Source organism: Cupriavidus sp. HY129 (genome assembly GCF_059492215.1).
In genome coordinates, this window is sequence record NZ_CP083255.1 from 2,065,212 (window position 1) to 2,524,938 (window position 459,727).

The following is a 459,727-nucleotide window of genomic DNA, read 5'->3' on the forward strand; positions in this document are numbered from 1 at the left end:
GCGCGGCTATAGCCAGCTTGCCCTGTCGTTGGCGGCCGGTGTGTCGCAGCGCCATATCAGCTTCCTCGAGTCAGGCCGCGCCCGGCCCAGTCGTGAGATGGTGCTGGCGCTCGCAGAACGCCTGGGCGTGCCCTTGCGGCAGCGCAACCGGCTGCTGCTGGCCAGCGGCTACGCCCCGGCCTATAGCGAGCACGCGCTGGCCTCGCCTCCAATGCAAATGGTGCGGCACGCCATCGCGCTGATCCTGGCGAAACAGGAACCGTATCCCGCCGTGGTGCTCGACCGGTTCTGGCACCTGGTCGATGCCAATCAAGCCTACCGGCGCATGCTCGACAAGCTGCTGCAGGGCCGCAAGCCAGCCACGCTGGACGAAGCGGGGGGGCGACTGAACCTGATGCTGGCAGTGTTCGATCCCAAGAGTCTCTGGCCCGTGATCGAGAACGCGCGGCAGGTGGGCCGCTATTTGCTGCGGCGCGTCTGGCAGGAGCTGCAGGTACAGGCGCAGGACCAGACCGCGCGCGAGATCCTGCGGCGGATCGCCGAATGGCATCCGGACATGGTCGGGCCAGGAGGTGTCCTGCTTGTCGAGGATGATCCGGCCGAAGGCACGCCGCCACCCGTGCTGCCGGTGGCGCTTCATGCCGGGCGATTCCGTGCGTCGCTGTTCTCCACGCTGACCACGCTGGGTATTCCGCAGGATGTCACCCTGCAGGAACTGCGGATCGAATGCTTCTATCCCGCTGACGACGCCACAAAGGCGGTATTCGAAGCGCTTGCCGAGGTGCCGGCAAATTCATAGGCAGCATCGACGCATCGCTGAAAAGCCAAAAAAGCACAGTCGTGCTAAGATCGTCGCGCCGCTGCGAGGTCTCTCGCGGCGGCATCGTTACGTCTTCAGGGCGGGGTGTAATTCCCCACCGGCGGTATGTGGCCGGCGCCATTGGCGCATTGTCACGAGCCCGCGAGCGCCCACGCTCTCCGCGTGGGGTCAGCAGATCTGGTGAGAAGCCAGGGCCGACGGTTAAAGTCCGGATGAAAGAAGATGGGCGGAATTCGCATGACCCCATGCGCGCGCGTTGTCGTCCACTGCGTGCCGTCGGGGTGTCTTTGCCGTTCTCGCTGATCATCCCCTGAAACGCCCATCCATGGAAATCCACGCACGGAGCGTTTCAATGCTGACCCTTACCAAATCCACCAGCTTTCCCGATTCCCCCGCCTCGCTGGGGCCATCCGATGCCGACACGCGTCCACTGGCCGAGCGCATCGTGCAGGCCCTCGATGCGATGCGGGATGGCCGTCCGGTCGTACTGCTCGACGATGACGACCGCGAGAATGAGGCCGACCTGATTCTTGCGGCGGAGCGGCTGACGAACTCGAACATGGCCATGATGATCCGCGAATGCAGCGGCATCGTCTGCCTGTGCCTCACGCCGGAGAAGGTGCGGCAACTCGGCCTGCGGCCGATGGTCGAGAACAATCGCAGCCAGTACGGCACTGCGTTCACGGTATCGATCGAGGCGCGTGAAGGCGTGACCACCGGCGTCAGCGCGGCGGACCGGATCACGACCATTCGTGCCGCCATCGCCGATGAGGCAGGTATAGACGCCGTGGTGAGCCCCGGACACGTGTTTCCGCTGGTGGCAGTGGAGGGGGGCGTGCTGGCGCGTCGCGGGCATACCGAGGGCTCGGTCGAGCTCGCGCGTATGGCGGGCCTGTCGCCGGCCGCGGTGTTGTGCGAGCTGATGAATCCCGATGGCACGATGGCACGCCGGCCCGAAGCGCTGGCGTTTGCCGAGATGTACCAGCTGCCGGTACTGACGATCGCCGATCTGGTGGCGTGGCGGGAAATTAACGGCTGATCAGCCGCAAACTAATGACGCGGCGCTGGTCCCAAAACGATGCAGATCGATCAAGATCATCGTCGCGCGCGAATGCTGTGCGAAAATGCGGGGGACTTTTTCCCGTCCTTACGAGGGTTCCCAATGTTCTCCCGCTTTATTTCACGCGCGGCGCTGCTCGCCGGCGCGTGCCTTTGTCTTGCCACGCCGCTTGCCTATGCGGAATCGGACGGCATGGTTCCAATGACCCAGCTGATGCCGAATCCTGCGGTGCGTCCGGTGGCAGCCGGGGCTCTGTATCAATGCCAGGGCCCGAATGGTGGCACCGTGTTTCGCGCTTCGCCGCGTGAAGGGTGCACGCTGGTGGCCTCGCCCGATCCGGCCGCACCAGACCCGCAACGCTGGATGCCGCTGATGGGCGCCAGTGGCATGGTTTCCTATCTCGATCAGACAGCCATCCGCCGGCGCGGCACCGAAGTGGGCGTGGTACTGGTGCATAACGCACCGGCCGGTGTCATCAAGACCGCCAGTGGCGACACGATCCGTTCATCGCTCAAGCGCATGGTGCTTAACTGCGCGACGTCGATGTATGCCGTGATCGAGCAGACCCTCTACAACAAGCGCTACGCGCGCGGCGAATCGCTCTATACGATTCGCGGGCCTCAGGCCGGGATGCCCCAGCCGGCAGCGCCCGGCACGCTGGCCGCTGAACTAATCGGCCGTCTCTGCCACTGAGCATTCGCACGGCGTATTCGCCTACCCGGCCGACCGCGGGAGTGCTAACCGGCACTCCGCGTCGGCCGGTGGCCTATCAGGCGTCAGTCCTGGACTTGACGCGCCTTCCAGGTGCCATTCGACTGCTTGCAGAACCAGCCTGACCAGGCCTCGGTGGCGCTTCCGCGCTTCAGTTCCGATTTCAGCCGGCGGCAGGATTGGCCCTTGTCCGTCTTGGTGGCGATCGGGCTGACCGTGCCATCCACGGCCTGACGACGACCCTCGCCGGGGTAATGCCATTCCACGACCTGGTTGTCTTCCGTGTCGTTGAGTGCCTTGCGCACGGTTTGCTGGAGTGAGGCAACTTCCTTCTTGTTCAACGTGCCCACGATGCTGCCGGACAGGTAATTGTCGAAGTAGGCCAGGGCCGGCTGGCTGGCGCCAAGCAGCAGGGCGCAACCTGCCGTGGCTGCAATGGCAAGGCGGAAATGACGCCGGAAGGACATGACGGTTCCTTGTGAAGTGACATTGTCGATGGGCCGATTGTAAGCGCGTGGTGACGGATTGCGTGCAAAGGAAGGGCGTCCGCGGCACATTCGTCGATGCGGCCGTTAACGCCTGGGGCCACCTTGTCAAACCATGACCTATGCTTGACTTCAACCCGCAAACGCTTGTCCGGAGCGGCTTTCAGCCCACAGGTGTGACATTTTGTTGCAAACGTTGCGACACCGAAACGTGACTTTTAAGGCTCGAATTGTTAAGGTTTCGCATCGCAATGCAACAAAGCCATCAAACCTGTCCTGCGGTGGGCCTATCTGGCACTGGCACGGATATGCCGACGCGGGTGTCGTTGCGCAGCACCCTGGCTCATCTCTTGCTGCTTCCGCATGTTGAAGATTCACGATCCGGCCACATGATCGGGTCGCTGCTTCCGTTAACCCACTCCCGGGCCTTCATGACCGCCATTACACCTTCGATTCGCCACGACCAGATTCCGAACGCCGCGCCTGCGCGGCGCTTATCGGCGAGGATGTCCGGTCTTGGGCGGTGGATTGGTGGTGGTCTGCTGGCGGCGATGGTGGTGACTGCCCACGCGTTCGACTTCGAGACCGTGGCAGCACGCGCGCGCCAGTTGTCGGCGTCGCCGTACAAGCCGGTGAAACACGACTTGCCGCGCGAACTGAAGGACCTTCCCTACGAGCGTTATCGCGAGATCGAGTACAAGCCCGAGCGCTTCGCGTGGCGCGGCCAGCGGTTGCCGTTCGAGGTGTCGTTCTTCCACGAGGGCATGGTGTTCGACCAGCCGGTGAAGATCAACGAGGTGGTCGGCAATAGCGTGCGCGAATTCCGATTCGATCCTTCCGCGTTCAACTATGGCTCTCATCGGGTGGATCCGGCCAAGCTCAAGGGCCTTGGGTTTGCCGGTTTCAAGCTGCTTTACCCGCTGAACCAGGGCAAGCGCAAGGATGAGCTGGCGTCGTTCCTGGGCGCAAGTTACTTCCGCGCGCTGGGCAAAGACCAGTGGTATGGCCTGTCGGCCCGCGGCTTGGCGGTCGACACGGCCTTGAACTCGGGCGAGGAGTTTCCGCGCTTCGTCGAATACTGGATCGAGCGACCGGCGGCCAACGACAAGCAGCTGACCATTTACGCGCTGATGGACTCCCGTCGAGTGAGTGGCGCGTACCGCTTCGTCATCAAGCCCGGCAACGAGACCGTGATGGAAGTGAAGTCACGTCTCTTTCTGCGTGAGAACGTGACCAAGCTGGGTCTGGCGCCGCTGACGAGCATGTATCTGTTTGGCGAGAACCAGCCGTCTCAAGACACCGACTACCGGCCCGAGGTGCATGACTCCGATGGCCTGTCGGTGCAGCTTGGTACCGGTGAATGGATCTGGCGTCCGCTGGTCAACCCCAAGCGACTGTTGGTGACATCGTTCGCCGCCACCAATCCGCAAGGGTATGGCCTGATGCAGCGCGATCGCAGCTTCGACAACTACCAGGAGATCGGAGCCTGGTACGAGCGCCGTCCGAGTGCCTGGGTGGAGCCGAAGGGTAACTGGGGTTCTGGCCGCGTGGAGCTGGTGCAGATTCCAACGCCCGACGAGACCAACGACAACATCGTCGCGTTCTGGGTGCCCGACAGCCCACCCAAGCCCAAGCAGGCATTCGATTACGAGTACCGCCTGAAGTGGCAGAAGGATGGCGAGAACCTGCCGCCGCTGTCATGGGTCACGCAAACGCGCCGCGGGCAGGGCCTTACGCGCAAGCAGGACGACACCAGCTTCTCGCTAATGGTGGATTTCGAAGGCCCGGCCTTCAAGAAACTGCCTGAAGACGCGAGACTGGATGCAGTGATTTCGGCGGACGCTAATGGCGAACTGCTCAAGACAACAGTCCAGCGCAATGAGGCCACGGGTGGCTGGCGCATGACGATGTTCATGCGGCGCAAGGACGAGAACAAGCCGGTTGAGTTGCGCGGCTATCTTCGCAACGGCAATACGACCCTATCCGAAACATGGAGCTACATCTTACCCCCAGGCTAAAGCAGTTACCGGCCCAGGCGGCGGCAGTATGCGAGCGCTATGTCGATCGTCTGCCGGCTTCGCCCGAGGTACGTAACGAACTGCTGGCCGATGCCCTGTCTCCGGCCGTGTCGAGCCTGCCGGCCGAGGGCATTGAAGTGCCGTCGGCGATGACGGAGTTGCAATTGCGCCTGGCTGGGCGCGACCCGAAGGAGAAGGACATCGCGGATCTGAATACGCGGACTACGGCCGGTGGTGCTGCATATGCCTCGGTGCCCCGACGCTTCGCGATGGCGTACGGCAATCCACAGGTCGATGGTGCTCCGTTGCTGCAGCGGCGGGACGATGGCACCGTGCGTGTGGACACCGGCCCGGAGCCGCAGCGCGCGTCCATGGTGCCGCGTCAGTGGCCACCGCATGTGATCTCCGGCTGGATTCGCAATAGCTGGCGCAAGATGCTGGGCCGGCCGCCGGTCCCCGAAACTTGGGATACGCTGCACGACGGCCCGGATGCCGAAGGCAAGTGGCATCCCGCAGGTTCGCATCGCCGCTGGTTCCTGCTGGCGCTGGTGGTCATCCAGACCGCGCTGGCCACGTATTTCATGGCGAAGGTACTGCCGTATCACGGCGCGGATCCGCTCGAAGTGGCGATCCTGGTGCTCTTCGCGGTGCTGTTCTCGTGGGTGTCGGCTGGTTTCTGGACGGCGATGATGGGCTTTCTGGTGCTGGCCAAGGGCGGCGACCGCCATCTGATATCGCGCAGTGCCGCGAGCGATGCGCCGATCGATCCCGCAGCCCGCACGGCCGTGATCATGCCGATTTGCAATGAAGACGTGACGCGCGTCTTTGCCGGTTTGCGCGCGACCTACGAATCTCTCGAGCGCACCGGCGAGCTGCAGCATTTCGATTTCATTGTCCTGTCCGATAGCGGCAATCCCGATCTGCGCACGGCTGAACATGACGCGTGGATGGAAGTGTGCCGTGCCGTAGGCGGCTTCGGCCGCATCTTCTACCGCTGGCGTCGCCACCGCGTGAAGCGCAAGACCGGCAACGTGGCCGACTTCTGCCGCCGCTGGGGCAGCAAGTATCGCTACATGATCGTGCTCGACGCTGACAGCGTGATGAGTGGCGATTGCCTGGCCACGCTGACGCGGCTGATGGAGGCCAACCCGGGCGCGGGCATCATCCAGACCGCGCCGCTCGCGGTTGGCCGTGACACGCTTTACGCGCGAGTGCAGCAGTTCTCCACCCGCGTTTACGGCCCGCTATTTACGGCTGGTCTGCATTACTGGCAACTTGGTGAATCGCACTACTGGGGCCACAACGCAATCATTCGCATCAAGCCGTTCATGGAACACTGCGGCCTGGCGCCGCTGCCGGGCAAGGGTCCGCTCTCTGGCGAGATTCTGTCCCACGACTTCGTCGAAGCAGCGGTCATGCGCCGTGCGGGTTGGGGCGTGTGGATCGCATACGACCTGCCGGGCTCGTTCGAGGAATTGCCGCCGAACCTGCTCGACGAGGTCAAGCGCGACCGCCGCTGGTGCCAGGGCAACCTGATGAACTTCCGGCTCTGGATGAAACAGGGCTTCCACGCGGTGCACCGCGCGGTGTTCCTGACCGGCATCATGGCCTATGTGTCGGCGCCACTCTGGTTCCTGTTCCTGCTGCTGTCCACGGCCGCGCTGGCCAAGCACGCGCTGGTGCCGCCCGAGTACTTCACCAAGCCGTACCAGATGTTCCCGACCTGGCCGGAGTGGCATCCGGAAAAGGCGCTCGCGCTGTTCTCGGCCACGGCCACGCTGCTGTTCCTGCCCAAGCTGGCCAGCGTGTTGTTGCTGCTCAAGGACGCCAAGCAGTATGGCGGTGTGATGCGGCTGTTCATTAGCATGTTGCTGGAGATGACGATGTCGGCCCTGCTGGCACCGACGCGCATGCTGTTCCACACCAAGTTCGTGATTGCAGCCTATAGCGGCTGGGGGATCTCGTGGAAGTCGCCACCGCGCGAGGACGCCGAGACTACCTGGGGGGAGGCATTCCGTCGCCACGGCTGGCATACGCTGCTGGGACTGGTGTGGGGCGCAGGCGTCTACTGGATCAGCCCAGGCTTCATCTGGTGGCTGCTACCAATCGTCGGTTCGCTTGCGCTGTCGATTCCGTTGTCCGTGATGCTGTCGCGGGTCTCACTGGGTCGTGCCGCGCGTCGCGCGGGCCTGTTCATGATTCCCGAGGAGACGGTTGTGCCGCGCGAGATCGTGGAGACGCAGCAGCACGTGGAGAATGCACAGGAGGTGCCGGGATTCGTCGATGCCGTGGTCGATCCGGTGACCAACGCGCTGATGTGCGCCACCGGTACCGCGCGCAAGATCCAGCCGGAGGCGGCGCGGCTGCAACACGCGGCGCTCGTGCAGCACGCGCTGACGAACGGGCCGAAGTCGCTGTCGGCCGCGCAGAAGCATGTGTTGCTGGGCGATCCGTTCGCGCTGGCCAGGCTGCATGAGCTGGTTTGGGGTTCGCCACTGGCGGACAGCGCCTGGAAGGAAACGCGCGTGCTGATGCGCCGGGCCCCGAACGTGTTGCCATTGCGTCCACGTGCGGCCTGAGGGACGCATCGCTGGAAACAAGAACGGCAGGCTTTGAAGCCTGCCGTTTTTGTTTGTCCAGCATCCGGATGCGAAGGGGAGACCGGCCTCTTTCCAGCCATGCCGTGGCGCCATATTCGCCCGGGCTGCGACCTGACACTCCATGGCATCTTCGCGCGAAGCGACCACGGCAGCATCGGTTCTAGGATGGACCTCTGGCCGATGCCGAATCCGCCTGCATGTTGGCGTGTGGTACTTGTTTGAAACGGGTTATCGCAACGCGGCGGTGCAGATCGGGGCGTTGATATAGACGTCGCCGACCCGCCGCTCGCCGCGATCGTTGCGAGTCATGTAGCGGAACATCATGCTGATGCCGAGCTTGGTCAGGATCTCGACGTCGCGATTGGCGCAGATGTTGCGCTGTAGCGGTGCCGCGTAGTTGACCTCGAAGCTGGCGAGGTCGAGCATCGGGCCACGGTAGTTGGTCAGTTCCAGCTGAAACAGGATGTGCTTGCCTGGAACCGACTGACAGCGCCGCAGGCGAGTCTCTCCGTCGATCTCGATCGGCAGCGCATCGTTGAGCTGGCGGCAGGCGCGCGCCAGCACGCTGTCAGGGCGATTGGTATTGCGCAGTAGCTCCGGCACGCCGGCGGCGCCCGTGTTCTGGCCGGTGGCGGCACCCTTGAGCATTCTCGCCAGGGCGTCGGCTTCGTCCACCGCCACGGGCGCGGAAGACGGAGCCAGCGTCGCGGTCGGCCTGCCCGGCGCGGCCCATGCGGGCAACGGCGGCAGGGCTGCGATCGCAACCAGGCTCAGCGAGGCAATTAACGGCTTGTATCGTATGGTCATGCAGGATAACGGTGCCGGGGACGGTTCCCGTGATCCGTCTCCCGCGATGCGTCTGACTGCGTGGTCGGTGCAACATCCGAGCCGACAGGCAGGCATTGTACCCTCCACCCCGGCGCGCGTGAAAGCCAGTCCAACAATGTTCCGCACCGGTGGTGGGTTGCCGGCCGATCGGTGCCAACATCCTTGCTTCCCCGACGCGTGGGCCGGTGCGCATTTGCAGGCTGTGCAACAATTGCGCCTTGCGTTTCCGGAACCCTTTCATGACGTCGACCAAGGGCGTGCCATCGTCCTCCCGTTTTCCCCTCTGGCTTCTGATTTGCGCGTCGCTGACCGCCATCGCGCCGCTGTCCATCGATATGTACCTGCCGAGCTTTCCGACGTTGGCAGCGGATCTGCATACCGACATCGGACAGGTGCAGCTGACGCTCGGCACGTTTCTGGTTGGGCTGGCGATAGGGCAGGCGTTTTACGGCCCGATCAGCGATCGCTTCGGCCGCAAGCCGCCGCTGTACGTCGGACTCACGATCTATGGCGCGGCGGCCGCAGGCTGTGCGATGGCGTCGACCGTCGATTCGTTGATGCTCTGGCGGTTCCTGCAGGCGCTCGGTGGCTGTACCGGCCTGGTGGTCTCGCGCGCGGTGATTCGAGACCGGATGGAAGCCCATGAGTCGGCGCGGGCGTACTCCTCGCTGATGCTCGTGATGGGCCTGGCGCCGATCCTGGCGCCGCTGATTGGTGGCGCGGTGCTGGCGGCTTCCGGCTGGCGTGCGATCTTCTGGATTCACTGTGGCGCAGCGGTGCTGCTGCTGTGGTTCGTCCACGCGCGCATGGAGGAGTCGCTCGACGTGCAGCGCCGCCGGACACTGCATCCGGTTGCAGTGCTGCGCAGTTACTGGGAGTTGCTGCGCGATCGCGAATTTCTTGGCTATTCGCTGGCGGCGGGATGCGTGCAGGGCGGCATGTTCGCCTATATTGCGGGGTCGCCGTTTGTGCTGATCGAACTGCATGGCATCGATCCCTCCCACTACGGCTTTGTTTTCGGGGCGAATGCGTTTGGCCTGATCGGCATGTCGCAGGTCAATACCCGCCTGGTCCGCGCTCGCGCGCTTGACGATGTGTTGCGCGTGGCGCTGTTCGCGCCTTGCGTGGCAGGTCTCGTCCTGGCCGGCACAGCCCTGATCGGCTGGACAACGCTTCCGGTACTGCTGGTCTGCTTCTTCGTATTCCTGTCGGGCCTTGGCTGCATCACGCCGAACGCCTCGGCCTTGGCACTATCCCACCAGAGTCATCGCGCCGGCACGGCTTCGGCGCTGATGGGCACGTTGCAGTTCGGCTTTGGCACGCTGGCAGGCGCGGCGGTCAGCCTCTGGCACGATGGCACCGCGCTGCCGCTGGCCGTTGTCATGGCGGTCTGCGGCAGCGGCGCGGTCGTGCTGCGTCTCTACGGGCGGGCAGGTATGCGGCAGCGCTCCCAATCCGCAACCTGATCCCGCCGAGCTTGCCTGGCTCAATCAGGCTCAGGCCGCCTGGTTTGCCGGCGCGCCCGATGCCACCGATACGGCCGGCGCGTTCTGCATCACCACGACCTGGGCCGGCATCGGCGCCTGGAAGCCCGCCTGGCCGAAGCTGTCGCGAATCGTGCGGTTGGTATCGAAATAGACCTGCCAGTAGTGATCGGTATGGCAGTAGGGGCGGACGGCCAGGACCGGGCCAACCAGTGTGAATTCCAGGATCTCGACATCGACGGGCGGTTCGGTCAGCACGTTCGGAATGGCCGCGATCTTTTCCTTGAGCAAAGCCGTGGCGGCTGCCACGTCAGTCGACCCGGCAAGTTGCGCCTTCAAATCGACCCGGCGGAACGCATTGGCCGAGAAATTCTGGATCGTGTCGCTGAAGATCTTGTTGTTGCCGACGACCGTCATGACGTTGTCAGGCGTGTCTAGCGTGGTGGAGAACAGGCCGATCTCGCGCACCGTGCCGGTGACACCACCGACGGATACAAAATCTCCGACCTTGAACGGACGCAGGACCACCAGGAACGCGCCGGCCGCGAAGTTCGACATCAGGCCAGACCAGGCCATACCGATAGCAACACCGGCTGCGGCGATCAGTGCCGCGAACGTCGTAGTCTGGATGCCGAAGTAGCCGAGGATGCCGATGACCAGCACGACATTCAGCGTCACGGTAACGATCGAGCCAACGTAGCGCAGCAGCGTCGGGTCTACCTTTTGCCTGGCCAGCGAATTCTGGACCATGCGCACCACGAAATGAATCAGCCAGCGGCCGACCACCCAGAAGGCGAGGGCGGCAAGGATCTTGACGCCGAAAACAGTGGCATAGCCATAAATCACATCGCGGATGCTTTGCAACGAAGAAGTATCCATAGGGGCACGCTCCAATTCTTTATGGAAAAGTGAAAATCAGGCACTGCAGAATCTGCGCAAATCGGTGTGGATGGTGCCAGGGCTGCAAGACACGCCTGTGTCGGCGTTGCTTCGGGAGCCCAAGGGCATTATTGGGCGCGTCGAGATCAAAGTTCAAGTTAATCTTTGTGAACACAAAGTAAAACGGCCGGATGATTCCGGCCGTTTTATTTGGGGCGATTCGAGACTGCAAGCGTTTCGATTACCAGCTCGTTTCACGCTCCGGTGTGGCGGAGATGCGGTGCAGCGTCAGGTCGGCGCCGTTGTACTCCTCCTCGGCATCCAGGCGAATGCCGACGACCTTCTTCAGCGTGCCGTAGACCACGGTGCCGCCCACCAGGGCAATCACGATCCCCATGGTCGTGCCGATGAACTGGGCCACGATCGAGACGCCGCCAATGCCGCCAAGCGCGTGGCTGCCGAAGATGCCTGCGGCGATGCCGCCCCAGGCGCCGCACAGGCCGTGCAGGGGCCAGACACCAAGCACGTCGTCGATGTGCCACTTGTTCTGCGCCAGCGTAAACAGATGAACGAACAGCACGCCAGCAACCGCACCGGTAATCAGCGCGCCCAGCGGATGCATCAGGTCCGAGCCCGCGCAAACGGCGACCAGGCCTGCCAGGGGACCGTTATACGCAAAGCCGGGATCGTTGCGGCCGGCCCACCACGCGGCCAGCGTGCCACCCGCCATTGCCATCAGCGAGTTGATGGCGACAAGGCCGCTGATCTTGTCGACGGTCTGCGCGCTCATCACATTGAAGCCGAACCAGCCCACCGCCAGTACCCAGGCGCCCAGCGCGAGGAACGGAATATTCGAGGGCGGGTGCGCGCTGATGCGGCCATCCTTCTGATAGCGGCCGCGGCGCGCGCCCAGCAGCAGCACCGCCGGCAGCGCGATCCAGCCGCCGACAGCGTGGACCACCACCGAGCCGGCGAAATCATGGAACGGCGCACCGGTCACGGAGGCGATCCAGTCCTGGATGCCGAATCGGTTGTTCCACGCGATGCCTTCGAAGAAGGGGTAGACGAAACCGACCAGCACGAATGTAGCTGCCAGTTGCGGGTTAAATCGCGAGCGCTCGGCAATACCGCCCGAGATAATCGCCGGGATGGCCGCCGCAAATGTGGCCAGAAAGAAGAACTTCACCAGCTCATAGCCGCTTTTTTGCGCCAGTACATCTGCCCCGGACATGAATTGCACGCCGTAGGCGACCGTATAACCGATAAAAAAGTATGAAATCGTCGAGACCGCGAAATCGACCAGGATCTTGACCAGGGCATTGACCTGATTTTTCTTGCGGACGGTGCCAAGCTCCAGGAATGCGAACCCCGCGTGCATGGCTAGCACCAGGATTGCGCCAAGCAGGATGAACATTGCATCCGTACCGGTTTTCAAGTTGTCCATCGTTGCCCCATGCTCAAAATGGGAGCATGGGTATGCAAAAGCCGTTCCAGATCTGGGCATGAACGCCGAAAAACCGCGCAAACTCAGTGCGCGTGGCACTTGGATGGCGTTTCGGGCCACTCTGAGTCGTGGCATGCCAACGCCCAAAAAGAGGGAATGAGGTGCAAATGCGCCGTGATGGCGCACGTTGTGTTGTCAAAGCAGACCCGAAACGGTGCATTGCACCTGAACTGGGCGCTGTTGAGTCTGCGGGGGATTGGTACCTGGTAAATGGGGGGCGAGTGTTCCAGTGACGGGTACGGCAATTTCTCCGGGAATGTCAACGCGCGATATTCGGTATGCCGGACAGCCGCAAAAAGTGACGTTTCGATTCTCGGAATAGAGGGGGAGAACGCCCGCTAAGTCTTGCCACAGAACGATTTCCGGCAGTTTTCGTTGCATTGGTGCCACTGGGGATTGCCCAAGGCACAAAGGGCAGATTAGACTGCGCCGATCGGACTTCTGCCATGCGGTAAAAGTCCGGTGACGACGACCAACAAGGGAAATCAGCCATGAATAAAGGTGAACTGGTATCGGCCATCGCCGCGGAAGCAGAACTCAGCAACGCCGCCGCCGAGCGCGCGCTGAACGCTGCGCTGGACAGTATCAAGAAGGCAGTGGCCAAGGGCGACTCTGTCACTCTGGTGGGTTTTGGCAGCTTCAGCTCGGGCAAACGTGCTGCCCGCACCGGTCGTAATCCGCGCACCGGCGAAACGATCAAGATTCCTGCGGCCAAGACTGTGAAGTTTTCGGCAGGTCAGGGTTTCAAGGACGCTGTGAACAAGAAGAAGTAAGCACATCGCGTCTGAGAAGCAAAGAAAGCGGCCTGTGGGGCCGCTTTTCTTTTGTCGGAAGTTTCTTGCATGGCTGGGGTGGGCCGGGCTCCCATTCACGCACGCGGCGAGTTACACTGCCGGCGCCTGAATGCCCGAATCTGGATTTCCTGCGATGAACGATTTGTCCCACCAGCTTTCCATGACCGTGCTGATGACGCCGGACATGGCCAATTTCTCCGGCAATGTCCACGGCGGCACGATCCTGAAATACCTCGATATGGTGGCCTACGCCTGCGCCAGCCGCTATGCCGGCCGCTACGTGGTTACGCTGTCGGTGGACCAGGTGATGTTCCGCCAGCCGATCCACGTGGGCGAACTCGTGACGTTCCTGGCTGCCGTCAACTTTACGGGCCGCAGCTCGATGGAGATCGGTATCAAGGTCGTGACCGAGAATATCCGCAGCAAGGTCGTGCGCCATACCAATAGCTGCTACTTCACAATGGTCGCCGTCGACGACAATGGTGCGCCGGCCGAGGTGCCGCCGCTGCAGCCGCGTGACGAAGTGGAGCGCCAGCGTTTTGAAGCCGCCAAGCAGAGACGCGCGCTGCGCCAGGAAATGGAACGTCGCCACGACGAAATCAAGGGCGCTACGCCCTGACCCCGACATGACCAGACTTCGTATCGGCATGGCCGCGGGCCTTGCCTTCGGTATGCTTGCCTGCGCGGCACAGGCTGAAGAAATCGGCAGTGTTTCCACCAATTTCCGCATGACGGGATCGGACAAGGTCGTTATCGAGGCTTACGACGATCCGCAAGTCGACGGGGTGACCTGCTACGTCTCGCGCGCCCGGACCGGCGGCATCAAGGGCACGTTCGGCATGGCCGAAGATCCGCCAGAGGCGTCGATCGCCTGCCGCCAGGTGGGGCCGATCACGTTCAAGGGTCCGATGAAGGCGCAGGAGGATGTGTTCTCCGAGCGCATGTCGATCCTGTTCAAGACGCTGCACGTGGTGCGCGCGGTGGACCGCAAGCGCAATACGCTGGTTTATCTGACGTATTCGGATCGGATCGTGTCCGGCAGCCCGCAGAACTCGGTCACTGCCGTGCCGGTGCCGGCGGGGACGCCGATTCCGGTGAAGTGATATTCAGACACCGAGGTTTTCCCCCCCTCTCCCGCGTGAGGGAGGGGGGGCGTAACCTCAGACAATCAAGCCGCGAACAGCTTCCTGAGGTTCGACTTCAGGATTTTCCCGTTCGGATTCCGCGGCAGCATCTCCTCCAGCACGATCACGCGCACCGGCACCTTGAAGGCCGCCAGACGCGCGCGCACGAACTCCTGCAGCTCGGCCTCGGTTGCCTTCATGCCAGGCTTCAGGCTGACCACCGCGCCGGGTTCCTCCCCCAGCGTGCGGTGCGGAATGCCTACTACCGCCGCATCCATGATGGCCGGATGATCGTATAGCGTGCTTTCCACCTCGATGCAGTAGATGTTCTCGCCGCCACGGATCAGCATGTCCTTCATGCGGTCGACGATATAGAGGAATCCGTCCTCGTCGATACGCGCCACGTCGCCGGTGTGCAGCCATCCGTCGACGAAGGTCTTCGCGGTTGCCTCGGGCTTGTTCCAGTAGCTGTGGACCACATTGGCGCCGCGCACCAGCAACTCACCGACCTCGCCGGGCGGTAGTGCCCGGCCGAATCCGTCGTCGATCTTCATCTCGCAGATCGGCAGCGCCGGGCCGGCGCTGTCGGGACGATGGACGTATTCCTCGGCACTGTGGCTCGTGAACGTGGCCGACGTTTCCGTCATACCCCAGCCAATGCCCGGTGCGGCATGTGGGAATACCTCCTTGATCCGGCGCACGAGTTCTGGTGAGGCGGGGGCCCCACCGTAGTTCATGTTCTCGAGCGACGACAGATCGAACTCGCCGCGCTGAGGGTGCTCCAGAATCTGCCACGCGATGGTCGGCACGCCACCCGCTCCGGTGCAGCGCTCTGCCTGAATCAGTTCCATGGCGCGCAGCGTGTCCCAGCGATAGAGCAGCACGATCTTCCCGCCGGTGGCGAGCGTGCCATTCAGGATGGACATGCAGCCGGTGACGTGAAAGAACGGTACCGCCAGCAATCCCCCTTTCTGTGGGGCGTCCGGATTCGGTTCCGGCACCGGCTCGCCACGGCGCAGCAGGTTGCGCAGCGGGCTGAACTGCGCGCACACGGCCACCGTGCAGGCATTGCGGTGCGTGCCGACGGCGCCTTTCGGCTTACCCGTGGTGCCGGACGTATAGAAGATCGTCACGTCATCGTCAGGATCCAGCGGGACGACCGGGAGCGATTGCGAGGGGAGGGCCGGCCATGCATCCGATTCACCGATCACCGATGCCAGCGGCACGATACGCGGGTCGTCGAAGGTTGCATTGGCTGGCGCGCGCACGACGTAGATCCGTTCGAGATCGGGGCAGGCTGCCAGATGCTCCGTGATGCGATCCAGCCGTTCGTAATCGACGATGGCAATGCGGCTTCCCGAATCGGCCAGACCATATTCCAGCTCGGGACCGGTCCACCACGCATTGAGCGGGGTGACGATGGCGCCGGCGAGAATCGCCGCGTAGAACGCCACCGGCCACTCGGGCAAGTTGCGCATGGCCACGGCCACGCGGTCGCCCTTGTGGATACCGTCGCGTACCAGTTGCTGGGCCAGTGTCGTGGACGCCTGCGCGAACGCGCGATAGCTGACGCGCTCCTCTTCGTAGACCACGAAGGTCTTGTCGCCCCAGGCTGCGGCGATCAAAAAAAGATCGCGCAGCGTTGGTGGCGCATTCTTCCAGACCGTGGTCGGGATGCCCCGGATCACACGCGTCTCGGTTTCGAACGGCGCGCCCGGCGCGGTCAGCCGGGCGTGCGCTTCGGCCAGGGACATGACCGGCCATTGGCCGGCTCCGGCCTCCGGCGGCCGGGATTGCTGCGTGTGCTGTTGGTGCTGCTGTTGCTGCGGTTGTTGCGACATGCATGGCCTCCCGCAAAAACAATCGTCAGATGGTAACGCCCCCGTCAACAACCAGTGCCTGGCCCGTCATGAACGTGCTGGCGGCAGAAGCCAGATAGCAGGCCGCGCCCGCGATTTCCACCGGTTCGCCGATGCGGCGCAGCGGCGCGTTCTCGGTGGATTGCTTGTAACGCACCGGATCTTCCCAGAGGGCACGTGCGAAATCGGTCTTGATCAGGCCCGGGGCAATGCAGTTTACGCGGACATTGTGCGGCCCGAACTCCACGGCCAGATTGCGGGCCAGCTGGAAATCGGCGGCCTTGGACACGTTGTAGACACCGATCGTGGGCGAGCCGCGCAGGCCACCGATCGACGACACGATGATGATCGAGCCCTCGCGGCGTTCGATCATCTGCGGCGCCACCATCTGGATCAGCCAGTGGTTCGAGATCACGTTGTTATCGAGCACCTTGCGGAACTGCTCGTCGCTCACGCCACTCATCGGGCCGTAGTAGGGGTTCGATGCCGCGTTGCAGACCAGTACGTCGACCTTGCCGTAGACGCGATTGGTTTCGTCCACCAGATGCTGCAGTGCATCCTTCGACGAGATATTGGCGGCCACGGCCAGCGCGGTACCCGCGCCGTGCTTGGCGTTGATGGCGTCGACGACTTCCTGGCAGGCCTCGATCTTGCGCGAGGAGACGACGACCTTCGCGCCCTGGATGGCAAGCTGCTCGGCGATGGCCCGGCCGATGCCGCGCGAAGAACCGGTAATGATGGCTACCTTGCCCGACAGATCGAACAATGACATGGCGTCTCCTGTTGTTTGACAGCGGTCATTGCCGCTGTCTGGATGGGTGATTGGCCGGGACATTATGGGCAGGCGCCAGGACTCAGTCCATAACGAAAACGGTGCCAGGATGCCTGTATCAGCAAACTTTCTGCGGGCAATTCACGCGATGCATGGCGTGTGCCGCTGCGCGGAATGGCGACCGGGCCTCTATCCGAGCACCGCTGGCAGCCGTGCCGCCAGCGCGGCGCGCAAGGCGGGATCGAGCCGGATCTGGAAGCGCGTAGCCAGCGTGTCGATCACGGCGTCGGCTGACGCCAGCACGGTTTTTCGCACGCTGCCGTCGGGCGAGCGTTCGCTCAGGTTGCCATTGGCGAGCGCGAGCCGGGTGTCGCCGTCGGTACGCGCGGCCATCAGCGTACGAGTGAAGTGGCTGTCTGGATGCGTGGAGACGTACCAGTTGCGCGGGATGAAATCGATCCAGGGCTGCGGGGTCAGGTCGAAACGGTAGATCGGTTGCCAACCCGAAGCGTCGTCGCTGATGTCGGGCACCATCAGATCCAGGCAGTGAAAACCCGTACCCGTCAGCGCGTTCGCCGGGGAGGGTTGCAGGCGATAGGGCGTGTTTTCATCCTGCGGCAGCGATAGCGACAGGGCGCGGTCCGGCGTCGGCCCGCCGAAGCCCACATCGGCGATATAGCTTTCGTGCGCCACTTCCACGCGCAGGAGCATGTGCGACAGCCCCGTCGGCGTGGCTTCCGGCACATGCCAGCGCACGCGCGCGGCAAGCGGCGTCACCGCATAACCGAGTGCCTTGAGGCCGGCGCAGAGCAGGGTGTTCTGTTCGAAGCAGTAGCCGCCGCGGCCCTGCGCGACGAGTTTCTCGAATACCGAGGGCAGATCGATCGACACGCGGCGGCCCAGCAGCGCATCGAGATTCTCGAACGGGATATGCGCGAGTTGCGCCGCGATCAGCGTGTTCAGCAGCGGTAGCGTAGGGGCGTCGGGAACCTCTGCGATGTCGATACGTCGCAGCCAGGCGCACAACTGGTCGGGGTGGAGAGCGGGGATTTCGTCGGCGGCAAGCATTGTGGGGGGCTGGCGGGAATTAGTGGGGGCGCTCGAACGGAAGGGGGAACGCTACCGAATCGCACGGGACGTGACTACTATAAGGCCGCAACGGCCGCGATGCGAACCTTGCGCCAAAGCATAAAAAAACTACGGAGACGCCCGTGAAAACCCTGATCGATCACCTGTCGAACTACGCTGCCTATCACCGTGATACCCGCAATGTCGTGACGCATTTCATCGGCATCCCGATGATCGTCCTGGCCGTGACGGCGCTGCTTGGCCGGCCCGCGCTGCCGCTCGGTGACGGCGCTCGATACCTGACGCCGGCGATGATCGTCTACGCGCTTTCGTGCCTGTTTTACCTGCGCCTGTCGTTCGCCTTCGGCGTGGTAATGGCCGTGATTCTGGCGTTTTTCGTGTGGGCCGGCGCATGGCTTGCAGCGTTGCCGACGGCCGGGTGGCTGGCATCGGGCATCGGTCTGTTCGTCGCGGGCTGGGTCATCCAGTTCGTCGGGCATTACTTCGAAGGTCGCAAGCCGGCGTTCGTCGACGATCTGGTTGGTCTGCTGGTGGGGCCGCTTTTCCTCGTCGCGGAGACGGCTTTCGCGCTTGGCCTGGCGCGTGAAACGCGCGATGCGATGCTGGCGCACGCGCATTGAATGACCCGAAAACGCGCCGTCGCGCGACGCTCGCGGAATGCGAAAGTGGGGGGACGTAACGCTCCGCAGCGTGTTTGCTGATGCAAACCAGCTACAAAACACGGGGTTTTCACTTGGTTTGCCCTGCGGCATGTACGAAAACCCCTTTACTTCTGGCTGTTTCCGCTATGATTCAGTGCGTACCGGCACTGACGTTCAGCAACATGCCAAACGTTGCGATCGGCCGGCACACTATCTTCAACTCTCGTATATAGACATGGCGACCAAAGCGAAACCGACCGCGAAGACCGCAACCAAGCCCGCTGCCAAGAAGGCCGCGGCACCCAAGGCACCCGTGAAGGCACCTGTGAAGGCTGCTGCCAAGAAGGCCGCTCCGGCCAAGAAGGCTGCTCCCGCCGCTGCCGCGCCGACTCCGAAGCCGCTGAAGGACACCTTCAACAAGTCGAGCCTGGTCGCTCACCTGGTAGCCCAGACCCAACTGGAAGCCAAGGCCGTGAAGACGGTGCTGGCACACCTCGAAAACACCATCGTCAGCGCACTGAACAAGAAGGGTGCTGGCGAATTCACGCTGCCGGGCCTGCTGAAGGTGACCGCACAGCAAGTGCCGGCCAAGAAGAAGCGCTTCGGCAAGGATCCGTTCACTGGCGAAGAGCGTTGGTTCCCGGCCAAGCCGGCCAGCGTCAAGGTCAAGGTGCGTCCGCTGAAGAAGCTGAAGGACGCTGCGGCCTGATCGCCCGCATCTTTGGTAGTCGTCAGTCCGGTGCCGATTGCTCGGCGCCGGGCGACTTGAAACCCCGTGCCCGAAAGGCCCGGGGTTTTTTGTTGGGCGGGCGGGATCGGGCGGGATCAATACATCAGTAAGCCTTGAAGTTCGCCGCGACCCTTTGCCGAAGGAAATCACCTGCCGTAATCGCCGGATACCGCTTCGACGGCCCTTCGATCACCGTATCGCGGTTGGCCTGGCAGAAGAACGCAAGGCTGTGGCGCGGGCCCATGTACTCTCCCGGTGCGGGATTCCGGACGCGATGGAAGTTCGATGGCAGGCGGTCGTCGCTCCAGCGCATCAGCATGTCCCCGATGTTGCAGGTGACCACGTCCTCGATCGGCGCGATCGGGGTCCAGGCCTGGGCATCCATCTCCTTGCCGGGACACACCTGCAGACCACCCTGGCCTTCGCGCTGGAATAGCAGCGTCAGGCAGTCGAAATCGGTATGGGCGCCGGCGCGCCACAGGTCGAGCTTGTCCTGCGCCTCGGGTGGAATCGCGTAGTAATGCAGCAGCCGTAGCGTGCTCTGGTAATCCGGCGCGACCGGGTCATGCGCGCGCGAGAAGAAGTCGGTGTCGAAGCCGAGTCTGTCGGCGAAGCAGGACAGCACTTTCATTCCCACATTCCAGCATTGCGCCTCGAACTCGAGCATCGTCTGCCGGAACCCGGGCAGTTCGGCCTCCGAAGGCCAGAGTGGCGCCATGTGCGGGCGCGTGATCTGATAGGACTCCTTCTGGTCCGGCGTGCCGGTGGATGGCCTTACCTGCGCGCGCGATTCCCAGCCCGCGTTGTTGGCTTTCTGCAATGGATACCGGGCTTTTACCGTCTCCGGCAGTGCGAAGAACTGCTCGGCCATGGCAAAAGCCTGCCGTATGGCGGCCAGGTCGATACCGTGGTGCCGCAGTTGGAAGAAGCCGATGTCGGTGGCGGCACGCCAGAGCTGATCGGCAATCTCGGGCTTGCGGGTGTCGAAGTCCGACAGGTCGATGCAGCGGATCTCGCGCGTGTCGGTTTCGGAGCCGTGGGCGCCCATGCGTGATTCGCGGGCAAGCTCGTGGAGGGGAAGTGTGGCGTTGGTCATGGGTGTCCTGGTTCGGGAATGTGGGCCGATCGGTCCATCCCGGAAGCAAGACACACGCATATCGCGGCAATGCGGCTCTCGACTTCCGGGATGGACACGGAACTCAAGAGCAATTTCCTGCCGCCCCGATGCCTGGAAAGGGCGGGGCGGTTGAACGCTTCTACTCTTCGATCGTAGGTGACGCAGGATTCGGGCCAGCCGGCACGCGGCCCGATTCACCAGATTGGCGCGGCCGACGGTTACTCCGTGGCGTCGAATGCATCGTGATAGCGCACGGTGCCCACCGGCACGTCAGGCCCGAAGGCAAGGGTCTGGAAATACTCCTGCGGTACGCCGGGCAATACCAGCCGGGAATCGGCCTGGAAGCCGAATCTGCCGTAATAGGCCGGATCACCCAGCACGACGCAACCGCGTCCGCCAAGGCGCCGCAATTCATCAAGTGCCGCCAGCATCAGCACCGAGCCAATGCCCCTGCGCTGCCGATCTGGCGATACCGAGACTGGCCCAATGCCATGCCAGCCCGAATCGCCGGAGGAAATGGTGACGGGCGAGGCTGCAACGTGGCCGACGACCCCGCTTTCATCCTCCGCTACCAGCGAGAGCGTCAGGCATCCGGCACGACGCAAGCCGTTGATGATGAAGGCTTCGGTGTGGCTCGAGTGGGGCTCGTCCCTGAACGCCGCTTCCGTGAGTTGGGCGATGGTTTCAACATCCTCGGGACGCTCGGTCCGGACGGAGATGGTCATGCAGTTTTCCTCATTGATGCTCTCGCGGTGGACATCAACCATACTGCAATACGGTCAACCAATCATCCAGATCGTGGGAGGCGGGCAATGGGAAGCATTGGTGCGGTGGTGGTGGCGTCAGTCGCCTTTGTGGGCAGTCATTTCCTGCTGTCCCATCCGTTGCGGGGACCGCTGGTTCGCGTGGTCGGCGAAAAGGGGTTTCTCGGCATCTATTCGCTGGTCGCCTTCCTGACGCTTGGGTGGATGGTGATGACCTACAAGCGAGCGCCGGTCTCGTCACCGCTATGGGTGGCTGGCGACGGCATCTGGGCGGTGGTGACGGTGGTCATGCTGATCGCCTCGATCCTGCTGATGGGATCCCTGATCCGAAATCCGGCGTTGCCCACAGTTGGCCGCCCGGGCGCCTTCCCGGAGGCTGCGCGCGGCGTGTTTGCGGTAACGCGTCATCCGATGATGTGGGCCTTCACGCTTTGGGGCGTGTGCCATATCGCTGTGTATCCGGTGACGAGGAACATCGTGGTCGCGCTGGCAATGATCGTGCTCGCCCTGGTGGGTGCCGCATTGCAGGACCAGAAAAAGGAACGGCTGCTGCCAGACCGTTGGCCGGACTGGGAGGCCAAGACGAGCTATCTGCCATTTGCGGCGATCGTCGCCGGCCGGGCCCGGCCGGCCGGATTTGGCTCGCACGCGCTTCTGGGTGGGCTTATCGTCTGGCTCGCGGCGACCTGGGCCCATCTGCCGCTCGCCGGGATTGCGGCGGGTATCTGGCGGTGGCTGTAGTCGCGACGTCGTTGCGACAACGTAGCGCCCCGGCAGAGACCGGGGGGCGTCAAATCCACTGGTCATTCTCGACGGTACGCTCGCCCGTCGCACCGTCACCCGTGTTCACCACGCCTCGCGGCTCGATCAGCAGCAGTTTGACTTCCGCGTTCGCGCAGGGCTTGTGCTCGACGCCCTTCGGCACCACGGCCATCTGCCCGGCACGCAGCACGATCGACCCGTCGCCCGTGGGTCCCGCCCGGAAGTCGATGCGCAGTTCTCCTTCCAGGACGATGAAGGTTTCGTCGGTGTCGGCATGGCGGTGCCACTGGAATTCGCCCTCGACCTTCACGACCTTGAACTGATATTCGTTCATTTCAGCGACGACGCGCGGTTGCCAGTGACCGTCGATCAGCGCGATCTTGTCGATCAGGTCGATGGCCCGGCACTGGCCACGATCGGCATGCATGGTGGGATGTTTGGGGGCTTGGGGCATCGTTCTCTCCGCTCAAATGTTGACGATTCGAGCTTACGCACGATCCGCGCGACGGTATTGAACGATCGTGGGTGTGCTCAGCCGCGTTGCATGTACCCGGCGACCTGCAGCCAGCGCCCTGGCGTCAGTCCGAATGTCTTCGAGAAGTGCCGCGTCATGTGGCTCTGATCGGCAAGCACAAGGATTCTCGCACGGAGCATCGACATCTCCGCTGGCGCATGACGCCGTCCTTCAACTGCGTCTGAAGGACCCAGATGCATCTATATCAGTGCGCCAGTCATCTGCGGCGACCCTTTCCCCGGGAACTGAAAGCACATTTCATATTGCGAAATCTCGGGAAAATTCCAGCGCCGGGTTCTTTTCGTTCTCCGAAAACTCGTTCCACATCGCAAAAAATGGAGTTTATCTCTTTGAAATATAAGGATAAATTAACTCTTATGTCTTATATAAGACCTTGTCGCGATGCATCAAAAACCCCCTACAATTATTTCCACGCTGCTTGCTTCGACACCCGTAGCGGCACAGGCAAACACTTCTTCAAACACGCTTCATTCTTAGGAAATTCGTATGGCTCAGTATCAAGACGACATCAAGGCAGTTGCTGGTTTGAAAGAGCAACACGGCAGCGCGTGGAATGCCATCAACCCCGAGTATGCCGCTCGGATGCGTGCCCAGAACAAGTTCAAGACGGGTCTGGACATCGCCAAGTACACCGCCAAGATCATGCGCGCCGACATGGCCGCCTATGATGCGAATCCTTCCAAGTACACCCAGTCGCTGGGTTGCTGGCACGGTTTCATCGGCCAGCAGAAGATGATTTCCATCAAGAAGCACTTCAAGAGCACCGAGCGTCGCTACCTCTACCTGTCGGGCTGGATGGTCGCTGCGCTGCGCTCGGAGTTCGGCCCGCTGCCGGACCAGTCGATGCACGAAAAGACCTCGGTCAGCGCGCTGATTCGCGAGCTGTACACGTTCCTGCGCCAGGCTGACGCCCGTGAACTGGGCGGCCTGTTCCGCGAACTGGATGCCGCCACCGGTGCCGCCAAGGCCGCCATCCAGGAAAAGATCGACAACCACGTCACCCACGTGGTGCCCATCATCGCCGACATCGACGCTGGTTTCGGCAATGCCGAAGCGACGTACCTGCTGGCCAAGCAGTTCATCGAAGCCGGTGCATGCTGCATCCAGATCGAAAACCAGGTGTCCGACGAGAAGCAGTGCGGCCACCAGGATGGCAAGGTCACCGTGCCGCACGAGGACTTCCTGGCCAAGATCCGCGCGATCCGCTACGCCTTCCTCGAACTGGGCGTGGACGACGGCGTCATCGTGGCCCGTACCGATTCGCTGGGCGCAGGCCTGACCAAGCAGATCGCCGTGACCGCCACCCCGGGCGACCTGGGCGACCAGTACAACTCGTTCCTGGATTGCGAGGAACTGTCGGCCGACCAACTGGGCAACGGTGATGTCATCATCAAGCGCGACGGCAAGCTGCTGCGTCCGAAGCGTCTGCCGAGCAACCTGTTCCAGTTCCGTGCCGGCACGGGCGAAGCACGCTGCGTGCTGGATTGCGTGACCGCACTGCAAAACGGCGCCGACCTGCTGTGGATCGAAACTGAAAAGCCGCATATCGCCCAGATCGGTGGCATGGTCAGCGAAATCCGCAAGGTCATCCCGAACGCCAAGCTGGTGTACAACAACAGCCCGTCGTTCAACTGGACCCTGAACTTCCGCCAGCAGGCCTACGACGCGATGAAGGCCGCGGGCAAGGACGTGTCGGCATACGAGCGCACCCAGCTGATGAGCGTGGAATACGACGACAGCGAACTGGCCAAGATCGCTGACGAGAAGATCCGCACGTTCCAGGCCGATGCATCGCGTGAAGCCGGTATCTTCCACCACCTGATCACGCTGCCGACGTACCACACCGCTGCGCTGTCGACCGACAACCTGGCCAAGGAATACTTCGGCGACCAGGGCATGCTGGGCTACGTGGCTGGCGTGCAGCGCAAGGAAATCCGTCAGGGTATCGCCTGCGTCAAGCACCAGAACATGTCCGGCTCGGACATCGGTGACGACCACAAGGAATACTTCAGCGGCGAAGCTGCCCTGAAGGCGGCTGGCAAGGACAACACGATGAACCAGTTCTGATCTGGGTCGTACTCCTAAGCAAGCTTCAGGCAGAACGCCAACCCTTCGCGGGTTGGCGTTTTTTTATTTGGCGACGCGTAAAAAAAAGAGCCGACGAATCGGCTCTGTCCAAACTCTCAACGTGACGACCTGAGAAACTTACTGCGGTCCGAGCTTGCGGATCAGCGCATCCAGCCGTGCCATTTCGTCTTCGGTCAGATCGGTCAGCGGCGCGCGCACCGGACCGGCATCGTGGCCAACCAGCTTGGCGCCAGCCTTGACGATCGACACCGCGTAGCCTTGTTTGCGATTGCGGATGTCCAGGTACGGCAGGAAGAAATCGTCGATCAGGCGACCCACCGTGGCATGGTCGTCAGCGGCAATCGCGCGGTAAAACTCCATCGCGGTCTTCGGGATGAAGTTGAACACGGCCGACGAATAGACGGGCACGCCCAGCGCCTTGTAGGCGGCGGCATAGACTTCGGCGGTAGGCAGGCCGCCCAGGTATGCGAGCCGGTCACCAAGCTTGCGGCGAACACGCACCATCGCCTCGATCTCGCCCACGCCGTCCTTGAAGCCGATCAGGTTGGGGCAGCGGTCGACCACGCGTTCCAGCAGGTCGGCGCCGATGCGGGAGTTCGCGCGGTTGTAGACGATCACGCCGATTTTCAGCGCCTTGCAAACCTCTTCGATGTGGTTGGCGATGCCTTCTTCGCTGGCTTCGGTCAGGTAGTGCGGCATCAGCAGCACGCCGTGGGCACCCAGGCGCTCGGCTTCCTTCGCGTATTCGATCGCCACGCGGGTCGGGCCACCGGCACCGGCAAGAATGGGCACCTTGCCCCGGCAGGTTTCTACCGCGGTGCGGATCACGTTCGAATAGTCCTGCTGCGTCAGCGAGAAGAACTCACCCGTGCCGCCGGCGGCGAACAGCGCCGACGCACCGTAGGGCGCCAGCCATTCCAGGCGCTCGATATAGGTATCGGGGCGGAAGTTGCCTTGCGCGTCGAAATCGGTGATAGGGAAAGAGAGCAGGCCTTCCGAGATGATCTGCTTGAGTTCTTGCGGTGTAGTCATGTCACGCTTCCTGATCGCCACATGGCAGATGGCGGTTGGTGGGGAACAAGGTGGGTTATGGCCTCGTTCCATCTGGTCGATGGCTTCGAGATAAGTCATCGTACAACTATAGCGAAAAGCGCGCAAGCATCGACAGGGAAGTTCGAGGGAAAACCCCGGGTTTGATTGCTTCGGAAGCGTGCCGGCGGTCAAATGGAAAGTGACGGCCTGAAGAGCGAATTGCCCTGAGAGCCCGCAACCAGGCTGAAAGAGGGCGATATGTGTCGGACTACGGAGTCGGAGATTGCGCGGAGTAGGGGTAAACGCGCACTGCATTCATCCGAGCCTCGTTCTTATAATTCCAGTCGTATGACGACATATCTCAAGCCGGTCCAGAAGCACTCCCGCATCCAGGAACCAGGGCTGTGAGGAGACCTCTCATGAATGCCACCCCCACCACAGGCGCTGCCGCTGCATCCACCGCGCGGCGCACCAATGTCCGTTACTGGATTCTCGCGCTGATTTTCATCGTGACTACGGTCAACTACGCGGATCGTGCCACGCTGTCGATTACCGGGCCCGCGATGCGCGAGGAATTCGGTTTCTCGGCCGTCCAGATGGGCTATATCTTCTCGGCCTTCAGCTGGTCGTACGTGATGGCGCAGATTCCTGGCGGCTGGCTGCTCGATCGCTTTGGCGCCCGGCGCATCTATGCCGTGAGCATCTTCCTCTGGTCATTCTTCACGCTGCTGCAGGGGTGGGTCGGCATCTTCGCCTCGATGGGAGCAACGATGACGGCGCTCTTCATGCTGCGTTTCGCCGTGGGCCTGGCCGAGTCCCCGGCATTCCCGGCCAATGCAAAGGTGGTGGCAAGCTGGTTCCCGACCGCCGAGCGGGGCACCGCGTCGGCCATCTTCAACGCCGCGCAATATTTCGCCGCCGTGGTGTTCACGCCGCTGATGGCGTGGATCGTTCACAGCATGGGCTGGCATCACGTCTACCTGTGGATGGGCATCATGGGCATGCTGCTGGCGATGCTCTGGCTCAAGGTCATGCGCAGCCCGGTTACGCATCCGGCTGTGAATCGCGCGGAACTTGAGCACATCGAGCAGGGCGGTGGCCTGATTCACATGAATGAAGGGGCAGGCAAGTCAAAGCAGGGCGCCAATCCTGCTGGCTGGTTCTATGCCCGGCAGTTGCTGTCGAACCGGATGCTGGCCGGGGTCTATCTGGGCCAGTACTGCATCAACGTGCTGACGTACTTCTTCCTCACGTGGTTTCCGGTGTACCTGGTGCAAGCGCGCGGCATGTCGATCCTGAAGGCGGGTTTCGTCGCGTCCCTGCCGGCCATCTGCGGTTTTCTCGGCGGCGTGCTGGGCGGCGTGATCTCCGACCACTTGCTGCGCCGCGGCTACTCGCTGACCATTGCCCGCAAGGTGCCGATCGTGGCGGGCATGTTGCTGTCGGTGTCCATGATCGCCTGCAACTACGTGGATGCCGAATGGCTGGTGGTGGGCATCATGGCGCTCGCGTTCTTCGGCAAGGGCATCGGCGCGCTGGGCTGGGCCGTGGTGGCTGACACTGCGCCCAAGGAAGTGATCGGCCTGGCGGGCAGCATCTTCAACACGTTCGGCAATATCGCCGGCATTGTGACGCCGATCGTGATCGGCTATATCCTGAGCGCGACAGGCTCGTTCAACGGCGCGCTGGTGTTCGTGGGCATCAATGCCCTGGTCACCGTGCTGAGCTATCTGGTGATCGTCAAGGACATTCGCCGCGTCGAGCTGAAGCACCCCCAATAAGGAAGGAATCCCCAACATGTCGGACTTGTCGGTACAAAACGCGCAGGGCCAGGCCGCCGAACGCGCGCCGCTCTACATCCGCATTCACGCCAACGACAACGTGGCCATCGTCGCCAACGACGGCGGGCTGCCAGCGGGCTCGGTATTCCCGTGCGGCCTGACGCTCGTGGAGCGTGTGCCGCAGGGCCACAAAGTGGCGCTGGTGGACTTGAAGAAAGGTGACGCGGTCACGCGCTACAACGTGACCATTGGCTACGCCTTGCAGGACCTGCCGCGCGGCGCGTGGGTCAACGAGCGTGTGATCGAAATGCCAACCGCGCCGGGACTGACCGATCTGCCGATCGGCACACGCGTGCCCGAGCCGCTGCCGCCGCTGGAAGGCTATACGTTCGAGGGTTTCCGCAATCCGGACGGATCGGTCGGCACGCGCAACATTCTGGCGATCACGACCACGGTGCAGTGCGTGTCCGGCGTAGTGGAGCACGCGGTGCACCGGATCAAGACCGAGCTGCTGCCGCGCTATCCGAACGTCGACGACGTGATCGGCCTCGAGCATACCTATGGCTGCGGCGTGGCGATCGACGCGCCCGACGCGATCGTGCCGATCCGCACGCTGCGCAATATCGCGCTGAATCCGAACTTCGGCGGCACCGCCATGATGGTGAGCCTGGGTTGCGAGAAGCTGCAGCCGGAACGCCTGATGCCGCCGGGCACAATCCCGATCCAGACCGGCGCCGGCGAGGTGCAGGTGGGCGTGGTTTGCTTGCAGGACGACAAGCACGTGGGTTTCGCGTCGATGATCGACTCGATCATGGCGATGGCCGAGACCCATCTGCAGACCCTCAATGCCCGCAAGCGCGAGACGGTGCCCGTGTCGGAACTGGTGGTGGGCGTGCAGTGCGGTGGTAGCGATGCGTTCTCCGGCGTGACGGCCAATCCGGCCGTCGGCTTTGCCACAGACCTGCTCGTGCGCGCCGGCGCGACCGTGATGTTCTCGGAAGTGACCGAGGTTCGCGATGGTATTGACCAGCTCACCGCCCGCGCCGCTACCCCCGAGGTGGCCGAAGCGATGATTCGGGAAATGGACTGGTACGACCGCTATCTGGACCGTGGTCGCGTCGATCGCAGCGCCAACACGACGCCAGGCAACAAGAAGGGTGGCCTGTCGAATATCGTGGAAAAGGCCATGGGTTCGATCGTCAAGTCGGGCAGCGCGCCGATCTCAGGCGTGGTGTCACCAGGCGAGAAGGTCAAGCAGAAGGGCCTGATCTACGCGGCAACTCCGGCCAGCGATTTCATCTGTGGCACGCTGCAACTGGCTGCCGGCATGAACCTGCACATCTTCACGACGGGGCGCGGCACGCCGTACGGACTGGCCGAGGTGCCCGTGATCAAGGTCGCAACGCGCAGCGATCTGGCGCGCCGCTGGCACGACCTGATGGACGTGAACGCAGGCCGCATCGCAACCGGCGAAGCCACGATCGAGGATGTGGGCTGGGAGTTGTTCCACCTGATGATCGACGTGGCCAGCGGCCGCAAGCAGACCTGGGCCGAGCACCACAAGCTGCACAACGCGCTGGCGCTGTTCAATCCGGCGCCAGTGACCTGAGTGGTGGTTTGTTGAGGGGTGTCGCCTCTCTCCCGCAGGCGGGAGAGAGGTGAAAGATCGCCAGCCTTAGCCGCCAACGATCTGCTTGGAGTACGTCGCGCGCTCCATTTCCACGACGTTCACAGACACCTGAACGCTTTGCGCTGATGCGCCGGGGCGGACCATTTCCGAGATCGCATTGCACACCAGCTGGCCGAGTTCCTTGCGCACAGCCTGATCACGGCCGTCCAGGATCTGCAGCGTGGCGTGGACGAACGCGCGGTCCACGTTCTCCGTTCCCTGGCGATAGGTGGAGAGCGTCACGCAGCGCGACTTGATATCGGGTTCCTGGAATTGGCCGCTGGACAGCAGCGCGGCGTTCGCCTCGTCGAGCAGCTCCTCTTGAGAGCAGGTCAGACGGGTGTTTTCCGTGAGTTCGATGACGAGATGGGGCATGGAACCGGGTCCGGTTGATGGCGGGAAACCCGCATCGTACGGCATTCCGGTGCGGCGTGCCCGCATCCGTTTCCCATCCCGTCAGTGTTGCGCTCCGTTACCGTGTGACGCCGAACGCCGCTTCGATCTTGCGGATATGGTCACGCAGCAGCGGACGCACTTTCTCCAGCAGATGGGCTGGCGGCACGATCGCATTGGGACCACTGCAGCTCAGCGTCATCGGGGGCAATGAGGGACCCGGCCGGAACGCGTGGGCGATCGAATTGATGTCGGGCAGCCATTCGCCAAACGACGTGGTGCAGCCAAGCCGGCGTTGCTCGTCACGGCTGTTCGCGAGGATGGCTTCGGCTTCGGCAGGGGCGACCTTCTCGTCCGTGCGGAATGCCGTCAGCGCCTGACGCTGCTCGGCTGGCGGCAATGCCACCAGGTAGGCACGGCCTGCTGCCGTATTGAGCCCCGATACGCGGCTTCCCACGGCGACGCGCAGAGTCAGGTAGGTCTCGGACTGGCAGTTCTCGAATACCAGCATACGTCCGCGGTCGCGCACGATCAGCGAGGCGACGCCTTGCGACAAATCCGCCAATTCCTGCATGTAGGGCCGCGCCACCGCCAGGACCTCTGCGCCCTGCTGCGCGGCGGGCGCCAGCGCCAGTGCGGAACTGCCCAGGCGGTAACGCACGGGGTCCGTCAGGGCCTGGAGGTAGCCAAGTTCGGTCAACGTGTGGGTCAGGCGCGAAATCGTCGATTTCGGCAGGCCACAGCGCTTGGCGAGTTCGGCATTGCCAAGCTCGCTGTCGAAGGCACGAAAGCACGCCAGCACATCCAGGCCACGCGCCAGCGCGGTCACGAAATGGCGGTCTTCCTTGCGTTTGCTTTCCTTGGGTGCGGCGGCGATCTCCGCCATTTCGATCACATCTTCCATGGCGTGCTCACTCTTTGCCCGTGGCAAGTTGCACGTGCAGCTTCGCCTGGATGGTGGTGCCTGCGAGCAGGCGTGGTGTTGCGAAAAGGGGGAAAGACGCGAGACCAGAACGGTTCGCGGGTACTGCGGTACTACGCATGATGTCTCCGGGTAAGGCGTCCGGCGTTGATGACTCACCGGTATTCGATGAGTCGCATCGTCCCACCGATACTCGGCAATTGTCAACCGCAGCGCGGAACCGTAATTCTGCATTGCAGAATTTAATCGATGAATCTAGTGCTCGGAGGCTTGCGCCTGCAGCCATTCCCGTGGCGATTTGCCGACTTTGGCCGCGAAAACACGCGACAGCGCAGAGGGGTTGGCATACCCCAGTTCGTTGGCCAGCAGCTTGATCGGCACGCCATCACGTAGCCGCGCCTGTGCCAGGCTGATACGCCAGCCCGCCAGGTAATCGGCAGGCGTCTGTCCCACGATTTCGCGAAAGGCGGAGGCGAAGGCGCTGCGCGACATGCCGGCACAGGACGCCATGCGGTCCAGGTTCCAGGTCTCGCCAGGTGCTTCGTGCATCGCCACCAATGCGCGGGCCAGTCGCGGATCTGAAAGTCCGGTGATCAAGCCCGCCTGAATGCCTGCATCGGCCGGATGGTCGAGCATCCAGCGCAGTAGCTGGATCAGCACGACTTCGAACAAGCGGTCTGCCAGCAGCCGCTGGCCGCAGCGGACACGTGCGGTCTCGGCGAATAGCAGCGATAGCGCGGCATCCAGCCCCTCGACCCGCGCCAGCGGCAACACGACCAGCGGGGGCAGGGCCCTCGCAACCGGGTTCATCGCACCTCCGGCGAACTCGAGTGTGGCGCAGGTGAACTGCGAGCCTTCGATCGGTGGATTGTGGAAGGTGTGGACGACGTGCCGCGGATAGAACAGCAGAGACGGCCCGCGGATCTCCATGCGCCGGGGCAGGCCACGGGCCGAGTGCGAGAGCGTCAAATGGCCTTCGCGCAGCACGTGCAGGAAGCCGCGCTCCTTCACGTCGAACCGGCTGATCCCGCAGAGCGCCCCGGTATGGAACAGGTGGGCGCGAACGCGGAAGCGTTCCAGCAAGCCGGAGAGGCGGTCAGGGGTGGCTTCGATCGGGTGGGACATTTTGATGGATGAATTGGTATGTTTCGTGGACGTATGGTATCCGATCGTTTTGCGCCCGGCGGCATAGTGGAGCCCATGGACGGTACAGCCCGTCCAGTTCCCAGTACCCCTCCACTTACCATCCAGAAAGGAGCTTCATCATGACCGCACGTGTTCCCCTCCTAGACCAACACACCGCTCCGGCCGCAAGCGTGGCTGCCATCGAACAGATCCAGACCGCGTTCGGCGTCGTACCCAATATGTTCCGCGCCGTGGCCAACTCGCCGGCAGCGCTGCAGTCGATGTGGGGGAGCTTCGGCGCGCTCGGCGGTGGCACGATCTCGGCGCAACTGGGCGAGAAGATCGCCGTGGCCGTTGCCGACCGCAATCGCTGCGAATACTGTCTGGCCGCGCATACGGCGCTGGGCCGCAAGGCGGGCGCATCGGCCGAGGAGATGGCAGCCGCCCAGGCTGGGTTGTCGAACGAACCGAAGACGGCTGCCGCGCTGGGGTTCGCGGTGAAGGTCGTGGAAGCGCGCGGCCAGCTTAGCGACACCGACGTGGCATCGCTACGCCAGGTCGGTTTCAGCGACGAAGAGATTGTCGAGATCCTGGCACACGTCGCATTGAACCTGTTCACGAACTACGTCAACGTGGTGTTCAACGTGCCGGTGGATTTCCCGGGCGTGAAGCTGATTGCGCGTTGAGGTTGCGTTGAGGTTGCGCCGAGATTGCCCTGATGGCGCGCGAGGCTGAAAGCCAATGAAAAAAGGGCCGCAATTGCTTGCGGCCCTTTGTGTCTTGCTGCGGGACCGATTGAGCGTCAGTGCTGAATCAGCCCTGAATCAAGCGTGAATGGCACCCGATTCGAGCTGCTTGCCAGTCAGGCTGGCCACCGCGACCGCCATGGCGCGCTCGCGAGCCTCGGCGGCGGCGGGCGCCGGCATAAAGCGCTCCGGTGCCTCGCGTGCCAGCTGCTGCAGATGGCGCAACTTGGCCTTGAGATCCGGGTCGACGCGCGAATCCGGCGTGATGGTGGAAGGGCAGGCCACACCGAGGATGTCGAGCGCCTTGCGGAAGATGTCGACGGTCAGACCTTCGGCCGGGTTCACTTGTACCAGGTGCGCGCGCTGCTCGTCGGTCAGCGACTCCGGAGCAACAGTCGAGATGATGACCCATGCGCCAGGAGCCGGGTGCTGCGCGAACCAGGCGTCGATTTCCGCGCCGTGTCCGCCTGCCACCGGCGGCGTCATGCCTTCGACCTGCAGATCCAGCTGCTGGAAGATGGCGGCCGGCGTGCCACGGCGCCAGGCGTCCGAAACCACGACGCGGGCGCCGGCAATGCCGAACAGGCGACGCAGATAGCCGAGGGCGATGGGGTCGAAGTACCTGACGTCTCGCAGGGTTCCCGTGTTTGGCGTGCCGCCCAGGCGGGTAGCGGAGCGGTCCGAATACAGGACGCCGGGGACGTCCAGCATGATGAGGCGTTCAGACATGGGATTCCTGTGTTTGTCAGTCGCAGTTAAGCGGTTAGGTTGAATCAAGCGTATCTGGCTTTAGGGTGCGATGGGCTACACAAATTGTGCTCAAGTGCAACAGCCGTGTAACTTGGCCACACAACTCGTAAATACCGGTTAGCGCTTGATATCAGTTGTTTCGTGCAGACACACTGCCAGGCTGCGGTCCGCATTGTCTCGACAATGTCGACGCGCGGATACAGACCCGATGCACGCCTCAACGAGTGGTTTGGCGGGTCGGTTGACAGGAGTTTGAAAGGAAATGTTCGCGGAGGTGAAACATTTGATGCATTACAAACGGGGGGAAGGGCGTTCAGCGCTTGCGCAGCAATTGCATTTCGAAATGTTCGAACGAGTACTGGCACGTGATGCCGCAAAACAATTCGGCTCGCCTGACCGGCTGCTCGCAGGCATGGCAGGTGCCGCAAGGCTTGAGCCGGGGCGCCCAATCGCGCCCGGCGTTCTCGAAGTCTTCCAGAAAGCTGCTGTCGTCCTGTACGGCTTTGCGTAGCATTCGCTTGTCTCCGCGAGGGCATTTCCTTGGCCAATGACGCAATGCCTTCGGCCCGTGGGTCATGCTCGCGGGGCGTTTTGCGTCGGTCAATAGGCGTGTTGCCATTTACGGACGACAAATGCGAAAACTGAAGCCTTGCCCCGACGTTCGGCGCCCTCAGGGCAAGGTATTGCGGCGGCGCGCAAATCCTCAGAATCGGAAGCGCGCGACGTCTGCCTCCAGCGCTGCGGCCTGTTGATCGAGTTGCGCCGCCTGGCCGGACACCGCCTCCACGAGCGTGCCGTTCTGGGCGCTGGTCTGCTCGAGCCGTGTCAGCGCATCGGCGACGTGCCGGATGCCGGCCGCCTGTTCGTCGGCCAGCAGGCGCAGTTCTTCGGCAAGGGTGTGGCTGTGATTCACCGCGACATCGATGCCTTCCATGGCGGCCACCACGCGCGTGCTGAGATCCGCACCACGTGCGATCTCCTTCGCCGCGTCGCCGACAATGCCGCCGATTTCGCGCGCAGCCGTGGCGCTACGTTGAGCCAACGCGCGGACCTCCTGCGCGACAACGGCGAAACCACGTCCCGCTGCGCCCGCGCGAGCGGCTTCCACCGCTGCATTCAGCGCCAGGATATTGGTCTGGAAGGCAATCCCTTCGATCACCGTGACGATTTCGGAGATGTTTCGCGACTGCGCGTGAACGTTGGCCATGGCGCCGCTCATGTCGCGCACTGACGCCATGCCTGTGGTGGTGGCTTCGCGCGCGCGGCTAGCCATGTCGCTCGACTGCCGGGCTTGTGCGTGTGCCTGCTGGACCAGTTCGGTCAGGCGCGCTACGTTCCCTGCAGCCTCGGCAAGTGCTGAAGCCTGCGTGCCCGTGCGTGCAGCCAGTTCGCGATTGCCGTTGGCGATACCGTCGCTGGCGCCGGAGATTTCGTGCGCGCATTGCTGGATGCGCGCGAGCACGCCGGCCAATTGATCGCGCATGCCGGCCAGGAAGTAGAGCAGGCTGCCTTGATCGTGCGCGCTCACGGCGATCCGGGCGGTCAGGTCGCCATTGGCGATGCGATTCGCAACGGCCGCGGCGTCGCGCGGTTCGCCGCCGAGTTCGCGTGTCAGGCTACGTGCCGCGATCCAGGCCAGCGCGGCGGCGGCAAGGAAACTGGCCACAAGTAGTACCGCCATCACGGTCTGGGCGGTGACTTGCGCGGCGGCCACGCCGGCAACCGTGTCCGCAGCTTGTTGGTCCAGCGTGGACCGCGTCTGCTCGATCAGGGCGGCGAGCTTCTGCAGTTGCTCGCCGACGAAGTGCCCGTCGACCGAGACCGATGAGTCGAATTGCAGGGCGTCGAGCGGCTGCTTGCCGATCAGGGCCACGAAGTTGTTCATCAGTTCGCCGGCAGTCGCGCGCTCTTTCTGCAGCGCGTCGGCTTGCTGCGGGGCAGCCGAGCGCACGCCGTCAACGGCCTGGTCGAGCCTGCGCAGCGCCTGGGCGACCTCCGACGCGGCGGTGTCGCGCTCCGCGGTGCTGGTGGCCAGCGTCAGCGACAACTGGGCGCGGCCCAGCGTGGCCAGCGCCGCCTGAGCACGCTCGGCGGAGATCGCGCCGCGCATGTCGCGCTGGTAGAGCGTGTCCGTATCCTGTTTCAGCTGAATCAGATTGATGATGCCGGTGAGTCCGACGGCCGCGCCGAACGCGTAGATCAGCACGAATGCCGCAGACAGCCGCATGACCAGCGGCAGGCGCGCCAGTCCTTGCCACAGGGATTTGGCTCCCAGTCCAGGCAGACCCAGCTTGATGGCTTGCAACACGAGAAACACTCCTTCGGGGCCGCGACCCCGTCACTCCATGACCCGATGCGCTGCGGCACGCCGGCCTCTCGGTCATTCCCTGGGGAGTGCGGGGCGTGGGTCGTGCTGCAGTGCAGCGCGATCGTCGTGCATGAATGTGACGATAACGTGACACCCCTGAATGGGTGACGTCGTCATACAGGTGACACATTGTTGTCATGAAATGGCGGGCGCTCCATTTATCGTCCGCGCCGGAAGCCGCCCCGTGGCATCACGCTGCGCGGTCGATAACCTGTCATTCAACCCTTATCCGCATGTCATGCTGACCGTCGCCTCCTCGTTGGCCACGGCCCGAGAGGCTGTGTGCCTGCCTTCGTTGCAGGCGGTATTCCAGCCAATCGTGTCGCTGGGCAATGGGGACATTCTGGGTCATGAGGCGTTGATTCGCGGCCCGGCCGCGTCGTTGCACGAGATGCCTGACGCCTTGTTCCGACTCGCGCAGGCAAATGGGACGACCGTGGAGCTTGAAGTGGCGGCGGCCCGTACCGCGCTCGATGCGTGGTCGTCGCTGAACCTGCCGGGCAAGCTGTTCCTGAACTTCAGTCCATTGACGCTGCGCCATCTTCTGGTCGGGCGTGGACACACCATGGCCGCGTTGCTGGGGGCCGATGGCATTGTCGGCGGTGCGGCGGCGATCGCACCTTCCCGGGTCGTTATCGAGATCACGGAGCAGACTGCCATCGGCAATGCCCAGACTTTTGGCCAGGCCATGGCGCTGCTCGGCGAGCTAGGCGTGCATTACGCTCTGGATGATTTTGGCTCGGGCCATGCCAATCTCGACATGCTGGCCGATCTGTCGCCGCAGTTCATCAAGCTGGACAAGTCGCTCGTGCGCGGGATAGATACGTGCTCGCGCCGGCTGGAGATACTGCGCGGGATGCTGCGCATGATGGGGGCATTCGGTGGTCACGTGATCGCAGAGGGCATCGAGCGGGTCGAGGAATTGGCCATGGTGCGGGATCTTGGTGTTTCCGCGGGCCAGGGCTACTTTTTGGGGAGGCCAGTGGCGCTGCCTGAACCGCAGGCGTCGCCGGAGGTGCGGGCTGTGCTGGCCTCGCGGCAGATCGCGGTGTTTCCCCAAGCCTTGCGCACGGGATGGTCGGGCATGACCGCCGGGCAACTCCTGCGCCCCGCGCCGACGATCCATCCCACCACCTCCAATAACGACGTCCTGGCGCGGTTTCACAGCCAGCCTGATCTGCACGCGATGGCAGTGGTGGACGAGGCAATGCGGCCGGTGGCGATGATGAACCGGCAAATCCTGATTGACCGCTACGCCACGCCATTTCATCGGGAACTCTATGGCAGGAAGGCCTGCATCACGCTGGCCAATCCGGCGCCAGTTTGCTTTGACCGCCGCACCAGCCTGGAGGATATGGCCGAGCTTTTCGCGGGCGAGCAATCCCATGTGCTGGCCGATGGTTTCGTGATCACTGATCAAGGCAGATACGTGGGTCTTGGCACCGTGGCCGATCTGCTACGCGCCACGACCGAGGTACGCATGGAGGCGGCACGCTACGCGAATCCGCTAACGTTCTTGCCCGGAAACATCCTGCTGAACCAGCATGTCGACCGACTCATTGCAGCCGGCAGCGCATTTCATGCGTGCTATGTCGACCTCAACCAGTTCAAGCCATTCAACGATCGTTACGGCTACTGGAAGGGCGACGAAATGCTGAAGGGCGCGGCCGCGATTCTGGCGCAGGCATGCGATCCCGCGCGCGACTTCCTCGGGCATGTCGGCGGCGACGACTTCCTGGTGTTGTATCAGGGGGACGATTGGGAGGTGCGTATCCGGGATGCCATTGCACGCTTCAACGATGCAGCACTGATGTTGTACTCGTCGATGGATCGCGCTGCTGGCGGTATTCACGGCGAGGACCGGTTCGGCAATCCGGCGTTCTTCGTGCCGGTAACGATGGCCGCTGGCGTGGTCAGTGTCAGTGCGGAAGCAATGGCGACGCTGCGGCTCTGCAGCCAGCATATCGGTGCGGCCTCGGCGGTGGCCAAGCGCAGCGCCAAGCGCGCGCCATCAGGCGTTGCGCGGATCGATATCGCCGAACTGGCTGCGCGCGGCGTGCTCGATATCTAGATCTGGATTTTCAGACGGATCTACGCAAGCGATTTGAGCATCCGCGCTGGGGTCGATGACGCGGAGGCCACGCGAGCCGCAGCGGACAATTCGTGGCGCGCCGCTTGATCGAGGATGTCCAGCCGATACCCCTGGGCATAGACGACGCTGACCGTGACGCCGGTCTCCGGGCACAGGTTCAGGGTACGGCGCATTCGCGATACCAGCCCGGCCAGCGCGCGGGAGTAGGGCGGCAAGTCATGGCCCCAGATCGTATGTTCGATGCGGCGGCTGGCCAGGATGCGGCCCGCGTTGGCGAACATCAGCATGGCCAGGTCGAACTCCTTGGGCGTCATCGGAATCCGGTCGCCATTGAGCGTGGCGTAGCGACCGGGGTTGCTCAGCTCGTATGGCCCGGCGCGCAACGGTATGGCTCCGCGCAAGCGCGTGCCGCTCATGCGCCGGCGCAATGCGGCGATGCGGGCCAGCAGCACACGCGCAGCCAGAGGGCGGAGCACGTAGTCGTCCGCGCCGGCATCGAGGGCCTCGACGAGGTCGTCGTCGTTGTTTTCGCTGGCAAAGATCACGATTGGTACGTCGCGGTTGCGCACGGCCCGGACGGTGCGAATCACGTCGATGGCGGAGATGTCGGCCAGTTCACGGTCAATCAGGAGCATCTCGTAGCTGTCATGGCCGAGCCCTTGAATCAGGTCACGCCCGGCGTGAAAGACGTTGCATTGGTAGCCGGCGACGGCAAGGAGTTCCTGCAGCGGATGCAGGGGCGACGAGCTGTTTGCCAGCAGCGCGATGTTCGTTCGGGCATTCATGCGACATTCTCTGGAAAGCGAAGTAAACGCGTTGCAGCGTATCCAGCGTTTGTGGGGCGAACAATCGGTGTTTCCTTAAATGGATGGCGTTGACGTAGGAATGAAACGAAATCGGACATCCGCCCGGCGACGCGTGCGTGGCGTCGCTTATCCACAGATTGTGTGGATAACTGCGTCGGCGTCTGCGCCAGTCGCGCCGGGTCATGGGAGCGCATCGGTCTGCCTAAAAATTAGGCAGCATGGATTCGGGGGCGTGGCTCGGGGATGTTTGAAGTGATGTGCTGTGCCAGAATAGCGTCCATCCCGTCCGGCCCTGGCTGCCTATGTTGACCCCTAGTGTGATTGCAGCGATCGTCGTGTCTCTTCACGTGCTGGGCGTGATCGCGGCGCTGCACGCCGTCATGACCGTACGCACTGCGCCCGGGGCCATCGCCTGGGCTGGGTCGCTGGTCATGATGCCGTACTTCTCGCTGATCCCCTATCTGATCTTCGGACGAAGCCGCTTCGCGGGATACGTCAATGCGCGGCGCTTCAACAATCACCGGCTGCGCGAGATCCGCCAGAACATGAGCACCCAGGAACTGGATTCGCTCAGCGCCTGCCTGGTGATGAATCCCGATCAGGAATGCATGCGCGCATTGCCGCGCCTGACTGGCATGCCATGCCTGGGCAATAACGACGTGCGGCTGCTGGTCAACGGCGAGGCAACCTTCCAGGCGATCTTCGCCGCGATCGATGCCGCCACACAGGTCGTGGTGGTCCAGTTCTTCATCGTTCACGACGATGAACTTGGACTCGAACTGCAACGCCGCCTGTGCGAGCGTGCCAAGGCAGGAGTCAGGGTCTATTTCCTTTACGACAGCATCGGCTGTCACGCGCTTGGCCGGGCCTACCTGCGTGCATTGGAGGAAGCCGGCGTCAACGTGCGCTCATTCGCCACGCATCCCGGCTTTGTCAATCGCTTCCAGCTCAACTTCCGCAATCACCGCAAGCTGGTGATCGTCGATGGCGAGCGCGCCTTCGTCGGAGGCCACAACGTCGGCAACGAATACCTCGGTCGCAGGCCACCACTCGCGCCCTGGCGGGATACCCATATCGAGATTCGCGGCGCCGTAGTGCTCGAGCTGCAGATGACGTTCGCCGAGGACTGGTACTGGGCCGCGCACGAGGTGCCCTACCTGTTGCTGCCGCCGCCGAGGCGCTTCGGCGACATGGTGTGCCAGATCGTGCCATCGGGGCCGGCGGATGCGCAGGAGACGTGCTCGCTGTTCTTCGTCGAGGCGATCCAGGCCGCGCGCAAGCGCATCTGGATTACGTCGCCATACTTCGTGCCCGACGAAGCCGTATCCGCGATGCTGCGACTGGCAGTGCTGCGTGGTGTGGACGTGCGCATCCTGATACCGGCCCGGCCGGACCATTACGTGGTCTATGGAGCGTCGACTATCTATGCCCACCAGGCCGTCTGCGCCGGCGTGAAGGTGTTCCGGTACCAGCCGGGCTTCCTGCACCAGAAGGTCATCCTGATCGACGACGACGCGGCGGCCGTCGGCACCGCGAATTTGGACAATCGTTCGTTCCGGCTCAACTTCGAGATGATGGTCATGACGGCTCACCCGGAGTTCGCGGCCAGCGTGGCGGAGATGCTGGAAGCCGATTTCGCGGAGGCCCGTCAGATCGACCGCGAGGACTTCCTTGGCGCGCCCGCCATCCTGCGTGTGGCGATGCACGTGGCCAAGCTCTTCGCTCCCATCCTTTAGTGACGCGGGAAATACGCGAACAGCGCGGGCCAGCGGTGCTGGAAGTGGTTGTGTACACTGTCTACTATTGTTATTCGTTGCCCTGGACGCTGTCCGCATGGGAGCTAGCATGAATCGAACCGCCGCGCCCACACCGCCCGCACCGCCGACACCGCCCACGCGCACCACATATCGCCATGGTGACCTGCGCCGCGCCCTGCTCGAAGCAGGCATCGATCTGGCACGGCAGGGCGGGCCCGATGCCATTGTCCTGCGCGAGGCGACACGCCGAGCGGGCGTCGTGCCGAATGCGGCATACCGGCACTTTGCGAACAGACAGGATCTTTTGCAGGCAGTGCGCGCGCACGCGCTTTCCAGCCTGGCGATAGCAATGGAAGCGGAGTTGGCGACGATTCCTCCCGATGCCGCGCCTGCCGAGCGCGCGCGGGCCAGCCTGCGGGCGGTAGGCACGGGCTACCTGCGCTTTGCCTTGGCTGAAACCGGGCTGTTTCGCACCGCATTCTCGGTTCCCGACGATGTGGAGGAAGATTCCGATCCGGCAAAAGCCGGTAATAGCGGACTGAACCCATTCGAACTGCTCGGCGCGGCGCTGGATCGCTGGGTAGAGGCAGGCCTGCTTCCGGCCGAACGACGTCCGGGTGCGGAGTACCTTGCGTGGTCGGCCGTGCATGGTCTGTCGATCATGCTCATCGACGGGCCGCTGCGCGGTCGGGCAAGGGAGCTGGCGGGAGTGATCGGGCAACGACTGCTCGACCTGGTGGAGAAGGGTCTGTGAAAAAAGATGCCACGGGACGGGGACCGCGTGGCATCGTGAAGCCTGTGTTTCAGGGGGAGGGTCGACCCTGAAACCGGGTGGGTCGCCCGTATTGCACGGGCGAGAGGCAGTGTAAGGAGACGATTCTCATATGAGAATCGGAATACTCCGAATTTTGGACTTCTCGATGCGGCTACTGTCTAAGTGACTGTCGGAAGTCAATTCCGACCGGATATCGACAGGAGGCTGTGATGAGGGGCGCCCACGGGTGGGTCCTGGCGGCAGTGACCGCGGCAACGATGCTGGGCGGCTGCGCAACGTATCCCGGCTATGACAGTCCGTACGGTTATGACCCCAACTATCCGCTGGGCGACCTTGGTTCTGTCTACGGTGGGTACCCGGGCTACGAGTATGACTACGCGTATCCCTATTGGTACGGTTACCCATACGCGTATGGTGGCGGCTATCCGTACTGGCCCGCTTACTGGCCGGCGTACACTGGTGGCGTGTTCTTCGGCAGCTTCTGGTATGGCTGCTGTCACACCTCTTATTACCGCTACGGATGGTATGGGCGTGGGTACCGTGGATACTACGGGCACGGCTGGTATGGGTATCGCGGTGGCTACTACGGCTATCGAGGGTCGCCGGGCTATCCTGGGTATCGCGCGTACCCCGGCTACCAGGGCGCAGGTGGAATGCCAGGATGGGGTGGCGGTGGTCGGGGCGGACGGAGCGGTGGTGGCCGCGGAGGCGGACATCGCTGACAGGCATCACCAGCACTTTTCAAGGAGCCGACGATATGAGCAAACTGGATTCCACCAAATCTCTCACACCTGCTTCAAGAAAGGCACGCGAGTCGCATGACCAGAAGGTCGAGCAGGAACTCGACGAGGCCTTGCGCGAGACATTTCCGGCCAGTGATCCGATCGCGGTGCATCCTGTGCCGCACGAACCGGCCCACAAGGGGCCGGGCGGAAAAGGATGATTGGAAGGCGTCTGTGAGCGTTAGCGAAAGTGGCCAGGCAACCAGGGTAACTGGCGCACTTTAGGGCAACTGGCGCAATTGCCCGATGACGGACATCAGCCGGCCGTGCGCGACCGTGACCGCGGCTTCATCCTGTAGCGCCTCCTGATAGCGCTTGCGGAAGTCCACGTCGCCACGCTCGCTGAATAGCTTCTGCGCGGCGGCAGCCACGGCCCGGCAGGTTTCGTCGTGATGTTCTTCACCATCGAGTTCTTCGTCGATCTCGATGATCAGTCTCGATAGTGGATCGAGCCAGCGGAAGAAGGATTCCTCGGTCACGAGTTGCACGAACTGGCCGGCTGGAATCGGACCGTGCAGCCGCTCGTACTGGCCACGGTCATAACCGATGACTTCCTTGTGAACCTGGAGCAGCGCCGCGCGCAATGCCCGGAGCCCCAAGCGGCGGGTTTCCTGGATCGCAAGGAACTGTTCGCTGGGCATGTCCATCTTCACTTTCCTCTTCAATGGCAGGCCGAATGGACATGATCATCCGTGGCATCCTCCCGGGGCCGCCAGAGCCTGCCCGCTAGTGTTATCGGGCACACGCCTACACAGCGTGATGCTGTGTACGGTGCGAAGTCAGTATAGGCAGCGGGGCAGGCGCGATCTAGCGTTGAAGCCTAGCGAAATACCCGTATTGCGGCCCCGCGACAAAGCGTGCCGGGCTTGCTGCGCAGGCGCTCGCCACGCCTCGCGCATTGCAGTGCGGCACTCGGCCGCATGGGCGGGGCGGGCGAACGTGGCGCTACTTTTGTGGCTACTTTCTTGTGGCTACTTTTGCGCGGGTAGCGACTTCAGCAGTTCAACGAGATACGGCTTCCATACCTCGGGGTGTTGCAACGTTTGATGCCCATATGTGTTCTCGCTCTCGGGCAACTCCACGTACTTGCCTTGTCGAACCTTCGGCACGGTGCGTTGCATGACGCCGAGGTCCACTGCGTTGATCATGTCGTCGGCGAAGTTCACCGCGTAAAGCGGCGCGCGGATCATGCCCAGATCCGGCTCGGGGTTGTAGTCCCATGACGATTCAAACCAGTACAGGTAGTCATTGGCGTCCACGCCGCGGCTGTCCGCCACGGTCTTGTCGACGTACTGGTTGACCTGGTCGCGCGTAGGGGCGGCCTTCTGCAACGTGGCTGCGCTTTGCGTCATCAGCGCGAACACCGGCGTGGTGCGGGTCCAGTGGGTGGGCTGCCGCGTGTAGTTGCCACCGTTCCAGTCGGGGTCGTTGCGGATCGCGTCGATCAGCATCCGGCGCCACAACCAGTTGCGGCCCGACATCGCCACGGGCTGGCTGGCGATTGGCATGAGCGCATCCATCATGCCCGGATGCCGTTCACCCCAGACCCACGTCTGCATGCCGCCCATCGACGTGCCCAGTACCAGCCGCAGGTGATCGACCTTGAGTCCCTCGGTCAGCAGACGGTAATGGCCTTCCACCACGTCGGTGTAGCCATAGCGCGGAAAGTTCGCGCGCAGCGCGTCGCTGGGCTTGCTCGATCCGCCACGGCCGATGCCGTCGGGCATGATGATGTAGTAGCGCGAGGCGTCGAGCGGCTGGCCCGCCGCGAACAGTTCCTTCTGCATCAGCGGCGTCAGGTACGCGCGGCCTGTGCCAGTGGTGCCGTGGAGCAGAAGCACGGCGTTGTTGACCTTGCCGTCGGCGCCGCGCGTGGGCGTGCCCAGCGTCGCGTAGTGAAGCTTGACGGTCGGCAGCGTTTGGCCGCTCTGGAAGTGGAAGTCGCGCGCTTCGAAATCGCCTTCAGTGGGTTGCATCACCGGCACCGGTGATTGCGCATGGACTAGCCCGGAGGCGAATAGCGTGGCAACGGCGAGGCGCTTGAGCCCGACCGTCGTGATCATTGTCATCATGGTTGTCTCCCCCGTTCTGGTTTGCTGGTTCGCTGGCTCGAACACGCGCGCATCATACGCGCGGCGGGGGAAATCTGCAGATCAGGCCAGGGCAGCGGCCCGCCACGCGCCGGGCGGCTTGCCGAACCGACGGGCGAACGCGCGTGTGAAGGTGGTCTGATCGGGATAGCCAACGCCATAGGCGATATCGGCGAGCGACATCGTGCCAGTCATCAACCATTGCACGGCCTGGTCCAGCCGCAGGCGTGTCTGGTAGCCGTGCGGGGTATCGCCAAACGCCTCGCAAAACAGCGTGTGAAACCGACGCGCGCCCCAGCCCATGCGCGCGGCAAGCTGGTCCACCCGCAACGGCGACGCGAGATTGGCGCGTAGCCATGCATCGATGGCCATTGCCGGGAAATGCGTGGCATCGTTGCGGGCCGCATCGAGACCCAGCGCCGATGCCAGATTGCCCGCGAGCGCCGTTGCGCAATGCCAGGCGTGCTGGAGTGGCAGGTCGCCAGACGGGCGATGCGTCGCCAACGCGCGGACGCGGGCAGCGAAGCTGGCATCCATGGCGAAGGCACGCGGGTTCTCCATTAGCCGCGCGGGCAGAGCGACGGAATTGGCGGGAAAGTCCGCCACGAGCTGGAGGTTTTCGGTCAGGCCCGCGCAGACATGGTGAGCGCCCGCAGGCACCACCAGCCCGTGCTGGCCATCGACGCGATAGGCATGGCCGTCAATTTCGAGTTCGATGGCCCCATCCACGCCGAACAGCAACTGATGGTAGTCATGGGCATGACCAAAGGGTCGCGGCGAATAACGGCGCGGCTCGACCAGCGGCGAGGCGTGTTCAACGAGCTTGGGCATGTCGGGGGTTGCCCTGCGTCTGGCAGAGCCACACGCCAATACCGGCCACGGCCATGCCGAGCCACTGGAGCGGGGCGAGCCGGTCGCCGAACAACAGCGCGGCCTGCACGGCGGCAAGCGGTGGCGCCAGGAACATCAGCGCCGCCGCGTTGGCGGCCTGTCCTCGGCGCACCAGGCTGAGCAGCAGCCAGGTGCCGATCCCTGACAGCACGAACGCAGCCCAGGCCAGCGACGCCCACAGCGTCAGGCCGGTTTCCCAGCGCAATGCGCCAACCCCGCCCGTGGCGCAGACCAGCACCCCAGCCACGAGCATGGCGCCGGCATTCTGCCAGGCCGAGCTGGCGCGGATATCCGCGCGGGCGATCGAGGTTTTCTGGAGGAGGGTTCCCATCGTGATGGAGAGAATGGCGAGCACGCCCGTCAGTATGATCCATGGCGACACGGTCTGCGGCGTGCCGGCCTGCATGGCCGGAAGCACCACCAGCCCGACGCCCAACGCGCCGAGCCCAAGTCCGCGCCAGGTACGGGACGAAGGTTGCTCCTTCAGCAGCGGGATCGCAAGCAGGGCGGTCAGCAGCGGCTGCAAGGCGCCAAGCAGCGCCATGATCGAAGGAGACAGGCCATGCGCCACTGCGCCGTAGCCCGCGCACAGGTAGATGCCCTGCATCAGCGCACCGGCCAGCAGATGGCGTGGCACCTGCTTGAGCGCAGGCCACGTGACGCCGCTGGTCATCGCCGCCACGGCAAACATCAGCGCGGCCAGCGTGAAGCGGGCCAGCAGGAACAGGTTGGCGTCGGCAACCGGAACGACGGCCTTGCCGACGATGAAGCCGGTGGACCAGATCAGGACGAAAGCCATGGCCGGGAGCCAGGCGGGGAAGGGGCGCGACATTGGTTCGAATCGGGTAGGGCCTTGGAGGAGCCTCGGGATGGCTTTTCCTGGGCCGGAGAATGGTCGGCGGAATGGTCCGTATTGTCCGGGAGCCTAACCCGCCACGTGCCGGGTCGTCTTGGCGAATCCTGCAATGCCGGCGCCATGCCACCATCGGCCGACATTTTGTCATGTCTGGCTTTCGGGTAAGGTGGCGTGTCAGTCATCCGATCCACACATCAGCCCCCGCAGCCTCTGCAGCTCCGGAAACAAGCCATGCCTACGCGCTCACCGCAGCAACGCCTGATCGATGAACTGTCTCTGGTCCCGCATCCAGAAGGCGGCTACTACCGCGAGACCTACCGGGACGCCGCACGCGTCACACGCGTGGCCGATGGTGCCGAGCGTTCGGCATCCACGGCCATCTACTACCTGCTGTGCGATGGCGCCTTTTCGGCGTGGCATCGCATCCAGTCCGACGAGGCCTGGCACTTTTACGCGGGCGACGTGCTCAATGTCCACGTGCTGGCGCCCGACGGCGCGTTCACCACGCACCGGTTGGGTAATCCGCTGTTCCAGCCTGGGACAGTCTTCCAGGCGGTAGTGCCGGCCGGCTGCTGGTTTGCCGCGGAACGCGTGCCGGGCGCGGCCGGCTATGCCCTGGCCGGGTGCACGGTGGCGCCGGGATTCGAATTCAGCGAGTTCGAACTGGCGGCCCGCGACGAACTGGAGCGGCTGGCGTCATCCCATCCACGTCACGCCGCGTTGATTACCCGGCTGGGCAAGGCATAAGCAACGGCCCGTCGCTTGCCTTACCTGTCCTGTCCGTCCGATCAACGAGGCCAACTCACCATGGATGCACGGAACGCTGTCATGCTGGCTGTCCTGCTTTGCGCCACGAATGCGATGACCGCCTTCGCGGCGACCCGGTGCGATGGCCCAGACCACAAAGTTCTCTATCTCGACGATGGCGTGACGTGCCCGAGCGGCTACCGCAATGCCGGCGAGCCGGGCGGCACGCTCTCGATCATCGGCAAGACGGCGGTCACCCGGCAGCAGGAGGAAGCCTATCTCCGGCGCCACGACGCTGAAGCCAGGCAGTTGCAGCAGGTCAGCGCCCGTGAACAGCAGATGGCGATCGCCGCTGAGAACAACCGCCGGTCCAATTGCACCATGCTGTTCAATCAGCTTCGCCAGAACGACCTCGCCATGCGTCAGGGCAACGCCTGGGACAACATGGCGCAACTCAAGACCAACCGTCAGGCCATCGTGAATCAGCGTGGTCAGCTTGGCTGTTAGTGCCGAGGACGCCACCGCAAGCGCGCGGCGACATCCGGACCAACCCTGATCCCGGCCATCTTTTCCTTGACTCGCCCGAGCTTGTCTCCGACACTTTCGCAAACTATGCGGTGATTAGTTTCCAGTCCGGCGACGTATCGGATGCGCGCCGCCGCCCCCTGAAAATTCGGAAAGGCTCTGCATGAAGGTATTCCTCTCTGCGCTACGCCCGGTTGTGCTTGACTCCCTTGGTGTGATTGTCTTTGCCGTTCTGTTCGCCATGAACGTCAACACGCTGGTGGCCACTGCGGCGGGTACTGCGGTGGCGGTCGGCGTGGTGCTTTGGGCGAGGTTTCGGGGCGAGCCCATTGCCGCGCTGCAATGGATCAGCCTGATCAGCGTGCTGGTATCGGCCGCCGCCACGTTACTGACGAACGACCCCCGCTTCGTGATGGGCAAGCCCAGCGTGCTGTATGCGCTGGTCGGCGTGGTCATGCTGCGCGGTGGCTGGATGCACCGCTACGTGCCACCGGTCGCGCGGGAGCGCATGGGCGATCTGCTGACCCGTTATGGCTACCTGTGGGCCGCTCTGATGCTGCTCACCGGCGTGCTGAACCTGGTGGTGGCAGTGGCGTTCACGGCATCGTGGCCGCTCTTTATCGGCGTGTTTCCGCTGGCATCGAAGCTGGCGCTGTTCGGGATCCAGTTCACGCAGATGAAACTGGCCGCGCGCCGGATGGGAATCGTGCAGCCCCAGGTCGGCGGGGAGGGGGCCACCTGACCCCCTCGGTGCATCAGGCTTCGTTTCATCCCGCTTCAGAACGAACCAACCCAGCTCCCCAGCGCGATCACGGCCGCCAGCGCCAGCATCGGGCCAACGATCCCCACCATCACGATGCCGCCGTAGCTTTCCCGATGCGTGGCCCCGCATACGGCCAGTAGCGTGACCACGGCGCCGTTGTGCGGCAGCGTGTCGAGTGTGCCGGCGCTCATCACCGCCACGCGATGCAGGATGGCGGGATCGATGCCCAGGTCGAACGCACGTGTCAGGTAGGTGCCGCCGAGCGCATCGAGCGCGATGGTCAGGCCACCAGAGGCTGAGCCGGTCAGCGCCGACAACACGTTCGTTGCCACGGCCAGCGACACGAGCGGGCCCCCCTCGATCGACAACACCCAGTCCCGCACGACGCCGAACCCGGGCAGGCTGGCTACCACCGCACCGAATCCCACCAGACTGGCCACGCTGAGCACCGGCAGGGCAGCGGCATGGGCGCCAGCGCCCATGCTGTCGCGCAACTCCGGCAGGCGCCGGAAATTCAGTGCGATCAGGCAGAGGATGGCGGCGGTCAGTGCGACGATAACGGACCACACGCCGCTGACTGCCTGCAACGTGGTCGCGCCCCATTCGGGCAGGCCGAGGTAGTCGGCATCCACCCGTGGCAGCACCACAAAGCTCATCAGCAGGTTCACCGCGATCACCACGGCCAGCGGCAGCAGCGCGATAAAGGCTGCTGGCGGCTCGTCGCTGCGACTGCCTTGCAGCGCCTCGGCCGGGTCGAATTCGCGTGCGGTACTGGCAAGCTCGCGGATCAGCGGGCGCTCCGCCACCTCATCGGGCGAAGCCTCCTCCTCGGCAATGGCGTAACCCTCGCCCCTGCGGCGCGCAGCTTTCTCGCGCTGCGACAGCCACCACAGCCCGAACGTCAGCATGATCGCGCTGGCCACGATACCCAGGCCGGGCGCGGCGAACGGCGTGGTGCTGAAGAACGGCATGGGAATCGCGTTCTGGATCGCCGGCGTGCCCGGCAGCGCCGACATCGTGAACGTCGACGTACCCAGTACGATGGCGGCGGGCATCAGGCGTGGCGGGATGTCTGCCGCGCGAAACAGCGCGTGCGCCATCGGCGCCAGCACAAAGAACGCCACGAACAGGCTCACGCCGCCGTAGGTCAGCAGCGCGCCCGCGAGCACCACGGCCAGCATCGCTCGCTGGGGGCCGAGCACGCGCGTCATCCATTCGGCAATGGCCGTGACGGAGCCGCTGTCGTCCATCAGCTTGCCGAACAGGGCGCCGAGCAGGAACAACGGGAAGAACTGGGCGACGAACCCCGCCGCCGTGCCCATGAAGGTCTGGGTCCAGTGAGCCAGCAGCGGTTCGCCCGCCGTGGCCGCGGCCAGCAGGGCCGCCGCCGGCGCGATGATCAGGATGCTCCAGCCGCGAAACGCGAGCCAGATCATCGCCCCCAGGGCGATAACGATGCCAAGGAGACCCATGGTTCAGATCTCCTCGAGTAGTTCGTCGAGATTGAACGAAGAACGCTGGCCGAGCGCATCGCCGTGCTCGGCCAGGAATTGCGCAGCCGCTTCACGCCCTTCGTCGCGCAGCAGGCACAGGAACGACCACTCCGCATTCATCTTCGATGCCGTGCCGTACTCCGCGATCTTGTCGCTGGCAATGCGGTGGATGCGCATATTGGCCCATTGAGCCCCTTCCGCGTCACCAGGATCGGCCACGCGCTGCAGCACCGCCATCATCCGCAACTCCTTGAGCAGCGCGGCGTTGAACGAGATTTCGTTGAGGCGGTTCACGATGTCCCGGGCGCTGCGTGGCGCGCCGGGGCGGGCCACGGGGTTGATCTGCACAAGGATCGTGTCGTGCGAGCAGCATTCCCGCACCAGCGGCGTGATCGTCGGATTGCCGGCGTAGCCGCCATCCCAGTACGGCACGCCGTCGATTTCCACGGCCTGGAATACCGTGGGCAGGCACGCCGAGGCCAGCAGCACCTCGGAGGTGACCTCCGCGTTCTTGAACACGCGGCCGCGGCCGGTTTCCACATTGGTGGCGGTGACGAACAGGTGGATGGGCGCGCGCGCCAGCAGTTCGAAGTCGATGCTGGCCTGCAGGATATCGGCCAGTGGATTGCTGCCGGCGCGGTTCAGGTCATAGGGCGACCAGATCCGAGCCGCCAGATCGGCGGCGACGAACAGCGGGGAATCGTCGAGGGTCCAGCGGCCCAGGATCACGTCCAGCGGGCTGCGGCGGAACGGGCTGAAACGCGCCGTCTCGGAGACGCGCTGCCAGAAGTCCGACAGCGCCTGCCGGGCGCCTTCGGCACCGCCAAGCGCGTGGCCATGCACGAGCACCGCGGCGTTCATGGCGCCGGCCGAGGTGCCGGAAATGCCGTCGATCTCCAGCCACGGCTCTTCGAGCAGCCGATCGAGCACGCCCCAGGTGAAGGCGCCGTGCGCGCCGCCGCCCTGTAGCGCCAGGTCGATCAGCAGCGGCTCCCGCCCTGGCGGCGGTGCGGCGGTCTTGCCATCGTCGGCCATGTGTCTCTCCGTTGGGTGAATCACGTGAGGTACAAGCCGCTCTATTATTTGTGTTGCGCTGCAACTTAGGCAAGCGGAAAGAATGTCGTGTAGACCAGACGTTCCTCCACCACCCGGCGCCGCAACGATTTGCCCGCCCGGACTTCTGGCACGGTGCGGTCGGTGTAATACCGCTCGAACTCCCGGATGGCCAGCCGCGCGGGCTTGCCGGCGACATCGGGCAGCGTCACCGTGCCGGACCAGATCACCGGATCGAGCAGGTCGCCCAGCGATGGCCGGGTCACGTCGATTGCTCCAATGGCGCCAATAGTCCCAATAGCCCCAATAGCCCCGGTGACGGCAGCGGGGGGCGCGATGCGGCCAAGTCCAAGCACTTCGGGGACGATGCGCTGCGGGGCCTGTCCCACCAGATGCTGGCCCACGGTGCCGATATTCAGCGGGGCCTTCGGGTCCAGCAGGCTGTCCGCCAGCACGCGAACATCCTGCCAGGCCAGATCGCTGTCGATGGCAGGGTCCCGCGTCTGCAGCACGACTTCCACCTTGTTGCGTCCGGTCTCGCCCTCGGTACCGAATGGCGGGATAAACGAGATGTCGAGATATTCGCCATCGGCCGACCACTTCATCGGCCCGTGGGCCGGCACGGTACCGCGCAGGCTGACGTTGACCTGCGCCCCGGTGCGGGCGAAGGTGGCGCGTCGGCGCGGCAGGACCTGAGCGAAGTCGCAGAGTACGACTTTCGACACCAGCGCCTCGTCGATCGCATTTGGCTGGTAGCGGACCAGCGCCAGCCGCACGAAGGGCATATAGGTCAACCCCGGGTCCAGCTCGATATCGCAGTACCAGCAACTGCGTTCGGCGTGCCAGTGAACCCGATGCCCGACCACCATGACCTTGGGATTGCCCGCTTCCTGCAGTGGGGCCAATGCCGATGTCACCCGCGCCGGGAAGTCAGTGTCGTGGATCGACATTTTCGGCAGTACCGAATCCCAGAGCGGATCGGCACCCCACTGGGTCACGAGCCCCTCGAGCGGCAGCGGGATGCTGGCGAAATCCCCGCTGGCCGGCAATACGACGCCGAGCAGTTCGCCTTCGCCGGACGTGAACCACGGGCGATCCAGCCATACGCGCACGCCGTTGCCGAGCCGGGTGGTGTCGAAGTCCGTGTTGGTGGGCGTGCCGCTCCAGCGGAACGTCGGCACGCAGTAGCGCACGCGCGGCGCGTCTGGCGGAGCGCTGGCGGGTATGACGGTATAGGCGCCGGTGCCATCGGCAGCCCGCAGCATCGGTGCGCCTGGATCGTCGTCGGCGCCACGCACCATGCGTGGCCCCTGCGCGAATTGCCCGGTACGGGTGATGGCGTTCGGGTCCGAATAGAGGGCCGCCGGCAGGTACTCGCGGAAGCGCGTCGTAGCCCGCAGGCAGTACGACACCAGACGGCATTTCGTGTCGCCGAATTCGTGCTGGTCGCCGCGCGCGCGGGGTCGTTGCGGATCAGCGATCATCGCATCGACAAGCGGACCCAGGCTGTCGAGGTTGGGTCCGTTCTCCGGCAGGGCGATCTCCGCCAGCGTGCCCTCGCATTGCGCGACCCGGGGGCCTGCGGCGTCGGCGGGGTCATCGATCCATTCGGTCCATGTCGCCTGCAACTCCAGCTTGCCCGTGCTCGGCCCATGCACCCGCACACGCGCGCCAAGTTTGGCAAAGCGATCGCCCGGGCTGCGTGCTTTGCCCAGTTCGGTCAGGAACTCCGGCGTGCAGACCGGTTGCTGCGTCGCGTGAACCAGTACCAGCGGCCGGTACGGCGTGAGCATCCATGCCGCGCCAGTCAGCGCCATCTGCTGTAGCAGTGCCTTTTCGGCGGCGGTATCCACCCAGTCTGGCAGGCCGAACGTGCCGATCAGGTCGGGATGGACAAAGCTGGCATAGGTCAGCCTGGCGATCTGGCCCTTGGGCAGAAAGAACGTCAGGGTGCGGGCGTCGGCGTCCCAGCGCGGCGCGCCGTCGTCGGGATACGTGACCTGACAGGGCGGATCGGCGAGCAGCCCGATGCGCTCCGCCAGCACGATGCGCAGCCCGCGCGTATCGGGCCAGCGCTGGTCGAACGCCACCATCAGGACGAGTTCGTTACCCGGAATGGCGACGATCTCGGCGCCCGCGCCCAGTGACATCGGTCCGGTCACGCCGGGCAGCCGGCTGCCCGGCGCGGCGCGCAGCGCGATGCCCCCGGCTGCGACATCGGGCAGCCACGGCGTTGGCACCCGCGCCTCGCGATGGATCACGTACTGGCCAGCCGCGAGCCGGTCGCCAGTCGGGTTATCCGGCGACGGCAGGGCTGGCGGCACCGCGACGGTGGTGGCAACGTTCGCCAGCGCCGTGGGGGTGATCAACGCCACGTCAGTGCCCGGACCGGCGTCGTAGAGCGTGCCCGATTCGCGCGCGGCCAGCGCGTACGCGTCACGGATACCCGATGCGGACCCGAACATCGGATCGAACAGGCCGTGGGTCTCGCACAGCGTTTGCGACGCCTTGGGTGGCACCACATGCCGCTCGTTCGCGGGCGTGTAGGCGAAATCGGCGGAAGCGGGCAGCTTGATCGCATCGGCAAACGCGCCGGTCGTCAAAAAGGTGGTTGGATCGGCGTCGTAGTTGCTGCGAATGACCATGCGTTCCAGCGACTCCCCCTCGCTGGCACGTGCGCGCTGCACCAGCACCGGCGGGTCCACCGGCTCGAAGCGCCAGTACGTGACTGGCTGCGTGACCTCCAGTTCGTTTTCTCCATCACCGAGCGAGGGATCGTCGACATCGAGGCTGTTACCGGCGAGATCGACCAGCCGCGCGCGCAACCGATAGGCAAAGCCGAAGCGCAGCCGGGGCAGACTGCCTTTCGCGGCCACGAAGCTGGTCAGGATGCCGTTCCCATCGGCAGCGGCGACGGCATCGGTCACATCGGTCGGCACTTCGGCCTGCACGCCCGAATCGCCATCCTGCGCGCGCAGCGTCCGGCCTGGACGCGGCACTACCAGGCTCCATCCAGCCCAGCGGAACAACGATTCGTGCAGATAGTGATCGTCGGGGTCGGCGCCGCTGGCGGGGTTGGCGGTACTCGTCGTCGATGCGCCCTTGACATAGCCCTCGTCATCGGCAGGCAGCGAGAGCTTCGCGCCCGTCGCGGCAATCTGGTACGCGCCTTGCCGCCGACACAGCGATTGCCAGCGGCCCGGCTTGCCTCCGATGATCGGCTGCACGTCGACCCTATACCCGCGCAGCACATCTTCCGTGAACAAGGCAATGCCGGCTGAAGCCGCCGCGCCGCTGCGGACGGCGCCATCCTTGGCGGCGCTGCTGGCGGCCCCGAAGGCCAGCGCGGCGGCGCGCCCATGGCGGGAGACACCGATCCCCCCGGCACGCAACGCGGCAACGGGCTGGTCGTCCCCGGTGGTGTAGGTCACCGCGCCATCGGTGCCGCTCTTGCGGCTCTTGTCGATCAGCCGCTGCGCCGACAGCACGAAATCCACGGTCTTCAGCGCGGTGCCGTCCGGGTCTACCTGATAGACGTCGAACGGTATGCGCTTCGACTGGTCCCAGCGATCATTGGCGCCGCCCAGCCGCAGCATTCCCATGTGGTGATCGTTGGTGCGCGGGCGGGCCGTGAAGCGTTGCGAATCGGCCTGCCACGCGGTGGCCGGGCAGCCATCCACGCCGGGATCGTGATCATTGGCCCAGCGCAGATCGAGTTGCATCGTCCCTTGCGCGTTGCCTTGCTGGCGGACCTGCTGATCGATCGGGTTTTCGGCGGGCAGGACGAAGTCGAGCAGCACACCAAGTCTGCGCAGCAGGGCTGGGTAGTCGCTGTAGGACGCCAGACGCTTGTGGAAGTCGAGCGTCTGGGTCTCGGGCGGCGGGGGAATGTCCTTGCCGCTCGGCCGACGCATGGCAAGCGCATCCGCCGAAAGGGGTTCCCGGCGATAAAAGCGGTCGGCCTGGTACAGCGTGTATTCGGCGGCGCTGGCCCAGTTGGCCATCAACTCGGTATCGGGCGTGCCGTTGGGCGGCTGCCAGTCCGGCGGCAGCACGCGCACCGGGAAACTTGCCCCGTTGACCGGGTTGCCGCCCCTGTCGACACCGATGCCGGCCGCGGTGCCCGAGTATTTCGACTTCGGGCCGAATACGCTATTGCGCAGCACCTGCTCGATGCCGCCATCGCCATCGTTGAAGAAGCGTGCGAAGCCACCCTGGCGCTCCGCGCCCACCTCGCGCGGTGCCCCCATGTCGATCAGCATGGCGCGTAGTGCCGGATTGGCCGATGACCAGGGCAACAACGTCGGGTGCCGGCTGGTGGCGCCCACGGCCAGTTGCGCGTAGTACTTGCGCGCCAAACCGAGTACGTTGCGCACGGCGTAGGAGCGCAGGTTGACCCGGCTCATGTCCTTGAAGACGAAGCCATCGACCGGCGTCTCCGGCACGAAAAGCTGGCTCCACAGATCCACGTCGGGCTGTGCCTGACCGGCAAGCGGTCCAAGTGGCTCGAGTGGCAGCAACGTGGTGCCGATGCGTAGCCCGAACTTTGCCTCGGCCACGGTCCTTGGCCAGAGCAGCCATTCAGGAAAGGCCCGGAGCGCTCGCTCGTTCGCGCGTTCGGGTGTCAGTCGCGGCGAAGCGACGACCGACACCTTGAGGCGCCCCTTCAAGGCCCCCTCGGTCACGCGCCCGGCGGGCAGGACCGTCCATAGAATCGTTTGCGTGGCCATGCGCAGCCCCCTGTTTGACCAACGTCGGGTCAGGCAAATGCCTCGGCGTACTGCCGCCAGGCGTACTCGGTGTCGTCGTGGATCAGCGCCAGTTCGTCCGTCAGCGGCAGGGCCGGCTGCAGCCCCATGAGTTCGCGGAAGGTCGGGTCGCCGTTCGCGCCGGCGAACTTTCGCTCGCAACTGATCGTGACGCTGGTGGAGAACAGGAATACCTCGACTTCGATCGTCAACTGCGCGCGCCCCACGCACTTGCCGCTTTGCGATTCGTACGCCAGCGCAAGGTACAGTTCGATCGACGCCGTGATCAACCCCAGCACGCTGACGCTGCCGCCAAGGCGGAAATAGCCGGTCAGGGCGCAGTTGTCCTGCTCCATGCGGAAATAGATGCCGGCCATGACATGGACACCACCAGATGCCACGCCGAGGTTGACCGAGATGCTGGCGCCAAACTCGAATGAGGCTTCCAGCAATTGGATGCCGCCCGGATCAAGCGTGATGCCGAAGAACCCGCCGCCGCCGAACATGCAGACCGACAGATTGAACGGCTGCTCGCGCGTGCAGAAGTTGAACCGCACCGCCAGCGGCTGACCAATGAACGGCACCGTGAACCCGGCGCCCAGCGCAAGGTTGCTGAGATTGAACATGCCCACCGAGATCGACGGCAGGGCCACGTTGAAGCCCGCATCGATCCCCTTGGTGGAAATGTCGAGGTAGGGCGGGTCGGAGAAGCCATCGAGCGGTATCAGGTCGCGCAGCGTCTCCACGAACGAGAGTGGGCCGATGAACTTGATGTCATTGAGCAGCACGTCGACGTTCATCTTGTCGGCGGTGCCGACGCGGAATTCGATCTTCTCGAAATTCAGTTCCAGGAAGCCGGCGGCGCCTATCAGGATCAGGTCGAAATGCTTGAGCGAACTGACGACCGTCAGCTTCGGCTGCCCGCCGCCTGATTTCTTGACCTTGGCCTCCACGGCTACCGAAAAGCCGGCGGGGTCGTTGGGGTGAAAGATCGGGCCGGAGGCCGGCCAACTGACGATGCGCGGGTTCCAGTTGAAGCGGATGGTCAGTTCATCGCCGAACAGCACCTGCAAAAGCGTGCGGAGCACATCATCGCTCACTGCGAGCGCCTGCGTCATCGCGTCGAGTACGTTCAACAGCGTCTGGCGCGCCGCGCCTTCGAGCAGCCGGAAGTTGGCGAGGGTATTCCGCAGCGGCGCCAGCGCGTTCTGCACGGCCTTGAGGTGGGCAAAAAGCGCATCCGAATCGCTCAGGAGGGCCTGGAACGCCTTCGAGTCGCCGAGGATCGCATCGAGCGCGGCGAACAGCGCCTTGCCTTCGGCCACCAGCGCGGCCACCGTGCCGAGGTCGCCAGCAAGCGCAGAGGCAACGTTGGCGGCCTGAACCAACGACTGACGCAGGCCAGAGGGTAGCGAGACACCAGCGACCGTCGCACCCGCGGTGGCGCGCAATTGATCCGAGGCGCTCTGCACAGCCGTGATCGCCGTGGCGAGATTGGGCAGAGCAGGCGCTGCGTCGATCGACGTGTTGACCAGTGGCGCGATAGCGTTGCTGAGCGCGGTCAGCGCGGCTTGCAGGGCGTCCAGTCGCGCCTGCGCATCGGCAACGAGCCCCGGTGCGTAGGTGGCGGCCTGCTGTTTCAGGTCTGCCACCGTCGAGCCGATGGCGCTCACCCCGCCCGTGGCGGCGCTGCCGGTCTGCCCGGCCAGCCCAGGCAAGGCGGCATAAAGCTGCGCCAGACCGTTCAGGAATAGTTCGGCCTGGCTGCCGCACTCCGAGACGAAGCGCGGCACCTGCTCGGGCGTGTCCACCAACGACGTCACTGTCTCGATGACCGCGCCAAGTGGAATGCATCCGAACAGCAACGGAAGGTTGGGCAGCCCGGCGCTGGGGAAGGCATCCGAGCCGGTCATGCTTCCGCCCACGAAATCGGCCACAGTGCCGGTGACCGGCCCCGTCAGGCGAGACACCGCGCTCGGATTGAGGTTCGGCTGGACGAAGCCGCCGGCGCGATCCCCCTGTGCGGAGAAATCGAGCCGGGCCTTGTTCTTCGGATCGTTTGGCACGATGTTGACGAACACCTGCCCCTTGTTATCCGCGCCGAACTCGCTGGTCAGGTAGGTGTTGTTCCATTCCACCACGTTGGCGTCGCCGCTGCCGGTAAGCTGCGCCAATGCAGGAATGCGCACCGTGGCCCGAACCACCTTCGGATAGAAGGCGGGACGCTGCTGGGTCTGGCCGTACGCCTTCAGCGTTGGATTGCCGGTGCCGGCTTCCGCGCCGAAGCGCAGCTCGCGCACCTCCAGCATCGTGTCACCGGGCTGCGCGCTGCGGGCCAGCGTCATCGATTGCGGCGCCATCGTCGCGCCACGTCCCGTGCCGGGGACGTCGCCGGGTGGCAGGCCTTGATCCCAAAGCGTCTGCGCTTTGGCGAACGTGTCGTTCGCAGTGCTGGCGTCCATGGCGATGGATTCATACATGAACACCATCGGCAGGTCGAAGCGGATGGCGCGCCCGTCGAGATCCGTGCCTTCGCAGCGGAATGGAAACGGCACGCCGCCGACCAGGGGCCAGATCGGGGTCGTCGTCGGCGTTACGGGGCTCAGGTCCGGCGTCACCAGGCTCAGGATGCGCACGCTGGTCAGGGGCATCTGTAGATGCAGTTGCGTGCGGCCATCGGTACCGCGCAGATCGGTCTCCGTGAAGGCGCGCTCGCGTTCGCGCACGATGATGAACGTGCGCTTGCGCAGCACCGCCGCATTGCCGGGCACGCCGCCATGCTGGAATTTTCGCTCGGTGATTTCGACCAGCACCGCCCGGTGCCCGAAGGGCCATAGAAACCCGCGCTTGACCGTGCGCACGTAGTGGTCACGCCCCATGCTGCCGCGATGGGTCCAGGCGACGAGATCGATCGACTGGGGGCCGTCCCATATGCCACGCACGTCGATCCACGCGCCCAGCGCGGAGAGCATCAACTGATCGGCAGGAATCGCGGCGGGGGTATAGCCCGAACGCGAGAAATTGGACGACAGATGGACAATGCTGTAGCGGTCCCTGTCGTTGAGCGCTGCCTTGAACGGCATGTCCGCGGGATCGGGCAGTTCCCCGGCGGCGGTTGGAAACTTGGCCTGGATCGGCTTCGACGTCCCTTCACCCGCCAGCGCCCAGACCGCGCGCACGATGCGGTTGGGATCGGGGTGAGGCGGCACGATGGTGCCCTGATCGGTGGGTGCCACGAGCTGGGTGTGCCATAGCTCCGTATGCCCGTCCGGCGTGGTGACTGGCGCCACCGCGTGATGCCAGCGCTCATCGGCATCGGGGCTCAGGATCAGGCGCCAGGGTACCTCCAGCGCGGTCTGCTGGGCGGTAGGCTCGGCGGGACGGGGTTTCAGGCCCGACAGGATCGGGCCGAGCCCGACGTCCGTGGTAACGCCCCGGCGAACGTCGATGGCCGGCAGGGCCGCACGGCGCCGTGACGTAGCCGGAGCCACCTGCCGCCGCTCAAGCGTCGACGTATCGCGCTGGACCGATGCGAGCTTCAGGTTGCGTAGCGTGACGCTCGGCAGGGCGGCGCGCTGGGCCAGCGTCAGGCTGCCGGTTGCGTGCGCGATCAGCCCGCCGAGCCATTCGGGAAAAGACAGGGGCGGTTGCGCGGCCGTGGGCGGCAGGGCGTTGGCGCCCACGGCCAGCGGCAGATCGCGCACGGCCGTGAGCACGCCTTCGAGCGTGTAAGGGATATCGAAGCCATCAGGCACGGCAAACGCGATCCGCGATTCGCCCGCGATACGGGCGCGCGCCGGCAGCGTGACGGGGGGATCAACGGCTGGCGGGGAGGATTCGGCGAACGCCTGCTCGAAGATCGACTGAGGCGGAAAATGCAGGACCAGCGTGGCCACGCCGCTGCCGGTCTTGCGCAGTCGTGGCGGGCTGCCTCGCTGCACGGTCAGATTGTTCAGTTCCACCCGCAGCACGAGCAGGTCGTCTTGGCGGACCACCGGCTGGCCGGGGCGGCCCGCGTCGAAGAAATTCTGATTGGGATCGGGCGCGACAGGGAGCGGAATCGGAATCGGGATCGGCCGGATTACCACGGGGCCATCGACACGCGTTTTGACTGAAGCTGTCTTGCCGGCGGCAGGCGTCGGCTTGCGCGGGACTCTGCTGACCATCGCAGCCCCCTTTCAGAGAATGTTCTGATTGTTTGCAAGAAACGGGGTCACGGGCAGCGTCCCGGGACACAGCCAATATATTCAGTCCGCGCGTTTGCGGAATTCGATATCTTGCAGATCAGATCTGAGACGGGCCACGCGCGGGGGGCAGGGTGTGGCCGTGGCGTCTCACCAGCGCAACAGGCGCGGACCGAGCAGCCAGCCCAACGCCGCCGGAATCAGCATCCCGGCCAGATACCAGATTGCCCAGAACGGGACCTCCATTTCCGGGCAATGCAGGCAATAGACGATGGTTGCCACCGAACCGGCGAGCAGCCCCGCCAGGGTGCCGGCGGCGCGGAGGTTCGTTGGGGCCATCTGCCGAACCGCCCAGACCACCGCCACGCACAGCGGCAAGGACAGGAACACGATATTGAACGGGCAGGTCCTCCACGTCATGCCGAGCATCAGTGACAGCCGCTGGCTTGCCGGAACATTGGCCAGCACCGCCAGGGCGCCGATCCACACCGCCAGCACCGGCACGCCCGGCACCGCCCAACGGGTACCCACCTGCGCGCCGGGCACCACCAGCCGTTTCAGCACAACGAATGCGCCGATTGCCAGCGACAGCGGAAACGCCACCTTGAGCCAGAAGATCGGCGTGACCAGCATCAAGCGGATGTCTGGGCGCACCCCATAGGTCATGGTCAGCAGCAGGAGCGCGCCGGCGGCCCCGGCGCAGAGCGCCCGGACGAACGCCCGGCGCATGATGTGCGGGTCCACCGGGCGGATGCCGGTGGCCAGCAGGGAGATAAGATCGTCTGTCTTCATGATGTGAACAGGCGCGCTTTGGCGGCCAATGCCTTAAGCCCGCGATGAATACCTACCTTGACCGCCGATTCGGACAGCCCCGTCAGCCGGGCGGTCTCCGCCACCGACAGGCCCTCAAGCTTCACATGCAGGATGGGTAACCGCTGTTTGTCCGGCAGTTGCTCGAGCAGGCCGCTCAGATCGAGTCGTGCATCGTGCGCCGGCGCATCGTCGCTATGGCAGAGGATGTCCGCGACATCGTCCAGCGACTCCGTCTCCCCGTGACGGGAACGGCTACGCAGGAAGTCCAGCAGCTTGTAGCGGGCAATCGCGTAAACCCACGCCGTCAGCGGTTCATCGGCGCGGTAGGTGTGCCGGGCGTTGTGCACCGCCAGAAGCGTTTCCTGGACGATGTCCTCGACTTCATCCTGCAACTGATAAAGCCGCCGCCGGACAAAGGCGCGCAGCCGGCCGGTCAGTTCGGTCAGGAATGCATGATAGGCGGCCTGATCGCCACCCAGGCCGGCCAGGAGCAGCGCGCGCAGGCGCTGCTCCACCGCATCCATGGCCTCCATGCCGGCGCGCTCGGGAGCGGGCTTCATGCAAGCGACGACTGCGCGGAGATTTGATCGATCAACATCGTCACGAGGTTCAGGGGTGATCGCTTCGAAATGATATGTGAGTGCACCCATGGCGACAATCCGCGTGCATGTGCTTCTCCGTTATTCGTCGGCAGGCGCCATCCGGTTACAGCGGACCACAAAAAAATATTCTCCCGGGCGGCTGTAACCGGTGACCGATCCCCCGCGAATTGACAGTCAGATCATCCGACCACCGGGCCCAACAACCTTGCGCCGCAAGGCAGGCCGGGCGGGACCACGGATATCTGACTTCCCTTCACATTGATCCGCTCTCAAGGAGTATCGCCATGAACACCATCAAGCTCGCCGCCGCCGTGACCCTGGCCGCCCTGACTTCGGGCGTCGCCCTGGCGCAGAACAGCACCATGCAGCAGTCCAAGGACAAGCCCGCCATGGAGAAGTGCTACGGCGTGGCCATGGCCGGCCAGAACGATTGCAAGGCGGGGGCGGGCACGACGTGCGCCGGCACCCAGAAGACCGATTACGAGCGCGACCACTTCAAGTCCGTGCCCGTTGGTACCTGCGCGACGATCAAGACGCCGCACGGCATGGGCACGCTGAAGCCGATGTAAGCCGGATGGCAGCCCGTTGGAGACGTCAATCATGACAGCGACACCACGCGCGGGGCTTGGACTCAAGCCGCAACACTTCGAGCAGGCGCTGCAATGCGCCGAGCCGGGCCTGTGGTTCGAGGTCCACCCGGAGAACTACCTGATGGCCGGCGGTCCGCGCCTGGCGTGGCTGACGGCTATCAGGGAGCGCCATCCGGTGGCACTGCACGGCGTGTCGCTGTCATTGGCGGGCGATGCCCCGCCGGACGAGGCGCATCTCGATCGGCTTCACGCACTTTTGCGGCGGATCGAGCCGGTGCTGGTTTCCGAGCATCTGGCGTGGTCGACGCTGGACGGGCGCTACGTGCCCGATCTGCTGCCGGTGGCGCGGACCACGGCCCGACTGGCGCAGGTGGCGGCCAATATCTCCCGGGTTCAGGACCGCCTTGGATGTGCCATCGCGCTGGAGAACCCGTCGCACTACCTGCGCATGGACGAGCACGACTGGAGCGAGACCGATTTTCTGGCCGAACTGGTGCGGCGCACCGGCTGCGGGTTGCTGCTCGACATCAACAATGTTTACGTCAGCGCCCGAAACATGGGTTACGACGCGTGGGACTACCTGACACGCGTGCCGGCCGAAGCCGTGCGGGAGATTCATCTGGCCGGACACAGCTTCGACGACGAGTTCGGCGCGTCACTGCTGATCGATTCGCACGATGCGCCGGTGGCGGAGGCCGTCTGGTCGCTATATCGCCGCTTCGTGGCGCGGGTCGGTGAGCGTCCGACGCTGATCGAACGGGACGACAACATTCCCGAATTCGCCGACTTGCTCGACGAGCGCAATCACGCGCAGTCCATCCTGGACGCGGAGGTCGCCACATCATGAACGCCAACGGACATCGCTTTCAGGACGACTTCCTGCGCGCCATTCTGGCGCCGCCGGGCATCGCGCCGCCGTGGACCCCAATCACGCCGCTGACGCAGCAGCCTGGCTTCAAGGTCTATCGCAACACCGTGCTCAAGGGCTGTGTGGATGCGCTGGCCGCGAATTTCCCGACGGTCCTGCGGCTGGTAGGGGAGGACTGGTTTCGCGCGGCGGCACTGATCCACGTCTGCGCGGAGCCCCCGCGCAGCGTCTGCCTGATCGAGTATGGGCAGGAATTCGCGGACTTCCTGTCGGGATTCGAGCCTGCCGCGGCACTGCCATACCTGCCAGACGTGGCACGTCTGGATCGCCTCTGGACCGAGTCCCACCTGGCCGCCGATGACGAGGCGCTGGACGCGGCAGCGCTGGCCACGTTGAGCGGGGGCGATCTCCTTGGCGCGGCGCTACGTCCATGCGCCAGCGTGCGTTGGCGCTGGTTCGAAACGCCTGCGTTCACGATCTGGCGGGCAAATCGGGAGCAGCGTGACCTCGAAGGCGAACTGGATTGGATCGGGGAGGGCGCCTTGCTGACGCGGCCAGAAGGTGCCGTGGTCTGGCAACACGCCACGCAGGGCATGTGCGCCTTTCTGGATGCCTGCGCTGCCGGCGCCAGCCTTCAGATCGCCTGCCAGTCCGCCACGATTGCCGAGCCCGGCATCGACATCGCCCGCCTGCTGGCCACGCTGCTTGGCACGCGGGTTTTCGCAGACATTCACTGAGCCTATCCAGCTTGCCGAGGTAGCCATGTCAAACGTATCTCATACCGATTCCCCAGTGCGGGCCGATACCACGCTCTGGTCGAACCTTACAACGCGGGCCTCGCGGCTGATCAGCGACTCGTTTCTGGCATTGCTGGCACGGCTGGCAATTGCATCGGTGTTCTTCCTGTCGGGCCGCACCAAGGTCACCGGGCTGCTGACGATCAAGGACAGCACTTATTCGCTGTTCGAGCAGGAGTACAACCTGCCGCTGATCCCGCCCGAGCTCGCGGCCCATCTGGCCGCGTACGCCGAGCACCTGTTTCCGGTGCTGCTGGTGCTCGGCCTGTTCACGCGATTTTCGGCATTCGCGCTGCTGGGGATGACGCTGGTCATCGAAATCTTTGTCTATCCCGATGCCTGGCCCACGCACCTGACCTGGGCCGCGCTGCAACTCTTCCTGATTGGCCGGGGTGCGGGCGCCTTCTCGCTCGACCGGAGATTCGGCATCAAGTAGCCCTCAAGTGGACCTCAACCTGGCCCGAGAATCCTCTCGGGTCTTTTCCTTCCGCCCCGGCACGCTCGTTGGCCGGGGCATTCCCCTTTCTGCATAGCGGTTCTGTGCGGATATCGGCCAGATCGAGGCCGTCTGTCCGCACGTCAATGCTGCACTGCGCAATCGCATTCCCGGCGTATTCACAAGGCCGAAAGCCCCAGGCGTGGCCGACCATGTCGCGCTGCGATGCAGCATCGGATCATTGTGACTTCCGCACTAATTAAGCAATTCATTAACTTGACTTTGCGCATTCGGACTTTTACGCTCCCGATCTTCATACAAGACGTTCGCATGTAGAACGCTAGTTCGATATGCGTTCATTTCGGCTTTCGTAGGAGACAGATCTTGAGTAAGGTCGCCGGGTTCTTTACTGAACTGATGCGCCGGTATTTGCCGGACCCCTTTGTATTCGCCATCGGCCTGACGTTGCTGACGATGGTCATGGCAATGCTGGTAGAAGGACAGGCCGCCCAGGCAGTCATCACGAACTGGGGCAAGGGGTTCTGGAACCTGCTCTCGTTCACCACCCAGATGGCGGTGATTCTGGCGATGGGCTACGTGCTGGCCACCGCGCCGCTGGTCGACCGCTTCCTCAACGCCATCGTCGCCCGCGTGCAGACGCCGCGCGGCGCCATCATCGTGGCCACGCTGGTAGGCGGTATCGGCAGCTACCTGAACTGGGGCTTCGGCCTGGTGATCGGCGGCATCATCGCCCGCAAGCTGGCACTGAAGGTCAAGGGTGTGCATTACCCCCTGATCATTGCCTCGGCCTACAGCGGCTTCACGATGTATGGCCTGGGCCTGTCCGCCAGCATCCCCGTACTGATCTCCACCCCGGGTCACCCGATGGAAAAGCTGATGGGCGTGATCGGTCTCAAGGAGACGATCTTCTCCACGCCGATGCTGCTGACGAGCCTTGCCGTCATCGTCACGCTGCCGCTGCTCAACGCGATGCTGCACCCGCGTGATGTCAAGGAGGTGGTGGAAATCCGCGAGGAGAACACCGCCGAGGACCGCGCCGCCGGGCACGGCCACAGCATGGGCATCGAGAACACGCTTGCCACGCGCATGAACAACAGCCGCCTGCTGAGCCTGATCATCGGGCTGTGCGGGCTGGCCTACGCGGGGCTGCATTTCTCGCAGGGTGGTTCGCTGGACCTGAACCTGATCAACTTCCTGATCCTGTTTATCGGCGTGCTGCTGCTGGGCACCCCGGCCAACTACGTGGCCAAACTGAACGAAGGCATCAAGACGATCTCCGGCATCATCCTGCAGTATCCGTTCTACGCAGGCATCATGGCGATCATGGCCGGCTCCGGGCTGGTGGACAGCATCTCGCGCGTGTTCGTCGATATCGCCACGCCGCAGACGCTGCCGTTCTGGGGTCTGGTCAGCTCGTTCGTGATCAACTTTTTCGCGCCGTCCGGCGGTGGCCACTGGGTGATCCAGGGTCCGTTCATGATCGACGCGGCCAAGGCCATCAACAGCTCGGTGGCGCAGACGTCGATGTCGGTCATGCTCGGCAACGCCTGGAATGACCTGGTGCAGCCGTTCTGGATTCTGCCAGCGCTGGCGCTGTCGAAGCTGAAGCTCAAGGACGTGATGGGCTACACCGTGATCATGATGTTCTGGGTCGGCGCGATCTACATCGTCGCCATGCTGGCCTGGGGCGCGCAGATCTGACAACCGATACAGGAGACATTCGATGCCGTACCTCATTGAGACCTTCGACAAGCCCGAACACCAGCACGTACGCCAGGCCAACCGGCCCGCGCACCTGGAGTTCCTGGCGGAGAACAGCAAGCTGCTGCTGGCCTGCGGGGCCAAGCTCAATGATGACGGCAGCGATGGCGGCGGTGGCATCTACATCGTCGACGTGGATACACGCGAGGCCGCGCGAGCACTGATCGAGGCCGATCCGTTCTTCACGGCCGGCCTGTTCGCCGACATCCGGATCGTGCGCTGGCGCAAGGCGTATCTGGATGGCGTCTGCCATCTCTGAACGCCAGTCCGGAGCGTCAGCCATGAAACGATGGAAGAAACGGCCCGAAGGCGCCAACTGGGGCGACTTCGGCGATGACGACCAGCTCGGCCGCCTGAACCTGATTACTGCGGACCGCGTGCGTGCCGCCGCCCGCGAAATTCGCAGCGGCAAGACGTTCTGCCTGTCCCTGCCACTCGATCTGCCGGGCGGCAATGTTCTCAATCCACGCCGGCATCCGCCGGTGCTGCGACCCACGTTCCGTGACGACGTGGCGTACGTCAACTTTCCGCTGGCCAAGGTCGACCCAAACGCGCTTGATGTCTTGAGCGACGACCAGGTACTGCTGTCGATGCAGTACTCGACGCAGTGGGATTCCCTGGCCCACGTCGGCGCGCTGTTCGATGCCGACGGCGACGGCGTGGCCGAGCGGGTCTACTACAACGGCTTTCGCCCCAATACCGACATCGTCGGCCCGGTCGACTACGCGGAAGGCGATCATTTCTCCGCGCACCCGTGCGGCCATGACCACAGCCACGCCAACGCGCTCGGCATCGAGACCTTCGCCGCGCACGGTATCCAGGCGCGTGGCGTGCTGGTCGATCTGGCCGCGCATTACGGGCGCGAGTGCCGCACGGTCGGATACGACGACCTGATGCGCGTGATCGAGGCCGATGGCATCGTGGTCGAACCCGGCGACATCCTTGTGCTGCGCACCGGGTTTGCCGAGATGGTGATGGAGATGGCCGGCCAACCCGACGCCGAGGTGCTGCACCATAGCTGCTGCGCGCTGGACGGCCGCGACGAACGCCTGCTGCAATGGATCACCGATTCCGGCATCGCCGCGATCGCCGCGGACAATTACGCCGTGGAGCGCTATCCGGCACGGCCCGCGCCGGAGGGAGCAGGGCCGGTGCCGATGCTGCCGCTGCATCATCATTGCCTGTTCAAGCTCGGCCTGCCGCTGGGCGAGTTGTGGTACCTGCGCGATCTCGCCGCATGGCTGCGTGCCGAGGGTCGCCATCACTTTTTCCTGTCGGCGCCGCCGCTGCGGCTGCCGGGTGCGATGGGGTCGCCGGTGACGCCCGTCGCCACCGTCTGATTTCGCCGGATTCACAAGGAGCCCCCACATGCTGTTCATGGTGGAAATGACCGTCCGCATCCCTCAATCGCTTGACCCGGAAGTGGCCGACGCAATCAAGGCCAAGGAAAAAGCCTATTCGCAGCAACTGCAGCGCGACGGCAAGTGGCGCCATCTGTGGCGCGTGGCTGGCCTTTATGCCAACGTCAGCATCTTCGACGTAAAGGATGCCGACGAACTGCACACGCTGCTGACCGGCCTGCCGCTGTATCCGTACATGGAAATGAAGGTCACCGCGCTGGCGCAGCACGGCTCGGCCATCGCGCAGAACTGAGCCACGGGAGCCGTCATGCCTTTCGCCGACCTCTCCGACGTCCGGATCCATTACCGCCTGGATGGCGCCGAGCACCTGCCAGTGCTGGTGCTCTCCAACTCGCTCGGCACCACCGCCGACATGTGGCAGCCGCAGATCGCCGCGCTGTCCCAACACTTCCGCGTGCTGCGCTATGACACGCGCGGCCATGGCGAGTCGGGCGTCACGCCCGGCCCGTACAGCATCGCGCAGCTTGGCGGCGATGTGATCGGGCTGCTCGACCATCTGGGTCTGCAGCGCGTGCATTTCTGCGGGTTGTCGATGGGCGGCATCACCGGCATGTGGCTGGCGCTGCATCACGCCGATCGCCTGAACCGCCTCGTGCTGTGCAACACCGCGGCCTATATCGGCCCGCCCGAGAACTGGACCAATCGCGCCGCGCTGGTGGAGCGCGAGGGCATGGCCGCGATCACGGCGGCCGTGGTCGACAAATGGCTGACCCCGGACTTCAGCGCCCAGCAGCCGGAACTGGTGCAGCGCCTGCAAGCCATGCTCGGCGCCACCAATCCGAGCGGCTATGCCGCCAACTGCCTGGCCGTGCGCGACTCCGATCTGCGCGCCGAGATCCAGCGCATCCAGACGCCGACGCTGGTGATCGCCGGCTCGGGCGATATCCCCACGCCGCCCGCCGACGGCCGCTATCTGGCCGACACGATCCCCGGCGCCCGCTACACGGAGTTGTACGCCGCCCACCTGTCGAATCTGCAGCAGGTGGAGGACTTCACCCAGGCGGTGCTGACGTTTCTCGGCAGCTGAGCCGAGCGGTCATTTGCCCGTCGCCACGCGGTGCGGGTAGCATTGCCCGCCTGACGACAACTTCTCGGGCGGGTGATGATCGACAAGCAGTACGGCGGCAAGCCTGCATGGCGACTGGCCATGGCTGTGGTGGGAGCCTTGCTGGCGGGCGACGGCATCGCTCTGATGCTGATGGGCGTGTTCAACTTCGGCATCGTGCTGCCGTTTTCGCTGGGTGTCGCCCTGATGGGCCTGGCCTGGCGCTGGGCCGCCATCGCCCGGTGGCGCGCAGCGGTGCCATGGCGGCAATGGCTCTGGCGCGCCGGCTGGGCCGGGTTGATCGTGTGGCTGGCCAGCGTCGCCATGTTCTTCCAGCACATGCGCCACGGCATCGCCGACCTGGCGCCGAACGCATCGGCGGCGGGTGCCCCCGTGGCGATCGTCATTCTGGGTTCAGGATCGCCCAACTGCGAGGTATCGCCCACGCTCGCGGCCCGGCTCGATGAAGGGCTGCAACAGGCCAGCCGTTTTCCGGCGGCATCGGTGGTCGTCAGCGGTGGGCAGGATTTCGGCCGGTTGCCCTGCACCGAGGCCGGCATCATGGGGGACTACCTGCTGGCGCACGGTCTGGCGCCGGATCGCCTGATCCGCGAGGACCGCAGCACCAGCACGGCGGAAAACATGCAGTTCAGCCGCGAGATACTGGCCCAACACGGCGTCCGTGCTACCGATCCCGTGATGGTGGTGACCAGCGACTTCCATCTGCTGCGCGCGGAGCGGATCGCCCGCAAAGCGGGCTTTACGACACTTTCCGGCGCAGCTGCCGCCACGCCGCTCTATATCCGCTACAACGCCTGGCTGCGCGAGTATTTCGCGTGTATCAGCGGCTGGATGCTTGGAGAGTACTAAAAGACATTCCGGACGGCGTCCGCAGGTCCGATAAGCAGAGCCGCCGGCCGTGCATATCCCCAGAATTAGCGATGTGCAACGGCAGGCGATGCGGTCATCATGCCTCGACAGGCGTTTGCCGCGACTCGCCTGCTACCACTTCCAGCCCTCATTCCTCCCGGCCTGAGGGCTTTTTCTTTTTTCTTGGTGATTTGGGGGGTGTCGGGAAACCACCCGTTCCGGTCTTTCAGCTATCTCCAAAGCGGTCATTTCCCCGTTTGCGCTTCGGGTACACGCAGGGGTGCCGTTCTGTGCGAATGCTTTATTGACAGGCATGACCGCAGGGTATACCCGTCAAATATGCCAGTCAGGATATTCCAGATCGTGAGCCGGTGCTCCTCGAGCCAATTCCTTCAGACGATCAAGCTGCCTCACGGCATCAGCCCCGGCCTCAATGCGGTAATCATTGAGCTTGCGATTCTCCAAAGCATTACCGTTGAAAACGGTGTGACCGACATCGACTGACCGCAATTGGCCGAGGAGGGTAGTTTTCCCATGATTTTCGAAATAGAAATCTCTCTTATCATGGCCTTTGGGGGATCGGAACCTCTCAAGTGCTGGCGGCTTCGGCCGTTATTTATGGCGTTTGTAGAACCTCTCTTCTGCCGGGTCTTTCCCCCATGGGGAGCGGCTGACGCATATTTGCCCGCAAGGGTATGTCCCAATCCACGGGCCCCAACTGCCGCTGCCAATAAAGAAAGTGGCTCCTTCCTCAAACAAACAACACGAAAAGGATTCTCGATGTCTCGTGGCCTATCTCATCTTGTTCCTGCTCTGGTGATCAGCGTAACGGCAACGCTGGGGCTGTCGGCCTGTGGTGGAGGCGACTCGTCCTCCGCTCTGACGACACCCGGTACCGACACAGTAGGCGGTTCGTCCCCCGCTCCGACGACACCCAGTACCTACACAATAGGCGGAACGATCTCCGGGCTGGTCCGTGGCACCCTAGTCACGCTGCAGGATAACGGCGGTGACGCGCTGACGATCAATGCAAACGGTGCTTTCAGTTTTCCGACGCAAGTCACTTCGGGCGCGAGTTATGCAGTGACGGTCAATACTCAGCCGATGGGGCAAACCTGTGTGGTGGCCAGCGGCTCTGGTACGGTCGCCTCTGGTGCGGTGAGCGACATCTCAATTACCTGTTCGAGAAACGAGTATGCCTACGTGACGAATCAAACTGCCAACACTGTCTCGCAGTACACGATTGGTACCAACGGGGTGCTCATGGCGATGGCAACCCCCACGGTGCCAGCGGGAGGTCAGCCGATAGCCCTAACCGTAGACCCGACGGGCAAGTACGCTTATGCGGTGAATTTCAACGGGGGCACCGTCTCGCAGTACGCGATTGGAGCCAACGGCGCGCTCACGGAGATAACGGCCGCTGTGGGAGCGGGACATTCTCCGAATTTTGTAGCCGTCGACCCGACGGGCAAATACGCTTATGTAGCGAATTCGGGTAGCAACACCGTCTCGCAATACGCGATTGGTGCCAACGGCGCGCTCACGGAAATAACCGCTGCAGTGACCGCGGGAAATTCGCCGGCGTCCATAACCATCGACCCGACGGGCAAATACGCTTATGTAGCGAATTTGGCTAGCAACACCGTCTCGCAATACGCGATTGGTGCCAACGGCGCGCTCGCGCAGATAACCGCCGCAGTGACAGCAGGAAATTGGCCGACATCCGTAACGACTGACCCGACGGGCAAATACGCCTATGTAGCGAATCTTTCTGATGGGACCGTCTCGCAATACGCGATTGGTGCCAACGGCGCGCTCGCGCAGATAACCGCCGCAGTGAATGCGGGAAATAGGCCAACGTCCGTAACCGTCGACCCGACGGGCAAATACGTCTATGTGGCGAATTTTTCTGGACGAACCGTCTCGCAGTACGCGATTGGCGCCAACGGTGCGCTCACGGAGATAACCGCTGCAGTGACCGCGGGAACCAGTCCGACTTCCGTATCCGTCGACCCGACGGGCAAGTACGCCTATGTGGCGAATCGGGATAGCAATTCCATCTCGCAGTACGCGATTGGTGTCAATGGGGCCCTCACGGCAATGGCAATTGTGCCGAACACTTCGCCTTCAGGCATCGTCGTAACCTACGCGCCAACGCATTAAGTAAGCAGCGGTCATCCGGGATCTGGGGCGTGAATCGGACGAGAGAACTGGTGGATATCAGTGTTGATATCCATCAGTTCTCTCTTGTGCGTGGCCGTGGCGTCAAGATGATGACTTTACGAAAGTACTCCCGACAACTGGAATGGAGTTCTGTCAAAGTGACCGTTGAGTGGACAGGAACGGCCACCTGTTTGATCCAGGACGGTTGCAGATGAATGACCCTTGATGGCCGAACGCGGACGAACCCCTCCCGGTCGCCTCCCGGCAGCAGGGGATGCGTCTGTTTCTTCCCGGCCGATCCCGAATCCCTATCAATCTGGTCGCCAGCAGGCTCCCCGTACGCTCGTCCGCCTCAACGCGACGGCGTCAATCGGATTCAGGAAAGAGGCAAAGAAAAAAGCCCGCTCTTGTGAAGAGAGCGGGCTTTCTTGCCATGCAACGGCTATCACGCCATCACGGCACGGTCACGACTCGGTTCAGCGCTGCGCCGACTGCTCACCCTTCGCATACACGCGTTCGCCTGCCACCCACGTTTCCAGTACCTGGATCTTCCAGATATCGGCCGGGGCTACCTTGAACAGGTCGCGGTCCACCACGATGAAGTCGGCCCATTTGCCGGTCTCCAGCGAGCCCAGCGTCTTTTCCTGATGCTCGGCGTAGGCGGCGTCCAGCGTGAACGCGCGGAATGCCTGCGGCAGGGTCATCGCTTCCTCGGGGTGCCAGCCGTGGATCGGGCGGCCTTCATGGTCGGTACGCGTCACCGCTGCGTGCAGGCCGTAGAACGGGTTGGCCGATTCCACCGGGAAGTCCGAGCCGCCGGCAATCACGGTGCCTTGTTTCAGGAAGGTTTGCCAGGCATAGGCGCCCTTGATGCGTTCCTTGCCGATACGGTCTTCCGCCATGTTCATGTCGCTGGTGGCGTGCGTGGGCTGCATCGACGCGATCAGGTCCAGCTTCTTGAAGCGCGGAATATCAGGCAGCGAGACCACCTGGGCGTGTTCGATCCGGTTGCGCAGGTCGCGGCCGCCCACATCCTTGTAGGCCACTTCCATGGCGTCGAGCACCTGGTGATTGGTCTTGTCGCCGATGGCGTGCACATTGACCTGGTAGCCAGCCTTGAGGGCGGTCTTCACGGCGGTCTGCATCGCGGCATCGCTCATGAAGAGCAGGCCGCTATGGGCGTGGTCGTCGGTGTAGGGCTCCATCAGCGCGGCGCCACGGCTGCCCAGCGCGCCATCGCCGTAGAGCTTCACGGCACGCAGGTAATAGCGGTCATTACCGTAGCCGATCAGCGGCCCCTTGGCGGAAAGGGCCTTGAAGTCGTCGCCCGTGTCGCGAATCATCCCGTAGATGCGGGTGTTCAGCTTGCCCTGGTCGGCGAACTCACGATAGATGCGGTCGTCGGCCACGGTCACGCCGGCATCGCCCACGGCGGTCAGGCCCAGCGCGTTCATGTGTGCGACGGCGGCGGCCAGCGCGGCACGGCGATCGTTGTCGGTGTAGGGCGGAATCACATCGTTGACCAGCGCCATGGCCTTGTCGACCAGCACGCCGGTCGGGTTGCCGTCCGCGTCGCGCTCGATACGGCCACCGGCCGGGTCCTTGGTATCACGCGTGATGCCGGCCGCCTGCAGGGCCTTGGTGTTCAGCCACGCGGCATGGCCATCCACGCGTACCAGACGCACCGGGCGGTCCGACACTGCGGCATCGAGTTCAGCGGAGGTCGGGAAGCGGCCCAGCTTCCAGTTCACTTGATTCCAGCCATAGCCGAGCAGCCACTGTCGCTGAGGGTTCTTCTGACCGTAGGCGCGGATCAGGCCCTGAGCTTCCTGCAGGTCGCGCGTGCCGGAGAGCGAAATCTCGGTCGTCTTGAAGCCCAGGCGGAACACGTGGCCGTGGGCGTCGATCAGGCCCGGCAGCAATGTCTTGCCCTGACCGTCGATACGCTTGGCATCGGGGTACTTCGCGCGCAGGGCAGCGGCGTCACCGGTGGCCACGACCTTGCCCTGGTCGAACACGAGGCCGCTGAACTGCACGATCTGATCGTGCTGCAGCGTGTAGCCCTGCACGGACTCCACCAGCGTTGGGGCTGCGTGGGCGTGCATCATGGTCATGGCGGCTGCCAACGCTACCAGACTGGTACGGATGACTTTCTTCAAGAATCTCTCCCTTTCGTTGTGCTTTGTTTTTTAGTGTTGTGGCCGGCGATGGTAGTACCGGCCCACCTTCTTTGTATGTACTTGATCGGACATTGCAGACATTGGTCTGGCCGAAATCGGACGGCGCACGAGTAGTACAGTGCGCCGCATCATAAGAGAAAAAAGAAGGGGGCGATAGGCGGGGAAATGCCGAAACAAGGGCGTTCGGCGTGACCGTTACCAATGGACGTTCGATAGCCGCTCAGTAGAAGTTCATCGGACGGTCAATCGACATTCAGCTGGCGTTCAATGGGCATCCGCAGACGGCGCGCTCGGCGGTGCAACCTTTCGCATTAGCACGACCATTGGAACCGCGATGACAAAGCACACGAAGATCGCGAGGAACGCATCGGCGTAGGTCAGCGTGTGAGCCTCGCGCATGGTCAGCGCCCAGAGTTGCTTCAGGGCGGCCGCATTGCCATCGCTGATCTCGTTGTTCAACGTCATCGCGTGCGTGGTTGCCTCGTTGAGGAAAGCAGCCATGGACTCGTTGCGAATGTTCAGATGTTCCGCCAGACGCAGGAAGTGCAGGTTGGTCCGGTCGTTGAGGATCGTCGCGCAGGCGGCAATGCCGATGGCGCCGCCCAGGTTGCGCATCAGGTTGAATAGCCCGGATGCCAGCTTGAGCCGTGCCGGCGGTAAGCCGCCAAGCGTCAGCGTAACGGTGGGCGCCACGGCGAACTGCTGCGCCATACCCCGCAAGGCCTGCGGAAATAGCAGCTCCGCGCCGCCCCAGTCGTGCGTGATCGGTGCGAAATTCCACATCGATAGCGCAAACAGGGCGAGGCCGAACATCAGCAGCCAACGTAGATCTACGCGGTTCGCCAGGTAGGCGTAGAACGGTATCGATAGCACCTGGAACAGGCCCGTGGAGAAGATCGCCAGCCCGATCTGCAGGGCGCTGAAGCCGCGTACCTGACCTAGGAACAACGGTGTCAGATAGATCGTCGCGAAGATTCCGATGCCGACCACGAACGAGAAGAAACATCCGAGCGCGAAGTTGATGTCCTTCAGCGCGCGTAGATCTACCACCGGGTTCTTGTACGTAAGCGAACGCCACAGGAAACCGATGCCGGCCAGCCCCGAGATCCAGGCCGTGGTCAGGATCGTCCGGTCGCCCAGCCAGTCCCAGCGGGGGCCTTCCTCCAGGGTGTATTCGAGACAGCCAAGAAACAGCGCCATCAGTACGATGCCGAGGTAGTCCGCCCCCTTGAGCAGCGACCAGTCGGGCTCGTCGATCTTGACCAGCGCCGGCACCGCGATCGTCACGAAGATACCCGGCACCAGGTTGATGAAGAACAGCCAGTGCCACGAAAAATTGTCGGTGATCCAGCCGCCGATGGTCGGGCCAAGGGTGGGGGCCAGCGACGCCAGGCCACCGATGATCGCGGCAGCGGCCACACGCTGACGCCCCTGGAAGAACGCGAAAACGGTGGTGAAGACCATGGGGATCATCGACCCGCCGAGAAAGCCCTGCGCCGCGCGGAAGGCGATCATGCTCTGGATATTCCACGCGATGCCGCAGAGCAGGCTGGTAGCCGTGAACCCGGCGGCCGATACGGCAAACAGCCAGCGTGTGGACATGACGCGCGCGAGCCAGCCGGATAACGGGATGACGATGATCTCCGCGATCAGGTAGGCGGTCTGGACCCACACCGTCTCGTCCGCGCCTGCGGACAGCCCACCACCAATATCGCGCAGCGACGCGGAGACGATCTGGATGTCCAGCAGGGCGATGAACATGCCCACGCACATCGAGGCAAAGGCGAACACCCGCGCACCCATCGGCAGTTCGCCGGGTGAGTGTATCGGGGTAACGGGTGGCGCTACGGGTGGAACCGATGACGCCTGCGCAGCGGAAGGCGTGCTGACGTCGGCGCTCATGACTTGCTCGCTGCCGTGTCTGCCGTCACCACCTTTGCGGCCTTCGTATCGACTTCCGCCACCACCGACAGGCCCGGGCGCAGGGTGCCGAGCCTGGCATCTTCGTCATCCAGCACGATCCGCACCGGCACGCGCTGCACGATCTTCGTGAAGTTGCCGGTGGCGTTCTCGGGAGGCAGCACGCTGAACTGCGCGCCCGTGGCCGGTGCCAGGCTTTCGACGCGGCCGTGGAAGACCTTGCCGGGCATCACGTCGGCCACGATCGTGGCACGCATGCCGGGCCGCATATGGGCAAGCTGGCCCTCCTTGAAATTGGCATCGACCCAGAGCCCGCGTGCCGGCACGATCGACAGCAACTGTCCGCCGTTGGGCGCGTAGACCCCGACGCGCGCGCGGCGGTTGCCCACGGTGCCGTCGACTGGCGCGCGAAGTTCGGTGTAGCCAAGATTGAGTCGGGCGATGTCGCGCTCGGCAATCGCCTGGGTCAGCGATGCCTGCGCCTGCTGCCTTTGCGTGGCGATCACATCGAGCTGGCGTAGGGCCGCTTCCGCGCTGGCCTTCGCCTTCTGGCCGTTGGCGACCGATTGCTTGTAGTCGGCATCGGCCTTCTGAGAGCTTTGGATCGAGACCGCCGATTTCTCGACCAGGCTGGCGTAGCGCGCCTGGTCGTCGCGTGCCCGCTTGGTTTCCGCATCCACCGCCGCCACACCGGCGCGGGCCTCGGCGATCACCGCCTGCTGCAGTTTTTCCCGTGCATCGAGATTGGCGATCAGCGCCTGCTCGGACGCGACCGCGCCCTCCGCTTTGGCCAGCGCTGCGCGATAGTCGCGGTCGTCGATGCGTGCCAGCAGATCTCCCGCGTGCACCTGCTGATTGTCGGTCACCAGAACCTCCGCGACATAGCCCGGCACCTTCGCGGCAATCAGCGTCACGTCACCGCCTACGTAGGCGTCGTCGGTCTCTTCGGTAAAGCGGGATTCGGTCCACCAGTGATAGCCGTATCCCGCGGCTGCCACGACGAGCAAGGCGCCCGCGCCACGTATCAGCAACGCCCGCCGGTTGGTGCCAAGCCTGGCCGGGGCTGCCTTGGAAGGAGCGGCCTCGGCGGGGGCGCGGCTCGCGGTGGTGGTGCTTGTCATGACTGTGCTCCGTGGTTCCATGGTTAGCACGCGCCCATCGTGGGCGCGGTGGTATTCGAATCGGATGGCTGATGCTGAGCGGCGCGTTCCAGGCGCGCGCGCAGGCCCGGACCCGCGGCGGGGCCCGGCGCGAGGTAGTGATCGGATGCGGTGATGGGGGTGCCGGTGGCCGTATCCACCAGAGCGAATTCCACCGGACGGCCGGTGCGGCGATCCATGAGACGTACCAGTTCGCCCTCCTGCGAGAAGTGGCGGCTCCCCCATGCCAGCAGGGCCAGCAGCACGGGACGGAAATCGCGCCCGAGATCGGTCAGCAGGTATTCGTCGCGGGGTGGGTGGGCGCTGTACTGGCGCCGGGTCAGCAGCCCGTCGTCCACCAGACTGTTCAGTCGTCGCGTCAGCATGTTCGGCGCGATGCCAAGCACTTTCTGGAACTCGTCGAAGCGGGTCGTGCCGTAGAACGCCTCTCGCAGGATCAAAAAGGTCCAGGGGTCTCCGACGCGCTCGATGCCACGTGCCATCGGGCAGGGCGCATTGCGATGTGACTTTCTGAACATGGCAGTCCGTCCTCGAAAAAAGACGTTGCTATCAATATGAAAGTTAGTCTAGGCTAGTCACTAGCATCATGCAAGAAACAGTTTCAGGAACCGTTGCATGAGACCTGACGAAAGGAATCGAGATGGCACCGAAAGCACTTCCCGGCACCCATGCCCAAGGACTGGTTCAACGCACCGCGCGCGCCGTGGCCCTGGCTGCCGCCACACTCGCCGCACTGGGCATGGCCGCCTGCGCGGTTGGGCCGGACTACCGCACGCCGGATAGCGAGATGCCAAAGCAGTACCAGCACGCCGCCGACGTGGCAGCGATCAACGACGCGCGCGAACCGGTGGCGCTGGATACGTGGTGGGCCGGCTTCCAGGACCCGGTGCTGACGAAGATCGTCGAGCGGGCCCTTGAACAGAATCTCGACATGGCGGCGTCGATTGCCCGCGTGGCGCAGGCCCGTGCCGCCGCCAACTTCGCTGGGGCCGAGTTGCTTCCGCAAGGCAATGCCTACGGCGACGTGACCAAGCTGCATCAGTCCGTACAAAGCCCGCTGGGCAAGATCGGCAGCACATTCCCCGGATATGACCGCAACCAGACGCTCTATTCGGTGGGCGCTGCGGCCACTTGGGAAATCGACATCGCTGGCGGGCTGCGGCGCGGTGCCGAAGCGGCCAACGCCGAACTGCAAGCGGCAGAGGCGAACCACATGGGCGTTCGGATTCTCGTGGCAGCGGAGGCGGCGGACGCCTACTTCCGTGTGCGGGGTGCGCAGGCCCGCATCGCCATCGCGCAGCAGCAGGTCGAGACCAACCAGCGACTGCTTGATCTCGTGCGTTTGCGGCTGGCCGATGGCATCGGGGCGGAGCGTGAGCAGGCGCAGGCCGAAGCCCAACTCTCGCAGACGCGCGTCACGATTCCGCCGCTGCAGATCGAACTGGAAACTCAGCTCAATCGTCTCGACGTCCTGATGGGCGCGCAACCGGGCACCTACGCAGCCGAGTTGCGCGATTCGAAGCACGACACGCAGGCGGTGCCACAAGTCGCCTTGGCGCAGGGCCCGGCAAACCTGCTGGAACGTCGCCCGGACGTCATTGCCGCCGAACGCAGGCTGGCGGCGTCGAGTGCGCGCATTGGCGTGGCCACGGCGGAGTACTACCCGAAGGTTTCGCTATCGGCATTGCTTGGATTCGAAAGCCTGTCCGCCGGCAAGCTGTTCACCGCGCAGGCCTTCCAGCCTGCGGCGGCGGCTGGGCTGCGCTGGCGGCTGTTCGATTTCGGCCGGGTCAATGCGGAAGTCGCGCAGGCCAGGGGCGCCAATGCCGAAGCGCTGGCTACCTATCGCAAGTCGATGCTGCAGGCGACGGAGGACGTCGAGAATGCATTGATCTCGCTGGCGCAGCTCGAATCGCAAAACCGCGAACTCGCCGTAGAGATCCGTGCGCATGAGCGTGCGCGAAGTGCATCCGAGGATGCCTACAAGGGCGGGGTGGTCAGCCTCTATGAGGTGTTGGACGAAGACCGGCAATTGCTGGCTGCACGCGACCAGCAGGCAAGGGTGCGGGCAGATAACGCGCGGGCGGCGGTGTCGGCGTTCCGGGCGCTGGGAGGTGGATGGTCCTGAGCCCTGGGACGCGCCTTGGCCTCACGCTCAAAACGCGGATCAATAGACACTTTGATGCCTCATCCAGACGGTTTGCGGGGAATGACGGCTATATTCACCGCAACTTATGCGGCGAATATCTTGTCCATGCGGCGAATGCCGGCCATAATCCCCGCATGAATCGCGGCGAATACACCTACATCTGGCAAGCCCCCGACTGGCCCAACTGGCGCTACGACCTCGGCGCGCTAGCCTCGCAGATGGCCGAGGTCAGTCGCGCCCAAGGTATGTTGATGGGGCGACTGGCAGACCTCGGCATGGGGCTGCGGGATCAGGCGTGCCTTGCGGCGCTGACCGACGACGTGGTCAAGACCAGTGAAATCGAGGGCGAGCATCTCAGCGTGCATTCGGTGCGCTCGTCCATCGCACGACGGCTCGGTGTTGAAATCGGCGCGCTGGCGCCCGTCGATCGACATGTCGATGGCGTCGTCGAAATGGTGCTGGACGCCACCACCAACAGCCAGGCGCCGGTGACCCAGGCGCGGCTGTTCGGCTGGCACGCGGCGCTGTTTCCAACCGGCTACTCGGGCCTGTCGCGGATCAACGTCGCCCACTGGCGCGACGACTCGGCGGGGCCCATGCAGGTGGTTTCCGGCCCGATCGGCCGACAGCGCGTGCATTTCGAAGCGCCGCCCGCCGAACGTCTGCCAGCGGAGACGGACCGCTTCCTGGCATGGATCAACGCCGCGTCTGGCGAAGCCCCATTGATCCGCGCCGGGCTTGCTCACCTGTGGTTCGTGACACTGCACCCGTTCGACGATGGCAATGGCCGTATCGCGCGCGCCATCGGCGATCTGATGCTGGCGCGGGCCGACGGCAGCACGCAACGCTTCTACAGCCTGTCCGCCCAGATCCAGCGCGAACGCAACGCGTACTACGACATCCTCGAACGGACGCAGAAGGACGCGATGGACGTCACGCCGTGGTTGTCATGGTTCCTTGAGACGTTGCACCGCGCAGTGGATCAGGCGCAGGTCACGCTCGACGACGTCCTGGCCAAGTCACGCTTCTGGCAGCACTGGGGCACGCAGGCGCTCAACGCCCGGCAGATCAAGGTGTTGAACCGGTTGCTGGACGGATTCGACGGCAAGCTCACGAGCAGCAAGTGGGCGGCCATCGCCAAATGCTCCAGCGATACCGCGCTGCGGGACCTTAACGATCTGGTCGAGCGGGGGATGCTGCGCAAGGCGGCGGCGGGCGGCCGAAGCACCAGCTACGAGTTGAACGACGTGGCAGGCGACGGCAATCGCTGAATTCGCGGACTGCCGTACCGGGCGTCCTGGGCATGCTACCGCCCCGGATGCACCGGCGCGCACGATTCGCCCAACATAAGATCCATCGGTATCACCACGCGCCGCGCCTCGCCAGCGTAGTGGCCTTCGAGCCGGTCGAGCATCAGGTTCGCCGCGGTCTTTGCCGAAAGCGCGGTGTTGAAGCGGAGCATCGTCGGGGGCGGATACATCAGTTCGAGCGTTTCCGGCGTGCCAAGCGCGATGACGGACAGATCGTGCGGCACTTCAAGCCCGGCCTTGCGCGCCTCATAGAGCGCCCCTGAAAGCAGACGCGTGCCCAGCGCGATCACCGCCGTCGGCGGTTGCTTCAGCGCCAGCATCTGCTTCATCGCGGCGCGCGAGGAGTCCATCGAGGGCAGGGTGCACACCAGCGCGGGATCGAATGAAAGCCCGACCTCGGCCAGTCCTTCCTGATAGCCGAGCAGCTTCTCGCGGCCTGGACGGATGCTTTCCTTTGGCCCGAAGAACGCAATGCGCCGATGGCCGAGTTGCTTCAGGTAGCGCACCGCCAGGCTCAGTCCGGTTCGATGGTCGATCAGCACGCAATCCCTGGGCGATGCCGTTTCGCGATCCATGATGACGATCGGCAGGTCCGCCTTGGCGAACAGGTCTTCGGCCGGGTCCGAACTCTCCATGCTCAGTGACGCGATGATGCCCTCAAGCCGGCGCGTCTCGAATAGTTCGACCAGTAGGCGGTCGCGGTGGTGCTGGTTCCGCGTGGTGCCGATCAGCATCGAATAGCCGGCGGCGTGCATGTGCGCCTCGACTTCACTGAAATGGGCCGCCAGCAGCGGATTGCTGATATCGGTCGTCAGATAGCCGACCGTTCGACTGCGCCCGGTACGCAGATGGCGCGCGGCGAAGCTCGGCTCATAGTCGAGTGCTTTCACCGCGGCCAGCACGCGGCCGCGCAGTTCCTGGCTCGCATAGCCGTTGCCGTTCAGGACGCGCGACACACTGCCGACCGATACCCCCGCCGCCTGCGCCACATCGCGCACCGAAGCCTTTCCCGTCATGGTCTTCCCTAATGAAAACGTTCCACAGTTGGACGCCGATTTCCTTGCTGGGTAAATTAATACCACACGGAAAACGATTCCACATCTGGAACTACAACGGAGACAACATGACCGCGACACGCCCGATCCATCCGGAAGTGCAATGTTTTGACGAGGCGCTGGGACAAACCCCGCCCGCTGGCGGCCGATTGGCGGGGCGTCGCATTCTCGTCGTCGGGGCCGGACAGCGCGTCATCGATGATCCGGACCCGCCCGTCGGCAACGGCCGCGCGATCTCGCTGCTGTTTGCGCGTGAAGGCGCCACGCTGACCTGCGTCGATATTTCCGAACCCGCCGTGGCGGAGACCTGCAGGCAGGCGAAGGACCTGGGCGCGACCGTCTTTGCCGAGGTGGCCGATGTCGAACGCGCCGAGACCATCGCGCCGCTAGTCGAGCGCGCGGCTCGTCAGATGGGAGGCCTCGACGGCCTGGTCATGGTGGTGGGCATCTCCAGCGCCTTGCCGATCGATAAGCAGGACGCCAACACGTGGGACCGCGAGTACGCCGTCAACGTGCGCAGCAACATGCTGTTCGCGCAGCAGGCCATGCGCCATATGGATCCGGGCAGTTCCATCGTGCTGATGTCCTCGCTGGCTGCCTTGCGCAACAGCAGCGGCAACCCGGCCTATGAGTCGTCGAAGGCCGCCCAGGTGGCGCTGGCGCGTTCCATTGCGATGGCCGGGCAGAAGCAGGGCATCCGCTGCAACAGCCTGTTGCCAGGACTCATGGACACGCCGATGGGCCGTGCCGCCACCGCGCGACGGCCCGCGCGCGTCGGTGGGGCGCTGCCGTTCGGCCGGCAGGGCACCGGCTGGGAGGTGGCGTATGCGTGCCTGTTCCTGATGTCGCACGAATCGTCGTACGTCAACGCGCACGCGTTGCAGGTGGATGGCGGACTGGCCGCCGGTGTGGCCCTGACGGCCTGAGGAGCGCTGCATGGATGCATCCCTTGTTCGCGCCCGGCCGCGCCGGTTACGCCCATTACTCCCGTCATGCCGGTGGCCTGCCCTGTTGCCGACTGCCTTGTCCATCGCGACGGTATGCCTGGCAGCTGTGACGCCCGTGCCGGGCCATGCGGCTTCGGACTATCCGAACCGGCCCATCAAGCTGGTGCTCGGCTTTCCGCCCGGTGGCAGTACCGATGTGGGCGCCCGGCGGGTGGCTGACCAACTCGGCAAACGGCTCGGCCAGCCGGTGGTGGTGGAGAATCGTCCTGGCGCGTCGGGCAATATCGCGGCCGCCTATGTCGCCAAGACGCCGCCGGATGGCTACACGCTGTTCTATGGCACCAATACCACGCACGCGATGAACGTCAGCCTGTATCCGAAACTGGGCTACGACCCGGTGAAGGATTTCGTTCCGATCGTGCTGATGGGCAAGGTCTGGAATGTGCTGAGCGTGAATCCGTCGTACAAGGCCACCTCGCTGGCCGAGTTGATCGCGATGGCCAAGGCCGCGCCGGGAAAGATCGACGTCGCGACACCGGGAAACTCGACCAGTCCGCATATGTCGCTTGTGCTGTTGGAGTCCAGAGCGGGCATCAAGATCACGCATGTGCCGTACAAGGGCAGCGCCGCGGCGCTGAACGACGTGATGGGCGGCCAGACGTCCGTGCTCTTCGACAACCTGCCGGCCTCGCTGCCGTATATCAAGGCAGGCAAGCTGCGCGCGCTGGCGGTTTCGTCGCCCAAACGGCTGTCCGTCCTGCCTGACGTTCCGACCTTCGACGAACTCGGCATCAAGGGGTACGAAGTTGCAGGGTGGGGCGCGCTGTGGGCGCCGGCCGGGACACCGCAGGCCATCGTGGACCGGCTCAATCGCGAGACCAATGCAGTCCTGAAGGATCCCACCATGATCGCGCAAATGGAGGCGCTGGCATCTGACCCTCAGGGCGGTACAGCGAAGTCGCTGGCAGCCTTTGCCGCAACCGAAACGCAGCGCTGGGGCGAGGTCATCCGCTCCGCCGGACTCAAACTCGACTAGACAACGCAGGAGACAATCATGGCAAGACTTCCATACTTCGATCTGGAACAGGCATCGCCGACGTACAAGAAGATGATCGGCGCGCGTCCGCCGCTGAACCTCTACCGGATGCTGCCCCATGGCGGCGCCGTGGGGGAGGGATTCCTGGCGCTCGGTGGCGCGATCCTGCGCGAATCGGAACTGGACCCAACCTTGCGCGAGCTGGTGATCCTGCGCGTTGGAGCGCTATCGGGGGCATCCTATGAAATCCATCAGCATCGGCGCGTCGCCCGAAAGGCAGGGGTGCCGGAGAACAAGATCGAAAGCGTGCTCGACCATGGCGCCGCCGAGCCGGACCCAAAGGTGTTCACCGACCTCGAAATCCGGCTGATCCGCTTCACTGATGCGGTCGCCCGGGACGTCAAGGCGCCGGCCCCGCTGTACGAAGCCGTCGCATCGGTGCTATCCAACAAGCAGCTGATCGAGGTGCTGATGACAATCGGCTTTTACATGCTGGTCAGCCGCTTCCTGGAGAACCTCGAAATCGATATCGAGAATCCACCTGTGGTCTGACGGCCGACGCCCAGCAGCGTGTTTTCCACGGGAGGGCCCGGGGACGCGGTTGTGCCAAGGCAACGAGGTCTGTACGATGCCGGCACCGTGGCTGGCACGGCGGAGAAAGCACGCTCGCCGCCCGGCCCGACTTCGGACCACCCACGCCCGCGGGGCGGGCGCCTCAGGAAAACACATGCAAAAAACCCGGGTTCTGCTGATTGCCGCCTTGGCGGCCCCTTTGCTTGCGGCCTGCGCGGGCGGCGGTAACACCCCCGACTACATCCAGTCGCAGGAACCCAAGCGCATTCACTCGAATGCCAGCGTAGGCGACCTGGTCCAGTGCCTGAAGAGCAAGCTGCAGGAAGAAGCGACCATCGTCCCCTATGCGGAACCGGGCAAGGTCGATATCCGCATCGGCCACGCGTCCGCCTCCGAGATGCGTTACTTCTACCTGATCTACCTCCGGGCCGCCGCCCAGGGATCCGACGTGGAAATCCGCAGCGCGGGCGAGTGGCACCCGATCCTGCGACAAGGCCGCATCGAAGGCATCGTGGAAGACTGCAAGCCCGGCACCGCCAGCGCGCGCGGATAATCCCAGGCCATCGGCCAACTCACCATGTCGTACCGATTCGCGCGGGCGTTACGTAACACGTAACACCGGCGCGACGGCGACGTTCGCCACCAACGACCTTGCACCGGCCGTCTGAAACGCCCGTAAGTCATTGAAACGATTGATTTTCAAGGTGTTCGACCGAGCGAATCCAACGAGGGCGCATTGAGCCGTGCCAGGGCTGGCACGCGGGTTGCGAATATGGAAGCGTCAAGGCTCACGCCAAGGCTCAAGCAGTGGAGCCCCAGGCAGATCCCCGACCTACCACCCCAGGCTGATACCTGCACAGCCTGGGGTCTTTTTTTGTAGCGGAGGGGGGGCTGGGTTTGGCCGGGAATGGACGTCGAGAGAGCCCTCGTGGGCTTCCGTTCAGCCGCCGGAATCAGAGCCCCAAGTTTCACCAACCATCAAGGTTCGTCCTGGCCTCATGCCTATACGTTAGGCCGACTGCGCATTCGCCCCCCAGTGCGCTGCCAGCTTCGGCGACCGGGATGTTTTATATAAGTACCAAATTTACGGGATTGACGGTGTGAGAGGCCGTTGCTAGATTCACGCCAACGTCGCTTGGTGCAGATTTCGGCACATGCCGTGCATAAGTGATCCGAAAAAAACAAAACAAACAATAAGGGTAAGGTCACATGTCTCACGGTCTCCACGCCGGGGTGCGCTCTCGCACGGCCGGTCTGCTCTCGCTCGTCCTTGCGGCGTGCTTCCTCTCCGCCTGCGGTAGCGATGACACACAATCCGCACCTGCTGCGCAGACACTCAGCAGCCGACTGATTGTAGATAGCGGCACTGCGGCACCCACACAGGGCGGCACGCTCACACTCAAGGCCACGCTGCTGGGCAACGATGGTTTGGAGGTCAAAGGCGCAAAGTTCGCTTGGTCGTCATCGAACGAAGCCGTCGCAACAGTGGTATCGGCCTCTGATCTGGCTCCTGCTGCCGCCAGCATGATGCAGCCGGTTGGCATCTTTGCGACTGTGCGCCTGCTGGCTCCGGGTGAGGCCACTATCACTGCGACGGCGACGCTGCCCGATGGCAGCCAGGCCACCAGCAGCACGCATTTGACAGTGCAGCCTACGATGGCGAAGACCTACGCGCTGTCATTGTCGCCGTCCACGATGACGGTCAACGCCGGCGCCGCGCCGCAAGTGGTCTCGGCGGTGGTGCAACGTTCGGACGGTGTTGATGGGGCCGCGGACCTGAAAGACTGGTCGTGGACGATCGACAACACCACGTTTGCCGTAACGCCGGCGTCGGACAGCCATTCAGCGCAAGTCTCGACCACGGGCACGCTCGCAGCGACGGGGCAGCTCTCCGCGTGCGCCAGCACGCCAGCGGGCGACCGCCTGTGCGCCAATGCGGCGCTCGCGCGTTCGTTGGTGCCACTCCCGTCAATTGCGTTCTCGGCATCGTCGCTGATCGTGAAGGCGGGGCTCACCGGCACCGTGTCAGCAACGCTCACTGACGCACTCGGCGCCAATATGGCTGGCCAGGCAACGCTGGGATGGTCGATCCAGCAGAGCGGCACGGCGGCTTCGATCGTTGGCGCGGCTAACGGTGCCAGCGTGACGATCGGCATGGATGCTTCGCAGACGAACGTTTATGCCGCGACGCTGATGGTCACGGCAACGTACCCAGATGGCCGCTCGAACAGCAGCACGCTACCACTGTGGGCGCCGGGCGCCTGGACACGCCTGCCGGATGCACCGATCCCCAACCCTTCGATCATCCGCCTTGCGATCGACCGCGCGTGGGTGTGGCGCCTGACCGCGGACGGCAGGCAGCCGGCACGCCTGGAGCGCTTTGGTGCCAACGTCAGCACGCCGAGCGAGCCCACCTCTGCGTTGCCGGCCACGGCGCAGGGAGTCTGGGTCGCTGAATCGGCAAATCCGGCGTATTCGGCGGTGATGGTGCAACTCGATGCGGATAGCGCCAACGTGCCGTTCGCGAGCTTCGATGCGGCGCTTGCCGGAGCTCGCTCGGACTCGTCGCTGCAAGGCTGCGCTTCACCCGGTGGACGTGCTTTCACGATGACAAGCGATGGCACGAGTATCGTTTCGACGGGCTGGTGCGCCAATTCGTGGCAGTGGTGGTTGCAACGGGTGGGTGATCCAGTGGCGGTGTTCAACTCGTACATATTGAATTCGCCCGTTCTCGACGCACGTCCATTCCCGAATGGGGACGGAGGCACGGCGATTCACAATAATGGCATTAACGAAGTCTTGTATCCGGATAATTCTTCCGTAGGGTGGTTGGTTGAGACAAGCGCCACGCTTAGCCTTGGGGCGGTTGGCGCAGATGCGGCGGATCAGTATGGGCGAGCCTATGGCTACGCAGACAGCCTCGGCATCGTAAGCAGACCTACGGTGGGCGCTAGCTACGTAAGCCTGTGGGGCTTGGTACCACCCTTGGCCAAACTGAGCGCCATTCCGCATTTCCTGGTGGGGATGTCAGCGTCTTCATTAGGTCTCTTCAATTTGGATACCAAGGCAATCACGACGCTTGCGTTGCCGATTGGCGGGACGGCGACGGACTTTGTCAGCGCGCTCGATACGAACGGCAAGGTGCGTATCGCCGCCAAGCTCGCCGACGGCTCGGTGTGGCTCTACCGGCAGCCTTGACGTCGGGACTTGCGCCGGCAGCGCCATCGCGCTGTACGGCAGTCGTGGTGATTTTGGGAAGATCAACGCCTCGCGGCGCCGCGACTGCCCGCCGACACCGGCGGGTTCGATAGCTCTCGCACAGAGCGTAGTCGTTGCTATCTCCTACGGACTTGATCTTGCATCCGGGGCCAATCTTGGCTGGAAAGAGAAGGACTGTACGGAGCGCTGTCCGCCGCCGACAGGTCCTTTGTCGAGGAGGCTCGCTCTGCGGGCGGCTCGACCTTTCAAGCGCAAGTTGAGGCGCCAGGGATCTTTGCTTGGGCGCCAGCGCATGTGGCGACGCATCAATTCGACCAAGCGCTTCCGCCCAACTTGGTAGGGATTTATTCCAACCTCGGCAACGAGGAGTCATCTCCGCGGTTCATCACTGGTTGCCGCTTGCGGTCTAGGAGCGAATTGATCTCGATAATCGACGGACCACTAAGAGGCGAACAGCGACGACCGTTGACCCATGCCATCGTTGGCCTCCCAGCTGCCGTCAGGAACTGGTCGCTACCAACTTAGTTCAACACCGAAAGACACCCAGAGCCATAAATCGCAATCAAATCATGCCGTAATAGGATGCTGTGCACCTTTGCACCGATTCCTATATCAACACAAGACGCGAGATGCATTACAACTTCAAAAAGCCGGCCGCTTGCCTTTTTCTGTCCGCTGTCGCACTTGGTGGACTCTTCGCCTGCGGAGATGGCAAGCCATCTGAATCCGACGCAAAGAAGGCTGTCGCAGCCAAATTTGATGGCTGCAAGTACATCAGCCTGTCGGATTTCAAGCAGATCGGTGATGCCGCCCAAGGTAACAACGCTAACCTCTACTTCGTTCAGGCGACGTACCAACTCAGCTTGAGGCTGGACAATGAGCAGAGCGATCGTTTGAAGGACTCAAATCAGATGATCAACGTGAGGAACGACATCAAGCGTGACTGCCCACAGGTTCCGGATGACAAGATCTACACCCTGGTGACCAAGGGAGTGGATGGTGGTGGGAAGAATGCGGTGACGTTCGATCACCAGAACATGTGGCTCGTCAAAACGGACAACGGGTGGCAATTGAGAGATGGTCTCTGAGGCAAGCCTTCGGGAGACTTTCACTAGATCGAGGAGGATTCCACGCAAGACCGGGGTCCACCAGTTTCCACGATCATCATGAACAGCGTTTTCTGGGAATGCCCGGAATCGGCAAGCAAGGCAACCATTTGACCGTTACCGCAGCTGGCAGGGTGGCCGTCGTATGGTCCGCCAATCAGGAAGAGGGGTCGTGCCTTGCCTTCCGCCATCCAGCCGACCCAAGGCTTGTCAGGCTCGCTGAACTTCAGTTTGTGCCCGAGATCGCCCATGATCACCGAATAGAATTTGAAAGCCCGGGCAAAATCGTTAACGCCGACAAAAACGTGCGAAATCATCTGGTTCTTCCCCGAAGCAGGCATTAGCGCTGTCTGACGATAGCATGGCAGCAGCGCGTATTGCGCCTGCGGCGGGCTCCGCTCCTATCCAAAGCGAACGCAATAAATCGGTGGTAAATGGGCTGAAATCAAATGCCAGTTTTCGCCGCCGTTGTCGGATGCCCAAAGCGCGCCGGTGGTTGACCCCATCGCCAGGCGCGTGCCGGAGTCATCGACGGCGAGCCCGTGCCGATACACCAGGTCATAGGCCGGTGCGGTCGGCAAGCCAGCCGAGAAACGCTCGAACGTGCGCCCGCCATCGCGCGTGCGCGTGACGACGAACTGGCCGTCCACCGGGATCCGGCATTGATCCTTGACGGCGGGCACGAACCACGCGGTGTCCGGGTCGCGCGGATGCACGGCAACGGCGAAGCCGAAGCTCGATGGCTGCGCTTCAATCCGATGCCAGCGCATTGCCCCATCGGTCGAGCGGAAGATGGCGCAATGATGCTGTGTCCACAGCACGTCCGGGTTGGCCGCGCATTGCACGACGCGGTGCGGGTCCTGCGTGTTGGCGTCGCCGCGCTGTTCCGGTGGCATGTAGTCGGCCTCCATGCCATCGGCAGTCAATTGCCAGGTCGCGCCTCCGTCGCTGGTTTGCCAGACGCCGCCGCACGACACACCGATCGTCACGTGCCGGCTGTCGCGCGGGTCCACCATCACGGAATGGATGCCCGGCGCATCGTAGCCGCCTCCAAACCATCCGCGACGCTCCGGACGATCCCATAGCGCGCGGTTGAGTACCCATGTGTCGCCGCCATCGTCGGAGCGGAAGAGCCCGCCGGGAATCGTGCCGGCCCACAAGACGCCCGGCTCGTCCCCGCCGCCTGTCTCGAGCGACCAGATTTGCTGAAGCGACCACGGAGGAGAGGGTGGGCTGGGGGCGGTCGCGCTTGCATCGTTCGCGCCACTAGCGGTTTGCTCGTCGGCTGGCTGTGGCGGGTAGACAGGCACCGCGCATTCTTCCCACTCGTCCATGCCAGCGCGCCGGCGATGCAGTTTCACGCCGAAATGGCCGAGATTGAGCGCCGCATACAGCGATCCGTCTCGCCGGTCAGCCAGCACCATGTTCACGGGCTCACCGATGAAGTGGGGCTCGCCGAGCGTCCAGCCGCCTTTGCCGTCGGCCTGCAACACAAACAATCCCTTGCGAGTTGCAACAAGCAACCTGTCGCTCATGTCTAGTGCCTCCTCGCGTGTCAGTGGATTCCCGCTATCCGCCCGACAGCGCTTGTATGACGTGCACCTGGCTTTTCTCGCCGAGCGCATCGGACAGATGTTGCCGATCGAGCACCCGCCGGCCGTCCACAAACACGGCAAGATGCCTTCGCAGCGCCCCCTGATCGTCGAGGATATAGCCGCGCAGTTGGGGACGATCCGCGAAGACAGCCTCGAGCGCTTCGCCAAGCGTGCGCGCGTCGACCTCGCGCTCAGGTGTTGGAATATGGCGCTGAATCGAAGCGGCGAAGAAAATGTGCGCCATAACGGGGCTGCGCTGGAGCGGGGCCTGGGTGGTGGTTTTGTAGTTTAGGCGATCCGGAATGGGCGTTGAGGCATCTCGAAATGCCGCTGACACGCCAGCCGCAGCGGCGCGGTGACGATGGATTTGGACCTGAACGCTCGCCGCTCGATGCCCAACCCGGACCACCTTATGGCCTCCATTTGCTTGTGCGTGCACAGCACTCCAGCACGCCGCCATACGCTAGACTCCCGACACCGCCCCACTGACAATTCGCCCCCCGGAGACCCCATGCCCCCCTGGTTCGCCAAGCTCGCCGGCACACTCGGTTGCGCCCTGATGCTTCTGACCGGCCCAGCCGGAGCCGCAGGCGCAGCCGACCCCGCCACACTGACCATCGTGTCCGGCCCTCAGGAGCGAAGCTGGACGCGCCAGGAACTGCTCAAGGATCGCCGTCTTGTGTCGGTGACCGTGGAAGATGACAACCTCAAGCGGCGCCTGACCTTCAAGGCCATCCCGCTGGCGGCGCTGTTGCACGGCTTGCCGGTTGCCGCCGATGCCACGGCCACGACCGCAGCCAGCGACGGATATATTTCCCACCTGCCGGTGCGGCTGCTGGTTGCCGAAGGCGCAGATGCGCCGCGTGCGTGGCTGGCCGTGGAAAATCCGGCTGCGCCGTGGCCGAAGCTCAAAGGGCAGGATATCGGGCCGTTCCGGCTGATCTGGACCGTGCCAAAGGGGCACGCCCATAACAAGATCAGCGAGAGCAGCGAGATCAACGAAAGTCTCTGGACCTACAGCATCGTCCGGATCGACGTGACCGTATCGCCGGGCGAGCGCTTTGCCGCCATCCGGCCCGCTGCGGACCTGCCAGCCGACAGCCCGGTCGTGCGTGGCTTCGCCACCTTCCAGCGCGTCTGTTTTTCCTGCCACTCGATGAACCGGATGGGCGACGCCACGCTGGGTCCGGACCTGAACGTGCCGAACAGCGCCGTGGAATACCTGGGCGACGAAAAGTTAAGCGCGCTGATCCGCGATCCGCAATCGCTGCGCTGGTGGCCGGGCTCGCGCATGTCGTCGATCGACCAGAGAACCCTGTCCGATGCCGATCTGAAGGACCTGCTGGCCTATCTGCATCACATGGCCGGGCGAAAGGCGCCATGAGGAAGGAAAGAAGAGGGGCCTGACTTGCCGGGCGCATGGGGCTACCATGCGTCAGATACGCACCCGCGGGAAAAAACAACAAAGGGAATCGTGACCACGACCGATTCGACGCACCCGATCGACAGCGCGCGCGACGGCAGCCGGCTGCGCGACTTGATTGCCGGCTGTTCGATAGCCGGTCTGCTGCTACCTGAAGCGGTGGCGTACGCGGGCATCGCCAATTTGCCACCGCAGGCCGGCCTGATCGGCCTGCTGGTGGGCCTGGTGGTCTACGGCCTGGCAGGCACCAGCCGGTTCGCGGTGGTTTCGGCCACGTCCTCCTCCGCCGCGGTGCTAGCTGCCATCACGCTTTCCATGTCCGGCGCGGACCCTGCGCAGCGGCTGTTGCTGGCGGCGGGGCTGGTGATCCTGAGCGGCGTCTTCCTGATGCTGGCCGGGCTGGCCAAGCTGGGCGGCATCACCGAATTCATTGCCAAGCCGGTGCTGCGCGGATTTACGTTCGGCCTGGCCATCACCATCATCCTCAAGCAACTGGCCAGCGTGGTGGGCGTCCATCCCGCGCACAACGATCTGCCGCGCTTCACCTACGAAATGCTGGGGCAGCTCTCGGCGTGGAACGTGAATGCGCTCATCGTCGCGCTGGTTGCGCTGGCGTTGCTGTTCGGCATGTCACGCTGGAAGAACGTCCCCGGCCCGCTGGTGGTGATCGTGCTCGGCATTGCCGCCTCGCATGGGGTGGACCTGCATCACTTCGGGATCGGGCAGGTCGGCACGATCGATCTGGCGGATCTGTCGTTCTCGATTCCCGACCTGTCGCGCAGCCAGTGGCTCAGGCTCGGCGAACTGGCCTTCGCGCTGGTGCTGATCCTCTACGCGGAATCCTACAGTTCGATCCGGAGTTTCGCGCTGAAGCACGGCGACAGCACGTCTGCGGACCGCGACCTGCTCGCGCTCGGCTTCGCGAACCTCGGCTCCGGGCTGTTGCATGGTATGCCGGTGGGTGCCGGTTACTCGGCCACTTCGGCCAACGAAGCGGCCGGGGCGACGTCCCGGCTGGCGGGATGGTGCGCGGCTGTGGTTGTCGCCGTGATCGTCGCGGTGTTGCTGCCGCAACTGGCGTTGACCCCGGAACCGGTGCTGGCCGCCATCGTGGCCTACGCAGTCAGCCACACGCTGCGGCTGAGCGTGTTCCGGCCCTATTGGTCCTGGCAGCGCGACCGCGTGCTGGTGGTGGCTGCGTGCGTGGCAGTGCTGCTGCTTGGCGTGCTGGATGGCCTGCTGGCCGGCATCGGGGTAAGCCTGCTGCTCACGCTCCGCAATTTTTCCGAACCTCGGGTCAGCCAGTTGGGCCGCCTGGGCACGAGCCACAACTACGTGGATGTCTCCAAGCATCCCGAAGCCACGATTCCTCCCGGCTTGCTGATCGCGCGGCCCGAAGCGCCGCTGTTCTTCGCCAATGTGGAACGCATTCTGCTGCGCGTGCGGCACCTGGCCGAGGCGGAGCAGGGCGCGGTGCACACGGTGATCATCAGCCTGGAGGAAACGCCTGACCTGGATGGTTCGACGATCGAGGCCTTGCGCACGTTTGCCGCGGGGGTAGCCAGCCGTGGCCGCCGACTGTTGCTGGTCCGCCTGAAGCCGCCCGCGCTGGACGTATTGACGCGCTCGGCCGACGATACGCTGCCGCTCGGCGCCCTGCATGAACTCAGCGTGGACGAGGCGGTGCAGTCGCTGGCCCTGGAAACTATCGGCACCGATACGCCGGCAACGTGAACGCCGCGACGATCCGACGATCAGGCCATGATGTGTCGTAGCTGAGCCCACCACCGCAGCAAGGAGTGCATGATCCGCTCGAAATCCTGCGCAATGGGCTGAATCAGCGATCTGAGCGCCTGGCCAAGATCCTCGCCCTCGCGCTTCGGCTCGTGCTTCGGCTCACGGTTGCCACGTGTGGTCGATTCCGCCCGCAGCTCCGGCGCGGTGGCATTCGTGTTTTCACCGGGCATCAGGCCTGGCAGGAATTCGATGCCGGTACGTTTCACCAGTTCGTGATAGCTGATCGGCTTCGACGGACGAGCCTCGTTGGTGTTCGCGATCCAGTGCGCCCAGGCGCGATTCGTGGTGGGGTCGTAGACCAGCTTGAAGTAGTAGCTGGGCACCCAGACGCGGCCCGCGCCGATGGTTTGGGGGCGATCGGAGAATACGGGGCCAGAGATCACGTAGACATCGCCCTTGGCCCGCATGGCGTACTTGCGCGTAGCCGATTCGATCGAACTCCACGCCTCGCGGTTGTTCTTTGGCGCCTGTGGCGTCATGTTGGCCAGGCTGAACGATTGCGCCATGGCCTGCGCAGTGGGCTGATCGCCTGCCGGCGCCAGGTGGCCACGATCCCATCCGCTGCCGCGGTAGTCGTCCAGCTCGGCGCGTTCGGCTCGCGGTAATCGCGCGTCGGCGAAGAACTGGTTGGTCCGCTTTTCATCGCGGGCATCGACAAGCTGGGATCTCGATAATCGCTCTGCGACGTAGACCGGCGTCTTGCTGCGGCCCGAGTGCATGACCGCGAATGCGTCGTAGCAGAGCGGCCGTAACTTCAGGTCGGACGTGACGGTGACTCTCGGTGGCGCGCTGTGGGCAAAGAACTGGCGGCATTGGGAAAAGTCCGCCATACCTGCGGCGCCAGCAAGCACGGGCGCCATCCCCAGGATCAGGGAAATCACTAACTTCTTCATTGTTCTGGTGTCACGAGTGGGACCAGATTGACTGCGCAAGCGCCAATACGTTCACTCGAAAAAATCAAAATCCGACAGTCTTCGTTTCATTCCGGGCGGTGCGCGGACGCCGCGCCCGGGCGATTGGCATGGTCCGCCAAGTCATGGCGCGATGGGTCAAGCAGCAGGCATCGCGGTTGGCCACAATCATTTCCAGACGGCGCGCGGGTGTCTCCGGATTGCCCGCACCACGGCTTCTGGCGTGGCCGCCCTCAATCCACAACGCCCAAGGAATGAAATCATGCAAGTCAATCCCCTCACATGCTCGATCGGCGCCGAACTGGCGGGTGTGAGTATCGCCGATGTTGCGCGCGACGATACGCTCTTCGCTGAAATCAAGGCGCTCCTGCTCAAACACCGCGTGCTGTTTTTCCGCGACCAGGACATCTCGCGGGCCGACCACGTGGCGTTCGCCAAGCGCTTTGGCGATCTGGAAGATCACCCGGTCGCGAACTCGGTGCCCGAGCATCCGGGCCTGATCGAGATCTACAAGAGCGAGAAGCGGGATCACTTCGAGAACACGTACCACACCGATGCCTCGTGGCGCGCCTGTCCGCCCAAAGGTGCGGTGCTGCGCTGCATTTCCTGCCCCGATGTCGGTGGCGACACCATCTGGGTCAACATGGTAGAGGCCTACAAGCACCTGCCGGAGGACATCAAGGTAAAGATCGCCGGCCTGCGAGCCAAGCATGGCATCGAGCATTCCTTCGGCGCGATCATGACGACCGAAGAGCGCGAGGAGCTGGTGCGGAAGAACCCGCTGGTGGACCACCCCGTGGTGCGGACGCACCCCGAAACCGGCGAGAAGATCCTGTACGTCGGGCCGTTCTCGACGCACTTCATCAACTACCACACCCCGGAAAACGTGCGCTTCGGGCAGGACAAGACCCCCGGCGCGAGCCTGCTGCTCAACTACCTCATCAGCCAGGCGGCGATTCCCGAGTATCAGGTCCGCTTCCGCTGGAAGCCCAATAGCGTGGCGCTGTGGGACAACGTTTCCACACAGCACTATGCCGTGAGCGACTACTGGCCCGCGCCGCGCCGGATGGAGCGAGCCACGATCAAGGGCGATCGTCCGTTCTGATCCGCGCGCAACCGAGCCGAGCCGAACAGGGCAGGGACGGCCGCTTACGCGGGCTGGCCCGCCCTCCAGCGTGTCGGGGACACACCGAACTGCGCGGCAAACCAGCGCGAGAACGTGCTGACCTCGGAGAAACCGAGCAACGTCGCCACCTGCGACACCGGGTACCGCTGGTCTCCCAGGTAGCGGTTGGCCAGCCCGCGGCGCACCTCGCCGAGCAGCGTGGAGAACTCGATGCCTTCCTGCTCAAGCCGCCGCTGCAGCGTGCGCGAACTCATGCCGAGTTGCTGGCCGACCTGTTCGATGCCGCTGCGCCCACGCGGCAGCAGCAACTGAATAGCCCGGCGCACGTTGGACGCCGTGGACGCCTGCTTGCCGTGCGGACGCTCGTCGAGAAACTCCTTGGCATAGCGGGCCAGATTGACGTCGCCGAGCGGATTGGGCCGATCGAGGTCATGCCGGTCGATCGTAATGCCATCGAAGTCACAGCCGAACTCGACCCGCGTGCCGAACAGGCGCTGGTGCACATGCAGGCTCGCCGGCGCGGCATGAGAGAAATGAACGCTGCGCGGCTTCCAGTGACCACCGAGCATCGACTTCATCAGGCTCTGCAACGCGCCGACCGACAGTTCCACCGGCTGACGGCCAGGATTAGCAGGCTGCTGAAATACCGGCAGCGAACGTCAGCGCGACGACTTGCTGAATCGTTAATCTGAGGACTCCATACAATCCCACGTTCATGCGCGGCGCTGACACCTTCACCGAAAGTTTGTTCACCATGCGGCGGCTGGAAGATTTCGTGCCGAAGTCCCACCCCCTGCGCGCGATCCGCACCATGGCGAACCAGGCGCTGGCGAAGATGGATCGGCTGTTCGCGCAAATGTACGAGGCCGATATCAAGGGTGGCCGGCCCAGCATCGCGCCGGAGAAGTTGCTGCGGGCCATGCTGCTGCAGGTGCTCTACAGCGTCCGGTCGGAGCGCCAGCTCATGGAACAGACGCACTACAACTTGCTGTTTCGCTGGTTCATTGGCCTGGCGATGGATGATGTGGTCTGGGTGCCCAGCGTCTTCAGCAAGAACCGGGAACGGCTGATCAAGCACGATGCTGTGATCGACTTCTTCAACGAAGTGCTGGCCATCGCGCAGAAGAAGGACTGGCTGTCGGGCGAGCACTTCAGCGTCGACGGCACGTTGATTAAGGCGTGGGCTGGCCACAAGAGCTTTGTACGCAAGGATGGCGACGACCAAGACGATAACGACGGTGCTGACTTCAAGGGTGAAAAGCGCAGCAACGAGACGCACGAGTCCAAAACCGATCCCGATGCCAAGCTGTACCGCAAGGGCAAAACCGCCAGTGAACTGCGTTACATGGGTCATACCCTGAGCGACAACCGCCACGGCCTGGTGGTGAGCGCCATGGTGACCAATGCGGACGGACACGCCGAGCGCGAGGCCGCGAAGGTCATGCTCAACGATGCCAGGCAGGTGATTGAGGACCTGAATGTGGAAGTCACCGTGGGTGCGGACAAGGGCTACGACGCGCACGAGTTCATTCAAGCCTGCCTGGAGTTGAAGGTGACGCCGCACGTCGCACAAAACACCTCTGGCCGCCGCTCGGCCGTTCCCGACGCCATTGCAGGCACCAAGGGTTATGCCATCTCACAGCAGAAGCGCAAGCTGATTGAACAAGGCTTTGGATGGGCCAAGACCGTTGGGCGCATGCGCCAGGTGATGGTGCGCGGACTAAAGAAGGTCGATCAAATGTTTGTGCTGAGCATGGCCGCCTACAACCTCGTGCGCATGCGTTCGCTGGGACAAATCCGTCCGCAGTTGCAGTAATCGCGGCAATGAGGCCGGAAACGGTCGCCAAATCAACGAAAAAGTCGGTGAAGTGACGATCAGCTTCCGGATTGTGAAAAATAGCGAGCCCATCAGCCTTGCAGAGGGAAGCTTCGCTTTTATGCGGCTAGTACTTCAGCAGCCTGTTAGGCCGCTCGGTAATGACCTGCTGGTGGACGATGGCGATATCGTCGAATTCCTCCACATGGACCGCGACGGATTCGCTGAGCAGATGGCGGTAGGTCTCGAGCTGGCCCAGTGCGTGGCGCAGCGTGGGCTGATGCTGCAGTAGCAGACTGATCGGGCCGAAATCCGACATCCGCCAGGTTTCCGCCATCAGCAAGCCGATCGACGCCGATGCGCCCTGGCCGGTCTGCTCGCTGCTTTCCAGCATCCGGGCGAGCCACGGTTCCGGGACGTGCAGATCCGGCGAGAACATGCAGGCTCTGTCGCCACCGACATGCTGGATCAACCGATCGGCGTCGATGCCAACGGTGCGGGACACTTCGGAAAATTTGACGAGGAGGGCGCTGCGAATCAGAGTACTCATGGCATCACGGGGGCGGAGAAGCGGCAAGTGTTATCTGATGATTTGGGGAGCCGGACAAGAGGGGATTGCCCTGATCCGGCTCCAGCCCCTGTGCCGGGGCTTCACGCGGTCGATGCGGGAAACAGTGACCGGCTCAGGCCGCTCAGGCCGTCTTGCGCAGGAAGCCCTGGTTTCCGCCGTTGCGGTTGGGGGCAAAACCGTTGGCCTGCAGCGATTCCTCGACGGTATCGTAGAACTCGCCGATGCGGCTGATCTGGCGCGCCTGCTTGGCCGTGGCGATCTCGCGGCCAAATTCGCGCGAGATCCGCACGAGCTGCTCGATCTGCTTTACGGTGCTCATCTTCTCGGTGCGCGACTGGTTCCACAGGCAATCCTCGGTGCCGCAGCGCACGTGCAGGCCCATCGAAATGCCCATCATGTTGACCGGCAGCACGTTGCGCACGTTGCTCTCCACCGTCACCACCGCGCCATCAGGCACGGCACGGATGAAATTGGCCAGGCTGTAGACGCTCGGCGTGTCCATGCCACCGGCGATGGCCACCCAGTTCATGACCAGCGGCCCCTTGTAGAAGCCCCGGCGCATCAATCGCTCCACCGACTCGAAGCTGTTGAGGTTGTAGCACTGGAAGGCACTCTGGATGCCCTTGGCGGTCAGGCGGCGCACGTGTTCTTCCACCCAGCCCGGCTGCGCGGGCACCGTCATCTCCTTGTAGGCGTTGAAGATGGCGGCCCGCTCACGCGACGTGCCCTTGAAATCGGCGTCTTCGGCCTGGTCGGTGACGTTCATCTGCGACGTGTTCACCGTCACCGTGACCTGGTCCGGCGTGGGTTCGAGATCGGCCAGCATGTGACGGGTGTCGTCCGAGAGCCATTTTGCGGCCTGACCTTCGTCCTCTGGCGCGAACGAGATCGATCCGCCGACCTGGATGATCATCTCTGGCACTGCCTTGCGCACGCCCGCAATCAGCTCGTTGAACTTGGACAAGCGCTTGCTGCCCTTGCCGTCCAGTTCGCGCACGTGCAGATGCAGCACCGTGGCGCCCGCGTTGTAGCAATCCACCGCCTTCTGGATCTGCGCTTCCATGCTGACCGGGATCTCCTCGGGGAAGTCCTCGGGCAGCCAGCCCGGCGCGTAGGGCGCGGCGGTGATGATCAGGGGCGGCTGGTTCTCGGGGAAGAGGTGACCGTCGAGGAAGTTCATGGTGCGTCTCCAGGGTGTTGGTTTTGGTGGGGATGATTGCCGTGGTGGCTTTGCAAGCCTGCCCTTTGAGTATCTGGAGCATTCCCCGCCTGCGCTTGCTTATCTGGGACAGGCATTTGCTTTTATGGGACATGCGCAGGACATAGCCGGGACTGGCATGGCGGCAGGTTCCCGCCGGGTCGCCCCGACGTGCCGGTGGCGCGATCGGCATGACTCTGTCGCGCATTGCCAAGCACCCGGGGGAGTGACGCCACAGAATCCGTCCCAAGGCTGGCACGGGCTGCTCCGTGGCATCGAAGAATGCGATCCCGCCAACAACTCCACCCGACGTTTTCATCCATCCGGAGCGAGACATGCGTAACCCAGGCCCCCACCTGCATGCACCGAATCGTGCAGGCAAAACTCACGCCACCACCACGCCACCTGCAATCCGCCGCCGGCTAGTCATCGCGAGCGTCGCGATGGTGCTGGCGCCGATGCTCGCCTCCCATACAGCCCACGCGGCCCAGGCGGGAGAATGGCCTATCAAGCCCGTGCGCATCCTGGTAGGCGCGCCGCCCGGAGGCACGGCAGACATCCTGGCGCGCCTGTTCGCGCAGGAGCTGCAGAAGCCGCTCGGCCAGCCTGTCATCGTCGACTACAAGTCGGGCGCGGCCGGCACCATCGCCGTCCAGGGCATGCTGTCTTCGCCACGCGACGGCTACACGTTCCTGCTGATCCAGAAAGGTATTGCCGCCGAAGTACCGCAAGCCATCAAAGTGTCCTACGACCCGTTCAAGGACATCGTGCCGATTGCGCAGTTGTCGCGGCAGGGCCTGATCCTGGTCGGCAACCCGAGCCTACCCGCGAAGAATCTCGGCGAACTGGTCACGTACATCAAGGCCAACCCGGGCAAGGTCGACTACGCGAACTTCGGTATCGGCCTGCGCGGCCAGACCATCGGCGTGCAGTTCAATCGCCTGGCGGGGCTGCAGACGGGCACCGTGAGCTACAAGGGATCGCCGCCGGCGCTGCAGGACGTAATGGGCGGCCACGTGCCACTGATGTTCGATGCCCCCGCTACGTCTCTGCCGTTCATCCGGGCGGGCAAGCTGCGGGCCTTCGCGATTGCCTACCCACACCGGATCAGCACGTTGCCCGACGTGCCCACGTTCGCCGAACTGGGCTATCCCGACCTGCAGGAAGTCGGCTGGATGGGCCTCTGGTCTGCGCCGGGCGTGCCTGCGGCCGTGACGACAAAGCTCCGCGACGCCACGCTCAAGGCGCTGCAATCGCCCACGCTACGCAAGAAGATCGAGGAACTCGGCATGGAACCCGGCTCGCAGGCGTCGATGGAGGAGCTTGCCAGCGACGTGCGCGAATCGTATGAACGGCAGGGCAAGCTGCTGCATTCGATTCACTTCGTGCCGGAGTAAGACGGACGGCGCGAAGGGGCAGGGCGGCCCTTTCGCGCGCTGGCGTACGTCACGTACGTCAGGCGCGCGAAGGCGCCCGTCGGCCGGCTGCGGCAGCAAACTGCCCGGATCTCGCGGATTTCGCGGGCTGCGAGGATTGGGTCTTGCGCCAGTCGGTGGCACTGCACCCGAATACGGTCTGGAACCAGTGGCTGAAGCTGCTCTGTGCCGAGAAGCCTAGCAGGCCCGCCACTTCCCCCATCGGCAGATCGCTTTCCAGCAGGTGGCGCATGACCAGTTCGGACCGCACCTCGTGGAGCAGGGTCGAAAACGTCAGGCCTTCGGCGCTCAGGTAGCGGTGCAAGGTGCGGCGATCGACGCCCAGATGACGTGCCACCTGATCGGCGGTGCAGCGCCCGCCGGGAAGCAGCGCCTGGACCAGTTCGCGGCAGGAGTCGCGGATGCCGATCTCGCGGTGCCGGAGCGCCGCCTCCAGGTAATCGCGCGCGAAGCGTGCCACGCCGGGGTCATCGGGCATCCGTGACATGCTCAGATCGGCCGCCGCGCAGACCATGCCGTTGAACGGCTGGTTGAACATCGGGTTACGCCCGAAGAACGCACGGTATGGGGACAGATCGGCCGGCGGGCGGTGCATGAAGCAGACTTGCTGCGGGCGCCACCGGGGGCCAATCAGCTCGCGCAACATGCGGAAGGTCACGCCCATCGCCAGTTCCAGCGCCTGGCGAGACGACAGCCCGGGGGTGGGCAGCAGATCCTCGCGGATGATCACCGCGTCGCCAACGTCCTCCACGCGCGTGATCAGCGCGGCGCTAAGCAACTTCAGATAGCGGCAGAGCGTGTCCAGCGCCTCACGCGGCGTGGCGGCTTCCTTGAGCACCAGGCTGATTGGCCCGAGGTTGGAGAACGTGCGCCGCGCCGCCAGGCGCAATGCAAAGTCTTCCACGCCGGTGACCTGCGCGGTGACTTCGAGCAGCTCGCGCACGGCGGGACTCGGGATCAATGTCTCGGGATTCTCAAGCAGCCGGGCTGACAGCCCCACGCCCCGCAGGAACGCGCGCGGATCGTACCCGAGCGACTTCACCAGTTCGATGTAGCCGTTCAGGCTGGCGCTGCGGACGAGTCTGAATTGCTGGATGGAGGGGGCTGTCATTGTTTGCATCCTGACCAGACAGGAAGGCTCGGGCATCCTGCCGCCCGAGCCTCAATTTGAGCACACCTGAAGGCCGTGTTGGGTGGCGTGGCAAACGCCGGACGCCACCCCGTACGGCTACGGCACCAGCACCGTGGCGCCGCTGGTCTGGCGCGATTCCAGCGCCTGGTGGGCCAGCGCAGCCTCTGCCAGAGCGAACGTCTGGCGGGGCTCGTTGTGGATCTTGCCCGCCATGACCATGTCGAACACCTCCGCCGCCATCGCCAGCATGTGGGAGCGCGGCGTGGCGTAGTGGATCATGGCCGGGCGCGTGACCCAGAGCGAACCCTTGCGGGCGATCACCCGGCTGTCGATCTCGACCGGGCCCGAGGTCGTGCCATTGCTCACCAGCGTGCCGCGCACCTGCAAGCTGTCAAGCGACGCTTCGAGCGTGGATTTGCCGATGGAATCGAACACCACGGGCACACCCTTGCCATCGGTGAGCGCCTTCACGCGCTCGGCGATGTTCTCCCGCGAGGTGACGATGGTATGCGTGCAGCCATTGGCCTTGGCGATCTCGGCCTTTTCGTCGGAGCTGACGGTGCCGATCATCGTCACGCCAAGCGCGCGCGCCCACTGGCAGGCAATCAGACCCACGCCGCCGGCCGCGGCGTGATAGAGGATCGTCTCACCACCCTTGAGGGGATAGACCTGGCGGAACAGGTACTGCGCGGTCATGCCTTTCATCATCAGCGTGGCGGCCGCGCGGTCTGCAATGCCATCCGGCAGCGGAATCAGCACGTCGGCGGGCATCACGCGCACGTCCGAGTAAGCGCCCTGCGGCCCGAGCAGGTATCCGACGCGGTCTCCCACGCGAATATCGGTCACGCCGGGACCCACCGCCTCGACCACGCCCACGGCGTCGGAGCCCAGCCCGTTCGGCAGTTCCAGCGGGTAGTGCCCGGTACGGAAGTAGATGTCGATGAAGTTCACGGCGATATAGGTGTGCCGCACCCGCGCCTGACCGGGACCCGGGTCTCCGACTTCGACGTTCTCGAACTTCAGGACTTCGGGACCACCGGTCTCGTAGAAACGAACAGCCTTTGCCATCTTGATGTCTCCTGTGAATCGCCCACCGCGCGGGACCTTAGTGGCCCATTACCGGCACATTGCCGGTGCCATCGAGCCGGCGGTTTGAACGCGATTGTCCCGCCCTGGCGGGCCCGCTGCCTGACAATGCGCGACAGAATCGTGCAAAACGTGCCAGCGCCAGGTGTGGGACGAATGGTCAAGCGACTGCCCCCATCCATCAAATGGGCGCGCCCGCCACTTGGTAAAATCGGGAGCCCCATGTGGGCGAGGTGCCGAACCGGACCGCGCGCCCGCATGTTGTAGACGCAGAACCCCTCCCGGATCTTGCCGGGGTGCGGAAAAACCCAACGTACATGCCACCAGACACCATCTCCGTCGTGATCGCGGATGATCACCCGGCGATTCAGCTAGCCGTCAAATCCACCCTTAGCGAGATTCCGACCGTCCAGATTGCCGCGATGTGCGCATCCGGCGGAGAGCTTTTCGCGGCTGTGGAAGCACATCGGCCCGATCTCATTGTTACGGATTTCACAATGGGCCGTTCCGAGGGCAACGATGATGGCCTTCGCCTGATCCAGCGGCTGCGCCAGTCCGGCCCCGACACGCCGATTGTCGTCTTCACCATGCTGACCAACGGCGGCCTGCTCACGCGCATTCAGGAATCGGGCGTCGCGGGCATTGTGGGGAAGGATGAGGAACCGGTCATCCTGAGGCAGATCTGCATGGATGCGGTTGCCGGAAACGGGCTGCGCCTGTCGCCAGGTATCTCGGCGAGGATGGCAAGTGCCGGCGCAATGGCCGGCGGCGCCATCAGCCCACTTTCGCCCAAGGAAATCGAAGTGGTTCGGATGTTCGCCGCTGGCAGCCCACTGACCGAAATTGCCGGGTACCTCCATCGCACGCTGGCCACGGTGGCAACGCAGAAGCGTTCGGCCATGCGCAAGCTGAACATCACCAGTAACGCCGACCTCGTCACGTACGCGCGCGACAACGGCCTGACATGACACCGGACACCGTCGATCCGAATCCGAATCCGAACCCGATCCCGGACGCGGACGCGGACGCGGACCCGACCCGGCCTGCGCCGCCAGACCTCCGCGCCGTCAAACGCAATCTCCAGCGGGAACGCCGCGTATTCTCGATGGTGGTGCTGCTTCTGGGGCTGCTGGTCGTTGCCATCGCCTCGACAGCCGTGCTCGTGCGATTCAATGGCTCGCTGCGCGCCCAGGAGCAGATGACCCGCCTGTATGAGCAGGGCGTGGTCGATGCGGTGCTGGAGCGCCGGAGCACGCTGGCCGCGAGCAACCTGATTCTGGAACTGCGTGCCAACGGCACGCTTCCCGTTGCAACGGGAGGGCAAGCCGGTCTCTGCGCGAAGGTGGATGCGTCCGCGCCAACCGACGACGTGCTGCAGCAAAGCTGCGACCAGTCCGTCCGCGCATTGCTCGCCGCCAGCCAGCGGCCCTCGATCGAGATGATCTCGATCGGCAGCGGCGCCACGTATCGCTATGAAGCCCCCGATGCATCCGGCGCGGCATTGCAGACGGTGTTGCCACCGATGTCTCCGGGGGCCATCACGCAAACGGTCCTCACCAGTTTTCATGATCGCGATATCGACGTCCTGCAGGCGGCCCGCGAAAAGCGTGTCGAATGGTTCGGGGTACCCGGCAGTACACCTGGCGCCGATCCGGAGATGGTTGGCGCATCGCTGGTGGCGAAGGGTAGCCAGCTTTATGCGATCGCGCTCACCCGGATCCCGCTGCACGTGCTGCTGCGCGATGCCGGGCCCAACCTTCCGATTCCGGAACCGATCGTGTTCGACGGCGTCGGTGCGCCGCTGGTGCCGGCCGCTGCCCGGACCAACGCGCAACGGCTCGACGCCCGGCTGGAGTCGAAGGCGGACGGCATGTTCCACTGGGTCCCCGGCTACGGCTGGGCGCTGCGCCGGCCGCCGCTCGTATCCGACGTCGGCCACCTGATCTTCGCGCTCCCGATCGGGCATCAGCTTCAGGGCATGGCCGACGAACTGATGGTGATCGGCGCGATCGCCGGCGCGCTGCTCGCCTTGCTGTTCGCGATGTACCGCTACTGGAACTATCGCTTCCTGACCGGCACCTATGCCGAAGCAGCGCGCGCCCAGCGGCTTCTGCACCAAGCCCGCCTTGCCAGCGACGCCGCCGCCAGCGCCCGGGTGGCGTTCTTCGCATCGATGAGCCACGAGATACGGACACCGCTTGCCTCGCTGCTGGGCAACATGGAACTCGTTGCCAGAGGCCCACTGCCGCCGGATCAACGGACACGGGTCGGCGCCATGCAGGTATCGGCCGAAGGGCTGCTGCAGATCGTCAACGACGTGCTGGATTTTTCGCGAATCGATGTCGGCGAACTAAGCATCGAGCCGCAACCGATAGCCGTGACCGATCTGCTCTCCCGTATCGCCGTCGCCCATGCACCGCTGGCCGCCGGACGCGGCTTGCGCTTCATCACGGTGTACGGCCGGGACATCCCCGCGCGGCTCGACCTTGATCCCGTGCGTCTGACCCAGATCGTCAACAACCTGCTTGGCAATGCGTTCAAGTTCACGCAGGCCGGCAAGGTCGTCCTGCGCGCGCGCTGGGCAGATGGGGCATTGGAAATTATCGTCGCGGATACCGGCATCGGCATTCCGGACGAGTACAAGGACCGCCTGTTCCAGCCGTTCTCGCAGGTGGCTGACAATCGGCTCGCCCAGGCCCGTGGCACCGGGCTCGGACTGTCCATCTGCTCGCGGCTTGCGGAACGGATGGGTGGGCGTATTTCGCTCGACAGCATTCTGGGCGTGGGCACGCGTGTGACGGTTTGCGTGCCGCCACGCGTCGCCGACGCAGCGCCAATGGCACGGCCGGGCCTGCCGCCGAACCGCACGCTGGTGCTATCGCGCGAACCCGAATGCCTGGAGGGGATGCTCAACCAGATCGACTGGGGCACCTGCCAGCCATCGGCCAGGATGGATCTGGACCGCCCGGTCGACGCGGAGAGCTATGACTGCCTGCTGGTCGCCGACGGCTTCGATCCGGATCGGGTGCTGGCCTGGTGGCCAAGGCCGGCTTCGATCGTCTGGCTGAAGCAGTTGGGTCCGATGGTGGCCACCGCGCGGCCCGATGGCGGGCGTGAGGTATCCGCCTACAGTCTTGTCGGTATCCATGCGGCCGCGTGCGCGGTCATCACTGGCGTCCACCCGGCCGCGCCTGACGATGACGGGGGTGCGGCTCAATGGCTGTCGCCGCTGGCTGGCCGTCTGTTGCTGATTGCAGAGGACAATTTGCTGAACCGCGACCTGCTGCGGGACCAGCTTCTCGCGCTCGGCGCCAGGGTAATCGCCACCGGAGACGGTACCGAAGCCATGGCGGCGCTCGCGGAGCGTCGGGTGGATGCCGTGCTGACCGATATCGACATGCCCGGCATGAGCGGTTTCGATCTGTTGCGCGAGATACGGCAGGCCAGCATCGGCATTCCGGTCTATGCCGTCAGCGCAAGCGCGCGGCCAGAGGACGTTGCCGCCGGGCAGGCCAAGGGCTTCACGGGCTATCTGACCAAGCCTGTCTCGCTCGCCATGCTCGCCTCGGTTCTCGCAGGCGCCGAGTGGCCCCGCGATGACCAGGGCAACGAGGCGCCTAACGACGAGGGGCTCCCGGAATTGCCCCGGATCCCCGGGCCTCATGTCGAGGTCTTCCTCACACAGACCCAGGCTGATCTCGATGACTATGACGAAATCCTCGCGACGCAGGACCTGGCGGCGCTGGCGCGTCTGCTGCATCGGATCTCGGGAGGGCTGGCGGTGCTGGGTCGCTCGCAACTGGCCGAACTGTGCGAAGACCTGCGCGGCTACGTTGCCGATGCGCCTGGCTGGAACGAAGAAATCGCGCTTCAGTCCGAGTACCTCGCCACGCAGATCAGGCTGATCCGGCAGAGGCACCAGCGCTTGCCTACCGGCTGACCCCACCGGCTGACCCCATCGGCTGATCACTTTCTAATTTCTATGATTGTGACCCCGTCCCCGCGACGCCACTATTAAGGGGACGGGTGACGGCCTCCTCTTGCTGCCACCCGTCTTGGGTATTTCCCCAAGCAAGACCTCGCAGTTTGCCCGCCCCCCGGCGGGCATTTTTTCTTTCAGCCTGGAACGGGCGTGGTGGATTGCCGCAGGATGGCGCGACTTTCGGATTTGAGGCGTGCAACGGCGAAACTCCCTCGACGCCCCCCCGACGGCCCGGACCCGGCACCTGATCAGGAGAGTTCATGAGCAATCGTCCAGACTTCGCGCTGGCCGCGTGTACGGCAATCGTTCTGATATCAGGCGCGCTACCCGGCATGGCGCGCGCGCAGATGATCCCGCAGAAACCCATCGCCTATCCGACGCGGGGGCAGTCGTCCTATCAGCAAAGCAACGACGACGGTGCGTGCTATAGCTGGGCGCGACAGCAGACCGGCATTGATCCGCTCCAGATCGCAAGCTCGCCGGTGCCGGTCATCGTGCCCGGTGGCGAGCGCGTGCGCGGCGCGGCCGGTGGCGCCGCTGCGGGTGCGGTCGTGGGTGCGATCGCTGGAGACGCGGGGAAGGGCGCCGCGGCGGGTGCGGCGGCAGGGACAATCGCCGGTGGCGTGGCGCATCGCCAGCAACGCCGTCAGGCAGTAGCCACCAGTGCGCAGATTCAGGCGAACAATGGCTGGGCCGTGACGTCGTACTGGCAAGCGTGGCGCGCCTGTATGACGGGCCGCGGGTACTCGGTGCAGTAACTGGCGCGGCGGCGTGCGTTGACAAGCGGCGGCCTACGGACCACCGCTTGTCAACGCGTTACGCCTCGCTCATGGCCGGATCGCTGATGGCGTGCTTGCCAGTCTCCACACGACCAGCGAAGCGGCGATAGAACGACGCATCACTGCTGCACGTCACGGCAAAGTCATACCACTGCCCGCTGGCCTGCAGTTCCCAGTGCTGGGTGGTGCTGGCGCTCGCGGCCACGTTTGCGGTCCACGGACCGTCCTGGCGGTAGGCCACCGGCGTCACGGTGAACACGCACGGCTGGCCGCCCTTGTTCATCAGGTCCACGTAGACATTGCCATTGGCTACGTCGTAGCACACGCGGACTTCCGGCGCGGCCTGCGTGCCGCTCAGGCGGTTCAGGTCGCCCTTGAAATGCCGATGGAAGCCGTTCGGGCCCAGCACCCATAGGTCGTACTTGCCAAAGTTGTCACGTGCGGCGTCCCAGGTGTCCGACAAGGTCTTGCCCGCCTCGACGGTATAGCGGCGCGGGATGCGATCGAGCTTGAAGCCGTCGTACACGTGGAAGACGGCAGCCTGCGTGCCCGAGTTCGCGAATACCAGTTCCACCTGACCGGAAGCACGGCAACGCGCACTGGTATGCAGTTCGTATGGCAAGGCTCGCGACGGACGCGCACCGGCGGCCTGCAGCGGCAACTGCATGTCGCGCGGCACCGGCACCTGCTGCAGCTTCTGCTGGTCCGCGCGCAGCTTGTCGGCAAGCTCTCGCGTGGTGCGGCCGCCCAGTGTCGGCATGGGCTCGTTGTTCGGCGTCTTGAAGTTGAACGCGCTGGTCAGGTCGCCGCAGACCGCGCGGCGGAACGGGCTGATGTTCGGCTCGCGCACGCCGAATCGGGCCTCAAGGAAGCGCAGCACCGACGTATGGTCGAACACCTGCGAATTGACCCACCCGCCGCGGCTCCACGGCGAAATCACATATAGCGGCACACGCGGACCGGGGCCGAAGACGCGGCCATCCGGCGCGGGCTGGCCCGTGCTGCCGGCCGGCGCGCCTTGCGTGAAGTACTCGGCGGTCAGGTCCGCATCCGCCAGCGTGGTCTTCCCCGCATAGCTGCCATCCGGGTTCTTCGACGGTGCCGATGGCGACGGCACATGGTCGAAATAGCCGTCGTTCTCATCGAAGTTGATCAGCAGAACGGTCTTGCTCCAGACATCCGGATTCGCGGTCAGGGCGTCCAGTACCTCCTGCAGGAACCACGCGCCTTGCACCGGGCTGGATGGCGACGGATGTTCACAGTAGATCGACGGTGCGTTGATCCACGACACCTGCGGCAGCTTGTTGTCGAGAACCGCCTTCCTGAAAGCGTCCAAATACTGGTCCGGCTTGTCACCCGGCAGCGTGTTCGCCACGCCCTTGTACAGCGGATTGGCCGCATTGTCGGTAGCGGCGTCGTAGGCGTGATACGGCACTGCCTGGCCGGTATTGGTGTAGGGCTTGCCCGGCGAGCCGCCGCTGGAGACCGGAAAGCCGGATGCCAGGTTCGCGCGCCGGAACGTCTGGAACGCGCCAAGCATGTTGTCGCCCCATTCGTCGGGCATGTTCTGGTAGCTGATCCAGCTCACGCCGGCTTCTTCCAGCCGCTCGGCATAGGTCTTCCACGTATAGCCGATGTTTGCGTCGGCCGGCACGCCATTGATCGCATCCCACTCATTGTTGACGAAGGCCACGTTCTGCGGCATCGCGCCGTTGGTCCCCGAGATATGGAACGAGCGGTTCGCGTCGGTGCCGGTATGCATCGAACAGTGATACGCGTCGCAGATCGTGAAGGCATTGGCCAGCGCGAACTGGTACGGGATCTCCTGCTCTTTGAAGTAGCCCATCGACGTGTCGGTCTTGGCCACCGGCCAGCGGGACATGCGACCGTTGTCCCAGGCCTGCTGGCTGTCCGCCCACGCGTGCGGCGTGCCGGACGTGCGTTGGGCGTTGTTGGCCGTGCCATCGAGGTGGTAGGGCGTGATGACGGTGCCGTTAGCGCGCTCCTGCTGCCAGACCTTGCGGCCATTGGGCATCGGAACCGTGATCCGGTCACCGAAGCCACGCACACCGTTGAGCGTGCCGAAGTAGTGGTCGAACGAGCGGTTTTCCTGCATCAGGATCACCACGTGCTGAACGTCGTTGATCGTTCCCGTGACGTTGCTGGCGGGAATGGCCAGCGCACGGCGGATGCTCGGCGGAAATGCGGCGAGAGCGGCGGCTGAAAAGGCGGCACCGGTGCTGGCCTGCAAGAACTTGCGGCGCGAATTCATGATGTCATCGAGTGAGGGTTGAGCCGTGCGCGCATTCAGGGCGCGCAGCGCATGTCCGGCTTGGCCGGCTCGGTGGGGCTGGGAGCGCCGTCGGGCGTGGAGGGCTGCTGAGGGGGCGAGACAGGCTGCTGAGGTGGGCTGTCATCGTTGCCGCCGCAGGCGACAGTGCCGATGGCCACCAGGCTGGCGACCAGCAGCGCCCGGATCAAACGCATACGTTGCATGGGGTCCTTGGCATGAGGAATGTCTGGGGTGCTTTGAAAGCCCCGCAAGCCTAAGGACCGAAGATGACGCTACCGTGACTACATGTGTGTCAGGTAGGGCGATGCATCGATGCGGCTATACGGCGATACGCCACATCGATGCATCAGGAAGGCACGTGGTTCGTGCTAGAGCACCGCGCACGCTTCCGGCGTGGCAACGATGGTCATGCTTGGGCGCTCATCCTCGCGCAACAGCACGCACAGATAGCCCGTCGTGAGGTCATCGGGTCCAGGCTTCTCGCGCCACAAGGGCGGCAGTGCCACGGCGGTGGTGTGCGGCGCGCCAGTGCCGCTATCGCTCCATGTAATGGCAATGGGCGCTTCCGGCTTCTTGCCGAGGAAGCAATAGGCTGGCATCGATTGCGATTGGCGGGGTGCGGGTCCGGTCTCGCACTGGCCCGCGTGCACGGCCAGCACGTCGTGATTGGTGCGATTGACGAGCACGACCTTGGTCCAGGGCCAGGGCTCCTGGAACGGGCTCAGGGTTTCGGCGGTTGGCACTGCGCACGCGGACAGGGCGCCGATGGCTGCCACGGCCATCAGGCGCGTGGCGATCGAGCGGAAAGCATTCATTGGGCGCTGCATATCGGGGGAGCCTGGGCTACACCCGAGCGAGTTACGACGGCGCACAGGGTAGGCCGTACCACTACGCCACGACTATCAAAGAAATTAGAAAAACAGCGCGACACCGGTATCCAGTCAATGTCGCGCCCACGCACTTTCTAAGTTCTTTGATAGCCGAGATCGGCACGTCGCCCTAAGGTGTGCGCTTCTTCCGAACGAACCTCCAGACATGATCAATCACTGCCGTCCGGCCGTCCGGGTCTTTGGTATTGCGCTGCTGATCGCGGGCGCTGGCCATGCTTATGCGCAACTCGCGAGCGACATGGCATCGCCAGCATTGCCTGACTGGTCGCACGTATGCCAGGGCGCCGGAGTGGCCGCGAAACCCGCCGGCTGCCATGCTTCCGATGGTCCTGCCGGCAGCAAGTACAACCTGCTCTACGCAAACGACATATCAGAGGGCGATGAAGGCGAAGCCCCCTACACCCCCGCCAGCCAGCCGCTCCGGCACGCGCACGAAGATGCCAGCCGGGACGCGCCGCGTGACAACGCCTCCGGCAACTGACCGGTCGGCGCATTGCGCCCGAGCTTTCGAGCTTCAGACAACAAGACGATTCGATGAAACTGCGCCCCTATCTGTTGGCAGGCATTCTCCTGCTTGCATCGACCGAACCTGCTTTTGCGTCCGCGCTCCGTGGCAAGACCCTGGAGACCGTGGCGAATGCCATTTCCTGGGTGGTACTGATCTTCGTGCCGATGGCGGGGATCTACCTGTTCTGGATGCTGCATATCTGGCCCGAGAAGATCGCGCATCGCAAGCGGCATCCGCAGAAGGAGGCGATCCATTCGCTGTGCCTGCTTTCGCTGTTCTTCGGAGGGCTGCTGTGGCCGCTGGCCTGGCTGTGGGCCCATACCAAGCCCGTGTTCTACCGGGCGGCCTACGGCACCGATCAGGCGCCGGAAGACGATGAAGCGCCCGGCGAGATTCGCGCCGGAAAGGAGCCAATCTGAATGGACGCGCTGATACTCGGTGTCTACGCGCTGGCCGTCTGGCTGGTCTTCTTCAAGTTCAAGTGGCTGCCGTGGAACACCCCGACCATGGTGATCGTGGTCACCATTCCGGTGGTGGCGATGACGGTGCTGGTCCTGACGCTAAACGTGGTGGCGCCGTCCTCGCATGACGTGCGGGTGGTCGGCAAGGTCCTGCAGGTGGTGCCGCAGGTCCGGGGCCGCATCGTCGAACTGCCGGCCGAAGGCAACCGAAGCTACAAGAAGGGCGACGTGCTGCTGCGTATCGATCCAACGCCATATCAGGCGTCGGTCAGGCAGCTCGAAGGCAGGCTGATGGCCGACGATGCGGCGCTCGCCGAAGCCGAAGCGGCGGCACGTCAGCTAAGTGAATCGGTGCGTGGCGCTGCGGGGCGGGTGAGTGCCGTGCAGGCCAGGCTGTCGCTGGCCCGCAGGCGGGTCAGCGAGCACGATGCGCTGCTCGCCGCCGGTGCCGGGTCGAAATTCGACCGTGAGGAAGCCAGCGCTCGCGAGCACGAACTGGAAGGCGATCTGCTCAGTGCCCAGGCCGCGGAGGAAGAGGCCCGGCAGAAGCTATCGGCCAAAAGCCAGGGAGAGTTTGTCGCGATCGCCACCGCGCGCGCCAAGCGCGCCGAGACCGAAGTCATGCTCGAGAACGCCCGCTGGGAGCTGGAGCAGACGGTCTATCGGGCGCCGTCGGACGGCAGGGTCGTGAACTTGCAGGTGCGCGTCGGCACCATGCTCGTGCCGTTCCCGTTCTCCCCGGCATTCAGCTTCGTGGAGGATGAGCAGGAGGTCCTGGCCTTCTATCATCAGAACGAGCTCTACAACGTCAAGACGGGCGATCTCGCTGAAATCTATCTGCCGACGGCCCCGGGCGAGATTATCAAGGCCCGCGTCGATTCGATCGTCTGGGCCCAATCGCAAGGCCAGTTCGCGCAGGGCGGCATGATTCCGAACACCGGGGCCACGGATGTGGTGCCGAACCGGTTCGCGGTCAAGCTTGCGCTCCGCGACGAATCGAGCGGACTGACGCTGCCCGTCGGCGCGGTGGGTGCTGGCGCGATCTACACGGAGCGCATGGAGATGTTCCATATCATCCGCATGGTCTTCCTGCGCGTCAGTTCCAAGCTGAACTACCTCGTGTTCAAGCTGCACTAGGCCACGGGAGACAAGCTTATGTCGTCATCTCAGATCAAGAAGTCCCTGCTGCTGGCGCTGCCGGTTGCCATGCTTGCCGGGTGTGCCCTGCAGACCCCGCCAAAGGGCGAGGACCTTCGCCAACAAACCGTTCCCTCGCTCGAAGGGCGGGCCGGGTGGGCAAACCCGACATCGGGCGCCGCTGTCGCCGATGGCTGGCTTGCCGCGTTCGACGATGCCGAACTGCAACGGCTCGTGCGGGAAGCCATCGCGCACAACGGCGATCTGCGACTTGCGGAGGCGCGTGTGCAGCAGGCGCAGGCGCTCGTTGCCATCGCACGGAGCGGGCTGCTGCCAAGCGCCGGCGTGAAGGGCAGGGCGGGCAACTCGGAAACGCAGATCCTCTCCATCGGCGCAAGCTGGGAGGTGGACCTGTGGGGGCGCATCCGCGCCGAGTCCCGCTCAGCCGAATCGCAATACGCCGCTACACAGGACGACTATCTCTGGGCGCAGCGCGTGATTGTGGCGACCACTGCCAAGGCATGGTTCTCGCTGATCCGATACACCGTGCTCGAAGACCGGTTGCGGCAATCCGCCACCATTCAGGAGGAACTGGTGCGAATTGTCGGCCAGCGGGTGACCATCGGCATTGCGCCGGAGACCGACCTGCTGGAAGCCAGGAACACCCTGCACGCACAGCGCGACAGTATCGAGAAGGCCGCACTGGCCAGGAGCCAGGCCGCGCAGGCGCTGGAGCTGCTGCTGGGCCGCTACCCGGCCGGAGACATCGCGACCGTGCCGACCCTGCCTGCCATGCCGCCAGCGCCGAATGCGAGCCTGCCGGCGAGCGTGGTCGAGCGTCGCCCCGACCTGACTGCCGCCGCGCATCGCGTTGCGGCGGCGTTCGACATGCGGCAATCGGCGGAAGCCGCACGTCTGCCGCGCATCTCGATCAGCGCGGCCGTTACCGGCATCCGCAGCGATGTGTTCCTGCTCAATCAGGCCGGTAGCCCGGTCAAGGGTCTGAATGGTGCCTTCTTTGCCCCGATCTTCATGGGCGGGGAACTGAAGGCCCGTGTGGACTACTACACGGCAGAGCAGAAGGCGGCACTGATCGCCTATGGCAACAGTGCGCTGCGGGCGCTGGGTGAGGTCGAAACCGGGTTACGGGCAGAGTCTGGCTATGCCGAACGCACCAGGCAACTCCGCGAGCGCGTGAACGAGCGTCGGGTGCTGGTGCAGCGAGAGGAAACACGCGTGACGATCGGCGCGTCGGACACACGGAGTCTGCAGCAGCAGCGGCAGACGCTGGTGGCGGCCGAGATGGATCTCGTGAATGTGGAAGCCGATCACCTTGACCAGCGCGTGTCGCTGTTGCTGGCGTTGGGCGGGGACTGGAGGCCGGAAGCCACAGCTACAGCTACGGGGACGGGGACGGGTACATAAGGACCCGGGCACTGTGACTAGTCACAGTAGACGCCTTCACGGCGACCTTTCATCATGCGGGCAGGTTTCCAGACGACGAAGTCACCCCCATGCAACCCCGCAAGTGGCACACCAATCTGCTGATCCTGTTCCTGGCAGGCTGGTCGCTGGTATCGCTCATCGGGGTGTCGGTCCTGATGATCCGCGCGCCGATGCCGGTCGATCCGGCCGATTGCCTGTTGTTTCTCTGGACGCCGATCCTGATCGGCTGGGCGTCCTGGCTGCTGTTCCGGCAGCACCGCTATCAGGCGCTGCCGCTATGCATCGTGCCGGCGATGTACATCATGACGGCCGTTCGCTTGTCGCAGGGCCGGCTGAGCTTCGTGAACTGGCGCGTCAACTTGTGGAACCTGACCAGTTTTCCCCTCGGCTATGGCCTGTGCGCGGCGTTCTTCCTGGCCTGCGCGTTCTATGCCGCGCGCCTCGAAGCCAGGGCCTCCGCCTGAAACCATTGTGGGTCAGGCGGAGACGACTGGCGAAGTAAGCCTTGAAGGACGGCTTACATGTGGACGTTGAGGGTCAGCACTGCCGAGCGCCCCGGTGCCCACGTGGCGTAGATCGGGTAGGCCGACGAGTAGTACTTCTTGTCGAAGATGTTCTGCAAGTTCAACTGCAAGTCCATGGTCTTGTCGAGGCGATACGTCGCAACGGCATCGAAGCGGGCGTACCCCGGCGTCCACTTGCGCGTGGTGGCCGTGACGGATGCGTAGGTAAGGCTCGAGAACGTGGCGCCACCGCCAATCGACAGCTTGGGCAGCACGTCATAGTAGGTCCACAGCACGAAGTTGTGCTTGGGCACCATCACCATCGGCAGGCCCGAGGCGGTCGGGTTCGCCGGGCCGGCGTCGGTGGTGATCGCGTTCAGGTACGAGTAGCCGCCGAACACGCGCCACTGGTTGGTCAGATTGCCCGCAAAGCCGAGTTCGGCGCCGCGCACGCGCTGGCTGCCCGCGTTGACCGTGCCACCCAGGCCATCGCTGACGCGCGCGTTGGTCTTGTCGGTCTGGAACAGCGCGGAAGTCAGCGAGAGACGGCGGTCCAGCACATCCCACTTGGCACCCACTTCGATATTGCGGCTGCGTTCCGGCGAAAGGTTCTGGTTGGTCGCGGTGATCTGGTCGGTGCCGCCACCCAGACCGCTATTCGCACCCGGCGGATTGGCCGACGTGCCATACGAAGCGTACAGGCTGACCGTCTGCACCGGCTTGAACACCAGACCAAGCTGGTAGCTGAACAGGTTCGAGATATTGTTCAGGTCTGGCGCGCCTGCCTGCGTGGAGGAGACATCGAAGCGGTCGAATCGCGTGCCGGCATTGAACAGCCAGCGCTCGCTGAGCTTGATGCTGTCGAACAGATAGGCCGATGCCACGTTGGTATGCGTGTAGGTCGGCGCGCCCGGGAATCCCTTGTCGCCATTCAGCACGATGCTGCCGGTCCACGGTGCGTTGGAGTCCCATCCGCCAATCGGGGTGCAGTTGTAGGCTACCGTGCATGGTCCGCCCGAGCGAATATTGTTGCCGGCGCTGTCGCTCACAAGGTAGCCCTCGTACGTGCTGCGTTCCCAGCTGAATTCCATCCCGGCGGACAGGCTGTGTTCCATGCCGAATAGCGTGGCCTTGCCCGAGACCTCGGTCTGGTTCGCCACGCTGTTGGTCGCGTACTTGCCGCTCTTGGCCTGCAGTTGCAGGATGTTCGGATTGGTGCTGAGGAACTGCGGATTGGTGGCCACATAGTCCAGCGTCGAGCGGCCAAACATGGTGGTATTGCGCAGCTTCCAGTTCTCGTCGAGGCGATGTTCGACGCGGATCTCGCCCGTATCGGTCTGGCCCCGGCGGTAGTCGCGGTTGTTCAGGCCATAGAACTGCGAGCGCTCGATGCCGCTGTTCGCGCCAGGCGTGCCACCGGTCGATCGGAACGGCACGCTGAAGTCCGGCATGTCGTAGCTGTTCAGGTGGTAGTAGCTCACGTACACCGTGGTGGGCGAGTTCAGGCCGAATGCCACCGACGGCGACACGCCCCAGCGCTTGCTGTAGACGTTGTTGCGACCGGGCTGGTTGGCGTCGTATCCCATCACGTTCAGACGTACCGCGGTCTCGTCATTGATCTTGCGGTTCATATCCACGGTCGCGCGCTTGTAGGCTTCGGTGCCCAGGCCAAGGCTGGCGTTCGTGAAATCGTCGAGACGGGGCATCTTGGTCACGATGTCGATGCTGCCGCCCACCGCGCCACGGCCCGCGTACACCGAATCCGGCCCCTTGACCACGCTGATCTGCTCGACGGCAAACGTTTCACGGTTCTGCACGCCGGAGTCGCGCATGCCATCGACGAAGATCGAGTTGCGCGACTCGAAGCCACGGATCACGGGGCGATCCGCGGACGGATTCGCCGCGGCATCGCCACCCAGGAACGTAACGCCCGGCACCGTCTTCAGTGCTTCGGCGAACGTCGTCGCGTTGGTCTGCTTGATGACCTCCTCGGGGATAACCGTCACCGAGCGCGGCGTGTCCAGCAGCGGCGCCACGAACTTGTATGACGGCAGCTCCTTGGTCTGCAACGGCGAATCGGCCGTGACCACAGCGGTCGGCAACGTCGCCTCCGTGGATTTCGCGGACGGCGGGTTATCCGTGGTCTGGGCAGATGCGGACTGGGAGGCTGCGAATCCGGAGCAGCAGAGGGCACACGCGTACGCGACCAGGCGTACACGCGATGTGGCGTGGGCTGACATGACGATGGGAGGGAAGAGGAAAAACAAGAGGCGGCTTGCCCCCGATGAGGTGTCTAATACACGACAAACCAGGGTATTAAGTGCGAATCATTATTGTTTACAGGCGGATTGTATTGGGGATGTCACAATTTGTAAACGTTCGCTAAAAACCCCCCATGCCACTCATGGGCTCTCGGCGATGTCTCACCGGGATCGTCATCGGGAATTTGCCGTGCCGAAAAGGTAGCTTGCCGAAGGGAGCCCTCGTGATCTTCAGGCCCTATTCCTCGGGGGGGACAGCCGCCACCTGCCCGCCGCCTTCACGGGCTTGCGGCTTGTGGCTTACGGCCGATTGCGGTTGCCGAAACGTGCCAGGCAGTGCCAGGCTTTCTTGAGCATCTGCGGATCGTGGCGATCGGCGCGCGCCGCTTCGCCTATTCGCGCGGGCGTCAAGATGCCATTGCCCGCCAGTGATGCCGCGAATTCGGCTACGGCCTCGCCGCGGTAGGCGGCGTCACGGCTCAGTTGATCCGCATCCGCAAGAAATCCGGCATGCCATTCGACGCGACAGGGCAATGCGAGCGCGAGGGCCTCGACCTCAGTATTCCGATACGAGGGATCGAGCACGATCGCCTCCACGTCCTGTGCGAGCAGCACGGGGCCATGAACATGCGCTTCCACATAATGGTCGAGCGGATCATCGTGGCCCGCGACGGCGGCCAGCCGCTCCGCCAGCGCAAAGCGATCGGCCACCCCAAAATGCGTCGGCTCATAGACGCTGTCCGGGTGACAGAACGTGGCGCGGGCCAGCACTCCGGCGGCAAGCCGCAGGTGTGCCGAGCCAAAACGCGGCGCGGCGCCTGCCCCGGCGTGGTCGATATTGAGCGCGCCATAGCGTGGCCGGTCGGACGGCGGGGCCGCGTCGTAGGCCCGTCCGAAGATCCGGCTCTCCCAATGCCAGCGGTCCCCGCCGGGATACGCGGTCAAGCCGCCATTGCTCGTGCCGGTTTCGAACTGGGATCGATAGACGCCATCGTTAGCCATTGCCGCCAGCAGCGGTCGCCCCTCAAACATCCGGTCCGGATGGAAGTTCAGCGTGACTCGCCAGGTCGGATCAATGGGACTGCCGCCGCATTGCCCGGCGACATGGGCCAATGCGCGATCTGCGGGCGAGCTTTCGGAAGACATATGTTTCGAGGCTGGCGATAGGGCGGGGGGCGGGGGGCGGGGGCTGGAGTCGATTCTAGCGTAGCCCCGTCACGCAACCCCTTCGTCGTCGGGCTGAGTTCAGCGTCACCGACAGCGTCAATTGCGGTCCCGGTCCAGCCAGTCCAGCCGGTCGATCCGGTCGATGTGCGACTTCACCGGGCGGAGCGTCCGGAGTCGCCTGTGCTACTGACCCAGGATCGCACCACGCACGTTCTGCACGTGCGCGGTGCCGGCAGCTTCGGCGGCATCGGGTTCGCCCGCCTGCACGGCCGTGGCGATGCGCTTGTAGTCATCCAGCCGCATCTGCCGCAATGACGCCAGCCGATGCTGTGCATGGACGATCGGCATCTGGATTGTGGGAAAGAGCCGCCGCAATTCGCGGTTATCGCCCATATCCAGCAGCGTGCGATAGAAATGACGCCTCGCGGTGGAAAACGCTTCGCCGTCGTGGGTCTTTTCCGCGACCACGAGCGCTTGCACCGATGCGCGCAGCGCCTGCGCGAGTGTCCGGTCGCCGCTTCCCCGCGTGGCGGCGCGCGCGAGCAGGCCAGTCATGCGTTCCGCCACATCGAGCACGTCGAGTGTCTCCTGCAGGCTCAGGCGCCGGATGATGGCGCCGCGATGGCGCGGCAGGTCAACGATGCCCTCCGCAGCCAGCCGCTGCAGCGCTTCGCGCACGGAATTCCGCCCCACGCCGAACTGCTCGACGAGATCGGTTTCCACCAGCCGCTGGCCAGGCACGAACGTGCCAAGTTCCAGACCATTCATGATCCCGAAGAACACCGAGTCCGATGCGCTGCGGCTTGCTGGGCCTGCGTTGACGGGCGAATCGATCGACATGGCGAGGGATGGAGAGGTCGAATGTGGCACAGGGCGCGATTCTAGCGGAAAGGTTGTGGCAATACCGGCCGGTGAGGCGCCACATCCATTGACATAGGATGAAATCATCCTACAATTTGCCCCTACCATGCAATTGGAAGGAGACAGGGGATGAAGGAGACACTGCTCGGACTGGCCGGCAAGCGGGCGCTGGTCACCGGCGCCTCGAGCGGGCTCGGCGCGCATTTCGCGCAACGGCTGGCCGCGCATGGCGCGGAAGTGGTGCTTGCGGCACGGCGAGTGGATGCGCTGCAATCGGTGGCGAAACAGCTTGAGCCGTATGGCCGCGCCCGTTGCGTGGCGCTCGACGTCACCAGCGCATCGTCGCGCGCGGCGATGGTGGAAGAAGCGGGCCCAATCGACATCCTGGTCAACAACGCCGGGCTGGTTCGCGAGGGCGCTGCCCTCAAGCATTCGGAAGAAGACTGGGATGTGGTGCTGGACACCAACCTAAAGGGCATGTTCTTCATGGCGCAGGCGCTGGCCTCCGGGATGCGCGAACGCGGCGGCGGGAGCATCATCAACGTGGCGTCGATTCTCGGGCTGCGGCAAGCGGGCGGGGTAGTGTCCTATGCCGTGTCCAAGGCAGGCGTCGTGCAACTGACGCGGACACTGGCACTGGAATGGGCACGCCACGGCATTCGGGTGAACGCCCTCGCGCCCGGGTACATCGATACTGAAATCAACCACGACTTCTGGCAGACCGATGCGGGCAAGGCCCTCATCCAGCGCATTCCGCAGCGCCGGCTGGGGCAGCCCGAGGATCTCGACGGCCCGCTGTTGCTGCTGGCATCCGATGCCTCGCGCTACATGACGGGCGCCGTGCTGCCGGTCGACGGCGGGCATCTGGTCAATACACTTTGAGAGGAATGGCATTCATGTTCACACCCTGTCCCACCGAACGCAGCCGTGACATCGCGGATCGCGTCGAGCGCTTCGTGCGCGACGTGGTCGCGCCGTACGAACAAGATCCGCGCTGCACCGCTCACGGCCCCACCGAGGAACTGGTGCTGGAGCTTCGCGCCAAGGCACGTGCCGCTGGCGTCATGACGCCCCACATCCTGCCCGACGGCGGGCACCTGAGCCAACTCGAGACGGCCGCCGTGCTCAAGCGCTCGGGCCTGTCGCCGCTTGGTCCGGTCGCCGTCAATACCATGGCGCCCGACGAAGGCAACATGTTCCTGCTGGGCAAGGTGGCCACCGCCGCGCAGAAGGCGCGATTTCTTGAGCCACTGGTGCGCGGCGAAGCACGCTCGGCGTTCTTCATGACCGAGCCGGCGGAAGAGGGCGGGGCGGGATCGGACCCCTCGATGCTGAGCACCACGGCGGTACGCGACGGCAACGACTGGGTACTCAACGGTCGCAAGAAGTTCATCACCGGCGCCGAGGGTGCGCGGGTGGGCATCGTGATGGCGCGTACCGGCGACGGCGAGCGCGCGCAAGCCACCATGTTCCTGGTCGACCTTCCGCATCCCGCCATCCGCACCGAGCGCGTGATCGACACGATCGACAGTTCGATGCCCGGTGGCCACGCGCAAGTGCTCATCGATGGATTGCGCCTGCCGGCCGAACAGGTGCTGGGCGAGGTCAACGAAGGGTTCCGCTATGCGCAGGTACGGCTGTCACCGGCCCGGCTTTCTCACTGCATGCGCTGGTTCGGCACAGTCACGCGCGCGGACGAGATCGCGCGCGCCTATGCCACCACGCGCAAGGCGTTCGGCAAGCTGCTGATCGACCATGAGGGCGTGGGCTTTATGCTGGCTGAAAATCTGATCGACCTGCAGCAGGCGGCGCTGATGATCGACTGGTGCGCGGGCGTGCTCGACACCGGCTCGGCGGGCACGACGGAAAGCTCGATGGCGAAGGTGGCCGTCTCCGAAGCACTGTTCCGCGTGGCGGACCGCTGCGTGCAGATTCTGGGCGGCAACGGCGTTTCCCGCGACACCATCGTCGACCAGGCCTTCCGCGAGTTGCGCGCGTTCCGGATCTACGACGGCCCGACCGAAGTCCACAAGTGGTCGCTGGCGAAGAAGATCAAGCGCGACACGCTGCAGTCCTCGCACCATGGCTGAGCGCATGGGTGAAGCCATGGCGGCCCGCTAGGGCCATCGCATCATGGCGACGCGATCCTCCCCGGTCCAGCGCGCGCTTGCCGTGCTGCGGGCGCTCTCCGACCCCGAAGTGCGCCGCATGAGCGACGTGGCACGCGCCACAGGCCTGGACCCGGCCACCACGTCGCGCCTGCTCGACCTGCTGGTGCAGGAAGGCTTTGCCACACGCGATGCCAGGCGCCACTATGGCATCGGCCCGGAGGTGTTCCAGCTTGCGGATGTCGGGCAGCGGCGTGTGGACCTGCGCCAGCTTGCGCGACCCGCTCTGGAACGGCTCCAGGACGCCTTCGGCGATACGGCGGTGCTGACGGAAACCAGCCGCGGCGAAGCCGTGTGTTCGGAGGTGATCACGGGCACGTATCCCGTTCACGCCAATTACGTGACGGTGGGCACACGACGTCCGCTCGGGGTTGGCGCGGGCAGTCTGGCGGTGCTGGCGTGGCTGCCACCGGCCGAGCGCGCGCGACGCCTGCAGCAAACGGCCCGCAAGCTGGCCAACTACCCGCAACTCAATGCGGCATCCATTGCTGCCGAGGCGGACGCCGCGTGCGCGCGCGGCTACGTGCTGTTTCTGGATTGGGTGGTGGAGGGGATGGGCGGCATCGCCGTGCCGATCCTCGACTACGACGGCTGGCCCATCGGCGCGTTAAGCGTGGCGGCCCTGAGTACCCGCATCCGCAGCCGTGAGGCCGCCATGGCGCGGCTGCTACGACAGGAAGCGCGCCGCATCACCAGCGCATGGACGCGCGCCGTGGTGCCCGCAGGGGGCACTCAACGTGCCGGCCCGCGAAGCAGAGGGGCCAGCGCATCCGGAATCTCCACCTCGAAGCGCAGCACCGCGCTGGCCAAGGCCTTGCCGTAGTTGTCGATTGCCAGGCTGCGGGACACCCCACCACCGAGCGCGCCCTCAGCCACGAAGTTGAGGACCTGCAGGCCATCCACGTCAAACCGTGTGACCGGCCCCGTGATCAACGTGCCGTAGTGCGCCTTGAACGCGTCGGCCGTCAGTTGCTGCTTGATATGCGGATAGAACTCCGGCGCGTAGGCAATAACGGCCGTGTTCGAGGTATTGCCCTTGTCGCCGGAGCGGCTGTGGGCGAGGCGGCGCAGCGGAACGCGCATGATGATGTCTCCCGATCAGGTTGGCAGGGTCAGACGAACTGGACCCGCGACTGGATCAGCGCGCGCGGCACCAGGGCCGACCACACGCCGATAATCTCGCGCGTGCGGTCCTGATGGGGCACGCGCTTGCCGGTGGAGGCCAGTCCGCATACGGCCATGCTGTCGATTTCCCGCCCCACCTTGACCGCTTCTTCCTTCGTGCGGGTGCGGGCCGCCACACGTATCGCGATCTCGTTAGGCTCGCACGCCGGTTCTGGCGAAGCCACGCCGTGCACGGCATTGACGCCGAGGAAGTCGATACGCAACTCGTCGGCCCGCAGATTCGCCATGGCAAACCGTTCCTCGAGAATGCGCTTTGCCAGCTTCGCCTTCTCCAGGCAGCCCGGGCCGGCATAGAAGAACATGTCCTCGCCGATATGCCCTTCGGTGCAGCCCAGCGACACCTTGAGCGTATCGGTACGCGGCAGGCCGCTGACTCCGCTGATGCGTACGCGGTCGGGGCCAACCTGCTCCAGCACGGCGGTCGAGAAGTCCACGATGACATCCGGCGTGATATAGCGCCGCGGATCGTGAACTTCATAGAACATCTGCTCCTTGACCGTTTGCAGGTCGATGCGGCCACCGCTGCCCGCCACCTTCGCGATCACGGCGCTGCCGTCGGCCTCCACCTCGGCGATCGGAAATGCCAGGTTCCACGGCTCGGGCACGTCCTTGTAGCCTGGATCGCCGAAGTACCCGCCGGTCACCTGTGCGCCGCATTCGAGCAGATGGCCGATAGCACTGCCCCGCGCCAGCAGGGCGACGTCGTCCGGCTGCCAGCCGAAATGATGGATCATCGGCGCCAGGAACAATGACGGATCGGCAACCCGCCCGGTGATCACGATCTGCGCGCCAGCTCGCAGTGCTTCGACGATCGGACCGGCGCCCTCATACGGCTCCGCGCTGATCAGCGTTTCCCGCAGCGTCGACACATGGGCGCCGGTCTCGAACAGCGTGAGATCGAGTTCGCAGATGCTGCCCGTGAGATCGGTCGTGGTGACGGCGGCAATTTTCACGCCGGGCAGGCCGAGTTCCTCGCACAATTCCGCGACGCGCCTGGCCGCGCCAAGCGGGTGAATCCAGCCCTGGTTGCTGATAATGCGTGTGCCATTGGCAATGCAGTGGGGCAACACGGCACGCATCCGGTCGTCCAGATACGTGTCGTAGCCGCCAAACGCGGGATCGCGTCGCTTGCGCACCTGCGCGGCCGATACCGTTGCCTCGGCCATGGTTTCAAAGCAGAGGTAGTCGAGCTTGCCGAGACGCGCGGACCGTTCCGCCGGCTCGACGCGGTCTCCCCACCAGCCGGATCCGGAGCCGATGCGAAGCGTAGTCTTCTGGGTCATGACTTCAAGTGTCCTGGTTTGACGATGGAGCGAGGGGGGTGCCGCTCATTGCGCCTTGATGCCGGCGCTCTTGATCACGCGCGACCATTTCTCGGTATCGGCCTTGATTTCGGCCGCAAACGCGGCGGAGCCTTCGCCGCCCGGCTCGGCACCGAGTTGCTCGATGCGTTTGCGCACATCCGGCATCGCCAGTGCCTTGTCGACCGCCTGCTGGATCTGGCGCACGCGCTCCGGCGGCGTGCCGGCTGGTGCCAGCAGACCGAACCACGAGTTGACTTCGTATCCGGGCAGCCCGGATTCACGCACCGTCGGCACGGCGGGCAGTACCGATGCCCGCTTGATGCTAGTCACCGCGAGCGCCTTGACCTTGCCGGCCTGGATCTGCGCAAGGGCGGAGGGCAGGTTGTCGAACATCAGGTTGACCTGTCCCGCAAGCAGGTCGGTCATCGCGGGGGCAGCACCCTTGTAGGGCACGTGCTGCATGGTCGTGCCGGCCATCGCGTTGAGCAGTTCCCCCGAAAGGTGAGGGGAGCCCCCGGTGCTCGTCGACGCGTAGTTGATCTTGCCGGGCTCCCGCTTGGCCAGCGCAATCAGCTCGCCGACTGAGTTCGCGGGCAGCGTGCTGTTGACCAGCAACACGTTCGGGGAATTGGCGACCAGCGTGACGGGCGCGAAGTCCTTCGCGCTGTCGTACGGCATCCGGGCATAGATGAACTGGTTCGTGACCTGCGTGCCAAGCGTGCCCATCAGCAGCGTGTAGCCGTCTGGGGTTGCGCGCGCGACCGCCTCAGCGCCGATATTGCCGCCCGCGCCGGGCCGGTTGTCGACGATGACAGACTGCCCGAGCACTTCGCCCGACTTCTGCGCGATCAGGCGCGCGAGGATGTCCGTCGTGCCGCCCGGGGTGAACGGCACCACGAGCCGGATCGGCTTGGTCGGGAACGCTTCGGTGGCGCCGGCCGGCGTGTTGGCCGCCAGGCAGAGAAGCGGCAGGACGGCGGCCAGCAGACGCTGGCGCGGGAAGGTGATCATCGGCTGTCTCCTGTATGCAGGCATTGGTTTCATCGATGGAAACTCTATGCGGCACATGGTAGGAAGCAGCCGGAAACGGCGTCAATCAATCGGCCGAAATTTTCAATGAATGAAAATTCGACGGTCACCAATGGCAAGCGTCTGGCGCATCGCGAACAGCGCCTGCGCCGTCAGGTCTGCCCGCAGATTGCCGAGGATCTGCCGAAGATCCGCCGGCTGCGACAAGGGGTCGCATCCATCCGATATCGGGGCACTGACGCAGGTCAAGGCCGGTATAGTCGCGACTCCACATCATTCCGGACGGCGGCTGATTGCACACCGGATGCTCAGGTCTGGATCGCCTTGCCATCAACCAATCAGCCTTGCGAGCATATCGCTCGCGCCTTCCGTAGTCGGTGACTTGTCGCCGCAGCTGGACATGCACCGTCGTACGAAACACCACCGCTTCGAGTTTTCCTGATGCGCCGACAGTCGTCTTATCGCACTGCCTGGCTGGGGATTCTCGCCATTCTGCTGGCCACGCTCATGCCGCTCGCGTCGACGCTCGTGAGCGGCGCGAAGCTGCCTGTCGACACGGTCTGCAGCGCGGCCGGGCACCAGACCGGCGGCCAGAGTGAGGCTTCGCTCGATGATTCGTTCGCCGCGCACTTCAACCATTGCGGCTATTGCGGCCTGCTCGCGCATTTGCCTGCGCTGGCGACCACGTCAATCGACACCACTCCGGCAAGTGTCATCACGTCTGCTGCCGTGCTGCCCCGCCTGCCCGCAGGGGTGCGGCACCGGCGCTATCTGCGCCGCCCATCGCGCGCGCCGCCATTCAGCATCTGAACACGCCTAAACCGTCCTTCTGATTCTTATCACGCCCTCGCTCGCGATGTCATCACGAGCGGGTGGGTGTCATTGCGCTGTTCAAATGCTTATCCCAAACAAAATCCAGCGTGCCTGCGCGCTGTCTCCGTTCGATCGCGATCGCGATCGCTATTCGCATCGCGCATCGGTCCTTCTGCTCTCGCTCGTTGCCTGCGCACCCTTTGCCAGCCGTGCCGCTGAGAACACGGAACATACCGAGCACACCAGCAACGACGCCGCGGCCGAAGTTGTGCTGCCGACTGTCGAGGTCTCCGCGAGTCCCCTCAATATCCCAATCGTTGTCGTGACGGACCCCAAGGCACCGCGACAGCCTTTGCCCGCGAGCGACGGCGCCGATTACCTGAAAACCGTGCCCGGGTTCACCGCGATCCGCAATGGCGGCAGCAATGGCGACCCCGTCCTGCGCGGCATGTTCGGGTCTCGACTCAACATGCTGGCCAACGGCGCGCCGAGCCTGGGCGCATGTCCCGGCCGGATGGACCCGCCCACCTCGTACATCGCCCCGGAGAGCTACGACAAGGTCACCGTGATCAAGGGCCCGCAGACCGTGCTCTACGGCCCGGGCGCATCGGCCGGCACAGTGCTGTTCGAGCGCGAGGCGCCACGTTTCGACAAGCCCGGCGTGCGCATGGATGCGAGCCTGGTGGGCGGATCGAATGGCCGCAATGACGAGAACCTTGAAGTCACTGCTGGCACCCCCGAAGTCTACGGACGCCTGAATGCCAACAAGTCGTACGCCCAGGACTATCGCGACGGCAACGGCAATACCGTGCCTTCGGCCTGGAGCAAGTGGAATGCGGACGCGGCGGTGGGCATCACTCCCGATGCCAACACGCTCATCGAACTCGCCGCCAGCACCGGTGACGGCAACGCCCGCTACGCCGGGCGCGGCATGGACGGCGTGCGCTTCAAGCGCGACAGTTTCCAGTTGCGCTTCAAGAAGCAGAACATCGGCGAGTTCCTTCGCCGCGTCGACGCCGAGGTGTATTACAGCGATGCCGACCATCGCATGGACAACTACACCTTGCGGACACCACCTCCAGGCAGCATGGCCATGGCTTCAGACGTGCGCCGCCGTACCGCAGGCGGTCGCATCGCCGCGACCTTCGACCTCAGTGCGAACGTGCAATGGGTGGCTGGCTTCGATGCGCAGTCGAATAGCCTCGATACCCGCTCGGCCATGGGCGTGCTGAGCCCGTCGTCGATGCCATGGAATCCGTCGGCGTCGCTTTCGAACTATGGCCTCTTCAGTGAACTGACCTGGGAAATCAATGACGCGCGGCGCGTGGTTGCCGGGGCACGGCTGGACCGCTCGGGCGCCACGGACGAGCGTGCCACGGTCAGTGGGTCGATGGGCATGATGAAGATGCCGAATCCCACCGTGGATGAGACGCGCAGTCAGTTGTTGCCGAGCGGCTTCCTGCGCTATGAGCACTCGCTAGCGGAAACGCCGGTGACCTGGTACGCCGGACTCGGGCACACCGAGCGCTTTCCTGACTACTGGGAGCTGTTCTCGCCGAAACGTGGCCCGTCTGGGTCGACGAACGCGTTCACGGGCATCGAGCCCGAGAAGACCACCCAACTCGACATCGGCGCCCGCTATCGCACCAAGACGCTGGACGCTTCGATCTCCGCGTACGCCGGTTACGTCAACGACTTCATCCTGTTTTCCTATGGCTCCGGCGCGACCGCGAACCTGTCGCAGGCCAGCAATGTCAACGCGCAGATCATGGGCGGTGAGGTCAGCACGTTCTGGTACCCCAGCGCAAGCTGGAAGCTGGGCGGGTCAGTCGCCTATGCCTGGGGCCGCAACGTGGACAGCGGCGACCCGCTGCCGCAGATTCCGCCACTCGAGATGCGTCTGAGCGCCGATTACACGTGGCGCGAGTGGTCGGTCGGCGGTCTGTGGCGCGTCGTGGCGCCGCAGCGTCGCTATGCGCTGCACGAGGGGAATGTGGTCGGTCAGGATTTCGGGCCGAGCGCCGGCTTTGGCGTGGTCTCGGTGAATGCGCAGTACAACTTCAACAAGAGCGCGCAGCTGTCGATCGGCATCGACAACCTGTTCGACAAGGCCTACACCGAGCATCTGAACCTCGCCGGTAACGCCGGCTTCGGCTACGCCGCCTCCACGCCAATCATGTCGCCGGGGCGGACGTTCTGGGGGCGGTTGCGCATCAAGATCTGAGGGCGGGGCGGCAAAAGTAGAAAGTGGGCGGAGAAGCATGGCTTCCCGCCCACCAATGCCGCGCGGCAGCGCCGACGGTTAAACCGCCTGCAGCGCCTGGTCGATATCAGCCAGCAGGTCGTCGATGTGTTCGATGCCTACGCAGAGGCGAACCGTATCCAGTCCCACGCCCGTCTGCGCCAACTCTTCCGGGGAAAGCTGGCGATGCGTCGTGGAAGCGGGGTGCGTGGCCAGCGACCGCACATCGCCGATGTTCACGAGGCGCGTGAACAGCTGCAGCGCATCCAGGAACCGGGCGCCAGCCGCCCGGCCATCACCATCGGCGGCCTTGACGCCGAACGTGAGCAACCCCGAAGCCTTGCCGTTCATGTACTGCTTGGCGAGCGCGTAGTCCTGGTTGTCCTCGAGCCCCGCGTAGTTGACCCAGCCCACCTTGGCATGCTGGCTCAGGTGCCGGGCCACCGCGAGCGTGTTGTCGTTGATCCGATCCATGCGCAGGCCAAGCGTTTCGATGCCTTGCAGGATCAGGAAGGCATTGAACGGCGACAGCGCCGCGCCCATGTTTCGCAGCGGAACCACACGAGCCCGGCCGATGTATGCCGCGGGGCCGAAGGCCTCCGTATACGTCACGCCGTGATAGCTGGCATCCGGGGTATTGAGCTTCGGAAAGCGCGAGGGGTACTTCGCCCACGGGAACTTGCCCGAATCGACGATGGCTCCGCCAATGCTCGTGCCATGACCGCCGAGGTACTTCGTCAGCGAGTGAACGACGATATCCGCGCCATGCTCGAACGGGCGAAGGAGGTAGGGCGTGGCGACGGTATTGTCGACGATGACCGGCACACCATGCCGCTTTGCGATCGCCGCAATCTTCGCGATATCCGTCACGTTACCCGCCGGATTACCGATCGACTCCACGAACACGGCCTTGGTCCGGTCGTCGATCAGTGCCTCGAAGCTTTCCGGGCGACGGTGATCGGCAAACCGTGTCGTAACGCCAAACTGCGGCATGGTATGCGCCAGCAGGTTGTAGGTGCCGCCGTAGAGCGCCGAGGAAGCGACGATATTGTCGCCGGCCTCGGTGATCGTCTGGATCGCCGCCGTGACCGCTGCCTGGCCGGATGCGACTGCCAGCGCTCCAACACCGCCTTCCAGCGCCGCGATCCGCTTCTCAAGCACGTCGGTCGTCGGGTTCATGATCCGGGTGTAGATATTCCCCGGCACCTTCAGATCGAACAGGTCCGCGCCATGCTGCGCGTTGTCGAAGGCGTATGCCGCCGTCTGGTAGATCGGAACTGCCACCGCCTTAGTCGTGGGGTCAGGGCTATATCCCGCGTGGACCGAACGCGTTTCGAATTTCCAGTTTTCAGACATTGATCAAGCACTCCCAGGTTTCACCAAAAGACAGCCTTCTCGGGGTGGCATAGCGCCTCCGGAGATCACGGGCATGTTACCCGGAGTCATGGTGGCAAGGTGAAATACGAATCACTCATATGCATATGCCATACGCAGCATGTGAGTCGGGATTCAAATGGATATTGGGATTTTTCGCCGTGAATCTAGGAAATTTCTGTGTCCGATTGGCGCCCCCGCTGCGCTAAATTTGGCCTCATCCACCAGGCGATGAGCCGCCCTCGGACCCGCTAGCCAAGCTTGCCCGACCCGATCCGTGGGAACTCCGAAATCGTTTCTCACGCGCCGAATGCAAAGCCGGGGACCGACGCCTCGTCGCCGAGCGGTCGGGCACACCCACGATTTTTCAACCCATTCCTCGTCCCGGGCATGACCTCATGAAAGAGACACTTCGCCACGCCGCCTCCCGATGCCGGCGCTGGACGCTGGCCGTCCTGTTCCTGTTGCTTGGCCTTGGCCTGATGCAGCCCGCCATGGCGTTGCCGGCAAAGCTGTCCGTCGGCATGCTCACCAACGGCTGGCCTCCGTTCTCGATGCTCAACGCCGGTCAGGCCGAAGGCATCGGCATGGATTTTCTTCATGAGGCCCTGCGCGGGCATCAGATCACATACACCGTGAAAGGGTATCCCGACATGGCGTCCCTCCTCGCGGCCTTGTGCGCAGGCGATGTGGACGTGGTGCTCAATGTTGCCATCACGCCGGCACGACGTCGGTGCCTCTCCTTCTCCGAGCCATATTTTGATGGCGATGCCGTGGTGGTCGGTCGTCCCTCCGCCGTGTTGGAAGAGGACCTGCTCGCGTCCATGCAAACCGGCCGCTTCGCGATCGAACCCGGTTACTACATGGAGGGCATTCTGCGTCAGCGTTATCCGAAGGCGAGCATGGTGCCCATCAAGGATACGACCGATGGATTGCGCGCCATCGTGAACGGGCGGGCGGACTACTACGCCACCCTGCAGCCAGTGGCCGAGTACGCAATGGTTTCACACGAGTTTGCGGGACTGAAGATCCTCTCGCGCTACCGGGAACCAACAGGAGCCATTCACTTCGCATTCCGATCCAACGCAAAGGAACTACGTGATGCGACCAACGCTGGCCTGGGGGCCATCGATCCGACTCGCCGCGCCGCCTTGCTGGCACGCTGGATGACCTCGCAGGTCGCCTCGCCCGACAAGCCCCAGAAGTTCTTCCTGACCGACGAGGAGCGTGCGTTCCTGAAGTCGTTGCCGACGCTGACGGTCGGCGTCGACGCGGGGCTCGCGCCGTACACGTACCTGGACGAAAGTGGCCGCGCCAGCGGCATAGCGATTGACTATCTGACTTACCTTGGCGAGACGCTGGGCGTCCGCTTCCGGCGCCAGCCGACGAGTGACATGCAGCAGACCGTCGAGGCGCTGCACCGGGGCAAGATCGATCTGATGGCCGTTGCGGTGCCGGAGGACCCCACGCTGCACGGCTTGCCAGTATCCCGTCCGTACTCGACGTTTCCAGTGGTGGTCGCGGGCAGAAACTCGGCCTTGCCGCTCGCACACCTGCGCGATCTCGCTGGAAAGCGAGTTGTCGTCACCGACTCTGGTGGGGTTGGCGATTTTGTCCGGCACGAGGTACCGGGCGTGAAGCTGGAGATCGCCCCGAATGTCCACGCCGGTCTCGACATGGTGGCGCAGGGGAAAGCCGATGCCTATGTAGACGACATCGTCTCGACCGACATCGAATTAAGACGCAGTTTTGCCGGCAAGCTGCGGGTGATCGGTTCGGGCGAGCACATGCTCAACAGCGGCTTCGCGGTCAACCCTGCGCTAGCCGGGCGACTGCTGCCCTTGATCAATCGCGCGCTCTCCGTGTTGCCGGAGGACCGGCGGCTGGATATCCAGAATCGTTACGCCGGCACCAGCTATGTGCTCGAAACGTCGTGGCTGAATGCGCTCTGGCGCGCGAGTCCGATCCTGATCGGGCTGTTGGTCATCGTCCTGATCCTGCTTCGTTCCCAACGCCTGTACCGTAAGGAGGCTTCCATCCGTCGCGAGGCCGAGCGGGAGCTTTCGACCCAGTTGCGCTTCCAGTCGACGCTGATGGATGCCATCCCCTTACCCATTGTCGTCAGCAACAAGGACGGCCGGTATCTGCGGTTGAACGCATTCTCGGAATGGATCACTGGGCGGTCATGGGCCGATATCGTGGGACACACCACCACGGAAGTACATTTCTGGGGCGAGGCGAACAGCGCGCGGGTGGAGGAGGCGAGCCAGCGGGCCATCGACACAGGCAGGCTGGTGCAACTCCAGTTGCAACTGCAGGACAAGGAAGGCCTGGAGCGGCATTTCCTTCTCTATATCAAGCCCTTTGTCTGCGAAAGCAATGTCGAGGGACTGATCAACACCGGCGTGGATGTGACCGAAATCCGGCAAGCAGAGCTCGAGGCGCGCGAGGCACAGGGCCGTCTGGCCGATGTCACGCGCTACCTGCCGATCACGGTGTTCCAGGTACGCCAGTCGGGCCACCTCGGCCGGGGGCCGATATGGGTGAGTGGCAATACCACGGACCTGTTCGGCGTCGACGCCGAAACCCTGGCGGTCAATCCCCCCACGATCGAAGCTTGTGTGCATCCCGAGGACCGGATGTCCCTGCGTCGCGCCATTGCCACGGCGCGGCGGGAGCTTCAGGTTCTGAACCACGAAGTGCGCCTGCGCAAGCTGGAAGGGTTTCGCTGGACTCGCTTGCAGGCCGTGCCCCGTATCGAGATCGACGGCAGCGTGCTCTGGAACGGCTATTGGCGTGACACTCAGGCCGAGCATGAACGTGCGGCTGCGCTGGCCAGCGCCAAGGAATCCGCGGAGGCGGCATCCCGTGCCAAGGATAGTTTCCTGGCCATGATGAGCCATGAGATTCGCACGCCGATGAACGGCGTACTGGGGCTTGCGGAACTGCTTTCCCATACGTCCCTGACGCCGGAACAATCCGCCACGGTCGGCATGATGGGAGATTCGGCAAGCGCGTTGCTCCAGATTCTCGACGATATCCTGGACTACTCGAAGATTGAAGCCGGCCGCATCGACATTGAGTCCCAGCCATTGGATATCCGCGAGCTTTGCGATTGCACCATCGGTGTGCTGGCGACCCGCGCGCATGAGAAAGGCCTGCATCTGCGGCTGCATGTGGGGGCGGATGTTGCCGCTGTGGTACTAGGCGACAGCGTGCGCCTGCGCCAGGTCCTGTTCAACCTGCTCAGCAACGCCATCAAGTTCACCGAAAGCGGCATGGTGTCGGTGTCCGCCGAGGTGGTACAGGAAACGGAGACCGTGCAAACCCTCCGGTGGCGCGTGACCGATACCGGTATCGGCATCGAGCCGCAGAGCCAGAACCGGCTGTTCGATCCTTTCGTGCAGGCCGATACGTCGACCACGCGCCGTTTCGGCGGCACGGGCCTTGGCCTGGCAATCTGCCGGCGTCTGGTGCAGTTGATGGGTGGGCGCATCACACTGAAGAGCGAGCCCGGCATCGGCACCCAGGTCGAAGTCGAGTTGAGCCTCCCGGTCAAGGAAAGACGCTATTCAAAGCCGCCGCTGGCAGGCATCCAGTTCGGGGTCCGATTGCGGGATCGCGCGGTGGGCCAAGCGCTGACGGACTTCCTGTCTGCCGCTGGCGCGACCAACTCTGCAAGCCCGGACGCGCGTGACAAGCCGCAGTTGCTGTTCCTCAACGACGGCGAGTATGCGCCGCCGTCGCCGGTCGGGCAGGCCAGTCCCATCGTGGTGCATGTCACAGAAAAACCCAAACTGGCGGGCTACCGGCTGACAGAATCGGATGTCCGCCTGAGCAGCAATGCTCTGAGCTGGCGCGCGATCAACGCGGTCACGACTGCCGCCATGCAGGCCCGGGCGCGCACTGTCGCCACCCCGACGCAGGCCAAGCTGAAGCCTGTTGCGCACGCAGTGACGCGCGAACAGGCGCTGGCATCTGGCAAGTTGATCCTGGTGGCGGAAGACCACGAAACCAATCGCATCCTGCTGCAGCATCAACTGAAGCTGCTCGGTTATGCCTGCGATGCCGTGGTCGACGGGCAGCAGGCACTCGACGCCGCCGAGAAGACGGCCTATGCGATGCTGATCACGGATTGCCACATGCCGAACGTCAATGGCTATGAACTGGCAAGACAGCTTCGCGCCCGCGAAGCCGAAGCCAAAGCCGGAACGGACGCCCATCGCCTCCCGATCGTCGCGATCACGGCCAGCACCGAAGCCGAAGAAGTCCAGCGCTGCAGGGAGGCCGGCATCGACGAATGCATGTTCAAACCGACACAGCTCAATGCCTTGCGCGCGTGTCTCCAGCGATGGAACCCAGACAACCAGGACGCCGACGGGCGCACGGGGTCCGGCAAGGCCTGACCTTGGCTGGGATACAGCGGCTGCATGTCCCTCCCTGGAGGCCGCGGCAGCGCCACGGACGATCAACTCAACGTCGTCTACTGCCTCTGCCGCGGCGCGTCAGGTTGAGCAGGCGGAGCGGGGCTGGGTGCTGGCGTATCGTAGACGTCGGAGGCCGGCACGTTCATGCGTGGCGGCGCGGGGGCAGGGGGCATGGCGTGATTGCGTTGCGGGGCATTGCACCCGGCGATCAGACCCGCCGCAACGGCTCCGAGGCTCCATCGCACCAACGGAAGAAAATCCATGCCTGCCTCCTCCTTGTCAGACTCGTGCTACCAGCATAGTCATTTTCTGGCGATGAGGCTGGCCCCATTGCCAGCGTGGGCCCCCATGAAGCAAGGAATTGCCTAAAGTATTCAGCATGGCCGCCGTTGATGGATAAACAACGATCCACGTTCGGGGGTGATCATGCCGGGGACAAGGCTATCTCTGTTGCTCGTGTTGATGGGCGCGATCTCTTTGGCTGGGACTGCGCGGGCCGGCACCATCCAGTTTCGCGGCGCGATCACGGAACCCTCATGCCAGATGACCCAGGTCAGCCAATCGCGAGGGATATCAACCACGTGTAGCGAGGCTGGAACGATGACGACCCGAACGCTGAGCGATATCCGCCAACTTCCTCGCGATACGCGCATCGGCCCCAATCTGATAAACGTAAAAGCGGTACTCGGCGCCGGTGCCAGCGCGACGGATGCCCTGCCAGTGGGCTACATCGTAACCATCACCTATCTGTAGGACTCCAGAGCATCGTGCGCGAGCGACGAGGCTGATCAAGCCTTGTCAGCCGTCTCACTGGGCTTCAGCCATGTCCGCCGAGTCATCTCGGAATCCAGGACCAGCCTGCCATGCACGCGGCCGTTCATGCGCGTGACGTAATGCGTGCACTCTTCCATATGCGCCGACATCAGCGACCGCACCGCCTCCGCATCGCGCGCGCGGGCAGCCGCCACGATGCGCCGGTGGAACACCACGTTGGCGGCCCCGAAGCGTTCGTGCTCGCACGCCGGCGTCTCGTTGCCGAACACGACTAGCTGGCGAATCATCTCGTTGATGAGTTCGCAGCAAAAACGCAGCATCGGATTCGGGTTCGCCGCGGCCAGGATGTCGTGGAAGGTCAGGTCCTCCTGTCGCTGGTCCAGCATCTTGGTGCCGGCGGCAGCCTGTGACGCCGGGTCGCACAAGTCGATCGTGCGCTCGAGCGCCAGAAAATCATCCTCGGTCAAATGCGGGATCGCGCCGGCGGCCAACTCGGGCTCCAGGAGCCGTCGGACCATGTAGACATCGGCTATGCCAACGTCCTTGAAGAATAGATAGTTCTGCATGAGCTGGAACGTGCGATCCAGCGGTACTTCAACGATCGTGGCACCGCCCGAAGGCCCGGTGCTGACACTGATCAGTCCCTGGACCTCCAACGACTTCAGTGCCTCCCGAATCGTGCTCTTGCTGACCGAGAACATCTGCTGAAGCTTGATCTCGTGAGGCAGTTTATCGCCCGGCTTGAGGTTGCGCTGGGTAATCAGCCGCTTCAGTTCTTCAGCCACGAGGTCCGCGCGTTTCTGCTTGCGGATTCCAATGGCACCTTCCTTCGCTTCGCGAAACATCGACATTGCGCAATCCTTCACGTTTGCTGGACCTGCATGCCTCGCCCAGTCAGCCACTGGGCGCCATTCTATCCATCAGGGCCCGGCTGCCGCACCCGGACGAAAGGGCAGCGCCAGGCTGATCCGACGAGGACGCCCACGGAATCAGCGGGGCTGCGTAAACCCTGACCCCGCATTCATTGACAAGCCGTTTTCCAGCCTCCTAAGATGATTCTATTCTATTTATGATGATAAATAGGATAAATGCAATCGACCTGCCTCTCGCTGCGTCGCGCCAGGAGGCGGAATAAAGCTGGACGGGGCCAGGTGCCACATACGGCGCCAAAAGCTTCGCCACAACACGATCCCCACCTAACGAGGAGTGAGCCGTGAACCGTCGTGATTTGCTGAAGTTGGCTGCCGTGTCGGCAGTCCCTGGCGTAGTGACCTATTCACGCAGTGTCCTGGCAGCCGGGGAGGCCATCGAGCTCGGGTGTCCCGTGCCGATGTCCGGCGCGTTCGCGGCAAACGGAAAGTTCGCGGATCTCGGCATGAAACTGGCCGTGGAGCAATATGGCAAGGTCCTGGGACGCCCGTTGCAGTACAGCGTCCTCGATACGGAGGGCAAGCCAGCCACGGCGGTCAGAAAGGTGCAGGAGCTGGCGCAGCAGAAAGCCGCGCGCTACTTTGCCGGCGGCATCCTGTCCTCGGAATCGCTTGCCATGGGCAAGGAAGCGGAGAAGCTTGGCGGTGTGTTCGTGACGACCGCTGGCGCCGACGAAATCACCGGCAAGGACTGCAACCGGGCCACGTTCCGCTGGTCCGTTCCCACCTACGGCGCGATCGAACGCACGGTGCGACCGCTGATCGAAGCGATGCCGAAGGCCAAGCGCTGGTACACGATCACCCCCCAGTATGTGTTTGGCGACGGACTGCTTTCCGCGGCCAAGGCCATCTTCAAGGAAAAGGGCATCGAGCACGTCGGCAACAGCTATCACGCGCTGACCGAGAAGGAATTCAGCGGCTACCTCACCAATGCGATGGCCGCCAAGCCGGATGTGTTGCTGATCCTGAACTTCGGCTCGCAGTCGTCGGACACCCTCCGGCAGGCCGTGAGCTTCGGCATGAAGAAGAACTGCACCATCCTCGTCGCCTGGGCGTCGGGTCTGGAACAGTTCGAATCGCTCGGCGCCGACCTCTGCGAAGGCGTCTACTTCGGCGCGCAGTACTGGCACGGCGTGGACACGCCCCTGAATCGCGATCTGGTCAAGCGCGCCAACGAGAAGTTCAAGGCGAATCCGAACTACAGCCTTGCCGGCTCATATATCTGCACGAAGATCCTGGTGGACGGCATGATCAAGGCAGGCTCGGCCGATCCGAAGGCCGTGGTGGCGGCGCTGGAAGGTCTGAAGTACGAGGGCCTGACGGGTCCCGAAGAGATCCGGGCCGGCGACCATCAGGTACTCAAGAACTACTATCTGTTGAAGGGCAAAGCCAAGTCCAGGATGAAGGACAAGGATGACTTTGCCGAGATCGTGAGCGTGGGCAAAGCATTCCTGCCGCTCGATCAGACGCAGTGCAAGATGGCATAAGCCGCGCGAAGCCGCGGTCGTTCTGACCGCGGACATCTCAAGTCATATTCGATGCACCGGACCGCGCTGCCGCGGTCCGGCGGCCTCCCACATTCGCACGGTTTATGAACGTCTATCTGTTGCAGGTCATCAATGGCGTTGGCATCGGGATGCTCTACTTCCTGCTGGCAGTAGGCTTGTCGATCGTCTTCGGTCTCTTGCGCTTCGTGAATTTCGCCCACGGCGCGTTCTACGCGCTTGGCGCCTACCTGTGCTTCCAGGCGCTCCAGTTCGGCCTGGACTTCTGGGCGGCGCTCATCCTGGCACCCATCATCATCGGCGCGCTGGCATGGCTCACGGAAAAGGTGATGCTTCGCTATGTCTACGCGCAGCCGCACGAATTCCACATCCTCATCACGGTCGGCCTGGCCCTGGCGATCCAGGAACTCATCATTGTCGGCTGGGGCCCGCTAGGTGTCGACGTACCGCCTCCCGATGTGCTGCAAGGCGTGGTGATGTGGGGCGATTTCGTCTATCCGAAGTATCGCCTCTTCGTGATCGGCTTCACGGCCCTCCTTGCCGTTGCGCTGTGGTGGCTGCTCGAAGGCACCCGTATCGGCAGTGCCGTTCGCGCTGGCAGTGAATCCACGGAAATGGTCTCGCTGCTCGGCATCAATGTTTTCCGGCTGTTCAGCCTGATGTTCGCGCTCGGCGCGGGGACTGCCGCCATCGCGGGCGTCCTCGCCGCGCCGATCCGGGGCGCCGAGCCGTTCATGGGCGTGGAAGCCCTGGGGGTGGCCTTCATCGTGGTCGTGATCGGCGGCATGGGCAGCTTCACTGGCGCCCTGGTGGGCGGCCTGCTTGTTGGCATCGTGCAAAGCCTGATGAGCACGCTCTGGCCGGAAGGTGCCCGGCTGATGATCTATGTGGCCATGGCCGCGGTGCTGTTGCTGCGTCCGCACGGCCTGCTTGGGAGGGGATGATGGCGTCAAGCAAACAATGGTTGTTTCGCTACCGCTACTGGTGGCTAGCGCTGGGCGTCACGCTGCTGCTCCCGCTGACGATGCGTTCGGGCACGCTGGCGACCGAAGTCCTGATCTATGGCATGGCTGCCATGGCCTGCAATCTTCTGCTCGGGTATACGGGTCTGCTGTCGTTCGGCCAAGGGATCTTCTTTGGATTGGGAAGCTATGCGGTTGGCCTGGCGCTGACACGTGCCGGCGGCCTGCCGATGCCGGTGGCATTGCTGGGCGCCGCGGTGATTGGCGCGGCAACGGCGGCGCTGGTAGGGTGGTTCTCCATCCGTCAGCGCGGCACGTACTTCGTGATGCTGACGCTGGCGTTCGCGCAGATGTTCTACTTCCTCGCCTACACCGCGCCCGGCATCACCGGCGGTGACAACGGCTTGCTCGACATCCCGCGTCCCCCGATTTCCATCGGCGGGCGTGCCCTGATCGATCTGACGTCGTCGTGGGGATTCTACGGATTCGTGGCGGTGCTGTTCCTGATCGTCTTCGCACTCGTTCTGCGCGTCACGGAATCCGTCCTCGGCCGCACGCTGCTGGCCATTCGCGACAACGAGGAACGGGCGCTTGCCGTCGGCTACAACGTCCGGGCCTTCAAGCTGCTGGCATTCGTGATCTCCGGCGCCGTGACGGGGCTTGCCGGCGCCTTGCACGCCATGCTGACCGGTATCGCGCCGTTGGCGAACATCGACTACCACGCGAGCGAAATGATCCTGATCATGACGGTGATCGGCGGCACCAGCAATATCTTCGCCTCGGTGCTCGGCGCGGCGTTCTACGTCCTGCTGGCGGACTGGCTGTCCACGCTCTGGCCGCGCTGGCTCATGCTTCTGGGCTTCCTGCTTATCGCGGTCAGCCTGTTCATGCAGCGCGGATTGTGGGGCCTGGGATCGACCATCGCGGCACGCCTGCGAGGCGTGACGGGCACCGCATCCACCCAGGAGGAGCGCGCATGAGCACGCCGATTCTTGAAGCCACGGGCATCGTCAAGCAATACGGGAAATTCATGGCGCTGGGCGGGGTTGACCTGCGCGTGATGCCCGGGACCGTTCACTCCGTCATTGGCCCCAATGGCGCCGGCAAGACAACCCTGTTCCATATGCTGACCGGCACGCGGCCAGTCAGCGCGGGGCGAATCGTGTTCGAGGGCAAGGATGTCACGGCCGAGGCCGACTATCAGCGGGTCCAGCGCGGCATCGCCCGATCCTTTCAGGTGACCAGCCTGTTTCCCAACCTGTCCGTGTGCGAGAACCTGCGGCTGGCGGCGCTTGGCACCTCGCCCCGCAAGGCGATGAATGGATGGCGTCTGCCGGCCGGCGACCTCGCCTGCGCCGAGGTTGTCGACCACGTGCTGGAGCGGCTTGAACTCACCCATGTATCGGGCTCCGCTGCCGGCGTGCTCTCGCATGGCCAGCAACGGCGGCTGGAGGTGGGCATGGCGCTGGCGGCACGGCCCCGCGCCGTGTTCCTCGACGAGCCGACTTCCGGCATGGGCGTGGACGATCTGGGCGCGATGAAGCGGTTGATCCGTGGATTGGTCCAGGACCATACCGTCGTACTGATCGAACACAACATGGACATCGTGATGGATATCTCGGACACCATCACCGTGATGCAGCAGGGCAAGGTGCTGATGGAGGGCGCGCCAGCCGACGTGCGCAGCGATCCTCGCGTCCGGGCGGCCTACCTCGGCAACATGATCACCGGAGGCAAGGGATGATGCTCGACGTACAGGATATTCATGGCTACTACGACAAGAGCCATGTATTGCAAGGCGTCTCCCTTGCCATTGGCGATGGAGAACTGGTCACGCTACTGGGCCGCAACGGCGCCGGCAAATCGACAACCTTGAAGGCGATTGCGGGCATCGTGCCCCCACGCGGCGGGCGTGTGCTGTTTCATGGCAAGAACGTTGCGGGAATGGCCCCGCACCGGATCGCGCGCGAAGGCCTGTGCTTCGTGCCGGAGCACAGGGGCATCTTCAAGCTGCTGACCGTCGAGGAAAACCTGAAGCTGGCGGCAAGAAAGGCGTCGCCATGGCAGCTTGAGGATGTCTACCGGATTTTCCCGCGTCTGCGCGAGCGGCGCCGCAATGGTGGCGCGCAGCTTTCCGGGGGCGAGCAGCAAATGCTTGCGATCGGCCGGGCCCTGATGAACCATCCGCGCCTGCTCATGCTCGACGAGCCCGTGGAGGGTCTGGCACCGGTCATCGTCGAAGAGATCGTCGCGCAGCTCAAGGTCATCAAGGCGGCGGGCGTCCCCATTCTTCTGGTGGAGCAGAACCTTGAGGTCTGCATGCAGCTCGCTGACAGGCATGTGGTGATCGAGCAGGGAAGGGTGGTCTACACCGGCGGCAACGAGGAGTTCCGCCGCAACGACGCGGTCAAGGACAAGTACCTCGGCGTCGGCCTTACCGTCTGATCCGCCATCGCACTGGAGAACGCATGAGCAACACCCAAGCATCCGCCGGCATCGGACATGATGTGCGCATCAACGGCTCCCGCCTGTGGGACACGCTGATGCGCCTTGCCGAGATTGGCGCAACTCCCAAAGGGGGCGTCTGCCGGCTTGCATTGACTGACCTGGACCGCCAGGGCAGGGATTTCTTCGTGAAGGAAGCCGAAGCAGCCGGCTGCGCGATCCGCGTCGACGCCATCGGCAATATCTTCGCGCGCAAACGTGGCCGCAACGACAGCCTGCCGGCCGTCATGACCGGAAGCCACATCGACACCCAGCCGACAGGCGGCAAGTTCGACGGGAACTTCGGCGTGTTCGCCGGCATCGAGGTCCTCAGGACGCTCAACGACCACGGCATTGTCACGGAGGCCCCGCTCGAAGTGGCAGTCTGGACGAACGAAGAGGGATCTCGGTTCGTGCCCGTGATGATGGGATCTGGCGCGTTCATCGGAGAATTCGTCCTCAAGGACTTGCTCGTGCAGACCGACCGCGAGGGTATCTCCGTCAAGGATGCACTCGAGGCCATTGGCTATGCAGGTTCGGCACCGATTGGCGATCCCCGGCCCGGCGCGTACTTCGAGGCTCATATCGAACAGGGGCCGGTGCTGGAGGCACACGACACCGTGATCGGCGTCGTGACTGGCGCACTGGGGCAGCGCTGGTACGACGTCACCATCACGGGCATGGAAGCCCATGCGGGACCGACACCGATGGCGCTACGCAAGGACGCGCTGCTTGCGGCTTCGGAGCTGGTCGGCATCGTCAACCGTATCGCGCTGGACCATCCGCCGCACGGGCGCGGTACCGTGGGCTGCCTGACGGTCCATCCTGACTCCCGCAACGTGATTCCCGGACGCGTCAACATGACCGTCGATCTTCGTGCATCGGACGACGATCTACTGACCTCGATGCACGACACGTTCCTGGCCCAGACGCGCGAACTGGCGGTACGTAACGGTGTCTCGATCGATGTCCGGCAGGTTGTCTACTTCCCGCCGCAGCCATTTGACGAGCGGCTGATCGGTGCCATTCGCGCGGGCGCCGGACGGATCGGCCATTCGGAGATGGACGTTATCAGCGGCGCTGGCCACGACGCGGTCTATCTCGCGCGCGTGGCCCCGACCGCCATGATTTTTGTGCCTTGCAAGGACGGCATCAGCCACAACGAAATCGAGGATGCGAAGCCGGAGCACCTGGAGGCGGGGGCCAACGTGCTGCTCCATGCCATGCTCGATGCGGCCAATCGGTAATCGTCGACATCATTTCGATCATTCAGGACACCCATGAAGATTCTGATCGCCAGGCTCAATCACGAAACGAACACATACTCGCCGGTGGCAACACCACTTGAGTCCTTCAGCCCACGGTACGGGGCGCAAGGGTATCGGGCCGCCAAGGGCACACGCACTGCTGCCGGCGCGTTCATCGACCTCGCCGAAGCGGCGGGCGCGGAAATCGTGGTGCCGGTGATCGCCGGCGCGAACCCAAGCGGCCGTGTGGCCGCTGACGCCTATACGCACCTGACGGACACGATCGTCGCGGCGGCGGCGGGCTGTGATGCGGTGATGCTCGATCTGCACGGTGCGATGGTCGCGGAGAACAGCGACGATGGCGAGGGAGAACTGCTCCAGCGCCTGCGCCAGGTCCTGCCCGACGCGCCGATCGCGGTTGCGCTCGATCTGCACGGCAATATCACGCAGCCGCTGATCGATCATGCCGACATTGCCGTCAGCTTCAAGACCTATCCGCATATCGACATGTACGAAACCGGGGAACATGCCGGCCGCCTGCTTCTGGAGATGATCGCCGGGCGGGTGCGTCCCGTCATGGCGTGGCGCAGACCGCCGCTTGTAACCCATACCCTGCGCAGCCGTACCGACGAAGGGGCCATGCAACGGGCGGTGGCATTGGCCAAGGAGGCGGAAAAGGGCGGCATGTTGGCGGTATCCATCCTGGCCGGCTTTGGTCTGGCCGACATTCCGGCGCCGTGCATCAGCGTGATCGTGGTGGGCGATGGCGATCGCCAGAAGGCGGACGAGGTGGCCGAGCGCATCGCGGCGCAGATCTGGGAAGAGCGCGAGGGCTTCACATATCGCCCCGATCCGTTGCCGACATCCATCGCCATGGCGGCGGCTGCGGCGAACGCCACCGCCGAGCACCGTCCCGTGCTGCTCCTCGATCATGGTGACAACTGCATGTCGGGCGGCACCTGCGACAACATGGCCGTTCTGCACGAGGCGTTGGCCCAGGGCCTGGATGGCATTGCAGTCGGCCCGGTGTGCGACCCGGAAGCCGTGGCCCAACTGATCGCGGCAGGCGTCGGAGCCAGCGTCACGCTCAACGTCGGCGACAAGGTGGCCGCGCCCCAGCTCAACGTGTATCCGGAATCAAAGCTGCTATCTGGCAAGGTCACCGCGATCAGCGACGGGGAATACGTCATCTCCGGCCCGACATATACGGGCCAGCGCATCCGGATGGGCCGCACGGTGCTGCTCGATACCGGGGCGGCAAAGGTCATCGTCACAGAAACGCCGCAAGAGCATTGGGACCTTGGCATCTTCACCCATATCGGCGTGGACCCTCACGCTGCACGGCTCCTGATCCTGAAGTCGCGCATGTATTGCAGGCCGGTCTTCGTGCCGATCGCGAAGTCAGTGATCGAATGCGATAGCGAAGGCGTGACCAGTTCGCGCTATGAGATGTTCCCGTTCCGCAATGTCTCCAGGCCGGTGTACCCGCTGGACAAGGAAACGGCCTGGTCGGCGTCGGCAGGTTGATTTGACCGGGGAAGGGCGCATGGCAGGGGGCTCATGCGCTTAACCTGAGCGTCGATTCGGCAGGGCCGACTCAAATAGCAGTTCGAGCTCGGCTGCGGCATCCAGCAAGGGCGCGGCACTCTTCTGCACGCGCATCTGGACCAGCGCTCCCGAGATCGTGGCCATTGCCATGCGGGATAGCCGGTGCGCCCGGGGCGCTTCCACTTCGCTTCGAAGCAGCGCCTGCTCGATGATGCAGGCCCACGCGCCAAATGCTGCCTCGCCGGCCTGCCGAATGTCTTCGTGCTCAGGCGCGAGTTCCAGAAGCGTGGTCGTGATCGGGCAGCCGTCCCGAAATTCAGATTGCTTCATCCAGCCGGCAAGCAGTGCGCAATACTGCATGATCAGGCGGGAAGGCGAGTCAGATTGGCGCGCCAACTCCTCCAGCGTCGCCGCGACCTTATTGCCAGCAAACTCGATTGCCGCTACGCCGATCGAGATCTTCCCGTTCGGAAAGTAGTAGTAAAGCGACCCCTTTGGCGCGCCACTCGCGCCAAGGATGTCGCTCAGACCGGTGCCCGCATATCCCTGTTTGCGAAAAAGCGCGACGGCACTCTGCACGATCGCATCACGATGCTTGGCGGCTGCTGACATGTCGTTCGGGTCCTTGCCTTGTTTTCCCTGATCGAATTATATAGAGTGGTCTACATAATATCGAGGAGAACGTACATGGAACATCAGGACAAGCTTGCCTTGATTCAGCAAATCAGCGCCACTGCGCCTTTCAACCGATGGGCCGGGTTCGAGGTCCTGCGCGCGGGTGACGGCGAAGCGGAATTGGGGATGGACTGGCGCGCCGAAGACATGGCGCAATATTCCGGCTTCCTGCACGCCGGGCTGATCTCGGCCTTGCTCGACACCGTATGCGGCTTTGCCGCCGCAACGGTTTCCGGCCGCGTCCTGGCATCCCACATCGCCGTGAGTTGCCTCGCGCCGGCGGTTGGGCATCGGTTTATCGCCCAGGGCAAGGTGGTAAAAGCGGGCAAAAAGCAGGTCTTCACCAAGGCCGAGTTGTATGCGCTGGGAGAGGACAATGCGCGCAAGCTGGTGGCGATTGGCGACACGATCCTTGTGCCGGTTGAGGAGTCGCGGTAGCTTGGCGAGGCGGATGGCGCGGCGCGATATCTGATGGTCGACATCCGTTGTCTGGGCCCTGGATTTCCTCTTGGCGTCCAAACGGTGGCAAACGGAGGCAAACGATGGCACGCGTTCGCGTTAACGGCTTCACCATCTCGCTCGACGGATACGGAGCGGGTCCGAATCAGGACATTAACAATCCGCTAGGCATTGGCGGGACAGAACTCCATCAGTGGTTCGTCCCGACACGGACGTTCCAGCGATCGTTGTTCGGCAAGGACGGCGGCACGACCGGGGTTGATGATGACTTCGCCGCGCGCGGCTTTCAGAATGTCGGCGCCTGGATCCTTGGGCGGAACATGTTCGGGCCCATTCGTGGGGACTGGCCGGACATGAACTGGAACGGCTGGTGGGGCGACAGTCCCCCGTATCACGTTCCAGTCTTCGTCTTGACCCATCATCCGCGCCCCTCCGTCGAGATGAAAGGCGGTACAACGTTCCACTTCATCACAGGCGGTATTCGCGAGGCCCTGGACCGCGCCCGCGCGGCCGCTGCCGGCATGGACGTGCGGATTGGCGGCGGGCCGGAGACGATCAGGCAGTATCTTCGCGAAGGCCTCATCGATGAACTGCACATCGCCATCTCGCCGGTTTTGCTTGGCCGGGGAGAATCGCTGTTCGAAGGGATCGACTTGAGAGCGTTGGGATATACGTGCGTTGAGTCTGTTGCCACCGAAAAGGCTACGCATGTCATCCTGCGACGCTAGGGACGCACGGATGACATGCCTGCAGATCGGCGCCAGTCCTCAGCGGGGCCCCCAGCTTCCGCTAATCAACTCGGTCGGTTTTTGCCGGGCAATGATACGGGCGCAATCGTCCCAGGCGTCGACGCGCACATTCAGCCCCGCGTAAATGCCATAGCCTGCGCCGGTCAGAATATCTTCCTCGGTTTCAATTCCCTCGCCTGCCTTGATGGCCCCTTCGGCAACGATGGAGCCTTTGGCCTTGATACCCCATCCCGCTTCCAGGTGCTGACCGGCGTGAATGGCACCGCCAGCCTCGATGCCACAGCCGGCAATGATGTCATGCTGTCCGTCAATGCTCTCGCCGGCCCTGATCCCACGGCCACAATGGATAGCGCCTTGCGCGGTAATGCCGTCTCCAGCGAACAGGTTGCCATGCGTCGATATACGCTCGCCGGCGGTGACACACCAACCGGCGCGGAGATTGCCTCCACAATCGATCCTTGTTTCGGCCTCGACTCCCCAACTGGCCTTGATATCGTCGCCAGCCTCGATGGTGCCACCGCTGTAGACGTTCCCTCCGCAGTCGATATCCGTACCGGCCACTATCGCAGTCCCCGCCCGGATGCCCGCGCCGACACGGATGCTGTGCCCGACCCGGATCACTGATTCGACGTCGACGCTTCCTTTCACAATCACTGTGCCGGCGAAGACCAACGCCTTGGTGTCGAGCGCATTCAGCATGAGCACCGCATCGGTCGGGCCAAACTGCTGGAGCAGCCAGCAGGCATCCGCAACGCGATCCGCGCGGACCAGCGCATCGAGCAGCCGTTGATAGTCGCTACCACCGTCGCGATTGCGCAGAAACCATTTGTATCCATCCGCGCAGGGGCGTTTGGCCTTGATAAGGTTTTGAGAGAGTTCCATAGCAATGAAATCGCCGCTTGCAATCGTGCCCGGGCCGTCGCACGGCGAGCAGATTCCGCCCACGTCAGATGACAGGCGACAGGTACCCGAATTGGATCGAAGCCGGCTTGGGTTCGGTAATTGATCGAGGTGAGGGCGAGCGGCCAGTTGTCGGCCTGCACAGCAAGCAGCAGACCGCCTTCGAACGCTCGCATCCCCCAGAGCAAGATGCCGTGCCAGGAAGATCAGGTGGACTGCGATTTAGTCCCTGGCTTCCCGCACGGCTAACAAAAGCACGGCGAGAAGGGAAGCCTGTTGGGCGATCACTTGCGGAATAGCAGAGTCGCGCAGATCGGCACAGGCACAGGCGTACGCAACATGCTTGGCATGTTGGCGGTTGGCGCTGTGGGTCTGTACGGAATGCATTCGATCGCCAGGTTTGAAAGGGGGCTCACACGACGAACGCGCAGTTGGCGTCTTACAGGGCGGTACACCACTAGACAGTGTCGCCGCGCAGTCTGGACTTCGTGGTCCAGCCGAGAGTCGTGCGGCGCTATTAGACCATACTCCGCGCAACGGCTTTGTCACGTTAATGGTTATGGTCCGCAATGAGGATGATATTGACGGCCTTTCGATGGACCGCGGACGGATTCTGGGTGATACCGGCGAAGACACGCCAGGTCTCGAAGCGTGCAGCGCCACGAACATTTCGTCCAGATGCCCGGTGCTTCCTGTCTCGCGCCGCACGGACTTGACCCGATCAGCGCATTCGTTGCCGCCTGGTTGACCGGTACGACATTACAACTTAGCCCCTACATTCACTGTCCAGTGGGTTCTGAGATGTCACTCCGTCCGCTAATTAGAAATGTCAGTCCGGGCGTGCTTTTTGTGCGGGGTGGGGGACTTTGATGGGGCTCTCGTCGAGCAGTGGCGCTGGCCGACCTCGATTGGGACCAAGCCCAGGTTGAGGCGCACGACCGTGCTACCTACCGGGCGTCTCCCGACTTCAAGGATAGCTGGTAGCTACTAGATATGCGTGGAAAATGGCGACGAGGGCAGCAGGCCAGCCGCGACCGTCGCAGAACGACCCTTCTGAGTCGTTCAAGGAGTCCGTTGTCGGTGACCGAAGGCTGACTTACTGCAGTCGATCGAAACGCGATTGCGCCAAAGCTTACGATCACGCCGATTCAGGTCGCTCTATGCAGGGCGGGAGCAATCGCGTCAAGATCGAGGAAATTGCAAGGGCCGAGACACCCAGAGCGTCCTTGCTGTCAAAGCATAGAAGCTAAGTTGAAATGGTTCGGACGCCAGCAAAGTTAAAATGTCCGCATCGAATTTTGCGTGTTGATGCGACGCTCGACAAATAGCAGTCCATCCGGTGTTCAACTGGGGAAGCGGAACCTCCATGATTTTTTATATGGCTTTGCTGGTGCTGTCGTTCGTGGTCCCACTCTGGGTGCTTTTTTCCAGTGTGTGTGGGTCCCTTGCCACCACTTACGGCCGATCAAGGTGGAGATGGGTTCTTGTTGCGCTTGGGATTAGTCCATTGTTGGCAATTCCGCTACTAATGCTCATGGGCAAGGTGTCGCCACGCAAACAAGCGTTTAGAAGCAGACGCGATCTATAGGCGGTCACAGAAGACCGGCAACGCTGCTTGCCCGTTTGTGGATCAGTACAGCGTCCCGTTGAGTGGCCACGGCTAGGTGATTACCAGTGGCGGGCGGTAGTGTTGTGCCGTTGGGACACCCCACTTCGAACGTCTCGAGCTTGCGCTTTTCCTTGCTAGATTGCGGATCCGTATCGCGGACATCGAAATGCCATCATGACAGATTGCTGCAACTGCTCCGGAATCAGCCATTGCTTGCGTGATCAGGGGTGCTCAACTTTCAGGGCGTTTGCGGCGCGGCTGTGCGCGGCCGTAGTTGTCACGGCATCCGTTTGGGGACAGTCGGCTTATGCCGCTCAGGGCGTCACCATCCGAGGCGATAACGCCTTGCTTGTCGAACATCTATTGCCGCCCGCCAGCACGCGTATCTGGCAGGGTCTGCAAAAGGTGATTGCATCACCTGACCTGCAACTCTTCACAATTGAGACGAGCGGCTATCTGGGACTCATCGCAGTGGAAGCGCCTCAGCCATCGAATGGCGGAATGAAGCAACGCTTCATTTCGAAGGACCGGCTCATTCGTACCGGATCGGTAGGAACGGTCCTGACACGCTCCGGCAAGACAGCCTACCTGGTGAGTTTCTGGCTCGATCCGAAGCTGATCTGCATACCGAAGCGCGAAGTGATACACGTCTTCGGTCCAGGGGAAAACAGGCGCCCCTTGCCGCCCGAGTTAGTTGATTCACAGCCGAATGGGGCAGACGAGAAGACACCGGCAGACGGCATCTATCATATTTCCACGTACAAGACACCAACAGGTTCGATGGAGGTCTCTTTCCAACCCAGCGGCTGTGTGGATGGCATCTCCCTGTCTCAGCCGGTGAACTAGGTCTCTGCCTACAAGACTCAGGGGGCAAACAAGGGTTTATTCGCCGATTTTCAGGGTTGCTCGGGGCGTAGAACGCCCCTGAGCAGTCATCCGCGAATGGATAAGTCGTGCCCGTCGTATCGCTGCGACACCCCTCCATTTCGCAATTCGCGATGGGCACGATTTTGCTAGATTCCCCTTGTCAGAGCACCGGTGGGAATTCTGTTGGGACGCTTCCATAGCTTCATTGTCGTAGCCATGTTGTTGTTCTTCTCGGCCTCCGCCGTCCCCCTCACACTTTTTTTCCACGAGAGCTACGCCGAGCTAACGTTCGAGAAGGGCAGTGCAGAGTTGTCGGTAGACTCAAGAGAGAAGCTGCGCAAGACGGTTGAGCACATCGATGCCATGCGCGGGCCTTCGGTGATGATAATTGCATTTAGTGACCAAGCTGATTTCCGGGAGGACCGGGGCCAACTTGCCATTGCTAAAGCCAGGGCACAGGCAATTGACGAGTTTTATGAAGCCGTAGAAGGTGCCAACCTCACGGCGTCGATATATCTAAACCTTGCCGTTGGCCAGAACACAAAACGCGCAGGGACTGCGTTGGTGATTCTGAAGGGGTTGTGCACAGAGGGGCGCGAGGTATGTGACGCTTACTTTCCGCCTTGGAAGGAGGCAACGCACCAGTAGCTGCAATGGTAATGGAATGGACGCCGCCCGATTCTTGGCGACGGTTCAATAAGGGTGGAGGTTGCGCGACCGCTCCCGGCTGCAAGCAGACGGTCGCAAGCGGTTTCCGAGTGGCTCAATCTGGCCGATCTGAGACATCGAGCTGCGATCGCGGAGCGCGGTGGCATGGTACTCCCGCCGTAGTCCGCTATCGGCCAAAATCGGACCTTCGACGTCACGAGTTAAATCGTCGACAATGTGAATCATGCTGCGGCTTGCCGCTCCGCAGGGTTGCCTTCGGGAAACCGGTAATGAGGCTTGAATTTGGGAGATGACGAATGGTGATGAAGGACACTGTCGCACTCATCGTAGATCCTGAATTTGGATCTCGAATTCGGGATGTGGCCGAGGGTGTTTGGCACACGTGGGTTGTGGCTACCCCGGCAAATGTTGTCGTTGCGGAGCAAATTTGGTCCACGTCACCGAATTCGACCGGGCTCAACGTGCAAGGCGGCGTAACTACGTTCATTCCGTATGGAGCAGATCGAGAAAGCTGGTGCGACGCCATCCTAGATTCTATAGACGAGCATCATAATAGTCACTCCCAAGATGATCCGGGATACTCGATTCTAGAGGTCTACGGAACTCCCTTTGCCGAGGGACTGCGGCCGGTTTTCGACGAGTTCGGGTTTTCAATTTTTACGCCGACGGACTATGGTTTTCGTGCGCACAAGCTCCGAACTACGTAAGTGACAGTAGGGGGGGCGGACGTCCGTATTGGGAAGCCACGACTGGCCGCTTGGGGTCGCAAGGCGCCATCTAGGCAGCGGGCGGATGTGGCGGGTCCTCTGTCGAATCATCGTTCGCGGCGGAAAGAGGGTGGTGCTGCATCGCCCGCTCCAGGTCGAGCCGATTCACCAAGCGCTGTCGTTTGACGTTCAGCGGTACCGCTGCAGGCCGCGGCGGCTCGCCATGAAGGGTGCGGGAAGGCGCGCCGAAGCGGCGGTTGTCGCGCAGCGACTGCACCTCGGCCGCAATGGCCAGTGCGTGGCCCAGGCGCTTGTTCTCAACGATGGCGCCCTGGTCGACCTCCGGGAACCGGTCGTAGGTGGTGTAGGGCAGGGAAGTGCCATCCGCCCACAGCTCAATCCGTCCGTCCGGATACTCGGCCACCTCGATGTAGCGATGGATCAGCCGGCGGTGTTCCGGGAGATCCTCCAGCAGGTATAGCACCTTGGCGTACTGCAGGGTCAGGCTCTGCGAGACCTTGCGCCACTCCCGCCAGCTGAAGATCCGTGCCAGCTCCTCGTCGCCGCGCAGCGGCCGGTGGGCATTGAAGTTGCTGCGTGGCACCCTGGCGAAGCGCGCGTTGAAATCGGCCATGAAAGCGTACGCAAACGCGTTGGCGGCGGCCAGGCTGGAGATATTCTGCAGCCGCAGTTCCTTGATCAGTCGGTCCTGCAGCGTGCCGTTCATGCGTTCCACCCGGCCCTTGGCCTGGCTCGTGTTGGCGCAGATGATGTCGATATTGAGTTCATACAGTGCTCGCCCGAACTGCGTGTAGCCACGGCCCTCGGCGCTGTCCCGGGCGTTGACCCGGAAGATGCCGGCCTTGTCCGAATAGAACGCCTGCGGCTTGCCGTGGCGCTCCAGGTAGGCTCGCGTCGCCGTGAAGTAGGCCTGGGTCGATTCGGTCGGCACAAAGAGCAACTGCATCAGCCGGCCGGTGGCGTCGTCGACATAGACCAGCAGCGTGCAGGCGGGTGCGCGGTCCTCGAACCAGGCGTGGTCGCTACCGTCGATCTGCACCAGCTCGCCCAGGCAGGCGCGGCGGTTGCGCGGCTGATGGACCTTGGGCGGGCGTTGCTTCCTCGGCACCCACAACCCGGCATCGATCATGATCCGGCGCACCGTCTCCTTGGCCAGGTCGATGCCATGGCGCTCGCGCAGCTTCTCGGCGGCCAGGGTCGGGCCAAAATCGGCGTAGCTGTCACGGATCAATCCGCGTGCCCGCGCCTCGACGCCAGGCGGGAGCTGGTTGTGGCCGGGCTGGCCCCAGCGACGGGAGAGCAGCCCCTGCGGACCGTCCTGCCGGTAGCGCAGCGCCAGCCGTTCGACCTGGCGCCGGCTGATGCCGAGCTTCTCCGCCGCGCGCCACACCATCAGGCCGTCCTGCACGACGGCCTCGATGACCTTGCAACGGTCCAGTTCCCGCATTCCCATGGTGATGGCGTCCGGTCGTGTCATGTCGCGCTCCAGCCAGGCTGTGGGGTACGACATTTCAATCTAGCCCAGGGGGGGTGCGGATGAATTCTTGGACTGAGTTAAGTTGCGATTCCAAGGTGGCGCCGGTATTCGACCGGACTCATGCCGCGCAGCGACAATTTGATGCGCCGCTCGTTGTACCACTGGATGTAAGAGTTTAGCTCGTGCATGAATCCTTCTACCGTCGTGCCAGCCCAGTTGCGACAGTAGTACATCTCATTTTTCAGGCGACCGAAGAAGCCTTCGCAGGCTGCGTTGTCAGGTGAGCAGCCCTTTCGCGACATGGAACGGATGAGACCAGCCGCCTTGATGCGCTGCAGCCATCCCGGCCAACGATAGTGCGAGCCCCTATCACTGTGTACTACGGGGCTGTCGCCATCGGTGAGCGTGGTGATGGCGCCGTCGAGCATGCTATTGACCAATTGTGCGTCAGGCCTCGTGCCGATAGACCAACTTACAACCTTGCCGTCAAAGCAATCGATCATGGGCGATAGATACACCTTGCCAGCTGGAAGCTGGAATTCGGTGATGTCTGTCAGCCATTTTTGATTTGGCGCCTGCGAATGGAAATCCCTAGCAATCAGGTTCTCGGGGGCAGCGCCAATCTCCCCGCTGTAGGAACTGTACCGACGACGAGGCCGACGGACAGTAAGCTGCTCCTCCGCCATCAATTTGCGCACGACCTTTTCGGAGATCCGAATATCTCGCTGACGCAGCATCGCGTGGATACGACGGTACCCATAGCAGCGATGGTTGCTGTCAAAGATCTCGACCATGGCCTTACGTACATCGCCGTACTTATCGCGCAGCCTCAAGCCTGTCTTGTGATAGAAGTAGCTACTGCGCGCAAGCCCGACGACGCGAAGAAGCTCAGGCAACGGATACGTAGCTTTCAAGGCATCAACCACCTGTGTCTTCTCCCTGTTTGTCAGGGTCAGGGAGTTGATGCCTTGGTCTTTTTTTATTAGATCGCCCGCCTGCGCCAGGATGTCGCGCTCAAGTTGCAGCTGGCGTACCTGCTGTTCGAGCTGCGCGATTCTTTCCAGCAACGCTGCATGCTCGTCTTCAGGCGAGGCCAATTTACGTTTGCGCATAGATCGATATGCCTCGTCTCCGAGCAGTTGATCTTTCCACTTGTACAGCATCGGTCGGCTTACTCCAACCTTTTTCGCTACTTCCTCCGCTGAGCCCCGGCGGGCGCAAAGGTCAGTGACTGCCTGACGTCTCTGCTCGGACGCAAACGGCGCACTGGTGTTTGTGCTCGTGACCATGCGACGCGAGCCAGGGCGCAGCTCCTCAATCCAGCGGGCCAGCATTTCGGTGCTGGGATACCCGAGGGCTCTGCGGGTACCAACTAGAGAGCAGCCATGACCGAAGTAGTGATCCACCGCCACGCTTTTTTGCTCCAGCGTGTATCGATGCCTTGGACGGCGGTGCTCGGGCAGGTCCCCCAGTGCCTGGTAAAGGTTGACCCACCGCTTCAGGTTCTTACCCGACGGATAGCCCAGCTCACGAACGACCGTTGCCGTCTTTCCTCCATACTTTAAATACAGCTTGACCGCCCTGATGCGATCCTCGTACGAATACATGAACTACCTCCAAGTAGTCCAAGAATTCATCCGCACCCCCAGGTACGACATTACAACTTAGCCCTTACATTCACCGTATCTATAATCATTATTATGTTAAATACTTGATGGGCAGGTATTTGATCGAGGAAGCTGCGCAAATGGCTGCCTCTTCGGCAAGCCTAGCGATGGGCTTAGATTGAGGCCCCACTCACAATTACCGCGTTTTGCTGGGCACGGCTATCACCCGCAGACTGCGATCGGCCATGCTCACCCGATCCCGCAAATCGCCCGATTTGCCACAGAGCCACAGAGCCACAGAGCCACAGAGCCACAGAGCCACGTAGCGCGTCCGCGCACGTGAACTGCGCCGCCTCCATTGCACCTGCCCAGCGTGCGGCAGGTTTGGCATTGACTCGGCCACACTGACGCAGCGGGCCATGCCGGTGACAGTACGAAAGGATCTGCAGCGGCTTAGCTCCTTCGGCCACCTGCCACATGTGCGGCTTGGCCGCACGGGAGTTCGCATCGTCCCCGGCCGCGCGTGATGCCACGACTGACAGCAATTCCGAGACCGCTTCGGTCTGCGAGCGGCCCCCACCCTGCCCGACCGATCCGCACCACATCGGTGCTTGCTCGTTGGTATGAAGTTTGCGCACCTCCTCATTACCAATTCACAAAATAAAAATGACCCAGAGCAATTTTTCTCGTCGGGCGCCTTTGCGGCGCCCGACCACGCCAAAACTTGGCCTTCGCGCGGCGACACTTGGCGCCATTCCAGTGAGCGCCCTTGCAGGTGGCCTTCAGCAAGCCCAACAAGAGCTTCCGGCGATCACCGTCCAGGCGGCACGTTTCGATGTCGCGACTGCGGATACCGCCGTCTCCGCCAACCAGGGCTACGTCAGCCGCGAGCAACTCGCCAATCGCCCATTGTTACGTCCCGGCGAACTGCTGGAAACCGTCCCGGGACTGATCGTCACACAGCACAGCGGCGACGGAAAAGCGAACCAGTACTTCTTGCGTGGCTTTAACCTTGACCACGGCACTGACTTGTCCACGACCGTGGCAGGCATGCCGGTCAACATGCGTACCAACGCCCATGGCCAGGGGTACACCGATCTCAATTTCGTGATTCCCGAGTTAGTCAGCGGCATCGCCTACAAGAAGGGCACGTACTTTGCCGAAGAGGGAGACTTCTCGGCAGCGGGTGCCGTGAGCATGGACTATGTGTCGCAACTGCCGACCGGTCTCGCGCAGATCGAACTGGGCCAGCACGACTATCGTCGGGCGGTATTGGCCAACTCCCACCAGGTCGGCCCCGGCACCGCGCTCTATGGGCTGGAATGGCTGCAGGAGAATGGTCCGTGGGTGTTGCCGGAAGGCGTGCACAAGCTCAATGGTATGTTCCGATACACGCTGCCGCTCAGTGCCGGCGAGCGTGTCGGCATCACCGCCATGGGCTATCGCAATAGCTGGGACTCGACCGACCAGGTGCCGCAGCGCGCGATCAACGAAGGGCTGATCTCCCGCTTCGGAAATATCGATCCCACGGATGGCGGCTATGCGTCGCGCTACAGCCTGTCCGCCGACTGGCTCAGGCCCGTGCAATCGGGCTTGTTCAGGGCGAATGCCTATGTCATCAAGAGCCGGCTGCAACTGTTCTCGAATTTCACCTACGCGCTGAACAACCCGGAACGTGGCGACCAATTCCAGCAGTTCGAGAATCGCGTCACCGCAGGCGTCAACGCGTCGCGCCTCTGGTTCGGCAAGCTGGGCCCGCGCGACACCGAGACCGAGGTCGGCGCGCAGGTCCGATTCGACCGGCTGGGCCCTATCGCACTGGCCAATTCGGAAGAGCGGCAGATCTACGAAACGATTCGGACCGATACCGTCAACGAATCCAGTGCGGCGCTATATGTACGCAACACGACCGAATGGCTGCCTTGGCTGCGCACGATCGCGGGACTGCGGGCGGATCAGTTCTGGTACGGTGTTTCGAGCGACAATCCCGCCAACTCCGGAAACGGCACCGACCACATCATCAGCCCCAAGTTCAGCGTCGTGATGTCGCCGGCCGACCAGACCGAAGTGTTCCTGAACTGGGGGCGCGGTTATCACAGCAACGACGTACGCGGCGCCACCACCACGATTGACCCGTCCACGGGCGCACCGGTACAGAAAGTCAGCGTGCTCGTGCCGGCAACCGGCTACGAGATCGGCATCCGCACCCGGCGGCTCGCCCCTGCCCTGCAGTTGTCGGCCTCGCTCTGGCAACTCGACATCGGATCGGAACTGGTCTTCTCGGGCGACAGCGGCACGACAGAACCGAGCCGACCAAGCCGCCGCCGTGGGATTGAGCTGGCAGGCTACTATGCACCGCCCGACGGCCCGCTCGCCGGCTTGATCCTCGATGCGGACGCGGCTTTCTCGCGGGCACGCTTCCGCGATCACGAGGACATCGGCGATTACATTCCGGAATCGATCCAGACCACGGCGTCGGCCGGCGTGTCGTACAACACGGGACGCTGGTCGGTAGGCGCGCGGGCCCGCTACTTCGGCCCACGTCCGCTCATCGAGAACAACAGCGTGCGTTCCGCTTCCTCGTTTCTTGTCAACCTGAAGGTGGGCTATCGAGTACTGAAGGGCGTGCGGATTTTTGCCGAAGTTCTGAACGTGTTCGGCAAGCGGGTCAACGACATCGACTACTACTATGCTTCGCTGCTGAAGGGCGAAACGTCACCGCTCAACGCAGACGGCTCGCCTGCCGGGATCAACGATCACCATATCCACCCCGCCGAACCGAGGACGTTCCGGGTGGGCGTCTTGTGGAGTTTCTGAACATTGGACCTTTCGATGCATGGCACAAGCGACGATTGACGGGTTCCGATTCCGTCCCGACTTCACCGCTCGTCATGCCATCAGAATGTGATCGGCAGCCGCACCGTGACTGTCAGGTCAGGGGTGTCGCGTGTCACGCCCGCGCCCACCGACAGGTTCAGCGTGTACCGGTTGTTGAAGCGATACGAGTAGCCCACCAGCAGCGTGCCCTGCGTGATACGCACCGATCCCGCGATGGTTTCTCCGTTCTGCTTGGTCGGCCAGATGATGCTCTGGTCGTAACCGATACTGAATGACGCGTTCTCATTGATCGCCAGACCCATGCCGAAGTTGAACTCGAACATGTCTCCGGGAGCGATCTTGCCAAGGAACTCCTGCTGGCCAGCAAGCACATTGCGGTAGACATTGTCACGCGCGAAGTTGTGCATGTAGCTGAAGCCGCCGAAGAGTACCGCCGGTTCGGTTGGAAACAACCACGTAATGCCGGGCTGGATCGCCTGGAAACCAGTTCCCGTTGGCATGCTCAGGGGTAGACCGGTGCCGGTGGCATTGCCCACGCAACGGGTCACGCAATCGGTGACCACCTGGAACGGATCTCTGCCGGTGTTCGACTTGTAGCGCAGCCAGCCGATGAAGTACGGCATCTTCTCGCTGCCGTAGTTGAGCTGGTAGCGAAGGGTCGCTTCCACATCGCCAAGGCCACTGCCATTGGCGGTGAAGGCGCTGTCGACAGCGGTCCCCGTGAAGACCTCGTGACTGATCGTGTTGCTGCTTGCGCTCACGTACGGCACCTTGGCTTCTATCTCGAGGCGCTTGGTGATGCCGTAGCGGAATGCGAACGCGCTGATGTAAGTGGACGTCCTGATGTCGCGCACATCGATCAAGCCGACCAGTATGGCGGGGATTACCGTGTAGCCCACCAGCGACACCGAGTCGCCGTACGAGTAGCTGTACTGGAAGCTCGGCTCGACGACAATTTTGCCGACTGGCGTGAGCACGCCTGGCTGGTCGAAGATCGGCGCGATCGCCGGCGGGCGCGTGTCGCGCTCTGGCGGATTGCCCACCGGCTGCTCGGCACCTGCGGCAGATTCGCCTTGCTGTTCGCCCTGGGCTGCCTGGCCCTGTTGCGTATTCTGTGGCGCAACGGCCTGTGGCGGCGTTTCGGATGGCGTCTGCTGGGCCTGCGCGGTGCTGTTGATCTGCGTGGCGCTGCTGGCTGCCGCAGCCGCTGCCGCGCCGGTCGCGGCATTGCCCGGCGTCGCGCCGGCGCCAACCTCTGCCTGGCCGCCGCGCTTATGCGCCAGCATCTCGTTGTCCACAGTGTTACGAAGTTCGCGAATGGTATCCGCCCGTTCGGTCAGCACTCGCTTCATGGCTTCGAGCTGCTTCGCCCGCTCGGCGATTTCCTTCTGTAGCGACTCAAGCTGCGCGGGGGTGGGAGCGTCATCAGGCGTCGTCTGCGCATGGGCCATGCCGCCTAGCAGCAACATCGTGGAGCAACTGGCAAAGCGAGTGCCCCACAGCGAGCGCTTCTTCATGACGTCCTTCTCCCAAGGGCCGACGCTCGGCTACCCGGATGCTCGAAATCGGCCCGGTCGATGTTCGCCTGGGCGCACCATGGCTTGGGGCGACTTCATTCCGGACGATATTTGGACAACCCTGCACCGAGGGAAAGTGGTCCATGCTCAATAGGAACGCAAACGTGCGCATGCTTGCGTTGACCGCCTTCGCGCTCTGGATGCTCTGGCTATTGAGATTATGCTGACGTACGTTGGACGGCAAGTTCGATACCGCACCTACGTAGTGACGATCTTGCCCGTGACTTGGCGGATCAAGGTGACAATCTGTCAACTGTTCAATGCCACCAGATCACCTTCCATATGTCTGCGCAAAAGATCATTAGGGAGGCGGAGGTATGCTGCCCAGACATCAGGTGGAGCCATACTCCTGGCAGTTCGGAATGCTACGGAGCCATCGCAAGGCTGCTGTCTCGCAATGTGAGACAGCTGATAGGGTTCGTGTGTGGGACCCACTGAACATGGAATCGCGACCATCGCCTGCAGGCGCGGACAATCAGAAGCTGGCAGTTACTGAGACCAATGCGACCCGTGGATCCGCTTGAGCCAGCCCTCCGTAGGCATCAACGGCGGCCCATCCTCGTCTTCCCAGAACGTTGCGAACGGCAAGACGCACCGTGGCGGGGTAGCGCGTGCCACTCACGCGATATCGCATTCCCAGGTCCCAGCGAGTCCATGATGGCACCTGCTGCGTATTCGCCGCATCCACATACTGCGCACCGTTGCTAGCCACGGCAGTGAGCAGCGTCAGGCCTGGTATCTGGCGGACATCCCATTCCGCGCCAAGATTGAGTTGCCATGATGGCACGCCGACCGGGGTCTTTCCAGACAGCGTTGGACTCCCCGAGATCGTCGCGTCGAGCCACATCGCACCGGCGTTGACGCGCACGCCGCGCAGCAACTCATGTTGTACGCCAAGCTCCAGTCCGCGGTTGCGCTGCTCGCCATCGGCCCCGAAATGCGCCCCGTTCAATACACCAACAGGCCTGCTGATCTGGAAAGCACTGATGGTCGCCTCAAGGTCTCGCCGCGCGAGCCTGACCCCTGCCTCGTACTGGGTAGAACGGTAAGGTGCCATCACCTCACCTGCGTTTGCCGCGCTCGTCGGCGCGACATCTCCTTTGCTGAGTCCGTCAATGCGGTGCGCGTAGAGTGATACGGCCTGGTTCGGCTTGAACACGATACCGAGCAGAGGGGCTACCGCACCCGCGTCGTAGTGCTCGATCACAACGCCTTCCGGGCTGAAGTTGTCGGAACGAATGCGCTGATAGCGAAATCCGGCCGTCAACTGCAAGGACTCATCCCTTGTCGATACCGTGTCGACAAGGGACAACCCAGTCAGGTACGTCGAGGACACCTTGGGGACGCTGACAGGAACGGCAATTGACTGCGGGGGTAGCAGCACGGGATCGTAGAGATTGGTAAGCGACGTGATCGCAGAGTTCACGAGTCCGCGATTGAGCCGGTCCCAGTAGCCGCTGGCCGACAGTGCAATACGATGTTTCGTGGGGCCGATGGCAACCCGCCATCGCATACCGGCTTCGGCGCTAGTGCGTGCCACGTCGAATCGGTAGTTCGTATCGGATACGGATACGTCTCCCGCCTCGTTGATGATCGTTGGCGTGATGGCGAAAACGCGCGCCACACGTGTCCGGCCACCTCCGACGTGGGCGAACACCTGCGTGTTCTCGTCAACGTCGTAGGCAACCCGCGCCAATGTCGCGCCATCATGGATTTCCGAAGACTCCCATGGCTGGGATATGTTGCGATGGCCGTCCGGCGCCGCTGGCACGTCGATACCCGCAACGATATGCAGCAGCCGGAACGGCGCCGATATCCGCTCATACTGGGCGATGACATCGAGGCTCGCGCGCAACTGGCTGCCGCGATAGTCGAAAGCCAGCGCCCCCGAGCCGGCATCGCGATGCTGGTTGTCCAGAGCGGTATCACCACCGCGGTAGCCACCATTGAAGCGAATGCCGAACGCACGGTCGCCGCCGAGCCGTCTGCCCACATCGATGTTCGCGCCAAACTGGGACAACGAGCCATAGTCCGCAGCGGCCTCGGTCACGTCCGCGTCCCCTGCCCGCTTCGGCACGATGTTGATGGCGCCACCCACGCTGCCGCCAGGTGACATGCCGTAGAGCAGCGTCGCTGGGCCCTTGATCAGTTCCACCCGCTCGACGTACCCCGTCGCAACGCGATAGTTGGATGCGATGCCGTAGACGCCATCGAACGCAATTTCACCGAAGTTGCCGTTGCTGTACGGAAATCCGCGAATCGTGAAGGCGTCGAGAATGCCGCCCGGCTTGCTGACCGAGCGAACCGAAGCATCGTTCTCCACGACATCGGCCACGCTATACGCCTGCTGGTCCCGGATCTCGCGCGCGTCGAAAACCCGGGTACTGACTGGCGAGTCCATGCCGTTTATGCTTCCCAGGGCTCCCAGATTCACCGTGCCGGCGATTCCATGCCCGGCTTGCGCGCCCTGCGACACATCTGCGCGATAGGCCTGGCCGACTACGGTCACCGTGGGCAATGTCTGCGCGGCTTCCGCCTGCGTGTCGGCGGCAGAGGCCTTGCGTATCAGGTACCCTCCATCGCGCAGGTCGACGGCGTGGTAGCCAGTCTCGTGGAGCAGGATCCCGATGCCGTCGGCAATCGTATGCGGCCCCGTCAGCCCCGCGCTGTGCAGCTTCCGCAGCGCGTCGGCATCGAAGGCCAGGTCCATCTTCGATGCCGTGGCGAACTGTATGAGCACCGCGTCCAGCGGACCGGGTGGTATCGAGTAAGTGCGAGCCTCGGCCGCCGCCCGTTGCACGGAACCAGCGGCCGGACAGTCCTGGGCATCCAGGATGATTGCCGTCGCGAGAACGATCCCGAGCAGGATTTGGCGGCAGCCTATCTGCATGGGCCCTGCATCAGAAGTCCACCGTCACCGAGCCGAGGAACGTGCGCGGCGCGCCCTGCGAAATCGTGCTGTAGGAAGCCACGCCCGACCAGTAATGCTTGTCGAAGGCATTGATGACCGTGGCCCTGAACGTGGTGGTCTTGCCCGACACCTTCGTCCGGTAGCGAGCCCCAACGTCGACGGTGGTCCACGACGGCACCGACTGCGTGTTGGCCTGGTTGACGTAGGTGCGGCCCGTGTAGTTGAGCGCGCCAGTCAACGTCAGGCCCTGCAGCCACGGCAGGTCCCATTCGGCGCCAAGATTGGCCATGAAGTCCGGTACGCCCACCGGCCGGTTGCCCTGCGTCGCAGCGCTATTGGTCTTGGTCAGCTTGCCGTCCAGCCAGGTAATGCCGCCCAGCAGCCGAACCCGCCGCACCACTTCGCCAGAGACAGTCAGTTCCAGCCCTTGATTTCGTTGCTCGCTGTCCACGGCGTAAACCGTGCCGAACAACTGGCCGCTCGGCTTGGTCATGCGGAAGGCTGCCAGCGTGGCCATGATCGATCCGGCATCGACCTTGACGCCGACTTCCTGCTGCTTCGTCTTGTAGGGAGCGAATACCTGCCCGGCATTCGAGGCAGTGGCCGGCGCAATATCACCCTTGCTCAGCCCCTCGACATAGTTCGCATAGAAGGAAACGTTGCGCCATGGCCTGAAGACGATGCCGGCCAGCGGCGTCACGGCGTTCTCGTCATACGAAGACGACTTTGCGCCAGTTGCGGTGTTGTAGTTGTTCGACTCGACCTGTTGATACCGCAAGCCGAGCGTCAGGGCCACGCGATCATCCATGGTGCTGACCGTGTCGACCAGGGCTACGCCGGAGAGCGTGGAATCCGACACCTTGGGAACAAAGCTCGGTGGCGCGATCGACTGCTCGGGGCTCACCACCGGGTGGTAGATATTCGAACGGACCGGCGTTCCCGCGACGTTGGCGTTGGCAATACGATCCGAGTAGAGATTGGCCTGCAATGCAAGTGCATGCTTGACCGGACCGGTGTCGAACTTCGCGCGCACGCCGGTATCGAACGACATCCGGTTGATCTGAAACCTCCAGTTTTGCACTGCGGCGGAAGTGTCGCCCGCCGCGTTGAGGATTGTCGGGGTCTGGTCCGAGAGGCGGGACACGTCGGACCGCGTCCCGCCGGCATCGGCATAGACAGTGACGTTGTCCGCCACGTCATATTCGACGCGCAACAGCGTCGAGACGTCGTTGGACTTCCACCATCCCCAAGGCTGGGTGACGTTACGCCGGCCATCGGGTGCCGCCGGCACTTCGATGCCAGGAGCCACCAGGAACGGGCGCGTCGGCGCATCGATCCACTGGTACTGCTCGATCAGGTCCAGCGATGCCCGCAGACGGTCGCCGTGATAGTCCAGCGATACGGCCGCCACCTCGCTGCGTGACTTCTGGTTGTCCAGCGGCGTGGGCCCCTGACGGTGCAAGCCATTGAAGCGAACGCCCCACTCCTTGTCGTCGCCCCAGCGACGGCTCAAGTCAACGGCCCCGCCCACTTGGGCGTCCGACGCATAGTCGAGTGTGAAGCGTGTCAGGTCCGTGGCGCCCGCCCGCTTGGGAACGAGGTTCACCACGCCCCCCACGCCGCTGTTGGGCGACATCCCGTAGAGCATGGCGGCCGGCCCCTTGAGGACCTCGACGCGCTCCATGTATTCAGGAAAGAGATGGTAGTTCGGCGAAACGCCATACACGCCGTCGAACGCGACTTCCGACAGGTTGCCTTCATTGATCGGGAAGCCGCGAATCATGAACGAGTCGGTGACGCCGCCAGTCTGGCCGGTGAAGCGAACCGAAGGGTCCGCGTTGAGCACATCAGCCAGGGTCACGGCCTGTTGGTCCTCGATGCGCTGGGCCGTGTAGCTGGTGGTGGAGAACGGCGTATCCAGGCTGTCACGGTTGCCGAGCATCCCGAGGCGGCCGCCGCGCGCGGTTTGCCCGCCTGCATAGGCTGCCGGGAGATCGGTGGCATCACTGGCGGCCACGGCGCTCACCGTCACTGCGGGAAGGGTGGTTTCCGGAGCCTTGTCCGTGGAAGTCTGCGCGGTGGCGTTGATTGACATGACACCCGAGCCGACGGCAAGGCAGAGCATCGCCTGATGGAGTGCGGCAGCAAGTGGCTTGGGCGAAGGGAAGCATGCGGACTGGGTGCTGGTGCGGGATGACAGATGGCGGGATCGGTGTGACGACATGGTTGCGAAGTCCAGAGCGGATTGAAGAGGGTTCCTACAATCCAAGCCGGACAGGTCGCCCAATCCCCTCAATTCACTTCGATTTTTTTCACATCACCCCGTCTCAGGCATGCACCCTGGGCCCGACGCGAACCCAGTAGCGCGTGAAGTACGACACCCGGATTGGCAGCGCCTTCTCCAGGAAACGCAGCGTGCGATCCGTATCGTCGATGCGGTACGCACCCGAGATGACCAAATCCGCGACGGCGGGATCGCAATCGATGCGTCCGTGGCGATAGCGGGCAAGCTCCGCAAGCACGTCGGCCAGACGCATGTTGCTGCCGGAAAGCAGCCCGTTGGCCCAGCTGTCGGGCGACAGCGCGGCGGCATCGCTCAATGCGCTTGCCTCCTGCGTCATCGTCCAGGTCGTGCCGGGCGTGGCAACGGCTTGTGATTGCGCTTTGCCGTCGTGCAGCGCGACCGCGCCCTGCTGCACGCTGACACACGCGCGATCCGCTTCGAGCCGCACCGCGAAACGTGTCCCGAGCGCGCGCATCGCGCCGAACGGCGTTTGCACACGGAATGGCCGCGCTGCGCCGCCGTCGTGCCCGGTCGTGACCAGAATCTCGCCACGCCGAAGCAACACGTCGCGATGCTGGCCATCGAAGCGAATATCAAGGGCGGTCTCGGTATTGAGCACGACGACCGTGCCATCTTCCAGCGCCAGCCTGCGTTGTTCGCCCACGCCAGTACGCACGTCGGCGGCCCAGCTTCTCCATGGCGTTTCGCGATAGGCCATGGACAACCCAAGCATGGATACGCCACCCAGAGCCAGCAACTTGATCGCCTGGCGGCGGCCGCGAATGGTCTCGGCGTTGCGGAGCGTCTCCACAGCCAGCTTCGCCGGCACACGGGGGAATCCATCGCGTAGTGATTGGATGCGTTGCCATGCCAGCCGGTGCCGGGGATCCGCACCCTCCCAGACCAGAAAGCGCTGGCGCATCTCGTCGCTGGGTTCGTTGAACAGCAGGCGGACGGCCCAATCAATGGCCGCATCAATGACTTCTGACGGCAAATCGGCTTGCGAATTGGACATCTTTGCGCCCTGTGCTTGTGCCGGTTGCTAAGCGCCGAACTGCAACGCGTAGCATCGGCGCAGCGCCTGGCTGATGTACCGCTCGACGGTCGCCAGCGACATGCCAATGCGCTCCGCGATCTGCGGGCAAGTCAGGCCGTCGAGCTGCGCCAGCAGGAATGCCGTGCGCGCGTTCGGCTTCAGCGTATCGAGCATCTGATCGATCTCGATCAACGTCTGCAGGAAGTGCAGACGGCTTTCGGGCGATGGCGAATGCGCTTCCGGCAACTGAGCCAGCGTCTCCAGCCACGCTTGCTCAAGTTCCCGCCGCCGCCAGAAATCGATGACCAGACCATTGGCAATGGTGCCCAGGTAGGTGCGCGGCTCGCGGATCTCGGCGACTTTCCTGTGAAGCACCCTGACGAATACGTCCTGGGCGATGTCCGCCGCATCGCATGCATTGCCGATCTTCCGCAACAGCCAGCCTTGCAGCCATGCGTGATGCCGGCTGTAAAGGACATCGACCTGCGAACGGGTACCTGGATCCATCGCGACTACCTCATCTCACCACAGCGGGGGTCATCAGGTCTTCCAGGACATACGCCGCCAACTGAGGGCGCCCCGCTATGGACGAGCGGATAAAGATCCCACGCCCGATAGGCAGGAAAAACGGCAAGTAAAAGAGGCAACCTGGTGGACATAGTCACTGCGGCAGGCACCGCCGTGCTGCACAGCGGTTCAGGAATTTCGGATTCGCATCAGATGCAAATGTAACTTATTCTCACTTGCGAAGAAAGAACGTTACCAGAAACACCACCACATGTGTCGCATACGGCATATGAGATGCCTAAGGCATTTGCCCTGCGCGGGCAAAAGTTGATCCTTCCCTACCTTTCGCGCCTTGGACAAACGCCTGGGGCGTGACCGAACAAATGCCGCACCAAGGCGAAACAGCACTGGCCACCGAATCGCAAAAGGTCGTCAGGGATTGGACTTGGCACCACATTGGCGTGGTGAAGCCAATGTCCCAGGCTCGCATGGTCGTCAGCGGAAAGACACCTCAGGGCAAGACCCTGCCCCTCGACTTCGTGCCAACTGGCAAACCCCTGGGGTTTCGCGTGATCGTCCAGAACGCGCCGCTTTCCGGCGCGGACGTGAGACGTTCGCACGCGAGGTCGTGCACGCCCCCTGCGTGCAGTTGCTGGAAGAGCCATCAAGGACCACTGGCCTCTCCTCCAAACATCGGAACCTGTCCGATAACCCGCGTGTGATCCTGATCCGACGGTGTTCAGTCGAGCTGGATATGGGCGTCCTGCACGATCTTGGCCCACTTGGGCATATCACCCGAGACCACCGCCGCCAGTTCCTGCGGCGCCGACCCGACCGGCTGCAAACCCATGCCCGCCAGCTTCTGGCTGATTTCAGGCAGCTTGACGATCCGCGCCACCTCGGTGGCCATACGGCTGGTCACGTCTTTCGGCGCATTGGCGGGCAGGAACAGGGCAAACCATCCGCTAGGCTCGAATCCCGGCAAGCCCTGCTCCGCGAACGTCGGCACATTCGGAATCGCCTTGTAGCGCTGGGTACCGGTGATGCCCAGGATCTTGAACTTGCCGCTGGTCAGGTACGGATACGCCGATGTCACATCGACGAAAGCCGAATCCACCTGGCCGCCGAGCAGATCGTTGAGCAAGGGCGCAGCCCCCTTGTACGGAATATGCGTCAGTTCGACGCCGGTCTGCTGTCGTAGGAGTTCGCCATGCAGATGCGACGAAGTCCCGTTGCCGTATGAGCCGTAACTGAGCTTGCCGGCCTTGGCCAGTGCGATGAACTCGCGTAGCGTGCTGGCCGGCACGCGGTTGGGCACGACAAACAGGTCGGACGATTTGGCAATCAGCGAGACCGGCGTGAAATCCTTGTTCACGTCATACGGCATACGCTTGTAAAGGCTGGGCGACTGGATCAGCGCGGTGATGGCCAGCAGCACCGTGTAGCCATCGGGCGCGGCCTTGGCCACGGTGTCGTTGCCCAGCATGCCGCTGGCGCCGGGCTTGTTGTCGACGACCACGGGCTGTCCCCAGGCTTCGGCCAGCCGCTGGCCGATCATGCGGCCCACAGTATCGGTGCCCCCGCCGGCCGGATACGGGACGATCAGCCGGATCGGCTTGTTCGGGTAGCTGGGCTGGGCCAGTGCCTGGCCAACGCCGCCCAGCATGGCGGCGCCCGCCAGGGTGCCGGCTTGCGCCAGCCAGGTTCGTCTGCTCGTTTGCATGAAGCTGTCTCTCTCAAGAACTGGATTCGGTACGCCGGATACGTCGGATGCGTCGGATGCGTCGGATGCGTCGGATGCGTCGGATACGCCGGAAACACCGGCCTCCCCCGCCGCCTATGCCCGCATGGCGTGTTCCTGCAGCGCGCGCCACTGGATCTTGCCGGTGGCCGATTTGGGCAGCGCGTCCACGAACTCGACGATGCGCGGCACCTTGTAGGCCGCCAGACGCTCGCGGCACCAGGCCATGATGCGTTCCGCATCGGCCTCCGGCGTGCCGCGCGATTCGGGGCGCAGCGCCACCACGGCCTTGACCGTTTCGCCGCGATGCTCATCGCGCGCGGCGATCACGCAGGCCTCGTGGATGGCCGGGTGGCCGTAGAGCAGGTTTTCCACCTCGGCCGGCCAGACCTTGAAGCCAGACGCGTTGATCATGCGCTTGAGGCGGTCGCGCATGAAGAAATAGCCCTCTTCATCCATGAAACCGAGGTCGCCGGTGCGTAGAAAGCGCTTGCCGGCGATTTCGATAAAAGATTCCGCATTGGCCTGCGGGTTGTTCCAGTAGCCCTGCATCACCTGACCACCGTGAACGACGATCTCGCCGATCTCGCCCTGCGGCAGCTCGGCGAGCGATTCGGGGTCCACCACGCGGGCATCCACGCCGAAGGTGGCGATGCCCAGGCATTCACGCTTGGGCTTCTGGCGCGGGTTGGACAGCAGGAACGACGCGGTCTCGGTCATGCCATAGGCCTCGACGTACGGCAGGCCGAAGCGCTCCTGCAACATGTTGGCCACCGCGTCGGGCATCGCCGCGCCACCGCCCCCCAGAAAAGCCAGGCTGGACAGGTCACGCCGGGCCACATCGGGCTGCGCGAAGAAGTCCACCAGCATGGCCGGCGGCGCGCCCCAGGCCGAGACGCGGTAGCGCTCGATCAGATCGGCGGCAAGCGCGCGGTCCCAGCGCGGCATCAGCACCACGGTGGCACCCAGGTAGATCGGCGAATGCATGCAGTTCTGCATGCCGAGCAGGTGGAACATCGGCGCCACCGCCAACACCACCGATTCCGGCGAACTGCTGCGCCAGACTTGCGAGCCCACCGCGGAACTCATCATGGTGCCGTGGGTATGCATGCAGCCCTTGGGATTGCCCGTGGTGCCCGACGTGTATGCCAGCATGCAGAGCGTGTCGTAGCCGGCCTCGTGCGCACGCGGACGCTGCCCGGCATTGCGCGCGGAGTCCCAGTCCACTGGCATGGCGCCACCTGGCGCCGCGCGCAGCGCGGGAGCAGGCTCGCGGAGCCAGGCCGGAACCGGCAGGCCACCATCGTCGCGCAGCATCCCCGCGTAGTGGTACGTGATCACGTGACGCAGCGCCTTGCCATGCAGCGGCGCGACGCGCTCATACAGTTCGCTGCCGCAGAACGCGGCCACCGCGCCGCTATCGGTAACCACATGCTCCAGTTCGGCTTCCAGCCACATCGGATTGGCTGGCACGACCACCGCCTCGGCACGCAGGATGGCGTAGTACGCCACGATGAACTGCGGGGCGTTCTGGCTGTAAAGCACTACCCTATCCCCGGGATGAATGCCGCAGCTTTGCTGCAGATAGCCGGCCATCCGTTCGACGTCATCCAGCAGTTCCGCATAGGAGATCGCGGTGCCGAAATACTGGATCGCCGTCTTGCCGGGATAGCGCCGCGCGGCCACTTCCAGGTTGTGGAACAGGCTGGTCTGCGGCACATGCAGCGTGCCAGGCAGGCCGGCAGGCCAGGCAGGAGAACGGTAAGGCTGGGATGTACTGGCGGACTTCATGTCAGGCAAAGGCTCAATCAAGACGAATGTTGTGGGTACGGATCACCTTGCCCCAGCGGGCATAGTCGGTCTGGACGGTCTGCGCAAAGGCATCGGGCGTGCTGCCGGTCAGGATCACGCCCATGTCGTTCATGCGCGAACGCACGGCGGGGTCTGCCAACACCTTGTTGACGTCGGCCGAGAACTTCTCGACGATCGGCCGCGGCGTGGCTGCGGGCAGCAGCAGGCCGAACCAGCCCAGCGAATCCATCCCGGAAACGCCGCTCTCCTTGAAGGTCGGCACATCAGGCAGTTGGGGCGAGCGCGACGCGCCGGTCACAGCAAGCGCGCGCAGACGCCCGGACGCGGCGTGGGGCTTGGCGCCCATCACCGAGATCACAGCGGCTGGCACTTGGCCACCGAGCAAGTCGTTCAACTCGGGCGCCTCGCCCTTGTAGGAGACGTGGATCATGTCGAGGTTGGCGGATTCGTTGAATATCTCGCCATAGAGGTGGCCGCTCGATCCCGTGCCATACGATCCGAAGGAGTAGTGCCTGGGCTTGGCGCGGACCAGCGCGATGAATTCCTTCAGGCTGGTGGCCGGCACCGCACTGCTGTTGATGGCAAACACCAGGTTGGTGGTGCCAAGCTCGGATACCGGCGCAAAGTCCTTGACCGGGTCAAACGGCGCCTTGGTATAGAGGCTCGGTGCCTGCACGAGCGTGGTGATGGTCAGCAGCGCGGTGTAGCCGTCCGGCTCCGCGCGGGCTACGGCCTCGGCGCCGATCATGCCGCTGGCACCGGGGCGGTTTTCCACCACGACCGGGCGCCTCCAGATCTTGCCGAGGCCATCGGCAATTGCCCGCGCCAGCACGTCGGTAGCCCCGCCGGCCGGGTACGGCACCACAAGGCGCACCGATTTCGACGGGAAGGCCCCTTGGGCCATGGCGGTACCGGCGCCGGATAGGCCAGCAACAGCACCCGCCAGCGCCAGCGCTCCGGTGCCAAGACGCAGCAATGCACTCCGGCGATTTGCCAGCATGTGGTTGTCTCCTTTCTTGTTGTCCTTTTTTTCCCGGGTCGCTGCCGAGTCCGGCGTTGCCGGCGGCGATCCGCCCGGCTCCGGACTTCTGCATAGTGAGAGAGTGCGTGATCCGGCACGGTCTGGACAATGACCAGACAACCCAAAATCATTGGCCGAATCGTTCAGACGGAAGGCAGGCTTTGGCAAATCCCGATTGTGTGTCGCGAACCGGGCGCGGTAAGGTCCGCATCAGCCCGGCATGCCGCCATTGCGCGCGGCAGGGTTCCGGAGCTGCCCTACACGACGAGGAGACTCATGCACATCGTTGCCACTCCCGCTCACCGGCACCCCGTGCCGGGCAAGCAGCGCAGCACCGCTGTACCGGGTCCGGCATTGGCTGGCACTACTGGCACCACCATCGCCCCGCTTGCGACAACGGCAACGCCAGCGCCGGCCCGCCATACCATCGCCATCCATCATGTCGACCAGATCCTGCTCGGGGTGCGCCGACTGGGATTCGACATCGATGCCGTGCTGCGGCGTGCTGCGATCTCTCCGGCGCTGCTGGCATCGCCGAACGCGCGCGTGACCCAGGACCAGTACGCCGCGCTGATCCGTACGCTGCGCCGCACCACGCGCGACGAACTGTGGGGCCTGCTTAGCCGCCCCGTACCTCCCGGCGTCTTCGCCCATGCGGCCGGCGCGATGGTCCACAGCGCCACCCTGGAAGAGGCCATCCAGGCCGGGTTGCGCCAGTACCGGCTGCATCTCGACGAATTCACGCCACGGCTGCACCTCAGCCCCGACGGCAAGACGGCTTCACTGATATTGCACGGGCATGCGCCAGCCACGCCGTGCCAGATCTTCGCCAAGTCGACCTTCGCGTTCCATGCTTACGGCCTGATCAACTGGCTGGTGGCGCGGCGCGTGCCCCTGTCGCATGTCGATCTGGGTTCGGGCCCGCCCCAGGCGCTGACGGACACCGAGCGTATCTTCAATACGACGGTCCGATACGGGCAGTCCTGCACGGCCCTGCACTTCGATGCTGCCTGGCTGCGGCTGCCGGTGATGCAGGATCCCGCCGGCCTGCGCGAATTCCTGCTCGAGACCCCGCACAAGCTGCTGGTGCGTTATCGCGACAATAGCTGCCTGGCGGAACGCATCCGGCTGCACCTGCGCTCCCACCTGGATGACGAGCTGCCGTCGCTGGAGCAGATGGCGCAGATGCTGCGCCTGACACCGCAAACCCTGAGCCGTCGCTTGCGCGATGAAGGCCGCGGTTACCAGAACATCAAGGACAACCTGCGCCGCGACGCGGCGATCGGCATGCTCGAGCACTCATGCCTGTCGCTGCAACAGGTGGCGCTGAGGCTGGGCTTTTCCGAGCTGAGCACCTTCCACCGCGCATTCAAGAAATGGACCGGCGTCGCGCCCGGCGAGTACCGGCAGCGCGGCATGCAACCTATCTCGCCCATCCAGGACGATAGCCCTCGGCAAAGTGCCTGATTTCCTTGCTGAACTCGGCACAGACATGCGTCATCAGGTCCATCGAGCGATAGACCAGGTAGACGTTGAAGTCCGGCAGTTCGTCCTCCATCGGTAGCACCTCCAGCGAACCGGGGTCCATGCGCAACGGCCCGCCAGTGCCCCGGAAAACGAAGTCTGACCACATGCTGATGAGGTCAGTCTTGGTAGCCAGTTGCAGCCCCAGCAGATTGGATGCGCTCTGCACGATCCGGCGCGGTATTTCCAGTCGGTGCAACCGCATCAGGCTCGAAATCGGGCTGCCGGGGTCATCGAGCGGGTCCAGCACCAGCCAGTCGGCATCCAGCAGCGGACGCAGCCGGCGGACACGTCGCAGTGGATGGCCCGGCCGCACGGCCAGACGCATCGGCACCGAGAACAAGGACTCCCACTGGAGTCCGCCCGCTCCCGGCCCGCTATTGGTGGAGATCAGCCCGAGATCGAGCCGCCCTTCCCGCAGCCCTTCCTGAATCTGCTGCGGGCGCTGCTCGAAGCCACGCAAGGCGACATTGGGGAAGCGCTTGCGCAGCGCCGCCATGGCATCAGGCAGCGGGCCACTGGAGGCCACGGCGGTAAACCCGATGTTGAGTTCGGCTTCCGCGTGGCCGCGTATGGATTCGATGTCTTCCAGCGCGTGCCGCAGTTCCTGTTCGACCACTGTGGCCCGCTTGACCAGCGCCATCCCATACGCAGTCAGACTCACACCGCGCACGGAGCGGGACAGCAGCGTGACGCCAAGTTCTCGCTCCAGTTCAGCGATGGCCTTCGATAGCGCGGGCTGCGAAATATGCAGCCCGCGTGACGCCTCGTGGATGCTGCCGTGCTGCGCCACGGCCAGCAGAATGCGCAGTTGATGTAGCTTCACGTTCGCCTGGTCTCCCCTCTTCTCCGCGCCCGCCGCGGCGTCCCGACCGGACCATGCCCGCATCAGGTGCGCATCAGGTGCTTCGCGCGCCTGTGCGGTGCAGCATGCGTCCGGTCTCTCGCGCCAGCACTTCCGGGCTTTCCCCGATAGCCGGTGAACACTGGTTATGACGGTGATTCTATTTGGTTATCGGGATGAATATTTGCGATTTTGTAGGTTCGCGACTTCCCCGAATACTTCATCGCCAAGGGTTCCTGAACAGAAGCCCGTCCCCCACCTTCGGAGACCACCGATGAATGACGCCACCCTGCAGCCGGCTCTTGCCCCCGCACCGGCTGCCGCCGAGCCACGACGAACCAGCCAGGCCCGGTTGATCGCCGCCTGCTCCATCGGCAATGCGCTGGAAATGTATGACTTCACCGTCTACAGCTTCTTCGCGCTCATGATCGGCAAGCTGTTCTTCCCCTCCGAGAGTGCCTACGGTTCGCTGCTGCTGGCCGTGGCAACGTTCGGTATCGGCTTTGTGATGCGGCCTCTGGGCGGCTTCGTGATCGGCAACTATGCCGACCGCCACGGACGCAAGGCTGCCATGACGCTGACCATCAGCCTAATGGTGGTTGGAACGCTTTGTCTGGCGGTGGCCCCGACGTACGCCACGGCGGGCCTGCTTGGCCCGCTGATCATTCTGGCGGGGCGTCTGCTTCAGGGCTTCTCGCTGGGCGGCGAGATCGGTGCCTCCACCGCCATGCTGATGGAGGCCGGCGGTATCCGCGGGCGTGGCTTTCGTGTGAGCTGGCAGCTTGGCAGCCAGGGCATCGCCGCCCTGTGCGGCGCGCTGACGGCGGCGGTGCTGTACGGCAGCCTGTCGCCGGAAGCGCTGCAGAGCTGGGGATGGCGCGTGCCGTTCTTCCTGGGCTTGCTGATTGCGCCCGTAGGCTTTTACATCCGATCGCATCTGGACGAAACGCACACGGCCGAGACCCATGCGCCAAGCCCGCTCGGCACGCTGTTCCGCGAGCACGGCACCCTGGTGGCCAAAGGCGTCCTCACCATCATCGGCGGCACCGTCGGCACGTATCTGGTGATCTATTTCATGCCGACCTACATGATCCGGGAACTGCATCTCCCGGCCTCGCTATCGCTGCTGGCCGGCTGCGTCACGGGTCTGACCAGCTTTGCCGCGTCGCTCTGCTCCGGCTGGCTGGCCGACCGCCTCCAGCGCCGCAAGCCGCTGGTGGTCGCCGCCATCCTGTTCACCGTGGTGGCCCTCTATCCGGCCTTCTGGCTGATGACGCACTACCCCAGCGTGCCGCTGGTGCTGTCGCTCTCCGCGCTGCTGACCGCGAGCCTGTATCTGGGAACGACGCCACTGCTGCTCATGATGATGGAGATGCTGCCGATCAAGGTACGGGCCAGCGGCCTGTCGGTGATCTACGCCATCGGCGTCACGGTGTTCGGCGGCTCATGCCAGTTCGTCGTCACCTGGCTGCTGGCCCGCACCGGCAATCCGCTGTCCCCAGCGTTCTACATGATGGCCTGCAGCGCCGTGACATTGCTGACCGTGCTGACCCTGCGCGAAGTGCGCGAAACCCACTGACCCGCCAGCATCCGCCAGCACCCGCTAGCCCCGCCTGCACCCGATTGCCCCCTTTCCCCGCAAGGAACCCTGACATGACTAAAGCACCCACGCTCCAGCCCTTTCAACTGCTGCCCCATCTGCTGCCTCCGGTCGACATCGACGCCGAGACCTTCGTCAACATCCGTCGTCAGATTCACGCCCAGCCCGAACTCGGCTTCGAAGTCGGCGCCACCAGTACGCTGGTGACGCACCTGCTGCAGAGCTGGGGCTATGACGTCCACACGGGTATCGGCAAGAGCGGGGTGGTAGGCCAGTTGAAACTAGGCAACGGCACGCGCCGGCTGGGCATTCGCGCCGACATGGACGCGCTGCCCATCGTCGAAGCCACCGGCCTGCCCTATGCCAGCCGCAACCACGGCAAGATGCACGCCTGCGGGCACGACGGCCATACCGCCATCCTGCTGGCCGCGGCGAAAGCGCTGGCCGACAGCCGCAGCTTCGACGGCACGCTCAACCTGATTTTCCAGCCTGACGAAGAGAACCTCTGCGGCGCGCGCGCGATGATCGAAGACGGGCTCTTCGAGCGCTTCCCCTGCGATGCGGTTTTCGCGCTCCACAATATGCCGGGCGTGCCGGCGGGCAGTTTCCGTGTGTTGCCAGGGCCGGTCAGCCTGTCTTCCGACGTGGCCGACATCACCATCAAGGGTGTGGGCGGGCATGGGGCGATGCCGCACCGCGCGCGTGATCCGATTGCCGCATCCGCCGCGATCGTGACGGCGCTGCAAACCGTGGTAGCCCGCAATGTGGCGCCAGACGACACCGCCGTCGTGTCGATCGGTTTCATTCGTGGCGGCGCCACGCACAACGTGATCCCCGAATCGGTAACCCTTGGCGTCAACGTGCGCGCGGCGCGCGCGGAAACCCGGGCGATGGTGGAGCAGCGCATCCGCGAGATCGTCAGCCTGACCGCGCAGGCCCACGGCGTCGAGGCACACATCGACTACCGCCAGCTCACCCCGCCCATGGTCAATACCGAAGCCGAAACCCGACTGGCGCAGCGGATCTGCACCGATCTCGTGGGGGCGGAGAACGTCGTCACGCAAGCCCCGAAGGGACTCAACGGCAGCGAGGATTTCGCCTGGATGCTCAATAAAGTCCCGGGCTGCTACCTGATCCTCGGCAACGGCGAAGGCGAATTCGGCGGCTGCATGGTGCATAACCCCGGCTACGACTTCAACGATCAGGTGCTGCCGCTTGGTGCGGCCTGCTGGGTACGGCTGGCGCAGACGTACCTGACAGCCTGACTGCCTGAGCCCCGATCCGGTCGCCGCCGCCGGCCCCGTCGGCGGCTAGTCCTTCGCCAGCTTTGCCGGGCGCATGGTCGCGCTTTCCAGCAACTGTTCGTGGACGAAGGAGCGCAGCAGCAGCGCCTCGCGTTCGCCGTAGCCGTCAAACGCCACGCCGACGCTGTGGTACGGCGCCGCGGCGCCAGCATTCGGGTCCTGCCGCGTCCAGCCCTCCAATGAGAAGGCCGACTTGATCCCGCCGGTGCGCAGCGTGAACGCCAGCCGCACCTGCAAGCCCGGCGCGGTCAGCGCGTCGTTGGCCGTGGAAACCGACACGCCGCCGGTACTCAGGTCCGTGATCAGCACGGTCTGAGGGGCGTCGGCACCATCCACCCGGGACATTCGTCCCACCAGCCGGACCGGCACACGGATGCTGCCACGCATTTCACGGGCATCGACATGGCTGATGTCCGTCAGCATCCAATAAGGGAACGGCGTGCGCGAAGTCGCCCGGACACGTGCCGAAAAGCTGTGGATGCTGGTGCCCGTGAAACCACGGACCAGCACCAGATCGCCGTCGCAGGGCTCCGCAGACGTGCCGGCCAGGCCGGGCCACGCCACGAACACGGCGTCATCGTTGAAACCGATCAAGCGGCTCACCCAGGCGCGTTCCAGATCGCCAGGTCGCTTGACGTGCAGCAGCGTGCCGACCAGCAGCCCATAACCGCCGGCCCATGGGGGCGATGGCTCGTCCGGCCTGAGCGGCGCCATGTCGTCCGCCCAGAAACAACGTCCCGCCTGCAGCACGAGCGCAACCTCGTCCCCGGTCTGGAAGACGGTTCCCTCATCCGCCACGGGAAAGCCCAGTTCATCGACCAATGCCGACTTCAGTGGCTGTCCCAGCTCGATCTCATTTGCCAGAATTTCCCTTCGCATTGCAGTCTGCCCTTGATTCTTCCCTGGTCGTGCCTGTTGGCCCTTACTCTACCGCCGTATCTGTTGCAAGCGTTCGAGTGCCTTGTGCGAATTACCAATCAATCACCTTTGGACAAGCGTCAATGTGCGCTGTTATATTGCCTGAGCCGATTTTGTCTCGGTTTCATGCATGTGAGCGACGCTATCCATGACCTCTGAACTGTCCACGTCTACGACCGGTCCCCGGTATTCCGCTCGCCAGTTTCCTGAATTTGCTGATCCATCAGCCCATCGGCTTCCCGAGTGATGCGGATGCCCGGTGCCTTTTCCCCGAAAACCGTTGCCCGGCTTGGACTTCGGGCTCGCATGGCCATTATCGGCACGTTGACTTGTCTACTTGAAGGATGCGCCGGAGCGCCTTCGGTCGGCCTGTTTGGCGCTTATTTTCCATTGTGGCTGTTAAGCGCCGTCATCGGTATTTTCGGCGCCGTGGTTTCCTACCGCGTGTTCGTGAAAACCGGTTGGGCGGAAACCGTTCGCTCTCAATTAATTGTCAATACAGCAATTGGCCTGATCATCGCCGAGATCGTCTGGCTGATCGGTACGGGGCATCTTCTATGAAAATGGCCGGCGTTCAAAAGGGGCCGCTACGCGGCCGGGTCATTACCCTGGCAATCGTGCTGGTGGCCGTGCTGCTTTCCGTCTATGCCTATGAGCGGACCGTGCACCATCCGTCGTCGGACGATGCCACGCTCGACGCCGATGTCGTTCATGTGGCCTCGCCGGTAGGCGGACGCATCGCCCGCATCGCCGTCACCGAGAACCAGCACGTCGCCAAGGGCGACGTGCTATTCGAAATCGACCCTGTGCCTTACAAGCTGGCGGTGGACCAGGCGCGGGCAGATCTCGAACTCGCGCAGGCGGGCCTCGGCACGCGGCGGCGCACGATCGTCAGCGAACGCGCGGCCGCGTCGATCGCCTCCGAGCAGACCACGCGCGCGGCGCAAAACTACGCCTTGACGGCACGCACGGTGGAACGCCTGCGCCCGCTAGCCGCCGATGGCTACGTGCCAAAGCAGCAGCTCGACCAGGCCCAGGTGGCGCAGCATGACGCGGCGGTCTCGCTCAAGCAGGCGAACGTCCAGCACTCGGCATCCACGCAAGCCATCGGCAACGACGACGACGCCATCGCCGCGGTCCACGCCCGGGAAGCCGCGCTCGCAATCGCCCAGCGCGCGTTGCAGGACACCGTGGTCCATGCCCCGCAGGAAGGCCGCGTCACCGGGCTCTCCGTGCTGGCCGGTGAAGTCGTGATTCCAAACCAGTCGCTGTTCCTGCTCGTTCATACCGGCGAATGGTTTGCCGTGGCGAATTTCCGGGAGACCTCGCTGGCCGATATTCATATCGGCGACTGCGCCACGGTCTACTCGATGATCGACCGGGGCAAGGCGATACGCGGCACCGTGACCGGCATCGGCGCGGGCATCACCGATACAGAACGGCTCAACCTGCCGCGCTCGCTGCCCTACGTGCAGGCCTCGGTGAACTGGGTACGTGTTGCCAAGCGTTTCCCGGTTCGCATCCGGCTCGAAGACCCGCCCGAGACGTTGGCCCGCGCTGGCGCCAGCGCAAACGTCGAGATCCGGCATGGCGCAGCCTGCCGCTGACAAGCTGCGCCTCGGCCTGGGCGACATCGGCGCCCTGCTCGCGCCGACGCCCGGCCGGGCGGCCGCCACCACTCGCATCACCGTGGCGAGCGTGCTGACGGTGCTCGTCACCGCCATCTACGGCACGCCGGAAGCCGCTATCTCTGCCTACGTCATCTTCTTCATCAACCGGGAAGATCGCACCGTCAGCATCGTGATGAGTGTGGCAGCGTTGGTGCTGGTCAGCCTGATCATTGGCCTGGTGATCGTGCTGGCCAACTTCAGTGTCGACGATTCGCTGCGGCGGCTGGCCTTCATGGCCGTCCTGTCGGCCGCGCTGCTGTTTCTCACGTCGGCCAGCAAGCTTCGGCCGATTGGCGCCATCGTGGCAATGATCATCGGCTTCGGGCTCGATGAACTCGGACTGGTCCCGGGCGGAGAAGCCGCCACGCGCGCCCTGCTCTACGCGTGGCTGATGGTAGCGATCCCGATTGGCGTCAATGTGGCGGTCAATCTGGTGATGGGACCTTCACCACGCCGGCTGGCGGGCGACCGCCTCGCCCATTGCCTGCGCATGGCTGCTGCCAGCCTGCGACAGGAGGACGCCGCCCCAGCCATGCTCGTCCCGCTGCTGCGCGACGGCACGCAACCCGTCGGCATGTGGCTGAAGCTGGCGAAGATCGAGGGCCTGTCCCGCGCCGAAGACCTTGCGGCGCTGCAACGGGCCGCCGCGTCGACCACGGCCATTCTGATCGCCGCCGACATGGCGCTCCGGCAGCCGAACGCCCGCTTGCCGGCCGCCTTCCGCACCCCGATCGCAGACACGCTCGATCAGATGGCGGCGATGCTCCAGGCGGGCGGCTACCCGGTGGAGATCACGCTGGCGCTTCCCGCGCTCGAATCGCTCGCGCCAGTGCAGCAGGCCATCGCCGTGGAACTGCGTGACGCTATCGTCGGCTTCACCGATGCGGACGCGCCGAGCGCACAGGCCGACGCGGCCCTCGCCGAGGCCCCCAACGCAACGGAAGAGAAAAAAGGCGGATTCCTCAGCGCGGATGCCTTCACGAATCCCGAGCACATCCGCTACGCGCTCAAGACCACCGGCGCGGCAATGTTCTGCTACGTGCTCTACCAGCAACTGAACTGGCCCGGCATCCATACCTGCTTCATCACGGTCTATCTGGTATCGCTGTCGACCGCGGCCGAAACGGTCGAAAAGCTCTCGCTGCGGCTGGCTGGCTGCCTGATCGGCGCGCTGATCGGCACGGCCGCGCTGGTCTATGTCGTACCGTCGATCGACTCCGTCGGTGGGCTCCTGATGCTGGTCTTCGCGGGCACATGGGTAGCCGCCTGGGTCGCGCAGGGGTCGCCCCGTATCTCGTATGCGGGCTTCCAGATCGCGTTCGCGTTCTACCTCTGCGTGATTCAGGGAGCCGGACCCGGCTACGACCTGACGATTGCGCGGGACCGGACCATCGGCATCGTGATCGGCAATCTGGTGACATTCCTGGTCTTCACGCGCATCTGGCCGGTCAGCATTTCAGGGCGGATCGAAGCCGCGCTCCATGACATGGTGCGGCAATGGCAGCAACTAATTGCCACGCCCCGGCGCGAAGCCCAGCGGCAAAACGCCGCCGCCGCGTTGGCGCTGCATGGCGCGATCACGCAGGACCTGATCCTGGCCAGATATGAGCCGGCACTGGTCGGCCCCGGCACCGACTGGATCGAGGCCCGCCAGCGCCATCTGGCAACGCTGGACGCCGTAGCCGGTCCGCTTTTTCTGCTGGTGGAGCGGTTTCCGGGCGATCCGGAGGTCGATCGCCGCCTGCAGGCCGTTCGCATGGATGGCCACGCGCCAGTAACAAGCGCGGCCCCGCTTTCTCCGCAGCATTCCCCGCGCGACGCGCTGCTCGCCCTGGTTGACCGGCATCTCGCCGCTCCGCGCCAGGACGATCCGCCGGCCGCCGCCACCGGATCACCGTTGCATGCCTAGAACAGGATTACCGATTTTCCCGCTGATGCTGCTCGGCGCCAGCCTTGCCGGTTGCGCGACGGCGTCGCTCGACCTTGCGCCGGAGCAGCCCGATCGTCCGTGGCAGCCAACGACCACGGCATCCGGAGAACTCGTGCCGGGCAAGCCTTCCGCAACGACCAACACCAGCAAGCCGGCCGACTACCGGCTGCCAGCCAATTCGGCGCTGGCGTCGATCACACCGCCAGCGGCACTCGATCCGGCGTATCCCTACACGTTGCCCGAGCTGATCGACATGGCCGAATCGGCGAATCCGATCACGCGCGTGGCCTGGAACGATGCACGCAATGCCGCGCTGGCTGCTGGGATCGCGAAAAGCAGCTATCTGCCGCAGATCTCCGCTTCTGCGCTGGGCGGCTACCAGAACGGGCACGGTTCGGTATCGGGCGCGCTCGGATCAGTCGGCACGAATTCGTCGGGCCACGGCGGCGTGGGCGTGCTGTCGCTGCAATGGCTGCTGTTCGATTTCGGCGAGCGCGCGGGCATTGTCGAAGCCGCCGAACAGACTTCGCTCGCGGCAAACATTGCGTTCACGGCCGCCCACCAGCGCATCATCCACGACGTCAGCGTGGCGTTCTATCGCTATCAGGCAGCGCGCACCCGCGCGGGCACCGTGCAGCAGGCCATGGAAAACGCGGATGCCGTGCTGGCAGCCGCCAAGTCCCGCTTTCAGCGCGGTATCGGTACCGTTGTGGAAGTGGCCCAGGCCACACAGAATCGCGCGCAGACCAACCTGGCGATGGTGCAGGCGCGGGGCGCGGAGACCGATGCCTACCTGGCGCTGGTCACCGCGATCGGCATCTCGCCATTGTCGAAGCCGAGTATCGCCGAGATGCCAGTCCGTCCGTTGTCGCCGGCCCTGCATAGCTCCGTCGAGCAGATCGTGGAATCAGCCATCGCGCGGCGACCCGACGTGCTGGGCGCCTACGCAATCGAGCGGGCCAGCCAGGCCAAGGTCAAGGCGGCCGAAGCCGAATTCCTGCCCAAGGTGTTCATGTCGGCGTTCACGTCGTATGCCTCGGGTGGGTCTTCGATCACCGCAATTCCCTCGGTGGCCCAGCAGGCACCGACCGTGAACCTGAATGGCTACCGCTATGGCGCCAGCGTGTTCCTCGGCATTACCGTGCCGATCTACGACGGCGGGCTGCGGTCGGCGGTGCTGACGCAGGCGCGCAACGACGCCGACAGCGCGTCGACCAAACTCACGCGGGCCAAGGAAGAATCGGTGCGACAGGTCGTGGTCAGTCAGAGCGCGCTCGAAACCAGCCTTGCGGCATACGAAGCCGCCAAGGCCCTGGCCGACGCCGCCCAGATCACGTACGACGCCGCATTCGCGGCTTACCGCAAGGGAGTCGGCACGGTCACGGATGCCAATCTGGCCCAGAACCAGTTACTGCTGGCGCGGAATGCATCGGCCGACGCGTACAGTGGCGCGCTATCGGCGGCTGCCGCGCTGGCCCTGGCCACGGGAGCGGTCGGCGCGACACCAGAGCCGGGCGGCTGGGCACCGCGCTGAGTGCTGGCTATGCGCCTGCCGAGGGCTGCTCCGGCCCGACCATGACCACGAGACTGCCCACGTGGATGACGGACTCCTCGCCGATCCGGATATCACCACCAAAGACCACGGCATTGGACCGCAGGCGTTCGATGCGGACATCCAGCGTCAGTACCGTGTCGTAGGGAATGGTCCGATGCACGGTAACGTCGCGCATCAGTCCGACCAGCACCTGCGCCGGCGAAGCGTTGTCCTGGCTCAGGCAGAACAACGTGACGCCGGCCTGCCCGAACGACTCGATCGCCAGTGAGGCCGGATATGCGGCGGGCGGGTGCGCCCCCAGAATCGGGGATTCACGATTGATGACCTTCGTGGCCAGGATGTGCTCACGCGGGGTGAAGCTGCGGACCGTGTCCAGCAGCAGGAATGGGTAGCGATGCGGCAACAGGCGGGCGATGTCGGGATGCGTCAACGCCGGTGCCTCGCTGGCCACGTCACATTCGAGCGGTGCCGAAACCGGCTCCGCGTCCGGCACGCACACGATCGTGGCCTGGACGCGCGCATTGCCGTGAACGTGCGCCACGGCAAGACACGTAATCTGATCGCCTTCGCGCTCGACGATCGACACATCAAGTTCGACGACATCTCCGGGCACGACCACGCCGAGGTACTGAACCCGCTTCACGCGCCGCGCCCACGCCTCCTGACCGAACGCCTGACCGGCCAGCGCCGCAGCCATGATCAACATGCGATCGAGCATCAACGCGCCGGGATAGACAGGATTGCCAGGGTAGTGGCCCAGCGCGAACAGATCGGTACCGCTGACAAACAGCCGGTCGCGCAGCGCAGTGGCCGCGCAGGGAATCTCGGAATGCGACATGAGGAGGCTCGATGAGCAGGCGGAATGATCCGTCAGGCTAGAGCACCGAAGCAGCCCGCCGTTTGCGTTGACGCAATCTGATGCAATCTGGGCGATGCCCGGGGGGCCAGGCTTGGGAATACCCCTGTCCGCATTCGCGCCATCCGTCACGCGGCGGGCACGTGTCTGTCATCCGTCACTGGAATGCGTCGTCCATCTGCCTGGCACGCTTGACGTCGTCGCCATGCAGATACAGTGACGTGGTCGAAACCGACGCATGGCGCAGGTTGTCCCGCACCGTGGTCAGTTCCGCGCCGCGCGCCAGCGCATGGGTGGCGTGCGTATGGCGCAGCCAGTGTGGGCTGGCGCGGCGCAGCTTTTCGGCGGTGGCCGGGCGCTCGGCTTCGAGCTGGTCGGCGGCGGTGCCGAAGAATCGCTTGATCACCATCCACAATCGCGCTCCGGTGATGCCGTCGGCTTCGTCGGAACCTAGATTGCCGACGATCGGCGTCGTCGGGTCCCAGAGGGCGCGTGTCACCGGCAAGCCCCGCTCGACCAGATAGCGGTCAAGCGCGTTGCGGGCCATGGTCGGCAGCGCCACCCTGCCCGCCTTCGCGCCCTTGCCCACCAGCCGCAACCAGTGATCGCCGTGCACGTCGGTTTCGGCATTGCGCAGCGTGGCGCCGACCAGTTCGCTCGCCCGCAGTCCGGTCGCGTATGTGAAATCGAGGATAAAGCGCAGCCGTTGCGCGGCGGAGGCTTCCCAGCCGTATGACCACTCCAGGCCATCCGCGATGCTGCGCGTCAGCAGCCATTCCCCTTCGGAGAACGCGTGCGATACATCGAGCGCCGCTGTCTTGGCGCCGCCCCGCACCTTGATGCCGGCGAACGGGTTGGCCAGCACGTAGCGTTGCTGCACCAGCCAGCGAAACAGCGCCCCAAGCACTTGCAGGCTGTAGGCTGCCGATCGTGGCGACAGCCCGTCGGCAAACGGCTTCCAATCCGTGGCACCACGCGGCCGGGCCGGACCTACCCAGCGTTCGCGCGGCGTGGGTTGGCGCAGGAAGTTCCGGTAGGCCGTGGCGTCCTCGGTGGTCAGCGACGACAGCGGCCGCCCGCGCTCGATGATCGCCCAGAGGATCAGTCTCTCGGCTTCCTTGCGATAGGCACGCAGCGTGGACGGCGATTCGTGCAACCCCAGCCACGCTTGCACGGCCGCGTAGTCGTTGTCCGCGTTCAGCGTGGAGGTCCCGCGCGGCGCGCGGAACTGGCCAAGCGAGCCGTCCACCTCATGCGGCAATCGCCCCATCTGCTCCCAGGGCACGATCACGCCGCGCGGCTCGGCTTCGATCAGCGCCCGCGCGCGCGCCGTCAGTTGTGGATGTTCGGCGAAGAACGCCTCGATGCGCCTGGCGCCAGCCACTCCCAGCCCGGAGACGCCGCGCCACCACTGGCGCCGGCGCGGGATTCGCACGGTGAGGTCGGCCAGCGTGTGGATGTCGCAAGCGCGCAGGGCCTCCACGGCAGCCGGTGCCAGCCACAGGCCGATATCGTCGGCAATCGCTGGTGCTGGGGGCGGCAAGGCACGGAGTGTTTCGATTGCGTGGTCTGCTTCCCTACCCTTCGCCGCCCGTTCCGCAGCCGGGAATTCGAACAACTGCGCAAGATCTTCACGCAGCCGGTAGCGCGCATAGGCGGCAAGCTGCCGGCGAATCCTGCTCACCATCCCGCGCGAGGACTGGCCGGTGGCCCGCGCGTCGTCCAGATACCGAGAGACCGCGTCACGCGTGGAAAGTCCCGCATGCCAGGCTCGCAGGGCGGCCAGGGCAGCGGCGTCGGGAAAGTCCGTGGGCGTGGCGGTCGGGCGATTCGTCATGGGCGCAATCTTAACATTTGCCCATGTCATTGCGATAACTTTTCTTATCGCAATAGATCGATCATGGAAGCAAACCTATGGCTGGTGATCTGCGTCCGAGGCACCGCGTAGAGACGGCCACCCTGGCACAGGGAACCGTCGAAAACCTGGGGAGACGGGAGTATTCAGCAAATACGCCTCGTCCCTTCAACAAACGAGGCGTAGAACGCCGTCAGCCGACGGCGCAGCGGCAACGGCGCCCCCATCCCGCTTGTTGATCATGGCGCCGTTCAACGAGACTTTCGCTAACAAGCCCGAATTGGTTGGCACGAATGCAATCATCGGCTGCAAGCCGATGGCCGGATCAAGCTCGCCATCGGCATCGGTCTTGGACAATGCAACGCTATCGCCTTCCACTGTCCAGCCTTGCGACTGCACCAAGTGGTGAATGTGGGCCCTGCGGTATTGCGTGATCACCACGAATGGTTATAGGCGACAAAATCTCCTGCGATAAGAACCATCCGATATCGTATTAATAGACCGAAATACGAAAAATGAAACACCAAAGGCGCCAATAATCAATCGCCCTACCGATTTGGCGACAACGGCCTCTACTTAGTCTGAAACTGCATTCCTGCTGCATTCGCATATTCTTGATTCACCCATGGCGTACGCTTGACACTGCCTGAGCCCGGATTCCGCGTACGCCGGACACGAAACCGGCTTTGCGTTGCCTCGATGGATATTGGGCACATGCGTGGCGCCACTCCCATGTTTCATCGCATAATTACGAATACAGATTCTGGCTGGAGCAGCAAATCGCCCGCTACCGACCACGAATCCAGGACAGGAGTTGGGAATGGGGCCGGAAGCCTTGACGGGCACCGACGACAATGGCGACCGGCGAATCGCCGAAAACGAAGCCCGGCTGGCGGGAATCATCCGCTCGTCGATGGAAGCCATCATCTCGGTGGACGAAGAACAGCGCGTGGTGCTGTTCAACCCGATGGCGGAAACGCTGTTCGGCTTGCCGGCGGAACAGGCCATGGGCCGCCCCCTTGGCGATTTCATCCCTGCCCGTTTCCGCACTGCCCATGCCGCGCACGTCACGCGTTTTGGCGTGACCGGTGTTTCCGACCGGCAGATGGGGCGCCAGCTCACGCTATACGCCCTGCGTCAGGACGGAACCGAATTCCCGATCGAAGCGTCGATCTCGCAGACCTCCGATGGTGCCGGACACAAGCTTTTCACGGTCATGCTGCGCGACGTCACCGCTCGCGTGCGTGCCGAGGCAGCGCTGCAGCGGTCCCGCGAGGAACTCCAGGCGCTGTCGGACAGCATCCTGGCTGCGCGCGAGGACGAAAGCCGGCGCGTCGCGCGCGAGCTTCACGACGATCTGGGCCAGCGTCTGAGCGCGCTGAAAATGGATCTGGTGATGCTGGAGACCGACTTGCGTGCGGACTGCGGCGCCGTGCGCGCGCTCGAACAGGTCAGCGCCATGCACACCGTCATCGACGAAACCATCGCCGCCGTGCGCAGGATTTCGTCCGATCTGCGCCCGGCGTTGCTCGATGAACTGGGCCTCGCCGCCGCGCTGGACTGGCTAGCCAAGGATTTCAGCCGGCGCTACGCGATCTCGGTGAGCACGCGGACGCCGGAGGAAATCGACGTCACCGAGCAAGCCGCCACCGCTGTATTCCGGATCGTCCAGGAGGCGCTCAACAACGTCGTGCATCATGCGGACGCCAGCGAGGCCTGGGTGACGCTGACCCACCAGAACCAGGACGAGGATCACGATCACGGCCAGTTCGTGCTGCGCGTGCACGACGACGGGCGCGGCTGGAACGGCCAGCCGAAGGATGGCGCGCGCCGCTCGTTCGGCCTGCTTGGCATCCGGGAACGGGCACGCCTGCTGGGTGGCACGGTGTCCATCGAACATTCGCCCGGCGACGGCTTCGAACTCGTCGTCACTTTTCCGGGTCATCCGGATTGCAAGGAGACCCAGGCATGATTCGCGTGATCATTGCAGACGATCACACTGTGGTGCGCAACGGATTGCGCCATATCCTCGAACGCACCAGCGACTTCGAGGTGGTTGGCGAAGCAGCCCGCGGTACCGAGGTGCCACAGCTCGTGCGCGAGCTGTCCCCGCATGTCATCCTGCTGGACCTGTCGATGCCCGGCCGGAACGGGCTGGAACTGATCCGGCAACTGCGGGCCGATCATCCGGCACTACGGATCCTCGTACTGACGATGCACGCCGAGGAACAGTATGTGGTCCGCGCCTTCCGTGCGGGCGCGGCCGGCTACCTGACCAAGGAAAGCGCGGCGACGGAACTGGTCGAGGCGCTCAGGAAGGTGGCCGCGGGCGGCACCTACGTCAGCCCCGCCATGGCCGAAAAGCTGGCGCTGGGCCTGCAGGAAAAGCCCGATGCGCCGCACGAAGGCCTGTCGGATCGTGAACTCGAGGTATTCCGGCGCATCGTCGATGGCGAGTCGCTGACGCAGATCGCCGCCGCGCTGTGCGTCAGCGCCAAGACGGTCAGCACCTACAAGATGCGCCTGATGGAAAAGCTCCAGCTTCGCAGCGACGCCGCACTGGTCCGCTATGCGATCGAGGCGAGGCTGTTCGGCGACGAAGACAAGCTATAACGTCGTGGCCCCCGGCCACAGCCCCGTCGTTCAGGCCGACTCGCCGCGAATCAGCAGCACCGGCTTGCTGGTCTTGGCCACCACACCTTCAGAGACGCTACCCATGATCATGCGGCGCACACCGCGTCGGCCGCGTGTACCCATCACGATCACATCGGCTGGCCAGCGGTCGGCATAGCCGACGATCGCGCCAGCGATGTCACCCGGCACCGCTGACTTCTCTGCCAGTTCGGTCTGAAACCGCACGCCAGCGTCCTGGAGACGGTGAGCGGCGGCTGCAAGGGCCTTCCTGCCAAAGTCCGTCAGTCCATTCAGGATGTCCTGCGGATTGACGAAACCTGCCTCAAGGAACACTTCGCCCTCGTCCACCACGAACAGGACCTTCACCTCCGCGCCCAGGCCCTTGGCCAGCCCGGCTGCCTGCGCAATGGCCAGGTCGGAAGACGGGCTGCCATCCACGGCAACCAGGATGCGTTCATACATATCGGTCTCCTCAGTCCGGGCCACGTGCCCTCACTGACCCAGCATAGGACGTGCCAAGGCTCCATGGTTGATGTATCGCAAGATGACCCGAGTCCACCGAATCAGGCGCTCTTGATCTGTCGCAACCATACGCGGCACATCACGCATACATTTGAGACCCAAATGGCGCCGAAGCGCCTTGCTTTTTCAGGAGACCATATGGACATCTCGGCGATCATGGTCCACGTCGATGCCTCGCAATCAGTGGAGGCCCGGCTCTGTCATGCCGTGGCGCTGGCCGGATCGTTCAACGCCACGCTGATCGGCCTGCTTTCGCTGAGCGCGGACGAGCCAGCGTGGGTCTATCGCACCGCGGACGGCCGCCGCGAGCGCCAGGCATACGCGCCGGATCTTGGCGCCGCATGTGAAGCCGCCCGGGAAGCCTTCGACATCGCCACCGAAGCCGCGACGTTTGCCGTCGACTGGCGCGTCGGCGAGGGCGCGCCCACCGACGCCATCCAGTGCGAAGGCCGGCTGGCCGACCTGCTGATCGTCGGCCAGCCCGACCGACTGAACGCCGACAGCGACGTAGCCCGGCACTTCGTCGAGACGGCCATTCTTTCGAGTGGCCGCCCGGTGCTGGTCATTCCTCAAGGGCCGCTGCCGGACGCTTCCACCTTCCCCTATGGCTCGATCGTGGTGGCCTGGAACGGCACCCGCGAATCCGCGCGCGCGCTGCATGACGCGCTGCCGTTGCTCAAGCGCGCCACCCAGGTCGACGTGGTGTCCTGCATTCCTCCGTACGCGCGCCGCAAGGCCGAACTCTCCCCGCCCGCCTACGCGGCAAACTGGCTGGCTCGGCATGGCGTGCACGCGAGCATGGTCGAGATGGTGCTGGAACGATCGGCCGATATCGGCGAGTCACTGCTTGCCATCGCCGGCCAGCGCCGCGCCGACCTGCTGGTTTGTGGCGCGTATGGCCGGGGGCTGCTGCGCGAGGAATTGCTGGGTGGCGTGACGGACACCGTGCTTCGTCACGCCACGATTCCCACCCTCTTTTCCTACTAGCCGCGCCGGCACGCCTTGCTCGGTCGCCCGGTCGAACGCTTAGTCGAACGCTTAGTCGAGCGTATAGATACCCCGGTACTCGGGCATCGTGACATCCCAATGCAGCGAATGCTCGATGCGCTGGCGCAGCGCATCGGCGGCACTGGGCTCGCCGTGCACGATGAACGTCTGCCGTGGCGGCGTCCCGATGGCACTCATCCAGTCCATCAGCCCATCCGCATCGGCATGTGCCGAGAAATGGCGAATCTGTTCGACTGAAGCACGCAGTTCGACTTCGCGCCCGTGCATCCGCAACGTGCGCTGGCCGGACGCCAGCGTCGCACCCCGCGTTCCGGCCGCCTGGAACCCCACCAGCAGGAAAGTGCTGCGTGGGTCCTGCCCGAACGATTCGAGGTGATGCACCACGCGCCCGCCCGTCAGCATTCCGCTACCAGCCAGGATGATCTTCGGCTGATCCACCCGGTTGATGCGGATCGACTCCTCCATGCTTCGGGTTGGAATCGCCACCGAACAGGCAGCCGCGCACGTTTCGGGGTCGATGCGCAGTTCGTCCGAGTGCTCGGAGAGAATCCGCGTGGCTTCGATGGCCATCGGGCTGTTCAGGTAGATGGGCACATCGGGAAAGCGCCGTCGCTGGCGCAGCCGGTAGAGGCAATACAGCAGCAACTGGGCACGCCCAACCGCAAAGACGGGAATGATCACGCTGCCGCCCCGGGCAACGGTCTTGCGAATGATATCGGCCAGCAGCTCGATGGGATCGCCTTCCGGATGCAGGCGGTCACCGTAAGTCGATTCCACTATAAGGTAATCCGCCGCGGTGGGTGGCTCCGGCGGCCGCATCAGCATGTCATCTTGCGGGCCGAGGTCGCCGGAGAACAGGATGCGCCGGCCCTTGGCATGGATCGTCACGCTGGACGAGCCAAGAATATGGCCCGCGCGATGAAACTCCGCTTCCACACCGCGTGCGATTGTCACCCGCTTGCTATAAGGCGCGGGCTTCAGATGCTCCAGCGCATGCATGGCATCCGCCACGGTATAGAGCGGCAGCGCCGGTTGATGACGCGAATACCCCTTGCGATTGGCATAGTTGGCGTCTTCTTCCGCCAGATGGGCGCTGTCCGGCAGCAGCAGGCCGCAAAGCTCCGCGGTTCCCGTCGTGCAGTGCACGCGCCCCTTGTAACCGCGCTTCACCAACAAGGGCAGATAGCCGCTGTGGTCGATATGCGCGTGTGTCAGCACCACGGCATCGAGACTGCCCGGGCTGATCGGAAAGCGATCCCAGTTACGCAGCCGCAGGGCCTTGTAGCCCTGAAACAGTCCGCAGTCGATCAGAACCCGCGCTTCTCCGGTGTCTAGCAGAAAGCGCGAACCGGTCACGGTGTCCGTAGCCCCAAGGAACTGGATGTGCATGGTCTGTGATGTTGGTGTTGGCGTCGTCAGTAGCGGTGTTGTCAATATCGCCAGATCCTGTCACTGGCTTTGGAGCGATGGCAGAACAGTACGTGTCACGCGCTTCAATGCGACATCAGCAGTGGCACCGGTGCGTTGCGCAGCAGCGTGCGCGTGGTTCCGCCCATGACGAGTTCGCCGAGCCGTGAGTGGCCGTAGCCGCCGCTCACCAGCAGATCGGCTGCCTCGTTGCGCGTCACGCGCATCAGGCTGTCGGCTGGCGATGCGCCCTCGTCGATACGCAGCGAAGCGCTGACGCCGTGATCGGCCAGCCAGCGCACGGCCTCGGCCGCGCCATGCTCGTTCGGCCCCGCGCCGCTGAGCACCACCTGCAGGATCACACGCGATGCCAAAGCCAGTAGCGGCAACGCATCCCTCATGGCGCGCGCAGCTTCGCGCCGGCCGTCCCAGGCCACCACGACGGTGCCGCCCGGCACCAGGCTGACGTCGGGGGGTATTACCAGAATCGGGCGGCCAGAGTTCAACAGCACATACTCGGCGGAAGTGGCCATCAGCGCCGGCGTATCGTGCGCCAGCGACGGTGGCGCCGGCAAAATCAGATCGCTGCTGACACCGCGCGAGGTCAACGCCCAGCCCGCCTCCTGCTCGACCACCACGTGTGAAATCTCGATGCCCCGCCCACGTCGCGCCACTGCCGCATCGAGCGCGGCGGCATCGGCCTGTTTCAGGTTGCGCAGCATGTCGGCGCGCATCTGCTGATAACGCGCGGTCTCCTCACCGGCGCTCCGGAATGGATCCAGCAAGGTGCCAGTAGCGGTCAGTCCGATGACGCGGGCGGTGAATAGCGACGCCAACGTCAGCGCGGCATCCAGACGCGCATCGCGCGCCGGATCAGCGGCAAGATCGACGAGAATGGTCTTGAAATCCATGGGGGCTCCAGGCAAGGGGGCGATCGGGCGGCAAGAATGGATACCGTCTTGTGCACTTTAATCGTCAAAGATGCTCCGCGCTTGCCTCAAGTCAAATACATGACAGCCGGGAAACCAAACATTGTCGGTAGAAGCCGCGGCAATCAACCTCCTGAAGGAGGACTCAGTCGAAGGCGATCTACCTTGCCTCGACTATCGGGAGCACCTGTGCCGCACGTAGGTAATGTCTGGCCTGTCAGGTTAACCTGACAAGTGCACTCCAGACCCTGACACAGGTATCAGCCGACGCTGATTTCAGCCTTTCCGATCACAAGGCATACTTCCGCGCAGATGGGGAGTTATTCAGATCAAAGAACCTTGATTTGGCGGTGAACGCCTGACGACCCCAGGGGAGAGCATCATGTATGAAGTGGTAGAGGGGTCGAGCGTCGAAGCAGGAATGGATGGGGAATGCACCGGACATGCGCACGCGCCGGGCACGGCGCGGCATTTCCAGGCGCGCTGCATGGATTGCGGCCTGCGCCGCCTCTGCATCGCATCGTCTCTCGAACCGGAGGAGCTTCCGCAACTGGAAGCCGTGGTCAGCCACTGGCGCATGGTGCATCGTGGCGAATACCTGTACCGCTCCGGCGACAAGTTCCAGAACCTCTACACCGTCCGCTCGGGATCGCTGAAGACCGTGGCCTCCCACGCCGGCGGCCATGAGCACGTGACCGGTTTCTTCCTGCCGGGAGAAACGGTCGGCCTTGGCGCGATTGGCGAAGGCGAGTATGACTGCGACGCGATCGCGCTCGAAGACAGTGCAGTCTGCGTGCTGCCGTTCTCACCGCTCGAAGGACTCTGCCGCGACGTCAAGAGCGTGCAACAGCATTTCCATCGGATGCTGAGCCGCGAGATCCTGCGCGAGTCCAAGCAGATGATCCTGCTGTCGGGCATGACTTCGGAACAGCGTGTAGCAGCATTCCTGATCAACGTGTCGTGCCGCCTGCAGGAACGCGGCTATGCTTCGCGCGACTTCACGCTGCGCATGACCCGCGAGGAAATCGGCAGCTACCTCGGCATCAAGCTCGAAACGGTCAGCCGCACGTTCTCCCGGTTCCAGCGCGAAGGGCTGATCCGCGTGGATGGCAAGCGCATCGAACTGTTCGATATCGAGGCGCTCGCGGCCATCTGAGCCGCTGACACCGGCGCCCGCTACTCACGGGCCTCCCGCCGCACCGCCTGCGGCGGCACGCCGAACCCCCGCAGGAATGCCTCGCGCATATGGCGCCGGTCTCGAAAGCCGGCTTCCCGCGCCACGACTTCCAGCGGGTGGCGACTCTGTTCGATCATGAGTCGCGCCGCTTCCAATCTCAGATTCTCGATCGCCTTGGCCGGCGACTGCCCGGTCTCCGCGGTGAATACGCGGCTGAACTGGCGTGGGCTCAGATGCACCGTCTCCGCCAGTTCCTCCACCGTCAGTGCCTGGCTCAGATTCTTGCGCGCGTAATCCAGCGCATTCTGGATACGGTCGGATTTCGGCGCCATATCCAGTAGCTCCGAGTGCTGCGACTGTCCGCCCGAGCGCCGCTGGTGCATCACCAGCTTGTGGGCGACCGATCGCGCGATATCCGCGCCCAGATCCTTTTCGACCATCGCAAGCGCCAGATCCAGGCCGGCCGTCATGCCCGCCGACGTCCAGATCGCGCCATCGACGATGTAGATGCGATCGTCCTCCACCTTGATGTCCGGATGGAGCCGTTGCATGTCGCGCGCGAAGGCCCAGTGCGTGGTCGCGCGTCGGCCATCGAGCAGACCGGCTTCCGCCAGGATGAACGCCCCCGTGCAGATCGACGCCGTCCGGCGCGCACGCGGCACCGCCTTGCTCACGAACGCCAGTACCGGTGCGGGTGTTGGCTGCGCGACTGGGTCGCCAACGCCGGCCAGCACCCAGGTATCCACCGCCACGCGCGTGCTTGCCGCGTGCGTCTCTACCGTCATCCCCAGCGAAGAGACTACCGGCCCACCGTCGATCGAGAAATTCCTGATGCGGTAAAAGGGCTCGCCGGCCACAAGATTCGCGTACTCGAAGACGCTCTGCGTCGCCAGCGCCATCACCTGAAAACCGTCCGTCAGCAGGAAGCCGATGTTGTGCATGATTGGCCTCGTTGGGCTTATGTCCTAAAACATGACCATAATCGTCATTTCTGCCATCGTCAAGCCGCCTTACGATGCAACGCATGGATTCGACGCATCCCGATTTTCGGATCCCCATCGCAACGACATCGCAAGGAGAACACCATGACGCAAATCCATCTCGGCACGGCCCTGATTACCGGCGCATCCTCGGGCATCGGCGCCATCTACGCGGACCGCCTGGCACGGCGCGGCTATGACCTGATCCTCGTCGCCCGCAATCGCGACAAGCTCGATGCCCTGGCGCGGCGCATCACTGACGAGACGCAGCGCGTGGTCGAAGTCTTCCCGGCCGATCTCAACGACCGCCAATCGCTCGCGCGGGTGGAGGAAAAGCTGCGGCAGGACGCCAGCATCACGCTGCTGGTCAACAACGCAGGCGTCGGCACGCACACGCCGCTGCTCGACAGCAACGTCGATGCCATGAGCCGGATGATCGACCTCAACGTCACCGCGCTGACGCGCCTGACCTATGCCGCCGTGCCGGGCTTCGTTGCGCGCGGCCGTGGCGCGATCATCAACATTTCGTCGATCGTCGGCATCGCGCCCGAAATCCTGAACGGGGTGTACGGCGGCAGCAAGGCGTTCGTACTGGCATTCAGCCAGTCGCTGCACCACGAACTCGCGGCCAAGGGGCTGCGCGTGCAGGCAGTACTGCCGGGGGCGACCGCCACGGACTTCTGGGAAACCGGTGGCCTGCCGATCGAACATCTCGACAAGGCGATCGTCATGCCGGCCGAAGCGATGGTCGATGCGGCACTGGTAGGCTTCGACCGCGGCGAGCTGGTGACGATTCCACCGCTGCACGCGATCGAGCAATGGAATGCATATGAAGGCGCGCGCCAGGCGATGGCGGGCCAGCTATCGACCAACACTCCGGCGCCCCGGTACGCGACGGGACGCTGAGAGGCGGAAGGTAAAGGGTGGGAGGCCCGGGAATTACTGGGTCTCGCCCCGCTCCTTGGCATCTGCGCGGGCCAGCATCGCTTCGCCGAGCATCGTGCTGCCCTGCTCGGCCAGCGCCGTGCCGGCGCCACGGATGTCGCGCACTTCCTTGTTCTGGCTCAGCTTCAACTTGCCTTCCAGGCGCGTGATCTCAATTTCGATGCCGACAATCGCCTTGAGCATCGTGTCGACAAAATCCGACGGGGCGTCGGACATCTTCCACGGCCTGGGTTGCGTGGCTTCGTGCGTGCGAGTCAGATGGGCTACCACACCGCGCACGAAGCGCTCATCGTCGCGAATCGTGATGCGACCGTGCGCGTGCACGACCATGTAGTTCCACGTGGGCACCTGCTTATGGGCCTCGTGCTTGCTCGGATACCAGTTCGGCGAGATATACGCATCAGCGGCACGGAAAATCACCAGTACCTCATCACCGTTCGCCACGTCCTGCCAGACCGGGTTGGCGCGGGCAACGTGAGCCTTCAGCATCCCATTCGGCCCTTGCGAGGGCTCGAGATGGAAGGGAATGTGGTTCGCATCCAGACCGTTCCTGCCATGCGTGACCAGCGTGCCAAACGGATACGCGGTCATCAACGCATGGAGAGCCTCGGGGCGCGATTCTTCGAAATGGGCAGGGACGTACATGAGCGTGCGGGGCGTGGGTGTGTTGGGTTCGGAATGCAAGCATTGTCATCGGAAACTGGAGCCGAGTGTAGCCGCAGTTTGCGGTTATCGCCCACACGCTGATGGAGAACTGTAGGCTCAGCGGCATCGAACCCACCGAACCAGAGGGTGATCAAGCGGTTGCTTGATTTTCGGCTGGGGTCCCCGCCAGTTGTGCTACGCGGTCATAAGGGCCAACTGAGAGTGCTTGGACTGCACATCCAGCCCGAAGCTGCGTCCTATGCCTTGCCGCGCCGCGGCGACGCATCGGCTGGATATCCCAGCAGCCGGCGCAGTTGCAGCGCCGTATCCTCGGCTGCCGATATCGGGAGCAGCGGCACGCCAATGCCGTTGTGCCACTCGACCAGCGACGCATTGTGATCGTCCGCGAAGCGGTGAATCGCGCTCCGGAGCGTCTCCCGGCCAAAGCCGAGTTCCACCTGCAGTTCACCGTCGCTGACCACGAGGTGACCGGAATCGGGCAGGTTCAGCAGGAACGGGTCATAGACCAGCACCGACAGCATGTCGTTGCGACGGCGCAGTTCGAGCATCAGGTCGCGGGTCTGCGCATCGTTGCCGCTGAAGTCGCTGATGACGATGACCAGATAGTCGCGACGGGCCAGTTGCAGCGCGTGCTGCAGCGCCGCGTTCAACTGGCTGGCGCCCTGGCTGGCCGGGGCGTCCGCGCGCAGCGCCTGATTGTGGCGCGCCAGTTCGCCAAGCAGGTGGAGCACGCCGTGCTGGCTGCGCTGCGGCGCCAGCGCGGTCACCTCCTTGTCGCCAAAGACGACGCCGCCCACGCGGTCCCCCTCCACCACCATTCGCCACGTGGCCAGCGCCGCCACCTCCGCCGCCGCCACCGATTTCATCGCGCGGCGGCTGCCGAAGAACATGTTGATGCGCTGATCCACCACCACCAGCGCCGGGCGCTCCTTTTCCTCGGCATAGACCCGCACGTGCGGCTTGCCGGTTCGCGCCGTCACGCGCCAGTCCATCGTCCGAACGTCGTCCCCGGGCAGGTAGGGGCGCAATTCCTCGAAGGCCAGCCCACGGCCCCGCACACGTGACCCATGGCGCCCCGACAGCAGGCTGTGCACGGGCTGGCGCGACAGAAAATGGAAGTCCCGCGCAGCAGCTTCGAGCGCGGCCAGCGATGCGGTGTCGACATTGACACCGGGCGTGGCGCTGGACGGGAGCGTCTTGTGCTGGGGCGAGCGGCCGAGTGCGGCGGTATCGGATTTCATGACGAAGCCGGATGGCCTCAGGCCACCGCGACGCGCTGCACCAGGCGGTCGATGACCGCGTTGGCGCTAACCCCCGCCGCGTGGGCGTCGTACGAGAGGATCAGCCGGTGCCGGAACACGTCGTGCACCACCGCCTGCACGTCCTCGGGAGTGACGTAGTCGCGCCCACGCAGCCAGGCGATCGCCCGCGCTACCTTGTCGAGACCGATCGAACCACGGGGGCTCACGCCCACCTCGATCCAGCGTTTCAGATCGTCGTCGAGACGCGCGGGATCGCGCGTGGCCTGCACAAGCGCGACGATATAGCGCTCCACCGGCTCGCTCACCTTGATCTCGTGAATTTGCCGGCGCGCATCGAACACCTTAGCCGGGGACATGCGGGTTTCGCTGCTCCCGGCACCGCCCTGATGCGTGTCCGGCTCTTCCTCGGCACGCGCCAGCCGGATGATCTCCGCTTCGGCATCGGCCGCGGGGTAGTCGACGTTCACGTGCATCAGAAAGCGGTCCATTTGCGCTTCGGGCAGCGGATAAGTACCTTCCTGCTCGATCGGATTCTGCGTGGCCATGACCAGGAACAGCCGTTCCAGCGGGTGCGTATTGCCGCCCACAGTGACCTGTCGCTCCTCCATGGCCTCGAGCAGCGCCGATTGCACCTTGGCCGGGGAACGGTTGACTTCATCCGCCAGAATCAGGTTCGCGAACAGCGGACCGGGCTGGAAGCGAAACTCGCCCTTGCCGCCTTCGCTGTAATAGATGTCCGAGCCCGTGATGTCGGCGGGCAGCAGGTCTGGCGTGAACTGCACGCGCGACAGCCGCGCGTCGAGATGCTTCGCCAGACTCTTGATGGCACGGGTCTTGGCCAGCCCCGGCAGGCCTTCCACCAGCAGGTGCCCGTCGGCAAGCAGTCCAAGCAACAACCGCTCGATCATGCGTGCCTGGCCGACGATGGATTCGCCCATACGTGCCTGCAGCGCCAGAAAATCGTCGCGAGCGCTCATTGCGCGCCTCCCGTGAACCAGTTGTAGTACGGATTGCCCGGATCCTCGCGCATGACCTGCGTGATATCGCGCATCCATTGCTGGCGGTCGCCCCGGTATGCATCGAGCCCGGCGCGATAGAACAGATGCAGGTTGGCCCGCTCGCGCCGGATGGCGACTTGCAGCGCGTCGTCCGCGCCTTGCAGTTGCGGTTCGGACGAGAGATTCAGCAGCTCCTCCAGCACGGGCGGGAACGACTGCTTGCGCACCCAGCCCGAGTATTCGATGCGCGGACGGTCGTCCGTAACGGCGGGCGCGTCGCTGGCAAACCAGTCGAGGCCGGTGCGGTCGGTCACGTAGGTAGCCAGCAAGGCGGCGGGTGACGCCACCCCGACCGACCGCAGCGCCGCGCTGACCCCGGCATCGGCAAAACGCGACTGGATACGCGCCACGTCAAGCGTGACCGGCTGCAACGATCCAACCAACAGCATCTCGTGAAGTTCGGTGGTCCAGAGCGTGGCGTGCGGGAACACATCGAGGAAGCTACGCACCAGCGAGCGAGTGTCCTCGGGATTCTGCGTCGGCAGGGGCAACCATTGCGCCACGATACCGCCCGTCTCCAGACGCTGCGCGGCGAGACGATAGAAATCACGCGAGTACAGGTTCACGACACCGCTGGCCGACGGCGGCGGCGGTTCCAGCGTGATCAGGTCGTAACGCTGGGTGCTTTGCAGCAGCTCGCGCCGGCCGTCGCGCAAGCGGATATCAACGCGCTTGTCGCCAGTCACGCCGTAGTTGCCCTGGAAGTTCGGCGCGGCACGCACCACGGCGGGCAGCAACTCGGCCACTACCCGATGCTCGAGCCCCGGATACTGCAGCAGCGCGCCGGCGGTAATGCCGGTCCCAAGGCCGATCACCAGGGTCGAGCGCGGTGCGCCGTTATGGATCAGCAGGGGCAGCAGCGCCTGCAACCGCATATAGCGCAGCGACGTCATCGTATCGCCGGAATTCGAGACGCCCTGGATATAGAGCCGGCGGAACGGTTGACGGGCCTTGCCCTGCTCGACCACGGCCACCGTGGCGCCGCGGCTTTCCTCGTAGAAAACAAGTTCACCGCCGCGCGTCTGCGCCAGCAATGCGGCAAGCCGATCGGCCGGCGTCACCACGGCCACGATCAAGGTCACCACGGCCAGCAACGGCACGGCCACCCGTGCGAAGCGGTGCACGCCGGTGCCGAATGCGGTAGCCAGCAGCGCCACGACGCCGCTCGCCACGGCCAGCACGCCGAGCGTATGGACCACGCCGATCCACGGCACCAGCATGAAGCCGGCCAGCACCGAGCCAGCAATGCCGCCCAGCGTATTCACTGCAAGCACGGCGCCGAGCCCTGAACCGGGGCGCGAGACATCGACGGAGAGTCGCACGACATACGGAAACGCCGCACCAAGCAGCACCGTCGGCACGAACACAATACAAAACGCCGCCATGCCAAAGCTCGCGCACATGGCGGCAAGCTGGCTGCCGGTGGCACCGAGCACGCGCTGCGACACCACGGACTGGGCGACCGGGAGCCATTCGCCCAGCCATGCGAACTCGACCAGAGCCGCCAGCCCGGCGCCGACGACCAGCGCCGCGAACACACCCCAGGGATCCCTGGCCCGATCGACCTTGCGTGCCACCAGCGCGCTACCAAGCATGAGGCCTGCCAGATACGTGGCAAGCATCACCGCGAACGCGAATGCGCGCGTGCTCAGGAACTGGACAATGGCTTGCGACCAGACCACCTCGTAGCCAAGCGCGATACCGCCGGCCAGGGCATAAAGCGTGAGCGCGAGTACGCGCTGCCCGGTCCTTGGCGTTGCCTCGGCTTGCCCCTGTGGCACGGTCCGGGTGGTCGCTTCGGGAGCGCGGCGGACCATCCAGTACGCGCCGAGTGCGGCCAGCAGGTTCAGCGCGGCTGCCGCGCAGGCGCTACCCGTGACGCCGAACGCAGGAATCCACACAAACCCCGCCAGCAGCGTGCCCGCGATGGCACCGGCCGTGTTGGCCGCGTAGAACCGGCCGCCGTGGCCACCGAGTTCGTGCTCGGCGGGCGTGACCGCTCGGAGCAGCGCCGGCAGCGTGCCGCCCATTGCGACCGCGGGCAGGCCGACCAGTAGCACCGGAAGCGCCCACGCCACGGCCCCCGCGCGCAACTGCAGCCATGCGAACGGCGCCGCCGCATGAGCCAGCGCCAGCGTCGCGCCAATACCCAGCAGGGCGATGGCGACTTCGAGCCAGAGGTATAGCCGCCAGGCCGAGGTACTGCGATCGGCGTGACGGCCAACCAGCCAGCCGCCAAGCGCCAGGCCTGCGAAGAACGCGCTGACACCGGTGGTCACCGCCTGTACCTCGACGCCGACCACCAGCGAAAGTTGCTTGATCCACAGCACCTGATAAACCAGGCCTGCAGCGCCGGACAGGATCAGCAGCAACGCGGGCCATCGCCACGCGGTCGACCGCGGCAGGACAGCAGGCTCGGATGCTTGGGCTGGCCGCCGTTTCGCACGCATCCCCTGCCCCAGCTTACGGTCGGCTGCCGTCACGTTTCTTGCCGCGCTTGTTGCCTGTGAAGTCTGCCAATCGAGGGCTCCGCTATTGTTGGTGTTGGTGTTGTGGTTTGTACTGTTCCGTCCGCACTGGCAAGGCAACCCCAAGGGTCAACCGAGGGGGCAGCCTGAAGCGGCATTTCACGGCTTCGCGGCGGGATAGATCTGGGCCCAGTCCTTCTGCATGCTGATGACGGTCCAGCCACGCGTCGTCGCTTCGTCAAGCGCCTTGTCGAGCTTGCCGATCTTCGACTGGCGATCGTAGGCGAACTCGCGCTGGGCGTCGTCGTGGTGGACCAGCATGGCCAGGCGCGCGCCGGTGCCGGCCATCGTGTATTGCAGCATCTGCAGGTCGCCGTCGGAGTTGCCCACCGCCAGGATCGGCTGGCGGCCAATCTGGCGATAGATGCCGACCGGCTTGCCCGGGCCATCGTCGATGAAGTCGAGTTTCGGACCACGCATCAGCACCGGCTTGCCGTCGCGGACGTCATAGGTGATGGTCTGGGTCGAGCCAACCACCTGTTCGGGCGGAATCCCGTACACGCGCTCGGTCCAGGGACGCATGAACTCGATCGTGCCGCCGGACACGATATAGGTCTTGAAGCCGTTGGCCCGCAGGTACGACAGCAGTTCCAACTGCGGCTGGTAGACGAGGTCCGTGTAGCGCCGGTTGAACTTGGGATGCCGCGCCGTATCGATCCATGCGCGAATCGTGCGGTCATACTCGTCGACGGTCATCCCGCTGTTCGCCGCCGTGATCAGGGGTAGCAACCGCTTTTCCTCGCGCATGAGCCCGGCCATGTCATTGGCCATCAGCGCCTTGAACGCCGGATTGTTCTTCCATTCCGGATGGGAAGGCGCTGCCGCCTTGACCTGATCGAGCAGGAAGAAGAACTGGAAATACAGCGGCTGTTCGCTCCACAGCGTGCCGTCGTTGTCGAAGACGGCGATCCGTTCAGCCGGGGGCACGTAGGTTGGTGAGCCCTGCTGCGTCACGTCGGCCACGAACTTGATGATCGTCTTGCGCGTGGCGCCATCGCGCCAGGACGGCAGTGCCGCCTCGGCATTGACGGCCGTCTGCGCCGAGTCCTGCGTGCCGCCAGCCTGCGGCGCGCTGGATGCGCATCCACCCAGCGTGGTGGCGGTGGCGCCAATGACAAGGGCCGCGACCGCGGTATTGATCCAGCGTCGCAACCACGGTGCGCGGGCATGTTCCATCGGGTTCTCTCCGGTTCGGTGCGTCTCTTGTCTGTCTGCTTTGCGGCTTGCCGCTTCGATGCGCTATTTCTGCACGCTCTGCGGCCCGCCTGCGGCCATTGCCACGGATGGCTGCTTGCGAACTTCCGCCCAACGGGCGTCATCCATCACGAGCCGGAAGCCGAGGTGCGACATGCTGGTGTACGGGTCGGTACCGCGCCGCGCGCTCGGGCGGTAACTGAGACAGAAGTCCTCGTTGCAGAGGAACGAGCCACCGCGCGTGACCCGCTTGGGCGCCGACACCGGCACGCCCGGTTCGGTCGGGTCCCATGAATCGGTCGGACCGGTCGGGTTCTGCAGCACTGCAGCCACCGTGGCTTCGCGGCGGAACTGGTCCGCGCGATACCAGTCGGCCACCCACTGCCAGGCGTTGCCGGTCATGTCATAGAGCCCGTAGCCATTGGCCGGAAACGTGCCGATGGCGCTGGTGCCAGCCGCGCCGCCCGCCTTGGCGCTGACCACCGGGAACGGCTGCACCTGCTGGCCCTGCCAGACATTGGCCATCTGCCGGCCATCCGGCGCGAACTTGTCGCCCCAGGCATAGGTGGCCTGCTCCAGGCCGCCACGGGCGGCAAACTCCCACTCGGCCTCGGTGGGCAGACGCTTGCCGGCCCACTTGGCATACGCCTGCGCGTCTTCATACGAGACCTGCACGACGGGATGGTTGTCCTTGCCTTCAATGGAGCTGCCCGGGCCGGTCGGGTGACGCCAGTCCGCGCCCGGTACGAAGCGCCACCAGCGCCAGTATTCGCGCAGCGGCACCGGGCTGTTGGTGCCGACGAAGACCATCCCGCCCGCGACCATCGCGCTGTCAGGCGGGCGTGGCGTGCCGGCCGGAAGCTGAACCCTCAGCGTCTCCCAGTCTGGCTTGCGCTCCGCCGTGGTCAGGTAGCCCGTGGCCTCGACGAACTTGCGGAATTCGGCATTGGTGACGTGGTGCTGATCCATCCAAAAGGCTTTGACCTGCACCTTGTGCGCCGGGCGCTCGTTGGCCTGGGACATCTTGTGGTCGCTACCCATCAGGAATTCGCCGCCCGGGATATGCACCATGCCGGCCGGGCCGTTGACGCCATCGCCCGCGCGAATCGACGCGGGGTCCGCGCCCTGCCCATTGTGCCGGCTATACCAGACCGTGGCGGCAGCGCCTGCCCCGGCCATCCCTACGACCAGCGCGCCCAGCCACATCCGCCGCCGCCACGATGACGGCGCCGCGCTTGCGGCCACCGCCCTTGCCTGCTGTTTACGTGCCATCAGTGTCCCTTGCCCGGTGCAGTCCGGAACACGGGCAGTATGCGCATCCTGGCTCGGCGAAGGAATGCAATATTTTATTGACTGATCTGAATGATTTTTTACGAGATTCTTAATGGCGCCCAGACCACTCATGGGTTAAGCGGTGGCAGCGGGCCACGCAGCTCGCGCCAGGCGGCCTTCCAGGCCTTCAATTGTGCGTGCCACCAGACCGGCAACCGCCTGCGCAGCCCGAACGCCGCCAGGGCAATCACTGCCAGTCCCACCAATCCGGCGAAGACCCTGCCGTCGAGCCAGGCCGGCCACCAGTCCTCCGCACCGAACGCGTCGCCGGTCGGCGCAAGGCCCAGGCCCGGCCCAGCTCGGCCCACCTCCACGGTAATGGCCGGGGCCACCGACTCGGAAGGCTTGCCACTGGCGGGGTCATACCATTTCACGGTCACCGCCGGCAGCGTGTGACTGCCGCTGGACTCGAACACATAGGTCACGCGCTCCACGCGCCGCCCGCCCGGGGTCTCGCCGGCACCGGCCGCGCCATCGGATAGCTGCGGATCCGCCTTGAACAGCTTCACCCCACCTGGCGCCTCGAACACGGGCGGCTGGATCATCATGGCCGGCGCATTGGGCGCGACGATCGTAATCGTCCGTACTACGGCATCCCCCGCGCGCAAGTGGGCATCCTTGCCCGTGACCGGGCGATCGAACTGTTGCGTGATCTGGAGCGGTCCGGCCGGAAGCGTGCCGACAATTGCCTGCACGCCGGATGCCGCGCCCGGCGCACCGCTGCCGCCCTGCCCGCCGGCATGAATCACCGTGGGCGGTAACGTGACGCTGCCGGAGAGCGGCTTGCCGTCACCACCCGCGTACGTAAACGGGATCTCCGGCTGCGGCAGCGTGAAATCGCCGGCGCTTTGCGGGGTCAGCACATAGGTCTTGGTGATCGCCGCATAGCTGACGCCGCCCACCGTCTCGGTCGAGTTGACGGCGCGATCGTCCGGCATCGTGATCACAGCGCCAGCCACCTGCAGTGGCGGGAACACCGGCGCCGACATGAAGAAGTTCGGTGCCAGGATCGTCACCGAGATCTGGACGGACTGTCCAACCACGGCGGGACGCTGGGCACCGTTGCCGCCAACGTCGACGCGAACGATCGGCGCCGGCTCGGCCGCATGGGCCAGTGCAGCCATGCAGAACGTGATCAGGGCAAGCAGCCGCGCGATCATGGCTTCCCCTGCTGGCGCTGCAGCGCAAACTTGCGCGCCAGCAATTCCGTCGGAGACGTCTGGATCGCGCGCATCCACATCTCCGCGTTCTGCTGCGCGAGGCCCTGCTGCATCTTGTCACCACCGGGAGGGGGCGGTGGCGCCGAGGCGTCGTACTGGATCTGATCCGGCTTGACGTCTGGCGCCTCCTCATCGTGCTTCTCGTTCTGCTTCTGGCGCTCGATCAACTCCTGCATCAGCGCCAGGTTGCGCTGCGCTGGCGCCCAGCCGGGCCGCTGCTGCAGTACCAGCCGGTACTGCGGGATGGCGTCCTGATACTTGCCCTGCTTCGCCAGCGCGTTACCCAGATTGAAATGCCCGTCCGGACTGCTGATGTGCTCGAACTCGCGCGCGGCCTCGGCAAACTTGCCTGCGCGGTACCACGACACGCCGCGCCACATCGGATCGTCAAATTGCGTCGCGGCCTCCGCGAACTTGCCCTGTTCGAATGCCCTCCGCCCCTGCTGGTCGTGCGTGAGCCAGAGATCGGCCATGCGCCATGCTCGCGGGGCGGCGGTGGATTGCGCCCGCAGATCGGCCTGCGGCGCAGCCAGCACCATGGCCGCGCCGATGCCGACGATCCAGCGGATCGTCCAGCCCTTGCGGAACCAGAGCAGCGCCAGCAGCGCGATCGGAATCGTCAGGGGCCAGCCCACGTCGTGCCAGCGCACCGTGTCGGGCGACGCGGCCTGTTCCACGTGCTGCCGCACATGGCGCTGCACCCACGCCACGTCGGCATCGCCATCGGGGGTCAGCGTCGCGACGTCGATGTCCGCTGCGCGCAGCGCGTGAAGCGTGGCTGAGTCCAGCCCCGGCGCAGTGCCGTCACGACCGCGCAGCGGGCCACCATCCACCGTCCCGATGGCCAGCACCACCACCTGCGTCCGCGCCGAGCGGGCGTAGGCATGAAGCGGCTCGACTGCCGCGGGCTCCACGCCATCGGTCAGCAACAGGATCGTTCCGGGAACGGTCTCCTTCTTCAGCGCTGCGTCGATGGTCCGCACGGCCAGCACGGTGTCCTTGCCTGGCACCGGCATGATGCGGGTCTGCAGCGCATCCGCGAACGTCTGCAGCAGCGTCGGGTCATCGGTCAGCGGCAGCACCAGATGGGTCGAGCCAGCATACGCATAGAGCGCCGTGCGCCCCCCATCGCGTCGGGCCAGCAATGCCTTGATCTTGAGTTTGGCCCGCTCGAGCCGGGTCGGGGTCACGTCGATGGCGTCCATCGTCGGCGACAGGTCGACGGCAATGACCAGCGGTGCCTTGTCTGACGGAAACGGCGGCCGTTCACGCTCCCAGGTCGGCCCCGCCAGCGCGACGGCGCCCAACGCCAGCAGCAAGGCCGACAGATGCACCGGGCGCAGCGCGCGCTTGCGGGTCTCTCCAACCACCAGCGCATTGAGCAGGTGGGGCGCGATGACAGCCCGCCAGCGTCGACGAATATCGCCACGGCGTCGCACGGCCCAGGGCAGCCAGATCGCCGCCAGCAGCACCAGCAGCCACCAGGGCCTCAGAAAATGGAACTCGGCCAGGGCCTCGACGTACGCGCTCATGCGGTCGATTCCAACGCAGCCGCCCGCGCCAGCCAGCGCGCGTAGAGCGCCATCGCCAACTGGTAGAACAGCATCAGCAACACGGCGGCGCCAAGCGGCCACATGAACAACTCGCGGCGCGGCTGCCAGGTCAGTGTCTTCTCCCTGTGCGGCGTGACGCGGTCCAACGTGGCGTAGATGGAGGCCAGGCTGGTTTGGTCGGCGCCAAAGAAGTACCGGCCTCCCGTGGTGCTGGCAATGTGCTTCAGCGCGTCCAGGTCGACCTTCTGCTCGCCGGTCGTGGCCGGGTCCCCGATACCGACGGTATGGACCACCACGCCGCGCGTCTTCGCGATGTCAGCCGCCTGAGCCGGCGGCATCCGGCTGGCCGTGTCATTGCCGTCGGTCAGCAGAATCATCACTTTCTCTTGCGCGTGGCTCTGGTCGAACATCTTGATACCGAGGCCGATGGCGTCACCGAGCGACGTACTGGCCCCGGCCATGCCGGGCACCATATCGGCCAGCAGTTCACGCACCAGTGCGTGGTCGAGCGTGAAAGGGGCCAGCGGATACGGGGCATCGCCAAAAACGATCAGCCCGATGCGATCACCGGTCCTGCGCGCCACGAAATCGGCCACCACCTGCCGCACGGCATCGACGCGCGGCTCCAGGGCGCCCGACGGGGTCTTGAAGTCGCGCGTGTCCATCGACTGCGACAGGTCGAGCGCCAGCAGCAGATCGCGCACGGGCTGGGTCCGTTGCAGCGGCGGCTCCAGGTACTGCGGACGGGCCAGCGCGACGACTACCAGGCCCCATGCAATCGGCCCCAACAGCAACTGGACAAGATTGCGCCGCGGCACGTGCGCCCCGAGCGCAGGCTTCAGGCCAGCGGCACTGGCCACCTCCCCGAAAAACGGCAGGCGCACCGACGCGCTTTCCTCGCGATATGGCGGCAGCCACCACCAGAGCAGCAACGGCAGCGGCAGGAGCGCGAACAGCCAGGGATATTCAAATGTGATCATCGCGCCCATCGTGCCCGTCGTGCCCGTCGTGCCCGTCGCGCCGATAGCCGGCGATCCAGACCCGGCACGCGCCAAGGGTTGCCCGAAGCTGCGCCTCGGGCCACTGGGCCAGGGTTGCCGCGCCACGATACTCGGCATCGTCAATCAGCGCCGCGAGAGCCGGAACCGCATCGCCCGCGCCACCTGCATGGGTGCGCAGAAAATCGCCCCACGCCGGGCCCGACAGGGCCGCCACGGAGTGCCGGGGCCATTGGGCCAGTGCCAGCCGCTTGAGCAGTTCGGCCAGCGACAAGAGCAGCGTGGCCCGTTCGGCGCTATCCGCCGTCTGCTGCAAGGCAGCCAATTCCCTGAGCGCCGCCCGGCGGAACCGATTGGCATACCAGCGTCGCACTGTCCTCCAGGCCAGCCAGAGCACCCCGGCAAGCAGCACGACGCCAACCACGAGCCAGCCCACCGTCTGCGGCATCCACGACGGCGGCGTTGGCGTGACGATATCGATCAGGTCGTTCACGGCCCCACCCGTGTCATGCGAATGCTCCCTCTCATGCGGATCGCCCGGAATTGGGGCAGGTTACGCCGAGTCGGGGGCTGACCGAAGTAAGATTTTTCGAGCGCCGGGCTGAAGGAAATCGACGAAAGCCGGGGAGCTGGCCATCACGCGACTATCGTGTGGCCATCACGTGACCATCAGGCAGCCAGCACGTACATCGACGTCGTGTCCAGGCTCGCATGACCAAGCTGCTGCTGCACGACTTCGAGTGCAACGCCTCGCGCCACTGCGTGCGCACCCGCCGTGTGCCGCATCCAGTGCGCGCTGGCCTGGGCCAGTTGTGCCGCGTCATCCTCGGCCCCCGCCAAGGTGGCGGCCTGGGCGAAGTACCGCTTCCAGATCGCGCCGATCTGCGCGACCGACAGCGCGCCACCCTCGTCACCAGTCTTGACGCGGCCGATCAGCGGCGTGGCGGCCGGCAGGCTTTCGACTCCGCGCCCCAGCCCACGCGCTGCCAGATGCCCACGCAGGGCATCGATCACTGCCTCGGGAAGTGGAATCTGGCGCGGCTTGGGGCCCGGCACTGCAAGCGTCCAGTCTCCGCTCCACGTCAGATGCCCGACCGTAGCCGCCGCCTGCTCCGAGATACGCAGCCCCGAGGCGTGGGCGAGGCGCAGCATGAAGGTCAACCGCGCGGCACGTGGGTCGTCGGCGGGCAGACTCGACACATGACGCAGCAGGAAGCGCCACTGCGGCTCAGTGAAGCTGCGGGCAACCTGGATGCGAGGGGTGTCCCCGTCAGTCGGGAGGGACAACACCTCGAACGGATTCGCGCGCGCATGGCCTTGCTCGATCAGCCATCCATACAGCGTGCTGAGGATCTTGCGTGCATGACGGATGCTGGCAGGGGAAAGCGGTCCTTCGAAAGGCCGCCAGTCATGGCGGTCGCGCGGCGTGCCGCGCCGGCCCACCCACTGGGCGGAAGGTTGCGGATCGGCGAGGAACGCGATGTAGGCGGCGCCATCCTCGGCCGTCACCGTCGCCAGGGACTTGCCTCGTGCGTGCAGGGTCCATAGCAGGAACCGCTCGGCCTGCGTCCGGTAGGCGCGCCAGGTGTGCCCGCCTTCCGGCTGATAGCCGACCAGCCAGCCCTGAATCGCCCTGACATCGGCGCGCGCACCCGGCGCGCGCAGCGACTCGAGCGGCCCCGGCGCCAATACGGCAGCCATCGCGCCGATATGGGCGCCCTGCTCCTGCAACCAGATCTCCACCTGCCGCGCGGTCCGCGCGCCGATGCCGGGTACGCGCCGGTACCAGCCCTGTCCGCCCGCGCCCACTGCAGCCTGCAATGCGCCCAGCGTCTGCCAGCCGGCGTCCGCCAGCCTTGCGGCGATGGCCGAAGCAAACCAGCCACTCACCGCATCGGCTGCAGTGGGGCGCGTCAGCAGCATCGGCTGGAGCGCGTCGAGCGCCCGCAGCAGCCTGCGCTGGCGGGTCTGCCTGGCTGTAACGGATTCCCCGGCCGGCGCATGAATCAGGGCCAGCCACGCCGACTCGGTCAGCATCCGCTCCTCGCCGCTGCCACCGGATCGCGGACGGGTAGCCAGACGCCTGACGCCTCGCGCAAGCGCTTCCTCGATCCAGAGAAGCTGGGAACGGACCAGGCGCAGATCGAGACCCTTGTCCAGATAGCGGTCGGCCAGACGCCCGAGGTCCAGCCCCTGCAGGTACCCCCGGTAGAACGCGAAATCATTGGGGCCAAGCGCGCGGCCGGGGGTGACCGGCGGGCGCTGACGCCGGCGGGCCGGCGGGGCGATACGGGGTACGGCTTGAGGCAAGGCGGTAAGGCGTAAACGACAAAGGGCGCGATGATACCGCGAGTCGCGGTGCCATCACGCACCCAGTACCTTGCCAGGCGAGCCCCTTCATCCAAGGGCAACCCGCGAACACGCCGCGCCTCAGAACACCAGCGTCGCGCTCCCCATCACCGTCGCCGTGCTGTCCAGACGGTTCTTGCTGGCGACGGTCGGCACCCAACGCAGGGAGAGGGACAGCGGTGCCTTGCCGCCGAGTTTGGTGTCGTAGGTCACGATCGGGCCCATGGCGAAGTCACGGCCACGGAATCCGTTCAGGCGGTCCGCAATCGGCCCGCTGTCGTTGCCCAGCTGCTGCACGGTGCCCATCACGATGCCAGCGCCCCACTTGCCGAATTTCTTCACGCCCATCACGTCGAGCGTGAACAGCGGCGCGTTCTGATAGTCGGTAGCCGTGTTCCGCGTATAGAACTGGAAAGCCCCCACGGCGTTGAATTCGAGCCCGTACTCCGGCATCAGATGCGTAAACGCAATCTGCGGTACGAAGGTCCAGTTGTTCAGGCTCGGGTTGGCCAGCGCACTCTTGTCGTACTGGCCCGTGGGCGCCCACACGTTGAAGCTCAGCGCCATATGGCTGGTCTTCGAGAAGTGATAGCCCGCGATGATCGGGCTGAAGTACATGTCGTACAGATTGGAGGCCCGATCCGATGTCCCACGCGAGAAATTGCCTATACCGGCAGTTGTATGGACCGACATCCAGACGTAGGGCAGCGTAAAGCTCGAGGCAAAGTTCCACGCCCCTCCGCCGGTATCCCAGACCTTCATCAGCGTGGCCAGCGTGAAGGCGACCTTCGCGTCGAGACCGATCGAGGTCTTGCCGGCGATCGGCACTTCCCGGCCGCCACTGACCGATCCGTCCATGTAAAGCTGTTGCAAATTTGCAATCCAGACCGGCTCGGACGGGATAACGGCCACATTGGGCGACACACTCGTGCCGGTCACCGGGCGACCCAGTGCGCCTTCCGTGGCGTGACCGGCCAGCGGAGCCAGTAGCCCTCCCGCGGCCAAAGCGGTCAGGACGGCTGATTGCGCGCGCTTCATTCTTGTTTCCCCTTGACGATGACAATGCACCCCTCCCGGCGCAGAAGCTGCATCGTCTCAGATTCCTCCCGGGTCCGAATTCAGCTTTCTAGTTTCACGAGTTGAATGTTTTCGCTGTTCCGACTCCTCCGGGGTTCCGGAGTCCAGACGGAATCCCGCTGATGCCCTTGCCCACGTCAACAGCACGGGTAAGCGTCGGTGGTAAGGTGTGTCCATGCGCGTCCCGCACATCGCAAATCGCAAATCGCATATGGACGCCCCGTGCCTTCCCAACTCTCCTGCATTCAGTCCGACCATCATGGCCAGCGCCCTGCTTCTCGAGAACATCCACGCCAGCGCCCAGCAACTGCTGAGCCGCCACCAGATCGACCTCGCCACCCAGGGCAAGGCCCTGGCCGGCGACGCGCTGCTTGCCGCCACGCGCGATTACGAACTGCTGGGCATCCGCTCGGCTACCACGCTGACAGCCGAAGCGTTCGCCAAGGCGCAGCGGCTGCTCACGGTCGGCTGCTTCTGCATCGGCACGTCTCAGGTGGACCTGGGCGCGGCTGCTCATGCCGGCATCCCGGTTTTCAATGCGCCGTTCTCGAACACACGTTCTGTGGCGGAGCTGGTCATCGGGCAGGCCATCATGCTGATGCGGCGCATCCCGGAAAAGAGCCGCGCCGCCCACAACGGCCAATGGCAGAAAACCGCCAAGGGTGCCTTCGAGATCCGGGGCAAGACCATGGCGGTGGTCGGCTATGGGAACATCGGCGCGCAGGTTGGCATCCTGGCTGAGGCGATGGGCATGCGCGTGGTGTTCTACGACATCCGCCCCCGCCTGTCGATCGGAGGCGCCATGCCGGTGCACTCGCTCGAAGATGCCCTGTCGCAGGCCGACGTCGTGACGCTGCACGTTCCCGCCACGCCGCAAACGCGCAACCTGATGGATGCCAAGGCACTGGCTGCCATGCGGCCTGGCAGCATCCTGATCAATGCGTCGCGCGGCACCGTGGTGGATATCCCGGCGCTGGCGCAATTGCTGGACAACGGGCAACTGGCTGGCGCAGCCATCGACGTGTTTCCGGAAGAGCCGCGCAGTAACGCCGATCCGTTCGTCTCGCCGCTTCAGGGCAAGCCGAATGTCATCCTGACGCCCCATGTCGGCGGCAGCACCGAAGAGGCGCAGGAGAATATTGGCGTGGAAGTGGCAACCAAGCTGGTCAATTTTCTCGAAACCGGCGCAACCCTGGGCGCAGTGAACCTGCCCCAGATTCAGCCGGCGCCGCAACAGGCTCCGGCCCGCGTGCTCAACATCCACTACAACCGGCCGGGCACGCTGTCGCACTTCAACCAGGCGCTGGCCGAGATCGGCGCGAATATCGTTGCCCAGCAACTGCAGACCGAGGGCGATATCGGCTACGCGATTACCGACATCAGCCTGGTGCCACCTGCCGGCTGGGCGGAGGCGCTGATGAAGGATGACGCCTTCATTCGCACCCGGGTGATCGTGGCGCCCTGACCGGCGGCTCTACCGCCGCCCCGGTCATCGCGCCTTGCCCGATTTCCGGTGCTCACAGGGCCCGGCCCCGAAATGCGGGCCGGGCCCTTCTTCTGCCAGCGCATCCTGCGGATTGCGCAACGGACATTCCTTCAGGGACAGACACCCACATCCGATACAGCCGTCGAGCTGATCGCGGAGTTGCGTCAACGTGCGGATACGCGCGTCCAGATCCGCGCGCCATACGGCCGAGAGCCGTCGCCAGTCCGCAACCGTCGGCGCCTTGTCATCCGGCAGGCGGCTGAACGCATCGGCAATCACGGACAGCGGCAAGCCCATGCGCTGGGCCACCCGTATGACCGCAAGGCGCCGCAGTATCCCGCGCGGATACCGGCGCTGGTTGCCGGCACTTCGTGTGCTGCAGATCAATCCCTTCGATTCATAAAAATGCAGCGCGGACACCGCGACGCCGCTACGCGCGGCAACTTCGCCAACGGTGAGCGGATCACCGGATCGCAACGGGTGGTCTTCCTGATCTTCGAGGGCACGTTTCATGGTGGTGGAAAGCTGGTCACGGACGATGCGCCATCGTAGCGTGAAAATTCGCCTACAAACAGCTTGACCTCAAGTGCACTTTAGGTTTGATACTGGCGCGACTTTCCACGGAGGACTTTGCCATGCTGCTTGAATCGCCCCGCGCTCCCTATCTCCAGTTCATGAATCCCCCCGATCTTTACGACCCCAAGCTCAACGGCTATTCGCATGTGGCTGTAGCGACGCGCCCGGCAAGGATCATTTTCGCGGCCGGGCAAGGCGGGGAAGACATGATCGGCGGCTTGCGTGCCGGCTTCCAGGAGCAGGTGAAACAGGCGCTTGCCAACCTGCGCGTCGCGCTGCAGGCCGGCGGCGCCGACATTCCTGATATCGCAAAGATCACCGTGCTCATCGTCGACCATTCGATGGACCGTCTGGCGATCTTCAGCCGTGCGTGGCAAGCCATGCTCGGTGACTGGCCAGCCCCCGCCTGCACGCTGATCCCGGTGCCGCGACTGGCGCTGGATGGCATGTTGTTCGAGATCGAGGCCATCGCTGTATTGCCCGAGTAAAAGGACTGCCACAAAGAAGACTGCCGGACGCAAGATTCGTACCGCGAGCGAACCGGGCGTGCGTCACCTACAGTAGGTGGAGATGCAACGGAGACGTACGTCATGGAAGCACTGACCACTGCACTGGCGCGGCTCAGCCTCCATGCCAGGCGGTGCGCGGAATCGTTGGCAGCCGTGGCCGCCGTGGCTACGGAACCTCAATGGCGTGCCGAGCTGGCCTATCGCGCCAACCTGCAGCATTGCGCAGCCGCGGAACTGGCGGCGCGTGCCGGCATCCCTGGCGAGGATGCCAATGACGCTCCGGCCGGTCTTCGGGAGATTCCGCCTTTCCTTGCCGGTAAACAGGGTCTGATCGATTTCGCAGCGCAGCAGGCGGCGCGCGCCGCCGCCGCATATGGCGACTTGCTACGCGAACCACTCGATGACGTCGAGTTGCGCCTGTTACTGGCGCACTACTACCGTGGCGCAACGGAACTGCAGCGCCTGCTCGAACAACGCGCGATGGATCTCGATCACTCGCCTAGCGATGAGCGCGCGGCCCACGCAACGCCTCCGCTACATCGCTAAGGCGCCGGGTGGCGGCAAGGCCGCTGGTTGCAGCGCCGCCTGGGTCTTCGCGGTCAACTCCTGCTGCGGCAAATAGGGGCGAATAACCAGCGCCACGTAGTCCTGGTCGTCCGGCGAGACCACCAGATACACCAGCCCCGAGATCACCAGTGCCACCTCGCCGATCTGCTCGGCGATGCGCGCGGCCACAAAGTACTGCAGCAATGTCTGGTCGATGGTCGAGTCGATGGCCTGGGCCGCCGTGGAAATCGTCTGCAGGCATTGCTCGCCGGTCTGGCACACCACGATCACTTCGTCGATCGCATAGCCGGTCGGCGCCCCCCGCACCATCACCGAAATTCCCTCGCTGGTCTTGGCCCGATGCCAGCCCGGCTTGGCGTGAAAATCCGGCAGCACCATCTTTGCCCCGGCCTCATGGGCAACGGCGTTGAATTGCTGGGCAAAATCGTGGGGACTGATGGCAAGCAACTGCCGTTCGACAGGCGTGGAGGACACGGCCACGGACGCGGCCACGCTCGCGCTGACCAGAATGGCGGCTAGATTCATCGCTACCTCCCTCGCACGCGCGCCGGCAGGAGGCACGGCGCCGCCAGCCGGTCACGATGCACGCCATGTCTGTGCAACAGGCGTTCCAGCCTCTGGCGGGCGGTTGGACGTCCCAGGCGGGACATTGTCCCGATACGTGGTCCCCTTCAGGACCACTATAGGCGGCAGAGACGTCCGGCGATATGCCTCGACTACTTTCTGGCGGTTTGCATCGCGGCGCTATCGGCACTCTGCGGCGTCACCAGCCGCAGCCCACTGGCGACAGCTGCCGCACCCGCGAATCCTGCGCCGAGTGCCAGCGCAAGCGTCGGGCCGTGGCTGTCGGCAATGCTGTACGACAACGCCACCAGCGCAGCGCCCGTGGCCTGACCAAGCAGCCGTGCCGTGGCCACCACTCCGCTGGCGCCGCCGGCACGCTCGCGCGGCGCGCTGGCCATCAGCGCCTTGAGGTTGGGTGACTGGAAGAATCCAAAACCAGCGCCACAGATCGCCATGCGGATACCGATATTGAGGACGCTGGCGTCAGCCGGCATCAGCGCCAGCGACGCCATGCCCACGGCCATGATCGCCAGGCCAATACCGCCGAGCAGCCCCGGCGGATAGCGATCCGAAAGGCGGCCCGCGATCGGCGCCATCAGCGCCACCACGGCGGACCACGGCGTGAGCAGGAACCCGGTTTCCACCGGACTGCGACCCAGGACATGCTCGAAATAGAACGGCAACGACACAAAGGCCAGCCCTTGCGCCGCGAACGAGCAGATTGCCGTCAGCGTCGAGAGCGCGAACATCGGCCGCTTGAACAGGTCCACCGGCAACATCGGGGCCGGGTGGCCGCGCTCGCGGCGCAGCAGCAATACGAACGCAATGACGAACACGATGGCAGCAGTCACCACGTATTCGGCCGGCGCGCGCTGGACGCCCTCGCCCAATGCAAAGATCAGCGAGGCAAACGTGATGACGTTAAGAATGGCCGCCACGGGGTCGAAACCATGGTCGCTACGCTTGGTCTTCGGTAGAGACGGAATGGCGATCGCCAACGCAAGCAAACCGATCGGCAGGTTCACCGCGAACAGCCACGGCCACGATCCGAACGACAGGATGACCGATGCCACGGTGGGCCCGACCGCGAAGGACACCCCCACCACCAGTGCATTGAGCCCGACACCGCGGCCAAGGCGGTGAATCGGAAAGATGGCGCTGATCAGGGCGGTGTTCACGCTCATGATCGCGGAGGCGCCGATGCCCTGAAGCGCGCGCGCGGCGGCCAGCGATGGCAGCGACCACGCCATCGCGCAGATCACCGACGAGACGATAAACACCACCACGCCGGCGAGATAGATCCGCCGATGGCCAAGAATGCCGCCCAGCGCCGCGAACGGCAGCAGCGTCGCCACCATGGCCAGCTGGTAAGCGTTGATGATCCACACGGAAGCAGCCGGCGTGCTGTTCAGGTCGGCCGCGATATTGGGCAGCGCTGTGTTCGCGATTGCCGTGTCGAGCGTGGCCAGCGAGACCGCGATCATGATGGCGGCCATGCCGCGCTTCTCACGCGCAGTCATCGGGGTGTCGAGGGGCGCGGCGGCGGAGGCTGGCTGGCTGGCGTTGTTCTGCACGGTGTCGAACGGGAGCGAGTGTCGGAAACGGCGATTTCGTTGCAACGTCAACTATCGCCAAGTCGCAACAATACGGGAAAACGCCAAGGTCTGCTGGACTCGCTTCAACGCCCGGTTGACTGATGTCTGGCAAGTATCGCGCGTTCAGTCGACTTCTACGCCGTTCGTTCCACGATGTTTTGCGAACTCCGCCGAAACCCAGTCGAGAAACACTCTCACTCGCTGCGACATCTGACGACTCCGGGGGTACAGCAGCGATACCGACATCGCTGGTGGGGGAGTTTCCGGCAACACGCTGACCAACGTGCCGCGGAGCAAATCCTCCTCGATGTGGTAGCGCGGCACCTGGATCAATCCGAGGCCGAGCCGACATGCCGCCACCAGGCTTTCCGCGCCGCTCACCGAAACGGGCGCCGGCAACATGACCTCGCTACGTACCCCACCGGTCATGAATTCGAGCGGCAGCAGACCACCGGTTAGCGTGGAGCGGAACCCGACCATGCTGTGGTCGCCAAGCGACTCGATCGACACTGGATTGCCATGCCGTGCAAGGTACGGGGGAGCGGCGAGCGTGAGTTGCGCCAGTCGGGCCACGCGTCTGGCCACCATCTCGCTGTCCTGCGGTTCACCAACCCGGAGCACGCAGTCGATGCCCTCCCGAACCAGATCGACCAGACGATCGCCCTCACTGATTTGCAGCGTGATGCCCGGGTGCCGTGCCAGGAATGCCGGCAAGGCCGGAAACAGGAAGCGGCGCGCGAGTTGCCCTTGCACGTCGACCCGCAGCACGCCCTTAGGTGAGGTGCCCGCGAATGCCGCCTCGGCCTCCTCGAAATCCGCCAGCAGCCGCAGACAGCGCTGGAAATAGGCTTCGCCGTCGAGCGTCGGGCTCACGTGGCGTGTGGTCCGCTGCAGTAATCGCACGCCAAGCCGCGATTCCAGTTGCTTGACCGCGTCGGTCACCGACGAGCGTGGCAAGTCCAGGTCCTTGGCCGCAGCGGTGAAACTGCGCCGCTCCACGATTCGTGCGAACACGCGCATGGCGTCGATACGGTCCATATTGTTCGGATTTTCGAATATTGATACCGGATTTTGCCTGTTTATCTAGCATGGCGTAAGGTCTATCGTTCCCTCACCGATTCAGTTCATCCGAGGAAATGCCATGACTACAGACCACTCGCAACCGTCGCAAGGGGATTCGCAAAAGGTCGCCATTGTTACCGGCGCATCACGTGGCATCGGCGCCGCCATTTCGGCGCGGCTGGCCCGCGACGGCTTCGCGGTCGTTATCAACTATGCGAACGGCGCGGACACTGCCGAGGATCTGCGTCGCAAGATCGAAGCAAGTGGTGGCCGGGCCATGACCTTCCAGGCAGATGTCAGCGATGCCAGCGCGGTCGCCCGCATGTTCGATGCAGCCGAGGCCAAGTTTGACCGCGTCGACGTCGTCGTCAACAACGCGGGCGTGATGGTGCTCGACACGATTGCAGCGTCTGACGACGCAGCATTCGAGCGCGTGATGAACATCAATCTGAAAGGGGCTTTCCACACCATGCGCGAGGCTGCCCGCCGCCTGCGCCATGGCGGCCGGATCATCAATCTCTCGACCAGCGTCATTGGCTTGCGCATGGAGCGCTACGGCATCTACGCGGCCTCGAAGGCGGCCGTGGAAGCGATGACCGCCGTATTGAGCAAGGAGATGCGCGGCCGCGCCATTACCGTCAATGCGGTGGCACCGGGGCCAACCGCTACCGACCTGTTCCTCAACGGCAAATCACCTGAAACGATCGAACGGCTCGCGCAGCTCAATCCGCTCGAACGACTGGGTACACCTGAAGATATAGCGGCAGCGGTGGCATTCCTGGCCAGCCCCGATGGGGCCTGGATCAACGGCCAGGTGTTACGCGCGAATGGGGGAATGGTCTAACGGCCGCGCAGGTGCGCAGGTGCGTGGTGCCCATTCAATAGTACGGGCCGTAGCGCATCTGCACGTCATCGACGTGGTTGGTCCGCAAGTTGAAGAGGCACGTATAGCGGAACGACATGCTCTCCTCGGTGCCATCGGGCTCGAACGTGCCCTCGCCGCTCACGCCCGCTTGCGAGGCGGATTGTTGATAGATCCGCTCGCGGTCCGGCATCATCATCACGCTGCCGGGCTGCGGATATCGATTCTTGACGGCGTTTGCGACCATCTTCTCGCAGGCGTTGCCGGCGGCTTCCATCTGCGCCCGGCTGACGCCGCCGTAGTTTCCGGCAGGAGGTGCCACGCTAGTGGGAGGCGTGCGTTGTGGCGGGGTGGGAGGAGGCATTGGTGTGCTGGTGCAGGCTGCGAGCAACGCGGCCAGGGCCAGGCACGGATAGGAAAGACGTGGCATCAGGTCGTATCCGGAGTCGGCGGAAAAACCGTCGGAAGACGGGTGCTATGCCTTGGACTCTATGTCAGAAATGCTCTCGGAGCAACCTGGAAGGCGCTGGCGCGTCACGCAACCTTGCCGGCTTCCCGCGTCAGAGGGGCTGCCGGGGCCGCCGTTGTCATGTGAGATGTCGCGGAAGAAAGCCGCGCGCGCGTGGACTCATCGGCCGCCGGCCCTGCCCTGAGCACATGGCGCCTGCCCATCTGCAGCGGCTCGCCGTTCTCGGTATCCACCAGCATCGGTTCCACCACCTTGCCGGTTTCACGATCGACGATCTGGACACTGGGCCCTTCCGGCGCGAAGTTGCGATTGCCCCAGGCCAGCAGCGCCAGCAATACCGGGCGGAAATCCCTCCCGCAATCGGTCAGCACGTACTCGTAGCGCGGCGGGCGCTCCGAATACTGGCGCTTTTCCAGCAGGCCTTCCTCGACCAGCCCGTTGAGCCGGCGCGTCAGCATGTTTGGCGCGATATCGAGGTTTCGCTGGAACTCGTCGAAGCGCTTCGTGCCATAGAACGCATCGCGCAGAATCAGAATGCTCCACCATTCACCCACACGCTCAAGGCTGCGGGCGATCGGGCATTGCATATTGCGGAAAGTCTTGCGTTGCATATCGTCCGGACCGTTTGGCGAAAACATGATGATGATACCTACGTTCGGCAACGTCGGACGATCTGGAGTGGTGGCGACCACCCCTCGCCCCCTTGAAAGCGGCAATGGTGACGACAGAAGCAACGCGGCAAGCAAAAACGGCGCCGCAACATCCATTGCGGCGCCAGAATACCTGCGCGGAGTGGAGCGCCGCGCAGGCCCTCGCTTTCAGTGGGATCAGAAGATGTGGCGCAGACCCAGCGAAACGCCCAACTGACCGCTGGCATCAGGCGTCTTGTAGTAGACCTGCGAGGTCGACGGCAGATAGCCCACCGACTGACCATTCGGCAAATACGAGATGTTGTCCCAGTTCAGCGACGCATTGCGTGCGTACATCACCGCGAAGAAGACATCCGTGCGCTTGGAAAGGTTGTAGTCGGCCAGCGCCAGGTACTGCTGAGGATTCTTCGGGTTGACGTGCTGCCCAGCGATCGTCGCGTCCTTGATGTCGTCGTAGTAGTACGCCGCAGTCAGGCGCAGCGCGGCCGTGGCATCCCAGGACACGCCGGCCCAGTACATGTTGTCGCGATGCGGCAACAGCGTCGGCGTGCCGGTCGACGGTGCCACCGAGTTGCCCCAGCGATAGCCGGCGACCATCTTCACCAGTCCGAGACGGTAGCTGCCCGCGACCATCGCGCGCATGTCGCGGCCGTAGTCGTTCGAACCCGACGCGCCGGTTGCCTGGGCGGTATTCAGCGTCTTGACTTCGTCATAGGCCGCCGCGACACCGAACGGCCCAGACTGGTAGGACGCGCCGATACCGTACGCCGAACCGGCCGCGAACGTACCGGTGCGCTCGCCGAACGACCAGTGCGTCATCAGAGAAACCGGGCCAAACGTGCCCTGGTACTGGACCATGTTGTTTTCGCGGAAGTTCGCCCCGGCAATGCCGACCACGGGCTCGAACTCGGGCGCGTACGCTGCTGGCGTGAAGCTACCCATGATCAGGAACGCTGAGGTGTACTGGCGGCCGAACGTCAGCTTCCCCCACTGGTTTTGCAGGCCCAGGTAAGCCTGGCGGCCGAACAGCAGGCCGCCGTTACCCATCTGTCCATTGTCGGTATTGAACTGGTTCTCCAGCACGAACAAGCTCTGGAGCCCGCCACCAAGATCCTCGATACCACGCAAGCCGAAACGCGACTGCGCGATGCCCGACGAGTTCATGAACACGTCCGACCCGCTACCCGGCGCCAGCACGCCGTTGTTGGTGTTCTGTACGTGATTGACGTACTGGATGCTCGTCGTCACAACGCCATAGAGCGTCACGGACGATTGTGCCTGCGCCCCTTGCGCAAGCAGGCCGCCGGCAATGGCGGCGAACAGCGTCTTCTTCATGTTTTGAAATCCCCGTCCTCTGGTGTGGTGGCCCATGACTCCGGTTCCTCCGACCCGGTGCCCTGAGGCGCAATCTTGCGATTACGTCATGTCATTTAATCTCTCGTATTAAATTGACAAGGACGAAGGCTAAGGCCATCCGAAGGTTCAGATAGCTAGGACTTTCCCCAACTGGACGGGTATTTGGACGGATTCGAAGCCTCGACAGATGTCGGACATCAGATTTTTCCGTATCCTTGCCGGGCTTTCATTCATCCACCGAGAAGCTCAGGGAACGGCAGGACATTTCTGATGAAGCTCAAGCAAGCGCGCACCATCATCGTCGACGAGCACAAGCCGCCTGCGCAAGGCAAGGCTGCCAGGCGTGGCAGCCCCGGCGTGGAAGCGACCGACGACAATGGCGACGACCTGACCGACACCGCAAGAAGGATCCTCGAAATCGCCGAACGGCTTTTTGCCGAACAGGGCGTGGAGCAGGTGGCACTACGGCAGATCGTGGTGGAAAGCGGCCAGAAGAACCGCTCCGCCCTGCACTACCACTTCGGGTCACGCGAAGCCCTGGTGAGCCATCTGCTCAACCGCCGCCTGCATGAGATCAACCGGATCCGGAACGGCTATCTCGACGCGCTGGAGCAACGCGGGACGCCCGTCGACATTCACGGCGTGGTGGATGCCACGATTCGCCCATTGGTCGACGTGGTGCTCCAGACGGACTGGGGCACCAACTACCTGCAGGTGCTGGCACAGACCACGTTCAGCCCGGGTCTGCTGAGCAAGGGCCTCGTGGATCGGACCGCGATGAGCGCGCTGTACCGCGTGCGGGAGCATATCTACCAGCTGTTTCCGAACGTGCCTCGCGACGTGATGAAACTGCGCATGGTCTGGTTCATCGACACCGTGGTCTACGCGCTGGCCCATTGGGTGCGCGAGCGCGGGAAACGCTCGCGCTCGGAACCGCCGATGGAGGAACTGATTGATTTCTGCGCGGCGGCGATCCAGGGGCCGACGCCCCGCAGTTCCGCCCGAAAGCACTAGCCGGCCCGCAGGGCCAGCCAGCCTCGCCCTCCCGCCGACTTCAGCCCGTCGCCCTTTCGCTATCCTGCGCAGCGCGCGCCAGCACCGGCACCAGCGCCGCGCCGGTGTGGCTCGCCCGAATGCGGGACAATGCCTCGGGATCCGCCGCACCAACGATCGTGCCGCCATGCGCGCCACCTTCCGGCCCGAGGTCGATAATCCAGTCGGCCTCGGCGATCACGTCAAGATCGTGCTCGATCACCACCACGCTGTGCCCGCCATCGGTCAGGCGATGCAGCACCTTGATCAGGCGCGCCACGTCCGCCATATGCAGGCCCACCGTCGGCTCGTCTAGCACATACAGCGTGTGTGGCGCTTTCTGGCCGCGGCGCGTGATGTCGTCACGGACCTTCGACAGTTCGGTGACTAGCTTGATGCGCTGCGCCTCACCGCCCGATAACGTGGGCGACGGCTGGCCCAGCGTGAGGTAGCCCAGGCCGACATCCTTCATCAGTTGCAGCGGATGCGCGATCTGCGTGATGGCCGAGAAGAACTCCACCGCCTCGTCGATCTCCATCGTCAGCACTTCGCCGATGTTCTTGCCGCGCCAGGTCACCGCCAGCGTTTCCGGGTTGAAGCGCTGCCCATGGCAGACATCGCATGGCACCTTCACGTCCGGCAGGAAACTCATGCCGATCGTCCGGACGCCCTGGCCCTCGCACGCCGGGCAGCGGCCCTCGCCGGTATTGAACGAAAACCGCGACGCGCTATAACCGCGCGCCTTGGCTTCGAGCGTTTCCGCGAACATCTTGCGGATGGCGTCCCACACGCCGATATAGGTCGCCGGACAGGAGCGCGGCGTCTTGCCGATCGGGGTCTGATCGACTTCGAGCACACGGTCGATCGACTCCCAGCCACTGATCGACTCGCAGCCATGCCACGCGTGCTCCACGCTGAGCGACTTGGTCGCCGTCGGCTTCCCAGCCTTTTCGGCCACAGCCCGAGCGCGGCGCGTGGCCGGCGAGGACATCACCGATCGCCCGACCGCGTCGAGCAGGTTCGTCATCAGCACATCGCGCGCCAGCGTCGACTTGCCGGATCCGGACACCCCGGTAATCGTCACCAACCGCGTCAGCGGAATCCGCGCGGTGACATCACGCAGGTTGTGCAGGTTGGCACCGTGGACGGTCAGCCATTGCGGCGGATCCGCGGGCTTGCCCGCGCGCCCGGGTGTGACCGGACGGCGCGCCTGCAGCGGATGGATCATCGGATGGGCCAGGAACTGCCCGGTGGTCGAATCCTTGGCCGCCGCCAGCGCTTCCACGCCACCCTGCGCCACAAGGCTGCCACCGCGCTTGCCTGCGCCCGGGCCGATGTCGATGATGTGATCGGCGCGACGGATCGTGTCCTCATCGTGCTCCACCACCACCAGCGTATTGCCCTTGTCGCCAAGCTTGCGCAAGGCATCGAGCAGAATCTGGTTGTCGCGCGGATGCAGGCCGATCGTCGGCTCATCGAGCACATAGCAAACACCCTGCAGATTGCTGCCAAGCTGCGCGGCCAGGCGGATACGCTGGGCCTCGCCGCCAGACAGGCTCGGCGCGGCACGGTCCAGACTCAGGTAACCGAGCCCCACCTCCTCCAGGAACTGCAAGCGGCTGGCGATCTCCGTCACCACGTCGCGCGCGATCTCGGCATCGCGCCCCTTCAGGCGCAAACCGTCTACCCAGCGGCGGGTATCGGACACCGTCCATTGCGCTACATCGGTAATCGCATTGGCATCGAACGTTACCGCACGCGCCACGGGATTGAGACGCGTCCCGCTGCAATCGGGACACGCCGCGTCACCCACGCCCTCCGGCTCTTGCTCTTCCGATGGCAGGCTCTGCTCACGGCCACGGTCATCGCCACCGAGCACGGTATCGTCAAACGCGGCGCGCTGCTCGCGTGTCAGCGCCAGACCCGTGCCCACGCACGTGTTGCACCAGCCATGCTTGCTGTTGTACGAGAACATGCGGGGATCCAGTTCCGGATAGCTCGTGCCGCAGACCGGACAGGCACGCTTGGTCGAAAACACCTTCGTTTCGCCCACGTGCCCGGTGTTCTTGCCTCCCTGCATCGCGTCGTGCAATCCATCGAGCGGGGCCAGCAGATGCATGACCCCCTTGCCGAGTTCGAGTGTCTGCTCCAGCAACGCGCGCAGTTCCGCCTCATTGTCCGGCGACACGACGATATCGCCCACCGGTAACTCAATCGTGTGCTCGCGGAAGCGGTCCAGGCGTGGCCACGGATCGACCGGCAGGAACTCGCCGTCAACGCGCAGATGCGTGTTGCCACGCGCCTTGGCCCACTTGGCCAGATCGGTATAGACACCCTTGCGGTTGACTACCAGCGGCGCCAGCAAACCCACGTGCTGGCCGCGATGATCGCGCATCAGCTGGGCGACGATCGATGCCGGACTCTGTGAAGTCACGGGCGCGCCATCGTGCACGCAATGCTGGATGCCGAGCTTGACGTAGAGCAGCCGCAGGAAGTGCCAGACCTCCGACGTGGTGGCCACTGTGCTCTTGCGCCCGCCACGCGACAGCCGCTGCTCGATCGCCACCGTGGGTGGAATGCCATAGACCGCATCCACTTCGGGCCGCCCGGCCGGCTGCACGATCGAACGCGCATAGGCGTTGAGGGACTCCAGATAGCGGCGTTGTCCTTCGTGGAACAGGATGTCGAACGCGAGCGTCGACTTGCCCGAACCCGATACCCCGGTGATGACATTGAATTTGCCGTGTGGGATATCGACGTTGAGCGACTTGAGGTTGTGCTCGTGGGCATTCACGATACGCACGACGTTTTCGCCCTCGATGGCGCGGCGCGCCCGCGCGGCCTGCACCGCCGCCTGCAGTGGCAGGCCATGTTCCGCAGTCTCGGCGCGCTCCGCCGCCAGCGTGCCGGCCTCGCCCAATGCCCCGTCATAGTGGATCAGCGCGCGGCCGGTATGCGATTCGGCACACGCCCGGACGTCATCCGGAGTCCCCACGCAGACCACCTCGCCGCCGGCGTCGCCACCTTCCGGACCCAGATCGACGATCCAGTCCGAAGCACGGATCACGTCCAGGTTGTGCTCGATGACGATCAGCGAATGGCCGCCGTCGAGCAGCTTGCCGAAAGCCCGCATCAGCTTGGCGATATCGTCGAAGTGCAGCCCGGTGGTTGGCTCGTCGAACATGAACAGGCGCTTCGGCAACACCACCGCCTTGCGGTTCTTGACCGGCTGGGCCTGCGCCGCCTCCGCCAGAAAGCCGGCCAGCTTGAGGCGCTGCGCCTCGCCGCCAGACAGTGTCGGCACGGGCTGCCCCAGCTTGACGTATTCCAGGCCGACGTCCGCAATCGGCGCCAGCACCCGCAACACGGCAGGATCGCTCTCGAACAGGGCCGTAGCCTCGCTGACCGTCAGCTCCAGCACGTCGGCCACGCTCAGGGCGCGTGGCGCCTGGCCGCGCGCGGCACGCTCGATCTTGACTTCCAGCACCTCCCGGCGATAGCGCGTGCCATCGCAATCGGGGCAACGCAGGTAAACATCCGAGAGAAACTGCATCTCGACGTGCTCGAACCCCGAACCACCACAGGTCGGGCAACGGCCATCGCCAGAGTTGAAACTGAAGGTGCCAGCCGTATAGCCGCGCTGCAGTGCCAGCGGCGCCTTGGAAAATAACTTCCGGATCTCGTCGAACGCGCCAACGTAACTGGCCGGGTTCGAGCGAGCCGTCTTGCCGATCGGCGACTGGTCGACGAAGACCACGTCATCGACCTGGTCCGCCCCAACCAGTTCGCGAAACACGCCCGGCGACTCGGTAGCCTTGCCGAAATGGCGTGCCATGGCCGGATACAGGACGTCCTGCAGCAGCGTGGATTTGCCCGAGCCCGACACACCGGTCACGCAGACCAGGCGATTGAGCGGGATCTCGACCGTGACGTCCTTGAGGTTATGCTCGCGCACCCCTTCCAGCCGCAGACGCGGCGTGGCGGCGTCGATCGGGCGCAATTGCCAGTCCGACGTGTCCGTCACGCGGCGGCGTCCACCGAGGTAGTCCCCGGTGAGGGTCCGCTCCTTGCGGATGGCCTCTGGCGTTCCGTCGAAGATGATCATGCCGCCACGTTCGCCCGGCCCCGGCCCCATGTCGATCAGGCGATCCGCGGCCAGCATCACGGACGGGTCATGCTCCACCACCACCAGCGTATTGCCGGCGTCCCGCAGGCGATGCATGGCTTCCACGATGCGGTTCAGATCACGTGGATGCAAGCCGATACTGGGCTCGTCGAGCACAAACAGCGTATTGACGAGCGAGGTGCCAAGCGCCGTGGTCAGGTTGATCCGCTGCACTTCCCCGCCCGAAAGCGTGCGGCTCTGGCGGTCCAGCGTCAGATAACCCAGACCCACATCGCACAGGTATTTGAGCCGTGTGCGGACCTCCGCCAGCAGCAGCTTGAGCGCATCGTCGAGCAGCGCCGACGGCAGCGTCAGGTCGTCAAAGAAACGCCGGATGCGCGCGATCGGCATCAGCATCAGGTCGTGCACGGTCAGGCCGGGTAGCGCTTCCAGTTGGGAGCGGCTCCAGTCCACGCCGCGCGGCAGGAAACGCTCGGCCGGCGGCAGCACGGCGTTAGCGTTCCCGGTGCTCCCCAGGCGCCACTGCAGCGCCTCGGTTTTCAGGCGGGCACCGCCACAGGTCTCGCACGGCGTGTAGCTGCGGTACTTCGACAGCAGCACGCGGATATGCATCTTGTAGGCCTTCGACTCGAGGTAGTTGAAGAACCGCATCACGCCGTACCACTGCTTGTTCCACTGCCCGTTCCAGTCGGGGGACCCGTGGATCACCCAGTGCTGTTCGGCTTCGCTGAGCTGGTTCCACGGCAGATCTCGCGGGATGCCGGCCTTGGCCGCGTAGCGCATCAGATCGTCCTGGCACTCCTTCCACGCGGGGGTCTGCATCGGCTTGATCGCCCCATCGCGCAGCGACTTGCGGACGTCAGGAATCACCAGCCCCAGATCGACACCGATCACGCGCCCAAATCCACGGCAGGCATCGCACGCGCCATAGGCGGAATTGAACGAGAACAGCGCTGGCTGGGGGTCCGCATAGCGGATATCGCTTTCCGGACAATGCAGCCCGGTCGAGAACTTCCAGACCGGCCCTTCACCCTCGTCCGTCACCACATGCACGCTGACGCGGCCGCTGCCACGCTTGAGCGAGGCCTCGATGGCCTCTAGCGCCCGCGCCTTCTCCACGTTGCCAATGCGGAAACGGTCCGCCACCACGTCGAGCACCTTGCGATTTCCGGTCGCCGACTCGACCACGCGCTGGCCGTGCACCCGGGTGTATCCGCTGACCGAGAGCCATTGGGCGACTTCTTCCTCGGTGGCCGATTCCGGCAGCTCGACCGGGAACGTCAGCACCAGCCGGGCATCGGCAAACGGCTGCCCCGTGCTCGTCCGGGCCACCAGTTCCGCATAAATCGTCTCTGGCGAGTCATGCCGGACCGGCAACGCGGTCTGCCGGTCGAACAGTTCCGCCGCGCGCGCGAACAGCAGTTTCAGGTGATCGTTGAGCTCGGTCATCGTGCCGACCGTGGACCGCGAGCTTCGCACCGGATTCGTCTGGTCGATCGCGATGGCCGGCGGGACACCATCCACCTTGTCGACCTGGGGCCGATCCATGCGATCCAGGAACTGGCGCGCATAGGCACTGAACGTCTCGACGTAGCGACGCTGGCCTTCGGCGTAGAGCGTGTCGAACACCAAGCTCGACTTTCCCGAACCGGACGGCCCAGTCACCACGGTCATCTGACCCGTGTGCAAGTCGAGATCAACGTCCTTGAGATTGTGCTGACGGGCGCCGCGAATGCGAATGGTGCCGGAATCTGACAATTTATCCTCTCTAATCAGATAGTTGGAGGCGATAACTGAAGGGATACCTTACCTTCGTTGTGCCTCACTGACCGCGTGGTCGGCATAACTATACTGTATAAACGTACAGTCATCCTGACAGGATACAGACAAGATTGTCGAGAACCTCGGCGGGTCGCAGGCAGACCTCCGGCCCTACCTCAGCCTCGCTTCGGCAGCTTCCAGCCCGGCCGGATGAAGTGGCAGGTATAGCCGTTCGGGTACCGCTCCAGGTAGTCCTGATGTTCCGGCTCGGCATCCCAGAACGGTCCGGCCGGTGCGATTTCGGTCACGACCTTGCCAGGCCATAGTCCGGACGCATTCACGTCGGCCACGGTATCTTCCGCTGTCTGCTTCTGTTCGTCATTCAGGTAATAGATCGCCGAGCGATAGCTCGTCCCCACATCGTTGCCCTGGCGATTCTTCGTGGTGGGGTCGTGGATCTGGAAGAAGAACTCCAGGATCTGGCGATAGCTGATCTGGCTCGGATCGAAGGCGATCTCGATGCCTTCGGCGTGTGTGCCGTGATTGCGATAGGTTGCATTCGGCACGTCGCCGCCGGTGTAGCCCACCCGGGTTGACAGCACGCCGGGGTACCGCCGCAGCAGATCCTGCATCCCCCAGAAGCAGCCGCCGGCGAGGATTGCGGTTTCGATTTGCGTCGTCATACTCTGGTCCTTTGCATCGCGTGGCGTAGAGGCCAGTAATATACGCACACCGCGTCGATTCCGCTCATGGTCACAAAGTCCCCACAGCGCGCGCAGGCTATCGTCACGAGCCTGCGGCGTGACATCGCATCCTGCACCCGATGCGCCGCGGATCTGCCTGCCGGCCCTCGGCCCGTCGTGCAGTTCAGCGCCACGTCTCGCATCCTGATCATCGGTCAGGCACCGGGCTCGCGGGTACATGCCAGCGGCATTCCGTTCGATGACCCCAGCGGCGACCGCCTGCGCGAATGGACGGGTCTGAGCCATGACGCGTTCTATGATGCATCGCGCGTGGCGATCATGCCGATGGGCTTCTGCTACCCCGGCAAGGGTCCGAGCGGGGACCTCCCGCCACGCCGCGAGTGCGCACCGCTCTGGCACGACGCCATCCTGCAGCTCCTGCCGGAAGATCGTCTGACCCTGCTCGTTGGCAGCTACGCCCAGGCTTATTACCTGCAAGGCGAAGTCGGCGCCACGATGACGGAGATCGTGCGCGACTTCCGCCGCTTCGGCCCCAATCTGTTTCCGCTGCCTCACCCTTCGTGGCGCGTTGTCGGCTGGATGCGCAAGCAGCCCTGGTTCGAAGCCGAATTGCTGCCAGCGCTGCAGGCGGCCGTGCGCGCCAGGCTATGAATTAGCGGGATTCGACCTAGCCGAGCGGCAGCGCCGTGCTATACAGCACCTGCTTCAGCGCGAAGCTCGAACGAATGCTCGCCACACCGGGGATGCGGGTAATCTGGTCGATGATCAACCGCTCAAGCGCTTCCACGTCGGGCACCACTACACGCAGCAGGTAGTCAGCGTCTCCGGACATCAGGTAGCACTCCATCACCTGTGGCAACGCGGCGATTCGCCGCTCGAACGTATCGAGCGTTTCCCGTCGCTGCTTGTCGAGCGACACGGAGATGAACACCACTACTTTCAGGCCCAGCCGACGCGCGTCCAGCAGCGTGACGCGCCGCGAGATCACGCCGATCTTCTCCAGACGCTTCACACGCGCCAGGCATGGAGACGGCGAGAGACTGACCCGGCTGGCCAGCTCCACATTGGTCAGGCTGCCATCACGCTGCAGTTCGCCGAGAATCCGGATGTCAGTGGCATCGAGTTCGATGTCCAGCATGTCATGCTTCCATGGTTTTACATTGCAGCATTCTATGCCGTATTGAACGACTGCAGCAGTGCGATCCGGTTACTGATGCCGGGCGATGAATCGTAGACTTTTCGCAAACGATCTCTCTCGCTTCGCATGTCCGCTACCGCCCCGTCCAGCGCCACTTCCCGGGCCCCGGCCACCGCCGGATTCCGCTCTTTTCTGCCATTGATTGGTGCCGTCGTCATCTGGGGCGGTAATTGGCCAGTCATGAAGATGGGACTGGCCCACATCAGCCCGCTCTGGTTCGCTGCCTGCCGATTCGGCTCGGCCGCGCTGATCAGCTTCCTCGTGCTCGGCGCCCTGCGCAGGCTCCGCCTGCCCTCGCGGCAGGAATGGCCGTTGGTGATCGGCGTCGGCCTGCTGCAGATGGGCGCATTCACGGCGCTGGCGTTGTGGGCGCTGCAGTACGTGCCGCCGGGCCGCGCATCGGTAATTGCGTATGCGACCGCCATCTGGGTGATCCCGCTGTCCTCGCTGGTGCTCGGCGAGCGGCCATCGCGCCTGCAATGGCTGGCGACCGCATTCAGTTACGCCGGCATCGCCGTGATCGTCGCTCCGGCGCTCGGCGGCTGGGAACTGCACACGGTGATGGGCCTGACGATGCTGCTCGGGGCATCACTGGCGTGGTCGGTCAGCATCATTCAGTTGCGCGCAAATCGTGCAATCCGGCTCGGCGCGGACATGATCCCCTGGGAATGCGCCGTGGCAACCGTCCCGCTGATTGCCCTTGCCTGGTTGCGAGATGGCGCGCCCGACCTGGGCGCGATGGTCGACATCTGGCCCGTGATCGCCTATACGGGGCCGCTCGCCACCGCGCTGACCTTTATCGTCGTGCTGAACGTGACGCAGTCATTGCCGCCGGCCGCCACCTCGATTGCCATGCTTGGTGTTCCGGTGATCGGGCTGGTGCTGTCGACCGTGGCATGGCACGAACAGATCTCGCTCGATCTGTCGATCGGCCTCGCGCTGATCGGAATGGGCGTGGTGACTACCGCGCTCGCGCCCCGGCTCGGCAGGCTGGCTGCCCGCTAGAGCCCAGTCAGGATCAGGGTTCGACTGATGGCTCGCGCTTCAGCGTGCGCAGCACGAAGGTCGAGTGGCTGTGCCGCAGGCCGGGAAGCTTGTAGAGCTTGTGGCGCAGGAATTCCTCATAGCCTTCCGTGCCTGCCACCGCCACCTTGATCAGGTAGTCGTACTCGCCCGTCAGCAGATGGGCCTCCAGCACTTCGGGCAACTGCGCCAGCGCCTCGCCGAATCGATTGAACATCTCGTCGTCGTGGCGATCGAGTGTGACTTCGATCAGCACCGTATCGGGCAAGCCCAGCGCCTTCTGGTTCAGCAGCGCGGCATAGCCACTGATCACGCCAGCGTCTTCCAGGGCCTTGACCCGGTTCCAGCAAGGCGTGGCGGACAGGCCGACACGTTCGGCCAGCTTCGCATTGGAGATGCGGCCGTCGCGACGCAATTCGCGCAGGATGCGACGATCGATCTCATCGAGTTTGAGCGGGTTGTTCACGGAAAATCGTACGCAGAAGATGAAATAACCTCCAATCTACATGATTGGAGATATTTATTCTGACAATTGGCAGCCTGTGCAGAAAAATCAGAAGCCAATTTTGCGGACGCGCTGGTAAATTTACCGAACCGCTTACGCATCACTTACGCCTTGCTTCCGGACCCTGCCATGCCCCTGCCCACCCTCCAGCTCGCCCTCCGCCTCGATCGCGCCGACGTCTTCGGCAGCCTGGAATGGGTGCTTGCCAGCGCCCGTCGCACGGGGCTCTCACTGCGTCAGCTTCAGGTCGACAGCGAACGCGGCCACATGGCCAACCTGTGCTGCGAAGCGCCGGCGGCTGATCTGCTGCATCTGTTCGTGCGCCGAGTCGGCTATGGCGTTGAAGTCGAGGTTGTCGACGCCGAGTTCTCCGACGACGTCGACATGCTTCTGGCGGAAGATGGCGTTGAGGTCGAAGCCGAGGCCGCCCACGCCTGAGCCGCCAGGCCGGCGTCCCCGGCAGCTCCTGCGCCGCGACGTCTGGACCGCGTACTTCGAGTGGACCGTCAATGCCTTCGGGCTGTTGGCCGCCGGTGACTTGGAAGCGTGTATCCGCAAGCGCGCGCAGCGCGGCAACAGCGCACGCTCGCGGTGCAGCATGCGACCCCAACTGCGCGGGACAACTTTCGATATAAGGCAAGAAGGTCCGTTGCGTCGCTGTGTCGCATGGCGCACGGATACCCCTCTCCGTATCCTTGCGGTCGAGCCAAAAATTAAGCATCTCTGGCCCACGTTGAATCCTCGGCATGGGCCTATCGACCGCAAGCAATGCAACGACAAAAAAAATGGCGCCGCGCAGCGGCGCTTCCTGCCGCCGCACTGTCAGGTGTGGCCTTCGCCCAAGCCGTTCCGGCAAGCGTTCCTGCCGAGATTCCCACCCTTCCTCCTGTTACCGCCACGGCCGCCGCGGCGGGTTCGTTGACCGCTCCGGGCATCGCGCAGCAGCGCCAGTCATTGTTCCAGTCGGCCGGATCCGTGGGCTTTGTCGATGCCAACGCCTATAGCAACACGTACGCCAGCGATCTACGCGATGTGCTAAAGGATGCACCCGGCGTTTACGTGCAGGAACGGTACGGACAGGAGCTGCGGCTGTCGATCCGCGGCTCGGGGATTGCGCGCGGCTACCATACGCGCGGGCTGGAAATCCTGCAGGACGGCGTGCCGACCAACTTTGCCGATGGCAGCGGCGATTTCTATCAGATTGATCCGCTCGGCCTTTCGGCCGCCGAAGTCTATAAGGGCGGCAACGGGCTGGCGTATGGCAGCACCACCCTGGGCGGCGCCATCAACTTCACCACACCCACCGCGCTGACCGTCGACGCGCCGAACATGGTCCGACTGGATGGGGGCAGTTTCGGCACCGTGCGCGGCAGTGGCCAGGTGTCACGGCAGATCGGCAACTGGGACTTTCTGGTCAACGCCACGGTCAGCCATTCCGACGGCTATCGCAATCACGAACGCGGCCAGTACGAGCAGCTCAACGCCAATCTCGGCTACCGGTTCAGCCCGGCGGTGGAGACGCGCTTCTACTTTGGCGCCTATGTCGTCGATCAATTGCTGCCCGGCACACTCTCTCTGAACGATGCGCTGAACAATCCGCGCATGGCATCGCCGAGCGCGCTGGCGGGCGACCAGGCGCGCAACACGCGCACCGAGCGCCTGGCCAATGTCACCACCATCAAGCTCGACAGCGGCCAGATCGATTTCACTACCTGGGCGATCCACAAGAGCCTGTATCACCCGATCTTCCAGGTGATCGACCAGGACTACTGGACCTATGGCTTCGCGCCCCGCTACACGGGCGAATTCGCGCTTGGCGGCATGCGTAACCAGTTGATCGCCGGGATGCGATTCTTCGGCGGCAACAACGACGCGCGCCAGTACGTCAACGTCAATGGCAATCGTGGCGCGCAGACGCTGAATTCGGCGCAGGATGCCTACAACTACGAGCTCTATCTCGAAGACCGCCTCTATGTGCTGCCCACCGTGGCGCTGATGGCTGGCGCCAAGGCGTACCGCAACCGCCGCGAGTACAAGGACTACGGTGGCTTGCCCACCAACCCAACGCCGAAGTCGGACGCCACGACCTACAGCGGCGTGAATCCGAAGTTTGGCGTGCTGTGGGAACCGAAGAAGAACGTCCAGGCGTTCATCGATATCACCCGTAGCGCCGATGTGCCCGATTTCACGGACCTGAACCAGACGATCGGCATGACACAGCAGTTCGTGCCACTGGCCGCCCAGCATGGCTGGACGCTGGAACTCGGCACGCGCGGCCAGCAGGACCGTTTCGGATGGGACCTGACGCTGTACCGTTCTCTGGTGCGCGACCAACTGCTTCAGTACACGGTCAGCCCCGATATCCCCGCGTCAACGTTCAACGCGAACAAGACGACCCTGCAAGGCGTGGAGCTTGGCGCGAATGTAGACGTGCTACGCAACGTGTTCGGCAGCGGCGACAAGGTCAATGTGTCCCAGCTCTGGAACTACAGTGACTTCCGCTTCGACAACGATCCTGTCTATGGCAACAACCGGATCGCCGGGGTGCCGCAGCACGTGCTGCGCACGACGCTGTCCTATAGCCGAAACTCGCGCCTGCGCGTGGCGGGCACGATCGACTGGGTGCCGACCGGTGCATGGGTGGATTACGCCAACACGCTCAAGGTACCAAGCTACGTGCTATTCGGTATTGAGGCGAGCTACGAGTTCGAGCGTGGCGTGACGCTGTTCCTCGATGCCCGCAACCTGACGGACAAACGCTATATCAGCGATTTCAGCACCGTCACGGATGCGCGGACGGCCAATACCTCGGTGTTCTATCCGGGCAGCGGCCGTGCGTTCTACGCGGGGATCAAGTACAAGTTCTGAGTGCGGGCATTGTGCCTATTGCGCTCGGATGCACTGCACTCGGATGAGGGCTTCGCCACGCCCTTGCCGGGCGTGGCGCGGGAAATCAGTTCACGCGCTGGACGGCGGGCGGCATCCACTTGCCATCGAGCACCACCTGGTCCGGCCAGTAGGCTCGCAGCATCAGGTTGAAGGCGTCGGGCGGCGCCGGCAGCCAGTTGGATACCTTGCGCTCGTCGGGCCGTTCGTACTGAATATAGATGTCCAGAGAGCCATCGCGGTTGTAGCGGAGGCGATCACGGCTGCCAATCGCGTAGCGCTGCATCGAATTGCTGACGAATGCCTGCTTGTCGTTGTACATCGTCAGCGACCAGAACGCCTTCACCGGCGGCAACTGTGACTTGTCGAAGTGCAGGACGTAGCGGCTGCCACCATCGAACGGGCGGCCCATCGCATCGGCGCGCGCGGTCGGGTAGATCGCATCCTCGGGCAGATTCGCGCCCAGACCGAACATCGCCACCACAGCGCGGCGGCCATAATCCGTGCCATACACCCCGATATCACGCTGGACGCGCCAGCCCATATTGCCGGCAGCGCTCTTGCGCCCATTGGCCTTGATCATCGTCAGCGCGGCGGACGCACCCTCCTGCACGGCGCGCGCCGTCGAAGGCTCGAGCACGGTGGTCTTGAACGGCTGACCGGCCTTGATGCCCATGCGTTGCATCTTCTCCACCATCGCGGCGTCATCGGCTGCGGGCGGGTTGGCAGGCAGCAGCGCGGCCAGACGGGTAAAGAATGCCTGGGCGTCCATCGCCGCCACCTGCTCGGCCGGCGGCGTCTCCGTATCGATCATCGCTGCGCGCGGCACGGGCTGCACTGCGGTACGGCTGCCCTTGCGCCACGCCGACAGCGGCACCAGGCGGAACTGATCCTGCAGCCGGTGCACGTTCGCATAGTCCTGCTTGCCATTGGTCTGAATCCGACCAATCAGCCAGGCCATATCGGTGGGCGATTTGATCTCCTTCACACCCTTGGGCAACTGCCCCTGCCAGTTCGGGCCGACGATCGCGAAGACACCACGCTTCGTGCCAGTCGTACGCTTGCCCGGCGACGCGAAGACATTGGTCCAGGCGTCGAGCATCGGCATCAGGTAATAGCGGCCGCCGGTATCGGGCACGGACAGCACCATCGGCTCCTTCGACAGGTCCAGCCACGCCGACGAATACAAGGTGTCGGCATTCGGGCTGACAACATCGGTAAAGGCCGCATCCGGGAAGGCGCGCTTGTGACCGAATGTATTGACCGGCACCTTGGCCGTCGCCACCTCACGCGTAACGTCCATTAGAACGAGCGGATAGGCGTAGGTGAACACCTCGGCCGAGAGGGTTTTCATCGCTTGATCGGATGGCGGCTGTTCGACGGCCGAATCAGCTGCCGGACGCTCCGACGTGGACGAGCAAGCGGAAAGGAAAACGGCAAGCGCAACTGCGCCCGCCAATCTGCGGATGGATGAATTCATGACCCCGTTTCCCATGGGAATGGCGGCCTTCCGGGCATCAGCAGGGGCGCGAGTTGCTCCGGAGGCGCATCTGATAGGGACGAATAATGTGCTTCCGGGTTGGCGGCTGTCAATGGCCCCGGCGAGTGGTTGCGCGGGGAAACGTACATTGGGGTTGGCTTCGGCAGGGACTGTGCAAGGCCGCAGGATGCTGTGGGTACTTGCCGGTTCGTGCCCTGTGGACCGAATGCACCCACAGATATTCAGGCGAAAGCGATGTCTACATGAGGCGCACAAACCCAAGTGCCGATCCAAGCGTTCTCAAATTGAACGACGCGGCCTTTAGGGCACATGTTCACAGGCGAGCGAAATGCCATTTGGCATCGAAGGGCCGGCGACTAATCTCAGGGCTTATAAGCCCTGACAGAACGACTTGAGGGCAACTGCGCTATCCAGCGTCGCCGCGCTCTCGCAGTTGTTCGAATCAGGATGCCCGCCAGCCAAACATCGTTTCACCGCCTCTGCTTTGCGCCATGGATTGCCGCAGCGGCCACCGCATACGAGTCGGTCATCGTCTTCAGTTGCGTCAACCGAGCACAATCGAGTCGGACATACCTTCGCGCGCAACCCAAAATGAAAAAGGGCTTCCATTTCTGGAAGCCCTTTTAATAGGTGGCGCGGCTGGCAGGATTCGAACCCACGACCCCTTGGTTCGTAGCCAAGTACTCTATCCAACTGAGCTACAGCCGCACGCGAGGCCCGAATTGTATCGCAATTCGCTTCGCGCGCAAGTACTTCGTGAAAATTATTTCTCGAAGACCAGATACTCCCTCGTCAGACACTGCCTCGACACTGCCACCGCCATCCCTTACCAGCGGTACCTGGCACCCAGTGTCCCGCCCGCGTTGCGTCCTGCGCGCGCCTTGACCCAGAGCTTCAGGCCGGTGGTCGAATTGCTGTGCGCGCCGACGTTGAAGGACAGCAGACCACGCAACAGATCGGTGTCGATGCGCGTGCCGTTGATGTTGATGGTGCGTGCGCGATTGTCTTGCCACCAGTCCGCTTCGACGAAGGGGTAGACACCATTCAGGCGCGTGGGCGCGGAGCTATACAGCCGCACGGCCAGCCCGGTGGCATTGGCCTCGCCCGGTGGCGCGTCCCAGTTGCCGGGTACCGGCGCCATGCCAGGACGGTATGCCATCTCGACACGGGACTGCAGGGTCGGACCGGATCCGTTACGCGACAGCGGCGTATCCATCGCCAGTGCCATGGTGCGCGTGCTGCCATCGACGAACCCGGTTGCCGTTGTCATGTCATCGAGATGCAGCATCGCCGGGCGCGCTCCGGCCCGGTACGTTTCGACCTGCCGATCGATCGGTCCCGCACTGCCCACGACCTCATGCTCGCCGCCGGGCACCGCCATCTGCTCCGAAGCCAGCACGTCGACAGGCGCAGGCTGATCAGGATCGTCGTCCGCGGCCACCATACGAGGTGGCTCAAGCGATGGGGATTCCGGTGTGGTGGCTTTCGCAGGCGACGTGCCCGCGTCGCGTTTGTCCTGGACAATCGATGGCGGCGTATCCGCGCCCGGCGGCCCGCTCGCAAGTTCCTCGGCGCAGGCCGCGGCGCTCGCAAGCAGCACGATCAGGAAGCCCAGATGGAGACAGGAATGGTGCCCTGGGTGCGTGCCGACACAGCGCTCCCAGCCGGGACAATGCCCGGCGCCCTCCCCTCTCCCGCACGTGAACAGTACGGACATGGCAACCACCTTGCCGGGCGTTATTGAATCGTGCCCGATCAAACTGGAGCATAGGTCAAAGCCAGCCTGTCAGTTAGACCGTAATGCGGGTTGCCGGACGGGGGCGGCACGGTGTGGCGCGCCGTGAGAATTTCTCCTGACAGTGTCAGCCATTCTTCCTAGAGCCGGCCCTCTTAGGCCTCGGGCGGAGAAACGAAAAAAGCCCCGCTTACGCGGGGCTTTTCTGAATTTGGTGCCCAGAAGAGGACTCGGTCACCCATGCGCGACCCCGGGTTGCGCTTGCAAGCGCAACCTTTTCTCGTCCTCGCGAAAGGCCCTCAAGGGCCTTTCTTTCCGGGCGGAGAAACGAAAAAAGCCCCGCTTGCGCGGGGCTTTTCTGAATTTGGTGCCCAGAAGAGGACTCGAACCTCCACAGTGTTGCCACCGCTAGGACCTGAACCTAGTGCGTCTACCAATTCCGCCATCTGGGCTTCGTTTCGCTGCATTGCTGCTGCGATGCGAAGAAAGAGATTATGCTGAGCAAGACCATCTCTGTCAACACAAAATTCATCGGTTCTTCAAAAAAACTCTCCATACCGTCATGCCCGGTGTAGCTGGAAGTCGACTTTGGCCGGTCGCCCCTCGAGCGCCAGCATTGCGGTGGCCGGCGTCGTGCGGGCAACGACTTTCCCTGCCCGCATCACCACCAGCCGGGTCGCGCGCAGGCGGAGCGCCTCCACCGGGTCCCGCGCCTGCAGCAGCACCAGATCGGCGCGGCAGCCCGGCGAAATCCCATAGCCTTCGAGACCCAGGATACGTGCCGGCGTTTCTGTCACAGCGGTGAAACACGCGCGCATGGCGTCCAGCCCCGTCATCTGCGCGACATGCAGACCCATGTGGGCCACCTCGAGCATGTCGCCCGAGCCAAGGCTGTACCAGGGGTCCATCACACAGTCGTGACCGAAGGCCACAGGAATGCCGGCGGCAAGCATCTCGGGCACGCGCGTCATGCCGCGCCGCTTGGGATAGGTATCGTGCCGCCCCTGCAGCGTGATGTTGATCAGCGGATTGGCGATGGCCGATACGCCGGCCTCTCGCATCAGCGGCAGCAGCTTGGAGACGTAGTAGTTGTCCATCGAATGCATCGACGTCAGATGCGAACCCGTGACGCGTCCCTGCAAACCCAGCCGTACCGATTCGCTCGCCAGCGTCTCGATATGGCGCGACATCGGGTCGTCGCTTTCGTCGCAATGCATGTCCACGCGCAACCCGCGCTCGGCGGCTTCCTCGCAGAGCATCTTCACCGACGCCGCCCCGTCGGCCATCGTGCGCTCGAAATGCGGAATGCCGCCCACCACATCGACACCAAGGTCCAGCGCGCGGCGAAGGTTGTTGAGCGCATCTGGCGCGCGCAACAGACCGTCCTGCGGAAATGCCACGAGTTGCAGATCCAGGTAGGGCCTGACGCGCTCGCGCACGTGCAGCAGCGCCTCCGTGGCCAGCAGGCGCGGATCGCACACATCCACGTGGGAACGGATCGCCAGCAGCCCTTTGGAGACGGCCCAGTCGCAATACGCCAGCGCGCGCTCGACGATGGCATCCTGCGTAAGCAGCGGCTTCAGTTCCCCCCACAGCGCGATGCCCTCGAGCAGCGTGCCGGACTGGTTCACGCGCGGCAGACCATATGACAGCGTGGAGTCCATATGGAAGTGCGCGTCGACGAACGGCGGCGAGACAAGCTGCCCAGCGGCGTCGATCTCCTCTCCCGCCGTTGCCGCGATCCGTGGCTCCACCGCCGCGATCCTGCCGTTGGCAATGCCGATATCGATATCGGTACGTCCGTCAGGCATATTGCAGTGGCGCAGGATGGTGTCGAACATGAGGCGTCCCTTGTGATCCCGATGGCGGTGACGTGGCAATGGTAGACGAAGACTGCATGGCAACTGCCACGCATGATGCTGGATCAGGCCAGCGAGGCTTTCTGATCCAGCCCGCAGCCACGCAGCAGCAACGCCACCAGGTGCTCGGTGGCGCGTTCGAAGTCCTCGGTGTCGAGCTGGCTGACGCCCAGTACGGCGCAGACCTGGGCATCGAAGTCCGCGTAGGTCTGCGTGGCGGCCCAGATCGTGAAGAAGAGGTGATAGGGGTCGACCCGGGCCATCTGACCGTCTTCAATCCATGAGCGAATCACCATGGCCTTGCGCGTCACCAGTTCGCGCAACGCTTCACGCAGCACGCCGCCGATCTCAGGGGCGCCGTGCAGCAACTCGTTGGCGAACACGCGCGACGCGTCCGGATGGCTGGCCGACAGCCGCATCTTGGCGCGGATGTACTGCTCCAGCGCCACGCGCGGCGCATGGTCGGCGCTGATGATATCGGTCTCGGATAGCCAGAGCTGCAACGTGTGCGCCAGCACGGCACGGTACAGCGCCTGCTTCGTCCGGAAGTAGTAGTGCAGGTTCGACTTCGGCATGCCGGCGTGCAGCGCGATGTCGGCCATCGTGGCCCCGGCGAACCCCGCGCGCGCGAACACGTGTTCCGCGGCGCGCAGGATCTGCGCCTCGTTCTCCTGCCGGATACGGCCTCCCGATTCGCGCACGGGTGGCGCAAGCGCCGGCGCGCCCATCATTTTGTGCCGTAGAGCCGGTCGCCGGCGTCACCGAGACCGGGCACGATATAGCCGTGCTCGTTAAGCTGCTCGTCGATGGCCGCCGTGACGATGCACACATCGGGATGCGCCGCCTGCAGCGCGCGCAATCCAGGCCGCGACGCAATCAGGCAGACATACTTCATGGTGGTCACCCCCGCTTCCTTGAGACGGTTCAAGGCGGCAATGGCCGAGTTGCCCGTGGCCAGCATCGGGTCGACGACGATCACCATCCGCTCGCCGATGTCCTCGGGCATCTTGAAGTAGTACTCGATCGGCTCCAGCGTCTCGGGATCGCGGTACAGGCCGATATGACCAACGCGAGCAGCCGGCAGCAATTCCAGCATCCCGTCGAGAAAGCCGTTGCCGGCACGGAGGATCGATACCAGACAGAGCTTCTTGCCGGACAGCACCGGCGACTGCATGGCCGCGATCGGCGTGCGGATCGAGATGATCTCCATCGCCAGGTCGCGCGTGGCCTCGTAGGTCAGGAGCTGGCTGATCTCCCGCACCAGGCGCCGGAAGTTGTCGGTGGTGGTGTCCTCGTTGCGCACGAGCGTGACCTTGTGCTGCACCAGTGGATGATTGACGACCATGACCGAAGGCGACTTGGCCGTATCGGGGTTGACATAGGTCTCCGAGGCCGCAGCCGCGGCTGACAGATCGTTCATGGTGCGCTCCTTGAGTGACAAACTCTCGTGAAGTTCGGGCAAGGCGGCCCTTGGGCCCGCCACGCCTGGGGCTGCCAGCGAATCGTTTCCGTTGTCTGCTGTCTGTTAGCTGCTGCCTGCTTCCGTGCGTTCGATCCATGCGCGACGCGCTAGAACACCGTGCCGTCGCTCTGTATTGCGAACGGTGGCGGCCCGCCCGGTGGACGCCGCTGCGCCGCGACGCGCCGCCCCGCCGCCCACGTGCCGCCCTCGAGCACACGTGCCAGCGGGAAGTCCGCCTCGCTCAAACCGAGCGCCTGCCGCACGCCATCGGCGATCAGGTCCAGCCCCGTCACGGTCAGCGCGCGCCATTCGACGATCTCCGGCTCGTCCACCGCGTGCGGGCGGCTGGCGAACGTGGCATCGCGCGGCACCATCAGTTCGAAGTCGTACAGCAAGCCACCGTTGCGATACTCGGGCAAACCCGTCAGCGCATCGAGCCCGGTCACGGTCAGCCCCGCATCCTCCAGCGGCTCCAGCAACGAATAGGTCAGCCATTGCGTGAGCTTGTGGAACGGCACCATGCCCTCGGGCGCCGCCGGATGCCGCCAGCAATCGCCGAGCGAAATCCCCTGGATTTGCAGCCGGCCTGGCCACACAGGGCCCAGCGCCACCAGCAGCGTGCGCAGCACGAAGCTCGCTTCGATCCGCCCTTCGCGCGCATGCGAGGCCAGATAGTCATACAGGTTGCCGAGCCGTGCCGGACTGCCAAACACCGCCGGTGTGTCCTGCATCACCTCCCCGAGCCGACGCAGAAGTCCCGCGCGGCCTTCCAGGCCGACCAGCGGGTTGTGCTGCGCCACCTGGAACGCCGAGGCAATGGTCGAGGCGTCGATGCGGCAAAGGCGGTCAGCGTCGGAACGTAACGGATCACCTTGCCCGGCGGAAAAGCCGCCACGCGCGAACAGGTCGAAGCTGGCAACGCCAAGTCCCTCCGAACGCGTCAGCATCATGTCGCTGGCCGCATCGCGGTAGCGCCAGTCGGGCCCGGCGCCCGCATCGAGCAGCACGCTCGGGATCACCAGATCGATACCGATCCGCGCGCGCTCCTCGCGATGCTCGGGGCCCGACATGCCCGCGCGCTCGCACAGGATCTGCCAGCGGTTGATCGTGGCCTGCCCCGGCCCGCCACTTTCAAAATGGCGCCAGCGGCTGTGATACGGCACCTGCAGCGTCGGATAGCGGCGGCGAATCGTCGCGGCCACATAGTCGGCGATCGCGTGAACGCGGTCCGGGTGCCACGTGAACAACTCGGATTCCCCCGAGGCCACGAAGTCCGTCACCACCGCGCAACGCGTTCGCACGGCTTCCGCACTGAGCAGCACGCCCGCGGGATGATCGGGTGGAACGGGGCTATGCCAGCCGCTGCCCAAGCCATCGTCGCGTCCTGCCCTGCCTCCTTCCGGAAATTCAGTCATTCCTTCAACCCCCTGCCCTTTGCCTGGGCGAGTTCCTTGGCGTCAGGCGGCGTGTACCTGGAGAAATAACCCGCCGCCACCTTCGCATCGATTTCCACGCGCGCATCGGCCGGAATCAGGGACTCGGGAATCGCCACCTGCTCCACCACCTCGATACCCTGCGCCGTCAGCGCGCCATGCTTCATATTGCTCATCGAGGCCCAGCGATCGATCCTCCTGATCCCGAGCCAGTGAAATACATCCGGCATCAATTCCTGGAACCGCATGTCCTGCACGCCGGCCACGCATTCGGTACGTTCGAAGTAGGTTTCGGCGCGGTCGCCGCCCACCTGGCGCTTGCGCGCGTTATAGACCAGGAACTTCGTCACCTCGCCAAGCGCGCGGCCTTCCTTCCGGTTATAGACCACCAGGCCCACACCACCCTGCTGCGCCATCTCGATACAAACCTCGATACCGTGCGCCAGATACGGGCGGCATGTGCAGATGTCCGACCCGAACACGTCGGAGCCATTGCATTCGTCATGCACGCGGCAGGCCACACGGGTGTCAGGCTGGCCCAGCTTCGTGACATCGCCGAAAAAGTAGAGCGTCATGCCGCCGATCGGAGGCAGGAACACCTTCAGATCGGGTCGCGTCACGAGCTCGGGAAACATGCCGCCGGTCTGCTCGAACAGGCTGCGGCGCAGCACGCTCTCCTTGATATTGAAGCGGCGCGCGATGCCGGGCAGGTACCAGACCGGGTCCACCGCCGCCTTGGTCACGCGCACGTCGCCATTGGCCTCGAGGATGTCGCCGTCGGGCTTCAGCCGGCCGGCCGAGATCGCGGCCATGAGTTCGGGCATGTTGATATGGGCACGCGTGATGGCGATGGTCGGACGGATGTCCACCCCGGCGGCGATGCGATCGGCGAAGACGGTGGAGACCAGGTGGCCCCAGGGATCCAGCGACACGATCCTGTCCGGATCGCCCCACTGCGGGTGCGGGCCGATGGCTTCGGCCGGGGATGTATCGGTCAGGTCAGGACGATGCGCGCGCTGCAGGCTGCCCGCCGCCACCGCCAACGCGCGATAGATCGCATAGGCGCCGGCGTGGGTACCGATAACGTTGCGCTGCGCGGGGTCCGTCAGGCTGGCAATGACTGGCCCCCGCTCGGCCGCCGTGGGTGCGCCCCAGTGAATCGGCTCGGCCGGCTTGTCGCGGCGTGTGTGCGAGGTCAGAACGATATGATCGGACATGGCAGCCTCGTCTCCCCGGATCGAAACCTGACCAGTTGGTCAGGTTTATATATCCATACTAGGCAATGGCCATGCCAACCCTCAACTGGGGTTGTTACCGTGGGTGACATTCCGCACGCACCGGACGGGTGCGAAATGCATGACGAGGGCGGTACATGCTGGTGCGCCCGCACCAGCATTGATTTGAGTACGTTGGCGCCGGCTGCTCAGGCCTGGGGCTTCTCGCCCCGCGTCCACTTGCGGCCGTGAATGCCTTCCTTGACGAACTCGATCACCGCGCGCAGCGGGCTGGCGGCTTCCACATAGCGATGGAACACGGCGCCAGCTACGTTGCTGGCGACCCACGCCAGCAACATCCCCAGCGCGTTGAGCATCGGCTGGCCCGGAGCGAAATGGAACACCAAGGCGTTCACTACCAGGCAGACCGGAAAGTGCACGAGGAAGACCGAGTAAGAGATCTTGCCGAAATATGCGGTGACGCGGCCACCCGGCCAATGCTCGAGCCAGCCCCCACGGCGGGAGATGGCCAGCACCAGCGCCGTGACCAGCGCGACGGCGATACGCAGGCGGAAGTCCATCGTCAGGGCCGCCACGCCAACCGCGCCAAGCGCGATCAGGGCCACCGGAGAACGATCGGGGTTCGACGCCCAGTACGCCAGCGTTCCCATGCCGTAGGCGCCAAAGAAGTAGATCGCCCAGATATCCCAGGTGGCATCACGGTTGAACCAGAACAGCGAGGCCACCGCTAGCGCCGCCACCGTCGGCACGCCCAGCGGCAACGTATCGCGTGACACCGCGCGCGCCAACCAGAGCGCGAATACCAGCAGCGCGAACAGTTGCAGATCGATTGCGATATACCAGACGCCCGCGGACAGCGCGTCGACATCGAGGATGTTGTGCAGCAGCAGGATGTGCGCGATGACCTGCGTCAGGTGCGGCGCGGCGGGTATCGAGTCGTGATGCATCCACGTCCGCGCGATGGCGGCGCCGATGATCGCGACGAGCATCGCCACGGTGTAGGGCACGACCAGTTTCTGATAGCGGCGCCATACCGTGGAAAGCGGGCTCTGGGCGGTCAGGCGTCCGGCAGGAGCCAGGCTGCGCGCGGCAAGGAATCCACTGATGACCAGGAACACCTGCACCGCGATGCGCGCGTAGTCAGACAGCCAGCCGATCAGGCCGGGGGCCAGAGATTGGGCGGCGTCGGACATCGGGCCATAGAAGGCCAGATGGTGCAACACGATCAGCTGCGAGCTGACCGCCTTCAGCGCGTCTACACACGCCAAACGAGAAGGCCGGGGGCTCATTTGTTATATGTGAGATACAAAGTGGGGCGCATTGTACCTCCATTGTTGCGTTTCAAAATGTGGAGAGTGGGTAACGCATGTAAGCAGGTGTACTGCCCTCCTGCGTCGCATCGCTTTCGACTGAACTTCCGCCACTGGCACTAGCTTATGAAAAGAAAACACAAATTGCCGGTGGCATTTGGCCAAACCGCCCTTGTTTCTCGCGTGCAGACATACAGGTAGGGGCATGGTTGTTACTCCCCCGCGAGCAATAGCCTCATCGTTTGGGCAAGCTTTCTCGTCTCCATAAAAAATTCGTATGAATGGTATGGAAAAGAAGAATGCCCGGACTGTCACCAATATTCTCTCGGCAAGAGACTTGAATCGAGCCTGAGTACCCGTTGCGAGCGGCGCCCGCCATCAGGTCGAATGAGGCAACGAAACCTCCGGGATTTCGAAGCGCGATGAGAGCTTCGATCAATTTTCGCAGACGTTAAGCTATTTTCTACTGCGCTCGCTTGCATGATTCGCGCTTCGCGTCGCGCCACCCTGGAGCGACGGATCACATCCGAATTGCACGTCTTCGCGCTCGGCGAGCCTCCCGGGTTAGGTTTTGGAGTATTGACGCCCTTTGGGTCGGCTTGTATAAAAGTTGCCGTACCCGCCACCTTCTGCAAGTGTTTTAGAAAAATAAGACTGTGGCATGGAACAACCTTGATCCGATTTTCCGGCAGACCGATGCCCGCGTGGCACGGCTTCCCAGGGACGCAACAAGGAGACAATTGTGGACGGACTGGAGACATTTCGGCAGGAGGCGCATGCCTGGCTGGAAGCGAACTGCCCGGCGGAGATGCGCCAACCGGTGCGCAACGAGGACGACATCTGCTGGGGCGGGCGCAAGTTCCGCTATCAGTCCGATGCGCAGCGCCTGTGGCTGCAACGCATGGCCGAAAAGGGCTGGACCGTTCCGGAGTGGCCGACCCAATATGGCGGCGGCGGGCTCAGTCCGGCACAGGCCCGGGTGCTGCGCGCCGAAATGGCCCGATTGAACTGCCGGACGCCGCTGCAGAGCTTCGGCATCTCGATGCTGGGCCCGGCGCTGCTGAAGTACGGCACCGAAGCGCAAAAGCAGGAGCACCTGCCCAAGATCGCACGCGGAGAGATCCGCTGGTGCCAGGGCTACTCGGAGCCCAATGCCGGCTCCGACCTGGCGGCGCTGCAAACGCGCGCTGAAGAGCGCGACGGCCACTTTATCGTCAACGGCCAGAAGATCTGGACCTCGTACGCCGACAAGGCCGACTGGATCTTCTGCCTGGTGCGCACCGACTTCCAGGCGCAGAAGCACACGGGTATCAGCTTCCTGCTGTTCGACATGGAAACCCCCGGGGTCTCCACCCGGCCCATCGTGCTGATCTCGGGCAAATCTCCTTTCTGCGAGACCTTCTTCGACGATGTGAAGGTGCCGTGCCACCAGTTGGTCGGCGAGCCGAACCGTGGATGGGAGATCGCCAAGTATCTGCTGACGCACGAGCGCGAGATGATCAGCGCCATTGGCAGCCGCGGCTTCCGCGAGCCCATGGGTCGCCACGCAGCGAAAGTCATCGGCGTGGACGCGCAGCGCCGCCTCGATGATCCGATGCTGCGCGCCCAGATCGCCCAGTTCGAGATTGACGAAGCCGCCTTTGCGGCCGCCGGCGAGCGGGCACGCGACCTGGCCAAGCAAGGCGAAGGAATGGCAGCGTTCTCTTCGGTGCTGAAGTACTACGGCGCGGAGCTGAACAAGCGGCGCTATGAGCTGTTGATGTCCGTCGGCGGCACGGACGCCCTGGAGTGGGAAGGCGAACGCAGCCAGGACGGCGCCCTGGCGCGGGGCTGGCTGCGCACCAAGGCCAATTCGATCGAGGGCGGGACCAGCGAGGTGCAGCTCAATATCGTCGCCAAGCGCCTGCTCGGCCTCCCGGGCGCCTGACGTACCGGCTCGCCCGTACCGCCACGCCTACCGCAGCCCAAAGACATCGAAGCCCTCGAAGCCCAAGGACCGTCAAAGCCGCCATGCCCATCGTATTCGACGACACGCAGGAAATGCTGCGCGACAGCGCCCTCGCCTTCCTGAAGGACAACGCCCCGATTTCCGCGCTGCGCACGCTGCGCGACACGCATGACCCCGTTGGATTCTCCCGGGATCTCTGGCGCCAGGCCGCCGAATTGGGATTCACCGGCGTGCTGATCGACGAAGCCTATGGAGGCAGTGGCCTCGGCGTGGTCGAGGCTGGCGTCATCGCCGAAGCTATCGGGGCCACGCTTGCGCCGGTGCCGTTCCTTTCCACCTCGGTGCTTGGCGCCTCACTGCTGGGGCTGTTCGGCAGCGACACGCAGCGAAGCGCGCTGCTGCCGGAGATGGCGTCGGGCCGCCACCTGACGGCGCTCGCGCTGGACGAGGGGAGCAAACACCGGCCAGAGCGCATCACCCTGCTGGCGCGACGCCATGGCGACGGGTACATGCTCGACGGCAGCAAGGTGTTCGTCGTCGACGGCCATGTGGCCGACACGTTGATCGTCGCGGCGAAAGACGCGCAGGCAGGGCCCGATGGCGACATCTCGCTGTTCCTGGTGCCGCGCGACAACGCCGGCGTCCGCGTCGAACGTTGCGTGATCGCCGATGCCACCAATGCGGCACGCGTCACCTTCGACGGCGCCCGAATTCCGGCCTATGCGCTGCTGGGCCGCGCCGGCAACGGCGCCGCGATGCTCGACAAGGTGCTCGACATCGCCCGCGCGGTGCTGTCGTCCGAACTGGTTGGTATTGCAGACGCCACGTTCGCGCGCACGCTCGCCTACCTGAAGGAGCGCAGCCAGTTCGGCAAGCAGATCGGCGAGTTCCAGGCCCTGCAGCATCGTGCCGCACATCTGTTCGCGGAGATCGAACTCGCGCGTGCCGTGGTGCTGCAATGTCAGCAGCGGCTGGATGCCGGCCGCTCGGATGGGCCGGAGCCGCTGGCTTGCGTGGCCAAGGCCAAGGCCGGCACCACTGCCACCCTGGCAGTGCAGGAAGGCGTGCAGATGCACGGCGGTATCGGCATGACCGACGAACTGGACATCGGGTTCTACATGAAGCGGGCACGCACAGCCCAGGAATGGTTGGGCGACGCCAACTGGCAGCTCAACCGCTGGGCAGGGATGCGCGGCTACTGACCTGGCCAGCCCCCCGCCACGACGCTGGCGGGGCACGACGCAACACCGAGGCGAAAGCGATCGCGCGGATGTCGGCATACGCCCATGCCGGCCGATCGCTCACAAGGAGGCAACATGTCTGTGGTATCGACTGTACGCGCCACCCCGGGAACGACATCGGCAGCAACATCGCCACCCGGAATCCAGCCAGCATCGCTCAGGGGCCTGCCATGAGCGCCTACTTCGTGCGTCGCCTGCTGGCACTGATACCGACGCTGCTCTTCGCCAGCATCATCGTGTTCACCATCGTGCGCCTGGTGCCGGGCGACGTGGTCGATCTCATGCTGAGTCAGAACGACATCAGCGCCGATGCCCTCACCCGCGAGCAACTGGTCCACGCGCTCGGGCTCGACCGTCCTATCTGGGATCAATACCTGCGCTGGGTCACCAATATCGTGCTGCACGGTGATCTGGGGCAGTCCCTGTGGCAAAGCGAGCCGGTACTGAAAATGGTGATGGCCCGAATCCCGGCTACCTTCTCGCTAGGTGTGCTGGCCCTGTTCGTGGCACTGACGGTGGCACTGCCCATCGGCATCGTGTCGGCCACCCGCCAGGACAGCGCCGTCGACTACGTGGCACGGTCGTTCTCCATCCTGATGCTGGCCGTCCCCAGCTTCTGGCTCGGCACGATGGTGATCGTGTTCCCGTCAGTGTGGTGGGGATGGTCTCCCGACGTGCGCTACATCCCCTTTCTCGAAGACCCGGTGCAGCACGTGAAACAGATGCTGGTGCCAGCCATCGTGCTGGGCATGGCGCTGTCCGCCATCACGATGCGGATGACACGCACCATGATGCTGGAGGTACTGCGGCAGGACTATATCCGCACAGCCTGGGCCAAGGGACTGAATGAACGACAGGTCATCTTCCGCCATGCGCTGCGCAACGCACTGATTCCGGTGGTGACGCTCATCGGGTTGCAGGCACCGCTGCTGATCGGTGGCGCCGTCGTCATCGAACAGATCTTTGCGGTACCGGGCATGGGCCTGTTGCTGCTCGATGCCGTGCACCAGCGGGACTATCCGGTCATCACTGGCGTCTTTCTCGTGGTCGGCGTGGCGGTGATGCTGATCAACCTGCTCGTAGACCTGAGCTACGGCCTGTTCGACCCCAAAGTGAGGCACCACTGATGGCACACCCCTCCGTCGATCCACGCGCCGTGTCCCCTTCGCTCGTTACCGCCCAGGCGCCTCCCGCCTCGCGCAGGCGCGCCCGGTTTCCGATGATGCGCCGACTGTTCCGCGACAAGCCGCTCGGCGCGGCTGGTGCCGTGATCTGCGCGATCTTCTTGTTCTGCGGCATCTTTGCCGGCTGGCTGGCGCCATACGGTGTCAACGAAATCAACATGATGGCGCGGCTGCAACCGCCGTCATGGGCGCATCTCTTCGGCACCGACAACCTTGGCCGTGACATCTTCTCCCGCTGCCTGTATGGCGCGCAGCTGTCGGTGGTGATCGGCCTGTCGGCGGCCACGCTGGCCACGCTGGTTTCCCTCGTGCTTGGCATCCTGTGCGGCTATCTGGGCGGCAAGCTGGACCTGGTGGTGCAGCGGATGGTCGACGCCTGGATGAGTTTTCCGGACCTCATCATCCTGATCGTCGTGGTCTCGGTGCTGGGCCCGGGCAGTTGGCAGATCGTCTGCACGCTGGGTCTGCTGCTTGGTATCGGCGGCTCCAGAATCGTGCGCGGGGCCGTGGTATCGGTGCGCGAGAACATGTACGTGCACGCGGCGCAATCAATCGGCGCCTCCACCAGCCGCATCCTGTGGCGACACATCCTGCCCAACGTGCTGCCGCCGGTGATCGTCCTGTTCACGACCCGTGTCGGCACCGCGATCCTGGCGGAGTCTGGACTGTCATTCCTGGGCCTCGGCGTGCCGCCGCCCGCTCCCACCTGGGGCGGCATGCTGTCGGGCGACGGGCGCACCTTCATGTTCCAGGGGCCGTGGCTCGCGCTTGCGCCAGGCATCTGCCTGACGGTGGTGGTCTACGCCATCAATGTCTATGGCGATGCCATGCGTGACCTGCTCGACCCACGGCTACGCGGCGGCCGCTGAAACGCGCCCGCCAACACCGGCCGGCAATGTGGCCCGGCGAATCACGACTCTTCAGACCCTGTAAGGAGCAAGAGATGGTGCCCATGATCAAGGCGAATGTCGGCAGGACGAACTGGCCACTGATGGCGGCAAAGGCCGTGGCGGCCGCAGCGGCGGCATTGGCCTGCGGCATCGCGGCCGCGCAGGCGGATGCGCCAAAGTACGGCGGCACGCTTGAGGTCGGATCGGTCTACCCCACCATCTCGGCGTTGTCCTGGGATCTGGCGGACTGGAACTGGAAGCAGAACTACGACACCGGTCAGGTCTATGAACAACTGTTTGCCGCGGATCTCTCCAAGTCGCGTCGCAACGGCGGAAAGTACGCCTTCCAGGCCGATGCCTGGCTGCCGCCGGACGCGATCCGGGGCGAGCTGGCCGAAAGCTGGAAGTGGACCGACCCGCTGACGCTCGAGGTCAAGCTGCGCAAGAACGTCCGCTTCCCCGCGAAGCCGGGCGTGATGGAAGAACGGGAGCTGACGTCGGAGGATGTGCTGTTCAGCTACGGCCGCATGAACGCAAGCGCCAAGAAGATCCCCAACTACTACGACTACCTGACCAAGGTCGAAGCGCCGGACAAGTACACCGTCATCTTCCGCTTCAAGGAATTCAATGCCGAGTGGGACTATCGCTTCGGCTGGGGCTACTACTCCGGCATCATGCCCAAAGAGGTAGCCACCGCCGGGGCCGCGAACTGGAAGAACGTCACCGGCACAGGCCCGTTCACGCTGAACCAGTTCACGCAGGGCAACTCCACCACCTATGTGAAGAACGCGCAGTACTGGGACACGGACAAGATCGGCGGCAAGGACTACAAGCTGCCGTTCGTCGACAAGATGGTGCTGCGCACCGTCAAGGATGAGGCCACGCGCAATACCATGCTGCGCACCGGCAAGCTCGATGTGCTGGAACTGGTGCGCTGGACTGCCGTGGACGAGCTCAAGAAGAGCGCGCCGCAGCTTAAATGGTCGAAGTGGCTCTCGTACACCGGCCAGTACCTGGCGCTGCGCGTCGATACCAAGCCGTTCAACGACATCCGCGTGCGCCGCGCTCTCAATATGGCGGTCAACAAGCAGGAGATCGTCAAGCAGTACTACGGCGGCAACGCGGAGCTTTTCGCCTACCCGCAGCATCCCGACTACGGTGGCTACTTCGAGCCGCTGAGCACAATGCCGGATTCGGTGAAAGAGCTGTTCACCTACAACCCCGAGAAGGCGAAGAAACTGCTGGCGGAGGCCGGCTACCCGAAGGGCTTCAAGTTCAAGGTTCAGGTGTGCGCCTGCAACCAGGACCACATGGAGATGCTGCCGCTGATCGGCGCTTACCTGGAACAGGTGGGCGTGAAGATCGAGATCCAGCCGATGGAGTACGGCGCGTACCTGTCCGCGATGACCACGAAGACCAATGCGCCGGGCTACATGATGGCGAATGGCCATACGAATCCGACCACCACGTTGCGCAAGAGCTTCGTGGCCGGACAGGTGTGGAACGCCTCGCAATGGAATGATCCGGCCTTCACAGCCCGCGTCGACCAGGCCTTCCAGATCCGCGACGAAGGCAAGCGCCAGGAGGCGATCCGCGACATGACGCGCGACATCGTCGCGCAAGCGCCCTACATCTGGCTGCCGACGCCCTACGTATTCACCGCCTGGTGGCCGTGGGTCAAGAACTACGACGGCGAACTGCGCGCCGGCGCCGTGCGTAGCGGCCCGATCTACGCGCGCGCATGGATCGATCAGGAGATGAAGAAGAAGCTTGGCTTCTGATCCGCCGCAAACCCGCCCCTCCAACCACCTGAGCGTAACCATGACAGAGCCCATTCTGCAGGTGAGAGACCTGACCACGCGCTTTCGTACCGACCGAGGCGTGGTCACCGCCGTGGACCGGGTCTCCTTCGACGTGAACGCGGGGGAGACCCTCGCGATCGTCGGAGAATCGGGATCGGGAAAGAGCGTGACCGCGTTGTCGATTCTCGGCCTGATTCCGCAACCGCCGGGCGAGATTGCGTCCGGCGAGATCCGGTTCGAAGGCAAGGATCTGCTCCGTCTCAAGCCCGCCGAGATGCGCGCCATCCGGGGGAACCGGATTGCGATGATCTTTCAGGAGCCGATGTCGTCGATGAACCCGGCGCTTACGGTTGGCAAGCAGATCGCGGAGCCCATTCGCATCCACGAGCACCGCCCCTGGCGCGATGCCTATGATGAGGCCGTCGCGCTACTGGCCCAGGTGCAGATCCCCGAGCCGCGCAGCCGCGTGCAGGCATATCCGCATCAATTCTCGGGCGGGATGCGGCAGCGCGCGATGATCGCGATGGCATTGGCCTGCAAGCCGAAGCTGATCATCGCCGACGAGCCGACCACCGCACTAGACGTCACCGTGCAGGCGCAGATCCTGGACCTGCTGAAGACGCTCGCGCAACAGTCCGGTACGGCGCTGATCCTGATCACGCATGACCTGGGTGTGGTGGCGCGATACGCGGACCGTGTCGCGGTGATGTACGGCGGCCGCCTGGTGGAGATGGCCTCGGCGGAAGCGCTTTACCGCCACCCTGCCCACCCGTACACGCGCGGGTTGATCGCTTGTGTGCCCCGTCTGGATGGCGACACCAGCCAGCCGCTGGTGCCGATCGACGGCCAGCCACCAGATCTGACCGCGCTCGGGCAGGGCTGCGCGTTCCGCCCGCGCTGCAAGCTGGCCAACGAGACATGCGATCAGGCGCCGCCCCCACTGCGCGAGATCTCCCATCAACACCTCAACGCCTGCTTCCTCCATGACGCATACTGAAACGCCACTTGCGGCGTGCCCCTCGCAGAGCGTCGCGCCCCCAAGCCGCCCCGGCAGCGCACGTCCAGACCTTGCGGGTCCCGCGGCTTCGCAGTCCCCGGTCGCTCCGGCCGTGGATCCGATTCTTCGCGTCGAAAACCTGAAGGTGCACTTTCCGGTCACGCAAGGCGTGCTGTTCAAACGCCAGGTTGGCACCGTGAAGGCTGTCGACGGCGTCTCGTTCACGCTCAATCGCGGCGAGACGCTAGGGCTGGTCGGCGAAAGCGGCTGCGGCAAATCCACTACCGGTCTGGCCATCATGAAGATGCTGCCCGCCAGTGACGGCCGCATCCTGTTCGATGGCGAGGACCTGGCTGGCTTCAAGGGTCAGCGGCAGAAGCAGTTCCGGCGCACCGTGCAGATGGTCTATCAGGACCCGTTCGCATCGCTGAATCCGCGCATGAAGGTCCGTGACCTGATTGCGGAACCGCTCGAGGTACACGGCATGGCCGGCGACCGGCAAGCCGTGCAGACGCGCGTGAGCGAGTTGCTGGACATGGTGGGCCTGCTGCCCTATATGGCGGACCGCTACCCCCACGAGTTCTCCGGCGGCCAGCGTCAGCGCATCGGCATCGCGCGCGCGTTGGCGCTGGAGCCGAGCCTGATTGTCTGCGATGAACCCGTGTCGGCCCTGGACGTCTCGATCCAGGCGCAGGTGGTCAACGTGTTCATGGAGTTGCAGCGCACGCTCGGTCTGTCCTACCTGTTCATCGCGCACGACCTGGCGGTGGTACGGCATATCAGCGATCGCGTAGCCGTGATGTACCTCGGCCGCATCGTGGAGATCGCCACGCGCCGTCAGCTCTACGCCTCTCCGCTGCATCCGTACACCCGGGCGCTGTTGTCGGCCGTGCCAGTCGCCGATGTGGAGACCGAGCGACAGCGCCAGCGAATCGTACTGAAAGGCGAAGTGCCGAGCCCGATGAATCCGCCCTCAGGCTGCCGCTTCCACACACGCTGCCCGATGGCGATGCCGCAATGCCACAGCGACGACCCGCCGTTGCGCGACCGAGGCGACGGGCAGATGGTTGCCTGTCACCTGGCCGAGTAAGTGGGAGGTGGGTGGGGTGGTGGGTGGGCTGTCGGGTGATTGGCCCGCATGGCCGGGCTTCAGCGTAACAACCCCACCATCATCGGGCGCACGAACAGGTCAGCGGCATTGTCGGCGTCGGCATCGCGCACCCAGCGGCGGAGTTCCACGGCCGCATTGATCATGCCATGCACTTGCAGCGCGGCAATCGCCTGGTCCAGTGGGCGCACCGAGCCGTCCTGCATCCCTTGCACCAGGAGGCGGACGAAACGGGTGGACAGTCGCGCCATGTCACGCATCTTCGCGATCCGCATCTCCTCTGGCAAGGCGCCATAGATCGTCAGCCGCAGCAGAGGTCCCTGGCTGGAGAACTGGTAATGCACCAGCGCGCGCGATACCGCGCAGAGCTTGTCCCATCCCGTGCCGGGCAGGTCGTCGACCAGCGTCTGGGTGTTCCGGATCACCGTGGACATGCGGTCGAAGCACGCCGAAATCAGGTCGTCCTTGTTCTCGTTATGGTGATAGAACGCGCCCTTGGTCAGGTTCAGCCTTGCGGAGATCCGGTCCGCAGACGCCCCACGGTATCCCTGCTCGTTCAGCAGTTCCGTGGCGGCTCTCAGGAAGGCCTGTTGAGTCGTCTCCGGCTGCGCAAGCGCCGGGAGCAGCGCCGTCACGTCGCACTCTGTCTGCCACGCCGACTTTGGCCCCGCGATGCCATTGAGGACGATGTCCGCCAGCGTCTGCGCGACCTTTGGGTAGTCATCGGTTTCATATCGGTCGATCCAGCCGGCAGCTCCGCTGGTCAGCGACCACAGCAGGTGCGCGCGCGCACCCAGCGCGCTGCGCTGGGAGGGATCGCTGGGCAAGGCGTCGCACAGCAACCCACGGACGCGCCGGAACATGTCGTTGAAGGCGGCGAAGGCAACCTCCACATGGCTCTCGGGCAACGCGCGAATCTCGCGCAGGCTCATCAGTTCGGGCTTCTCGCCGACTGCCGTCCGCGCCAGTCGTGCCACGAACAGCGTGATGAAGGCCCGGGCGCGCTCGCTGGGGCTACCCGCTTGCGCCGCCTCATCGACGAGACCGCACGTCTCCGCGATGGCGCGCATCAGGCAGGCCAGGACCAGATCCTCTTTTTTTCGGTAGTAGTACGTGATGCTGTTGGTGCTGAGCCCCACCTGTTGCCCGACGTCGGCCAGGGTCGTGCCGCGCACCCCCTTGCGATTGAACAGTGCCGCAGCAGTATCGAGAATGACTTCGCGCTTTTCGACGTAACGGCGGGTCTGCCGAGCTTCCGATTGGTCCGTGAGCATGAGCGGTTGGGCACGCAGGGGGCGCGGGCCTGCAGGTTGGGTGCTGCGGATTATATGTGAGCGACTCGCGGGCGAAGAGCGGTTCCGCGCCGGTCGAGGATCGGCACATACCTTCTGGTTATCGAACACATGGTATGTGCGCTCTTGATTGATAGCATTAAGTTTTCTGATACGCGATGTATTTTTAGAAATCGTGGTTTGCAGGAAGCCAGCGGTGCTGCTACGCTTGCCGAGCCACATCCGACCCCGACGTCAAGGCGTCGCCCGCATCGCGCGGCGCCTTGCCCCACACCCATCACGACCTCCCGTGCAGAGAGACTTCTCATGAGCGACATTGTCAACTACGAACTTCGCGGCCCGGTTGCCGTGCTTTCGATGAACAAGGGGCCGGTCAACGGTCTTGGCGCGGCACTGCGCACGGCCATCGCCGATGCGATGGATCGGGCCAACGCAGACCCGGCCGTGCAGGCCATCGTGCTGACCGGCACACCCCGCGCGTTCTCGGCCGGTGCCGACATCACCGAATTCGGAACGCCCAACGCCTCGCGCGAACCCAATCTGCGTGTCGTGATCGACCAGATCGAGGGCGGCGCCAAGCCGGTGGTCGCCGCAATCGCCGGGCAGTGCCTGGGCGGTGGACTGGAACTGGCCCTGGGTTGCCACTTTCGCGTCGCGCTGCCGGACGCCCAACTGGGCCTTCCGGAGGTCAAGATTGGCCTGCTGCCCGGTGGCGGCGGCACGCAGCGCATGCCTCGCCTGATTGGCCTGGAGCAGGCCGTCAACATGGTGACGCTCGGCAACCCGGCTCCGGCCAAGAGTTTCGCGGGCACGCCGCTGATCGACCGCGTGGCCGATGGTGACGTGGTTGCCTCCGCGGTGGCATTCGCCCAGGAGCTCATCGCAGCGAAGACGCCGCCGCGCCGCACCCGCGCACTGAGCGTCAGCCACCCGCAAGGCGAGTCCTTCCTGCAGTTCGCCCGCAACAGCGTGGCGCAGCAAGCCAAGGGACAGATCGCACCGATGAAGGCGCTGGAAGCCGTGGCCGCGTCGTTGACCAAGTCTTTCGACGAAGGAATGCGCGTGGAGCGGGAAGGCTTCATGAGCCTGATGGCCTCGCCGGAGTCGCGCGCGCTGCGGCATATCTTCAAGGCGGAGCATGCCGCATCGAAGATCGCCGATCTGCCGGCCGGCACGCCGCTGCGCGAGATCAGGAAGGTTGGCGTGATCGGCGCCGGCACCATGGGCGGCGGCATCACGATGAACTTCCTCAACGCCGGGATTCCCGTCGTACTGCTGGAGATGAAGCAGGAAGCGCTGGACAAGGGTCTGGCAACCATCCGCCGCAACTACGAAAACTCGATGAAGAAGGGCAAGCTCAAGCCCGAGCAGCTCGAGCAGCGCATGGCACTGATCACCGGCACGCTGAGCTATTCGGACCTGTCCGATGTGGACCTGGTCATCGAGGCCGTGTTCGAGAACATGGACGTCAAGAAGACCGTGTTCGAAACGCTGGACAAGACATGCAAGGCCGGTGCCATCCTGGCGTCGAACACGTCGTACCTGAATCTCGACCGCATCGCTTCGTTCACCAAGCGGCCGACCGACGTGATCGGCCTGCACTTCTTCAGCCCGGCCAACGTGATGCGCCTGCTGGAAATCGTGCGCGGCGCGCAGACCGCGCCCGACGTGCTGGCCACCTGCATGGCGCTGGCGAAGAAAATCAAGAAGATCGCCGTGGTCTCCGGTGTGTGCGACGGCTTTATCGGCAATCGCATGCTGGCACGCTACGGCGCCGCCGCCGGCGCCTTGATCAACGCCGGCGCGCTGCCGCAGCAAATCGACGGGGCGCTGCAAAAGTTTGGCATGGCCATGGGCCCATATCGCATGGGTGACCTGGCGGGCCTGGACATCGGCTATGCCACGCGCAAGCGCAAAGCTGCCGAGGCCGGCGTGCCGCTTCGTCCGTCGGTGGCCGACAAGCTGGCCGAGGCCGGCCGCCTGGGCCAGAAGACCGGCGCCGGCTGGTATCGCTACGAAGCCGGCAATCGTGACCCGATCCCGGACCCGGCCACCGAAGCCCTGATCGCCGAATTCCGCAGCGCCCAGGGCATCACGCCGCGCGCCATCAGCGATGAAGAGGTGGTGGAACGCTGCATCTTCGCCCTCGTCAACGAAGGCGCGCGCATTCTGGAGGAAGGCATCGCCGCACGCGCCTCCGATCTGGACGTGGTCTATCTCAACGGCTACGGCTTCCCCCGACTGCGCGGCGGCCCGATGCTGTACGCCGACATGGTGGGCCTGCCCAACGTCGTGCGGAGCCTGCGCCGCTTCGCCGCCGAACCGGGCGCCGACCCGGCCTGGCAGCCTGCGCCGCTGCTGGTGCGACTGGCCGAGGCAGGCAAGAGCTTCGATTGATCCGGCCGATTTGGGTCGATCCGGTCGATCCGGCGCGATAGGCAGCATTGAGTGCCGAAGCGGAGGGTAACCCCCCTCCCGCTTCGGCGCCCGGCATTAGCTTATGAAAAAGAAATTCTTCTAACGGGAACGGCCCGGGTATACCCTCCCATTCTTTCATTGCCTGACCCCGAACATGCCGTCGATTGTGTCTGTTTCGTCTCTTCAACGCCTGCTGGCCGGCATCGCCCTGGCTGCCGCGCTGGTGCCGGCCGCCCAGGCCCAGAATCCCCAGAGCCCGGTCCTTGATCGCATTCGCGACACTGGAACGATCACGCTTGGCTACCGCGAATCCGCGCTGCCGTTCTCGTTCGGCGACGACAAGGGACAGCCGGCCGGCTATGCCGTCGACCTCTGCCTGCGCGTGGCCGAAGCCGCCAAGGAGAAGCTCGGGCTCAAGACCATCAAGGTACGTTGGCTGCCGCTGACGCCGCAGAACCGGGTCCCGGCCGTGGTTAACGGTCTGGTCGATCTCGACTGCGCTCCGAATACCAATACGCTGGAGCGCCAGAAGCAGGTGGCGTTCAGCGTGTCGCACTATGTGTCGACCGTCCGCATGCTCGTGCGCGCCGACTCGGGTATCAAGTCGTTCGATGACCTGCGTGGCAAGACCGTGGTGACCAGCGCTGGCTCCACCGGTGACCGCCATGTGCGCCGCCTGAAGGCCGAGTACGGCTACCGCGACGTCTACGCGAAGGACCACGGCGAATCGTTCCTGCTGCTGGAAACCGGCCGCGCGCAAGCGTTCGTGATGGATGACGTGCTGCTGGCCGGCCTGCGCGCGAAGTCCAAGGATCCGTCGCAGTATGTGATCGTCGGCCCGGCGCTGTCGGTCGAACAGAACGCGCTGATGCTGTCGAAAGCCGATCCGGAATGGAAGCGTCTGGTCGACCAGACGTTGGCCAAGACCTTCGCCAGCCCGGACGTCGCAGCCATGCAGAAGCGCTGGTTCCAGCAGCCGATCGGCACGCGCGGTACCAACCTGGCGCTGGCCCCGTCGACGGAAGTCCTGCAGGCGTGGAAGCACCCTTCCGACGTTGTGACGGAATAAGCGCTTTCCGGGGGGCTCCCCCCGGAAAACCCCTGAGTTGACGGCCCAACCGGCCTTGGACACACTGGCTTGAGCGCGTCTTTACCTCCCGGTAACCCGTGCATCGAGCGAAATAACGCGAACCGCCGGAAAGCGGCATCACTCAGGAGAATTCCATGAACAAGCTTATCGCCACCGCTATCGCGCTGGGTCTGGCCACTGCCTCCGTGGCTGCCGTCGCGCAAGACAAGAAGCAGTTCGACCCGTACTCGCAAGGCGCGAAGGCCGGGCAGAAGTTCGATACCTATAGCGAGGGCGCCAAGTCAGGGGACAAGTTCGACCCGTATTCGCAGGGCGCGAACAAGAGCACGCGTGCCGACCTGACCGATCAGTCGACCCAGTCGACCGACACGACCAAGAAATCGAGCAAGAGCAGCAAGAAGGCGACCAAGAAGCCGACAGCCTCGAACAACTGAGCACCCCGCGCACGGGCCCGAATCGGGTCCGCGCAAGTAAAAAGCCTCGCAGATGCGAGGCTTTTTTTGTGCCATTCGGCGACCGTTCAGCGGCGCACGGCGAAGCAGGACGGAACGACCTGCTTCGCGCCGCGCGCGCCTTACTTGCGCTTGAGCTGGGAGATATCGCGCACCGCGCCGCGATCCGCCGAAGTAGCGAGCGCAGCGTATGCCTGCAATGCCTGGGACACTACGCGCACACGATCCACCGGCTCCCACGCCTTGTCACCGCGCGCCTCCATGGCTTCGCGACGGCGCGCCAGGGTTTCGTCCGACACCGCCAGGTGCATCTTGCGCTGCGGAATGTCGATCTCGATGAGATCGCCGTCCTCCACCAGGCCGATCGTGCCGCCCTCGGCGGCTTCCGGCGAGGCATGTCCGATGACCAGCCCGGACGAGCCACCGGAGAACCGACCGTCGGTAAACAGCGCGCAGGTCTTGCCCAGGCCCTTCGACTTCAGGTACGACGTGGGATAGAGCATTTCCTGCATGCCCGGGCCACCCTTGGGACCTTCGTAGCGAATCACGACAACGTCACCAGCCACGACCTTGTCGCCCAGAATGGCGTCGACGGCTTCGTCCTGGCTTTCGAAGACACGGGCGCGCCCGGAGAAGACCCATTGCGATTCGTCCACGCCTGCGGTCTTGACGATGCAGCCCTTCTCCGCGAGGTTCCCGTAGAGCACGGCGAGACCGCCGTCCTTCGAATACGCGTTCTGCTTGTTCCGGATGCAGCCGGTCTTTCGGTCGGTATCCAGTGACCCGAAGGTGGCCGCCTGGCTGAACGCGACGGTCGTCGGAATGCCGCCCGGCGCCGCGCGGAAGAACTTCTGCGCGTCCTCGCCTGCGCCGCCGACGACATCCCACTGGGAAATGGCATTGCCAAGCGTGCCGCTATGCACGTTGCCGCACGACAGATCCAGCAGTTCGGCGCGCGCCAGCTCGCCGAGAATGCCGAGGATGCCGCCCGCGCGATGCACGTCTTCGATGTGGTACTTGTCGGTGGCCGGTGCGGCCTTGCACAGACACGGCACCTTGCGCGAGATGCGATCGATGTCGGACATCGTGAAATCGACACCGGCTTCCTGGGCTGCCGCCAGCAGGTGCAGCACGGTATTGGTCGAACCGCCCATGGCCACGTCCAGCGCCATGGCATTCTCGAATGCCGACTTGGTGGCGATGTTGCGCGGCAGGACCGATGCGTCCTCTTCCTGGTAGTAGCGGCGGCACAGGTCCACGACCAGGCGGCCCGCGTGTTCGAACAGGCCCTTGCGCCATGCATGGGTGGCAACGATCGTGCCGTTGCCCGGCAACGCCAGACCAATCGCCTCGGTCAGGCAATTCATCGAGTTCGCCGTGAACATCCCCGAGCAGGAACCGCATGTCGGGCAGGCGCTGCGTTCCACTTCGGCCACTTCTGCGTCGCTGACCTTCGGGTCCGCGGCCTTGATCATGGCGTCGATCAGGTCGATCTTGGCGATCACCTGGCCGTCCGTTGGGGACTTGACCTTGCCGGCCTCCATCGGGCCGCCGGAGACGAACACCACGGGAATGTTCAGCCGCATCGCGGCCATCAGCATGCCCGGGGTGATCTTGTCGCAATTGGAAATACAGACCATGGCGTCGGCGCAATGTGCGTTGACCATGTATTCCACCGAGTCAGCGATCAGCTCGCGCGAGGGCAGCGAATAGAGCATGCCGCCGTGGCCCATGGCGATCCCATCGTCCACCGCGATCGTGTTGAATTCCTTGGCCACGCCGCCGGCCGCTTCGATCTCCTTCGCAACCAGCGCGCCGAGGTCGCGCAAATGGACATGGCCCGGCACGAACTGGGTAAACGAGTTCACCACGGCGATGATGGGCTTGCCGAAATCGCCATCCTTCATCCCGGTGGCGCGCCACAAGGCGCGGGCACCCGCCATGTTCCGGCCGTGCGTCGAAGTTCGTGATCGGTACTCAGGCATCTCTTTCCTCGGATCTTGCAGTTGTGGGGTGTGTAATTGGACACAGGCCAGCCAAGGCGCCGGTATGCGGCCGCCGGGCAAGCCATGACCGCCAGCCGCACATTGGCGCATGGCGGAAAGGCGAAATAATGCGGGAGCACCGGTGAGACGTCCAATATATTTTTTTGCCACAACAAGGTCGAAAAAAATATCAATGGACGAGCGTCCAGTCAGGCCGGACTTGGGTGGCAGGCAGATAAGACGTCGCCGCCATCGAGGACGGCGAGCATTGCCCGTGCAATCAGTCAGTCGTCACGGAAGCGCCCGCGACCGTTTCAATGACCGTGTCGATGTCAGTGGGAGTCCTCATCCCCGGTCAGTTCCAGCGCCGTGACATTGACCTTCTGCACCTTGTTGTTCTGGCGGATCTCCGTGCGCAGCACGAACGCCTCGGCCGGGCAGTACCAGTCGGTCACGTGCAGGACGCTCGGTTCGAGTTGCAGCAGTTCGTCGCCAATCATCAACGGCCCGAGCGACGTGCGCTTCTCATAGGTAATCGGCATGCATTCCTTGCGGCCGAGCACCGTGTCGATCATCTGTTTGCGGCCCACGTGGCGCGAGCCAACGATGATCGAGGCGTGCTGCGCCTGCATGGTGCCGACCATGTCGTCGGACCCGAGCGGGTAGATCTTGAGGTCGACGGCGGACTGGAAGGTCTCGCCTTCCAGCGTCGTGTTCTCGCGAATCGTCATGCCCGCGTAGTTGAAGACCCCGCTGCCTGTAAACGATGCCCCGCCGAACATCCGGGCGTATCGGGCCTGGGCATTGATCGTGGCGTTCCGGCTGTCGATCCGGGTACGGGTGGAGTTTCGGTCGATATTGATCTCGTGGACCTGATCCATCACCACCGGCGGCCCCATGAGGGCGGAAAGCGCCGACTTCGACCTGACTTCGAGCTGGGCACTACAGCCCCGCGCGGTGCGCATGACGTCACGCAGCGTCATTGTGATGGACATCGGCATGGTGCCATCGCCTTCCATCTGAACGCGGGCGCCGGACCGGAACCAGGGCGCGTCGCAGAGCTGGGGACCGACGGGCGCCGCCTCGGCGGCGGATGCGCCATCGGTCACGGGTGCGGCCACCGGCTCGGCCGAATCCGCCAGTGCATTACCAAGCACTCCTAACAGCAAGATCGATAGCAAGGCCGATTTCATCGAGGTCACCCGGGTTCGAGCGTCGGCATCCTCCCGCACAACCGGCCGACGAGTCATGAGTATTGCGCGAAATGCCCTTGAAAGAAATGGCCGGACTCATGTCTGATACATGGCCGATCCGGCCGAAACCACGACCCCGGTGTGCTGTCGTGCTACCATTGCGCGCCCGTGCCCCTCGCGGCCGGGCCCAGGCGATGCCGGGCGCTCGGGAGCCCGATCGGTATTGCCGGTTCCTGGGGCTTATTCAAAGCCTGTTGTCCACCAAGTCGGGTCTTGTCGCGTTGTGGGGAGTTCGCCACACGCCGGCCGTCGTATCGCGTCCGGCTTCCGGCCATTTCAGGAGATTTATGCGTAGTTCCTCGCCCTCGCGTCACGACGGGCTGCCCCCGGGCATGATCGCCCCAGTGGTGCTGGTCGTCATCGCGGTATTGCTGGTCTGGTTCGGCACGCTCGATGCCCGCCACCTGCTACGCCCGGACGAGGGCCGATACGCAGAAATCTCGCGCGAAATGTTCGCCACGGGCGACTGGGTGACGATTCGCTATAACGCACTCAAGTACTTCGAGAAGCCCCCCTTCCATATGTGGGTGACGACGATCGGCTACGAGCTGTTCGGCGTCGGAGACTGGCAAGCCCGGCTCGCCGTGGCGCTGTCCGGACTTGTTGGTCTCGTGGTCACCATGATGGCCGTAATCCGTTGGTATGGCGCGCGTGCCGGGCTGCTGGCCGGGCTGGCGTTGCTGGCCATGCCGATGTGGAGCGTCACCGGCCATTTCAATTCGCTGGACATGACCCTCTCGGGTGCGCTGGCGTGCGTGCTGGCCTTCATGCTGCTGGCCCAGCACCCCGATGCGTCGCCGGCGGCCCGCCGTGGCTGGATGTTGGCCTGCTGGGCGGCCATGGGCGTGGCGATCCTGACCAAGGGGCTGGTGGGCATCGCACTGCCCGGCCTGGTGCTGGTGGTCTACACCCTCGTGACACGCAACCTTGCCCTGTGGGGCCGCCTGCACCTGGTGAGCGGCATCGTCGCCATGCTCGTGGTCACCGTGCCCTGGTTCTGGCTGATTTCCTCGCGCAACCCCGAGTTTCCGCATTTCTTCTTTATTCATGAGCACTGGGACCGCTATACCTCGACCGTGCATTCGCGCAAGGGATCGATCTGGTATTTCGTACCGCTGCTGCTGGCCGGGACGCTGCCCTGGCTGGGCCTGACCCCGCGCATGTGGACCGCGGTGCGCGAACGCGCTGGCGCGGTGCGCGGCGTGGGCGCCAAGCCGTTCCAGCCCGCCCTGCTGGCATTCATCTGGTTCGCGGCGATCTTCGTGTTCTTCAGCCTGTCCGGCTCGAAGCTGCCCGGCTATATCGTGCCGGTGTTCCCGGCGCTGGCCATCCTGGTCGCCGTGGCGCTGGAACAGATCAACGAACGGTCGTGGCTGCGGCAGATCAATGCGGTCACGGTGCTGTCGGTGGCCGGCATCATCGCTTCGCCGTTCGTCGCCACGCTCGGCAACGAGACCAACCCCAATGCCGTGTTCCGCGTCTTCGCCATCTACGTTGGCGTGGCGTTTGCCGTACTTCTGGTTGGAATGGTGCTGGCGCGCCGCCTGCTGCGCGCCTATGGTCTGCTGCCAAGCATCACCGCGTTCTCGCTCGCCTTCTTCCTGACCTGCACCATTGCCCTCATGGGCCATGAAGTGATGGGTCGCCGGGCATCGGGCGTCGACCTGGTGCCGGCCATCAAGGCCGTGCTCAAGGACGACATGCCGCTCTATGGCGTGGGTGTTCTGGATCACACGCTGCCGTTCTACCTGGGCCACACGCTGGTCATGGTGGCGGCCCCGGACGAACTCGAATTCGGCACCCAGCAGGAGCCGGACAAGTGGATTCCCACCATGGACGGCTTCCTCGCCAAGTGGCGTGACGGCCAGCCGGCCCTCGGCATCATGTCTCCGGACACCTACGATAGTCTGGCGGCCAGCCACCTGCCGATGTACGTGGTGGCCCGCGACGTGCGCCGCGTGGTAGTCAGCAATTTCCCGCCGCCGGCCGCGCCGGCACCGTCGCCCAAGGACTCCAGAACCGCGCCATGACGCTATCGACCTTCGCCTTCATCTTTACCGGCGTGCTGCTCAACGCCTGCGCGCAGCTTCTGCTCAAGGCCGGTGTCAACGCCGTGGGCGCGATCACGATCGATCGCGCCACGCTGTTCACCACGGCTTTCCGCGTGCTGACCCAATGGCCAGTCATCGGCGGCCTGACCCTGTACGTGGTAAGCGTGGCGGTCTGGATCGTCGGCCTGTCCCGCGTGGACGTGTCGATTGCCTACCCGATGCTCTCGCTCGGCTACGTGGTCAACGCCCTGGCGGCGTGGTGGCTGTTTGGTGAGATGATTGGCCCCTTGCGCGTCGCCGGCATCCTGCTGATACTGGCTGGCGTTTTCCTGATTGCCCGCTCCTGACGATCATGACTGCTTCCGCTCCGCAGGATTTCCTGCCGTTCGTCCGCCCAAATATTGACGATGCCACCATTGCCGAAGTCGGCAAGGTGCTGGCATCCGGCTGGATCACGTCCGGACCCAAGGTGCAGGCGTTCGAGGCCACGCTGTCCGATCTGTTCGGCGGCCGCCCCGTGCGAACGTTCTCCAACGGCTCGGCAACGATGGAAATCGCGCTGCGCATCGCCGACATCGGCCCCGGCGACGAAGTCATCACCACGCCGATCACCTGGGTCGCCACGGCGAACGTGGTCCTGACGGTCGGCGCCCGACCGGTCTTCGTCGATATCGATCCGCGCACGCGCAATATCGACCTGGATGCCGTAGAGGCCGCCATCACGCCGCGTACGCGAGCCATCATTCCGGTCTACCTGTCCGGTCTGCCGGTCGACATGGACCGCCTCTACGCCATCGCGAAGCGCCATAACCTGCGTGTGATCGAAGATGCCGCGCAGGCCATCGACTCGCGCTGGCGCGGCCAGCGCATCGGCGCATTTGGCGATCTGGTCAGTTTCAGCTTCCAGGCCAACAAGAACATCACCACGATCGAGGGCGGCTGCCTCGTCATGAACTCGCCGGAGGAAGCGCAGCGCGCGGAGCGCCTGCGGCTGCAAGGCGTGATCCGCACCGGCATGGACGGCATGGACGTCGAGGAGCCGGGCGGCAAGTTCAACCTGACCGACGTCAACGCTGCCATTGGGCTGGCCCAGCTCCAGCATCTGGACGCGATCACCGCACGCCGCGCCGAACTGGCCGAGACCTATTTCCGCTGCGCAGCCAATGCCGGACTGGCCGATCTCGGTATCGAACTGCCGCTGCCGCGCGACCCCGACGTGGCTACCACCAATTGGCACATGTTCCAGGTGGTGCTGCCGACCGACCGCCTGCGTGGTGGCGCCGCTGAAGCGCGCAAGCACGTCATGGAATCGATGCGCGAGTCCGGCATCGGCACTGGCGTGCATTACCCACCGGTTCACCTGTTTACTTACTTCCGCTCCCTGGGCTGGCGCGAAGGCATGCTGCCGCATGCCGAGCGCATTGGCCGCGGCATCGTCACGCTGCCGATGTTCCCCGCCATGCAGACAGCCGACGTGGAGCGGGTTTGCGCAACTCTAAGCGAAACATGCAAACGCCTCTCTCTCTAAGCTCCGTCGAGGTCTCGGTCGTCATCCCCGTCTACAACGAGGAGGGTGGCCTGCAGGCGCTGTTCGACCGCGTCTATCCGGCGCTGGACAGCCTGGGCGAATCCTACGAGATCATCTTCGTCAATGACGGCAGCGCCGACCGCTCGCCGCAGATGCTGGCCGCGCAGTTCCACAAGCGCCCGGACGTGACCCGGGTCATCTTGTTCAACGGCAATTTCGGTCAGCACATGGCCATCCTGGCCGGCTTCGAGCACACGCGCGGACGCATCGTGATCACGCTCGACGCCGACCTGCAGAACCCGCCCGAGGAAATCCCCCGGCTGGTGGCCGAGATGCGCAAGGGCCATGACTACGTCGGCACGATTCGCCGCCAGCGTAACGACTCCGCGTTCCGCCGCTACGCGTCGCGCGCGATGAACCGCCTGCGCGAGAAGATCACGAAGATCAAGATGACGGACCAGGGCTGCATGTTGCGCGCCTATGATCGCAACGTCATCGACACGATCAATGCGTGCCGCGAAGTCAACACGTTCATTCCCGCGCTGGCCTACACGTTCTCGTCGAACCCGGTGGAAATCGAAGTCGGCCACGAGCAGCGCCACGCTGGCGAGTCCAAGTATTCGCTCTACCAACTGATCCGCCTGAACTTCGACCTGGTCACCGGCTTCTCGATCGTGCCGCTGCAATGGTTCTCGGCGATTGGCACGGTGCTGTCGATCTCCTCGGCCGGCCTGTTCGTGATCCTGCTGATTCGCCGCTTCCTGCTCGGCTCTGAAGTGCAGGGTGTGTTCACGCTGTTCGCACTCAACTTCTTCCTGGTCGGCATCATGCTGTTCGGCATCGGCCTGCTGGGTGAGTACGTCGGCCGGATCTATCAGGAAGTGCGCGACCGCCCGCGCTACCGCATCCAGGCGGTGCTCGAGCGTGACCCCCGTGACCCGAAGACCGACAACACAGCGGAGGCCTCGTGCGCGCAGTAGTCTTTGCCTACCATAACGTCGGCGACCGCTGCCTGCGCGTGCTGCATGCGCGCGGCGTGGACGTGGCGCTGGTCGTCACGCACCGCGACCGACCCGACGAGAACATCTGGTTCGGCCGCGTGGCCGACACGGCTGCCGAACTGAACCTGTCGTTCATCTATGGCGAGGACCCGACCGACCCGGCATTGGCCGAAGCCGTTCGCGCCGCGAAGCCCGATGTCATCTTCTCGTTCTACTACCGGTCGATGATCCCGGCTGACCTGCTAGCCGTGGCGCCGCAGGGCGCCTTCAACATGCATGGTTCGCTGCTGCCGAAGTACCGCGGTCGCGTCCCGGTGAACTGGGCCGTGCTGCGCGGCGAGGAAGAGACCGGCGCCACGCTGCACGCGATGGAAGCCAAGCCCGACGCTGGCTATATCGTCGACCAGACGTCAGTGCCAATCCTGCCGGACGACACGGCCGGCGAGGTCTTCGAGAAGGTCACCGTCGCCGCCGAGCAAACGCTGTGGCGCGCGCTGCCCGCCATGATGGCCGGGCAGACACCCAAGCGGCCCAATGTGCTCTCCGAGGGCAGCTATTTCTCGGGACGCAAACCCGAGGACGGCCGTATCGATTTCAGCCAACCGGCAGCAGCGGTCTACAATTTGATCCGCGCAGTCGCGCCGCCCTACCCGGGCGCATTCACCGACATTGGCGGCCGCCGCTTCATCGTCGCGCAGGCACGCCGCCTCGAACCGTCAAGCGTGCCGGCGGGTCTGCAGCCTGGCCTGCATGTCGTGGATGGCCGTATCGTGGCGGTCGGCGGAGACGGCGGAGCCATCCGCGTGACGCAGTTGCTCGAAGGTCCGAACGCCGACAACGCGAGCCCGGTATCTGTACAAGTATTCCAAAACATCATTACTGCGAAGTCCTAAGAGGAAAACCGATGAAAAAGGTCCTGATTCTTGGCGTCAACGGCTTCATCGGCCACCATTTGACGCGCCGCATCCTGGAAACGACGCAATGGGAGGTCTACGGCATGGATATGTCGTCGGACCGCCTGGGCGATCTGGTGAACCACCCGCGCATGCACTTCTTCGAGGGTGACATCACCATCAACAAGGAGTGGATCGAGTACAACATCCGCAAGTGCGATGTGGTGCTGCCGCTGGTGGCCATCGCCACGCCGGCCACGTACGTGCGCGAGCCGCTGCGCGTGTTCGAACTGGACTTCGAGGCCAACCTGCCGATCGTGCGCGCCGCGGTGAAGTACGGCAAGCACCTGGTGTTCCCGTCGACCTCGGAGGTGTACGGCATGTGCGCCGACGAAGAGTTCGACCCGGAAGCCTCGCCGCTGATCTACGGCCCGATCAACAAGCCGCGCTGGATCTACGCCTGCTCCAAGCAGCTGATGGACCGCGTGATCCACGCCTACGGGATGCAGGAAGGGCTGAACTACACGCTGTTCCGTCCGTTCAACTGGATCGGCGCGGGGCTGGACTCGATTTTCGAATCGAAGGAAGGTTCGTCGCGGGTGGTCACGCAGTTCCTGGGCCATATCGTGCGTGGCGAGCCGATCAAGCTGGTGGACGGTGGCGCGCAGCAGCGTGCGTTCGCCGATATTTCGGACGGCATCTCGGCGCTGATGCGCATCATCGAGAACAAGGACGGGGTGGCCAACGGCAAGATCTTCAACATCGGCAACCCGGGCAACATCCACTCGGTGCGCGAGCTGGCCGAGATGATGCTGAAGATGGCGGCCGAGTATCCGGAGTACGCCGAGGAAGCGCGCAAGACGAAGATCGTTGAGACGTCGTCGGGCGACTTCTACGGCAAGGGCTACCAGGACGTGCAGCACCGCGTGCCGAAGATCGACAACACGATCGCGGAACTGGGCTGGAAGCCGGAGGTGTCGATGGAGCAGGCGCTGCGCCGGATCTTCGAGGCGTATCGCGACAAGGTGGTCGAGGCACGCACGCTGGTCGACGCCGACAACTGATCGCTTCATGGCACGCATTGCGCTCAAGGTAGACGTGGACACGCTGCGCGGCACGCGCGAAGGCGTGCCCGCGCTGCTGTCCATGCTGTCCGCCGTCGAGGCGGAAGCCACGTTCCTGTTCAGCCTCGGCCCGGATCACACGGGCTGGGCGCTGCGCCGGGTGTTCCGTCCCGGTTTCCTGAAGAAGGTCTCGCGGACTTCCGTGGTGTCGAACTACGGCCTGCGCACGCTGATGTACGGCGTGCTGCTGCCGGGGCCCGACATCGGCCGCAAGGGCGCCGCCGAAATGCGTGCGGCCGCGGCAGCGGGCCACGAGTGCGGCATCCACACCTGGGACCACGTCTACTGGCAGGACAACGTGCGCCAGCGCGATGCGGCCTGGACGCGCCGACAAATGCAGCAATCGTTCGAGCGCTTCACCGATATCTTCGGCGCCGCCCCGACGACGCATGGTGCGGCCGGCTGGCAGATGAACAACGAGGCGTTTCGCCAGATCGACGACTGGGGCATGGTCTACGCGTCCGATGGACGCGGGACGGCGCCCTACATCCCGACGGTCGATGGCAAGGCCTGCCGCCACGTGCAGATGCCGACCACGCTGCCGACGCTCGACGAGCTGATCGGCTTGGACGACCTGACCGAAGACAATGTGCACGAGGCCGTGCTCAAGCTGACCGAGGGCGACGGCGACCACATTTTCACGCTCCATACGGAGCTGGAAGGTGGCAAGCTGGCGCCGGTATTCAAGCGACTGCTGTCAGGCTGGCGCGCGCAAGGTCACCAGCTCGTGTCGATGGCAACGTATTACCAGCACATCGATCGCAGCGATCTGCCACAGATGCCCGTGACCTGGGGTGAAATCCCGGGCCGAAGCGGCGAACTGATTATTCAGCCCTGATTTTTTGCGCTCCCCATACCGGGGAGTGCAATCCTCGACACTGCCACAGGCCGTCAAACGGCCTTGCGCGTCAGCCTCAGCCCGTTGAACACCACCAGCAGGCTCGCACCCATATCGGCAAACACGGCCATCCACATCGTGCCCATGCCCATCACGGTCAGGACCAGGAACACGGCCTTGATCCCCAGCGCGAGCGTGATGTTCTGCTTGAGGATGGTCGAAGTCTGGCGCGATAGCCGCACGAACGCCGGAATCTTGCGCAGGTCGTCATCCATCAGCGCCACGTCCGCAGTCTCGATGGCCGTATCCGTCCCGGCCGCGCCCATCGCGAAACCAATATCCGCCCGCGCCAGTGCCGGCGCATCGTTGATACCGTCACCGACCATGCCGACGCGGCCAGCGTGGGTGTGCGCCTGATCGGTCAGCGCGGCGATCGCATCGGCCTTGTCCTGCGGCAACTGATTGCCACGTACTTCATCGATGCCGACAAGCTCCCCGATGGTCTGGGCCGTATGCGGATTGTCGCCGGAGAGCATCAACGTCTTCACGCCGAGTTCATGGAGTTGCTCGATGGCCTGGCGGCTGGTTTCGCGCACCGTGTCGGCCACACCGAACAGCATCAGCGCGCGCGGCACTGCAGAATCCATCGCGGCCAGCAGAACGATGGTCTTGCCTTGCCGCTCGATGGCCTCGAGCCGGGCTTCGAGCGCAGGAGAGCAGGCGCCGAGATCATGAATCAGGCGATGGTTGCCAAGGCAGTACGCCACACCGTTGACAGTGCCACGCACGCCCTGCCCCGGCAGCGCCGCGAAATCCTGCACCTCGAAACGCGCCACGCCATCGGTTTCGGCCGCACGGGCCACCGCGAGCGAGACGGGGTGGTCGGAACGCGCCGCGATGCTTGCGGCAATCGCCCGAGCTTCCGGCGCGTCGTCGACGAGTAGCGCCATATCGGTCTGCGCGGGCTTGCCGTGCGTCAGCGTGCCCGTCTTGTCGAGCGCCAGCCAGGACAGTTGGCGCCCCTGCTCCAGGTAGACGCCGCCCTTGATCAGGATGCCGCGCCGCGCGGCAGCGGCCAGTCCGCTGACGATGGTGACCGGGGTCGAGATCACGAGCGCGCAGGGGCAGGCGATCACCAGCAGCACCAGCGCCTTGTAGATCCATGCAAGCCAGGCCTCGCCCATGAACAGCGGCGGGATCACTGCGACTGCGAGCGCAATCGCAAAGACCACCGGCGTGTAGATGCGCGCGAACTGGTCGACAAAGCGCTGCGTGGGCGCACGGCTGCCCTGCGCGGCTTCCACGGCGTGGATGATGCGGGCCAGCGTCGACTCATCGGCGGGCGCGGTCACCTCGTACTCGAGTTCGCCGGATTGGTTGATCGAACCGGCGAAGAGGCTGTCGCCCACGGACTTGTCGACCGGAACGCTCTCGCCCGTGATCGGCGCCTGATCCAGTGCCGACTGTCCCTTCAGGACGCGGCCGTCGAGTGCCACACGTTCACCAGGGCGCAACCGCACCATGGCGCCAAGCGGCACCTGACGCGCGTCCACCGGCTGCCAGCTTCCATCGGCCTGTCGCACGGTGGCCTGCTCCGGCGCCATCGCCATCAGCCCGCGCACAGCATTGCGCGCGCGATCCAGCGAGGCTGCCTCGATCCGCTCGGCCAGCGCGAACAGCACCATCACCATGGCCGCCTCAGGCCATTGGCCGATCAGCATCGCGCCCGTGACGGCGATGCTCATCAATGCGTTGATGTTCAGGTTGCCGTTGCGCACGGCGATCCAGCCCTTGCGATAGACGCCAAGACCGGCGAACAGCACGGTGGCCAGCGCCAGCGCGGCGGGCAGGTACGGCGTGGCAATCTGGAACCATTCGGCCACCTCGGCGCCCACGGCCAGCGCACCGGCAGCCGCCAGCGGCCACCACGGCTTGCCGGGCTCGGCGATGGCGGCCTTCGCGCCCGAGTCGGACAGCGGTTCGGCCTTCATCCCGAGCGAATCGATCGCCTTGACCACCGGGTCCAGCGAATCGAGCGTGTGGTGGACCGTCAGCACGCGCTGCATCAGGTTGAAATCGAGTGCCGCCACGCCGGCCATACCACCGATCTTGTTGCGGATCAGCGTCTCCTCGGTGGGGCAGTCCATCGCCTCGATGCGATAGGCTGCCGAGCGGGTGCCAGCCGGGGCGGCAACCGGTGTACTGACCGAAACCGATGCGCTGCAGGACGAGCCGCAGCACGCATTCGGCTGCGCCGCCTCGGGTGCCGCTTCATGTGCATGATTGTGATCATGCTTGTGGTCATGACCGTGCTCGTGACTGTGGTCGTGACTGTGTTCGCGGGAATGCGGATGATCGTGGTCATGCCCACGACCGTGCGCGGCCGAGGATGACGGCAGGACGTTATCAGGGGTGGTGCGAGCCATGTCAAATTCCATTGATTCTTGTTCCCTGCCATTGAAGACCCTTTAGTCGCTACAGGGTCAAGCGTCCAACGAAATACTTTGGAGCGGTGCAAACATGACATGAACGTAATGTTTGGCCGCTCGCCAAACGCCTATAATCGCCCCCCATGCGCCGCCTACTGCTTGTATTTCTCGCAATACTGCTGCCGCTCCAGTTCGCCTGGGCCGGCGCGGCGGCGTATTGCGCGCACGAAAAGGCGACCTCAGTCGATGCGCGGCAGTGGCACTTTGGCCACCACACGCACGAGCACAACGCCGCCGACAGCGACCGGCAAGCGCAAGACGCGAAGGACAGCAAATCGGCCAAGCTCCCCGACGGTGACTGCAATGCCTGTCATTTCCCGGGCTCACACGGCCTGTTCTCCGAGTTGGCGATGACCGGGGACTACCCGTTCGTCACCGTGCACTATCAGCCACGCGCCAGCGCGTTCGGCTCAATCCCGTCTCCCGTTCCGGACCGCCCTCAGTGGTCCCGTCTCGCCTAGCCGGCGAGACGCGGAAAGCCCCTTTCCAATCCACGCGCCCCTGAACGGCGCGCCTGTCGTCTCGCCGATTTTCTCCCGTTCGTATTGGTGAAACTCGATGAGAAACTTCCTTTCGCCGCCCGGTCTGGCGGCCGTGCTCCTTTGCCTGTCGCTGGGCCCCATCGTCAGTCCTGTCGCATCGGCGCAGGGCACGGCAGCCCTAGTACCGGCCCCAGTACCTGCTCAGGAACCGCCCAGCGCCTTGACGCTGGAAGCCGCGCTGGCACTGGCCACCGCGCAGAACCCGACACTGTCCGCTGCCCGCATCGAACTCGATTCGACCGAAGGCGGCATTACACAGGCACGCGTGATCCCGAACCCCGAGGTCGCCGTGCAGATGGAAGACACCCGCGCCGCCACACGCGCCACCACTGGCCAGGTCAACCTTCCGATCGAACTGGGCGGCAAGCGCAGCGCGCGGATTGGCGCCGCGAACCGCGCGCGCGACGTGGCCCAGGCACAGCTTGGCACCACGCAGGCCGACCTGCGGGCCGGCGTGATCGGCGCGTTCTTCAACGTGCTGGTCGCGCAGGAGCGCGTGCGGCTGGCGGCCGGCTCGGTCGACATCGCCACGCGCGGTGCGAACGCGGCGGCGCGGCGCGTGGCGGCTGGCAAGATCTCGCCAGTCGAGGAAACCAAGGCACAGGTCGAACTGGCCAACGCGCAGATTGAACGCTCCGAGGCCGACGCCGCACTGGTGGCGGCACGGCAGTCGCTCGCCACGCTATGGGGCAATCCGTCGCCACGCTTCACCGAGGCCAATGGCAACCTCGATGCATTGCCCGCCCGCCCTCTGGCACCAATGCTGCGCCAATCGCTCGACGGCGCCCCCGCGCTACTGGCGAGCGAGCGGGAACTCGATCGCCGGCAGGCCGAAATCAACGTCCAGCGCAGTCGTCAGTACCCGGACGTGACGGTGAGCGTCGGGGCCAAGCGCGACAACAGTTCGCCGGAGCGCGGCACCTATCCCGTGCTGGGTGTCGCCATTCCGCTGCCACTGTTCGACCGCAACCAAGGCAATCTGTACACAGCCATCCGTCAGGCCGACAAGGCCGCCGACGAACTCCGCGCAACACGCCTTCGGTTGGATCACGACCTGCAACATGCCTCGAGCCAGCTCGAAGTCTCCCGCTCCTCGGCGCTGAGCCTGCGCGAAACCGTGCTGCCAGCCGCCGAGCGCGCCTACCAGGCCGCATCGCAAGGCTTTGAAGCCGGCAAATTCAATTACCTCGAAGTCCTGGATGCCCAGCGCACGCTGTTCCAGGCACGCATCCGCTACCTCGGTGTGGTCGCCAATAGCTGGCAAGCCGCCACCACGATCGACCGCATCCTCGGCCGCTGACAGGAACCAACATGACCTTGACTCGAAAACAGGCCATCACCATCGCTGGCATCGTGATCGCCGGCCTGATCGCCGCGCTAGCCCTGCTGCTCTCCGGCCGTGGCGACGACCACGCGCACGAAGAGGGTGAGGCCGCGCACGGCCAGCCCGCGTCGAACGCTTCGGCTGAATCCGCGAAGACGCCGCAACAAGCCGAAGAGCCACCCGGACTGATCGAACTGACGCCAGAACAGATCCGCAACGCCAATCTGGACATCCGCGCCGCCGGCCCGGGCCGCATCCGCAGCGCGGTGGAATTCCCCGGCGAGATCAAGTTCAACGAAGACCGCACCGCGCACGTGGTGCCGCGCGTGGCAGGTGTTGTCGAATCGGTGTCCGCCAACCTTGGCCAGCGTGTGAAGAAAGGCGACCTGCTGGCAGTGTTCGCCAGCACGCAGTTATCGGATCAACGCAGTGAGTTGCTCGCCGCGCAGCGGCGTCTGGAACTGGCGCGCACCACCTACACCCGCGAAAAGAAGCTCTGGGAAGACAAGGTTTCCGCCGAGCAGGACTTCCTTGCAGCACGTACCGCGCTGCAGGAAGCCGAAATCGCCGAGCGCAACGCCGCCCAGAAGCTGACCGCCATTGGCGCGAAGCCCAGCGCCCGCGCCATCAACCAGTTCGAGCTGCGCGCCCCCTTCGACGGCATCGTCGTCGAAAAGCACCTGGCACTCGGCGAAGCCGTCGCGGCGGAAACCGCGGTCTTCACGATTTCCGATCTCAACACGGTCTGGGCCGAGTTCGTCATCGCGCCAAAGGACCTCGGGCATGTGAAGCTGGGCGAATCGGTACGTATAGCTTCTGCTGCGTTCGATGGCGAAGCGGAAGGCAAGGTCTCCTACGTCGGTGCCCTGCTCGGCCAGCAAACCCGTACCGCCACGGCCCGCGTGACGCTGCCGAACCCCGAGATGGCATGGCGTCCGGGTCTGTTCGTCACCGTCAGCGTGGCCACCGGCGACACCGAAGCCCCCGTGATCATCGAAGCGGATGCGGTGCAGGTCGAGGACGGCCAGAAGCAGGTGTTCGTTGAGGCGCCGGGAGGCTTCCTCGCCCGGGCGATCAAGACGGGCCGCACCGACGGCAAGCGCATCGAGATCGTCGACGGCCTAGCCGCCGGCGATCGCTATGTGGCGGGCAACAGCTTCGTGCTCAAGGCCGAACAGGGCAAGGGCAACGCCGAGCATTCGCACTGAACGGAGAGCCATTCATGTTCGAACGCATTCTCCGCTTCGCCATCGCGCAGCGATGGCTCGTGATGCTGGCGGTCCTCGGCATGGCCGGGCTCGGCATCTACAACTACAGCCGCCTGCCGATCGACGCCGTCCCGGACATCACCAACGTCCAGGTACAGATCAACACTTCGGCGCCCGGATACTCGCCGCTTGAAACCGAGCAGCGCGTCACCTATCCGCTGGAGGTCACCATCGCCGGCCTGCCGGGCCTGGAGCAGACCCGTTCGCTGTCGCGCTACGGCCTGTCCCAGATCACGGTGATCTTCAAGGACGGCACCGATATCTACTTCGCGCGCCAGCTCGTCAACCAGCGCATCCAGGAAGCCAAGGACAAGCTCCCGGAAGGCGTGGTGCCTGCCATGGGCCCCATCTCCACTGGCCTCGGCGAGATCTACCTGTGGACCGTCGAAGCCGAGCCGGATGCGCGCAAACCGGATGGCACGCCATACACGCCCACCGACCTGCGGGAGATCCAGGACTGGGTCATCAAGCCACAGTTGCGCAACGTGCCCGGCGTTACCGAAATCAACTCGATCGGCGGCTTCGCCAAGGAATACCTGGTGGCGCCAAGCCCTGAAAAGCTGGCCTCGTACGGCTTCTCGCTGCAGGACGTGGTGCAGGCGCTCGAACGCAACAACACCAATGTCGGCGCCGGCTATATCGAGCGGCGCGGCGAGCAGTACCTGGTGCGCGCGCCTGGTCAGGTCAAGTCTATCGACGACATCGGGGACGTCATCGTAGGCACCGCTCAGGGCCTGCCGATCCGTGTCCGTGATCTTGCCGAAGTGGGCCTTGGCCGGGAGCTGCGCACCGGTGCGGCCACCGACAACGGCCGCGAAGTAGTCCTGGGTACCGTCTTCATGCTGATCGGCGAAAACAGCCGCGCGGTATCCCAGGCCGTAGATGCGCGCATGGCCGTGATCAACAAGTCCCTGCCGGCAGGCATCAAGGCGGTCACCGTCTACGATCGGACCAATCTCGTCGACAAGGCCATCGCCACGGTCAAGAAGAACCTCCTCGAAGGGGCGGTGCTGGTGATCGCCATCCTGTTCCTGTTCCTTGGCAATCTGCGCGCGGCGTTGATCACGGCGATGGTGATCCCGCTGTCGATGCTGTTCACGTTCACGGGGATGGTGTCATACAAGATCAGCGCGAACCTGATGAGCCTGGGCGCGCTCGACTTCGGCATCATCGTCGACGGCGCCGTGGTGATCGTCGAGAACTGCGTCCGCCGTCTGGCTCATGCGAAAGAACGCCTGGGACGCCCGCTGACACGCGCCGAACGCTTCGAGGAAGTGTTCGCAGCCGCGAGCGAGGCACGCCGGCCACTGGTCTACGGCCAGCTCATCATCATGATCGTCTACATCCCGATCTTTGCGTTGAGTGGCGTGGAAGGCAAGATGTTCCACCCGATGGCGATGACCGTGGTGCTGGCGCTGATTGGCGCGCTGATCCTCTCCGTGACTTTCGTGCCGGCAGCCGTGGCGCTGTTTATTGGCGGCGGCGTCGAGGAAAAGGAAAACCGCATCATGGGCTGGGCTCGCCGCGGGTACGAGCCGGTGCTCAAGCGTGCCCTGGCCAATACGCCGGTGGTGCTCGCCGGCGCGGGCATGGCGGTACTGCTTAGCGGGCTGGTGGCGCTGCGCCTCGGGAGCGAGTTCATCCCCAACCTGAACGAAGGCGATTTCTCGGTACAGGCGCTGCGCATTCCGGGTACCAGCCTGACGCAGTCGGTGGCGATGCAGCAGCAGATCGAGACGCGCCTCAAGGCAACCTTCCCCGAGATCGAGCGCATTTTCGCGCGCACGGGTACCGCGGAGATCGCATCGGATCCGATGCCTCCCAATATCTCGGATGCCTACATCATGCTCAAACCACGTGACAAGTGGCCAGATCCCTCCCGTTCCCGCGAGTCGCTGCGCACCGCGATCGAAGCCGAACTGGAGAAGATTCCGGGCAATCGCTACGAGTTCTCGCAGCCGATCCAGTTACGTTTCAACGAGCTGATTTCAGGCGTGCGCAGTGACGTGGCGGTCAAGCTGTTCGGCGACGATAACGAGGTGCTTGATACCACGGCGCAGCGTATCGCCAAGGTCCTGCAGACCGTATCCGGCGCCACGGAAGTCAAGGTCGAACAGACCACGGGTCTGCCGGTGCTGACCGTCGACGTCGACCGCGCCCGCGCGGCACGCTACGGGCTGAACATGATCGACGTCCAGGACACCGTCGCCATCGCCGTGGGCGGCCGCGACGCCGGCGTGTTCTACCAGGGCGACCGCCGCTTCAACATTGGCGTGCGCCTGCCGGAAGGCATTCGCGCCGACGTGGAAGCGCTGCGACGTCTGCCGATCCCCCTGCCCAAGGGCACCAACGCGGCAACAAGCTACATTCCGCTCGGCGAAGTCGCCACGCTAACCATTGCGCCAGGTCCGAACCAGATCTCACGGGAAAATGGCAAGCGCCGCATCGTCATCAGCGCCAATGTGCGCGGGCGGGATCTCGGCACCTTCGTCCCCGAAGCCATGGCCGCCATCGACACGCGCGTGAAGATCCCCACCGGCTACTGGATTGCCTGGGGTGGCACATTCGAGCAGTTGCAGTCGGCGACGGAACGGCTCCAGATCGTCGTGCCCGTGGCGCTGCTGATGGTATTCGTACTGCTGTTCGCCATGTTCGGCAATGTGCGCGACGGGTTGATCGTCTTCACCGGGATTCCGTTTGCATTGACCGGTGGCGTCCTGGCCTTGTGGATGCGCGGTATTCCGTTGTCGATCTCCGCGGCGGTGGGCTTCATCGCGCTCTCGGGTGTGGCGGTACTCAACGGACTGGTCATGCTCTCGTTTATCCGCTCGCTGCGTGAGGAAGGCCGATCGCTCGATGATGCCGTATTCAACGGCGCGTTGACGCGGCTGCGCCCTGTGCTGATGACGGCGCTCGTGGCATCGCTCGGATTCGTGCCGATGGCGATTGCCACGGGCACCGGCGCAGAGGTGCAGCGGCCACTGGCCACTGTCGTGATCGGCGGGATACTGTCATCCACCGCGCTGACGCTGCTGGTGCTGCCTGTGCTGTATCGCTGGGCCCACGGCCGATTGGCGAGCCGCTGACATGACTGCCCCCTCTGCCGCGAACGCGGGAGAGGGGGCAGGAGAAAACCGGGGAAAGAAGAAGGAGGCGGAAAGAGGCGGGCGACGACGGTCTGGCCGCTCACCCGCAATACGTCATTGCGTCAGTGTTCGCAGTTGACCATCCACGTCATGCCGAACCGGTCGACGAGCATCCCGAACCCCTCGGCCCAGAATGTCTTCTGGTAAGGCATGAACACCTGACCGCCTTCGGCCAGCGCATTGAATATCCGCTGCCCCTCTGCATTTGGCACATCGCCCACCGACATCATGAAGCCGGAGAACGCGGGGGTCTGCCCCTCCCGGCCGTCCGATGCCATGAACTGGCTGTCTCCCACCTGGATATTCGCGTGCATGACTTTCTCGGCCCAGGCGGGCGATGGCTTGGGCTGCCCTTCGGGCGCGTCCTTGTAGCGCATCATAAACGTCACTTTGGCGCCCATCACCTTGCCGTAGAACGCCATTGCCTCGTCAAAACGGCCGCCGAAATCGAGATACGGTTGCACCTGCATGTCGGTCTCCTTACGTGGAGCGGGCATAGCCCGCGAGCCGACTATTATGCGCCTGCCCTACTGACAGCTTTGTCAGGAAAGTCGAGTTCGAACCTGGTCTGTCCGTCCACGCTGCGCACCGACACGCTGCCGCCATGCAGCCGCATGATGGTGTCGACAATGGCAAGGCCGAGACCTGTGGATTTGGCCGAGTCGCGACGTGACGGATCGGCGCGATAGAAGCGTGCAAAAAGGTGTGGCAGCGCCTCCGGAGCGATCCCGGGTCCGCAGTTCACCACCCTGATGACGGTGTGGCCCGGCTGTCCACGTGACACGGCCAATTGCACCGTGCTGCCTGCTGGCGCGTGACGCAGGGCGTTATCCAGCAGATTGATGATGGCGCGCCGCAGCAATGGCTGGTCCGCAGTCACCGTGGCCGCGCCGGCGACGGAGAGCGTCAGGTCGCGGTCGGCGGCCACAGCTTCGAAATACTCCGCCACCTTGTCCAGTTCCGCCCGCGCATCGAGTGGCCGCGCCCCGAGTGCCACCTGTGCGTTGTCGGCGCGCGCCAGGAACAGCATGTTTTCGATCATGCGCGATAGCCGCTCGTACTCCTCGAGATTCGACTCGAGCAACGATTCATACTCCGGCGCCGTGCGTCGCTGAGCCAGCGTGACCTGCGTCTGGCCCACGAGGTTGCTGATCGGTGTGCGGAAGTCGTGCGCCAGATCGGCCGAGAACGTGGAAAGCCGCGTGAAGCTGTCCTGCAGGCGCGCGAGCATACCGTTGAACGCGCCCGCCAGATCGCGCAGTTCCTCCGGTGCGCTGCCTACGTCGAGCCGCGTCGCCAGCCGGCTCGTGGTCACGGCCGCCGCATCGCTCGCCATCCGCCGCAATGGCCGCAAGCCGCGCCGCGCCAGCAGGAAACCAAGGGCCGCCGCCACGATCGCACCGCACAGGACCGCCACGAGCAATCGGCTGTGATACTCGCGCATCAGCGCCACGCGATATCCCGCGTCGCTGAGCACGACGATTTCCACAGTCTGGCCGGAGTCGCCAATCTGGCCCAATGCGACGATGCCGCGTGACGGCACACCGTTGCGCGGATACCAGGTCTGCAATTGAGTCGTATCGGGCGCCGTGGCGAGCGGCAGGACGCGCAGGTCCGGAACCCGCTCATTGCGCGGATTGAGGGTGACCAGCGGATCGCCGTCCAACGTGCGGACCACGAGCACCAGCCCTTCGTGCCCCATCGCGATATCGGCAAATCGGTGTGTGTCCGCGCGAACTTCGGCCTCACTGCCAACTTCACGCAGCAGATGGCGCACCAGCAGCACCTCGCCAACAAGCTCGCCTTCATCGCGCGCCTGCAACTGGTTGCCCAGCGAACTCGACAGATACGTTGCCACGCCAACCAGCACCGCCGCTGTGGTCAGCCCATAGGCCAGCGCCAGCCGCGTAGTCAGCGATGCCGGCATGGCGGCCTGCAGCTTTGACAGCAACCGCATCATGCCTCGTCGAATTCGTCGAGTACGTAGCCCATGCCGCGGCGGGTATGGATCAGCTTGTTCGGGAACGGGTCATCCACCTTCGCACGCAGGCGTCGGATCGACACGTCCACGACGTTGGTGTTGCTGTCGAAGTTCATATCCCAGACCTGCGACGCAATCAGCGAGCGTGACAAAACCTCGCCACGGCGCCGCGCCAGCAATTGCAGCAGCGCGAACTCCTTCGAGGTGAGGTCGATTTTCTGCCCCGCGCGGGTCACGCGGCGGCGGATGGTGTCGATCTGCAGGTCGGCCACCTCGATGAATTCGCTCTCGCGCAGCGGGCCACGCCGCAGGATCGTCCGGATACGCGCCACCAGTTCGGCAAACGCGAACGGCTTGACCATGTAGTCGTCTGCGCCCAGTTCCAGCCCCTTGAGCCGATCGGACAATTCGTCACGCGCGGTCAGGCACAGCACGGGCGTGTCCTTGTCCCGGCGCAGTTCGCGCAATACCTGCCAGCCATCCATGCCGGGCAGCATCACGTCGAGCACGATCAGGTCATAGTGCTGCTCGCGTGCGTGGGCCAGCCCATCCACGCCGTCGCGGGCCAGATCGGCCACGAAGCCCGACTCGGTGAGTCCCTTGAGCAGATAATCACCGGCCTTCGGCTCGTCTTCGACAATCAGGATGCGCATGTTGGTTCACTTCCGAGCCGGTATGGTACCGGCCCATTATTCGAGGTTCTGGATATAGACCGAGACACTAGCGGAGCTTTGCCACGAATTGGCGAACATTGCACGAATGTCATCTTGATATAGCCATTTTGCAACCGTTTGAGGCAGTACAATGCTGCAACTGCTCAACACAGGCAGTTTGATCCCGCGCAAGTTCCCAATTTCCTCGATGAAACGCCCGTTCTCCGGTCTCCTGTTGTGCCTTGCCTCACTCGCGCTGCCTGTCCAGGGCGCGGCTGCGGCTGATATGGCGGCCTGCGAATTGACGGAAGCAATCGGCCTGTCGATGCCCGAGCGGCACGCGGCGATCAAGATCGAAGCGGAAGCGGAGATTGGCCAGTTGAATGGCCTCAATGGAACGCAGGCCCAATGCGAGATAGGCCAGATCGGCCAGATGGGCCCCGGGCGAGGGCTGGAGGATGACCTGCCAGTCTGGCAGGATGCCCGACCAGCCGTTGATGCGCCGAATCACCCCGGCAAGCAACCGGGCGCAGCCGCCAGCAATGCGATGCTGTTGCAGGAATTACCACCCGCGGCGATGCAGTACCAGCGTCATGCGCAGCCGCTGGCCATTACCGCCTTCACAGCCCTACCGATCCTGACTGCCGAGCGTTGCTGACGCATCCGGCCAGCCAATGATGCCGATACACCAGGCGCCCATGCGCCCGGTGGGGTACCGCATCGCTACTCGACGCGATAGAAGTCGATCGACTGCCCGGCATTGACCGCGCGTTGCAGCCAATCAGGGTATTCCCCATTACCGTCCCAGGTTTGCCCCATGGCGTTGCGGTACATCACACGCGGCGGCGCATCTGGCGTCGGCGTTGCGGCTTTCGCAACGGCCTCGGCCTGATCGGCAACTTCGATATGCGCATCGGCAAAACAGCCGGCCTCGACCAAGTCTTCGAACGTCAGGCCGTGACGCTCCATCTGTTCGTGGACCCACACCACCGCGGCTTGTTTGGCTGACTCAGACTCGGACATGACTCATCGTGCGCGCCTGTCGACATGGCTGGACAGGCTGGAGAAAGGAAATTCTTGGGGGACGGCCCGCGCAGCGTGCATTGCGAACCAGATTGAGATTCTACAGGTTGTTTGGCGTGGATTTGTCGCCAAGGCCGAATTCATTGTCCGGTCGGCATCCTGTCCTGCAATCGTATCGCATTGCCCCAGACAAATGACATCAATGTCATTCAAGGGTCATGTTCGCGTCGGGGCCTGCTCTCTAGACTGCATTCCAAGGTCGCGCAACGACCGATCAGACGCTCCAGCAAGCCGTGAACAACCGGTAACCCATATCACGAAGAGGATTCCAAGATGCGAACCATCAAGCAAGCCCTGCTCTACACTGCCCTGACCGCCACCCTCGCCGGCGTCGCCGGATTGGCCAATGCCGCGCCGCGCAGCGCGGATCCGTTCACCGACGGCGCGCGCGTCACCAATCGCGATGGCCTGGTCGAGCGCACCGGCACACGCGATCCGTACACCGATGGTGGTCGCGCCATCCACGATCCGCGCAGCCCGTACACAGACGGCGGCTTCAGCGCAACGGGCAAGCGCGACGTGTTCACCGACGGGGCCTGATACAGGATGTCGCTCGATGCGTGACGCGTCATGACACGCTCACGCATCGACATCGGCCATCGCCAGTTCAGTGAACTGCGCCGCAGGCATCGGCCTGCCAAGTAGATAGCCCTGTAACGCATCACACCCCAGACCTGCCAGGAACGACCGCTGAGCGGTCGTTTCCACGCCCTCAGCCACTACCTGCAAATTCAGCGTTCGGCCCAGCGCCACGATGGCCGATACGATCGCGGCATCCTCGCTGTCCTCAGCGAGATCGCGCACGAATCCCCGGTCGATCTTCAATTCGCTCGCTGGGATGCGCTTCAGATGCAGCAGGCTTGAATATCCAGTACCGAAATCATCGATCGCAATCCGCACGCCCATCTCGTCGAGCTGGGTCATGATCGCGAGCGTGGTCTCCACATCGCGCATGGCGGTAGTTTCCGTAATCTCGAGCGTCAATCGTCTTGGCTCGACCTTATGCCGCGCTAACGCCTCGGCTACCGACTCGACCATGCCCACATGACAGAACTGCAGCGCGGAAAGGTTGACCGCCATCGACCAATGCTTGTGCCCCATGTCGTGCCATAACGCCAATTGCCGGCACGCCTCGTTGAGTACCCACGTCCCGATCGGCACGATCGCTCCGGTCTTCTCAGCCAGCGTGATGAACTGGTCCGGCATCAGTTGGCCCTGCACGGGATGATTCCAGCGCAGCAACGCCTCGGCGCCTACCAGCACATTGTCGACAGCCGAGAACTTCGGCTGATAGTGCAACTGCAATTGCCCGTTTCTCAGGGCCGCGCGCAAGTCCTGGATCAGCATCTGCTGCGCCCGCGCCTGATGGTTCATCGACCGCTCGAAGAAGTAGCTCGCGTTCCGGCCTGATGCCTTCGCGTGGTACATCGCGGCGTCGGCATTGGTCATCAACGCGTCCTGATCCTGTCCGTCGACCGGGTAGATCGCGATGCCGATGCTGCCTGAAACGTGCAACATGTGGCCCGCCACATTTGCGGGCTCTCGCAGCACGTCGATCAGCTTCCCGGCGACGACACCCGCATCCTCAGGTTCGTCGACGTGGACCAGCAGCACGAATTCATCGCCACCGACACGCGCGATCGTATCTTCCGACGAGACCGATGCCCGCAGCCGACTGGCGATTTCCACCAACAGCCCGTCGCCGACCTGGTGTCCGTAGGTATCGTTGACGCCCTTGAATCCATCCAGATCGACGAAAAGCACGGCAAAACGGCCATGCTGCCGGGCCGCTGCCTGAATCGCCAGCGTGAAACGGTCTTCCAGCAGCACGCGGTTCGGCAGATGGGTGAGCTTGTCGTGTAGCGCCAGAAATTCCAGCTCTTCGTTCGCGACGCCCAACGCGTCGGCCAGCACCGCCGTGCGCATTTCCAGGCGCATGTCGAGCACCGACGTAATCAGCGCCACGGCCAGGACGCAGATCGTGATCACGAGAATGGGCAGCGCCAGCGTATTGCCCTGCAGCCCGCCGCCCGCTGCGCCACACACACTACCGATAGGAAACCTCGCCGCGGCCATGCCGGTGTAGTGCATCGCCGCGACGGCGCCGCCCATCACCAGTGCCGCCCCAAAGCGCAGTTGATGCACGCGCGGCATGTGCCGCCGCAATCGGAAGGCAATCCAGAGCGCCGCCCCGGATGCCCCCACGGCGATCAGGATCGACAATAGAAACAACCACGGGTCGTACTGAATGCCCGGTTGCATGCGCAATGCCGCCATGCCCGTGTAATGCATGCTGGCTACGGCCCCGCCGAGCACCAGCGCGCCAAGCGCCAGTCGCCTGCGCGGCAGATGCTCCAGGCAGACGAGCCGCAGCGCGAATGCCGAGGCAACAATGGCGATCAGCAGTGAGACAGCCGTGATGGCGGGGTCGTAGCCCAGCGGAATCGGCAGGCTGAACGACAACATGCCCAGGAAGTGCATCGACCAGATGCCAAGCCCCATGGCCACTGCCCCGCCGGCCAGCCACAGCCGCGCATAGCGGCCGCTCGCGGTGGAGATGCGCCCTGCCATGTCCAGCGCGGTATAGGAAGCGAGAACGGCAACAATGACCGAAAACAGGACGAGTAACGCGTCGTAACTGGCGGGAAACATGGTGGGGGCGATGACTTCGAACGAGGCGATGACTTCGAGGTGGCGGCATTCTGACATCGACCGCCACTGCCCGCAAACGACCTATACTCTTGCCTCTCTTCGAAGTCACGGAGCAAAGTCATGCGGGTTGCATTCCTCGGGCTCGGCGTCATGGGCTACCCCATGGCCGGCCATCTGGCCGCCAAGGGCCATGACGTCACCGTTTACAACCGTACGGCAGCCAAGGCAGAGCGCTGGGTCCAGGCCTTTGGCAAACACGGCGGCAAGCTGGCGGCGACGCCGGCGCTGGCCGCAGTCGACTGTGACATCGTTTGTGCCTGTGTTGGCAATGACGATGACCTACGCGCGGTCATGACGGGGCCAGATGGCGCGTTCCAGCACGCGGCGCCAGGCACTATCTTCGTCGACCACACCACCGCCAGCGCCAGCGTAGCCCGCGAACTGCACGCGGCCGCGCGCGAACGTGGCTGCCATTTCATCGATGCACCAGTTTCGGGCGGACAGGCCGGCGCCGAGCAAGGCATCCTGACGATCATGTGCGGAGGCGACCCGGAAGCATTCCAGCGCGCCGAGCCCGTCATCGCCGCCTATGCCCGCGCCGTCACCCGCATCGGAGAGAGCGGAGCCGGCCAGTTGGCCAAGATGGTCAACCAGATCAGCGTCGCCGGGCTGCTGCAGGCGCTGTCCGAAGCCATCGCGTTTGGCGAGCACGCCGGGCTGGACATGCGCGTGGTGCTCGACGTTATCAGCAAGGGCGCGGCGTCATCGTGGCAGATGGAAAACCGTGGCCCGACGATGCTCCAGAACAAATTCGACTTCGGTTTCGCCGTGGACTGGATGCGCAAGGACCTGGGCCTGTGCCTGGACGAAGCCCGCCGCAACGGCGCCACGCTGCCGGTCACATCGCTGGTCGACCAGTTCTATGCAGACCTGCAACAAATGGGAAGCTCGCGAGACGACACCTCGTCGCTGATCAAGCGCCTGCGTCGTTCGTGACCCGTGATCCGGCGTGCGGTGCCTGCCGTGTCGAGACAGGAATCGACTGACCGTCTGACCGTCCGACAAACACCTACACCGCTTTCAGCAGGCGCCCGAATGGTGAGCGCCCGGCCCGCTCCTATGCTAGATGCGTGATGGAGGTTTCCGCTTCCTGGTCGGCGGGCAGGGTCGGTCAGGACGGCGCGGCATCGTCCGTAGATGGGATGGAGATGCCGCCACGCGCCGCACCATGGCGCCAGTTGCTGTTCTCCGCTTGCGGCAGCCATCGGCGATGGCAATACATCGTCATCGCGGCATGGCACTGCGGGTTGATGCGACGGGCGGCATGATGCGGTACGTGGGAGTCACACCATCGCCAAGCCCTGGTGCGTCGCGCACCAGGGCTTCTTCATTTCCCCGTCCGCCTGATCCTCGGCCTTCGTCTAATGCTCAGTAGGACTTCGGCAATCCCAGCACCCGCTCGGCGATATGGCACATGATCAGCTGCGCGCTGACCGGTGCGATACGCGGGATATAGGATTCGCGCAGATAGCGCTCGACGTGATACTCCCGGGCATAGCCCATGCCACCCAGCGTCAGCACAGCGGTCTGACAAGCCTGGTGCGCGGCCTCGGCGGCCAGGTACTTCGCCGCATTCGCCTCGGCGCCGCACGGCTTTCCATTGTCGTAGAGCCAGGCGGCCTTCCACACCATCATGTCGGCCGCTTCCAGCGCCATCCACGCCTGGGCCAGCGGATGCTGGATCCCCTGGTTCTGGCCGATCGGCCGCCCGAACACCGTGCGCTCTCGTGCGTAGCGCGTGGCCGCCTCCAGCGCGGCGCGGCCCAGGCCTACCGATTCCGCGGCGATCAGGATGCGTTCGGGGTTCAGGCCGTGCAGGATGTACTCAAAGCCACGGCCCTCCTCGCCGATGCGATCTTCGGCGGGCACCATCAGGCCGTCGATGAACAGCATGTTCGAATCGACCGCGCCCCGCCCCATCTTGTCGATCTCGCGTACCTCGATGTGGTTCCGGTCCAGCGTCGTGTAGAACAGGCTCAAACCCTGCGTCGGCTTGGCCACTGCATCTAGCGGCGTGGTACGCGCCAGCAGCAGCATGCGCGATGCCACCTGCGCCGTCGAAATCCAGATCTTGCGGCCGTCCACGCGATAGGCGCTGCCATCGGCGGTGCGCACGGCCTGCGTCTTCAGGTGCGTGGTATCCAGCCCGGCGTCGGGCTCGGTCACGGCAAAACATGCCTTGTCGCGCCCCGCGATCAGCGGCGGCAACGCGGCGGCCTGCTGGGCCTCGGTGCCGAATACCACCACCGGGTTCAGGCCAAACACGTTCATATGGATCGACGATGCCCCGGAGAAGCCTGCACCTGACGCCGAGACCGTCTGCATGATCAGCGCCGCTTCGGTGATCCCCAGCCCCGCGCCGCCGAACCGTTCGGGCATGGCAATGCCCAGCCAGCCCGCGCCGGCCATCGCCTGATGGAAAGCCTCGGGAAACTTGTGCTCGCGGTCGAGTTCAGCCCAGTACTCGGGCCCAAAATCGCTGCAAAGCTGCGTCACGGCCTCGACGATCGCGTTCTGCTCAGGTGTCCTTTCGAAGTTCATCTTTGTGTCCTCTTATTCCGGCTGGATGCCGGCGTCCTTCACCAGCTTGTTCCACTTCACCAGTTCGCTGCCCACAAAGCCCGCGAACTGCTGCGGCGTCTGCCCGAAGGCTTCAAAACCAAGCGCTTCGAACTTGGGGGCCACTTCCTTGCTCGCGGCGATCTTCGACAACTCGCGGTTCAACCGGTCGACGATCGGCTGCGGCGTCTTTGCCGGGGCGAAAACGCCATTCCACGACGTGATGTCGAACCCCTTCAACTCGGGTGTATCCCCGATCGGAGGCAGGTCCGGCAACAGCCGGCTGCGCTGCGCCGTGGTCACCGCCAGCGCCCGCATCCGGCCCGCCTTGACGTTGGCGATGCCAGCGGCCACGTCGACGAACATCATCGGCACCTGACCCGCGATCACGTCGGTCATGGCCGGCGGGGTGCTCTTGTATGGCACGTGCAGCAGATCGACATGAGCCATACGGGCCAGCGTGGCGCCCGACACGATGCCGGTGCTGTTGCCGCTGGCGTATGACATGCCCGGATGCGACTTCGCATAGGCAATCAGTTCCCCGACGGTCTTGACTGGCAGCTTCGGATTGATAACCAGCATGAACGGCAGGTTGCCCATGCGCGCGACCGGCGTGAAGTCCTTGATCGGGTCGTACGGCAGCTTCTTCATCAGGGAAGGGTTGGCCGAATGCGTCGTGTTCGTCGTCATGAAAAGCGTATAGCCGTCGGGAGCGGCCTGCGCGACGATCTCCGCCGCGATCGCGCCATTCGCCCCCGGACGATTGTCGACGATCACGTTCTGATTCAACGCATCGCCCAACTCCTTTGCCGTGATGCGCGCGACCGCATCGGTACCGCTTCCCGCCGCAAATGGCACGACCAGGCGGATCGGCCGGCTTGGGTAGGCGTCATTGGCGCTCGCCGGCAGCGAAATCGCGGCAGCGGGCAACGCCAGGATGGCAACGGCCAGCGTGCGCCGCATGCGGAAATTGGGCATGGTGTCTCCTCGGTTTTCTTGTCGGCGGCGGGCGCCGCCACGCTTCGATGCGTACTGTGTGCTCACTCGGGCCGGATCACGCGATCGGGCGACTCTTCATACGGCGGGGCATAGACGACGAGCAGCTTGACCGGTTCGTCGCTGATCACCGTGAATACGTGCATCGCGTCCGCCGGAAAGAAGCAGCAGTCGCCAGGACCAAGCTCTTGCGCGTGGCCATTGACCTCGGCACGCGCGCGCCCTTCCAGGACATAACAGACCTGCTCGATGCCGGGATGCGCATGGGGCAACGCGCCCTTCCCCCGTTCGATGGTGCCGTGGATGACTTCAAGCTGCGTGGCGCCGACGTTTTCGCGGCCGATGATGCGGCGATTCAGCGTGCCGACGTGATTGGCGGGGTGATATCCGGCGACGTCCTCGGTGCGAACGAAGTAGACGGGTGATGCGGTCATGGGTGGGCTGTCTCCAACTTCGAGCCCGACCGAGCACAGTCCACGTCGGTCAGACTCTATTTTCATGTTTGTGAAACGGATTTTATCCCCATGAAAAATGCCGTCAACTAGGGATTGCTCCGGATCTGACGTCTCAGCGCCCCACGTGGGCGCGCAAACCTGGGCAGCCACGAGCCCTGATTCGCCAGGATCAAATTCCTCCCTTGGCCTGCCCGCGCGCCGTGCACTAGACTGCTCTCACAAAAAAAGCATGACCGTTCAGTTTTATTCGCTTGGTGCATCCGCGCCATGAGCCATCGTCATGACGCTTGCATCCGGGTCGACCTCGAAGTGCAACCGGAAGGAGACAATGCATGGAATCGAAGAACGTTCCGCACGTGGCCGAACTACTGCGCGACGCGCCGAAGAACTGGGGCAAATGGGGACCCGATGACGAAGTCGGCTCGCTCAACTACCTGACCCAGGCCGAAGTGCTGCGCGGCGTGGCAGCCGTACGCTCGGGCAAGACCTTCACGCTGCAGATCCAGATGGGCAACCCGAAGGGGGATCCGGTCTGGCCCGGCCGCTCGCAGGCACGTCGTCTGAACGTGATGGACAAGGGCCACTACCTGTGCGGCAAGGCGCCGATCTTCCCGGGGCAAGGCGAGTACGCGGACGACATGATGATCATGTACCTGCAAGGCTCCACCCAGTACGATGCCCTCGGCCATGTCTGGTACGGCGACCAGCTCTGGAACGGCTATGACGCCAAGTCGACCATCGGCGGCATGGAAAAAGCCAGCGTGCTGCCCATCGCCGAACGCGGCATCGTCGGCCGTGGCGTGCTGATCGACATGGCGCGCCATCGCGGCAAGGCCGTGCTCGATCCCGGTGAGACCTTCACCCACCTCGACCTGCTGGCCGCAGCCGAAATGCAGGGCGTGCGTATCGAAAAGCATGACATCGTCATCATCCGCACCGGCTGGATCGGCTCCTTCTACGAGCGCGATCAGGCCGAGTTCTACAAGAACTTCATCGAGCCGGGTCTGACCTACAGCCCCGAACTGGTGGAGTGGTTCCACAAGATGGAAATTCCGAACCTGGTCACTGACACCATCGCCAACGAGGTCACGGTGGACCCGGTCTCGGGCGTGGCGCTGCCACTGCACAATGCGCTGATGCGCAACCTCGGCGTGACGCTGACGGAAATCGCGCAGCTTGACCCGCTGGCCACGGATTGCGCCGACGACGGTCAGTGGAGCTTTCTCTATACCGCCGCGCCGCTGAAGGTCGTGAACGGTAGCGGAGCACCGGTCAATCCGGTCGTCATCAAGTAGGCGGAGGCAGGGGTTCTTCCACCGATGCGTCCGGCTGCTTGATGACCGCGGACGCACCCCGCCACGCGCGGCGGCACGCATGGTGTGCCGCCGTTCCACTTTCCGGAGACACCATGACGCCCTATGACCGCAAGCCCTGGCTGTCGAGCTACGAGCCGGGCAAGCCCCACGCGATCACGCCCGAGTTCGCCGACGCGCTGAGCCTGTTCCGTGCCGCGGTAGCGCGCGCGCCGTCGCTACCAGCCATTCTCTACTTCGACGGCAGCCTGAGCTACGCCGAGCTTGACGCGCAATCCGACGCGCTCGCCTGCGCGTGGCAAGACCGTGGCATCACGCGCGGAGAACGCGTCGCCATTTACTTGCAGAACGTCCCGCAGTTCGTCATCGCCCTGGTGGCGGCGTGGAAACTGGGCGCCGTTGCCGTGCCCGTCAACCCGATGAATCGCGCGCGCGAACTGCGCGTGATCCTGGCGGACTCGGGCGCTCGCCTGCTGGTTTGCTCCGAGACCCTTTACGTCGATATCGTCCGCCCCCTGCTTGCGGAAGAAGCCAGCGCGGAAAACGGCGTGCTGCCTCTGGTGATGACGACATCCGAACTGGAGTACCAGCAGCGCCACGACCCACGGCTGTTCGCCAATGCGAGCCGACAGGAAACACCGGGCGCGGAATCGCTGTCGGCAGTGATCGCAGCCAACGCCGGCCGCCATCCTCCACCAGTGGCGCTGGGGCCGAACGACATCGCCATGCTGGTGTACACCTCCGGCACCACCGGCGTGCCCAAGGGCGCGATGAACACCCACGGCAACGTAGCCTTCAACGCCCAGGTCTACCGCGACTGGATCACGCTGGGCGAAGGAGAGCCCATCCTCGGCGTCGCGCCCCTGTTTCATATCACCGGGCTGATCGGCCATATCGGCGCCGCCTTCATGTGCGCCGCCCCGCTGGTGCTGGCCTGTCGCTTCGAACCGGGCGTGATGCTCGACACGCTGCGCGAGCATCGCCCCGCTTTCACCATCGGCGCCATCACCGTGTTCATCGCGCTGATGAACCACCCAAATGCCACACGCGATTGCTTCGCGTCGCTGACCAAGATCTACTCCGGCGGCGCGCCGATTCCGCCCAGCGTGGTGGAGGCGTTTCGCGAACGCTTCGGCCACTACATCCACAACGGCTACGGCCTGACCGAGACCAACTCGCCAACGCACGTGGTGCCGCGCGGGGTCGAGGCGCCCGTGGACCCGGCCTCCGGCACCCTTGCCGTGGGCGTGCCGGCCTACAACGTCGAGTCCTATATTGGCGACGACGAGGGCAAACCGATGGCAGTTGGCGAAGTCGGCGAGATCATTTCGCGTGGGCCGATGATCGTGCCGGGATACTGGAACAAACCGCAGGAGAGCGCCAAGGCCATCGTCGATGGTTACTTCCGCACCGGGGATGTCGGGTTCATGGACGAACGCGGCTGGTTTTACCTCGTGGACCGCAAGAAGGACATGATCAACGCCAGCGGCTACAAGGTCTGGCCACGCGAGGTGGAGGACGTGCTGTACACCCATCCCGCCGTGCGGGAAGCCGCCGTGGTTGGCGTTCCCGATGCCTACCGTGGCGAGACGGTGAAAGCCGTGGTCAGCCTCAAGCCTGGGGCGAGCGTCACGCCAGAAGAACTGGCGGAGTACTGCAAGGCCCGGATGGCGGCATACAAGTATCCCCGCCTGGTGATGATCATGGACGAGCTTCCCAAGACCGTTACCGGGAAGATCTTGCGACGGGAACTGCGGGGGTAATCATCGGGTTTTGATCTAGGTCACGACCTTGGGAAGCGCTGCCCGACGGGTTCGGGTAGCACGCCGTCCTTCGTTCTTGTTACCTGCCGTACCAGGTCCCGGCAGCCGTGGCGTAGTCCGCCGCCACGGATGATCCGCTCAGACCACCCAAACCTTCTGTCGGCATGCATTGCCGCCACGACGCCTTCCTGCGTCTATCGTCGGCGCGCCTCTCGATATCTCGATTTGGTTGCAACCCCAGAAGGCACTGTTGCGGCAAGCGCCTGATTGATTCGCTCCATCCCGGCATTGCATCCCGATTCCACACGAACTCGCTCAACTGATTCCCCGCAGCGAAACCAATTTAATTTCGCGAGCCCACCAGAGGAAACGTTTTCTCACAATCATTGGAAACGCCTCGCGAAATACACTGAGAGCATCGATAAGCCATCCTTCACCCCAGATAGAATCGCCTAATTTTCGAGCGTTTACCCCGATACGGCGCGGTTTGACTTTTATCTCCAACACGGCGAATATGAGAAAACGTTTTCTTTAATGATCTTCCACACCCTAGCCGCGCCCTGATGAGTACATCCCGCTTCCCCGTAGATACCCTCCCCCCTACCGGCAATCTGATCAATGGCGTCTGGGTCGACTCGACCGACCACTTCGACGTGCTAGACAAGTTCACCGGCCACCCCATTGCCACAATGTCCGCGGCCACTCGCGAGCAGGTTTCGCAGGCGGTACGCATCGCCAGGATGGCAGTCGATGCAGGGCCACCAGCCCCGCACGACCGCAGCGTGGTACTGCGGTGCGCGGCGGAACGACTGGAGGCATGGCGCAGCCGTTTCGTCGACGCCATGACCACGGAAGCTGGATTCACACTGGTCGATGCCAACAACGAGATTGATCGGGCCAAGATCACGCTCAACCTGTGCGCCAATGAATCCACCCAATTGACCGGGGAGGTCGTTCCGTTTGCGGCCAGCCCAGGCGCGCACCAGCGCATCGGCTTCACACGACGCTTCCCTGTTGGCGTGGTGTGCGCAATCACGCCGTTCAATTCGCCGCTCAATACCGTCCTGCATAAGGTAGGGCCGGCCTATGCAGCGGGCAATTCAGTCATCCTCAAGCCATCGGCATTCACACCGCTGACCAGTGCGCTGCTGGGCCAGGTGCTGCTGGAGGCGGGCATGCCCGCGCCGTTCCTGTCGATTTTGCAGGGCGAAGGCGAGACAGTGGGAACCTGGCTGCTGGAAGAACAGGACGTGGCCTTCTACACGTTCACCGGCAGTACACGTGTTGGCCGCATCATCCAGCGCGCGGCAGGCCTGCGTCGCACGCAAATGGAACTCGGCAGCATCGCCAGCACGTTTGTTGCGGCCGATGCCGATCTGGACCGGGCCATCCCCAAGATCGCCAACGCAGGCCTGCGCAAGGCCGGGCAGGTCTGCACATCCGTGCAACGTCTGTATGTTGACCACCGTATCGCCGACGAGGTCGCGCAACGTCTGGTCGAGTACGCGCGCACACTGGTGGCCGGAGATCCTCGGGATCCCGCCACGCGCGTGGGACCGCTGATCAATGAACAAGCGGCGATCCGCGCCGAAACGTGGATTGGCGAAGCCGTGGCCGCGGGTGCCCGAGTCCTTTGTGGCGGTACCCGCCAGCGCTCAGTCATCGAGCCGACCGTGATAACCGATGTCCCCGACGAGGGACGTGTGTGGTGCCAGGAAGCATTTGCACCGCTGATCGCACTTCGGCCATTCGATGACTTCGATGCGGCATTGGCCAGCGCGAACAGCACGCCGTTCGGACTGGCTGCCGGCATCTTTACCCAGGACATTGATCGCGCAATGAAAGCCGCGGAGACGCTGCGCTTCGGCACGGTTCAGATCAACGAAACGTCGAGCGCGCGTTCGGACGTGATGCCGTTCGGCGGCGTGAAAGACAGCGGCTTCGGGAAGGAAGGACCGCACTACGCGATGCGCGAGATGACCGAGGAACGCCTCACCGTCTTCAATCCTTGAGAAAGCCCGCCATGACTTCACACATTTCCGGCCGCCGAAGGATCCTGAAGGCGAGTGCCGCCGCGGCAGCCATCGCCGTCCTCCCTGGCGTCGCCCTTGCAGAGACTTATCCCGCCAGGCCTCTGACGCTGATCGTGCCATTCGCAGCGGGCGGCCCGACCGACATCCTCGGGCGCGTCATTGCTGAGGGCATGGCACGCGATCTTGGTCAGCCCGTGGTGGTCGAGAACGTGCCGGGAGCTGGTGGCACACTCGGCACCGCCCGCGCGGCACGGGCCGCACCCGATGGCTACACGCTGGTGATAGGCAACGTCGGTACTTTGGCCGCAAACGCCACGCTATATAAGTCTCTGTCCTACAACGTTCTGAAAGACCTGATTCCGCTCGCCTCGGTGGGCGATGCGCCGCAAGTCATCACCGCACGCAAGGATTTTCCAGCTACTGGCCTCGATCAGTTCGCCACCTACGCCCGTCAGAATGCCGCCAGGATGAACGCAGGCGCAGCCGGCGTGGGTTCTGGCTCGTTTCTTGGTAGCGTGCTGGTGAACGCCAGGCTCGGCGTCAACGTCAACATTGCCAACTACCGCGGTGCGGGTCTCGCCCTCAATGACGTGGCTGCGGGTCATATCGACTACCTGGTGGACAGCACTACGACGTCCACCAGCTTCATCAAGTCGGGCATGGTCAAGGGCATCGTCGTGCTGCGTCCAAAGCGGATCAGCGCGCTGCCTGACGTACCGGCCGCCGGCGAATCGGGCATCAAGGACTTGAACTACGACATCTGGAACATGGTGCTTGCCCCGAGAGGCACACCAGCCCCGATTGTGACAAGGCTCAGCAAGGCGCTTCGCAGTGCGATTCGCGATCCGCAAACCCTGGCGCGGCTGGCACCAGCCGGCGTGGAGGCGCCGGCCGAGCGCCAGCAGACGCCTGAAGGCGCGGCCGAACTGCTTTCGAACTCGGTTGCTACCTGGCGCACCTTGTTGTCCGGGCTGAACGTCACGCTCGATTAGCATCCTCGGCCCCCTGGCCTACGCATAAGAAATTCAGGAGACAAACAATGAGTCATTTCCTAATGAAAACCACGCGCGTGGTTAGCGCGAGCATTGCCTTGGCAGTGGCGGCGTGCCCCGCCCTCGCAGCCGACTGGCCGACCAAGCCAATCACCATCGTCGCCCCGTTTACTCCCGGCGGCACCACTGACATCGTCGCGCGCGCCATTGCTGCGCAATTGCAGCGTGAACTCGGGCAATCCGTGGTCGTGGACAACCGCCCCGGCGCGGGTGGCACGCTCGGCGCCGCATTGGTGGCGCGCGCGCAGCCCGACGGCTACACGCTGCTGCTGGCGAACGTGGGTCACGCAGCGGCGCCAGCCCTCTATAAGAACCTCCCGTACGACTTCGAGAAGGACATGACGCACATCACAACCGTCGCTGTGGTGCCAAACGTCCTGATCGTGCGGAAATCCCTGCCGGTCAACAACGTGAAGGAACTGATCGCCTTCATGAAGAGTCATCGCGCGGAAGCCACGTACGGATCAGCGGGCATCGGGACCACGCAACACCTGTCCGCGGAACTCCTGAAGAAGCAGGCGTCGTTCGATGCCGTGCACGTACCGTACAAAGGCGCATCACCGATGATGACCGACATCATCGGCGGCCGCGTGACCTTCGCGCTCGACTCCGCCGCTTCGGCCAATGCCCAGTTGGCCGGCGGAAATATCAAGGCCCTGGCGGTAACTACCGCGCAGCGCACGCGCTTCCTGCCGGACGTGCCGACACTTAGCGAAGCCGGCGTACCGGGCTATCAGATGAGCACGTGGTACAGCTTGACCGCGCCGCGCAATCTTCCCGCACCCATTCGTGACCACATTTACCAAGCCGTGCTGGCCAGCATGAAAGACCCTGCCATGCAGAATACCTTGCAGAGCATGGCAGCGGAGCCGGGAGGCATGGCGCCAGCCGCGCTGACATCGTTCGTTCACACCGAAATCAAGCGTTGGACGACCATCGCATCAGGCTTCTCCGCTACCGATTGAGTCCCTCCATACAGTTCGACGATTTCATGACCATTACCGATATCTCAACCTTCTTTTGTCCAACGCGTATCTACATGGGTGTCGGCGCTCACGAGCGAATCGCCACCATCGTGAGAGACCGTGGCTGCACGCGCGTGTTCATCGCGGTGGATGCCGCACTGCTTGCCAGCGACTTCTACCATCGCGTGACCGCTTTGCTGAAGCGCGAGGGCGTGGCTACTGTCACTTTCTCGGACATAGAACCCGATCCGAGCGCGCATACCGTGGCGCGTGCTCTCGACGTCTGTCGCGCACACGACGCCACGGCCATTATCGCGATTGGCGGAGGGAGCACCATTGATGTAGCCAAGGCGGTCGGCATCGTGCTCACCAACGGTGGCCGTATCCATGATTACGAGGGCATCGAGAAGTTCTCGATCGCGCCTCCGCTGTTGATCGCCATTCCGACCACGGCGGGCACGGGCTCAGAGGTGTCAGGCTCCTGCGTCATCACGGATACGGAGAAAAACCTCAAGATGTCCATTCGACATGCCGCGCTAAATCCCGCGGCATTCGCAATTCTCGATCCACTGGCACTGCGTACCGTGCCAGCCCACGTGGCGGCACATTCCGGCATTGATGCATTCGTCCACGCGTTCGAATCGTATCTCTCCTCGCAGTCGAATCTGATCACGGACGCGATCAATATTCAGGCCATCGAATTGTTGGCAGGGAACATCCGGCAGTTCGTGGCCGATCGAGAAAACATGGAGGCCGCCGCAAACATGCTATGCGGCTCCGCGCTGGCAGGCATCACTTTTGGGCAGACTGGTCTTGGCAATGTGCACTGCATGGCCCGCTTTGTCGGCGCGGAGTTCCATCTGTCGCACGGGTTGTCAAATGCGCTGTGCCTGCCAACAGTCTCTCGATTCAATCTGCTAGCCAATCCCGCGAAATATGCGAAGCTGGCGGCCGCCATGGGACGCCCCATACAAGGACTACCCGTGCTCGACGCCGCGCGCGTGGCGGTGGAGGCCATCGAGGCGCTTTGCGCGGACCTTGGGATTCCGCGCCGCTTGCGAGACGCGGGCGTAACCGAGGACAAGCTCGACGGGATGGCGGAGTTGTGCGTGCAGGCCAACTATAATCGCTGGAATCCCCGGAAAACCACCCTTGCGGATTTCCGGAATCTGTTCCAAGAAGCCTTTTGATCCGGAAGCCGATTTGACCAAGCGTGTGACTGTCCATGATGTTGCCCGCGCGGCGGGCGTCGCAATCGCGACGGTCTCGCGCGTGGCAAATGGGGTGCCTACCGTAGCGGAGGACGTGCGCGCGCGCGTCCAGGCTGCCATCGACGAACTGGGCTGGAAGCCCAGCATGGCTGCGCAGAGTATGCGGGGCATGTCGGCACGCATGATCGGCTTTATCTTCTCGGATATCCGGAATCCGATTTACTCCGCCATGGTCAAGGGTGCTGAAGGCATACTCAGCGAGCACGGCTACATGATCATGGTTGCCAGCAGCGACGGCAGCAGCGAACGCGAACTCGTGCTGCTCGATCTGTTCCGGCAACGCGGTGCCGATGGCGTCATCTTCGCCGTGCAAGATGAAACCAACCCCACGGTGCTGGCGAACATCCGGTCCGGCAATCTTCCCGTTGTCCTGCTGGAGCGTGAGCTTGATGCCCCGGTCAATGCCGTCGGCGCCGATCATCTAAGCGGGACCCGGCGTGCAGCAGAGCATCTCATCAGCCTTGGACACCGCCGTATCGCCATGATCACTGGCGGCACGGGCACCCGCGTGGAGCGTGACCGCCTGCAGGGGCTGCGCCAGGCCCATGAGCTGGCCGGATTGACCTTGGACCCGCGGTTGCTTCGGCTCGACAGTTTCTCGACAGCATACGCATATCGAGAGATGCAATTGCTGCTGAGCCTGCCTGAGCCACCTACTGCGGTGATCGTTCTGGGGATGCCGCTCCTGTCCGGCGTGCTCCCGGCCATCCGCATCAGCAATCTCCGCATTCCCGAGGATATTTCCCTGATCGCTTCGAATGACAGCGAACTCGCCCAACTTGCGACACCGCCCATCTCCGTGATCCGCTATGACGCACATGCACTCGGCAACGAAGCCGCGCGTATGCTTCTGGCTCAATTGAAGGGAGACGTCCCACCAGACAGGATTCGTATCCAGATACCGACTGAGCTGGTCCTGCGCGGATCCTGCGCGCCACCGGCAGCTTGATTCGATGCGATGCGCGGCGCTGTGCGTCAGCACCGTACCAATCGACGTCCCACCCCTGGATAATCCACCGTCCTTGCGCGGATCGAGAGCGCCCGAGGCCCTCCTCGCCGTAGACTTGGGCGCTCCGGCTGCCGAGCGTCCGCATGAACCGCCTGATCTCAAGCCTTTGTCTGCTGGCAATCCTCACGCTGTCTGGATGCGGGAGCGTCGAGCCGGCCAAACAGACCGTAGCACCCGTCGACGCGGGCGAGCTGGCTGCCGGCGGCCCCACCGTCACTATCGAAGAGGCATACAGCCTTCTCGGAGGTATGCCGTCCGCGGCCTGCGCCGGCACGACGTGCGTTCTGACAGCGCCGGGACGGGATATCTATCGGTGCGCGGACGGCGTCTGCACGAAAGGAAATGCACCGACCCGCTGAAGTGCGGCGCGGAGTAGCGGTACGACTGAAGAGAACCGCAGGCAAAACGTTGCCAAGTGATTACCAGGCGAATCCTTGCTCGCAGACCGTCAAAACCTGCCGCGACGCTTCTGCTCGTGCTCACGCTGGCAGTCCATGCACCGTTTTGCCGTCGGGTATGCCTGCAGTCGCTCGAATGGAATCGGCTCCTCGCACTCGCGGCAAATCGCATAGGAGCCGAGCGTCATCCTGCCGCGCGCGGCCGCGATGTCTTCCAGTTCCACGCGGTAATGCTCGCGCATCACATCGGCCTGCCGCTGACCGATCTCCCGATCCGCGACGTCCGTTTTGTCGCCCGGATCCTGCCGCTCCAGCGGGGCTCGCGGCGAAGCGCCGGTACCCAGTGCGGCACGCGCGCGGGCTTCTTCCGCGTCGAGCATTGCGGCCAAAGTGGCAAATTGTGCGGAAGTCAGTGCATTCACGGAGAAGCTCCTTGTAGGGTGTGAGAAGCAGAATGCCCAAGGGGCATCTTTTCAAGATATGCCTCGACGTGCGTATCCATCTGCTCCCAGATCAAGAATGACGGCGGTATCCGGTGATGCTGGTGACATATTGCCAGCCCCGCGACTGCCTCGCAGGCATCGCGGAGGCTTGACGTGTCGCTATCCGCCCGTTACGCACGCCGGCAGCCTGCTCCGTCAGGAAAACCTGACAATCCACGCGACAGGACTGACGCCACTCTCAGTGCACCCTGCTTCCGCGAGCGACCGGCGGGCGCGATACTCGCCCAATGATTTCGCGCACAGACACCGACCGACTAACTGTGTATCTGGTCGAAAGAACGCCGGCCGTCAGGCGCAGGCAGTTGCGCCTGCTGGCGTCCCTGGACGGCCTACGTGTGGCCGGCGCCGGACACGATGCGCAAGCCCATCAAACGGAACTGGTAGACCTCCAGCCGGATGTCGTGCTGATCGGCCTGAACGCCACAGAGAACACACCCCTGCCGCGAATTCGCGCGCTCGCGATCGCCTTGCCGGCCAGCACGCTGATCGTGCTGGCTAACGAGGGCACACCCCAGATGCGCCGCGCGTGCCTGATGGCTGGCGTGGCCCACTGCTTCGACAAGACGCTCGAGATCGTGGAACTACGCAACCTGCTGCTCGCCATGGCGAGCGCGGCGCGGCAACACCGAAAGGTAACCGCATGAATTCCCACTGCCCCACTGCCCCACTGCCCATGAGGACGCCCATCATGCACCAGCATATTCTTGTCGCCGTCGACGATAGCCACTGCGCGCGTCGCGCCCTGAACGAAGCCGTCGGCCTTGCCAGCGCGTTTCACGCCAAGCTCGAGATCCTGCACGTCATCGACTACAGCTTCCTGCAGTACGACTTCGGCTATGGCGATTTCACCGAACTACGCCCACAGCTGACGGCTGCAGGCGAATCGCTTCTCAAGGAAGCTGGCGAGATCGCCGCGGCTGCCGGGCTCGAGCATCACGAAACCCTGATCGACGATCTGGCAACGATGGGCAACATCGCGGACCGCGTCAACGGCTATGCGCGAACGTGCAGCGCCGATATCGTCGTCATCGGCACGCATGGCCGGCACGGCTTGAAGCGCATGCTGCTTGGCAGCGTCGCCGAAAGCCTGGCACGCGATTGCCCGGTCCCCGTTGTCCTGGTGCGTGACGACTCTCCCGCCAGGACCGCTGAACGTCCGGTCGCCCAGAAGTAAGGCTGTGGGAACGCGCGGGACGGGACTCACCGCACCTCCCGCGCTTCTTACGCCTCCTATGCCTCCAGCAAGGCCCTTTCGATGACCTCCCGGATCTGACGGGCCAGACCATCCATCCGCTCCGCCGGCACGCCCCCGTATCCGAGCACCAGGCCGTTGTAGGCCGGCGCCGAGCCCGGCAGACAGAACCTTGACAGCGGCCGCAGCACCAGCCCTTGCGCGCGGCCGATGCGGCTGACTTCGGTATCGGCCACCGGCACGTCCAGTCGGGCGGAAAGGTGCATGCCGCCCGCGCCTCCCGAAACCGTCACCAGCCCTTGCAGATGACGCGTCATCGCATCGTGCAGCGCGGCACGCCGGGCGGCGTAGAGTTGCCGCATCCGCCTGAGGTGGCGCGTGAAATGCCCCGCCTCGATAAACGATGCCAACGCGAGTTGCTCGGCCACCCGTCCGCGCAGCATGAGCGCGCCGGCCGTGCGGTGGATCACCGGCGCCAATGCCGGCGGAACCACCATGAAACCGATCCGCAGCGCCGGGAACAACACCTTGCTGAAGGTGCCAAGGTAGATCACCGGCGCATCCTCGGCCAGGCCTTGCACCGCCGAAAGCGGCGTGCCCTGGTGCCGGAATTCGCTGTCATAGTCGTCCTCGACGATCCACGCGCCAGCGGCACGTGCCTGGGCCACCAGCGCCAGTCGCCGCTCCAGGCTCATCACCGCGCCTAGCGGGTACTGGTGCGAGGGCGTGATGTAGATGAGCCTGGGCGGTGTCTCGGACCAATCCTGCGGACGAGGCGCAAGCCCATCGGCATCGACCGGGATCGGCACCAGCCGCAGATTGGCCGCCTGGAACGCATTACGCGCGCCGCTATAGCCAGGGTTTTCGATCCAGGCGATATCGTCGGCGTCCGCCAGCAGCCGCGCGCACAGGTCCAGTCCGTTCTGGGTGCCATCGGTAATGAACACCTGCGACGCATCGCAGCGCACGCCGCGCGAAACGCGCAGGTACTCGGCAATCACCTGTCGCAGCGCCACGTTGCCAGCCACGGGCATATAGCCGAGTTGCGCCGGTGTGATGTTGCGCCAGGCACGTTCGAGATGGCGCCGCCATTGCGCCAGCGGGAACGCGTCCAACGCCGGCGTGCCGGGCAGGAACGGCAGCGGGTCATCCATGCCATCGCCCGGCCGCATAATGCCCGCCACGCGCAGCGACAACACCGGCGGCGCCTCGGGCACGCTCGCCGGGGTGTGCTGAAGCCCGACACGCGCCACCACGGTGCCCTGCCGGCTGCCCGTGACGAAACCTTCGGCGGCAAGACGCTCGTAGGCATACAGCACGGAATTGCGCGCCATGCCGAGTTCATCGGCCAGCGCGCGCGTGGGCAGCAGTCGCGTGCCCTCCTCGATCTTGCCGCTGAGAATGGCCGTCCGCAGGCAGGCATACAGCTGGTATTGCCGTGGCATTCGCCCTGACGCCGACGGCGTGGCTTCACGCTCGAACGCCGACAACAGCACGCCGAAATCCATCGTGGCTCCATGAACATTGATGACTGTGGGTCTACGCATGGTGCCACGATTTGCCTATCGTGGACACATCCCCAACCGAAGGACGTCCCGCAATGACCGCGACCAATACCCAGCCGCCTTCACCCCGCACCCGCATCCACCGTGTCGCCAGGCGCGGCCATTACGATCGGGCGACCCTCCACGCCATCGTCGATGCCGCCTACGTCTGCCACCTGGCGTTTGCGGACGAACATGGCGTCCACTGCATCCCGACCGCATGCTGGCGCGAGGGCAATCACCTCTACATTCACGGCTCCAACGGCAGCCGCATGTTGAAACTCGCTACCACCGGCGCGCAGGTCTGCGTGACGATCACCCATCTGGATGGGCTGGTGCTGGCGCGTTCGGCGTTTCATCACTCGATGAACTACCGGTCGGCCGTCGTCTACGGGTGCTTCGAAGCGGTGGAAGGTCCGGCGAAAGCAGCGGCACTGGACGCCTTCGTCGAACGCATCGCACCCGGACGCTCGCACGAGGTACGTCCGGGCGATACCAGCGAACTCGCTGCCACGACCGTCTTGCGCATTCCGCTCGACGAGGCGGCAGCAAAGATTCGGACGGGCGGTCCGGCGGACGACGAGGCCGACATGGACCGGCCGGTCTGGGCAGGCGTGCTGCCGATGGCGCTGCAGCCGCTGGCACCGCTGACCGATGCGGCTCCCACGGGCATGCCTGACTATGTGCGTGCCTGGGCGTCGACGGCATCCGCCAGCGCTACGGATGCTGAGGCGGTCTCGCCGTGACCACCGGCACCACCCGCAGCGCGATGCCAGCGTCGGATGCGCAGCGGGCCTGGTTGCTACTAGCCGGCATCGCATTGGCGTGGGGCATCAACTGGCCCGTCGGCAAGGCCCTGCTGGCGTACCTGCCGCCGATCTGGGTGGTAGCGCTGCGTTCCGCTGTGGGCGCTGCCGCGCTGCTGGTGATCTGCGTGCTGCGCAAACGCCTCGTGCTGCCCAAGCGAGGCGACATCCCCGTCATCCTGAGCGTGGGCGTGCTGCACATGACGGCGTTCTCCGTGCTGGCCAGCATCGGACTGCAGTACGTTGCGGCGGGACGCTCCGCCGTGCTGGCCTACACCACGCCGCTGTGGGTGGTGCCCGGCGCGTGGCTGATGCTCGGCGAACCCATGACCGCCAGACGCCTTGCCGGCGTCGGCCTCGGCCTGCTGGGCCTGCTGCTGATCTTCAACCCGCTGGCGTTCGACTGGCACGACCGGAACGCGGTGCTCGGCAATGGCCTGGTGCTGCTTGCCGCGCTTTGCTGGGCGATAAGCATTCTGTATGTCCGCGCCCACAAATGGGTCACGCCACCGTTCGAACTGGTGTTCTGGCAAGCGCTGCTGGCGACCTGCCTGCTGGTACCGCTGGCGCTGCTGCTGGACGGCGTGCCGCGGGTCGACTGGCAACCTGCGCTGGCCGGACTCCTGCTCTACGGCGGATTCTTCGGCATCGCCCTGGCCTATTGGGCCGTGAACACCGTCAACCGGACCTTGCCCGCGGCCACGACATCGCTCGGCCTGCTCGGGGTGCCGGTGTTCGGCGTCGCGTGTTCGGCCATTGCGCTCGGCGAACCCGTTACGCTGCAACTCATCGTGGCGATGGGGTTGATTCTGGGTGGGATCGGGGTAGGGACGATGGGTGGAGGAAGACAAAGGGGGTGATGTCCCCCTTTGTCCCCGGCGCCGTCAGTCGACCTTCACGTTCAGCTCACCCACGACGCCAGCCCATTTGGCCAGTTCCGCCTGGATAAACCGCCCGAGATCGGCCGGGGAACTGGCGACGGGCGTCGCGCCCTCGCCATTGAAGCGCTGCACCAGCTTTGGCGAAGCCATCGCCTTGCCAACTGCCTTGTTCAGCGAATCAATGATCGGCTGCGGCGTATTGCGCGGCGCCAGCAGCGCGTTCCAGGTATTGATCTCGAAGTTGCCATACCCCGGTACTTCACGCATGGCAGGAACATCCGGCAGTTGCGCGGACCGGTCCCGGGTAGTCACTGCAATGGCCCGCAGCCGGCCAGCCTTGACCTGAGGCAACGCGCCAGGCAACGTCGCGAAGCTCATCTGCGTTTCGCCGGCAATCACCGACGTATTGGCAAGCGCGCCGCCGCGATACGGCACATGCACAAGCTTGGCACCGGCACCCTGGGCGAACATGGCGCCTGCCAGGTGCACCGGTGATCCGTTGCCGCTCGACGCATAGTTCAGTTCACCCGGCTTCTGCCGGGCCAGCGCCACCAGGTCTGGCACCGATTTCACCGGCAGGTTTGGGGTCGTGATCAGCACGAGCGGGATCGATGCCACCATGCTGATGGGCACAAATCCGTTGACAGGATCGTAGCCAAGCGATTTCTTGTACAGGGCCGGGTTGATGCCGTGGCTCGACACCGTCGCCATGAACAGCGTGTAGCCATCGGGCGCGGATTGCTGCACGTACGCGGCGGCGGCATTACCGGCCGCGCCGGGCCTGTTCTCGATGATCACCGATTGCTTCAGTTCGGCGGCCAATTGCTCGGCCAGGGCCCGTGCCAGGATGTCCGTGGTACCGCCGGCCGCGTAGCCCACGACGATCTTGACGGGCTGCTGCGGATACTGCGCGGCAGCATTCTGCGCCGTGCCCAGCCCGCCCACGATCATCGCCGCTGCGAGGGCAAGAATCGGCCTCTTGTTCATACAAGTCTCCTGTAGTTTTATATGTTCGCCACGTCCGGCGCGGCGATACTGCCGGGAGCGGTGGGCTCCCGGCCGTCCCGGTCTCCCGGGACGCGCGCTACTTCCCGGCGAAAACCGGGCTGCGTTTTTCAGCGAAGGCGCGCTTGCCTTCGCGATAGTCGTCGCTGGCGAAGCACTGCATGACCAGTTGCTGCATGGCCGCGATATCGACTTCCGGACCAAGCTGCTGCAACTGGCGGATCATGCGTTTGCCGGCGCGCAGCGTCAGCGGCGCATTCGCGGCGATCTGGTCGAGGCGGACCTGGAGCGCGGCATCGAGGTCCGCCGCATCCGGTGTATCGGTCACGTGATGGATCAGTCCGAGGGCCTTGGCTTCGGCAGCCGCGTAGCGGTTCGCGGTCAGGAAGATCTCGAGCGCATTGGCCGCCCCGACCGTGGTCACCAGGTTGCGGATAGCGGTCAGCCGGTAGCCGAGCCCGAGCTTGCCGGCCGGAATCGCGAAGGTGCTGTCGGCCGATGCGATCCGGATATCGCAGCACAGCGCGATGTTCATCCCACCGCCGATGCAATAACCCTTGATGCGTGCCAGCGTGGGCTTGGCATAGTCGTAGAGCGCGAGCTGCGCGGCCTCTGCAACCTGCTCGTAGGCCGCCACGGCTTCGTCACCCGAGCGCAGCTTGTCGAACTGGGAAATGTTGGCGCCGCTCACGAAAGCGCGTTCGCCAGCGCCGGTGAGCACGACCGCGCGGATGTCGTCGTCCTGCTCGAATGCTGCCAGCGCCTTGGGCACCGCCGCCCACATGTCGAAGGAGACGGCGTTGTGGCGCCCGGGATCGTTGAAGGTGATCCAGCCTGTGTTGCCCCGCTTCTCCACGAGCAGGGCATCGGTAATTTCGCCTTCCAGAATGCGTGTGCTGTTCATGTTGCCTTTCTTGGCCGTCTGGCCCGGTGTCGTTCGATTCCGTTGGTCAAATGCCGGCGCATGGCCGTGCGTGCCGCTTCCGCATCGCCAGCCGCGATGGCATCGAAGATGGCGTGGTGTTCGTTCTCGACTTCCGCGATACGCGCCGTCCCCGTTGATCCGGTTCGCAGCGTGCGCACGGCGTCGTGCAATACATGGCTCAGATGCGCCATCAACCGGATGAAGTACGGGTTGTTGGTGGCGTTACCCACGGCAAGGTGGAAATCGAGCGCGCTATCCGTGCCCTTCTCCAGGTCCCCGCCCGATTCGTCGACCTTCGCCAGCGCGACGCGCAATGCCTCGAGTTGCGCGTCCGTCCGATACATCGCCGCCAGCGCCGCCGCGCCCGATTCGATTTCGACCCGCAACTGGAAGACATGCTCGAGCGCATCCTTCTCCATCAGTTCATCGGTGACGATCTCGAAATTGCGCTGCCCGATACCGTGGGCCACGAACGAGCCGGTGCCGCGCCGCGTTTCCACGTAGCCCGACAGTTTCAGCCGTGCGATGGCCTCCCGCACGACATTGCGGCTCACGTCGAACGCCGTGGCCAGTTCATGCTCCGTGGGCAACCGCTGGCCATGCGCCAGCGAGCCGTTGAGAATGCGCTGGCGAATCTGGTGCGCGATCTCGTCGGGCAGGTTGTCTGGCCGGCGCAGGCTCGTGAATCCGCGGGCTTCGGTATCGAATGGGGCCTTCATCTGAATCTCCGTCATGTCTTGCGCCCCGGTGTCGGGGACATTCATGCCGGATATGTTAGCGCCCAATCAGATGACACCCTGCGCGGCGAGCGCCTCGACCTTCGCCGCGTCCAGACCGAGCAGGGCGCGATAGACGTCAAGGTTGTGTTCCCCGCTTTCCGGAGCCGGCGCCAGTTTCCCCATCGGCGTGCGGCTCAGCGTCACCGCCTGGCCTACGACCGAAATCGGCCCGAGCGTCGGATGATCGATGGGCTGGCTCATGCGCAGATGCTCCACCTGCGGATCGGCGAATGCTTCCTTCATATTGAGGATCGGGCCGCACGGCACACCTTCCTCGTTCATGCGCGCGATCCATTCCTGCGTCGTGCGGGTACGGGTGCGTTCGGCAATCTCCGCGCCCAGCGCCGCGCGATGGCGCGCGCGCAGCGGCACGGTCCGGAACCGCTCGTCCTGCACCAGTTCGGGCGCGCCAAGCACATTGCAAAGGCGGGCGAAGATGTCGTTACCCATGGCGGCGATGTTCATGTGACCGTCCGCCGTGGGGAAGACGCCGGTCGGGCTGCTGGTCGGGTGATCGTTGCCGCTCTGACCCGGCACTTCGCCATTCATCAGCCAGCGCATTGCCTGGAAATCCATCATCCACAGCTGCGACTGCAGCAGCGAGGTCTGTACCCATTGCCCCTGCCCTGACACCTCGCGCTCCAGCAATGCCACCATCACGCCGATCGCGCAGAATAGACCTGCGGTCAGATCGGCAACCGGTATGCCCGCACGCATCGGTCCCCGCCCGGGTTCGCCGGTCACGGACATCATCCCCGAGATGCCCTGCGCGATCTGGTCCAGGCCCGGGCGGTCGTGATACGGCCCATCCTGGCCGAAGCCGGAAACGCTGCCGTAGACAATGCGCGGATTCACCTTGCGCAGCGACTCGTAGTCGATGCCGAGCTTGAATTTCACCGAGGGACGGTAGTTCTCCACCACCACGTCGGCCTTGCGCACGAGGTCAAGGAACAGCGCGCGACCTTCGGGGTGCTTGAGGTTCAGCGTGATGCTCTGCTTGTTGCGATGCGTGTTCTGGTAGTCAGCCACCTGCGCCGAGCCACCGGGCCGATCGTCGGGCGCCAGCCCCGGCTCTTCGATCTTGATGACGTTCGCGCCCCAGTCAGCAAACTGGCGCACGGCAGCCGGGCCCGAACGCACGCGCGTCAGGTCCAGCACGGTGAAACGGGAAAGCGGTCCAGATCCCACAGTTGTCTCCAATGTCTTTGCTCGGCGTTCGCGGATTGCCGATGTTGTTAAGTAGGATGTTGGACATCCTATCTATAAAACTATAGGGAGCAAACGGGGTTAACCCGCTCATGACTGGTTTGCAGATCGAATCAGGAAAGAGAATGCCGAGATGGCGGAAGCGCGCCCGCCCCACTCTGCGTCAGAACGCCTAAGCCTCGAGCCCCTCGGCCACCAGGCTGGCAAAGACCTCCGTCAGCCGCGAACTGGCGAGGTGGCCCGCATGAGCCAGGCGCACCTCCACGGCGATCGCCGGCACCAGCGGCACCACCGTCAGGGCCTGGCCGAACACGCGCGCGGCGTACGGATTGACGATACCGATGCCGGCCCCCTCGGCCGCAAGCCGGCAGATCGTGCTCGAATAAGTGGTTTGCAGCGTCGCGGCCGGTTCCGCCCCGGCTTCGTGCAGCGCCTGCCAGAGCGCAACACTCAGTTCGTCGTCCGCGTTCAGGGTCAGCAGCCGCTGGCCTGACAGGTCCGCCGCGCGAATCCGCCGCCGCGATGCCATGACGTGCCCGGGATGCATCACGCATACGGCGGGTGACCGGTGCATGACGCGGATATCGAACTGGGGATGGTCGAGCCGCCCCGTGGCCAGCACCAGATCGAATCGTCCGTGCAGCAGCCCTTCGCCAAGCTGGTGGCTGCCGACGGTCTGCAGGTCCACCGATACATCGGGATGCCGCTCGATAAAGCGCGCCACGATACCGGGCATCGGCCCCAGACCGAGCGTTGGCGTGCAGCCGAGCCGAAGCAGGCCCGTGCCGGAACGGCGCAGCAGATGCACCTCCTGGCCGATACGCGCAAGACCCTGGAAATGCCCCTGTACGGTTTCGAACAACCGCTGCGCCTCGGGCGTGGGCCGCAGCCGGCCCTTTTCCATATCAAACAGTTTCAGGTCGGTACCGGTCTGCATCTGCGCCAGCACCCGGCTCACCGACGGCTGTGTGGTGTGCAGCATGGCGGCGGCGGCCGTTGTCGTGCCGCTCAGCATCACGGCGCGGAATACCTCGATTTCACGGAAAGTTGGCGCGCGCGGCATATGGACGGGCTTCGATGGGGGGTCACCGAGTGTATATCAGCAGCGTATAGGGTCCGCGCAAATTTGAATTATCCGGCATGGCTGCCCGCGCCTACACTCCTGCCATCGTAGACACACACAGAACATCCCGGAGACATCGAATGCCACGCTTTTCCCGTTGCCTGCCCCTCATTGCCGCATTGCTGGGCACGGTCGTGCCGGCCATCGCCCATGCCGCATACCCCGACCACGCACTGCGCCTGATCGTGCCATTCAGTGCGGGCGGCAGCTCGGACCTGCAGGCGCGGATGCTGGCGGACAAGCTTGGCAAGCTGTACGGCCAGCCGGTGGTCGTGGAGAACCGCCCCGGCGCGGGCGGTCATATCGGCGGCAAGGCTGTAGCCGACGCCGCACCCGACGGCTACACGCTGCTGCTCGGCTCCATCGGCCTGCACGCCACCTACGGCACGTATCCGAAGCTGAACTACGACCCGTCGAAGGACCTGAAGGTGGTGACCGTGCTCGCGGAGATGCCGCACGTCGTTCTGGTCAACCCGAGCATCCAGGTAACGAACCTCAAGCAACTCGTCGACGCGGCGGCAAAGCGCCCGGATGGCATGACGTTCGGCTCGGCCGGCGTCGGATCGTCGGTGCACATGATCGGCGAACTGTTCAAGGTCACCACCGGCGCGCATCTGACCCATGTGCCGTACAAGGGAAGCTCCGCGGCCATTGCCGACCTGCTGGGCGGGCAGATCGACATGATGTTCGAGAACCCGCCAACCACGCTCGGGTACATCCGCTCGGGCAAGTTGCGCGCGCTGGCCGTGACCGGCAAGACCCGGCTGCCGGCCTTGCCGCAGGTGCCAACGGCCGCCGAGGCCGGCGTGCCGAACTTCGTTGCCACATCCTGGACCACGGTCGCGGTCGGCGCGAAAGTGCCCGACGCGATCGCCGACAAGCTCAATGCCGACATCCGCTCGATCGTTGCATCGCAGGAATTCCGTTCGGCGCTCGCCGAGGAGGGCATGACGCCGGTTGGTAACACCCGCGACGCCGCCACGACATTCATTGCCGGCGAGAAAGCCCGCTGGGACCAGGTCATCGCCAAAGCCCGGCTGACCGCCCAATAATCGACCGCCCAATAATCACAACGCCAACCTCATACCGATTCCACGCCCATCAAGCCGGCTGACCATGCATCACGACAAGATCGAACACCATCCCCTGCCGTGCCGACGGCTGGGTGACGGCAAGCTCCATCACTTCTTCGGCTACTACAACAAGAGCACTTGGGATCGCACCGACCGCTACGTGCTAGCGCAGCGCGTGCCGATGGCCGACGCGGACCTGCACCCCGGCCTCATCGCCGAGATCGGCTTCTTCGATACCCAGGACGACGACCGCTTCCAGAAGGTCGGCCAGACCACCGCATGGAACTGGCAGATGGGCGCCCAACTGCAGTGGCTCGATGGCGCGCCCGGCAGGCAGTTGATCTACAACTGCCGCACCGACGACGAATCCGCCTTCTATCCGTGCCTCGGCGCGGTCATCCATGACGTCGCCAGCGGTGTTTCGCGCCCGCTGCCGATGCCGGTCTACGTGGTGGCGCCGGACAGCCGCTACGCGCTGTGCATCGATTACCGCAGGCTTTACGTCACGCACCAGACCATCGGCTACAGCGACGAGGCTTCGCTGCGGGCCCTCCCCCAACTGGATCTGGCCCCCGCGCGCGATGGCATCCATGTGATGGACCTTGCGACCGGCATGTCCCGGCTAATCGTCAGCTACGACACGCTGCGCAACTTCCATCCGGTTCCGTCGATGGACAAGGCGATCCACTGGGTCAGCCATATCGAAATCAATCCGTCGTCGTCGCGCGTGCTGTTCCTGCACCGCTGGACGGAGCGGGTCGAGGACGAGACCTGCTTCCTGCATCGGCTGATCACCGTGAACCCCGATGGCACCGACATGCGGCTGCTCGAGTGCTCGGACCACCCGCTACCGCAATTGGCGGCGCATTTCGATCCGAATGCCGTGGGTACCTTCGACTATGAAAAATCGGAGTACCAGATCTCGCATCCGCTGTGGAAGGACGACACCCACATCATCGTCTGGGGTCCGCACGCCGGCAGCATCCACTATCACCTGTACGAGGACCGCGCGGACGGCGAGGTCACGGTGATCGGGGCCGACGTCCTGACCGAGAACGGCCATATGACGTTCTCCCGCACGCATCCCGACTGGCTGCTCAGCGATACCTACCCCGACGCGCAGACCAACGAGCGCATCCTGTTTCTGTATCACGTGCCCAGTGGCGTGCGCCACGACATCGGTTCGTTCTACACGAGCCCGACGCTCAAGAAGGAAAACCGCTGCGACCTGCACCCGCGCTGGAGCCGCGATGGCAAGCGCGTGTGCATTGACTCGATCCACGACGGCAACCGGCAGATGTACGCGCTGGATGTCGCCGCGCTGGTCGATCCCGCGTAAGCATCGGCCGGGAGCATTGCCCAAAACGGGGGTAACGGCGGTAACGGGGGTATTTCGGCCACTTGTCCGCTACACTGCGGCGCAATGCCGTCGATCCAGCCCCCGCGCCATGCGCCTGCGTCACCTTGAAATCTTCCATGCGGTCATGCGTACCGGCTCTCTGAGCCGGGCCGCCGAACTGCTCTTTATCTCCCAGCCCGCCGCCAGCAAGGTGCTGGCCCACGCGGAACGCGACCTCGGCTTCAAGCTGTTCACCCGCGCGCACGGCCGGCTGCTGCCCACGCGCGAGGCGCAATTGCTGCACGCCGAAACGGTGCATCTGTTCGCCAACCTGGAGAACGTGCGCCAGCTCGCGCGCAACCTGCGACGCCATCCCGAGGGCCATCTGCGCATTGGCTGCCTGCCCAGCCTGGGCCTGAGCCTGATCCCGCAGGCGGTGCGAGAGTTTCGCCAGCGCTGCCCCGGCGTCTCACTGGAAATCGAGACACGGCATGGCGACGAACTGCAGGGCCTGGTGATGTCGCGCGAACTCGACATCGCCGTGGTATTCGACCCGGCCCCGCGCCCTGGCGTGACATCGAGCGCGCTGGGGCAGGCGGAGGTCGTCTACCTCGGCCCCGCCTCGAACGCGCCGCCGCATGGGCCGGTGCAACTGGCCGCGCTCGACGATCAGCACTGGATCGGCATCGGCAACAGCGACCCGCTGGGCGGCCTGATCGCCCAGGCCTTCCGCGATCTCGGGCTCGAGGAGCGCACGCCGATGATCGAGGCGCGTACCTATTACGTGGCCGCGGCGCTGGCGGAGTGCGGCGTCGGCTACGCTCTGGTCGACCATTTCACGGCTCAGTTCTCGCAGCGCGCGAGCGGCGAGGAACTGCTGATCCGGCCGCTGGAGCCCGCCCTGTCGGTAGGCGTGGCCGCGATCTACGCGGACGGCGCTGCGTCCTCGCACGCCCACGACACCCTGCTGGCGATCCTCGGATCCCAGTTCGAGGCGGCGCTGCCGGGCCGGTCTGGATAACCTCAGGTTATAGGGTATGCGCTAAAGGTCATTTGAACGCTCCCCCGCTCTCGTCAACACTGTCGCCTTGCCCGCAGTTGCGGGCGGCAGGTCATTTTCAAGGGTGGGGAGAGAAACATGCGGGTATGCGTACTGGGTGGCGGAGTGGTTGGCGTCGCGAGCGCCTACTATCTGGCGCGCGAGGGGCATACCGTTACCCTGCTGGAAGCGCGCGACGAACTGGCCCAGGAAACCAGCCTGGCCAATGGCGCGCAACTCAGCTACAGCTACGTGGCGCCGCTGGCCGACCCGGCCGTGCTGCCCAAGCTGCCGGGATGGCTGCTCGACCGCAACTCGCCCCTGCGTTTCGTTCCTCGCCTTGATTGGCGCCAGTGGACCTGGTGCCTCGAGTTCCTGCGTGCCTGCCGCACCGGCGTGGCCAAGAAAGTCACCGCGCAGTTGCTCGGGCTGGGCCAACTCAGCCGCGATGGCGTGCATGAACTGGTCGAGCGCGAGGCGCTGCACTTCAACTATCAGCGCAATGGCAAGCTGGTGGTGTATCGCGATCCGGTTGCCTTCGACGGCGCCCGGCGGCAACTGGAATATCAGGCCTCGCTCGGCAGTCGCCAGCAGGCGCTGGACGCCGCGGCCTGCGTGGCGCTCGAACCGGCCCTGGCCTCGTTGCAGCACAAGCTGGCCGGCGGCATCCACACCCCTAGCGAGGAAGCTGGTGACTGCCATGCTTTCACCGTTGGCCTGGCCGCGGCCGCCACGCGCCGATTTGGCGCGAGCTTCCGCTGTGGCACGCGGGTGACGGGGCTGCGGCACGCAGGGCGACGCGTGGTGGCCGCGCGCACCGATGCGGGCGACATCGAGGCCGACGCCTTCGTGGTCGCCGCCGGCATGCAGAGCGTGCCGATGCTGGCGCCGCTTGGCGTGACGTTGCCACTGTATCCGCTGACCGGCTACAGCCTGACCGCGCCGACCCAACCGGGCCACCATCATCCCCCTGCCATCAGCGTGACGGACCTGCACTACAAGGTGGTCTACGCCCGTCTGGGCGAGCAGTTGCGCATCGCCGGCATGGTCGACCTGATTGGCCGCCATCCCCGTGCCGATGCACGTCGCGTCGCCCTGCTCGCCAGGCAGGCACGCGAAACCTTCCCGGACGGCGCGAACTTCGATGCAGCGACCTCGTGGTGCGGCGGCCGGCCGGCCACGCCAGACAGCAAGCCGCTGATCGGCGCCACGCCGTACGACAACCTGTGGCTCAACACCGGTCATGGCGCGTTGGGCTTCACGCTGGCCTGCGGCAGCGCCGCGCTGCTCGCCGACGCCATGGCCGGCCGCCCCTCGCCGCTGGATGCTTCTGCGTTCGCGCTGATGCGCTGATGCGCTGGCGCGCCGATACCGGGCCAACATCGTTTCCTCTCACACCGATACCCGCACAAGACACCATGAAACAGATCATCGATACCGGCCTGCCTCGATCCACTGCTCCCGTCGAATGGGCAGTACTGGGCAACGGCATCCTGTTCACCACGCAGATCCCGACCGGCGCCGACGGCAACGTGGTGGAAGGCGGCATGGAAGCGCAGGCGCGCCAGACGCTGCAGAACCTGAAGCAGACCCTGGACGCGGCCGGTGGTAGCCTTGCCGACCTGACCCAGGTCATCGTCTACGTGACCGACCGTGCCGATCTCGCCGTCTTCAACCGGGTCTATGCGGAGATGATTCCGGCACCCTATCCCAACCGCGCGGCCATCGTGACCGTGGGTTTCGGGCGGCCCGAGATGCTGGTCGAGATCCTCGCCTACGCGGCACTCGGCTGAGTCGCCCCCGCGCCAACGCTTATCTCCGAAGGACTGATCCCATGCCATCCTGCGACCTGTTGTTCACCAACGCCACGTTGATCGATGGTACCGGCGCCACACGTCGTACCGGCGCGCTGGCCGTGACGGACGGACGCATCGTCGCGCTCGGTGACTGCTCCGGCTGGCAGGCCGCGCATACGGTCGACGCAACCGGCCGCGTGCTGGCGCCCGGCTTCATCGACGTGCACACGCACGATGACAGCGCCCTGCTCAATACGCCTGCAATGCCGGCCAAGACCAGCCAGGGCGTGACGAGCGTGATTGCCGGCAACTGCGGCATCAGCATCGCGCCGCTAACGCCGACCCACGGCCTGCCGCAGCCGCTGATGCTGCTGGGTGAGGTCTCGGACTACCGCTTTCCCTCCGTCGCCGACTACCGGCGCGCGCTGGAGGCCTCGCCACCCAGCGTCAACGTCGGTCTGCTGGTGGGCCACAGCACGTTGCGCGCGGGCGCGATGACCGATACCACGCGTGCCGCCACCGCCGAGGAAATCGAGGCGATGGCCGCGATGCTCGATCAGGCGCTGAGCGATGGCGGCCTGGGCATGAGCACCGGCCTCAGCTATCCGGCAAGCCGCGCGGCGCCAACCGCCGAAGTGGTGGCCCTGGCGCGCGTGACCGCGCGTCACCCGGGCGCGATCTACACCACCCATATGCGCAGCGAGCGCGATCAGGTCGTCGAGGCCGTCGGCGAAACGCTGGAGATCGGCCGCGAAGCCGCGCTGCCCGTCGTGATCTCGCACCACAAATGCATCGGGCGCAAGAACTTCGGCAAGACCACCGTCACCCTGAGCCTGATTGACAAGGCGCTGGCCACCCAGGACGTATCCCTCGACGTCTACCCCTACACGGCCAGCTCCACGGTGCTGCTGCCCGAGTTCGTCGGCGAGGCGGAACAGATCATCGTCACGAGTTCGCAGCCGCATCCCGAGCAGGCACGCCGGGACCTGTCGGCCATCGCCGCCGACTGGCATGTATCGCTGGAGGAAGCGGCGGCACGGCTCGGGCCGGCCACCGCGATCTATTTCCAGATGGATGAGGGCGACCTGCGCCGCGTGCTGTCTCACCCGCGCACGATGATCGGCTCGGATGGCATTCCCGGCCCTTACCCCCACCCACGGCTCTGGGGCAGCTTTCCGCGCGTGCTTGGCCACTACGCCCGCGAACTGGGCCTGCTGACGCTCGAGGACGCGGTGCGCCGCATGACGTCGCTGCCCGCCTCGGTCTTTGGCCTGCCCGGGCGTGGGGTGCTGGAAGTGGGCTACGCCGCCGATCTGGTGCTGTTCGATCCCGAACAGGTGATCGACCGCGCCGACTACACGCAGCCGTGCGAGCCGTCAGCCGGCATCGATGCGGTCTATGTCAACGGTGTGCAGGTCTGGGGCCCGGATGGCGCCACCGGCGCCGCCGCCGGACAGTTCCTGCGCCACTGAGCCGGATTACCGGACTACGGGACTACCGGCCCGCCGCCCCCCGACACACCCATCCCGACAAGAATCACGAGGAGACCCAACTTGAAACGCAGACACTTCCTTCTGGCGCCTGTCCTCGGCGCCATCGCGCTGGGCACCGCCACGCTGGCGCACGCCGCCTATCCCGACCGGCCGATCACGCTGGTCATCCCCTTTTCCGCCGGAGGTCCGACCGACGTCGTGGGACGTATCGTTGCCAGCAAGGCCTCGGAGATCCTGGGCCAGCAGATCGTGGTCGACAACCGCGTCGGCGCGGCCGGCACCATCGGCATGAATGCCGTGGCACGCGCCAAGGCCGATGGCTACACGCTCGGCCTCGCCACGGTCAGCACGCACGGCACCGCGCCGCATCTGCTGGCCAAGCCGCCCTATGACCCGGTCAAGGACTTCACGCCGGTCGTCAATCTGGTCAGCAGCCCCAACATCCTCAGCGTGCACCCCGGCTTCCCGGCCCGCACGCTGAAGGAGTTCGTGGATTACACGAAGAAGCACCCCGGCAAGGAAAGCTACGCCAACGCCGGTGCCGGAGGCATCAACGACCTTGGCATGGCCTGGTTCCTGCAACTCAACGACGCCAACATGATCAGCGTGCCCTACAAGGGCTCGGCGCCGGCGCTCAACGATGCGATCGGCGGCAACGTCAAGGTTATCTTCGACAACTTCCCGTCGTCCCTGCCATTCATCAAGGCGGGCAAGCTGCGCGCGCTCGCCATCACCGGCACGCAACGCAACGACAAGCTGCCCGACGTCCCGACCTTCGCCGAGCAGGGCTACAAGGACTATGACGTCAGCGCCTGGTATGGCGTGGTAGCGCCGGCAAAGCTGCCGCCGGAGGTTCGCACCCGCCTGGTGGAGGCCTTCCAGGCTGCACTGGCCGATGCCAACACGCGGCAGCGCCTTGTCGATGCCGGCGCCTTCCCGGTCTCGGTCGGGCCAGATGCCTTTGCCCGCCAGATCCGTCAGGAATACGAGCGTTGGGGCACGGTGATCCGCAAGGCTGGCATCACGCCGCAGTAAGCCTCGCGGACATCGCGAGCACAGGGACGGGAGCGGGCAGCGCCGGCAGAGGCCTGCCCGTCCAGCAATACAAGACAACACAAAGATAAGACGAGAGCAGGCAGGAGCCGTCACATGACATCAGTAGCAAGCAAAGCCCCCACTTCCTCAGACCTGCAGCCGAGCCGGCGCATCGCGGCGATCGCGGTGTTCGTGGCGGGTCTGGCAATCGCCCTGTACACGCACCTGGCCATGCCCGGCGAGACGAACCTCTGGGGCCTGACGCCCGTGCTCGTGTTCGCCATCATGGCGCTGCTCGGCGTTGACATCGTGCTGTCGACCATCGCCGCCATCGTGCTCGGCGCGATCATGACCGGCACGACGCCGGTGGGCATGGGCAAACTGCTGGCCGACTCGCTCGGCTCCTTTATCGCGGTTGTCGGCCTGATCATCGTGCTGGGCGCCGGCGTGGGCGAGGTGGCCTCGCGCACGGGCGCCGCCGAGCAACTGGTGCGCGCCATTGTGCGGCGTATCGGCTTGTCCAACCAGGTACGCGTGCGCCTCGGCATCATGGTCACCTCCACGCTGATCTGCGGCGCGCTGGGCACGCTGGCCGGTGGTAACGCCATCATCGCCGCCGTGGTGATCCCAATCGCCGCGGCGGTGCGTCTGTCGCCGCCCGCGGTGGCCGCGCTGTTCCAGACCGCGGGTTCCGCCGGCCTGGTACTCGGACCGTTCACGCCCAACGTCGTGACCGTGCTGGGGCTGACCGGACTGAGCTACCCGGAATACCTGATGGTGGCCGGCATCCCGATGGCGGCGGCCACGCTTGCCAGCGGCTGGTTCATGTCGGGCCGCATCCAGAAGATGACCGAGGCCGAGCACCAGTACGATGAAGCCAAGAACGGCATCGCCGCGTTCGACCTGTCCGCCACGCCACCGCGCACGGCAGTACGTGCCGCCTGGGCGTTCTGCCTGACCATCATTGGTCTGGCCACCGCCGGCGTGATCGTCAAGGCCGGCTTTGCCTTCGCCATCATCGTCATGGTTTCGCTGGCTGCCACCACCGGCCTGGCCGGCGGCATGGGTCCGCGCGCCATCCTTCAGGCGATGTATGCCGGTGCGGGCAAGCTGATCTGGATCTTCTTCCTGTTCTGGCTGTTCAACCCAGTGCTGGTACTGGTGGACAAGCTCAACGCCTACCACGCACTGCTCGACATCGCCAGCCCGCACCTGGCAGGCATCGGCGGCGCCATGCTGTGCGTGATCATCCTGTGGTTCAACGTGATTGGACACATCCCTGGCGCGGCAGTCGCGCAGATGACATTCACGGCCAAGATCTTCGGCCCGCTGCTGGCCGCCGCCGGCGTCGGCCCCGCGGCCACCACCGCCGTGATCCTTGGCAGCTCGCAGATCGACTGGTTCGGCCCCTTCCCTACCTCCGACATGTTCGGACAGATGGGCCTGGCCCGTTCGACCCAGCTAAAGTACATGCTCTACAACGGCTGGGCGGTGATCATCGTGAATCTCTGTCTGTTCTCTGGGCTGTTCTTCTTGCTGGTCTGAGGAGGCGATATGGAACTCGTGGCATTTCCGCTAGGTAACCGGATTCCCGATGCGGCCGCGCTTCGCGCGCGGGTAGAAACCGCGCTGGCACCGCTGCTGGCCGGCACGCAGGCACGTGTGGCGATCAGCCTGCGGCTTGCCGATGGCAAGGTGGTGCTGGAGCGCGAGGCCGAGCGCGTGCAGCCATCGGCCAGCATCATCAAGCTGCCGATCCTGTTCACGCTGCTGGAACAGGTGGCGCAGGGTCATCTGCAGCTTGAGCAACGCTTCTCCCTGGACGGACTCGAGCGCGTGGGCGGTACTGGCATCCTCAGCCAGTTGCCCAGTGTCCAGAGCCTGACGCTGGCGGAACTGGCGCGGCTGATGATCGTGCTGAGCGACAACCTGGCGACCAATGCGCTGATCGAACTGCTCGGCTTCGAGGGCGTGAACGACTGGTGCGATCGCGCGGGGCTCGGGCAGACGCGGCTGCAGCGTCGCATGATGGACGCCGCCGCGCGCGCCGCAGGGCTGGACAACTTCACGAGCGCCAGCGACGCTGCGGCCTCGCTGTGCTGGCTGCTGCGTGATGGATCGTTGCCCGCCCCGCTGCGTGACTTCGCACTGGGGCTGCTGGCCGATCAGCGCGAGCGCGCCCATTTCGGCGCGGCGCTGCCAGCCGGTGCCATGCTGGCCAACAAGACCGGACAGTTGCCCGGCCTTCGTCACGACACCGGCATTCTGACCGTAGGCGCCTACAGCGTCGTGCTGGCCGTACTGGCCGACGGTTTCACGGACGCGCGCACCGCGCAGACGCTGCACGGTGGCGATGGCGCGCAATGGCTGGCCGAAGCGGCGCGGATCGTGGCGCAGGTGCTTGCCGTGCCGCAAGACGAGAACGGAGCGGAATGATGCGGATAAAAGTCGCTGCCATCCAGATCGACAGCCGGCAGGACCGCGAGGCCAACCTGGCAGCGCTCGAACACTGGATTCTTGCCGCCGCGGCGGACGGCGCGAAACTGATCGTCACGCCGGAGTACAGCGATGTCCGCGGCGATGCCAACGCGCTACAGGCGGCCGCCAGCGCGGTTCCGGGCCCGGTCTCCGAGCACATCGCCACGCTGGCGCAACGCACCGGTTGCTGGATTCATCTGGGCTCGATGCATGAACGCCTGCCAGGCGAGACCCGCCTCGGCAATAGCGGCATCACGTTCGCGCCAGATGGCGGCATTGCCGCACGATATCGCAAGGTGCACCTGTACGACGCCGTGGTGAATGGCAAACCCTATCGCGAGTCAGCCGACTTCGCGCCGGGGGACGGCCTGCATACCGTGGACGCTGCCGGCCTGACCCTGGGTCTGAGCATCTGCTACGACCTGCGCTTTGGCGAGCTGTACCGGACCCTGCGCGCCCGCGGCGCCAACGTGCTGCTGGTGCCCGCCGCTTTCAACGTGCACACCGGACGCGACCACTGGGAGACGCTGCTGCGGGCCCGTGCCATCGAAAACCAGTGCTACGTGATTGCCGCCGCGCAGATCGGCGGCCCGGGACCCGCCCTGCCCTGCCTGGGGCGCAGCATGATCATCGACCCCTGGGGCACCGTGCTGGCCTGTATGCCGGACACCACCGGCTTCATCACCGCCGAACTCGATACAGAGCGCGTGGCCGGCCTGCGCGAGGCGCTGCCGGCATGGGAGCATCGCCGCACGGACCTGTATTTCGGCGGCATTCGGAACGCAGGCTGAGCCCTGGCCTCGCGTCCAAGAGACGCTATCAAGTTGAGGAACTGAAGCAAAGCGGTGCTGGCTTGACGCGCGGTCGCAGACAATACAAGTACGCCAGAATCGCTTGATCGTGTCTCTAGGCTCGCGCGCACTTGATGACGGTGTCCAGCGTGCGCGTGGTGATGTCCTTCCCGAACGAACGCTCAAGCAGCGTCATGAACACCGGTCCTTTCTTCGGGTCCGGCAAATATGCACTGAAGACTTCCGCCGCGCTGGCCTTGATAATGCTGGCGCCGTCGCGCTCGATTGGCAGTGCGATTTCGGGCGCCACCGGACTGCGGAGAAATGTGACGACCCGCTTGGCCCCGGGCGCCAGGTCGAACTCGGCAAACGGATCGGCCTCGATCAGGTCCAGGAGATAGCCAGCGGGCCGAACGAACGTGCCGAAGCTATGACCCAGTTCGGCGTGCATGGCCTTCTCGGCGCGTCGCTCCAGCGCTGTGGCGGACGCCGAACGCGCGTCGAACACAACGTTCCCGCTGGACAGCAACGTTCGCACCTCGGAGAAGCCCGCCGCTTCGAAGCAGTGCTTAAGTTCCGGCATCCGGGCGTTCATCGGACTGACACCGCGAAGAAAGGCGACGTATCGGGGCATGGTGATCTCCTGCTGACTGCCGGGCAGCCGCTCACGATTGGCGTGACACGCAGTCTACGCCCACCAGGCCCCCTTCCGGCGGCGTCGCGCCACTGAAGGCGCGGGGCATCGCCCGTTGCCTGCGATGCCCGCCGAGTATCGGATCAGTGTCGGATCAGTCGACGAATCAGTCGACTTGCGCGCCCGAGACTTTCACCGCTTCGGCCCAGCGCTTGCTCTCGCTATCGATGAATGCCGAGAACTCCTTCGGTCCTTCGTTCACCGCGTCGCCGCCCAGGTCCTCGATGCTGGCACGCGTGGCGGGCTCCGCCACGATGCGCGTCACGTCCTCGTTGATCTTCTGACGCAGGCCGGACGGCATGGTTGCCGGGCTGAAGAGACCGAACCACGTGGCCGCCTGGAACGGCAGGCCAGCCTGCGTAAACGTCGGCACATTCGGCAACGTCGGGCTGCGCTTCGAATGGGCCAGCGCAATCGCGCGGAGCGCCGGTACCGCTGCGTCAGGCAGCGAAAAACCGGCGTTCCGCCTCCGCGGGCATCGCCATGCCCGTGACCCGGGCTTTTTCCAGCACCTCCCAGAAATAACGGTAGGTGGCGCGGTCATGCAGTTCGCCCTTGTACTGGATCGGTCCCCAGTCGGCATCCTGCGCGGCGAGCAGGATGCCGGCGGCGTCCTCCACCTCGGCAAAGTCCGGGCGCATTGCGTTGACGATTGGCAGGATCTGCGCGGGATAAATGCTCCACATGCGCAGGAAGCCGAACTGATTGCGCGCGCGGCTGGCGTCGGCGCCAATTACGTCGGCGTCCTTGAGGTTCAGGCAGACGTTGTGCGCAGGCACGATGCCGTTGGTCAGCGCCGCAGCCACCATGTCGGCCTTGGCGCGCGCCAGCAGTGCGTGCTCGAACTGGCCGGGGCTGCGCATCGCCGCAGCGGGAATCGCGCCGTGATGGCCACTGACAAAGTCCATCAGGCCGAAGTCCAGCACCTCGATGTCCGGCAACTCGGCGATCGGGAACACGTCGCGCAGCGCGCCGTGGGTTTCGATCAGCACGTGCACCGGCACCGGCCGCTCCAGCCCGGCACGTTGCCCGGTCTCGCGGATAAACGCGATGACCTCCGCCACCTGCTCGTGACGCGTGGCCTTGGGCACGGTGATATAGGCCAGCCGGCTGCCAGCCTGCCCGACGATAATCTCCACGTCCTGACGCCAGGCCGGGTGCGACGGATCATGAATCCGCGCGCCGGCGCGCCCGAAGCGGTTGCGGTCGGAGGCGATCATCCTCGCCACCATTTCCGCGTGCTCGCGTTCCTGCCCCGTAGCGGCACCGTCCTCGCAGTCGCAGGTCACGTCGAATACCGGACCGTACTCCACTTGCAGGTCCATGGCCTTGCCGATCAGCTTTTCGCTACCGGCAAAGTGCTCGCAGGCGGCCAGCGCGGGAAAGGCTTTCTCGCCGGCAAACAGGGCATCTCTCGGGTGTGTCGCGGTTGTCATGCTTTGTCTCTCGTGTGTGTCGTGTGTCGTGTTCTCGATGGGTCGGACAGGCCGGGGATCACCCCGCCCCTCGTCGTTACCGCCTTGTCGTCGCCGCCTCGGCATAGCCACCTCGGCATAGCCACCTCGGCATAGCCACCTCGGCATTGGCGCCCGGGTATTACCGCCTTGGGATGGCGATGGTGTAGTCCAGGTCCAGCACCACGCTGGATGGATGTGCGGTCCGGCCCTCGCCGGGCGCGGGGAACGCGATGGATGCCGCGCTGGCGTTCTTCACGCCGATCATGCGCAGCCGCAGACCACCGAGGTGGCCCTGCCCCAGGTCGAGTGTCTCGATCACCTGCGTCGCGCAGGCGATGGTGTCGCCGGCATAGGTCGGATTCACGTGGCTGCCGCCGTTGATGGCGAGAATCGACAGCGCGTTCTCCAGTCCGTCGTATGACAGCGCGCGGCATACCGAAATGATGTGGCCACCATAGACCAACCGCCGGCCACCGCCGGCCGCCATGGCATGACCGTCGAAGTGCGCGCGGGCCGTGTTCTGGTACAGGCGCGTGGCGATGCTGTGGTCGCTGTCGTTGATCGTCATCGCGCCCGGGTGGTCGATGCGCTCGCCCACTGCGTAGTCGTCCCACAGGTCCGCGAAGCCGGTCATCGCCGTGATCTCGCGAACGCGCGCGGTGTAGTCGTTGCGACGCATCCATGCGCTCGGCACCACCATCTGCGTGGCCGGCACCACCGCTTCCGCGCACGCCGCACCGTGGTCCCGCTTGTGCACCATCACCCAGCGCACCCAGCTCAGCACCTCGCGGCCATGCTGGTTGCGCGCCATGGATCGCACGTAGACCACGCCGCTCTTGCGGCTGGTGTTCTCCTTCAGGCCGATAACCTCGGACTCGACCGTCAGCGTGTCACCCGGATACGCGTGGGCGAGAAAGCGCACCTCCGCATAGCCCAGGTTGGCCACCGCATTGAGCGAGATATCCGGCACGGTCTTGCCGAACGCCGTGTTGAACACCAGCAGGTCTTCCAGCGGCCGCCGTTCCATCCCCAGATCGCGTGCGTTGGTCTCGGCCGTGCACAGCGCCGCCCGGCTGCCGGTCAGGCCGATGTACAGACTCCGGTCGCCTTCGGTCAGCGTGCGCGGCGTGGCATGCCTGATCTTCATGCCGACCCGGAAGTCCTCGAAATAGTTACCGCTGCGGCACTTCTCCATGTCCACTCCGTTTTGTTTGTACGCACATAATTGCAACGAAAACCGCGAGTGTCAACCGGGATCGTTGCCATCAATCCTGCGTACAGGCCGTTAAACCGCCAATAAATCGCGCTTAGCTTCGTAACAGCCTCGACAGTTTCGCTTGCAAAAGTCCGGACACCCTGATTACTATGTCCGTACATAACAACGAACCAATGCGAAAGTGAGGAGTCGTCGATGCAAAAACTGACCGAAGAGCGGCGCATGATTCAGGAGGCAGCGCGCCAGTTCACGATGGAGCGCGTGCTGCCGATCGCCAACAAGCTGGACCCTGAAAAAGGCCAGATCCCGCGCGACCTGATCGACGAAATGGCCGAGCTTGGCTACTTCGGCATCCTGATCCCCGAGGAGTACGGTGGCCTTGGGCTGGGCGCCTACGAGTACTGCCTCGTGGCCGAGCAGCTTTCGCGTGGCTGGATGAGCGTGGGCAGCCTGATCGCCCGCGGCAATGGCCTGATCGGCGCGCTGAAGGGCCTGGCGCCCGAGAAGAAGGCCGAGTACCTGCCGCGCATGGCGCGTGGCGAATTCCTGGGTGCGTTCTCGCTGTCCGAGCCGAATGCAGGCTCGGACGTGGCCAACATTTCCTGCCGCGCCGTGCGCGATGGCGACGACTGGCTCATCACCGGCAACAAGTACTGGTGCACGTTCGCCGACCAGTCCGACTTCATCCTGGTGATCTGCCGCACCGATCCCGTGATCGACCCAAAGGCGCGCCACAAGGGCCTGTCCGCATTCCTGGTGGAAAAGCCGCGCGGCGTACTGCCCGAAGGCGTCAAGGGCAGCGTCATCCCGAAGATCGGCTACCACGGCTGGACCACCTGGGAACTGGCGTTCGACAACTGCCGCGTGCCGCACTCGAGCATGGTGGGGGAGGAAGGCAAGGCGTTCTACCTGACCACCGCCGGACTGGAAACGGCGCGCGCCCACACGGCGGCCCGCTCGATCGGGCTGGCCCAGGGCAGCCTCGAGGATTCGATTCAGTACGCCAAGGACCGCGCCCAGTTCGGCGCCCCGATCGGCAACTTCCAGGCCATCCGATTCAAGCTGGCCGACATGGCGACGCAGATCGAAGCATCCCGCGCCCTGCTCTACACCGTGTGCGAAAAAATCGACGAAGGCGTGCGCGCCGACACCGAGGCGTCGATGGTCAAGTTGTTCGCCAGCGAGATGTGCGAGCGCGTGACCAGCGAAGGGCTGCAGATCCATGGCGGCGCCGGTTACACCACGCACTTCGCGGCTGAGCGCTACTGGCGCGATGCGCGTCTGACAAAGATCTTCGAAGGCACCTCCGAGATCCAGATGCGCATCATCTCCGATGCCATGCTGGGCAAGGTTGCAGCCTGATCTCCGGGGCAAGCGATGACTTCGAACATGCCTGCCACCGGCATTACCGCCCTCGCCGCCAGCATCGCGGTTGACCGCGCCCTGCGCTTTCCAGCCGCCGCACTCGACGTGGCGCGGTTGTCCGTCTACGACTGCCTGGCTGTAGCGATCGCGGGTGCCCGCGAACCGGTCAGCGTGGCCGTGCGCGAGCTGGTCAGCGGCGAAGGCGGCACCGCGCAAGCGAGCGCGATCGGCCTGCCGGCGCGCATTCCCGCCCGCGCGGCCGCGATGCTGAACGGCACAGCCGCGCACGCGCTCGACTACGACGATACGCACTTCGACTTCGTCGGCCATCCCACCGTTGCCGTGCTGCCCGCCGCATTGGCCGTGGCCGAACAGCGGCAGGCCAGCGGCAAGGATCTGCTAGAAGCGTTCCTGACCGGGGTGGAAGTCACTTGCCGCGTCGGCGGATGGCTGGGACGCCCGCACTACAACGCCGGGTTCCACCAGACCGCCACGTCAGGCGCTTTCGGCGCCACCGCAGCTGCCGCGCGGCTGCTGGATCTCGATGCGGAACGCGCGGCCCACGCGCTGGGTCTCGCAGCCACGCGCGCGTCGGGGCTGAAGTGCCAGTTTGGCACGATGGCCAAGCCGTTCCATGCAGGCATGGCGGCGTCCACGGGCGTGGAGTCCGCCACCCTCGCAGCCCTGGGATTCGTCGCCCGCCCTGACGCCATTGAATGCGCCGGCGGTTTCGCCACCACACATGGCGCCGGACAGGGCTGCCTCGACAATCCGTTTGATGGGCTACACGAAGCCTTCCGCTTTGTCGACGTCCAGTACAAGTTCCATGCGTGCTGCCACGGCACGCATCCTGCGCTGGAGGCATTGCACGGCCTGCGCGAACAGCATCGTCTGACGGGCGGCGACGTCGAGCACGTCACGCTGGCCATCGCGCCTCAATGGCTACCGGTCTGCTGCATCGCGCAGCCCGCGACCGGCCTGGAGGCCAAGTTCAGCCTCGCGCTGACCGGGGCAATGGTACTGGCCGGTGTGGACACGGCATCGCTGGCGTCGTTTTCCGATGCCTGCTGCCAGGACCCCGCATTGACCGACCTCGCGCGACGCATCGAGATCCACCCCGACCCGGCGATTACCGACACCGCCTGCCATGCGACGGTGCTGACCCGGAGCGGCGCGACACTGTCCCGCCACGTCGATCTCAGCACCCCGGTGCCCTACGACACCAAGGCCACCAAGCTCAAGGCCAAGGCCGGCGCCCTGCTGGGCCAGGCCAGTGCAGAAGCACTCTGGACCTTCGTCGCCGCGCTGGACACGCTGCCAGCCGCCGCTCTCTACCCGCGCCTGCATGACTGGTTCGCCGATGCCGCCGCCTGATACCCCACACTTCGGAGCCCCACGCATGCAAACCCACGCAGACACCCAGACCCATCCCCCCGGCGCCCTTGCCGGCCTGCGTGTGGTCGACCTCACGCAGATGCTCGCCGGACCATTCTGCACCCAGGTGCTGGCCGATCACGGCGCGGACGTGATCAAGGTGGAAACGATGACCGGTGACGGCACCCGCATCACCGGCCCCTTCTGTGACGACGACACCCTGCGCGACTTCGGCGGCTATTTCCAGAGCGTCAATCGCAACAAGCGCTCGATCGCAGTGGACCTCAAGAGCAGCACCGGGCGCGAGATCCTGCGCAAGCTGATCGACAGCGCCGACGTGGTGGTCGAGAACTTTCGGGCCGGCGTCATGGAGCGCCTTGGCCTGTCGTACGAAATCCTGCGCAAAACCAATCCGCGTCTGGTCTATGGCACGGTACGCGGCTTCGGCGACCCACGCAGCGGCGAAAGCCCCTACGCGCAATGGCCTGCCTACGACGTCGTGTCGCAGGCGATGGGCGGCATGATGGGCATCACCGGCCCCGACCGGGACACCCCCACGAAGATCGGCCCGGGCGTCGGCGATACGATACCTGCGCTGATGCTCTGCATCGGCATTCTCTCCGCCGTGCACCGCGCGCGCGACACCGGCCAAGGCCAGTTCGTCGACGTGGCCATGACCGATGCAGTACTGGCCATGTGCGAGCGCATCGTCTACCAGACGTCCTACACCGGCGTGGTACCCGCGCCCGAAGGCAACCGCCACCCGTTGCTGTGCCCCTTCGGCCTGTTCCGCTCGCGCGACGGCCAGGTCTCGATTGCCTGCGCCACCGACGCATTCTGGGAAAAGCTGGCCATCGCCATCGGCCGCCCGGACATGGCCACCGACGAGGCGTTCGCCACCAATGCAGCCCGCGTGCAGCACCAGCAGCAGGTCATCGACGCGATCGAAGCATTCACCACCGTGCGCACGAAGGAAGAGATCGCTGCCGTTCTCGGCGGCAAGGTGCCGTTCGGCCCGGTCTACACCGCCGCGGAGATCTTTGCTGACCCGCACTACGCGGTGCGCGAGATGCTGGTCGACGTCGAACAGCCCGGCTCGGCCAGACCGGTGAAGATCGCCGGCGTGCCCATCAAGCTGAGCGACACCCCTGGCGCGGTACGTCGGCGCGCGCCGCTGCTGGGCGAGCACACCGAGGAAATCCTGCTGGCCACGGGCTACACCGAACGGGACATCAAGGGGCTGCGGGAGACAAAAGCCGTTCGCTAGAACACACAAGACAACCAAAAAACAAGCAACAAGGGAGACAGGACATGAACTTCGCGAGAACCGCACTGACGGCCTTGCTATTGACGCTTGCCGCTATGCATCCCGCCGCTGCCGCCGACTACCCGGAGAAACCGGTCAAGGTGCTCGTGGGTTTTCCGGCAGGGCAGACCACTGACGTGATTGCCCGCAAGCTGGCGCAGCAGCTATCGACGTCACTCAAGCAATCGTTCTACGTCGAGAACAAGCCGGGCGTGGGTGCCGGGCTCGCTGCGGAAGAAGTCGCGCGCGCGAAGCCGGACGGCTACACGCTGCTGGCAACCTCGAGCGGGCCAATGGCCGTCAACGGCTGGATCTACAAGAACCAGCGCTACGACAGCGTGCGCGACTTCGAGCCGCTGGCACTGATCGGGGTCTTTCCGCTGGTGCTGGTCGTCAATCCGAACTCGCAGTTCAAGACCGTGGCGGATCTGGTCGCCTATGCCAGGCTCCATCCGGGCAAGGTGAACTACGCGTCCGGCGGGAACGGCGTCACCAATCATCTGGTGATGGAAATGTTCAAACAGACGGCAGGCATCAATCTCGCCCACGTCCCTTACAAGGGCGGCGTCGCCGCGATGACCGACGTGGTCGGCGGGCAGGTGGAGGTGATGTTCGAAGTGGTGTCGATTGCGGAGCCGCTGATTCGCGGCGGAAAGCTGAGACCACTTGCCGTGGCCAGCGAACAGCGGGTGTCGACGCTGCCGAACGTGCCCACGATCGCCGAATCAGGCTTTCCGGGCTTCCGTGGCAATCCGTGGATCGGCGTCGTGGCGCCGAAGAACTTGCCCAAACCGGTAGCGGACAAGCTGTCCGCGGAGATCATCCGCATCGCGAAGACCCCGGAGTGGACCAGGGTGATGGGTGAACTGGGCGCGATACCTGAAACGATGGGGCCTGCCGACTTCAACCGTTTCGTGCGCGCCGAAGTCACACGCTGGGGCGACGCGGTCAAGGCCGCCAACGTCAAGGTGGATTGACGGGGCCGCGTCCGCCGTCACCGGCCATCACCGGGACAGCCGTGGCAGGTCACGCGCCCGCGTGCCTGCCGCGCCTGAGCTGAAACGACACCGACACCCGGTCGGCCGGATACACCGTATCGGTGATCTCCAGAATCCGGCCCGCCGAATCCTTGTACTGGCGCACCAGCCGCATACCCGCCGTGCCAGCCTCCACACCGAGCTGATCGGCCAGGGAGCCCTCGATCAGCGTAGCGGTGATCGTTTGCCGGATCTCGGCAATCGCGATCGCATACTCGCGTTCGATCAACGCGCTGACCAGCACCTGGGGGCTATTCCGAATCGTGTCGACCAGCCCCGCCAGCGTGGCCTCGATATAGATATCCGCGACCGCGACCGGGGTCTGGCCCTTGCGCGCATCCACCCGCGTGCCGGACAGCAACACCCATGCGCTGCCGATCGGCGCTTCCAGCCGCCGCGCCTGCGCGCGATCCAGCGTGACATCGCGCACCGCTTCGATCGCCCGCACTTCGGTGGCGGCCACGCGCACCAGATCCTCGGCCGTTCCGAACGACTGCGTATACGACGCCCCGGGGTTGGCGGACTCAACAATGGTCCCCACCGCTTTCTTGCGCGAGATATAGCCCAGATCCTGCAACATCCGCAGCGATGCCCGCACCGTATGGCGGCTGACGCCATGCAACTCGGCCAGTTCATGCTCGGTCGGCAACAGACTGCCCACCACATGGCGGCCTTCGGATATCTCGCGAATCAGCATGCTCGCCAGTTCGGCGTAGCGCGTGGGGGCGGGTGACTCGGTCTTGCTGTCCTTCTGGGCAGTTGCCATTGCGATGGATGTCTGGATCTGGATGCCGCCGCATTGTACGGCCTGGCACGGGTGTTGGCTGCGAATGCCGACCGCGTCCGGTCAACGTCTTGCCGCGCGGCGGGCTTGCCGCGCCTGCCTGCGCGGTGAATCTCATACGCCGTGCAGATGCGAATCTGCCTCCAACCCACCCCCGATCTTGTACGCACATAGTACACGATGACCCACAACGATCCCCCGGCTTTCCGCTTCCCCTCCCATCTGCGCGGTATCGCCGATTTTCGCGCCACCCATCTCGGGTGGGCAGGCGCATCAGATCTTGCGCACCCCCCATCAGTAACCGCTACTATGTACGTACATATCAATTTATAAAAACGCTGCCATGGATGCAGCGGATAGCAAGGAGACAAGGATGAAGAGAGGGTTCATAGCCGCCATGCTGTGCGTGGCCGCTGGCGTGGCGGGCGCGTCCGGGATCTACCCGGCCCGCCCGGTCAAACTGATCGTCGGCTACTCGGCAGGTGGCCCGGTCGACAGCGCCGCGCGAATCTACGCGCAGCATCTGGGCACCGTGCTTGGGCAGGCTGTGGTGGTGGAGAACCGTGGCGGCGCGGGCGGTGCCATCGCCGCGACCATGATCACCAAGGCCAGCCCCGACGGCTACACGCTGTTCTTCGTCGGCAGCCCGACCCTGACGATGGCGCCGATGGTGCAGAAGTCCGCCACATACAAGCCGCTCAAGGACTTCACGCTGGTCGGTCTGCTCAACACCTATACCAACGCACTACTGGTGGCGGAAGACTCGCCGCTCAAGAACGTGCAGGACCTGGTCGCCTACGCGAAGACGCACCCTGACGGACTCGCATTCGGCTCCGCGGGCGTGGGCGCCTCCAACCATCTGGCCGCCGAACTGCTCGCGCAGCGTGGCGGCGTCAAGTTTCTCCACGTCCCCTACAAAGGCAACTCTCCGGCCATCGCAGACCTGATCGGCGGAAAGATCGGCTTCATGTTCGATGTCACCGGCAGCGCGGTTGGCTATGTGCAAGGCGGCAAGGTGCGGGCGCTGGCGGTCTCCTCCGCGACGCGCAACCCCGCCCTGCCCGGCGTGCCGACGGTCGCCGAATCGGGCCTGAAAGGCTTTGACGTGAGCGGCTGGTTCGGCCTGATCGGCCCGCCGGGGATGCCACAGCCGGTCATCGACCGCCTGGTCGGGGCCAACCACGAAGTCGGCCGCAATGCGGCGTACCTGGAGAGTCTGGCACGCGGCGGCTATGCCCCCAGCATCAGCGGCCCCACCGAGTTCACCGACCGCCTCAGGCAGGACCTGACGCTTTGGAGCGACGTGATCAGGAAAGCCAACATCGAGCCGCAATAAGCCTGCCGATTCGGCACGCAATCTCACCAACATTCAGGAGCAACACGATGCAAGGAATCATGGAAGGCAAGGTCGCGCTGGTCACGGGCGCGGGTGGTGGTATCGGACGCGGTATCGCGCTGGCCCTCGGGGCCGCTGGCGCCCGGGTAGTCGTCAACGACCTCGGGGTATCGATGAGCGGCGAAGGCGGCGATGCCGGCCCCGCGCAGCGCGTGGCCGAGGAAATCCGCACGGCCGGCGGCCAGGCGGTGGCGAATACCGACAGCGTGTCCACGTGGAACGGCGCTCACAACATCATCCAGTGCGCGCTAGACAACTTCGGCCGCATCGACGCCGTGGTCAACAACGCCGGCAACCTGCGTGACCGCATGTTCTTCAAGATGAACGAGGAAGAATGGCGCTCGGTGATCGACGTGCATCTGCACGGCACGTTCTTCGTCAGCCGCGCCGCCGCCAACCATTTCAAGGACCAGGAGGGCGGCGCGTATGTGCACATGACGTCGACCTCCGGCCTGATCGGCAACTTTGGCCAGGCCAACTACGCCGCAGCCAAGCTCGGCATCGTCGCACTGTCCAAGTCGATCGCGCTGGACATGCAACGCTTCAACGTGCGCTCGAACTGCATCGCACCGTTTGCCTGGAGCCGCATGACCAGCTCGATCCCGGCCGAGACGCCCGAGGAGAAAGCCCGCGTGGCCAAGCTGCAAAGGATGGAGGCCGGCAAGATCGCGCCGATGGCCGTATTCCTGGCGAGCGACGCGGCGCGCGATGTCAGCGGCCAGATCTTCGCCGTGCGCGCCAACGAGATCATGCTGATGAGCCATTCGCGCCCGATCCGCTCGGTGCATATGGGCGAAGGCTGGACACCCGAGGCCATCGGCGAAGTCGCCGTGCCGGCCATGCGCAACAGCTTCTACAAGCTCGAACGCTCCGCCGACGTGATCGGCTGGGACCCGATCTGAGGGGCCGCGCATGAGCATCAAGGGCAAGGCCTATATCGTCGGGGCCTACGAGCACCCGACGCGCAAGGCGCCGGACAAATCCGTCGCGCAGCTTCACGCCGAATGCGCCAGAGGGGCACTGGAAGACGCCGGACTCTCCCTGTCCGACGTGGACGGCTACTTCTGCGCGGGCGATGCACCGGGTCTCGGCGCGACCAACATGATCGACTACCTCGGCCTGCGCGTGCGGCACGTGGATTCGACCGACACAGGCGGGTCCGCCTATCTGGTCCACGTATCGCACGCCGCGCAGGCGATTGCCGCTGGCAAATGCAATGTCGCGCTGATCACGCTGGCGGGCCGCCCACGCTCCGAAGGCTCGAGCGGCACGCAGGCACGCAACTGGGGCGCCAACCTGCCTGACGCGCCATTCGAGGCGCCGTTCCACCCGGTCACCGTGAACCTGTACGCGATGGTGGCCATGCGCCATATGCACGAGTACGGCACCACGCCGGAACAGCTCGCGTGGATCAAGGTGGCCGCGTCCCATCACGCGCAGCACAACCCCCACGCGATGCTGCGCGACGTGGTCACGGTGGAAGACGTGCTGAACTCGCCGCTGATCTCCGACCCCTTGCGCAAGCTTGATTGCTGCGTGGTGTCCGACGGTGGTGGCGCCCTGATCGTGGCACGCCCGGAGATCGCCGCGAAACTGAATCGCCCCAAGGTACGCATCCTGGGCGCCGGCGAACACGTGAAGGGTCAGCTTGGCGGTCAGGTGGACCTGAGCTGGTCCGCCGCCCGCGTATCGGGCGCGGCAGCGTTCGCCGAAGCAGGCATCACGCCCGCCGACATCAAGTACGCGTCCATCTACGACAGCTTCACCATCACCGTGCTGATGCAGCTCGAAGACCTGGGCTTCTGCAAGAAAGGCGAAGGCGGCCGCTTCGTGGCCGACGGCAACCTGATTTCGGGCGTGGGCCGGCTGCCGTTCAACACCGACGGCGGCGGGCTCTGCAATAACCATCCGGCCAATCGCGGCGGCATCACCAAGGTCATCGAGGCCGTGCGCCAGTTGCGTGGCGAGGCCCATCCCGCCGTGCAGGTGAAGCACTGCGACCTGGCGCTGGCCCAGGGCACCGGCGGCTACCTCGGCAGCCGCCATGGCAGCGCCACGCTGATTCTCGAACGGGAGCAATGAGATGACCACCCCGTATATCGCCACCCCATTCCCGGCCCCGGAGGAACGCCCTGACAACGCACCTTTCTGGCAGGCAGCCCGCGAGGGACGGCCGCTGGTCAAGGTCTGCGAATCGTGTGGCAAGCCGCACTGGTATCCGCGCGTGCTGTGCCCGTTCTGCATGGGCGACACCGCCTGGAAGGAGGCCAGCGGCCTTGGCACCGTCTATGCGTTCAGCGTGACCCGCCGCGCGGGCCCGAACCCGTTCTGCATCGCCTACGTAACGCTGGAGGAAGGCGTGACGATGATGACCCATATCGTCGACTGCGACCTCGACACCGTGCGGATCGGCCAGCCGGTGCGCATCAGGTTCTCGCCCAGCGAGGATGGCGCGCCGGTTCCAACCTTCGCGCCCGCGTGAAACGCCCCCCATTTCCGGAGTGAATCGTGAATCCAGTCGCCTCGCCAGTCATATCGCTCAGCACCCTGCTCAACCCGCGCTCCGTCGCGATCATCGGCGCCTCGGATGATCCCGCGCGCATCGGCGGCCGTCCCATCGACGCCATGCGCAAGCTCGGCTATGCCGGACGCATCCTGCCGGTGAACCCGAACCGGCGCGAGGTGCAGGGCCTGCCCGCCTACGCCTCCGTTGCGGACTTGCCAGAGGTGCCTGATGTCGCGGTGGTGGCCGTGCCGGCGGCGCACGTGCTCGATACCGTCATCGCCCTGGGCGAGCGCGGCACCCGCGCCGCCATTCTGTTCAGCGCCGGCTTTGCCGAGATTGGCGGCGACGGCGTCACGCGGCAGGCGGAATTGCTGGCCGCGGCGCGTCGCAGCGGGCTGCGTCTGCTCGGCCCAAACGCGCTCGGGCTGATCAATATGCGCACCGGCTTCGTCGGCAGCTTTGCCTCGAGCATTTCTCTGGGGCCGGTCCAGCCGGGGCATGTCGGCATCGTCAGCCAGTCTGGCGCCTACGGCGGGCATCTGGTGATGGCTGCCAAGTCCGCCGGCATTGGCCTGTCCAGCATCGTGATGACCGGCAATGAGGCCGACATCACGCTGGGCGAGGTCGTCCAGTTGATGGTCGATGACCCGCATACCCGCGTGATCGCGCTCTATTCGGAAGGCATCAACGACGGCAACGGTCTGGTGGCGGCGCTGCAGGCGGCGCGCCGCGCGCGCAAACCGGTGGTGATGATGAAGGTTGGGCGCAGCGAGGTTGGCGGCGCCGCCGCGCGGTCGCACACGGCATCCATCGCTGGCGATGACGCCGTAGTCGATGCCGTGCTGGCCGAGCTTGGCGTGGTGCGCGCTCGCAGCACAGAGGAAATGCTCGACATCGTGCGGCTGGCCGCGCGTGGCATCTATCCGTCTGACAACACGCTGGGAGTCATCACGGTCAGCGGTGGCGCGGGTGTCATCGCGTCGGATGCCGCCGAGGACCTGGGCCTGCCAATGCCGCAAATGCCGGCGTCCACCCAGGCCCGGCTACTGAAGCTGCTGCCGATCTGCTCGCCGCGTAACCCAGTGGACACCACGGCGCAAATCGTCAACGACCTGTCGTTGATCGAGCCGTTTGCGGAGGCCATGGTGGGCGAAGGCGGCTACCGCTCGGTCCTCGGCTTCTTCACCTATGCCGGTGCCACGCCAGCGGTGGCGCCAAGCCTGCGCGAGCAACTGGCGCGTGTGCGAGAGCGGTATCCGGACCGGCTCTACGTACTGGTGCTGCAGGGGCCGCACGACGTGCTGAAGACCTATGAGGAAGCGGGCTTCACAGTGTTCGAGGACCCTACCCGCGCCGTTGTCGCGCTGGCCGCGATGGGCCGCTTCGGACATGCCTTCGCCCAGCCGCAAACGACGCCCCCGCCGGTTGTGCAGCCGGTCGCGCTGCCCACGCAAACCCCGAGCGAAGCCGAAGCCAAGGCCATGCTCGAGGCCGCCGGCATCCCGGCCGTGCCCGAACGCGCGTGCGCCGTGGCCGAGGCGGCCGTGGTCGCCGCGCGCGAGCTGGGCTTCCCGGTGGTGATGAAGATCCTGTCGCCAGACATCCTGCACAAGTCCGAAATCGGTGGCGTACTGCTCGACGTGCGCGACGAAGCGGCGGTGCGCAGCGGCTTTGCCACGTTGATGCAACGCGCCCGCGACGCGGCACCCGACGCCCGGATCGATGGCGTGCTGGTCGCACGGCAGGTCAGCGGCGGGGTGGAATGCATCATGGGCATCAAGCAGGACGCCGCCTTTGGCCCCATCGCGATGTTCGGCCTCGGTGGCGTGTTCGTTGAAGTGCTGCGCGACGTGGTCTTTCACCGCTGCCCGTTCGGCGAGGACGTAGCCGAACGCATGATTCGCTCGATCCAGAGCGCGCCGCTGCTGCTGGGCGCGCGCGGACGCCCGGTGGCAGATATCCCGGCGCTTGCCCGAGCGCTGTCGCGGCTGTCGATCTTCGCGGCCGCCGCTGGCCCGCGCCTGCAGGCCGTGGACGTCAACCCCGTATTCGCCATGCCGGCAGGACAAGGCGCATTCGCCGCCGACGCCGTTATCGACGTAACCCCACCCCAACCCTCATCAGGAGACCTTGCATCATGACCTTCGACATCCCCAGCGAGTGGGTGGAATTTGGCGACGCGCTGATCCGCTTTGTCGATCGTGAAGTCGTCGCGCTCGAAAAGGAGCATCGCACCCTGCTGGCCAGCGAACGCACGGTCTATACCGCCGACGGGCGCTATGCCCCGGAGGTGCTGGCGCTACGCCGCCAGGTACGCATGCGATCGGCCGAACTGGGCTTCTACACCGCGCTGTCCGCCGAAGCGCTCGGCGGTGGCGGGCTGGGGCCGCAGGCCGCCGTCTACATCCAGGAACGCCTGAACGCCCACTGCGGCCCCGAGCGCCATCTGGTGCAGACCGTGGTGCTGCCCTCCCCATTCACCAATGGGCTGTCGCCGGTACTGAAGCATCTCCATCCGTCGGTCTTCGACACCGTGCAGCCTGAACTGGCCAGCGGCGACAAGACGATGTGCTTCGGGCTTTCCGAACCGGATGCCGGCTCGGACGTCTTTGGCATGCGCACACGCGCTACGCGCGATGGCGACCACTGGGTGCTCAACGGCACCAAGCAATGGATCACCAACGCGCCCTATGCGGACTACGCGATGATCTTCGCCGTCACCGACGAAGAGAAGGCCCGCGCCCACAAGGGCGGCATCACCGGCTTCTTCCTGCCCACTCGCACACCGGGGTTCTCGGTACCGAGTGTGATTCCGACGATGGGCCACCTGGGCGCCGACATCGGCATCATCTCGCTGGAGAACGTGCGCGTGCCGGACACCCATCGGCTGGGGCCGGTCGACCGTGGCCTGTCCGTGGCGCTCGATGGCGTCAACGCCGGTCGCCTGAGCATGGCCGCCAGTTGCCTCGGCCTGGCCGAGTGGGCGCTGGAACAGGCCGTGGCCTACGCGAAGGTCCGCAAGACCTTTGGGCAGCCTATCGGCGACCACCAGGCCGTGCAGATCATGCTGGCCGAATGCGCCATGGACATCTACGCCACCAAATCGATGGTCCGCCACTGCGCCTGGCTGGTGGACAACGATCTGCCCGCCACCAAGGAGGTCTCCATCATCAAGGCATCGTCCACGGAGATGGCCGGGCGTGTCTTCGACCGGGCAATGCAGATTCACGGCGGCATGGGTCTGACCAACGAACTGCGACTCGAGGCCGGCTACCGCTTCGTGCGCACGATGCGCATTCCCGATGGCACCTCCGAGATCCAGCGACGCACCATCGCGCGGCGTCTGCTCGACGGCGACACGGCTTTCTGACCGGCGACGAGCGACTGCCCCAATACAAGACAAAAGACACCAAGGAGACTGCCATGCGAACCAGCGACACCAAGGACACCGAGGACACCAAGAACGCCGAGGACACCAGAGCCCGGCCCTTCACCCTCCACCGCTGCACGCCGACGATCGGCGCCGAGGTCAGCGGCGTGGACCTGGGCAACCTCGATGACACCACCTACCGCGCGCTGCGACAGGCGTTGCTCGAGCACAAGGTGCTGTTCTTCCGCGATCAGGACATCACCCCCGCCCAGCATGTCGCCGCCGCGCGGCGCTTCGGCGAACTGGAGGTCCACCCGATGATCGGCCACCATCCCGATCATCCGGAGCTGGTGGTGTTCGGGCGCGGCGGCGACAAGCGCGGCCGGGAGAACCTGTATCACTCCGACGTGTCGTGGCGCGAACTCCCGTCGATGGGTTCGATGCTGCGTTGCGTGGACTGTCCCGAGATCGGGGGCGACACCATCTGGGTCAACATGGCAGCCGCCTACGCAGCCTTGCCGGAGGACGTGAAAGCGCGCATCGCCGAACTCCGGGCCGTGCACGACGCCATGCCGACCTTCGGCCAGAGCATGGATGGCGAGCGCTACGATGAAATGCGTGCCAAGTATCCGCCGATGGTTCATCCGGTCGTGCGCACCCACCCGGAAACGGGCGAGAAGATCCTTTACGTCAACGAGGGCTTCACCACTCATTTCGCCAATTACGCGCGGATGCAGCCGTACCGCATCGGCTCGGATTTCCGCATGGCGGAGATGGACCTGATGCAGTACCTGTTCCGGCAGGCCGCCGCGCCCGAGTACCAGGTGCGGTTGCGCTGGCGCGCCAACACGGTGGCGCTCTGGGACAACCGGTCCACCCAGCACTACGCCGTGCAGGACTACTTTCCGGCCGTGCGCCACATGAACCGGGCGACGATCATCGGCGACCGTCCGGCGTAGACCCGGTTACCGACACACACGGCGCCACGGTACTGACCCTGATAGGGCAATCCCGCCCATTCGATTTGGCTGGTTCTCGCATTCCGGATGTCCGCTACCTTGGCGACAAGGGATCCACCGCACATCCGGGACACAGAAAGGAGACACGCAATGTTTATCAAACGACTGCTCGTCGCGGGCATCATGGCCTGGAGCGCGGCCAGCCCGGCGCAGACCTATCCGTCGCGGCCCATCACTTTCGTGGTGCCGGGCCCGCCCGGCGGCGCAACCGACGTCATGGCCCGTGCGCTGGCCGAAGACATGGGCAAGCGCCTGGGACAGACCATCATCGTCGACAACAAGCCCGGTGGCGGTGGCGTGATCGCGGTGCAGGCCGTCACACGCGCCGCACCCGACGGCTACACCCTGCTGCTCACGCATTCGACGCCGCTGATCAACACGCCCTACCTGTACGCGAATGTCCCGTACAACGTGCGCCGCGACCTGGCCTTCATCTCCGAGCTGTGCGTCGGCAAGCTCGTGCTGGCCGTGGGCCGCGACGTGCCTGTCAAGACCGTGCCCGAGTTTCTGGACTGGGCGGCAAAGAACAAGGGCAAGGTCAGCTTCGGCTCGTATGGGGTGGGCAGCTTTCCCCATCTGGTGGGCGCGCATCTGAACCAGACCCGTCACCTGGACATGATCCACGTGGCCTACAAGGGCGAGGCCCCGATGGTGCAGGACATGCTTGCCGGCAATATCGCCTGGGCCATCGGCTCGGTCACCACACTCGGGCCGCAGATCAAGAGCGGCCGCCTGCGCGCGCTGGCCGTCATGGGCGATAACCGCATCAAGGAAATGCCCGACGTGCCGACCATGACCGAGGCCGGCATGAAGGACCAGGAGATGCGTCCGCCGGCATGGATCGGCCTGTTCGCGCGCTCGGGCACGCCGGCCGCCATCCTGTCGCGCGTCGAAGCAGAGGCGCGCGCGTCGATCCAGTCCCCCGCCATGCGGGCGCGGCTCGACTCGCTGGCGCTGGAACCGGTCGGCAACAGCCCCGAGGAATTCCGCCGCTCGTTCGAAACGTCGGAGCCCATCATGGCCCGCCTGATCAAGAGCAGCGGCGCGACAGCGGAGTAATCACGGCCGAGTCATCACGACCGTATCCGGCGGACCCGGAAAACAAAAACGGACGGCGCCAAATATGGCGACCGTCCGTTTCTGCGTGATGCGTTGGTAGGCTCGATTGGACTCGAACCAACGACCCCCACCATGTCAAGGTGGTGCTCTAACCAGCTGAGCTACGAGCCTGTTGAAGGGAGCGCATTGTATAGACACTGCCACCCTTGCGCAAGCATTTCTTTCGACCGATATTGAAATCGGCGATCAGCCCGCGCGATCGGCTGCGGCAACCGCCCCTGCAACGGCTCCTGCAACGGCTCCTGCAACGGCTCCTGCAACGGCTCCTGCAACGGCTCCTGCAACGGCTCCTGCAACGGCTCCTGCAACGGCTCAATCCGGCGCCGACAGCGGTCCAACGCTCAAGCCAGCTTCTCCTTCAGGAACGCCACCATATACGGTGTGGCGGCGGCCGCGACAGTCGCCGCCGTACCGGGGTCGAGCCCCATTTTCTCGCCGAGCGATTCGGCCACGCGGCCGGTCAGGATGCCTTCACCCCCCTCGGTCAGCGACTTGAAGAATCCATCGCCATGCACCAGTCCCGCCGCGAACGCCGCGAAGAAACTCTTGCCTGCGTGATCGCCCAGGAGGCCACCACCCTGCTCTTCAACGTGGGCGTGAGCGGTCTCCGCGACCTGCCCGAGCATCTGCTGAGCATCGGCCGGATTGACCCCCTGATCGGCCAGCGCCTGGGCCGCCTGGGTGCCGTGATCGGAAGCCAGGAATTCAGAAACGAGTTGCTGCATATCCATGAAACGCTCTCCTTCGAATAGCCACCACGGCGCCGGGCAGAGGCGCGCGGCGGACCCGCCGACGCAGCCCGTGGTGAATTCAGCATAGTGCGCAACGCGTGTGTCCGGAGAACGTCCGCGCGGACAAATTCGGAGTACAGTCCCCGACAGGCTCCGGCCACGCAGGCAGATACCGAGCCTGAAGGAGGGACGTCATGGATGACAAGGGTAACGACAGGGCCGTCACTGTCACGGTGCAGGACAACGGGCCCTACCGCATCAAGGGGCCGATCACCATCGTGACGCCGGCCGGCGTACCGTTCACGTTCGAGGGGGATCAGGTCTGGCTATGTCGCTGTGGCCATTCCGAGAGCAAGCCGTTCTGCGATGGTTCGCACAAACGCGCGGGATTCTCTAGCGTGCCCCAACCGAAACCGTGAGACACGAAGACCCTGAGACGCGGAGACCCTGAGACCTGGTGTACCGGCGACTTCACATCGGCCCGGGGAGCGTCTTCAGCCCGACCCACAGCACGCAGATGACGACGTTGATCGGCACGCTCAACACGCCCGGCACGTAGAAGAACGCCGACAGCACCGGCGCGCTCAGCATCAGTTCTATCGAACCGCCGAGCAGGCAGAACAGCGCGCCACACCAGACCCAGCGGCGCAGATAGGTCAGCAGCCAGTGCGCGTGCGCCTGGTTGAAGCGCCACGCGGCCGATCGCTCGCGCAGATCGCCTCGACTGGCGTCCTTGAACAGCCAGTCGAAGAAAAAGTACCGGTATAGCAGGGTGCGAAAAGCAAGCTCTTGCATGGTTTGCTCGGGACGTGCCAGCGCCGTGACCATGAGCTTACCCCTGCCAGATCCTCGGTCGCCGGTCTTCCCCGGACTTTTTTCCTGGACGTTCATGGCGATACGCAATCCATGGCAATTCGTCCATGAATTGAAAACAATCCGTCCGGATGGTATCTTCCGGGTCCATGAGTGAAGCCCACCGCCGCCCCAAGCAACCGCTCCTGATACGCGACCGCCTGCTCTCCGCCACCATCGACCTGCTGGTCGAGGAAGGCATCGGCGCCGTCACCCTCAACTCTGTCGCCACACGCGCCGGTGTGTCGAAGGGTGGCCTTCAGCATCACTTCTCAAACAAGGAGGAACTGCTGGAAGCCCTGTCTGCCAAGGTGCTCCAGCATTTCACCGGCCAGGTTGCCACGCTGGCTGAATCCGATACCGATGCCCAGGGACGCAATACACGAGCCTATCTGCGCGCCTCCGCCGATGGTTTCGCCGAATCCGGCGAACGCGAGCTGTGGAAGGCCGCGATGATGCTCATCATGGCGCGTCCCGAGTTCCGCACGCCCTACCAGGAGTGGGAATCCGGCAGCCTGAATACGGACCTCGCGCAATGCGAGGACCCCGTCGGCCTGCTCCTGTGCCGGCTGGCGGCTGACGGGCTCTGGCTGGCCGATCTTCTCGGCCATCGCGCCATCCCCCCGGCTCAACGGGCCGAGCTGGTTCGCCGGCTCGAGCAATTGACGCACTGCCGTCCTCAACAAGCATGACCAGAAAAACAATCCCCGCATCGGAACTCGATGCTGCGATCGTCCGCGCGCGCGACGCATTGCTGGACCGCCAGCACCCCGACGGCCACTGGTGTTTCGAACTCGAATGCGATGCCACCATCACGGCCGAGTACATCCTGATGATGCACTTCGTCGACGAGATCGACACCGCGCTGCAGGCCCGCATGGCGAAGTATCTGCGCGCGGTGCAACGGCTCGACCGCCATGGCGCATGGGACCTCTACTTTGGCGGCGATCTCGACATCTCCTGCAGCGTCAAGGCCTACTTCGCATTGAAGGCGGCGGGCGATCCGCCGGATGCCCCGCATATGATCAGAGCGCGCGAAGCCATCCTGGCGCGCGGCGGCGCGGCGAAGTCGAACGTGTTCACGCGCATCCTGCTGGCGACCTTCGGCGAGATTCCGTGGCGCGGCACGCCGTTCATGCCAGTGGAATTCGTGCTGTTTCCGCGCTGGGCGCCGATCCACATGGACAAGGTGGCCTACTGGGCGCGTACCACGATGGTGCCGTTGCTGGTGCTGTGCTCGATACGCGCCGCCGCGAAGAATCCGCTTGGCGTGCACGTGCAGGAACTGTTCGTCACGCCGCCCGAACTGGAGCGCGAATACTTCCCGCGCAAGCGTGGGCTGCAGCGCGCGTTCCTGATTGCGGACCGCGTGGTTCGCCACCTCGAACCGCTGATTCCGCGTGCATTGCGCCGCCGCGCCATCCAGCGCGCGGTGGAATGGTCCGAAGCCCGCATGAACGGTGAAGACGGCTTCGGCGGCATCTTCCCGCCGATGGTGTACAGCTACGAGATGATGGTGCTGCTCGGCTACCCGGAGGATCATCCGTTGCGGGTGGAGTGCAAGGCCGCGCTGAAGAAGCTCGTGGTCCATCGCGACGATGGTTCGTCGTATTGTCAGCCCTGCCTGTCGCCGGTGTGGGACACGGCCTGGAGCGTGATGGCGCTCGAGCAGGCACCCTCCGACGCACGCACCGAAACCGCCATCGCCCGCGCCTATGACTGGCTCACCGATCGCCAGGTGCTGGACCTGCGCGGCGACTGGGAAAGCAATGCTGCGCCCAACACGCCGCCTGGCGGCTGGGCATTCCAGTATGAGAACCCGTACTACCCGGACATCGACGATTCGGCCGTCGTCCTGGCGATGCTTCACGCGCGTGGCAAGCGCACCGGCCAGCCCGGACGCTACGAAATGCCCGTCGCGCGTTGTCTGGACTGGATCATCGGTCTGCAGTCGCGCAATGGCGGCTTTGGCGCGTTCGATGCGAACTGTGATCGCGACTTTCTCAATGCGATCCCGTTCGCCGATCACGGCGCTCTGCTCGATCCGCCAACCGAGGACGTCTCCGGCCGCGTGCTGCTGGCACTTGGCATCACTGAACGTCCGCAGGACGCTACCGCACGCGAGCGCTGCATCCAGTACCTGCGCGACACGCAGCAGCCCGATGGCAGCTGGTGGGGACGCTGGGGCACCAACTACATCTACGGCACCTGGAGCGTGCTGGCGGGCCTGGGGCTCGCCGGTGTCGATCGCAAGCTGCCGATGGTGCGCAACGGCCTGCAATGGCTGCGCGGCAAGCAGAACGCCGACGGCGGCTGGGGCGAGACGAACGACAGCTATGCCCGCCCGGAACTGGCCGGCATGCACGAAGACGGCAGCATGGCCGAGCAAACGGCGTGGGCCATGCTCGGACAGATGGCGGTCGGCGAAGGCGACGCGGATTCGGTACATCGTGGCGCCGCGTATCTGCTCGATGCGCAGAACGAGGATGGCTTCTGGATGCACCCGTATCACAACGCACCGGGCTTCCCGCGCATCTTCCACCTGAAGTACCACGGGTACACAGCGTACTTCCCGCTGTGGGCGCTTGGCCGATACCGGCGGCTCGCGGCCGCGCGCGCATCGGCTATGCAAAAGACGAAAGCCGAATCCACCGAATCCGCCGAATCCGCCGAGTCCATGACGGTGCACTGACCGGGAAAGCACGCTAGGCGGCGCGGGCTGGAAAGTGCTACTGTCGCCCCATCCCCCGCTCCCGCCAGCCAGGCATGTCAGAACGCCCGACGTATGAGGTACCCGCCGCAACGCCGGGCGCCACACCGAACACGCAGTGGCTGCGCGTAGCGCCCGCGCTGTTCCTGCTGCTCTGGTCCGGCGGATTCGTCTTTCTGAAGCTCGGCCTGCGCCACGCCGACCCGCTGACCTTTCTGGCCTTGCGCTATGCCTGCGTGGTCGGGCTGCTGATCATCCCCTGCCTCTGGATCCGCCCCGCGTTCCCGTCGGGCATCAAGCCCTGGCTGCATCTGGGCATGGTGGGCCTGCTGATTCAAGCCGGCTATTTCTCGTTCACCTATCTGAGTCTCAAGCACGGCATGTCGGCCGGCGCGGTTGCGCTCGTCACGTCACAGCAACCGATCCTGATCGGGCTGCTCGCGCCAGCCATCGCCGGCGAACGCGTGGACCGGGTGCGATGGCTTGGGCTGGCACTTGGCGTGACCGGCGCGGCCATCGTCATCACATCCCGTTCATCCATCGACGTGGCCACCCCTGCCGGGCTGGTATTCGCCTTGCTCGCGCTGTTGGCGATGACGGGTGGCACGCTGTGGGAAAAGCGCTTCGGCACGACCGTGCATCCGGTGGCGTCGAATCTCGTGCAGTACGCCGTCGGGCTAGCCATCACCGCGCCACTGGCCTATGCGCTCGAACCGATGCATGTGGCATGGACGCCGGAGCTGTTCGGCTCGCTGGCCTACCTGGTGATTGGCAATTCGATCATCGCCATTTCGCTGCTGCTGGCGATGATCCGGCACGGCGAGGCCTCGCGGGTATCGGCGCTGTTCTTCCTCGTGCCACCGATGACGGCGGTGATCGCCTTCGCGGTGCTTGGCGAGTCGATTCCGCTCGCCGCATGGCCGGGGATGGCAATGGCCGCAATCGGGCTCTATCTGGTAATGGGCAGGCGGGGTTGATAGACCCGACGATGCCCGTCAGTGCGGGCCAGCCGCGTATCGTCCGCGCAGTGCCTTGATGACGCGCCGCTCCGCCAGCACCACGACGTAGTCCAGAATCCGCGCATCGGACGATAGTGAGCACCATGCGTCCCAGAATTCCCGCTCGACCAGTTTCCTGGGTGCGCCATAAAGCTCCGCAATCCGGTCGATCGCGTGTTCACCCGATGCCGGGCGACGCATCGAACCACCTCCCGACGCAGAGGGAATTGCAGGGCTTGAACGATCTGGCTCGGTTCCAGGTGCGAGATACATGGCAGGGCCTTCACGGTGAGGAGTTTGTCGAGTGTAGTCGCTACGGCAGGCATTCCAAGTACAGCCAACGTACTGCATATGGCCTAGTACCCTTGATAGTCCCCCACGTCGATTGCCCCTTGATTCGACGCAAGGAGTGGTCGTATTTTGCTTTCCTGCGGTGGGTATCCTGCGTCACCGTTAGTCTTTGGGCCAATAGAGATCGCCCCAGTCACACGCTAAGGTGTAAAACGCTAACCACGGGAGAACCGCATGAGATATCTGGCAAGCCTGATCATGATTTCCGCGACACTTTGCACTGCCCCGGCCTGGGCGCAGTCGGCCTCCGGGGCGGCGGCGCAGGGCACCAATGACGCCATCGTCAAGATGCGCGGAGAGGTTAACGCGGCACGCAAGGAATACAACCGGAAGGTTGCCGAAGCGAAAAAGGTCTACAACGAGGCCAAGGCGGCTGCGGCCAAAGAGCGCGATGCGGCGATCTCGGCTGCTCACGCTGCTGCCGGCCAGAAGTAACTACGTGCGCGCCCAGGCGCGCGAAGTCCCGCCAGACCCGGTTGCCGGGCCACCTTGCCAACCCAAGGTGGTCCGGCAACCGCACTTTCATGCCCAGTGGCCGTTCGCGCCACGACTCTTCTCCCCTTGCCCCCAAGATTGCCCTGCTGGCGCCGCCAGATCACGCGCTGGCTTCTATCATGCAGTTGTGGATGTGGCCTTGAACGCCGCATTGCTATCGTCGGCGCCGGCGCGGGAGGAATGCGTGCATGGACCTGCTGGAAGTTCATCACCTGTCCAAGTCTTTCGGCGGCCGGCCGGTCCTCGACGATATCGGCTTCAATGTCGGATCGGGGCAATTCTTCACGCTCGTGGGGCCTTCGGGATGCGGCAAGACCACCCTGCTGCGGCTGCTAGGCGGTTTCTCCGAGCCCGATAGCGGCGAGGTGCTGTTTGACGGCAAGAGCCTTCAGGGCGTGCCACCCGAGCATCGCCCCATGCACACGGTTTTCCAGAGCTACGCGCTTTTCCCGCACATGACCGTGGCCGCCAATATCGCTTTCCCGCTGCGGATGCAGAAGTTGCGGCGCCACGACATCGACGGGCGCCTGGGCAGCCTGATCGAAAACGTCCGTCTTCAAGGCTTCGAACGCTACTACCCGCACGAGCTTTCCGGCGGACAGCGTCAACGCGTGGCTATCGCCAGAGCACTGGCCGCGCGTCCCCGGCTGCTCCTGCTCGACGAGCCGCTGTCCGCGCTCGATGCGGCGCTGCAAACCCAGATGCTTCATGAGTTGATAGCGTTGCAGCAGCAACTGGGCGTGGCGTTCATCTACGTCACGCACGATCAGACCCACGCACTGGCGCTCTCGCAACGCATCGCGGTGATGCATGAAGGCCACATCGTCCAGCTCGACACACCCGAAGCGATCTACCGCGCACCGGCCACGACATTCGTGGCCGGATTCATCGGGTCCTGCAATCTGCTGGATGCCACCGTCGCGGAATCGAACGCGGCGCGCCTGCGTGTGCGCATTGCCGGCGTGGGCGAGCGCGACATGCCCGCGGGGCAAGCGCTGGCCATCGGCAGCCGCGGCACCGTCGCCATCCGGCCCGAGGAAATCCGGCTGCGGCCACGTGGGGCGTCGCCGGGCGGCAACACCAGTGCGCCGATGCTCGAAGGCGCCGTCGTCGACCGGCTGTACCAGGGCGATGTCACGCTATACACGGTCGAGCTTGCCAGCGGACACCGGCTGCAAACGATGGTCGCCAACGCGGGGCCGGTGACCGACGGGCAGTTCACGCAGGGCGATCGGGTCGAGCTCGACTGGCCCGGCAACGCCGGCGTGTTTCTAAGCCGGTGAGGCGAAGAGACAGCCATGATCACGCGCGCGGATCGGCTGGCCCGCTGGCTTGTCTGTGGCATCCCCATCGCCTTCCTGCTCGCCTTCTTCGGCATTCCTTCGGCCATCATGATCGTGGCGGCATTCCGAACACCGGCGGAGTCCGGCGGATTGCTGCCGCTGATTCCACCTGACCAAGGTATGACCACCACCGCGGCCCTCACCGTGCTCAGGCACTGGCAGGATCTGTTCACGCTCGACAACATCCGCGAGTTGATCCAGGAACCGCTCTATGCCGGACTGTTTCTCAAGTCAGCCGGCTACGCCGCGCTGACCACCGCGATCTGCCTGGTGGCTGCCTACCCGCTGGCATGGTGGATCGCCCGCAGCGACAAGCGACGGCGCGACCTGCTGCTGATCCTTGTGATCCTGCCGTTCTGGTCGAACTTCCTGATCCGGATCTACGCATGGATGATCATCCTGAGTCCACGCGGATACCTGATGCATGGCGTCAACAGCCTCATCGGCTGGATCGGCTTCGCCCCGGTCGAAGCGCTCTACACACCCGCGGCCGTCATCCTCGTGCTGGTCTACGTACACCTGCCGTTCTTCATCCTGCCGCTCTATGCCAGTCTGGAAAAGCAGGACCCGCTGCTGCTTGATGCCGCGCGCGATCTGGGCGCGAATGGCTGGCATTGCTTCTGGCAGGTGATCTGGCCGCTTTCGCTGCCGGGCGTCTACGCGGGCATCGCACTTGTCTTCACGCCGTGTCTGGGGATCTTTGCCGTGCCTGAACTGGTGGGCGGCACGCGATCGATCCTGATCGGCAACCTGATCAAGCAGCAGTTCCTCGATAGCCGAGACTGGCCACTGGGGTCGGCGCTATCGCTGGCGCTGGTGGGCATCGTGCTGGCGCTGATTGGACTGGCGACGCTGGCGGCACGCGTGAAGGGAACGGCGCGTGTCGCCTCGCAGCGGGGTACGCGCAAGTCCGCCCATCGTTCAGCGCAACCCGCACCGGCCGCCGTGGCCACTGGCAGGAGATCGTCATGAATCGCCCCCGATGGCCTGTGTGGGTGGCCTGCCTTGGCTGCGCGGTCTATGCGTTCCTGTACCTGCCGCTGCTGATCGTCGTGGCCTACTCGTTCAATGACTCGCGCCTGAACGCGGAATGGGACGGCTTCACGCTGCACTGGTATGACGTGCTGGCAAACGATCCGGACATGCTGGGTGCGGCGTGGAACTCGTTGATGATCGGCGCGATCGCGGCAGGCACGTCATGCGTGCTCGGCACGCTCGCCGCCATCGCGCTGCACCGCTACCGGCCGCCATTGCTGACTACGCTGGTGCTCGCGCCAATCGCGATGCCCGAGGTATTGATGGGGGTGTCGCTGCTGTTGTTCTTTGTTGCCGTGAATATCGATCTCGGCCTGACAGCCGTGGCGCTGTCGCATATCACGTTCTGCGTGGGCTTCGTTGCCGTGGTGGTGCGTGCCCGGCTCGAAGGGCTCGACGAGAGCCTGATCGACGCCGCCCGCGATCTCGGCGCCTCACCGCTTCAGGCCGGGTGGCATGTCATGCTGCCGCTGATGCTGCCGGGCGTCCTCGCGGGCGCGTTGCTGGCCTTCACCCTGTCGATGGACGACTTTGTCGTGACCTTCTTCACGGCGGGGCCCGGCCAACCGACACTGCCGCTGCAGATTTACTCGATGATCCGGATCGCGGTCACGCCGGAAGTGAATGCGATCTCGTCCATCCTCATGATGCTGACACTGGCCGTGTCGCTCACGGCCTATCGCGTTTCGCGCGACGTCTGGAGGGCGCAACTATGAGTCATCGCATATGGGCGAAGGTGCGCCATCTGCTGGTCGGCCTGACGCTGACGGGGTGCTTCGGCCTGGCCATGGCCACGGAAGACCTGAACGTATTCACCTGGAACAACGCGCTGTCGCCCGAGACGATCGCCCGGTTCGAGTCCGAATGTGCCTGTCACGTGAACCTGACGTACTTCGGTTCGATGGAGGAAGCGCTGGCCAAGCTCGCGGGCGGCGCGCAAGGGTTCGACGTGATATGTCCGAGCAACTACGGCATTCCGGCGCTGATCCGTCTGGGGCTGCTCCGGCCGCTGGACAAGCACGCCATCCCGAATCTTCGCAATATCGACCCGGCGTTCCTGAACACGCCGCTTGACCCTGGCAACGTCTATTCCCTGCCCTACGATTTCACGATCACGCTGGTCGGCTACAACGCCACGCGCCTGCACGATCTGGGGCTCGATGCTTCGTCATGGTCGCTGGTCTTCGACCCGCACATGCTGGAGAAGCTGCGGGGCCGTGTCACCGTGCTTGACGACCCCCGCGAAGTCATCGCGGCCGCGCTGCGCTACAAGGGCCACTCCGGCAATTCGACGGACCCTGCGCAACTGCGCGAAGCCGAGGCGGCCATCCGCGCCGCGCTGCCCTACTGGGCGGCGTTCAACAGCCAGAGCTATATCCGCGAGCTAACGGTCGGCAATATCTGGGTGGTGCTCGGCTATTCGAGCGATGTCTATCAGGCCGGGTTGGACGCGCGCAACACCCACCGGGCTTTCTCGATCACCTCGTCGCTGCAGCGCGAGGGCAATGGCATGACCGCGGACAGTTTCGTGGTCACTAAGACGGCGCCGCATCCCGCGCTGGCATACAGGTTCATCAACTTCATGCTGCGCCCTGAAAATGCCGCTGAGATCACTAATGCCATCGGCGCGGGCAATCCGAATGCCGCGGCGCGCGCGTTCATCCGGCCAGACCTGTTGGCCGACCCGGTCATCACGCCGGGCGCCGCGCAGCGGCAGCGGCTCGAACAGTTGAACGACCTCGACAGCGGCACGCGGCGGGCGTGGAATCGCGCGTGGACCGACCTCAAGGTCGGCCACTAGCGATTCAATCGGGCAAGGATGGGGATGGGGAATTACGCGGAAGTGGTGCTTTGGCCGGCGGTCACTTCCTCGGCCAGCGGAATGTCCCCACGCACCACCAATACGGGAACGGAAGCGTGGCGCACCAGGGTTTCGGCGACGCTGCCAAGCACGACGCGCTGCAGCCCGCTCTTGCCGTGGGTGCCGATGACCACCAGGTCAGGCTTGCTGTCCTGGATGTCATGGATCAGCCGGTTCGCGACGTCGCCGAGCGTGGACTTGTCGTCGAGCAGCCGCTCGGTGAACTTGATCCCGGCGCGCTCGGCGTGGTGCCGGGCCTTGACGAGCAGCGCATTGCCGGCCGCCACGCGATGCTGGTGCTCCTCCTCCAGTTCACCGCCATGCGCGCGCACCCTAAGGAAACCGTAGTCGATGACATGGATGATCTCGAGATTTGAACCGGTGGCGCGGGCCAGCCGGACGGCTTCGTCCAGCGCGCGGGACGAGCAGTGGCTATCGTCGATCGGGACCATGATGTTGCGATACATGTGGGGCTCCTTTTGGAATGGCAGTCCCCGCCCGGATGGCGGAGATTCTCACACGTCACTCTAAGCGGGGAGGTTGTTGTTGCTTTGATGTAGCGCAAACTCGCTCCAGTCTTAAATCTAGCCGACTCCGGGAACCTGCGCTTGCGGCACTGCGAGCACCCAGCCAGCCACATCGACCGGATATTCGGGCCCGTGCTACAGTCCGCCGGGTATCAGACGCCACATTCAGACGCCCCCAAGACTCCGCCCGCCATGCCAGAGCGCCCCGCCCCTTCCGCTGCCAAGCCGTCGTCGATGAACGTCAAGACGGCGCTGCGCGTCATCGAAATCATCGAAACGTTCGCACGCGAGCGCCGGGCGTTGTCGCTGTCGGAACTGGCCCGCCTGCTGGCCGTGCCGGCGTCGAGCTGTCTGGCGCTGATTCGCACGCTGACCTCGCTGGGCTATCTCTACGAAACGGCGCGCCGCCAAGGCTACTACCCCACCGGCCGCCTGCTGGCGATGGCGCAGCAGATTGCTCGCCACGATCCGGTACTGGATCGCGTGCATGGCACGATGAGCGAGTTACGTGACGCCACCGGCGAAACCATTGTCATCGGCAAACTGCATGAAGGGCAGGAGGTGGTGTATCTGGATGTGCTCGAATCACCACATGCAATTCGATACATCGCCACGGCCGGCGAGCGCCGCGAGCTTCATGCCAATTCGATCGGCAAGGCCCTGCTGGCGGCGATGGACGAGGCCGAACGCGCGACGCTGCTCGCGCAACTGCCGTTCCAGGCGTTCACCTCGCGCACGCTGACCACGCCCGCCGCGCTGGAAGCGGATCTGCTGCAGGCGCGCGAACGCGGCGCCTACGTGAACCTGAGCGAGTCGATGCCTGACGTGGGGGCGCTGGCATGGCCGGTGCGGCTGTCCGGCGAGTGCTACGCGATTTCGATTGCGGGTCCGGTCTATCGGATCGAGCCGCACCTCGACCGCTATGCGCCAATGCTGCGAGCCGCCTGCGCGTCGCTGGAAAAGACCTGAGCGGAATCAGTCAGCGGCGTCGCGCTCGCGCAGCCGCCAACCGGTGGCATCCGGCAAGCTCAGTCCGTCCACGGGCGCGGAAGCCGCCAACGCCAGCACGGCGTCATCGCGCCGCCAGGTCACCGCATTGGCCTGGGATATCGGCGCCGGCAGCGCCTCCACCACATGTCCCATCATGGTCTGGAACAGGTTGCCACCATGGCACTTGATCCACGCTTCCTTCAGGGTCCAGAGTTGAAAAAACGCCACGAGACGCGCATCGGCATCGCTCTCGCGCAACAGTTCGGGTAGCGCGGCACGCTCGGCCTCCGTCGTGGTGGCTTCGATCAGCGTGTCCAGATGCTTGCGCGGCTGCAGGTGCTCGATATCGATGCCAACCGGCACATCGGCCACTGCGCAGGCCAGGTGATCGCCGGAATGGGCAATTGACACGAACACCGGCACGCCCACCGCGCCGCTCGTATGTATCGCCAGCGGCGGCGAATCCTCCGCGGCCGACAGCGCCCACTCGGACGCATCGCCGCCGAATGTCACCGCCAGCAGCCGGCGCGCCAGCCACCGGCCGGCGGCGAACTGCTCCGCCCGCGCCTCGGCCCGCATCGTCGCCAGCCGCCCCAGTTCTTCCTGCGACATCCAACGGCTCACGGGCGGCGCCATTGCCGCGAAGGCCATCACAGATCCAGTGCGCAGTGCGAGCGGCATGTCAGTGGAAGGGTTCGAATGCGTCGAAAAGGATCAAAAAAGGCCGAAAGGGTCAGGAACGACTCAGTCGTTCCAGCGGCGCAAGACCAGCGACGTATTGATGCCGCCGAACGCGAAATTGTTGCTCATCACGTACTCGGTGTCGATAGCACGCCCCTCGCCCACGATGTAGTCGAGCTGCGCGCAGCGGGGATCGGGGTTCTCCAGATTGATCGTCGGCGCGAACCACCCATCGCGCATCATCTCGATTGTCATCCACGCCTCGAGCGCACCGCACGCGCCCAGCGTATGCCCGACGTAGCTCTTGAGCGAACTGATTGGCATTCGCGCGCCAAACACGGCGTGCGTGGCCTGTGACTCGGCGATGTCACCCTGATCGGTGGCCGTGCCATGCGCATTCACGTAGCCGATTCGATCCGGCGAGACGCCGGCATCGTCCAGCGCCATTCGCATGGCCAGGGCCATCGTGCCGGCATCTGCCTGGGTCACATGCACGCCATCGCTGTTGGTGCCATAGCCGACGATCTCGGCCAGGATCGGGGCGCCACGCTGGCGCGCGTGCTCCAGTTCTTCCAGTACCAGCGTGCAGGCGCCCTCGCCCAGCACCAGGCCATCGCGCGCGGCATCGAACGGTCGTGGCGTCGCCGTGGGCGCCTCGTTGCGCGTGCTGGTGGCGAAAAGCGTATCGAAGACGGCCGCCTCCGTGGCGTCAAGCTCTTCGGCGCCGCCGGCCACCATCGCCACCTGACGGCCCATGCGGATCGTCTCGTATGCGTAGCCAATACCGTGGCTGCCTGACGTGCAGGCGCTCGACGTGGTCAGGATGCGGCCCTTGATGCCGAAGAACACGCCGATGTTCACGGCGGCCGTATGCGACATCATGCGGATGTACGTGGTGGCATTGACGCCCTCGGTGGTACGGTCGCTCATCATCCGCGCGAAGTCCTGCGCGGCGGACGGCGTGCCAGTCGAGGAACCGTACGCGATCCCCATCTGTCCGCCGGTCACCAGCGGATCTCCGGCCAGCCCGGCCCCGGCCAGTGCCGATTCGGTCGCCAGCACGGCCATCTGCGATACGCGGCCCATGGTCCGCATGAGTTTGCGCGTGTAGTGTGGTGGCAGCGTGAACGGCGGCACCGGCGCCGCGATGTGCGTGTTGAGGCCACGGATTTCGCGCCACTCTGGCATGACAACTATCGCATTGCGACCGGCGGCCAGGCGCTCGCGCACCGTCCCCCAGTCGTTGCCGATCGCGCTGACCGCGCCCGCTCCCGTGACCACCACCCGCTTCATCCGAACATGCCTCCGTTCACCGAAATCACCTGGCGCGTAATGTACCCGGCATCGGGCGAAAGCAGGAACGCCACCGTGGCCGCCACCTCGTCCGGGGTGCCCATGCGGCGGGCGGGAATCATCTTCATGGCTTCCTCGCGCACGTGTTCCTCGATCATTTCCGTGTCGATCAGCCCCGGCGCCACGCAGTTGACCGTGATCTGGCGCTTGGCCAGTTCGATCGCCAGTGCCTTGGTGGCGCCGATCACCCCGGCCTTGGCAGCGCTGTAGTTGGTCTGCCCGCGATTGCCGACGATCCCGGACGCCGACGACAGCGTGACGATCCGGCCCGGCCGCCGCCGCTGCACCATCGGCAGCACCACGGGATTGAGCACGTTGAAAAACGCATCGAGGTTGGTGTGAATCACCTCGTCCCACTCCTCGCCGCTCATGGCCGGAAACGCTGCATCGCGGGCCAGCCCGGCGTTGCAGACCACTCCGTAGTAGCAGCCGTGATGGTCGATATCGGCCAGCAATGCGCTGGCCGCGGCCTCGCGTTGCCCGACATCGAAACACAGCACGCGCGCATTGCGGCCGAAGGCCCGCACGGCGTCGGCCACCGATTCGGCTTCGTTGCGACGCGCGCGGCAGTGGATCACCACGTCATAGCCATCACGCGCAAGACGCAGCGCAATGGCGCGGCCGATGCCGCGCGATGATCCCGTGACGAGCACGGTCTGGGTTGTCATGTCTGCTGCCCCTCGAGGAAGGCCTGCGCGTCCGCAGGCCGATATACCGAAACCGTGGCCCGAGCCACCTCATGGCCGCCCATGTCCAGCGTGCAGGCGAACAGCGACAGGCCGTCATCGCCCGCCATCTCCAGCCGGACACGAATGGTCAGCACGCTGCCCACCGGAAACGCCGGCACGTCGCTGGCATAGCGGCGCGAGCCGAGCAGGAAACCCGGGCCGGGCTTGCATCCCTTGCCGCGAGCCTGCATGCCCGCCCATGCCGCGATCGTCTGCGCCATGTATTCGATGCCGATCCATGCGGGCATCCCGGCGTCATCGACGAACAACTGCGTCGGCCTGATCGTCGCGCGCGCCACGCACTGGGTGTCATCGGCTGCCAGCAGTTCGTCGATCAGACGCATCGCGCCGCCATGCGGCACCACCTCGCCAACGGGTGGCATCGTCGATATCGGTCCGGGTGTGCGCATCTTTAGCCCTCCCCCATCACCAATACGCAATTGCTACCCCCAAACGCAAACGAATTGCTCATCGCATGGCGCACCGGCCGGCCCAGGGATTCGTCGGCGCCCGCCACATGCAGCGGCGGCATCGCCGGGTCAGCGATGCCATCCCACCAGTGCGGCGGCAGGCGACCCCGGGGGTTGTCCGTCAGCGTCAGGTACAGCAGTGCGGCTTCCACCGCGCCAGCGGCCCCAAGTGTGTGCCCGGTCTGCGACTTGGTGGAACTGACCGGCAAATCGGCGCCGAACAGGTCGGACACCGCGCGCGCTTCCATCACGTCGTTCTGCTCGGTGGCGGTGCCGTGAAGGTTCAGATAGTCGATGTCCGCGGGCTTCAGCCCGGCGCGAGCCAGCGCCTGCTGCATGGCCGTCCGCGCGCCGACACCCGATGGGTCGGGTGCGGACATATGGTGGGCATCCGAAGTCTCGCCCCATCCGGTCAGCCGCACGGGCCCAGCCTCGCGGGACATCAGGAACAACCCCGCGCCCTCGCCCAGATTGATGCCACGCCGGTTCGCCGACAGCGGATTGCACCGCTCCGCGCTCACCGAATCGAGCGAAAGGAAACCGGAAATCGTAAATGTGCACAGCGTGTCGACACCGCCCGCGATGGCCACGTCGACGATGCCATGCTCGATCAGGCGGGCCGCGGCCGACATGGCCTTGGCGCTGGACGAGCACGCCGTGGAAATCGTGTAGGCAGGCCCGCCAACGCCGAGCCGCCAGGCCAGGTAACGGGCCGGCGAGCCAAGCTCCTGCTGGGCGTAGTGGAACTGCTCGGGCCACGTGCCCTCTTTCGCGTGCGTGCGCACGGCAAGCTCGCCCTCGTAGATGCCGGACGTGCTGGTACCGAGCACGATCGCCACCCGCATCGGGCCCACCCGCGCGATGGCCGCATCCACAGCCGGACGCAAGCCGGCAAGCGTGCGCTCCAGCATGGCGTTGTTGCGGCTGGCCAGTTCCAGCGCGGTGCCCGCCGGAAGGTCGGTGGCCGCCATGGGCTCCGCAACGGTGCCCAGATGCAGCGGGCTACCCGGCGTGTAGCGTTCGGTGACCTCGCCACCAAACGGTCCGTCACTGCGCCACAGCGCAGCACGCACGGCGTCGCTGCCGCTACCGAGCGCGCATATCACGTTCATCGCGTTCAGATAGATCGTCATGGCGTCTTTCCTTCCTCCTGCAACGTGCGAATGGTCAGCCGATAGCCGTCACGCAGCTGCGTGAACAGCGTGGTGGTGGCATCCGGATAGCGCACTTCGGCAACGACCTCGTCGCCGTACCGCAGCACGCGCATGGCCGGCGTGGCATCGACGTGCCAGCCATCTGGCAGCGCCGCCTGAATCGCTTCGACAGGCCAGAGCGACAGTTGCAGGTCGCTCAGGATGCGCTCGGGCATCAGTTCCCGCGGAGCCCACGGGGCCCGCGTCACGTGCAGGTCCCGGCCATCCCAGTCGATACGCGCCAGCACCTGGCCGCCTGCCACGGCGGCCAGCCGCGTATGGGCGGCATCGGCTTCCAGCATCGCGATCATGTCACGTGTCTGCTCGCCCTGCGGCGACGGGAACTGCACTGTGATCTGCTGCTGCAGGTTCAGCGTCCTGCCCAGCGAGGCCGGCGGCAGGCGCAGCAGCGGCACCTCGGCCCGCGTCGGGGCGACGGTGGCGCAGCCCGCCAGCACCGCTAACGCGGCCAAGGCGGCCAGCATCGCGAGCGTCGCCAGCGCGGCGGGCAGCCTCAATCGTCGCAAAATTGCTCCAGCACGCTCAGCCGACGGCGCGACTCCGTCACGAATGGATTGTTCAGATCCCAGGCATAGCCCGCCAGGATCGACGAGATCATGTCGCGAATGTCGGTGGGCGCGTTGGGATGGAAGATAAGCTTCTGGAAGCTGCCTTCGTACCATGCCTCGACAAAGGCACGGAAGCAGTCAACGCCTGCTTTCAGCGGCCTGGCGTACTCGGTCTCCCAGTCAACGGTTTCGCCGGCCAACGCGCGCGCCACGCAGGCGGTGGCGAGGCTGGCCGACTTGAACGCGATGGTCACGCCCGACGAGAACACGGGGTCGAGGAATTCGCCGGCATTGCCGAGCAGTGCATAGCCATTGCCCCAGAGCGACCGGACGTTGGCCGAATAGCCGACGATCTGGCGGGCCGGCGTGTCCCACTCGGCATCCTTCAGCAGCTTCGCGAGGCCCGGCTCCTCGGCCACGAGCTGCCTGAGGCGAGTCATTTCATCGCCTTCGTACTGGTCGAGGAACGACTTCTCGGCCACCACGCCCTGTGAGCAACGCCCGTTGGAGAACGGGATGGTCCAGTACCAGACATCGACGTGTTCCGGATGCACGCTGACGCGGATCTTGTTGCGATCGAAGCTGCCCCCCGGAATCCTGTCGGCCACGTGCGTGAAGATGGCGGCGCGCACCGGAAAGTTCGACGGCGACTCCAGGTCGAGCAGGCGCGGCAAAACCCGGCCAAAGCCAGAGGCGTCCAGCAGGAAGCGTGATTCCACCTGATACACGTTGCCATCCGGATCGCGCACGGTGACGACCGGCGCAGCACCGCTGACGTCCACCGCTTCCACGGCATGGCGAAAGCGCACCTCGGCGCCCTGCTTCTGCGCCTCGCGAATCAGCACATCGTCGAAATGGGCGCGCTGCACCTGGTAGGTGGTGCCCCATCCCGGCGAGAATTTCTCGCGAAAATCGAAATCGGTATAGCGGTCGCCCCGCGCGAAGGCCGCCCCGTTCTTGTACTGGAAGCCCGCCTCCACCACGGCCTGCAACATGCCGGCCTCCTCGATGTAAGCCATGCTCTGGGGCAGCAGGCTCTCGCCGATCGAGAAACGCGGGAACGTTTCCTTTTCGATCACCAGCACGCCGATGCCGCGCTTGCGCAGCAATCCGGCCGCCACGGAACCCGCCGGGCCCGCGCCGACGATCAGTACGTCCACTGTCTCTTTCTTCATTGAGATCCTTCCTGACTGATTTGATGCGATGACGTTCCGGGCAGCGGCCTGAACCACGGCGACATCACCCAGACCGCACCCACGCCCGACAGCATCGTCGCCCCGAACGCATGAAGCGCGGGTGTCGACGACAACGCAAGCAGCCCGAACGCCAGCAACGTGCTGGCCGCCCCGAGCACGATGGCGGTCCAGGACACGCCATCGCCCGGGTGTTCGAGCAGGAAAATGCCATAGTCGACGCCCACACCCAGCAGCAGCGCCAGCGCGAGCACCGAGAACAATTGCAGTGGCACGCCGGTCCAGCCCAGCACGGCCACACTGAACGCAGCCGCCAGCAGCGTCGGCACGAGCGCGCGCCAGCCCGAGCGGCCATAACGCCACCAGAGCAGCAGTGCCACGCCCACGGCGCCTGCCAGCAGGAACCAGCTCATTAACACCCGGTAGTGATGGAGCAGGAACGAGATATCGGCCACGCGATCGACCCACTCCGCGCCGGGCACCTGCCGCACCGACGCCGCGATACCGGCAATCGCCGACACGTGGTCGAGGCCGCGCAACAGCATCACGCTGGCAAAGCCATTGCCTTCGCGGCCAAGCCACAGGTGCCGCAGCGTTTCCGATACCGGATTCGCCAGCCACGCGGGCAGCGTCAGCACGGCGTCACCAGCACGTGCGGACGGAGCGGGCGGCGCGATCGAGCCGCCCACTGCGCTGGCCACGCGTGCGCGGATCGCCGCCTCCTGCCGATCGGCCAGCGCGGCGTCGGCTTGCTGACGGCCGGCGGACGGCACCCAGTCCGAGATCGCAATGAAGCCGGCCAGATCGCCGCGCCGGATCGCATCGGCCAACCCGGCCTTGATCGCCTCCTCGCGCGCGAGTACCTCGTCCGGCGTCGCACCGCGCACGAGGATGAACTGCGCCGGGCTGGGCGTGCCCAACAACTGCCCTGCCGTGCGTTGCGCCTCGATCAGCGCGGGCGGCGAACTCTGCAGTTGCCGGATGTCGTCGGCAACGCGCACCTGCCAAATGCCGGTCACGATGAACAGCATCAACACGCCAAGCGCCAGCCAGGTACGCCGGTCATTGCGTGCGTACGGCCAGCGCGCCAGGCTATCGGCAAGCCAGGTGGAAAGACGCGTCGGACGCAGGTTGCCCCGATCGAGCAAGGGGAACCAGAACAGCACGGTTAGGAAGGCCGTGATCAGGCCAACCGCGGAAAACAACGCCATCTGGCGCAGCCCGGGGAACGGTGCGATGCCAAGCGCAAGATAGGCCACTACGCTCGTAGACAACGCCAGCGCCAGTCCGGGCGCCAGGAAGCGCATCACGGCAGGCGGCGTCGCGCGCGGCATGGCCTGGCGCGTCACAAAATAGTGGATGCCGAAGTCCTCGGCCACCCCGACCAGACTGGCGCCGAACACCAGCGTGATCAGGTGGACGCGGTCGAAGACGATCGCCGTGGCGGAGATTGCTGCCGCCGTCCCGATCAGCAGTGACAGCCCCACCAGCACGATGGGCCGCAGCGACCGGAAGGCCAGCCACACCAGCAGCAGCACCGCGGCCAGCGAGCCCCATCCGATCACATTCATTTCCCAGTTGGCCTGCGCGGCCGCGGCTTCGGCGTGCAGCGGGATGCCGGCCGTCACCACGCGCACGCCGTCGTCGCCCTGACGCGCCGCCGCTTCTGCCGCATGGAGCAAGTCGCCGTAGGCGGTGCTGCCATTGGCGGAAAACGCGGGCTTGGTGATCCGATAGGTCAACAGCACCCAATCCTTGCCTTCGCCGGTCACCGTTGCCAGACCATCGCGCTCATGCACGCGGGTCACCGCCGCGCGAGACAGCCACCAGTTCTGCCACAGCCCGAGCGGGTCCGACGCCCAATCGGTCAGGCGCGGTCCGGTGGAAAACTGGTAGAGCCGCGTCAGCGCCTGCTGCGCGAGCGTATCGGCATCGGTCGTCCGCAGCGCCTCGCGCTGCGCGTCGGTCAGAAGCCCGTCGCGCCACGGCCGGTAGAACGCCAGCGCCGCATCGAAATCGAACGCGGCAATCTTGTCGACGGGCTTCAGCAACGCGCTGCCGCCGGACGTGGCCTGCGAGAAGCGCTGCGCCGCCGCGCGCGTGCGGGCCCAGTCCGAGCCCCCCACCAGCACGACGATCTCGCGCGACACACCGTCGGTCAGCTGACGCAGCACGCGATCGGCCGTGGCGGTGCGCTCGCTGGTCGGCAGCAGCGCCATCACGTCGGTGTCGAGCCGCGATGCACGCCAGAACTGCACCTGGTGCGCGATCAGCGCAATCACGAGCAGCAGCCAGCCAATCGCCAGCAGGCGCTCGCGGCGGGACAGCCCGCCCTGCATCGCGGCCCCGTGGGCCAGTTCATTCAAAACGTTGTTCCTCCGAAGGACTGAGTTTTTCCGCTCCGGCGGGGTCGATCATCCTGACAACGGTGCTGTCGCCGCTGGCTTCCTCGAGCCTGACGTCGCGGACGTAGCGGTCTCCGGCCAGATCGATCCGCGTGAACGCGCGGCGCACGCCCGCGTCGGTCGGCGTCAGGGTCAGCGTCCAGCCCGACTTGCCGACGAGCTTGCCGGTCACGCTGAAGCGCGTGGACAGACTGCGCAGGTCGCCGCGCAGGATCGCGATCATCGACTCCCCGACCAGCCGCATGGCGGGCTGGGCATCGGCCTGCATTTCCTGCTGCACCTTGCCGTCCGCGCCCCGCATCACCAGCTTCTCGGGCGTGACCAGCAGGCTCGATGCGAACGGCTCACGCGTGGCCCACACTACGCCCCGGCCTCGCGCCATCACGAAGTCGCCCCGGGAGATCAACGGGTTACTGAAGCCGGCCAGCCTCCGCGTCTGCTCGAACTGACCATGGATGACCGGCGCATCGGACAACCGCGCCGACACGGCCGCGGAAAGGTCCTCGGCGTGCGCCGGTACCACGCTCATCACCGCCAGCGTCACCAGCGCAAGCATCGCCTGCAGAGCACGGCGGCGCATCATGGCTCGACTCCAAGCCGCTGCAGCAGCACTGGCGGGCTGACGTACTGCATCTCCTGCGTGGCCAGATCCACCGCCACCTGGATGGTGTATCCCTTGGTCAGCCGCGCGCCGGACAGCGCGTCGCGCATCTCGTAGTCGATTCGGAGCCGGTTTTCCCATTCCGCGAACGTGGCGCGCACGATCACGGGCTGGCCATATCGCAGCGGGCGAACGTACTTGACACGCACGTCGACGATGGGCCAGGCATAGCCCGATGCCGACATCTGCGGATAGTCGTAGTCGATCTGCTGTAGCAACGCGCAGCGTGCCAGCTCGAAGTAACGGAGATAGTTGCCGTGCCAGACCACGTTCATCGGATCGAGGTCGTGGAACGCCGGCGTCAGCGTGATCTCATGACTCAGGATTCTTGGCATCGCGCTCCTGTGCGGGCTGCTGCATGTCACGGCGGCCGATGCTGATCGGATCGTCCGCCCAGAAATCATAGAAGTTGAACCAGTCGTACGGCGAACGCGCCACGAGGTCCTCCAGCCAGCGGGCGTAGGTCGCGGCCAGCGCCTGCAGACGTGCCTCGCGTGTGGCGCGCGGCAGCGTCACGGCGTGTTCCAGCTCGGTGAAGCGGATCAGGTGCCCGCGCCCTTCCCGCACACAGCCCATCGCGTACAACGGGCATTTCAGCAGGCTCGCCAGCACATAGGGCCCTACCGGGAAGCGTGCGGGCTGACTGAGGAATGGCACCCGCACAGCCCGGCCACCGTGCGCGGGCGCGCGATCGCCAGCAATCGCCACGAATTCGCCTGCCTCCACGCGGGCGGACAGTTCGAGCGCCGTGGCCGGAGAGATATCGTCGATCTGGTAGAGCTGCAGCATCGAGTCCGGGTCCAACCGCGCCAGGATGCGATTGAAGCGCTCGGCATGGGCGCTGTGGACCAGCACGGTCAGCCGCAGCCCGTTCAACCGGTTGGCCATCGCCCGGCAAAGCTCCAGACAGCCAACGTGAGCCGTCATGATGATGCCGCCCCGCCCGCTCGCGATCTGCCGGAGCAGCACGTCGCCGCCTTCCTTGGAAACATGCTCGAAGCGATACCGTCCGCCAATGGCCAGCAGCTTGTCGAGCATCGTGTCGCCGAACGAAAACAGATGCCGCAGCGACTGGCGCCACGTAGGCTGTGTGCCGATGGCGCCTGTTGCCGCCTCGACACGCGCGAGATACTCCATCGACGACCGGCGCGCCAGCGGATACGCCAGCCAGAAGTAGACGACCACGGGGTACATCACCACGCGGAACAGCAGCCGGCCAAACGCGCGGTAGAGGCCGTAGAGCAACCAGATGCCCCAGACGCAGGTAGCTTCGCCGATGGCGCTCCAGTGCGGCGTGCGGCGGCGCGGCGTGGCGCCCGGTGTTTCGGGGTGCAAGGTGCTCATGCGGAGCGCACCTTGCGCCACAGCAGACGCGGCATTCGCCACAACATGCCAAAGAACAGGCGAGTCAGCATCCCTGTCATCAGCAGGTTGTCCTGGATAAGACGGAAATGCGAGACACCATCGCTGGGATACGTCACCCGTGTCGGAACGTTGACGACCGGCACGCCGCGCCAGTACAGGCGCACGATCACCTCGGTGTCGAACTCCATATGGTGGCCGAGCCGCACGTCCTGCATGAGCGCTGTCACCGCGTCGAGCGGATAAACCCGCAAGCCGCACATCGAGTCGCGGATCTCGAACGAGAGCGTGTTGATCCACACCAGGATGTGCGTGAGATACCGGAAATAGAAGCGGTGGCGCGGCACCGTCTGGTCATACACCGGGCAGCCCGCGATGACCGCCGTCGGGTTCTCGCGTGCCAGCGTGAAGAAACGCGCGATGTCGTCGGCATTGTGCTGCCCGTCGGCATCGATCTGCAGCGCGTGCGTATAGCCGAGCTTCGCGGCCTCCTGGAAGCCGGCCATCATCGCCGCGCCCTTGCCCCGGTTTTGCGGCAGGCGGATCAGGATCACGCGCTCCCCATAGGCATCGGCAAGGTCGCGCAGCACCTGGCTGCACGCCGGGCCGCTGCCGTCATCGACCAGCAGGCAAGGCCACGGATGCCTCAGGATGGCCTCGACCATGGCTCCGATGGCATGTTCGTGGTCAAAGACCGGAACCAGCACGATGGGACGAAAAACGGCGGTCATGAAACAGCGGGGTGAAAAATGATCTTGCCGCTCGCGTGCGAGCCGGCATCGGAGGTTAGTCGAAAGGCCAGCGTGCATGACGCCGGCTGCCAGTCGAGCGCCATGCGCACCGCTGCGCCGGGACGCATCACAGCCTGGAATTTGAGCACATCCAGCCTGGCAAAACGTTGACGTGGCGGGACCGCCAGACGTTGCGGCGCCAGCGCCATGACCCAGTCGACCTGAGCGACGCCGGGCACGATCGGCGCGCCCGGAAAGTGGCCATCGAAGATCGCGAGGTCTTCGGCGATATCCAGCTCGGCCGTGGCCGACGTATCGTCGGCCTCCACCCAGCGCGCCACCGGAATACTGTGGCGCAGCAGTTCGCGCAGCATCGCCTCGGTGGTCTTGCCCTGCGCGTTGCACGGCAACGCCTGCGGGAACGCCCAGCGCCGCGGCAACGCCAGCCGGTCAACACCGTCGGCCAGCGCACGGCGCAGCGCGGCAATCAGCGCATGACGGCCCTTGCCGTCGAGCATCGACTGGCCGGCCTCCTGCAGCACGATGGCCGCGCCCACGCGCGTGCCGATAGCGGTCTCGATCAGCAACGCGCGGGCTTCGCGCACCAGCGGCGACGCCAGCAACCGCTGCTCGATCGCGCTCAGCGACACCCGTTTTTCCTCGATCTTGACGATGCGGTCCGCCCGACCGGCCAGCGCGAATCCGCCATCTCCAGTCGGCAGCACCCGGTCGGCGCACACCTGCCAGTCATCGTCTGCGAGGTGGGCCGAGCGCACCGCGAGGAACCCCTCCTGCAGCCGCCACGCCACACCGGGCAGCGGGGTCCAGTGGTCGTCCCCTGCCGCGCGCTGACGCCACGCGATGCCACCGGTCTCGGAACTTCCAAATACTTCGATCGGCGAGACACCGATATGGCGCAGCACATCCGACGCACCCTCGGGTGGCAACGGACCACCAGACGAAAACACCGCCCGCACCACGCCGCGCGTGGCGGCCCAGTCCAGCGCTTCCGGCATCCGCTTCAGATGCGCCGGGCTGCTGACCAGGACCACCGGTGTCCGGTCTTCGGCACAGGCCGCGACCAGCTCTTCGTGGAACGCCATGCGTGCCGCCGGCATCGGCCGGCCCACCGCCAGCGGCCACAGGATCGTGAACAGCAGGCCGTAGATATGTTGATGCGAAACCGTAGTCAGCAGACGGCTTTCTCGCGGCATCGTCGGTCCAAACGCCTGTTCGAGCGCATGGACCTCTGCCTCTAGCTGCGCCAACCGCTTGGGCGCTGCCTCCGGCGCACCGGTGGAGCCGGACGTGAACAACGTGATCCAGGTTTCGCGCGCGTCCAGGCGGGGCCATTGCAGCGGAGACTCCGTGGCCGACGGTTGCAGGCCCTGCGGAAGATCGCCGGCCATGCCATCGACATGCTCGCGCAGCGCGGCAAGCGTATCGGGCCTCGCATCGCCGGGCAGCAACACATGCTTGCCCGCGTGCCAGGCACCGAAGAGCGCGGCGGCAAACTCGGCCGGGCTGTCGACAAACAACGCCCAGCGCGTACCGGGCGCCGCCAGGAATGCGTGTCGCCATGCCGTTGCCCGTGCGACCAAGGCGCGAGCATCGTCTCGGGCAGCCAGCGCCGCCATCGTTGCACTGACGCCGTTCAGACGGTCATCCATGATGGCCCTCCGCATGACGGCGCTTCACGCGCTGGCGCACCAGCCACTCCACCGCGAACATCGCGCCGATCAATCCGTAGGCAATGCCGCCGTTGTAGATCGCCCAGGCACGGTCGCTACCGGCCAGGGCCGTGATCGCGGCAATCGTGCCGTTGACGACAAAGAACACGCACCAAGCCTGTGTGACCCGGCGCGTATAGGCCACGCCGCTCGGCGGCAAATCCGGCTCGCGCAGGCGCGCAAGGCGCTCGATCAGCGTGGGAGGATAGCGCAGGCTCCAGCCAAAGACGGCGAGCATGGCCACGTTGACAAGGACGGGGTAGAGCTTCAGCGGCAGTTCATGATCCGAGGCCAGCACCGCAATTGCCAGCGCGGCCGCCAGCAGCGCCGTGACGCGCCAGCCGGTCTGGCGGCTGGTGGCGGCGCGCAGCAGCGCGAGCGCGACCAGCGCCAGCGCCATCACGCGCGGCGAGTAGTGCTGCAAGCCGAAGTAGATCACGAGCGGGTAAGCCATCGTCAGCAGCCCCAGCCCCCATTTGCGCCATGCCATGTGCTTGTCAGGCGGTGGCCGGCGAGTCGATCAGCGATGCCAGGGTCCGCACCACGTCGCCCACCGTCTTCACCGATTTGAACTGCTCCGCCCGGATCGGACGGCTCATCAGCGGCTTCATTTTCACCAGCAGGTCCACGGCGTCGATGCTGTCGATATCGAGATCGTCATACAGGCGCGCATCGAGCGTGATGCGGGCGGGGTCGATCTCGAACATCTGTTCGAGCACCCCGGCCACGCGTGTGAAGATTTCGTCGTGCGTCATGCTTGTGGCTCCGTGTTCCCCGATTCAAACCATCCAGACCATGATCCGCGCGTCAGGCGGTGGCCTGCCCGCGCTGCGACGCAATATAGGCGGCCAGCGTGGCGACGCTGGCAAACCGGGCGCGGACTTCCTCCTTCTCGCCCTTCATGGTGACGCCATAGCGCTTCTGCAGCGCCAGGCCGAGCTCCAGCGCGTCGATGGAATCGAGCCCCAGCCCTTCCACGAAGAGCGGCGCGTCGGTCTCGATATCTTCCGCCTTGATATCTTCCAGAGACAGCGAGGTAATAATGAGTTCCTTGATTTCCTGCTCAAGCGACTTCACGACGGATCTCCCGAGAAAAATAGTCAGATAGTGAATGATTCAGCCGGCGTACGGCCTTTACGGGCTCCAGGCCTTGCGGCACCCACTGGGCGACGCTGACATCGGCATGAACGTCGATGACAAAGCGCGGCCGCCGCCGTGGGACGTGGTACCACTTCTCGCCTTTAGTCAGCGTAGGCGGTACGCAGCGGATCACCACCGGTGTCAGCGCAATATCACCGCGCACGGCCACGTTGGCCGCGCCGCGCTGCAATTGCAGTGGCACGCCGGGCCGCGTGCGGGTGCCTTCCGGAAAGATGATCAGGCTGCTGCCGCCGCGGAGTGATGCGATGCAGTCGTCGACCATCGCCACACCACCGCTGTCGTTGCGTACCCAGCCGGTGGCCTGCACGGCCCCCCGCGTGAACGGATTCCGCGCCAGCGCCCCTTTCACGACGCAGTTCGCGTCGGGGGTCAGCGCCAGCAGGAAGACCGCATCGATCAGCGACGGATGATTGGCCACGATCAGCAGGCCGGGCCGGCGCAGCCGTTCCGCATTGCGAATTTCGTAGTCCAGCACACCCAGGGTGCGCATCAGCCACAGGAATCCCCAAAGCGTGGAATGAATCACGCGGCGACAGGCCCGCTGCGCCCTGGCGCGTGCCCAGAGCATCAGCGATAGCAGCGGGAATACCAGAACGCCCAGCACCAGGCCCCCGATGCCGAAGATCGCGAAGCAGAATGCCGTGGCGATAACGCGCCACGCGCGGCCGAGCCGGTCAACCATGGCGACTCCACTTCCAGATCGCATGATCCGCGCGATGCAACAGTTGCGACTTGCCGGCCCCTGCGTCATTGGACAGGACGAAATGCAATACCTCCAGGCCGTGTGGCAGCAGCGGCTGGCCCTGACCGTCCACGGGGCCGTTCCCCGACTTGTCGGTCACCGCGGTCGCGGGATCGGCCAACTCGAGCCGCCACACTGGCGCGCCGGCACGCGGCAAGCCCACGCGCCACGCCCATCCATACAGGCACTGCGGTTCGTCGGCATACGTCAGGTACGGCTCGGGAAGCGGCGTGTCGTAGCAGACCAGCAGGACCTCGGCGGCACCATCGGCCAGCAAGCTGCAGGCCTCGACGATGGCGGCCTCTACGGTGTCCTTCCCACCGGACAACGCCTGGATATTGGATGCCGCGCTCCGGTCAATGGAAAACATCGCCCCAATCGCGTTGTGTACGGACAGACCGAACGCCGTGGGCGACAGCGGTTCGCCGGCGGCAAGCTCGCTCAGCATCGAAAAAGCGCGGCGCGAATCCCCGTGACGCGAGGCGAAGACGGCCGGCATTACGCCTGCGTCATTGGCGGCGATCTCGTAGGCGGGATGTAGCGCGGCACGTCCTGTGGCATTGACACGGCGACGCAACATCGGCGCCATCGCGGCAAGCGCGGGCAGATCAGCACCTTCCGGCAGCCATGGGGCTCGGCTCCATGCCAGCCAGTCGGCGTGTGTCTGCAACGCCGGCGCACATGCCGCCCATGCGCGGATCTCGAATTCAAGTGTCATGCCTTGCGCGTGGGAGGATTGTGACCCGGTCCGCCACCAGATTCTGATAGGTTGGATATCTGGTCGGCGGCGCATTCTCTCATGCTCCTGCGCGCACTGGCTGTGCCAGAAAAGTAACGGAATCTCGGAAATGTAACAGGGCGGATGCAGCACTTTTTTGCCGCTCCGCCCTGTTGACTTGCCGTGGCCGCCGTAGCGGCCGTCGCGGTACTTAGCGCGCCGGCAGGATTTTACCTGTTACCTCGCCGAAGCCGACGCGATACCCCTCGCCCTGACACCAGCCCGTCATGGTCACGGTATCGCCATCCTCGAGGAAACCGCGCTTCGCGCCATCGGCCAAGGTGACGGGTTCCGCACCATTGCGCGTGGTTTCCAGCAGGCTGCCGCACGAATCCGACGTAGTGCCGCTGATCGTGCCAGAGCCCATCAGGTCGCCAATGCGCACATTGCAGCCCGATACCGTGTGGTGGGCCAGTTGCTGCGCCATGGTCCAGTACATCGCCTTGAAGTTGGTGCGGCACACCGTGCTGGCCGCCGCGGCGCCGGCTGGTTGCAGCGCCACTTCCAAGTCGATGTCGTAGGCGTTCTGCCCTTGCTGCTGCAGGTACGGCAACGGCTCCGGCGATTGCGCCGGGTTTTCGCGGCGGAACGGCTCCAGCGCGTCCATCGTCACCACCCACGGCGAAATTGAGGTGCCGAAGGACTTGCTGTTGAACGGACCGAGCGGCACGTACTCCCACTGCTGGATATCGCGGGCGCTCCAGTCGTTGAGAATCACCAGACCGAACATATGGGCCGGGGCATCGCCCGTGCTCACCGGCTCGCCGAGGTTCGAGGGCTTGCCGACAATAAAGGCCATCTCGAGCTCGTAATCGAGCTTGCGGCAGGGACTGAAGATCGGGCGCGCCTCGTTCGGCAGCTTGATCTGGCCATTGGGACGATGCAGCGCGGTGCCGCTGACGACCACCGAACTCGCACGACCGTTATAGCCGATCGGGATTTCGAGCCAGTTCGGCAGCAGCGCGTTGTCGGGATCGCGGAACATGCGGCCAACGTTGGTGGCGTGTTCGCGCGACGAATAGAAGTCCGTATAGCCGGGAATATCTACCGGCAAGTGCAGCGTGGCGGCCGACATCGGCACGAGTGCCTTGTCGCGCAGCGCTGCATTGCCAGAGAGCCGCTGGTCATCGGCGGACAGCAGCGCGGTCAGGCGCGCGCGCACGTCGGTCCAGACCGGCTTGCCCAGCGCGATAAAGCGGTTGAGGCTCGACGCTGCAAACGCGCCCTTGGCCGCCGTCGGCATCAGGCCGGCATCGTCCAGCGCAGCCAGATCGACGATCTGGTTGCCGATCGCCACGCCTACACGCGCCGCGCCGCCCGTGGTCGAAAAGATGCCATACGGCAGGTTCTGCAGCGGGAAATGGGTCTGGCCGTCGTTCGCGGAATCGACCCAGCTAGTCTTGGGGGCAGTCATTATCTTGTTACTCCTATTGGTGCGAGAGTCGCGTCAGATCAACGCACGTTCGGGTTGAAATGCTTCTTCAGGCCTTGCCAGCAGGTGTAGTAATCGTGCTGGAGCAGCGCCGACTCGGCAGCGTGCCGCGTCGGACGGATCACGCCCGGGGTTTCGAACATGAATGCCATCGTGTCCGTGATGTGGTGCGGCTTGCTGGTGTCAGAGGCGGACGCACGCTCGAAGGTCTCCGCATCAGGGCCGTGACCGCTCATGCAGTTGTGCAGGCTCGCTCCGCCCGGCACAAAGCCTTCGGCCTTGGCGTCGTACTCGCCCGCGATCAAACCCATGAATTCGCTGGCGATATTGCGGTGGAACCAGGGCGGACGGAACGTGTCTTCCGCGGCCAGCCAGCGCGGGCCGAAGATCACGAAGTCGATCGTGTCCACGCCCGGCGTATCCGACGGCGATTGCAGCACCAGGAAGATCGACGGGTCCGGATGGTCGTAGCTGATCGAGCCGATCGTGTTGAAGAGACGCAGATCGTACTTGTACGGCACATAGTTGCCGTGCCACGCCACCACATCGAGCGGCGAGTGGCCAATGTCGGCACGCCACAGATTGCCCTGGAAACGGGCGACCAGTTCGAAATCGCCTTCGCGATCCTCGTAGCTGGCGACCGGCGTCAGGAAATCACGCGGATTGGCCAGCCCGTTGGAGCCGATCACGCCGAGGTCGGGCAGCTTGAACATCGCGCCGTAGTTCTCGCAGATATAGCCACGCGCGGCGCCGTCGGGCAGTTCCACACGGAAACGCACGCCGCGCGGGATCACTACGATCTCCTGCGGCTCCACGGCCAAGCGCCCCATCTCGGTGATGATCAGCAGACGGCCCTCTTGCGGCACGATCAGCATCTCGCCATCGGCGTTGTAGAAGAAGCGGTCCCGCATCGACGCGTTGGCCAGATACAGATGGATCCCGCACCCGGACAGCGCTTCCGGACCGCCGTTACCAGCCATCGTGACGATGCCATCGACGAAGTCGGTGGGAACGGTCGGCATGGCCGGCGCACTCCAGCGCATCTGATTTGGCGATGGCGCCACTTCGTCGAACCGGCTCAGCCAACGATCTTGCTCGATCAGCGTGAACGGCTTGTGCATGGCTGCCGGGCGAATGCGATACAGCCACGAACGGCGATTGTGGGCGCGCGGCGCGGTGAACGCGGTGCCCGACAGCTGTTCGGCATACAGGCCATACGGTGCGCGCTGCGGCGAGTTGCGTCCTACCGGCAATGCGCCGGGCAACGCCTCCGTGGCGAACTCGTTGGCAAAACCGGACATGTACTGCGCCACGGCGGTGTCAGCCACATTGAGTTGGGTCTGGGTCATGAAGTCTTCCTCTCACTTTGCTCGTACCTGCGACGCGGCGAGCATCCTGGGCGGCAAGGAGACTGGCTGCTGGCGAACGCCAGGCCCGTCTTATGACGATGTCTCCGCTTTTTCTTCGATTTACGTATTATGAAATCGATTTACCAAATCGTAATCATCGTCTTGCGCAATGTCAAACCACAATTACGATAGGCGACAGCGCGCGAGCAAACGCGCAGATGCACGGATGTGCTGCGAAAGCAGGACGGACAGGGAGGAAAGTCTTTCGGAAAGGAGCTGCCAGTCACGCCGGAGAATCGGCGAGGCAGGATGCTGGCTGCATGGACGACAGCGGCGATGGCTGCGCCTAGGCCAGCCAGGAGGAAAGGGTCATCGCGCCCGAAGCAGGGGCGACTGGACCTCGGCACGGCGAACGAACGTTCGCCGTGCCGAGAAATCCGGAGCCCTACCGGGCTCAGACGGGCTTGTGACCTTCGGGCGTCGAGCCCGAACCGAACCCGCCAGGGGCCGGCGCAGCAGGCGCGGCGGTTGCCGGGCCCGCCATGGATGCGGCTGTTACGCCGCCATTACGGCTGGCAATGAATGCGTTCACGTCTGCCGCAAGATGCTGCGGAGCAAGTACGACCTCGAGGCCCAGTGCCTCACAGGCCGCGAGGAACGTGGACATACGCGGATCGGCTTGTCCCGATTCCGCCCGTAGATAAGCTTCCCGGGATATCCCGGCCTTACGGGCGACGTCCTCCTGCTTGAGCTTGCGCGCTCGACGCAACGCCCGCAGTTGCCGGAACGGTTCGCTAGCGCCTCTTGGCACGGCTGTACTGTTCATGTCGGTCTCCAGTCACCAGTGAAAAAAAAGTGCGCGGACGTGCATTCGAGTATAGAGCACGTAAAGCGTTCCGTAAGGTCTTCTGGAACACTTTTGCAGATTTCCTATGATGGCTCGCTCCGTTCTTCCAGACTCTCATCCAAAAGACGGATAGAGCACAACTTCCTCCTCCCGCCACACACATAACGGGACCGCCTGTTTTGCGTTGACGTCACATCAGTATCGTCAATGTGTGGCACAAGGCAAGTTGACAAACCGACCGGTCGTGCTATTCTCAAGCCCATGCAAAAAGGCCAACTCACTCGCACCGCCATCATCGAGCAGGCATTCCGATCCGCGACGCAGGTCGGGTTCGAGCAGTTGTCGCTCGCGACCCTGGCGGCGGACACGAACATGTCCAAGAGCGGGCTGTACGCGCACTTCAAATCAAAGGAGGCGCTGCAGGAAGCCGTGCTCGAACACGCGATGGAGCGATTTGGCGAGATCGTGATCAACCCTGCCATGCGGCAGCGCCGTGGCGCGCCTCGATTGCTGGCGCTGTTCGATGGCTACCTGGCATGGCTGGGCGGCACGGTCGTGGAGGGTCGATGCATTTTCATGGCCCTCTCCCAGGAGTACGCAAATCGCCCCGGAGTCATACGCGACAAGGTTGTGCAGGCATTCAAGGATTGGCACAGCACGATCGTGCGCGTGATTGGCGATGCAGTGGATGAAGGTGTATTGCGCGCCGATACCGACGCGCACCAGTTTGCGTTCGAAATGGAAGGCATCGGCATGTCCTTCCAGTCGTCATTCAAGCTGATGGGCCGCGCCAGTGCCGAAACGATGGCACGGCGCGCCTTTGCAAGACTGGTCAATGACCTGAAAGAGAATCGCGCCGAACCGCTCGTTGCGGCACGCTAAGACGGAAATAGCAGCGTTAGAGCATCCGCACGATAAGTATCGGTGACGGCAGCGCGGTGTATCCAACGGCATTTTTGCCACTTTTTCTTGCCCAAAAAATAGCACGACTGGTCGGTCGTGACGTACAAAAAACTTCAGGATTCACTGGGTCTTACTGCCGGCCTGACCGGTTGAAGCATCCGCAGGAGGAGTTTGTCGTGTCGCAAGTGCTGTCATCGTCAACCCAAACCCGCCCCGCCCGTGCATCCGCACCCGGCGAGACGGCCTCCAATCGCCGACGCGCCGGCGCCACACTTTCCCGTTTGGCCGGTGCGATAAGTCATGCCAGCCGACGTCTGAGCTGGCAGGCCGGCAGCCTGCTTTTCCCCGAGGCGACTTCCCGGGCGCTGGAGCACCTGTGGTTCAGCCCGCCGCGTGCGCGATCCACGCCCGACGGTCTGCGCTTGCTCGACACCGCCCGCACAGAATGGGCACTGGTCACCGGCCAGGGCGCCAGCCGGCGCGTGCGCGTCTATCGCTGGGGCAGCAAGGGACCCGTGATTCTGCTTGCGCACGGCTGGGGCGGCGAAGCCGGCCAGTGGCACGCCGTGGTCAGCGGCTTGCTCGCGGCAGGCATGCGGGTGGTGGCATTCGATGCGCTATCGCATGGCGCCTCGGACGCAGGCGCGCGCGGGCAGGATCAAAGCTCGATCATCGAGATGGCCCGATCGCTTCTGGCCGTTGCCTGGCACGTCGGCCCGGTCCATGCGGTGGTGGCCCACTCGATGGGCGGCGCGGCCACGGCCCACGCAATCCGCGAAGGCTTGCCCGTGCGCGGCGTGGTCATGCTCGGTTCTCCCGCCGACATGCACACCGCCTGCTCCACCCTCGCGTGGCAACTTGGCGTGGCGCCACACGTGCAGACCCGCATGGAGCGTCGCAGTGAACAGTGGCTGGGCACGCAGTGGTCCACGTTCAACGTACCCGACGTGGGACGCACGCGCCCGGTACCACCCGCGCTGGTGATTCATGATCGCGAGGACAAGGAAGTCCGCTGGGAAGACGGTGCGGCAATCGCCGGCGCGTGGCCAGCCGCGCGGCTGGTAACAACCCAGGGCCTCGGGCATCGCCGCATCCTGCGTGACGCTACCGTGATTGGCAACATTGCCGGCTTCGTGAACGATCTGCAGGCCATGCCACCCGTGCATCGCATGACAAGCGCGCGGACGTCGCCGGTCACCACCATCTAATCTCGTCCCGACTGCAAGTCAAGTAAAAGGGGCGGGCCTCGCGAGAGGCCCGCCCCTTCATATTGGTATCGCGCGCTGCTTGGCAGTTAATTGCACATATACCGCTATCAGAAGCCGGAGAGCACCAGCTTGCCGATCGTTCGCCCGCCTTCCAGCAGCGCATGGGCGCGACGCAGATTGGCTGCATTGATGGTGCCGAGGTTGTCGCCCACCGTAGTCCGCAGTTTGCCGGCATCGATCAACCGCGCCACCTCGTTCAGCAGCCGATGCTGCGCGATCATGTCCGGCGTCTGGAACATCGCCCGCGTGAACATTAATTCCCAGACAAAGCCGGCGCTCTTGTTCTTGAGCGCCGAAATGGCCAGTGGGCCGGTATTCTCCACGATCGTGCAGATCGTTCCCTGCGGGGCGATAGCCTCGGCCATGGCGTTGAAATGGCGATCGGTGTCGTTGAAGCAGAGGACGAAGTCCACATGCGCGAAACCCAGCGCGCGCAGTTGGGCCGGGATGTCGCCGTGATGATCAATCGTATGGTCGGCCCCAAGGCCGCGGCACCAGGCTTCGGATTCCGGCCTGGACGCTGTGGCAATCACCGTCAAGCCAGCCAGAACCTTGGCAAGCTGAATGCCGATCGACCCTACCCCACCCGCACCACCGATAATCAGCACCGACTTGCCGGCATCCTCGCCCTTCGGCGAGATACGCAGGCGATCGAACATCGCTTCCCAGGCCGTGATGGCCGTCAGCGGCAGCGCTGCCGCTTGTGGGAAATCGAGCGAAGCCGGCTTGTGGCCGACGATCCGCTCGTCTACCAGGTGGTACTCGCTATTCGCGCCGGGGCGCGTAATGCTGCCGGCGTAGAACACGGGATCGCCTACCTTGAACAGCGTGACATCCCCGCCGACAGCCACGACGGTGCCAGCGGCGTCCCAGCCCAGCACGCGCGGCGCATCCTCGACCTTGTCTTTCGGCGCCCGGACCTTGGTGTCCACGGGATTCACCGCGATCGCCTCCACCTTGACCAGCAGGTCATGGCCGCTGGCCTCGGGCCGGGCGATCTCGACATCGACGAGCGACTGCGGATCGCTGATGGGCAGGTAACGGGTCAGACCAATGGCTTTCATGGCGGCATCCTTTGAAGGGAGAGATAAGTGGATGCTAGTCGCAAACGATCCCGATGATTAGCCGGAAGATCCTGCAATCACTTTCCCGTATATCGGGAAAATAGAACGACAAAAAAGCCCGCGCGAGGCGGGCCAAGGTTTTACAGCGCACTCACTCAGGTCAGGTCCTCCGGAACAGGACGGTATCCCATCGGCGTGCCAGCACTATCCTGGACGAATCTCCTTGCATGGGCTTCGCGCATCGGCTTGAGCACGAAGATCGCCATCAGGGCCGATACCGCTGCCATACCGGACGCCAGCATGAACACCGCGTACCAGTCGCCTGTTGCCGCCGTGATAACACTGGAGAACGGCACAAGCAGTGCGGCGGTGCCTTTCGCTGTGTAGAGCATCCCCGCATTGGTCGCCGCGAACTTCGGCCCGAAGGTATCACCGCATGTCGCCGGGAACAGGCTGTAGATCTCGCCCCAGGCGAAGAACACGATGCCGGTCAGGATTACGAATGCCGTTGGGTTCTGCCCGTACTTGGCCAGCAGCAGGATGCCAACGGCTTCGACCGCGAACGCCAGGAACATGGTGTTCTCGCGACCAATGTTGTCGGAAATCCAGCCGAAGAACGGACGTGTCAGACCATTTAGCACGCGGTCGATGGTCAGCGCGAAGGTCAACGCCGGCAGGGTCAGGCCAAGGATGGAGACTGGCGAGTCGTGCAGGCCGAAGTCCTTGGCGATGGGCCCAAGCTGCGCCGTTGCCATCAGTCCGCCTGCCGCCATCATCACGAACATGGCGTACATGACCCAGAAAATCGGCGACGACAGCACCTGGCGTGGCGTGGCGTTGTAGGTGGCCGCTGCCTTCAGCGTGCTCTTCACGTCCGAGAGGATCTTGGCCGACGGCGGATAGAGCAACATGCCGAGCAACACCACGACGATCCCCTGCCCGAGCCCAAACCACAGGAACGTAGCCTCGTAGCCGCTGGACTTGATCATGTTGGCAATTGGCACCACGGTCGCGGCCGAACCTGCACCGAAACCCGCGGCCGTCAGTCCCGCCGCCAGCCCTCGACGATTCGGGAACCACTTGAGGGCATTGCCCACGCAGGTCCCGTAGACCGCCCCGGCCCCGACGCCACCCACCGCTGCCGCGAAGTACAGCATCGGCAACGATGAGGCCACCGAGTTCAACGCCCAGGCCACCGCGCAAAGCAGGCCACCACCAATGACCACCGGGCGTGGCCCGTACTTGTCGACCAGATACCCTTCGATGGGCACCAGCCAGGTCTCCGTGACCACGAAGATCGTGAATGCCACCTGGATCGCGGTGCGACCCCAGTGGTACTTCTCGTCAATCGGATTGACGAACAGCGTCCAGCCGTACTGCATGTTGGCAATCATCGCCATGCAGATCACACCGAATACGAGCTGCGTCCATGGCGATGCAAACCATGACGTCGGCGCGCTTCCGTTCTGCTGAGGTTCCATGGTGTCTCCTTCTGGCAACCGTGGTCGCCGTTGTGGATGGGCATCTGCGGAGATGCCTCTGGTCTATCGCGTCGCTTCACCCTGCTGATCTCGAACAGCTGAGCCGTTCTAGTGCTATACGGTATGTGATATATCAACAGTGTCAAGGCGATTTGGATGCCTGCCTGACCTATCGTGCAGACATTCTTGACGACGGTTTTCGAGGGGCTGGATCAATGGTGCGCAAGGTGCATCAAACGCACTGCCCTGCCCCGGCAAGCCTCATTCCGGATCAAGGACTTAGGTACGAATCCGGCATCAATGCCCAACCGGAAAAAGCCGGCGCGAAATGTTGCGGCGCACGTCGTGAATCGACCGCCCTAGGGAAAGTCCCAAGCGGCGAATCAGACAGGCAACGGATGAGTGGCGGGTGGTTCAGAACACCACCGCATGAACCCGAAAGGGCATCGGGACTATCGGAGACCGCTTCGACAGGCTTGCGTGGAACCGTCTGCGCGAAACGAAGGGAAAAACAAGGAAGGAACGGCCGTGGTGAAACTGCTCGGTACTGCTGGACATCAGGAGTTGCCGGCCGTCACAAGGCTCCTGCTGGTAAAACTCGCCTGGGAGTATCAGGCGTGCGCGAATTGCGGCTGCACCGATGTGGAGGTGCTCGGCGTTGCGCGGCCCGCACCGTCAATTTCCTGCGTGGACCCGAGTCCGGCGAAGCGGCCATGGTCTTGCGCCGTGGCCAGCAGGCGCATCGGCAGGCGCGTTGCCAGCAGGTAGGTCACGGCGACACCCGTCGCGATCAAACCGAGGGCGATGGCGGAAAGCAGTACGGCGTTCATGAAAACTCCTAAGTGAGATAGATCAAGGAGTCTTCAGTATATGCTGCACTGCGGCGTCTGTAAATATTTTGTATGTGATATATCAATAGACATGTCGCTCTAAAAGCAACAACGCACCCCATAGGGTGCGTTGCGCATCTCAAATTGAACGTCCGTTGCATCAAAAGTTGATCGCAATACGCCTGCGGCAGTGCCGCACGTGAATTCGATTCAATGCCCTACCCCACTTTCTTCAGCAGCCCCTGATTGGCGTAATCGCCACGCTCATATTCCTGGGCACGCAGGTTGTCCCACACTGCCGCCGCATTTGGCTTGAGCGACCGGGCCTTGCGGCGCACGAGCATGACGTGCGACGTCACCTGCGGACGCAAAGGGCGCAGCACTGCCGAGGGCGCGATGCCAGCGGCCTGGGCCCGCGATGGCACCACACCGATCCCCAGCCCCATCGCCACCATGCCGAAGACCGCGGCAAAGTGGCCCAGTACCTGCAATGAGCCCGGACGTACGCGATAGGCGGCCAGCGCGCGCTCCACCGCGGGCTGGATGCCGGAACTCTGATCGAGCGTCAGCACCGACGCATCGCCCAGTTCGCCCCACCCCAGTGACTCCCGCGCGGCCAGAGGATGCCCCGCCGGCAGCACGGCCTGGAAAGGATCCACGCACAGGGGTTCACAGTAAAGATCGTCGCAAGGCGCCGGATTGCTGGCGATGCCGAAATCAACCTCTCCGCTGCGCACACGCTGCAGCACGCATTCATGCGAGCAGTCGCGCAGCGTGATGCCGATGCCGGGCCATGCCTTGCGGCAGCCAGCCACCCACATCGGCAACGTCATCGATGACAACACCGGATCGGTGGCGATCTGCACCGTGCCTTCACACGGTTTGCCGGTGCCGTGGCTATCGCGCAGTGTCTGTTCGACTTCCTCGACCAGATGGCAGATCCGTTGCGACAGCATCTCGCCCGCATCGGTCAACTCCACCTGGCGCGTGGTGCGATCGAACAGCCGCTGGTCGATCTCCTCTTCCAGTTCGCGCACGCTTCGGCTGATGGCCGACTGTGTCAGCCCAAGCTCGGCCGCAGCACGCGTGAAGCTTTTTTGGCGAGCCACCGCAGCGAAAGCCTTCAACTGGGGAAGCGATACATTCATGCTGCCGCTCCTTTCCGCATTCGCCGGACCGGTTATTCACCCTTGCCGGTCGAGAACCCGGCCATGTATGTCGCGTGATCGCTGACGGGCTGCGCCATCGCGTGGCCGGTAATGAAGCGGCGACGCATCGGTTGCAACACGAACTTGGCGGAAAGCCCCGCTGCCACGGTCATCACGGCCGCCACCGTGAACACCAGGTTCCAGCCACCGTGGTGGGACAGCACGGACGCCAGCGGCACCAGCAGCGCGGCGGTACCCTTCGCCGTGTAGAGCGTGCCGGCGTTGGCCGCGGCGAACTTGCTGCCAAACGTATCGGCGCAGAGGGCGGGGAAGATCGAGAAGATCTCGCCCCAGAACAGGAAGGTCAGCGCGGCGAAGAGCATGAACCAGTAGGGGTCATGGCCCAGTTCGAGCAGCCCGATCAGCGACAGCCCTTCACCAATGAAGATCACGAACATCGTGTTCTCGCGGCCGATGCGGTCGGAGATAAAGCCGCACAGCGGACGTGTGAGCCCGTTGCAAAGGTTGTCGATCGACAGCGTCATCGTCAGCAGCGGCAGTGTCATGCCAAGCATCGTGACCGGCATCGAGGCAAACCCGAAGTCCTTTGCAATCGGCCCAAGCTGCGCGGTAGCCATGATGCCGCCCGCGGCCACTGCCACGAACGAGGCATAGATCACCCAGAAGACCGGCGTGCGCACCATCTGGCCCGGCGTGAATTCAACCGGGTTGGTCAGGATGGCCTTGTTCGCCACTACGCCCTTGGGCGGCTGCGGCTTTACCAGCAGCAGCGCCATCGCGAAGATCAGCACACCCTGCAGGATGCCGAACGTGAAGAAGGCGTGCTCATAGCCGGACTTCTGGATCATGCTGGCGATGGGAATCACCGTCAGCGCTGAGCCCGCGCCGAAGCCCGCAGCGGTCAGTCCTGCCGCCAGGCCGCGCTTGTCCGGGAACCACTTCAGCGCATTGCCGACGCACGTGCCATAGACACCGCCCGCGCCAATCCCCGCGATCACGGCAGCCGTGTACAGCATCGGCAGGGTCGTGGCGTAAGAGTTCATCACCCACGCCAGTCCGGCACAGATCGCGCCGCCGGCCACCACGGGGCGGGGCCCGAACTTGTCGACGAGCCAGCCTTCCAGCGGCACGAGCCAGGTTTCGGTGACGATGAAAATGGAAAACGCAACCTGGATCGCCGATTCGCCCCAGTGGTGCCGGGCGTTCATGGGGGTGACGAACAATGTCCAGCCATACTGGAGGTTGGCCACCAGCCCCATGCAGATCACGCCGATGAAGAGCTGGAACCAGCGGTTGCGAAGCAGCCCGCCATTGAAATTGCCCACGGCGGAGCCTGCCGCGTTGGTGTGCGCCATGTCGTGTCTCCTTGCATTAGTGTCTTTCGCGCTCTGGTGGCGCGACTGCTGGGCTGGCCTTGTGGACGCCCGACTTTTTCACTACTGAATGAGCGCGCCTGACATTGCGGCACGTTGCATCTGTGGATTGATGCTACTTCAAACTTAGATCAGCACAGCATAAAGTTTTTTATTATGATCATTGACGATCATTTATAGATTGCAGGATATCGTGCGATGAAGAACGCGACGCTTCGCCAGCTGAAAGTGTTCGAAACGGTGGCCCGCCATCTGAGCTTCTCACGTGCGGCGGAGGAGCTTCATCTCACGCAACCTGCTGTTTCCACACAGGTTCGACAGCTCGAACTCCATGTCGGCCTGCCCCTCTTCGAGCAGCTTGGCAAACGCATCTACCTGACGCCGGCCGGCACCGAGATGCTGCATTACAGCCGATGCATCATCCAGCAGTTCCGCGAGGCCGAAGACGCGATGGCGCAGCTTAAGGGTATATCCGGGGGGCGCCTCAACGTCGCCGTCATCAGTGCCGGTGACTACTTCTTTCCCCGCCTGCTGGCCGAGTTCATGAACCGGCATGAATCGGTCACGCTCAATCTTGCTGTGCACAATCGCGAAGAACTGCTGCATCAGCTAGCCGGCAACCTGACCGATCTGGCGGTAATGGTTCGCCCGCCGGAAGGCATGGATACCATCGCCGAAGCATTCGCCCCCCACCCTTACGTGATCGTCGCCGCGCCGAACCATCCGCTGGTGGGCCAGCGCAATATTCCGCTGTCTGACCTGGCCGAGGAAGCATTCGTCTCGCGCGAGAAAGGCTCGGACACCTGGAACTCGATGCAGGAAGGCTTCGCGGGGCGCTTGTCTAACCTGCGCATCGCGATGGAGATCAAGAGCACCGAGACCATCAAGCAGGCGGTGATCGCGAACATGGGCATCGCCTTCCTGTCAGCCCACACGGTGGGGCTGGAACTTCAGGCCGGCAAGCTGGCTGTGCTCGACATTCAGGGCTTCCCGGTAATGCTCAACTGGTACGTGGTGCACCGCAAGAACAAGCGCCTGCCACCCGTGGCCCTGGCATTCAAGCATTTCCTCATGGAAGAAGGCGCCACGCTGATCCAGCAGATCACTGGCGTGGAGGGGCTGATTCGCCCGCGCGCCATCCATAAATGATTGCTTATGATTTTGCGATGAAACTTTAATTATCGTAAATCGATCGTCCCATCTAAGCTGCAGGCATCAAACCGGCATCAAGCCGCCCCACCAGCCATGCAAGGAGACGATCATGAACCAACTCCAGCCCGCCGCACCGATTACCGCCCCGGCAGCCAGCGAGACGAGCCAGCCTGATCGCGAAATGCAGCTCGCCGCGTACAACGCCGCGTTCGCCGAACTCGGGCTGCGCTTCCGCTGGGACATGCAGATGTTCGACTGGCTCTGCGGCATTGAATGCGAGAAGACCCGCGTCGCGCGCTATATCGAAGACTTCCACGCGCACCTGCTGAAGGCCTACGAAGCATCGTTCCTGAGCGAACTCATCTTCGACAAGAAGAGCGAGTACATGCGGGCGATGGCAGGCGCCGGCGTCAACTGATCACGTCAGCGGATTGCTCACGCATTCCCAGCAGGGAATCCATCCACGCAAAGGGGCGCGGATCGTAGGCCGTCAGTGGAGGCAGAATGTCCCCCTTCTCGAACTCGCGCCTGGAGCCAGCGATGCTGGCGGCACCTCTGACGCACCACAGTCCACGTTGCGGACACTGCTCGCCCGTGCTCGCCTTAGTACCGAGTGGCAGCGGCTTCTGCTCCGGCGCAGAGGTCGTCGTCTGCGCGGTCTCTGCTGAAGTGGTCAGCGGCAGGCCGGTGGCCGGGTCGAGATTTTTGGCCTGGCTCAGGCGGTTGATGAGTTCGTCCGATGGCTTGTCGGGCGGGACAGCGGCATCCTGTTCTTTCTGCCACTGGAAGGTGCCGTCCCAGGGCGGCAGCTTCGCAGGGGGCAGTGGCACGATCTGATCGATGTCCGGCACTTTGGGATTGCGGCCGTCGTTGCGTATCAGGAACCGCCAGATCAGCTTGTAGCGCCGCGACCGTTCGGGATCGTTTGGAAGGGCGAGGTAATTCAATCCGTCTGAGGGAGGGGGGGCTTTGAAGCCATGTTCCAGAAATGACGCAGACATTGAATCACCCGCTATCACGCCCTTCTGAAATGCAGCCACCGCTTCGGGGAAATGTTTCTTACCACTTAGATTGACGCCCAGCGTACCAGCTGCCTCGCCGTGTCCCTGGTCCGTCGCGCACTGCCGCATCTGCCTGGCGATTTCCGGCGCATTATCCCGGGGCGCCAGCAGATCGCCAACGAAAAACTGGGCGTCGGCGTTGCCCAGATCGGCAGCTTTGCGGAAGTAGCGCAGCGCCATCTCCTTGTCCTGTTTGAGTCCATATCCCAGGTTTAGGTAGTAGCCGATGTCGTAATAGCCCGACGGCACGCCCGCGTCGATCAACTGACTGGCCAGCGCGACGCTCTCCCGCTGTGGGAGCGGCGATGACGCCATGCCTTCCGAGACCAGCTTCTGCAGGTTGCTGTTGGCCTTGTAATGACCGTGAGCGGCGGCGATCCGGTAGTAGCGCGCTACGTCATCGAAGTCCTTGGGTCCCTCAAGCTTCTGCAGATAGCGGGCGTACTTGAACAACACATCGGCCTCCGGATCAAGCGGCGGCAGATGGTCCGCCTCGTAGACACAGGTAAAGGCCAGATTGGCGCGAACGGTGGCCAGATCGGGTACGGTCGGCATGGAGTTTTCCTTGGAGCAGGCGGTCAAGGTAAGGGCGGTTAGCAACGCGGCCCGTACGATACGCATCGGTCAGTCCTTGTAGGTCCGCTTCGGATCGTCGCGCTGGAACTCGATCAGGGAGGCATGGGGCGCTTCGCTCCCGGTCTTCTTGCGTCTCGCGTTCTCTCCGATGATCTTCCCCCACTGCTTAAATGCCTTCGCCGGATCATCCTGATCGCCCATCCCCTTCGTATGGTCATGCCAAAGCTTCCGGCGCAATGGCCGTGTCACTGCCTCGTTCTCATGACAGATGTTCAGCTCGCTGTCGCCCTCCATGCTGCGCGTGTTGATATTGGCCGATCCCAGCGTCATGAAGACATCGTCCACGATCATCAGCTTGGCGTGGATATACACGTCCTGCCACTTGTCCGGCGGCGAGTCGGGTGCTACGAGGGTGCAGATGTGGACCTTCAATCCGTCGATCGGTGCAGGCAGGACAGCCTTTGGTGGCTCCTTCATCTGCGCTTTTGCCTCCGCTTGTTTCGCGCGGGCCTGCTGAAGCTTCTCCTTGGCTCGAGCCAGCAACTTCTGCACATATGCATCGCCCAGATGGGTGAACTGATATACCCCGGCAATCGCTCTCTGGGCTTCCCTCGCTTGTGCTCTGGCCGCGTCATACTGGCGCTGCAGTTCGGCCTGGCGAGCATCCTCCTGCTCCAGCTTTGCCACGCCCGGAATGACTTCGGCCCGTCCCAGCGCGTTGAGCATGCGGTAGGTGTTGACCGTACCATCGCCCATACCCTCGTCGCTGGAGTTCGTGATCACAAAGAGATGGATGGCCCCGTGTTGACCGTGGTCGCGCCCCCACTGGATTTGCTTCTTTACCGCTTCATTGATCTTGTCCGCCAGGGGCTTGAATCGAAAGTACTGGTTCTCGATATAGATGAACTGCGTCGCATTGTTCACCGCCTGGAGATACATTTCTTCGATGTCCTGCTTGCCGTTCTGAGAGTGTGTGCGCAGCACCTGGGCCATCACCTTGTCGCCTAGCGACGGAAGCATTCTGAGACCGGCTGCGGCTGGCTTGCGCGCCTTACCCAGACCGGTGCCGGTTTCCCGATCCCACGCCTCGCAGAAGTTATCGTTGAGGTATTGGAGAATCGGCCCAGTCACCCGGCTTGAGATGTCGTGCCTCGGTGTCGCGCCATTGCGGCCAAGATACCCCCACGGCATCTTGGCCGCACTGTGGTCGTCGGTGTCCCAGTACGCGTCCAGCATGTTGTGTCCCATCACGTATCCAACCGCCTTGTTCGGGACCTCGTAATCGACCAACACCATTTTCTGGTGATGCGTCGGCGCGGCAAGGCCCATGGCCGCCCCTCCGGCAGCCTTGTTGCCCGCGCCGCGCTGCTTGTCCGCACCGAACAGGCTGGTCCTGAAGGCAATCTCCAGCCGGCTCGGCAAATCGAAGTCCCGCGTCATGAACTCGACATTCTTCAGCGCCGCCACTTGCCAGACCGAGGGGATGTGTCTGGCGATGACCGATGGGTCCATGACCACATTGCGAAACGTCAGCCTTCTCGGATCTTTCTGCGCGACCGACCAGTACCACCAGCGATCGAAGTCCTCGGCATGCCTGCTCGGGTGCGGTCTTGGCCTCATGTGAGCGGCGGGCCGGTGTGGCATGTTTGGCTCGGGGCCGAATCTGTTGTTGATTTCCGGTAGGCCGAGCACCTGCCCACCCCAACACAGCAAGCGCACCTTAACGCCGCGCTTGCCTACGTCCTCCAGTAATTCGCCAATGCATTTTGTTCCCTGGCCGCCTGCGCCACGCTTGAAGAACATGGACGGCTGGAAACCCCAGCAGATGATGTCCACGCTTTTCTCGGCACGGAAGATCGCGTCGTAGATGTCGCGAAATGCCGTCTCGCCGTTCACCAGCGGCTTGAAGGTGGCGGGCGCTGGGTTGTATTCGGTGCGCTGGACGAACCACGGCAGGGTGATCGTTGCACTGCGCGTGCATGACAAGGCAATAGGTACGGTAATGAACGGTTGTGTCATGCTTCCGATTCCGGATGGAACGTCGCGTGGTAAGCCCGCCGATGGGCTGCCCGGTCGGCTGCAGCAGCATCGCTGCCTTGCGCTGCCTCGTGAAAATGAATGCCAGCGTGATCGAACCGGGGCTGCGAGGAGCCAACATCTAGCGACGATATGCGCTCCCGAGCATCGAACGCTACCCGCAAACTGTGGTGCCGGGAATGCGATTCCGGCGTCAGTTGAGTGCAAAGCAAGGTCTCGCGCAGAATCAGAGAAATGCGATATCGCCGCCAATTGGTTTCCACTACCCTGCCCGCCGGATCGCAATCGTGAGCCGCGTGCCCGACGGGTTCGTTCGCGTGTTACTACTGCCATTGGGAATTCGAAACCAACTATCGGGAACTGAAGCAAGCCATGCTCGGGGCCGCACTGGCTTTGCGTATCCAACTGCGTAAGTGCGTGCTTCAGGAAAACTCTGGGGGGCACTGATTGCGTAGAAAAGGGGGCATCTGAAAATGGCCAAGGCTGCGCTGGAGGACCGCATCGAGCCCACGGACCCGAGCTTTGTTCTGGCCTTGCGCCTGATACAGAGCGAACTGATCTGGACAGCCAGCATGGCTCAGGCAAGCTGCCGGCCTATCTGCAGCGCATGCGCGTCAAACTTCAGTTGGCGATCATCCAAAAGCGACGGGGGCATAAATGCCCCCGTGTGGTCAAAGCCCTGCCTAAGCGCTACAACGTCCGATTCTTCAGACAGACCATCAGCGAAACGGCCTTACCCCGCGCGGGGCCTTTTGTCGTTCCTCGGCTATCCCTTCACGTGATTGACCAGAGCGCCGATCCCGGCGATCGACACCTCGACCACGGCGCCGTCCTTCATCGATCCGACGCCGAGCGACGTACCGCAGGCAATCACGTCGCCGGGCATCAGCGTCAGATCCTGTGAGATCCGGCTGACCTGTTCTTCGGGCGAGAAGACCATGTCGGCGAGCGGATAGTTCTGCCGCTCCACGCCATCGAGCCGCGTTACGACGCTGGCTGCGCGCCAGTCGAAGCCGGTGACGATGCCCGGCCCCAGGCAGCCGAACGTGTCGTAACCCTTGGCCCGTGTCCACTGCGGGAAGTTCGGGTCTTCGGTGATCAATTCGGCCGCGGTGACATCGTTGACCACCGTGTAGCCGAAGATGTGCGAGCCCGCCTCCGACACGCCCACATTGCGGCATTTGCGTCCGATAACGATCCCGAGTTCGCCTTCATAGACGATCTTGCCGCGATAGCTGGCGGGCCGCTCGATGGCGTCGCCTGGCCCGGCCAGCGAACTGGCCGGCTTCATCAGGAACAACGGATGCAGCGGCACGGGCTTCTCGAGCTTGCGCGCCAGCGCGTGGAAGTTGTTCCATAGCGCGACGATCTTCCCCGGCTCGCACGGCGCCAGCAGCTGCACTTCGTCGCCGGGCAGCACGGCGCCGGTGGGCTTCGAGCCGGTGTAGCCGGGGCCGTCGTACACGATGACGCGATCGCCATCGACGAGGCCGAAGCCAGTGTCTCCGCGTGGGCTGCGGAAGCGAATCCAGGTTTGCTGCATGGGGGCTCCTTACGAAAAAAGAAGAAGCCCTCGACGTGGGCTGTCATGTCGAGGGCCTTGGCAATGGAAGCGCTGGCCCTCTTCCCCTCTCACGCCGGCGCGAGAGGGAAAGAGGCAGCCGTACGAACAACCGAACGCGTCAGATCTTGCCCGCCCCTCGCGCCCACTTGTACTTTGCGCCGAGCACCGCCACCGGAATCTCCGTCGAGTACGCATAGGCCGGCACGCCGTGCTCGTACAGGTATTCCGCAGCCTCCTCGACCTGCACGTCACCGGCCAGAGACGCGACGATCGGCTTCTCGATGCCCTTCGCGCGCATTTCTTCCTTCACCTCGACCACGAGCTTGGCAAAGACCATCGGCGGCGTGATGATCGTGTGCCAGTAGCCCAGGATGATCGCGTGGATACGCGGATCTTCCAGGCCGAGCTTGATCGTGTTCTTGTACGTGGAGGGCGGCTCGCCGCCGGTGATGTCGACCGGGTTGCCGGCCGCGCCGAACGGCGGGATGAACTTGCGGAACGCCGCGTCGAGGTCATCGGGCATCGTCATCAACGACAGTCCGTTGTCCACGCACGCATCGGACAGCAGCACGCCCGAGCCACCCGCGCCGGTAATGATGACCACGTTCTCGCCCGTCGGCGTCGGCAGCTTCGGAATGCCGCGCGCGAACTCGAGCAGGTCGCGCAGCGAGCGGGCGCGGATCACGCCTGCTTGCTTGAAGACGTCCTCGTAGATCTTGTCATTACCTGCCAGCGCGCCCGTATGCGAGCTTGCGGCACGCGCGCCAAGGCTGGTGCGGCCTGCCTTCAGCACCACCACCGGCTTCTTCTTCGAGACGCGACGAGCCACTTCGGCGAACGACCGGCCATCCTTCAGGTCCTCGCAATGCTGGGCGATGATCTCGGTGTTGTCGTCCTGCTCGAAGAACGTGAGCAGATCGTCCTCGTCGATATCGGACTTGTTGCCGAGCCCGACAATCGCGGACACCCCCATCTTGGCCGAGCGCGAGAACCCAATGATCGCCATGCCAATACCACCCGACTGCGACGACAGCGCGGCCTTGCCCTTGACGTCGTACGGCGTGCAGAACGTCGCGCACAGGTTCTTCGGTGTGTAGTAGAAGCCGTAGATGTTCGGCCCCATCAGTCGGATATTGTGTTTGCGGGCGATGGCGACGATCTCGTCCTGGCCCTCCACATTGCCGGTCTCGGCGAATCCGGACGGAATCAGCACGGCGCCCGGAATACCCTTCTTGCCGACTTCCTCCAATGCCTGCGCGACGAACTTGGCCGGAATGGCGAAGACCGCGACATCGACATCACCCGGTACGTCGAGCACGCTCTTGTAGGCCGTCATGCCCATGATCTCGTCGGCCTTCGGGTGGATCGGGTAGATCTTGCCCTGATAGCCGCCATTGATCAGGTTCTTCATGACCGAGTTGCCGATCTTGCCGTCCTCGGCCGATGCGCCGATCACCGCCACCGTGTCGGGACGCATGATCCGGTTCATCTGCCGGACGATCTCTTCCTGGCTCGGGCGGTATTTCTCCGGCTGCGGCGAGTCGTCGATCACGATGCGCACGTCGGCGGCAATCGCGCCATCCTTGCTGGCGAACACCGGATTCAGGTCAAGCTCGGAGATTTCGGGGAAATCGCTCACGAGTTCGGACACGCGCTGGATCATCCCGGCCAGCACCTCGCGATTGGCCGGGTCCGCGCCGCGCACGCCCTTGAGCACGTCCGCCGCGGCGATGCCATCGAGCATCGACAGCGCATCGTCATAGGTTGCCGGCGCCATGCGGAACGTCACGTCCTTGAGCACCTCCACCAGCACGCCACCCAGGCCGAATGCCACCAGCTTGCCGAAGGACGGGTCGGTCACCGCGCCGATGATCACCTCCTGCCCGCCGCCGATCATCTGCTGGACCTGCACGCCAACAATCTGCGCGTTCGCGTTGTACTTCTTCGCGTTCTCAACGATCGTCAGATAGCCGCGCTCCACGTCGGCTGCCGAGTTCAAACCCACCAGCACACCACCGGCTTCGGTCTTGTGCAGGATGTCCGGCGACACGATCTTGAGCACCACCGGGTATCCCATCTTGCTGGCCAGTTCCACCGCGCCCGTGGGCGACCTGGCGACGCCCTCCCCCGGCACAGAGATGCCATAGGCATCGCAAACCAGCTTGCCTTCGGGGGCGGTCAGCGCATTGCGGCCTTCCTTCTTGGCGATTGCGAGAATCTTGCGTACAGCATCCTTGTCATGTGCCATGTCAGGTCTCCATCTGTTCAGGCATGAATGAGGGGCAGGCGTAAAACGCGGCCCGAATGGGCTGCGCAAGGCGAAAGCAGGCCCACCCGCCACGCATTGGAGATGCGGGCGGCCTGCGGACTTCGCCGGGATCGGTTGAGAGAGTGTGCGTTGAGGGTGTGGGGGCTACACCGCGCCGGCGGCCTTGAGCGCGACGATCTGCGACGGCGTGCGGCCGAGCCACTCGAGGATCTCTTCGGTATGCTCGCCAAGCAACGGCGAGCGCTCGACTTCCACCGGCGATTCTGACAGCGAGATCGGGCAGCCGAGTTGCACGTACCTGCCACGCTCCGGATGGTCGAGTTCGACCATATAGCCGCGCTCGTAGAGCGATCGGTCCTCGATCAGGTCCTTCATCGACAGGATCGGGCCGCACGGCACGTCGACGTCATTGAGCGCCGCCATCACCTCGAACTTGCTCTTGGTCCGCGTCCATTTCTCGACGATCGAGAAGCACTCGGCCAGGCACTTGAGGCGTGCCTCCGGCGTGGCGAACTGCGGATGCGTGATCAGATCCTCGCGGCCGCACAGGCGCATCAGCGGCTCCCAGCCCTGCGGCTGGATGATGACGTAGACGAAGTCGTTGGCGCCGCCGGGCGAGCAGCGCAGCGCCGCACCCGGCTGTCCGCCACCCGACGCATTGCCGGCGCGCGGCACGTAGTCCTGGAAATCGTCGTTCGGATACTCCTTGAGCGGCCCGGCCGACAACCGTTGCTGATCGCGCAGCTTCACGCGGCACAGGTTCAGCACCGAGTCCTGCATGGCGACTTCCACCCGCTGCCCGCGCCCGCTCTGCTCACGGTGCAGCAACGCGGCCAGGATGCCGACCACGCAATGCACACCCGTGCCCGAATCGCCGATCTGCGCGCCGGTCACCGTCGGCACGCCGTCTTCGTTGCCAGTCGTGCTGGCCGAGCCGCCCATGCACTGCGCCACGTTCTCGTAAGCCTTGCAATCGGCGTACGGGCCGGGGCCGAAGCCCTTGATCGACGCGTAGATCAGGCGCGGATTCAGCGACTGCAGGCGGTCCCAGTCGAACCCGGCGCGATCCAGCACGCCCGGCCCGAAGTTCTCCACCAGCACGTCGCAGCGCTGCACCAGGTCTTCGAGCAGCGCCTTGCCCTCCGGCGTCTTCATGTTCAAGGTCAGGCTGCGCTTGTTCGAGTTCAGCATCGTGAAGTAGAGGCTGTCCGCGTTCGGAACATCGCGCAGCTGGCTACGCGTGATGTCGCCGCGACCAGGCAGTTCCACCTTGATGACATCGGCACCCAGCCAGGCCATCAGCTGGGTGGCCGACGGGCCGGCCTGCACATGCGTCATGTCCAGAATGCGGACCCCTTCCAGTGCCTTGTTGTTCATGGCGTTGTCTCCTTGAGGATTCTCTTGAGGCAATGTCGTGCTGGCGACCGGCCTTTACTTGTACATGGTCTGGTTCTTGGTGCCCGGCGCGTACTCGCGCGGGTCCACCCAGATGTTGATGACGGCGGACTTGCCGGTCTTCGCGATCGACTCGCGGCCGCGCTGCAGCGCACCTGCAATCTGGCCCGGCTCGCGCACCTCCTCGCCATATCCGCCCAGCATTTCGGCGAACTTGGAGAACGGCACGTCGGACAGCAGGTTGCCGACATTGCCACGGTCGTCGCCGTACTTGGCAAGCTGGCCGTAGCGGATCTGGTTCATCGCCGAGTTATTGCCGATCACGGCCAGGTACGGCACGCCGAAGCGGTTGGCCGTTTCCATGTCGAACGCGGTCATGCCGAACGATCCGTCGCCGTAGTAGCAAAGGACTTCCTTGCCCGGATTGGCCACGCCTGCTGCGATCGCAAAGCCGGTACCGACACCGAGCGACCCGAGCGCGCCCGGGTCCATCCACTGGCCCGGACGGCGCGGACGCACCGCCTGCGCGGAAATCGTGACCACGTCGCCACCGTCGCCGATATAGATCGTGTTGTCGGCCAGGAACTCGTTGAGTTCGTAGGCCACGCGATACGGGTGAATCGGCTTGTTCTCCGACTTGAACAGCGGCATCAGCTTTTCCGTGGCAACGGCTTCGGCTTCCGTCAACTGACCCATCCACTTCTTGCGCGCCAGGCGCTTATCGTTCTTGATCCGCCCACTGGCCGCCTGCAGCACCGCGCCAAGAATCGCGCCCGGATCGCCCACCAGGCCCAGATCGATCTCGCGGTTCTTGCCCACCGTGCGGTAGTCCATGTCGATCTGCACCAGCGTGATCTCCTTGCTGATGCGCTTGCCATAGCCCATGCGGAAGTCGAAAGGCGTGCCGACGATCACCAGCACATCGGCATTGGCGAATGCCTGCGAACGGGTGCGGTCGAAGTGATGCGGATCGCCCGGAGGCAGCAGGCCACGTGCGGCGCCGTTGAAATAGCCGGGGATATCGAGACCGCGTAGCAGGTCGACGGCTTCCTCATGCCCGCGCGCGGTCCAGACCTGCTGGCCATAGAGAATTGCCGGACGTTCGGCGTTGACGAGGATGTCGGCCAGTTTTTCGATGTCGCGCGGATCGCCGATCGACTTCGTCGAGGCGCGATAGTGGCCCGGGCGCGGGATCACGGCACGCGATACATCGACTTCACGATCCAGCACATCGCGCGGGATTTCCAGATAGGCCGGCCCCGGCGCGCCGTTGAAGCACTCGCGGGCAGCCATCGAGATCATGTCGGCCACGCGCTCGGTGCTGGGGATGGTGGCCGCGAACTTCGTGATCGGCGCCATCATGTCCACGTGCGGCAGATCCTGCAGCGATCCCATCTTGTGCTGGGACAGCGCACCTTGGCCGCCGATATGGATGATCGGGCTTTCCGAACGGAAGGCGGTGGCCACGCCCGTGACGGCGTTCGTGCAGCCAGGACCTGCCGTGGTCACAACGCAGCCCAGCTTGCCGGTCTGGCGCGCGTAACCATCTGCTGCGTGCGCGGCCACTTGCTCGTGACGCACGTCGATGATGCGAATGCCTTCATCCACGCAGCCGTCGTAGATGTCGATGATGTGCCCGCCGCACAGCGTGAAGATCGTATCCACCCCCTCGTTCTTGAGGGCGCGAGCCACCAGATGGCCGCCGGATATGACGCCCGCGTCGCGGGACTTTTGCTTCAGCGTGTCTTCAGCCGTGGTGGTCTCGGGCCGGGTGGATACGACAGCGGACATGTCTTTGTCTCCTCGTTTGGACTGGATCGTCGGATCGCAGATCGTTGCGCTTCGGAAAGCAGCCGATCTTGATGACATACGGTATGTGATATACCACCAAACAACAAGAACAAAATGCTGGCCGCTGCCGACTTTCAACGACGCACCGCAGCAAGCTGGGCCACTCTCTTTGGCGTTAACCCGCAAAAAATGCCGATTTCCGATCAATGACAAGGCATTGATGCGATCGTCTTCTGAAGACTGGCGGTCACCCGGACAGCCTCCTCCACCTGCCCTGAGCATCAAATCCAGCTTGATTTTCTTTTTGATATATCACATACCATATTTCACGCCGTGCAAAACCGGACAGGCGGGCCCCGACCTGCGGCCACGGTGACAGACAAGCGAGGAGACACGTGAACATTCACGAATATCAGGCCAAGGAGCTGCTACGGCGCTACGACGTCGCCGTGCCAAACGGCTGTGTGGCATTTACCCCCGAAGAGGCTGCGCAGGCCGCACGCAAGCTGGGCGGCCCCATCTGGGTAGTGAAGTCGCAGATCCACGCCGGTGGACGCGGCGCGGGCCGGTTTGCCGGCGATCCATCCGGCAAGGGCGGCGTGCGCGTGGTGAAGTCCATCGACGAGGTGCAGGCAAACGCCTCGCAGATGCTGGGCGCCACGCTGGTGACCAAGCAGACCGGGCCGGCCGGGCGCGAAGTACGGCGGCTATATATCGAGGAAGGCTGCGACATCGCGCGCGAGCTCTATCTCGGCATGCTGATCGACCGCGCCACATCACGCATCACCGTCATGGCATCCACGGAAGGCGGCATGGAAATCGAGGAAGTTGCCGCGCATACCCCGGAGAAGATCCTGAAAGTGGCGATCGATCCCGCCAGTGGTATCCAGCCGTTCCATGCCCGGCGCCTGGCATTCGGGCTGGGGCTGTCCGGCAAGCAGGTGGCGGCGGCCACGCGCTTCATCCTGTCTGCCTATCGCGCATTTACGGAGCTCGATGCCTCGATTGTCGAGATCAATCCGCTTGTGGTCACGGGCAGCGGCGACGTGATCGCGCTCGATGCCAAGTTCAATTTCGACGACAACGCCCTTTTCCGGCATCCCGATATCGAAGCGATGCGCGACGAAAGCGAGGAGGATCCGGCCGAAACCGAAGCGGCCAGGCACGCGCTGAACTACGTGCGGCTCGACGGCAACATCGGCTGCATGGTCAATGGCGCGGGGCTGGCGATGGCCACGATGGACATCATCAAGCTTTACGGCGGCGAGCCGGCCAACTTTCTCGACGTAGGCGGTGGCGCCACCAAGGAGCGCGTGACGGCGGCGTTCCGGCTCATCCTGGCCGACCCCAAGGTGGAAGGCATCCTGGTCAACATCTTCGGCGGCATCATGCGCTGCGATGTCATTGCCGAAGGCGTGATCGCCGCAGCGCGCGATGTCGATCTGACGGTGCCGCTGGTGGTGCGCCTGGAAGGCACCAATGTCGAACTGGGCAAGACCATCCTGCGCGATTCGGGACTGCCGATCCTATCGGCCAATCATCTCGCCGACGCGGCGGAGAAAGTCGTGGCCGCAGTCCGGGCCCATCAGAAGAAAGGAGGCAAGTGAAATGGCCGTGCTAATCGACCAACATACGCGCGTGATCTGCCAGGGTTTCACGGGCGCCCAAGGCACCTTCCACTCGGAGCAGGCATTGGCCTATGGCACGAAGATGGTTGGCGGCGTCACGCCCGGCAAGGGCGGAGAGACGCATCTGGGGCTGCCGGTGTTCGACACCGTATCGGCCGCCGCCCATGCCACCGGCGCCGATGCGTCGGTCATCTACGTCCCGCCGCCGTTCGCCGCCGATGCGATCCTCGAAGCCGTGGATGCCGGCATCGGACTGATCGTCTGCATCACCGAGGGCATTCCCGTCATCGACATGGTGCGCGTCAAGCGGGCGCTGAGCGGCTCCGCCAGCCGGCTGGTCGGGCCGAACTGCCCGGGCGTCATCACGCCTGGCCAGTGCAAGATCGGCATCATGCCGGGGCACATCCACAAGCCGGGACGGATCGGCGTGGTATCGCGCTCGGGCACGCTGACCTACGAAGCGGTGGCGCAAACCACGGCAGCGGGGCTTGGACAATCGACCTGCATCGGCATTGGCGGAGATCCCGTCAACGGCACGAACTTTATCGACAGCCTGGAACTGTTCCTTGCCGATGACCAGACCGAAGGCATCATCATGATCGGCGAGATTGGCGGGTCGGCCGAAGAGGAAGCCGCGCAATTCCTGCGCGATGCGCGCACCCGCAAACCCGTGGTCGGATTCATCGCCGGCACCACGGCGCCACCGGGCCGCCGCATGGGCCATGCTGGCGCCATCATCTCGGGCGGCACGGGCACGGCGGAGGCGAAGATCGAAGCAATGCGCGAGGCGGGTATCCACGTGGCCGCGTCTCCAGCGGAGCTGGGCAATACGATGGCGGCGGCGATGCGGTAGGTTGGTCTGGCAGTTATCCCCGCTCCCGCGCTGCGGGAGCGGGGCCAGGGGAGAGGGACAGCGGCTCGATCACCGACAAGTCGCGATCTGAACCTCCGCGCCCTGTCCCCTTTCAATCGAGAAAATCGCAGTGCTTCTCGACGTAGTCCGCCAGATCCAGCGAGTGCTGGCGTACCAGCCGCTCGGCCAACTCCGTATCGCGCTTCTCCAGCGCCTCGATGATCCGCAGGTGATCGACGATCGAGCGCGCGGCGCGGTCGCTCTGCGAAATCGTCATCTTCCGGATCGCGCGCACATGGACAAAGATATTCTTGATCGAGTCCATGATGATCTGCGACTTCGACAACTGCACGATCGCCTGATGGAAGGCGATGTTGGCGTCGGAATATTCCTCGATATGCTCGGCCGGCGTGGCATCGCGGAAGCTGTCGAACATATGGCGCAGCTTGCCGATTTCCTCGTCGCTGGCGTGCAGCGTGGCTAGCCGCGCGGCCATGCTTTCCAGCGCGCCCCAGACCTGGATCATCTCGACGATCTCGCGCTTGGTCTTGCGCGTGATATAGATGCCGCGGCGCGGCACCGTGCGCAGGAAGCCTTCCTGCTCCAAAAGGGTCATGGCTTCGCGAATCGGCGTGCGACTAACGCCGAGCGCTTCGGACAGCACGCGCTCGTCCAGACGGACTTCGTCGCGCGACTGGTAGATGTCGGCATCGGCAATAGCCTGCCGCAGCATCGCGTAGGCCTGGTCACGCAGGCTGGCACCCGCATTGATCGGCTGCAGTGAAAGGGTCAGGCCGGAAGTCGGCTGGACGTCGGTTTGGCTTTGGGCAGACATGAGTGCACTCGTAAATGGCCGGTGCCCCGGCGACCCAGATGGCCGCCGATGGCACTCGCCGATTCAGGACCAGGTTGGCGCGTGGCGCATGACGTCAAGTTTGGCATGACGCCATGCGTTTCGCGCATCAATCCCGCCGCATGCGGCGAGTTCTGGCCCGGAAAGGGGCGAATTCGACCTTTCGTATATCGTATATCACATTGACCACAATGCCGATTGTCGCCGATTTCCGGCAGACCGTCCGCGTTTCAGGCTGCCTTGGCCATTGGCGCCGCGCCTGAAGGCGCTGCCAGGGCCATCCGGTCACGTTGCTTGATCAGTCCGAGCACCGCGTCGATCATCGGTGTCGGCTGCCCGATCATTCGGCCCATCTCCTGCACCACCGTCAGCAGCGGGTCGATCTCCATCGCCCTGCCCGCCTCCAGATCCTGCAGCATCGACGTCTTGTGGGCGCCAACCGCACCGGCACCGTCGATGCGACGTTCGACGTCTACCCGGAAATGCACGCCGAAGCTCTCGGCAATGTGCTTCGCTTCGAGCATCATCTGGCGCGACAGCGCCCGCGTGGCCGGGTCCGACGTAATGATGTCGAGCGTCGCATGCGTCAAGGCGCTGATCGGGTTGAAGCAGAGGTTGCCCCAGAGCTTGAGCCAGATCTCGTCGCGGATGTTGTCGCGCACCGGGGCGTCCATATCCGCCCGCGCCATCATCTCTGCCAGACGGGTCACGCGCTCGGAGCGGGTGCCGTCCGGCTCCCCGATCGGGAATTTCTTGCCATAGACATGCTTGATCACGCCCGGCGCGATGATTTCGGCGGCTGGATACAGCACACAGCCGATGGCTCGCTCGGGGCCCAGCCCATTCCATTGGCGGGCGCCAGGGTCGACGCTTTCCAGCGTGCGCCCCGCGAACTCGCCGCCGTGCTGATGGAAGTACCAATACGGGATGCCGTTGACGCCAGTCACCACCGCAGTGTCCGACCCGAGCAGCGGCTGCATCAGGTCCACCACCCCAGGCACCTGGTGCGCCTTGAGCGTGATGAACACATAGTTCTGCGGGCCGAGTTCACGCGGGTCGCTGGCGCAACGGACCTTGGCCACCCGTTCCTCGCCTTCGATCAGCAACCGCACGCCGTTTGCCTGCATCGCCGCCAGATGGGGCCCACGGGCGATGAAACTGACGTCCGCCCCGGCCAGCGCCAGTTGCGCGCCCATATAGCCGCCGATGGCGCCCGCACCGTAGATACAAATTTTCATCGGTTGTCTCCTCGATGGTTGTGATTGCTGAGTGATGGTTAATTTTGATATATCACATACTATATTTCACAATCGCCGTTCGACAACCTCAATCTTTGCTGTATCGGCTACGCCAGCCTCAAGCTGTGCGCTACCATGTCGACAGTCGTCCGCTTGCGGGCCAGCGGCCCAAGCCCACCCCTTCAAGGAGTTCGCATGGAAACGCTGCTCGCACTGCTGCGCGATCCGGCCGCCTGGGCCGCATTGGCCACCCTGGTGGCCATGGAGATCGTGCTTGGCATCGACAACCTGATCTTCATCTCGATCCTCACCAACAAGCTTCCCGAGCAGATCCGCGAGAAGGCACGGCGTATCGGCATCGGCCTGGCGCTGATCATGCGACTGGCGCTGCTGGCCACGATCGCGGTCATCGTGGCGTTGACCGAGCCGGTGTTCACGGTGCTCGGCAAGGGGATTTCCTGGCGCGACATCATCCTGATCGCCGGCGGCGCTTTCCTGGTCTGGAAGGCCACACGCGAGATTCACCAGCACGTGTCGCCCGAGGACGAGCACGAGAATGCCGAGAGCGCCCGGAGCGCCGCTCCCGGTTTCGCCGCCGCGATCGGGCAAATTCTGGTGCTGGACCTGGTCTTCTCGATCGACAGCATCATCACGGCGGTCGGCATGACCGACCATGTGCCAATCATGTTCGTGGCCGTAATTGCCGCAGTAGTGGTGATGCTGGTGGCCGCCACGCCGCTGGCGAACTTCATTAATCAGAACCCAACCATCGTCATGCTGGCGCTGGCGTTCCTGATCATGATCGGCATGACGCTGATCGCCGATGGCCTCGGCCACCACGTGCCCAAGGGCTATATCTATACGGCGATGGCGTTCTCGAGCGCGGTCGAGGGATTGAATATGCTGTCGCGGCGACGGCGTGCCCGCGCGGCGGGGATCGAACCACCAGCGCACTAGCCGCCGAAACGCGCCGAACGCGCGGCCGGGCGGGGATGCTGCGGAGGAATGCGGGCCCCGCCTACTCGATATGCTGCGCCAGCACCCTCGCCAGCCATTCACTGAATACCTGCGTTCGGCGGGACAACAAGCGTCGATGCGGATAGACCAGTTGCACCGGCATGGGCGGCACGGGCCAATCCGACAGGACCTCCACGAGTTCGCCTGCCATCAGATGATCCCGGACATCGAAGGCTGGAATCTGGATCAAGCCCAGACCGGCCAGGCAGCAGGCGATGTAAGTTTCCACATTGTTGACCGCTACCGGCCCGTTCATCTTCAGCGTCCGCACCTCGCCTGCGTCCCTCCACTCCCAGGGCGCAATGCGTCCGCTGGCTGGCGACGCGTAGTTCACCGCCTGATGCTGGTCCAGGTCCTCAGGCTTCAGCGGCACACCGTGGCGCGCCAGATACGCAGGGCTGGCGCAGTGGATCATTCGCAATACCCCGAGCGGCCGGGCCACCAGGCTGCTCGACGTCATCTCTCCCACCCTCAGCGCGCAGTCGACGCCCTCCCGCACCAGATCAATAGCCCGATCGCTCGAGCCCAACTCGAGCGTCAGGCCGGGATGCCGTGCAAGAAAGTCCGGCAAGGCTGGCGCGACTAGCCGCCGCGCGATACGGCTGGGCATATCGACGCGCAAGCGCCCGCTGAGGACCGCGCCATGTGGCCGGAATTGCTGCTCCAGTTCCTCGCTATCCGCCACCAGCGCCATGGCGCGGTCGAGCAATGCCTCGCCGTCCTGAGTCAGGCTCACCCGCCGCGTCGTGCGGTTGAACACCCTGACACCCAGGCGGGCCTCCAACTGCTGGACGGCCAGCGACACGGTCGGCCGCGGCAGTCCCAGTTGATCCGCCGCCAGCGTGAAGCCGCCACTGTGTGCCACGCGGAGGAAAATCCGAAGTTGCTCGATCCGGTCCATGGGGTGCTATGGATATTGGTAAGAAAACATGGATAGTTCATTCGCTACAGGCAAGTTTATCCATGAAAGGTTGCTTATTACAGTGCTGGATACCCCTCACCCTCATCCCTTATCGGAGGTCTGAAATGTCCAAGCACAGCATCCAGGGCAAGGTTGTACTCATCGCAGGCGGCGCCAAGAATCTCGGCGGGCTGATTGCCCGCGACCTCGCGTCCCAGGGCGCCAAGGCCGTCGCGATTCACTACAACAGCGCGGCGACCAAACCCGAGGCCGAAGCCACGGCGGCCGCGATCGAAAAAGCCGGCGCCAGGACAATCACGCTGCAAGCCGACCTGACCACGGCTGCGGCCGTGGAGAAGCTCTTCGCCGACACGGTCGCAGCGATTGGTCGGCCCGATATCGCCATCAATACCGTCGGCAAGGTCCTCAAGAAGCCGATCGCCGAGATCACCGAAGCGGAATACGACGAGATGACGGCCATCAACAGCAAGTCGGCGTTCTTCTTCCTCAAGGAGGCCGGCAAGCACGTCAACGACCACGGCAAGATCGTCACGCTGGTCACATCGCTGCTGGGCGCCTTCACGCCGTTCTATGCGTCGTACGCCGGCACCAAGGCACCCGTCGAACACTTCACGCGGGCGGCAGCGAAGGAGTTCGGCGAGCGTGGCATCTCGGTGACAGCCGTTGGCCCCGGCCCAATGGATACGCCGTTCTTCTATCCCGCAGAAGGCCCGGAAGCCGTGGCCTATCACAAGACCGCCGCTGCGCTCTCGCCGTTCAGCAAGACCGGCCTGACCGACATCGAGGACGTCGTGCCCTTCATTCGGCATCTCGTGAGCGATGGCTGGTGGATCACGGGCCAGACGATCCTCATCAACGGCGGATACACCACCAAGTAATCGAGTGACGCGGCGGACCCGCGTCCGCCGCGTGTTGCACACCCCATGTCCTGTCCGATTGGCAGGCTGTCACGAGTCTGTCATTCCCGCTCCCTAGACTGGCGCGCGACCACGTGTCGCCAAGCGCACACGTTCAACAACAAGTCAAAAAAGGGAATCGGACATGGGAAGCAGGGCGAGGACACCGGGACTTTGGGTTCGGCAGGGTATTGGCGCAACGATGCTGGTACTCGCGGCGGCGGCGCTGAGCGCGTGCGGCGGCGATGACAATGGCACGGCGAACACCGGCAGCAGCAACAACGGCGCGGGTAGCGGCAACAGCGGCACCGGCGGCACGGGCTCGGGTAACGGCAATGGCAACGGCGGCACGACGCAGCCTGCGGTGGTCAAGCCGCTGGCGGGCGGCTCGCTCTACGTTGGGGCGGTGAGCTTTGGCGATACCGTATCCATCGAACTCGACCAGCCGGCGGCCGGGCAACTGACGCTACGCTTCCTCGACTCCCGTTTCGGTCTGGCCGGCACACTGGTCGGCCAGTATTCGGTCGACGGCAATACTTACCGCGTGAAAAACCTCGCGGCCAGCTCGAACGATGTCCCTGCCGCCCTGGCCACGGCCGCGTCGACCGTGACCTTCAGCTTCACGCTCGATGACAGCGTGTTGTCCGGCGCGCTCGGCCAGGTACCGAACCTCGTCGCTGGCAATGGCGCGCTGTTGCAAGGCTATGTATCGGCCGCCAACCGTGGCGCGCAACTGGCCGACATCGCCGGTACCTACAGTTATATGCGCCAGGCCGGGGGCACCGCAATCGCGGGCCAGCTTGGCATCCAATCGGATGGCTCGGTGCGCGTCTGCGCGGGACAGAGCTACAGCGCGACCTGCGCGGGTGGTCAATCCGGCCAACTCTCTCCCGACGCCGACCAGGTCCGCTATCCGGGCGCATTTTCCCTGACGGTTGCCGGCGCCAAGGTGGGCCGCCTGTTCGTCGGTCGGCAGCAAGGCAGCGTCGCATTGTTCGTCGATGAAACCGGAGCCGGCTCCAGCAGCATCCCAGGTAGCTGGGTCGTGCGTTCCGCCGCGCCCGTGACAGCCAACGGCATCAATGGCGACTGGCTCTGCGCAGAGCCCGAACTCGACAGCAAGAACGTCGGTACAGGCCGCACGCGCCGGAACATTGTCTCGATCGCGGGCAATACGCTGGCTGCGGACAACATCCCGTCGGACGTCACGCTCACCTACAACAGCCTTGCCGGCAGCACGACCAACGGCCTGGTGTCTGGCTCGTGGCAGGAAACGGTCAACGGCCTGTCGCAAAGCGCAGGCCTGGCGTGGCTGCCGGTCAGCAACAAACTGGCCTACCAGTTGCGCCAGGTCCCGGGCTCCCAGCAACTGCTGCCTGGTGTCTGCGCCCCCCTGCCCGCCCCCGCACCGGTCTCGACCTACCTATCGGCCAAGGCCAACGACGTCATCCTCGTCACACTGGCCGATCTGCGCCCGACGCAACCCGCCATCGGCCGCGACCAGATCTATTACAAGCTGGGCCGCTACGCCGCCGACCCCGTGAAGCGATTTGACGACGTTTGCGAGGCCAACGGCCAGAACAAGACCAAGACGTCGGATGCCAACTCCCGCATCGATACGCTGGCCTCGTTCACCTGCACGAAGGCGATTGGCGATAAGCCGGCCGATATGAAAACGCTGGTGGTCGGCCCTTACGGCGAGCCTTACCTGACCGATGGCCATCACACGTTCACCTCGCTGTGGGAAGCCGTCAGCGGTGGTCCGCAAACCAAGATCTACGTGCGCGTGCAAGACAACCTGTCGACCCTGAGCCGCGCCGCGTTCTTCCGCACGCTGCGGGAGCGCAAGCTGGTCTGGTCGAAGGATGGTGACCGCCCGTCGTACCCGGCCGACCTTCCGCGTTCCCTCGGCCTTGGCAACGGGCTCAATGACGACCCGTACCGCGCACTGGTCTACTTCGCGCGCGACATCGGCTATCAGCAACTGGCGGACGCCACCGAGTTCACCGAGTTTTATTGGGGCGACTGGCTGCGCACGGTGGTGGACCTGAAGAAGGTGAACCTGAATGACACCCCCAGCTACCTGACCGCCGTCCACGCGGCCGCGGAGGCAATGGTTGCCCTGACGCCGGACACCGTGGTCAGCAATGGCAAGACGGCAGCTTCACTGGGCCGGCTCGATGCGCTGAACGAAACGGAATTCACGGCGCTGTCACAACCGCTTGGATCGGCAAAGCCAGGCAAACTGCCGTACGCGGTGGACTATCGCTTGAAGCTCACGCACTGAGCGACTTGTCGCGGAACGGAGAAAGCCGGCCCGAAGGCCGGCTTTTTCGTTTCGATCCGCATCCATTTGCGCTACGATCCGCACATCGACATTCCTCTGGGACGCTAGTCCATGGCGACATGCAACCTGCCTTGCGGTGATTTCTCCGTGCCCGGTTGATCGCCCCATGGCAAAGCCCATCCTGTCGGAAGACACCATCCATGCCTTGGCAGATGCCCAGCCAGACGCCGTCTTCCTCGTCGACAAGACCGGCATCATCCGGTACGTAAACCCCCGATGTCACGATTCGCTGGGCTTTGCGCAGTCCGACCTCATCGGACAAACCATGCTCGAACTTGTGGTCCAGCGCGACCGCGATCGCACCATCAAGGAAGCCAGCGAGGTGCTGGCCGGCCACAAACGCACTGGCTTCGAGAACCGTTACCGGCACCGGGATGGAAGTGACATCCACTTCTCGTGGTCGGCACGCTGGCTGGAATCACATCAATTGCGACTCGGCACCGCGCGCGATGTCACGATCCTTCGGCAGCCAGCGTGCGCATATCTCCTGCCGCCGGACCTGCTGGGGCTGCTCGATCCCTACGAGCAGGAGGTATTCCTGCTGCTGCTGACATCCGCCACCGAGATGCAGATTGCCAGACGCCTTGGCGTGGCGGCCGACGACATTCGCCGCCGGGTCGCCAGCGTCTATCGCAAGTTGGGCGTGCGCGGGCGCCTGGGACTGACCAGTCTCGGCATGAGCGTGCTTCAGACACCGCTGACGCCCTAGTCGGGCAAAGCAGGATTAACCGCGGCGTGATGGGGCGTATATTGCGCCTGGAGGTCCGAGGGCCGGCATGCGAGGTAGAATCTCCCTCTTCCCGGTGCCGTCTCTGTCCATTCCCGTTCCAGCCATGCTGGCAGGAACGCGCGACGGCCACCGGATGGCCCTGGGTTGTCTCGCATCATTAACCAGTTGATTGAATAGCGAACTTCGCTGCCTGTGGCGAAGTTGCAGATCCCCACTTCACGACTCCATGCTTCCTACGGACCTCGTCGCCGGCGCCGACGGCGATCAGAACGCCTCGCTGCCACGCTCCGAGCGCGCCTATCAACAGTTGCGATCGGCCATCCAGGCAGGTCAACTGCCGCCCGGCACCCGCCTGAGAGAAGTCGAACTCGCGGAATCCCTGGGCCTGTCGCGCACGCCAGTGCGCGAGGCGCTGTCGCGGCTCGAGTCAGAAGGGCTTGTTGTCAATGAACCCAATCGGGGCATGATCGTGACGCGCCTCGACGCCAGCATGGTCAGTGAACTCTACGTCATGCGAGAGGTGCTCGAGTCCACCGCCGCTGCGCTGGCCGCACGCCACGCCACCGACGTGGAGATCTCGCTGCTGCGCGATATCGTCGAACGCGACCTCTCGTTCGCCGAGGATCCCGACAAGCTGGCAATGAACAACCGCCTGTTCCACGAGACGCTGCACCGCTGCGCCCACAACCGCTATCTGCTGAAGACGCTGCGCTCGCTGCACGAATCCATGGCACTGCTGGGGCGCTCCACGCTGGCCGTTCCAGGCCGCGCGCGTGGCTCGTATGAGGAACACATGGCGCTGGTCCAGGCACTGGAAGCCCGCGACCCCGAGCGGGCCGAGCAGATCGCGCGGCGCCATATCCAGCAAGCCTACAAGGTCCGGCTGTCGCTCTGGATCGAAGAGCAGTCTGGCGCCTGACGTCGCATCCGCCTCGCAAAGCAACTGCAAAACAATAGCCCCGTCGCGAAACCGTGACGGGGCTATTGTTTTACGCCCTCGAAAAGTGTGTTCCGTGAGAACGCTTTCCTGGAACGATGGCGCTTGCTATCTTTTTCTCCGAGGCCAAGGATCCCTCTCTTCTGGCCTCACGTCACCCTCCGTGGCGGTTTTTTCATCATTGGCGCTGGCGGCATGAGGTTCCTGTTCGTCCGTATGTCGATGTCAGCGCAAGGCGCGGCAACGTTGCCGCGCCAGTTTTTTCGCTGTGCCAGCCAGATGAGGCCCCCATGCCAGACAAACCCATCAAGATTCCCGGTCCCGACCACCCAATCACCATCACCCGCCAGGGCAGCCGTGTGGTTGTAACAGTCGCGGGCAAAGTGATTGCCGATACCCGAAACGCGCTGACACTTCAGGAAGCAGCCTATCCGGCTGTTCAGTATGTGCCGCGCGAGGACGTGGACATGTCTGAACTGTCGCGTACCTCACATGGCAGCTACTGCCCCTACAAGGGGGATGCCGCCTACTACAGTATCCCCACCGGCGGGGCGCGCGCCGAGAATGCCGTCTGGACCTATGAGTCCCCCTACCCGGCCGTGTCGGCCATTGCAGGCTACCTCGCGTTCTATCCCGATCGCGTCGACAGCATCGACATCACACCGTAAATCGCGCACAAAAAAGCCGACCCGCCACACACGATGCACGTGTGTGGCGGGTCGGCTCTCATTCCCACGCGGCGCCAACGCACCGCGTTTCGGTACCAACTACAGCTATCTACCCGCTACTACGTTCAGACTTCCCGGCCAATCAGCCGTTCGCGTAGGCAACCTTCGCCTTGCGCGCTTCCGCCTGCAGGCGGGTGAAAACATTCTGGATCGAGGCAATCACGCGCTTCACGTCGTTGCCGAAGCCCATGCTTTGGGCGCCGAGCTCGCGCTCGATGAGGTCACGTTCGAGTTGATCGGTCAGCTTGATATCGGATTGGGTGTTCATGGCGTCCTTCCTTTCAGGGATTACCCTTATGGGGTTTTCCCTAATTGTAGCAGACGGATTGTCGCAATGCAGCATTAGGTAATAGTGCGTATGGCTGTGATGCGACAGGTGCCATCCCGCTGATGCTAATTATCAAGATCAGCCAATTTCTAAGGCAAACTCAAAAGTTACCTTTTGCGCACTCAGAGGTTGGGGGCTGCTGGCGTCGCGTGCGACCTTCCGGCCATCGATGGAAAACCAGGAAACGCGGGGCGAGGATGGTCACGCGGCCAGCCGCCGTGCCCGCATCCGCGCGCGCCACGCGCATTGGAGCCGCCGTGACCGTCGGGTCGGCCGTACGGGGAGCATAGGCGCCCGGGGTTTCCCGATGGAGGGGCCCTCTGGCAATGACCGTTGGTTTCCCTTCCCCGGTACCGGCGACACCGGAGGGCCAGAATTGCTACACAGATAGGGCGCGGTCGCCGTCACTCGCACCGAGCGTCCGCACCAGCTACGGCAGCAGCGTGCTTCGATAAGCCTCCCGACCCATTCCACCCGTCGGGCAGCCACACGTTGCAACGACGCACACGACGAGGATGCCAGTCCCGCCAAGTGCCGATGCGGGGAAGGCCGAGAAACTACGGCAGCGGGCGGAACATGCTTCCGTTAGGGCCGCGTGGCTCCAGTGCACGCGTGGGGACATGCGTGCGTGCTCCGGCTCCCTCAAACTCGACGATGACGGCGGTGGGGCTTGCAATGCGCGTGATGATCACCTGCGCGCCCCTGAACATCCATGTCGTTTCGATCTGGTAGGGGCTCTTTCGGTAGGCTTTGCGGCGTTGTTTGCTATTCATATCGAAGTCCGCTTAGTCTGTCCACGTCTGATTGTTGCGCCTTGACCGAACTGCAATGCGCGCCGAGCTGGTGACCGGCGAATCGGCCGCCCGTCAGGCTCCACACAAAAGAAAACCGGCAGTTTCGCGCAAGGCAAGATTGCCTGAGACGTCCGCCGGACTGGCAAGGTTCCTGCTTGACCTGCCGTTCGGAACTCAAATCGTACAGTGCGGGAAAAGAAGACACCTCATCCACTGGCGATTCCGAGATGGCTTGCGCCAGTTCCCTTCAACGAACCTCACAAGGAATCTTCCTGCACGCTTTCGATCCGACTCACCACGGCCTCGCTGAGCGGACGAATGTCTCCTGGCAGCATCCTTCAATGCGTGGCATATGAAGGCTCAGCCAAGTTCCGCGAAATTGCCGTACCACGCGTCGATCAGCGGACCGACGCGCACAGCACCGAACTCAGCCCGGCCGTTCAGCCAGTCCAGGACGATTTGGCGGTGTTCCTCCGTGGAGGAGCTGCGATTCCCCTCCGGGGATACAAATCCATCCAGGCAGTCATCTATTGCACCACCATAGGTGAGCTGGTTCGCTTCGATGCAATCGGCAATAAAGGCTTCGCAGGCAGCAATCTTTGCGTCCGCACCCAGTCCTACGGCAAGCTCCGCTGTGACGAGAAATCCGAGTTCCTGAAATTCCGCCACTCGCAGCTTCTTGCGTTGGCGACGGCTACGTCTTTGGCTCATGGGTATCGCTCCTTTGGACTGGTCGGCCGGCCTGAAAGACCGGCATCGTACCTCGATTGTCGCGGCAAGACGACCGTATTTTGACGGCATCCAACTGCGGGACGCCGACCGAGCCGATTGACAGTCCTGGCGCCTCAGTGTCACGCTCAGTAGCGCTTCAATCTTACTTGGGGAGGTCAGTCATGTCAGTCATGAGGACTCTACTGGCGAGCGCCGGTTTAGCACTGCTGTTGGCCCCGGCAACGGAACCAGGCGTCAGGGCTCAGGAGGCACCTGAATGGATGAAACAGACACTTCCCGACCAGGCACTGAAGCCGCACTGGGACGAATCTCGGGCCGTGATGAATCCCACGGGAGCTTTAGATGCGAAAACCAAGCAACTCATTGCCCTCGGTGTGGCAGCACAAATTCCTTGTGCATATTGCGTTTCCGCTCACACTAAAGCGGCAAAAGCCGCTGGTGCGACCGATGCTCAAATAAAGGAGGCCATTGCAACCGCCGCGCTCGTCCGTTTCAACAGCACAATGTTGAATGGCTCAGACGGCGGCACCGAGTGGTCGCCTCAACGTAAGTGATGATCGCGCCGGCCGCCGATTGACAATCCTCGCGTCGACCAGGGCAACGCTGCCGCGGATTTCAGCGATTGGCGGTGACTCCAGGTCCGCGAAGTGTAACTTCGCCCTTGAATTACCTGCGTGATATTGCCGGCGCGTATCTAGTGCACCGCACCGAGCACTTCACGCCGTTCGACCACACTCGGGATCGACACGATGGGCCCAACCCGGAAGTAGCGGCCCCACCTCTTTTTATCAACTCGTCGGCAGGCACGACTAGACTGGTCAAGTGGGGCAATGTTTGGACATGATGACTTGCTGGCTGCACGCGGTGCATGACAATTGCCACTTGCTCGAAGAGAAAGGAGGAATGTCCATGTTTCGTAAACTCGCGATTGGCACGCTAGGCGCCATGGCTGCCTTGTTCTCGGCTACGTCATTGGCGCAAGGTACCGCGGCGGACGCTAGGGCCATGCTTGAAAAGACGGTTGCGGCCATCAAAACCGATAAGGCCAGGACGCTCAACCAGATCAACAACGGCGAGAATGGCTTTCTTGTTGGCGATCTCTATCCGTTCTGCTTCAATCTCAGCGACGGACTCCTCGTCGCGGTCGGCAATCCCAACGTTAAGGGGTTGCTCGGCAAGGATGCCAGGAAATTTAGGGACCCTACGGGCGACGTGTATGGACCAAGGCTCTATGACGCGGCAAAAGAGGGCCAGGTCAACGAGGTCAGCTACATGTCTCCCAAGGCCGGCGCTGACAAGACGTGGGTGCCGAAGGCGAGCCTCGTTACTGCGGTTGCCGGCCTGGGATGCGGCGTCGGTTACTACAAGTAGTGCGACCAAACCAACCGTCAAATCGGCGGCGAACTGCCGAACTCCGATGCCCGCACAACGCCATTTTTTCGCGTGACCGGTCAGTTCTGATGCCCTTCACTGCGCATGTGCGGTTTGCCATCGGCGCTGATCAATTTTGATATCCGCCTTGGGTCATTCGCGTCGAGTTTATGGTGCCTGCTACCTTGTCAGCTATCCACGGAACCAGTGCACGTGGCAAGCCTGCGCGGAGACCGGACCCCTCTGGAAGCAGCCGTAGAGGTTGCCCCGCGTCGAAGGGCAGTTCAGGGTCGTTCTGCGACGGCCGCGCCCCCCCACGACCATTGAATCTGAAGTCGAGGATGGTGGCGGCTTGCCACGAGCCTCGACCGCTGGTACGCGGAAAACGGCGTTGCCTGGCTCCTGAAGCGGCCATTCGCAGCTTCTTTCTTACTCCTTCATTAACCTCCAAAGCGTCGTTCGTCCGATCCCCAAGGTACGACTCGCAGCGGCACGATTGCCACCGTTTGCCTGCAGGACTCGCATGATGTCGTCCCGAGTCACGGTCCCGGACGGCGCGTCGGTAACCTTGTGCCTGTCCGCTGCAACAGGCAGCGATTGCATCTCTCCAAACTCTGGAAACATGGCCTGCAGGTCTTCCCGCGCACTGCCTGAACCATCGCTCAGATAGATCGCCGCGCGCGCTACGAGGTTTTCAAGCTCCCGTACGTTTCCGGGCCATGTGTAAAGCTCGAAGAGCGGCGTGAGGAACTCCAGAATGTGCTTCGTGACGGTGGCTGGCAGGTGGTACTTTGCTGCACTCCGTGCGAGCAGATGCTGCGCAAGGCCAGGTATATCACTGCGCCGCTCACGCAAGGGCGGCAGTTCGATCTGTAGCAGATTGAGCCGGAAATACAGGTCGGCGCGAAATGTGCCGCGCTTGACCAACTCGCGCAGATTACGATGCGTCGCGGCGATGACACGGACGTCGATTGGCGTTGCGCGCCCAGAGCCGAGCTTCATCACTTCGCGTTCCTGTAATACACGTAGCAGGCGGCTCTGCAACGCGGCCGGCATCTCACCGATCTCATCGAGAAAAATGGTCCCCGTATGCGCGACCTCGAAGAGGCCCGGCTTTCCACCACGCCGTGCGCCGGTGAAGGCGCCCTCTTCATGGCCAAACAGTTCGCTTTCTATCAAACCTTCCGGCAGTGCCGCACAATTGAACGCGACGAATGGGTTGCCGCGCCGACGGCCGGCATTGTGAATACCTTGAGCAACCAGTTCCTTGCCAGTGCCGCTTTCGCCTGTGAGCAGCACGGTAGCGTCGTGCGCGGCGCTGGCTCGCGCTAGCCACCGCACGCGTTCAAGCTCCGGGGAGCCGCCGTTCAGATCAGCCAGGTTATGCCGCGCCACCAGATGCTTCGGCCGCTGATTGGTTCGCAACGAGCGGTCAATGCGTTGTGCGATTAGTGTGTCCTGTGCAGTGACCACCGCTCCGGAGCGTGAGCCATGCTCAACGATTGGCACGCAGTTGACAATCAGCGAGCGACCGCCGATCTGTTCGATGCGCTCGTTGCTCGGCGAATCGGCATCGAGTGTTTCGCGCAGGTGCGGGCCGACCGCCCCCAGGAGCTGTGACGCCACATCGCGGGAGCGGTCCAGGCCGAGCAGATCCAACATCGCAGGATTCACCACCTCAAGCTGCCCACCCTCGTCGAATGCCGCAACGCCGTCGCGCAGATGCGCGACGATGGTGTTGAGTCGCACGCGCTTTGATTCCTTCTGGCGACTCATGCGTGCCAGCTCAATGGAGCGTTCGAACGCTTCCTCCACAGCGCCAATGGAATAGAGAAATACGCATTGCAACCCCGCCTGCAGCGCCAGATCGCAGGCCATGCCAGGACCAATGATGACGGTGCAGCCTTCTGCGGCAAGCGTATCCACGGCCGCACGCACCTCGTCGATCGAACGGTATGCGCGCTGTTTCAATGCAACATTCAGCCAGCCGCTGAGGTTGGCCAGTTCCCTCGACACCGAATCGTGCAGCACCAAGCCGATGGCCTCACCCGGCCACGCTGTGATGGCCTGCGTGATAGCGTTCAGCACGTCGAAGCCATTCACCTTGACCATCACCACGGGCACACTGAGATTGTCACGCAGATACGCGCCGTTCGAGCCGGCCGCCAGCACGACGTCAACCGTGCCTGCGTCGACGTACGCCTGGAGGGCGGTCACAGCAGCCCCGTAGCCCGCGCGAATCGAGAAGAAACGCGCCAGCTCGTTGTAGCGAGGCGCGACAGTCTCACACAGCGTACTCATCCGGCTGATGCTGACCAGCGCGATGCCCGGGCGGAGCTGGTTTGGATGTGAAATGAGCGTTGACATCTTGGAGGCTCCTGGGTGGAACGTTTTTGGAACGCTCCGAGAAACATGTGGAACATTGTCGCATGAGCGTGTTCGCGGTATGAAATCTTGTAAGTCATTGTTTTCGAAAGAAACAACGGCAGGTGCGGGAACTTGGCACGATCCGTGCGAAAACACCGGCTCCTACTCTGGAGACACATCAAATGACTACCTTATCCGCCGCCCGCCGTGCGGCATTCCGCGCCAAGGTCAATGAACGCCAAGGGCTGCTGGTAGCTGGCGCCTTCAATGCAATGAGCGCCCGCGTCGTCGAGGAAACCGGGTTCGAGGCGCTATACCTGACGGGAGCCGGCGTTACGAATATGTCGCTTGGCCTACCCGATCTCGGTTTCATCGGCCTGCATGAAATTGCCGAACACACCGCGCGGGTCCGCGATGCGGTCGCGCTACCGTTGATCGTCGATGCCGACACTGGTTTCGGCAATGCGCTCAACGTACGGCACACGGTAAGAACGCTCGAACGCAGCGGCGCCGATGCGATCCAGATTGAAGATCAGGTGATGCCCAAGAAATGCGGACATTTTTCGGGCAAGGAGGTCATCGCGACGAGTGAAATGCTTGGCAAGATCCGCGCTGCCGTTGATGCGCGCGAGGACCCCAACCTGCTGATCATGGCGCGCACGGATGCCGCAGCGGTGCATGGCATGGAGGCTGCCATCGAGCGCGGCCATCGCTTCATTGAGGCGGGGGCGGACATTCTCTTCATCGAAGCGACCGAGTCACTTGCCGACGTCGAGCGTTTGCCCAAGCTGATCGCTGCGCCACAACTGATCAATATTGTGATCGGCGGGAAGACGCCAGTACAGTCGCGCGAAACGCTAGCCAGCCTTGGCTACGCACTTGTGCTGTATGCGAATGCAACGCTACAAGGCGCAGTGCTTGGCATGCAGAGGGCGCTCAGCACGCTGCGCACGAATGGTCGGCTTGACGAGGATGCAACGCTGGTGGCGCCATTCAGCGAACGGCAACGCTTGGTCAATAAGCCTCTATACGACCGACTCGATCGCGAATACGCAGCAAACGATCATTGAACGGGAGGGCCACGCCGGAAGAGTTTCCAAAAGGATCGTGGCTCCCGGACAACTGAACAGGTAGATTTCACCGCAGCGCACAGCACGTTGGGGTCAAGGTAATGGTTGGCGGCTCAGCGCGCCCACGCGCGGGCGGCCGACCACTGAGACCGGCCATAAGCAGTCCTCCCTGGCCCCAACTCCGAACGTCGTCTGAGCGCCACCAGACAGTGGCCAGAGTTGGCGCGCATTGAAGGAAGGCTGGCGCGCTTCGCATGTCCAACTGGGTCTTGGCGCCCTATACTGGGTCGACCTATTCAATAGCGCGAACTCCACGTGAGTTGTCGATGAGCACCCCATGAGGCGCAGCCAGACTTTTTCCCTGAACATTGGGTGGCAGCCCTTGCTAAAGGACTTCGGCCTACGACCGGATCAAATTCTCCGCAGGGCGGGGCTTCCCGAAGACATGCTTTCCCGCGGCGAGCGAAGCCTGACCACCGACGAGTGGTTCCGCTTCTGGCGTGCCCTGGAGACCGAAGCAGCGGACACCATGTTTCCATTGCGCATCATCGAAGTGATTGCCGCGGAGTCTTTCGATCCACCGCTGTTCGCAGCCCTATGCAGCGCCAATCTGATGCAGGCGGTACAGCGTCTTGCCAAATACAAGCAACTTGTCGCTCCCATGAGCCTGGAGGTGGACGTGGGAACGTCGAGCGAGCTAACAGTGTCGCCCCGCTGGCTGTCGATTCAGGCCGATGTACCGTATTCCTTGCAGGTGGCCGAGATCGCGTTCTTCCTGCGATTGACCCGCCTCGGAACCCGCGAGCCCATCAAGGCATTGCGGGTGGTACTTCCCAAACTGCCGCCGAACGCCTACGTCCGGCGTTTCGAGAAGTTCTTCGGCGCACCTGTTACACCGGGGGAAAGTCCAAGCGTCACATTCTCTGCCGAAGATGCCTTGCGTCCGTTTCTCACAGTGAACGAAGGCATGTGGCGGGTGTTCGAGCCTGACCTGCGCCGCCGGCTCAGCGAACTCGACGCAACAGCGGCAACGGCGGAGCGCGTGCGCGCCGTCCTGTTGGAACTGCTGCCGAGCAACGCCGCCACCATCGAGAAGGCTGCCGAGCGTCTGGGCATGAGCAAGCGTACGCTGCAGCGTCGCCTTGAAGACGAGGGCGAGAACTTTCGCGCTTTGGTCAATGCCACGCGAGAACGCCTGGCCCGCCACTATCTGGGGAATACCAAGATGTCCAGCGGCGAGATCGCCTTCCTTCTCGGCTTCGAGGATCCCAACTCCTTTTATCGCGCATTCCAGGAATGGACCGGGCAAACGCCTGACAGCGCCCGTCATGCCATGCACCTTAACTGAGGAAACGCACACCTTGTCCATGCCTATCGATCAACGCAACGTGGTGCTGGCCGGCGCCACCGGACTCGTGGGAGGCCTGATGCTTCAGGCTCTGCTGGCAGACCCGACCGTCGCTCAGGTGCACGCCCTGAGCCGTCGCCCATTGCGCGTCCGCCATCCCAGGCTTCAGGTCCATATTGTGGATTTCAGCCGGCTGCCCGCGCTCCCGCAGGCCGACGAGGTGTATCTGGCGCTCGGCACCACGATCAAGGTGGCGGGCAGTCAGGCGGCGTTCCGCGCTGTCGACCTGGAGGCCAATCTGGCTGTAGCCAAGGCCGCGTTTGCCGCGGGGGCCAGTCGCGCAGGTCTGGTCAGTGCGGTTGGCGCAAACGCGAAGTCCTCCACGTTCTACAGCCGCGTCAAGGGTGAACTGGAGGACGCCCTCAGGTCGTTGGGGCTGACGACGCTCGTGATCGCGCGGCCTTCGCTGCTGCTGGATTCCCGGGATGGCCTGCAGCAACCGCCGCGCATCGGTGAACAAATTGCCATCCCGATCGCGAAGCTGCTGGCCCCGCTGCTACCCGGAGCCTATCGGCCAGTGCATGCACGCGCAGTCGCGCAGTCACTGGTCAAGACCGTGCCGGCAACCGAGGGGATGGTCATTCTGTCTTCCGGCATGCTCGCCAGCATTGGCAGCGAGCCCTGAGCACGGCGGGGACCATGCCTTGACGCCGCTCGCGAGGCGTTTGGCGCTTTTTGCTTGAATCGTGACGCCGATCGCTAGAGGCCCAACGCCGCTCGATGCGTACAGTCAATGGCAAGGAAGGCGAACCGAATCCGGGTCGCCTTCCACCTCAACCCCATCAGGAAAAGTCACCATGAATTCCAAAGTTGCTCTCGTGACGGGCGCCTCTTCCGGTATTGGCGAAGCCACCGCACTCAAGCTTCTCGGCCAGGGCTACACGGTCTACGCGGCCGCGCGTCGCGTGGAGCGGATGCGCAGCCAGGCCGACGCCGGTGTCCACGTGCTAGCGATGGACGTGACGGACGACGCCGCGATGCGGGCAGGCATAGCGGAGATCATCGCCAGGTCTGGCCGCCTCGACGTCTTGGTCAATAACGCCGGCTATGGTGCCTATGGTGCGATCGAGGACGTGCCGCTGGAAGAAGCGCGCGCCCAGTTCGATGTCAACGTGTTCGGTGCCGTGCGCTTGATCCAGCTGGCGCTGCCACATATGCGCGCGCAGCGATCTGGCACTATCGTCAACATCACCTCGATGGGCGGCAAGATCCACACGCCTATGGGTGCCTGGTACCACGGCACCAAGTTCGCGCTGGAGGCGATCAGTGACTGCCTGCGCATGGAAGTGGAGCCCTTCGGTGTTGACGTGGTGGTGATTGAGCCGGGCGGGATCAAGACGGAGTGGGCCGGCATTGCAGCGGAAAACCTGCAGAAGGTATCCGGCACGGGCTCGTATGCGCCCCAGGCCAGCGCGATGGCAAAATTGATGATCAATGAGGCCAACGGCAATCGTCAGTCGCCACCCCAACTGATCGCAGAGACTATCGCAAAGGCTGTCAATGCCGCTCGTCCAAAGACACGTTACGCCGTCGGCTTCGGTGCCCGGCCCATGATTTTCATGCGACGCCTGCTGTCAGATCGCGCGTTCGATAGTCTCATGCGCATGGCTGCCAGAATGCCCCGCAGTACGCAGCGGCGCTCGTGCGGCGCAGCCAGTTGAGTGAGGACAGACGCGATTACGCCAAGGCGTTGAAACACGCGCAGCAGTTGCCGGCTCGACCCATTCCACGAACCCGCGTATATGACGCTAATGCGCCTGCATGCGCAGAATCACGATCTGGGACCCGCTTTGCGCGCCAATCGTAGCGGTGTGGAGACGGCGCGGAGCACGCGGGGACCAGCGATCGGCGTTCGCGTCTATCTGCTGCGATAGCCCGAGTCTCGAACAGCTCCCGGCTGATACGGGCCCTTTGGACCACATTTGACCGACAGCCCAGAAACCGGCCTGTCGTTGGGTCCGACCTTAAGGGACGTCGGCCTGTCACCTAGAATATTCTCAAGGTATTGCGTAACCCGGCCGCGCCGCCAACGCAAACTACTGGAGACCGTTAGAGCCACATCTCAATCACTGACGGGTGGTCCATGGTGCTATTACTTCGCTATCTGGGAGTCTTGGGAATCTGCGCCTTGTTCACTGCATGCGGAGAGATTCCGTCCAGGCATGCCGCGTGCGGCGCAGATTCCTGTCGCCCTCGGCACGAGCACGAAATGCTGCAATCCGGCGAGGCGTCATGGTACTCGGCAACGTTCCAGGGGCATCTGACCGCAAACGGAGAACGCTACGATAGCAGCGCCTTGACTGCCGCCCATCGAACATTACCGCTCGGCAGCCATGTGCGCGTCAGATCGTTGGCTACTGGAAAATCGGTTGTCGTTCGCATCAACGATCGCGGACCATACGTCGACGGCCGAATTATCGATCTCTCTTATGCCGCGGCGGAAGCTTTGGGCTTGCCAGATGCGCGGTCGATGCGGGTGGAGATTGAGCGTTGATTTGCTTTGCGTGCGGATTCAACCAGCGAAGGCAACGCACTAAACGCGCGGCCCTCACATGATTGAGGCAATGCGGTGGTCGGGCATGCACGAGACCACCGCTTTACCACCTGCCATATCAGTCGATTCGCGCGCCCGATGCCTTGACGGCCTGTCCCCACCGCTTCTGCTCGCTGGCGATCGTCGCCGCAAAGGCGTCCGGCGACTGCCACGCTGGTTCGGCCCCCTGGAATTCAAGCTTGGCCTTCGTATCTGGGTCCGCCAGCACGGTACGCAGCGCGGCCGACAACTTGTCGACAATGTCCTTCGGCGTGCCGGCCGGTGCCAGCACCCCGTAGAAGCCCACCACCTCGAATCCCTTCAGGCCGGCTTCTTCCATCGTCGGCACATCGGGCAGCGCCGGCGATCGTTTGCCCGACGTTACCGCCAGCGCGCGTACCTTGCCCCCTTTGATGTACTGGGTGAACAACGGAATGGAGTCGGCCATCATCTGCGCCTGGCCACCCATCACGTCCGTCAGTGCCGGCGCGCTACCTTTGTAAGGGATATGAACGATGAACGTGCCCGATGCCTGCTTGAACATCTCCGGCATCAGATGCGAGATACCGCCATTGCCGCCCGATGCAAAATTCAGCTTGCCAGGATTCGCCTTCGCATAGGCGATGAATTCCTTCAGATTCTTTGCAGGCACGTTGTTGTTGACGACCATCACCAGCGGAATCAGCGCGGTACGCGCCACGGGGGCGAAGTCCTTCGGCATGCTGTAGGGCAGCTTGGGATAGATCGCATTATTGATCGTCATCTGGCCCGTATTGGCAATCAGCAACGTGTAGCCATCCGGCGCGGACTTGGCGACGTTGTCCGATCCGATATTGCCGGCGGCGCCGGCCTTGTAGTCGAGCACGACCGACTGCCCGAGAATGGGCTGCAATTTTTCGGCAAGAATGCGCGCGTGCGTATCGACCGGGCCGCCCGGGGGAAAGCCCACCACCATCCGGATTGGCTTCTCTGGCCAGGCCCCATGCGCGGCGCCCGCGGCAAACGCCAGTGGGGTCAGGGCCAGAGTGGCAAGGGCGTGCAGGACACGGCGGGCAACAGGCATCGTCATTTTTCTCTCTCCAGATACGGCCACGCTCTGCGAGGCGTGGATCGGTCCGGTATTGTGACGTTTATATGACATATTTGTGAAGTCCCTGAGCCGCGTCCCGACTGGCATGCCAACCACATGAGAACAGTTCCGCGTCTTGACTTGCGGGCCCGCTTCTGATCATTGGCAGCCAGCCCTAATAAACCAGAAGGAGTGCAATTTGAAAGTCAAACGTGTAGTGGCCAATATTGAAGTCGCTGATTTAACGCGTGCTCACGTCTTCTATCACGATGTTCTTGGCCTTGAGCTCCTGATGGACCACGGCTGGATTCGAACCTACGGCTCGCAATCTGAAATGACTATTCAAGTCAGTTTTGCAGCAGAGGGCGGATCCGGCGCGCCTGTGCCGGACCTGTCAATTGAAGTGGATAACGCGGACGAGGCGCACCGGCGTATGCGAGATGCAGGCTTTTCCATTGAACGTGGGCTAGTCGACGAGCCTTGGGGCGTGCGCAGGTTCTTCGTCCGAGACCCCTATGGAAAGCTGGTCAACATCCTCGCTCACACGTAGCCGTATGTGCAGATGCCAGCGTGGAGCGGTCATGAACTGTGAGGCGAAGCAGGCCGCGACTTCCGCTTAGTGCAGATGCCTGCCAAACAGAACGCTCCATCTTTCGACGCTCCACCTTTCAATATTCGTAGTTTTGTACTAGGTGGATTCCATCGATACCGATGTCGGAATTCCTCCAATCTCGGAGCGCGGCGAGAGCCCGCAGTCGCTTTGAAGCACCATATCGCAGCGCCGCACAGCGCCTGCGCCTCTCGCGGCGCTGCGATAGCTGCAGGCGTTCATAAGGTTCTCGAAGAGCGTGCGTCCTTATGATCTGCGCGAGCGAAACCGATGCGATCGCTCATATGGAACGTTCCAATGCGGGGCTGCCAATTGATGAATAGACCATTGCGCTGCCCGCCGACACCGATGTAGGACGAATGCTGACTGCTCGCACAGTCTCTTGCTTGCTACGCTCAATTAAGCAGTCCGGGCTAATCCATCAGCGGGGCGTGCCCGCGTCGAAAGAAAGCAAGGAGATCGTCATGAGGAAACTGTACGCACTTATCACTCTCGCAGGCATGCTGTTGATCGCTGGCTGCAACACCATTTCAGGCGCGGGCAAGGACATCGAACGCGGCGGCGAGAAGGTGCAAGGCGCCGCGGAGAGCACAAAGCAGAAGATGTAGTGTGCTGGCAGGTCAGCGGCTTCGTCGCCAAGGAGAAAGACACCGTGAGCGAAGAACCATCGCGATCGTCTACGAGCGCCATACGCCGTGATCCGGAGCACTCGGATATGCAGCGCGCCGGCAGCGCCATTCCGGAGCACGCGCCCGTTCCTGCGGTGCTGGGACTAAACGTTACGACTCAATCGGCGACACGATGCTGCCTCAGTCTGACTCGCAGCTCGTTGTTGTCATCGACGAACGCTTCGCGCAGACGGTTGATGCGGATACGGTATGTGCAGAGGCGCACGACGGCATCGAGACATTGCGAGACACAGTACGTGACGCCGCAACGTGCACGATCCTGGAAACCGAGGCTCGCAACTGCCCCGGCATCAAGGCCGTTCACAGCGAGTTGCTCGCACGAAACAGGTCGCGGACGAGCAAGGGACAGCGACCAGCGCGGAGGCGCATGTGCTGTTCGGAGTGGTCGCGGCGATCAGCATGACCCTTTGCGCAGGAACTGATGCGAGATTGATGCGCAGACGGTGAGCACCAGGTCGGATCCGGCGAATAATCACCCGGCGAAGCCGGTTTTCAATTCGCCGGTAATGGACCTCCGCCGATTGCGTGCCGATCGGCATCTACTGGCGAACCGCACGGTATTCAATCGGAACGTCCACTATCTGGATTGATCCCTCAATTGAATGTCACTGTGGAGCCTTTGGCGAAGGTTCGCAGATGGCCGATACCCTTGTGGTGTTTGCCGTTAGTGCAGCAGGCGGAATACCGCATTGCACAATTTCTCGAAGCGACGCGCCCTGTCCCCGCGGGAACAATCTGAAGCACTCCTCCGAACGCATACCTCCAATCGCCAAAGCGCTACGGAGCGCGGCTGCTCGTCCGAGGAGCCATCGACACAAGGGGACAGCAGGATGCTAATGACCATCCATAGGGATGCGGGCTCATCATCCGACGGACGTGAGCCCACTAAGGTCACCATCGTCGCTTACTTTTTCTTTACAAATCACTCACTTGTGAAGGCCCTGAAAACTCGGTTCCCTGGTAATCGGGCAACTCTTCAATTGCTGGCGATCCGCCACTTTTCCATTTGTTGAGGAGAGATTTGTCCTCGTCTGCGCACCGACAGCCCCTGCGCGTACAACACAACTTTGTGCTGGAACAAGCCTGATTGACCGCTTCGCAGCGATTATTTGCCTCTGTAAGACATAATTGCGCAATTAGCAAAACAGATGATGATCGGCAATAACAGGCGTTAGCCTTTTATAAGCAAAATTACGCAAATGTGCAGATTACATCCCATGTTATGCTTGTTCGAACTCATTCAAAAACAAGGACAAATCAATGCACAAGAAGATTGCAACCCGAATGGCAATTGCTGCCGCTGTCGCTGCTGCGTCGGTCTCCGCCACGGCTAGCGACATGAAAAATGCGGCGGGCGGTGCGCTGGGCGGCGTTGCCGGCGCGGCCGTCGGAAACGCAATTGGCGGCAGCACGGGCACCGTTATCGGTGGCGCCGTGGGTGGCGCTGCTGGCGGCGCCGCGACGTCAAATAGTCGTGAGCGCACGGGCGCCGTGATTGGAGGCGCCGTTGGCGGCGGTGCTGGCGCTGCGGCCGGTAATGCGATGGGTGGAACGACCGGCTCGCTCGTCGGTGCCGCAGTGGGCGGCGGCGCTGGTGCCGCACTGGGCGGCAACATCTCCCGCAACAATTCACATTCCAGCGAGAGTGGCCACGACAAGCACCATCACAAGCACAAAAAAAACGGCAAACATCACGATTGACCGTCAGCGATTGCGTCCGGCACAACCCCAAGCTTCAGTCGCAGTCGCGAACTAAGATCGCAAGCCATATTTCAGGAACGCTCGCTGAATCAGCTTCCCTCGGCTTGAGTGGCCGTTCTCGCGCAACCTTCAGCCTGATAGCGGCCTAGCGGCGATCGTCTCAAATGGGCTGGCTACCGCCTGTCGCCCCGGGGTTCTCCGACCGTCTGGGCAATCGGGCGCTTGCCGGCCGCGGATTCAACCGGTCAATGCAACACACTTAAGGCTTTGCGAGCCTGAGGGGTGCTGCAAATGAAACAAAGACGGCGGATCTACTACACCGAGACACAAAAAGGCACTGATGTGGGAGCGGTGGCGCAAAGGTGACACGCTCGCGCAGATTGCCCGATCCTTACATGGATGACGCTTCGTGGTGGGACTCTGCCCCTCATCCAACCATTGGCCAATGACAGAGAAGGGTCGAATGCGTCAGTAGCTTGAAGTTGCACACCTGATCGACCGATGTTGTGGATTACGCACGCGCCCCGTTGTGCACGAACCGAAGTGACGTGCACGGCGGCGCCCGCGTCTCACCGCGGTTTCCCGGTATGATCGGCTGGCACGCTGAGACATTCATCGAGGACAACACGCATGGACCAATCGATTCGTAGAGGCAGCCGTGGCGTCCGCCTGGCAACGCGACGCGCCTTTGCGATCGCGACGGCGCTGGCCGGTAGCGTGGCGCTTTCGTTGGCCCTGGCCCAGTCGCCGGTGCCGGGCGTGCTGCAGCCCGCCGGCATGACTCACGCGGTGGCCTCGCTCGAGGCATCGGGCGTGCAGATCTACGTCTGCAGGCGCGACGCCGCCAATCAACTGACATGGACCTTTCTGGCGCCACAAGCCGATCTCTACGACGCCTCCGGCCGGCTCGTCGTCAGGCACGGCGCTGGACCGTCGTGGGAAGCGCTGGACGGCAGCCGGATCACTGGCAAGCTGCTGCAGCACGCCGCCAATCCCGACGACAGCGCGGCGATTCCAATGCTGCTCCTCTCTTCCACCAATGCGGGCGGTCCGGGCCTCCTGAGCACGGTGCACTATGTGCAGCGGCTTGCCACGCACGGCGGCGCGGCCCCCGCGCAAGCCTGCGTGCACGAGGGCGAGGAAGGGCGTAGCCCCTATCTCGCGGAGTACGTGTTCCTCGAATGAACGTAGTGCGAGTGCACGTGTACTGTGTGGCCGCGCTGTGCTGCCACTGGCGCAGCCGTCGTGAAAGCCGGATCGCTCGCGGTGCAGGTCGACCGATAGTCCACATCGACGAGTACTGAGGCAGTGCACTGGGATCTATCTTAGGCCGGACCGTCGATAGCCGACCATTGCGGTCTCTCGCAAACGTGTCGCAAATCGCTCACACTCGGCGCTGAGTTCCGAAGACACGTCGAGGTTCGACGCATAACTAAGCTTGGTAAGTCGGGCCGTCCCATCCGTCGAGGTACTTCGGCAACTCGTCCTGTATGTCGATAATCCGATGCCGGTAAAAAAGATGCATCGTTGGTCGCATTTCCTCGGGCACTTCACCGCCAGCGGCTCGGGCGAAAATGGTATTGGGAAGGACGCGCATGCCGAGCCGGTTCGTGCCAAACACCGTCTCACCGCAACCGGAGCAGAATGTTCGCGACAAGTCTTTTGACGGGTGCGAAAAGCTCGACACGCTACCACTGGCGACGGTGACTTGTTCAGCTAGCCACGCAGTCGCCGACAACATTGAAGTCCCGTAGAAATCCTGGCACGACCGACAGTGGCAATTAGCCCTTGCCTGAGGTTGGCCATTCAGCTTGATATTGACGGCGCCACACAGGCAATGCACGGAACACGGTACCCGAATCGATTTCTTTGCCATGCGGACCTACCTCGCCATGCTGTCGAAAGGACAAATATATAGCACGGGCATGTGGCACCGCTTGAGAGGCAGGTCGCCGTACCGGTCGGCTCAGAACTTGTGTCGAACACCGACTACAGCCCCGAATTGATTGGCGCCAGGTTGTACGGCCTCGCTCGTCGTGCCCAGTTGGCTGTTGAAGCCATTCACGCCCAGGCTCGATTTGCCCTTGTTAAGCACATACGACGCTACCGTATATAGGTCGGTACGTTTCGACAGCGCGTAGTCGGCCACCATGACAAACTGCCATGGGTTGCCGGATCGGGAGTTGCGAAGGTTCTGGTAATAGGCCGAGCCAGTGAATGAGAGCGCAGGTGTCACCTGATAGCCAACACCTGCCCAGGCCAGGTTCGACGCAGTGTTAGCCACTGTGGACCCAGGCAGGCTGGCACCGTTGAACGCGTGTGCATAACGGTAGCCGGCATAAACTTTGGCGTTGCCATAGGCGTACGTACCGGCCACCGCTGCCCGTTGCGTCAGGCTATTTGTTTGCAATGCCGTGGCGGCCGATTGGTTGATCTGATCGTAGACCGCCCCAATCGAGAACGAGCCGCCAGAATAGTTCGCGCCGAGAGAGTACTCGCGGCCGTTCGTGAAGTTGCCCGGAACTTCCTGGTTGTTGTAGTTGAAGCTATACAGTCCCGTCACGCTCAGGCCGCCAAAGGTGCCCATGTACTTGACAGAGTTGTCGGCACGCGCCGCTCCCATGAAGGGATCCTGCGCGCCGATGGAGTAGCGGCTCGAAATCGCCATCGGATCGTACGTCACCGCAAAGTCATAGAACGGCACCGTGTGGCGGCCCAACGTCAGCCTGCCCCATTGATTCTCGAGTCCGACGTAGGCACCGCGTCCGAACAGGCGACCGCTTTGGGTGCTCGTGCCGGTGTCGATGGAGAATCCGCTTTCCAGAACAAAGAGGCTCTTCAGGCCGCCACCCAGGTCCTCGATGCCACGCAGCCCCCAGCGTGATCCGGACTGGTTGCCTGATTGCAAGGCCACCAGGCTATAACCCTTGGCACCCGGTGCAACGGTTCCCGTCGATGCAACAGCATGGTTCAGGTACTCGATACCGGCATCAACAACGCCATACAGGGTAACGCTCGATTGCGCCTGGACACTGCTCGCAGTCAGCATTGCCACCGCAATAGCAAGGTACTTGCATTTCATTCAATGGTCTCCTCGTAAATGGGGACGGCTCCGTCCCAAAGAAGGGCGGCATACGCGCCGTGAATTCATTGTTGTTATGGCTCGATGGGACTTTGGAATCCCATGACAAAATTCTGACGCTGGTCCCTCATGACGAACAACCCCAGCCACGGTTGGACGCGCATAAGAGAAATTTATGGGCGCGGCAGCGTGCTACGTTGTAGGCTCGCCCCCAAAAGTCATGGCATCGGCCTTCGCCTTAGCTACCTATGCAACTGAATCCCCGCCAACTCGAAGCGTTCCGTAGTGTCATGGTGTCCGGCAGTATGACCGTGGCCGCCGAACGGCTGAAGATCAGCCAGCCCGCGGTGAGTGCGCTTATCAGGGACCTCGAAAAGAGACTTGAAATCCGTCTGTTCCGGCGTGAAGGCAATCGCCTGATTCCGGGCGCCGAAGCCCAGCGGCTGTTCCGCGAGGTGGACCGGTTCTACCAGGGTATGGAGCAGATCGAGCGTGTGGCGCTCGATCTGAAATCCGCTCGCATCGGTACCCTGCGTGTTGCGTCCATGCATACGCTGGGATTGAGCCTGCTCAGCGAATGCGTCAGGCAGTTCTCACTCTCCCGCCCCGAGTTGGCGATCTCGCTGGACGTCAGGAATTCTCTAGGCGTCATGGAGCTCGCCGCAGCGCACCAGATCGATATCGGATTCGTTCAGATGTCCGGCGATGAGTACCCCGGGGTCGATATTCTCCCGCTACCAAGCGTCGCGGCGGTCTGCGTACTCCCGCGTGGCCATGCTTTGGCCCGCAAGAGGTCATTGAAGATTACCGACCTGCAGGATGAGGCGCTTATCTCGCTGAATCGCAATAGCCCGGTACGGATGCGACTGGAGATGGAACTCGACGCTGCTGGCGTGACCTGCAAGCGCTCGGTCGTCACATCGCTCGGTCACGTGGCATGCAGCCTGGTCGCAGGCGGACTTGGATTGACTGTCGTTGATCCCTTCACCGCGCGCAGAGTGCGAGATCCAGGTGTGGTCTGGCGTCCTTTGTCGCCGGCCGTACAGTTCCAATTCTCCATGGTTCTGCCCTCCCATCAGCCGCGATCGAAGGTTGTGGAAGACTTTATCAAGCTGGTCAAAGAACAATTCAAGGCAAGCGTCGCCTCGTCCTGATTCGCGGCGAACCGCACTAAAACCGCGCATAAGCAAAAGATTTCCTTATGCGCGTCCAACCGTGTCTGTAGTTGTGCCTCGCGGACCAAAAATTCATCATCGAGTCATGGAATCGGACTAGCAGAAGTGACCGCACCGCGGTCATTCGGCAAAGGTTCATTCCGATCGTTCGCCCGGCGCGATCTGCTAGCAGCGCGCCGGGCGAGGCCCCTGTCTGAACCGCTTTATTGCTGGGTAAAGAAGCGCCGTCCGCATCGCCAGGCGCCGATTGCCTCGCTTGTTACCATGACATCGACTCCCCACGAAACACTACTCGCCGAGGCTCGCCTGAGTTCGCCTCCTGCCTCCCGGTTGACGAAGCACTACGCACTGCCAGGACTCGAGCGCGAACGCAGGCAGTTTCACGAGTTCGTCGCCGTTGATCTTGCCCATACGACCATGCTGGTGGAACAGGGCATTCTTTCGGCGGAGACCGGTCGGGCCATCCTGGAGCAGTTGCTGATCATTCGGAGAATGCAGCCCTCCGCGTTTCCCGTGGATGTGCGCAAGGGCAGCTTTCTGCTGCAGATCGAGTCGTATCTCTTCGGCGCCATCGGCGAGGATGTGGGCGGCCAGATGCACACCGGCCGCAGTCGCATCGATCAGGGCGCCACGGTACGCCGCCTGTACAAGCGCAACCGCATGCTGGATGTGATGGACCAGTTGAACGTGTTCCAGGAGGCGATTGCCGAACAAGCGCGCCGACACGCGCACACGATCATGCCCGGCTACACACATATGCAGCAGGCCCAGCCATGGGTGTTCGGACACTATCTGCTCAGCTTCAGCTCCCGATTGCATGACAGCTTCGAGCGTCTGGCTCAAGCGTACGGACGCGTCAACCGCAATCCACTGGGAACTGTGGGTCTTGCCGGCACGTCATGGCCGCTTGATCGCGAGCGAACCACGGAGCTGCTCGGATTCGACGGCAAAATCGAGAACTCGAAGCTTGGCCGCGAAGCTTTCGATGCCGCGGATGCCATCTGCGCACTGTCGTTCATCATGGCCGATTTGAACGATCTGGCTACCGACCTGCATATCTGGTCCAGTACCGAGTTCGGATTGGTTGAATCCGATGACAGCTACTGTGGTACGAGCAGCATCTTCCCGCAGAAGAAGAACCCGGTCGCGCTGGAAACCATCAGGAAGGCCGCCGGTCCTGCCGTGACGTGGCTGAGCGCGGCGCTGGCCACGTTCCGCGCGGAAGGGACCGGCGACCAGGCCATGCGTACCGTCGCACATATCGACGAGGCCTTGGCAACGACAGAAAGCATGCTCGATCTGTTCACTGGCGTCATGGAAACGCTGATCGTGCATCAGGACCACATGGCCGAATCGCTCAAGGGAAGCTGGTGCACCGCGAGCAATCTGGCGGACGTCATCGTGCGTGAACGACGTCTGTCCTTCCGCCAGGTGCACCACATCGTCGCCCGTGCGGTGCGCAACTGCGTGGCGCAAGGACTGCGTCCCGATCAGTTGACCAGCAGCCGTCTCGATGAGGCAGCTCTCGAAACGGTGGGTATCGCGCTGAATCTGGGTGATGCGGCGGTACGTGACGCGCTCGATCCGGTTCGCTTTGTCGAAACCCGGATAACGGAAGGCAGCGTCGGGCCGCAGCAGGTTGCGCGACTGCTTGAGCGCGCGGCGCAGGAACGCGCTGCGAATCGCCAATGGGTCAACGAGGCGCGCGGCCGACTGAGTCGATCGCAACTGGCACTCAATGAAGCCGTGAGCAAGCTGGTTGCCTGAGAACAAGCGTGACGCCTACGAAAAAAATACCGAAGGAGACGCAGGTTATGTTGAAGTCGAAGTCCTTTGCCTTGTTTATGTCCCTCGCGACACTCTCCCTGGGTGTGCGCGCAGAGACCTATCCCTCGAAGCCAATCATGCTGGTGGTGCCCTTTGCGGCAGGTGGTACGGTGAACATGATGGGGCGGCTGGTTGCCGAGCACATGGGGGAACAGCTAGGTCAGCCAGTTGTCGTCGACAACAAGGCCGGTGCGGGCGGCGCGATTGGCGCCGGATTTGTCGCCAAGGCCACCCCGGATGGATATACGTTGCTGCTGGGCTCGATGGGGCAGGCCGTTCAGCCTCTGCTTACCAAACGGCTACCGTACGATCCCAAGAAGCTGGTTCCCGTTGCGTTGTTCGCAACCGTTTCGAATGTTCTGGCCGTATCCAGCAATGCTCCCGCGAAGAACGTCTCGGAGCTGGTTGGCTACTCGAAGGCTAATCCCGGCAAGTTGAACATGGCGTCCGCTGGAATCGGCTCGATCAATCAACTGATTGGTGAGCTTTTCATGTCCAGAACCGGAGCCAATTTCGTACATGTGCCGTACAAGGGCGCTGGCCCGGCCGGTGTCGATTTGCTCTCGGGGCAGGTACAGCTCATCTTCGCGAACCTGCCCAACGTGCTGCCTTATGCAAGGGCTGGAAAGGTTCGCCTGCTGGCAGTCGCCAGCGAAAAGCGTGACCCCGCCATTCCCGACGTGCCGACCTTTGCGGAAGCCGGTGTAAAGGATGCAGTTGTCGAGTCGTGGTACGGCTTGATGGCGCCTGCCGGTACCAAACCGGAGGTGATCAGGAAGCTGCAAGACACCTTGCTGGTCGTGACCAAAGACAAGCGATTTATTTCGCAGTTGGCAGAGCAAGGCGCACGACCGTACCCCGGTTCCAGTGCGGACATGACCCGACTCATGGAAAAGGAAGGGAAACGTTGGGGTGAGGTGATCGAGCACGCCAGGATCTCCCTGGACTGAATCGCCACTCTACCAAGGCAGACGCTGCCAGCGAAACACTGGGCAGTACTGGCCCTCCCGCGTGGAGGGCCCTTTTTTTGGGTGGATTCCGAAGCAGCCTCTCGCGAACGAAAGAACAACGACGCGGCGACCAGCCATGACGTCTGGTTTCCTCAACACTTGGGGCGAGAAAAAATACTGACGAGATTCCCGTCGGGTCGCGCAGCAAGAGCGAGCGATTGCCCCATGGTGCGTCAAGTCGACGCGCCTGCATCAGGCCTGCCTCTTGTTGGCCCGCCAAGGCCTGAGCGCAGACGCAGCCGGCCACGCCGTGGGCAACACGAGTCCTGCGCAATTCAGCCGAGAGTTCAAGTACCTCTTCGGTTCGACACCAGCGGCGGAGGCAAAGCAGACGCGCGCGCCGGGTGCTGCCCCAGCGCGCAGCGCAGGCCTTACAGGGCCATATCGGGCACCTTCTTCACCACACCCGGGTTCGCCATTGGGGCGGTGGCCGGGACAACGCCGTCCAGGCTTGGCGGAGCAATGGCCAGTTGCAGCGTTTCTGCCGTGGTCGCCCATTCCTTTGCCAGAAGCTGCGGGTTTTCGTTGAGCTTTTTTCCGTAGCTGGGCACGATCTCATGAATCTTTTGCTGCCAGGCCGCCGTTTTCATCTGCTCGGGGAAAACGCGCTCGAGCAACGACAACATGATCGCTGGCGACGTCGAGCCACCCGGCGAAGCGCCCAACAGCGCAGATACTGAACGGTCGCCCGACACCACGACCTCCGTGCCAAGCTTCAGTACGCCGCCCTTCTCCGGATCGTTCTTGATGATCTGCACGCGTTGTCCGGCTTCCCACAGACGCCAGTCCTCGTCCTTCGCCTCGGGCATGTAGCGACGCAGCGCCGCCATCTTTTCTTCGCGGGACAGCGCCAATTGCTGCGCAAGATACTTCACGAGCGCAAATTCGTGAGCGCCGACTTGCAACTGAGGAATGACGTTCGACGGCGTCGTCGCCTTGGCCAGGTCGAAATACGAACCGTTCTTGAGGAACTTGCTGGACCACGTGGCAAACGGCCCGAAAAGGATCACCTTCTTGCCATCGAGCACGCGGGTATCCAGGTGCGGCACCGACATCGGAGGCGAACCGGTATCCGCAAGACCGTAGACCTTTGCCAGATGGCGCGACGCGATCTCAGGCTTGTCAGTGACCAGGAACTCGCCGCCAACCGGGAAACCACCATACTGCTTCGCCTCGGGAATGCCGGACAGTTGGAGCAGCGGCAATGCAGCGCCACCCGCGCCAATGAACACGTTTCGCGCATCCACCGTCTGGATCTGGGAGCCGTCCTTCGTGTCGAACGCGGACACGCGCCAGGTGCCGTCCTCATTCCGTGTAATCGAACGCACTTCATACCCGGTGGTGACTTTCACTCCCGAATTGCCGGACAGGTGCTTGTAGAACTGACGCGTGATTTCGCCCAGATTCACGTCCGTGCCCAGCGGCGAACGCGTGGCGGTGACCACCTCATCGGGCTTGCGGCCTTCCATCATGACCGGAATCCACTCGGCAATCTTTGCCGGTTCGGTCGTCATTTCCATGCCGGCGAACAGAGGCGAAGCCTTGAGTGCCTCGACGCGCTTGCGAATGAACTCCCGATTCTCCTGTCCGAAGACAAGATTCATGTGCGGCGTCGAGTTGATGAACTCACGCGGATTGCCCAGAACACCCTTGCGCACCTGATGCGCCCAGAACTGGCGGGAAATCTGGAAATTCTCGTTGATGTTGATGGCCTGGGTGATATGGACGTTGCCCTTATCATCCATCGGCGTGTAGTTCAGCTCGCAAAGCGCCGAGTGTCCGGTACCGGCGTTGTTCCAGCCGTTCGAGCTTTCTTCCGCGACTTTATCCAGACGCTCGAAAACCTCACACGTCCAGTTCGGCTCCAACTCCTTCAGATAGACGCCGAGCGTCGCACTCATGATGCCGCCGCCAATCAGCAGCACATCGACCTTGCGATCCGCCTTCGCGGCTCGGTACTGGCTGCCGAAAAAGTACGAGTATCCGCCCCATGCGGCTGCGGCACCGACGGCGGCTGCAAGGAATTTACGACGGGTGAAAGGCTTGCCGCCGCGGCCAGCCACGGTCTTGTTGTCCGTTTGAGTCATGGGAGTCACTTCAAATATGCGTGCAGCGTCGACAGACTGACCAAGCCGGACCTTGCCAACGTTGATTCAGACTGGGGGGGGCGCTGTCTTGTCAGTGCACGGCGAGTCGGAAGCGATTCCACATGCCGAGCGATACGAAAGCGCGGATTGTAACGCACGCCGAGTAAAGCGCTAGGTGAAAACCCTAATCAAAGAATGATGACCGAAGTATTTCTGCGCAGCATTCAGCACATATCACTACAAACCGAACATCCGCAGGCTCTTGTCTAGCGTTACGCGACCGTGGCTTCATCCGGCATGGGCGGCAATGTCATCATGAAGCGTGCTCCACCCCATGACCCGCTGTCGAGGCGCACATCGCCACCATGAATGAGCGCCACGCGGCGCACGATCGCAAGCCCGAGGCCAAAACCGCCCGTATGGCGGTCGCGGCTCGAGTCCAGCCGGTGAAACGGTTCGAAGACACGCACACGATCCGCAGCAGGAATGCCAGGGCCATCGTCCTCGACCGTCAACACCAGAGAACCACCGGCGCCTGATGATGCACGCAGCGAGATTGAGCGGTGCGCGTAGCGCGTGCTGTTGCGAATCAGATTCAGTAGTGCCCGCGCCACCAGTTTTGGATCGCAGACATGATACGTAGGGGCACCGGCCACAGTCACGGCGAGCGTAAGCGTGTGGTCGGCAACGTCGTGCGAGACGCTCGCGGCAACGCTGTCGAGTAGCTCGCTGACTGAAACCTTGACCAGCGCCAAGTGCCGCTCGCCCTGCTCGAGGCTACTCAACGTCAGCAGTTCAGTGACAAGCTCGTCAAGCTCGCGCACGTCTGCCCGCAGCGCCTGTTGCCGCTTTCGCTCGCCAGCGTCCGGAGACTGCAGCAGCGCGAGGCCGAATTCGAGCCGCGCGAGAGGCGTTTTCAGTTCGTGCGAAATGCCATGCATCATGTCGCGCTGATGCTGGATCGATGCTTCGATCCGCCGGGCCATTTCATTGAACTGTTGCGACAGTGCGTAGATATTCGATTTCCTCGACAGCCTTGCACGCGTGGAGAGACTTCCCGCGCCAAAGGCACGTGCAGCAGCCTCAAGTTTGCGCAGGTCACGCCAATGGTAGTGGACCCAAAGCAGAACAGACATCAGGGTCGCGAAAGCGATCACCGCGTAAGCGAAGACCTGGATGCTAAGGTTCACGGCATCGTCGGGGTGGGCGTGGATGATCGTGCCGTCGGGAAGAGGCAGATAGTAATCCTTGGTATTGCGGCTAAGCACCAGCTTGCCGGCGCGCAGGTCCGCCAGTTGTGCCTCACCCACCAATGGGATGACGTCACGCATCGTCATGACGCTGAAGCCTTCGCTGCCATGTGCCAGCAGTGTCGCAATCGCAGCTTCGCGCTCGGCACCGGAATGACGCTGCAGATAGTCCGCCAGCACAAAGGCATAGGTTCTCTCGCTGTCGCGCACGTTCTCGGTGACGCGACCGTGAAACAGTTGAGGGAACGAATGATTGACCAGCGTGATGGCAACGCCACCGCCCAGCAGCACAAACAGATACAGCTTGACCAGAGAACGAAGCACGTCATTCCTCCCAGGCAGATGGGCTGAACAGGTACCCGCGCCCCCAGATTGTCTTGATCTTCTGTGGCTCCTGCGATGCATCCTCGAAACGACGGCGCAGCCGCGAGATACCGGAATCGACTGTGCGATCGATTCCATCGAACTCGATGCCCCGTAACTGTTTCAGGATGTCGTCTCGGCTCAACACGGTCCCGGCAGCACGCGCGAGGATCAGCAGCAGGTTGTACTCAGCGGTCTTGAGGTCTACGACCTGGCCACGCCAGGTGACAGTACGGTTGGGCGGCGAGATCGACAGTTCGCCGAACACAAGCGTTTCGCCTGCATCCGCCGCAACCGCGCTTTCGCGTGTCGCACGCCGCAGCAGCGCCCGGGCTCGCGCAACCAGTACGCGCGGCTCGATTGGCTTGACCACGTAATCGTCCGCACCTATCTCAAGGCCGGCAATCTGGTCGAACACGTCAACCCGCGCGGTCAGGATCAGGACCGGTACACGCGAAAAGCTGCGGATTCGCCTGCACACTTCCATGCCGTCCATGTGCGGCAACATCAGATCAAGAATCACGAGAGCCGGGTCGCGTTCACGGACCGCGGCGACGGCAAGGTCACCACGCCGAACAATCGTCACCGTGAATTCGTAGCCGCCGAGGTATTCGGCGATCAGCTCAGCAAGACGGTTGTCATCCTCGACCAGTACGACCGTCTGCTTGAGCGGTATCTCGTTCATCGTTTTCTCCCCGCTAATCGGCGAATTTTATCTGAACCGATGTGCGCAAAGTGCGTGCTGAACACTCGCGCAAACTTGAACACAATTGCGCACAATTGCCCGGACTTTCAAGACAGACATGCGCACAGGCCGTATCTAGACTTCGGCACTTCTTTCCCGAAAAGACGTAACTGTGCGCAATCCTCTTCTTTGTTGCTGGGCCCCGGTTCTTGCCATGTGCTGTGTCTCGGTCGCTCATGCAGAAAATCTCTATCTCTTCTCGCTTGCCACCGGCGTGGCGCCAAGATATGAAGGCAGCCGCGACTATAGACCGGTGGTTGGGCCCGTACTCGCAGCGCAATTTGGCAATGGCTTATTCATCAGTTCTGCCGACGGCGCAGGGTATCGCAAGCAGTTTTCCAACGGCCTGTTCGTATCGGCAGCCCTTGGCTATGCCATGGGCCGTACCGACGAGAACCGCTTCAATGGGCCAGGCTCGGACTATCTGAAGGGGATGGGCAACATCCCTGGGTCACTGCTCGTGTCGGTGCAGACGGGCGTGCGCTTGTTCGGCAGTTCGACATTCAGCGTGACGCTCGATCAGCCGGTCACGCATACGACACGAGGCATCAGCGGTCACGTCGATCTGACGATGCCGATCGTACATGCCGGGAACGACAACATCAGCGTAACCGGAACCCTGCATGCGGGCAGTGGCCGATACACACAGGCGTTCTTCGGCGTGACCGCCGCGCAAGCGGCAAGAAGTCGCTTCCAGCCGTACTCGGCCAAGGGCGGCTTCGACCAGGCAACGATGTCCGTTGCATGGACCCATATGTTCTCGCCGCGCTGGTCGTTGAACACAACCGTTGGCATGGAACGCCTGATCGGTTCATCGAGAAACAGTCCGATCGTACAAAAACAAGCCAATTGGTTCGGGCTGACGTCCATCACCTATCGGTACTGACCAGCGTGTCATATCGCTCTCGTTCCTTCGGGCGCGAGCTCTTTCAAAGAGTCTGGCTCTCCATCTTCGCCTTGTGTACTCGCAGGCTCGCTTGGGGTATCACGCGCTTGCAGTGCGACGGCCGACTATTAGCCCGGTATGACCAGGCGCTCATCACGCGCGGCAATCGAGCCGACGCACGGAAACAGAAAGGCAAACATGAATCAACAACATGAGTTGAACAGACGTGAAAAAGTTCGGTGCTCGCATTGGATCAGATGGCTCGCGCTTGGTACCGCATGCGTTGCGCTAAGTGGGTGCGGGGTAGCGGCTGCTCCGTGTCGCATCGTTTCGGCTGGCCTGAAGGCAGTGCCTCTCGTCGGTCACTTCGCCGCTCTGCCGACCGACGCCTGCGGTGCGGTCGTCGATCCCTGATGCTGTTGCTATCGCGATGGATCGGAAGACTTCCGTTTCAATGGAAGTGCCTGATTGTTGTGTCGAGGGATGCAAGACGTAAGTTCCTTTCGAGATCCCATGTTTTCGGTGATTACGTGATGGCGCTATGTATCGAGACCTTTAGATGGTCGGTCGCAATTTTCGTGCTGCCTTCGTCGCTGCGGTCCGGCGGCGCCAGCCGTCAGCGGAGCGATAAGCGATGACGGCACGCGTCGGCGCCTTGCTGATTCACGGCCTGGGCGGCACCCAACACGATTTCGGCTTGATGCATCGGCAACTGAAACGCTGCGGCATCGAAACCTATTCGCTCACCCTACCGGGTCACGGCACCACGCCAGACGCGCTGTCTTCAGTGCGCGCCGAGGATTGGCTCGACGCAGTAACGGCCAAATACCGCGAAGTCATCGATCAGCACGAGGTCGTGCACGTGATAGGCATATCCATGGGCTCGCTCCTGGCGGCAACCTTGTGTGCGCTGGAGCGACATGAGAAAGGCCGTCTCATCATGCTTTCTCCGCCTATCTATATCGACGGATGGAGCACCCCATGGTGGCGCGCCGCGCGTCACCTTGCCTATCGCCTGCCGCTTCTGCGTACGAAGATGAAGATCGAAGAGAGCGAACCATTCGGCATCAAGAACTCCCGCCTGCGCAACATCATGAAGACGAAGTTCGCGCGCGGCAACCACTTCCACTATAGATGGGTGCCGCTCGCCGGGATCCGCGAATTGGACCGGCTGCGCCGCAAAGTCATACGAAGCTTGCCGCGCCTCGCTTGTGCAACGCTCGTCGTGCACGCACGGGAGGACGACCTGACCAGTCTGAGATCCGCCGATTTCATTGCGCGCACGGCGCCCGATGCGCGCGTGGTTGTGCTCGAAAACAGTTATCACATGATCTGTGTCGATAACGATCGCGAGCAGGTTGTCAGCAGCGTTCTGGATTTTCTCGATGCCGCGACTCAGGAGATCGACGTCGCAGTGGGAGTACACCCGTGAACGCCGCAAACAGTCGAACCATTCCTCGGCGGCTCATGAATGGCACGTGTGATGAAGACGTGCTCGCGCAGTTACAGGCGCAGTAGGAAGAATCATCAACATTGACATGAACAAACCCTCCGCCAATGGCGCGGTTAAGTTGACCCTCCAGATCGAGGGTCTATGCGTACTGATACTGTCGATACTCGCTTACGGAAAGCTTGGAATTGGATGGAAATTCTTCTTTCTGTTATTCCTCGTTCCGGATGTATCAATGATCGTTTACTTGCTAAATTCAAAACACGGACACTTGATCTACAACGTCGCTCACTCGTACTCGTTTCCGCTGCTTCTTCTTGGAACTGGCATTTATTTCAATGCTCCAGCATGGTTGGCAACGGGTCTTATCTGGACTGCGCATATCGGATTCGACCGAATGTTGGGTTACGGCCTCAAGTACTCATCAGGATTTCGTTTTACGCATTTGGGCGTCATTGGTCGCCGCGGCGCGGCATTCCGACGTCGACGTGGTCGTCCATAACGCGGGCGGCGCGGTAATCGCCGCCATGGAGGAAATGCGTGAAGCCGATGTCATTCTCAGCTTCACGCCGATGGCAAGTACGAACTCCAATCTCCGGTGCCTGGAAGCGGCCCACCCATTCTGCCTTGGCCCGTTTCCGCTCTAGTCAAAGAACCGAAACCGCACGGCGGGATCTTGCGTCACGCGCGGCGCGAGATTGCGCTCCCAGTGGAGGTAGTGCTCCCATGCGGGAATGCGCTGGGACTCGGGCACGCGCATGATGGAACCCCAGTCATCCAGGAAAGGCGTGAGCAACCGATCATCTTCCGCCCCCGTTTCAAGTGTCTGGCCGGCGGCACGCCAGGCATCCGTTCCCCCTTGCAGCCATTGCAGCGCGTTCTCCGCCGTGGCGCCGCCATAGACATTGCGCGCGGCATCCAGCAAATCTCGCGCGGCGAGCAAGGCCTGCCTGCCGTCGGGCGATGTCAGCACCAACCGCTGCCCGTTGGCCACCGCATCGGCCAATGCCGCGCCAAGCGCACGATGCTCCGAAGCGGTCGCATAGGAAGCGCCGGGAACATGCCCGCGCAGGTAGTCGATGCTCGGCCCCACGTCCACGACACGTGCGCCGGCGTGCGCGATATGGTGCGAGAGCTGTGCGGCGCTAACTGGCTGAGGTTGCGCCGAAGTCGCCGGAAACTGCGCTGGCGGCTCGTGCAACGCTTCGAAGTTCGCGAAGTCGTGGTCGGGTCGCGCATCGAGGATGTAGACCTGCGCCTCGCCCAACTGCAGCAGCCAGAACGCGGTAATTGCCGATCGCAGACGATGCGGCTCGTCGACCAGCACCACGCTGGCGTTGCGTACCGCCACCAGGTTCTCGAAGTGCATCAGCAACTGGCCGCCAGACACCGCCACTACACCGGGTCGTGACTTGGCGCCAGGCCGCAGATCGAAGCACTGCACGTTCCGCGTGGCCTCACCACGCCACCGCTGTACGGTGGCGGTATCCGCCACGGGCAAGGCGTATCGCTCGATCAGCGCATTCGCGCGCGCCACGGCGTCCGCCTCAATCAGGGGAGGCAGCACGTCGTCCGGCTCTGGTGCCTGTCGCACGTCGTCTTCGCCCTGAACGACCCAAGCCATGACACCATCCCCCACCCATGCCACCGGCACATGCTGGCCATGTACCACGCGCGTCGTCGCCGCGCCAATCACGCCGCGCGTCCGACTGAAGCAGTGCACTGCCCACAAGTGATCCGGTTCGCGCTGCGGCAAATCTCGCAGCGGCCATTCCGTGCCGGGATAGTTCAGCGCGCCTGGCAACGTGCTGAATTGATGCTCAGCCAGCGTGCGTACGTCCACCACGGTTGTCGGCTGCCCCTGATCCAGGCGCCTGGCCAACGCCTCTGGCGACAGTTCATCCACGCTGTAGTACTTGCGGACTTCCTCGCCGAACGCCTTGACCAAGGCGTTGTAGCCATCGATCAGGACGCCGCCACTCGCCGCCCATGCGGAAAGCCCACCTTCGAGTTCATGGATCTCCCGGTAGCCCAACCGCCGCAGGACAGCCGCAGCGCGCGCAACCTGTTCGGACGCCGCGCCTGCGCGCGGATCCGCGCTGGCCAGGACGACAGGTACGTCCCGCCGCGTCAGGATCTGCGGCGCTTCGAGCTCCAGCAGCGACAACGGCAGGTGCCGCGACGCGATGATGTGACCCGCCGCGAAATAGCGCCCTTCGGAGACGTCGAGCAACGCCAGCTCGCTTCCCTCCTCAAGCCACGCCTTCAGACGTGGCGGCGAAATGCTTGCCATCGAAACAACTCCCTTGGATATCGTTGCTTATCTCAGTGCGATAGATGCAGCAAGACATCCAACTCAGTTTGGCTCGATGCCCACGCGCTTGACCTCTTCAATCCACTGGACGGCTTCCTGCCGCGCGAATCTGCCGAGCTCCTCCGGACGACCGCCTACCGTTGTTGCCCCGATATCGGTGTAGCGCTTCTTGAACCCAGGCGCTTGAACGATGTTGTTCAGTTCGCGCGACAGCTGCTGGATGATCTGCGGGGGCGTTCCACTGCGGGCAACGATGGCGTACCAGGACGTCACTTCGAAGTTCTGCAAGCCAAGCTCCTTCAGTGTCGGCACGTTGGGCAACCATGACACGCGGCTCTTGTAGGCGACTGCCAGGGGTTTCAGCTTGCCGCCCTGGATATAGGGCAGCGCAGTGGCCATCTCCGTGAACATGAACTGGATCTGTCCGCCCATCAGATCGTTGAGAGCCGGCACGGAACCTTGATACGGAATGGAGGTGAAGTTCGCGCCAGTCTCTGTCTTGAGCTTCTCGCCCGCCAGATGCGCATAGGAGCCGATGCTTGCCCCGAAATTGACCTTATTCGGGTGCGCACGCGAGTAGTCGATCAGTTCCCGCACCGAGTTCACCGGAAAGTTCGGGTTCACCACCAGCACCTGCGGGGTTAGCACCAGCAGGGAAACCGGGGTGAAGTCGCGATCCAGATCGTAGGACAGATGCTTGAACAACGCCGGCTGTACCGTCAGGTTGGAAGCGGGTGCCAGCAACAGCGTGTAGCCGTCCGCGGGTTGTCGTGCCACCCACTCAAAGCCGATATTGCCTGCCGCGCCCGGGCGATTCTCCACCACGATCGTCTGCGACAGGCGCTTGCCTAGCTCATCGGACGCATCGCGGGCCACCTTGTCGGCAATGCCGCCTGCGGGATACGGCACGATCATCCGAATCGGCTTGCTGGGATAGGCATCCGTGGGCGCGGCATCCGCCCCTGGCAACCACGTTGCAAGGCACACCAGCATGCCGAATATGACCCCGTTAAACCCGATTCTTCTGCGCTGCTGATGTGAGTGCTTCATTGGAATTTTCGCTAGACGTGATGCAAACAGACATCTATTGGATGCCGAAGCGAATACCCAAGGGAACGAAGAAATTCGTGTATTCACATATCCGAATCTTCGTTGCGACGGCGCGGCCAAGCCTCCTACGATGGCAACTATTTCTCCAGACACCGACCGCGCCCTGCCCTCGTCCGTTACATGGTGAGCGTTGGCGTGATACGAACTTGCCCATCATGTCCCTTGTCACGCCCGCGAGCACTGGCCCAGCCACCAAGACCATCGAAAGCGCGCCGACAGGAAAGGCCCGAGTGCCGGCGACCGACTCCAGCACATCGCCGGCCCACTCGACGCGGCCACCCGCGCCGGAACGCTCGTCGCATGCCTGGGATCGCTATGAACTTCCCACCATTGCACTGGCCGCTGTACTTTATGCCGCGTGGGCCGCGCTGGTCTGGTGGCACGCAAGCATCCCCGGGCCGCTGCTGTTCCTGGCGGGCGGCTATGTCGCGCAGCTCCATTTTTCCCTGCAGCACGAATCCATTCACGCCATGCGGCACCTGCCGATCTGGTTGCGTACTGCCGTAGTCTGGCCACCCATCAACCTCTGGTTGCCGTATCCGTTCTACAACAAGGGACACAGCACGCACCACGTCAACGCCCATCTCACCCATCCCCAGAAAGACACGGAAACCGCGTACCACAGCTCCACTCAATGGCAGGCAATGAGCGCCACATGGCGCGCGATCTATCGCGCCAATCAGATCCTGCCGGTGCGTTTGATTTGCGGCCCCTTCCTGCGTCTGATACGGCTCGCGCGCAATGAGTATCGGTGCCTGATGGCAGGCAATCTCGGTCGTCTGAAGATCTGGGCGATACATGCGTTGTCCGCGACGCCCGTGCTGTACTTCGCGCTGGCGCTGGCCGGCATGCGCTGGTGGGAGTACCTGCTGTACTTCGTCTATCCGGGCATGATGCTCGGTCAGCTCCGGACGTTCACCGAGCATCGCTGGGGCGAACGTCCAGTGGAACGCACGGCTATCGTGGAATCCAACAGCATTGGTGGTCTGCTTTACCTCTACAACAACCTCCACTACGTGCATCACCTGTTTCCCACTCTGCCCTGGTATCACATCCCCCGTTATTTCCGCGCGCATCGCGCCGCAGTACTACACGGCAATGGCGGCTTCTACTACCGTGGCTATGCCGAGATCGCCAGGCGCTTCTGGCGCACCTCAGTCTTCGACCCGGTCCATCCGCGCTGGTAGGCAACGTCGGACAGACGTCGTGCGCCAGTTTGCGCACTAACTAATGCCAAAAGCTTCATTCCCATGTCGGGATGTGTTGCCTAGCATTGCTGGTTGCTGCATGAAACCTTGGAGTGACAAATGAATCAGGTCGGGCGCACGAAATCCTCGTCATCCGCAGATACCGAGTTGGAAGCAGATGTCCTGGTGATAGGCGGCGGTCCCGCAGGTACGTGGGCTGCGCTGGAGGCCGTACGCAACGGCGCCACAAACGTCGTGCTGGCGGAGAAGGGATACTGCGGCTCTTCCGGCGCGACGGCGGCGGCAGGAACCACGGTGTGGTACATCTCGCCGGACGAAGGCAAACGCGAGACCGCCATGGACAGCCGCTACGACATGGGTGGTCGGCTGGCGGACTATCGCTGGATGGAACGCGTCCTGGACCGCACGTGGCATGGCATGAATGAGTTGGCCGATCACGGGTATCCGTTCCCCGTCGATGCGACGGGCCGCTCACAGCGCGTGTCATTGCAGGGGCCCGAGTATATGCGGCTGATGCGCAAACGCGTGGTGCAGGCGGGCGTGAAGATTCTGGACCAAAGCCCCGCGCTGGAACTGCTGCAGGCTGACGATGGCAGCGTGGCTGGCGCGCGCGGTGTTCACCGCCAGAACGGCTCACAATGGCGAGTCAGGTCCAAAGCGGTCGTCATCGCCACCGGTGGCTGCGCGTTCCTGAGTCGTGCGCTCGGCTGCAATGTCCTCACTGGTGACGGATTGCTGATGAGTGCGGAAGTGGGTGCCGACATGTCTGGCATGGAGTTCTCCAATGCCTATGCCATCGCGCCCGAGAGCGGCTCGGTTACCAAGACCATGTTCTACAACTGGGCCTCTTTCACCGATGAAGCTGGCGAGGTGATTCCCGGCGCCGCATCCAAAGGGGGGCGCAGCGTGATCGCGCGCGAGCTAAATCGGCAGAAGGTCTACGCCCGGCTGGACAAGGCCGATGAGGCGACACGCCTGGCCATGCGCGCCTCGCAGCCCAACTTCTTCCTGCCGTTCGACCGTCAGGGCATCGATCCTTTCACGCAACGCTTTTCCGTCACGCTGCGACTCGAAGGCACGGTACGCGGAACCGGCGGGTTGCGTATCACCAGCGAAGACTGCGCCACCAGCGTGTCCGGCCTGTATGCCGCCGGAGATGCCGCCACACGCGAGCCCATCTGCGGCGGATTTACCGGAGGCGGCAGCCACAATGCAGCCTGGGCGATTTCCTCTGGCTCATGGGCCGGCCAAGGGGCGGCGAGGTTTGCACTCCAGCGCGGCACCAACCAGCGCGCGACGCGGGGCGCCGGAGTCGCGGCCATTTCTGGTGCCGGCCGCCAGACCATCAATCCTGCCGCGCTCACCCGATCCGTGCAAGACGAAGTATTCCCATTCGACCGCAACTACTTTCGCCACGCCGACGTACTTGCACCTTCGCTCGGTCGTCTGGATGACGCGTGGCTCGGCGTGCGCGAGTCCGCGCCTGCGGCGGTGGAGCAGATGCTTGCCGCGCGCGAGGCAGCGGCCATGCTTGCCACTGCGCGCTGGATGTACGCAAGCGCCCTCGCTCGCAAGGAATCACGCGGCATGCACAAGCGTTACGACCACTTGCAGCTGGATCCCACGCAGCACCACCATATCGTCAGCGGAGGATTGGACCAGGTCTGGGCCCGTCCGTTGGCCTATGACACTCAAGGTGGTCCGCGATCGGCGCAAGCCAGGGCCGAGCAGGAAGGTATTGCCGCATGATCGAACTCATTAGCGAAAGCCGCTGCACTGGCTGCAACATCTGCGTCCGCGTCTGCCCGGTCAACGTGTTCGATGCCGTGCCTCAGGCCGCACCGACCATTGCCCGACAGGCCGACTGCCAGACCTGCTTCATGTGCGAGGCCTGGTGCCCGGAGGATGCCATGTTCGTCTCTCCCAACGCCGAGGCTTCGACCGGCGTGAGCGAGCAATCGCTGGTGCGCGAGGAACTGCTGGGGAGCTACCGCAAGAACATTGGCTGGAATCGCGGATTTCCGGAGAAGCGGGGCGTAGACGACTCATATCAGCTCCTCAGTATGCCGGGTGCCCGCTGAGCGAGGGAGTCGCTCGCAGTCTGCGACTGCTACCCTGTCGCCGGACCAGGGACTGGCAAGGGCCAGTCCCGTTCCCTGGCTTCACTCAAGCCGCTTCGGCTTCATGCACCACCCGGCCTCCCACGATGGTGAGCGTGCTGTGCAATGCCTTCCATTCTTCGGGCTCCTGCGAAAACGGGTCATCCGACAGCACTGCCAGATCGGCCGCGTAGCCGGGATAGAGCGGCCCCTTCCAGTCTTCGTCGAACGTCAGCCGCGCACCTGCCACCGTGAACGCAGCCAGGCCCTGTTGCAGAGACAGCGCCTGCCCGGGCCCGATGGTACGGCCACTGACGCGCTCCTGCCTGCGTGCCGCCACCCAGAGAGTGAAAAACGGCTGATAGGGGATGTTGTCGGTCGCAAGGGAGTACGGTAGCCCCAGCTCCTCGAACGTAGCATGTGGCACTACGGCGTTTCCACCGTCAGTCTCGTCGAGATAGGCGCTGCCACCTTTCCAGAGGCAATACGTCGGAATAGTGGTGGCCAGAATGCCGAGCGACTTCAGCGCCAGCAAGTCTTCGCGACGCGCACGGGCAATATGCTGCATCACCCATCGGCGCCCGTTCAGCGGAAATCTTGCGTCCACTTCGCGAAGCACCGGAACGATCTCATGCAGACGATCGCCCACAATGGTGTTGACTCGCAAATCATGCTCGGCCGCGAGGAAACACAGGGCCCGATAGTCTGCCGGCGTCACGGCCTGCTCGACGAAGCCCGACCATCCGGTGTTCGGCAAGTCCTGCCGCGCGCAACAGGCCACGGCGGCGTCACCTCCATAGGCCAGATGGACGCCGCTCACGCGCAACCACGGGTCACCAAGACCTCGCCCACGGGCCACTGCCAGCCAATCCCGCATCGCACGTGCCGCCTCAGTCAGGTTGTCCCACGTTGGGCTCACCACCAGGCTGGTGCGCATGGTCAGCTCCCCCTCCTCCCACAACCGGCGATACACGGAGATTGTCTCGGGCGCCGAACCATGGCCTTCGTAGATGCTGGTGACGCCCTGCGCATGATAAAGGCGCTGTGAGATACGTAGCCCTTGAATCCGCTCGGCAAAGCCGAATCGGGGCACATCCGGAAGCAAGTCAAACTCAATCGTCGGGCGATTATTGTGTTCGACGATCTCACCGTTCAGTTGCCCCTGTGCGTCCAGCCCGATCTCCACGCCGGCGCAGCGTGACTGACTGGCAGGCGTGAGTCCGTTCCTCCGCAGCGCCAGACTGTTGAGTGCCGCGCGTCCCGGCGGCTTGCCCCAGTTGCCGAAGTGCGCCGGAATGTAGACCGGGTGATCCGGCGCGGCTGCGTCGAGCTCCTCGCGAGTGGGCATGCGCGCCTCCCGCAACTGTGCGGGCCCGCCGAAGTAGTAAGGCGGCGTACCCACCGGCATGGTGACGATGTACTGCCCTTTCGGCATCAATCGCGCCCGCTCGCGAACGACGTTCAACACGTCCGCCACGCTGCGGGCCTGTGCAAGCGAAGGGCGAAGCGCCTTCAGCCCTTCTCGCTCCATGTGCGCGTGGGTATCGTTGAAGCCCGGAATGACACACGCACCTTGCAAGTCGCGTACGGCTTCGGCCTGCTGCGCGAGCGCCACGGCAGCGTCATCCAGCGCCACCACGTTACCGTTGCGCAACGCGATTGCGTGGGCGCGCGGGTGCCGCGCGTCGAATGTATGGATCTGCGCGTTATGCAGGACGAGCAGACCTCGTGTCGCTCCCATGTCCTAGCTGACCGTGTGATACCACGGGAACAGCTTGCGCGTCACCAGAAGGAACAAGCGATCCGCCAGGAAACCGAACACGCCCAGCAGCACCAGTCCGATGAACATGATCTCCACCTGGAAAAGCTGATGTCCCAGCGACATCATGTAGGCAATGCCCTGTGTCGACCCGGAGAGTTCCGCGGCGACCAGCACGACCAGCGACACCGCAAGCGCCTGACGGACGCCGGCCAGAATAAATGGCAAAGCCGCCGGCAGTACTACGAGGAACAGCTGCTGCAACCGCCCCGCCCCCAAGGAAGCCGCCGAACGAAGGTACACCACGTTGGTGTCGCGCACGCCGATGAAGGTGGTAATCCAGATCGGGAAGAACGCTCCCCAGGCAATCAGCGCAACCTTGGGTGCCTCGCCTATGCCGAACCACAGCACTGCCAGCGGGACGACGGCCAGCGACGGCACTGAGCGAAAGCCATGCAGCACTGGTTCACTCACATACTGCAGCAAGGGAATGCGTGCGGTCAGCACACCCACGGAAATGCCCAGCACCAGAGCGATGACAAAGCCTGATATGGCACGCAACAAGCTCATGCCGATGTGCCCGAAGAGTTCACCTGACCGAATCAAGGGGATAGCGGCCTCCAGGACCTTGGACGGCGGCGGAAACAGCGCGGGATTGATCCACTCGAACACATGCGGAATCGCCTCCCATGCCAGGAGAAACAAGGCCACGCCCAGCAGATTCAGCGCGATGCGTCCGCGACGCCGGCTTCGCTCCTGTCGTTCGGAATCCTGCTGGAACCGCTCGGCCAGCGACGCCGTGTCGGCGACTGTGGCTGCCGTGCCACCTTGACGCCTGCCTTCCGCGCCCAGTTCGGGTTGCGCAATACTCGGGAAACTCATCCTGCACGCCTTTCGTAACCTTCCGCCAGCGCCGACTCGATTTCGGCATAGTGCTGCGCGAACTCCAGCGAACCGCGCTGGCGCGGGTACGGCAACTCGATGGCAATATCCGCCCTGACGCTTCCAGGGTGCGCGGCCATGACCACCACTCGCTGCGCGAGGAAGATGGCTTCATCGATGTTGTGGGTAACGAACAGCACCGACACGCCGGTCTCCTGCCAAAGACGCAGCAAATCATTCTGCAGCGACGCCCGCGTCATCGCGTCCACTGCGGCAAATGGCTCGTCCATCAGCAGCACCTGAGGCTCCACGACCAGAGAGCGCGCCACGGCAATACGCTGGCGCATGCCACCAGACAGTTCATTGGGATAGCGATCCGCCGCATGGGACAGATGTACCCGCTCCAACGCCTGCAGTGCACGCCGCTTGCGCTCCCCGGCATCCACCTTCAACGCACGCAAGCCGAACTCCACGTTCTGGCGCGCGGTCATCCAGGGAAACAGCGCGTACTCCTGGAACACGACGCCGCGCTCAGGGCCCGGCCCCCTCACTGGCTCACCGCGAAAGCGCACCGCGCCAGCGGTCGGCTTCACAAAACCTGCCAGCAGATGCATCAGCGTGGTCTTGCCACAGCCTGACGGGCCGATCAGGCAAACGAACTCTCCGGCGCGAACGTCCAGCGATACTTCGTTCAACGCCTGTGTCGGCGTGGAATCGCGTACCGCAAAGAACTGCGAGACGCGCTGGAACTGAATAAGCTCACCCATACACGATCACCCCAGACTGACACGGCTCGGGTTGATGGACTTCAACGTCTCGTCGTGGATCACGCTGCAAAACAGCTCCCGCAAGTCGCCCTTGGGACGAGGGGCAAGCTTGTTGTCGATGGCCCATTGGGCCTGGCTGACCAGATCTTCGACGAAGCTTTTGTTGAACTCCACCTTGAACTCGAACGTAGAGGTGAACTGGCGGATCTCTTCTGGCGTGCTGCGAACGCGGCTCGACACCTGGTCCGGCCAGGCTGCGTTGGTGTGGATATGGTTCTCCGCATCGAGCAAGGCATTGACTGCATCGGACAGCAGGGCCTTTCGACTGCTGAGCGTGGCCTGATTGACCAGCAACAACTGATGGCTACGGAAGTACTTCTCGTAGCCATTCTGGGTGAGAAACACCACCTTCCCGCCACTCTGACGCTGTGCTGCACTGCCAGCCAGTGCCGTCCAGGAGAAGGCGTCGATATCACCGCGTACCAGCGCGCCTACCAGGTCCGAAGGCGCGATATTGATCTGCGTGATGTCGCCTGGTGCCAGTTTGGCGAACTCCAGATACTTGGCCAGCGCGTACTGGCCCGACGTGCCAGCTGGGGTACCAATCCTCTTTCCCTTGAGACTTGAGGGGTTTCTGGGATCAATCCCACTGCGCTCGCTGGCGACGATTTTCATGTCATACGAGTAGCGGCTGAAGTTCGCGAGTACCGCCGGCTTGAGGCCCTGCAGCACGGCAAATACCAGTGGCGTATCCGTCGTCGTCGAAAAGTTCGCCGAGCCACCCAGCAAAGCCTGCATGGCGTCACGGCCCGTCGTGAAATCCTGGACGCGCAGGTCCACATTGCGCTTCTTCCAGTAGCCAGCGCTCTCGGCCACCGCTGTCAGGGCCCACGTGTAGCCAGCACTGCCTGTGGCTAGCGTCGCCTGTTCGCGCTGTTGCGCCAGCGACAAACCGGGCAGCACGCCTGAAACACCTGCCGCCACAGCGCCGATTCCCCGCAACAGCGAACGTCGACCTACGTTGACGTAGGAGGCCTCGAAGACCGAACTCATGTACCACTCCAAGCAATTGCAAACTGGGCAATCTTAGGAATCCACCAGATGGCACACAAGGAAGCATTTCAACTATCGAACTGCGGAACTGGTTCGTAGATTCAGCACATAAGTCCGTTTCATCGCACAGGGAAAGGCTACTCGCCTAACTCCTCTCACCGCAGACAACCGCACGGATCGAGCCTGGCAAGGACGCAATTCCGGCGCGGTCATGGCAATTGCTCTGGCGGCAGTCAATTCACGCGGTCTTAGACCTGGCCAGTGGGTTTCTCTGATATCGACGAAGTAGCACCTCGGGCGATGTCGGCGTTCGCGACGCCTGCACGCCGAACCTCTTCGGACTGGTACCCCGGGACAAGCAATATCTTGATGCCCTCGGTGATTTCCCGTCATGGCCGGATTGCTTTGACACCATCGATCATCGCTGTCCCCTCCTGGCTCGTTATCGGACATTGCCAGGTCAGCAGCAAGGGACTGCTACGGGTCGGTCAGGCACTGTCGTTGGGAGAAGCTGCAGAACGTGCTCGTGTCGTCCGGTCCGTCAAACCATTCAGCGTTCACTGGCCGAAGGCGCCGCGTACAAGGCCAACGCAGGGGCCAGCATCGCGGCGGCGGTCAACGCGGCGCTCGACGGACTGGCGCGAACGCTGGCCGTGGAGCTGGCACCGATTCGCGTCAACGTCGTCTCCCCGGGCGTAGTCGATTCCCCGACCTGGGACTTTCTGCCGTCCGACGCGCGCGCCAGCGTGCTACACGGCATCGGCGCGGGCCTGCCGGTCGGTCGCGTGGGTACTGCATCGGGACTGGCCCAGGCGGGCCTCTTCCTGATTGCCAACGGCTTCGCAACCGGCACCGTCCTGCAGATCGACGGCGGTTATGCGGAGTGAAGCCAACTAGATATCCGATGACAGATCCGCAAGACCCGCCTTGCGACAAGCCCATCCGAGCAACCAAAGTCCCGCACCGGCCGAGTAAGCGACGATGCCCGCTCCGGCCTGATGCTGGTCTCCAAGCAGATAGTTCGCGCAGAGTCGCACCTGCTCGTCAACAAAGATCAACCCAACCGTTACGCCCATCCAGACCAGGTTGCCAGTGAAGAAGAGTAAGACGGGCCACGGCGAAATGCGGATTGCGAGCGCCATCGAGAATCCCGCCACGCACACCGAAACATCGCGCGCAATGCCCGTAGCCATTGACATTCTGGACAGGTCAATGGCAATGGGCACCATCCAGACGCCGTACGCAAATGTGCTCAGGGTACAGAGAGCGAGCCCGTAAGGCTGCATAGCGGCCATTAGGCTCCGGTGTCTTATGACATATAGCTCTGCGAAGGCCCAACCCGCCACGGCCAAACATGGCAGCAGACACAACATCAGCGAAGACATCGATGCCTCGACGACGTCACGGAGCGGGGGCAGCGCCGGAATCAGGCAAATCAGCAGAACGAGATGCCATGACTTCCTGCTCATCGCGCCGCCTGACGCACGAGGCTTCGTGCAAACAAGTACGCCTGCTGAAACTGCTCCATTGGATACGTGGCTAAAACCACGCCATTCGCGGAAACCACGTCGAGTGCCCCGTTATGCGTGATGCCGCCCATCCCATCTGGTATCGCTATCACATCCGCCTGGCGTAGCAACGCCTTCAGTTCGCGCAAATCGTTTGCGGTGACCACCTCCCACTCCGGCAAGCTCGCCCGATACGTTGTGGCGTACGCTTTCAAGTCGCCTGCCGTATCGCGTGCATCGAGTGATATCGATACAAGACCAAGTCGACCTGACAAGCCATCGGCCTTGATCTGGCGAGACAACTGCGCGAACTCGCCGCCCAGCGCGCTACATACGGTATTGCAGCGTGTGTAGATGAAATCCACGATGTACACCGTCGACGCCGCGTTTCCGGAGAACAGTTGCACACCATGCCCTTGCTGGTTCCGCACCGCAGTCGCTGGCATTCGAAGGTCCAGCGACGCGATCCGCAGGTCACGTCGCTCGTCCAGTGTCCAGGCCGACAGGCCGTAGGTCAGCGCGTGCAGCCCGGCGATGCCCGCCGCCAGTACGGCACCAAGCGCCAGCCACGGCCTAGCCGCCGGGCCCGCCAAGCGCGGCGTCGCCATCAAAGGATCCTTTCATCCCAGCGGTGTCGGCACGCGATGCCGCAACGGTTTCCGCCGAAATTGCCGAAGCACTATTTCCCCACTGGGCGCGTACATGTGTCAGTACGGCCGCGATCTCGGCATCGGTAAGCTGGTCGGCAAAGGCTGGCATCGCCCCGTTATAGACTGCGCCCTTGACAGTCAGCTTGCCGGTCACGCCTCGCAATACAATCCGTGCGACGCGGGACTCGTTACCGTTGGCCCACTCCGATCCGGCCAAAGGCGGAAAGACGCCGGGCAAGCCTTGTCCATTGGCCTGATGGCAAGCCACGCAGCGGCTCTGAAAGATGGCGGCGCCATCGACCTTCGCTCCAGCGCCCTTCGAATTGCCGCGCAGGTCCGCCAGCGTGCGACGATCGCCCAGTTCGGGCGCCTGATTGATTGGCGCCGTGGCGATGTACCACGCCCCCCAAGCCACCAGGACAGCAACCATTGCCAGCACATAGCGCGGAATGGGCGCCTGGTTCTCATGCGGGTCTTCGTGCTCGCGCGCACGCGCCGCCTCGGCCTGCCGTGTTTCCCGAACATCGGTCATTGCAGTCTCCTGCCTTCAGCGCGCCGCGGCGCCATCGATCGGTGGCAATACAGGCCCGGTCCGGTTCAGAGACTGCAGGTATGCCACAAGATCCAGCGCTGCCGCAGTGGGAACAATTACCTTGCCAACTGGCGCGTAGCCTGGTGGCAAGGTGATGGCCTTCTCGCCTGCATCGGGAGCGTCCTTGGCATCGAACAGGTATGGATAGCTCGGCATGATGCTGCCGCTGACATAGGCACGGGGCTGGTACAGATGCCCGAGATGCCAGTCTGCGCTGGGCTGGCGCACCCCGATGTTCATCAGATCCGGCCCCGTTCGCATGGTGCCGAGAAGATGGGGGCTGTCGTAGTAGTAGTCGCCGGCAACGGCGGCTCGCCCCCAGCCACGTTTGGCATCGGGCGCGAAACTGCTGTCTCGTGGTTGCTGCGAATGACAGTAGATGCAGCCATTGGCGATATACACGCCGCGCCCACGCAACTCCGCGGTGGTGTACGGCTTCAGGCCTGGCGTTGGCTTTACGTCGTGCAACTGCAGGTACGGGATTACGACCAATGCGCTGGTGGCGATCGCCAGCATCGTCATGCCACCGGCAAGCAGTGCGCTTTCGTTGTTCATGTTCCCACTCCCTGCTCCGGCTTGCTGCCCTGGTGAAATAGCGCAGGGCGATCGCGGTTGGGACCAAGCCCAAAGATCGCGCATACGAAGTTCGCAACAAGAAAAAGGTGACCGGCCAGCATCATCGTGCCGCCCACCGATCGCGCCTTCAGATAAGGAATGGTCACCTGCACCGAATCCATGAACGGACGAGCGGCATCAAGCATGGCCATGCCTTGCAACCAGCCGCCAATGGTCAGACTGAGGAAGTAAACGCCAATCCCGCCGGCGGCCAGCCAGAAGTGGCAATAGATCATCCAACGGTATGGCCACTCGCGACCGGAGATACGCGGCACGATAAAGTAGATCGCGCCAAAAAACGCGAAGCTCACGAAGGCATAGAGGCCAAGATGCGCGTGTGCGACCGTGTAGTGCGTGAAGTGGGTGACGCGATTGACGGCTCGCAACGCCTCGAAGGAACCCTGAATCGAGCTCAGCGTGTACATCATGCCGCCGAAAGTCACGAACCGAAGCGTCGGGGATTCGATCAGCTGGCGAAAGTGGCCCCGTAGCGTCTGGTGCTGGTTGATCGAGAACGCGATGACCGGAATCAGCATCATCATGCTCTGCACGATCGAAAGTGTGATCAGCCAACCCGGTACCGGTCCGCCCACCAGGTGGTGCCCGCCCACTTGGCCGTAGAAGAAAGCCAGCGCCCAGAACCCAAGCAATGACAAGCCGTAAGACCTGACCGGCTGTCCAATGATCTTCGGCAGGAAGTAGTAGATCGAGGCAAGCGCAAGCGGTGTGTAGAACAGACCCAGCACGTTATGTCCGAACCACCAGTTCATGGTGGCCTGCTCCACGCCGAAATGGAGACCCGGAATGTTGGCAACGAGAAAGAGCACGGGGAACCAGAACAACGCGCATCCCATGTACCAGACGGAAACATAGAGGTGGTCGACCTTGCGATTCACCAGCGTCAACAAAAGGGGAAAGCCGACCAAAGCGCCGCCGATCACAAACAGGATATCGACCTGCCAGGGAATCTCCAGCCATTCGAGTCCATCGGAAATGCCCGCCGCGATACTGCCGATACCCGCGATCAACCCGGCATTCCAGAGCGCGGCCCCCAGCACCGCCCAGCGCCCGCCCATCAGCTCGGTCTTCAGCAGGCGCGGCAGCAAGAAGATCGCGATGCCAAGCCCCGCCATTGGTGCCCAGCCATAGGCCACCGCATTCAGATGAATCGTGCGTATCCGGCCAAAAGACAGCCACGGCACCGAAGCCAGCAGATCGGGTTCGTGCAGCTTGATCGACGCGGTCAGGCCGGCGACCGAAGCAACCAGAAGCCATACCATCGCGCAACAGATGAACAGGAACACGACTGGCGCGGATGACCGGTCGGCTTCTTCGCGCGACCGGTCGACGATTCCCTGGCGCGCCGAAGCTGGGTCTTCCGGATGCCCAGCCTCCTCATCGGCGAAGATCACGCGTGCCGCGGCCGGCGAGGTATCAAACAGGCCCTTCCGCATACTCCAGATGAATGCCCCGAGGGCAAACACGGAAAGCAGAAACGCCGACATCAGGATGGCGACTGTATTCATGAAGACTCGCAGGCAACGCGTATCCGACGTGAATCCGCTGGTGAGTTCGAGGCGATCGATGAAACGTGGTGGTGCCGGAGCTTACGGCCGAATTCCGGTTACTTCACATAGCCACTTTTGATGCATTTTCAGGTAGCCATTGGAGCGGCGCCAAACGCTACGAGGGTCGGAGACGTTTCGGCCGATCCTGCGCTTCGCGGGTATCGCTGGCGGATGCCTCGCCGGGATCAAGCAGCTTCGTCAAATCGGCGCCGCGAGAAAAGCCGGCGCGAAGCGCGATCTCGGGCACAGTAAAGGCCTCGAACGCGCGAGACGCCAACATCCGACGCGCATTGGCGAGACGATGCGTGACAAGCAAGCTCGCAAAGGTGTCACCGAACGACGCGAGCACACTGTGCAATTCGCTCTCTGCAATCGACAGCGAATTCGCGATGTCGCCCGGGCTCAGCAGGGGCTCCGCGCTCCGGTTGGCAATGCAGGCGAACACCTTGTTGTAGAGCGCAAGCGCGGCGGAAGAGGCCGCGATCGGTCTTCCTGTTGTTCCGCTCGCCATGGCGAGCATGGCGCCGAGATGATCGATCATCATCGATGCCGGTAACGGTCCATCGCGCAGCGCGTGTGGCGTCATTCCGGCCACGAACGCCGCCAGCGCATGATCCATCTGGCCTGCCTCGCCGCCGAGCGGCCGGCCAACCATCCGGCTCGGCTCCCGCACCCAGCGGCGCAGCCATGCTTCGGGCATCTTCACGTGAATGACCTCGTAGGCTGACGGCATTTCGATAAGATTGGCCCTTGCCGAATCGATCAGGAACGCCTGCCCCGCCCGCACGCGCGTGGCGCCCGCGTGCTCCACGTACCAGGCTGCGCGTCGATTCACGATGAGGTGGTAGGTGTGCGCACCACTCCGCGCAAGCTCCGCGCGACCGCGCAATGACCGATGCGCGGATCCGCATTGCGACAGCACGTCTACGTCATCGATGTCGAGCATCGACATATGCGATGCGAGCGCACCCGTGTGTGTGGCCTCCACCTGCATTGGGACAAGGGCCGAGGACAACGCCGCGGCGAAGTAGTCAAGTCGCTGCGTTCGGGGAACGGCGTTAGTCGACCAGGTCACGATTGCGCTCACGGTTTACTCCTCCTTCGGATCGTCGCGGGACGAGGGGCCAGCGTGCGCGCGGCGGAGCTGGTTTGGCGTGTGCCCCACGCGAGCACGCATCACCCGGGAAAAATGGGCGGCATCGGCAAACCCCGCCCGCCGCCCAATCTCGGCGACGGTCAGCCTGCTGAAGCTCGATGATTCCAGCATCCGAACCGCATCCGCGCATCGCATGGCCATCAGTACGGCTCCAAACGTCGTGGACGATCTTGCAAAGTGGCGATGGAGACTGCGTACCGAAATGCTTACGGCTGCAGCGACGTCGGCCGCGCACAGGGTCGGCTCGCGCGACTGTCCGGCCATGCAGTCGCGAATGCGATCCAGCACTGCGGCACCCTCGGTTTTGGCTGGCTTCGGTGGAACTGCGCTCCTGCTTTGCGCAAGGAACGCCAGCAGCGATCCGATGTGGTCGCCAATGAATGACCGTGGCAGCGGATAGTCGGCGAGCCGTGCGGGTTCCAGACTCTGTAGGAATGCCGATAGCGCGCGGCCCCAGCTATCGTTCGCGTCTATCCTGGCGCCGACCAGGACGGACGGTGCGGGCAGCCACTGCCGAATCCAGGCTTCCGACAGTGCGACGTGAACGATGTTGAACTCGTTGCCGATTTCGAGATTGAACGGAATAGACGAGTCGCACATGATCACATCGCCGGGCCCCAGACGTTCGCGCGTCAAGTGCTCCAGTGTCCATGCGGATCGCGTGCTGGTAAGCAAGTGGAACGTTCGGCCCTCGGACCTCGCGATATTGCCCCTGTCGGCAAAGCAACGGTGCGGGGTTCCGCGCTGGCGGATGACTGTCATGCCGCCCAGGTCGGCCGCGGACATGTCCACGCCAAAGGCACTCGGCGCGCTCCCGCTCAACTGGATCGGGAAAATCGCTGTTGCCAAGGCATGGGCGTAGTAGTCGTACCGCTGGCTTTGCGGAACATCGCTGGTGGACCAGTTCCTGATCAACAGGGGCGATTGGGCACGCATGGCGAGACCTCATGGTCGGAACGGCCGCCTCTACCGGTCTGGTATCGGCGGTCGTCTCATGGGATTTGATGCCAGTGTGCCCGCGCGCGGCCAGCGCAACCGGGATATAAGTGCCAGACGTCACGATCGTCTGGCCGCTGCGTGCCAATCGACCCAAAGGGGCCAACGAGCACAAAGGGGCCAACGAGGCCACAAGATGTCTCGCCGGCCTACGGCGGTGCCACCGGTCGTCTCCGCGATACGCCCTTCCATCGCAAGACTACGGGGCACTGTCCCGGGCGCTAGAGCGCTGCCTTGCCAATCGACGCGCCGCCATCCACGAACAGCGTCTGCCCCGTCATAAAGCCGGCAGGCTCGGAAAGCAGGAATTCGATCGCGGCGGCCAGTTCATCCGGCTTGCCCAGACGCCCCATCGGCACCATGGACAGAAATCGCTTCTCCGCATCGCTGCCCTGTGGCGTATTGGCACGGAACATTTCGGTTTCAACTGGCCCCGGCGCAACCGCATTCACCGTGATCCCGGTGGGAGCGAGTTCGAGTGCCCACGTTCGTGTGAAGCTGATCATGGCGCTTTTGGCCGCGGCATAGACGGAGCGGTTCGCAACGCCCAGCACGACAAGGCTCGACAGGTTCACGATACGGCCCCAACCCCGCTCCAGCATATCCGGCAATAGCGCCTGGACAAGCTGAACGGCTGGCCGCAGGTTCGACCGAAACATATCGTCCATGGCGTCCAGGTCGATATTGCCAAGTGGCGCAAGCTCGATGAACCCCACGTTGTTCACGACACCGTCGATCACGTGCTCGGACCTCAGTGTCGTCAGCACATGTTCAGTGGCAACCGGGTCCGTGAGATCGACGGGCACCAGAATGCCGGGGAAACCGGGGTCGGCGTTACGCGCGACGCCGATCACTTTGTGCCCGGCAGCCGCCAGGCGATGGGACAAGGCCCGGCCGATTCCCTTGCTCGCACCGGTGATCAGGAAAGTCTTGTGTGACATTGCATATCCACGTTCCGTGCCAGAGCGCCCTCGCCCCGGCCGATTTTGTATCGATTGCTACGAAATTATTATAGATCGATCGATACAAAATGCAACGAACGCGCCGAGACCCCACATCACCAGTGTGGTTTCGGGCCGCGTACTCCTCTTCAACGCCGCAACTAGCCCTAGAATCCGGCGGAATCGCCATTCGCGCCTACAAGATGAACGCCCACATCAAGCTCCGCGGCCGCCGTGACCTGGCTGGTCAGATCTATCGACAGATTCGCGCCAGCATCGTCGACGGACGGCTCGCGCCAGGAGAACGCCTACCCTCCACACGCACGCTGGCGTCGGAGCTCGACGTCTCCAGAAAGACGACGCTCGATGTGTTCGAGCGGTTGATCGGCGAAGGCTATCTGCGGTCCCGTACCGGCGACGGAACCTTCGTGTCCGAAGAGATGACGCGCCTGGCGCCTACGCCGCCGCGCGAGCGGATCGTGCAGGCCACTGGAGCGGTGTGGGAAACGCTACCCGAGGCATTACCCGCAAGCCGGAAAGACATGCCGGCACGCTTCGATTTCGTAGGCGGCGTCACCGACAAGCGCCTGTTTCCGTTCGACAAATGGCGCAAATGCGTTAGCCACGCGCTGCGCATCCAGGCGCGCGGAAACGGGTCCTATCACGACCCATCGGGCGATCAGGAACTGCGTCTGGCCATCTCGCGTTATCTGGCTTCGAACCGCGCGGTGGTCAGCAACTGGCAGGACGTCATCGTGACCAATGGCGCGCAACAGGCCATTGAACTGCTGGCGCGCGCGGTCATCCGGCCAGGCGATGTGATCGCGGTGGAAGATCCTGGCTATCCCCCCGCGCGAAGCGTCTTCACCGCGGCGGGCGCCAGGGTGATCGACGTACCGGTCGACAAGGACGGTTTGCGGGTGGATGCCCTGCCGTCGAAGGCGAGGATGGTCTACGTCACGCCTTCCCACCAGTTTCCGCTAGGCATGCCGATGACGCTCGAGCGCCGCCTTGCCCTGCTCGAATGGGCGCACCGGCGAGGCGCTCTCGTGATCGAGGATGACTATGACGGCGAATATCGCTTCGAGGGTCGACCGATGGAATCACTGAAGAGTCTCGACAACGCCGGTGTCGTTGCTTACGTCGGCACGTTCTCGAAGACCATCTTTCCGGAACTGCGGATCGGCTACATGATTCCGCCATCGTCCCTGGCGGCCACGCTTCGAAAGGCCAAACAGGTCAGTGACTGGCATAGCAGCACCCTGATGCAGACCGCATTGGGCAAGTTCATGCTGGACGGATACTTCGCCAAGCATCTGCGCCACATGCACAGGGAATATGCCAGGCGACGCGCGACGCTGCTGGAGTACCTGCAGGGCGACCTGTCCGATTTCTTCACGCCGCTACCGTCCGCGGCCGGCATCCATCTGGTCGCGATACTGGCCGACGATACAAACGAAGCAGACGTCATTGCCCGGGCCAACCAGGCATCGGTGGGCCTGTACGGCATTTCCAGGATGTTCAATTCCCAGCCTTCGCGGCAAGGCATCCTCTTTGGCTACGGCGGCATCGGTGTGGACGATATGCGGAGTGGCCTGACCCAACTCGGCGAAACACTTCGCGCCACCCGGCGCTGATGGCGTGCCCCGAAAATTGGTCACCTCAAAATAGCCATAAATCGGTACTAAAAGGTCACCACTTCATTGCCTAAGCTTGCGTCTGAGGCGTGCCAGCCGGCACGCATATGAACAAGCCAAGGAAAAAGTCATGACCCAACGTCTCGATTTCTACAATGCCAACCCGAACGCCATCAAGGCGCTGCTTGGTCTGGAAAAGCGCATCAGCGAATCCAGCCTCGAGAAGTCCCTGGTGGAGCTGATTCGGCTCCGGGCCTCCCTGATCAACGGCTGCGCCTACTGCATCGACCTTCATACTGCGGACGCGCGCAAGGGCGGAGAAGACGATCGTCGCCTTGCCACGCTGTCCGTCTGGCGCGAAACACCCTTCTTCACAGATCGCGAACGCGCGGCGCTGGCCTGGACCGAAGCCGTCACGCTCGTATCTCAGGATCATGTGCCAGATGAAGTCTGGACCGCCGTGCGGCCGCACTTCGACGACGCGGAACTCGTGGACCTGACGCTTCTGATCTCGACCATCAATACGTGGAACCGTTTCGCGATTTCGTTCCGCAAGACACCAGCGTGAGGTCCGCCATGACAGCGCTCGCCATACGTCGCACTGCGCTTCAGGTGCCCCTGGTTGCCGCCATGCTGCTCTGCACCATGACAGCCGCCAGGCCGGCACTTGCGCACGAAGCCGGACACGAGACAACAACGCCGGTGATGAAGCAGGACATCCCCGAGGCCAAAGGACGTCACGTGTTCATGATCACGGTGGCCTACGAACCGGGGCAAGCCTCTGAACCACATCGACATCCGGGTTCGATCTTCGCCTATGTGCTTGACGGTGAAGTGGAATCCCAGCTCGATGGCCAACCCGCCCGCGTCTACAAGACGGGAGAAGCCTGGTATGAACCGCCAGGCGCGAAGCACCTGGTGTCCCGCAATGCCAGTTCCACCAAGCCTGCGAAGTTGCTTGTCTACGGGATTGCGGAGGGCAATACGCCGGTGAAGCTGCCGCTGGACGCTCGCTAGGCACCTGGACCCCGGGCATGCCGTTGGGCAGCTCGGCCTGATGTCGCGACGCTGCCGCCCGTCCTGAAATCCACCCCAGATTGACAGGGCGACGCGTCGCCCTGTCATCGCTTCTGTCGTTCGCGCATCGGCCTCCGAGGCCAATACAGCGCATCGGTTTTCGCAATCGAGCCGATTGAAAGAATCCATCGCAGCGCGCCTTGAATTTATTTGCCTAGGCAACTATTGTCCAGTCAGTTAAATGCGTGGACGGCGAAATCAGTTCTGGAATGCCCGTCCAGTCACTTTATCCACCACACCCATTGATGAGTCGGAAAATGGTTTGGCAATCACCCCAGGCGAAGCAGCGCGCCACACTGCTCGCGCTCTCAACGATAGTGGCCGCAGTACTTGCTGGATGCGCGAACTATGCGGGCATTCATAGCGACAAGGACATGGCACTGCCGACGCAGATTGCCACTGCGCAAAGCATGCCGTCCGAGGGAGGGCATTGGCCCGCCACGGACTGGGCATCGCAGTTTGGCGACGCCCAACTCAAGGCCCTGATCGACGAAGCCTTGGCGGGTAGCCCATCCATCGACAAGGCACGTGCCCGTATCGCGGCGGCCGTGGCATTCAGCGAAAGCGCCAATGCGAACACCCTCCCTCAGGTAGGCGCGGGGTATTCCTGGACTCGCCAGCGACTGACTGAAAGCACCTTTATACCGCCAGCCTTTGCCGGCACGTGGCAATCGGAAAACAAGGCGATCATCAGCGCGTCCTACGAGCTCGATCTTTGGGGCAAGAATCGCGAAGCTCTCCGCTCCGCAGTCTCGATGGTCCACATGACGGAGGCAGAAGCGGAGCAGGTAAAACTGACCCTGAGTCAGGCCATCGCCCGCAGTTACAACGAACTCGCCCGCTTGTACGCGCTTCTGGATATTGCGCGCGATGAAGTCACGCAACGCGAGGAAGTCCTGCGGGTTACACGCGGTCGGGTCCGGATGGGACTGGATACCGCCGTGGAGCAACAGACTGCCGAAGCGAATCTCGCGGCTGCGCAAGTTTCCGTCTCTGCCCTTGAGGGAAGTATCCAGCGTACCCGCTACCAACTTGGCGCGCTGCTCGGCAAAGGCCCGGACCGCGGGCTCGCCATCGCCAAGCCGGCACTCGGTGGCGCCGAAGAAATTCATCTGCCTGACAACCTTCCGGCAGACCTCGTGGCACGCCGCCCCGACATCGTCGCCGCGCGCTGGAGAGTGGAGGCCACCACTCACGACATCAAGGTGGCGAAAGCCGAGTTCTACCCAGACATCAACCTGAGCGCTGCCATCGGCCTCGATGCGTTCGGGTGGGGACGCTTTCTGCATGCGGCGAGCCGCACGGTCTCCGCCGGCCCTGCCATCCACCTGCCGATCTTCGACGGTGGCGCACTGCGCGCGCAACTGAAAGGACGCTACGCCGACTTCGACTTTGCCGTGGCGAATTACAACGACACCCTGATCCAGGCATTGACCGATGTGGCCACGCAACTGTCGGACATTCGCTCCGTCAACGCCCAGATCATCAACGCGGTCCGAGCCGACGAGGCCGCGCAACGCGCCTTGAAACTGGCGATGGCACAGTACCGCGCCGGACTGACCACGCAGTTGACAGTGCTGAATGCGCAGACCACGGCATTGGCCAGCAGCCAGACCGTGACAACGCTCCGGATGCAACGACGCGACCGCCAGATTGCGCTGGCAGCGGCCCTGGGCGGCGGGTACACGGCCGACGACACACAAAGCGCGGACACAACCCGGTGAGCCGCCACGCCACAGATACAGGTGACATGATGACCACGACCAACCCGAACCCCACTGACAATCCCAAGGCCGCGTCCAGCGCGCCGAAAACCCGCAAGCGTCTGCTGGCCCTGCTTGGGCTGGGCGCTCTGGTGGCAGCGGCAGGCTACGGCGCGTACTACTACAGCGTGGCACGCTTTCACGAAGACACCGACGACGCCTACGTCAACGGCAATCTGGTGCAACTCACCCCTCAGGTAAGCGGGACGGTGGTCGCCGTCAATGCCGACGACACGGAGATCGTCAGGGCCGGCGATGCGATCGTCACGCTCGACCCCGCAGACGCGCGCATCGCCCTGGCCAATGCCGAGGCAGCGCTCGGGCAGACCGTTCGCCAGGTGAGTGCCCTATATGTCAACAACAACACGCTGGCTGCAACTGTTCAACAGCGGCAGGTGGACCTTTCCCGGGCACGAGATGATCTGCGGCGTCGAACCGAAGCCTCGGAAAGTGGCGCGGTTGCGGCGGAGGACGTCGCGCACGCAAGGGACACCGTGAAGGCTGCCGAAGCCGCGCTGGAAACGGCGAAGCAACAGCTCGCCTCGAACCATGCGTTGACCGACCAGGCTAGCGTGGCCGATCACCCCAGTGTTCAAGCAGCCGCCACACGCGTGAGGGATGCCTATCTCGCCAATGCGCGAAACACGCTGCCCGCACCCGTGACCGGCTATGTCGCGCGTCGATCCGTGCAAGTCGGTCAACGTGTTGCGCCTGGCAATCCACTCATGGCCATCGTGCCTCTCGATGGAGTCTGGGTAGACGCCAACTTCAAGGAGGTTCAGCTCAAGCACATCCGAATTGGCCAGCCAGTGGAACTCCACGCCGATCTGTACGGCGGCAAGGTGACCTATCACGGCAAGGTCGTGGGCTTCTCCGCGGGCACTGGTAGCGCCTTTTCCGCGCTACCCGCGCAGAACGCGACTGGCAACTGGATCAAGGTCGTCCAGCGACTGCCGGTGCGGATCGCACTTGATCCGGTGGAGCTGCGCGCGCACCCACTGCAGGTTGGCCTGTCTATGCAGGTCGATGTCGAGACCAGGGAGCGCGGCGGAGAACTTTCCCCCGCCAAGGGCGCAAGCACACCAATTCGCACCGCCTATCGCACCGAAGTGTTCGAGCGCTACGGTGCGGAAGCCGACAGCGAGATCGCTCGGATCATCGCCCGGAACAGCAACAGCAACAGCGACCTCGCCACGCGAAGCGAAACGACCAGGAATGCGCGGCCGGCGGCTAGTCCTTCGGCACTCGCCAGGGCCTCGTGAAACCGTAGTCGCCAACGCTAACTGAGGGCATCATGGCAAATCCGATGACAAGCGAATTACCGCCGCCGCTGACCGGTGGCAAGCTGGCAATGGGCAGTCTGGCCGTCGCGCTGGCCACATTCATGAACGTGCTGGATTCATCCATTGCCAACGTCGCCATCCCGACCATCTCTGGCAACCTCGGCGTCTCCGTGGATGAAGGCACGTGGGTGATCACGCTGTTCGCGGCCGCCAATGCGGTAGCCATTCCACTGACGGGATGGCTGACCCAGCGCGTGGGGCAGATCCGCCTGTTCGTGGGATCGATTCTGCTGTTCGTCCTGTCGTCGTGGCTATGCGGCGTCGCGCCCAATCTCACTTTCCTTCTCGCGGCACGAATCCTCCAGGGAGCCGTCGCGGGTCCGATGATTCCGCTCTCGCAAGCAATTCTCCTGGGGTCCTATCCCAAGGAGAAAAGCGGTCAGGCACTCGCGTTGTGGGCGATGACCGCTACCGTGGGACCAATAGCCGGCCCGGCTTTGGGGGGATGGATGACTGACAGCTATTCCTGGTCATGGATCTTCTATATCAACATCCCCGTTGGGCTATTTGCTGCCGCAGTCACCTGGGCGATCTATCGTAGTCGCGAGACAACGACCCGTATTCTGCCGATTGACGCCATAGGACTAGCGGCCCTTGTCACCTGGGTGGCAGCCCTTCAGATCATGCTGGACAAAGGCAAGGATCTCGACTGGTTCGCTTCGCCGGTGATTATCAGCCTGGCCATTGTTGCCCTGCTCGGCTTCCTGTTCTTCGTGATCTGGGAACTGACCGAAGCCAATCCGCTCGTCGAGCTGAGGCTGTTCAAGGGACGCAACTTCCTCGCCGGCACCATCGCAATATCGGTGGCCTATGCGGTCTTCTTCGCGAATCTGGTCGTGCTGCCGCAATGGATGCAGCAGTACCTCGCCTATCCAGCCGTCAATGCCGGCCTTGTCACGGCGCCATTGGGCATCTTCGCGGTGGTGCTTGCGCCGGTCCTTGGCAAACTGATGCCAAAAGCCGAGTTGCGCATTCTCTCCACCCTTTCGTTTCTCGGCTTTGCCGCGGTGTTCTTCATGCGCTCTCACTACACCACGGGAGTCGACACGTTCACGTTGGTTCTCCCAACGCTGCTGCAGGGCATTCCAACAGCATTGTTCTTTGTTCCGTTGACGGCCATCATTCTTTCCGGTCTCCCACCAGAGAAAATCCCCGCCGCGGCCGGACTGTCGAACTTTGCCCGCGTGTTCTGCGGCGCGGTGGGAACGTCGCTGGCGACCACTGTGTGGAACGACCGCGCCATACTGCATCACGCACAACTGGTCGAACAGGCAAACCCTGGTAATCCGAACTACAGTGCCGCGCTGGAGGCCATCCAGTCCGTGATGCACCTATCCCCTGGCCAGGCGACCGCCTACTTTGAAAGACAGCTCAATACCCAGGCGATCATGCTGGGCCTGAACGACATCTTCTGGATTTCAGCCGTCATCTTCGTCGCCATCGTTCCGCTGATCTGGCTGACCAAGCCAGCGCGTGGTGCGGCGTCCGGTGCGGCATCCGCTGCCCACTAGATGTCGTCAGTACGATCCCGGGTACATCCGAACAAATCGCAGGTGCTCGCCAAACGTACATTTGCTTGCGGATCAGCGCGCACCTGTATAACCTGACAACTACGATCCAATAACTCTTAGTTGTCATGTCATTCATCAGCACCGGTGTGGAATACGGGTTGCATTGCCTCCTTTACCTGTCGCGCTCACAGGCGTCGGTGGAAACCGCAAGCGTGAGGGATCTCGCGGAACTGCAGGGTATCCCCGCTGACTATCTGGCAAAGCTGTTCACCAAGCTGGCGAAGGCAAACCTCGTAGTCGCTACCGAAGGCATACGAGGCGGCTTCAGCCTGGCGCGGCCGGCAGACAAGATCACGGTGCATGACGTCGTCGTCGCCATCGATGGCGACAAGCCGTTGTTCGACTGTCTGGAGATCCGCGACCGTTGCGCGGTGTTCGAGGACGCGCCACCCGCCTGGGCCACTCGCGGCGTGTGCTCGATCCATGCTGTCATGCAATCAGCGGAGAAGGCGATGCGGCATGAACTCAGGCAACACACGCTATTCGACATTGCCAATCGCGCCATCGACAAGGCACCCAACAGTTACGGGACGCAGGTGGTCCAATGGCTGACGGCCCGTTCCGTCAACCGCCGCGGCGACAAGTCAGAGGAATCGTTGCCACCCGCGCGCAAGTCCGTACGACCGCGCAACCGTGCATGAAAAAATCGCCCTCCAGATGGAAGGCGATTCTCATTTGACAGGCGGCTCAGAAAGCGGCACGAACCACACCGCCATCCGCACGTAGTGCTGCGTCATTTGTCGCGGAAGACGCTGCGAGCAGACGTAGACAACCAGGTTCGTAACCTCTTCAGGGGTAGTGAATCGCTTGAGGAGCGACGTCGGACGTGCTTGTTCGAAGCATGTCTTCTCGAATGCTTCGAACGATTGGCCTTCCGAGAGCTTGTCGGACCCGGCAAGACCGCGTTCGCGGTCACGCCCGTTCCGGCACACGACTCCGCAAGACCGCGGGAGCGCCCGAGCTACGCGGTCTTCGCCACTCCTTCAGGAACAACGAGACAAGACGATTCGTCTTGCCCCATTTGATCGTTACGCCACCACGATTCGACGCGGGTCCGCCGAGGCCAGTGCCTCGGCGCGATCCGCGCTTGGCGGATAGATCCACTCGGTGTTGATCTTCGTCTTCAGCGCCTTGGCCTCGGCACCAACCAGCTTCACCTCGCGCTCCCAGCCCTCCGTGTACACCGCGCCCCAGGGGCCCAGATCCAGGCAGGTCACATACTTTGGCTGGCTGTATGGGATTTGCTCGTCGCCAACCAGGTCCGCGGCCACGTTGTGTCCGGCGGAACGCCCAAGGTTCATTGCATGCTGGCATGACATCATGGCGTAGTTGCCGGCATCGTCAACGGCTGCATACGCGACGTCGCCCGTCGCATAGACCGTCTCGAGCCCCCTGACCTTCAGATAGTTATCGACGTGCAGACGGCCAAAGCCGTCGCGCTCGGCAGGGACTTGAGCCGTGAGCTTGCTGGCACGCGCACCAGCGGTCCAGATGACCGTCAAGGCTTCGATACGCTCACCGCTCTCCAGCGTCACGCCGGCCGCATCCACGGCCGCAACACCCGACCCGAGCTTCCACTTGACGCCAAGTTCCGTCAGCGCCTGGATGATGACTGGTCGAGGTCCGGCACCCAGATCCGGACCGATCTCGCTGGCTCGCTCCACGATGATCACATTGACCTGTGCGTCGTCTCCCAGAACCTCACGCAAACGTGCTGGCATCTCCGCCGCCGTCTCGATACCAGTGAAGCCTCCGCCTGCAACCACGACCGTGTTTCTGGCGATGCTAGCCGGACGGGTTGCCAGCTTCTCGATGTGGGCTTCCAGCGTTTTGGCGGAAGCCACCTGATCGACGTTGAATGCATGTTCATCCAGCCCGGAGATCTGCGGCTTGAACAGACGGCTTCCAGCGGCCAGCACAAGTCGGTCGAAACCAAGCACGACGGGTGATGTCCCCGCTGCGCTGCTGACCTCCACCTGCTGATTCGCCACATCGATCCGCTCAACGTAACCCTGTACGAACCGGACGCCGACAGCCTTGAATATCTCCTGCAGCGGCGCCTTCATTCCGCCTGGATTCTGCTCGTAGAGGCGCGGCCGTACATGCAACTCCGCCTCAGGCGCCACCAACACGATCTCGATATCCGTGCGTCCGACTTCATCGAGCAGCCGGGCCGAAGCCAGCGCGCTCCACATGCCGGCGAAGCCGGCGCCAATCACAAGAATGCGTTTGGACATTTGCAAACTCCTGCATCAATCCCTGGTTTGAGTGATCCGGCCGCACCTTCATCGCGCGCCCGCTTTCTTCAGCAATGACAAGCGTCAACTGCAATACTACGATTCTATGAGTCGTAGTTTTAAAAGCAAGGAAGAATTCGAAAGCCCGGGGTGTGCGTGCGGGAATCACCATCGTCCTTGCACCGTCGCCGTGGACTCGCTAGCATTACTGCCCCTTGCAGAGTCGTAGTTTATGGAGGGAGCGCGGCATAAGTCCCCAAAGAGACCGGCAGATAGCCCGCATTGCGACACTAGCCAGGCAACGAGGCGCCAGCGGATGACGCTTGCCTAGCCAGTCCGCCGGGACAGCAGCGTAAGTCCGACCTCTGCGAACTTGAAATGCATCAGCCCGTAGGTCGGGAAATCAATCAAGATTCCCTCGGACGCATGTCGCCTCATGAATGACTCATATCCCGGGCTATATTCCGCATTGGTGAAGCTGCACACGACCACGCCGGTTTCACGGTCACCGAGCATCACCACGTCACCAACCTTCGCGTCCAAGCCATTCAGATACTGCATCGCCACCTCCGAAGCCATGTTCGATCGGCGCCAGATCCAGACGGTCCGCAGGGCAAAAGCGAAAGATGCTTATACTGCACATATCGCGCGAAGTCCCTGATGCAACCGGCTAAGGGCGCCGGCTCGGCACCCGTCAATCGGCAATTGCAGAGTGCCCTTGATATGCTTTGATGGATTGACTATTCATGACAGCAACACAGAATGCGTGGACGCTACGTGCCAGCCACGCCGACGACGGTCCATGAGTGGGGGAAAAGGATGGGGAACGAGCTTGGGCAACTACAACGCTGGAGCACCGATCTGGTCCCAGCGACGCAAAGACGTGAGTACTTCCAGGCCGCCACCGAGTCGGCCATCATCCCGTTCCAGTTCGAAACGCCCTATTCGCCCGATCTGAGCGCGAAGATCGAGGCTCTGGCGCTCGGTCCCGTTACCGTGATGCACGTGGCAGGCTCCCCCCATATCGCGCGGAGCACGGCCGTCGAGATCTCACGACAACGCGCACGCTGCCTGAATCTGGTGCTCAGCCGAAACGTTCCCTGGAACCTGAGCTACCAGTCGAGAGTTTCGATGCGCCCCATGGATTCATTCATCACGGATTCCGTGCAGGCGCTAAGCCTCGATATCGCTTTTGACTACGACTTCATCAATATCGGTTTCGATCCGCAGTGGCTAAGCGAGTGGGTCCCTCAGACAGGCGCAGTGGTCGGCAGGCAATTTGGCGCTGACTCGCGCTGGGCAGTGGCGCTGAACACATTTATCGCCGCATTGCAGCCCACCACAATCCTCAATGCGCCGCTCCCGCCCCGGCTGATCGTGGACCAGCTCGGTGCGCTGATTCTTCTGGCGTCGAGCGGACCAGATCAGGTCGCCACGCATAAACACGAGATCTCGAAGCCGCTAAACGAGAGAATCGTCGACTGCATTCGTTCGCGATGCACCGAGTCCACGTTGATCGCGCCACAGGTGGCAGCAGACCTGGGGATTTCGGTGCGATCCCTGCATCGCGCACTGGCCGCTCAGAACGAGACCTTTGGATTCCTGCTGATGAAGACCCGCATCGATATCGCCGTGCGTCAGTTGTCATCGCCGGCGTTCAATCGCCTCACCGTGGCGGCCATTGGCCGCAGGTGCGGCTTCACGGACGACTCTCACTTCACGCGCGTTTTCCGTCGGCATGTGGGCGTGACACCGCTGGCCTTGCGCCGTGCTCGGCTTGCATAGCCGGGATCCAGCTGGCTCAACATATCGTTTGCAGATCACTGATCGAACCCTCTCCACATTCCTCAAGCTCCACACGAAAGATCGTCCTTGAATTCTGTATCGATCAATCTAAAATACGTTCCATATCATTCGATACAGAATTCTGCTGCCATGGCACGACCCCGCCAATTTGACGCCCAAACCGCACTTTCCGCCGCGCAGGACGCGTTCTGGGCCAAGGGCTACAACGCCACGTCGACCCGCGAACTTACGCAGGCGATGGGACTGACTCAACCTAGCCTCTACAACGCCTTTGGCGACAAACGCACACTGTTCCTGCAGGCGCTTGAGGACTACCTGAACCACACGCTCCGCGAACGGATTGCGCGACTGGAAAGCACCCTTCCCCCGGCCCAGGCGCTAGAAGCATTCTTTGCCGAAAGCATCGAACGTGGCGCCTCCGATCCGCTGCATCGTGGATGCATGCTGATCAATACGGCGCTCGACGCATCGGCTGACGACCCTGAACTGGCGGCGATCGTTGCAGAGGAGCTGACTACACTCGGTCACTTCTTCGAACGCACCATTCGCGCGGGCCAGGCCGACGGGACTGTCGACCCGACACTCACTGCCAGGGACGTTGCGGCCACGCTGTTGTCGGTACAGATCGGCTTGCGCGTGATGTCTCGCGTCATGCCGGATCGCGCACTGCTTGAGGCATCCGTCAGACCCGTACTGGCTCTGCTCGGACGCAAGCCGCGCGGCACGACCTGACTTCTCCCTGAATAACGCTTCGCCTCTACGCGCGGCTGCCGCCTGCGTGGGGCGGCGCTCGCCCAGAGGTATCACCCCATGTCACAGAACACTGTCACCACGCCAGTCCCAGGCACCACGGACCGTGCGCTGGATGCGCGTGCGCTCCACGCGGCGCTGGCCGGACTCTGCGCAAGCCTTGTCGCTATAGGTCTTGCCCGCTTCGCCTATACGCCGCTGATTCCCTCGTTGATCCAGGCCCACTGGTTCAGCGCCGCAGACACCGTGGCACTCGGCGCCGCAAACTTCGCCGGGTACCTCGCTGGCGCTGTGATTGGCCGCCCACTGGCGACCCGGCTGTCGAACCGCCATGCTTTACGTCTGCTGATGGTGCTGGCCACCGCGGCATTCTTTGCGTGCGCAGTACCCGTGTCGGTAAGCTGGTTCTTCCTCTGGCGCTTTCTTTCTGGCCTGACGGGCGGCGCCATCATGGTGCTCGTGGCTACTGCGATCCTGCCGCATATGCCGCCGGGCCGGCGAGCCTTCGTTAGCGGGATGATCTTCCTGGGGCTTGGACTGGGTATTGCAGCATCGGGCACGCTGGTACCAGAGTTGCTCAAGCTTGGGCTGGGACAGACGTGGCTTGGACTTGGTGCCGTGTCATTGCTTCTGACTGCTGTCAGCTGGAAGGGGTGGCCCTCAGCCGATGTGCCAACCGGCATGCCAGCACCAACTGCGGCAGGCCACCGCCCCGCCGACCATGCACAGGGTTCCAGCCATCCAGCATTGCGCGTGTTGTACTTCCAGTACGCCGCAAACGCGCTGGGATTGGTGCCTGCCATGGTGCTGTTGGTCGACTACGTCGCGCGCGGTCTTGGTCAGGGTGCATCGGCCGGCGCGGGGTACTGGGTACTCTATGGCGTCGCAGCTATCGCAGGCCCACTGCTCGCGGGCGCCATAGGTGGCAAGCTCGGATTCAGGAACGCCTATCGGCTTGCGATGTTGCTGCAAGGCCTGGCCGTGGGACTGCTGGCCGCCTCCCACCACACGGTAGCCCTGTGGCTATCGACCATCGTCCTCGGCACCTTCACGCCAGGCATTGTGCCGCTTGTCTTGGGCCGAGTGCAGGAGATGTTGCCCCACGACGCCACGGCCCAGCGCGCCGCATGGAGCCGTGCCACCATAGCGTTCGCGCTATGTCAGGCGCTGGGTGGCTACGGCTATGCGTATCTGTTCGCGCAATCGCATGAGAACTACAGACTGATCTTCATGTGCGGCGCAGTGGCCATGGCGGTGGCATTTGTCACCGACTTCGCCGTACGGCGACCGAAGGCCGACTGACGCCGCGGCTTCAACGTCCTACTTCGTTCCAGGTGAGCATGGCCGAGCATCCATTGACAGTCTTTTGCCGACGCCCCCCCCCGTGGGGCGCGCCATCTTCACGACTGGCTCCACAGTCGCCCCCGGTCCGTCGCACACCAGTCACGCAGCATCCAACTTCTCCAGCCAATCAATCAGGTAGTCATACATCGCCGACAGCGAAGCACCCGCCGACTGGATTTGAGCCGGAGAGCCGGTCTCCAGCAGATCGACCATCCGATTGAGCAACCCGCGCAGGTATGGCTGCTCCATCACGGAAATCGCTCCGCCGGCACGATGACACCACTTGCTCAGCCCTGCAGGCGTCGGCGCCGCCAGCTGCGCATGCAAGGCGTCGCGATCCTGTGCCAGGGATCGCGAGAAGATCTCGCGCACGTCGCGCTCTGCCAACATGGGCACCAGTTGGGACCGCAGCCCGACGGTATCGATACATTCCGGACGGAACTCCCCGGATTCCGACGTCCGATCGGCCGATGATGCTTCCGGAGACGAAATTCACGTCTTGGGCAACGGCGCTTCCGGGCCTCCTTGCAATGCGGTCTCGATCGTCTGCCATAGCGATGCCAATGTCGCCGGCTTTACCAGGAACGCGTTCATGCCCACAGCCAGGCGCAGACGCTGGCTACGCCCATAACTGCGGCAGCAACTGCAAAAGCTGCGCAAGGCCGCTACCACACGCGGCACCGGCAGCGCGTGGCCCGAGTTCGCAAGATTGACGCACACCAACCGAGCCCTCATTGCGCTCCCGTTGCTCGATAAAAAACCCAGGCTGTCACGGGGAGCAACAGCCTGGGGCGGAAGTCCGGCAGACGGGATCAACCCATTACCGGAAATGGGCAGCGAATCAGCCGTCAATCTGCCGACCCACGGTGGCAAATTAAATCGATTTTTTTGCGCCGGATATAGAATAGATTCTATTTTTAGAGTGGGCGCTAGCATTTACAAACATGCTGAACACCACAGCTTAGACTCCAGACCATATATTTATCGATAAAATCTATAAAATATGATCTACCATCCCATCATCATCAGATTAAATAAAAATGGCGCATAACAATGTTTATGGTATATGAGTGCGGTTAGATGAAGATTTCCTGAAAAGAAACGAACGCAGCCGAAGCCTGATCCAGGCGAGCGCCAGCACTCAGCGAATATTCAGCCAAATGCTGTGTAGATCCGAAGGAAATACTCAGCCGGAGAGCGACCGAGGAACGCTTGTATCTCCATGGGCTCGTACGCCTGTGGAGCCCCCCCCCGAATCGGCGGGCACAGTCCCCACTTACGATAGCGGGTAGGCATACGACTACGTTCTATGACTAGAACGAAGAAAAAAGGGCGGAAGTGCTGACAAGCCCGGAGTGTTTGCGGCGCTGATCACCACCACCCCTCCCCCGCGCCAGAGCGAGCAGCACAAGAAATCAGCGGCTGTGGCAATCGCCGAGAGAGACGCAGCACTCAGTGCCGCTACAGATACTCGTGATCGCCTGGCGACGCTCGCGGGAAATGGCGCGTGCCGCGCAAATCAGTAAACCGAAGAATGGTTCCAGGGTGACGTTCCCTTGACTTGAGCTGCAGTCAGGAAGATTCAGCTCGCTCCTATGCCACTACCCTGCCCTACATTGTCGCGGCCGTTGTAATCCTCGCGCGCTCGGCAACGAAAGTGAATCATCCTGCCCACGTCTTACTCCCCCTCGCAGGACTCGCTCCACTCCGAACTAATCATCACATTGAAACACGCCGGAGATCCTCCCCCCAGGTTTGCGCACCGTTGGACAGTGCCGGGAATCTATTTTTAGAACTCGTTCTATATAAATAGAAAACTTCTTATACCACTATCGTATCAAGTGGTTGTGCGATGTGAGCAGATCTTGATCGGGAGATTATGTTGGCAAAGAACCGATTAGGGACGCGCGGCAGAAATCTGGTTATTCAGTTTCAGCTCAAAAACGTGTCCGAAAGGGACGATCTGGAGTAGAGAACGACCACTTTCCAGGTGGAGATTACCATCAATTAACAAACGAAATTAGATCATGAAAAAGCATCTCATTATTCTTGCAGCATCCATCG

Annotated in this window: 405 protein-coding genes, 3 tRNA genes, 4 pseudogenes and 1 riboswitch (2 of these 413 only partly in view); of the genes and pseudogenes, 210 read left to right on the plus strand and 202 right to left on the minus strand. The window is 63.8% G+C overall.

Annotated features, from left to right (window positions below; genetic code table 11):
• The 3 genes from K6G35_RS25600 to K6G35_RS25610 all read left to right on the plus strand — a co-directional run.
• Positions 1-799 carry the 3' portion of a helix-turn-helix domain-containing protein gene (locus K6G35_RS25600; RefSeq protein ID WP_495676539.1) on the plus strand. Its footprint begins 71 nt before the window's first position, so the window shows 799 of its 870 coding nt (coding positions 72-870); its start codon lies off the left edge, out of view; its stop codon occupies positions 797-799.
• A gap of 87 nt (positions 800-886) precedes the next feature.
• Positions 887-1,048: riboswitch (FMN riboswitch) on the plus strand.
• Between the two features lie 124 nt (positions 1,049-1,172).
• Positions 1,173-1,859, plus strand: a complete 687-nt coding sequence (gene ribB, locus K6G35_RS25605; protein ID WP_495676540.1) for a 3,4-dihydroxy-2-butanone-4-phosphate synthase — start codon at positions 1,173-1,175, stop codon at positions 1,857-1,859.
• A gap of 123 nt (positions 1,860-1,982) precedes the next feature.
• A complete protein-coding gene (locus K6G35_RS25610) occupies positions 1,983-2,573 on the plus strand; it encodes a surface-adhesin E family protein (RefSeq protein ID WP_495676541.1) in 591 nt (196 codons plus the stop codon).
• A gap of 83 nt (positions 2,574-2,656) precedes the next feature.
• Here K6G35_RS25610 and K6G35_RS25615 read toward each other — a convergent pair whose 3' ends face one another.
• On the minus strand, positions 2,657-3,058 hold the full coding sequence (locus K6G35_RS25615) for an RT0821/Lpp0805 family surface protein (RefSeq protein WP_008651248.1): 402 nt from the start codon (positions 3,056-3,058) through the stop codon (positions 2,657-2,659).
• A gap of 449 nt (positions 3,059-3,507) precedes the next feature.
• Between K6G35_RS25615 and K6G35_RS25620 the strand changes: the two genes are divergently transcribed.
• Together K6G35_RS25620 and mdoH are read left to right on the plus strand one after the other, a co-directional pair.
• Positions 3,508-5,094: a glucan biosynthesis protein G gene (locus tag K6G35_RS25620; protein WP_040011278.1), complete on the plus strand. Its 1,587-nt coding sequence runs from the start codon at positions 3,508-3,510 to the stop codon at positions 5,092-5,094.
• Entirely contained in the window at positions 5,067-7,673 is a 2,607-nt protein-coding gene (mdoH, locus tag K6G35_RS25625; RefSeq protein WP_080709812.1) for a glucans biosynthesis glucosyltransferase MdoH, read from the plus strand. Before K6G35_RS25620 ends, mdoH begins: the two co-directional genes overlap by 28 nt.
• Positions 7,674-7,922: 249 nt before the next feature.
• On the opposite strand, the gene K6G35_RS25630 is transcribed toward mdoH, so the two are convergent.
• Positions 7,923-8,501: a hypothetical protein gene (locus tag K6G35_RS25630; protein WP_008651259.1), complete on the minus strand. Its 579-nt coding sequence runs from the start codon at positions 8,499-8,501 to the stop codon at positions 7,923-7,925.
• A 260-nt stretch (positions 8,502-8,761) separates the two neighbouring features.
• Between K6G35_RS25630 and K6G35_RS25635 the strand changes: the two genes are divergently transcribed.
• The gene (locus tag K6G35_RS25635; protein WP_008651261.1) at positions 8,762-9,988 is read left to right on the plus strand and encodes a Bcr/CflA family multidrug efflux MFS transporter; all 1,227 of its coding nucleotides are present in this window, start codon (positions 8,762-8,764) and stop codon (positions 9,986-9,988) included.
• 30 nt (positions 9,989-10,018) lie between these two features.
• Here K6G35_RS25635 and K6G35_RS25640 read toward each other — a convergent pair whose 3' ends face one another.
• Positions 10,019-10,885, minus strand: coding sequence for a mechanosensitive ion channel family protein (locus tag K6G35_RS25640; protein ID WP_008651264.1), 867 nt, complete (start codon positions 10,883-10,885; stop codon positions 10,019-10,021).
• Positions 10,886-11,126: 241 nt separating this feature from the next.
• Positions 11,127-12,329, minus strand: coding sequence for an ammonium transporter (locus tag K6G35_RS25645; RefSeq protein ID WP_008651266.1), 1,203 nt, complete (start codon positions 12,327-12,329; stop codon positions 11,127-11,129).
• A gap of 551 nt (positions 12,330-12,880) precedes the next feature.
• Here K6G35_RS25645 and K6G35_RS25650 point away from each other — a divergent pair.
• The 3 genes from K6G35_RS25650 (at position 12,881) to K6G35_RS25660 (ending at position 14,286) form a co-directional block, all read left to right on the plus strand.
• Positions 12,881-13,162 (plus strand): HU family DNA-binding protein, encoded by a 282-nt coding sequence (locus K6G35_RS25650; protein ID WP_008651272.1) that lies wholly within the window; start codon positions 12,881-12,883, stop codon positions 13,160-13,162.
• 154 nt (positions 13,163-13,316) lie between these two features.
• Positions 13,317-13,802 carry an acyl-CoA thioesterase gene (locus K6G35_RS25655; protein ID WP_008651273.1) on the plus strand — a complete coding sequence of 162 codons (486 nt, stop codon included), beginning with the start codon at positions 13,317-13,319 and terminating at the stop codon, positions 13,800-13,802.
• A gap of 7 nt (positions 13,803-13,809) precedes the next feature.
• Positions 13,810-14,286, plus strand: a complete 477-nt coding sequence (locus tag K6G35_RS25660; RefSeq protein WP_035883672.1) for a CreA family protein — start codon at positions 13,810-13,812, stop codon at positions 14,284-14,286.
• A gap of 65 nt (positions 14,287-14,351) precedes the next feature.
• On the opposite strand, the gene K6G35_RS25665 is transcribed toward K6G35_RS25660, so the two are convergent.
• The 3 genes from K6G35_RS25665 to K6G35_RS25675 form a co-directional block, all read right to left on the minus strand.
• Positions 14,352-16,148: a class I adenylate-forming enzyme family protein gene (locus K6G35_RS25665; protein WP_008651280.1), complete on the minus strand. Its 1,797-nt coding sequence runs from the start codon at positions 16,146-16,148 to the stop codon at positions 14,352-14,354.
• 25 nt (positions 16,149-16,173) lie between these two features.
• Entirely contained in the window at positions 16,174-16,938 is a 765-nt protein-coding gene (locus tag K6G35_RS25670; RefSeq protein WP_008651283.1) for an SDR family oxidoreductase, read from the minus strand.
• 189 nt (positions 16,939-17,127) lie between these two features.
• On the minus strand, positions 17,128-18,006 hold the full coding sequence (locus K6G35_RS25675) for an arylamine N-acetyltransferase family protein (RefSeq protein ID WP_008651285.1): 879 nt from the start codon (positions 18,004-18,006) through the stop codon (positions 17,128-17,130).
• 143 nt (positions 18,007-18,149) lie between these two features.
• On the opposite strand from K6G35_RS25675, the gene K6G35_RS25680 reads away from it, so the two are divergent.
• Both K6G35_RS25680 and K6G35_RS25685 read left to right on the plus strand, forming a co-directional pair.
• Positions 18,150-18,647 (plus strand): Mpo1 family 2-hydroxy fatty acid dioxygenase, encoded by a 498-nt coding sequence (locus K6G35_RS25680; RefSeq protein WP_008651287.1) that lies wholly within the window; start codon positions 18,150-18,152, stop codon positions 18,645-18,647.
• A gap of 256 nt (positions 18,648-18,903) precedes the next feature.
• A complete protein-coding gene (locus tag K6G35_RS25685) occupies positions 18,904-19,377 on the plus strand; it encodes an HU family DNA-binding protein (protein ID WP_008651289.1) in 474 nt (157 codons plus the stop codon).
• 124 nt (positions 19,378-19,501) lie between these two features.
• Here the strand turns inward: K6G35_RS25685 and K6G35_RS25690 are convergent, their stop codons facing one another.
• Complete coding sequence (locus K6G35_RS25690; protein ID WP_008651291.1) at positions 19,502-20,494, minus strand: isopenicillin N synthase family dioxygenase; 993 nt, start codon at positions 20,492-20,494, stop codon at positions 19,502-19,504.
• 239 nt (positions 20,495-20,733) lie between these two features.
• Entirely contained in the window at positions 20,734-21,240 is a 507-nt protein-coding gene (locus tag K6G35_RS25695; RefSeq protein ID WP_008651292.1) for a GNAT family N-acetyltransferase, read from the minus strand.
• A gap of 87 nt (positions 21,241-21,327) precedes the next feature.
• On the opposite strand from K6G35_RS25695, the gene K6G35_RS25700 reads away from it, so the two are divergent.
• A complete protein-coding gene (locus K6G35_RS25700; protein WP_495676542.1) occupies positions 21,328-22,020 on the plus strand; it encodes an NnrU family protein in 693 nt (230 codons plus the stop codon).
• Positions 22,021-22,069: 49 nt separating this feature from the next.
• On the opposite strand, the gene K6G35_RS25705 is transcribed toward K6G35_RS25700, so the two are convergent.
• Positions 22,070-22,495 carry a cupin domain-containing protein gene (locus tag K6G35_RS25705; RefSeq protein WP_495676543.1) on the minus strand — a complete coding sequence of 142 codons (426 nt, stop codon included), beginning with the start codon at positions 22,493-22,495 and terminating at the stop codon, positions 22,070-22,072.
• 77 nt (positions 22,496-22,572) lie between these two features.
• On the minus strand, positions 22,573-22,695 hold the full coding sequence (locus K6G35_RS25710) for a hypothetical protein (protein ID WP_017515412.1): 123 nt from the start codon (positions 22,693-22,695) through the stop codon (positions 22,573-22,575).
• Positions 22,696-23,062: 367 nt separating this feature from the next.
• Between K6G35_RS25710 and K6G35_RS25715 the strand changes: the two genes are divergently transcribed.
• Positions 23,063-24,643, plus strand: a complete 1,581-nt coding sequence (locus tag K6G35_RS25715; RefSeq protein ID WP_011519171.1) for an isocitrate lyase — start codon at positions 23,063-23,065, stop codon at positions 24,641-24,643.
• A 138-nt stretch (positions 24,644-24,781) separates the two neighbouring features.
• Here the strand turns inward: K6G35_RS25715 and kdgD are convergent, their stop codons facing one another.
• On the minus strand, positions 24,782-25,696 hold the full coding sequence (kdgD, locus tag K6G35_RS25720; RefSeq protein WP_008651303.1) for a 5-dehydro-4-deoxyglucarate dehydratase: 915 nt from the start codon (positions 25,694-25,696) through the stop codon (positions 24,782-24,784).
• A 419-nt stretch (positions 25,697-26,115) separates the two neighbouring features.
• Here kdgD and K6G35_RS25725 point away from each other — a divergent pair, with 419 nt between their 5' ends.
• A complete protein-coding gene (locus K6G35_RS25725; RefSeq protein ID WP_008651304.1) occupies positions 26,116-27,477 on the plus strand; it encodes an MFS transporter in 1,362 nt (453 codons plus the stop codon).
• Between the two features lie 16 nt (positions 27,478-27,493).
• Positions 27,494-29,086 carry a galactarate dehydratase gene (garD, locus tag K6G35_RS25730; RefSeq protein WP_008651306.1) on the plus strand — a complete coding sequence of 531 codons (1,593 nt, stop codon included), beginning with the start codon at positions 27,494-27,496 and terminating at the stop codon, positions 29,084-29,086.
• A 66-nt stretch (positions 29,087-29,152) separates the two neighbouring features.
• Here the strand turns inward: garD and K6G35_RS25735 are convergent, their stop codons facing one another.
• From K6G35_RS25735 to K6G35_RS25745, 3 genes are all read right to left on the minus strand, one after another.
• Entirely contained in the window at positions 29,153-29,521 is a 369-nt protein-coding gene (locus K6G35_RS25735; RefSeq protein WP_286881073.1) for a 5-carboxymethyl-2-hydroxymuconate Delta-isomerase, read from the minus strand.
• A gap of 97 nt (positions 29,522-29,618) precedes the next feature.
• Positions 29,619-30,443, minus strand: a complete 825-nt coding sequence (locus tag K6G35_RS25740) for an IclR family transcriptional regulator (RefSeq protein ID WP_011519168.1) — start codon at positions 30,441-30,443, stop codon at positions 29,619-29,621.
• Between the two features lie 273 nt (positions 30,444-30,716).
• Entirely contained in the window at positions 30,717-31,586 is an 870-nt protein-coding gene (locus K6G35_RS25745; RefSeq protein WP_495676544.1) for an AraC family transcriptional regulator, read from the minus strand.
• A 140-nt stretch (positions 31,587-31,726) separates the two neighbouring features.
• On the opposite strand from K6G35_RS25745, the gene K6G35_RS25750 reads away from it, so the two are divergent.
• The gene (locus tag K6G35_RS25750; protein ID WP_035883663.1) at positions 31,727-32,272 is read left to right on the plus strand and encodes a carboxymuconolactone decarboxylase family protein; all 546 of its coding nucleotides are present in this window, start codon (positions 31,727-31,729) and stop codon (positions 32,270-32,272) included.
• A gap of 138 nt (positions 32,273-32,410) precedes the next feature.
• On the opposite strand, the gene K6G35_RS25755 is transcribed toward K6G35_RS25750, so the two are convergent.
• From K6G35_RS25755 to K6G35_RS25765, 3 genes are all read right to left on the minus strand, one after another.
• The gene (locus K6G35_RS25755) at positions 32,411-33,061 is read right to left on the minus strand and encodes an HAD domain-containing protein (protein ID WP_008651313.1); all 651 of its coding nucleotides are present in this window, start codon (positions 33,059-33,061) and stop codon (positions 32,411-32,413) included.
• 334 nt (positions 33,062-33,395) lie between these two features.
• A complete protein-coding gene (locus K6G35_RS25760; protein ID WP_008651314.1) occupies positions 33,396-33,596 on the minus strand; it encodes a hypothetical protein in 201 nt (66 codons plus the stop codon).
• 189 nt (positions 33,597-33,785) lie between these two features.
• On the minus strand, positions 33,786-35,390 hold the full coding sequence (locus K6G35_RS25765; RefSeq protein WP_186425181.1) for a methyl-accepting chemotaxis protein: 1,605 nt from the start codon (positions 35,388-35,390) through the stop codon (positions 33,786-33,788).
• 298 nt (positions 35,391-35,688) lie between these two features.
• Between K6G35_RS25765 and K6G35_RS25770 the strand changes: the two genes are divergently transcribed.
• On the plus strand, positions 35,689-37,521 hold the full coding sequence (locus K6G35_RS25770; RefSeq protein WP_051705465.1) for a phosphodiesterase: 1,833 nt from the start codon (positions 35,689-35,691) through the stop codon (positions 37,519-37,521).
• Between the two features lie 20 nt (positions 37,522-37,541).
• Here the strand turns inward: K6G35_RS25770 and K6G35_RS25775 are convergent, their stop codons facing one another.
• Positions 37,542-38,327, minus strand: coding sequence for a response regulator transcription factor (locus tag K6G35_RS25775; RefSeq protein WP_008649059.1), 786 nt, complete (start codon positions 38,325-38,327; stop codon positions 37,542-37,544).
• A 323-nt stretch (positions 38,328-38,650) separates the two neighbouring features.
• Here K6G35_RS25775 and cls point away from each other — a divergent pair, with 323 nt between their 5' ends.
• From cls to K6G35_RS25795, 4 genes are all read left to right on the plus strand, one after another.
• Positions 38,651-40,084: a cardiolipin synthase gene (gene cls / locus K6G35_RS25780; RefSeq protein WP_035883659.1), complete on the plus strand. Its 1,434-nt coding sequence runs from the start codon at positions 38,651-38,653 to the stop codon at positions 40,082-40,084.
• A gap of 109 nt (positions 40,085-40,193) precedes the next feature.
• Positions 40,194-40,859, plus strand: coding sequence for a TetR/AcrR family transcriptional regulator (locus K6G35_RS25785; RefSeq protein WP_035883658.1), 666 nt, complete (start codon positions 40,194-40,196; stop codon positions 40,857-40,859).
• A 230-nt stretch (positions 40,860-41,089) separates the two neighbouring features.
• Entirely contained in the window at positions 41,090-41,602 is a 513-nt protein-coding gene (locus K6G35_RS25790) for a hypothetical protein (protein ID WP_080709810.1), read from the plus strand.
• Positions 41,603-41,637: 35 nt separating this feature from the next.
• Positions 41,638-41,823: a hypothetical protein gene (locus K6G35_RS25795; protein WP_080709809.1), complete on the plus strand. Its 186-nt coding sequence runs from the start codon at positions 41,638-41,640 to the stop codon at positions 41,821-41,823.
• A gap of 60 nt (positions 41,824-41,883) precedes the next feature.
• On the opposite strand, the gene K6G35_RS25800 is transcribed toward K6G35_RS25795, so the two are convergent.
• The 4 genes from K6G35_RS25800 to K6G35_RS25815 all read right to left on the minus strand — a co-directional run bounded on the left by K6G35_RS25800 (position 41,884) and on the right by K6G35_RS25815 (position 45,475).
• Entirely contained in the window at positions 41,884-42,309 is a 426-nt protein-coding gene (locus K6G35_RS25800) for a hypothetical protein (protein WP_008649054.1), read from the minus strand.
• A gap of 324 nt (positions 42,310-42,633) precedes the next feature.
• Positions 42,634-43,734, minus strand: a complete 1,101-nt coding sequence (locus K6G35_RS25805) for an alpha/beta fold hydrolase (protein ID WP_495676545.1) — start codon at positions 43,732-43,734, stop codon at positions 42,634-42,636.
• An 81-nt stretch (positions 43,735-43,815) separates the two neighbouring features.
• Positions 43,816-44,583, minus strand: coding sequence for a helix-turn-helix domain-containing protein (locus K6G35_RS25810; RefSeq protein ID WP_008649052.1), 768 nt, complete (start codon positions 44,581-44,583; stop codon positions 43,816-43,818).
• Positions 44,567-45,475, minus strand: a complete 909-nt coding sequence (locus tag K6G35_RS25815; RefSeq protein ID WP_495676546.1) for a DMT family transporter — start codon at positions 45,473-45,475, stop codon at positions 44,567-44,569. The genes K6G35_RS25810 and K6G35_RS25815 overlap by 17 nt, the downstream gene beginning before the upstream one ends.
• Positions 45,476-45,730: 255 nt before the next feature.
• Between K6G35_RS25815 and K6G35_RS25820 the strand changes: the two genes are divergently transcribed.
• From K6G35_RS25820 to K6G35_RS25830, 3 genes are all read left to right on the plus strand, one after another.
• Complete coding sequence (locus K6G35_RS25820; RefSeq protein ID WP_008649048.1) at positions 45,731-46,246, plus strand: cupin domain-containing protein; 516 nt, start codon at positions 45,731-45,733, stop codon at positions 46,244-46,246.
• An 81-nt stretch (positions 46,247-46,327) separates the two neighbouring features.
• A complete protein-coding gene (locus K6G35_RS25825; RefSeq protein ID WP_008649045.1) occupies positions 46,328-46,753 on the plus strand; it encodes a hypothetical protein in 426 nt (141 codons plus the stop codon).
• Positions 46,754-46,934: 181 nt separating this feature from the next.
• On the plus strand, positions 46,935-47,513 hold the full coding sequence (locus K6G35_RS25830; protein ID WP_008649043.1) for a septation protein IspZ: 579 nt from the start codon (positions 46,935-46,937) through the stop codon (positions 47,511-47,513).
• Positions 47,514-47,548: 35 nt separating this feature from the next.
• Here the strand turns inward: K6G35_RS25830 and K6G35_RS25835 are convergent, their stop codons facing one another.
• The 6 genes from K6G35_RS25835 to K6G35_RS25860 form a co-directional block, all read right to left on the minus strand.
• Positions 47,549-49,006, minus strand: a complete 1,458-nt coding sequence (locus tag K6G35_RS25835) for a GntP family permease (RefSeq protein ID WP_008649041.1) — start codon at positions 49,004-49,006, stop codon at positions 47,549-47,551.
• A gap of 3 nt (positions 49,007-49,009) precedes the next feature.
• Complete coding sequence (locus tag K6G35_RS25840; RefSeq protein ID WP_008649035.1) at positions 49,010-50,062, minus strand: patatin-like phospholipase family protein; 1,053 nt, start codon at positions 50,060-50,062, stop codon at positions 49,010-49,012.
• A 65-nt stretch (positions 50,063-50,127) separates the two neighbouring features.
• Positions 50,128-54,810, minus strand: a complete 4,683-nt coding sequence (locus K6G35_RS25845) for a hypothetical protein (RefSeq protein ID WP_495676547.1) — start codon at positions 54,808-54,810, stop codon at positions 50,128-50,130.
• Positions 54,811-54,839: 29 nt separating this feature from the next.
• A complete protein-coding gene (locus K6G35_RS25850; protein WP_495676548.1) occupies positions 54,840-58,994 on the minus strand; it encodes a hypothetical protein in 4,155 nt (1,384 codons plus the stop codon).
• A gap of 168 nt (positions 58,995-59,162) precedes the next feature.
• The gene (locus tag K6G35_RS25855; protein ID WP_495676549.1) at positions 59,163-59,804 is read right to left on the minus strand and encodes a DUF1109 domain-containing protein; all 642 of its coding nucleotides are present in this window, start codon (positions 59,802-59,804) and stop codon (positions 59,163-59,165) included.
• Positions 59,801-60,385: a sigma-70 family RNA polymerase sigma factor gene (locus K6G35_RS25860; RefSeq protein WP_008646071.1), complete on the minus strand. Its 585-nt coding sequence runs from the start codon at positions 60,383-60,385 to the stop codon at positions 59,801-59,803. The genes K6G35_RS25855 and K6G35_RS25860 overlap by 4 nt, the downstream gene beginning before the upstream one ends.
• 326 nt (positions 60,386-60,711) lie before the next feature.
• Here K6G35_RS25860 and K6G35_RS25865 point away from each other — a divergent pair, with 326 nt between their 5' ends.
• The 11 genes from K6G35_RS25865 (at position 60,712) to K6G35_RS25915 (ending at position 70,399) form a co-directional block, all read left to right on the plus strand.
• Positions 60,712-60,996, plus strand: a complete 285-nt coding sequence (locus tag K6G35_RS25865) for a BufA1 family periplasmic bufferin-type metallophore (protein WP_008646072.1) — start codon at positions 60,712-60,714, stop codon at positions 60,994-60,996.
• Positions 60,997-61,027: 31 nt separating this feature from the next.
• Positions 61,028-61,864 carry an MNIO family bufferin maturase gene (gene bufB, locus K6G35_RS25870; protein ID WP_186425184.1) on the plus strand — a complete coding sequence of 279 codons (837 nt, stop codon included), beginning with the start codon at positions 61,028-61,030 and terminating at the stop codon, positions 61,862-61,864.
• Positions 61,861-62,622 (plus strand): HvfC/BufC N-terminal domain-containing protein, encoded by a 762-nt coding sequence (locus K6G35_RS25875; RefSeq protein ID WP_495676550.1) that lies wholly within the window; start codon positions 61,861-61,863, stop codon positions 62,620-62,622. The genes bufB and K6G35_RS25875 overlap by 4 nt, the downstream gene beginning before the upstream one ends.
• Positions 62,623-62,647: 25 nt before the next feature.
• Positions 62,648-63,118: a DoxX family protein gene (locus K6G35_RS25880; RefSeq protein WP_011519116.1), complete on the plus strand. Its 471-nt coding sequence runs from the start codon at positions 62,648-62,650 to the stop codon at positions 63,116-63,118.
• Positions 63,119-63,502: 384 nt separating this feature from the next.
• Positions 63,503-64,840, plus strand: coding sequence for a short-chain fatty acid transporter (locus K6G35_RS25885; protein ID WP_317915475.1), 1,338 nt, complete (start codon positions 63,503-63,505; stop codon positions 64,838-64,840).
• A gap of 22 nt (positions 64,841-64,862) precedes the next feature.
• Entirely contained in the window at positions 64,863-65,159 is a 297-nt protein-coding gene (locus K6G35_RS25890) for a YciI family protein (RefSeq protein ID WP_008646080.1), read from the plus strand.
• Between the two features lie 22 nt (positions 65,160-65,181).
• Positions 65,182-66,240: a cyclase family protein gene (locus K6G35_RS25895; RefSeq protein ID WP_495676551.1), complete on the plus strand. Its 1,059-nt coding sequence runs from the start codon at positions 65,182-65,184 to the stop codon at positions 66,238-66,240.
• 28 nt (positions 66,241-66,268) lie between these two features.
• Complete coding sequence (gene catC / locus K6G35_RS25900; RefSeq protein ID WP_008646082.1) at positions 66,269-66,553, plus strand: muconolactone Delta-isomerase; 285 nt, start codon at positions 66,269-66,271, stop codon at positions 66,551-66,553.
• A 15-nt stretch (positions 66,554-66,568) separates the two neighbouring features.
• A complete protein-coding gene (gene pcaD, locus K6G35_RS25905; RefSeq protein ID WP_495676552.1) occupies positions 66,569-67,348 on the plus strand; it encodes a 3-oxoadipate enol-lactonase in 780 nt (259 codons plus the stop codon).
• Positions 67,349-67,423: 75 nt separating this feature from the next.
• A complete protein-coding gene (locus tag K6G35_RS25910; RefSeq protein ID WP_495676553.1) occupies positions 67,424-68,236 on the plus strand; it encodes a YdcF family protein in 813 nt (270 codons plus the stop codon).
• A 780-nt stretch (positions 68,237-69,016) separates the two neighbouring features.
• Complete coding sequence (locus K6G35_RS25915; protein ID WP_495676554.1) at positions 69,017-70,399, plus strand: lactonase family protein; 1,383 nt, start codon at positions 69,017-69,019, stop codon at positions 70,397-70,399.
• Positions 70,400-70,875: 476 nt separating this feature from the next.
• Here K6G35_RS25915 and K6G35_RS25920 read toward each other — a convergent pair whose 3' ends face one another.
• The 4 genes from K6G35_RS25920 to K6G35_RS25935 form a co-directional block, all read right to left on the minus strand.
• Positions 70,876-72,558 carry an amidohydrolase gene (locus tag K6G35_RS25920; protein WP_035883640.1) on the minus strand — a complete coding sequence of 561 codons (1,683 nt, stop codon included), beginning with the start codon at positions 72,556-72,558 and terminating at the stop codon, positions 70,876-70,878.
• A gap of 285 nt (positions 72,559-72,843) precedes the next feature.
• On the minus strand, positions 72,844-74,382 hold the full coding sequence (locus K6G35_RS25925) for a DHA2 family efflux MFS transporter permease subunit (protein ID WP_187192279.1): 1,539 nt from the start codon (positions 74,380-74,382) through the stop codon (positions 72,844-72,846).
• 95 nt (positions 74,383-74,477) lie between these two features.
• Positions 74,478-75,620, minus strand: coding sequence for an HlyD family secretion protein (locus K6G35_RS25930; RefSeq protein ID WP_495676555.1), 1,143 nt, complete (start codon positions 75,618-75,620; stop codon positions 74,478-74,480).
• A gap of 23 nt (positions 75,621-75,643) precedes the next feature.
• Complete coding sequence (locus K6G35_RS25935; RefSeq protein WP_035883637.1) at positions 75,644-76,177, minus strand: winged helix-turn-helix transcriptional regulator; 534 nt, start codon at positions 76,175-76,177, stop codon at positions 75,644-75,646.
• 122 nt (positions 76,178-76,299) lie between these two features.
• Between K6G35_RS25935 and K6G35_RS25940 the strand changes: the two genes are divergently transcribed.
• On the plus strand, positions 76,300-77,787 hold the full coding sequence (locus K6G35_RS25940) for an efflux transporter outer membrane subunit (protein WP_495676556.1): 1,488 nt from the start codon (positions 76,300-76,302) through the stop codon (positions 77,785-77,787).
• 155 nt (positions 77,788-77,942) lie between these two features.
• Positions 77,943-79,079 (plus strand): Fic family protein, encoded by a 1,137-nt coding sequence (locus K6G35_RS25945; protein WP_008646094.1) that lies wholly within the window; start codon positions 77,943-77,945, stop codon positions 79,077-79,079.
• A gap of 35 nt (positions 79,080-79,114) precedes the next feature.
• Here K6G35_RS25945 and K6G35_RS25950 read toward each other — a convergent pair whose 3' ends face one another.
• Positions 79,115-80,134 carry a LacI family DNA-binding transcriptional regulator gene (locus tag K6G35_RS25950; protein ID WP_495676557.1) on the minus strand — a complete coding sequence of 340 codons (1,020 nt, stop codon included), beginning with the start codon at positions 80,132-80,134 and terminating at the stop codon, positions 79,115-79,117.
• Positions 80,135-80,241: 107 nt separating this feature from the next.
• On the opposite strand from K6G35_RS25950, the gene K6G35_RS25955 reads away from it, so the two are divergent.
• From K6G35_RS25955 to K6G35_RS25980, 6 genes are all read left to right on the plus strand, one after another.
• On the plus strand, positions 80,242-81,099 hold the full coding sequence (locus K6G35_RS25955) for an SDR family NAD(P)-dependent oxidoreductase (protein ID WP_495676558.1): 858 nt from the start codon (positions 80,242-80,244) through the stop codon (positions 81,097-81,099).
• A gap of 97 nt (positions 81,100-81,196) precedes the next feature.
• Positions 81,197-82,156: a Bug family tripartite tricarboxylate transporter substrate binding protein gene (locus K6G35_RS25960; RefSeq protein ID WP_495676559.1), complete on the plus strand. Its 960-nt coding sequence runs from the start codon at positions 81,197-81,199 to the stop codon at positions 82,154-82,156.
• An 18-nt stretch (positions 82,157-82,174) separates the two neighbouring features.
• Positions 82,175-82,708 carry a carboxymuconolactone decarboxylase family protein gene (locus tag K6G35_RS25965; protein ID WP_495676560.1) on the plus strand — a complete coding sequence of 178 codons (534 nt, stop codon included), beginning with the start codon at positions 82,175-82,177 and terminating at the stop codon, positions 82,706-82,708.
• 175 nt (positions 82,709-82,883) lie between these two features.
• A complete protein-coding gene (locus K6G35_RS25970) occupies positions 82,884-83,282 on the plus strand; it encodes a hypothetical protein (RefSeq protein ID WP_008646100.1) in 399 nt (132 codons plus the stop codon).
• Positions 83,283-83,938: 656 nt separating this feature from the next.
• On the plus strand, positions 83,939-85,927 hold the full coding sequence (locus K6G35_RS25975) for a hypothetical protein (protein ID WP_495676561.1): 1,989 nt from the start codon (positions 83,939-83,941) through the stop codon (positions 85,925-85,927).
• Positions 85,928-86,577: 650 nt separating this feature from the next.
• Positions 86,578-87,036 (plus strand): hypothetical protein, encoded by a 459-nt coding sequence (locus K6G35_RS25980; RefSeq protein WP_495676562.1) that lies wholly within the window; start codon positions 86,578-86,580, stop codon positions 87,034-87,036.
• 23 nt (positions 87,037-87,059) lie between these two features.
• On the opposite strand, the gene K6G35_RS25985 is transcribed toward K6G35_RS25980, so the two are convergent.
• From K6G35_RS25985 to K6G35_RS25995, 3 genes are all read right to left on the minus strand, one after another.
• Positions 87,060-87,371, minus strand: a complete 312-nt coding sequence (locus tag K6G35_RS25985; RefSeq protein ID WP_495676563.1) for a VOC family protein — start codon at positions 87,369-87,371, stop codon at positions 87,060-87,062.
• An 84-nt stretch (positions 87,372-87,455) separates the two neighbouring features.
• Positions 87,456-88,589 (minus strand): WD40/YVTN/BNR-like repeat-containing protein, encoded by a 1,134-nt coding sequence (locus tag K6G35_RS25990; RefSeq protein WP_495676564.1) that lies wholly within the window; start codon positions 88,587-88,589, stop codon positions 87,456-87,458.
• Positions 88,590-88,623: 34 nt separating this feature from the next.
• Positions 88,624-88,893 carry a MoaD/ThiS family protein gene (locus K6G35_RS25995; RefSeq protein WP_008646108.1) on the minus strand — a complete coding sequence of 90 codons (270 nt, stop codon included), beginning with the start codon at positions 88,891-88,893 and terminating at the stop codon, positions 88,624-88,626.
• Between the two features lie 267 nt (positions 88,894-89,160).
• Here K6G35_RS25995 and K6G35_RS26000 point away from each other — a divergent pair, with 267 nt between their 5' ends.
• The gene (locus K6G35_RS26000; RefSeq protein WP_495676565.1) at positions 89,161-90,033 is read left to right on the plus strand and encodes a c-type cytochrome; all 873 of its coding nucleotides are present in this window, start codon (positions 89,161-89,163) and stop codon (positions 90,031-90,033) included.
• Between the two features lie 90 nt (positions 90,034-90,123).
• On the plus strand, positions 90,124-91,806 hold the full coding sequence (locus tag K6G35_RS26005) for a SulP family inorganic anion transporter (protein ID WP_495676566.1): 1,683 nt from the start codon (positions 90,124-90,126) through the stop codon (positions 91,804-91,806).
• A gap of 20 nt (positions 91,807-91,826) precedes the next feature.
• On the opposite strand, the gene K6G35_RS26010 is transcribed toward K6G35_RS26005, so the two are convergent.
• Positions 91,827-92,762, minus strand: a complete 936-nt coding sequence (locus K6G35_RS26010) for a DNA/RNA non-specific endonuclease (RefSeq protein ID WP_035883626.1) — start codon at positions 92,760-92,762, stop codon at positions 91,827-91,829.
• A 280-nt stretch (positions 92,763-93,042) separates the two neighbouring features.
• On the opposite strand from K6G35_RS26010, the gene K6G35_RS26015 reads away from it, so the two are divergent.
• The gene (locus tag K6G35_RS26015; RefSeq protein WP_008646112.1) at positions 93,043-93,885 is read left to right on the plus strand and encodes a TauD/TfdA dioxygenase family protein; all 843 of its coding nucleotides are present in this window, start codon (positions 93,043-93,045) and stop codon (positions 93,883-93,885) included.
• 44 nt (positions 93,886-93,929) lie between these two features.
• Here K6G35_RS26015 and K6G35_RS26020 read toward each other — a convergent pair.
• Positions 93,930-94,538 (minus strand): annotated as a pseudogene (locus tag K6G35_RS26020) (helix-turn-helix domain-containing protein); the annotation flags it as partial.
• An 83-nt stretch (positions 94,539-94,621) separates the two neighbouring features.
• On the opposite strand from K6G35_RS26020, the gene K6G35_RS26025 reads away from it, so the two are divergent.
• Positions 94,622-95,722, plus strand: a complete 1,101-nt coding sequence (locus tag K6G35_RS26025) for an IS5-like element ISRme1 family transposase (protein ID WP_011515952.1) — start codon at positions 94,622-94,624, stop codon at positions 95,720-95,722.
• 127 nt (positions 95,723-95,849) lie between these two features.
• Here K6G35_RS26025 and K6G35_RS26030 read toward each other — a convergent pair whose 3' ends face one another.
• Entirely contained in the window at positions 95,850-96,272 is a 423-nt protein-coding gene (locus tag K6G35_RS26030; RefSeq protein WP_495676567.1) for an AraC family transcriptional regulator ligand-binding domain-containing protein, read from the minus strand.
• Positions 96,273-96,414: 142 nt separating this feature from the next.
• Complete coding sequence (locus tag K6G35_RS26035) at positions 96,415-97,473, minus strand: beta-keto acid cleavage family enzyme (protein ID WP_008646114.1); 1,059 nt, start codon at positions 97,471-97,473, stop codon at positions 96,415-96,417.
• A 461-nt stretch (positions 97,474-97,934) separates the two neighbouring features.
• Between K6G35_RS26035 and K6G35_RS26040 the strand changes: the two genes are divergently transcribed.
• Positions 97,935-98,888 carry a tripartite tricarboxylate transporter substrate binding protein gene (locus K6G35_RS26040; protein WP_008646116.1) on the plus strand — a complete coding sequence of 318 codons (954 nt, stop codon included), beginning with the start codon at positions 97,935-97,937 and terminating at the stop codon, positions 98,886-98,888.
• Between the two features lie 58 nt (positions 98,889-98,946).
• Here the strand turns inward: K6G35_RS26040 and K6G35_RS26045 are convergent, their stop codons facing one another.
• Positions 98,947-100,038: an AraC family transcriptional regulator gene (locus K6G35_RS26045; protein WP_186425215.1), complete on the minus strand. Its 1,092-nt coding sequence runs from the start codon at positions 100,036-100,038 to the stop codon at positions 98,947-98,949.
• 117 nt (positions 100,039-100,155) lie between these two features.
• Positions 100,156-101,127, minus strand: coding sequence for a quinone oxidoreductase family protein (locus tag K6G35_RS26050; protein WP_008646118.1), 972 nt, complete (start codon positions 101,125-101,127; stop codon positions 100,156-100,158).
• Between the two features lie 335 nt (positions 101,128-101,462).
• Between K6G35_RS26050 and K6G35_RS26055 the strand changes: the two genes are divergently transcribed.
• The 3 genes from K6G35_RS26055 (at position 101,463) to K6G35_RS26065 (ending at position 105,885) form a co-directional block, all read left to right on the plus strand.
• Positions 101,463-102,113 carry a response regulator gene (locus tag K6G35_RS26055; protein WP_495677134.1) on the plus strand — a complete coding sequence of 217 codons (651 nt, stop codon included), beginning with the start codon at positions 101,463-101,465 and terminating at the stop codon, positions 102,111-102,113.
• A complete protein-coding gene (locus tag K6G35_RS26060; protein ID WP_495676568.1) occupies positions 102,110-105,085 on the plus strand; it encodes an ATP-binding protein in 2,976 nt (991 codons plus the stop codon). The genes K6G35_RS26055 and K6G35_RS26060 overlap by 4 nt, the downstream gene beginning before the upstream one ends.
• Positions 105,086-105,387: 302 nt before the next feature.
• Positions 105,388-105,885 (plus strand): glycine zipper domain-containing protein, encoded by a 498-nt coding sequence (locus tag K6G35_RS26065; protein WP_035883621.1) that lies wholly within the window; start codon positions 105,388-105,390, stop codon positions 105,883-105,885.
• 58 nt (positions 105,886-105,943) lie between these two features.
• On the opposite strand, the gene K6G35_RS26070 is transcribed toward K6G35_RS26065, so the two are convergent.
• The 3 genes from K6G35_RS26070 to K6G35_RS26080 all read right to left on the minus strand — a co-directional run bounded on the left by K6G35_RS26070 (position 105,944) and on the right by K6G35_RS26080 (position 109,014).
• Entirely contained in the window at positions 105,944-108,178 is a 2,235-nt protein-coding gene (locus tag K6G35_RS26070; protein WP_495676569.1) for a phosphocholine-specific phospholipase C, read from the minus strand.
• A gap of 35 nt (positions 108,179-108,213) precedes the next feature.
• Positions 108,214-108,402, minus strand: a complete 189-nt coding sequence (locus K6G35_RS26075; protein ID WP_035883619.1) for a hypothetical protein — start codon at positions 108,400-108,402, stop codon at positions 108,214-108,216.
• A 165-nt stretch (positions 108,403-108,567) separates the two neighbouring features.
• A complete protein-coding gene (locus K6G35_RS26080; protein WP_008643470.1) occupies positions 108,568-109,014 on the minus strand; it encodes a hypothetical protein in 447 nt (148 codons plus the stop codon).
• A gap of 220 nt (positions 109,015-109,234) precedes the next feature.
• Between K6G35_RS26080 and K6G35_RS26085 the strand changes: the two genes are divergently transcribed.
• The 5 genes from K6G35_RS26085 (at position 109,235) to K6G35_RS26105 (ending at position 113,105) form a co-directional block, all read left to right on the plus strand.
• Positions 109,235-109,570 (plus strand): hypothetical protein, encoded by a 336-nt coding sequence (locus K6G35_RS26085; RefSeq protein ID WP_008643472.1) that lies wholly within the window; start codon positions 109,235-109,237, stop codon positions 109,568-109,570.
• A 53-nt stretch (positions 109,571-109,623) separates the two neighbouring features.
• Positions 109,624-110,016 carry a DUF3302 domain-containing protein gene (locus tag K6G35_RS26090; protein WP_035883617.1) on the plus strand — a complete coding sequence of 131 codons (393 nt, stop codon included), beginning with the start codon at positions 109,624-109,626 and terminating at the stop codon, positions 110,014-110,016.
• On the plus strand, positions 110,017-111,195 hold the full coding sequence (locus K6G35_RS26095; RefSeq protein ID WP_317915452.1) for an HlyD family secretion protein: 1,179 nt from the start codon (positions 110,017-110,019) through the stop codon (positions 111,193-111,195).
• Between the two features lie 18 nt (positions 111,196-111,213).
• Complete coding sequence (locus K6G35_RS26100) at positions 111,214-112,620, plus strand: efflux transporter outer membrane subunit (protein WP_495676570.1); 1,407 nt, start codon at positions 111,214-111,216, stop codon at positions 112,618-112,620.
• Positions 112,621-112,709: 89 nt separating this feature from the next.
• Complete coding sequence (locus K6G35_RS26105) at positions 112,710-113,105, plus strand: hypothetical protein (protein ID WP_008643486.1); 396 nt, start codon at positions 112,710-112,712, stop codon at positions 113,103-113,105.
• 53 nt (positions 113,106-113,158) lie between these two features.
• Here K6G35_RS26105 and K6G35_RS26110 read toward each other — a convergent pair whose 3' ends face one another.
• The 3 genes from K6G35_RS26110 to K6G35_RS26120 form a co-directional block, all read right to left on the minus strand.
• Positions 113,159-115,384, minus strand: a complete 2,226-nt coding sequence (locus tag K6G35_RS26110; protein ID WP_495676571.1) for a TonB-dependent receptor — start codon at positions 115,382-115,384, stop codon at positions 113,159-113,161.
• A 321-nt stretch (positions 115,385-115,705) separates the two neighbouring features.
• On the minus strand, positions 115,706-116,551 hold the full coding sequence (locus K6G35_RS26115; protein WP_035883612.1) for a DUF3626 domain-containing protein: 846 nt from the start codon (positions 116,549-116,551) through the stop codon (positions 115,706-115,708).
• Between the two features lie 204 nt (positions 116,552-116,755).
• Positions 116,756-117,412: a GntR family transcriptional regulator gene (locus K6G35_RS26120; RefSeq protein ID WP_186425207.1), complete on the minus strand. Its 657-nt coding sequence runs from the start codon at positions 117,410-117,412 to the stop codon at positions 116,756-116,758.
• 150 nt (positions 117,413-117,562) lie between these two features.
• Between K6G35_RS26120 and K6G35_RS26125 the strand changes: the two genes are divergently transcribed.
• Genes K6G35_RS26125 through K6G35_RS26135 form a run of 3 tightly spaced genes read left to right on the plus strand, consistent with a single transcriptional unit; the run spans position 117,563 to position 120,424 of the window.
• Complete coding sequence (locus K6G35_RS26125) at positions 117,563-118,315, plus strand: SDR family NAD(P)-dependent oxidoreductase (RefSeq protein ID WP_024570409.1); 753 nt, start codon at positions 117,563-117,565, stop codon at positions 118,313-118,315.
• 14 nt (positions 118,316-118,329) lie between these two features.
• Positions 118,330-119,523: an acyl-CoA dehydrogenase family protein gene (locus K6G35_RS26130; protein ID WP_495676572.1), complete on the plus strand. Its 1,194-nt coding sequence runs from the start codon at positions 118,330-118,332 to the stop codon at positions 119,521-119,523.
• Positions 119,524-119,566: 43 nt separating this feature from the next.
• Positions 119,567-120,424 (plus strand): IclR family transcriptional regulator, encoded by an 858-nt coding sequence (locus K6G35_RS26135; RefSeq protein ID WP_008643498.1) that lies wholly within the window; start codon positions 119,567-119,569, stop codon positions 120,422-120,424.
• Here the strand turns inward: K6G35_RS26135 and K6G35_RS26140 are convergent.
• The 4 genes from K6G35_RS26140 to K6G35_RS26155 form a co-directional block, all read right to left on the minus strand.
• Entirely contained in the window at positions 120,334-120,684 is a 351-nt protein-coding gene (locus tag K6G35_RS26140) for an AtuA-related protein (RefSeq protein WP_008643500.1), read from the minus strand. The genes K6G35_RS26135 and K6G35_RS26140 overlap by 91 nt on opposite strands.
• Positions 120,685-120,713: 29 nt before the next feature.
• Positions 120,714-122,069 carry an acyclic terpene utilization AtuA family protein gene (locus K6G35_RS26145; protein WP_495676573.1) on the minus strand — a complete coding sequence of 452 codons (1,356 nt, stop codon included), beginning with the start codon at positions 122,067-122,069 and terminating at the stop codon, positions 120,714-120,716.
• A gap of 45 nt (positions 122,070-122,114) precedes the next feature.
• On the minus strand, positions 122,115-123,101 hold the full coding sequence (locus tag K6G35_RS26150) for a Bug family tripartite tricarboxylate transporter substrate binding protein (protein ID WP_495676574.1): 987 nt from the start codon (positions 123,099-123,101) through the stop codon (positions 122,115-122,117).
• Between the two features lie 102 nt (positions 123,102-123,203).
• Positions 123,204-123,326: a hypothetical protein gene (locus K6G35_RS26155; RefSeq protein ID WP_272938066.1), complete on the minus strand. Its 123-nt coding sequence runs from the start codon at positions 123,324-123,326 to the stop codon at positions 123,204-123,206.
• Positions 123,327-123,560: 234 nt separating this feature from the next.
• Here K6G35_RS26155 and K6G35_RS26160 point away from each other — a divergent pair, with 234 nt between their 5' ends.
• Together K6G35_RS26160 and K6G35_RS26165 are read left to right on the plus strand one after the other, a co-directional pair.
• Positions 123,561-123,929 carry a DUF2946 domain-containing protein gene (locus tag K6G35_RS26160; RefSeq protein ID WP_495676575.1) on the plus strand — a complete coding sequence of 123 codons (369 nt, stop codon included), beginning with the start codon at positions 123,561-123,563 and terminating at the stop codon, positions 123,927-123,929.
• 85 nt (positions 123,930-124,014) lie between these two features.
• On the plus strand, positions 124,015-126,156 hold the full coding sequence (locus tag K6G35_RS26165) for a TonB-dependent copper receptor (protein WP_495676576.1): 2,142 nt from the start codon (positions 124,015-124,017) through the stop codon (positions 126,154-126,156).
• A 78-nt stretch (positions 126,157-126,234) separates the two neighbouring features.
• Here the strand turns inward: K6G35_RS26165 and K6G35_RS26170 are convergent, their stop codons facing one another.
• Positions 126,235-127,530, minus strand: coding sequence for an O-acetylhomoserine aminocarboxypropyltransferase/cysteine synthase family protein (locus K6G35_RS26170; protein ID WP_008643505.1), 1,296 nt, complete (start codon positions 127,528-127,530; stop codon positions 126,235-126,237).
• 416 nt (positions 127,531-127,946) lie between these two features.
• Between K6G35_RS26170 and K6G35_RS26175 the strand changes: the two genes are divergently transcribed.
• On the plus strand, positions 127,947-131,954 hold the full coding sequence (locus K6G35_RS26175) for an ATP-binding protein (RefSeq protein ID WP_495676577.1): 4,008 nt from the start codon (positions 127,947-127,949) through the stop codon (positions 131,952-131,954).
• Positions 131,955-132,431: 477 nt separating this feature from the next.
• Positions 132,432-132,728 (plus strand): YmdA family protein, encoded by a 297-nt coding sequence (locus tag K6G35_RS26180; protein ID WP_495677135.1) that lies wholly within the window; start codon positions 132,432-132,434, stop codon positions 132,726-132,728.
• 35 nt (positions 132,729-132,763) lie between these two features.
• Here K6G35_RS26180 and K6G35_RS26185 read toward each other — a convergent pair whose 3' ends face one another.
• Positions 132,764-133,600 carry a FadR/GntR family transcriptional regulator gene (locus tag K6G35_RS26185; protein ID WP_495676578.1) on the minus strand — a complete coding sequence of 279 codons (837 nt, stop codon included), beginning with the start codon at positions 133,598-133,600 and terminating at the stop codon, positions 132,764-132,766.
• A gap of 362 nt (positions 133,601-133,962) precedes the next feature.
• Here K6G35_RS26185 and K6G35_RS26190 point away from each other — a divergent pair, with 362 nt between their 5' ends.
• The 7 genes from K6G35_RS26190 (at position 133,963) to K6G35_RS26220 (ending at position 141,403) form a co-directional block, all read left to right on the plus strand.
• Complete coding sequence (locus K6G35_RS26190; protein ID WP_008643511.1) at positions 133,963-135,165, plus strand: ABC transporter substrate-binding protein; 1,203 nt, start codon at positions 133,963-133,965, stop codon at positions 135,163-135,165.
• A gap of 104 nt (positions 135,166-135,269) precedes the next feature.
• Entirely contained in the window at positions 135,270-136,127 is an 858-nt protein-coding gene (locus tag K6G35_RS26195) for a branched-chain amino acid ABC transporter permease (RefSeq protein ID WP_008643513.1), read from the plus strand.
• Positions 136,127-137,125, plus strand: coding sequence for a branched-chain amino acid ABC transporter permease (locus K6G35_RS26200; RefSeq protein ID WP_495677136.1), 999 nt, complete (start codon positions 136,127-136,129; stop codon positions 137,123-137,125). Before K6G35_RS26195 ends, K6G35_RS26200 begins: the two co-directional genes overlap by 1 nt.
• Positions 137,122-137,889: an ABC transporter ATP-binding protein gene (locus tag K6G35_RS26205; protein WP_317915440.1), complete on the plus strand. Its 768-nt coding sequence runs from the start codon at positions 137,122-137,124 to the stop codon at positions 137,887-137,889. The genes K6G35_RS26200 and K6G35_RS26205 overlap by 4 nt, the downstream gene beginning before the upstream one ends.
• Positions 137,886-138,590: an ABC transporter ATP-binding protein gene (locus K6G35_RS26210; RefSeq protein WP_008643516.1), complete on the plus strand. Its 705-nt coding sequence runs from the start codon at positions 137,886-137,888 to the stop codon at positions 138,588-138,590. Before K6G35_RS26205 ends, K6G35_RS26210 begins: the two co-directional genes overlap by 4 nt.
• Before the next feature lie 23 nt (positions 138,591-138,613).
• On the plus strand, positions 138,614-139,876 hold the full coding sequence (locus K6G35_RS26215; protein ID WP_495676579.1) for a Zn-dependent hydrolase: 1,263 nt from the start codon (positions 138,614-138,616) through the stop codon (positions 139,874-139,876).
• Between the two features lie 33 nt (positions 139,877-139,909).
• The gene (locus K6G35_RS26220; RefSeq protein ID WP_495676580.1) at positions 139,910-141,403 is read left to right on the plus strand and encodes a M81 family metallopeptidase; all 1,494 of its coding nucleotides are present in this window, start codon (positions 139,910-139,912) and stop codon (positions 141,401-141,403) included.
• Between the two features lie 39 nt (positions 141,404-141,442).
• Here K6G35_RS26220 and K6G35_RS26225 read toward each other — a convergent pair whose 3' ends face one another.
• A complete protein-coding gene (locus K6G35_RS26225; protein ID WP_186425196.1) occupies positions 141,443-142,036 on the minus strand; it encodes a TetR/AcrR family transcriptional regulator in 594 nt (197 codons plus the stop codon).
• A 75-nt stretch (positions 142,037-142,111) separates the two neighbouring features.
• On the opposite strand from K6G35_RS26225, the gene K6G35_RS26230 reads away from it, so the two are divergent.
• Both K6G35_RS26230 and K6G35_RS26235 read left to right on the plus strand, forming a co-directional pair.
• On the plus strand, positions 142,112-142,537 hold the full coding sequence (locus tag K6G35_RS26230; RefSeq protein ID WP_495676581.1) for a PaaI family thioesterase: 426 nt from the start codon (positions 142,112-142,114) through the stop codon (positions 142,535-142,537).
• Positions 142,538-142,641: 104 nt separating this feature from the next.
• Positions 142,642-143,286, plus strand: coding sequence for a dihydrofolate reductase family protein (locus K6G35_RS26235; RefSeq protein ID WP_495676582.1), 645 nt, complete (start codon positions 142,642-142,644; stop codon positions 143,284-143,286).
• 39 nt (positions 143,287-143,325) lie between these two features.
• Here the strand turns inward: K6G35_RS26235 and K6G35_RS26240 are convergent, their stop codons facing one another.
• Positions 143,326-144,189, minus strand: coding sequence for a hypothetical protein (locus K6G35_RS26240; protein ID WP_495676583.1), 864 nt, complete (start codon positions 144,187-144,189; stop codon positions 143,326-143,328).
• A gap of 1,801 nt (positions 144,190-145,990) precedes the next feature.
• On the opposite strand from K6G35_RS26240, the gene K6G35_RS26245 reads away from it, so the two are divergent.
• Entirely contained in the window at positions 145,991-146,662 is a 672-nt protein-coding gene (locus K6G35_RS26245) for a hypothetical protein (RefSeq protein WP_152564947.1), read from the plus strand.
• Between the two features lie 192 nt (positions 146,663-146,854).
• Positions 146,855-147,331: an OmpA family protein gene (locus K6G35_RS26250; RefSeq protein WP_152564946.1), complete on the plus strand. Its 477-nt coding sequence runs from the start codon at positions 146,855-146,857 to the stop codon at positions 147,329-147,331.
• A 798-nt stretch (positions 147,332-148,129) separates the two neighbouring features.
• On the opposite strand, the gene K6G35_RS26255 is transcribed toward K6G35_RS26250, so the two are convergent.
• Both K6G35_RS26255 and K6G35_RS26260 read right to left on the minus strand, forming a co-directional pair.
• Positions 148,130-149,557, minus strand: coding sequence for an ISNCY family transposase (locus K6G35_RS26255; RefSeq protein WP_495676584.1), 1,428 nt, complete (start codon positions 149,555-149,557; stop codon positions 148,130-148,132).
• Between the two features lie 77 nt (positions 149,558-149,634).
• Positions 149,635-151,164 carry an IS3 family transposase gene (locus tag K6G35_RS26260; RefSeq protein WP_058698951.1) on the minus strand — a complete coding sequence of 510 codons (1,530 nt, stop codon included), beginning with the start codon at positions 151,162-151,164 and terminating at the stop codon, positions 149,635-149,637.
• Between the two features lie 759 nt (positions 151,165-151,923).
• Here K6G35_RS26260 and K6G35_RS26265 point away from each other — a divergent pair.
• Positions 151,924-153,981 carry a TonB-dependent receptor gene (locus K6G35_RS26265; protein ID WP_495676585.1) on the plus strand — a complete coding sequence of 686 codons (2,058 nt, stop codon included), beginning with the start codon at positions 151,924-151,926 and terminating at the stop codon, positions 153,979-153,981.
• An 80-nt stretch (positions 153,982-154,061) separates the two neighbouring features.
• Here the strand turns inward: K6G35_RS26265 and K6G35_RS26270 are convergent, their stop codons facing one another.
• The 8 genes from K6G35_RS26270 to K6G35_RS26305 all read right to left on the minus strand — a co-directional run bounded on the left by K6G35_RS26270 (position 154,062) and on the right by K6G35_RS26305 (position 166,870).
• Entirely contained in the window at positions 154,062-155,519 is a 1,458-nt protein-coding gene (locus K6G35_RS26270; protein ID WP_495676586.1) for an acetate kinase, read from the minus strand.
• A 535-nt stretch (positions 155,520-156,054) separates the two neighbouring features.
• Positions 156,055-158,469 (minus strand): TonB-dependent receptor, encoded by a 2,415-nt coding sequence (locus K6G35_RS26275; RefSeq protein WP_495676587.1) that lies wholly within the window; start codon positions 158,467-158,469, stop codon positions 156,055-156,057.
• Positions 158,470-158,479: 10 nt separating this feature from the next.
• The gene (locus K6G35_RS26280) at positions 158,480-160,714 is read right to left on the minus strand and encodes a TonB-dependent receptor (protein WP_495676588.1); all 2,235 of its coding nucleotides are present in this window, start codon (positions 160,712-160,714) and stop codon (positions 158,480-158,482) included.
• Between the two features lie 103 nt (positions 160,715-160,817).
• A complete protein-coding gene (locus tag K6G35_RS26285; protein WP_495676589.1) occupies positions 160,818-161,789 on the minus strand; it encodes a FecR domain-containing protein in 972 nt (323 codons plus the stop codon).
• Between the two features lie 27 nt (positions 161,790-161,816).
• Entirely contained in the window at positions 161,817-162,317 is a 501-nt protein-coding gene (locus K6G35_RS26290) for a sigma-70 family RNA polymerase sigma factor (protein WP_035884603.1), read from the minus strand.
• A 739-nt stretch (positions 162,318-163,056) separates the two neighbouring features.
• Positions 163,057-164,040 (minus strand): Bug family tripartite tricarboxylate transporter substrate binding protein, encoded by a 984-nt coding sequence (locus K6G35_RS26295; protein WP_286881402.1) that lies wholly within the window; start codon positions 164,038-164,040, stop codon positions 163,057-163,059.
• A 114-nt stretch (positions 164,041-164,154) separates the two neighbouring features.
• Complete coding sequence (locus tag K6G35_RS26300; protein ID WP_286881403.1) at positions 164,155-165,849, minus strand: long-chain fatty acid--CoA ligase; 1,695 nt, start codon at positions 165,847-165,849, stop codon at positions 164,155-164,157.
• A gap of 13 nt (positions 165,850-165,862) precedes the next feature.
• On the minus strand, positions 165,863-166,870 hold the full coding sequence (locus K6G35_RS26305; protein WP_286881405.1) for a tripartite tricarboxylate transporter substrate binding protein: 1,008 nt from the start codon (positions 166,868-166,870) through the stop codon (positions 165,863-165,865).
• Between the two features lie 297 nt (positions 166,871-167,167).
• On the opposite strand from K6G35_RS26305, the gene K6G35_RS26310 reads away from it, so the two are divergent.
• Positions 167,168-168,358, plus strand: coding sequence for an AraC family transcriptional regulator (locus K6G35_RS26310; RefSeq protein WP_286881407.1), 1,191 nt, complete (start codon positions 167,168-167,170; stop codon positions 168,356-168,358).
• Here the strand turns inward: K6G35_RS26310 and K6G35_RS26315 are convergent.
• Positions 168,315-169,241 carry a LysR family transcriptional regulator gene (locus K6G35_RS26315; protein WP_017513732.1) on the minus strand — a complete coding sequence of 309 codons (927 nt, stop codon included), beginning with the start codon at positions 169,239-169,241 and terminating at the stop codon, positions 168,315-168,317. The genes K6G35_RS26310 and K6G35_RS26315 overlap by 44 nt on opposite strands.
• A gap of 292 nt (positions 169,242-169,533) precedes the next feature.
• On the opposite strand from K6G35_RS26315, the gene K6G35_RS26320 reads away from it, so the two are divergent.
• Positions 169,534-170,838, plus strand: coding sequence for an MFS transporter (locus K6G35_RS26320; RefSeq protein ID WP_495676590.1), 1,305 nt, complete (start codon positions 169,534-169,536; stop codon positions 170,836-170,838).
• 74 nt (positions 170,839-170,912) lie between these two features.
• Positions 170,913-172,124 (plus strand): M20 aminoacylase family protein, encoded by a 1,212-nt coding sequence (locus K6G35_RS26325; RefSeq protein ID WP_495676591.1) that lies wholly within the window; start codon positions 170,913-170,915, stop codon positions 172,122-172,124.
• 45 nt (positions 172,125-172,169) lie between these two features.
• Here K6G35_RS26325 and K6G35_RS26330 read toward each other — a convergent pair whose 3' ends face one another.
• Complete coding sequence (locus K6G35_RS26330) at positions 172,170-173,042, minus strand: flagellar brake domain-containing protein (protein ID WP_008643888.1); 873 nt, start codon at positions 173,040-173,042, stop codon at positions 172,170-172,172.
• 345 nt (positions 173,043-173,387) lie between these two features.
• Here K6G35_RS26330 and K6G35_RS26335 point away from each other — a divergent pair, with 345 nt between their 5' ends.
• From K6G35_RS26335 to K6G35_RS26350, 4 genes are read left to right on the plus strand one after another with little or no spacing between them, the layout of a single operon-like run.
• Positions 173,388-173,642, plus strand: coding sequence for a YtcA family lipoprotein (locus tag K6G35_RS26335; protein ID WP_008643890.1), 255 nt, complete (start codon positions 173,388-173,390; stop codon positions 173,640-173,642).
• Positions 173,639-174,688, plus strand: a complete 1,050-nt coding sequence (gene mdtN / locus K6G35_RS26340; protein ID WP_495676592.1) for a multidrug transporter subunit MdtN — start codon at positions 173,639-173,641, stop codon at positions 174,686-174,688. Before K6G35_RS26335 ends, mdtN begins: the two co-directional genes overlap by 4 nt.
• Positions 174,669-176,660 carry an FUSC family protein gene (locus K6G35_RS26345; protein ID WP_495676593.1) on the plus strand — a complete coding sequence of 664 codons (1,992 nt, stop codon included), beginning with the start codon at positions 174,669-174,671 and terminating at the stop codon, positions 176,658-176,660. Before mdtN ends, K6G35_RS26345 begins: the two co-directional genes overlap by 20 nt.
• Positions 176,653-178,215 (plus strand): TolC family protein, encoded by a 1,563-nt coding sequence (locus K6G35_RS26350; RefSeq protein ID WP_495676594.1) that lies wholly within the window; start codon positions 176,653-176,655, stop codon positions 178,213-178,215. The genes K6G35_RS26345 and K6G35_RS26350 overlap by 8 nt, the downstream gene beginning before the upstream one ends.
• 7 nt (positions 178,216-178,222) lie before the next feature.
• On the opposite strand, the gene K6G35_RS26355 is transcribed toward K6G35_RS26350, so the two are convergent.
• From K6G35_RS26355 to K6G35_RS26365, 3 genes are all read right to left on the minus strand, one after another.
• Complete coding sequence (locus tag K6G35_RS26355; protein ID WP_495676595.1) at positions 178,223-179,074, minus strand: 3-hydroxyacyl-ACP dehydratase FabZ family protein; 852 nt, start codon at positions 179,072-179,074, stop codon at positions 178,223-178,225.
• A gap of 175 nt (positions 179,075-179,249) precedes the next feature.
• Positions 179,250-180,929, minus strand: a complete 1,680-nt coding sequence (locus K6G35_RS26360) for a site-specific integrase (protein WP_495676596.1) — start codon at positions 180,927-180,929, stop codon at positions 179,250-179,252.
• A 186-nt stretch (positions 180,930-181,115) separates the two neighbouring features.
• Positions 181,116-181,304, minus strand: a complete 189-nt coding sequence (locus K6G35_RS26365; RefSeq protein WP_495676597.1) for a hypothetical protein — start codon at positions 181,302-181,304, stop codon at positions 181,116-181,118.
• 463 nt (positions 181,305-181,767) lie between these two features.
• Here K6G35_RS26365 and K6G35_RS26370 point away from each other — a divergent pair, with 463 nt between their 5' ends.
• Together K6G35_RS26370 and K6G35_RS26375 are read left to right on the plus strand one after the other, a co-directional pair.
• Positions 181,768-182,919 carry a sensor histidine kinase gene (locus K6G35_RS26370; RefSeq protein ID WP_495676598.1) on the plus strand — a complete coding sequence of 384 codons (1,152 nt, stop codon included), beginning with the start codon at positions 181,768-181,770 and terminating at the stop codon, positions 182,917-182,919.
• Complete coding sequence (locus tag K6G35_RS26375) at positions 182,916-183,560, plus strand: response regulator (protein WP_008645920.1); 645 nt, start codon at positions 182,916-182,918, stop codon at positions 183,558-183,560. The genes K6G35_RS26370 and K6G35_RS26375 overlap by 4 nt, the downstream gene beginning before the upstream one ends.
• Positions 183,561-183,590: 30 nt before the next feature.
• Here K6G35_RS26375 and K6G35_RS26380 read toward each other — a convergent pair whose 3' ends face one another.
• Positions 183,591-184,043 carry a universal stress protein gene (locus K6G35_RS26380; protein ID WP_008645921.1) on the minus strand — a complete coding sequence of 151 codons (453 nt, stop codon included), beginning with the start codon at positions 184,041-184,043 and terminating at the stop codon, positions 183,591-183,593.
• Between the two features lie 198 nt (positions 184,044-184,241).
• On the opposite strand from K6G35_RS26380, the gene K6G35_RS26385 reads away from it, so the two are divergent.
• Positions 184,242-185,090, plus strand: a complete 849-nt coding sequence (locus K6G35_RS26385) for a universal stress protein (protein ID WP_286881419.1) — start codon at positions 184,242-184,244, stop codon at positions 185,088-185,090.
• Positions 185,091-185,141: 51 nt separating this feature from the next.
• On the opposite strand, the gene K6G35_RS26390 is transcribed toward K6G35_RS26385, so the two are convergent.
• Together K6G35_RS26390 and K6G35_RS26395 are read right to left on the minus strand one after the other, a co-directional pair.
• The gene (locus K6G35_RS26390; protein WP_286881420.1) at positions 185,142-186,500 is read right to left on the minus strand and encodes an MBL fold metallo-hydrolase RNA specificity domain-containing protein; all 1,359 of its coding nucleotides are present in this window, start codon (positions 186,498-186,500) and stop codon (positions 185,142-185,144) included.
• A 104-nt stretch (positions 186,501-186,604) separates the two neighbouring features.
• Positions 186,605-187,429 carry a universal stress protein gene (locus K6G35_RS26395; RefSeq protein ID WP_186426627.1) on the minus strand — a complete coding sequence of 275 codons (825 nt, stop codon included), beginning with the start codon at positions 187,427-187,429 and terminating at the stop codon, positions 186,605-186,607.
• Positions 187,430-187,829: 400 nt separating this feature from the next.
• Here K6G35_RS26395 and K6G35_RS26400 point away from each other — a divergent pair, with 400 nt between their 5' ends.
• Positions 187,830-188,603 (plus strand): helix-turn-helix domain-containing protein, encoded by a 774-nt coding sequence (locus tag K6G35_RS26400; RefSeq protein WP_008645927.1) that lies wholly within the window; start codon positions 187,830-187,832, stop codon positions 188,601-188,603.
• Positions 188,604-188,623: 20 nt separating this feature from the next.
• Here the strand turns inward: K6G35_RS26400 and K6G35_RS26405 are convergent, their stop codons facing one another.
• On the minus strand, positions 188,624-189,565 hold the full coding sequence (locus tag K6G35_RS26405) for a GlxA family transcriptional regulator (protein WP_035883570.1): 942 nt from the start codon (positions 189,563-189,565) through the stop codon (positions 188,624-188,626).
• Between the two features lie 144 nt (positions 189,566-189,709).
• Between K6G35_RS26405 and K6G35_RS26410 the strand changes: the two genes are divergently transcribed.
• The gene (locus K6G35_RS26410) at positions 189,710-190,510 is read left to right on the plus strand and encodes an SDR family NAD(P)-dependent oxidoreductase (RefSeq protein ID WP_495676599.1); all 801 of its coding nucleotides are present in this window, start codon (positions 189,710-189,712) and stop codon (positions 190,508-190,510) included.
• Between the two features lie 33 nt (positions 190,511-190,543).
• Here K6G35_RS26410 and K6G35_RS26415 read toward each other — a convergent pair whose 3' ends face one another.
• From K6G35_RS26415 to K6G35_RS26470, 12 genes are all read right to left on the minus strand, one after another.
• Positions 190,544-191,194 carry an FMN-binding negative transcriptional regulator gene (locus tag K6G35_RS26415; RefSeq protein WP_035883568.1) on the minus strand — a complete coding sequence of 217 codons (651 nt, stop codon included), beginning with the start codon at positions 191,192-191,194 and terminating at the stop codon, positions 190,544-190,546.
• A gap of 257 nt (positions 191,195-191,451) precedes the next feature.
• Positions 191,452-192,456, minus strand: a complete 1,005-nt coding sequence (locus K6G35_RS26420; RefSeq protein WP_495676600.1) for a DUF58 domain-containing protein — start codon at positions 192,454-192,456, stop codon at positions 191,452-191,454.
• 17 nt (positions 192,457-192,473) lie between these two features.
• The gene (locus tag K6G35_RS26425) at positions 192,474-193,454 is read right to left on the minus strand and encodes an AAA family ATPase (protein ID WP_008645937.1); all 981 of its coding nucleotides are present in this window, start codon (positions 193,452-193,454) and stop codon (positions 192,474-192,476) included.
• Positions 193,451-195,985 (minus strand): spermidine synthase, encoded by a 2,535-nt coding sequence (locus tag K6G35_RS26430; RefSeq protein ID WP_495677137.1) that lies wholly within the window; start codon positions 195,983-195,985, stop codon positions 193,451-193,453. Before K6G35_RS26430 ends, K6G35_RS26425 begins: the two co-directional genes overlap by 4 nt.
• 177 nt (positions 195,986-196,162) lie before the next feature.
• Complete coding sequence (locus K6G35_RS26435) at positions 196,163-197,239, minus strand: HAD family hydrolase (RefSeq protein ID WP_008649586.1); 1,077 nt, start codon at positions 197,237-197,239, stop codon at positions 196,163-196,165.
• Positions 197,240-197,302: 63 nt separating this feature from the next.
• Positions 197,303-198,529: a formylglycine-generating enzyme family protein gene (locus K6G35_RS26440; RefSeq protein ID WP_052018142.1), complete on the minus strand. Its 1,227-nt coding sequence runs from the start codon at positions 198,527-198,529 to the stop codon at positions 197,303-197,305.
• 128 nt (positions 198,530-198,657) lie between these two features.
• Positions 198,658-199,749, minus strand: coding sequence for a BatD family protein (locus tag K6G35_RS26445; protein WP_495676601.1), 1,092 nt, complete (start codon positions 199,747-199,749; stop codon positions 198,658-198,660).
• The gene (locus tag K6G35_RS26450) at positions 199,746-201,341 is read right to left on the minus strand and encodes a VWA domain-containing protein (RefSeq protein WP_286881430.1); all 1,596 of its coding nucleotides are present in this window, start codon (positions 201,339-201,341) and stop codon (positions 199,746-199,748) included. The genes K6G35_RS26445 and K6G35_RS26450 overlap by 4 nt, the downstream gene beginning before the upstream one ends.
• Positions 201,338-202,342 carry a vWA domain-containing protein gene (locus K6G35_RS26455; protein WP_495676602.1) on the minus strand — a complete coding sequence of 335 codons (1,005 nt, stop codon included), beginning with the start codon at positions 202,340-202,342 and terminating at the stop codon, positions 201,338-201,340. The genes K6G35_RS26450 and K6G35_RS26455 overlap by 4 nt, the downstream gene beginning before the upstream one ends.
• A complete protein-coding gene (locus tag K6G35_RS26460; protein ID WP_495676603.1) occupies positions 202,329-202,853 on the minus strand; it encodes a DUF4381 domain-containing protein in 525 nt (174 codons plus the stop codon). Before K6G35_RS26460 ends, K6G35_RS26455 begins: the two co-directional genes overlap by 14 nt.
• 176 nt (positions 202,854-203,029) lie before the next feature.
• Positions 203,030-204,670: a site-specific integrase gene (locus K6G35_RS26465; protein WP_495676604.1), complete on the minus strand. Its 1,641-nt coding sequence runs from the start codon at positions 204,668-204,670 to the stop codon at positions 203,030-203,032.
• 120 nt (positions 204,671-204,790) lie between these two features.
• Positions 204,791-205,747: a SphA family protein gene (locus tag K6G35_RS26470; RefSeq protein ID WP_495676605.1), complete on the minus strand. Its 957-nt coding sequence runs from the start codon at positions 205,745-205,747 to the stop codon at positions 204,791-204,793.
• A gap of 298 nt (positions 205,748-206,045) precedes the next feature.
• On the opposite strand from K6G35_RS26470, the gene serA reads away from it, so the two are divergent.
• Complete coding sequence (gene serA / locus K6G35_RS26475) at positions 206,046-207,251, plus strand: phosphoglycerate dehydrogenase (protein ID WP_495676606.1); 1,206 nt, start codon at positions 206,046-206,048, stop codon at positions 207,249-207,251.
• 24 nt (positions 207,252-207,275) lie between these two features.
• Here the strand turns inward: serA and soxR are convergent, their stop codons facing one another.
• Positions 207,276-207,785: a redox-sensitive transcriptional activator SoxR gene (gene soxR, locus K6G35_RS26480; RefSeq protein WP_186426620.1), complete on the minus strand. Its 510-nt coding sequence runs from the start codon at positions 207,783-207,785 to the stop codon at positions 207,276-207,278.
• A gap of 122 nt (positions 207,786-207,907) precedes the next feature.
• Between soxR and K6G35_RS26485 the strand changes: the two genes are divergently transcribed.
• Together K6G35_RS26485 and K6G35_RS26490 are read left to right on the plus strand one after the other, a co-directional pair.
• Positions 207,908-208,336 carry a RidA family protein gene (locus K6G35_RS26485; protein ID WP_008649559.1) on the plus strand — a complete coding sequence of 143 codons (429 nt, stop codon included), beginning with the start codon at positions 207,908-207,910 and terminating at the stop codon, positions 208,334-208,336.
• Positions 208,337-208,438: 102 nt separating this feature from the next.
• Positions 208,439-208,903: a hypothetical protein gene (locus K6G35_RS26490; RefSeq protein WP_495676607.1), complete on the plus strand. Its 465-nt coding sequence runs from the start codon at positions 208,439-208,441 to the stop codon at positions 208,901-208,903.
• Here the strand turns inward: K6G35_RS26490 and K6G35_RS26495 are convergent.
• The 3 genes from K6G35_RS26495 to K6G35_RS26505 all read right to left on the minus strand — a co-directional run bounded on the left by K6G35_RS26495 (position 208,892) and on the right by K6G35_RS26505 (position 212,121).
• Positions 208,892-209,449 carry a hypothetical protein gene (locus K6G35_RS26495; RefSeq protein ID WP_035883556.1) on the minus strand — a complete coding sequence of 186 codons (558 nt, stop codon included), beginning with the start codon at positions 209,447-209,449 and terminating at the stop codon, positions 208,892-208,894. The genes K6G35_RS26490 and K6G35_RS26495 overlap by 12 nt on opposite strands.
• Before the next feature lie 191 nt (positions 209,450-209,640).
• Positions 209,641-211,008: an MFS transporter gene (locus K6G35_RS26500; protein WP_040011190.1), complete on the minus strand. Its 1,368-nt coding sequence runs from the start codon at positions 211,006-211,008 to the stop codon at positions 209,641-209,643.
• Between the two features lie 198 nt (positions 211,009-211,206).
• Positions 211,207-212,121: a LysR family transcriptional regulator gene (locus K6G35_RS26505; protein ID WP_495676608.1), complete on the minus strand. Its 915-nt coding sequence runs from the start codon at positions 212,119-212,121 to the stop codon at positions 211,207-211,209.
• A gap of 103 nt (positions 212,122-212,224) precedes the next feature.
• Between K6G35_RS26505 and K6G35_RS26510 the strand changes: the two genes are divergently transcribed.
• Positions 212,225-212,989, plus strand: coding sequence for an SDR family oxidoreductase (locus tag K6G35_RS26510; RefSeq protein ID WP_035883553.1), 765 nt, complete (start codon positions 212,225-212,227; stop codon positions 212,987-212,989).
• Between the two features lie 34 nt (positions 212,990-213,023).
• Here K6G35_RS26510 and K6G35_RS26515 read toward each other — a convergent pair whose 3' ends face one another.
• From K6G35_RS26515 to K6G35_RS26525, 3 genes are all read right to left on the minus strand, one after another.
• Positions 213,024-213,437 carry a hypothetical protein gene (locus tag K6G35_RS26515; RefSeq protein WP_011519001.1) on the minus strand — a complete coding sequence of 138 codons (414 nt, stop codon included), beginning with the start codon at positions 213,435-213,437 and terminating at the stop codon, positions 213,024-213,026.
• A 104-nt stretch (positions 213,438-213,541) separates the two neighbouring features.
• A complete protein-coding gene (locus tag K6G35_RS26520) occupies positions 213,542-214,114 on the minus strand; it encodes a winged helix-turn-helix transcriptional regulator (RefSeq protein WP_495676609.1) in 573 nt (190 codons plus the stop codon).
• 189 nt (positions 214,115-214,303) lie between these two features.
• Complete coding sequence (locus K6G35_RS26525) at positions 214,304-215,461, minus strand: porin (RefSeq protein WP_011519003.1); 1,158 nt, start codon at positions 215,459-215,461, stop codon at positions 214,304-214,306.
• Between the two features lie 291 nt (positions 215,462-215,752).
• Here K6G35_RS26525 and K6G35_RS26530 point away from each other — a divergent pair, with 291 nt between their 5' ends.
• Complete coding sequence (locus K6G35_RS26530) at positions 215,753-216,496, plus strand: TetR/AcrR family transcriptional regulator (protein ID WP_008649542.1); 744 nt, start codon at positions 215,753-215,755, stop codon at positions 216,494-216,496.
• 40 nt (positions 216,497-216,536) lie between these two features.
• Here the strand turns inward: K6G35_RS26530 and uvrA are convergent, their stop codons facing one another.
• Both uvrA and msrA read right to left on the minus strand, forming a co-directional pair.
• Positions 216,537-222,398 (minus strand): excinuclease ABC subunit UvrA, encoded by a 5,862-nt coding sequence (uvrA, locus tag K6G35_RS26535; RefSeq protein ID WP_495676610.1) that lies wholly within the window; start codon positions 222,396-222,398, stop codon positions 216,537-216,539.
• Between the two features lie 179 nt (positions 222,399-222,577).
• A complete protein-coding gene (msrA, locus tag K6G35_RS26540; protein ID WP_008649539.1) occupies positions 222,578-223,084 on the minus strand; it encodes a peptide-methionine (S)-S-oxide reductase MsrA in 507 nt (168 codons plus the stop codon).
• 66 nt (positions 223,085-223,150) lie between these two features.
• Between msrA and K6G35_RS26545 the strand changes: the two genes are divergently transcribed.
• Positions 223,151-223,756 carry a uracil-DNA glycosylase family protein gene (locus K6G35_RS26545; RefSeq protein WP_008649537.1) on the plus strand — a complete coding sequence of 202 codons (606 nt, stop codon included), beginning with the start codon at positions 223,151-223,153 and terminating at the stop codon, positions 223,754-223,756.
• A gap of 16 nt (positions 223,757-223,772) precedes the next feature.
• Here the strand turns inward: K6G35_RS26545 and K6G35_RS26550 are convergent, their stop codons facing one another.
• Positions 223,773-224,243, minus strand: coding sequence for an Lrp/AsnC family transcriptional regulator (locus K6G35_RS26550; protein ID WP_008649536.1), 471 nt, complete (start codon positions 224,241-224,243; stop codon positions 223,773-223,775).
• Between the two features lie 126 nt (positions 224,244-224,369).
• On the opposite strand from K6G35_RS26550, the gene K6G35_RS26555 reads away from it, so the two are divergent.
• Complete coding sequence (locus tag K6G35_RS26555; RefSeq protein ID WP_051705449.1) at positions 224,370-225,308, plus strand: DMT family transporter; 939 nt, start codon at positions 224,370-224,372, stop codon at positions 225,306-225,308.
• A 13-nt stretch (positions 225,309-225,321) separates the two neighbouring features.
• Here the strand turns inward: K6G35_RS26555 and K6G35_RS26560 are convergent, their stop codons facing one another.
• Complete coding sequence (locus tag K6G35_RS26560) at positions 225,322-225,792, minus strand: Lrp/AsnC family transcriptional regulator (protein ID WP_008649534.1); 471 nt, start codon at positions 225,790-225,792, stop codon at positions 225,322-225,324.
• A gap of 168 nt (positions 225,793-225,960) precedes the next feature.
• On the opposite strand from K6G35_RS26560, the gene K6G35_RS26565 reads away from it, so the two are divergent.
• Positions 225,961-226,269, plus strand: coding sequence for a hypothetical protein (locus K6G35_RS26565; RefSeq protein ID WP_008649533.1), 309 nt, complete (start codon positions 225,961-225,963; stop codon positions 226,267-226,269).
• Between the two features lie 330 nt (positions 226,270-226,599).
• Complete coding sequence (locus K6G35_RS26570; RefSeq protein WP_035883549.1) at positions 226,600-228,699, plus strand: TonB-dependent receptor family protein; 2,100 nt, start codon at positions 226,600-226,602, stop codon at positions 228,697-228,699.
• An 85-nt stretch (positions 228,700-228,784) separates the two neighbouring features.
• Here K6G35_RS26570 and K6G35_RS26575 read toward each other — a convergent pair whose 3' ends face one another.
• From K6G35_RS26575 to K6G35_RS26620, 10 genes are all read right to left on the minus strand, one after another.
• The gene (locus K6G35_RS26575) at positions 228,785-230,197 is read right to left on the minus strand and encodes a DUF1254 domain-containing protein (RefSeq protein ID WP_008649531.1); all 1,413 of its coding nucleotides are present in this window, start codon (positions 230,195-230,197) and stop codon (positions 228,785-228,787) included.
• A 652-nt stretch (positions 230,198-230,849) separates the two neighbouring features.
• Positions 230,850-230,926, minus strand: a tRNA-Arg gene (locus K6G35_RS26580).
• Between the two features lie 118 nt (positions 230,927-231,044).
• Positions 231,045-231,935: a hypothetical protein gene (locus K6G35_RS26585; protein ID WP_035883546.1), complete on the minus strand. Its 891-nt coding sequence runs from the start codon at positions 231,933-231,935 to the stop codon at positions 231,045-231,047.
• 383 nt (positions 231,936-232,318) lie between these two features.
• A tRNA-Leu gene (locus K6G35_RS26590) sits at positions 232,319-232,405 on the minus strand.
• Positions 232,406-232,513: 108 nt separating this feature from the next.
• Positions 232,514-233,794: an amidohydrolase family protein gene (locus K6G35_RS26595; RefSeq protein ID WP_008651380.1), complete on the minus strand. Its 1,281-nt coding sequence runs from the start codon at positions 233,792-233,794 to the stop codon at positions 232,514-232,516.
• 83 nt (positions 233,795-233,877) lie between these two features.
• On the minus strand, positions 233,878-234,540 hold the full coding sequence (locus tag K6G35_RS26600) for a TetR/AcrR family transcriptional regulator (protein ID WP_008651378.1): 663 nt from the start codon (positions 234,538-234,540) through the stop codon (positions 233,878-233,880).
• Complete coding sequence (upp, locus tag K6G35_RS26605) at positions 234,540-235,232, minus strand: uracil phosphoribosyltransferase (RefSeq protein ID WP_495676611.1); 693 nt, start codon at positions 235,230-235,232, stop codon at positions 234,540-234,542. The genes K6G35_RS26600 and upp overlap by 1 nt, the downstream gene beginning before the upstream one ends.
• Positions 235,233-235,381: 149 nt before the next feature.
• Positions 235,382-236,689: a URC4/urg3 family protein gene (locus tag K6G35_RS26610; protein ID WP_035883544.1), complete on the minus strand. Its 1,308-nt coding sequence runs from the start codon at positions 236,687-236,689 to the stop codon at positions 235,382-235,384.
• Positions 236,686-237,924 (minus strand): GTP cyclohydrolase II, encoded by a 1,239-nt coding sequence (locus K6G35_RS26615; protein ID WP_008648510.1) that lies wholly within the window; start codon positions 237,922-237,924, stop codon positions 236,686-236,688. Before K6G35_RS26615 ends, K6G35_RS26610 begins: the two co-directional genes overlap by 4 nt.
• Positions 237,925-238,130: 206 nt before the next feature.
• Positions 238,131-239,231, minus strand: a complete 1,101-nt coding sequence (locus tag K6G35_RS26620; RefSeq protein ID WP_035883543.1) for an acyltransferase family protein — start codon at positions 239,229-239,231, stop codon at positions 238,131-238,133.
• A 763-nt stretch (positions 239,232-239,994) separates the two neighbouring features.
• Here K6G35_RS26620 and K6G35_RS26625 point away from each other — a divergent pair.
• From K6G35_RS26625 to K6G35_RS26655, 7 genes are all read left to right on the plus strand, one after another.
• Positions 239,995-241,179 (plus strand): acyl-CoA dehydrogenase family protein, encoded by a 1,185-nt coding sequence (locus K6G35_RS26625; RefSeq protein WP_008648515.1) that lies wholly within the window; start codon positions 239,995-239,997, stop codon positions 241,177-241,179.
• 83 nt (positions 241,180-241,262) lie between these two features.
• Positions 241,263-242,402, plus strand: a complete 1,140-nt coding sequence (locus K6G35_RS26630) for an acyl-CoA dehydrogenase family protein (protein ID WP_495676612.1) — start codon at positions 241,263-241,265, stop codon at positions 242,400-242,402.
• A gap of 209 nt (positions 242,403-242,611) precedes the next feature.
• Positions 242,612-243,568 (plus strand): ABC transporter permease, encoded by a 957-nt coding sequence (locus K6G35_RS26635; RefSeq protein WP_008648520.1) that lies wholly within the window; start codon positions 242,612-242,614, stop codon positions 243,566-243,568.
• Positions 243,568-244,494, plus strand: coding sequence for an ABC transporter permease (locus K6G35_RS26640; protein ID WP_040011139.1), 927 nt, complete (start codon positions 243,568-243,570; stop codon positions 244,492-244,494). The genes K6G35_RS26635 and K6G35_RS26640 overlap by 1 nt, the downstream gene beginning before the upstream one ends.
• 74 nt (positions 244,495-244,568) lie before the next feature.
• Positions 244,569-246,296 (plus strand): ABC transporter substrate-binding protein, encoded by a 1,728-nt coding sequence (locus K6G35_RS26645; protein ID WP_495676613.1) that lies wholly within the window; start codon positions 244,569-244,571, stop codon positions 246,294-246,296.
• Positions 246,297-246,336: 40 nt separating this feature from the next.
• Positions 246,337-247,314, plus strand: a complete 978-nt coding sequence (locus K6G35_RS26650) for an ABC transporter ATP-binding protein (protein WP_495676614.1) — start codon at positions 246,337-246,339, stop codon at positions 247,312-247,314.
• Positions 247,315-247,426: 112 nt separating this feature from the next.
• Positions 247,427-248,404: an ABC transporter ATP-binding protein gene (locus tag K6G35_RS26655; RefSeq protein ID WP_035883536.1), complete on the plus strand. Its 978-nt coding sequence runs from the start codon at positions 247,427-247,429 to the stop codon at positions 248,402-248,404.
• A 59-nt stretch (positions 248,405-248,463) separates the two neighbouring features.
• On the opposite strand, the gene K6G35_RS26660 is transcribed toward K6G35_RS26655, so the two are convergent.
• Positions 248,464-249,696: a TetR/AcrR family transcriptional regulator gene (locus K6G35_RS26660; RefSeq protein ID WP_035883535.1), complete on the minus strand. Its 1,233-nt coding sequence runs from the start codon at positions 249,694-249,696 to the stop codon at positions 248,464-248,466.
• Between the two features lie 324 nt (positions 249,697-250,020).
• On the opposite strand from K6G35_RS26660, the gene K6G35_RS26665 reads away from it, so the two are divergent.
• From K6G35_RS26665 to K6G35_RS26675, 3 genes are all read left to right on the plus strand, one after another.
• On the plus strand, positions 250,021-252,111 hold the full coding sequence (locus K6G35_RS26665; protein WP_495676615.1) for a 3-hydroxyacyl-CoA dehydrogenase NAD-binding domain-containing protein: 2,091 nt from the start codon (positions 250,021-250,023) through the stop codon (positions 252,109-252,111).
• A 175-nt stretch (positions 252,112-252,286) separates the two neighbouring features.
• Positions 252,287-253,201 (plus strand): amino acid ABC transporter substrate-binding protein, encoded by a 915-nt coding sequence (locus K6G35_RS26670; RefSeq protein ID WP_495676616.1) that lies wholly within the window; start codon positions 252,287-252,289, stop codon positions 253,199-253,201.
• A 155-nt stretch (positions 253,202-253,356) separates the two neighbouring features.
• Positions 253,357-253,656, plus strand: a complete 300-nt coding sequence (locus K6G35_RS26675) for a hypothetical protein (protein ID WP_008648536.1) — start codon at positions 253,357-253,359, stop codon at positions 253,654-253,656.
• Positions 253,657-253,796: 140 nt separating this feature from the next.
• On the opposite strand, the gene ilvD is transcribed toward K6G35_RS26675, so the two are convergent.
• Positions 253,797-255,659, minus strand: a complete 1,863-nt coding sequence (gene ilvD / locus K6G35_RS26680) for a dihydroxy-acid dehydratase (RefSeq protein WP_495676617.1) — start codon at positions 255,657-255,659, stop codon at positions 253,797-253,799.
• Positions 255,660-255,991: 332 nt separating this feature from the next.
• The gene (locus tag K6G35_RS26685; protein ID WP_495676618.1) at positions 255,992-256,852 is read right to left on the minus strand and encodes a hypothetical protein; all 861 of its coding nucleotides are present in this window, start codon (positions 256,850-256,852) and stop codon (positions 255,992-255,994) included.
• A 347-nt stretch (positions 256,853-257,199) separates the two neighbouring features.
• Between K6G35_RS26685 and K6G35_RS26690 the strand changes: the two genes are divergently transcribed.
• The 7 genes from K6G35_RS26690 to K6G35_RS26720 are packed head-to-tail and all read left to right on the plus strand — an operon-like array spanning position 257,200 to position 264,347.
• Positions 257,200-258,942, plus strand: coding sequence for an ArnT family glycosyltransferase (locus K6G35_RS26690; protein WP_017513430.1), 1,743 nt, complete (start codon positions 257,200-257,202; stop codon positions 258,940-258,942).
• Positions 258,939-259,310: a DMT family transporter gene (locus K6G35_RS26695; protein WP_008648542.1), complete on the plus strand. Its 372-nt coding sequence runs from the start codon at positions 258,939-258,941 to the stop codon at positions 259,308-259,310. Before K6G35_RS26690 ends, K6G35_RS26695 begins: the two co-directional genes overlap by 4 nt.
• A gap of 5 nt (positions 259,311-259,315) precedes the next feature.
• Positions 259,316-260,491: a DegT/DnrJ/EryC1/StrS family aminotransferase gene (locus K6G35_RS26700; RefSeq protein WP_008648543.1), complete on the plus strand. Its 1,176-nt coding sequence runs from the start codon at positions 259,316-259,318 to the stop codon at positions 260,489-260,491.
• Complete coding sequence (locus K6G35_RS26705; protein WP_008648544.1) at positions 260,470-261,471, plus strand: glycosyltransferase; 1,002 nt, start codon at positions 260,470-260,472, stop codon at positions 261,469-261,471. Before K6G35_RS26700 ends, K6G35_RS26705 begins: the two co-directional genes overlap by 22 nt.
• Entirely contained in the window at positions 261,459-262,385 is a 927-nt protein-coding gene (locus K6G35_RS26710; protein WP_495676619.1) for a formyltransferase, read from the plus strand. The genes K6G35_RS26705 and K6G35_RS26710 overlap by 13 nt, the downstream gene beginning before the upstream one ends.
• 11 nt (positions 262,386-262,396) lie before the next feature.
• Positions 262,397-263,449, plus strand: coding sequence for a bifunctional UDP-4-keto-pentose/UDP-xylose synthase (locus tag K6G35_RS26715; RefSeq protein ID WP_186426604.1), 1,053 nt, complete (start codon positions 262,397-262,399; stop codon positions 263,447-263,449).
• A gap of 7 nt (positions 263,450-263,456) precedes the next feature.
• A complete protein-coding gene (locus K6G35_RS26720; protein ID WP_286881760.1) occupies positions 263,457-264,347 on the plus strand; it encodes a polysaccharide deacetylase family protein in 891 nt (296 codons plus the stop codon).
• 53 nt (positions 264,348-264,400) lie between these two features.
• Here the strand turns inward: K6G35_RS26720 and K6G35_RS26725 are convergent, their stop codons facing one another.
• On the minus strand, positions 264,401-266,773 hold the full coding sequence (locus tag K6G35_RS26725; protein WP_495676620.1) for a heavy metal translocating P-type ATPase: 2,373 nt from the start codon (positions 266,771-266,773) through the stop codon (positions 264,401-264,403).
• A 146-nt stretch (positions 266,774-266,919) separates the two neighbouring features.
• Between K6G35_RS26725 and czcI the strand changes: the two genes are divergently transcribed.
• The 4 genes from czcI (at position 266,920) to K6G35_RS26745 (ending at position 273,056) form a co-directional block, all read left to right on the plus strand.
• A complete protein-coding gene (czcI, locus tag K6G35_RS26730) occupies positions 266,920-267,297 on the plus strand; it encodes a cation efflux protein, CzcI family (RefSeq protein WP_495676621.1) in 378 nt (125 codons plus the stop codon).
• A gap of 97 nt (positions 267,298-267,394) precedes the next feature.
• Complete coding sequence (locus K6G35_RS26735; RefSeq protein WP_495676622.1) at positions 267,395-268,678, plus strand: TolC family protein; 1,284 nt, start codon at positions 267,395-267,397, stop codon at positions 268,676-268,678.
• Between the two features lie 11 nt (positions 268,679-268,689).
• The gene (locus K6G35_RS26740; RefSeq protein WP_495676623.1) at positions 268,690-269,910 is read left to right on the plus strand and encodes an efflux RND transporter periplasmic adaptor subunit; all 1,221 of its coding nucleotides are present in this window, start codon (positions 268,690-268,692) and stop codon (positions 269,908-269,910) included.
• A gap of 14 nt (positions 269,911-269,924) precedes the next feature.
• Entirely contained in the window at positions 269,925-273,056 is a 3,132-nt protein-coding gene (locus K6G35_RS26745) for a CusA/CzcA family heavy metal efflux RND transporter (RefSeq protein ID WP_495676624.1), read from the plus strand.
• 122 nt (positions 273,057-273,178) lie between these two features.
• On the opposite strand, the gene K6G35_RS26750 is transcribed toward K6G35_RS26745, so the two are convergent.
• From K6G35_RS26750 to K6G35_RS26760, 3 genes are read right to left on the minus strand one after another with little or no spacing between them, the layout of a single operon-like run.
• The gene (locus K6G35_RS26750; protein WP_008646756.1) at positions 273,179-273,586 is read right to left on the minus strand and encodes a VOC family protein; all 408 of its coding nucleotides are present in this window, start codon (positions 273,584-273,586) and stop codon (positions 273,179-273,181) included.
• A 44-nt stretch (positions 273,587-273,630) separates the two neighbouring features.
• Positions 273,631-275,073 (minus strand): heavy metal sensor histidine kinase, encoded by a 1,443-nt coding sequence (locus K6G35_RS26755; RefSeq protein ID WP_495677138.1) that lies wholly within the window; start codon positions 275,071-275,073, stop codon positions 273,631-273,633.
• On the minus strand, positions 275,073-275,750 hold the full coding sequence (locus K6G35_RS26760; RefSeq protein WP_008646759.1) for a heavy metal response regulator transcription factor: 678 nt from the start codon (positions 275,748-275,750) through the stop codon (positions 275,073-275,075). The genes K6G35_RS26755 and K6G35_RS26760 overlap by 1 nt, the downstream gene beginning before the upstream one ends.
• 151 nt (positions 275,751-275,901) lie before the next feature.
• Here K6G35_RS26760 and K6G35_RS26765 point away from each other — a divergent pair, with 151 nt between their 5' ends.
• Positions 275,902-276,408: a hypothetical protein gene (locus tag K6G35_RS26765; RefSeq protein WP_286881763.1), complete on the plus strand. Its 507-nt coding sequence runs from the start codon at positions 275,902-275,904 to the stop codon at positions 276,406-276,408.
• A gap of 65 nt (positions 276,409-276,473) precedes the next feature.
• Here K6G35_RS26765 and K6G35_RS26770 read toward each other — a convergent pair whose 3' ends face one another.
• Entirely contained in the window at positions 276,474-276,773 is a 300-nt protein-coding gene (locus K6G35_RS26770) for an H-NS family nucleoid-associated regulatory protein (protein ID WP_008646763.1), read from the minus strand.
• A gap of 333 nt (positions 276,774-277,106) precedes the next feature.
• Here K6G35_RS26770 and K6G35_RS26775 point away from each other — a divergent pair, with 333 nt between their 5' ends.
• Entirely contained in the window at positions 277,107-277,373 is a 267-nt protein-coding gene (locus K6G35_RS26775; RefSeq protein WP_035883501.1) for a hypothetical protein, read from the plus strand.
• Between the two features lie 39 nt (positions 277,374-277,412).
• On the opposite strand, the gene K6G35_RS26780 is transcribed toward K6G35_RS26775, so the two are convergent.
• On the minus strand, positions 277,413-279,485 hold the full coding sequence (locus tag K6G35_RS26780; RefSeq protein WP_286881812.1) for a putative bifunctional diguanylate cyclase/phosphodiesterase: 2,073 nt from the start codon (positions 279,483-279,485) through the stop codon (positions 277,413-277,415).
• Positions 279,486-279,605: 120 nt separating this feature from the next.
• On the opposite strand from K6G35_RS26780, the gene K6G35_RS26785 reads away from it, so the two are divergent.
• Positions 279,606-280,481: an NAD(P)-dependent oxidoreductase gene (locus K6G35_RS26785; RefSeq protein ID WP_495676625.1), complete on the plus strand. Its 876-nt coding sequence runs from the start codon at positions 279,606-279,608 to the stop codon at positions 280,479-280,481.
• Between the two features lie 432 nt (positions 280,482-280,913).
• Here K6G35_RS26785 and K6G35_RS26790 read toward each other — a convergent pair whose 3' ends face one another.
• The 3 genes from K6G35_RS26790 to K6G35_RS26800 all read right to left on the minus strand — a co-directional run bounded on the left by K6G35_RS26790 (position 280,914) and on the right by K6G35_RS26800 (position 283,534).
• Complete coding sequence (locus tag K6G35_RS26790; protein WP_008646771.1) at positions 280,914-282,086, minus strand: acyl-CoA dehydrogenase family protein; 1,173 nt, start codon at positions 282,084-282,086, stop codon at positions 280,914-280,916.
• A 12-nt stretch (positions 282,087-282,098) separates the two neighbouring features.
• Entirely contained in the window at positions 282,099-283,082 is a 984-nt protein-coding gene (locus tag K6G35_RS26795) for a Bug family tripartite tricarboxylate transporter substrate binding protein (protein WP_008646772.1), read from the minus strand.
• 62 nt (positions 283,083-283,144) lie between these two features.
• Positions 283,145-283,534, minus strand: coding sequence for a cupin domain-containing protein (locus K6G35_RS26800; protein WP_008646773.1), 390 nt, complete (start codon positions 283,532-283,534; stop codon positions 283,145-283,147).
• A gap of 353 nt (positions 283,535-283,887) precedes the next feature.
• Between K6G35_RS26800 and K6G35_RS26805 the strand changes: the two genes are divergently transcribed.
• The 8 genes from K6G35_RS26805 to K6G35_RS26840 all read left to right on the plus strand — a co-directional run bounded on the left by K6G35_RS26805 (position 283,888) and on the right by K6G35_RS26840 (position 293,320).
• A complete protein-coding gene (locus tag K6G35_RS26805) occupies positions 283,888-284,850 on the plus strand; it encodes a cyclase family protein (RefSeq protein WP_008646776.1) in 963 nt (320 codons plus the stop codon).
• A 113-nt stretch (positions 284,851-284,963) separates the two neighbouring features.
• Positions 284,964-286,631: a class I adenylate-forming enzyme family protein gene (locus tag K6G35_RS26810; protein ID WP_008646782.1), complete on the plus strand. Its 1,668-nt coding sequence runs from the start codon at positions 284,964-284,966 to the stop codon at positions 286,629-286,631.
• 563 nt (positions 286,632-287,194) lie between these two features.
• Complete coding sequence (locus K6G35_RS26815; protein WP_495676626.1) at positions 287,195-288,643, plus strand: aldehyde dehydrogenase family protein; 1,449 nt, start codon at positions 287,195-287,197, stop codon at positions 288,641-288,643.
• 11 nt (positions 288,644-288,654) lie between these two features.
• Positions 288,655-289,656: a tripartite tricarboxylate transporter substrate-binding protein gene (locus K6G35_RS26820; protein ID WP_008646787.1), complete on the plus strand. Its 1,002-nt coding sequence runs from the start codon at positions 288,655-288,657 to the stop codon at positions 289,654-289,656.
• 47 nt (positions 289,657-289,703) lie between these two features.
• A complete protein-coding gene (locus tag K6G35_RS26825) occupies positions 289,704-290,681 on the plus strand; it encodes a tripartite tricarboxylate transporter substrate binding protein (RefSeq protein ID WP_040011078.1) in 978 nt (325 codons plus the stop codon).
• Positions 290,642-291,871, plus strand: coding sequence for an iron-containing alcohol dehydrogenase (locus K6G35_RS26830; protein WP_241227873.1), 1,230 nt, complete (start codon positions 290,642-290,644; stop codon positions 291,869-291,871). Before K6G35_RS26825 ends, K6G35_RS26830 begins: the two co-directional genes overlap by 40 nt.
• Before the next feature lie 25 nt (positions 291,872-291,896).
• Complete coding sequence (locus K6G35_RS26835; RefSeq protein ID WP_495677139.1) at positions 291,897-292,901, plus strand: LacI family DNA-binding transcriptional regulator; 1,005 nt, start codon at positions 291,897-291,899, stop codon at positions 292,899-292,901.
• Positions 292,902-293,044: 143 nt separating this feature from the next.
• Positions 293,045-293,320 carry a hypothetical protein gene (locus K6G35_RS26840; RefSeq protein ID WP_152415037.1) on the plus strand — a complete coding sequence of 92 codons (276 nt, stop codon included), beginning with the start codon at positions 293,045-293,047 and terminating at the stop codon, positions 293,318-293,320.
• An 89-nt stretch (positions 293,321-293,409) separates the two neighbouring features.
• Here K6G35_RS26840 and K6G35_RS26845 read toward each other — a convergent pair whose 3' ends face one another.
• Complete coding sequence (locus K6G35_RS26845) at positions 293,410-293,781, minus strand: TraR/DksA family transcriptional regulator (RefSeq protein WP_186426592.1); 372 nt, start codon at positions 293,779-293,781, stop codon at positions 293,410-293,412.
• A 308-nt stretch (positions 293,782-294,089) separates the two neighbouring features.
• Between K6G35_RS26845 and K6G35_RS26850 the strand changes: the two genes are divergently transcribed.
• The gene (locus K6G35_RS26850) at positions 294,090-294,506 is read left to right on the plus strand and encodes a response regulator (RefSeq protein ID WP_035883494.1); all 417 of its coding nucleotides are present in this window, start codon (positions 294,090-294,092) and stop codon (positions 294,504-294,506) included.
• 44 nt (positions 294,507-294,550) lie between these two features.
• On the plus strand, positions 294,551-295,036 hold the full coding sequence (locus tag K6G35_RS26855) for a universal stress protein (protein ID WP_008648886.1): 486 nt from the start codon (positions 294,551-294,553) through the stop codon (positions 295,034-295,036).
• A gap of 56 nt (positions 295,037-295,092) precedes the next feature.
• Here K6G35_RS26855 and pdxR (K6G35_RS26860) read toward each other — a convergent pair whose 3' ends face one another.
• Positions 295,093-296,562, minus strand: a complete 1,470-nt coding sequence (gene pdxR / locus K6G35_RS26860) for a MocR-like pyridoxine biosynthesis transcription factor PdxR (protein WP_495677140.1) — start codon at positions 296,560-296,562, stop codon at positions 295,093-295,095.
• Between the two features lie 92 nt (positions 296,563-296,654).
• On the opposite strand from pdxR (K6G35_RS26860), the gene K6G35_RS26865 reads away from it, so the two are divergent.
• Positions 296,655-297,344: a pyridoxamine 5'-phosphate oxidase family protein gene (locus K6G35_RS26865; protein WP_495676627.1), complete on the plus strand. Its 690-nt coding sequence runs from the start codon at positions 296,655-296,657 to the stop codon at positions 297,342-297,344.
• Positions 297,341-298,264 carry a DMT family transporter gene (locus K6G35_RS26870; RefSeq protein WP_495676628.1) on the plus strand — a complete coding sequence of 308 codons (924 nt, stop codon included), beginning with the start codon at positions 297,341-297,343 and terminating at the stop codon, positions 298,262-298,264. The genes K6G35_RS26865 and K6G35_RS26870 overlap by 4 nt, the downstream gene beginning before the upstream one ends.
• A gap of 24 nt (positions 298,265-298,288) precedes the next feature.
• On the opposite strand, the gene K6G35_RS26875 is transcribed toward K6G35_RS26870, so the two are convergent.
• The 5 genes from K6G35_RS26875 to K6G35_RS26895 all read right to left on the minus strand — a co-directional run bounded on the left by K6G35_RS26875 (position 298,289) and on the right by K6G35_RS26895 (position 303,263).
• Positions 298,289-299,272, minus strand: coding sequence for a Bug family tripartite tricarboxylate transporter substrate binding protein (locus K6G35_RS26875; protein WP_495676629.1), 984 nt, complete (start codon positions 299,270-299,272; stop codon positions 298,289-298,291).
• 97 nt (positions 299,273-299,369) lie between these two features.
• Positions 299,370-300,194 (minus strand): enoyl-CoA hydratase, encoded by an 825-nt coding sequence (locus K6G35_RS26880; protein ID WP_186426591.1) that lies wholly within the window; start codon positions 300,192-300,194, stop codon positions 299,370-299,372.
• Positions 300,191-300,934 carry a FadR/GntR family transcriptional regulator gene (locus K6G35_RS26885; RefSeq protein ID WP_008647521.1) on the minus strand — a complete coding sequence of 248 codons (744 nt, stop codon included), beginning with the start codon at positions 300,932-300,934 and terminating at the stop codon, positions 300,191-300,193. The genes K6G35_RS26880 and K6G35_RS26885 overlap by 4 nt, the downstream gene beginning before the upstream one ends.
• Positions 300,935-301,000: 66 nt before the next feature.
• Entirely contained in the window at positions 301,001-302,182 is a 1,182-nt protein-coding gene (locus tag K6G35_RS26890) for a CaiB/BaiF CoA transferase family protein (RefSeq protein ID WP_008647518.1), read from the minus strand.
• Between the two features lie 190 nt (positions 302,183-302,372).
• On the minus strand, positions 302,373-303,263 hold the full coding sequence (locus K6G35_RS26895) for a LysR family transcriptional regulator (RefSeq protein WP_035883489.1): 891 nt from the start codon (positions 303,261-303,263) through the stop codon (positions 302,373-302,375).
• A 140-nt stretch (positions 303,264-303,403) separates the two neighbouring features.
• Here K6G35_RS26895 and K6G35_RS26900 point away from each other — a divergent pair, with 140 nt between their 5' ends.
• The 10 genes and pseudogenes from K6G35_RS26900 (at position 303,404) to K6G35_RS26945 (ending at position 314,367) form a co-directional block, all read left to right on the plus strand.
• Positions 303,404-304,375 (plus strand): Bug family tripartite tricarboxylate transporter substrate binding protein, encoded by a 972-nt coding sequence (locus tag K6G35_RS26900; RefSeq protein WP_495676630.1) that lies wholly within the window; start codon positions 303,404-303,406, stop codon positions 304,373-304,375.
• A 64-nt stretch (positions 304,376-304,439) separates the two neighbouring features.
• The gene (locus K6G35_RS26905) at positions 304,440-305,735 is read left to right on the plus strand and encodes a hypothetical protein (protein WP_035883487.1); all 1,296 of its coding nucleotides are present in this window, start codon (positions 304,440-304,442) and stop codon (positions 305,733-305,735) included.
• A gap of 109 nt (positions 305,736-305,844) precedes the next feature.
• Positions 305,845-306,756 carry a LysR family transcriptional regulator gene (locus K6G35_RS26910; protein ID WP_186426588.1) on the plus strand — a complete coding sequence of 304 codons (912 nt, stop codon included), beginning with the start codon at positions 305,845-305,847 and terminating at the stop codon, positions 306,754-306,756.
• 69 nt (positions 306,757-306,825) lie between these two features.
• Positions 306,826-308,127: pseudogene (locus tag K6G35_RS26915) on the plus strand (D-amino acid dehydrogenase); the annotation flags it as partial.
• A gap of 65 nt (positions 308,128-308,192) precedes the next feature.
• Complete coding sequence (locus tag K6G35_RS26920) at positions 308,193-308,567, plus strand: RidA family protein (RefSeq protein ID WP_495676631.1); 375 nt, start codon at positions 308,193-308,195, stop codon at positions 308,565-308,567.
• A gap of 41 nt (positions 308,568-308,608) precedes the next feature.
• Complete coding sequence (locus K6G35_RS26925) at positions 308,609-310,042, plus strand: N-acyl-D-amino-acid deacylase family protein (RefSeq protein WP_495676632.1); 1,434 nt, start codon at positions 308,609-308,611, stop codon at positions 310,040-310,042.
• Between the two features lie 81 nt (positions 310,043-310,123).
• Positions 310,124-311,098, plus strand: coding sequence for a Bug family tripartite tricarboxylate transporter substrate binding protein (locus K6G35_RS26930; RefSeq protein WP_008643254.1), 975 nt, complete (start codon positions 310,124-310,126; stop codon positions 311,096-311,098).
• A 114-nt stretch (positions 311,099-311,212) separates the two neighbouring features.
• Positions 311,213-312,643, plus strand: a complete 1,431-nt coding sequence (locus K6G35_RS26935; RefSeq protein ID WP_495676633.1) for a gluconate:proton symporter — start codon at positions 311,213-311,215, stop codon at positions 312,641-312,643.
• A 9-nt stretch (positions 312,644-312,652) separates the two neighbouring features.
• Positions 312,653-313,534: a serine hydrolase gene (locus K6G35_RS26940; RefSeq protein WP_495676634.1), complete on the plus strand. Its 882-nt coding sequence runs from the start codon at positions 312,653-312,655 to the stop codon at positions 313,532-313,534.
• The gene (locus tag K6G35_RS26945; RefSeq protein ID WP_080709798.1) at positions 313,531-314,367 is read left to right on the plus strand and encodes a carbon-nitrogen hydrolase family protein; all 837 of its coding nucleotides are present in this window, start codon (positions 313,531-313,533) and stop codon (positions 314,365-314,367) included. The genes K6G35_RS26940 and K6G35_RS26945 overlap by 4 nt, the downstream gene beginning before the upstream one ends.
• A 115-nt stretch (positions 314,368-314,482) precedes the next feature.
• On the opposite strand, the gene K6G35_RS26950 is transcribed toward K6G35_RS26945, so the two are convergent.
• The 4 genes from K6G35_RS26950 to K6G35_RS26965 all read right to left on the minus strand — a co-directional run bounded on the left by K6G35_RS26950 (position 314,483) and on the right by K6G35_RS26965 (position 317,713).
• Positions 314,483-315,001, minus strand: a complete 519-nt coding sequence (locus K6G35_RS26950) for a DUF1697 domain-containing protein (RefSeq protein WP_051705444.1) — start codon at positions 314,999-315,001, stop codon at positions 314,483-314,485.
• A 166-nt stretch (positions 315,002-315,167) separates the two neighbouring features.
• Positions 315,168-315,605, minus strand: a complete 438-nt coding sequence (locus K6G35_RS26955; RefSeq protein ID WP_495676635.1) for a tripartite tricarboxylate transporter substrate-binding protein — start codon at positions 315,603-315,605, stop codon at positions 315,168-315,170.
• Entirely contained in the window at positions 315,502-316,497 is a 996-nt protein-coding gene (locus K6G35_RS26960; RefSeq protein WP_495676636.1) for an HpcH/HpaI aldolase/citrate lyase family protein, read from the minus strand. Before K6G35_RS26960 ends, K6G35_RS26955 begins: the two co-directional genes overlap by 104 nt.
• Before the next feature lie 160 nt (positions 316,498-316,657).
• Positions 316,658-317,713 carry a MaoC family dehydratase gene (locus tag K6G35_RS26965; protein ID WP_495676637.1) on the minus strand — a complete coding sequence of 352 codons (1,056 nt, stop codon included), beginning with the start codon at positions 317,711-317,713 and terminating at the stop codon, positions 316,658-316,660.
• A 216-nt stretch (positions 317,714-317,929) separates the two neighbouring features.
• Between K6G35_RS26965 and K6G35_RS26970 the strand changes: the two genes are divergently transcribed.
• From K6G35_RS26970 to K6G35_RS26985, 4 genes are read left to right on the plus strand one after another with little or no spacing between them, the layout of a single operon-like run.
• Positions 317,930-319,096 carry an acyl-CoA dehydrogenase family protein gene (locus K6G35_RS26970; RefSeq protein WP_495676638.1) on the plus strand — a complete coding sequence of 389 codons (1,167 nt, stop codon included), beginning with the start codon at positions 317,930-317,932 and terminating at the stop codon, positions 319,094-319,096.
• A 15-nt stretch (positions 319,097-319,111) separates the two neighbouring features.
• Positions 319,112-320,473 carry an MmgE/PrpD family protein gene (locus K6G35_RS26975; protein WP_495676639.1) on the plus strand — a complete coding sequence of 454 codons (1,362 nt, stop codon included), beginning with the start codon at positions 319,112-319,114 and terminating at the stop codon, positions 320,471-320,473.
• A gap of 25 nt (positions 320,474-320,498) precedes the next feature.
• Positions 320,499-321,740, plus strand: coding sequence for a CaiB/BaiF CoA transferase family protein (locus K6G35_RS26980; protein WP_495676640.1), 1,242 nt, complete (start codon positions 320,499-320,501; stop codon positions 321,738-321,740).
• Positions 321,741-321,784: 44 nt separating this feature from the next.
• Positions 321,785-322,756: a Bug family tripartite tricarboxylate transporter substrate binding protein gene (locus K6G35_RS26985; RefSeq protein ID WP_008643273.1), complete on the plus strand. Its 972-nt coding sequence runs from the start codon at positions 321,785-321,787 to the stop codon at positions 322,754-322,756.
• Positions 322,757-322,805: 49 nt separating this feature from the next.
• On the opposite strand, the gene K6G35_RS26990 is transcribed toward K6G35_RS26985, so the two are convergent.
• Entirely contained in the window at positions 322,806-323,582 is a 777-nt protein-coding gene (locus K6G35_RS26990; protein ID WP_008643274.1) for a GntR family transcriptional regulator, read from the minus strand.
• Positions 323,583-323,973: 391 nt separating this feature from the next.
• On the opposite strand from K6G35_RS26990, the gene K6G35_RS26995 reads away from it, so the two are divergent.
• The 8 genes from K6G35_RS26995 (at position 323,974) to K6G35_RS27030 (ending at position 332,950) form a co-directional block, all read left to right on the plus strand.
• Complete coding sequence (locus tag K6G35_RS26995; protein ID WP_286881782.1) at positions 323,974-324,936, plus strand: Bug family tripartite tricarboxylate transporter substrate binding protein; 963 nt, start codon at positions 323,974-323,976, stop codon at positions 324,934-324,936.
• Positions 324,937-324,983: 47 nt separating this feature from the next.
• Complete coding sequence (locus K6G35_RS27000; RefSeq protein WP_186426579.1) at positions 324,984-325,898, plus strand: SDR family NAD(P)-dependent oxidoreductase; 915 nt, start codon at positions 324,984-324,986, stop codon at positions 325,896-325,898.
• 10 nt (positions 325,899-325,908) lie between these two features.
• Positions 325,909-327,078, plus strand: coding sequence for a thiolase family protein (locus K6G35_RS27005; protein ID WP_024570805.1), 1,170 nt, complete (start codon positions 325,909-325,911; stop codon positions 327,076-327,078).
• A 1-nt stretch (position 327,079) separates the two neighbouring features.
• On the plus strand, positions 327,080-327,478 hold the full coding sequence (locus K6G35_RS27010) for a Zn-ribbon domain-containing OB-fold protein (protein WP_495676641.1): 399 nt from the start codon (positions 327,080-327,082) through the stop codon (positions 327,476-327,478).
• 26 nt (positions 327,479-327,504) lie between these two features.
• Positions 327,505-329,643, plus strand: a complete 2,139-nt coding sequence (locus tag K6G35_RS27015) for an acetate--CoA ligase family protein (protein ID WP_035883469.1) — start codon at positions 327,505-327,507, stop codon at positions 329,641-329,643.
• Positions 329,640-330,872: an acyl-CoA dehydrogenase family protein gene (locus K6G35_RS27020; RefSeq protein ID WP_008651545.1), complete on the plus strand. Its 1,233-nt coding sequence runs from the start codon at positions 329,640-329,642 to the stop codon at positions 330,870-330,872. The genes K6G35_RS27015 and K6G35_RS27020 overlap by 4 nt, the downstream gene beginning before the upstream one ends.
• 53 nt (positions 330,873-330,925) lie before the next feature.
• Positions 330,926-331,831: a TauD/TfdA dioxygenase family protein gene (locus K6G35_RS27025; protein WP_495676642.1), complete on the plus strand. Its 906-nt coding sequence runs from the start codon at positions 330,926-330,928 to the stop codon at positions 331,829-331,831.
• A 150-nt stretch (positions 331,832-331,981) separates the two neighbouring features.
• Positions 331,982-332,950, plus strand: coding sequence for a Bug family tripartite tricarboxylate transporter substrate binding protein (locus tag K6G35_RS27030; RefSeq protein WP_017513451.1), 969 nt, complete (start codon positions 331,982-331,984; stop codon positions 332,948-332,950).
• A gap of 94 nt (positions 332,951-333,044) precedes the next feature.
• On the opposite strand, the gene K6G35_RS27035 is transcribed toward K6G35_RS27030, so the two are convergent.
• Together K6G35_RS27035 and K6G35_RS27040 are read right to left on the minus strand one after the other, a co-directional pair.
• Positions 333,045-333,121, minus strand: a tRNA-Val gene (locus K6G35_RS27035).
• Positions 333,122-333,351: 230 nt separating this feature from the next.
• Positions 333,352-333,741 (minus strand): hypothetical protein, encoded by a 390-nt coding sequence (locus K6G35_RS27040; protein WP_017513452.1) that lies wholly within the window; start codon positions 333,739-333,741, stop codon positions 333,352-333,354.
• A 194-nt stretch (positions 333,742-333,935) separates the two neighbouring features.
• On the opposite strand from K6G35_RS27040, the gene K6G35_RS27045 reads away from it, so the two are divergent.
• Positions 333,936-334,160 (plus strand): CDGSH iron-sulfur domain-containing protein, encoded by a 225-nt coding sequence (locus tag K6G35_RS27045; protein WP_008651541.1) that lies wholly within the window; start codon positions 333,936-333,938, stop codon positions 334,158-334,160.
• 52 nt (positions 334,161-334,212) lie between these two features.
• Here the strand turns inward: K6G35_RS27045 and K6G35_RS27050 are convergent, their stop codons facing one another.
• Positions 334,213-334,536 carry a hypothetical protein gene (locus K6G35_RS27050; RefSeq protein WP_024570806.1) on the minus strand — a complete coding sequence of 108 codons (324 nt, stop codon included), beginning with the start codon at positions 334,534-334,536 and terminating at the stop codon, positions 334,213-334,215.
• A 167-nt stretch (positions 334,537-334,703) separates the two neighbouring features.
• Between K6G35_RS27050 and K6G35_RS27055 the strand changes: the two genes are divergently transcribed.
• From K6G35_RS27055 to K6G35_RS27065, 3 genes are all read left to right on the plus strand, one after another.
• Positions 334,704-335,285 (plus strand): TetR/AcrR family transcriptional regulator, encoded by a 582-nt coding sequence (locus K6G35_RS27055; RefSeq protein WP_008651539.1) that lies wholly within the window; start codon positions 334,704-334,706, stop codon positions 335,283-335,285.
• The gene (gene shc / locus K6G35_RS27060) at positions 335,282-337,285 is read left to right on the plus strand and encodes a squalene--hopene cyclase (RefSeq protein WP_495676643.1); all 2,004 of its coding nucleotides are present in this window, start codon (positions 335,282-335,284) and stop codon (positions 337,283-337,285) included. Before K6G35_RS27055 ends, shc begins: the two co-directional genes overlap by 4 nt.
• 74 nt (positions 337,286-337,359) lie before the next feature.
• Positions 337,360-338,280, plus strand: a complete 921-nt coding sequence (locus tag K6G35_RS27065) for a DMT family transporter (RefSeq protein WP_495676644.1) — start codon at positions 337,360-337,362, stop codon at positions 338,278-338,280.
• A gap of 18 nt (positions 338,281-338,298) precedes the next feature.
• Here K6G35_RS27065 and K6G35_RS27070 read toward each other — a convergent pair whose 3' ends face one another.
• Entirely contained in the window at positions 338,299-338,502 is a 204-nt protein-coding gene (locus K6G35_RS27070) for a DUF3562 domain-containing protein (protein ID WP_008651536.1), read from the minus strand.
• Positions 338,503-338,826: 324 nt separating this feature from the next.
• On the opposite strand from K6G35_RS27070, the gene K6G35_RS27075 reads away from it, so the two are divergent.
• The 5 genes from K6G35_RS27075 to K6G35_RS27095 all read left to right on the plus strand — a co-directional run bounded on the left by K6G35_RS27075 (position 338,827) and on the right by K6G35_RS27095 (position 343,326).
• Positions 338,827-339,087, plus strand: coding sequence for a hypothetical protein (locus K6G35_RS27075; RefSeq protein WP_495676645.1), 261 nt, complete (start codon positions 338,827-338,829; stop codon positions 339,085-339,087).
• Between the two features lie 248 nt (positions 339,088-339,335).
• Positions 339,336-340,430 carry an ABC transporter ATP-binding protein gene (locus tag K6G35_RS27080; RefSeq protein WP_495676646.1) on the plus strand — a complete coding sequence of 365 codons (1,095 nt, stop codon included), beginning with the start codon at positions 339,336-339,338 and terminating at the stop codon, positions 340,428-340,430.
• A 15-nt stretch (positions 340,431-340,445) separates the two neighbouring features.
• Positions 340,446-341,462 (plus strand): ABC transporter permease, encoded by a 1,017-nt coding sequence (locus K6G35_RS27085; RefSeq protein ID WP_495676647.1) that lies wholly within the window; start codon positions 340,446-340,448, stop codon positions 341,460-341,462.
• A complete protein-coding gene (locus K6G35_RS27090) occupies positions 341,459-342,241 on the plus strand; it encodes an ABC transporter permease (RefSeq protein ID WP_035883461.1) in 783 nt (260 codons plus the stop codon). The genes K6G35_RS27085 and K6G35_RS27090 overlap by 4 nt, the downstream gene beginning before the upstream one ends.
• Positions 342,238-343,326 (plus strand): ABC transporter substrate-binding protein, encoded by a 1,089-nt coding sequence (locus tag K6G35_RS27095; RefSeq protein ID WP_495676648.1) that lies wholly within the window; start codon positions 342,238-342,240, stop codon positions 343,324-343,326. Before K6G35_RS27090 ends, K6G35_RS27095 begins: the two co-directional genes overlap by 4 nt.
• Positions 343,327-343,358: 32 nt before the next feature.
• Here K6G35_RS27095 and K6G35_RS27100 read toward each other — a convergent pair whose 3' ends face one another.
• Complete coding sequence (locus K6G35_RS27100; protein WP_008651525.1) at positions 343,359-343,853, minus strand: universal stress protein; 495 nt, start codon at positions 343,851-343,853, stop codon at positions 343,359-343,361.
• 294 nt (positions 343,854-344,147) lie between these two features.
• Between K6G35_RS27100 and K6G35_RS27105 the strand changes: the two genes are divergently transcribed.
• On the plus strand, positions 344,148-344,882 hold the full coding sequence (locus K6G35_RS27105) for an IclR family transcriptional regulator (RefSeq protein WP_008651524.1): 735 nt from the start codon (positions 344,148-344,150) through the stop codon (positions 344,880-344,882).
• Positions 344,883-344,888: 6 nt separating this feature from the next.
• Here K6G35_RS27105 and K6G35_RS27110 read toward each other — a convergent pair whose 3' ends face one another.
• The 21 genes from K6G35_RS27110 to K6G35_RS27210 form a co-directional block, all read right to left on the minus strand.
• Positions 344,889-345,527, minus strand: coding sequence for a 4'-phosphopantetheinyl transferase family protein (locus tag K6G35_RS27110; protein ID WP_495676649.1), 639 nt, complete (start codon positions 345,525-345,527; stop codon positions 344,889-344,891).
• Positions 345,528-345,647: 120 nt separating this feature from the next.
• Entirely contained in the window at positions 345,648-346,877 is a 1,230-nt protein-coding gene (locus K6G35_RS27115; protein WP_008640726.1) for a beta-ketoacyl-ACP synthase, read from the minus strand.
• Positions 346,874-347,605 (minus strand): 3-oxoacyl-ACP reductase FabG, encoded by a 732-nt coding sequence (gene fabG / locus K6G35_RS27120; protein ID WP_011518873.1) that lies wholly within the window; start codon positions 347,603-347,605, stop codon positions 346,874-346,876. The genes K6G35_RS27115 and fabG overlap by 4 nt, the downstream gene beginning before the upstream one ends.
• Positions 347,602-348,075, minus strand: coding sequence for a hotdog family protein (locus K6G35_RS27125; RefSeq protein WP_495676650.1), 474 nt, complete (start codon positions 348,073-348,075; stop codon positions 347,602-347,604). Before K6G35_RS27125 ends, fabG begins: the two co-directional genes overlap by 4 nt.
• Positions 348,076-348,077: 2 nt before the next feature.
• Positions 348,078-349,268 (minus strand): beta-ketoacyl-ACP synthase, encoded by a 1,191-nt coding sequence (locus K6G35_RS27130; protein ID WP_286881788.1) that lies wholly within the window; start codon positions 349,266-349,268, stop codon positions 348,078-348,080.
• Positions 349,265-349,846 (minus strand): DUF3261 domain-containing protein, encoded by a 582-nt coding sequence (locus tag K6G35_RS27135; RefSeq protein WP_495676651.1) that lies wholly within the window; start codon positions 349,844-349,846, stop codon positions 349,265-349,267. The genes K6G35_RS27130 and K6G35_RS27135 overlap by 4 nt, the downstream gene beginning before the upstream one ends.
• Entirely contained in the window at positions 349,843-351,072 is a 1,230-nt protein-coding gene (locus K6G35_RS27140; RefSeq protein ID WP_495676652.1) for an NAD(P)/FAD-dependent oxidoreductase, read from the minus strand. The genes K6G35_RS27135 and K6G35_RS27140 overlap by 4 nt, the downstream gene beginning before the upstream one ends.
• Entirely contained in the window at positions 351,069-353,429 is a 2,361-nt protein-coding gene (locus tag K6G35_RS27145; RefSeq protein ID WP_495677141.1) for an MMPL family transporter, read from the minus strand. The genes K6G35_RS27140 and K6G35_RS27145 overlap by 4 nt, the downstream gene beginning before the upstream one ends.
• 19 nt (positions 353,430-353,448) lie before the next feature.
• Complete coding sequence (locus K6G35_RS27150) at positions 353,449-354,078, minus strand: LolA family protein (protein WP_035883454.1); 630 nt, start codon at positions 354,076-354,078, stop codon at positions 353,449-353,451.
• A complete protein-coding gene (locus K6G35_RS27155; protein WP_495676653.1) occupies positions 354,075-354,491 on the minus strand; it encodes an acyl-CoA thioesterase in 417 nt (138 codons plus the stop codon). Before K6G35_RS27155 ends, K6G35_RS27150 begins: the two co-directional genes overlap by 4 nt.
• Positions 354,469-355,500 carry a lysophospholipid acyltransferase family protein gene (locus tag K6G35_RS27160; protein ID WP_495676654.1) on the minus strand — a complete coding sequence of 344 codons (1,032 nt, stop codon included), beginning with the start codon at positions 355,498-355,500 and terminating at the stop codon, positions 354,469-354,471. Before K6G35_RS27160 ends, K6G35_RS27155 begins: the two co-directional genes overlap by 23 nt.
• Positions 355,497-356,249, minus strand: coding sequence for a glycosyltransferase family 2 protein (locus K6G35_RS27165; protein ID WP_495676655.1), 753 nt, complete (start codon positions 356,247-356,249; stop codon positions 355,497-355,499). The genes K6G35_RS27160 and K6G35_RS27165 overlap by 4 nt, the downstream gene beginning before the upstream one ends.
• Entirely contained in the window at positions 356,246-357,919 is a 1,674-nt protein-coding gene (locus K6G35_RS27170) for an ApeI family dehydratase (RefSeq protein ID WP_186426567.1), read from the minus strand. Before K6G35_RS27170 ends, K6G35_RS27165 begins: the two co-directional genes overlap by 4 nt.
• Positions 357,912-358,469, minus strand: coding sequence for a COG4648 family protein (locus K6G35_RS27175; RefSeq protein WP_035883450.1), 558 nt, complete (start codon positions 358,467-358,469; stop codon positions 357,912-357,914). Before K6G35_RS27175 ends, K6G35_RS27170 begins: the two co-directional genes overlap by 8 nt.
• Before the next feature lie 7 nt (positions 358,470-358,476).
• Positions 358,477-358,734, minus strand: coding sequence for an acyl carrier protein (locus K6G35_RS27180; RefSeq protein WP_008652282.1), 258 nt, complete (start codon positions 358,732-358,734; stop codon positions 358,477-358,479).
• Between the two features lie 52 nt (positions 358,735-358,786).
• Positions 358,787-359,056, minus strand: coding sequence for a phosphopantetheine-binding protein (locus tag K6G35_RS27185; protein ID WP_008652283.1), 270 nt, complete (start codon positions 359,054-359,056; stop codon positions 358,787-358,789).
• Positions 359,043-359,822 carry a lysophospholipid acyltransferase family protein gene (locus tag K6G35_RS27190; RefSeq protein ID WP_035883449.1) on the minus strand — a complete coding sequence of 260 codons (780 nt, stop codon included), beginning with the start codon at positions 359,820-359,822 and terminating at the stop codon, positions 359,043-359,045. The genes K6G35_RS27185 and K6G35_RS27190 overlap by 14 nt, the downstream gene beginning before the upstream one ends.
• On the minus strand, positions 359,815-360,600 hold the full coding sequence (locus K6G35_RS27195) for a beta-ketoacyl synthase chain length factor (RefSeq protein ID WP_035883448.1): 786 nt from the start codon (positions 360,598-360,600) through the stop codon (positions 359,815-359,817). The genes K6G35_RS27190 and K6G35_RS27195 overlap by 8 nt, the downstream gene beginning before the upstream one ends.
• A 211-nt stretch (positions 360,601-360,811) precedes the next feature.
• A complete protein-coding gene (fahA, locus tag K6G35_RS27200) occupies positions 360,812-362,074 on the minus strand; it encodes a fumarylacetoacetase (RefSeq protein WP_035883447.1) in 1,263 nt (420 codons plus the stop codon).
• 38 nt (positions 362,075-362,112) lie between these two features.
• Positions 362,113-363,441: a homogentisate 1,2-dioxygenase gene (hmgA, locus tag K6G35_RS27205; RefSeq protein ID WP_008652287.1), complete on the minus strand. Its 1,329-nt coding sequence runs from the start codon at positions 363,439-363,441 to the stop codon at positions 362,113-362,115.
• Between the two features lie 454 nt (positions 363,442-363,895).
• Positions 363,896-364,267, minus strand: a complete 372-nt coding sequence (locus tag K6G35_RS27210; protein ID WP_017513237.1) for a helix-turn-helix domain-containing protein — start codon at positions 364,265-364,267, stop codon at positions 363,896-363,898.
• Between the two features lie 282 nt (positions 364,268-364,549).
• Here K6G35_RS27210 and K6G35_RS27215 point away from each other — a divergent pair, with 282 nt between their 5' ends.
• Both K6G35_RS27215 and K6G35_RS27220 read left to right on the plus strand, forming a co-directional pair.
• On the plus strand, positions 364,550-365,170 hold the full coding sequence (locus K6G35_RS27215) for a TetR/AcrR family transcriptional regulator (RefSeq protein WP_008652289.1): 621 nt from the start codon (positions 364,550-364,552) through the stop codon (positions 365,168-365,170).
• A gap of 197 nt (positions 365,171-365,367) precedes the next feature.
• Positions 365,368-366,399, plus strand: coding sequence for an alpha/beta fold hydrolase (locus tag K6G35_RS27220; protein WP_035883517.1), 1,032 nt, complete (start codon positions 365,368-365,370; stop codon positions 366,397-366,399).
• Positions 366,400-366,506: 107 nt separating this feature from the next.
• On the opposite strand, the gene K6G35_RS27225 is transcribed toward K6G35_RS27220, so the two are convergent.
• From K6G35_RS27225 to oxlT (K6G35_RS27245), 5 genes are all read right to left on the minus strand, one after another.
• Positions 366,507-367,523, minus strand: coding sequence for a zinc-binding alcohol dehydrogenase family protein (locus K6G35_RS27225; protein ID WP_495676656.1), 1,017 nt, complete (start codon positions 367,521-367,523; stop codon positions 366,507-366,509).
• Between the two features lie 155 nt (positions 367,524-367,678).
• Positions 367,679-369,004, minus strand: a complete 1,326-nt coding sequence (gene oxlT, locus K6G35_RS27230; protein WP_008652292.1) for an oxalate/formate MFS antiporter — start codon at positions 369,002-369,004, stop codon at positions 367,679-367,681.
• A gap of 611 nt (positions 369,005-369,615) precedes the next feature.
• Positions 369,616-369,834, minus strand: a complete 219-nt coding sequence (locus K6G35_RS27235) for a hypothetical protein (protein ID WP_008652293.1) — start codon at positions 369,832-369,834, stop codon at positions 369,616-369,618.
• A gap of 218 nt (positions 369,835-370,052) precedes the next feature.
• A complete protein-coding gene (locus K6G35_RS27240) occupies positions 370,053-370,982 on the minus strand; it encodes a LysR family transcriptional regulator (protein WP_186426563.1) in 930 nt (309 codons plus the stop codon).
• Between the two features lie 32 nt (positions 370,983-371,014).
• A complete protein-coding gene (gene oxlT, locus K6G35_RS27245; protein ID WP_495676657.1) occupies positions 371,015-372,358 on the minus strand; it encodes an oxalate/formate MFS antiporter in 1,344 nt (447 codons plus the stop codon).
• Between the two features lie 216 nt (positions 372,359-372,574).
• Between oxlT (K6G35_RS27245) and K6G35_RS27250 the strand changes: the two genes are divergently transcribed.
• Together K6G35_RS27250 and K6G35_RS27255 are read left to right on the plus strand one after the other, a co-directional pair.
• Positions 372,575-373,525: a LysR family transcriptional regulator gene (locus K6G35_RS27250; protein WP_008652296.1), complete on the plus strand. Its 951-nt coding sequence runs from the start codon at positions 372,575-372,577 to the stop codon at positions 373,523-373,525.
• A 112-nt stretch (positions 373,526-373,637) separates the two neighbouring features.
• The gene (locus K6G35_RS27255; RefSeq protein WP_008652298.1) at positions 373,638-373,946 is read left to right on the plus strand and encodes an HAD family hydrolase; all 309 of its coding nucleotides are present in this window, start codon (positions 373,638-373,640) and stop codon (positions 373,944-373,946) included.
• Here K6G35_RS27255 and K6G35_RS27260 read toward each other — a convergent pair.
• The 6 genes from K6G35_RS27260 to K6G35_RS27285 all read right to left on the minus strand — a co-directional run bounded on the left by K6G35_RS27260 (position 373,939) and on the right by K6G35_RS27285 (position 384,221).
• Positions 373,939-375,210 carry an SEL1-like repeat protein gene (locus tag K6G35_RS27260; protein WP_495676658.1) on the minus strand — a complete coding sequence of 424 codons (1,272 nt, stop codon included), beginning with the start codon at positions 375,208-375,210 and terminating at the stop codon, positions 373,939-373,941. The two genes, K6G35_RS27255 and K6G35_RS27260, sit on opposite strands and share 8 nt — an antisense overlap.
• Positions 375,211-375,213: 3 nt before the next feature.
• Positions 375,214-377,184, minus strand: a complete 1,971-nt coding sequence (locus tag K6G35_RS27265; RefSeq protein ID WP_495676659.1) for a phospholipase D-like domain-containing protein — start codon at positions 377,182-377,184, stop codon at positions 375,214-375,216.
• A gap of 784 nt (positions 377,185-377,968) precedes the next feature.
• Complete coding sequence (locus K6G35_RS27270; protein WP_008652303.1) at positions 377,969-378,745, minus strand: fumarylacetoacetate hydrolase family protein; 777 nt, start codon at positions 378,743-378,745, stop codon at positions 377,969-377,971.
• Between the two features lie 139 nt (positions 378,746-378,884).
• Positions 378,885-381,014, minus strand: coding sequence for an acetate--CoA ligase family protein (locus K6G35_RS27275; protein WP_495676660.1), 2,130 nt, complete (start codon positions 381,012-381,014; stop codon positions 378,885-378,887).
• Between the two features lie 165 nt (positions 381,015-381,179).
• Positions 381,180-382,412, minus strand: coding sequence for a formyl-CoA transferase (gene frc, locus K6G35_RS27280; RefSeq protein WP_317915432.1), 1,233 nt, complete (start codon positions 382,410-382,412; stop codon positions 381,180-381,182).
• A 54-nt stretch (positions 382,413-382,466) separates the two neighbouring features.
• Positions 382,467-384,221, minus strand: coding sequence for a thiamine pyrophosphate-binding protein (locus K6G35_RS27285; RefSeq protein WP_008652307.1), 1,755 nt, complete (start codon positions 384,219-384,221; stop codon positions 382,467-382,469).
• A 395-nt stretch (positions 384,222-384,616) separates the two neighbouring features.
• On the opposite strand from K6G35_RS27285, the gene sucC reads away from it, so the two are divergent.
• Positions 384,617-385,828: an ADP-forming succinate--CoA ligase subunit beta gene (gene sucC, locus K6G35_RS27290; RefSeq protein WP_008652308.1), complete on the plus strand. Its 1,212-nt coding sequence runs from the start codon at positions 384,617-384,619 to the stop codon at positions 385,826-385,828.
• Between the two features lies 1 nt (position 385,829).
• Entirely contained in the window at positions 385,830-386,702 is an 873-nt protein-coding gene (gene sucD / locus K6G35_RS27295) for a succinate--CoA ligase subunit alpha (RefSeq protein ID WP_008652312.1), read from the plus strand.
• A 112-nt stretch (positions 386,703-386,814) separates the two neighbouring features.
• Here sucD and K6G35_RS27300 read toward each other — a convergent pair whose 3' ends face one another.
• A complete protein-coding gene (locus tag K6G35_RS27300; RefSeq protein WP_008652314.1) occupies positions 386,815-387,537 on the minus strand; it encodes a GntR family transcriptional regulator in 723 nt (240 codons plus the stop codon).
• Between the two features lie 248 nt (positions 387,538-387,785).
• Positions 387,786-388,793, minus strand: a complete 1,008-nt coding sequence (locus tag K6G35_RS27305; protein WP_495676661.1) for a 2-dehydropantoate 2-reductase — start codon at positions 388,791-388,793, stop codon at positions 387,786-387,788.
• A 195-nt stretch (positions 388,794-388,988) separates the two neighbouring features.
• Between K6G35_RS27305 and K6G35_RS27310 the strand changes: the two genes are divergently transcribed.
• Positions 388,989-389,750, plus strand: a complete 762-nt coding sequence (locus tag K6G35_RS27310; protein WP_286881804.1) for a TerC family protein — start codon at positions 388,989-388,991, stop codon at positions 389,748-389,750.
• A gap of 61 nt (positions 389,751-389,811) precedes the next feature.
• On the opposite strand, the gene K6G35_RS27315 is transcribed toward K6G35_RS27310, so the two are convergent.
• Complete coding sequence (locus tag K6G35_RS27315) at positions 389,812-390,711, minus strand: LysR family transcriptional regulator (protein ID WP_495676662.1); 900 nt, start codon at positions 390,709-390,711, stop codon at positions 389,812-389,814.
• A gap of 125 nt (positions 390,712-390,836) precedes the next feature.
• Here K6G35_RS27315 and K6G35_RS27320 point away from each other — a divergent pair, with 125 nt between their 5' ends.
• The 5 genes from K6G35_RS27320 (at position 390,837) to K6G35_RS27340 (ending at position 396,310) form a co-directional block, all read left to right on the plus strand.
• Complete coding sequence (locus K6G35_RS27320) at positions 390,837-391,610, plus strand: SDR family oxidoreductase (RefSeq protein ID WP_495676663.1); 774 nt, start codon at positions 390,837-390,839, stop codon at positions 391,608-391,610.
• Between the two features lie 220 nt (positions 391,611-391,830).
• Positions 391,831-393,915, plus strand: a complete 2,085-nt coding sequence (locus K6G35_RS27325; protein WP_286881808.1) for a ParB/Srx family N-terminal domain-containing protein — start codon at positions 391,831-391,833, stop codon at positions 393,913-393,915.
• Positions 393,916-394,081: 166 nt separating this feature from the next.
• On the plus strand, positions 394,082-394,684 hold the full coding sequence (locus K6G35_RS27330) for a PAS domain S-box protein (protein WP_008652325.1): 603 nt from the start codon (positions 394,082-394,084) through the stop codon (positions 394,682-394,684).
• 247 nt (positions 394,685-394,931) lie between these two features.
• Positions 394,932-395,624, plus strand: a complete 693-nt coding sequence (locus tag K6G35_RS27335) for a GntR family transcriptional regulator (RefSeq protein WP_008652327.1) — start codon at positions 394,932-394,934, stop codon at positions 395,622-395,624.
• A 308-nt stretch (positions 395,625-395,932) separates the two neighbouring features.
• Positions 395,933-396,310 (plus strand): DUF427 domain-containing protein, encoded by a 378-nt coding sequence (locus tag K6G35_RS27340; protein WP_008652328.1) that lies wholly within the window; start codon positions 395,933-395,935, stop codon positions 396,308-396,310.
• A gap of 142 nt (positions 396,311-396,452) precedes the next feature.
• Here K6G35_RS27340 and K6G35_RS27345 read toward each other — a convergent pair whose 3' ends face one another.
• The 3 genes from K6G35_RS27345 to K6G35_RS27355 all read right to left on the minus strand — a co-directional run bounded on the left by K6G35_RS27345 (position 396,453) and on the right by K6G35_RS27355 (position 398,203).
• Entirely contained in the window at positions 396,453-396,638 is a 186-nt protein-coding gene (locus K6G35_RS27345) for a hypothetical protein (protein WP_008652329.1), read from the minus strand.
• 617 nt (positions 396,639-397,255) lie between these two features.
• A complete protein-coding gene (locus K6G35_RS27350) occupies positions 397,256-397,471 on the minus strand; it encodes a hypothetical protein (RefSeq protein WP_008652330.1) in 216 nt (71 codons plus the stop codon).
• A gap of 381 nt (positions 397,472-397,852) precedes the next feature.
• Complete coding sequence (locus K6G35_RS27355) at positions 397,853-398,203, minus strand: YggL family protein (protein WP_008652332.1); 351 nt, start codon at positions 398,201-398,203, stop codon at positions 397,853-397,855.
• A 281-nt stretch (positions 398,204-398,484) separates the two neighbouring features.
• On the opposite strand from K6G35_RS27355, the gene K6G35_RS27360 reads away from it, so the two are divergent.
• Both K6G35_RS27360 and K6G35_RS27365 read left to right on the plus strand, forming a co-directional pair.
• On the plus strand, positions 398,485-398,778 hold the full coding sequence (locus K6G35_RS27360; RefSeq protein ID WP_234707034.1) for a carboxymuconolactone decarboxylase family protein: 294 nt from the start codon (positions 398,485-398,487) through the stop codon (positions 398,776-398,778).
• A 349-nt stretch (positions 398,779-399,127) separates the two neighbouring features.
• Entirely contained in the window at positions 399,128-399,595 is a 468-nt protein-coding gene (locus tag K6G35_RS27365; protein WP_495676664.1) for a cache domain-containing protein, read from the plus strand.
• A 429-nt stretch (positions 399,596-400,024) separates the two neighbouring features.
• On the opposite strand, the gene prpR is transcribed toward K6G35_RS27365, so the two are convergent.
• Positions 400,025-401,962: a propionate catabolism operon regulatory protein PrpR gene (gene prpR / locus K6G35_RS27370; RefSeq protein WP_495676665.1), complete on the minus strand. Its 1,938-nt coding sequence runs from the start codon at positions 401,960-401,962 to the stop codon at positions 400,025-400,027.
• 182 nt (positions 401,963-402,144) lie between these two features.
• Between prpR and K6G35_RS27375 the strand changes: the two genes are divergently transcribed.
• The 5 genes from K6G35_RS27375 (at position 402,145) to K6G35_RS27395 (ending at position 406,934) form a co-directional block, all read left to right on the plus strand.
• Positions 402,145-403,032, plus strand: a complete 888-nt coding sequence (locus tag K6G35_RS27375) for an isocitrate lyase/PEP mutase family protein (RefSeq protein ID WP_017512063.1) — start codon at positions 402,145-402,147, stop codon at positions 403,030-403,032.
• A 337-nt stretch (positions 403,033-403,369) separates the two neighbouring features.
• Positions 403,370-404,380 (plus strand): AraC family transcriptional regulator, encoded by a 1,011-nt coding sequence (locus tag K6G35_RS27380; protein WP_495676666.1) that lies wholly within the window; start codon positions 403,370-403,372, stop codon positions 404,378-404,380.
• A 19-nt stretch (positions 404,381-404,399) separates the two neighbouring features.
• Positions 404,400-405,065, plus strand: a complete 666-nt coding sequence (locus tag K6G35_RS27385; RefSeq protein WP_035883334.1) for an NAD(P)H-binding protein — start codon at positions 404,400-404,402, stop codon at positions 405,063-405,065.
• 172 nt (positions 405,066-405,237) lie between these two features.
• Positions 405,238-406,101 carry an oxidoreductase gene (locus K6G35_RS27390; protein ID WP_035883332.1) on the plus strand — a complete coding sequence of 288 codons (864 nt, stop codon included), beginning with the start codon at positions 405,238-405,240 and terminating at the stop codon, positions 406,099-406,101.
• A gap of 548 nt (positions 406,102-406,649) precedes the next feature.
• Positions 406,650-406,934, plus strand: a complete 285-nt coding sequence (locus tag K6G35_RS27395) for a septal ring lytic transglycosylase RlpA family protein (RefSeq protein ID WP_035883331.1) — start codon at positions 406,650-406,652, stop codon at positions 406,932-406,934.
• Between the two features lie 118 nt (positions 406,935-407,052).
• Here the strand turns inward: K6G35_RS27395 and K6G35_RS27400 are convergent, their stop codons facing one another.
• Positions 407,053-408,042 (minus strand): Bug family tripartite tricarboxylate transporter substrate binding protein, encoded by a 990-nt coding sequence (locus K6G35_RS27400; RefSeq protein ID WP_029309491.1) that lies wholly within the window; start codon positions 408,040-408,042, stop codon positions 407,053-407,055.
• Positions 408,043-408,241: 199 nt separating this feature from the next.
• On the opposite strand from K6G35_RS27400, the gene K6G35_RS27405 reads away from it, so the two are divergent.
• The 4 genes from K6G35_RS27405 (at position 408,242) to K6G35_RS27420 (ending at position 412,227) form a co-directional block, all read left to right on the plus strand.
• Positions 408,242-408,592, plus strand: coding sequence for a VOC family protein (locus K6G35_RS27405; protein ID WP_186425606.1), 351 nt, complete (start codon positions 408,242-408,244; stop codon positions 408,590-408,592).
• Between the two features lie 524 nt (positions 408,593-409,116).
• Positions 409,117-409,260, plus strand: coding sequence for an entericidin A/B family lipoprotein (locus K6G35_RS27410; protein ID WP_008652347.1), 144 nt, complete (start codon positions 409,117-409,119; stop codon positions 409,258-409,260).
• Between the two features lie 1,341 nt (positions 409,261-410,601).
• Positions 410,602-411,042, plus strand: coding sequence for a YMGG-like glycine zipper-containing protein (locus K6G35_RS27415; protein ID WP_495676667.1), 441 nt, complete (start codon positions 410,602-410,604; stop codon positions 411,040-411,042).
• Positions 411,043-411,672: 630 nt separating this feature from the next.
• Entirely contained in the window at positions 411,673-412,227 is a 555-nt protein-coding gene (locus tag K6G35_RS27420) for a DUF3455 domain-containing protein (protein WP_051705425.1), read from the plus strand.
• 247 nt (positions 412,228-412,474) lie between these two features.
• Here K6G35_RS27420 and K6G35_RS27425 read toward each other — a convergent pair whose 3' ends face one another.
• Positions 412,475-412,918 carry a GFA family protein gene (locus K6G35_RS27425; RefSeq protein WP_495676668.1) on the minus strand — a complete coding sequence of 148 codons (444 nt, stop codon included), beginning with the start codon at positions 412,916-412,918 and terminating at the stop codon, positions 412,475-412,477.
• Positions 412,919-413,008: 90 nt separating this feature from the next.
• Positions 413,009-414,124 (minus strand): porin, encoded by a 1,116-nt coding sequence (locus K6G35_RS27430; protein ID WP_008652355.1) that lies wholly within the window; start codon positions 414,122-414,124, stop codon positions 413,009-413,011.
• 248 nt (positions 414,125-414,372) lie between these two features.
• Here K6G35_RS27430 and K6G35_RS27435 point away from each other — a divergent pair, with 248 nt between their 5' ends.
• From K6G35_RS27435 to K6G35_RS27450, 4 genes and pseudogenes are all read left to right on the plus strand, one after another.
• Positions 414,373-415,278 (plus strand): LysR substrate-binding domain-containing protein, encoded by a 906-nt coding sequence (locus K6G35_RS27435; RefSeq protein WP_495676669.1) that lies wholly within the window; start codon positions 414,373-414,375, stop codon positions 415,276-415,278.
• A 285-nt stretch (positions 415,279-415,563) separates the two neighbouring features.
• Entirely contained in the window at positions 415,564-417,066 is a 1,503-nt protein-coding gene (argH, locus tag K6G35_RS27440; protein WP_495676670.1) for an argininosuccinate lyase, read from the plus strand.
• A 47-nt stretch (positions 417,067-417,113) separates the two neighbouring features.
• Complete coding sequence (locus K6G35_RS27445; RefSeq protein WP_495676671.1) at positions 417,114-418,076, plus strand: Bug family tripartite tricarboxylate transporter substrate binding protein; 963 nt, start codon at positions 417,114-417,116, stop codon at positions 418,074-418,076.
• Between the two features lie 232 nt (positions 418,077-418,308).
• Positions 418,309-418,491 (plus strand): annotated as a pseudogene (locus tag K6G35_RS27450) (helix-turn-helix domain-containing protein); the annotation flags it as partial.
• 16 nt (positions 418,492-418,507) lie between these two features.
• Here K6G35_RS27450 and mqo read toward each other — a convergent pair.
• The 3 genes from mqo to K6G35_RS27465 form a co-directional block, all read right to left on the minus strand.
• Positions 418,508-420,223, minus strand: coding sequence for a malate dehydrogenase (quinone) (gene mqo, locus K6G35_RS27455; RefSeq protein WP_495676672.1), 1,716 nt, complete (start codon positions 420,221-420,223; stop codon positions 418,508-418,510).
• A 272-nt stretch (positions 420,224-420,495) separates the two neighbouring features.
• Positions 420,496-421,797, minus strand: coding sequence for an ATP-binding protein (locus K6G35_RS27460; RefSeq protein ID WP_495676673.1), 1,302 nt, complete (start codon positions 421,795-421,797; stop codon positions 420,496-420,498).
• 1 nt (position 421,798) lies between these two features.
• Positions 421,799-422,521, minus strand: coding sequence for a response regulator (locus K6G35_RS27465; protein ID WP_008652362.1), 723 nt, complete (start codon positions 422,519-422,521; stop codon positions 421,799-421,801).
• A 214-nt stretch (positions 422,522-422,735) separates the two neighbouring features.
• Between K6G35_RS27465 and K6G35_RS27470 the strand changes: the two genes are divergently transcribed.
• The 4 genes from K6G35_RS27470 (at position 422,736) to K6G35_RS27485 (ending at position 425,419) form a co-directional block, all read left to right on the plus strand.
• Positions 422,736-423,467 carry a MipA/OmpV family protein gene (locus tag K6G35_RS27470; protein ID WP_495677142.1) on the plus strand — a complete coding sequence of 244 codons (732 nt, stop codon included), beginning with the start codon at positions 422,736-422,738 and terminating at the stop codon, positions 423,465-423,467.
• A 252-nt stretch (positions 423,468-423,719) separates the two neighbouring features.
• The gene (locus K6G35_RS27475; protein WP_337360697.1) at positions 423,720-423,881 is read left to right on the plus strand and encodes a DUF6726 family protein; all 162 of its coding nucleotides are present in this window, start codon (positions 423,720-423,722) and stop codon (positions 423,879-423,881) included.
• A 220-nt stretch (positions 423,882-424,101) separates the two neighbouring features.
• The gene (locus K6G35_RS27480; protein ID WP_495676674.1) at positions 424,102-424,899 is read left to right on the plus strand and encodes an alpha/beta hydrolase; all 798 of its coding nucleotides are present in this window, start codon (positions 424,102-424,104) and stop codon (positions 424,897-424,899) included.
• A gap of 106 nt (positions 424,900-425,005) precedes the next feature.
• Complete coding sequence (locus K6G35_RS27485; protein WP_495676675.1) at positions 425,006-425,419, plus strand: DUF4260 domain-containing protein; 414 nt, start codon at positions 425,006-425,008, stop codon at positions 425,417-425,419.
• 141 nt (positions 425,420-425,560) lie between these two features.
• Here K6G35_RS27485 and K6G35_RS27490 read toward each other — a convergent pair whose 3' ends face one another.
• Positions 425,561-427,210, minus strand: coding sequence for a rhodanese-like domain-containing protein (locus K6G35_RS27490; RefSeq protein ID WP_495676676.1), 1,650 nt, complete (start codon positions 427,208-427,210; stop codon positions 425,561-425,563).
• Positions 427,211-427,273: 63 nt separating this feature from the next.
• The gene (locus tag K6G35_RS27495; protein ID WP_008652370.1) at positions 427,274-428,224 is read right to left on the minus strand and encodes a Bug family tripartite tricarboxylate transporter substrate binding protein; all 951 of its coding nucleotides are present in this window, start codon (positions 428,222-428,224) and stop codon (positions 427,274-427,276) included.
• A gap of 272 nt (positions 428,225-428,496) precedes the next feature.
• On the opposite strand from K6G35_RS27495, the gene K6G35_RS27500 reads away from it, so the two are divergent.
• The 3 genes from K6G35_RS27500 (at position 428,497) to K6G35_RS27510 (ending at position 431,630) form a co-directional block, all read left to right on the plus strand.
• Positions 428,497-429,528, plus strand: coding sequence for a fatty acid desaturase (locus K6G35_RS27500; protein WP_495676677.1), 1,032 nt, complete (start codon positions 428,497-428,499; stop codon positions 429,526-429,528).
• A 120-nt stretch (positions 429,529-429,648) separates the two neighbouring features.
• Positions 429,649-431,298: an FAD-dependent oxidoreductase gene (locus K6G35_RS27505; protein ID WP_495676678.1), complete on the plus strand. Its 1,650-nt coding sequence runs from the start codon at positions 429,649-429,651 to the stop codon at positions 431,296-431,298.
• Positions 431,295-431,630 (plus strand): 4Fe-4S dicluster domain-containing protein, encoded by a 336-nt coding sequence (locus K6G35_RS27510; protein ID WP_008652374.1) that lies wholly within the window; start codon positions 431,295-431,297, stop codon positions 431,628-431,630. The genes K6G35_RS27505 and K6G35_RS27510 overlap by 4 nt, the downstream gene beginning before the upstream one ends.
• 85 nt (positions 431,631-431,715) lie before the next feature.
• Here K6G35_RS27510 and K6G35_RS27515 read toward each other — a convergent pair whose 3' ends face one another.
• The 4 genes from K6G35_RS27515 to K6G35_RS27530 are packed head-to-tail and all read right to left on the minus strand — an operon-like array spanning position 431,716 to position 436,109.
• Positions 431,716-433,389, minus strand: a complete 1,674-nt coding sequence (locus K6G35_RS27515) for an amidohydrolase (protein WP_286962546.1) — start codon at positions 433,387-433,389, stop codon at positions 431,716-431,718.
• Between the two features lie 3 nt (positions 433,390-433,392).
• Positions 433,393-434,289 carry an ABC transporter permease gene (locus tag K6G35_RS27520; RefSeq protein ID WP_495676679.1) on the minus strand — a complete coding sequence of 299 codons (897 nt, stop codon included), beginning with the start codon at positions 434,287-434,289 and terminating at the stop codon, positions 433,393-433,395.
• Positions 434,286-435,056: an ABC transporter ATP-binding protein gene (locus K6G35_RS27525; RefSeq protein WP_008652377.1), complete on the minus strand. Its 771-nt coding sequence runs from the start codon at positions 435,054-435,056 to the stop codon at positions 434,286-434,288. The genes K6G35_RS27520 and K6G35_RS27525 overlap by 4 nt, the downstream gene beginning before the upstream one ends.
• Positions 435,057-435,062: 6 nt before the next feature.
• Entirely contained in the window at positions 435,063-436,109 is a 1,047-nt protein-coding gene (locus K6G35_RS27530) for an ABC transporter substrate-binding protein (protein ID WP_035883311.1), read from the minus strand.
• A 452-nt stretch (positions 436,110-436,561) separates the two neighbouring features.
• On the opposite strand from K6G35_RS27530, the gene K6G35_RS27535 reads away from it, so the two are divergent.
• Positions 436,562-436,996, plus strand: a complete 435-nt coding sequence (locus tag K6G35_RS27535; protein ID WP_081596888.1) for an SDR family oxidoreductase — start codon at positions 436,562-436,564, stop codon at positions 436,994-436,996.
• A gap of 6 nt (positions 436,997-437,002) precedes the next feature.
• Here the strand turns inward: K6G35_RS27535 and K6G35_RS27540 are convergent, their stop codons facing one another.
• The 8 genes from K6G35_RS27540 to K6G35_RS27575 form a co-directional block, all read right to left on the minus strand.
• A complete protein-coding gene (locus K6G35_RS27540) occupies positions 437,003-437,404 on the minus strand; it encodes a hypothetical protein (RefSeq protein ID WP_234707032.1) in 402 nt (133 codons plus the stop codon).
• A gap of 170 nt (positions 437,405-437,574) precedes the next feature.
• Entirely contained in the window at positions 437,575-438,225 is a 651-nt protein-coding gene (locus tag K6G35_RS27545; protein WP_495676680.1) for an SCO family protein, read from the minus strand.
• Positions 438,191-438,799, minus strand: coding sequence for a c-type cytochrome (locus tag K6G35_RS27550; RefSeq protein WP_008652382.1), 609 nt, complete (start codon positions 438,797-438,799; stop codon positions 438,191-438,193). The genes K6G35_RS27545 and K6G35_RS27550 overlap by 35 nt, the downstream gene beginning before the upstream one ends.
• A 15-nt stretch (positions 438,800-438,814) precedes the next feature.
• The gene (locus K6G35_RS27555; protein ID WP_008652385.1) at positions 438,815-439,414 is read right to left on the minus strand and encodes a cbb3-type cytochrome c oxidase subunit II; all 600 of its coding nucleotides are present in this window, start codon (positions 439,412-439,414) and stop codon (positions 438,815-438,817) included.
• On the minus strand, positions 439,411-441,000 hold the full coding sequence (locus K6G35_RS27560; RefSeq protein WP_495676681.1) for a cbb3-type cytochrome c oxidase subunit I: 1,590 nt from the start codon (positions 440,998-441,000) through the stop codon (positions 439,411-439,413). The genes K6G35_RS27555 and K6G35_RS27560 overlap by 4 nt, the downstream gene beginning before the upstream one ends.
• Positions 441,001-441,157: 157 nt before the next feature.
• A complete protein-coding gene (locus K6G35_RS27565; protein ID WP_495676682.1) occupies positions 441,158-442,129 on the minus strand; it encodes an AraC-like ligand-binding domain-containing protein in 972 nt (323 codons plus the stop codon).
• 3 nt (positions 442,130-442,132) lie between these two features.
• Positions 442,133-443,134 (minus strand): helix-turn-helix domain-containing protein, encoded by a 1,002-nt coding sequence (locus tag K6G35_RS27570; RefSeq protein WP_495676683.1) that lies wholly within the window; start codon positions 443,132-443,134, stop codon positions 442,133-442,135.
• A 281-nt stretch (positions 443,135-443,415) separates the two neighbouring features.
• Positions 443,416-444,135, minus strand: a complete 720-nt coding sequence (locus K6G35_RS27575) for an SDR family oxidoreductase (RefSeq protein ID WP_495676684.1) — start codon at positions 444,133-444,135, stop codon at positions 443,416-443,418.
• Between the two features lie 203 nt (positions 444,136-444,338).
• On the opposite strand from K6G35_RS27575, the gene pdxR (K6G35_RS27580) reads away from it, so the two are divergent.
• From pdxR (K6G35_RS27580) to K6G35_RS27610, 7 genes are all read left to right on the plus strand, one after another.
• Positions 444,339-445,772, plus strand: a complete 1,434-nt coding sequence (gene pdxR / locus K6G35_RS27580) for a MocR-like pyridoxine biosynthesis transcription factor PdxR (RefSeq protein ID WP_035883302.1) — start codon at positions 444,339-444,341, stop codon at positions 445,770-445,772.
• A 130-nt stretch (positions 445,773-445,902) separates the two neighbouring features.
• Positions 445,903-446,340: a carboxymuconolactone decarboxylase family protein gene (locus tag K6G35_RS27585; protein WP_008652395.1), complete on the plus strand. Its 438-nt coding sequence runs from the start codon at positions 445,903-445,905 to the stop codon at positions 446,338-446,340.
• An 8-nt stretch (positions 446,341-446,348) separates the two neighbouring features.
• Entirely contained in the window at positions 446,349-446,789 is a 441-nt protein-coding gene (locus K6G35_RS27590) for a cupin domain-containing protein (protein WP_286962536.1), read from the plus strand.
• A 317-nt stretch (positions 446,790-447,106) separates the two neighbouring features.
• A complete protein-coding gene (locus K6G35_RS27595; protein WP_286962535.1) occupies positions 447,107-448,573 on the plus strand; it encodes an efflux transporter outer membrane subunit in 1,467 nt (488 codons plus the stop codon).
• A 26-nt stretch (positions 448,574-448,599) separates the two neighbouring features.
• The gene (locus tag K6G35_RS27600; RefSeq protein ID WP_495676685.1) at positions 448,600-449,874 is read left to right on the plus strand and encodes an HlyD family secretion protein; all 1,275 of its coding nucleotides are present in this window, start codon (positions 448,600-448,602) and stop codon (positions 449,872-449,874) included.
• A gap of 32 nt (positions 449,875-449,906) precedes the next feature.
• Positions 449,907-451,466, plus strand: a complete 1,560-nt coding sequence (locus tag K6G35_RS27605) for a DHA2 family efflux MFS transporter permease subunit (protein ID WP_495676686.1) — start codon at positions 449,907-449,909, stop codon at positions 451,464-451,466.
• 125 nt (positions 451,467-451,591) lie between these two features.
• Positions 451,592-452,167, plus strand: coding sequence for an RrF2 family transcriptional regulator (locus K6G35_RS27610; protein ID WP_008652400.1), 576 nt, complete (start codon positions 451,592-451,594; stop codon positions 452,165-452,167).
• Between the two features lie 46 nt (positions 452,168-452,213).
• Here K6G35_RS27610 and K6G35_RS27615 read toward each other — a convergent pair.
• From K6G35_RS27615 to K6G35_RS27625, 3 genes and pseudogenes are all read right to left on the minus strand, one after another.
• Positions 452,214-452,487, minus strand: a pseudogene (locus K6G35_RS27615) (SDR family oxidoreductase); the annotation flags it as partial.
• Between the two features lie 67 nt (positions 452,488-452,554).
• On the minus strand, positions 452,555-453,763 hold the full coding sequence (locus K6G35_RS27620; RefSeq protein ID WP_008652402.1) for an NAD(P)/FAD-dependent oxidoreductase: 1,209 nt from the start codon (positions 453,761-453,763) through the stop codon (positions 452,555-452,557).
• 327 nt (positions 453,764-454,090) lie between these two features.
• Complete coding sequence (locus K6G35_RS27625; protein ID WP_008652403.1) at positions 454,091-454,342, minus strand: hypothetical protein; 252 nt, start codon at positions 454,340-454,342, stop codon at positions 454,091-454,093.
• A gap of 183 nt (positions 454,343-454,525) precedes the next feature.
• Between K6G35_RS27625 and K6G35_RS27630 the strand changes: the two genes are divergently transcribed.
• The 3 genes from K6G35_RS27630 to K6G35_RS27640 all read left to right on the plus strand — a co-directional run bounded on the left by K6G35_RS27630 (position 454,526) and on the right by K6G35_RS27640 (position 457,621).
• On the plus strand, positions 454,526-455,548 hold the full coding sequence (locus K6G35_RS27630; protein ID WP_495676687.1) for a helix-turn-helix transcriptional regulator: 1,023 nt from the start codon (positions 454,526-454,528) through the stop codon (positions 455,546-455,548).
• A gap of 150 nt (positions 455,549-455,698) precedes the next feature.
• Positions 455,699-456,301: a TetR/AcrR family transcriptional regulator gene (locus K6G35_RS27635; protein WP_008652408.1), complete on the plus strand. Its 603-nt coding sequence runs from the start codon at positions 455,699-455,701 to the stop codon at positions 456,299-456,301.
• A 78-nt stretch (positions 456,302-456,379) separates the two neighbouring features.
• The gene (locus K6G35_RS27640) at positions 456,380-457,621 is read left to right on the plus strand and encodes a YbfB/YjiJ family MFS transporter (RefSeq protein WP_008652410.1); all 1,242 of its coding nucleotides are present in this window, start codon (positions 456,380-456,382) and stop codon (positions 457,619-457,621) included.
• 141 nt (positions 457,622-457,762) lie between these two features.
• Here K6G35_RS27640 and K6G35_RS27645 read toward each other — a convergent pair whose 3' ends face one another.
• A complete protein-coding gene (locus K6G35_RS27645; protein WP_495676688.1) occupies positions 457,763-458,035 on the minus strand; it encodes a hypothetical protein in 273 nt (90 codons plus the stop codon).
• Positions 458,036-458,155: 120 nt separating this feature from the next.
• Positions 458,156-458,398, minus strand: coding sequence for a hypothetical protein (locus K6G35_RS27650; RefSeq protein WP_152564891.1), 243 nt, complete (start codon positions 458,396-458,398; stop codon positions 458,156-458,158).
• Between the two features lie 1,292 nt (positions 458,399-459,690).
• On the opposite strand from K6G35_RS27650, the gene K6G35_RS27655 reads away from it, so the two are divergent.
• Positions 459,691-459,727: the 5' portion of a fimbrial protein gene (locus tag K6G35_RS27655; RefSeq protein ID WP_008652416.1), read on the plus strand. Its footprint extends 503 nt past the window's final position; the window shows 37 of its 540 coding nt (coding positions 1-37); it begins with the start codon at positions 459,691-459,693; the stop codon falls past the right edge of the window.

Excerpts from the sequence above, each read along its gene's own strand:
- K6G35_RS26875 (WP_495676629.1), bottom strand. The coding sequence starts at position 299,272 with ATGAACAAGAGGCCGATTCTTGCCCTCGCAGCGGCGATGATCGTGGGC.
- cls (WP_035883659.1), top strand. The coding sequence starts at position 38,651 with ATGTTGACCCCTAGTGTGATTGCAGCGATCGTCGTGTCTCTTCACGTG.
- K6G35_RS25615 (WP_008651248.1), bottom strand. The coding sequence starts at position 3,058 with ATGTCCTTCCGGCGTCATTTCCGCCTTGCCATTGCAGCCACGGCAGGT.
- K6G35_RS25745 (WP_495676544.1), bottom strand. The coding sequence starts at position 31,586 with ATGTCCCACCCGATCGAAGCCACCCCTGACCGCCTCTCCGGCTTGCTG.
- czcI (WP_495676621.1), top strand. The coding sequence starts at position 266,920 with ATGCGCCGCCTACTGCTTGTATTTCTCGCAATACTGCTGCCGCTCCAG.
- K6G35_RS26905 (WP_035883487.1), top strand. The coding sequence starts at position 304,440 with ATGCATCACGACAAGATCGAACACCATCCCCTGCCGTGCCGACGGCTG.
- K6G35_RS26800 (WP_008646773.1), bottom strand. The coding sequence starts at position 283,534 with ATGACCGCATCACCCGTCTACTTCGTTCGCACCGAGGACGTCGCCGGA.
- K6G35_RS25945 (WP_008646094.1), top strand. The coding sequence starts at position 77,943 with ATGAATCGCGGCGAATACACCTACATCTGGCAAGCCCCCGACTGGCCC.
- K6G35_RS27030 (WP_017513451.1), top strand. The coding sequence starts at position 331,982 with ATGTTTATCAAACGACTGCTCGTCGCGGGCATCATGGCCTGGAGCGCG.
- K6G35_RS25845 (WP_495676547.1), bottom strand. The coding sequence starts at position 54,810 with ATGGCCACGCAAACGATTCTATGGACGGTCCTGCCCGCCGGGCGCGTG.
- K6G35_RS27625 (WP_008652403.1), bottom strand. The coding sequence starts at position 454,342 with ATGGCTTCGGAGGTGGCGATGCAGTATCTGAATGGCTTGGACGCGAAG.
- K6G35_RS27180 (WP_008652282.1), bottom strand. The coding sequence starts at position 358,734 with ATGACGCACGACGAAATCTTCACACGCGTGGCCGGGGTGCTCGAACAG.
- K6G35_RS27275 (WP_495676660.1), bottom strand. The coding sequence starts at position 381,014 with ATGGCACATGACAAGGATGCTGTACGCAAGATTCTCGCAATCGCCAAG.
- K6G35_RS26705 (WP_008648544.1), top strand. The coding sequence starts at position 260,470 with ATGCAAACGCCTCTCTCTCTAAGCTCCGTCGAGGTCTCGGTCGTCATC.
- ilvD (WP_495676617.1), bottom strand. The coding sequence starts at position 255,659 with ATGCCTGAGTACCGATCACGAACTTCGACGCACGGCCGGAACATGGCG.
- K6G35_RS26995 (WP_286881782.1), top strand. The coding sequence starts at position 323,974 with ATGAAGAGAGGGTTCATAGCCGCCATGCTGTGCGTGGCCGCTGGCGTG.
- K6G35_RS25635 (WP_008651261.1), top strand. The coding sequence starts at position 8,762 with ATGACGTCGACCAAGGGCGTGCCATCGTCCTCCCGTTTTCCCCTCTGG.
- K6G35_RS25760 (WP_008651314.1), bottom strand. The coding sequence starts at position 33,596 with ATGCTACGCAAAGCCGTACAGGACGACAGCAGCTTTCTGGAAGACTTC.
- K6G35_RS26630 (WP_495676612.1), top strand. The coding sequence starts at position 241,263 with ATGCCCATCGTATTCGACGACACGCAGGAAATGCTGCGCGACAGCGCC.
- K6G35_RS26810 (WP_008646782.1), top strand. The coding sequence starts at position 284,964 with ATGACGCCCTATGACCGCAAGCCCTGGCTGTCGAGCTACGAGCCGGGC.
- K6G35_RS26065 (WP_035883621.1), top strand. The coding sequence starts at position 105,388 with ATGAGCAATCGTCCAGACTTCGCGCTGGCCGCGTGTACGGCAATCGTT.
- fahA (WP_035883447.1), bottom strand. The coding sequence starts at position 362,074 with ATGACTGCCCCCAAGACTAGCTGGGTCGATTCCGCGAACGACGGCCAG.
- K6G35_RS27495 (WP_008652370.1), bottom strand. The coding sequence starts at position 428,224 with ATGCTGGTGTGCCTTGCAACGTGGTTGCCAGGGGCGGATGCCGCGCCC.
- K6G35_RS27510 (WP_008652374.1), top strand. The coding sequence starts at position 431,295 with ATGATCGAACTCATTAGCGAAAGCCGCTGCACTGGCTGCAACATCTGC.
- K6G35_RS26685 (WP_495676618.1), bottom strand. The coding sequence starts at position 256,852 with ATGAAATCGGCCTTGCTATCGATCTTGCTGTTAGGAGTGCTTGGTAAT.
- K6G35_RS27240 (WP_186426563.1), bottom strand. The coding sequence starts at position 370,982 with ATGAATGTATCGCTTCCCCAGTTGAAGGCTTTCGCTGCGGTGGCTCGC.
- K6G35_RS26140 (WP_008643500.1), bottom strand. The coding sequence starts at position 120,684 with ATGCGCGTTCCGCTGCGCCGCCTCGCCCACAGCCGCTCCGGCGACAAG.
- K6G35_RS27085 (WP_495676647.1), top strand. The coding sequence starts at position 340,446 with ATGATCACGCGCGCGGATCGGCTGGCCCGCTGGCTTGTCTGTGGCATC.
- K6G35_RS26420 (WP_495676600.1), bottom strand. The coding sequence starts at position 192,456 with ATGAAATCCGATACCGCCGCACTCGGCCGCTCGCCCCAGCACAAGACG.
- K6G35_RS27590 (WP_286962536.1), top strand. The coding sequence starts at position 446,349 with ATGACAGCGCTCGCCATACGTCGCACTGCGCTTCAGGTGCCCCTGGTT.
- pcaD (WP_495676552.1), top strand. The coding sequence starts at position 66,569 with ATGCCTTTCGCCGACCTCTCCGACGTCCGGATCCATTACCGCCTGGAT.
- K6G35_RS26095 (WP_317915452.1), top strand. The coding sequence starts at position 110,017 with ATGGACGCGCTGATACTCGGTGTCTACGCGCTGGCCGTCTGGCTGGTC.
- K6G35_RS26825 (WP_040011078.1), top strand. The coding sequence starts at position 289,704 with ATGAGTCATTTCCTAATGAAAACCACGCGCGTGGTTAGCGCGAGCATT.
- K6G35_RS25685 (WP_008651289.1), top strand. The coding sequence starts at position 18,904 with ATGGCGACCAAAGCGAAACCGACCGCGAAGACCGCAACCAAGCCCGCT.
- K6G35_RS27325 (WP_286881808.1), top strand. The coding sequence starts at position 391,831 with ATGCTGGTACTCGCGGCGGCGGCGCTGAGCGCGTGCGGCGGCGATGAC.
- K6G35_RS26600 (WP_008651378.1), bottom strand. The coding sequence starts at position 234,540 with ATGGGCGCGCCGGCGCTTGCGCCACCCGTGCGCGAATCGGGAGGCCGT.
- K6G35_RS26430 (WP_495677137.1), bottom strand. The coding sequence starts at position 195,985 with ATGCGTGCGAAACGGCGGCCAGCCCAAGCATCCGAGCCTGCTGTCCTG.
- K6G35_RS26770 (WP_008646763.1), bottom strand. The coding sequence starts at position 276,773 with ATGTCCGAGTCTGAGTCAGCCAAACAAGCCGCGGTGGTGTGGGTCCAC.
- K6G35_RS27540 (WP_234707032.1), bottom strand. The coding sequence starts at position 437,404 with ATGGCCGCTATGCAGCCTTACGGGCTCGCTCTCTGTACCCTGAGCACA.
- K6G35_RS26675 (WP_008648536.1), top strand. The coding sequence starts at position 253,357 with ATGAACAAGCTTATCGCCACCGCTATCGCGCTGGGTCTGGCCACTGCC.
- K6G35_RS25670 (WP_008651283.1), bottom strand. The coding sequence starts at position 16,938 with ATGTCATTGTTCGATCTGTCGGGCAAGGTAGCCATCATTACCGGTTCT.
- K6G35_RS27160 (WP_495676654.1), bottom strand. The coding sequence starts at position 355,500 with ATGAGCACCTTGCACCCCGAAACACCGGGCGCCACGCCGCGCCGCCGC.
- K6G35_RS26895 (WP_035883489.1), bottom strand. The coding sequence starts at position 303,263 with ATGCCGCGCGCGCCAACTTTCCGTGAAATCGAGGTATTCCGCGCCGTG.
- hmgA (WP_008652287.1), bottom strand. The coding sequence starts at position 363,441 with ATGACCCAGACCCAACTCAATGTGGCTGACACCGCCGTGGCGCAGTAC.
- K6G35_RS27430 (WP_008652355.1), bottom strand. The coding sequence starts at position 414,124 with ATGAAATGCAAGTACCTTGCTATTGCGGTGGCAATGCTGACTGCGAGC.
- mqo (WP_495676672.1), bottom strand. The coding sequence starts at position 420,223 with ATGACTCAAACGGACAACAAGACCGTGGCTGGCCGCGGCGGCAAGCCT.
- K6G35_RS26305 (WP_286881405.1), bottom strand. The coding sequence starts at position 166,870 with ATGCTGGCAAATCGCCGGAGTGCATTGCTGCGTCTTGGCACCGGAGCG.
- K6G35_RS27560 (WP_495676681.1), bottom strand. The coding sequence starts at position 441,000 with ATGAATACAGTCGCCATCCTGATGTCGGCGTTTCTGCTTTCCGTGTTT.
- K6G35_RS26740 (WP_495676623.1), top strand. The coding sequence starts at position 268,690 with ATGACCTTGACTCGAAAACAGGCCATCACCATCGCTGGCATCGTGATC.
- K6G35_RS26185 (WP_495676578.1), bottom strand. The coding sequence starts at position 133,600 with ATGTCGATGTTTCGCGAAGCGAAGGAAGGTGCCATTGGAATCCGCAAG.
- K6G35_RS25785 (WP_035883658.1), top strand. The coding sequence starts at position 40,194 with ATGAATCGAACCGCCGCGCCCACACCGCCCGCACCGCCGACACCGCCC.
- K6G35_RS26410 (WP_495676599.1), top strand. The coding sequence starts at position 189,710 with ATGACGCAAATCCATCTCGGCACGGCCCTGATTACCGGCGCATCCTCG.
- K6G35_RS27400 (WP_029309491.1), bottom strand. The coding sequence starts at position 408,042 with ATGACGATGCCTGTTGCCCGCCGTGTCCTGCACGCCCTTGCCACTCTG.
- K6G35_RS27500 (WP_495676677.1), top strand. The coding sequence starts at position 428,497 with ATGTCCCTTGTCACGCCCGCGAGCACTGGCCCAGCCACCAAGACCATC.
- K6G35_RS26615 (WP_008648510.1), bottom strand. The coding sequence starts at position 237,924 with ATGTCCGATCATATCGTTCTGACCTCGCACACACGCCGCGACAAGCCG.
- K6G35_RS25750 (WP_035883663.1), top strand. The coding sequence starts at position 31,727 with ATGACCGCACGTGTTCCCCTCCTAGACCAACACACCGCTCCGGCCGCA.
- K6G35_RS25955 (WP_495676558.1), top strand. The coding sequence starts at position 80,242 with ATGACCGCGACACGCCCGATCCATCCGGAAGTGCAATGTTTTGACGAG.
- K6G35_RS27020 (WP_008651545.1), top strand. The coding sequence starts at position 329,640 with ATGACCTTCGACATCCCCAGCGAGTGGGTGGAATTTGGCGACGCGCTG.
- K6G35_RS25975 (WP_495676561.1), top strand. The coding sequence starts at position 83,939 with ATGTCTCACGGTCTCCACGCCGGGGTGCGCTCTCGCACGGCCGGTCTG.
- K6G35_RS25690 (WP_008651291.1), bottom strand. The coding sequence starts at position 20,494 with ATGACCAACGCCACACTTCCCCTCCACGAGCTTGCCCGCGAATCACGC.
- upp (WP_495676611.1), bottom strand. The coding sequence starts at position 235,232 with ATGAACGATCTGTCAGCCGCGGCTGCGGCCTCGGAGACCTATGTCAAC.
- K6G35_RS27055 (WP_008651539.1), top strand. The coding sequence starts at position 334,704 with ATGAGTGAAGCCCACCGCCGCCCCAAGCAACCGCTCCTGATACGCGAC.
- K6G35_RS26205 (WP_317915440.1), top strand. The coding sequence starts at position 137,122 with ATGAGCACGCCGATTCTTGAAGCCACGGGCATCGTCAAGCAATACGGG.
- K6G35_RS26900 (WP_495676630.1), top strand. The coding sequence starts at position 303,404 with ATGCCACGCTTTTCCCGTTGCCTGCCCCTCATTGCCGCATTGCTGGGC.
- K6G35_RS25850 (WP_495676548.1), bottom strand. The coding sequence starts at position 58,994 with ATGGTCAGCAGAGTCCCGCGCAAGCCGACGCCTGCCGCCGGCAAGACA.
- K6G35_RS27010 (WP_495676641.1), top strand. The coding sequence starts at position 327,080 with ATGACCACCCCGTATATCGCCACCCCATTCCCGGCCCCGGAGGAACGC.
- K6G35_RS26920 (WP_495676631.1), top strand. The coding sequence starts at position 308,193 with ATGAAACAGATCATCGATACCGGCCTGCCTCGATCCACTGCTCCCGTC.
- argH (WP_495676670.1), top strand. The coding sequence starts at position 415,564 with ATGACATCGACTCCCCACGAAACACTACTCGCCGAGGCTCGCCTGAGT.
- K6G35_RS26720 (WP_286881760.1), top strand. The coding sequence starts at position 263,457 with ATGGCACGCATTGCGCTCAAGGTAGACGTGGACACGCTGCGCGGCACG.
- K6G35_RS27345 (WP_008652329.1), bottom strand. The coding sequence starts at position 396,638 with ATGAACACCCAATCCGATATCAAGCTGACCGATCAACTCGAACGTGAC.
- K6G35_RS25775 (WP_008649059.1), bottom strand. The coding sequence starts at position 38,327 with ATGAATGCCCGAACGAACATCGCGCTGCTGGCAAACAGCTCGTCGCCC.
- K6G35_RS25710 (WP_017515412.1), bottom strand. The coding sequence starts at position 22,695 with ATGCTCCGTGCGAGAATCCTTGTGCTTGCCGATCAGAGCCACATGACG.
- K6G35_RS26225 (WP_186425196.1), bottom strand. The coding sequence starts at position 142,036 with ATGTCAGCAGCCGCCAAGCATCGTGATGCGATCGTGCAGAGTGCCGTC.
- K6G35_RS27385 (WP_035883334.1), top strand. The coding sequence starts at position 404,400 with ATGCCTATCGATCAACGCAACGTGGTGCTGGCCGGCGCCACCGGACTC.
- K6G35_RS27420 (WP_051705425.1), top strand. The coding sequence starts at position 411,673 with ATGGACCAATCGATTCGTAGAGGCAGCCGTGGCGTCCGCCTGGCAACG.
- K6G35_RS25915 (WP_495676554.1), top strand. The coding sequence starts at position 69,017 with ATGTCTCGTGGCCTATCTCATCTTGTTCCTGCTCTGGTGATCAGCGTA.
- K6G35_RS26440 (WP_052018142.1), bottom strand. The coding sequence starts at position 198,529 with ATGGCACGTAAACAGCAGGCAAGGGCGGTGGCCGCAAGCGCGGCGCCG.
- K6G35_RS25860 (WP_008646071.1), bottom strand. The coding sequence starts at position 60,385 with ATGAAGCCCGCTCCCGAGCGCGCCGGCATGGAGGCCATGGATGCGGTG.
- K6G35_RS26470 (WP_495676605.1), bottom strand. The coding sequence starts at position 205,747 with ATGAAGCGCGCGCAATCAGCCGTCCTGACCGCTTTGGCCGCGGGAGGG.
- K6G35_RS25815 (WP_495676546.1), bottom strand. The coding sequence starts at position 45,475 with ATGTCGCGCCCCTTCCCCGCCTGGCTCCCGGCCATGGCTTTCGTCCTG.
- K6G35_RS26445 (WP_495676601.1), bottom strand. The coding sequence starts at position 199,749 with ATGATCGCGCGGCTGCTTGCCCTGATCACGTTCTGCATGGCTGCACTG.
- K6G35_RS27235 (WP_008652293.1), bottom strand. The coding sequence starts at position 369,834 with ATGAACGCCGTACTGCTTTCCGCCATCGCCCTCGGTTTGATCGCGACG.
- K6G35_RS25965 (WP_495676560.1), top strand. The coding sequence starts at position 82,175 with ATGGCAAGACTTCCATACTTCGATCTGGAACAGGCATCGCCGACGTAC.
- serA (WP_495676606.1), top strand. The coding sequence starts at position 206,046 with ATGGCCAGCGCCCTGCTTCTCGAGAACATCCACGCCAGCGCCCAGCAA.
- K6G35_RS26955 (WP_495676635.1), bottom strand. The coding sequence starts at position 315,605 with ATGACCGCGCCACCTACCGTTATTTCTGGGAGGTGCTGGAAAAAGCCC.
- K6G35_RS26965 (WP_495676637.1), bottom strand. The coding sequence starts at position 317,713 with ATGGAGAAGTGCCGCAGCGGTAACTATTTCGAGGACTTCCGGGTCGGC.
- K6G35_RS26285 (WP_495676589.1), bottom strand. The coding sequence starts at position 161,789 with ATGTCCAATTCGCAAGCCGATTTGCCGTCAGAAGTCATTGATGCGGCC.
- K6G35_RS27050 (WP_024570806.1), bottom strand. The coding sequence starts at position 334,536 with ATGCAAGAGCTTGCTTTTCGCACCCTGCTATACCGGTACTTTTTCTTC.
- K6G35_RS26855 (WP_008648886.1), top strand. The coding sequence starts at position 294,551 with ATGCACCAGCATATTCTTGTCGCCGTCGACGATAGCCACTGCGCGCGT.
- K6G35_RS26125 (WP_024570409.1), top strand. The coding sequence starts at position 117,563 with ATGAAGGAGACACTGCTCGGACTGGCCGGCAAGCGGGCGCTGGTCACC.
- K6G35_RS27650 (WP_152564891.1), bottom strand. The coding sequence starts at position 458,398 with ATGAGGGCTCGGTTGGTGTGCGTCAATCTTGCGAACTCGGGCCACGCG.
- K6G35_RS26670 (WP_495676616.1), top strand. The coding sequence starts at position 252,287 with ATGCCGTCGATTGTGTCTGTTTCGTCTCTTCAACGCCTGCTGGCCGGC.
- K6G35_RS27360 (WP_234707034.1), top strand. The coding sequence starts at position 398,485 with ATGAAACAGACACTTCCCGACCAGGCACTGAAGCCGCACTGGGACGAA.
- K6G35_RS26945 (WP_080709798.1), top strand. The coding sequence starts at position 313,531 with ATGATGCGGATAAAAGTCGCTGCCATCCAGATCGACAGCCGGCAGGAC.
- mdtN (WP_495676592.1), top strand. The coding sequence starts at position 173,639 with ATGAAAATGGCCGGCGTTCAAAAGGGGCCGCTACGCGGCCGGGTCATT.
- K6G35_RS26135 (WP_008643498.1), top strand. The coding sequence starts at position 119,567 with ATGGCGACGCGATCCTCCCCGGTCCAGCGCGCGCTTGCCGTGCTGCGG.
- K6G35_RS26505 (WP_495676608.1), bottom strand. The coding sequence starts at position 212,121 with ATGGACCGTATCGACGCCATGCGCGTGTTCGCACGAATCGTGGAGCGG.
- K6G35_RS26075 (WP_035883619.1), bottom strand. The coding sequence starts at position 108,402 with ATGCAACGTATGCGTTTGATCCGGGCGCTGCTGGTCGCCAGCCTGGTG.
- K6G35_RS25990 (WP_495676564.1), bottom strand. The coding sequence starts at position 88,589 with ATGAGCGACAGGTTGCTTGTTGCAACTCGCAAGGGATTGTTTGTGTTG.
- K6G35_RS25640 (WP_008651264.1), bottom strand. The coding sequence starts at position 10,885 with ATGGATACTTCTTCGTTGCAAAGCATCCGCGATGTGATTTATGGCTAT.
- K6G35_RS26415 (WP_035883568.1), bottom strand. The coding sequence starts at position 191,194 with ATGTACGTCCCTGCCCATTTCGAAGAATCGCGCCCCGAGGCTCTCCAT.
- K6G35_RS26085 (WP_008643472.1), top strand. The coding sequence starts at position 109,235 with ATGATCAATCACTGCCGTCCGGCCGTCCGGGTCTTTGGTATTGCGCTG.
- K6G35_RS27195 (WP_035883448.1), bottom strand. The coding sequence starts at position 360,600 with ATGACACTTGAATTCGAGATCCGCGCATGGGCGGCATGTGCGCCGGCG.
- K6G35_RS26755 (WP_495677138.1), bottom strand. The coding sequence starts at position 275,073 with ATGCGGTTGCTGTCAAAGCTGCAGGCCGCCATGCCGGCATCGCTGACT.
- K6G35_RS26390 (WP_286881420.1), bottom strand. The coding sequence starts at position 186,500 with ATGCACATCCAGTTCCTTGGGGCTACGGACACCGTGACCGGTTCGCGC.
- K6G35_RS27595 (WP_286962535.1), top strand. The coding sequence starts at position 447,107 with ATGGTTTGGCAATCACCCCAGGCGAAGCAGCGCGCCACACTGCTCGCG.
- K6G35_RS26545 (WP_008649537.1), top strand. The coding sequence starts at position 223,151 with ATGGTCACAAAGTCCCCACAGCGCGCGCAGGCTATCGTCACGAGCCTG.
- K6G35_RS27390 (WP_035883332.1), top strand. The coding sequence starts at position 405,238 with ATGAATTCCAAAGTTGCTCTCGTGACGGGCGCCTCTTCCGGTATTGGC.
- K6G35_RS26220 (WP_495676580.1), top strand. The coding sequence starts at position 139,910 with ATGAAGATTCTGATCGCCAGGCTCAATCACGAAACGAACACATACTCG.
- K6G35_RS27100 (WP_008651525.1), bottom strand. The coding sequence starts at position 343,853 with ATGTATCGCAACATCATGGTCCCGATCGACGATAGCCACTGCTCGTCC.
- mdoH (WP_080709812.1), top strand. The coding sequence starts at position 5,067 with ATGGAGCTACATCTTACCCCCAGGCTAAAGCAGTTACCGGCCCAGGCG.
- K6G35_RS26360 (WP_495676596.1), bottom strand. The coding sequence starts at position 180,929 with ATGACGAATCGCCCGACCGCCACGCCCACGGACTTTCCCGACGCCGCT.
- K6G35_RS26640 (WP_040011139.1), top strand. The coding sequence starts at position 243,568 with ATGGCACACCCCTCCGTCGATCCACGCGCCGTGTCCCCTTCGCTCGTT.
- K6G35_RS25740 (WP_011519168.1), bottom strand. The coding sequence starts at position 30,443 with ATGGAAGATGTGATCGAAATGGCGGAGATCGCCGCCGCACCCAAGGAA.
- K6G35_RS27515 (WP_286962546.1), bottom strand. The coding sequence starts at position 433,389 with ATGGGAGCGACACGAGGTCTGCTCGTCCTGCATAACGCGCAGATCCAT.
- K6G35_RS25645 (WP_008651266.1), bottom strand. The coding sequence starts at position 12,329 with ATGGACAACTTGAAAACCGGTACGGATGCAATGTTCATCCTGCTTGGC.
- K6G35_RS25735 (WP_286881073.1), bottom strand. The coding sequence starts at position 29,521 with ATGCCCCATCTCGTCATCGAACTCACGGAAAACACCCGTCTGACCTGC.
- K6G35_RS27525 (WP_008652377.1), bottom strand. The coding sequence starts at position 435,056 with ATGGGTGAGCTTATTCAGTTCCAGCGCGTCTCGCAGTTCTTTGCGGTA.
- oxlT (WP_495676657.1), bottom strand. The coding sequence starts at position 372,358 with ATGGCGCACACCAACGCGGCAGGCTCCGCCGTGGGCAATTTCAATGGC.
- K6G35_RS26840 (WP_152415037.1), top strand. The coding sequence starts at position 293,045 with ATGAACCGCCTGATCTCAAGCCTTTGTCTGCTGGCAATCCTCACGCTG.
- K6G35_RS27190 (WP_035883449.1), bottom strand. The coding sequence starts at position 359,822 with ATGGTTGACCGGCTCGGCCGCGCGTGGCGCGTTATCGCCACGGCATTC.
- K6G35_RS25980 (WP_495676562.1), top strand. The coding sequence starts at position 86,578 with ATGCATTACAACTTCAAAAAGCCGGCCGCTTGCCTTTTTCTGTCCGCT.
- K6G35_RS27585 (WP_008652395.1), top strand. The coding sequence starts at position 445,903 with ATGACCCAACGTCTCGATTTCTACAATGCCAACCCGAACGCCATCAAG.
- K6G35_RS27260 (WP_495676658.1), bottom strand. The coding sequence starts at position 375,210 with ATGCGTATCGTACGGGCCGCGTTGCTAACCGCCCTTACCTTGACCGCC.
- K6G35_RS27165 (WP_495676655.1), bottom strand. The coding sequence starts at position 356,249 with ATGACCGCCGTTTTTCGTCCCATCGTGCTGGTTCCGGTCTTTGACCAC.
- K6G35_RS26050 (WP_008646118.1), bottom strand. The coding sequence starts at position 101,127 with ATGGCAAAGGCTGTTCGTTTCTACGAGACCGGTGGTCCCGAAGTCCTG.
- K6G35_RS27470 (WP_495677142.1), top strand. The coding sequence starts at position 422,736 with ATGTGCTGTGTCTCGGTCGCTCATGCAGAAAATCTCTATCTCTTCTCG.
- K6G35_RS27530 (WP_035883311.1), bottom strand. The coding sequence starts at position 436,109 with ATGAGTTCGGTCTTCGAGGCCTCCTACGTCAACGTAGGTCGACGTTCG.
- K6G35_RS25655 (WP_008651273.1), top strand. The coding sequence starts at position 13,317 with ATGAACGATTTGTCCCACCAGCTTTCCATGACCGTGCTGATGACGCCG.
- K6G35_RS26585 (WP_035883546.1), bottom strand. The coding sequence starts at position 231,935 with ATGTCCGTACTGTTCACGTGCGGGAGAGGGGAGGGCGCCGGGCATTGT.
- K6G35_RS26215 (WP_495676579.1), top strand. The coding sequence starts at position 138,614 with ATGAGCAACACCCAAGCATCCGCCGGCATCGGACATGATGTGCGCATC.
- K6G35_RS27630 (WP_495676687.1), top strand. The coding sequence starts at position 454,526 with ATGCGTGGACGCTACGTGCCAGCCACGCCGACGACGGTCCATGAGTGG.
- K6G35_RS26055 (WP_495677134.1), top strand. The coding sequence starts at position 101,463 with ATGCCACCAGACACCATCTCCGTCGTGATCGCGGATGATCACCCGGCG.
- soxR (WP_186426620.1), bottom strand. The coding sequence starts at position 207,785 with ATGAAACGTGCCCTCGAAGATCAGGAAGACCACCCGTTGCGATCCGGT.
- K6G35_RS27300 (WP_008652314.1), bottom strand. The coding sequence starts at position 387,537 with ATGTCTGCCCAAAGCCAAACCGACGTCCAGCCGACTTCCGGCCTGACC.
- frc (WP_317915432.1), bottom strand. The coding sequence starts at position 382,412 with ATGAACAACAAGGCACTGGAAGGGGTCCGCATTCTGGACATGACGCAT.
- K6G35_RS27075 (WP_495676645.1), top strand. The coding sequence starts at position 338,827 with ATGAGATATCTGGCAAGCCTGATCATGATTTCCGCGACACTTTGCACT.
- K6G35_RS27330 (WP_008652325.1), top strand. The coding sequence starts at position 394,082 with ATGGCAAAGCCCATCCTGTCGGAAGACACCATCCATGCCTTGGCAGAT.
- K6G35_RS27435 (WP_495676669.1), top strand. The coding sequence starts at position 414,373 with ATGCAACTGAATCCCCGCCAACTCGAAGCGTTCCGTAGTGTCATGGTG.
- K6G35_RS27090 (WP_035883461.1), top strand. The coding sequence starts at position 341,459 with ATGAATCGCCCCCGATGGCCTGTGTGGGTGGCCTGCCTTGGCTGCGCG.
- K6G35_RS27375 (WP_017512063.1), top strand. The coding sequence starts at position 402,145 with ATGACTACCTTATCCGCCGCCCGCCGTGCGGCATTCCGCGCCAAGGTC.
- K6G35_RS27445 (WP_495676671.1), top strand. The coding sequence starts at position 417,114 with ATGTTGAAGTCGAAGTCCTTTGCCTTGTTTATGTCCCTCGCGACACTC.
- K6G35_RS27210 (WP_017513237.1), bottom strand. The coding sequence starts at position 364,267 with ATGAACAGTACAGCCGTGCCAAGAGGCGCTAGCGAACCGTTCCGGCAA.
- K6G35_RS25830 (WP_008649043.1), top strand. The coding sequence starts at position 46,935 with ATGAAGGTATTCCTCTCTGCGCTACGCCCGGTTGTGCTTGACTCCCTT.
- K6G35_RS27265 (WP_495676659.1), bottom strand. The coding sequence starts at position 377,184 with ATGACACAACCGTTCATTACCGTACCTATTGCCTTGTCATGCACGCGC.
- K6G35_RS26375 (WP_008645920.1), top strand. The coding sequence starts at position 182,916 with ATGATTCGCGTGATCATTGCAGACGATCACACTGTGGTGCGCAACGGA.
- K6G35_RS27170 (WP_186426567.1), bottom strand. The coding sequence starts at position 357,919 with ATGGATGACCGTCTGAACGGCGTCAGTGCAACGATGGCGGCGCTGGCT.
- K6G35_RS26235 (WP_495676582.1), top strand. The coding sequence starts at position 142,642 with ATGGCACGCGTTCGCGTTAACGGCTTCACCATCTCGCTCGACGGATAC.
- K6G35_RS25620 (WP_040011278.1), top strand. The coding sequence starts at position 3,508 with ATGACCGCCATTACACCTTCGATTCGCCACGACCAGATTCCGAACGCC.
- K6G35_RS26940 (WP_495676634.1), top strand. The coding sequence starts at position 312,653 with ATGGAACTCGTGGCATTTCCGCTAGGTAACCGGATTCCCGATGCGGCC.
- K6G35_RS26355 (WP_495676595.1), bottom strand. The coding sequence starts at position 179,074 with ATGTCGCATTCCGAGATTCCCTGCGCGGCCACTGCGCTGCGCGACCGG.
- K6G35_RS26765 (WP_286881763.1), top strand. The coding sequence starts at position 275,902 with ATGCTGCAACTGCTCAACACAGGCAGTTTGATCCCGCGCAAGTTCCCA.
- K6G35_RS27505 (WP_495676678.1), top strand. The coding sequence starts at position 429,649 with ATGAATCAGGTCGGGCGCACGAAATCCTCGTCATCCGCAGATACCGAG.
- K6G35_RS26300 (WP_286881403.1), bottom strand. The coding sequence starts at position 165,849 with ATGAAGTCCGCCAGTACATCCCAGCCTTACCGTTCTCCTGCCTGGCCT.
- K6G35_RS25755 (WP_008651313.1), bottom strand. The coding sequence starts at position 33,061 with ATGTCTGAACGCCTCATCATGCTGGACGTCCCCGGCGTCCTGTATTCG.
- K6G35_RS26335 (WP_008643890.1), top strand. The coding sequence starts at position 173,388 with ATGGCCATTATCGGCACGTTGACTTGTCTACTTGAAGGATGCGCCGGA.
- K6G35_RS26610 (WP_035883544.1), bottom strand. The coding sequence starts at position 236,689 with ATGACTGAATTTCCGGAAGGAGGCAGGGCAGGACGCGACGATGGCTTG.
- K6G35_RS26775 (WP_035883501.1), top strand. The coding sequence starts at position 277,107 with ATGCGAACCATCAAGCAAGCCCTGCTCTACACTGCCCTGACCGCCACC.
- K6G35_RS27250 (WP_008652296.1), top strand. The coding sequence starts at position 372,575 with ATGAAGAACGCGACGCTTCGCCAGCTGAAAGTGTTCGAAACGGTGGCC.
- K6G35_RS27485 (WP_495676675.1), top strand. The coding sequence starts at position 425,006 with ATGAACAAACCCTCCGCCAATGGCGCGGTTAAGTTGACCCTCCAGATC.
- bufB (WP_186425184.1), top strand. The coding sequence starts at position 61,028 with ATGACAGCGACACCACGCGCGGGGCTTGGACTCAAGCCGCAACACTTC.
- K6G35_RS26310 (WP_286881407.1), top strand. The coding sequence starts at position 167,168 with ATGCACATCGTTGCCACTCCCGCTCACCGGCACCCCGTGCCGGGCAAG.
- K6G35_RS26525 (WP_011519003.1), bottom strand. The coding sequence starts at position 215,461 with ATGAAGAAGACGCTGTTCGCCGCCATTGCCGGCGGCCTGCTTGCGCAA.
- K6G35_RS27380 (WP_495676666.1), top strand. The coding sequence starts at position 403,370 with ATGAGGCGCAGCCAGACTTTTTCCCTGAACATTGGGTGGCAGCCCTTG.
- K6G35_RS26145 (WP_495676573.1), bottom strand. The coding sequence starts at position 122,069 with ATGACCCAGAAGACTACGCTTCGCATCGGCTCCGGATCCGGCTGGTGG.
- K6G35_RS25800 (WP_008649054.1), bottom strand. The coding sequence starts at position 42,309 with ATGGACATGCCCAGCGAACAGTTCCTTGCGATCCAGGAAACCCGCCGC.
- K6G35_RS27545 (WP_495676680.1), bottom strand. The coding sequence starts at position 438,225 with ATGGCGACGCCGCGCTTGGCGGGCCCGGCGGCTAGGCCGTGGCTGGCG.
- garD (WP_008651306.1), top strand. The coding sequence starts at position 27,494 with ATGTCGGACTTGTCGGTACAAAACGCGCAGGGCCAGGCCGCCGAACGC.
- K6G35_RS27320 (WP_495676663.1), top strand. The coding sequence starts at position 390,837 with ATGTCCAAGCACAGCATCCAGGGCAAGGTTGTACTCATCGCAGGCGGC.
- K6G35_RS26960 (WP_495676636.1), bottom strand. The coding sequence starts at position 316,497 with ATGACAACCGCGACACACCCGAGAGATGCCCTGTTTGCCGGCGAGAAA.
- K6G35_RS26715 (WP_186426604.1), top strand. The coding sequence starts at position 262,397 with ATGAAAAAGGTCCTGATTCTTGGCGTCAACGGCTTCATCGGCCACCAT.
- K6G35_RS26575 (WP_008649531.1), bottom strand. The coding sequence starts at position 230,197 with ATGAATTCATCCATCCGCAGATTGGCGGGCGCAGTTGCGCTTGCCGTT.
- K6G35_RS26695 (WP_008648542.1), top strand. The coding sequence starts at position 258,939 with ATGACGCTATCGACCTTCGCCTTCATCTTTACCGGCGTGCTGCTCAAC.
- K6G35_RS26690 (WP_017513430.1), top strand. The coding sequence starts at position 257,200 with ATGCGTAGTTCCTCGCCCTCGCGTCACGACGGGCTGCCCCCGGGCATG.
- K6G35_RS25835 (WP_008649041.1), bottom strand. The coding sequence starts at position 49,006 with ATGGGTCTCCTTGGCATCGTTATCGCCCTGGGGGCGATGATCTGGCTC.
- K6G35_RS25715 (WP_011519171.1), top strand. The coding sequence starts at position 23,063 with ATGGCTCAGTATCAAGACGACATCAAGGCAGTTGCTGGTTTGAAAGAG.
- K6G35_RS26015 (WP_008646112.1), top strand. The coding sequence starts at position 93,043 with ATGCAAGTCAATCCCCTCACATGCTCGATCGGCGCCGAACTGGCGGGT.
- K6G35_RS27605 (WP_495676686.1), top strand. The coding sequence starts at position 449,907 with ATGGCAAATCCGATGACAAGCGAATTACCGCCGCCGCTGACCGGTGGC.
- K6G35_RS25770 (WP_051705465.1), top strand. The coding sequence starts at position 35,689 with ATGCTGACCGTCGCCTCCTCGTTGGCCACGGCCCGAGAGGCTGTGTGC.
- K6G35_RS26515 (WP_011519001.1), bottom strand. The coding sequence starts at position 213,437 with ATGCCACGTCTTTCCTATCCGTGCCTGGCCCTGGCCGCGTTGCTCGCA.
- K6G35_RS26790 (WP_008646771.1), bottom strand. The coding sequence starts at position 282,086 with ATGAACTTCGAAAGGACACCTGAGCAGAACGCGATCGTCGAGGCCGTG.
- K6G35_RS27395 (WP_035883331.1), top strand. The coding sequence starts at position 406,650 with ATGCTGCAATCCGGCGAGGCGTCATGGTACTCGGCAACGTTCCAGGGG.
- msrA (WP_008649539.1), bottom strand. The coding sequence starts at position 223,084 with ATGACGACGCAAATCGAAACCGCAATCCTCGCCGGCGGCTGCTTCTGG.
- kdgD (WP_008651303.1), bottom strand. The coding sequence starts at position 25,696 with ATGACTACACCGCAAGAACTCAAGCAGATCATCTCGGAAGGCCTGCTC.
- K6G35_RS25820 (WP_008649048.1), top strand. The coding sequence starts at position 45,731 with ATGCCTACGCGCTCACCGCAGCAACGCCTGATCGATGAACTGTCTCTG.
- K6G35_RS25925 (WP_187192279.1), bottom strand. The coding sequence starts at position 74,382 with ATGGGTGCGCGGGTGTTCGCCTTTGCCTCGATGTGCGTGGGCATGTTC.
- K6G35_RS26045 (WP_186425215.1), bottom strand. The coding sequence starts at position 100,038 with ATGACAGCCCCCTCCATCCAGCAATTCAGACTCGTCCGCAGCGCCAGC.
- K6G35_RS26245 (WP_152564947.1), top strand. The coding sequence starts at position 145,991 with ATGACAGATTGCTGCAACTGCTCCGGAATCAGCCATTGCTTGCGTGAT.
- K6G35_RS26150 (WP_495676574.1), bottom strand. The coding sequence starts at position 123,101 with ATGATCACCTTCCCGCGCCAGCGTCTGCTGGCCGCCGTCCTGCCGCTT.
- K6G35_RS27145 (WP_495677141.1), bottom strand. The coding sequence starts at position 353,429 with ATGCAGGGCGGGCTGTCCCGCCGCGAGCGCCTGCTGGCGATTGGCTGG.
- K6G35_RS26070 (WP_495676569.1), bottom strand. The coding sequence starts at position 108,178 with ATGAATTCGCGCCGCAAGTTCTTGCAGGCCAGCACCGGTGCCGCCTTT.
- K6G35_RS26780 (WP_286881812.1), bottom strand. The coding sequence starts at position 279,485 with ATGTTTCCCGCCAGTTACGACGCGTTACTCGTCCTGTTTTCGGTCATT.
- K6G35_RS25630 (WP_008651259.1), bottom strand. The coding sequence starts at position 8,501 with ATGACCATACGATACAAGCCGTTAATTGCCTCGCTGAGCCTGGTTGCG.
- K6G35_RS26750 (WP_008646756.1), bottom strand. The coding sequence starts at position 273,586 with ATGCAGGTGCAACCGTATCTCGATTTCGGCGGCCGTTTTGACGAGGCA.
- K6G35_RS26290 (WP_035884603.1), bottom strand. The coding sequence starts at position 162,317 with ATGGATCCAGGTACCCGTTCGCAGGTCGATGTCCTTTACAGCCGGCAT.
- K6G35_RS25705 (WP_495676543.1), bottom strand. The coding sequence starts at position 22,495 with ATGCCCCAAGCCCCCAAACATCCCACCATGCATGCCGATCGTGGCCAG.
- K6G35_RS27355 (WP_008652332.1), bottom strand. The coding sequence starts at position 398,203 with ATGAGCCAAAGACGTAGCCGTCGCCAACGCAAGAAGCTGCGAGTGGCG.
- K6G35_RS27225 (WP_495676656.1), bottom strand. The coding sequence starts at position 367,523 with ATGAAAGCCATTGGTCTGACCCGTTACCTGCCCATCAGCGATCCGCAG.
- K6G35_RS27105 (WP_008651524.1), top strand. The coding sequence starts at position 344,148 with ATGAACGTCAAGACGGCGCTGCGCGTCATCGAAATCATCGAAACGTTC.
- prpR (WP_495676665.1), bottom strand. The coding sequence starts at position 401,962 with ATGTCAACGCTCATTTCACATCCAAACCAGCTCCGCCCGGGCATCGCG.
- K6G35_RS25610 (WP_495676541.1), top strand. The coding sequence starts at position 1,983 with ATGTTCTCCCGCTTTATTTCACGCGCGGCGCTGCTCGCCGGCGCGTGC.
- K6G35_RS25855 (WP_495676549.1), bottom strand. The coding sequence starts at position 59,804 with ATGAAGACAGACGATCTTATCTCCCTGCTGGCCACCGGCATCCGCCCG.
- K6G35_RS27550 (WP_008652382.1), bottom strand. The coding sequence starts at position 438,799 with ATGACCGATGTTCGGGAAACACGGCAGGCCGAGGCGGCGCGTGCGCGC.
- K6G35_RS26500 (WP_040011190.1), bottom strand. The coding sequence starts at position 211,008 with ATGACTGCGCGTGAGAAGCGCGGCATGGCCGCCATCATGATCGCGGTC.
- K6G35_RS26380 (WP_008645921.1), bottom strand. The coding sequence starts at position 184,043 with ATGTATGAACGCATCCTGGTTGCCGTGGATGGCAGCCCGTCTTCCGAC.
- K6G35_RS26130 (WP_495676572.1), top strand. The coding sequence starts at position 118,330 with ATGTTCACACCCTGTCCCACCGAACGCAGCCGTGACATCGCGGATCGC.
- K6G35_RS27410 (WP_008652347.1), top strand. The coding sequence starts at position 409,117 with ATGAGGAAACTGTACGCACTTATCACTCTCGCAGGCATGCTGTTGATC.
- K6G35_RS26485 (WP_008649559.1), top strand. The coding sequence starts at position 207,908 with ATGCTGCTTGAATCGCCCCGCGCTCCCTATCTCCAGTTCATGAATCCC.
- pdxR (WP_495677140.1), bottom strand. The coding sequence starts at position 296,562 with ATGGATTTCGGCGTGCTGTTGTCGGCGTTCGAGCGTGAAGCCACGCCG.
- K6G35_RS25910 (WP_495676553.1), top strand. The coding sequence starts at position 67,424 with ATGATCGACAAGCAGTACGGCGGCAAGCCTGCATGGCGACTGGCCATG.
- K6G35_RS26735 (WP_495676622.1), top strand. The coding sequence starts at position 267,395 with ATGAGAAACTTCCTTTCGCCGCCCGGTCTGGCGGCCGTGCTCCTTTGC.
- K6G35_RS27305 (WP_495676661.1), bottom strand. The coding sequence starts at position 388,793 with ATGAAAATTTGTATCTACGGTGCGGGCGCCATCGGCGGCTATATGGGC.
- K6G35_RS25930 (WP_495676555.1), bottom strand. The coding sequence starts at position 75,620 with ATGACAAGCACCACCACCGCGAGCCGCGCCCCCGCCGAGGCCGCTCCT.
- K6G35_RS27150 (WP_035883454.1), bottom strand. The coding sequence starts at position 354,078 with ATGATGCGCCGCCGTGCTCTGCAGGCGATGCTTGCGCTGGTGACGCTG.
- K6G35_RS26620 (WP_035883543.1), bottom strand. The coding sequence starts at position 239,231 with ATGAGCCCCCGGCCTTCTCGTTTGGCGTGTGTAGACGCGCTGAAGGCG.
- K6G35_RS25675 (WP_008651285.1), bottom strand. The coding sequence starts at position 18,006 with ATGCTTGCCGCCGACGAAATCCCCGCTCTCCACCCCGACCAGTTGTGC.
- K6G35_RS26490 (WP_495676607.1), top strand. The coding sequence starts at position 208,439 with ATGGAAGCACTGACCACTGCACTGGCGCGGCTCAGCCTCCATGCCAGG.
- K6G35_RS27415 (WP_495676667.1), top strand. The coding sequence starts at position 410,602 with ATGCACAAGAAGATTGCAACCCGAATGGCAATTGCTGCCGCTGTCGCT.
- K6G35_RS26270 (WP_495676586.1), bottom strand. The coding sequence starts at position 155,519 with ATGAAGAAGCGCTCGCTGTGGGGCACTCGCTTTGCCAGTTGCTCCACG.
- K6G35_RS25700 (WP_495676542.1), top strand. The coding sequence starts at position 21,328 with ATGGGAAGCATTGGTGCGGTGGTGGTGGCGTCAGTCGCCTTTGTGGGC.
- K6G35_RS27350 (WP_008652330.1), bottom strand. The coding sequence starts at position 397,471 with ATGAATAGCAAACAACGCCGCAAAGCCTACCGAAAGAGCCCCTACCAG.
- K6G35_RS26090 (WP_035883617.1), top strand. The coding sequence starts at position 109,624 with ATGAAACTGCGCCCCTATCTGTTGGCAGGCATTCTCCTGCTTGCATCG.
- K6G35_RS26320 (WP_495676590.1), top strand. The coding sequence starts at position 169,534 with ATGAATGACGCCACCCTGCAGCCGGCTCTTGCCCCCGCACCGGCTGCC.
- K6G35_RS26520 (WP_495676609.1), bottom strand. The coding sequence starts at position 214,114 with ATGTTTTCGCCAAACGGTCCGGACGATATGCAACGCAAGACTTTCCGC.
- K6G35_RS27040 (WP_017513452.1), bottom strand. The coding sequence starts at position 333,741 with ATGGATATGCAGCAACTCGTTTCTGAATTCCTGGCTTCCGATCACGGC.
- K6G35_RS26880 (WP_186426591.1), bottom strand. The coding sequence starts at position 300,194 with ATGAACAGCACACGCATTCTGGAAGGCGAAATTACCGATGCCCTGCTC.
- K6G35_RS26725 (WP_495676620.1), bottom strand. The coding sequence starts at position 266,773 with ATGGCTCGCACCACCCCTGATAACGTCCTGCCGTCATCCTCGGCCGCG.
- K6G35_RS26450 (WP_286881430.1), bottom strand. The coding sequence starts at position 201,341 with ATGAGCGCGTACGTCGAGGCCCTGGCCGAGTTCCATTTTCTGAGGCCC.
- K6G35_RS26935 (WP_495676633.1), top strand. The coding sequence starts at position 311,213 with ATGACATCAGTAGCAAGCAAAGCCCCCACTTCCTCAGACCTGCAGCCG.
- K6G35_RS25795 (WP_080709809.1), top strand. The coding sequence starts at position 41,638 with ATGAGCAAACTGGATTCCACCAAATCTCTCACACCTGCTTCAAGAAAG.
- K6G35_RS26650 (WP_495676614.1), top strand. The coding sequence starts at position 246,337 with ATGACAGAGCCCATTCTGCAGGTGAGAGACCTGACCACGCGCTTTCGT.
- K6G35_RS26555 (WP_051705449.1), top strand. The coding sequence starts at position 224,370 with ATGTCCGCTACCGCCCCGTCCAGCGCCACTTCCCGGGCCCCGGCCACC.
- K6G35_RS26985 (WP_008643273.1), top strand. The coding sequence starts at position 321,785 with ATGAACTTCGCGAGAACCGCACTGACGGCCTTGCTATTGACGCTTGCC.
- K6G35_RS26495 (WP_035883556.1), bottom strand. The coding sequence starts at position 209,449 with ATGAATCTAGCCGCCATTCTGGTCAGCGCGAGCGTGGCCGCGTCCGTG.
- K6G35_RS27175 (WP_035883450.1), bottom strand. The coding sequence starts at position 358,469 with ATGGCATGGCGCAAATGGGGGCTGGGGCTGCTGACGATGGCTTACCCG.
- K6G35_RS26240 (WP_495676583.1), bottom strand. The coding sequence starts at position 144,189 with ATGGAACTCTCTCAAAACCTTATCAAGGCCAAACGCCCCTGCGCGGAT.
- K6G35_RS27115 (WP_008640726.1), bottom strand. The coding sequence starts at position 346,877 with ATGAAGCGGGTGGTGGTCACGGGAGCGGGCGCGGTCAGCGCGATCGGC.
- K6G35_RS26820 (WP_008646787.1), top strand. The coding sequence starts at position 288,655 with ATGACTTCACACATTTCCGGCCGCCGAAGGATCCTGAAGGCGAGTGCC.
- K6G35_RS27080 (WP_495676646.1), top strand. The coding sequence starts at position 339,336 with ATGGACCTGCTGGAAGTTCATCACCTGTCCAAGTCTTTCGGCGGCCGG.
- K6G35_RS25940 (WP_495676556.1), top strand. The coding sequence starts at position 76,300 with ATGGCACCGAAAGCACTTCCCGGCACCCATGCCCAAGGACTGGTTCAA.
- K6G35_RS27045 (WP_008651541.1), top strand. The coding sequence starts at position 333,936 with ATGGATGACAAGGGTAACGACAGGGCCGTCACTGTCACGGTGCAGGAC.
- K6G35_RS27155 (WP_495676653.1), bottom strand. The coding sequence starts at position 354,491 with ATGCCAAGAATCCTGAGTCATGAGATCACGCTGACGCCGGCGTTCCAC.
- K6G35_RS27270 (WP_008652303.1), bottom strand. The coding sequence starts at position 378,745 with ATGCAGCAAACCTGGATTCGCTTCCGCAGCCCACGCGGAGACACTGGC.
- catC (WP_008646082.1), top strand. The coding sequence starts at position 66,269 with ATGCTGTTCATGGTGGAAATGACCGTCCGCATCCCTCAATCGCTTGAC.
- K6G35_RS26165 (WP_495676576.1), top strand. The coding sequence starts at position 124,015 with ATGCTTATCCCAAACAAAATCCAGCGTGCCTGCGCGCTGTCTCCGTTC.
- K6G35_RS25865 (WP_008646072.1), top strand. The coding sequence starts at position 60,712 with ATGAACACCATCAAGCTCGCCGCCGCCGTGACCCTGGCCGCCCTGACT.
- K6G35_RS27315 (WP_495676662.1), bottom strand. The coding sequence starts at position 390,711 with ATGGACCGGATCGAGCAACTTCGGATTTTCCTCCGCGTGGCACACAGT.
- K6G35_RS27575 (WP_495676684.1), bottom strand. The coding sequence starts at position 444,135 with ATGTCACACAAGACTTTCCTGATCACCGGTGCGAGCAAGGGAATCGGC.
- K6G35_RS27570 (WP_495676683.1), bottom strand. The coding sequence starts at position 443,134 with ATGCGTGCCCAATCGCCCCTGTTGATCAGGAACTGGTCCACCAGCGAT.
- K6G35_RS26760 (WP_008646759.1), bottom strand. The coding sequence starts at position 275,750 with ATGCGCATCCTGATTGTCGAAGACGAGCCGAAGGCCGGTGATTATCTG.
- K6G35_RS26010 (WP_035883626.1), bottom strand. The coding sequence starts at position 92,762 with ATGAAGAAGTTAGTGATTTCCCTGATCCTGGGGATGGCGCCCGTGCTT.
- K6G35_RS26885 (WP_008647521.1), bottom strand. The coding sequence starts at position 300,934 with ATGAAGGCCCCATTCGATACCGAAGCCCGCGGATTCACGAGCCTGCGC.
- K6G35_RS26200 (WP_495677136.1), top strand. The coding sequence starts at position 136,127 with ATGGCGTCAAGCAAACAATGGTTGTTTCGCTACCGCTACTGGTGGCTA.
- K6G35_RS26745 (WP_495676624.1), top strand. The coding sequence starts at position 269,925 with ATGTTCGAACGCATTCTCCGCTTCGCCATCGCGCAGCGATGGCTCGTG.
- K6G35_RS26260 (WP_058698951.1), bottom strand. The coding sequence starts at position 151,164 with ATGTATTCGTACGAGGATCGCATCAGGGCGGTCAAGCTGTATTTAAAG.
- K6G35_RS26925 (WP_495676632.1), top strand. The coding sequence starts at position 308,609 with ATGCCATCCTGCGACCTGTTGTTCACCAACGCCACGTTGATCGATGGT.
- K6G35_RS26975 (WP_495676639.1), top strand. The coding sequence starts at position 319,112 with ATGACTTCGAACATGCCTGCCACCGGCATTACCGCCCTCGCCGCCAGC.
- K6G35_RS27620 (WP_008652402.1), bottom strand. The coding sequence starts at position 453,763 with ATGTCCAAACGCATTCTTGTGATTGGCGCCGGCTTCGCCGGCATGTGG.
- K6G35_RS27335 (WP_008652327.1), top strand. The coding sequence starts at position 394,932 with ATGCTTCCTACGGACCTCGTCGCCGGCGCCGACGGCGATCAGAACGCC.
- K6G35_RS26530 (WP_008649542.1), top strand. The coding sequence starts at position 215,753 with ATGAAGCTCAAGCAAGCGCGCACCATCATCGTCGACGAGCACAAGCCG.
- K6G35_RS27490 (WP_495676676.1), bottom strand. The coding sequence starts at position 427,210 with ATGGCAAGCATTTCGCCGCCACGTCTGAAGGCGTGGCTTGAGGAGGGA.
- pdxR (WP_035883302.1), top strand. The coding sequence starts at position 444,339 with ATGAACGCCCACATCAAGCTCCGCGGCCGCCGTGACCTGGCTGGTCAG.
- K6G35_RS27125 (WP_495676650.1), bottom strand. The coding sequence starts at position 348,075 with ATGCGCACACCCGGACCGATATCGACGATGCCACCCGTTGGCGAGGTG.
- K6G35_RS26550 (WP_008649536.1), bottom strand. The coding sequence starts at position 224,243 with ATGCTGGACATCGAACTCGATGCCACTGACATCCGGATTCTCGGCGAA.
- K6G35_RS26330 (WP_008643888.1), bottom strand. The coding sequence starts at position 173,042 with ATGCGAAGGGAAATTCTGGCAAATGAGATCGAGCTGGGACAGCCACTG.
- K6G35_RS27600 (WP_495676685.1), top strand. The coding sequence starts at position 448,600 with ATGATGACCACGACCAACCCGAACCCCACTGACAATCCCAAGGCCGCG.
- K6G35_RS27340 (WP_008652328.1), top strand. The coding sequence starts at position 395,933 with ATGCCAGACAAACCCATCAAGATTCCCGGTCCCGACCACCCAATCACC.
- K6G35_RS26435 (WP_008649586.1), bottom strand. The coding sequence starts at position 197,239 with ATGGAACATGCCCGCGCACCGTGGTTGCGACGCTGGATCAATACCGCG.
- K6G35_RS26700 (WP_008648543.1), top strand. The coding sequence starts at position 259,316 with ATGACTGCTTCCGCTCCGCAGGATTTCCTGCCGTTCGTCCGCCCAAAT.
- K6G35_RS26645 (WP_495676613.1), top strand. The coding sequence starts at position 244,569 with ATGGTGCCCATGATCAAGGCGAATGTCGGCAGGACGAACTGGCCACTG.
- K6G35_RS25825 (WP_008649045.1), top strand. The coding sequence starts at position 46,328 with ATGCTGGCTGTCCTGCTTTGCGCCACGAATGCGATGACCGCCTTCGCG.
- K6G35_RS27005 (WP_024570805.1), top strand. The coding sequence starts at position 325,909 with ATGAGCATCAAGGGCAAGGCCTATATCGTCGGGGCCTACGAGCACCCG.
- K6G35_RS26210 (WP_008643516.1), top strand. The coding sequence starts at position 137,886 with ATGATGCTCGACGTACAGGATATTCATGGCTACTACGACAAGAGCCAT.
- K6G35_RS26815 (WP_495676626.1), top strand. The coding sequence starts at position 287,195 with ATGAGTACATCCCGCTTCCCCGTAGATACCCTCCCCCCTACCGGCAAT.
- K6G35_RS26230 (WP_495676581.1), top strand. The coding sequence starts at position 142,112 with ATGGAACATCAGGACAAGCTTGCCTTGATTCAGCAAATCAGCGCCACT.
- K6G35_RS27365 (WP_495676664.1), top strand. The coding sequence starts at position 399,128 with ATGTCCATGTTTCGTAAACTCGCGATTGGCACGCTAGGCGCCATGGCT.
- K6G35_RS26665 (WP_495676615.1), top strand. The coding sequence starts at position 250,021 with ATGAGCGACATTGTCAACTACGAACTTCGCGGCCCGGTTGCCGTGCTT.
- K6G35_RS26565 (WP_008649533.1), top strand. The coding sequence starts at position 225,961 with ATGCCCCTGCCCACCCTCCAGCTCGCCCTCCGCCTCGATCGCGCCGAC.
- K6G35_RS26170 (WP_008643505.1), bottom strand. The coding sequence starts at position 127,530 with ATGTCTGAAAACTGGAAATTCGAAACGCGTTCGGTCCACGCGGGATAT.
- K6G35_RS26990 (WP_008643274.1), bottom strand. The coding sequence starts at position 323,582 with ATGGCAACTGCCCAGAAGGACAGCAAGACCGAGTCACCCGCCCCCACG.
- K6G35_RS26805 (WP_008646776.1), top strand. The coding sequence starts at position 283,888 with ATGGAATCGAAGAACGTTCCGCACGTGGCCGAACTACTGCGCGACGCG.
- K6G35_RS27130 (WP_286881788.1), bottom strand. The coding sequence starts at position 349,268 with ATGACGATCTATCTGAACGCGATGAACGTGATATGCGCGCTCGGTAGC.
- K6G35_RS26950 (WP_051705444.1), bottom strand. The coding sequence starts at position 315,001 with ATGCCCCGATACGTCGCCTTTCTTCGCGGTGTCAGTCCGATGAACGCC.
- K6G35_RS26105 (WP_008643486.1), top strand. The coding sequence starts at position 112,710 with ATGCAACCCCGCAAGTGGCACACCAATCTGCTGATCCTGTTCCTGGCA.
- K6G35_RS26865 (WP_495676627.1), top strand. The coding sequence starts at position 296,655 with ATGACCGCGACCAATACCCAGCCGCCTTCACCCCGCACCCGCATCCAC.
- K6G35_RS25650 (WP_008651272.1), top strand. The coding sequence starts at position 12,881 with ATGAATAAAGGTGAACTGGTATCGGCCATCGCCGCGGAAGCAGAACTC.
- K6G35_RS26510 (WP_035883553.1), top strand. The coding sequence starts at position 212,225 with ATGACTACAGACCACTCGCAACCGTCGCAAGGGGATTCGCAAAAGGTC.
- K6G35_RS25895 (WP_495676551.1), top strand. The coding sequence starts at position 65,182 with ATGAAACGATGGAAGAAACGGCCCGAAGGCGCCAACTGGGGCGACTTC.
- K6G35_RS26060 (WP_495676568.1), top strand. The coding sequence starts at position 102,110 with ATGACACCGGACACCGTCGATCCGAATCCGAATCCGAACCCGATCCCG.
- K6G35_RS26405 (WP_035883570.1), bottom strand. The coding sequence starts at position 189,565 with ATGCACAACATCGGCTTCCTGCTGACGGACGGTTTTCAGGTGATGGCG.
- K6G35_RS26255 (WP_495676584.1), bottom strand. The coding sequence starts at position 149,557 with ATGACACGACCGGACGCCATCACCATGGGAATGCGGGAACTGGACCGT.
- K6G35_RS26035 (WP_008646114.1), bottom strand. The coding sequence starts at position 97,473 with ATGAACTTCCTCGACGGTCACCTCTTCCCCGAGAACCAGCCGCCCCTG.
- K6G35_RS27310 (WP_286881804.1), top strand. The coding sequence starts at position 388,989 with ATGGAAACGCTGCTCGCACTGCTGCGCGATCCGGCCGCCTGGGCCGCA.
- K6G35_RS26660 (WP_035883535.1), bottom strand. The coding sequence starts at position 249,696 with ATGCTCACGGACCAATCGGAAGCTCGGCAGACCCGCCGTTACGTCGAA.
- K6G35_RS26395 (WP_186426627.1), bottom strand. The coding sequence starts at position 187,429 with ATGGATTTCAAGACCATTCTCGTCGATCTTGCCGCTGATCCGGCGCGC.
- sucD (WP_008652312.1), top strand. The coding sequence starts at position 385,830 with ATGGCCGTGCTAATCGACCAACATACGCGCGTGATCTGCCAGGGTTTC.
- K6G35_RS26160 (WP_495676575.1), top strand. The coding sequence starts at position 123,561 with ATGCGCCGACAGTCGTCTTATCGCACTGCCTGGCTGGGGATTCTCGCC.
- K6G35_RS26025 (WP_011515952.1), top strand. The coding sequence starts at position 94,622 with ATGCGCGGCGCTGACACCTTCACCGAAAGTTTGTTCACCATGCGGCGG.
- K6G35_RS26595 (WP_008651380.1), bottom strand. The coding sequence starts at position 233,794 with ATGTTCGACACCATCCTGCGCCACTGCAATATGCCTGACGGACGTACC.
- K6G35_RS26910 (WP_186426588.1), top strand. The coding sequence starts at position 305,845 with ATGCGCCTGCGTCACCTTGAAATCTTCCATGCGGTCATGCGTACCGGC.
- K6G35_RS25725 (WP_008651304.1), top strand. The coding sequence starts at position 26,116 with ATGAATGCCACCCCCACCACAGGCGCTGCCGCTGCATCCACCGCGCGG.
- K6G35_RS26030 (WP_495676567.1), bottom strand. The coding sequence starts at position 96,272 with ATGAGTACTCTGATTCGCAGCGCCCTCCTCGTCAAATTTTCCGAAGTG.
- K6G35_RS27025 (WP_495676642.1), top strand. The coding sequence starts at position 330,926 with ATGCGAACCAGCGACACCAAGGACACCGAGGACACCAAGAACGCCGAG.
- K6G35_RS27610 (WP_008652400.1), top strand. The coding sequence starts at position 451,592 with ATGTCATTCATCAGCACCGGTGTGGAATACGGGTTGCATTGCCTCCTT.
- K6G35_RS27000 (WP_186426579.1), top strand. The coding sequence starts at position 324,984 with ATGCAAGGAATCATGGAAGGCAAGGTCGCGCTGGTCACGGGCGCGGGT.
- K6G35_RS26275 (WP_495676587.1), bottom strand. The coding sequence starts at position 158,469 with ATGCAGATAGGCTGCCGCCAAATCCTGCTCGGGATCGTTCTCGCGACG.
- K6G35_RS27640 (WP_008652410.1), top strand. The coding sequence starts at position 456,380 with ATGTCACAGAACACTGTCACCACGCCAGTCCCAGGCACCACGGACCGT.
- K6G35_RS25935 (WP_035883637.1), bottom strand. The coding sequence starts at position 76,177 with ATGTTCAGAAAGTCACATCGCAATGCGCCCTGCCCGATGGCACGTGGC.
- K6G35_RS27215 (WP_008652289.1), top strand. The coding sequence starts at position 364,550 with ATGCAAAAAGGCCAACTCACTCGCACCGCCATCATCGAGCAGGCATTC.
- K6G35_RS26280 (WP_495676588.1), bottom strand. The coding sequence starts at position 160,714 with ATGTCGTCACACCGATCCCGCCATCTGTCATCCCGCACCAGCACCCAG.
- K6G35_RS26040 (WP_008646116.1), top strand. The coding sequence starts at position 97,935 with ATGGTGCTGGCGCCGATGCTCGCCTCCCATACAGCCCACGCGGCCCAG.
- K6G35_RS26110 (WP_495676571.1), bottom strand. The coding sequence starts at position 115,384 with ATGTCAGCCCACGCCACATCGCGTGTACGCCTGGTCGCGTACGCGTGT.
- K6G35_RS26570 (WP_035883549.1), top strand. The coding sequence starts at position 226,600 with ATGCAACGACAAAAAAAATGGCGCCGCGCAGCGGCGCTTCCTGCCGCC.
- K6G35_RS26175 (WP_495676577.1), top strand. The coding sequence starts at position 127,947 with ATGAAAGAGACACTTCGCCACGCCGCCTCCCGATGCCGGCGCTGGACG.
- K6G35_RS26785 (WP_495676625.1), top strand. The coding sequence starts at position 279,606 with ATGCGGGTTGCATTCCTCGGGCTCGGCGTCATGGGCTACCCCATGGCC.
- K6G35_RS27425 (WP_495676668.1), bottom strand. The coding sequence starts at position 412,918 with ATGGCAAAGAAATCGATTCGGGTACCGTGTTCCGTGCATTGCCTGTGT.
- K6G35_RS26980 (WP_495676640.1), top strand. The coding sequence starts at position 320,499 with ATGCAAACCCACGCAGACACCCAGACCCATCCCCCCGGCGCCCTTGCC.
- K6G35_RS25875 (WP_495676550.1), top strand. The coding sequence starts at position 61,861 with ATGAACGCCAACGGACATCGCTTTCAGGACGACTTCCTGCGCGCCATT.
- K6G35_RS27095 (WP_495676648.1), top strand. The coding sequence starts at position 342,238 with ATGAGTCATCGCATATGGGCGAAGGTGCGCCATCTGCTGGTCGGCCTG.
- K6G35_RS26080 (WP_008643470.1), bottom strand. The coding sequence starts at position 109,014 with ATGAATGCTTTCCGCTCGATCGCCACGCGCCTGATGGCCGTGGCAGCC.
- K6G35_RS27255 (WP_008652298.1), top strand. The coding sequence starts at position 373,638 with ATGAACCAACTCCAGCCCGCCGCACCGATTACCGCCCCGGCAGCCAGC.
- K6G35_RS26635 (WP_008648520.1), top strand. The coding sequence starts at position 242,612 with ATGAGCGCCTACTTCGTGCGTCGCCTGCTGGCACTGATACCGACGCTG.
- K6G35_RS25970 (WP_008646100.1), top strand. The coding sequence starts at position 82,884 with ATGCAAAAAACCCGGGTTCTGCTGATTGCCGCCTTGGCGGCCCCTTTG.
- K6G35_RS27285 (WP_008652307.1), bottom strand. The coding sequence starts at position 384,221 with ATGTCCGCTGTCGTATCCACCCGGCCCGAGACCACCACGGCTGAAGAC.
- K6G35_RS25840 (WP_008649035.1), bottom strand. The coding sequence starts at position 50,062 with ATGGCCGACGATGGCAAGACCGCCGCACCGCCGCCAGGGCGGGAGCCG.
- K6G35_RS26345 (WP_495676593.1), top strand. The coding sequence starts at position 174,669 with ATGGCGCAGCCTGCCGCTGACAAGCTGCGCCTCGGCCTGGGCGACATC.
- K6G35_RS27070 (WP_008651536.1), bottom strand. The coding sequence starts at position 338,502 with ATGCGTCGCCCGGCATCGGGTGAACACGCGATCGACCGGATTGCGGAG.
- K6G35_RS26370 (WP_495676598.1), top strand. The coding sequence starts at position 181,768 with ATGGGGCCGGAAGCCTTGACGGGCACCGACGACAATGGCGACCGGCGA.
- K6G35_RS26795 (WP_008646772.1), bottom strand. The coding sequence starts at position 283,082 with ATGCCCAATTTCCGCATGCGGCGCACGCTGGCCGTTGCCATCCTGGCG.
- K6G35_RS26325 (WP_495676591.1), top strand. The coding sequence starts at position 170,913 with ATGACTAAAGCACCCACGCTCCAGCCCTTTCAACTGCTGCCCCATCTG.
- ribB (WP_495676540.1), top strand. The coding sequence starts at position 1,173 with ATGCTGACCCTTACCAAATCCACCAGCTTTCCCGATTCCCCCGCCTCG.
- K6G35_RS27465 (WP_008652362.1), bottom strand. The coding sequence starts at position 422,521 with ATGAACGAGATACCGCTCAAGCAGACGGTCGTACTGGTCGAGGATGAC.
- K6G35_RS26120 (WP_186425207.1), bottom strand. The coding sequence starts at position 117,412 with ATGTCGATCGATTCGCCCGTCAACGCAGGCCCAGCAAGCCGCAGCGCA.
- oxlT (WP_008652292.1), bottom strand. The coding sequence starts at position 369,004 with ATGGAACCTCAGCAGAACGGAAGCGCGCCGACGTCATGGTTTGCATCG.
- K6G35_RS27520 (WP_495676679.1), bottom strand. The coding sequence starts at position 434,289 with ATGAGTTTCCCGAGTATTGCGCAACCCGAACTGGGCGCGGAAGGCAGG.
- K6G35_RS26400 (WP_008645927.1), top strand. The coding sequence starts at position 187,830 with ATGTATGAAGTGGTAGAGGGGTCGAGCGTCGAAGCAGGAATGGATGGG.
- K6G35_RS26000 (WP_495676565.1), top strand. The coding sequence starts at position 89,161 with ATGCCCCCCTGGTTCGCCAAGCTCGCCGGCACACTCGGTTGCGCCCTG.
- K6G35_RS26195 (WP_008643513.1), top strand. The coding sequence starts at position 135,270 with ATGAACGTCTATCTGTTGCAGGTCATCAATGGCGTTGGCATCGGGATG.
- K6G35_RS25995 (WP_008646108.1), bottom strand. The coding sequence starts at position 88,893 with ATGGCGCACATTTTCTTCGCCGCTTCGATTCAGCGCCATATTCCAACA.
- K6G35_RS26115 (WP_035883612.1), bottom strand. The coding sequence starts at position 116,551 with ATGTCTTCCGAAAGCTCGCCCGCAGATCGCGCATTGGCCCATGTCGCC.
- K6G35_RS26350 (WP_495676594.1), top strand. The coding sequence starts at position 176,653 with ATGCCTAGAACAGGATTACCGATTTTCCCGCTGATGCTGCTCGGCGCC.
- K6G35_RS25950 (WP_495676557.1), bottom strand. The coding sequence starts at position 80,134 with ATGACGGGAAAGGCTTCGGTGCGCGATGTGGCGCAGGCGGCGGGGGTA.
- K6G35_RS25660 (WP_035883672.1), top strand. The coding sequence starts at position 13,810 with ATGACCAGACTTCGTATCGGCATGGCCGCGGGCCTTGCCTTCGGTATG.
- K6G35_RS26850 (WP_035883494.1), top strand. The coding sequence starts at position 294,090 with ATGATTTCGCGCACAGACACCGACCGACTAACTGTGTATCTGGTCGAA.
- K6G35_RS25890 (WP_008646080.1), top strand. The coding sequence starts at position 64,863 with ATGCCGTACCTCATTGAGACCTTCGACAAGCCCGAACACCAGCACGTA.
- K6G35_RS26425 (WP_008645937.1), bottom strand. The coding sequence starts at position 193,454 with ATGAGCGCTCGCGACGATTTTCTGGCGCTGCAGGCACGTATGGGCGAA.
- K6G35_RS25790 (WP_080709810.1), top strand. The coding sequence starts at position 41,090 with ATGAGGGGCGCCCACGGGTGGGTCCTGGCGGCAGTGACCGCGGCAACG.
- K6G35_RS27480 (WP_495676674.1), top strand. The coding sequence starts at position 424,102 with ATGACGGCACGCGTCGGCGCCTTGCTGATTCACGGCCTGGGCGGCACC.
- K6G35_RS25880 (WP_011519116.1), top strand. The coding sequence starts at position 62,648 with ATGTCAAACGTATCTCATACCGATTCCCCAGTGCGGGCCGATACCACG.
- K6G35_RS25695 (WP_008651292.1), bottom strand. The coding sequence starts at position 21,240 with ATGACCATCTCCGTCCGGACCGAGCGTCCCGAGGATGTTGAAACCATC.
- K6G35_RS26100 (WP_495676570.1), top strand. The coding sequence starts at position 111,214 with ATGTCGTCATCTCAGATCAAGAAGTCCCTGCTGCTGGCGCTGCCGGTT.
- fabG (WP_011518873.1), bottom strand. The coding sequence starts at position 347,605 with ATGACAACCCAGACCGTGCTCGTCACGGGATCATCGCGCGGCATCGGC.
- K6G35_RS26295 (WP_286881402.1), bottom strand. The coding sequence starts at position 164,040 with ATGCAAACGAGCAGACGAACCTGGCTGGCGCAAGCCGGCACCCTGGCG.
- K6G35_RS27065 (WP_495676644.1), top strand. The coding sequence starts at position 337,360 with ATGTCAGAACGCCCGACGTATGAGGTACCCGCCGCAACGCCGGGCGCC.
- K6G35_RS25665 (WP_008651280.1), bottom strand. The coding sequence starts at position 16,148 with ATGTCGCAACAACCGCAGCAACAGCAGCACCAACAGCACACGCAGCAA.
- K6G35_RS27635 (WP_008652408.1), top strand. The coding sequence starts at position 455,699 with ATGGCACGACCCCGCCAATTTGACGCCCAAACCGCACTTTCCGCCGCG.
- K6G35_RS26455 (WP_495676602.1), bottom strand. The coding sequence starts at position 202,342 with ATGATCACATTTGAATATCCCTGGCTGTTCGCGCTCCTGCCGCTGCCG.
- K6G35_RS25985 (WP_495676563.1), bottom strand. The coding sequence starts at position 87,371 with ATGATTTCGCACGTTTTTGTCGGCGTTAACGATTTTGCCCGGGCTTTC.
- K6G35_RS27555 (WP_008652385.1), bottom strand. The coding sequence starts at position 439,414 with ATGAACAACGAAAGCGCACTGCTTGCCGGTGGCATGACGATGCTGGCG.
- K6G35_RS27140 (WP_495676652.1), bottom strand. The coding sequence starts at position 351,072 with ATGAAGAAAGAGACAGTGGACGTACTGATCGTCGGCGCGGGCCCGGCG.
- K6G35_RS26385 (WP_286881419.1), top strand. The coding sequence starts at position 184,242 with ATGGACATCTCGGCGATCATGGTCCACGTCGATGCCTCGCAATCAGTG.
- K6G35_RS26970 (WP_495676638.1), top strand. The coding sequence starts at position 317,930 with ATGCAAAAACTGACCGAAGAGCGGCGCATGATTCAGGAGGCAGCGCGC.
- K6G35_RS25810 (WP_008649052.1), bottom strand. The coding sequence starts at position 44,583 with ATGCCCAAGCTCGTTGAACACGCCTCGCCGCTGGTCGAGCCGCGCCGT.
- shc (WP_495676643.1), top strand. The coding sequence starts at position 335,282 with ATGACCAGAAAAACAATCCCCGCATCGGAACTCGATGCTGCGATCGTC.
- K6G35_RS25805 (WP_495676545.1), bottom strand. The coding sequence starts at position 43,734 with ATGATGACAATGATCACGACGGTCGGGCTCAAGCGCCTCGCCGTTGCC.